This window comes from Bacillus sp. FSL R5-0439 (assembly GCF_038008805.1).
Classification (GTDB): Bacteria; Bacillota; Bacilli; order Bacillales; family Bacillaceae; genus Bacillus; species Bacillus safensis.
Window position 1 is genome coordinate 863622 of record NZ_JBBOZW010000001.1, and the last position, 461373, is coordinate 1324994.

466 protein-coding genes, 18 tRNA genes, 3 rRNA genes, 5 pseudogenes, 2 CRISPR repeat arrays, 10 riboswitches and 2 other annotated features (2 of these 506 running past the window's edge) are annotated in these 461373 nt (G+C 41.2%); of the genes and pseudogenes, 342 read left to right on the forward strand and 150 right to left on the reverse strand.

The genetic code is table 11. The annotated features are described in order from the left end of the window. Both NST59_RS04235 and NST59_RS04240 read left to right on the forward strand, forming a co-directional pair. On the forward strand, positions 1-688 hold the 3' portion of the coding sequence (locus NST59_RS04235) for a glycosyltransferase family 2 protein (RefSeq protein WP_024425218.1). 296 nt of this gene lie to the left of the window's left edge; the window shows 688 of its 984 coding nt (coding positions 297-984); its start codon lies off the left edge, out of view; it ends in the stop codon at positions 686-688. 87 nt (positions 689-775) lie between these two features. Further along, positions 776-3370 carry a YfhO family protein gene (locus tag NST59_RS04240; protein WP_126681335.1) on the forward strand — a complete coding sequence of 865 codons (2595 nt, stop codon included), beginning with the start codon at positions 776-778 and terminating at the stop codon, positions 3368-3370. A 59-nt stretch (positions 3371-3429) separates the two neighbouring features. Here the strand turns inward: NST59_RS04240 and NST59_RS04245 are convergent, their stop codons facing one another. The 3 genes from NST59_RS04245 to NST59_RS04255 all read right to left on the reverse strand — a co-directional run bounded on the left by NST59_RS04245 (position 3430) and on the right by NST59_RS04255 (position 5344). Then, the gene (locus tag NST59_RS04245) at positions 3430-3852 is read right to left on the reverse strand and encodes a regulatory YrvL family protein (RefSeq protein ID WP_144490831.1); all 423 of its coding nucleotides are present in this window, start codon (positions 3850-3852) and stop codon (positions 3430-3432) included. Between the two features lie 69 nt (positions 3853-3921). Next, positions 3922-5085 carry an oxalate decarboxylase family bicupin gene (locus NST59_RS04250; protein WP_058837442.1) on the reverse strand — a complete coding sequence of 388 codons (1164 nt, stop codon included), beginning with the start codon at positions 5083-5085 and terminating at the stop codon, positions 3922-3924. A 94-nt stretch (positions 5086-5179) separates the two neighbouring features. Beyond that, positions 5180-5344, reverse strand: a complete 165-nt coding sequence (locus tag NST59_RS04255; protein ID WP_144490832.1) for a YvrJ family protein — start codon at positions 5342-5344, stop codon at positions 5180-5182. A gap of 166 nt (positions 5345-5510) precedes the next feature. Between NST59_RS04255 and NST59_RS04260 the strand changes: the two genes are divergently transcribed. From NST59_RS04260 to cmr6, 9 genes are all read left to right on the forward strand, one after another. Continuing rightward, on the forward strand, positions 5511-6113 hold the full coding sequence (locus tag NST59_RS04260) for a sigma-70 family RNA polymerase sigma factor (RefSeq protein WP_144490833.1): 603 nt from the start codon (positions 5511-5513) through the stop codon (positions 6111-6113). Further along, positions 6061-6282 carry a sigma-O factor regulator RsoA gene (gene rsoA / locus NST59_RS04265; protein ID WP_186315144.1) on the forward strand — a complete coding sequence of 74 codons (222 nt, stop codon included), beginning with the start codon at positions 6061-6063 and terminating at the stop codon, positions 6280-6282. Before NST59_RS04260 ends, rsoA begins: the two co-directional genes overlap by 53 nt. Positions 6283-7287: 1005 nt before the next feature. Further along, a CRISPR array of direct repeats spans positions 7288-7715; the repeat unit is 32 nt. Positions 7716-8582: 867 nt separating this feature from the next. Continuing rightward, a complete protein-coding gene (locus tag NST59_RS04270) occupies positions 8583-9425 on the forward strand; it encodes a DUF6602 domain-containing protein (protein WP_144490835.1) in 843 nt (280 codons plus the stop codon). Between the two features lie 15 nt (positions 9426-9440). Further along, a complete protein-coding gene (gene cmr1 / locus NST59_RS04275) occupies positions 9441-10748 on the forward strand; it encodes a type III-B CRISPR module RAMP protein Cmr1 (RefSeq protein ID WP_144490836.1) in 1308 nt (435 codons plus the stop codon). Further along, positions 10718-12529, forward strand: coding sequence for a type III-B CRISPR-associated protein Cas10/Cmr2 (gene cas10, locus NST59_RS04280; RefSeq protein WP_341040246.1), 1812 nt, complete (start codon positions 10718-10720; stop codon positions 12527-12529). The genes cmr1 and cas10 overlap by 31 nt, the downstream gene beginning before the upstream one ends. Beyond that, on the forward strand, positions 12522-13754 hold the full coding sequence (gene cmr3, locus NST59_RS04285; RefSeq protein WP_144490838.1) for a type III-B CRISPR module-associated protein Cmr3: 1233 nt from the start codon (positions 12522-12524) through the stop codon (positions 13752-13754). The genes cas10 and cmr3 overlap by 8 nt, the downstream gene beginning before the upstream one ends. 13 nt (positions 13755-13767) lie before the next feature. Then, a complete protein-coding gene (gene cmr4, locus NST59_RS04290; protein ID WP_260980344.1) occupies positions 13768-14637 on the forward strand; it encodes a type III-B CRISPR module RAMP protein Cmr4 in 870 nt (289 codons plus the stop codon). Next, positions 14634-15002 (forward strand): type III-B CRISPR module-associated protein Cmr5, encoded by a 369-nt coding sequence (gene cmr5 / locus NST59_RS04295; RefSeq protein WP_041090765.1) that lies wholly within the window; start codon positions 14634-14636, stop codon positions 15000-15002. Before cmr4 ends, cmr5 begins: the two co-directional genes overlap by 4 nt. After that, positions 14999-15775: a type III-B CRISPR module RAMP protein Cmr6 gene (gene cmr6, locus NST59_RS04300; protein ID WP_260980345.1), complete on the forward strand. Its 777-nt coding sequence runs from the start codon at positions 14999-15001 to the stop codon at positions 15773-15775. Before cmr5 ends, cmr6 begins: the two co-directional genes overlap by 4 nt. A gap of 831 nt (positions 15776-16606) precedes the next feature. Continuing rightward, a CRISPR array of direct repeats spans positions 16607-17433; the repeat unit is 32 nt; unit sequence GTCGCACTCTACATGAGTGCGTGGATTGAAAT. Positions 17434-17569: 136 nt separating this feature from the next. On the opposite strand, the gene NST59_RS04305 is transcribed toward cmr6, so the two are convergent. Then, a complete protein-coding gene (locus tag NST59_RS04305; RefSeq protein ID WP_034623275.1) occupies positions 17570-18550 on the reverse strand; it encodes a metal-dependent hydrolase in 981 nt (326 codons plus the stop codon). Between the two features lie 191 nt (positions 18551-18741). On the opposite strand from NST59_RS04305, the gene mutY reads away from it, so the two are divergent. Beyond that, entirely contained in the window at positions 18742-19842 is a 1101-nt protein-coding gene (mutY, locus tag NST59_RS04310) for an A/G-specific adenine glycosylase (RefSeq protein ID WP_144490841.1), read from the forward strand. Here the strand turns inward: mutY and NST59_RS04315 are convergent. Beyond that, the gene (locus NST59_RS04315; RefSeq protein ID WP_003217808.1) at positions 19829-20053 is read right to left on the reverse strand and encodes a hypothetical protein; all 225 of its coding nucleotides are present in this window, start codon (positions 20051-20053) and stop codon (positions 19829-19831) included. The genes mutY and NST59_RS04315 overlap by 14 nt on opposite strands. 81 nt (positions 20054-20134) lie before the next feature. Here NST59_RS04315 and fabL point away from each other — a divergent pair, with 81 nt between their 5' ends. The 10 genes and pseudogenes from fabL to NST59_RS04365 all read left to right on the forward strand — a co-directional run bounded on the left by fabL (position 20135) and on the right by NST59_RS04365 (position 29683). Beyond that, on the forward strand, positions 20135-20887 hold the full coding sequence (gene fabL / locus NST59_RS04320; RefSeq protein WP_024425211.1) for an enoyl-[acyl-carrier-protein] reductase FabL: 753 nt from the start codon (positions 20135-20137) through the stop codon (positions 20885-20887). Positions 20888-20962: 75 nt separating this feature from the next. Continuing rightward, positions 20963-21112: pseudogene (locus NST59_RS04325) on the forward strand (gamma-type small acid-soluble spore protein); the annotation flags it as partial. Positions 21113-21287: 175 nt separating this feature from the next. Beyond that, entirely contained in the window at positions 21288-21548 is a 261-nt protein-coding gene (locus tag NST59_RS04330; protein WP_064497763.1) for a YgaB family protein, read from the forward strand. A 147-nt stretch (positions 21549-21695) separates the two neighbouring features. Further along, a complete protein-coding gene (gene ntdP / locus NST59_RS04335) occupies positions 21696-22226 on the forward strand; it encodes a nucleoside tri-diphosphate phosphatase (RefSeq protein WP_024425209.1) in 531 nt (176 codons plus the stop codon). 95 nt (positions 22227-22321) lie between these two features. Continuing rightward, positions 22322-24064: an ABC transporter ATP-binding protein gene (locus tag NST59_RS04340; RefSeq protein WP_144495577.1), complete on the forward strand. Its 1743-nt coding sequence runs from the start codon at positions 22322-22324 to the stop codon at positions 24062-24064. A 112-nt stretch (positions 24065-24176) separates the two neighbouring features. Further along, on the forward strand, positions 24177-25199 hold the full coding sequence (locus tag NST59_RS04345) for an ABC transporter ATP-binding protein (RefSeq protein ID WP_106025907.1): 1023 nt from the start codon (positions 24177-24179) through the stop codon (positions 25197-25199). Continuing rightward, entirely contained in the window at positions 25168-26145 is a 978-nt protein-coding gene (locus tag NST59_RS04350; protein ID WP_081258403.1) for an ABC transporter ATP-binding protein, read from the forward strand. Before NST59_RS04345 ends, NST59_RS04350 begins: the two co-directional genes overlap by 32 nt. Continuing rightward, positions 26120-27706 carry an ABC transporter substrate-binding protein gene (locus NST59_RS04355; protein ID WP_064497767.1) on the forward strand — a complete coding sequence of 529 codons (1587 nt, stop codon included), beginning with the start codon at positions 26120-26122 and terminating at the stop codon, positions 27704-27706. Before NST59_RS04350 ends, NST59_RS04355 begins: the two co-directional genes overlap by 26 nt. 61 nt (positions 27707-27767) lie before the next feature. Then, positions 27768-28769, forward strand: coding sequence for an ABC transporter permease (locus NST59_RS04360; RefSeq protein WP_144516526.1), 1002 nt, complete (start codon positions 27768-27770; stop codon positions 28767-28769). A gap of 17 nt (positions 28770-28786) precedes the next feature. Beyond that, positions 28787-29683 carry an ABC transporter permease gene (locus tag NST59_RS04365; protein ID WP_048240058.1) on the forward strand — a complete coding sequence of 299 codons (897 nt, stop codon included), beginning with the start codon at positions 28787-28789 and terminating at the stop codon, positions 29681-29683. 228 nt (positions 29684-29911) lie between these two features. On the opposite strand, the gene NST59_RS04370 is transcribed toward NST59_RS04365, so the two are convergent. Continuing rightward, the gene (locus tag NST59_RS04370; protein WP_039177329.1) at positions 29912-30985 is read right to left on the reverse strand and encodes an FUSC family protein; all 1074 of its coding nucleotides are present in this window, start codon (positions 30983-30985) and stop codon (positions 29912-29914) included. A 247-nt stretch (positions 30986-31232) separates the two neighbouring features. Then, entirely contained in the window at positions 31233-32528 is a 1296-nt protein-coding gene (locus NST59_RS04375) for a glutamate-1-semialdehyde 2,1-aminomutase (protein WP_126681321.1), read from the reverse strand. A 129-nt stretch (positions 32529-32657) separates the two neighbouring features. On the opposite strand from NST59_RS04375, the gene bcp reads away from it, so the two are divergent. Continuing rightward, positions 32658-33125 carry a thioredoxin-dependent thiol peroxidase gene (gene bcp, locus NST59_RS04380; RefSeq protein ID WP_341040257.1) on the forward strand — a complete coding sequence of 156 codons (468 nt, stop codon included), beginning with the start codon at positions 32658-32660 and terminating at the stop codon, positions 33123-33125. A gap of 157 nt (positions 33126-33282) precedes the next feature. Continuing rightward, a complete protein-coding gene (gene perR, locus NST59_RS04385; protein ID WP_003217782.1) occupies positions 33283-33720 on the forward strand; it encodes a peroxide-responsive transcriptional repressor PerR in 438 nt (145 codons plus the stop codon). Between the two features lie 36 nt (positions 33721-33756). Here perR and NST59_RS04390 read toward each other — a convergent pair whose 3' ends face one another. Then, the gene (locus tag NST59_RS04390) at positions 33757-34104 is read right to left on the reverse strand and encodes a YgzB family protein (protein ID WP_024425201.1); all 348 of its coding nucleotides are present in this window, start codon (positions 34102-34104) and stop codon (positions 33757-33759) included. Positions 34105-34293: 189 nt separating this feature from the next. On the opposite strand from NST59_RS04390, the gene NST59_RS04395 reads away from it, so the two are divergent. The 23 genes from NST59_RS04395 to NST59_RS04505 all read left to right on the forward strand — a co-directional run bounded on the left by NST59_RS04395 (position 34294) and on the right by NST59_RS04505 (position 44628). Then, positions 34294-35172 carry a nucleotidyltransferase-like protein gene (locus NST59_RS04395; protein ID WP_024425790.1) on the forward strand — a complete coding sequence of 293 codons (879 nt, stop codon included), beginning with the start codon at positions 34294-34296 and terminating at the stop codon, positions 35170-35172. Positions 35173-35445: 273 nt separating this feature from the next. Beyond that, positions 35446-36994 (forward strand): 16S ribosomal RNA (locus NST59_RS04400). 182 nt (positions 36995-37176) lie between these two features. Then, positions 37177-40107, forward strand: a 23S ribosomal RNA gene (locus tag NST59_RS04405). Between the two features lie 109 nt (positions 40108-40216). Next, a 5S ribosomal RNA gene (gene rrf, locus NST59_RS04410) occupies positions 40217-40332 on the forward strand. Together the 16S, 23S and 5S rRNA genes with 16 tRNA genes alongside form the textbook arrangement of a ribosomal RNA operon. Positions 40333-40341: 9 nt before the next feature. After that, positions 40342-40416: transfer RNA gene (locus NST59_RS04415), tRNA-Asn, on the forward strand. A gap of 4 nt (positions 40417-40420) precedes the next feature. Continuing rightward, positions 40421-40511 (forward strand) — tRNA-Ser (locus NST59_RS04420). Positions 40512-40528: 17 nt separating this feature from the next. Then, a tRNA-Glu gene (locus NST59_RS04425) sits at positions 40529-40603 on the forward strand. Between the two features lie 33 nt (positions 40604-40636). After that, a tRNA-Val gene (locus NST59_RS04430) sits at positions 40637-40712 on the forward strand. A 15-nt stretch (positions 40713-40727) separates the two neighbouring features. After that, positions 40728-40804, forward strand: a tRNA-Met gene (locus NST59_RS04435). 4 nt (positions 40805-40808) lie between these two features. Then, positions 40809-40885, forward strand: a tRNA-Asp gene (locus NST59_RS04440). Between the two features lie 18 nt (positions 40886-40903). After that, positions 40904-40979 (forward strand) — tRNA-Phe (locus NST59_RS04445). Between the two features lie 6 nt (positions 40980-40985). Next, positions 40986-41058, forward strand: a tRNA-Thr gene (locus tag NST59_RS04450). 15 nt (positions 41059-41073) lie between these two features. Continuing rightward, a tRNA-Tyr gene (locus NST59_RS04455) sits at positions 41074-41158 on the forward strand. A 14-nt stretch (positions 41159-41172) separates the two neighbouring features. Beyond that, positions 41173-41246: transfer RNA gene (locus tag NST59_RS04460), tRNA-Trp, on the forward strand. 29 nt (positions 41247-41275) lie between these two features. After that, a tRNA-His gene (locus NST59_RS04465) sits at positions 41276-41351 on the forward strand. A gap of 9 nt (positions 41352-41360) precedes the next feature. Next, a tRNA-Gln gene (locus NST59_RS04470) sits at positions 41361-41432 on the forward strand. Between the two features lie 7 nt (positions 41433-41439). Continuing rightward, a tRNA-Gly gene (locus NST59_RS04475) sits at positions 41440-41514 on the forward strand. Between the two features lie 5 nt (positions 41515-41519). Beyond that, positions 41520-41590: transfer RNA gene (locus tag NST59_RS04480), tRNA-Cys, on the forward strand. Positions 41591-41604: 14 nt separating this feature from the next. Next, positions 41605-41693: transfer RNA gene (locus NST59_RS04485), tRNA-Leu, on the forward strand. A gap of 36 nt (positions 41694-41729) precedes the next feature. Beyond that, positions 41730-41811, forward strand: a tRNA-Leu gene (locus NST59_RS04490). A gap of 415 nt (positions 41812-42226) precedes the next feature. Continuing rightward, positions 42227-42652, forward strand: coding sequence for a hypothetical protein (locus tag NST59_RS04495; protein WP_059377521.1), 426 nt, complete (start codon positions 42227-42229; stop codon positions 42650-42652). Positions 42653-43063: 411 nt separating this feature from the next. Then, positions 43064-43858 (forward strand): phosphotransferase, encoded by a 795-nt coding sequence (locus NST59_RS04500; protein ID WP_144490847.1) that lies wholly within the window; start codon positions 43064-43066, stop codon positions 43856-43858. A 65-nt stretch (positions 43859-43923) separates the two neighbouring features. Further along, positions 43924-44628, forward strand: coding sequence for a hypothetical protein (locus tag NST59_RS04505; protein WP_144490924.1), 705 nt, complete (start codon positions 43924-43926; stop codon positions 44626-44628). A gap of 30 nt (positions 44629-44658) precedes the next feature. Here NST59_RS04505 and NST59_RS04510 read toward each other — a convergent pair whose 3' ends face one another. From NST59_RS04510 to NST59_RS04530, 5 genes are all read right to left on the reverse strand, one after another. Then, positions 44659-45204: a histidine phosphatase family protein gene (locus NST59_RS04510; RefSeq protein WP_106025354.1), complete on the reverse strand. Its 546-nt coding sequence runs from the start codon at positions 45202-45204 to the stop codon at positions 44659-44661. Between the two features lie 62 nt (positions 45205-45266). Next, positions 45267-45464: a hypothetical protein gene (locus tag NST59_RS04515; RefSeq protein WP_058838706.1), complete on the reverse strand. Its 198-nt coding sequence runs from the start codon at positions 45462-45464 to the stop codon at positions 45267-45269. Between the two features lie 144 nt (positions 45465-45608). Next, the gene (locus tag NST59_RS04520) at positions 45609-45878 is read right to left on the reverse strand and encodes a hypothetical protein (RefSeq protein WP_144490848.1); all 270 of its coding nucleotides are present in this window, start codon (positions 45876-45878) and stop codon (positions 45609-45611) included. A 64-nt stretch (positions 45879-45942) separates the two neighbouring features. Next, positions 45943-46632, reverse strand: a complete 690-nt coding sequence (locus NST59_RS04525) for a DUF1963 domain-containing protein (protein WP_144490849.1) — start codon at positions 46630-46632, stop codon at positions 45943-45945. A gap of 18 nt (positions 46633-46650) precedes the next feature. Further along, the gene (locus NST59_RS04530) at positions 46651-47454 is read right to left on the reverse strand and encodes a DUF2262 domain-containing protein (RefSeq protein WP_144490850.1); all 804 of its coding nucleotides are present in this window, start codon (positions 47452-47454) and stop codon (positions 46651-46653) included. 540 nt (positions 47455-47994) lie between these two features. Between NST59_RS04530 and NST59_RS04535 the strand changes: the two genes are divergently transcribed. Both NST59_RS04535 and lepB (NST59_RS04540) read left to right on the forward strand, forming a co-directional pair. Then, positions 47995-49938, forward strand: a complete 1944-nt coding sequence (locus NST59_RS04535; protein WP_024427404.1) for an LTA synthase family protein — start codon at positions 47995-47997, stop codon at positions 49936-49938. A gap of 155 nt (positions 49939-50093) precedes the next feature. Next, positions 50094-50660, forward strand: a complete 567-nt coding sequence (lepB, locus tag NST59_RS04540; RefSeq protein WP_047202849.1) for a signal peptidase I — start codon at positions 50094-50096, stop codon at positions 50658-50660. A 41-nt stretch (positions 50661-50701) separates the two neighbouring features. Here lepB (NST59_RS04540) and NST59_RS04545 read toward each other — a convergent pair whose 3' ends face one another. Further along, positions 50702-51997 (reverse strand): homocysteine synthase, encoded by a 1296-nt coding sequence (locus tag NST59_RS04545; protein ID WP_338594390.1) that lies wholly within the window; start codon positions 51995-51997, stop codon positions 50702-50704. A 265-nt stretch (positions 51998-52262) separates the two neighbouring features. Between NST59_RS04545 and NST59_RS04550 the strand changes: the two genes are divergently transcribed. The 12 genes from NST59_RS04550 to NST59_RS04605 all read left to right on the forward strand — a co-directional run bounded on the left by NST59_RS04550 (position 52263) and on the right by NST59_RS04605 (position 61510). Then, complete coding sequence (locus NST59_RS04550; protein ID WP_039177358.1) at positions 52263-52418, forward strand: FbpB family small basic protein; 156 nt, start codon at positions 52263-52265, stop codon at positions 52416-52418. A 164-nt stretch (positions 52419-52582) separates the two neighbouring features. Then, entirely contained in the window at positions 52583-53350 is a 768-nt protein-coding gene (locus NST59_RS04555; protein WP_126682085.1) for an ABC transporter ATP-binding protein, read from the forward strand. Positions 53351-53379: 29 nt separating this feature from the next. Further along, the gene (locus tag NST59_RS04560; protein WP_376765046.1) at positions 53380-54357 is read left to right on the forward strand and encodes an aliphatic sulfonate ABC transporter substrate-binding protein; all 978 of its coding nucleotides are present in this window, start codon (positions 53380-53382) and stop codon (positions 54355-54357) included. Next, a complete protein-coding gene (locus NST59_RS04565) occupies positions 54354-55184 on the forward strand; it encodes an ABC transporter permease (protein WP_039177367.1) in 831 nt (276 codons plus the stop codon). The genes NST59_RS04560 and NST59_RS04565 overlap by 4 nt, the downstream gene beginning before the upstream one ends. A gap of 17 nt (positions 55185-55201) precedes the next feature. Then, positions 55202-56344, forward strand: a complete 1143-nt coding sequence (gene ssuD / locus NST59_RS04570; protein ID WP_144490852.1) for an FMNH2-dependent alkanesulfonate monooxygenase — start codon at positions 55202-55204, stop codon at positions 56342-56344. Between the two features lie 541 nt (positions 56345-56885). Further along, positions 56886-57098, forward strand: coding sequence for a hypothetical protein (locus NST59_RS04575; RefSeq protein ID WP_012009371.1), 213 nt, complete (start codon positions 56886-56888; stop codon positions 57096-57098). Between the two features lie 115 nt (positions 57099-57213). Next, complete coding sequence (locus tag NST59_RS04580) at positions 57214-57960, forward strand: ABC transporter ATP-binding protein (RefSeq protein ID WP_039177374.1); 747 nt, start codon at positions 57214-57216, stop codon at positions 57958-57960. After that, positions 57938-59404, forward strand: a complete 1467-nt coding sequence (locus NST59_RS04585; protein ID WP_126682082.1) for a hypothetical protein — start codon at positions 57938-57940, stop codon at positions 59402-59404. Before NST59_RS04580 ends, NST59_RS04585 begins: the two co-directional genes overlap by 23 nt. Continuing rightward, the gene (locus NST59_RS04590) at positions 59388-60293 is read left to right on the forward strand and encodes a PqqD family protein (protein WP_341040268.1); all 906 of its coding nucleotides are present in this window, start codon (positions 59388-59390) and stop codon (positions 60291-60293) included. Before NST59_RS04585 ends, NST59_RS04590 begins: the two co-directional genes overlap by 17 nt. Beyond that, positions 60290-60571: a hypothetical protein gene (locus NST59_RS04595; RefSeq protein WP_039177382.1), complete on the forward strand. Its 282-nt coding sequence runs from the start codon at positions 60290-60292 to the stop codon at positions 60569-60571. The genes NST59_RS04590 and NST59_RS04595 overlap by 4 nt, the downstream gene beginning before the upstream one ends. Positions 60572-60652: 81 nt before the next feature. Continuing rightward, the gene (locus NST59_RS04600) at positions 60653-61309 is read left to right on the forward strand and encodes a hypothetical protein (protein WP_064498230.1); all 657 of its coding nucleotides are present in this window, start codon (positions 60653-60655) and stop codon (positions 61307-61309) included. Between the two features lie 127 nt (positions 61310-61436). Further along, positions 61437-61510, forward strand: a tRNA-Gly gene (locus tag NST59_RS04605). 98 nt (positions 61511-61608) lie between these two features. Here NST59_RS04605 and NST59_RS04610 read toward each other — a convergent pair. Beyond that, positions 61609-62205: a hypothetical protein gene (locus NST59_RS04610; protein ID WP_247544393.1), complete on the reverse strand. Its 597-nt coding sequence runs from the start codon at positions 62203-62205 to the stop codon at positions 61609-61611. Positions 62206-62288: 83 nt separating this feature from the next. On the opposite strand from NST59_RS04610, the gene queG reads away from it, so the two are divergent. From queG to NST59_RS04660, 10 genes are all read left to right on the forward strand, one after another. After that, complete coding sequence (gene queG, locus NST59_RS04615) at positions 62289-63437, forward strand: tRNA epoxyqueuosine(34) reductase QueG (protein WP_144490926.1); 1149 nt, start codon at positions 62289-62291, stop codon at positions 63435-63437. 61 nt (positions 63438-63498) lie between these two features. Continuing rightward, positions 63499-64401, forward strand: a complete 903-nt coding sequence (locus NST59_RS04620; protein WP_099663079.1) for an amidase domain-containing protein — start codon at positions 63499-63501, stop codon at positions 64399-64401. A gap of 43 nt (positions 64402-64444) precedes the next feature. After that, entirely contained in the window at positions 64445-64918 is a 474-nt protein-coding gene (gene trmL, locus NST59_RS04625) for a tRNA (uridine(34)/cytosine(34)/5-carboxymethylaminomethyluridine(34)-2'-O)-methyltransferase TrmL (RefSeq protein ID WP_034282301.1), read from the forward strand. Between the two features lie 172 nt (positions 64919-65090). Then, positions 65091-65798 (forward strand): YrpD family protein, encoded by a 708-nt coding sequence (locus NST59_RS04630; protein WP_064498231.1) that lies wholly within the window; start codon positions 65091-65093, stop codon positions 65796-65798. 376 nt (positions 65799-66174) lie between these two features. Beyond that, on the forward strand, positions 66175-68070 hold the full coding sequence (locus NST59_RS04635; protein ID WP_024425326.1) for a PrkA family serine protein kinase: 1896 nt from the start codon (positions 66175-66177) through the stop codon (positions 68068-68070). A gap of 126 nt (positions 68071-68196) precedes the next feature. After that, positions 68197-69360, forward strand: coding sequence for a sporulation protein YhbH (yhbH, locus tag NST59_RS04640; protein WP_034282299.1), 1164 nt, complete (start codon positions 68197-68199; stop codon positions 69358-69360). Between the two features lie 364 nt (positions 69361-69724). After that, positions 69725-70357, forward strand: coding sequence for an HlyD family efflux transporter periplasmic adaptor subunit (locus NST59_RS04645; protein WP_039177397.1), 633 nt, complete (start codon positions 69725-69727; stop codon positions 70355-70357). A gap of 39 nt (positions 70358-70396) precedes the next feature. Beyond that, positions 70397-72016 carry a DHA2 family efflux MFS transporter permease subunit gene (locus tag NST59_RS04650; protein ID WP_039177398.1) on the forward strand — a complete coding sequence of 540 codons (1620 nt, stop codon included), beginning with the start codon at positions 70397-70399 and terminating at the stop codon, positions 72014-72016. Between the two features lie 17 nt (positions 72017-72033). Continuing rightward, positions 72034-72558, forward strand: coding sequence for an NAD(P)H-dependent oxidoreductase (locus tag NST59_RS04655; RefSeq protein ID WP_024425322.1), 525 nt, complete (start codon positions 72034-72036; stop codon positions 72556-72558). 13 nt (positions 72559-72571) lie between these two features. Continuing rightward, positions 72572-72931: a hypothetical protein gene (locus NST59_RS04660; RefSeq protein WP_039177402.1), complete on the forward strand. Its 360-nt coding sequence runs from the start codon at positions 72572-72574 to the stop codon at positions 72929-72931. A 114-nt stretch (positions 72932-73045) separates the two neighbouring features. Here the strand turns inward: NST59_RS04660 and cspB are convergent, their stop codons facing one another. Both cspB and NST59_RS04670 read right to left on the reverse strand, forming a co-directional pair. Next, positions 73046-73246, reverse strand: coding sequence for a cold shock-like protein CspB (gene cspB, locus NST59_RS04665; protein ID WP_008349061.1), 201 nt, complete (start codon positions 73244-73246; stop codon positions 73046-73048). 211 nt (positions 73247-73457) lie between these two features. Beyond that, positions 73458-74549 carry a diguanylate cyclase gene (locus NST59_RS04670; RefSeq protein ID WP_341040275.1) on the reverse strand — a complete coding sequence of 364 codons (1092 nt, stop codon included), beginning with the start codon at positions 74547-74549 and terminating at the stop codon, positions 73458-73460. Positions 74550-74646: 97 nt separating this feature from the next. Here NST59_RS04670 and NST59_RS04675 point away from each other — a divergent pair, with 97 nt between their 5' ends. After that, positions 74647-75027 (forward strand): hypothetical protein, encoded by a 381-nt coding sequence (locus tag NST59_RS04675; RefSeq protein ID WP_268502440.1) that lies wholly within the window; start codon positions 74647-74649, stop codon positions 75025-75027. Between the two features lie 34 nt (positions 75028-75061). On the opposite strand, the gene NST59_RS04680 is transcribed toward NST59_RS04675, so the two are convergent. Then, complete coding sequence (locus NST59_RS04680; protein WP_059375344.1) at positions 75062-75460, reverse strand: hypothetical protein; 399 nt, start codon at positions 75458-75460, stop codon at positions 75062-75064. 151 nt (positions 75461-75611) lie between these two features. Between NST59_RS04680 and NST59_RS04685 the strand changes: the two genes are divergently transcribed. After that, the gene (locus tag NST59_RS04685) at positions 75612-76118 is read left to right on the forward strand and encodes a YhcN/YlaJ family sporulation lipoprotein (protein WP_034282294.1); all 507 of its coding nucleotides are present in this window, start codon (positions 75612-75614) and stop codon (positions 76116-76118) included. Positions 76119-76274: 156 nt separating this feature from the next. Then, positions 76275-77150: a hypothetical protein gene (locus NST59_RS04690; RefSeq protein WP_341041002.1), complete on the forward strand. Its 876-nt coding sequence runs from the start codon at positions 76275-76277 to the stop codon at positions 77148-77150. Positions 77151-77175: 25 nt separating this feature from the next. On the opposite strand, the gene NST59_RS04695 is transcribed toward NST59_RS04690, so the two are convergent. Further along, positions 77176-77820, reverse strand: coding sequence for a spore coat protein (locus NST59_RS04695; protein ID WP_341040280.1), 645 nt, complete (start codon positions 77818-77820; stop codon positions 77176-77178). Between the two features lie 144 nt (positions 77821-77964). Here NST59_RS04695 and NST59_RS04700 point away from each other — a divergent pair, with 144 nt between their 5' ends. The 3 genes from NST59_RS04700 (at position 77965) to NST59_RS04710 (ending at position 84949) form a co-directional block, all read left to right on the forward strand. Further along, entirely contained in the window at positions 77965-81345 is a 3381-nt protein-coding gene (locus tag NST59_RS04700) for a CheR family methyltransferase (RefSeq protein WP_341040282.1), read from the forward strand. Positions 81346-81432: 87 nt separating this feature from the next. Continuing rightward, positions 81433-84336 carry a 5'-nucleotidase C-terminal domain-containing protein gene (locus NST59_RS04705; protein ID WP_341040284.1) on the forward strand — a complete coding sequence of 968 codons (2904 nt, stop codon included), beginning with the start codon at positions 81433-81435 and terminating at the stop codon, positions 84334-84336. A 46-nt stretch (positions 84337-84382) separates the two neighbouring features. Further along, positions 84383-84949 (forward strand): class D sortase, encoded by a 567-nt coding sequence (locus NST59_RS04710; protein ID WP_041089565.1) that lies wholly within the window; start codon positions 84383-84385, stop codon positions 84947-84949. Between the two features lie 37 nt (positions 84950-84986). On the opposite strand, the gene NST59_RS04715 is transcribed toward NST59_RS04710, so the two are convergent. Continuing rightward, complete coding sequence (locus NST59_RS04715) at positions 84987-85895, reverse strand: RluA family pseudouridine synthase (protein ID WP_341040288.1); 909 nt, start codon at positions 85893-85895, stop codon at positions 84987-84989. A gap of 109 nt (positions 85896-86004) precedes the next feature. Between NST59_RS04715 and NST59_RS04720 the strand changes: the two genes are divergently transcribed. From NST59_RS04720 to NST59_RS04790, 15 genes are all read left to right on the forward strand, one after another. Beyond that, complete coding sequence (locus NST59_RS04720; protein ID WP_099663086.1) at positions 86005-86352, forward strand: DUF5365 family protein; 348 nt, start codon at positions 86005-86007, stop codon at positions 86350-86352. A 310-nt stretch (positions 86353-86662) separates the two neighbouring features. Next, positions 86663-87328, forward strand: coding sequence for an HAD family hydrolase (locus NST59_RS04725; protein ID WP_041089572.1), 666 nt, complete (start codon positions 86663-86665; stop codon positions 87326-87328). A 15-nt stretch (positions 87329-87343) separates the two neighbouring features. After that, positions 87344-88882: a bifunctional GNAT family N-acetyltransferase/carbon-nitrogen hydrolase family protein gene (locus tag NST59_RS04730; protein WP_012009394.1), complete on the forward strand. Its 1539-nt coding sequence runs from the start codon at positions 87344-87346 to the stop codon at positions 88880-88882. Positions 88883-89110: 228 nt separating this feature from the next. Next, entirely contained in the window at positions 89111-89527 is a 417-nt protein-coding gene (locus NST59_RS04735; protein WP_024425308.1) for a VOC family protein, read from the forward strand. Between the two features lie 283 nt (positions 89528-89810). Further along, positions 89811-90728, forward strand: coding sequence for an AEC family transporter (locus tag NST59_RS04740; RefSeq protein ID WP_106025337.1), 918 nt, complete (start codon positions 89811-89813; stop codon positions 90726-90728). A gap of 33 nt (positions 90729-90761) precedes the next feature. Beyond that, positions 90762-92354 carry a PucR family transcriptional regulator gene (locus NST59_RS04745; protein ID WP_144490860.1) on the forward strand — a complete coding sequence of 531 codons (1593 nt, stop codon included), beginning with the start codon at positions 90762-90764 and terminating at the stop codon, positions 92352-92354. A gap of 255 nt (positions 92355-92609) precedes the next feature. Further along, entirely contained in the window at positions 92610-93950 is a 1341-nt protein-coding gene (locus tag NST59_RS04750; RefSeq protein ID WP_144490861.1) for an aspartate aminotransferase family protein, read from the forward strand. 151 nt (positions 93951-94101) lie between these two features. After that, entirely contained in the window at positions 94102-94659 is a 558-nt protein-coding gene (locus NST59_RS04755; RefSeq protein WP_024425304.1) for a glycerol-3-phosphate responsive antiterminator, read from the forward strand. A gap of 214 nt (positions 94660-94873) precedes the next feature. Next, complete coding sequence (locus NST59_RS04760; RefSeq protein WP_039177442.1) at positions 94874-95689, forward strand: MIP/aquaporin family protein; 816 nt, start codon at positions 94874-94876, stop codon at positions 95687-95689. Between the two features lie 15 nt (positions 95690-95704). Continuing rightward, on the forward strand, positions 95705-97201 hold the full coding sequence (gene glpK, locus NST59_RS04765) for a glycerol kinase GlpK (RefSeq protein ID WP_039177444.1): 1497 nt from the start codon (positions 95705-95707) through the stop codon (positions 97199-97201). Between the two features lie 139 nt (positions 97202-97340). Beyond that, a complete protein-coding gene (glpD, locus tag NST59_RS04770; RefSeq protein ID WP_047202870.1) occupies positions 97341-99002 on the forward strand; it encodes a glycerol-3-phosphate dehydrogenase in 1662 nt (553 codons plus the stop codon). 146 nt (positions 99003-99148) lie between these two features. After that, positions 99149-100894, forward strand: coding sequence for a phospho-sugar mutase (locus tag NST59_RS04775; protein ID WP_144491034.1), 1746 nt, complete (start codon positions 99149-99151; stop codon positions 100892-100894). A gap of 156 nt (positions 100895-101050) precedes the next feature. After that, complete coding sequence (locus tag NST59_RS04780) at positions 101051-102196, forward strand: GAF domain-containing sensor histidine kinase (protein WP_059375324.1); 1146 nt, start codon at positions 101051-101053, stop codon at positions 102194-102196. Beyond that, positions 102193-102843 (forward strand): response regulator, encoded by a 651-nt coding sequence (locus tag NST59_RS04785; RefSeq protein ID WP_059375321.1) that lies wholly within the window; start codon positions 102193-102195, stop codon positions 102841-102843. The genes NST59_RS04780 and NST59_RS04785 overlap by 4 nt, the downstream gene beginning before the upstream one ends. A 250-nt stretch (positions 102844-103093) precedes the next feature. After that, the gene (locus tag NST59_RS04790; RefSeq protein WP_064498240.1) at positions 103094-103978 is read left to right on the forward strand and encodes a GNAT family N-acetyltransferase; all 885 of its coding nucleotides are present in this window, start codon (positions 103094-103096) and stop codon (positions 103976-103978) included. A gap of 51 nt (positions 103979-104029) precedes the next feature. Here the strand turns inward: NST59_RS04790 and NST59_RS04795 are convergent, their stop codons facing one another. After that, a complete protein-coding gene (locus NST59_RS04795; protein ID WP_024426598.1) occupies positions 104030-104278 on the reverse strand; it encodes a YhdB family protein in 249 nt (82 codons plus the stop codon). Between the two features lie 191 nt (positions 104279-104469). Between NST59_RS04795 and NST59_RS04800 the strand changes: the two genes are divergently transcribed. Continuing rightward, positions 104470-104790, forward strand: coding sequence for a YqzG/YhdC family protein (locus NST59_RS04800; RefSeq protein ID WP_372555961.1), 321 nt, complete (start codon positions 104470-104472; stop codon positions 104788-104790). 143 nt (positions 104791-104933) lie between these two features. Here the strand turns inward: NST59_RS04800 and NST59_RS04805 are convergent, their stop codons facing one another. Beyond that, positions 104934-106409, reverse strand: coding sequence for a catalase (locus tag NST59_RS04805; protein ID WP_039177466.1), 1476 nt, complete (start codon positions 106407-106409; stop codon positions 104934-104936). 160 nt (positions 106410-106569) lie between these two features. Beyond that, on the reverse strand, positions 106570-107001 hold the full coding sequence (locus NST59_RS04810; protein WP_039177468.1) for an Rrf2 family transcriptional regulator: 432 nt from the start codon (positions 106999-107001) through the stop codon (positions 106570-106572). Between the two features lie 183 nt (positions 107002-107184). On the opposite strand from NST59_RS04810, the gene NST59_RS04815 reads away from it, so the two are divergent. After that, positions 107185-108384, forward strand: coding sequence for a globin domain-containing protein (locus tag NST59_RS04815; RefSeq protein WP_341040299.1), 1200 nt, complete (start codon positions 107185-107187; stop codon positions 108382-108384). 67 nt (positions 108385-108451) lie between these two features. Continuing rightward, on the forward strand, positions 108452-109876 hold the full coding sequence (locus NST59_RS04820) for a SpoVR family protein (RefSeq protein WP_428840014.1): 1425 nt from the start codon (positions 108452-108454) through the stop codon (positions 109874-109876). A gap of 48 nt (positions 109877-109924) precedes the next feature. On the opposite strand, the gene NST59_RS04825 is transcribed toward NST59_RS04820, so the two are convergent. Continuing rightward, positions 109925-111289, reverse strand: a complete 1365-nt coding sequence (locus NST59_RS04825) for an alkaline phosphatase (protein ID WP_341040303.1) — start codon at positions 111287-111289, stop codon at positions 109925-109927. A 353-nt stretch (positions 111290-111642) separates the two neighbouring features. Here NST59_RS04825 and NST59_RS04830 point away from each other — a divergent pair, with 353 nt between their 5' ends. Both NST59_RS04830 and NST59_RS04835 read left to right on the forward strand, forming a co-directional pair. Further along, complete coding sequence (locus tag NST59_RS04830; RefSeq protein WP_025093318.1) at positions 111643-112473, forward strand: C40 family peptidase; 831 nt, start codon at positions 111643-111645, stop codon at positions 112471-112473. 451 nt (positions 112474-112924) lie between these two features. Next, a complete protein-coding gene (locus NST59_RS04835) occupies positions 112925-114325 on the forward strand; it encodes an amino acid permease (protein WP_024425289.1) in 1401 nt (466 codons plus the stop codon). 63 nt (positions 114326-114388) lie between these two features. Here NST59_RS04835 and NST59_RS04840 read toward each other — a convergent pair whose 3' ends face one another. From NST59_RS04840 to NST59_RS04850, 3 genes are read right to left on the reverse strand one after another with little or no spacing between them, the layout of a single operon-like run. Then, positions 114389-114679 (reverse strand): hypothetical protein, encoded by a 291-nt coding sequence (locus NST59_RS04840; RefSeq protein WP_024425288.1) that lies wholly within the window; start codon positions 114677-114679, stop codon positions 114389-114391. Beyond that, positions 114667-115725: an anti-sigma factor gene (locus NST59_RS04845; RefSeq protein WP_341040307.1), complete on the reverse strand. Its 1059-nt coding sequence runs from the start codon at positions 115723-115725 to the stop codon at positions 114667-114669. Before NST59_RS04845 ends, NST59_RS04840 begins: the two co-directional genes overlap by 13 nt. Continuing rightward, entirely contained in the window at positions 115718-116209 is a 492-nt protein-coding gene (locus NST59_RS04850) for a sigma-70 family RNA polymerase sigma factor (RefSeq protein WP_024425287.1), read from the reverse strand. The genes NST59_RS04845 and NST59_RS04850 overlap by 8 nt, the downstream gene beginning before the upstream one ends. A gap of 370 nt (positions 116210-116579) precedes the next feature. On the opposite strand from NST59_RS04850, the gene NST59_RS04855 reads away from it, so the two are divergent. After that, positions 116580-117182: a lysophospholipid acyltransferase family protein gene (locus tag NST59_RS04855; protein ID WP_039177489.1), complete on the forward strand. Its 603-nt coding sequence runs from the start codon at positions 116580-116582 to the stop codon at positions 117180-117182. A 39-nt stretch (positions 117183-117221) separates the two neighbouring features. Here NST59_RS04855 and NST59_RS04860 read toward each other — a convergent pair whose 3' ends face one another. Together NST59_RS04860 and NST59_RS04865 are read right to left on the reverse strand one after the other, a co-directional pair. Next, entirely contained in the window at positions 117222-118553 is a 1332-nt protein-coding gene (locus NST59_RS04860) for a hemolysin family protein (RefSeq protein ID WP_039177491.1), read from the reverse strand. 58 nt (positions 118554-118611) lie between these two features. Further along, positions 118612-119052: a MerR family transcriptional regulator gene (locus NST59_RS04865; RefSeq protein WP_075622707.1), complete on the reverse strand. Its 441-nt coding sequence runs from the start codon at positions 119050-119052 to the stop codon at positions 118612-118614. A 337-nt stretch (positions 119053-119389) separates the two neighbouring features. Here NST59_RS04865 and NST59_RS04870 point away from each other — a divergent pair, with 337 nt between their 5' ends. Continuing rightward, complete coding sequence (locus tag NST59_RS04870) at positions 119390-120772, forward strand: hemolysin family protein (protein ID WP_039177497.1); 1383 nt, start codon at positions 119390-119392, stop codon at positions 120770-120772. Positions 120773-120862: 90 nt separating this feature from the next. Next, on the forward strand, positions 120863-121255 hold the full coding sequence (locus NST59_RS04875; protein ID WP_034282242.1) for a hypothetical protein: 393 nt from the start codon (positions 120863-120865) through the stop codon (positions 121253-121255). On the opposite strand, the gene crcB (NST59_RS04880) is transcribed toward NST59_RS04875, so the two are convergent. The 3 genes from crcB (NST59_RS04880) to NST59_RS04890 are packed head-to-tail and all read right to left on the reverse strand — an operon-like array spanning position 121252 to position 122735. After that, entirely contained in the window at positions 121252-121617 is a 366-nt protein-coding gene (gene crcB / locus NST59_RS04880) for a fluoride efflux transporter CrcB (RefSeq protein WP_039177499.1), read from the reverse strand. The genes NST59_RS04875 and crcB (NST59_RS04880) overlap by 4 nt on opposite strands. Continuing rightward, entirely contained in the window at positions 121618-122013 is a 396-nt protein-coding gene (gene crcB, locus NST59_RS04885) for a fluoride efflux transporter CrcB (RefSeq protein WP_039177502.1), read from the reverse strand. Positions 122014-122018: 5 nt separating this feature from the next. After that, a complete protein-coding gene (locus NST59_RS04890; protein WP_039177505.1) occupies positions 122019-122735 on the reverse strand; it encodes a glycerophosphodiester phosphodiesterase in 717 nt (238 codons plus the stop codon). Positions 122736-123040: 305 nt separating this feature from the next. Here NST59_RS04890 and NST59_RS04895 point away from each other — a divergent pair, with 305 nt between their 5' ends. The 3 genes from NST59_RS04895 (at position 123041) to NST59_RS04905 (ending at position 125156) form a co-directional block, all read left to right on the forward strand. After that, positions 123041-123142 carry a YhdX family protein gene (locus NST59_RS04895; protein WP_017360338.1) on the forward strand — a complete coding sequence of 34 codons (102 nt, stop codon included), beginning with the start codon at positions 123041-123043 and terminating at the stop codon, positions 123140-123142. Between the two features lie 164 nt (positions 123143-123306). Then, on the forward strand, positions 123307-124395 hold the full coding sequence (locus NST59_RS04900) for a mechanosensitive ion channel family protein (protein WP_039177507.1): 1089 nt from the start codon (positions 123307-123309) through the stop codon (positions 124393-124395). 29 nt (positions 124396-124424) lie between these two features. After that, the gene (locus NST59_RS04905; RefSeq protein ID WP_445285727.1) at positions 124425-125156 is read left to right on the forward strand and encodes an NAD-dependent protein deacylase; all 732 of its coding nucleotides are present in this window, start codon (positions 124425-124427) and stop codon (positions 125154-125156) included. A gap of 39 nt (positions 125157-125195) precedes the next feature. Here NST59_RS04905 and NST59_RS04910 read toward each other — a convergent pair whose 3' ends face one another. Further along, entirely contained in the window at positions 125196-126050 is an 855-nt protein-coding gene (locus tag NST59_RS04910; RefSeq protein ID WP_039177516.1) for a polysaccharide deacetylase family protein, read from the reverse strand. A gap of 296 nt (positions 126051-126346) precedes the next feature. Between NST59_RS04910 and dat the strand changes: the two genes are divergently transcribed. Then, on the forward strand, positions 126347-127204 hold the full coding sequence (gene dat / locus NST59_RS04915) for a D-amino-acid transaminase (RefSeq protein ID WP_144490869.1): 858 nt from the start codon (positions 126347-126349) through the stop codon (positions 127202-127204). Positions 127205-127249: 45 nt separating this feature from the next. Here dat and NST59_RS04920 read toward each other — a convergent pair whose 3' ends face one another. After that, on the reverse strand, positions 127250-127756 hold the full coding sequence (locus tag NST59_RS04920; protein WP_095408097.1) for a universal stress protein: 507 nt from the start codon (positions 127754-127756) through the stop codon (positions 127250-127252). Positions 127757-128312: 556 nt separating this feature from the next. On the opposite strand from NST59_RS04920, the gene NST59_RS04925 reads away from it, so the two are divergent. After that, the gene (locus tag NST59_RS04925) at positions 128313-130070 is read left to right on the forward strand and encodes an ABC transporter ATP-binding protein (protein ID WP_144490870.1); all 1758 of its coding nucleotides are present in this window, start codon (positions 128313-128315) and stop codon (positions 130068-130070) included. After that, positions 130067-132082, forward strand: a complete 2016-nt coding sequence (locus tag NST59_RS04930; protein ID WP_144490871.1) for an ABC transporter ATP-binding protein — start codon at positions 130067-130069, stop codon at positions 132080-132082. Before NST59_RS04925 ends, NST59_RS04930 begins: the two co-directional genes overlap by 4 nt. A 105-nt stretch (positions 132083-132187) precedes the next feature. Here the strand turns inward: NST59_RS04930 and NST59_RS04935 are convergent, their stop codons facing one another. The 7 genes from NST59_RS04935 to NST59_RS04965 all read right to left on the reverse strand — a co-directional run bounded on the left by NST59_RS04935 (position 132188) and on the right by NST59_RS04965 (position 138465). After that, a complete protein-coding gene (locus NST59_RS04935) occupies positions 132188-132805 on the reverse strand; it encodes an NAD(P)-dependent oxidoreductase (RefSeq protein ID WP_039177527.1) in 618 nt (205 codons plus the stop codon). A gap of 285 nt (positions 132806-133090) precedes the next feature. After that, a complete protein-coding gene (locus NST59_RS04940; protein ID WP_039177528.1) occupies positions 133091-133294 on the reverse strand; it encodes an alpha/beta-type small acid-soluble spore protein in 204 nt (67 codons plus the stop codon). Positions 133295-133530: 236 nt separating this feature from the next. Next, positions 133531-134637, reverse strand: a complete 1107-nt coding sequence (locus tag NST59_RS04945) for an ABC transporter ATP-binding protein (RefSeq protein WP_064498251.1) — start codon at positions 134635-134637, stop codon at positions 133531-133533. Between the two features lie 142 nt (positions 134638-134779). Next, entirely contained in the window at positions 134780-135655 is an 876-nt protein-coding gene (locus tag NST59_RS04950; protein WP_039177533.1) for a helix-turn-helix domain-containing protein, read from the reverse strand. Positions 135656-135675: 20 nt separating this feature from the next. Continuing rightward, on the reverse strand, positions 135676-135885 hold the full coding sequence (locus NST59_RS04955; protein ID WP_003211787.1) for a YheE family protein: 210 nt from the start codon (positions 135883-135885) through the stop codon (positions 135676-135678). Positions 135886-136037: 152 nt separating this feature from the next. Further along, positions 136038-137396 (reverse strand): YheC/YheD family endospore coat-associated protein, encoded by a 1359-nt coding sequence (locus tag NST59_RS04960; protein WP_064498252.1) that lies wholly within the window; start codon positions 137394-137396, stop codon positions 136038-136040. Beyond that, complete coding sequence (locus NST59_RS04965) at positions 137353-138465, reverse strand: YheC/YheD family protein (protein ID WP_039177539.1); 1113 nt, start codon at positions 138463-138465, stop codon at positions 137353-137355. The genes NST59_RS04960 and NST59_RS04965 overlap by 44 nt, the downstream gene beginning before the upstream one ends. 214 nt (positions 138466-138679) lie before the next feature. On the opposite strand from NST59_RS04965, the gene NST59_RS04970 reads away from it, so the two are divergent. The 5 genes from NST59_RS04970 (at position 138680) to NST59_RS04990 (ending at position 144570) form a co-directional block, all read left to right on the forward strand. Beyond that, entirely contained in the window at positions 138680-139813 is a 1134-nt protein-coding gene (locus tag NST59_RS04970) for a DUF445 domain-containing protein (RefSeq protein ID WP_039177542.1), read from the forward strand. A gap of 121 nt (positions 139814-139934) precedes the next feature. Beyond that, a complete protein-coding gene (locus NST59_RS04975; RefSeq protein ID WP_024425750.1) occupies positions 139935-140291 on the forward strand; it encodes a YlbF family regulator in 357 nt (118 codons plus the stop codon). Positions 140292-140740: 449 nt separating this feature from the next. Beyond that, a complete protein-coding gene (locus tag NST59_RS04980; RefSeq protein WP_144490873.1) occupies positions 140741-141607 on the forward strand; it encodes a Cof-type HAD-IIB family hydrolase in 867 nt (288 codons plus the stop codon). Between the two features lie 113 nt (positions 141608-141720). Beyond that, positions 141721-143220: a coproporphyrinogen III oxidase gene (locus tag NST59_RS04985; RefSeq protein ID WP_039177547.1), complete on the forward strand. Its 1500-nt coding sequence runs from the start codon at positions 141721-141723 to the stop codon at positions 143218-143220. Between the two features lie 75 nt (positions 143221-143295). Further along, entirely contained in the window at positions 143296-144570 is a 1275-nt protein-coding gene (locus NST59_RS04990) for a lysine N(6)-hydroxylase/L-ornithine N(5)-oxygenase family protein (RefSeq protein ID WP_144464947.1), read from the forward strand. Positions 144571-144607: 37 nt separating this feature from the next. Here NST59_RS04990 and NST59_RS04995 read toward each other — a convergent pair whose 3' ends face one another. The 3 genes from NST59_RS04995 to NST59_RS05005 form a co-directional block, all read right to left on the reverse strand. Beyond that, positions 144608-145831, reverse strand: coding sequence for a cation:proton antiporter (locus tag NST59_RS04995; protein ID WP_059375305.1), 1224 nt, complete (start codon positions 145829-145831; stop codon positions 144608-144610). A 3-nt stretch (positions 145832-145834) separates the two neighbouring features. Then, positions 145835-146332: a cation:proton antiporter regulatory subunit gene (locus NST59_RS05000; protein WP_144516494.1), complete on the reverse strand. Its 498-nt coding sequence runs from the start codon at positions 146330-146332 to the stop codon at positions 145835-145837. A gap of 64 nt (positions 146333-146396) precedes the next feature. Next, positions 146397-146723 (reverse strand): potassium:proton antiporter, encoded by a 327-nt coding sequence (locus NST59_RS05005; protein WP_231730827.1) that lies wholly within the window; start codon positions 146721-146723, stop codon positions 146397-146399. Between the two features lie 184 nt (positions 146724-146907). On the opposite strand from NST59_RS05005, the gene NST59_RS05010 reads away from it, so the two are divergent. After that, entirely contained in the window at positions 146908-147678 is a 771-nt protein-coding gene (locus NST59_RS05010; RefSeq protein WP_186321651.1) for an enoyl-CoA hydratase, read from the forward strand. A gap of 224 nt (positions 147679-147902) precedes the next feature. Here NST59_RS05010 and NST59_RS05015 read toward each other — a convergent pair whose 3' ends face one another. Then, the gene (locus NST59_RS05015) at positions 147903-148091 is read right to left on the reverse strand and encodes a YhzD family protein (protein WP_047202901.1); all 189 of its coding nucleotides are present in this window, start codon (positions 148089-148091) and stop codon (positions 147903-147905) included. Between the two features lie 171 nt (positions 148092-148262). Here NST59_RS05015 and NST59_RS05020 point away from each other — a divergent pair, with 171 nt between their 5' ends. The 4 genes from NST59_RS05020 (at position 148263) to NST59_RS05035 (ending at position 153637) form a co-directional block, all read left to right on the forward strand. Beyond that, positions 148263-149477 (forward strand): metallophosphoesterase family protein, encoded by a 1215-nt coding sequence (locus NST59_RS05020; protein WP_341040334.1) that lies wholly within the window; start codon positions 148263-148265, stop codon positions 149475-149477. A gap of 16 nt (positions 149478-149493) precedes the next feature. Beyond that, on the forward strand, positions 149494-152280 hold the full coding sequence (locus NST59_RS05025; RefSeq protein WP_341040336.1) for an ATP-binding protein: 2787 nt from the start codon (positions 149494-149496) through the stop codon (positions 152278-152280). A gap of 62 nt (positions 152281-152342) precedes the next feature. Then, positions 152343-153290, forward strand: coding sequence for a 3'-5' exoribonuclease YhaM (yhaM, locus tag NST59_RS05030; protein WP_024425447.1), 948 nt, complete (start codon positions 152343-152345; stop codon positions 153288-153290). A 116-nt stretch (positions 153291-153406) separates the two neighbouring features. After that, complete coding sequence (locus NST59_RS05035) at positions 153407-153637, forward strand: sporulation YhaL family protein (RefSeq protein WP_041089925.1); 231 nt, start codon at positions 153407-153409, stop codon at positions 153635-153637. Positions 153638-153690: 53 nt separating this feature from the next. On the opposite strand, the gene NST59_RS05040 is transcribed toward NST59_RS05035, so the two are convergent. Beyond that, positions 153691-154569, reverse strand: a complete 879-nt coding sequence (locus NST59_RS05040) for a peptidylprolyl isomerase (RefSeq protein WP_039177572.1) — start codon at positions 154567-154569, stop codon at positions 153691-153693. A 161-nt stretch (positions 154570-154730) separates the two neighbouring features. Here NST59_RS05040 and NST59_RS05045 point away from each other — a divergent pair, with 161 nt between their 5' ends. Further along, positions 154731-154817 (forward strand): YjcZ family sporulation protein, encoded by an 87-nt coding sequence (locus tag NST59_RS05045; protein WP_008361129.1) that lies wholly within the window; start codon positions 154731-154733, stop codon positions 154815-154817. A gap of 144 nt (positions 154818-154961) precedes the next feature. After that, positions 154962-155051, forward strand: coding sequence for a YjcZ family sporulation protein (locus NST59_RS05050; RefSeq protein ID WP_017360317.1), 90 nt, complete (start codon positions 154962-154964; stop codon positions 155049-155051). A gap of 51 nt (positions 155052-155102) precedes the next feature. On the opposite strand, the gene NST59_RS05055 is transcribed toward NST59_RS05050, so the two are convergent. Then, entirely contained in the window at positions 155103-155288 is a 186-nt protein-coding gene (locus tag NST59_RS05055) for a hypothetical protein (RefSeq protein ID WP_072368131.1), read from the reverse strand. A gap of 82 nt (positions 155289-155370) precedes the next feature. After that, positions 155371-155892: a DUF3267 domain-containing protein gene (locus NST59_RS05060; RefSeq protein ID WP_039177576.1), complete on the reverse strand. Its 522-nt coding sequence runs from the start codon at positions 155890-155892 to the stop codon at positions 155371-155373. A 232-nt stretch (positions 155893-156124) separates the two neighbouring features. On the opposite strand from NST59_RS05060, the gene NST59_RS05065 reads away from it, so the two are divergent. Continuing rightward, on the forward strand, positions 156125-156469 hold the full coding sequence (locus tag NST59_RS05065; RefSeq protein WP_058838794.1) for a YhaI family protein: 345 nt from the start codon (positions 156125-156127) through the stop codon (positions 156467-156469). Here NST59_RS05065 and NST59_RS05070 read toward each other — a convergent pair. Together NST59_RS05070 and NST59_RS05075 are read right to left on the reverse strand one after the other, a co-directional pair. Next, positions 156447-157067 (reverse strand): HTH-type transcriptional regulator Hpr, encoded by a 621-nt coding sequence (locus NST59_RS05070; protein WP_126682054.1) that lies wholly within the window; start codon positions 157065-157067, stop codon positions 156447-156449. The genes NST59_RS05065 and NST59_RS05070 overlap by 23 nt on opposite strands. A gap of 187 nt (positions 157068-157254) precedes the next feature. Beyond that, entirely contained in the window at positions 157255-157611 is a 357-nt protein-coding gene (locus NST59_RS05075) for a YtxH domain-containing protein (RefSeq protein ID WP_024425453.1), read from the reverse strand. 128 nt (positions 157612-157739) lie between these two features. Between NST59_RS05075 and NST59_RS05080 the strand changes: the two genes are divergently transcribed. Continuing rightward, complete coding sequence (locus NST59_RS05080) at positions 157740-157931, forward strand: hypothetical protein (protein ID WP_024425454.1); 192 nt, start codon at positions 157740-157742, stop codon at positions 157929-157931. 48 nt (positions 157932-157979) lie between these two features. Here the strand turns inward: NST59_RS05080 and NST59_RS05085 are convergent, their stop codons facing one another. The 3 genes from NST59_RS05085 to NST59_RS05095 form a co-directional block, all read right to left on the reverse strand. Further along, entirely contained in the window at positions 157980-158498 is a 519-nt protein-coding gene (locus NST59_RS05085; RefSeq protein WP_039177586.1) for a tryptophan transporter, read from the reverse strand. Positions 158499-158625: 127 nt separating this feature from the next. Next, positions 158626-159705, reverse strand: coding sequence for a 3-phosphoserine/phosphohydroxythreonine transaminase (serC, locus tag NST59_RS05090; RefSeq protein WP_058838797.1), 1080 nt, complete (start codon positions 159703-159705; stop codon positions 158626-158628). Between the two features lie 358 nt (positions 159706-160063). Continuing rightward, a complete protein-coding gene (locus tag NST59_RS05095) occupies positions 160064-160492 on the reverse strand; it encodes an HIT family protein (RefSeq protein ID WP_024425457.1) in 429 nt (142 codons plus the stop codon). Between the two features lie 487 nt (positions 160493-160979). Between NST59_RS05095 and NST59_RS05100 the strand changes: the two genes are divergently transcribed. From NST59_RS05100 to NST59_RS05110, 3 genes are read left to right on the forward strand one after another with little or no spacing between them, the layout of a single operon-like run. Beyond that, positions 160980-161720: an ABC transporter ATP-binding protein gene (locus NST59_RS05100; protein WP_047202605.1), complete on the forward strand. Its 741-nt coding sequence runs from the start codon at positions 160980-160982 to the stop codon at positions 161718-161720. Beyond that, entirely contained in the window at positions 161713-162933 is a 1221-nt protein-coding gene (locus tag NST59_RS05105; protein ID WP_106025317.1) for an ABC transporter permease, read from the forward strand. The genes NST59_RS05100 and NST59_RS05105 overlap by 8 nt, the downstream gene beginning before the upstream one ends. 44 nt (positions 162934-162977) lie before the next feature. Next, positions 162978-163685: an EcsC family protein gene (locus NST59_RS05110; RefSeq protein WP_341040345.1), complete on the forward strand. Its 708-nt coding sequence runs from the start codon at positions 162978-162980 to the stop codon at positions 163683-163685. Between the two features lie 200 nt (positions 163686-163885). On the opposite strand, the gene NST59_RS05115 is transcribed toward NST59_RS05110, so the two are convergent. Next, entirely contained in the window at positions 163886-165073 is a 1188-nt protein-coding gene (locus NST59_RS05115) for a M20 family metallopeptidase (protein WP_341040347.1), read from the reverse strand. Positions 165074-165356: 283 nt separating this feature from the next. On the opposite strand from NST59_RS05115, the gene NST59_RS05120 reads away from it, so the two are divergent. Then, positions 165357-165509, forward strand: a complete 153-nt coding sequence (locus tag NST59_RS05120; protein ID WP_224927902.1) for a hypothetical protein — start codon at positions 165357-165359, stop codon at positions 165507-165509. Between the two features lie 64 nt (positions 165510-165573). On the opposite strand, the gene NST59_RS05125 is transcribed toward NST59_RS05120, so the two are convergent. Beyond that, on the reverse strand, positions 165574-166059 hold the full coding sequence (locus NST59_RS05125; RefSeq protein ID WP_024425462.1) for an antibiotic biosynthesis monooxygenase family protein: 486 nt from the start codon (positions 166057-166059) through the stop codon (positions 165574-165576). Positions 166060-166186: 127 nt separating this feature from the next. On the opposite strand from NST59_RS05125, the gene NST59_RS05130 reads away from it, so the two are divergent. From NST59_RS05130 to NST59_RS05160, 7 genes are all read left to right on the forward strand, one after another. After that, complete coding sequence (locus NST59_RS05130) at positions 166187-168322, forward strand: transglycosylase domain-containing protein (RefSeq protein WP_039177599.1); 2136 nt, start codon at positions 166187-166189, stop codon at positions 168320-168322. 124 nt (positions 168323-168446) lie between these two features. Continuing rightward, positions 168447-169505 carry a uroporphyrinogen decarboxylase gene (gene hemE / locus NST59_RS05135; RefSeq protein ID WP_039177601.1) on the forward strand — a complete coding sequence of 353 codons (1059 nt, stop codon included), beginning with the start codon at positions 168447-168449 and terminating at the stop codon, positions 169503-169505. A 32-nt stretch (positions 169506-169537) separates the two neighbouring features. Continuing rightward, positions 169538-170476: a ferrochelatase gene (gene hemH, locus NST59_RS05140; protein ID WP_024426557.1), complete on the forward strand. Its 939-nt coding sequence runs from the start codon at positions 169538-169540 to the stop codon at positions 170474-170476. Between the two features lie 22 nt (positions 170477-170498). Further along, a complete protein-coding gene (gene hemY, locus NST59_RS05145) occupies positions 170499-171911 on the forward strand; it encodes a protoporphyrinogen oxidase (protein WP_039177605.1) in 1413 nt (470 codons plus the stop codon). A gap of 173 nt (positions 171912-172084) precedes the next feature. Beyond that, complete coding sequence (locus NST59_RS05150; RefSeq protein WP_047202367.1) at positions 172085-172663, forward strand: TetR/AcrR family transcriptional regulator; 579 nt, start codon at positions 172085-172087, stop codon at positions 172661-172663. A gap of 64 nt (positions 172664-172727) precedes the next feature. Continuing rightward, complete coding sequence (locus NST59_RS05155; protein WP_059376286.1) at positions 172728-175037, forward strand: YhgE/Pip domain-containing protein; 2310 nt, start codon at positions 172728-172730, stop codon at positions 175035-175037. A gap of 144 nt (positions 175038-175181) precedes the next feature. Further along, entirely contained in the window at positions 175182-176231 is a 1050-nt protein-coding gene (locus NST59_RS05160; RefSeq protein ID WP_039177610.1) for a M42 family metallopeptidase, read from the forward strand. Between the two features lie 33 nt (positions 176232-176264). Here NST59_RS05160 and NST59_RS05165 read toward each other — a convergent pair whose 3' ends face one another. Together NST59_RS05165 and yhfH are read right to left on the reverse strand one after the other, a co-directional pair. Next, on the reverse strand, positions 176265-177554 hold the full coding sequence (locus NST59_RS05165) for a cation:dicarboxylate symporter family transporter (RefSeq protein ID WP_106025312.1): 1290 nt from the start codon (positions 177552-177554) through the stop codon (positions 176265-176267). 339 nt (positions 177555-177893) lie between these two features. Then, entirely contained in the window at positions 177894-178031 is a 138-nt protein-coding gene (yhfH, locus tag NST59_RS05170; RefSeq protein WP_008359029.1) for a protein YhfH, read from the reverse strand. A gap of 155 nt (positions 178032-178186) precedes the next feature. On the opposite strand from yhfH, the gene NST59_RS05175 reads away from it, so the two are divergent. From NST59_RS05175 to NST59_RS05185, 3 genes are all read left to right on the forward strand, one after another. Then, on the forward strand, positions 178187-178930 hold the full coding sequence (locus NST59_RS05175; protein ID WP_341040356.1) for an MBL fold metallo-hydrolase: 744 nt from the start codon (positions 178187-178189) through the stop codon (positions 178928-178930). A 2-nt stretch (positions 178931-178932) separates the two neighbouring features. Then, the gene (locus NST59_RS05180; protein WP_106025310.1) at positions 178933-179922 is read left to right on the forward strand and encodes a lipoate--protein ligase; all 990 of its coding nucleotides are present in this window, start codon (positions 178933-178935) and stop codon (positions 179920-179922) included. Between the two features lie 176 nt (positions 179923-180098). Then, positions 180099-181652 carry a fatty acid--CoA ligase family protein gene (locus NST59_RS05185; RefSeq protein WP_106025309.1) on the forward strand — a complete coding sequence of 518 codons (1554 nt, stop codon included), beginning with the start codon at positions 180099-180101 and terminating at the stop codon, positions 181650-181652. Between the two features lie 93 nt (positions 181653-181745). Here NST59_RS05185 and NST59_RS05190 read toward each other — a convergent pair whose 3' ends face one another. Then, entirely contained in the window at positions 181746-182153 is a 408-nt protein-coding gene (locus NST59_RS05190) for a hypothetical protein (RefSeq protein WP_058838804.1), read from the reverse strand. 177 nt (positions 182154-182330) lie between these two features. On the opposite strand from NST59_RS05190, the gene NST59_RS05195 reads away from it, so the two are divergent. Then, positions 182331-183614, forward strand: coding sequence for a M48 family metallopeptidase (locus NST59_RS05195; protein WP_106025308.1), 1284 nt, complete (start codon positions 182331-182333; stop codon positions 183612-183614). Positions 183615-183660: 46 nt separating this feature from the next. Here NST59_RS05195 and NST59_RS05200 read toward each other — a convergent pair whose 3' ends face one another. From NST59_RS05200 to NST59_RS05215, 5 genes and pseudogenes are all read right to left on the reverse strand, one after another. Next, positions 183661-184806, reverse strand: a complete 1146-nt coding sequence (locus NST59_RS05200; protein WP_341040362.1) for a serine alkaline protease SapB — start codon at positions 184804-184806, stop codon at positions 183661-183663. A 387-nt stretch (positions 184807-185193) separates the two neighbouring features. After that, positions 185194-185778, reverse strand: coding sequence for a histidine phosphatase family protein (locus NST59_RS05205; RefSeq protein WP_047202360.1), 585 nt, complete (start codon positions 185776-185778; stop codon positions 185194-185196). A gap of 61 nt (positions 185779-185839) precedes the next feature. Continuing rightward, positions 185840-186451, reverse strand: coding sequence for a methyl-accepting chemotaxis protein (locus tag NST59_RS19150; protein WP_412676751.1), 612 nt, complete (start codon positions 186449-186451; stop codon positions 185840-185842). 144 nt (positions 186452-186595) lie between these two features. Continuing rightward, positions 186596-187135 (reverse strand): annotated as a pseudogene (locus NST59_RS19155) (protoglobin family protein); the annotation flags it as partial. A gap of 90 nt (positions 187136-187225) precedes the next feature. Next, entirely contained in the window at positions 187226-188758 is a 1533-nt protein-coding gene (locus NST59_RS05215) for an FAD-dependent oxidoreductase (RefSeq protein WP_212043318.1), read from the reverse strand. A gap of 142 nt (positions 188759-188900) precedes the next feature. Here NST59_RS05215 and NST59_RS05220 point away from each other — a divergent pair, with 142 nt between their 5' ends. Beyond that, positions 188901-189761: an SDR family oxidoreductase gene (locus NST59_RS05220; protein ID WP_024425480.1), complete on the forward strand. Its 861-nt coding sequence runs from the start codon at positions 188901-188903 to the stop codon at positions 189759-189761. A 56-nt stretch (positions 189762-189817) separates the two neighbouring features. Here the strand turns inward: NST59_RS05220 and NST59_RS05225 are convergent, their stop codons facing one another. Further along, positions 189818-190054: an IDEAL domain-containing protein gene (locus NST59_RS05225; RefSeq protein WP_247544382.1), complete on the reverse strand. Its 237-nt coding sequence runs from the start codon at positions 190052-190054 to the stop codon at positions 189818-189820. A gap of 289 nt (positions 190055-190343) precedes the next feature. Between NST59_RS05225 and NST59_RS05230 the strand changes: the two genes are divergently transcribed. Then, positions 190344-190922 (forward strand): competence protein ComK, encoded by a 579-nt coding sequence (locus tag NST59_RS05230; protein ID WP_039177625.1) that lies wholly within the window; start codon positions 190344-190346, stop codon positions 190920-190922. Positions 190923-191244: 322 nt separating this feature from the next. Next, a complete protein-coding gene (locus NST59_RS05235; RefSeq protein WP_341040370.1) occupies positions 191245-191727 on the forward strand; it encodes a hypothetical protein in 483 nt (160 codons plus the stop codon). Positions 191728-191758: 31 nt separating this feature from the next. On the opposite strand, the gene pdxR is transcribed toward NST59_RS05235, so the two are convergent. Beyond that, positions 191759-193198 (reverse strand): MocR-like pyridoxine biosynthesis transcription factor PdxR, encoded by a 1440-nt coding sequence (gene pdxR / locus NST59_RS05240; protein ID WP_106025304.1) that lies wholly within the window; start codon positions 193196-193198, stop codon positions 191759-191761. 145 nt (positions 193199-193343) lie between these two features. Here pdxR and NST59_RS05245 point away from each other — a divergent pair, with 145 nt between their 5' ends. The 3 genes from NST59_RS05245 to NST59_RS05255 all read left to right on the forward strand — a co-directional run bounded on the left by NST59_RS05245 (position 193344) and on the right by NST59_RS05255 (position 195999). Further along, positions 193344-194513, forward strand: a complete 1170-nt coding sequence (locus NST59_RS05245; protein ID WP_106025303.1) for an MFS transporter — start codon at positions 193344-193346, stop codon at positions 194511-194513. 65 nt (positions 194514-194578) lie between these two features. After that, positions 194579-194857 carry a barstar family protein gene (locus NST59_RS05250; protein WP_106025362.1) on the forward strand — a complete coding sequence of 93 codons (279 nt, stop codon included), beginning with the start codon at positions 194579-194581 and terminating at the stop codon, positions 194855-194857. Positions 194858-195042: 185 nt separating this feature from the next. Beyond that, the gene (locus NST59_RS05255; RefSeq protein WP_106025302.1) at positions 195043-195999 is read left to right on the forward strand and encodes an LCP family protein; all 957 of its coding nucleotides are present in this window, start codon (positions 195043-195045) and stop codon (positions 195997-195999) included. A 62-nt stretch (positions 196000-196061) separates the two neighbouring features. Here NST59_RS05255 and NST59_RS05260 read toward each other — a convergent pair whose 3' ends face one another. Continuing rightward, on the reverse strand, positions 196062-196430 hold the full coding sequence (locus NST59_RS05260) for a hypothetical protein (protein ID WP_059374641.1): 369 nt from the start codon (positions 196428-196430) through the stop codon (positions 196062-196064). A 158-nt stretch (positions 196431-196588) separates the two neighbouring features. Between NST59_RS05260 and NST59_RS05265 the strand changes: the two genes are divergently transcribed. After that, a complete protein-coding gene (locus NST59_RS05265) occupies positions 196589-197206 on the forward strand; it encodes a TVP38/TMEM64 family protein (protein WP_024425492.1) in 618 nt (205 codons plus the stop codon). Further along, positions 197206-197718, forward strand: a complete 513-nt coding sequence (lepB, locus tag NST59_RS05270; RefSeq protein WP_106025301.1) for a signal peptidase I — start codon at positions 197206-197208, stop codon at positions 197716-197718. Before NST59_RS05265 ends, lepB (NST59_RS05270) begins: the two co-directional genes overlap by 1 nt. A 38-nt stretch (positions 197719-197756) precedes the next feature. Here the strand turns inward: lepB (NST59_RS05270) and NST59_RS05275 are convergent, their stop codons facing one another. After that, positions 197757-198902: an AbrB family transcriptional regulator gene (locus tag NST59_RS05275; protein WP_058838811.1), complete on the reverse strand. Its 1146-nt coding sequence runs from the start codon at positions 198900-198902 to the stop codon at positions 197757-197759. Between the two features lie 267 nt (positions 198903-199169). Between NST59_RS05275 and NST59_RS05280 the strand changes: the two genes are divergently transcribed. The 3 genes from NST59_RS05280 to NST59_RS05290 are packed head-to-tail and all read left to right on the forward strand — an operon-like array spanning position 199170 to position 200892. Then, entirely contained in the window at positions 199170-199592 is a 423-nt protein-coding gene (locus tag NST59_RS05280) for a BlaI/MecI/CopY family transcriptional regulator (RefSeq protein ID WP_024425495.1), read from the forward strand. After that, entirely contained in the window at positions 199585-200424 is an 840-nt protein-coding gene (locus NST59_RS05285; RefSeq protein WP_106025299.1) for a M56 family metallopeptidase, read from the forward strand. Before NST59_RS05280 ends, NST59_RS05285 begins: the two co-directional genes overlap by 8 nt. Positions 200425-200481: 57 nt before the next feature. Next, a complete protein-coding gene (locus NST59_RS05290) occupies positions 200482-200892 on the forward strand; it encodes a DoxX family protein (RefSeq protein WP_106025298.1) in 411 nt (136 codons plus the stop codon). 197 nt (positions 200893-201089) lie between these two features. Here NST59_RS05290 and NST59_RS05295 read toward each other — a convergent pair whose 3' ends face one another. Then, positions 201090-201536: a ferritin-like domain-containing protein gene (locus NST59_RS05295; protein ID WP_039177646.1), complete on the reverse strand. Its 447-nt coding sequence runs from the start codon at positions 201534-201536 to the stop codon at positions 201090-201092. A 152-nt stretch (positions 201537-201688) separates the two neighbouring features. Between NST59_RS05295 and addB the strand changes: the two genes are divergently transcribed. From addB to NST59_RS05320, 5 genes are read left to right on the forward strand one after another with little or no spacing between them, the layout of a single operon-like run. Next, the gene (gene addB / locus NST59_RS05300) at positions 201689-205198 is read left to right on the forward strand and encodes a helicase-exonuclease AddAB subunit AddB (protein ID WP_341040379.1); all 3510 of its coding nucleotides are present in this window, start codon (positions 201689-201691) and stop codon (positions 205196-205198) included. Next, positions 205176-208880 carry a helicase-exonuclease AddAB subunit AddA gene (gene addA / locus NST59_RS05305; protein ID WP_247544378.1) on the forward strand — a complete coding sequence of 1235 codons (3705 nt, stop codon included), beginning with the start codon at positions 205176-205178 and terminating at the stop codon, positions 208878-208880. The genes addB and addA overlap by 23 nt, the downstream gene beginning before the upstream one ends. Positions 208881-208906: 26 nt before the next feature. After that, on the forward strand, positions 208907-210082 hold the full coding sequence (gene sbcD / locus NST59_RS05310; RefSeq protein WP_058838814.1) for an exonuclease subunit SbcD: 1176 nt from the start codon (positions 208907-208909) through the stop codon (positions 210080-210082). Continuing rightward, positions 210079-213474: an exonuclease subunit SbcC gene (gene sbcC / locus NST59_RS05315; protein ID WP_341040383.1), complete on the forward strand. Its 3396-nt coding sequence runs from the start codon at positions 210079-210081 to the stop codon at positions 213472-213474. Before sbcD ends, sbcC begins: the two co-directional genes overlap by 4 nt. A 19-nt stretch (positions 213475-213493) precedes the next feature. Next, the gene (locus NST59_RS05320; protein ID WP_039177660.1) at positions 213494-213793 is read left to right on the forward strand and encodes a hypothetical protein; all 300 of its coding nucleotides are present in this window, start codon (positions 213494-213496) and stop codon (positions 213791-213793) included. Positions 213794-213840: 47 nt separating this feature from the next. Here NST59_RS05320 and NST59_RS05325 read toward each other — a convergent pair whose 3' ends face one another. From NST59_RS05325 to NST59_RS05360, 8 genes are all read right to left on the reverse strand, one after another. Further along, the gene (locus tag NST59_RS05325; protein ID WP_003211468.1) at positions 213841-214059 is read right to left on the reverse strand and encodes a spore germination protein; all 219 of its coding nucleotides are present in this window, start codon (positions 214057-214059) and stop codon (positions 213841-213843) included. Between the two features lie 22 nt (positions 214060-214081). Further along, positions 214082-214513: a spore germination protein GerPE gene (locus NST59_RS05330; protein WP_024425504.1), complete on the reverse strand. Its 432-nt coding sequence runs from the start codon at positions 214511-214513 to the stop codon at positions 214082-214084. Next, a complete protein-coding gene (locus NST59_RS05335) occupies positions 214513-214689 on the reverse strand; it encodes a germination protein GerPD (RefSeq protein WP_003210893.1) in 177 nt (58 codons plus the stop codon). Before NST59_RS05335 ends, NST59_RS05330 begins: the two co-directional genes overlap by 1 nt. After that, on the reverse strand, positions 214686-215300 hold the full coding sequence (locus tag NST59_RS05340; RefSeq protein ID WP_039177664.1) for a spore germination protein GerPC: 615 nt from the start codon (positions 215298-215300) through the stop codon (positions 214686-214688). The genes NST59_RS05335 and NST59_RS05340 overlap by 4 nt, the downstream gene beginning before the upstream one ends. Positions 215301-215330: 30 nt before the next feature. Further along, positions 215331-215564, reverse strand: coding sequence for a spore germination protein GerPB (locus NST59_RS05345; protein ID WP_003210877.1), 234 nt, complete (start codon positions 215562-215564; stop codon positions 215331-215333). 14 nt (positions 215565-215578) lie between these two features. Continuing rightward, on the reverse strand, positions 215579-215800 hold the full coding sequence (locus tag NST59_RS05350; protein ID WP_024425506.1) for a spore germination protein: 222 nt from the start codon (positions 215798-215800) through the stop codon (positions 215579-215581). Between the two features lie 127 nt (positions 215801-215927). Next, entirely contained in the window at positions 215928-216089 is a 162-nt protein-coding gene (locus tag NST59_RS05355; RefSeq protein ID WP_039177669.1) for an aspartyl-phosphate phosphatase Spo0E family protein, read from the reverse strand. A gap of 122 nt (positions 216090-216211) precedes the next feature. Beyond that, complete coding sequence (locus NST59_RS05360) at positions 216212-217306, reverse strand: CotH kinase family protein (protein WP_341040388.1); 1095 nt, start codon at positions 217304-217306, stop codon at positions 216212-216214. A gap of 205 nt (positions 217307-217511) precedes the next feature. Here NST59_RS05360 and cotG point away from each other — a divergent pair, with 205 nt between their 5' ends. The 3 genes from cotG to NST59_RS05370 all read left to right on the forward strand — a co-directional run bounded on the left by cotG (position 217512) and on the right by NST59_RS05370 (position 219652). Continuing rightward, positions 217512-218159 carry a spore coat protein CotG gene (cotG, locus tag NST59_RS19160; protein ID WP_082672261.1) on the forward strand — a complete coding sequence of 216 codons (648 nt, stop codon included), beginning with the start codon at positions 217512-217514 and terminating at the stop codon, positions 218157-218159. Between the two features lie 126 nt (positions 218160-218285). Next, on the forward strand, positions 218286-219191 hold the full coding sequence (locus NST59_RS05365) for a fumarylacetoacetate hydrolase family protein (RefSeq protein WP_341040389.1): 906 nt from the start codon (positions 218286-218288) through the stop codon (positions 219189-219191). A gap of 92 nt (positions 219192-219283) precedes the next feature. Beyond that, positions 219284-219652: a YisL family protein gene (locus NST59_RS05370; protein ID WP_034282135.1), complete on the forward strand. Its 369-nt coding sequence runs from the start codon at positions 219284-219286 to the stop codon at positions 219650-219652. A 38-nt stretch (positions 219653-219690) separates the two neighbouring features. Here the strand turns inward: NST59_RS05370 and NST59_RS05375 are convergent, their stop codons facing one another. Next, positions 219691-220218, reverse strand: coding sequence for a DUF2777 family protein (locus tag NST59_RS05375; RefSeq protein WP_126682040.1), 528 nt, complete (start codon positions 220216-220218; stop codon positions 219691-219693). A 154-nt stretch (positions 220219-220372) separates the two neighbouring features. Here NST59_RS05375 and asnB point away from each other — a divergent pair, with 154 nt between their 5' ends. From asnB to NST59_RS05395, 4 genes are all read left to right on the forward strand, one after another. Next, on the forward strand, positions 220373-222214 hold the full coding sequence (gene asnB, locus NST59_RS05380) for an asparagine synthase (glutamine-hydrolyzing) (RefSeq protein ID WP_039177680.1): 1842 nt from the start codon (positions 220373-220375) through the stop codon (positions 222212-222214). Positions 222215-222361: 147 nt separating this feature from the next. After that, the gene (locus NST59_RS05385) at positions 222362-223879 is read left to right on the forward strand and encodes a phytoene desaturase family protein (protein ID WP_144491061.1); all 1518 of its coding nucleotides are present in this window, start codon (positions 222362-222364) and stop codon (positions 223877-223879) included. Continuing rightward, entirely contained in the window at positions 223876-225351 is a 1476-nt protein-coding gene (locus NST59_RS05390) for a phytoene desaturase family protein (RefSeq protein WP_126682037.1), read from the forward strand. The genes NST59_RS05385 and NST59_RS05390 overlap by 4 nt, the downstream gene beginning before the upstream one ends. Then, entirely contained in the window at positions 225344-226183 is an 840-nt protein-coding gene (locus tag NST59_RS05395) for a phytoene/squalene synthase family protein (protein WP_099663133.1), read from the forward strand. The genes NST59_RS05390 and NST59_RS05395 overlap by 8 nt, the downstream gene beginning before the upstream one ends. A gap of 26 nt (positions 226184-226209) precedes the next feature. On the opposite strand, the gene NST59_RS05400 is transcribed toward NST59_RS05395, so the two are convergent. Then, entirely contained in the window at positions 226210-227586 is a 1377-nt protein-coding gene (locus tag NST59_RS05400; protein WP_039177690.1) for an MATE family efflux transporter, read from the reverse strand. 113 nt (positions 227587-227699) lie between these two features. Between NST59_RS05400 and NST59_RS05405 the strand changes: the two genes are divergently transcribed. From NST59_RS05405 to NST59_RS05420, 4 genes are all read left to right on the forward strand, one after another. Continuing rightward, positions 227700-228566: an AraC family transcriptional regulator gene (locus NST59_RS05405; protein ID WP_341040396.1), complete on the forward strand. Its 867-nt coding sequence runs from the start codon at positions 227700-227702 to the stop codon at positions 228564-228566. Between the two features lie 14 nt (positions 228567-228580). After that, entirely contained in the window at positions 228581-229138 is a 558-nt protein-coding gene (locus tag NST59_RS05410) for a GNAT family N-acetyltransferase (protein ID WP_058838824.1), read from the forward strand. 62 nt (positions 229139-229200) lie between these two features. After that, a complete protein-coding gene (locus NST59_RS05415; RefSeq protein ID WP_341040398.1) occupies positions 229201-229476 on the forward strand; it encodes a hypothetical protein in 276 nt (91 codons plus the stop codon). Positions 229477-229510: 34 nt separating this feature from the next. Further along, positions 229511-229768, forward strand: coding sequence for a hypothetical protein (locus NST59_RS05420; protein WP_039177699.1), 258 nt, complete (start codon positions 229511-229513; stop codon positions 229766-229768). Here NST59_RS05420 and NST59_RS05425 read toward each other — a convergent pair. After that, on the reverse strand, positions 229763-230299 hold the full coding sequence (locus NST59_RS05425) for a serine O-acetyltransferase (RefSeq protein WP_041089754.1): 537 nt from the start codon (positions 230297-230299) through the stop codon (positions 229763-229765). The two genes, NST59_RS05420 and NST59_RS05425, sit on opposite strands and share 6 nt — an antisense overlap. A gap of 386 nt (positions 230300-230685) precedes the next feature. On the opposite strand from NST59_RS05425, the gene NST59_RS05430 reads away from it, so the two are divergent. The 6 genes from NST59_RS05430 to NST59_RS05455 are packed head-to-tail and all read left to right on the forward strand — an operon-like array spanning position 230686 to position 238987. After that, the gene (locus NST59_RS05430) at positions 230686-232032 is read left to right on the forward strand and encodes an aspartate aminotransferase family protein (RefSeq protein WP_341040402.1); all 1347 of its coding nucleotides are present in this window, start codon (positions 230686-230688) and stop codon (positions 232030-232032) included. After that, positions 232019-233506, forward strand: a complete 1488-nt coding sequence (locus NST59_RS05435) for a pyridoxal phosphate-dependent decarboxylase family protein (protein ID WP_341040404.1) — start codon at positions 232019-232021, stop codon at positions 233504-233506. Before NST59_RS05430 ends, NST59_RS05435 begins: the two co-directional genes overlap by 14 nt. Next, positions 233503-235284: an IucA/IucC family protein gene (locus NST59_RS05440; RefSeq protein ID WP_341040406.1), complete on the forward strand. Its 1782-nt coding sequence runs from the start codon at positions 233503-233505 to the stop codon at positions 235282-235284. Before NST59_RS05435 ends, NST59_RS05440 begins: the two co-directional genes overlap by 4 nt. Then, the gene (locus tag NST59_RS05445; RefSeq protein WP_260775761.1) at positions 235281-235835 is read left to right on the forward strand and encodes a GNAT family N-acetyltransferase; all 555 of its coding nucleotides are present in this window, start codon (positions 235281-235283) and stop codon (positions 235833-235835) included. The genes NST59_RS05440 and NST59_RS05445 overlap by 4 nt, the downstream gene beginning before the upstream one ends. Then, a complete protein-coding gene (locus tag NST59_RS05450; protein ID WP_338594532.1) occupies positions 235810-237159 on the forward strand; it encodes a lysine N(6)-hydroxylase/L-ornithine N(5)-oxygenase family protein in 1350 nt (449 codons plus the stop codon). Before NST59_RS05445 ends, NST59_RS05450 begins: the two co-directional genes overlap by 26 nt. Positions 237160-237172: 13 nt before the next feature. Continuing rightward, positions 237173-238987, forward strand: coding sequence for an IucA/IucC family protein (locus NST59_RS05455; protein ID WP_106025281.1), 1815 nt, complete (start codon positions 237173-237175; stop codon positions 238985-238987). 43 nt (positions 238988-239030) lie between these two features. Here NST59_RS05455 and NST59_RS05460 read toward each other — a convergent pair whose 3' ends face one another. The 5 genes from NST59_RS05460 to NST59_RS05480 all read right to left on the reverse strand — a co-directional run bounded on the left by NST59_RS05460 (position 239031) and on the right by NST59_RS05480 (position 247068). Beyond that, positions 239031-239888 carry a GNAT family N-acetyltransferase gene (locus NST59_RS05460; RefSeq protein WP_341040409.1) on the reverse strand — a complete coding sequence of 286 codons (858 nt, stop codon included), beginning with the start codon at positions 239886-239888 and terminating at the stop codon, positions 239031-239033. A gap of 100 nt (positions 239889-239988) precedes the next feature. Beyond that, positions 239989-240924, reverse strand: a complete 936-nt coding sequence (locus NST59_RS05465) for an anti protein (RefSeq protein WP_107163853.1) — start codon at positions 240922-240924, stop codon at positions 239989-239991. Between the two features lie 120 nt (positions 240925-241044). After that, positions 241045-244473 (reverse strand): methionine synthase, encoded by a 3429-nt coding sequence (gene metH / locus NST59_RS05470; protein ID WP_126682030.1) that lies wholly within the window; start codon positions 244471-244473, stop codon positions 241045-241047. Next, complete coding sequence (locus NST59_RS05475; RefSeq protein WP_058838834.1) at positions 244457-246298, reverse strand: bifunctional homocysteine S-methyltransferase/methylenetetrahydrofolate reductase; 1842 nt, start codon at positions 246296-246298, stop codon at positions 244457-244459. Before NST59_RS05475 ends, metH begins: the two co-directional genes overlap by 17 nt. 78 nt (positions 246299-246376) lie before the next feature. Then, positions 246377-246495: riboswitch (SAM riboswitch) on the reverse strand. An 81-nt stretch (positions 246496-246576) separates the two neighbouring features. Continuing rightward, on the reverse strand, positions 246577-247068 hold the full coding sequence (locus NST59_RS05480) for a YajQ family cyclic di-GMP-binding protein (RefSeq protein ID WP_012009527.1): 492 nt from the start codon (positions 247066-247068) through the stop codon (positions 246577-246579). Positions 247069-247305: 237 nt separating this feature from the next. Between NST59_RS05480 and NST59_RS05485 the strand changes: the two genes are divergently transcribed. The 3 genes from NST59_RS05485 (at position 247306) to NST59_RS05495 (ending at position 251121) form a co-directional block, all read left to right on the forward strand. After that, positions 247306-248154, forward strand: a complete 849-nt coding sequence (locus NST59_RS05485) for a CvfB family protein (protein ID WP_039177728.1) — start codon at positions 247306-247308, stop codon at positions 248152-248154. 343 nt (positions 248155-248497) lie between these two features. Further along, on the forward strand, positions 248498-249475 hold the full coding sequence (locus NST59_RS05490; RefSeq protein WP_126682028.1) for a BMP family lipoprotein: 978 nt from the start codon (positions 248498-248500) through the stop codon (positions 249473-249475). After that, the gene (locus NST59_RS05495; protein WP_144516470.1) at positions 249472-251121 is read left to right on the forward strand and encodes a methyl-accepting chemotaxis protein; all 1650 of its coding nucleotides are present in this window, start codon (positions 249472-249474) and stop codon (positions 251119-251121) included. Before NST59_RS05490 ends, NST59_RS05495 begins: the two co-directional genes overlap by 4 nt. Before the next feature lie 47 nt (positions 251122-251168). On the opposite strand, the gene NST59_RS05500 is transcribed toward NST59_RS05495, so the two are convergent. Continuing rightward, the gene (locus tag NST59_RS05500; protein ID WP_144516468.1) at positions 251169-252020 is read right to left on the reverse strand and encodes a DegV family protein; all 852 of its coding nucleotides are present in this window, start codon (positions 252018-252020) and stop codon (positions 251169-251171) included. A 139-nt stretch (positions 252021-252159) separates the two neighbouring features. On the opposite strand from NST59_RS05500, the gene NST59_RS05505 reads away from it, so the two are divergent. Together NST59_RS05505 and NST59_RS05510 are read left to right on the forward strand one after the other, a co-directional pair. Next, entirely contained in the window at positions 252160-253002 is an 843-nt protein-coding gene (locus NST59_RS05505) for a YitT family protein (protein ID WP_039177740.1), read from the forward strand. A 15-nt stretch (positions 253003-253017) separates the two neighbouring features. Beyond that, on the forward strand, positions 253018-253473 hold the full coding sequence (locus NST59_RS05510; RefSeq protein ID WP_341040417.1) for a BsuPI-related putative proteinase inhibitor: 456 nt from the start codon (positions 253018-253020) through the stop codon (positions 253471-253473). A 50-nt stretch (positions 253474-253523) separates the two neighbouring features. Here the strand turns inward: NST59_RS05510 and NST59_RS05515 are convergent, their stop codons facing one another. The 3 genes from NST59_RS05515 to NST59_RS05525 form a co-directional block, all read right to left on the reverse strand. Then, positions 253524-253715: a DUF3813 domain-containing protein gene (locus tag NST59_RS05515; RefSeq protein WP_024425070.1), complete on the reverse strand. Its 192-nt coding sequence runs from the start codon at positions 253713-253715 to the stop codon at positions 253524-253526. Beyond that, positions 253712-253861, reverse strand: a complete 150-nt coding sequence (locus tag NST59_RS05520; protein ID WP_024425069.1) for a hypothetical protein — start codon at positions 253859-253861, stop codon at positions 253712-253714. Before NST59_RS05520 ends, NST59_RS05515 begins: the two co-directional genes overlap by 4 nt. 88 nt (positions 253862-253949) lie before the next feature. Next, on the reverse strand, positions 253950-254762 hold the full coding sequence (locus NST59_RS05525) for a Cof-type HAD-IIB family hydrolase (protein WP_024425068.1): 813 nt from the start codon (positions 254760-254762) through the stop codon (positions 253950-253952). Between the two features lie 137 nt (positions 254763-254899). Here NST59_RS05525 and NST59_RS05530 point away from each other — a divergent pair, with 137 nt between their 5' ends. The 13 genes from NST59_RS05530 (at position 254900) to NST59_RS05590 (ending at position 269372) form a co-directional block, all read left to right on the forward strand. After that, positions 254900-255685: an alpha/beta fold hydrolase gene (locus NST59_RS05530; RefSeq protein WP_047201775.1), complete on the forward strand. Its 786-nt coding sequence runs from the start codon at positions 254900-254902 to the stop codon at positions 255683-255685. Positions 255686-255731: 46 nt separating this feature from the next. Beyond that, positions 255732-256040 carry a metal-sulfur cluster assembly factor gene (locus tag NST59_RS05535; RefSeq protein WP_024425066.1) on the forward strand — a complete coding sequence of 103 codons (309 nt, stop codon included), beginning with the start codon at positions 255732-255734 and terminating at the stop codon, positions 256038-256040. 124 nt (positions 256041-256164) lie between these two features. Continuing rightward, positions 256165-257610: an FAD-binding oxidoreductase gene (locus tag NST59_RS05540; protein ID WP_341040420.1), complete on the forward strand. Its 1446-nt coding sequence runs from the start codon at positions 256165-256167 to the stop codon at positions 257608-257610. Then, positions 257607-258155, forward strand: coding sequence for an MFS transporter (locus NST59_RS05545; RefSeq protein WP_126682023.1), 549 nt, complete (start codon positions 257607-257609; stop codon positions 258153-258155). Before NST59_RS05540 ends, NST59_RS05545 begins: the two co-directional genes overlap by 4 nt. 137 nt (positions 258156-258292) lie before the next feature. Further along, entirely contained in the window at positions 258293-259330 is a 1038-nt protein-coding gene (gene argC, locus NST59_RS05550; protein WP_058838837.1) for an N-acetyl-gamma-glutamyl-phosphate reductase, read from the forward strand. A 22-nt stretch (positions 259331-259352) separates the two neighbouring features. Continuing rightward, complete coding sequence (gene argJ, locus NST59_RS05555) at positions 259353-260573, forward strand: bifunctional ornithine acetyltransferase/N-acetylglutamate synthase (RefSeq protein WP_039177764.1); 1221 nt, start codon at positions 259353-259355, stop codon at positions 260571-260573. Positions 260574-260587: 14 nt separating this feature from the next. Further along, entirely contained in the window at positions 260588-261364 is a 777-nt protein-coding gene (gene argB, locus NST59_RS05560; RefSeq protein WP_039177767.1) for an acetylglutamate kinase, read from the forward strand. Further along, a complete protein-coding gene (locus NST59_RS05565; RefSeq protein WP_126682021.1) occupies positions 261361-262512 on the forward strand; it encodes an acetylornithine transaminase in 1152 nt (383 codons plus the stop codon). The genes argB and NST59_RS05565 overlap by 4 nt, the downstream gene beginning before the upstream one ends. Before the next feature lie 70 nt (positions 262513-262582). Then, entirely contained in the window at positions 262583-263644 is a 1062-nt protein-coding gene (locus NST59_RS05570; protein WP_341040423.1) for a carbamoyl phosphate synthase small subunit, read from the forward strand. Continuing rightward, on the forward strand, positions 263637-266717 hold the full coding sequence (locus NST59_RS05575) for a carbamoyl phosphate synthase large subunit (RefSeq protein ID WP_341040425.1): 3081 nt from the start codon (positions 263637-263639) through the stop codon (positions 266715-266717). Before NST59_RS05570 ends, NST59_RS05575 begins: the two co-directional genes overlap by 8 nt. Then, a complete protein-coding gene (gene argF, locus NST59_RS05580; RefSeq protein WP_216431212.1) occupies positions 266714-267664 on the forward strand; it encodes an ornithine carbamoyltransferase in 951 nt (316 codons plus the stop codon). Before NST59_RS05575 ends, argF begins: the two co-directional genes overlap by 4 nt. A gap of 102 nt (positions 267665-267766) precedes the next feature. Then, on the forward strand, positions 267767-267946 hold the full coding sequence (locus tag NST59_RS05585) for a YjzC family protein (protein WP_008348517.1): 180 nt from the start codon (positions 267767-267769) through the stop codon (positions 267944-267946). A gap of 160 nt (positions 267947-268106) precedes the next feature. Next, positions 268107-269372, forward strand: a complete 1266-nt coding sequence (locus tag NST59_RS05590) for an MFS transporter (protein WP_039177783.1) — start codon at positions 268107-268109, stop codon at positions 269370-269372. Between the two features lie 125 nt (positions 269373-269497). Here NST59_RS05590 and NST59_RS05595 read toward each other — a convergent pair whose 3' ends face one another. Further along, positions 269498-269692 (reverse strand): YjzD family protein, encoded by a 195-nt coding sequence (locus NST59_RS05595; protein ID WP_003211779.1) that lies wholly within the window; start codon positions 269690-269692, stop codon positions 269498-269500. A 212-nt stretch (positions 269693-269904) separates the two neighbouring features. Here NST59_RS05595 and NST59_RS05600 point away from each other — a divergent pair, with 212 nt between their 5' ends. The 4 genes from NST59_RS05600 to NST59_RS05615 all read left to right on the forward strand — a co-directional run bounded on the left by NST59_RS05600 (position 269905) and on the right by NST59_RS05615 (position 272560). Further along, the gene (locus NST59_RS05600; RefSeq protein WP_047201782.1) at positions 269905-270645 is read left to right on the forward strand and encodes a hypothetical protein; all 741 of its coding nucleotides are present in this window, start codon (positions 269905-269907) and stop codon (positions 270643-270645) included. Positions 270646-270718: 73 nt separating this feature from the next. Further along, complete coding sequence (locus tag NST59_RS05605) at positions 270719-271294, forward strand: nad binding enzyme (RefSeq protein WP_126682018.1); 576 nt, start codon at positions 270719-270721, stop codon at positions 271292-271294. 92 nt (positions 271295-271386) lie between these two features. Further along, on the forward strand, positions 271387-272349 hold the full coding sequence (locus NST59_RS05610; RefSeq protein WP_058838840.1) for a BMP family ABC transporter substrate-binding protein: 963 nt from the start codon (positions 271387-271389) through the stop codon (positions 272347-272349). Positions 272350-272362: 13 nt separating this feature from the next. After that, positions 272363-272560, forward strand: a complete 198-nt coding sequence (locus NST59_RS05615; RefSeq protein ID WP_024425054.1) for a ComZ family protein — start codon at positions 272363-272365, stop codon at positions 272558-272560. Between the two features lie 10 nt (positions 272561-272570). Here NST59_RS05615 and NST59_RS05620 read toward each other — a convergent pair whose 3' ends face one another. Next, positions 272571-272804 (reverse strand): hypothetical protein, encoded by a 234-nt coding sequence (locus NST59_RS05620; RefSeq protein ID WP_058838841.1) that lies wholly within the window; start codon positions 272802-272804, stop codon positions 272571-272573. 171 nt (positions 272805-272975) lie between these two features. On the opposite strand from NST59_RS05620, the gene NST59_RS05625 reads away from it, so the two are divergent. From NST59_RS05625 to NST59_RS05665, 9 genes are all read left to right on the forward strand, one after another. Beyond that, positions 272976-273914, forward strand: coding sequence for a beta-ketoacyl-ACP synthase III (locus tag NST59_RS05625; protein WP_024425052.1), 939 nt, complete (start codon positions 272976-272978; stop codon positions 273912-273914). 21 nt (positions 273915-273935) lie between these two features. Then, positions 273936-275177: a beta-ketoacyl-ACP synthase II gene (fabF, locus tag NST59_RS05630; RefSeq protein ID WP_039177794.1), complete on the forward strand. Its 1242-nt coding sequence runs from the start codon at positions 273936-273938 to the stop codon at positions 275175-275177. Between the two features lie 77 nt (positions 275178-275254). Beyond that, positions 275255-276058, forward strand: coding sequence for a DUF2268 domain-containing protein (locus NST59_RS05635; protein ID WP_341040432.1), 804 nt, complete (start codon positions 275255-275257; stop codon positions 276056-276058). Between the two features lie 149 nt (positions 276059-276207). Then, entirely contained in the window at positions 276208-277188 is a 981-nt protein-coding gene (locus NST59_RS05640; protein ID WP_039177799.1) for an ABC transporter ATP-binding protein, read from the forward strand. Beyond that, the gene (locus NST59_RS05645; RefSeq protein ID WP_041089820.1) at positions 277185-278207 is read left to right on the forward strand and encodes an ABC transporter ATP-binding protein; all 1023 of its coding nucleotides are present in this window, start codon (positions 277185-277187) and stop codon (positions 278205-278207) included. The genes NST59_RS05640 and NST59_RS05645 overlap by 4 nt, the downstream gene beginning before the upstream one ends. Positions 278208-278291: 84 nt before the next feature. Further along, positions 278292-279926 carry a peptide-binding protein gene (locus NST59_RS05650; RefSeq protein WP_039177804.1) on the forward strand — a complete coding sequence of 545 codons (1635 nt, stop codon included), beginning with the start codon at positions 278292-278294 and terminating at the stop codon, positions 279924-279926. 216 nt (positions 279927-280142) lie between these two features. Then, positions 280143-281093 (forward strand): ABC transporter permease, encoded by a 951-nt coding sequence (locus NST59_RS05655; RefSeq protein ID WP_034621771.1) that lies wholly within the window; start codon positions 280143-280145, stop codon positions 281091-281093. 33 nt (positions 281094-281126) lie between these two features. Continuing rightward, positions 281127-282026: an oligopeptide ABC transporter permease gene (gene opp4C / locus NST59_RS05660; protein ID WP_080772319.1), complete on the forward strand. Its 900-nt coding sequence runs from the start codon at positions 281127-281129 to the stop codon at positions 282024-282026. 157 nt (positions 282027-282183) lie between these two features. After that, complete coding sequence (locus NST59_RS05665; protein ID WP_039177811.1) at positions 282184-282936, forward strand: YjbA family protein; 753 nt, start codon at positions 282184-282186, stop codon at positions 282934-282936. Positions 282937-282971: 35 nt separating this feature from the next. Here the strand turns inward: NST59_RS05665 and trpS are convergent, their stop codons facing one another. Then, the gene (gene trpS / locus NST59_RS05670) at positions 282972-283967 is read right to left on the reverse strand and encodes a tryptophan--tRNA ligase (RefSeq protein ID WP_341040437.1); all 996 of its coding nucleotides are present in this window, start codon (positions 283965-283967) and stop codon (positions 282972-282974) included. 53 nt (positions 283968-284020) lie between these two features. Further along, positions 284021-284241: a binding site (T-box leader), on the reverse strand. 482 nt (positions 284242-284723) lie between these two features. On the opposite strand from trpS, the gene NST59_RS05675 reads away from it, so the two are divergent. From NST59_RS05675 to spxA, 8 genes and pseudogenes are all read left to right on the forward strand, one after another. Further along, complete coding sequence (locus NST59_RS05675) at positions 284724-286361, forward strand: peptide ABC transporter substrate-binding protein (protein ID WP_216431206.1); 1638 nt, start codon at positions 284724-284726, stop codon at positions 286359-286361. A 116-nt stretch (positions 286362-286477) separates the two neighbouring features. Continuing rightward, positions 286478-287422, forward strand: coding sequence for an ABC transporter permease (locus NST59_RS05680; protein WP_047201795.1), 945 nt, complete (start codon positions 286478-286480; stop codon positions 287420-287422). A gap of 3 nt (positions 287423-287425) precedes the next feature. Beyond that, a complete protein-coding gene (locus NST59_RS05685) occupies positions 287426-288343 on the forward strand; it encodes an ABC transporter permease (RefSeq protein ID WP_048238483.1) in 918 nt (305 codons plus the stop codon). A 12-nt stretch (positions 288344-288355) separates the two neighbouring features. Then, entirely contained in the window at positions 288356-289435 is a 1080-nt protein-coding gene (locus NST59_RS05690) for an ABC transporter ATP-binding protein (protein ID WP_064498299.1), read from the forward strand. A 1-nt stretch (position 289436) separates the two neighbouring features. Then, positions 289437-290357 carry an ABC transporter ATP-binding protein gene (locus NST59_RS05695; RefSeq protein ID WP_024425041.1) on the forward strand — a complete coding sequence of 307 codons (921 nt, stop codon included), beginning with the start codon at positions 289437-289439 and terminating at the stop codon, positions 290355-290357. A gap of 103 nt (positions 290358-290460) precedes the next feature. Continuing rightward, complete coding sequence (locus NST59_RS05700) at positions 290461-290748, forward strand: hypothetical protein (RefSeq protein ID WP_144490911.1); 288 nt, start codon at positions 290461-290463, stop codon at positions 290746-290748. A 137-nt stretch (positions 290749-290885) separates the two neighbouring features. After that, positions 290886-291463, forward strand: a pseudogene (locus tag NST59_RS05705) (GNAT family N-acetyltransferase). Positions 291464-291656: 193 nt separating this feature from the next. Beyond that, the gene (spxA, locus tag NST59_RS05710) at positions 291657-292052 is read left to right on the forward strand and encodes a transcriptional regulator SpxA (protein ID WP_003211421.1); all 396 of its coding nucleotides are present in this window, start codon (positions 291657-291659) and stop codon (positions 292050-292052) included. A 39-nt stretch (positions 292053-292091) separates the two neighbouring features. On the opposite strand, the gene NST59_RS05715 is transcribed toward spxA, so the two are convergent. After that, entirely contained in the window at positions 292092-292757 is a 666-nt protein-coding gene (locus NST59_RS05715) for a TerC family protein (RefSeq protein WP_064498301.1), read from the reverse strand. A gap of 264 nt (positions 292758-293021) precedes the next feature. On the opposite strand from NST59_RS05715, the gene mecA reads away from it, so the two are divergent. The 4 genes from mecA to pepF all read left to right on the forward strand — a co-directional run bounded on the left by mecA (position 293022) and on the right by pepF (position 298658). Then, entirely contained in the window at positions 293022-293687 is a 666-nt protein-coding gene (mecA, locus tag NST59_RS05720) for an adaptor protein MecA (protein ID WP_024425038.1), read from the forward strand. Between the two features lie 86 nt (positions 293688-293773). Continuing rightward, positions 293774-295294 carry a cardiolipin synthase gene (gene cls / locus NST59_RS05725; RefSeq protein WP_064498302.1) on the forward strand — a complete coding sequence of 507 codons (1521 nt, stop codon included), beginning with the start codon at positions 293774-293776 and terminating at the stop codon, positions 295292-295294. Between the two features lie 162 nt (positions 295295-295456). Beyond that, on the forward strand, positions 295457-296617 hold the full coding sequence (locus tag NST59_RS05730) for a competence protein CoiA (RefSeq protein WP_341040440.1): 1161 nt from the start codon (positions 295457-295459) through the stop codon (positions 296615-296617). A gap of 214 nt (positions 296618-296831) precedes the next feature. Further along, entirely contained in the window at positions 296832-298658 is a 1827-nt protein-coding gene (gene pepF, locus NST59_RS05735; RefSeq protein WP_282960901.1) for an oligoendopeptidase F, read from the forward strand. Between the two features lie 106 nt (positions 298659-298764). On the opposite strand, the gene NST59_RS05740 is transcribed toward pepF, so the two are convergent. The 5 genes from NST59_RS05740 to NST59_RS05760 form a co-directional block, all read right to left on the reverse strand. Next, entirely contained in the window at positions 298765-298938 is a 174-nt protein-coding gene (locus NST59_RS05740) for a hypothetical protein (protein WP_039177829.1), read from the reverse strand. Positions 298939-299234: 296 nt separating this feature from the next. Beyond that, positions 299235-300146, reverse strand: coding sequence for a ClpXP adapter SpxH family protein (locus tag NST59_RS05745; RefSeq protein WP_341040441.1), 912 nt, complete (start codon positions 300144-300146; stop codon positions 299235-299237). Continuing rightward, positions 300143-300541 carry a globin domain-containing protein gene (locus NST59_RS05750; protein ID WP_008355333.1) on the reverse strand — a complete coding sequence of 133 codons (399 nt, stop codon included), beginning with the start codon at positions 300539-300541 and terminating at the stop codon, positions 300143-300145. The genes NST59_RS05745 and NST59_RS05750 overlap by 4 nt, the downstream gene beginning before the upstream one ends. Before the next feature lie 275 nt (positions 300542-300816). Further along, entirely contained in the window at positions 300817-301584 is a 768-nt protein-coding gene (locus NST59_RS05755) for a lytic transglycosylase domain-containing protein (RefSeq protein WP_144490915.1), read from the reverse strand. Between the two features lie 21 nt (positions 301585-301605). Continuing rightward, a complete protein-coding gene (locus NST59_RS05760; RefSeq protein ID WP_144491081.1) occupies positions 301606-302184 on the reverse strand; it encodes a CYTH domain-containing protein in 579 nt (192 codons plus the stop codon). A gap of 235 nt (positions 302185-302419) precedes the next feature. On the opposite strand from NST59_RS05760, the gene NST59_RS05765 reads away from it, so the two are divergent. The 4 genes from NST59_RS05765 (at position 302420) to NST59_RS05780 (ending at position 305226) form a co-directional block, all read left to right on the forward strand. Beyond that, the gene (locus tag NST59_RS05765; protein WP_126682009.1) at positions 302420-302785 is read left to right on the forward strand and encodes a UPF0738 family protein; all 366 of its coding nucleotides are present in this window, start codon (positions 302420-302422) and stop codon (positions 302783-302785) included. Positions 302786-302818: 33 nt separating this feature from the next. Then, positions 302819-303448 (forward strand): GTP pyrophosphokinase, encoded by a 630-nt coding sequence (locus NST59_RS05770; RefSeq protein WP_039177834.1) that lies wholly within the window; start codon positions 302819-302821, stop codon positions 303446-303448. A gap of 63 nt (positions 303449-303511) precedes the next feature. After that, entirely contained in the window at positions 303512-304312 is an 801-nt protein-coding gene (locus tag NST59_RS05775) for an NAD kinase (protein ID WP_039177835.1), read from the forward strand. Between the two features lie 44 nt (positions 304313-304356). Next, positions 304357-305226, forward strand: coding sequence for an RluA family pseudouridine synthase (locus tag NST59_RS05780; RefSeq protein ID WP_341041005.1), 870 nt, complete (start codon positions 304357-304359; stop codon positions 305224-305226). Positions 305227-305262: 36 nt separating this feature from the next. Here NST59_RS05780 and prpE read toward each other — a convergent pair whose 3' ends face one another. Continuing rightward, positions 305263-306006: a bis(5'-nucleosyl)-tetraphosphatase PrpE gene (prpE, locus tag NST59_RS05785; RefSeq protein WP_058838852.1), complete on the reverse strand. Its 744-nt coding sequence runs from the start codon at positions 306004-306006 to the stop codon at positions 305263-305265. A gap of 162 nt (positions 306007-306168) precedes the next feature. Between prpE and NST59_RS05790 the strand changes: the two genes are divergently transcribed. The 10 genes from NST59_RS05790 to NST59_RS05835 all read left to right on the forward strand — a co-directional run bounded on the left by NST59_RS05790 (position 306169) and on the right by NST59_RS05835 (position 315224). Beyond that, entirely contained in the window at positions 306169-308010 is a 1842-nt protein-coding gene (locus NST59_RS05790; RefSeq protein ID WP_058838853.1) for a monovalent cation:proton antiporter family protein, read from the forward strand. A gap of 59 nt (positions 308011-308069) precedes the next feature. After that, positions 308070-308179, forward strand: a riboswitch (TPP riboswitch). A 78-nt stretch (positions 308180-308257) separates the two neighbouring features. After that, positions 308258-308968 carry a thiaminase II gene (tenA, locus tag NST59_RS05795; RefSeq protein WP_039177838.1) on the forward strand — a complete coding sequence of 237 codons (711 nt, stop codon included), beginning with the start codon at positions 308258-308260 and terminating at the stop codon, positions 308966-308968. Beyond that, a complete protein-coding gene (gene tenI, locus NST59_RS05800) occupies positions 308943-309560 on the forward strand; it encodes a thiazole tautomerase TenI (RefSeq protein WP_039183061.1) in 618 nt (205 codons plus the stop codon). Before tenA ends, tenI begins: the two co-directional genes overlap by 26 nt. After that, a complete protein-coding gene (gene thiO / locus NST59_RS05805) occupies positions 309544-310656 on the forward strand; it encodes a glycine oxidase ThiO (protein ID WP_341040442.1) in 1113 nt (370 codons plus the stop codon). Before tenI ends, thiO begins: the two co-directional genes overlap by 17 nt. Further along, positions 310653-310856: a sulfur carrier protein ThiS gene (gene thiS, locus NST59_RS05810; RefSeq protein WP_039177840.1), complete on the forward strand. Its 204-nt coding sequence runs from the start codon at positions 310653-310655 to the stop codon at positions 310854-310856. Before thiO ends, thiS begins: the two co-directional genes overlap by 4 nt. A gap of 4 nt (positions 310857-310860) precedes the next feature. After that, a complete protein-coding gene (locus NST59_RS05815; RefSeq protein WP_034282033.1) occupies positions 310861-311628 on the forward strand; it encodes a thiazole synthase in 768 nt (255 codons plus the stop codon). Beyond that, the gene (locus tag NST59_RS05820; RefSeq protein ID WP_341040443.1) at positions 311625-312638 is read left to right on the forward strand and encodes a thiazole biosynthesis adenylyltransferase ThiF; all 1014 of its coding nucleotides are present in this window, start codon (positions 311625-311627) and stop codon (positions 312636-312638) included. Before NST59_RS05815 ends, NST59_RS05820 begins: the two co-directional genes overlap by 4 nt. A 16-nt stretch (positions 312639-312654) precedes the next feature. Then, positions 312655-313461, forward strand: coding sequence for a bifunctional hydroxymethylpyrimidine kinase/phosphomethylpyrimidine kinase (gene thiD, locus NST59_RS05825; RefSeq protein WP_341040445.1), 807 nt, complete (start codon positions 312655-312657; stop codon positions 313459-313461). Positions 313462-313610: 149 nt separating this feature from the next. Then, on the forward strand, positions 313611-314387 hold the full coding sequence (gene fabI / locus NST59_RS05830) for an enoyl-ACP reductase FabI (protein ID WP_039177844.1): 777 nt from the start codon (positions 313611-313613) through the stop codon (positions 314385-314387). A 114-nt stretch (positions 314388-314501) separates the two neighbouring features. Continuing rightward, a complete protein-coding gene (locus tag NST59_RS05835) occupies positions 314502-315224 on the forward strand; it encodes a CotO family spore coat protein (RefSeq protein ID WP_341040447.1) in 723 nt (240 codons plus the stop codon). Between the two features lie 35 nt (positions 315225-315259). Here the strand turns inward: NST59_RS05835 and NST59_RS05840 are convergent, their stop codons facing one another. The 5 genes from NST59_RS05840 to NST59_RS05860 form a co-directional block, all read right to left on the reverse strand. Further along, positions 315260-315703: a CotY/CotZ family spore coat protein gene (locus NST59_RS05840; protein WP_144464904.1), complete on the reverse strand. Its 444-nt coding sequence runs from the start codon at positions 315701-315703 to the stop codon at positions 315260-315262. A 203-nt stretch (positions 315704-315906) separates the two neighbouring features. Next, positions 315907-316398, reverse strand: a complete 492-nt coding sequence (locus NST59_RS05845) for a CotY/CotZ family spore coat protein (RefSeq protein ID WP_003211658.1) — start codon at positions 316396-316398, stop codon at positions 315907-315909. Positions 316399-316544: 146 nt separating this feature from the next. Beyond that, positions 316545-317048, reverse strand: coding sequence for a spore coat protein (locus tag NST59_RS05850; RefSeq protein ID WP_039177849.1), 504 nt, complete (start codon positions 317046-317048; stop codon positions 316545-316547). An 88-nt stretch (positions 317049-317136) separates the two neighbouring features. Beyond that, the gene (locus tag NST59_RS05855; RefSeq protein ID WP_024425013.1) at positions 317137-317472 is read right to left on the reverse strand and encodes a hypothetical protein; all 336 of its coding nucleotides are present in this window, start codon (positions 317470-317472) and stop codon (positions 317137-317139) included. Between the two features lie 44 nt (positions 317473-317516). Then, a complete protein-coding gene (locus tag NST59_RS05860) occupies positions 317517-317912 on the reverse strand; it encodes a spore coat protein (RefSeq protein WP_228279989.1) in 396 nt (131 codons plus the stop codon). A 167-nt stretch (positions 317913-318079) separates the two neighbouring features. Between NST59_RS05860 and NST59_RS05865 the strand changes: the two genes are divergently transcribed. From NST59_RS05865 to NST59_RS05885, 5 genes are all read left to right on the forward strand, one after another. Further along, positions 318080-318430 carry a DUF1360 domain-containing protein gene (locus NST59_RS05865; RefSeq protein ID WP_039177852.1) on the forward strand — a complete coding sequence of 117 codons (351 nt, stop codon included), beginning with the start codon at positions 318080-318082 and terminating at the stop codon, positions 318428-318430. A 71-nt stretch (positions 318431-318501) separates the two neighbouring features. Beyond that, a complete protein-coding gene (locus NST59_RS05870) occupies positions 318502-318630 on the forward strand; it encodes a hypothetical protein (RefSeq protein ID WP_254967544.1) in 129 nt (42 codons plus the stop codon). 90 nt (positions 318631-318720) lie between these two features. After that, the gene (locus tag NST59_RS05875) at positions 318721-318942 is read left to right on the forward strand and encodes a hypothetical protein (RefSeq protein WP_025093421.1); all 222 of its coding nucleotides are present in this window, start codon (positions 318721-318723) and stop codon (positions 318940-318942) included. 84 nt (positions 318943-319026) lie between these two features. Further along, positions 319027-319164 (forward strand): YjcZ family sporulation protein, encoded by a 138-nt coding sequence (locus NST59_RS05880; protein ID WP_024426457.1) that lies wholly within the window; start codon positions 319027-319029, stop codon positions 319162-319164. Between the two features lie 138 nt (positions 319165-319302). Beyond that, complete coding sequence (locus tag NST59_RS05885) at positions 319303-319560, forward strand: stage VI sporulation protein F (RefSeq protein WP_008348417.1); 258 nt, start codon at positions 319303-319305, stop codon at positions 319558-319560. A gap of 16 nt (positions 319561-319576) precedes the next feature. On the opposite strand, the gene NST59_RS05890 is transcribed toward NST59_RS05885, so the two are convergent. Next, positions 319577-321889, reverse strand: coding sequence for a UvrD-helicase domain-containing protein (locus NST59_RS05890; RefSeq protein ID WP_126682001.1), 2313 nt, complete (start codon positions 321887-321889; stop codon positions 319577-319579). A 126-nt stretch (positions 321890-322015) separates the two neighbouring features. On the opposite strand from NST59_RS05890, the gene NST59_RS05895 reads away from it, so the two are divergent. After that, a complete protein-coding gene (locus tag NST59_RS05895; protein WP_003210759.1) occupies positions 322016-322273 on the forward strand; it encodes a hypothetical protein in 258 nt (85 codons plus the stop codon). 82 nt (positions 322274-322355) lie between these two features. Here the strand turns inward: NST59_RS05895 and NST59_RS05900 are convergent, their stop codons facing one another. Genes NST59_RS05900 through NST59_RS05910 form a run of 3 tightly spaced genes read right to left on the reverse strand, consistent with a single transcriptional unit; the run spans position 322356 to position 324105 of the window. After that, positions 322356-322790, reverse strand: coding sequence for a GNAT family N-acetyltransferase (locus NST59_RS05900; protein WP_039177857.1), 435 nt, complete (start codon positions 322788-322790; stop codon positions 322356-322358). Between the two features lie 6 nt (positions 322791-322796). Further along, a complete protein-coding gene (locus tag NST59_RS05905) occupies positions 322797-323312 on the reverse strand; it encodes a YjcG family protein (RefSeq protein ID WP_039177859.1) in 516 nt (171 codons plus the stop codon). A 52-nt stretch (positions 323313-323364) separates the two neighbouring features. Beyond that, complete coding sequence (locus tag NST59_RS05910) at positions 323365-324105, reverse strand: alpha/beta hydrolase (RefSeq protein ID WP_039177861.1); 741 nt, start codon at positions 324103-324105, stop codon at positions 323365-323367. A 221-nt stretch (positions 324106-324326) separates the two neighbouring features. Further along, a riboswitch (SAM riboswitch) is annotated at positions 324327-324448 on the forward strand. Between the two features lie 78 nt (positions 324449-324526). Here NST59_RS05910 and NST59_RS05915 point away from each other — a divergent pair. The 3 genes from NST59_RS05915 to NST59_RS05925 all read left to right on the forward strand — a co-directional run bounded on the left by NST59_RS05915 (position 324527) and on the right by NST59_RS05925 (position 327025). Then, positions 324527-325645 (forward strand): methionine biosynthesis PLP-dependent protein, encoded by a 1119-nt coding sequence (locus NST59_RS05915; RefSeq protein WP_058838862.1) that lies wholly within the window; start codon positions 324527-324529, stop codon positions 325643-325645. Beyond that, complete coding sequence (metC, locus tag NST59_RS05920; RefSeq protein WP_039177864.1) at positions 325642-326820, forward strand: cystathionine beta-lyase; 1179 nt, start codon at positions 325642-325644, stop codon at positions 326818-326820. Before NST59_RS05915 ends, metC begins: the two co-directional genes overlap by 4 nt. A gap of 132 nt (positions 326821-326952) precedes the next feature. Beyond that, positions 326953-327025 (forward strand) — tRNA-Val (locus NST59_RS05925). 256 nt (positions 327026-327281) lie between these two features. Here NST59_RS05925 and NST59_RS05930 read toward each other — a convergent pair. Continuing rightward, positions 327282-328268 (reverse strand): YhdH/YhfP family quinone oxidoreductase, encoded by a 987-nt coding sequence (locus NST59_RS05930; RefSeq protein WP_126681994.1) that lies wholly within the window; start codon positions 328266-328268, stop codon positions 327282-327284. A 112-nt stretch (positions 328269-328380) separates the two neighbouring features. Between NST59_RS05930 and NST59_RS05935 the strand changes: the two genes are divergently transcribed. Both NST59_RS05935 and NST59_RS05940 read left to right on the forward strand, forming a co-directional pair. Then, entirely contained in the window at positions 328381-328800 is a 420-nt protein-coding gene (locus tag NST59_RS05935) for a MarR family winged helix-turn-helix transcriptional regulator (RefSeq protein WP_039177869.1), read from the forward strand. A gap of 182 nt (positions 328801-328982) precedes the next feature. After that, positions 328983-329144: pseudogene (locus NST59_RS05940) on the forward strand (porphobilinogen synthase); the annotation flags it as partial. Positions 329145-329344: 200 nt separating this feature from the next. Here NST59_RS05940 and NST59_RS05945 read toward each other — a convergent pair. Beyond that, the gene (locus NST59_RS05945; protein WP_144490923.1) at positions 329345-330286 is read right to left on the reverse strand and encodes an acetyl-CoA carboxylase carboxyltransferase subunit alpha; all 942 of its coding nucleotides are present in this window, start codon (positions 330284-330286) and stop codon (positions 329345-329347) included. Positions 330287-330314: 28 nt separating this feature from the next. Next, positions 330315-330761 carry a MarR family winged helix-turn-helix transcriptional regulator gene (locus NST59_RS05950; protein WP_039177872.1) on the reverse strand — a complete coding sequence of 149 codons (447 nt, stop codon included), beginning with the start codon at positions 330759-330761 and terminating at the stop codon, positions 330315-330317. Between the two features lie 273 nt (positions 330762-331034). Between NST59_RS05950 and NST59_RS05955 the strand changes: the two genes are divergently transcribed. Together NST59_RS05955 and hag (NST59_RS05960) are read left to right on the forward strand one after the other, a co-directional pair. After that, complete coding sequence (locus NST59_RS05955; protein WP_058838865.1) at positions 331035-331220, forward strand: hypothetical protein; 186 nt, start codon at positions 331035-331037, stop codon at positions 331218-331220. Next, positions 331210-332181 (forward strand): flagellin Hag, encoded by a 972-nt coding sequence (hag, locus tag NST59_RS05960; protein WP_058838866.1) that lies wholly within the window; start codon positions 331210-331212, stop codon positions 332179-332181. The genes NST59_RS05955 and hag (NST59_RS05960) overlap by 11 nt, the downstream gene beginning before the upstream one ends. Before the next feature lie 240 nt (positions 332182-332421). Here the strand turns inward: hag (NST59_RS05960) and NST59_RS05965 are convergent, their stop codons facing one another. Then, positions 332422-332610, reverse strand: coding sequence for a hypothetical protein (locus NST59_RS05965; RefSeq protein WP_059377832.1), 189 nt, complete (start codon positions 332608-332610; stop codon positions 332422-332424). A gap of 335 nt (positions 332611-332945) precedes the next feature. Here NST59_RS05965 and NST59_RS05975 point away from each other — a divergent pair, with 335 nt between their 5' ends. The 4 genes from NST59_RS05975 to NST59_RS05990 all read left to right on the forward strand — a co-directional run bounded on the left by NST59_RS05975 (position 332946) and on the right by NST59_RS05990 (position 336575). After that, positions 332946-333269 carry a SunI/YnzG family protein gene (locus tag NST59_RS05975; protein ID WP_216431222.1) on the forward strand — a complete coding sequence of 108 codons (324 nt, stop codon included), beginning with the start codon at positions 332946-332948 and terminating at the stop codon, positions 333267-333269. A gap of 233 nt (positions 333270-333502) precedes the next feature. Next, a complete protein-coding gene (catA, locus tag NST59_RS05980) occupies positions 333503-334162 on the forward strand; it encodes a type A chloramphenicol O-acetyltransferase (protein ID WP_064498320.1) in 660 nt (219 codons plus the stop codon). Between the two features lie 188 nt (positions 334163-334350). Then, the gene (locus NST59_RS05985; protein ID WP_341040465.1) at positions 334351-335469 is read left to right on the forward strand and encodes a Rap family tetratricopeptide repeat protein; all 1119 of its coding nucleotides are present in this window, start codon (positions 334351-334353) and stop codon (positions 335467-335469) included. A gap of 275 nt (positions 335470-335744) precedes the next feature. Further along, the gene (locus tag NST59_RS05990; RefSeq protein WP_341040467.1) at positions 335745-336575 is read left to right on the forward strand and encodes an SMI1/KNR4 family protein; all 831 of its coding nucleotides are present in this window, start codon (positions 335745-335747) and stop codon (positions 336573-336575) included. A 17-nt stretch (positions 336576-336592) separates the two neighbouring features. On the opposite strand, the gene NST59_RS05995 is transcribed toward NST59_RS05990, so the two are convergent. Further along, positions 336593-336865, reverse strand: a complete 273-nt coding sequence (locus NST59_RS05995) for a DUF2651 family protein (protein ID WP_047202761.1) — start codon at positions 336863-336865, stop codon at positions 336593-336595. Positions 336866-337277: 412 nt separating this feature from the next. Between NST59_RS05995 and NST59_RS06000 the strand changes: the two genes are divergently transcribed. Then, the gene (locus NST59_RS06000) at positions 337278-337802 is read left to right on the forward strand and encodes a DinB family protein (RefSeq protein WP_039177893.1); all 525 of its coding nucleotides are present in this window, start codon (positions 337278-337280) and stop codon (positions 337800-337802) included. Between the two features lie 4 nt (positions 337803-337806). On the opposite strand, the gene NST59_RS06005 is transcribed toward NST59_RS06000, so the two are convergent. Beyond that, complete coding sequence (locus tag NST59_RS06005; RefSeq protein WP_039177895.1) at positions 337807-338370, reverse strand: GNAT family N-acetyltransferase; 564 nt, start codon at positions 338368-338370, stop codon at positions 337807-337809. A 15-nt stretch (positions 338371-338385) separates the two neighbouring features. Further along, complete coding sequence (locus NST59_RS06010) at positions 338386-339276, reverse strand: LysR family transcriptional regulator (RefSeq protein ID WP_228285949.1); 891 nt, start codon at positions 339274-339276, stop codon at positions 338386-338388. 121 nt (positions 339277-339397) lie between these two features. Here NST59_RS06010 and NST59_RS06015 point away from each other — a divergent pair, with 121 nt between their 5' ends. After that, complete coding sequence (locus tag NST59_RS06015) at positions 339398-340555, forward strand: MFS transporter (RefSeq protein WP_059377839.1); 1158 nt, start codon at positions 339398-339400, stop codon at positions 340553-340555. A gap of 110 nt (positions 340556-340665) precedes the next feature. Here the strand turns inward: NST59_RS06015 and lpdA (NST59_RS06020) are convergent, their stop codons facing one another. Continuing rightward, positions 340666-342060, reverse strand: coding sequence for a dihydrolipoyl dehydrogenase (gene lpdA / locus NST59_RS06020; RefSeq protein WP_341040473.1), 1395 nt, complete (start codon positions 342058-342060; stop codon positions 340666-340668). Positions 342061-342224: 164 nt separating this feature from the next. On the opposite strand from lpdA (NST59_RS06020), the gene NST59_RS06025 reads away from it, so the two are divergent. From NST59_RS06025 to NST59_RS06050, 6 genes are all read left to right on the forward strand, one after another. Continuing rightward, positions 342225-342794: a TetR/AcrR family transcriptional regulator gene (locus NST59_RS06025; protein WP_341040475.1), complete on the forward strand. Its 570-nt coding sequence runs from the start codon at positions 342225-342227 to the stop codon at positions 342792-342794. Positions 342795-342825: 31 nt separating this feature from the next. Further along, entirely contained in the window at positions 342826-343245 is a 420-nt protein-coding gene (locus NST59_RS06030) for a GNAT family N-acetyltransferase (RefSeq protein WP_039177905.1), read from the forward strand. 129 nt (positions 343246-343374) lie between these two features. Beyond that, positions 343375-344508 (forward strand): Rap family tetratricopeptide repeat protein, encoded by a 1134-nt coding sequence (locus NST59_RS06035; protein ID WP_039177907.1) that lies wholly within the window; start codon positions 343375-343377, stop codon positions 344506-344508. Continuing rightward, positions 344498-344635, forward strand: coding sequence for an aspartate phosphatase (locus tag NST59_RS06040; RefSeq protein WP_144246064.1), 138 nt, complete (start codon positions 344498-344500; stop codon positions 344633-344635). The genes NST59_RS06035 and NST59_RS06040 overlap by 11 nt, the downstream gene beginning before the upstream one ends. A gap of 99 nt (positions 344636-344734) precedes the next feature. Next, positions 344735-344968, forward strand: a complete 234-nt coding sequence (locus NST59_RS06045) for a hypothetical protein (protein WP_039177908.1) — start codon at positions 344735-344737, stop codon at positions 344966-344968. 174 nt (positions 344969-345142) lie between these two features. Continuing rightward, positions 345143-345592: a GyrI-like domain-containing protein gene (locus NST59_RS06050; RefSeq protein WP_039177910.1), complete on the forward strand. Its 450-nt coding sequence runs from the start codon at positions 345143-345145 to the stop codon at positions 345590-345592. A 46-nt stretch (positions 345593-345638) separates the two neighbouring features. Here NST59_RS06050 and NST59_RS06055 read toward each other — a convergent pair whose 3' ends face one another. Continuing rightward, positions 345639-345995 (reverse strand): YunG family protein, encoded by a 357-nt coding sequence (locus NST59_RS06055; protein ID WP_126681723.1) that lies wholly within the window; start codon positions 345993-345995, stop codon positions 345639-345641. Positions 345996-346136: 141 nt separating this feature from the next. Between NST59_RS06055 and NST59_RS06060 the strand changes: the two genes are divergently transcribed. The 5 genes from NST59_RS06060 to hag (NST59_RS06080) all read left to right on the forward strand — a co-directional run bounded on the left by NST59_RS06060 (position 346137) and on the right by hag (NST59_RS06080) (position 352180). Further along, positions 346137-346748, forward strand: a complete 612-nt coding sequence (locus NST59_RS06060; protein ID WP_039177914.1) for a hypothetical protein — start codon at positions 346137-346139, stop codon at positions 346746-346748. A 182-nt stretch (positions 346749-346930) separates the two neighbouring features. Continuing rightward, positions 346931-348112: an alanine racemase gene (gene alr / locus NST59_RS06065; RefSeq protein WP_039177916.1), complete on the forward strand. Its 1182-nt coding sequence runs from the start codon at positions 346931-346933 to the stop codon at positions 348110-348112. Positions 348113-348230: 118 nt separating this feature from the next. Then, positions 348231-349778, forward strand: coding sequence for a Kelch repeat-containing protein (locus tag NST59_RS06070; RefSeq protein WP_216431181.1), 1548 nt, complete (start codon positions 348231-348233; stop codon positions 349776-349778). A 233-nt stretch (positions 349779-350011) separates the two neighbouring features. Further along, on the forward strand, positions 350012-350947 hold the full coding sequence (hag, locus tag NST59_RS06075) for a flagellin Hag (protein WP_095408260.1): 936 nt from the start codon (positions 350012-350014) through the stop codon (positions 350945-350947). A gap of 282 nt (positions 350948-351229) precedes the next feature. Continuing rightward, positions 351230-352180 carry a flagellin Hag gene (gene hag / locus NST59_RS06080; RefSeq protein WP_107163522.1) on the forward strand — a complete coding sequence of 317 codons (951 nt, stop codon included), beginning with the start codon at positions 351230-351232 and terminating at the stop codon, positions 352178-352180. A 33-nt stretch (positions 352181-352213) separates the two neighbouring features. On the opposite strand, the gene NST59_RS06085 is transcribed toward hag (NST59_RS06080), so the two are convergent. Then, positions 352214-353686 carry an NAD(P)/FAD-dependent oxidoreductase gene (locus NST59_RS06085; RefSeq protein WP_327841955.1) on the reverse strand — a complete coding sequence of 491 codons (1473 nt, stop codon included), beginning with the start codon at positions 353684-353686 and terminating at the stop codon, positions 352214-352216. A 217-nt stretch (positions 353687-353903) separates the two neighbouring features. Between NST59_RS06085 and NST59_RS06090 the strand changes: the two genes are divergently transcribed. Continuing rightward, a complete protein-coding gene (locus tag NST59_RS06090; RefSeq protein WP_047203586.1) occupies positions 353904-354728 on the forward strand; it encodes a methyl-accepting chemotaxis protein in 825 nt (274 codons plus the stop codon). 35 nt (positions 354729-354763) lie between these two features. Here NST59_RS06090 and NST59_RS06095 read toward each other — a convergent pair whose 3' ends face one another. Next, entirely contained in the window at positions 354764-355135 is a 372-nt protein-coding gene (locus tag NST59_RS06095; protein ID WP_039177928.1) for a DUF5412 domain-containing protein, read from the reverse strand. 242 nt (positions 355136-355377) lie between these two features. Here NST59_RS06095 and NST59_RS06100 point away from each other — a divergent pair, with 242 nt between their 5' ends. Then, complete coding sequence (locus NST59_RS06100) at positions 355378-356001, forward strand: poly-gamma-glutamate hydrolase family protein (protein ID WP_058838925.1); 624 nt, start codon at positions 355378-355380, stop codon at positions 355999-356001. A 26-nt stretch (positions 356002-356027) separates the two neighbouring features. Here NST59_RS06100 and NST59_RS06105 read toward each other — a convergent pair whose 3' ends face one another. Further along, positions 356028-356576, reverse strand: coding sequence for an ImmA/IrrE family metallo-endopeptidase (locus NST59_RS06105; protein WP_024424963.1), 549 nt, complete (start codon positions 356574-356576; stop codon positions 356028-356030). Between the two features lie 310 nt (positions 356577-356886). Between NST59_RS06105 and NST59_RS06110 the strand changes: the two genes are divergently transcribed. Next, positions 356887-357786 carry an N-acetylmuramoyl-L-alanine amidase gene (locus NST59_RS06110; protein ID WP_039177933.1) on the forward strand — a complete coding sequence of 300 codons (900 nt, stop codon included), beginning with the start codon at positions 356887-356889 and terminating at the stop codon, positions 357784-357786. Positions 357787-358004: 218 nt separating this feature from the next. On the opposite strand, the gene NST59_RS06115 is transcribed toward NST59_RS06110, so the two are convergent. From NST59_RS06115 to NST59_RS06135, 5 genes are all read right to left on the reverse strand, one after another. After that, positions 358005-358181, reverse strand: a complete 177-nt coding sequence (locus NST59_RS06115; RefSeq protein ID WP_080652934.1) for a type II toxin-antitoxin system SpoIISB family antitoxin — start codon at positions 358179-358181, stop codon at positions 358005-358007. Then, entirely contained in the window at positions 358150-358920 is a 771-nt protein-coding gene (locus NST59_RS06120) for a type II toxin-antitoxin system SpoIISA family toxin (protein WP_039177934.1), read from the reverse strand. The genes NST59_RS06115 and NST59_RS06120 overlap by 32 nt, the downstream gene beginning before the upstream one ends. 146 nt (positions 358921-359066) lie before the next feature. After that, entirely contained in the window at positions 359067-360065 is a 999-nt protein-coding gene (locus NST59_RS06125) for an inorganic phosphate transporter (protein WP_017359158.1), read from the reverse strand. Between the two features lie 15 nt (positions 360066-360080). Next, entirely contained in the window at positions 360081-360698 is a 618-nt protein-coding gene (locus NST59_RS06130; RefSeq protein WP_024426775.1) for a DUF47 domain-containing protein, read from the reverse strand. 206 nt (positions 360699-360904) lie between these two features. After that, the gene (locus NST59_RS06135; RefSeq protein WP_144490643.1) at positions 360905-361363 is read right to left on the reverse strand and encodes an ASCH domain-containing protein; all 459 of its coding nucleotides are present in this window, start codon (positions 361361-361363) and stop codon (positions 360905-360907) included. Between the two features lie 228 nt (positions 361364-361591). Between NST59_RS06135 and ggt the strand changes: the two genes are divergently transcribed. The 18 genes from ggt to NST59_RS06225 all read left to right on the forward strand — a co-directional run bounded on the left by ggt (position 361592) and on the right by NST59_RS06225 (position 378938). Further along, positions 361592-363343, forward strand: coding sequence for a gamma-glutamyltransferase (ggt, locus tag NST59_RS06140; RefSeq protein WP_058838928.1), 1752 nt, complete (start codon positions 361592-361594; stop codon positions 363341-363343). Between the two features lie 260 nt (positions 363344-363603). After that, positions 363604-364641, forward strand: a complete 1038-nt coding sequence (locus NST59_RS06145; protein ID WP_106025260.1) for a sulfate ABC transporter substrate-binding protein — start codon at positions 363604-363606, stop codon at positions 364639-364641. A gap of 11 nt (positions 364642-364652) precedes the next feature. Next, positions 364653-365498: a sulfate ABC transporter permease subunit CysT gene (cysT, locus tag NST59_RS06150; protein WP_106025259.1), complete on the forward strand. Its 846-nt coding sequence runs from the start codon at positions 364653-364655 to the stop codon at positions 365496-365498. A gap of 5 nt (positions 365499-365503) precedes the next feature. Further along, positions 365504-366373 carry a sulfate ABC transporter permease subunit CysW gene (gene cysW, locus NST59_RS06155; RefSeq protein WP_327841956.1) on the forward strand — a complete coding sequence of 290 codons (870 nt, stop codon included), beginning with the start codon at positions 365504-365506 and terminating at the stop codon, positions 366371-366373. Between the two features lie 18 nt (positions 366374-366391). Further along, positions 366392-367123: a sulfate/molybdate ABC transporter ATP-binding protein gene (locus NST59_RS06160; RefSeq protein WP_058838932.1), complete on the forward strand. Its 732-nt coding sequence runs from the start codon at positions 366392-366394 to the stop codon at positions 367121-367123. Positions 367124-367362: 239 nt separating this feature from the next. After that, a complete protein-coding gene (locus tag NST59_RS06165) occupies positions 367363-367830 on the forward strand; it encodes a PTS sugar transporter subunit IIA (RefSeq protein ID WP_058838933.1) in 468 nt (155 codons plus the stop codon). Between the two features lie 53 nt (positions 367831-367883). After that, complete coding sequence (locus NST59_RS06170; protein WP_047203577.1) at positions 367884-369257, forward strand: PTS galactitol transporter subunit IIC; 1374 nt, start codon at positions 367884-367886, stop codon at positions 369255-369257. Between the two features lie 19 nt (positions 369258-369276). Then, positions 369277-369555: a PTS sugar transporter subunit IIB gene (locus tag NST59_RS06175; RefSeq protein WP_047203576.1), complete on the forward strand. Its 279-nt coding sequence runs from the start codon at positions 369277-369279 to the stop codon at positions 369553-369555. Positions 369556-369616: 61 nt separating this feature from the next. Further along, entirely contained in the window at positions 369617-370063 is a 447-nt protein-coding gene (locus tag NST59_RS06180; RefSeq protein WP_041085086.1) for a hypothetical protein, read from the forward strand. Next, positions 370060-371091 (forward strand): alcohol dehydrogenase catalytic domain-containing protein, encoded by a 1032-nt coding sequence (locus NST59_RS06185; RefSeq protein WP_144495129.1) that lies wholly within the window; start codon positions 370060-370062, stop codon positions 371089-371091. The genes NST59_RS06180 and NST59_RS06185 overlap by 4 nt, the downstream gene beginning before the upstream one ends. Positions 371092-371271: 180 nt before the next feature. After that, positions 371272-372255 carry a pyruvate dehydrogenase (acetyl-transferring) E1 component subunit alpha gene (pdhA, locus tag NST59_RS06190; protein WP_039177954.1) on the forward strand — a complete coding sequence of 328 codons (984 nt, stop codon included), beginning with the start codon at positions 371272-371274 and terminating at the stop codon, positions 372253-372255. Positions 372256-372286: 31 nt separating this feature from the next. Then, positions 372287-373267, forward strand: a complete 981-nt coding sequence (locus tag NST59_RS06195; RefSeq protein WP_034281944.1) for an alpha-ketoacid dehydrogenase subunit beta — start codon at positions 372287-372289, stop codon at positions 373265-373267. A gap of 17 nt (positions 373268-373284) precedes the next feature. Next, the gene (locus NST59_RS06200) at positions 373285-374610 is read left to right on the forward strand and encodes a dihydrolipoamide acetyltransferase family protein (protein ID WP_064498342.1); all 1326 of its coding nucleotides are present in this window, start codon (positions 373285-373287) and stop codon (positions 374608-374610) included. 12 nt (positions 374611-374622) lie between these two features. Next, complete coding sequence (gene lpdA, locus NST59_RS06205) at positions 374623-376005, forward strand: dihydrolipoyl dehydrogenase (protein WP_247544259.1); 1383 nt, start codon at positions 374623-374625, stop codon at positions 376003-376005. 31 nt (positions 376006-376036) lie between these two features. Beyond that, a complete protein-coding gene (locus NST59_RS06210; protein WP_106025254.1) occupies positions 376037-376732 on the forward strand; it encodes an SDR family NAD(P)-dependent oxidoreductase in 696 nt (231 codons plus the stop codon). Beyond that, a complete protein-coding gene (locus NST59_RS06215) occupies positions 376710-377495 on the forward strand; it encodes an SDR family NAD(P)-dependent oxidoreductase (RefSeq protein WP_099663188.1) in 786 nt (261 codons plus the stop codon). Before NST59_RS06210 ends, NST59_RS06215 begins: the two co-directional genes overlap by 23 nt. A 93-nt stretch (positions 377496-377588) precedes the next feature. Then, on the forward strand, positions 377589-378545 hold the full coding sequence (locus NST59_RS06220; protein ID WP_024424944.1) for a sugar-binding transcriptional regulator: 957 nt from the start codon (positions 377589-377591) through the stop codon (positions 378543-378545). A gap of 63 nt (positions 378546-378608) precedes the next feature. Next, complete coding sequence (locus NST59_RS06225) at positions 378609-378938, forward strand: hypothetical protein (RefSeq protein WP_024426788.1); 330 nt, start codon at positions 378609-378611, stop codon at positions 378936-378938. A gap of 13 nt (positions 378939-378951) precedes the next feature. Here the strand turns inward: NST59_RS06225 and NST59_RS06230 are convergent, their stop codons facing one another. Beyond that, the gene (locus NST59_RS06230; protein WP_039177966.1) at positions 378952-380277 is read right to left on the reverse strand and encodes an APC family permease; all 1326 of its coding nucleotides are present in this window, start codon (positions 380275-380277) and stop codon (positions 378952-378954) included. 329 nt (positions 380278-380606) lie between these two features. Between NST59_RS06230 and NST59_RS06235 the strand changes: the two genes are divergently transcribed. Next, positions 380607-381563 (forward strand): ring-cleaving dioxygenase, encoded by a 957-nt coding sequence (locus tag NST59_RS06235; protein ID WP_047203045.1) that lies wholly within the window; start codon positions 380607-380609, stop codon positions 381561-381563. 31 nt (positions 381564-381594) lie between these two features. Here NST59_RS06235 and NST59_RS06240 read toward each other — a convergent pair whose 3' ends face one another. Beyond that, the gene (locus NST59_RS06240) at positions 381595-382881 is read right to left on the reverse strand and encodes a S1C family serine protease (RefSeq protein WP_106025251.1); all 1287 of its coding nucleotides are present in this window, start codon (positions 382879-382881) and stop codon (positions 381595-381597) included. Positions 382882-383049: 168 nt separating this feature from the next. On the opposite strand from NST59_RS06240, the gene proG reads away from it, so the two are divergent. The 10 genes from proG (at position 383050) to NST59_RS06290 (ending at position 393444) form a co-directional block, all read left to right on the forward strand. Then, a complete protein-coding gene (proG, locus tag NST59_RS06245; protein ID WP_058838942.1) occupies positions 383050-383874 on the forward strand; it encodes a pyrroline-5-carboxylate reductase ProG in 825 nt (274 codons plus the stop codon). 189 nt (positions 383875-384063) lie between these two features. Continuing rightward, the gene (locus NST59_RS06250; protein ID WP_064498348.1) at positions 384064-384888 is read left to right on the forward strand and encodes a M55 family metallopeptidase; all 825 of its coding nucleotides are present in this window, start codon (positions 384064-384066) and stop codon (positions 384886-384888) included. A gap of 18 nt (positions 384889-384906) precedes the next feature. After that, positions 384907-385842: an ABC transporter permease gene (locus tag NST59_RS06255; RefSeq protein WP_039177974.1), complete on the forward strand. Its 936-nt coding sequence runs from the start codon at positions 384907-384909 to the stop codon at positions 385840-385842. Continuing rightward, positions 385839-386801, forward strand: a complete 963-nt coding sequence (locus NST59_RS06260; protein ID WP_058838943.1) for an ABC transporter permease — start codon at positions 385839-385841, stop codon at positions 386799-386801. The genes NST59_RS06255 and NST59_RS06260 overlap by 4 nt, the downstream gene beginning before the upstream one ends. Before the next feature lie 7 nt (positions 386802-386808). Beyond that, on the forward strand, positions 386809-387819 hold the full coding sequence (locus tag NST59_RS06265; RefSeq protein WP_064498349.1) for an ABC transporter ATP-binding protein: 1011 nt from the start codon (positions 386809-386811) through the stop codon (positions 387817-387819). Continuing rightward, on the forward strand, positions 387819-389441 hold the full coding sequence (locus NST59_RS06270) for a peptide ABC transporter substrate-binding protein (protein ID WP_099663192.1): 1623 nt from the start codon (positions 387819-387821) through the stop codon (positions 389439-389441). The genes NST59_RS06265 and NST59_RS06270 overlap by 1 nt, the downstream gene beginning before the upstream one ends. A gap of 110 nt (positions 389442-389551) precedes the next feature. Then, the gene (locus NST59_RS06275; RefSeq protein WP_064498351.1) at positions 389552-390493 is read left to right on the forward strand and encodes an LD-carboxypeptidase; all 942 of its coding nucleotides are present in this window, start codon (positions 389552-389554) and stop codon (positions 390491-390493) included. After that, positions 390490-391569 (forward strand): dipeptide epimerase, encoded by a 1080-nt coding sequence (locus NST59_RS06280; RefSeq protein WP_058838946.1) that lies wholly within the window; start codon positions 390490-390492, stop codon positions 391567-391569. The genes NST59_RS06275 and NST59_RS06280 overlap by 4 nt, the downstream gene beginning before the upstream one ends. Beyond that, entirely contained in the window at positions 391569-392486 is a 918-nt protein-coding gene (locus NST59_RS06285) for a C40 family peptidase (protein WP_064498352.1), read from the forward strand. Before NST59_RS06280 ends, NST59_RS06285 begins: the two co-directional genes overlap by 1 nt. Next, positions 392476-393444 carry an ABC transporter ATP-binding protein gene (locus tag NST59_RS06290; RefSeq protein ID WP_064498353.1) on the forward strand — a complete coding sequence of 323 codons (969 nt, stop codon included), beginning with the start codon at positions 392476-392478 and terminating at the stop codon, positions 393442-393444. Before NST59_RS06285 ends, NST59_RS06290 begins: the two co-directional genes overlap by 11 nt. A gap of 39 nt (positions 393445-393483) precedes the next feature. Here the strand turns inward: NST59_RS06290 and NST59_RS06295 are convergent, their stop codons facing one another. Beyond that, entirely contained in the window at positions 393484-394365 is an 882-nt protein-coding gene (locus NST59_RS06295) for a dimethylarginine dimethylaminohydrolase family protein (protein WP_064498354.1), read from the reverse strand. A gap of 179 nt (positions 394366-394544) precedes the next feature. Here NST59_RS06295 and NST59_RS06300 point away from each other — a divergent pair, with 179 nt between their 5' ends. The 5 genes from NST59_RS06300 (at position 394545) to NST59_RS06320 (ending at position 397427) form a co-directional block, all read left to right on the forward strand. Further along, positions 394545-395066, forward strand: a complete 522-nt coding sequence (locus NST59_RS06300; RefSeq protein WP_008346212.1) for an acyl-CoA thioesterase — start codon at positions 394545-394547, stop codon at positions 395064-395066. Between the two features lie 114 nt (positions 395067-395180). Then, entirely contained in the window at positions 395181-395507 is a 327-nt protein-coding gene (locus NST59_RS06305) for a PadR family transcriptional regulator (protein WP_058838949.1), read from the forward strand. Positions 395508-395511: 4 nt separating this feature from the next. Continuing rightward, positions 395512-396270, forward strand: a complete 759-nt coding sequence (locus NST59_RS06310) for an HAAS domain-containing protein (RefSeq protein ID WP_064498355.1) — start codon at positions 395512-395514, stop codon at positions 396268-396270. A 105-nt stretch (positions 396271-396375) separates the two neighbouring features. Further along, positions 396376-396864, forward strand: a complete 489-nt coding sequence (locus NST59_RS06315; protein WP_059376883.1) for a small multi-drug export protein — start codon at positions 396376-396378, stop codon at positions 396862-396864. Positions 396865-396881: 17 nt separating this feature from the next. After that, positions 396882-397427, forward strand: a complete 546-nt coding sequence (locus NST59_RS06320; protein WP_064498356.1) for a GNAT family N-acetyltransferase — start codon at positions 396882-396884, stop codon at positions 397425-397427. A gap of 18 nt (positions 397428-397445) precedes the next feature. Here NST59_RS06320 and NST59_RS06325 read toward each other — a convergent pair whose 3' ends face one another. Together NST59_RS06325 and NST59_RS06330 are read right to left on the reverse strand one after the other, a co-directional pair. Further along, positions 397446-398489, reverse strand: coding sequence for a bifunctional transcriptional activator/DNA repair enzyme AdaA (locus NST59_RS06325; RefSeq protein WP_341040525.1), 1044 nt, complete (start codon positions 398487-398489; stop codon positions 397446-397448). 189 nt (positions 398490-398678) lie between these two features. Further along, entirely contained in the window at positions 398679-398813 is a 135-nt protein-coding gene (locus NST59_RS06330) for a YrzI family small protein (protein WP_080652936.1), read from the reverse strand. A 220-nt stretch (positions 398814-399033) separates the two neighbouring features. After that, positions 399034-399142, forward strand: a riboswitch (guanidine-I (ykkC/yxkD leader). A gap of 67 nt (positions 399143-399209) precedes the next feature. Here NST59_RS06330 and NST59_RS06335 point away from each other — a divergent pair. Both NST59_RS06335 and NST59_RS06340 read left to right on the forward strand, forming a co-directional pair. Beyond that, the gene (locus tag NST59_RS06335) at positions 399210-399539 is read left to right on the forward strand and encodes a DMT family transporter (protein WP_059376890.1); all 330 of its coding nucleotides are present in this window, start codon (positions 399210-399212) and stop codon (positions 399537-399539) included. Then, positions 399536-399850 (forward strand): DMT family transporter, encoded by a 315-nt coding sequence (locus tag NST59_RS06340; RefSeq protein WP_024424636.1) that lies wholly within the window; start codon positions 399536-399538, stop codon positions 399848-399850. Before NST59_RS06335 ends, NST59_RS06340 begins: the two co-directional genes overlap by 4 nt. Before the next feature lie 35 nt (positions 399851-399885). On the opposite strand, the gene NST59_RS06345 is transcribed toward NST59_RS06340, so the two are convergent. After that, a complete protein-coding gene (locus NST59_RS06345) occupies positions 399886-400071 on the reverse strand; it encodes a hypothetical protein (RefSeq protein WP_126681736.1) in 186 nt (61 codons plus the stop codon). A gap of 162 nt (positions 400072-400233) precedes the next feature. On the opposite strand from NST59_RS06345, the gene purU reads away from it, so the two are divergent. From purU to NST59_RS06375, 6 genes are all read left to right on the forward strand, one after another. Beyond that, positions 400234-401136 (forward strand): formyltetrahydrofolate deformylase, encoded by a 903-nt coding sequence (purU, locus tag NST59_RS06350; protein WP_039178002.1) that lies wholly within the window; start codon positions 400234-400236, stop codon positions 401134-401136. Positions 401137-401179: 43 nt separating this feature from the next. Beyond that, positions 401180-401398: a binding site (T-box leader), on the forward strand. A gap of 55 nt (positions 401399-401453) precedes the next feature. Next, a complete protein-coding gene (gene proB, locus NST59_RS06355) occupies positions 401454-402551 on the forward strand; it encodes a glutamate 5-kinase (protein WP_039178004.1) in 1098 nt (365 codons plus the stop codon). 12 nt (positions 402552-402563) lie between these two features. After that, positions 402564-403811 (forward strand): glutamate-5-semialdehyde dehydrogenase, encoded by a 1248-nt coding sequence (locus tag NST59_RS06360; RefSeq protein ID WP_039178006.1) that lies wholly within the window; start codon positions 402564-402566, stop codon positions 403809-403811. A 124-nt stretch (positions 403812-403935) separates the two neighbouring features. Further along, positions 403936-405072 carry a Rap family tetratricopeptide repeat protein gene (locus tag NST59_RS06365; protein ID WP_058838957.1) on the forward strand — a complete coding sequence of 379 codons (1137 nt, stop codon included), beginning with the start codon at positions 403936-403938 and terminating at the stop codon, positions 405070-405072. Beyond that, positions 405062-405196 carry a hypothetical protein gene (locus NST59_RS06370; RefSeq protein ID WP_024424642.1) on the forward strand — a complete coding sequence of 45 codons (135 nt, stop codon included), beginning with the start codon at positions 405062-405064 and terminating at the stop codon, positions 405194-405196. The genes NST59_RS06365 and NST59_RS06370 overlap by 11 nt, the downstream gene beginning before the upstream one ends. A 169-nt stretch (positions 405197-405365) precedes the next feature. Further along, on the forward strand, positions 405366-405794 hold the full coding sequence (locus NST59_RS06375) for an organic hydroperoxide resistance protein (protein WP_024424643.1): 429 nt from the start codon (positions 405366-405368) through the stop codon (positions 405792-405794). A 35-nt stretch (positions 405795-405829) separates the two neighbouring features. Here NST59_RS06375 and NST59_RS06380 read toward each other — a convergent pair whose 3' ends face one another. After that, positions 405830-406276, reverse strand: a complete 447-nt coding sequence (locus tag NST59_RS06380; protein WP_039178012.1) for a MarR family winged helix-turn-helix transcriptional regulator — start codon at positions 406274-406276, stop codon at positions 405830-405832. 161 nt (positions 406277-406437) lie between these two features. On the opposite strand from NST59_RS06380, the gene NST59_RS06385 reads away from it, so the two are divergent. After that, positions 406438-406854, forward strand: a complete 417-nt coding sequence (locus tag NST59_RS06385) for an organic hydroperoxide resistance protein (RefSeq protein ID WP_034281509.1) — start codon at positions 406438-406440, stop codon at positions 406852-406854. Between the two features lie 238 nt (positions 406855-407092). On the opposite strand, the gene NST59_RS06390 is transcribed toward NST59_RS06385, so the two are convergent. The 3 genes from NST59_RS06390 to NST59_RS06400 all read right to left on the reverse strand — a co-directional run bounded on the left by NST59_RS06390 (position 407093) and on the right by NST59_RS06400 (position 411405). Then, complete coding sequence (locus NST59_RS06390) at positions 407093-407563, reverse strand: nucleoside deaminase (protein WP_039178016.1); 471 nt, start codon at positions 407561-407563, stop codon at positions 407093-407095. 139 nt (positions 407564-407702) lie between these two features. Continuing rightward, the gene (gene metE / locus NST59_RS06395) at positions 407703-409991 is read right to left on the reverse strand and encodes a 5-methyltetrahydropteroyltriglutamate--homocysteine S-methyltransferase (protein ID WP_144490636.1); all 2289 of its coding nucleotides are present in this window, start codon (positions 409989-409991) and stop codon (positions 407703-407705) included. A gap of 150 nt (positions 409992-410141) precedes the next feature. Further along, positions 410142-410333, reverse strand: a riboswitch (cobalamin riboswitch). 112 nt (positions 410334-410445) lie between these two features. Continuing rightward, complete coding sequence (locus NST59_RS06400; protein WP_039178019.1) at positions 410446-411405, reverse strand: S8 family peptidase; 960 nt, start codon at positions 411403-411405, stop codon at positions 410446-410448. A gap of 752 nt (positions 411406-412157) precedes the next feature. Here NST59_RS06400 and NST59_RS06405 point away from each other — a divergent pair. From NST59_RS06405 to NST59_RS06440, 8 genes are all read left to right on the forward strand, one after another. Next, positions 412158-412361 carry a helix-turn-helix transcriptional regulator gene (locus NST59_RS06405; RefSeq protein ID WP_039178022.1) on the forward strand — a complete coding sequence of 68 codons (204 nt, stop codon included), beginning with the start codon at positions 412158-412160 and terminating at the stop codon, positions 412359-412361. 210 nt (positions 412362-412571) lie between these two features. Further along, entirely contained in the window at positions 412572-413258 is a 687-nt protein-coding gene (locus NST59_RS06410) for a response regulator transcription factor (RefSeq protein WP_039178024.1), read from the forward strand. A 3-nt stretch (positions 413259-413261) separates the two neighbouring features. Then, positions 413262-414611: a sensor histidine kinase gene (locus tag NST59_RS06415; RefSeq protein ID WP_144491157.1), complete on the forward strand. Its 1350-nt coding sequence runs from the start codon at positions 413262-413264 to the stop codon at positions 414609-414611. Between the two features lie 66 nt (positions 414612-414677). Further along, positions 414678-415367: a PepSY domain-containing protein gene (locus tag NST59_RS06420; protein WP_039178029.1), complete on the forward strand. Its 690-nt coding sequence runs from the start codon at positions 414678-414680 to the stop codon at positions 415365-415367. 93 nt (positions 415368-415460) lie between these two features. Then, positions 415461-415979, forward strand: coding sequence for a PepSY domain-containing protein (locus NST59_RS06425; protein WP_039178030.1), 519 nt, complete (start codon positions 415461-415463; stop codon positions 415977-415979). A gap of 76 nt (positions 415980-416055) precedes the next feature. Beyond that, a complete protein-coding gene (locus NST59_RS06430; RefSeq protein WP_180272400.1) occupies positions 416056-416196 on the forward strand; it encodes a hypothetical protein in 141 nt (46 codons plus the stop codon). Between the two features lie 134 nt (positions 416197-416330). Next, a riboswitch (M-box (ykoK) riboswitch) is annotated at positions 416331-416495 on the forward strand. Between the two features lie 208 nt (positions 416496-416703). After that, positions 416704-418062 carry a magnesium transporter gene (gene mgtE, locus NST59_RS06435; RefSeq protein ID WP_039178033.1) on the forward strand — a complete coding sequence of 453 codons (1359 nt, stop codon included), beginning with the start codon at positions 416704-416706 and terminating at the stop codon, positions 418060-418062. Positions 418063-418352: 290 nt separating this feature from the next. Beyond that, entirely contained in the window at positions 418353-418751 is a 399-nt protein-coding gene (locus NST59_RS06440) for a hypothetical protein (RefSeq protein ID WP_268502089.1), read from the forward strand. Positions 418752-418816: 65 nt separating this feature from the next. On the opposite strand, the gene NST59_RS06445 is transcribed toward NST59_RS06440, so the two are convergent. Beyond that, the gene (locus tag NST59_RS06445) at positions 418817-419680 is read right to left on the reverse strand and encodes a LysR family transcriptional regulator (protein ID WP_144495094.1); all 864 of its coding nucleotides are present in this window, start codon (positions 419678-419680) and stop codon (positions 418817-418819) included. 209 nt (positions 419681-419889) lie between these two features. Here NST59_RS06445 and NST59_RS06450 point away from each other — a divergent pair, with 209 nt between their 5' ends. Then, on the forward strand, positions 419890-420261 hold the full coding sequence (locus tag NST59_RS06450; protein WP_081258444.1) for a cupin domain-containing protein: 372 nt from the start codon (positions 419890-419892) through the stop codon (positions 420259-420261). A gap of 128 nt (positions 420262-420389) precedes the next feature. On the opposite strand, the gene NST59_RS06455 is transcribed toward NST59_RS06450, so the two are convergent. After that, positions 420390-420719 carry a MerR family transcriptional regulator gene (locus NST59_RS06455; RefSeq protein WP_024424656.1) on the reverse strand — a complete coding sequence of 110 codons (330 nt, stop codon included), beginning with the start codon at positions 420717-420719 and terminating at the stop codon, positions 420390-420392. A 192-nt stretch (positions 420720-420911) separates the two neighbouring features. Between NST59_RS06455 and NST59_RS06460 the strand changes: the two genes are divergently transcribed. The 3 genes from NST59_RS06460 to NST59_RS06470 all read left to right on the forward strand — a co-directional run bounded on the left by NST59_RS06460 (position 420912) and on the right by NST59_RS06470 (position 422092). Beyond that, a complete protein-coding gene (locus tag NST59_RS06460) occupies positions 420912-421067 on the forward strand; it encodes a hypothetical protein (RefSeq protein ID WP_185847124.1) in 156 nt (51 codons plus the stop codon). 38 nt (positions 421068-421105) lie between these two features. Then, positions 421106-421270 (forward strand): hypothetical protein, encoded by a 165-nt coding sequence (locus tag NST59_RS06465; protein WP_024426818.1) that lies wholly within the window; start codon positions 421106-421108, stop codon positions 421268-421270. A 357-nt stretch (positions 421271-421627) separates the two neighbouring features. Beyond that, positions 421628-422092, forward strand: a complete 465-nt coding sequence (locus NST59_RS06470) for a MarR family winged helix-turn-helix transcriptional regulator (protein WP_095408317.1) — start codon at positions 421628-421630, stop codon at positions 422090-422092. A gap of 234 nt (positions 422093-422326) precedes the next feature. Here NST59_RS06470 and NST59_RS06475 read toward each other — a convergent pair whose 3' ends face one another. Next, complete coding sequence (locus NST59_RS06475) at positions 422327-424747, reverse strand: bifunctional diguanylate cyclase/phosphodiesterase (RefSeq protein ID WP_039178040.1); 2421 nt, start codon at positions 424745-424747, stop codon at positions 422327-422329. A 246-nt stretch (positions 424748-424993) separates the two neighbouring features. Between NST59_RS06475 and NST59_RS06480 the strand changes: the two genes are divergently transcribed. The 4 genes from NST59_RS06480 to NST59_RS06495 all read left to right on the forward strand — a co-directional run bounded on the left by NST59_RS06480 (position 424994) and on the right by NST59_RS06495 (position 428827). Further along, the gene (locus tag NST59_RS06480; protein ID WP_039178042.1) at positions 424994-425608 is read left to right on the forward strand and encodes a DedA family protein; all 615 of its coding nucleotides are present in this window, start codon (positions 424994-424996) and stop codon (positions 425606-425608) included. 77 nt (positions 425609-425685) lie between these two features. Beyond that, positions 425686-425856: riboswitch (yybP-ykoY riboswitch) on the forward strand. A gap of 33 nt (positions 425857-425889) precedes the next feature. After that, positions 425890-426681 (forward strand): TerC family protein, encoded by a 792-nt coding sequence (locus NST59_RS06485; protein WP_064498365.1) that lies wholly within the window; start codon positions 425890-425892, stop codon positions 426679-426681. Between the two features lie 215 nt (positions 426682-426896). Then, positions 426897-427652, forward strand: coding sequence for an RNA polymerase sigma factor SigI (gene sigI / locus NST59_RS06490; RefSeq protein ID WP_039178045.1), 756 nt, complete (start codon positions 426897-426899; stop codon positions 427650-427652). Then, a complete protein-coding gene (locus NST59_RS06495) occupies positions 427649-428827 on the forward strand; it encodes an anti-sigma factor domain-containing protein (RefSeq protein ID WP_341040531.1) in 1179 nt (392 codons plus the stop codon). The genes sigI and NST59_RS06495 overlap by 4 nt, the downstream gene beginning before the upstream one ends. A 36-nt stretch (positions 428828-428863) precedes the next feature. On the opposite strand, the gene NST59_RS06500 is transcribed toward NST59_RS06495, so the two are convergent. Beyond that, a complete protein-coding gene (locus tag NST59_RS06500; protein ID WP_034281522.1) occupies positions 428864-429061 on the reverse strand; it encodes an alpha/beta-type small acid-soluble spore protein in 198 nt (65 codons plus the stop codon). A gap of 123 nt (positions 429062-429184) precedes the next feature. Further along, positions 429185-429901 (reverse strand): DUF1836 domain-containing protein, encoded by a 717-nt coding sequence (locus NST59_RS06505; protein ID WP_039178049.1) that lies wholly within the window; start codon positions 429899-429901, stop codon positions 429185-429187. 279 nt (positions 429902-430180) lie between these two features. On the opposite strand from NST59_RS06505, the gene htpX reads away from it, so the two are divergent. The 5 genes from htpX (at position 430181) to NST59_RS06530 (ending at position 433524) form a co-directional block, all read left to right on the forward strand. Further along, positions 430181-431080: a protease HtpX gene (gene htpX, locus NST59_RS06510; protein WP_039178050.1), complete on the forward strand. Its 900-nt coding sequence runs from the start codon at positions 430181-430183 to the stop codon at positions 431078-431080. A gap of 144 nt (positions 431081-431224) precedes the next feature. Beyond that, complete coding sequence (locus tag NST59_RS06515; RefSeq protein ID WP_084096377.1) at positions 431225-432571, forward strand: TrkH family potassium uptake protein; 1347 nt, start codon at positions 431225-431227, stop codon at positions 432569-432571. A gap of 97 nt (positions 432572-432668) precedes the next feature. Further along, the gene (locus tag NST59_RS06520) at positions 432669-433187 is read left to right on the forward strand and encodes a DUF421 domain-containing protein (protein ID WP_039178055.1); all 519 of its coding nucleotides are present in this window, start codon (positions 432669-432671) and stop codon (positions 433185-433187) included. Positions 433188-433193: 6 nt separating this feature from the next. Further along, the gene (locus NST59_RS06525; protein WP_087975542.1) at positions 433194-433358 is read left to right on the forward strand and encodes a hypothetical protein; all 165 of its coding nucleotides are present in this window, start codon (positions 433194-433196) and stop codon (positions 433356-433358) included. After that, positions 433351-433524, forward strand: a complete 174-nt coding sequence (locus NST59_RS06530) for a hypothetical protein (RefSeq protein WP_189292461.1) — start codon at positions 433351-433353, stop codon at positions 433522-433524. Before NST59_RS06525 ends, NST59_RS06530 begins: the two co-directional genes overlap by 8 nt. 27 nt (positions 433525-433551) lie before the next feature. Here the strand turns inward: NST59_RS06530 and NST59_RS06535 are convergent, their stop codons facing one another. Continuing rightward, complete coding sequence (locus NST59_RS06535; protein WP_039178056.1) at positions 433552-434571, reverse strand: acyltransferase family protein; 1020 nt, start codon at positions 434569-434571, stop codon at positions 433552-433554. A gap of 293 nt (positions 434572-434864) precedes the next feature. Here NST59_RS06535 and NST59_RS06540 point away from each other — a divergent pair, with 293 nt between their 5' ends. From NST59_RS06540 to NST59_RS06550, 3 genes are all read left to right on the forward strand, one after another. Then, positions 434865-437075 (forward strand): PAS domain-containing sensor histidine kinase, encoded by a 2211-nt coding sequence (locus NST59_RS06540; protein WP_039178058.1) that lies wholly within the window; start codon positions 434865-434867, stop codon positions 437073-437075. A gap of 1 nt (position 437076) precedes the next feature. Beyond that, entirely contained in the window at positions 437077-437568 is a 492-nt protein-coding gene (locus NST59_RS06545; protein ID WP_341040532.1) for a methylated-DNA--[protein]-cysteine S-methyltransferase, read from the forward strand. Between the two features lie 89 nt (positions 437569-437657). Then, positions 437658-437795: a hypothetical protein gene (locus NST59_RS06550; RefSeq protein ID WP_180272401.1), complete on the forward strand. Its 138-nt coding sequence runs from the start codon at positions 437658-437660 to the stop codon at positions 437793-437795. 24 nt (positions 437796-437819) lie between these two features. Here NST59_RS06550 and mtnA read toward each other — a convergent pair whose 3' ends face one another. Together mtnA and mtnK are read right to left on the reverse strand one after the other, a co-directional pair. After that, positions 437820-438881 (reverse strand): S-methyl-5-thioribose-1-phosphate isomerase, encoded by a 1062-nt coding sequence (mtnA, locus tag NST59_RS06555; protein WP_341040533.1) that lies wholly within the window; start codon positions 438879-438881, stop codon positions 437820-437822. A gap of 6 nt (positions 438882-438887) precedes the next feature. Then, complete coding sequence (mtnK, locus tag NST59_RS06560; protein WP_341040534.1) at positions 438888-440081, reverse strand: S-methyl-5-thioribose kinase; 1194 nt, start codon at positions 440079-440081, stop codon at positions 438888-438890. Positions 440082-440161: 80 nt separating this feature from the next. Next, positions 440162-440319, reverse strand: a riboswitch (SAM riboswitch). 164 nt (positions 440320-440483) lie between these two features. Here mtnK and NST59_RS06565 point away from each other — a divergent pair. From NST59_RS06565 to NST59_RS06590, 6 genes are all read left to right on the forward strand, one after another. Continuing rightward, positions 440484-441674, forward strand: coding sequence for a pyridoxal phosphate-dependent aminotransferase (locus NST59_RS06565; RefSeq protein ID WP_341040535.1), 1191 nt, complete (start codon positions 440484-440486; stop codon positions 441672-441674). Positions 441675-441718: 44 nt separating this feature from the next. Next, positions 441719-441820: riboswitch (SAM riboswitch) on the forward strand. Between the two features lie 102 nt (positions 441821-441922). Further along, positions 441923-443143 carry a 2,3-diketo-5-methylthiopentyl-1-phosphate enolase gene (mtnW, locus tag NST59_RS06570; protein ID WP_341040536.1) on the forward strand — a complete coding sequence of 407 codons (1221 nt, stop codon included), beginning with the start codon at positions 441923-441925 and terminating at the stop codon, positions 443141-443143. Then, entirely contained in the window at positions 443143-443838 is a 696-nt protein-coding gene (locus tag NST59_RS06575) for a 2-hydroxy-3-keto-5-methylthiopentenyl-1-phosphate phosphatase (protein ID WP_341040537.1), read from the forward strand. Before mtnW ends, NST59_RS06575 begins: the two co-directional genes overlap by 1 nt. Continuing rightward, entirely contained in the window at positions 443802-444440 is a 639-nt protein-coding gene (locus NST59_RS06580) for a methylthioribulose 1-phosphate dehydratase (RefSeq protein ID WP_341040538.1), read from the forward strand. The genes NST59_RS06575 and NST59_RS06580 overlap by 37 nt, the downstream gene beginning before the upstream one ends. Before the next feature lie 16 nt (positions 444441-444456). Then, on the forward strand, positions 444457-444987 hold the full coding sequence (locus NST59_RS06585; RefSeq protein ID WP_024426834.1) for a 1,2-dihydroxy-3-keto-5-methylthiopentene dioxygenase: 531 nt from the start codon (positions 444457-444459) through the stop codon (positions 444985-444987). Between the two features lie 300 nt (positions 444988-445287). Then, positions 445288-445530 carry an aspartyl-phosphate phosphatase Spo0E family protein gene (locus NST59_RS06590; RefSeq protein ID WP_039178071.1) on the forward strand — a complete coding sequence of 81 codons (243 nt, stop codon included), beginning with the start codon at positions 445288-445290 and terminating at the stop codon, positions 445528-445530. Positions 445531-445576: 46 nt separating this feature from the next. On the opposite strand, the gene NST59_RS06595 is transcribed toward NST59_RS06590, so the two are convergent. Next, the gene (locus tag NST59_RS06595) at positions 445577-447082 is read right to left on the reverse strand and encodes an ATP-binding protein (RefSeq protein WP_058838975.1); all 1506 of its coding nucleotides are present in this window, start codon (positions 447080-447082) and stop codon (positions 445577-445579) included. Between the two features lie 204 nt (positions 447083-447286). Between NST59_RS06595 and NST59_RS06600 the strand changes: the two genes are divergently transcribed. Further along, on the forward strand, positions 447287-447742 hold the full coding sequence (locus tag NST59_RS06600; RefSeq protein WP_034281539.1) for a MarR family winged helix-turn-helix transcriptional regulator: 456 nt from the start codon (positions 447287-447289) through the stop codon (positions 447740-447742). A gap of 28 nt (positions 447743-447770) precedes the next feature. Here NST59_RS06600 and motB read toward each other — a convergent pair whose 3' ends face one another. The 3 genes from motB to NST59_RS06615 all read right to left on the reverse strand — a co-directional run bounded on the left by motB (position 447771) and on the right by NST59_RS06615 (position 451810). After that, the gene (gene motB / locus NST59_RS06605; RefSeq protein WP_039178076.1) at positions 447771-448541 is read right to left on the reverse strand and encodes a flagellar motor protein MotB; all 771 of its coding nucleotides are present in this window, start codon (positions 448539-448541) and stop codon (positions 447771-447773) included. Further along, the gene (gene motA, locus NST59_RS06610) at positions 448534-449328 is read right to left on the reverse strand and encodes a flagellar motor stator protein MotA (protein ID WP_024424680.1); all 795 of its coding nucleotides are present in this window, start codon (positions 449326-449328) and stop codon (positions 448534-448536) included. The genes motB and motA overlap by 8 nt, the downstream gene beginning before the upstream one ends. A 379-nt stretch (positions 449329-449707) precedes the next feature. Further along, the gene (locus NST59_RS06615; protein WP_058838976.1) at positions 449708-451810 is read right to left on the reverse strand and encodes an ATP-dependent Clp protease ATP-binding subunit; all 2103 of its coding nucleotides are present in this window, start codon (positions 451808-451810) and stop codon (positions 449708-449710) included. 244 nt (positions 451811-452054) lie between these two features. Here NST59_RS06615 and NST59_RS06620 point away from each other — a divergent pair, with 244 nt between their 5' ends. The 6 genes from NST59_RS06620 (at position 452055) to NST59_RS06645 (ending at position 456371) form a co-directional block, all read left to right on the forward strand. Beyond that, positions 452055-453098: a YkvI family membrane protein gene (locus NST59_RS06620; RefSeq protein WP_151284238.1), complete on the forward strand. Its 1044-nt coding sequence runs from the start codon at positions 452055-452057 to the stop codon at positions 453096-453098. Positions 453099-453169: 71 nt separating this feature from the next. Further along, a riboswitch (PreQ1 riboswitch) is annotated at positions 453170-453214 on the forward strand. Positions 453215-453365: 151 nt separating this feature from the next. Continuing rightward, on the forward strand, positions 453366-454022 hold the full coding sequence (gene queC, locus NST59_RS06625; protein WP_126681749.1) for a 7-cyano-7-deazaguanine synthase QueC: 657 nt from the start codon (positions 453366-453368) through the stop codon (positions 454020-454022). Continuing rightward, complete coding sequence (gene queD, locus NST59_RS06630) at positions 454023-454463, forward strand: 6-carboxytetrahydropterin synthase QueD (RefSeq protein WP_047202222.1); 441 nt, start codon at positions 454023-454025, stop codon at positions 454461-454463. It abuts the gene before it with no gap. Continuing rightward, positions 454456-455187, forward strand: a complete 732-nt coding sequence (gene queE, locus NST59_RS06635; protein WP_047202223.1) for a 7-carboxy-7-deazaguanine synthase QueE — start codon at positions 454456-454458, stop codon at positions 455185-455187. Before queD ends, queE begins: the two co-directional genes overlap by 8 nt. 15 nt (positions 455188-455202) lie before the next feature. Further along, a complete protein-coding gene (queF, locus tag NST59_RS06640) occupies positions 455203-455700 on the forward strand; it encodes a preQ(1) synthase (protein ID WP_003211403.1) in 498 nt (165 codons plus the stop codon). Positions 455701-456152: 452 nt separating this feature from the next. Continuing rightward, positions 456153-456371: a hypothetical protein gene (locus NST59_RS06645; RefSeq protein ID WP_039178087.1), complete on the forward strand. Its 219-nt coding sequence runs from the start codon at positions 456153-456155 to the stop codon at positions 456369-456371. Between the two features lie 101 nt (positions 456372-456472). On the opposite strand, the gene NST59_RS06650 is transcribed toward NST59_RS06645, so the two are convergent. Beyond that, positions 456473-456997, reverse strand: a complete 525-nt coding sequence (locus NST59_RS06650) for a GNAT family N-acetyltransferase (protein ID WP_099663208.1) — start codon at positions 456995-456997, stop codon at positions 456473-456475. Between the two features lie 154 nt (positions 456998-457151). Next, positions 457152-457340 (reverse strand): YkvS family protein, encoded by a 189-nt coding sequence (locus NST59_RS06655; protein WP_003211747.1) that lies wholly within the window; start codon positions 457338-457340, stop codon positions 457152-457154. A 167-nt stretch (positions 457341-457507) separates the two neighbouring features. Between NST59_RS06655 and NST59_RS06660 the strand changes: the two genes are divergently transcribed. The 3 genes and pseudogenes from NST59_RS06660 to NST59_RS06670 all read left to right on the forward strand — a co-directional run. After that, positions 457508-457702, forward strand: a complete 195-nt coding sequence (locus tag NST59_RS06660; protein WP_039178090.1) for a hypothetical protein — start codon at positions 457508-457510, stop codon at positions 457700-457702. A 305-nt stretch (positions 457703-458007) separates the two neighbouring features. After that, complete coding sequence (locus NST59_RS06665) at positions 458008-458658, forward strand: cell wall hydrolase (RefSeq protein ID WP_064498375.1); 651 nt, start codon at positions 458008-458010, stop codon at positions 458656-458658. A 272-nt stretch (positions 458659-458930) separates the two neighbouring features. Continuing rightward, positions 458931-459121: pseudogene (locus NST59_RS06670) on the forward strand (transposase); the annotation flags it as partial. 76 nt (positions 459122-459197) lie between these two features. On the opposite strand, the gene NST59_RS06675 reads toward NST59_RS06670, so the two are convergent. Together NST59_RS06675 and NST59_RS06680 are read right to left on the reverse strand one after the other, a co-directional pair. Continuing rightward, entirely contained in the window at positions 459198-459482 is a 285-nt protein-coding gene (locus tag NST59_RS06675) for a hypothetical protein (protein ID WP_251180698.1), read from the reverse strand. After that, the gene (locus NST59_RS06680; RefSeq protein ID WP_251180699.1) at positions 459472-460077 is read right to left on the reverse strand and encodes a tetratricopeptide repeat protein; all 606 of its coding nucleotides are present in this window, start codon (positions 460075-460077) and stop codon (positions 459472-459474) included. The genes NST59_RS06675 and NST59_RS06680 overlap by 11 nt, the downstream gene beginning before the upstream one ends. Before the next feature lie 264 nt (positions 460078-460341). Here NST59_RS06680 and NST59_RS06685 point away from each other — a divergent pair, with 264 nt between their 5' ends. Beyond that, positions 460342-461373, forward strand: partial view of a polysaccharide biosynthesis protein gene (locus tag NST59_RS06685; RefSeq protein WP_039178095.1) — the 5' portion only. Its footprint extends 285 nt past the window's final position; 1032 of the gene's 1317 nt are visible here — the first part of the coding sequence; the start codon lies at positions 460342-460344; the stop codon falls past the right edge of the window.

Below are 461373 nucleotides of genomic sequence, written 5' to 3' on the forward strand. Positions count from 1 at the left end.
GCACCCGACGTATTTAATTCAGGACTTTGTCAGAGGGTATGAAGAAGGCTACCATCAAGTCATTGCCAAACGGAATCGTAAAGGTGACAGCAAGCTGCGCTCTTACCTGTCATCCATGTACTATAAGGTGATGAACAAGGTAGTAGAAGTGGACTTGCGTGATGGCGTCGGGGATTTCCGTTTAATTTCACGCCAAGCCATCGATGCACTGCTTCAGCTGAAAGAGGGAAATCGTTTTTCAAAAGGGCTTTTTTGCTGGATTGGGTTTGAAGAAAAGGTCATCTATTATGAAAATGTAGAAAGACAGCATGGTGATACAAAATGGTCACTGAAAAAATTATTTAACTATGGCATAGATGGCGTCATTTCTTTTAACAACCGCCCGCTGCGAATTTGTTTTTATACTGGCATACTGATCTTATTTCTCTCATTGATTTACATCGTGGCCACCTTTATTCAAATCGTCAGAACGGGCATTATGGTGCCGGGTTATTTTACTTTAATATCGGCTGTGCTGTTCCTCGGAGGTGTCCAGCTTTTGAGTCTAGGCGTGATTGGAGAATATATTGGCCGTATCTATTATGAAACGAAAAAGAGGCCGCATTATTTAATCCAGGAATCAAATGTGATGGAACAAGAGACAAGCTCAAAGGAACAAGACCGAGTGTTAACGCAGTTATTTAAATAACGTGGAGTCAAATAACCGGCAAGCACGAATCGCTTGCTGGGTTGTTTTGTTTCAAAGAACAGTGGATCTTTTGTGGAAAGGATTTAGATGATGAAACGTAGATGGATAATCATAGGAATGTGCCTCATTCTCGCTTTATTAGGACACTCCTTTTTCTTATATGAATATACGCAAGGCCGGTATATGACAGGAGATGGAGACGGGATCTCACAAATGCTCCCATTTAAAAAGCTGCTTTACGATGAATACGTCAAAGGGAACTTCTTTTATTCCTATCAATTCGGTCTAGGCGGCGGTACATATACGCAATTAGGTTATTATTTCACAACGTCGACTGTTTTTATGGTCACAGTTGCTGTCGTCTGGCTGATGAATGCACTTCATCTTATCCAGTCAACGGACATCCATTTCTGGGCAAATGCCGTCATTTGGCTGAGTGTGATCAAGCTGACACTTATTCTGTTCATCGCTTACCGTGTGCTTCTTTCAATGGTTCAGCATAGGCTGAGCGCATTAACAGGAGCCGCAATTTACGGATTGTCTATTGTGTATTTTCGGCATCAAACGTTTTGGGAGTTTTTCACCGACAGTATGATGTGGCTCCCGCTGCTTGTACTTGGGGTTGAACGGATTTTCAAAACGGGTAAGCCGGCTTGGTTTATTGCGAGTTGCAGCCTGATGCTCATCAACAATTTTTACTTTGCTTATATTCATTTTATCTTTTTAGCGATCTATCTTGTCTTCAGATATATCATCAAGCTGCGAAGTGAGGAGAACGGGTGGAAGGTATTCTGGACGCTGGCGGTCTCTACGCTGTTATCCTTTGGTATCAGTGCTGCCTTTTTTGTCCCGTCTGTCTATGGATTTCTTAATAATATAAGACCGCCATATGATCAATCTATACCTTGGTTTGATCTGCATGATCATCTGCTGTTTACAAGCAGGGTGTATTTATTACCTGTGATTTTTCTCATTTGTATGTTCCTCGTTCCGCTTTACCGGAACAGGTGGTTTTTTATGTTTACATCGATCAGCGTTCTGCTTATTGTTTTTCACTACAGTCCAAAGATGGCGAGCGTGTTTAATGGTTTTTCAGCACCGCAGTACAGATTTGAATACATTCTTGCCTTTACAGTTGGAGCGGTCGTAGCCATCACCATCAAGCATTTCTCGCAAATCGAGTGGAAGTGGAAAAAGCGTGCGGTCTTAGGCGCTTGGATCGTGTTTCTTCTCGCAGTCATCTTATCAGAACGAGCAAAGGGAAATATGGATGTTGTTGTATTTACAGCCATAGGACTGCTTGTGATCAGCGTGTTTTTCCTTGTGATTCATGCGGAAAAACGCCAGCACCTTCGTCTCTTTTCAGCTGTGCTCATCGTTGTCAGCTTACTGACAGCAGGCGTGTATCAGCAGGGCTACTTATCTGAAAGAAGCAATATTAAGAGCGTATCAGATACGTATCTGAATAGTGAGGCATATGCTGGACATGAGCAAATGAAGCTCATTCAGCAGATTCAAAGCCGCTCTTCAAAAGATCCGCTTGCCCGGATTGATTGGATGAATGGCGTGCGCAACAATACCCCGTTATTTGAAGGCTTTCAAGGCATGAGTGCGTATTCAAGTATATTGAATCAGCAGTTGCTCAATTTCTACTGGAATGACCTGCAAATCGATATGGGACGTGAAAGTGTCAGCCGTTATGCAACAATGGGGGACAGGGTGAATTTATACAGCCTGACCTACGGAAAGTATTATATGAGAGACAATACGATGCCTTACTCACCACCAGCTTATTTTAAGCCAATATTGGAAAGCGAGCATTATAAAGTGTATGAAAATACACGGCCGCTGCCATTTGCAAGAACAACAAGCGCCGTTTATTCAGAAGAATCCTTAAAAAATGCCTCAGCGCTTGATAGAGAGCATGCAATGCTGCAAGGTGTGATTTTAGACAAAAAAGGAAACGCTGAAATTGAGCGCACGCCAAATCGAGTCAAGGATACAAATATTCATACCGAACAAGCTATATACGAACATGGTGTGCTTGATGTATACGGAGAAACAGGCGGCCTGAATATCACGCTGCCAGATGATATGGCCCGCGCTGGAGATGTGTATGTGAGCTTTTATGTGAAGCGGACAGACCGAAACGAAGGATTTCAGTTATCCGTTGACAACTACGTCACCTCACGAAAAAGCAATACATCCATCTACAAAACAGGCGTCAATGAAGTGACGATTCGAGTCCCTGCGGAAAAAATCCTTTCCATTCGAGTACCAAAAGGGACGTATGAACTCGATCAACTGAAGCTGTACCAAGAGCCTTACCGCATTCTAGAAAAAGCATATGAAAAAGAAAAACAGGATAATGGCAGCCAGCAAGTAAAGCTCGAAAACAACCGCTTTACGATTTCATATGATAACAAACGCGGCGATGATTATATGATCTTGCCAGTACCATATGAAAAAGGCTGGGAGCTCACGGTAAACGGAAAGCATACCGATATTGAACAAGCCAATTACGCCTTTATCGGTTTTCCAATAGAAAAAGGCAAAAATGAGATTGTGCTAACCTACTATCCGCCTTATATCAGAATTCTCGCGTTGATTTCACTCGTCAGTTTGATCGGTGCGATCCTATATGCACGAAGAAAACACAAGAAACACCACTTTTCATCATAAGTGGTGTTTTTTTATCTTCCAAGGGCTGATCGAGCATGCTATCCATCATATGAAGCAAATCATTGAGCTTTTTTCTCAAACGAAAACGTCGCATAATCAAACAAAAAATGAAACAACCAAAGGCTCAGGGCAAAGAGGATTTCCTCAGAAGTAGACAGCAAAATGCCGCCCACCAATTCATCTGATAAATAGACAGCACCCCAAATAAACAAAAGATGAATGGATATGGCATAAAAAACGATGGAGCGTTTTTTGGAACGGCACTTTCTAACAACCCTCATGAGCATATGCTCCACATGCTCAAAGGATATCCCAAGTACCACATAGATGCCCATAAATAAAAGCATCGATAAAATCGATTGATAAAAAGCACCCGTTAAATGAAAGAACAGTACACAAAACAACAAAAATATGTAACAGACAGCCGACGCCGCCATGAACCATTTCAGCCCTTGCCATAAAGCGTGAACAGATTGCTGCATAGTTGAACAAACACTCCCTTACATGAAGATACCTGCAAAAAGGACAGCCTTTTTGCAGGAAGTCATACGTTAATCCTCTTTTTTAGGTGCAGCGATCACAGGATGTTTTTCAGCATCAAGCAGTTTTAAGAAATCTTCGCCTTGATCTAAATGATCAAGAACAAGCTGTTTCGGTGTGACCGCAAGCCACTGATTAAGTGAGATATCTGCATAATGATCGCTCTTAAAGATTTCTAAGAAATAAAGCGGTTCGTCGCCTGTATTTTCTACATAATGCCCCATCGCAAATGGGACATATCCAACGTCTCCCGCCTGATAGTTGAAGGTTCTCGCATGTCCATCAGAAGCGAATACCGTCATTCGTGCTTTTCCAGAAATGAAATATTGCCATTCATCCGTATTTGGATGCCAATGCAGCTCGCGAATGGCACCTGGATCAACTTTCACAAGAGCGGATGCAATCGTTTTAGACGCTTTGAAATTGGTAGAGTCCGCAATCCACACTTGTCCGCCACTTGACGTAATCGGCTCCTGTTTTAACAGCTCATATTTAAAGGAATTCGGGACTTCTCCTTGCTCTGTTTTCACCTTGTCACATTCAAGGGAACCAGGAATTCCTTTTTGGAAAATATATTTTTCTTTCTCTGGCAGCTTGTCAAACTGCTCTTTTGTCATACCGAAGTTCTTAAGCACGACTTCCTCTGGCGTATGGGCAAGCCAATCGGTTACTTGGAACGTACTATTTTCTGAGAATGACCCATCATCAAACACAAGCAAGAATTCAGCTCCCGGTTCAAGTGCTTGGATAGAGTGCGGCAGGCCAGAAGGGAAGTACCACAAATCACCCTCAGTCACATCCTCTGTAAAATTGCGCCCCTCTGCATCAACCGATGTAATCCGAGCTTCCCCATAAATCATGTACGCCCATTCCGCTTCCTTATGCCAGTGCAGTTCACGAATGGCACCAGGCTTTAATCGCATATTGACAGATGCAAGACTTTTAGAGATCGGCAGTTCGCGGACTGTTACCTCACGAGCGTAGCCGCCTTTTTCTAAACGATTGTGTGTATCAGAAAAAGAATATTTCAGGTTGGAGACCGTTCCATGATCGGTTTCTGGCGGCGTGAGCATATCTGGATTTTGTCTGTCCCGCTCGAGATTACGTGGAATTTTGACCGTTGCTCCTTTTTCTCCTCGAATCGGCTGTGGTATTCCATTTTGCTTTTCACTCATGATAAAATCCCCTTTCAACATCGTATTGTGTGAGGTGACAAAAGGCCTTTCATTTCGCCCTCGTTTTCATAAGGTGAAACGAATCAAGCAGATGTCAATCTGATTCATCATTTTTTTGAGCAGCGACTAATCGTTGGATGAGCTTGCTTAATTCATCAAACTTTCGTTCAAAGCGTGTCAGCAAGTAAACCGTCAAAATGGCAGGGAAGCCAGACTGACCGAGCTGCTTCAGCCATTCCTCTGAAAAAAAGGTCTCCATTTGTCTCACCTCCCAGCGGATACTCGTCTTCTATATAAGTGGTATGAAAGAAGAAATAGGAAATCAAAGGGGGAGAAAATGAACCATTAGACCCGTCTCACGAAGTTTACTTTTTTTAACTTTTGTCCACTTAATGCTAGTAGAGGGAACAAAGGGGAGGATGCACATGGATTATCGGCTGTTATTGAAAGCAAAATGGAAGGAAATCATTGATCACCCACTCATTCAGCAGTTTTTAAGCAACCCGAAAAACGAGCAGCTGCTCCGGCAAGTTATGGAAGAGCCAAACGAGGAAAATGCCAAAAAACTAGATTCCGAGTTCAAACAGTTCTATCAGAAAATCCGCATCATCAAGTATATCTCCACAATGATACGCATCTTTTCAGTCGACTTTGACAAACGAGTCAAAAAGAAGCAGCAGCGTTTTCCACTCATACTCGATCATCCTGATACACAAGAAGTGAAAGACCCTGTTCAAACAGATACGTATGAAGCCGTGCTCTTCAACCAGCAAGACTTAGGGGAGCATCTGCAAGACCAAACATTGTACAAGGCCTACCAGCTGCTGACAGACAAACAAAAAATGGTCTTAACCCAAATCTATGTCGAAGGCCAAACGATGAAAGAAATAGCCGATCAGTTAGGCGAAACAAGACAAAACATCTCAAAGATTCACAAAAAAGCGCTCAACAAACTAAAAGAAAAAACAGGGGGAGATGTCCGTGCCCGAAGACAAAATGACCAATGGAGAAATGGAAGAACTCATTGAAACCTTCACACCCATGATCAAAAAGAAACTACAAAACACGGCATATCAAGAAAGAGAAGACCTCGAACAAGAACTCTATATCAAACTCATCGAAAAAATAGACCGGCTGATTTACCAAGAAGGACCTGGATTTTGGGAGTTTATTGTGGAATATATGACGAAGATGTAAGAGGAACTGATGGTGCGAATGTCAGGTGAACATAAAATCATCGGGACATTCGCACCTTTTCATTCGACAAAATTGAGAAAAAATGTATATTTTATGAAGGAGAAAACAAAATTCTATATTGAAATTTGAGGATTTTGCCTATCATTTCCTAAAAAATGTTACAATTAGGGCAGAAATCGCAGTCGCACTCTACATGAGTGCGTGGATTGAAATTAGTTTTTTATGATAAGACCTATCTAGACTTCTCGTCGCACTCTACATGAGTGCGTGGATTGAAATTGTCCCCTCCACTTCAAAGACCCCAAAGAAATTGTCGCACTCTACATGAGTGCGTGGATTGAAATACACATGCGATATTTTGGTTCTTTATGCAGAAACCGTCGCACTCTACATGAGTGCGTGGATTGAAATAGTTTGATGCAAGACGATTTAAGGAGACAGACGCTGTCGCACTCTACATGAGTGCGTGGATTGAAATCGCAAAGTCATCATAATACCGTTTTTACGAGAAAGTCGCACTCTACATGAATGCGTGGATTGAAATTTGAAGTTTAATTGCTTGCCATAGTCTAACGGTGTCTCACTCTATATGAGTGCGCGAATTGAAATACTTTGGTGATTTGAACCGCTATTACTCACGTATGTCGCACTCTACATGAGTGTATGGATTGAGGTAGCTTGAAAGAAATGTTGACAGTTGCGCTTGATTTAGGAGTGAAAAACATGACTCTGGCTCAGTAGTCATGTTTTTAAATGAATTCAAACCTGTTGATGAAATAATGAATAAGTACCTTTAGAGCAATAGTTGTTAATTAAATAGGATTAAGAAATATTCGGTGCGAATGTGAGGTGAACATAAAATCCCCGGGGCATTCGCACCTTTTTATTCGACAAAATTGAGAAAAAAAGTATATTTTATGAAGGGGAAAACAAAATTCTATATTGAAATTTGAGGATTTTGACTATTATTTCCTGAAAAATGTTACAATTAGGGCAGAAATCGCAGTCGCACTCTATGTGAGTGCGTGGATTGAAATAAGCTCAACTCCACCAACCTTTTCAACTTTTGGTGTCGCACTCTATGTGAGTGCGTGGATTGAAATACCCGCAAGCGTTGCTTCAATGAGCCGCACCTTTGTCGCACTCTATGTGAGTGCGTGGATTGAAATACCTTGTGTAACATATAGATAATCCATCGGGAACGTCGCACTCTATGTGAGTGCGTGGATTGAAATAAATTCAAGTGACTAAGGTTGTTCCACACAAGCAGTCGCACTCTATGTGAGTGCGTGGATTGAAATCCACAACTGGCAGGGGGAAGGTGGAATTGTGGAGTCGCACTCTATGTGAGTGCGTGGATTGAAATTTGATGCTCGAGGATATAGGCAAATCTTTCACTCGTCGCACTCTACATGAGTGTATGGATTGAGGTAGTTTGAAAGAAATGTTGACAGTTGCGCTTGATTTAGGTGTGAAAAACATGACTCTGGCTCAGTAGTCATGTTTTTAAACGAATTCAAACCTGTTGATGAAATAATGAATAAGCACCTTTAGAGCAATAGTTTTTAAATAGGTTTAATAAAGATTTGGTGCGAATGTGAGGTGAACATAAAATCCCCGGGACATTCGCACCTTTTCATTCGATAAAAATGAGAAAAAATGTATATTATTTTAGAGGTGAAAACAAAATTCTACCTAGAAACTTGAGGGTTTTGACTATGATTACCTAAAAAATGTTACAATTAGGGCGGAAATCGCAGTCGCACTCTATATGAGTGTGTGGATTGAAATGTTTTGTGCAGTTTGCGGTAGATCTTCTTATGAGTCGCACTCTATATGAGTGCGTGGATTGAAATTTAACAGATCCGCCAGCATCTTGTATTTGCTTGTAGTCGCACTCTACATGAGTGCGTGGATTGAAATTGAAATTTTGAAGTATACTTTAACTGGATTTTCCGTCGCACTCTACATGAGTGCGTGGATTGAAATTAAAATTTCATCGTAGTCATTATTGCATTCATCCGTTGCACTCTACACGAGTGCGTAATTTTAAATGATTGTGTCTTAAACGGGTATGACATTCTCAGAGATCATCTTCTTACAACACCCTCTTTCAGATACAAAAGCCATCAAAATAGACTGTTCATATGTATAGTGAAAACATGACTCATTGCAGTCATGTTTTTTTTCTTCTTTTTCCTAAATAAACCTTAAAAAATGTCAAAATAAGTCGAAATGAAAAGTAGTCATTTAGATTCAAATATTATCCATTCGTAATGAATGATGAAGGAGGAAATGGATTGGGTGAGACGGAGCGAACCGGTAAAGTGGAGCAGCTGATCTTAGAGAATTATCAAAGATTAAACAGCATGATATCAGAAGAAGTGGACTTTGCTTCTAATCATGGCGGACTGACAGGGGATTCTAGAGAAGTGATGTGGCTGGAGTTTTTTCGGAAAATCATTCCTAAAAAATATTCATTAGCACAAGGTGTCATCATTATTGACTCAGAAGGAAATCATTCTAACGAAGTCGATATTGCCGTATTTGATGAGCAGTATACGCCGTATGTGTTCCAACACAATTCGTTGAAATTTATACCGATTGAGGCGGTTGCGGTTGCTATTGAATGTAAAAGCTCTAATTTGAAAGAAAAAGGTTTAGAAGAATGGTCTAAAAAAATAAAACAGCTAACACCAAAAACAACAGGAATTGCTAGAACGGCCACAGGTTACTTTACTAGTGAAAGTAACACACAAAAGAGGACGCGTCCTTTACTCATTTTAGCAAGTAACTTTAAAAGAGAAGAGGACCAAACAATTTCAAATAAAGCAGCTGAATTAGCGGCGTCTTTTGATTTTATGCTCATGAAAAAAAGCAATGAATTTCAATTAAAAGTACCTAATGAACATGAACATCTAAGATGGTGGTCAAACGAATTAAATTGTTTCAAACAAGAAAAACGATCTAAGGAAGAAGAAAAATTTTTAGATGAAAACAAACTCAGCGATTTACGTATTGATGGATGCGATCTGTTGACACTAAATTTTCAATTAAATCAATTGCTGATGCTCATTAACAATCCCATGTTTTTCCCTCACTATGCATATGCCAAGCTGTTTCAGAAACAGATAACAAAGTGAAGAAAGGAGAGCGACATGACAAGGGAATCTAGAAAACCCAAAACGAATTGGCATGATGTGAAACATGCGATTGACACGAAAATTCATGAAGACCAAAGACTTTTTAAAGAGCCGCTCACTATTCATTTGGTTACGCCAATGTTTGGGGGAGGGCCCCAATCAAACTCAATTGATGAAGACAGACCGATTCGAGAAAGTGCGATTCGTGGACATCTTCGTTTCTGGTGGCGTGCAACTCGAGGAGCTGTCTGCAAGAATGCGAATGAATTATCTAAACGAGAAGCAGAGATATTTGGTCATACAGAACAAGCGAGCCAGATTCAAGTGGTAACCCATTATGAAAAAGACGAAGTGAAAAGAAATTCAAAAGTATTTTTTAAAAAGAAAAATCATCCTTTTCCACGGTATGTTCTTTCAAATATGAAAGATGAAACACCATACCTCATTAAGGCGCAATTTTCTTTAAATATCCGGTTATCTAAAAAAACAACCGATTTTGAGTTAATCAAAAAAGAAGTTGAAGCAGCATTATGGGCTTGGATCAACTTCGGTGGACTTGGGTCAAGAACGAGACGTGGGTGTGGCAGTTTATATTGCAAGCAATTTTCACCATACAACAAGAGGACAAAAAGCCAATTGGAAAAATGGTTTGAGCAAAAGCTTTTAGAATATGACATTCAATTGCCAGCATCAAGTCGAGAATGGCCGACGCTTAGTCGTGAATTCAAAGTACAGGCATTTCCATCATCTATGATCTCAAGCTGGCAATCCGTCATTCAGACATATGAAACATTTCGAAGAAGATCAAACCCGAACAAAAAAAGGGGAAGAAGTTGTTGGCCGGAAGCAGATACTATTCGTCTGTTAACAGGTAAGGCTAAATCAGGTCATCATATCCCTTATCCAAAAGAGAAACCATTTAAATATCAAGCATTTCCTAGAGCTCAATTTGGTTTGCCTATTCAGTTCCGATTTGCTCCTAAAGATAGTGGGAAAGATCCAGATCCTGTAACGCTCCTACCTAAAGGAAAGGATCGCTTGGCTTCACCACTCATCTTAAAACCATTGGCTATTAATCAAGAGGAATCAGTGGGCATGGTGATGGTGTTGCATCAACCAAAGATCGAAGCTTTATCGCTTTTAGGGGACAGAAAGCTTTTGCCTGATGTGACAGATGAACAAAGTATCTACCCAACAGCCACCTACTCAAAAAACCCATTACAAGACGAGAGTGGCCGTACGCACTCATCGGCGATTCAAGCTTTTTTACATAGCAAGGAGGTGCAAACATTTTGTCAGAAGAATCACAAAAACAAACATTAATGCTATTTTCTATAGGGCCTGTTCAAGAATTCATTGCGCAAGCAAGGCGGACGCGTGATTTATGGTTTGGCTCTTTTCTTCTATCTGAATTAAGTAAAGCGGGTGCGAAGAAATTTCAGGAACTGGGTGGAACGCTTATTTTCCCTGTGTTCAACGAATCCTCTGCAGAACCAAACAACGCACCAAATAAAATATTGGGGAAAATCTCACACGAACAGCCTTCATCCGTTGCAAGACAAGTAAAAAAAGCAGTATATAACAAATGGAAGGAATACGCAGATTTTGTAAGAGAGATTGTGGATCCTTATATTCAAATAGGCACATGGAATCGACAAGTAGATGATTTAATAGAATTTTATGCTGTGTGGAATGAGATGCAAACTCAAGAGGAAGCGGCAAATGCGTCCGCAAGTCCATATCATATGGCTCTTCAAGAAGTCGAAGGTTTAATGGCGGCAAGGAAGACTTTAAGAGATTTTAAACAAAATGAGCCAGGGGCGTTATTCGGTGAACCAAAATCATCACTTGACGGTGGACGGGAATCTGTTTTTCAAAAGCAAAAAAAACCACAGCAAGTGGCGCAACTAGCGAAATTGGGAATTGGTGAACATGAATCATTAGATGCGATTTCAGTGATCAAACGATTGTCCTTACATAAGCATCCGAGCAAGACATTTCCATCTGTCTGCGATAAAGCTTTTGCTCCCTATCAAAACATGTTGAAACAAAATGAACAGATGAAGAAAGCAGCCACACAATATGTGAAAGATGTAGAAACGTATCTTGAGAATATGAATCTGACAGTAGCTCCTCTTGTTTTGAGTGAGGCATCGCTTTTTTATGAAAGAAGAATTGAAGATTTTCTTGAACAACGAGGACTTGTTGGAATAGCACAAACAGAAGCAAAAAATAACATCACACAGCTGCTTGAAAAATATTTCAAAGGTGAATACAGCAAGCATCACGGCCAGCCGATCAAACCACCAGCACCTTCACCTTACTATGCCTTTCTCATGGCGGATGGAGATAAGATGGGCAGCCAACTGCGAAATATACAGCATGTAGAAAGCCATATTGCATTTTCTAAAACACTCTCAACTTTTGCTTCAAAGGCTCGTGGGATTATTTCCGAATGTGAAGGTACATTGATCTACGGCGGTGGAGATGATGTCATGGCTTATGTACCGGTGCACCAATGCTTAGAAGCAGCTGGGAAATTACAAAGTGAATTTGTTTCAACGATGAAGGCTCATCAACATAGTGAGACACCTCCTTCGATTTCAATTGGAATCGCCATCGTCCATATGCTTGAGCCTCTCGAAGAAGTAAGAAGCATGGCACGTCAGGCTGAACAATTTGCAAAACAAGAGCGAAATTCATTAGCGATTCATTTCCAAAAGCGAGGCGGAGGAGACACAATGAATATCTCAGTCTCATTTCAAATAGATCCAGTGGCCTCTATCCAAGAGATGACGGCGTGGTTAAAACAGTCTTATTTCACATCTGGCTTTGCATATGGCTTACGAGAGTTGTATCAAACATACGAACAGTCTTCTTTTAGAAAACAGCCGGAAATTTTAGATGAACTCATTCCACTAGAGATAAGACGTCTTGCATTCAAAAAGAAAACGGAAGCAAAAACAGAGCAAGAAACGAAAGAGTGGATCGATCAATTGATTGCGAGGTATATACCGAAGAAGAATACATTAGAAGAATTACATACAATCGCTGAATGTATGATCATTGCTCTTCAACTAGAGGAGGTAAGTGGACATGCCTGAAAGATGGTTTCACATTCAACCGCTTGATCCGCTGCTTATTCGTGATGCACGCCCATTTCAAAGTGTACCGGGTATACGGGCGCGTTCACTAAACGATGTTCCGCCAAGTGTGGTCGCAGGAACACTTCGAACAGCACTAGCGAAGAAACGACAATCAATCAAACACACCACGCCACTTTCTTATTATGCGAAATCTCTTGTGCGAGGTCCTTTATATCGCTGGCATGATCATTTATATGTGCCAATGCCTCATGACCTTGAGTTATTCGATGATGAGTATGGGATGAATCAATTGAGACCAAAGCCAATGATGTCGGAAGGACAGGGCTTTTTTGGTACAGGAAAAACAGGCCGTTTTAGTGAGGCATTATGGCCGCCAATTGGAGCTGGTGCTCGTAAAAAAATGAAATCGCCGCCTGCTTTTGTATCACTAAAGTGGATGGTGAACTGGCTGACAGACGCAGTGGATGAGAGTCAGGTGAAGGAAGCCTTGACTGAATACCAACATATGCAGAAGGAAAATCATGCTTTCAAAAAGGAAACACCACCGGCATTTATTCCAGCATTACAGCGTCAGGAACGAACACAAATTGAGGTGGAAACTGGCAGTAAAAAGGCAAAAGATCAGCATCTATTTTCAACAGAATCACTCGTATTCCCAGATGGCTTTAAACTGGAGGCGGGAATAGAGTTATCTACTGAAGAGTCAGAAGCATTAAAGCCTTTCTCAAGTCTTCACCCAATCGGTGGTGAAAGGCGGCTGGCTCATATAGAAGACCGGCCACATGTATACCAACAAGATTGGACATGTCCAGATGCTATTAAAGAATCGCTCAAAAACAAGCCGTATGTTCGCATGATATTGGCGACACCTGCTTATTTCAGTAAAGGATGGCAGCCCGGCTGGCTGGATGAACAGCTCATGTCAAAACCACTATTTGATACAAATGTACGACTCAAATTGGTTTGGGCATCTGTTCCACATTGGCAGCCTATCTCTGGATGGAGCTTAGCAAATAAAGACAAAGGGCGTGAAAAAGCAATACGCCGCTTAGTCCCCGCAGGTAGTGTTTACTTCTTTACAGTAGAAGAAGGAGATCCAGCAGAACTGGCCGAAAAAATGTGGCTTCAATCAGTATCCGATCGTAACCGGCGCAAAGAAGCGTTTGATCGTGAAGATGGCTGCGGGTTAGCACTTTGGGGAACATGGAAGCCGAATGAATAAGAGGAGTGAGATGATGGAAGCAAGCCGTTGGTTTTGGATACATTGTTTATCCCCCCTCCATATTGGAGCGGGTGAAGGAGTTGGCGTGATTGATATGCCCATTCAACGAGAAAAAGTAACAGAATGGCCGATTATACCTGGAAGCAGTATCAAAGGCGTTCAGCGTGAACATTATCGCGCGAAAGGACAAGACACATTCGTACAAAAAGTATTTGGTACACAAGGAGATCAAGATGGAAGCGCAGGAGCAGTCGTCATGACAGATGGCCGGTTATTTTCATTCCCGGTGGCGAGTAGATACGGTACATTTGGATATGTGGCAAGTCCACTCATATTGAAAAGATTAGCCCGCGATGCAAAAGCATTAGGCGTATCGCTGGATATCCCTGATCTCATAGAAGAATCAAGCACGCTAGTCACCATGAATTCTAAATTAGTAGAGAATGACGAATTATACCTAGGTGAATTCCAAGGGACAGCGAAAAAATCTCAACAACTAACCGATTTTGCTGAACAGATGGCCAAACTTTTATTCGAAGATAAACAATCACAAACTCTTTGGATAGAACGATTTGTGATTGTAAGTGATGACGTTTTTCAATACATTGTCACCATGAATTCTGAAGTGACACCTCGTATTAGAATTGATCATGAAACCCAAACAGTTAGTAAAGGAGCTCTCTGGTATGAAGAGTATGTACCGGCAGAAGCCATATTTTATGGGCTCATGTGGTGTGATCGTGTTGATGGAAGCAATGATTTATCTGTTAGACACCAACTTTTAAATCAACTAGAAAAACAGATGTATCTTCAATTAGGTGGAAACACAAACGTAGGTAAAGGAAGAGTATCCTGGCGTATGACAGGAGGGGAGGAATCATGAAACTCATTCAACATCATTATGCTGAGAAAGCGTATCAACATGTGATGAATGCCAAAACGAATGAGGAGAATTTCTCAAATCAATATGGACAACTCTGTCACAGATTCGCCTCAATGATCTTAACAAATGGATTAAGGCTCACCATTACATTTTTTGAGGCAAAATCAAAAAAAGGAAATGCTTATCAACAATTCGTTCAGGATATAAAAGAAACACTAGATATACAAGGGGATTGGTCAGCTTCCAATCGAGATTACTTAATCAAATCAAGACAAGCTTTAAGTGCATCTGTTTGGTTAAAAAGATATGCGGAATCTATTTTAAAGGTGGAACAAGGGGCCGAAAATGTGGAGGACATCCAATGAATCTGTCATTAACCTTAAACAAAAGCAAATGGGAGATTGGTGGTTCTACATTGTCGGACATCATAAAGGACAGTTCGAAGAAGCAGTCATTTTATGAAAATGTGATTAGTTTACATCGAAAGCAATGGGGAAAAAATCGCTTATTGTATGAAAAATTTGTGAAGCGATATTATACCGATACGAACCCCACATGCCTAGTCAAATCCATATCGCCGTTAGTCATTGGACATGGAGGAGAGGGCGTACTTGAAACGGGATTGTTATTACAACCGATATACGGCGTTCCTTATTTACCAGGAACAGCTTTAAAAGGCGTAGCCTCTCATTATGCCCATTCTGTATTAGGTGAAAACTTTCCAGAACTAAAACAAGGTGGTAGTGATTACAACACATTGTTTGGAACAAACGAACGTGCCGGTATCATCGAATTTCATGATGCGCTCATGATGCCAGAGACGGTAGGAGAAGCATTCAAAGTGGATGTGATGACACCACATCATTCAGACTATAACAGCGTCAAGCTAGACAAGATGAACAAAGGGGGAAGTGTTCCAGCCCCTCGAGACGATGACTCACCGACACCGATTCATTTCTTAACGGTGGTCAACGGCCGCTTTCAACTTCTATTGAAAACAAAAAAGAATCGACCAGAAGAAGCGGAATGGCTCGAACTCGCCAAAACCATCTTACTAGGCGCTTTAGAACACGAAGGAATCGGTGCTAAAACAAATGCAGGTTATGGAAGACTTAAAATGGACGACGACATTTCATGAAACTTGGTGCGAATGTGAGGTGAACATAAAATCCCTGGAACATTCGCACCGTTTCATTCGACAAAAATGAGAAAAAATGTATATTTTTCAGGGGTGAAAACTTAATTCCTATATAGAAACTTAAGGGTTTTGACGATCATTCCCTAAAAAATGTTATAATTAGGGCGAAAATCGCAGTCGCACTCTACATGAGTGCGTGGATTGAAATATGGCGGTGTTTTTCTGTTTTATCTAATGCGTCCCGTCGCACTCTACATGAGTGCGTGGATTGAAATTCAATCGCCTAGCGGCTCTTTTTTAAGGGCTTTACGTCGCATTCTACATGAGTGCGTGGATTGAAATAAAAAGAACATTATTCCTCCATGGGTCGCAATGACGTCGCACTCTATATGAGTGCGTGGATTGAAATATATTGAGAAAGTTTTTTGCTGTATACCAGCTAGGTCGCACTCTACATGAGTGCGTGGGTTGAAATCTGAAGCGTCGCTGACTTTTTTGGTCAAAATAGGTCGCACTCTACGTGAGTGGGTGGATTAATAATTGCGAAAACATAACCCTGCCTCCTGCCTCAGTAGTCATGATTCTAATTGAATTCAATTGTTGCTGAAATATAAATAAGTATGATTAACAAGTTTCAATAGATTTCATACTAAGAAAAAGTCGGTGCGAATGTGAGGTGAACATAAAATCCTTGGAACATTCGCACCTATTCATTCGACAAAAATGAGAAAAAATGTATATTTTTTAAGGGTGAAAACAAAATTCTATATAGAAACTTGTGGGTTTGACGATCATTTCCTAAAAAATGTTATAATTAGGGCGAAAATCGCAGTCGCACTCTACATGAGTGCGTGGATTGAAATTACACACCGAGAGCTAAATCAATCGACGTGACAGGTCGCACTCTACATGAGTGCGTGGATTGAAATTAATCTCAAATCATTTTTGGCTGTCATACGACCGGTCGCACTCTACATGAGTGCGTGGATTGAAATAATTTGACCACCTTGACAGCTAGAGCCTAAGTTGTCGCACTCTACATGAGTGCGTGGATTGAAATCATCATTCGTTTCATGAAAATGCTACTCACCTTAGTCGCACTCTACATGAGTGCGTGGATTGAAATGCTTTTTAAGCCATTATTTTCACTCTTTAAAGTGGTCGCACTCTACATGAGTGCGTGGATTGAAATTCTCAAAAAATTATGCAAAGACTTCGGAGTCGATGTCGCACTCTACATGAGTGCGTGGATTGAAATACTACTGAATGCTAATAGCACTTCTAGGGTTATCGTCGCACTCTACATGAGTGCGTGGATTGAAATCCACTCTTTCTGCTTTTCTATGAAGTCGTTCGGTTGTCGCACTCTACATGAGTGCGTGGATTGAAATTCATTCGCTGTAATTGCAGCCGCAGCAGTGTTAGCGTGTCGCACTCTACATGAGTGCGTGGATTGAAATTTTGAACAATTCCCACGCATTCACCCCCTAACGGTGTCGCACTCTACATGAGTGCGTGGATTGAAATTCGATTCCTTTTTATCAATCGCAGGCAATTCACGTCGCACTCTACATGAGTGCGTGGATTGAAATTCGTTTGGATGGACGAAAAGGACAGGTTCAAATAGTCGCACTCAACATGAGTGCATGGATTGAAATGGTGAATGGTGGGAAAAGACAGGAAAGCCTGGTATCGCACTCAACATAAGTGCATAGTTCACAGTTTCTGCGAATTACATAAATTCAAATATCTATCCACCTAAATCCAAGCTCTACACAACAAAAAAAGACTCGCTCACACAGAGCCGAGTCTTAATTTTTTTTGCAGTTTTTCTTCACTGAAAATCCAGCCGGTATAGGAATTTTTGATTTGGTGGTCCATGTCGATATGGCAGATCGCGACAAAAGGATAATGACCTTTGCTGCGGTAGCGTAAATCAATGAACCGCACCTCATAATGATCCTTGTATTTATCCACTTCCCACCGGTAGACAGGGGAGAAGGAGAGAAAGGCTGAAATATTTTCATCTTGCTTAGCAATTTTCATAATTTCAGTATCAGGGACCGGCACTCGGTTAAAGGTGTCTAAAATGACGACTTCTCCATTCATGCTGCGCCCAACATGGAAAGAGGATTTACATTTCACGGCAATGCGCCATTGTCTGAACTTCATTGTAGGCGAAATGATAATCTCTTCAATTTCATCGAATCGTGCACGCAGTTGACGTTTAATTTGTAGCTGCATAATGACCCTGACGATATAGTAACAGAAAATCACCGCATACAGCGTAATAAACGTATAGCCGGGATGTCCGCCAATCGCCCAAACGACTATGGCGACAAGGTGTGTAAAAAAGATAAACGGATCAAACGTATTAATGATCCCTAGCGCTACCCACTTCTTCGAAAATGGACGAATGGCCTGCGTACCGTATGCGTTGAAAATATCAACAAACACATGAAGCACAACAGCTAATAGTGTCCATAACCAAAGGTGAAGTAAATTCGCCCCCGGCACAAATGGAAAAATCACAGCCGGAATCAGCAATGACCAAAACAGTACAGCCGGAATGGAATGTGTAAATCCTCGGTGATTTCTTATATAAACCGCATTATTTTTTAGTTTTAGCACAGTATCAATGTCTGGTGCTTGGGAGCCGGCGATGGTCGCGATCATCACGGCGTGTGCCATGTGTGGATCTGCGCTGACGGCTGGATCTAAAAGTGCAAGTCCCCCAAGAGAAATGCCCATTACTACATGAGTACCAGTGTCCAATTGATTACCTCCTAGTTGTCATGCTTAGGAACAATCATACAAAGTATACGTCTCCAATCAAGACTATGTGCAAAATCACTTTTGCTTTATCCCGATTTAATGTAACATGTTAACGTATCTACAAACAGTATACAACAAATAAGGTTCTATTCAGAACGTTAGCCCTCGGTCCAATGAGAAGGAGTATAGATATGAAAGACATTCAAGAAAAGCTGGACCGCAAAGATATTGCGGGCTTTCAGCATGATTTAATTGATTGGTATGAAAAAGAACAACGAACATTGCCATGGCGTGAAAATCAAGATCCATACCGCGTCTGGGTATCAGAAGTCATGCTTCAGCAAACGAGAGTGGATACGGTCATTCCGTACTTCAACCGGTTTATGGAGCAATTCCCAACGGTAAAGGATCTCGCTTTAGCTGATGAAGAAAAGGTCATGAAAGCATGGGAAGGTCTTGGCTACTACTCAAGAGTGCGTAATTTACAGGCAGCTGTGAAAGAAGTATATGAATCCTACGATGGCATTGTCCCTAATACGAAAGAGCAATTTTCAAAGCTCAAAGGTGTAGGCCCATATACGAGCGGCGCAGTGCTGAGTATCGCCTATAACAAGCCATATCCTGCGGTAGACGGCAACGTTATGAGGGTCATTTCTCGTATTTTGTCCGTATGGGATGATATTGCAAAACCAAAAACGAGAAATATTTTCGAATTTGCGGTCGATCAGCTCATTTCCCGGGAAAAGCCGTCAGAATTCAATCAAGGGCTGATGGAGCTTGGTGCGCTCATTTGCACTCCAACTTCCCCTGCCTGCCTCATTTGCCCTGTGAACATGCATTGTTCGGCACTCGAGGAAGGCGTTCAGCATGAGCTCCCAGTGAAAAGCAAAAAGAAAAAGCCGACTGCAAAATCAATGGCAGCAGCGGTGTTATTTGATGACGCAGGCAACCTATATATTCATAAGCGGCCAAGTACAGGCCTCCTTGCGAATTTATGGGAATTCCCTAACATGGAAACCATGAAGGGAAGAAAAACGGAAAAAGAGCAGCTGATTGATTTCTTAAAAGAGGAGGCGGGTGTACAAGCGGAGCTTGGTGATTTAGAAGGCACCATTCAGCATGTATTTACCCACCTCATCTGGAATATTTCTGTTTTCTTTGGACGAGTTACCTCTGTATCTGATGACATGATGCTGAAAAAAGTCACAACAGAAGAATTTGAGGCGTATGCTTTGCCAGTCTCACACCAAAAAATTTGGAAACTGGCACTTGAGCAGCCTAGTCGTATTTAACCGTTGTACCGTGGGTATAATCAGCTTCATTTCGGTGCAGACCCCCGCGGTCTTCGATTTCAGAAATGATTTCTCGATACTTAGATTGCCCTTCTTCGTTCAAATAAGGTAAAATTTGTTGGAAAGCATGATGAAAGTAAGCAAGCTCAGTATCTTTCCATTGATCCTTGGACATCATGCCAAGCTGGCTTAAATCGCGTCCGACATACATGAATGTAACCTCCTAATAGGAACTTTCCTATTAGTGTGAAGCGAATGAACGAAAACTATTCAAATCAGGAGATGAACCATAATGAGTCAACGTAAATGTGCATTAATTACAGGAAGCAGCAGAGGAGTAGGGAAAGAAGTGGCCCTTCGCCTCGCGGAAAAAGGATATGACATTGTCATTAACTATGCGAGAAGCAAAAAAGCTGCACTTGAAACAGCGGAAGAAATTGAAGCGATGGGTGTTAAAACATTGGTTGTTAAAGCCAATGTAGGCCAGCCTGAGAAAATCAAAGACATGTTTCAGCAAATTGATGAAACCTTTGGCCGTTTAGATGTATTTGTAAACAATGCGGCATCAGGTGTTCAGCGTCCAATTATGGACCTTGAAGAAAATCATTGGGACTGGACGATGAATATCAATGCGAAAGCTTTGTTATTCTGCGGACAAGAAGCGGCAAAACTAATGGAGAAAAACGGCGGCGGACATATCGTCAGCATTAGCTCACTAGGCTCTATTCGCTACCTTGAAAATTACACAGTAGTCGGTGTATCAAAAGCAGCACTAGAAGCTTTGACACGTTACCTTTCAGTTGAGCTTTCACAAAAAAATATCGTCGTCAACGCTGTATCAGGCGGCGCGATCGATACAGATGCACTTAAGCACTTCCCGAACCGTGAAGAGCTTTTAGAAGATGCGAAGAAAAACACACCTGCCGGCCGAATGGTGGAAATTAAAGACATGGTCGACAGCGTGGAATTCCTTGTATCAGGCAAAGCAGACATGATTAGAGGCCAGACGATTATAGTGGATGGCGGACGTTCTTTGCTTGTTTAAAAAAATCATGAATAGGATGTACACCTTCTGCACAAATTAATGTGCGTGGAGGTGATAATGATGGATCAACAACAAAACAAAACAAATGCACAACAAGTGAAGAAACAAAACCAAGCTGCTGCACAAGGTGGTCAATACGGCACTGAATTTGCTAGCGAGACTGACGCACAGCATGTAAAAAAATACAACCAAAAAGCTGAGCAAAACAAACAACAAAACAGCTAATCACTGAAACAAAGGAAAGCACTTCATATACGAATGAAGTGCTTTTCTTTTTGCCTCGCACCACCATCCGACAAAACCTGTAAAACCTCTACATAAACAGTCAAAGGATTTCCTCCTTCTTTCAAGAAATGGTATACAGACAAAAAAGTGGATTCGATGAAAAGGGAGGAGTTAGATGTCTGATTTCGATCAGCTTGTAAAAGAACAAATGCAACTCATGGATCAGCTGCTCGACGTGCAGGGAGAACTCGATCTATGCTTAGAAACAGAAAAACAATTGCTGCAGAATGAAAAAAAAGAAGAGTGGCACAGGCTTTGTGTTCAGATCAAACAGAAACGTGAGGAACTGCAAAAAGTGCAAACCTTATTTACAAAACAGACAGAAGAGGTCATCAATTCATATAAACAGATGGAAAAGAGTTCTAGCGTGATGTAAATCAGTGTGCCGTTCAATTGGGTTGAATGGCTTTTTCATTTCATTTTTTAATGATGTAACGGTATAATATAATAGAGACATGTTTAGTTGGGAAATTAGGTCTTTGGACTGTTAGGTTTGTTTGTTATAGAAAGTAGGGGAGAAAATATGGGCTATCCCAAGGAAGGAGAAACCATCCAAATTCAAAGCTATAAACATAATGGCTTGATCCACAGGATTTGGAATGAAACCACCATTCTGAAAGCAACGGAATTGTGTATCATTGGTGCAAACGACCGTACAATGGTGACTGAATCCGACGGCCGTACTTGGATGACGAGAGAACCGGCTATTTGCTATTTCCATGCAAAACAATGGTTTAATGTAATTGGGATGCTTAGAGATGATGGGGTATATTACTACTGCAACATCAGCTCTCCTTTTGCGACAGATGATGAGGCAATTAAGTATATTGATTATGATTTAGACGTCAAAGTCTTTCCAGACATGACGTACAATATTTTGGATGAGGACGAATATGCAGATCATAAGAGGCAGATGAATTATCCAAAAGAAATCGATAGTATCTTAAGAGAGCATCTGAATACATTACTGCATTGGATTCACCAGCGGAAAGGTCCGTTTGCTCCTGAATTTGTGGATATGTGGTATGAACGTTTTTTACATTATACAAAATAAGCAAGAGCATCCAAAAACCTGTTTGGCTTTTTAGGCTAACAGGTTTTTGACTGCGTACGGATAAGAGGCACTGATAGATTGGGAAGGAGATTTACATGGGGGTCATTAAACGCTACATGGCTTTTGTAACACCGTATAAAAAACAGATTGCATTGACAATGGTCATCGGAATGATTAAGTTCTCGATTCCCTTAACCTTGCCTCTGCTTTTAAAGTATGTCATTGATGATGTCATTCAAGGATCGGGGTCAGCTGAAGAAAAGACATCAACTCTACTGATCATAATGGGAATCATGCTCGTATTATTTTTAGTGATGAGGCCGCCTGTTGAATACTATAGACAATACTACGCTCAGTGGACAGGCAGTAAGGTATTATTTGATATTCGGGAAAAGCTGTTCTCGCATATTCAAAAGCTAAGTCTTCGTTATTATGCCAACACGAGAACAGGAGAAATTATTTCAAGAGTGATCAACGATGTGGAGCAGACAAAGGAATTTGTCATCACAGGTCTCATGAACATTTGGCTGGATATGATGACTGTACTGATCGTGATCGCCATTATGTGTACACTGGATCTGAAGCTCACGATCGTGTCTGTCATTATTTTTCCACTATACGCGTTTGCAGTAAAGTATTTTTACGGACGGCTGCGCAAGCTGACAAAAGAGCGGTCACAGGCGCTGGCTGAAGTGCAAGGACACCTGCATGAGCGGGTACAAGGAATGCCGGTCATTCGCAGCTTTGCGATTGAAGAATATGAACAAGAGAATTTTCATGATGAAAACAAAAATTTCTTAAACAAAGCAATCAACCATACGAATTGGAACGCCAAAACATTTGCTGTCGTCAATACCATCACCGACATTGCGCCGCTGTTAATCATTGCATTTGCGGGCTACACAGTAATTAACGGATCGCTGTCGATCGGGACCATGATCGCCTTTGTCGGCTATATTGACCGGATGTACAATCCGATTCGCCGTCTCATTAACTCATCTACGACGTTAACCCAGTCCGTTGCGTCAATGGATCGGATCTTTGAGTTTATTGATGAGCCATATGAGGTCACAGACCGGCCGAATGCAAAAGAAGCCAATCATTTAAAAGGAGAGGTCGAGTTTAAAAATGTGTCGTTTCGTTATGAACACACGCAGGAAGAGATTCTGCACAATATCTCCTTAAAAGTAGAAAAAGGACAAACGGTTGCCCTTGTAGGAATGAGTGGCGGAGGAAAATCGACACTCGTCAGCTTAATTCCAAGGTTTTATGATGTCACAAACGGGTCACTTGAAATTGACGGCATTGATATAAAAGAGTACAAAGCAAGAAGTCTTCGAAATCAAGTCGGAATGGTGCTGCAGGATACATTCCTATTCAGTGACACGATTAAAGAAAATATTGCGGTTGGTGACCCTGAAGCACCTTTTGAAAAAATCGTGTCGGCTGCAAAAGCGGCAAATGCGCATGATTTTATTATGTCTCTTCCTGAAGGATATGACACGAAAGTAGGAGAACGGGGCGTAAAGCTGTCAGGCGGACAAAAACAGCGGATTTCGATTGCAAGGGTATTTCTAAAAAATCCACCGCTGTTGATTTTAGATGAAGCAACGTCTGCACTTGATTTAGAAAGTGAGCATTACATTCAAGAAGCGATGCAAAAGCTGGCGAAGGATCGCACAACTTTTATTGTCGCACACCGCTTATCAACCATTACACACGCTGACCAAATTGTGGTCATGGAACAAGGCGAAATAGTGGAAAAAGGAACACACGAAGAATTAATGAACCAAGACAGTCACTATCGTCATTTATTTACCATTCAAACATTAAATTAGTAGAAGCCTATCCGATTCTAGCGGATAGGCTTTTTTATGCTTGTCAAAAACATGACATATTTCCCAGCTTGTCTCAATACAATTTTAAAAAGTATGACGGGGTGGTGAATATGTGAAAGAACAAGACGTGCTGCTAGATGTCAAACAGCTGTCCATTGCGTTTCAGCAGAAAAAGCAAAAAGTGCCCATCGTCCATCACATATCGTTCTCGATACAAAAAGGGGAAACGTTAGGAATTGTGGGCGAATCTGGCTGCGGGAAAAGCATCACAAGCATGTCATTGATGGGTCTGAATCAGCAAACCGATACAACGGGCGAGGTTCATTTCGAAGGGCAAAATCTGCTGTCACTTTCAGAGAAACAGTGGCGAGAGATAAGAGGAAATGACATTTCGATGATTTTCCAAGAGCCCATGACTTCTCTGAATCCATTAATGACCATCGGCAAACAAATGACGGAAGCCCTTTTCACACATCAATCAATCGGTCAAAAAGAAGCAAAAGCGAAGGCGATTGATCTGCTTCAAACAGTTGGGTTGAAGCAAGCAGAATCGCTGCTGAAAAAATATCCACATGAATTATCAGGCGGTATGCGCCAGCGTGTGATGATTGCAATGGCAATGCTTTGTCACCCAAAACTCATGATCGCTGATGAACCGACAACTGCACTTGATGTCACCATCCAAGCGCAAATCCTTCGTCTACTCAAAAAGCTGAACGAAGAGATGGACACAGCTATTTTATTTATAACCCACGATCTAGGCGTCGTGCGGCAAATATGCCAGCGAGTCATGATTATGTATGCCGGTCGAATTGTAGAAGAAGGAACCGTTGACCGTATTTTTCAAAAACCTCTGCATCCCTACACGAAAGGTCTTTTCGCCTCAGTTCCATCGTTTAAAGAGAAAAAAGAAAAACTCATCTCTATTGCAGGTCATGTGCCTAAGCCAGGTGCCATCCGGTCCGGCTGTCAATTTGCACCACGCTGCCCATATCAAATGGCGCAATGTCTTGAAAAAGATCCAGCCTTACAATCTATTGAACAGAATCACCGCGTGGCATGTTTTCTAATGGAAGGAGGAGAAGACACTGAGTCACCCACTTTTGCAAGTGAATCAGCTGACAAAACGGTATGACACAGCTGCTTTTTTTTCTAAACATAAACAATTGACTTTGGCTTTAAATCAAGTCTCCTTTCACGTGAAGGAAGGAGAAACGCTTGGCATTGTTGGTGAATCAGGCTGCGGGAAATCAACACTTGGCAAAAGCTTGATGAGATTGACTGAACCGACGTCAGGCTCTATTCAATTAAAAGGGCAGGAGATCACCCTTCTGAAAGAACGAGACATGCGTTCCTTAAGAAAAGATATTCAAATGATCTTTCAAGATCCTTATGCTTCTTTAAATCCGAGAATGAAAATCAAAGATATTTTAGAGGAACCGCTGATTGTTCATCATCATGGGACGAAAGCAGAAAGACGGAAACGGGTTAAAGAGATGCTGCACATTGTTGGATTTGATCCTTCCTACGGGGAACGTTATGCGCACCAATTCAGCGGCGGACAAAGGCAGCGTATTGGCATTGCTAGAGCGCTCATTACGCACCCAAGTCTTGTCATTGCCGATGAACCAGTTTCGGCTTTAGATGTATCCGTTCAAGCGCAAATTTTGAATTTGATGCTTGAATTACAAAAGACGCTTTCTCTGACGTATCTATTTATTTCTCACGACCTTGGGGTTGTCAGATATATGAGCGACCGGATCGCCGTCATGTATGCTGGGCGCATTGTCGAGATGGGGCCTGCCGAAGAGGTGTTTCACAGCCCGCTTCATCCCTATACGTCGCTGCTTCTGAAATCCATTCCACATATGGATCACGTACTAGAGTCGCAAGATGTGGCAGCAGAAGAGACCACAATGGCGGAACGCGGCGGCTGTCCTTTCTACAAAAGGTGTCCAAAAAGATGGGAGAAATGCCTGAAAGCCGTTCCTGCTTTGCATGAGAAGGAATCGGGACATGCGGCTGCATGTTATTTATATCAAAAGGAGGAACACAATGAAGAAGACATGGTTATTCAGTAGTTTCATTTTTGTGCTGGTACTGGCGCTCTTTTTAGGGGGATGCTCGTCTTCACCGACATCGGAAGAAAAGGCAACAAAAGATACCCTCGTATTTGGCAGAGGGGGAGATTCCACTTCACTAGATCCAATCACAACGACAGAAGGTGAAACCTTCAAGGTCACAGAGAATATATTTGAAAAGCTTTTGAATTACGGTGAGAAAGATACGACCATCCATCCTGGCCTCGCAACAGAATGGGATGTTGCAAAGGACGGAAAATCATACACGTTCTACTTAAGAGAAGGTGTGAAATTTCACGATGGCACAGATTTTAACGCAGAAGCAGTGAAATTCAACTTTGACCGCTGGATGAATGGAGACGCAGAAAAGTTCCCTTACTATGGCATGTTTGGCGGCTATAAAAAAGATAAAGGGCATGTCATTAAAGACATCATCGTCAAAGGCGAGCATGAAATTGAATTTCAGCTAAAGCGCCCGCAGGCGACATTCCTTAAAAACATCGCTATGTCACCATTTGGCATTGCCAGTCCAGCGGCTGTTGAAAAAAGCGGTGATTCATTTAGAGAAAATCCGGTGGGGACAGGACCATTCAAGTTTAAAGAGTGGAAGCAAAACGACCGTATCGTGTTAGAAAAGAATGAGGATTATTGGCAGAAGGATAAACCAAAGCTGAATCAAATCATCTTTCGCTCCATTCCAGAAAACTCTGCTCGTTTAAATGCCCTTAAAACAGGCGAGATCGACTTAATGGATGGCGTGAATCCGTCAGATTTAGATGGCATTAAAACCGACAAAGCACTCCAGCTCATTGAAAGACCATCGATGAACGTAGGCTATATCGGTCTGACCGTCACAAGAAAGCCGCTTGATAACAAGCTCGTTCGTCAGGCACTCAATTATGCGGTTGATAAAGAATCGATTATTGAGTCATTTTATGGCGGACTTGCTGAGCCAGCAAAAAATCCATTGCCGCCAGCTTTAGAAGGCTACAATGATGACATTGAGCCATATCCGTATGATCCAGAAAAAGCGAAAGAACTATTAAAAGAAGCGGGCTTCCCTGACGGCTTTCGCATCAAGCTTTGGGCAATGCCTGTACCACGTCCATACATGCCAGATGGGATGAAGGTAGCAGAAGTCATTCAGTCAAATTTTGAAAAAGTCGGCGTCAAAGCAGAAATTGTGACATATGACTGGGCGACCTATTTAGATAAAGCAAGTAAAGGGGAAGCGGATGTGTTCTTATTAGGCTGGACAGGAGACAATGGCGATCCTGATAATTTCATTTACACACTGCTGGACAAAGACAGCATTGGCGGTAACAACTATACATTCTTCGAAAACGATAAAATGCATGACATCCTCATTGAAGCGCAAACAGACACAGATCAAAAGAAACGAAATGAGCTGTATAAAAAAGCACAGGAAATCATTCATGACGAAGCACCTTGGATTCCATTGGTGCATTCAATTCCAATGCTTGCCGCATCTAATGATTTAAAAGGCTACCAGCCGCATCCAACCGGTTCAGAAGCTTTAACTGACGTGTATTTCGAATAAGCAAATAAGGGAGATCTTATATCTCCCTTATTCAAACAAAGATGAAGGCGGTGAAAGCTGTTTGTTTGCTTATTGTATGAAGCGGGCAGGAATGCTCATCCCAGTACTGATCGGAATGACATTGGTCGTGTTTTCAATTATTCGTTTTATACCTGGAAATCCAGCGCAGGTCATCTTAGGACAGCGGGCAACGAAAGAGGCAGTAGAACAATTAACGATCCAGCTCGGTTTAGATCAGCCATGGTATGTTCAATACGGTCATTATATGCTTGGCCTTTTAAAAGGGGATTTAGGGACTTCTATTCGAACAGGAGCGGCTATTGCCCAGGAAATGAAACCTTACTTATTTGCGACGTTAGAATTGACCTTTTTTGCCATGGTGCTGGCGATTGTCGTGGGAGTGAATGCCGGAATCATTAGTGCTTGGTTTAAGCATTCTTTCTTTGATTATGCCGCAATGTTTATTGCACTCATCGGAGTGTCCATGCCAATTTTCTGGTTAGGCTTAATGGGGCAGTGGCTGTTCTCGATCGAATTAGGTGTTTTGCCGACAACGGGTCGAGAAAACGTAAGGAATCCAGTCGAATCGATTACGTATATTCATACACTGGACACGCTTTTGCAAGGCCGGTTTGATCAATTCGCTGACAGTATCAAGCATTTGATCTTACCAAGTACAGCACTCGCGACAATCCCTGCAGCGATTATTGCGAGAATTACAAGGGCAAGTATGCTGGAAGTGCTTCATTCAGATTTTATTCGAACAGCAAAAGCAAAAGGGGTACGTTCATTGTTCATCATTTATCAGCATGGTCTGAAAAATGCGCTCATTCCGATCTTGACGATTATTGGTCTTCAGACAGGCCTCTTACTTGGTGGAGCGATTTTAACAGAAACCATTTTTGCTTGGCCGGGAATTGGCCGGTATATATATGACGCCATCAGTTATCGTGATTACCCAGTCATTCAAACAGGCATTCTCGTCGTTGCGCTCATATTTGTCCTGATCAATTTCATTGTGGACATCTTGTATGCGGTTATTGATCCAAGGATTAAATATTAGGGAAGGAGAGTGACAATATGGAAGCACAAAAAGAGCTTGACCCACCTCAGCCAAAAGATGAACGCCCTCAATCATTGATTCTTGAATCAATGAAACAGTTCTTTCAGCACAAGCTGGCGGTCATTGGCAGTGTGATTGTCTTTTTATTTCTCATCCTAGCGATCTTTGCACCGCTCATTGCTCCTTATGGAATCAATGAACAATCACTTGGTGAGCGATTTAGTGCCCCCTCAGCTGCACACTGGTTTGGTACAGATGATTTCGGTAGAGATATCTTTTCAAGAGTTGTGCATGGAGCACGGATTTCCTTATGGGTCGGTTTCTTCTCGGTTCTCGGGTCTGTCATTTTAGGCACACTGCTTGGATTGATAGCTGGCTATGGCGGAAGAGTGCTAGATGCTGTGATCTCGAGATTGTTTGATATTTTACTTGCTTTTCCTAGCATTCTCTTAGCGATTGCTATTGTCTCCATCCTAGGCCCCTCCTTACAAAATGCCCTTATTGCCATTGCGATTATTAATGTCCCAACTTTTGGACGGCTCGTTCGTTCAAAAGTACTGAGTATTAAACAAGAAGAATACGTGCTGGCAGCAAAGGCGGTTGGGATGTCACACCGCCGCATCGTGCTGCGCCACATTCTGCCAAATAGTATGGTGCCGGTCATCGTACAGGCGACGCTAGCGATCGGAACGGCAATTATTGAGGCAGCGGCTTTAGGCTTTTTAGGATTGGGTGCACAGGCGCCAAGTCCAGAATGGGGAAAAATGCTCGCCGACGCGAGACCTTATCTCGTTCAAGCCCCTTGGACATTATTCTTCCCAGGGATAGCAATCATGCTGACGGTTCTAGGCTTTAACCTGATGGGGGATGGATTAAGAGACACACTGGATCCTAAAATGAAGAAAATAAAATAAGACCGATTCTCAGAATCGGTCTCAGCGCACTGACAAACCCTCGCATTCGGTGTCAGTCCTGCGTGCCGGTGCTCACGAATACTCAATTCGCTCCGCTCCAGTACTCGTTCTTCCTAGACTGCAAAGGTTTTCAGAGCACGCTGAAAAGAAGACAAAGAGATAAAATCAAGATCATTTTAGCTCTTTGTCAACAATTTAAGACCGATTCTAGGAATCGGTCTTTTCTGTTTATGCTTCTTTTTCTTCTGTCTCGATTTCACTATCTTTTGGGTGATACGTCTGGAAGCTTGTAATCAATGTATCTAAATGCTCTAATTCATCACGGTATTCAATGATGCTGGACATGACATTCAGCATGTTGTAATCGAGCAGGTCATTTTCTTGGTTTTGCTGATGCTGAATAAATGATTTCGTTAACGTCTCAAGGCGAAGAGAGCATTCATTTTGAAATTCATCGTCCTGCGGCTTCATTTTTCCGACGAATTTCATCAAGGTGCGCTCATGCCAATACAGTAAATAATCAATTTCATCCGTTAGGCTTTCCCTGAAATGCTCTGGCATCAAATGAATCTCATTTTCTAATTTATGAAGCTTTTTCAGCAAATATAGCGCGCGATTTGATGCCATAATGGCCTGCCTGAACAAAACAAGCTTTCTTGATTTGACATAGGTGGTTTTCTTTAAATAGCTTCGTTCTTCTTTGTATAACAAGTAAATGTGATCTAATTTGATCATGCGTTCTTTTATTTGATCGATGTCATCCTTTAAAGTGGAATGATCAGTAGACTGTCTGGAGGTCAGACGGATCCATTTTAAAATCTCCTCCGTATTTTCCATAATGTGATGAACAAGCTTTGTTTCATACTTTGGCGGCAGGAAGATTAAATTCACTAAAAATGAAGAAAGAACTCCTAACACCACAGTAGCTGTTCTAATTAAGGCAAAGGAAAGGAAATGATCCCCTGCACTTTCTAAAATCGCGATGACGGTTACAAGTGCAATTGGAATTGTGTGTTCAATCTTCAGCTTTAAATTAATGGCGATAACCATGACGGCGGTTAAACCGATAATGACTGGTCCTGTGCCAAAAAGCAGACCGAACGTAATGGCAAGTGCTGCTCCAATAATATTGGCTTGCACTTGATCAACAATAGTTAAAAAAGATCGATAAATAGATGGCTGGATAGCAAATACAGCTGCAATTCCCGCGAAGACGGGCGTTGGCAACCCAAGCCATGTTGCCAGGTAAAGCGCGAGTACAATGGCAATACCAGTTTTTAAAATACGGGCTCCAAGTTTCATTGGTTTTGTCCCTGCATTCCTTTCTTTTCGATAATAGATGATCACTCGTCATTTATCATTCATATTTTGATGAAACAACTAAGTAATATACAGCGGTCTTCCGAAATATTCAAGTGATTTTTGAAAGTTCATGAAAACATCAAAAGAAGGTATTGAGAAGAAATGTAACAGATTCGCACGCTTTTGACAAACAAGAGCCGGTCAATAAAAAAACAGGCGCATGTTTTTACGCCTGTTTTGGACTTCATTATGATTGTTTCAGCTGTGCAAACGCATGATCTACTGCTTGCAGCGTCTCGGAAATATCTTTTTCAGTATGTGCAATTGTTAAGAACCAAGCTTCATATTTAGAAGGAGCGAGGTTAATGCCTTGCGCGAGCATTAATTTGAAGAAGCGGGCAAACATTTCGCCATCCGTATTTTCAGCCTGCTCGTAGTTCACAATCGTTTCTGTTGTGAAATAAATTGTGAGAGCACCTTTTAAGCGATTCACTGTAATATCTACTTGATGCTTTTTGGCATAGGCTAAAATGCCTTCTTCTAACATAGCGCCAAGCTGATCAAGACGTTCGTAAACGCCATCTTCTTTTAACACTTCCAAGCAGGCAATACCTGAAAGAATGGATGCGGGATTTCCTGCCATTGTGCCAGCTTGATAGGCTGGTCCAAGCGGAGCCACTTGCTCCATAATTTCTTTTTTACCGCCGTAAGCACCGATAGGAAGTCCGCCGCCAATAATTTTTCCTAATGCAGTAAGGTCAGGTTTTACTTGAAGCAAGTCCTGTGCACCGCCATACATAAAGCGGAAAGCGGTAATGACTTCATCATAAATCACCAGTGCGCCTTTTTCATGTGTGAGGTCATTGACCTGCTGCAGGAAACCGTCCTTAGGTTCCACGATGCCGAAGTTCCCGACAATTGGCTCGACAAGGACAGCAGCTACTTCATCGCCCCAGCGATCTAATGCTTCTTTATAGCTGTCAATATCATTAAATGGAACCGTAATGACTTCATTGGCGATACTCTTTGGTACACCCGCGGAATCAGGTGTTCCTAAAGTGGAAGGACCAGAGCCTGCTGCCACTAGTACAAGATCAGAGTGACCGTGATAGCATCCGGCAAACTTAATAATTTTTGTTCTGCCTGTATATGCGCGAGCTACTCGAATCGTTGTCATCACCGCTTCTGTACCTGAGTTGACAAAACGAACTTTGTCCAAAGCAGGCATGGCTTCCTTCAGCATTTTAGCAAAAGTGACTTCATGCTTCGTTGGTGTTCCGTAAAGGACACCTGTTTCAGCCGCTTTCGTGATGGCTTTTGTAATATGCGGGTGGGCGTGTCCTGTAATAATTGGACCGTATGCTGCTAGATAGTCGATATAGCGGTTTCCGTCAACATCCCAAAAATAAGCGCCTTCTCCTCTTTCCATCGCAACGGGTGAACCGCCGCCTACTGCCTTATATGAACGAGACGGGCTGTTGACACCTCCAACAATGTGCTCCAGCGCCTCTTGATGTAATTTTTCTGATTCTGTGAATTTCATAAATAGCCTCCTATCTCAACGTATCACGTCGTCTATCATTATTTTAACATGCCGATGCAAGCGTCCTTAGTTGAATATCCTTTCAAAATTGGATAGGCTAATTAAAAAATAGGTTGGAGGGATTGTGTCATGACAATCGAAGTAGGGCAGCAAGTACCTGACATTGAATTAACCGGTGACAATGGGGAGAAAGTAAAGCTTTCTGATTTTAAAGGAAAACATATTGTTCTTTATTTCTATCCAAAAGATATGACACCAGGCTGTACAACAGAAGCATGTGATTTCCGCGACCACCATCAAAGCTTTGCAGAACTAGATGCTGTCATTATCGGCGTAAGCCCAGACAGTCAGGACAAGCACCAAAAGTTTAAAGAAAAACATGATTTGCCGTTCCTGCTTCTTGTAGACGATAAACAGAAATTGTCTGAAGCCTTTGGCGTATGGAAGCTGAAAAAGAACTTTGGCAAAGAATATATGGGAATCGAGCGTTCAACGTTTCTTATTAATAAAGAAGGCACGCTTGTGAAAGAATGGCGAAAAGTAAAGGTAAAAGACCACGTGGAGGAAGCGCTTGAGGAATTGAAAGCTCACGCTTAATATCCTAACAGGATGAGATCGGCAGTCATGCCGGTCTTTTTTGTAAAGAAGAATAGGTAAAAAAGAGGATTGTAATTGACAAAGTTTCGGCTCTGGGGGTACACTATTTATAAAGATTACAATATAAGAATATTTTTGAAGAGAGGTGCATGATGAAATGGCTGCTCACGAACTAAAAGACGCTTTAGATGCTCTAAAAGAAACCGGTGTTCGAATTACTCCGCAGCGCCATGCCATCTTGGAGTTTCTCGTAAATTCTATGACTCACCCAACCGCAGACGATATATATAAAGCACTTGAAGGAAAATTTCCAAATATGAGTGTCGCAACGGTTTACAACAATTTACGAGTCTTCCGGGAATCTGGATTAGTAAAGGAATTAACGTATGGTGATTCCTCAAGCCGATTTGATTTTGCGACATCTGACCACTACCATGCGATTTGTGAAAACTGCGGAAAAATCGTGGACTTTCACTATCCTGGCCTTGATGAAGTTGAACAGCTTGCATCCCATGTGACGGGCTTTACAGTTAGTCATCATCGCTTGGAGATCTATGGAACTTGTCAAGAATGTGCGAAAAAAGAAAATCATTAATGAAAAAAGCTGACCGGTTAAATGGTCAGCTTATTTTTATGACTTTTTTCGATTGTAGGATTCATCAAACTCTTTACCTTCTAATGCTGGATCAAGTGTAAGCGGCTCCCTGCAATGCATGCACATGTCCACACGCCCAAGCACTTTTGTTTCCTTCTCACAGCCTGGACAAACGACACGTACTGCCTTCGTAGAAAGCATACCAATCCAAAAGTAAACGGCTGTACTTAATCCAATCGATAAGACGCCGAGCAGCATAAAGAAAGTCGACAGCCAGATCGATTCCTTGAAGAACACACCGATATACATGATCAGAAAGCCAACAAAAACCAAACTAAGTGCAAATGTTCTGATTTTATTAATCTTACTGGAGTATTTCGCCATCCCTAGTCCCCCTTGTCTCCAATATAGCACATTTTACCTTTCCGTTTGAATTAGTTATAGAGTTTTGTGAATAAATTGCTTATAATGATTCAATGATCTTTTTTCATGTATTGAAGGAATTTTGATTCTATGAGGAGAAATACATAGCATTAGAGAAGAACTTTACACCCGAGTATTGGAGGAATCACTATGGAAAATCTTCTCCGTCCTATTTATCAAGAGAGAGCAAGCCATCCAGATACATTAGCTGTGATTATAGTAGAAAGAAGACATAAAGTATCTTCTGAGACGGATAACTTTGATGCAGCACTTTTAGTCATCGTAAAAGAAGCGGAAGAACCGTTATTTATCAAGCACTATGAATCCGATCACCAAACAGCTTCTTTAAACGTTGTCACAGATGATCAACTGAAGGAATGGATTACCCTTGGTACTAACCGACGAATCATCGATTGGATTTTGAATGGAAAAGTCCTGTTTGATCGAAATGAATATATTTTCAACTTAATTGATGAACTAAGTACATTCCCGTTTTCAAACCGCAAGCTCAAAATCGGTTTAGAATATGGCAAGCTCATTCGCAGATATATAGAAGGAAAAGCATTTTTTGAGTCAAATCAATTCCTTGATGCATATAATTCCATTGTGCATGCCCTGCATCACTTAGCACGTATTGAAGTAATTGATAAAGGCTTCCACCCAGAAGTGACCGTTTGGAACCAAGTGCGTCATATGGAGCCGGAAGTATACAAACTTTATTCAGAACTGATTGAAAGTCATGAAAGTCTGCATAAGCGTTTAGAACTTTTATTTTTAGCAAATGATTTTTTGATCCATTCAAAAGCAGAAATTGGTGCCGCTCATTTGCGTCATGTCATGGAACAGAAGGATATATGGCTTTTTGGTGAGCTTCTTGCCCACCCTGATCTAAAGTATTTTACACCTGACCTTAGCGTGATGATTGATTTCTTTGTGGAAAAAGGAATTGTTCAAGTGGAGCCGATTGAGACAAAGGGACAAAAAATCTATCATCGAGGATATTTTGTGAAAAAAGATATTGACGCATGAATATTATGATGGTATATTATTAAACGTCGCTAACGAGCAACTGAGTTGCTTTGAAAGAAAAGCTGACAAAAAGAAATTCTAAAAAACACTTGACGCACACGGTGCTCAAATGTTATATTAAGAAAGTCGCCTCTGAGCGATAACGAACATGATCTTTGAAAACTAAACAAGACAAAACGTACCTGTTAATTCGAGTTTTTATAAAAAAATCCTATGATACTTCATAGGTAGTCAGTCAAACGCTGACGAAAAACAAAACTTCGGTTTTGTACTTTTTCGGAGAGTTTGATCCTGGCTCAGGACGAACGCTGGCGGCGTGCCTAATACATGCAAGTCGAGCGGACAGAAGGGAGCTTGCTCCCGGATGTTAGCGGCGGACGGGTGAGTAACACGTGGGTAACCTGCCTGTAAGACTGGGATAACTCCGGGAAACCGGAGCTAATACCGGATAGTTCCTTGAACCGCATGGTTCAAGGATGAAAGACGGTTTCGGCTGTCACTTACAGATGGACCCGCGGCGCATTAGCTAGTTGGTGGGGTAATGGCTCACCAAGGCGACGATGCGTAGCCGACCTGAGAGGGTGATCGGCCACACTGGGACTGAGACACGGCCCAGACTCCTACGGGAGGCAGCAGTAGGGAATCTTCCGCAATGGACGAAAGTCTGACGGAGCAACGCCGCGTGAGTGATGAAGGTTTTCGGATCGTAAAGCTCTGTTGTTAGGGAAGAACAAGTGCGAGAGTAACTGCTCGCACCTTGACGGTACCTAACCAGAAAGCCACGGCTAACTACGTGCCAGCAGCCGCGGTAATACGTAGGTGGCAAGCGTTGTCCGGAATTATTGGGCGTAAAGGGCTCGCAGGCGGTTTCTTAAGTCTGATGTGAAAGCCCCCGGCTCAACCGGGGAGGGTCATTGGAAACTGGGAAACTTGAGTGCAGAAGAGGAGAGTGGAATTCCACGTGTAGCGGTGAAATGCGTAGAGATGTGGAGGAACACCAGTGGCGAAGGCGACTCTCTGGTCTGTAACTGACGCTGAGGAGCGAAAGCGTGGGGAGCGAACAGGATTAGATACCCTGGTAGTCCACGCCGTAAACGATGAGTGCTAAGTGTTAGGGGGTTTCCGCCCCTTAGTGCTGCAGCTAACGCATTAAGCACTCCGCCTGGGGAGTACGGTCGCAAGACTGAAACTCAAAGGAATTGACGGGGGCCCGCACAAGCGGTGGAGCATGTGGTTTAATTCGAAGCAACGCGAAGAACCTTACCAGGTCTTGACATCCTCTGACAACCCTAGAGATAGGGCTTTCCCTTCGGGGACAGAGTGACAGGTGGTGCATGGTTGTCGTCAGCTCGTGTCGTGAGATGTTGGGTTAAGTCCCGCAACGAGCGCAACCCTTGATCTTAGTTGCCAGCATTCAGTTGGGCACTCTAAGGTGACTGCCGGTGACAAACCGGAGGAAGGTGGGGATGACGTCAAATCATCATGCCCCTTATGACCTGGGCTACACACGTGCTACAATGGACAGAACAAAGGGCTGCAAGACCGCAAGGTTTAGCCAATCCCATAAATCTGTTCTCAGTTCGGATCGCAGTCTGCAACTCGACTGCGTGAAGCTGGAATCGCTAGTAATCGCGGATCAGCATGCCGCGGTGAATACGTTCCCGGGCCTTGTACACACCGCCCGTCACACCACGAGAGTTTGCAACACCCGAAGTCGGTGAGGTAACCTTTATGGAGCCAGCCGCCGAAGGTGGGGCAGATGATTGGGGTGAAGTCGTAACAAGGTAGCCGTATCGGAAGGTGCGGCTGGATCACCTCCTTTCTAAGGATATATGGAGCAGCGTGCGTTTTCGTCTTGTTTAGTTTTGAAGGATCATTCCTTCAAAACATGTCTCTAGCGAGACAGGATTGTTCTTTGAAAACTAGATAACAATAAGTAATACATTCACATTGAATGCAATGCAAAGTTCATCACACATAGTGATTCTTTCTAAAGTAAGAAATGGTTAAGTTAGAAAGGGCGCACGGTGGATGCCTTGGCACTAGGAGCCGATGAAGGACGGGACGAACACCGATATGCTTCGGGGAGCTGTAAGCAAGCTTTGATCCGGAGATTTCCGAATGGGGAAACCCACTGCTCGTAATGGAGTAGTATCCATACTTGAATACATAGAGTATGAGAAGGCATACCCGGGGAACTGAAACATCTAAGTACCCGGAGGAAGAGAAAGCAAATGCGATTCCCTGAGTAGCGGCGAGCGAAACGGGAACAGCCCAAACCAAGAGGCTTGCCTCTTGGGGTTGTAGGACACTCTATACGGAGTTACAAAGGAACGATATAAGCGAAGAGGTCTGGAAAGGCCCGCCAAAGAAGGTAACAGCCCTGTAACTGAAATGTTGTTCTCTCCAGAGTGGATCCTGAGTACGGCGGAACACGTGAAATTCCGTCGGAATCCGGGAGGACCATCTCCCAAGGCTAAATACTCCCTAGTGACCGATAGTGAACCAGTACCGTGAGGGAAAGGTGAAAAGCACCCCGGAAGGGGAGTGAAATAGATCCTGAAACCGTGTGCCTACAAGTAGTCAGAGCCCGTTAACGGGTGATGGCGTGCCTTTTGTAGAATGAACCGGCGAGTTACGATCCCGTGCAAGGTTAAGCAGAAGATGCGGAGCCGCAGCGAAAGCGAGTCTGAATAGGGCGCATGAGTACGTGGTCGTAGACCCGAAACCAGGTGATCTACCCATGTCCAGGGTGAAGTTCAGGTAACACTGAATGGAGGCCCGAACCCACGCACGTTGAAAAGTGCGGGGATGAGGTGTGGGTAGGGGTGAAATGCCAATCGAACCTGGAGATAGCTGGTTCTCTCCGAAATAGCTTTAGGGCTAGCCTCAAGGTAAGAGTCTCGGAGGTAGAGCACTGATTGGACTAGGGGCCCCTACCGGGTTACCGAATTCAGTCAAACTCCGAATGCCGATGACTTATCCTTGGGAGTCAGACTGCGAGTGATAAGATCCGTAGTCGAAAGGGAAACAGCCCAGACCGCCAGCTAAGGTCCCAAAGTATACGTTAAGTGGAAAAGGATGTGGAGTTGCTTAGACAACCAGGATGTTGGCTTAGAAGCAGCCACCATTTAAAGAGTGCGTAATAGCTCACTGGTCGAGTGACTCTGCGCCGAAAATGTACCGGGGCTAAACGTATCACCGAAGCTGCGGACTGTTCTTACGAACAGTGGTAGGAGAGCGTTCTAAGGGCTGTGAAGCCAGACCGGAAGGACTGGTGGAGCGCTTAGAAGTGAGAATGCCGGTATGAGTAGCGAAAGACGGGTGAGAATCCCGTCCACCGAATGCCTAAGGTTTCCTGAGGAAGGCTCGTCCGCTCAGGGTTAGTCGGGACCTAAGCCGAGGCCGAAAGGCGTAGGCGATGGACAACAGGTTGATATTCCTGTACCACCTCCTCACCATTTGAGCAATGGGGGGACGCAGGAGGATAGGGTAAGCGCGGTATTGGATATCCGCGTCCAAGCAGTTAGGCTGGGAAATAGGCAAATCCGTTTCCCGTAAAGGCTGAGCTGTGATGGCGAGCGAAATTTAGTAGCGAAGTTCCTGATTCCACACTGCCAAGAAAAGCCTCTAGCGAGGTGAGAGGTGCCCGTACCGCAAACCGACACAGGTAGGCGAGGAGAGAATCCTAAGGTGATCGAGAGAACTCTCGTTAAGGAACTCGGCAAAATGACCCCGTAACTTCGGGAGAAGGGGTGCTTCTTAGGGTGTTAAAGCCCCGAGAAGCCGCAGTGAATAGGCCCAGGCGACTGTTTAGCAAAAACACAGGTCTCTGCGAAGCCGTAAGGCGAAGTATAGGGGCTGACGCCTGCCCGGTGCTGGAAGGTTAAGAGGAGCGCTTAGCGTAAGCGAAGGTGCGAATTGAAGCCCCAGTAAACGGCGGCCGTAACTATAACGGTCCTAAGGTAGCGAAATTCCTTGTCGGGTAAGTTCCGACCCGCACGAAAGGCGCAACGATCTGGGCACTGTCTCAACGAGAGACTCGGTGAAATTATAGTACCTGTGAAGATGCAGGTTACCCGCGACAGGACGGAAAGACCCCGTGGAGCTTTACTGCAGCCTGATATTGAATGTTGGTACAGCTTGTACAGGATAGGTAGGAGCCTTGGAAACCGGAGCGCTAGCTTCGGTGGAGGCATCGGTGGGATACTACCCTGGCTGTATTGACCTTCTAACCCGCTGCCCTTATCGGGCAGGGAGACAGTGTCAGGTGGGCAGTTTGACTGGGGCGGTCGCCTCCTAAAATGTAACGGAGGCGCCCAAAGGTTCCCTCAGAATGGTTGGAAATCATTCGCAGAGTGTAAAGGCACAAGGGAGCTTGACTGCGAGACCTACAAGTCGAGCAGGGACGAAAGTCGGGCTTAGTGATCCGGTGGTTCCGCATGGAAGGGCCATCGCTCAACGGATAAAAGCTACCCCGGGGATAACAGGCTTATCTCCCCCAAGAGTCCACATCGACGGGGAGGTTTGGCACCTCGATGTCGGCTCATCGCATCCTGGGGCTGTAGTCGGTCCCAAGGGTTGGGCTGTTCGCCCATTAAAGCGGTACGCGAGCTGGGTTCAGAACGTCGTGAGACAGTTCGGTCCCTATCCGTCGCGGGCGCAGGAAATTTGAGAGGAGCTGTCCTTAGTACGAGAGGACCGGGATGGACGCACCGCTGGTGTACCAGTTGTTCTGCCAAGGGCATCGCTGGGTAGCTATGTGCGGACGGGATAAGTGCTGAAAGCATCTAAGCATGAAGCCCCCCTCAAGATGAGATTTCCCATTCCGCAAGGAAGTAAGATCCCTGAAAGATGATCAGGTTGATAGGTCTGAGGTGGAAGCGTGGTGACACGTGGAGCTGACAGATACTAATAGATCGAGGACTTAACCTATATTCTAATGTGAAACATGAACATTGTTATCTAGTTTTGAGAGAACATTTTTAAAATATCTCTTGATTTATTTTCAATACATAGTATAATATCTTTTGTCACTAAATTGTCTGGTGATGATGGCGAAGAGGTCACACCCGTTCCCATACCGAACACGGAAGTTAAGCTCTTCAGCGCCGATGGTAGTTGGGGGTTTCCCCCTGTGAGAGTAGGACATCGCCAGGCTTTCTTCATTCCGCAGTAGCTCAGTGGTAGAGCTATCGGCTGTTAACCGATCGGTCGTAGGTTCGAATCCTACCTGCGGAGCCAATTTGGAGAGCTGTCCGAGTGGCCGAAGGAGCACGATTGGAAATCGTGTAGGCGGTAACCCCGTCTCAAGGGTTCGAATCCCTTGCTCTCCGCCACAATTTACATAATAAAGGGCCCGTTGGTCAAGCGGTTAAGACACCGCCCTTTCACGGCGGTAACACGGGTTCGAATCCCGTACGGGTCACCATTTTTATAGAATATATACCAGCATTTTTTATTCGGAGGATTAGCTCAGCTGGGAGAGCATCTGCCTTACAAGCAGAGGGTCGGCGGTTCGAGCCCGTCATCCTCCACCATATCTTTTATATCGTCGCGGGGTGGAGCAGTTCGGTAGCTCGTCGGGCTCATAACCCGAAGGTCGCAGGTTCAAATCCTGCCCCCGCAACCAAAATGGTCCGGTAGTTCAGTTGGTTAGAATGCCTGCCTGTCACGCAGGAGGTCGCGGGTTCGAGTCCCGTCCGGACCGCCATTTTCCAAAAGAATACTTGGCTCGGTAGCTCAGTTGGTAGAGCAACGGACTGAAAATCCGTGTGTCGGCGGTTCGATTCCGTCCCGAGCCACCACTATTTGCCGGTGTAGCTCAATTGGTAGAGCAACTGACTTGTAATCAGTAGGTTGGGGGTTCAAGTCCTCTTGCCGGCACTGTTTTTCAAATGTGGAGGGGTAGCGAAGTGGCTAAACGCGGCGGACTGTAAATCCGCTCCCTCCGGGTTCGGCGGTTCGAATCCGCCCCCCTCCACCATTTTTTATTTTCATAGGGGCATAGTTTAAAGGTAGAACAGAGGTCTCCAAAACCTCCGGTGTGGGTTCGATTCCTACTGCCCCTGCCAATTATACTTTATAATTCATTACATCTATGGCGGTTGTGGCGAAGTGGTTAACGCACCAGATTGTGGCTCTGGCACTCGTGGGTTCGATTCCCATCAATCGCCCCATTTTATTATTGGGCTATAGCCAAGCGGTAAGGCAACGGACTTTGACTCCGTCATGCGTTGGTTCGAATCCAGCTAGCCCAGTTGATGTGCGGAAGTAGTTCAGTGGTAGAACACCACCTTGCCAAGGTGGGGGTCGCGGGTTCGAATCCCGTCTTCCGCTCCAATAATGGCGGCATAGCCAAGTGGTAAGGCAGAGGTCTGCAAAACCTTTATCCCCGGTTCAAATCCGGGTGTCGCCTTTTTTGAAAAGACTGCCGGGGTGGTGGAATTGGCAGACACACAGGACTTAAAATCCTGCGGTAGGTGACTACCGTGCCGGTTCAAGTCCGGCCCTCGGCACCATTGTTTTTAATATAAGATGCGCTCTTTAATGATCATGCCGGTGTGGCGGAATTGGCAGACGCGCACGACTCAAAATCGTGTTCCTCACGGAGTGCCGGTTCGACCCCGGCCACCGGTATCTAGTTTTAGATATTCTTTATTATCATTCATTACAGAAGAATTAAGGAATATCAACGTTTAAAACGTCTTTCTACAAATTGTAGGAGGGCGTTTTTTATTTGTTTTTTAGCTGATTTTTCACACGACAAAATTGCTTCCAATCGTGTTCTGTTTACTGGTGAAAGGGGAATTAGCTAAATGGCACGACGTTAAAATATTTGAGACTACATTCTATTCAGTATTACATGAATAAATTTAAGGGGTTTCTTAATGTTCTAACAGTACAAGGAATAAATATTTCTGAATTAAAGCCTTACGAGGAACATATGAAGGAGATTATCTTTTACTTTATTGATGGTTACCTTATTATTAAACTAAAAGGACAGGATAATTGAAGAAGGATGAGATAAATTGTACATAGGAGAGGTGTTGTCATGATTACGGTTAAAAATGCTGAAAGTTATCTTAAAGATAGCATTGGTGAAGATATCGATGATATAAAAAAGGTTTGGGAAACATTTAAGGCTTTTTCAAAGGAGGCAGTTGAGGGCGAAGAAGATAAAGAAATTTTATTTCAGTGTGGTGTCTATGACTTTACAGGAGAGGAACTATTTCATTTTGACCTTGTACGTCAATTTACAGTTTATGAAGAAGATGATTATTCTCACATGGAACAACTACACTGTGAATTTTTATTTAAACCAACAAGCGAGTTAAAAAATTTAAAGGTGGTAGAAGAATGGTCAATGGATTATGACGATATCGATCATTTTTTTAATCATATTGAAAGTATTCATGAGTTTAAAATACCTTTGAGTTTAAAGCCGATAAAATCAGAAATATATCAAGAAGAACTTTGATTCTTATTTTATAAACGAGTACTTTACTTTAAGAGGGTATACCTTGCCTTTTAGGAATAATTTATCACGGGTGCCGGTTCAACCCTTGCCATCAGTATCTATTAAAAGTTTCATGATTGGTTTTTACCGTGAACCTAACGTTTCACCCTTGTGGTAAACGTTTTTTTGTGGTTTAAATGAGTTATTAAAAATAGAAAACTATTAGAAAATAATGAGCATGTACTTTTTTAGCAGAATAATCTTTAGATGATTTGCAACATTTGATAAGATACATTTAACCATGTAAGGAAACAAAATGGGGCAGCACATTCACACAAAACAGTGTACTACCTTTGTGTAACTAAAAATATTTGGGGAAAAACACATCTTTAGCTGACATCATCATTGTGACCCAATTTTAGGGGAGAATTTATGAAAAAACAAAGTGATCATGAAGAGTTATTGATAGGTGGCAATGTCTCGAACGTATATCGTTCGGGAGATACGGTTCGTCGAGAAGTAAAGTCAGACAATATCAATATACGAAAGCTGCTAAAGCATTTAGAAAAAAAGAATTTTTCCTATGCTCCAAAGTTTTTAGGGGTTGATGAAAAAGGTAGAGAGATCTTGTCTTTCATTGAAGGCGTAGCTGGTCATGATCCCTTAAAAGAATACATGTGCTCTCACCATGCCTTAAAAGAATTAGCGAGAATGCTTAGACTGTATCATGATGCTGTTTGTGATTTTCCCATTTCAGACGATTGGGAACGAATGGACAATACGCCTAACAACATAGAGGTTGTTTGCCACAATGATTTTGCTATGTATAACATTATTTTCAAGGATAAAAAACCAGTAGGGATTATTGATTTTGATGTAGCTGCTCCTGGTCCGAGGCTATGGGATATCGCATATACCCTATATACATGTGTGCCTCTTAGTAGATTTTTTCGCACTGAAACAGGGGAGGTCGTGAAATATTCATCATTAGACCATGCAGACTATATAAAGCATAGAGTGAAACTGTTTTTTGAATCTTATGGGGAGGAAATAGCAGAAGATTATTTGGATATGGTGCTGCTGCGTTTAAAAGGGTTATGTCAGTACATGAAACGAAAAGCGAGTGAGGGTGATATCGCTTTTCAAGACATGATCCATGAAGGACATCTTGAACATTATCAAAAAGACATTCAATTCATTCATGAGCATAGAAAAGATTGGATGTAAAACTACTTACCTTTAAATAAGAAGTCAAAAGAGAAAAGAATGAATATAAAGAGGCGGCGTTGTTATTGCAAACGAAGACGATATTAAAGGCTATCATTCAAGACGAGGGAGTAAATGATTATCCTCTTTTTAGACAGTACTGTGTGAGAAAAGAACAGGGCCTGCGTAAAGATGCGCTAAAAGTTCTTCAGGCCTTTATTGAAGAGATGAAAGAGAACGATTTTGAAGTACAGCGTTCATTTGTTTCTTGGCTGTTTGAGAAGATTGAACGGTTTGAGGATGGTCATCATTTGCTTGTGTATCCATTGATAATTGGGGTGATTCAGCCTGTTCTGCAAGAGTGGGAGAAGGTTGATCCAATGGATGTGAGACCATATCGCTGGCAGGGCTTGTTTGTACATCAGGGAGAAGGGCTGCCCTATTTATTGAAAGCGCTAGAGCTTGGGGGCAGCAAGGAGCAGCGTGTGATTGTTCAAATTTGTGAAATCTATTTATCGGCCTTGTGGTATTCGTTTCATCATATACATGAAGATCTTTATTTAAGCACCTATGAGAAAGACCAAGAGCGAATTCAAGGTATTGAAGATGTCATGATGCTGATTGAAGATAAGAGGATTCGATCTAATGTTGAAAAGCAAGCAGCCTATTATGATCAGCTTTTATCGGACTGGAAGAAATTTCAGCAAACGGAGACAAGAGGCTTCATGAAATGGTGTGCGGAGCGTAAGAAGCCGTATGAGTGGGTAGAGGCTTTTTATTATCAACAATAGATGAGGAAACGGCAGAATTCATTCTGCCGTTTATTTATGCCATATTCGTTCTATTTCTACATGATCTGGTTTGAAATATTTCAGGATATAGACATCTGGATTGCTTAATTTTTCCCACTCCTCGAATCCAATCGTTGGATCTGCGTGTTTAAGAAGCAGGCTCATGATATTACCATGTGTGATGAATAGGGTATGATCTTTTTCTAATTTTATTTGTTCGTGGAGCGCTTCTACAATACGATTCATGGCTTCTTGGCTCGATTCTCCGCCTTCACAGGTCATATGTAAGTCTGTAAAACTAAGCTTTAGCTTCTCATACCAATTGTCTATTGGCTTACTGCTTAACACACGTTCAGAGAGGCGTTGATCGATTTTTATCTCGAGCTGTTTTGCATGAGCAAGGGGCTCAGTAGTTTGGATCGCTCGTTTATAAGGACTTGAGATAATCTGATTGAGATGAATGCTGGAAAAAAACTGTGACAGTTCGTGAGATTGAGTGATGCCTTGTGGCGTTAAAGCTGCATCTTTAGATTGTCCATCTGCTTGGCAGTGTCTGACGATATAATATGTTTTCATTGGATACACCTTTCATTGAGTATAAAAAAATCATCCAGTATTGGATGAGGATTTGTGAAGAGCTAGGTAAGCTTGTTCGTATCTGTTTCTTTATAGGGATCTGTGAGCTTGGAGGTCAGGTCTAGGTTGAACAAAAAATCATCGACGGTGTCTGTGCCAAAGGGAAGTGTGGAGAAGCTGATTGGGATGCTGTCTTCTTGCTTTTCTGAAGCGACTTGCTGTGCAGGCTGCTTTTTTCTCCAGTTCTTAAACAAGCGCATGTGAGGCCCCCTTTTCTTTGAAAAAGATGGATTTATACATAATATACGGGGAGAGTTGTCCAGGCGTCAAATGTTTTCTTCAAAAGGAACGATTCAATTGATAAAAAAAGAGCCACAGGAAAGTGCGGCTCTTATTGTTTCAGTTTACATTGCGCGTTGTAATGCTTGTAGTAATTTACGTTCGCATCTTAAGTTGTATCGCTTCTTATGGAGTTTCTCCGTTTTAAACCTGCCTATGAGACGCCGGACACCGGGATCATAAATGATGAGCTCCCTGCAAGTTTGATCATGTAATAGTGCTTTAAACCAGCTATATTTTTTGAGATGTGCTGCGTTCCTTGAGATATCCTCTTCATCCACTTGTAGAAAAGGGATATACACAGCAAGTGAAAAGATGTCTAAAATGAATCCCATTTTGCTTCCTCCTTTCATATTATTCATTACGCTTAGGAGAAGGCAAGGTTTCATTCAATAAACGTTAAAAACAATCCCAGTGCATAAACCATTCTTTTGATTCTTTGTCATAATAGAAATACATCGTGCCGTTATCACCAATCATGAAACGAGGTTTTTCTTCTGAGGCGATTTGCAGCATGAATTCGCCTTGTTGTAGTTGGGGTGGGGATTGAATATACGCCCCATATCCACCGATTTTTGTGAACGAATAATTTGTGTATTGATTAAAGAAGTGGTCCGTCGCTTCTTCACTTTCGTTTACTTCTGATAAATCGATATATGACCATGCTTCTTCCCAGCAAGGGAAGTCCCTTTGCTCACTTTTGTTCCATTGGATTTGAAAGGGTTTGAGTCCTCTCACTTCTTCAGGAGTCTCAGCTACTTCTAAACCTTCGATTGATGCATATTCAATGAGCTTCCAGCCTTCGCCGTTTTTGGTGATATCAATCGGAAGTGCTTTCTGGTTGAGGAAAATTTGAATCAGCTTACACTCATTGAAGCCGTTCATTCCTCCTGGCACTTCTGGTAAATAAATTTGTAAGATCGGAATCATGGCACCATCTTGATCTGTCGGCCAGCCCTGATGAGGATCGATGAAAAAATGGCCTGCAAACCAGCTGTGTACAGCTGGATCAGGACGGAACCCGCCTATTTTGGCAATGGCTGGCGTTTTCCCAATTAGATTTAATTCTTGAAAAGCTTTGATCTCCATCTAATGTCCCTCCAGTTGTTAGCCTGCAATGTGTGCATCATGAAATGTGCCATTTATATTTCCTGTGATAATAATGACATGTCCCCAAAATAAATCACCGTCATGATAGTAGACTTCAAACTCTCCCTCAGGGTAAACATGCAGGCTTTCAAGTGAAATGCGGCTCATAAATTGATTCAGTGTAAGTTCTTCTTGCTTTTCAGCTGCTTCGTCTTGTTCCTGCCAATCCTTTGCTAGATCTATCAGCTGATTCGCGGCAAATGATTTAATAGAAGAATCCCATTTGGCTTGTTCTTGTATGAGTTGTTTTGCTGTAGAAAGTGAGTCATTTATTTTTTCATCTTCTTCGAGGTTAAAGTAGAGAAGGCACTCTTCATTGCTCCATTGGATCGTCTTTTCAAATAAGTCTAGTCCTTTCACTAACTCAAAGGTTCCAAGTGTAACATCATGATAAAACACAGGCTTTTGGCCTTGTTCTAAAATTTCTTGAAGTGCTTGATCCTTTGTATCTGTATTGATCAAAGATACAAGCATGAATTCACCTTCGCCTTTTCGAACCTGAAGTGTAACGATTGATTCTTTATGTAATTGTGACTGCTTTTCCCTTAATCCTTCGTCATCTGTTAACCAGCAAAGTCTTACATTTTCGTTTGTGATATGGCCGTTTTCCTTCCAGGCAATTAGTGGAATAGAAGCGGTCCAAAGAGGTGCCTGTCCTGCTTTCCCTGCCCCTACGCCAGAAGGTCCTGTCACAGCTATGATAGTGACTATATCTTCTGAAAATCTTCCTACAAAAGTGTTGATTTGTTTGTTAATCTTCATGTGATGTCCTCCAGCTCGATATTTTTGTTATGAACATAAGGATGATATGATCAAAATCTACCTCTTAATCACACCGCACATCAGTAGGGGAAATCAAGCTTTTTTTGTTTAAAACTGTTTTTTTAGGAGGTACATGGATTAATGAAGGTTGAGTCACAATAAAAGAAGCATGGATCGAATTTTGTATAAATTTGGGTAAGTGAGTCGAAAAGCCTAGGTGATTCTTCCTTTTCTTTATAATTACTTTGACACGAATAGATGAAAAAAGTAAAGTAATACTGAGTGATTTACAAAACCTTCTTCATCCACTAAAACATGAAGTGTGCGTAAATTTAATGTAAATGGATATTTTTCCTTTTATTTACTCGTATTTTTTTTGAAACTTATGATGCCTCTCGTTCGTTATATTAAAGGAGCGCATGTATCCGGCGGAGACAGAGCATCGGAATGCTTGACGAAGAAGATTTACATTTGCAAAATGAATGTAAATTTTTTATGATTTCATTTATATCAGAACGATGATAAGAAAGAAGAGGTTTTATGAAAAAAATATTTGCGAACAAATATAGCTTTTTTGTTTTGGCTGTCCTATTATTCTGGGCTAAATCATACACAGCCTACAAAATGGACTTTAATTTAGGAGTGAAAGGTTCTTTTCAAGAGGGGCTTCTCTTATTGAATCCATTTAGTTCAGCCATTGTGTTTTTTGGACTTGCTCTCTTTTTAAAGGGGCGTAAATCTGCCATTGTTTTAATTGTTATTGATTTTATTATGACCGCACTTTTATATGCAAATGTAGCGTATTACCGTTTCTTTGATGACTTTTTGACTTTCTCAACAATGAAGCAGGCAGGAAATCTTGGGGGAGGCATGACTGGCGGTGTGTTAGCAAGCATTAAGCCGCATGACCTTTTATACTTCCTTGATATCATCATCTTGATTGCGATTGTCATTTGGAGACCGGAAGTGAAGAAGTTCCAAATGAAAAAGACGTTTGCACTGCTGATTGTAGCTGCAGGTATTGGACTGTTCTTTGTAAACCTTCATTTGGCTGAAAAGGATCGTCCAGAATTATTAACGAGAACCTTTGATCATAAGTATGTTGTCAAATACTTAGGTGTTTACAATTATACGATTTATGACGGGGTACAAGCAGCACAAAACGCAACGCAGGTTGCAAATGCAAGCAGTGAAGATTTAACGGATGTTGTGAACTATACGTCTTCTCACTATGCAAAGCCAAATGCAGAGTATTTTGGAAAAGCAAAAGGTAAAAACATTATTAAAATTCATTTAGAAAGCTTCCAATCTTTCTTAATTGACTACAAATTAAATGGAGAAGAAGTGACTCCATTTTTAAACAAACTGGCTCATGGGAAAGATGACTTTACGTATTTCGATAACTTCTTCCATCAGACTGGTCAAGGGAAGACATCTGATGCTGAGCTGATGATGGATAATAGTATGTTTGGCTTGCCAGAGGGAGCAGCATTTGTGACAAAGGGTGAAAATACCTTCCAATCACTACCTGCCATCCTAGATCAAAAAGCAGGCTATACGAGTGCAGTGCTTCACGGGGACTATAAATCTTTCTGGAACCGTGACACGATTTATAAACATATGGGAATTGATCAATTCTTTGATGCTTCCTATTACAACATGGATGAAGAAAACCTTGTGAATATGGGTCTGAAGGATAAACCGTTTTTCAAAGAATCAATCCCAATGCTAGAATCAATGAAAAAGCCATTTTATGCACATTTAATGACACTGACAAATCACTATCCATTTAATTTAGATGAAAAAGATGCGACAATCGCTAAGGCAACAACGGGCGATAAAACAGTCGATAACTATTTCCAAACAGCAAGATATTTAGATGAGTCATTAGAGCAATTCTTCAAAGACTTGAAAAAATCAGGTATGTATAAAGACTCAGTCATTTTATTGTATGGTGACCATAACGGTATTTCTGAGAACCATAACCGTGCAATGAGTGAAATTCAAGGGAAAGAAATCACTCCTTATCAAAATGCACAAAACCAGCGTGTTCCGCTCATGATTCGTATTCCTGGTAAGAAGGGCGGCGTGAACCATACGTATGGTGGTGAAGTCGACGTGATGCCAACACTTCTTCACTTACAAGGTATCGATTCAAATGAATTCGTGAATTTTGGAACAGACTTATTCTCTAAAAAGCATGATGAGACTGTTGCCTTCCGTAATGGAAACTATGTGACACCGAAATACACACTTGTCGATAATACCGTTTATGATACGAAAACGGGTAAAGTGGTGAAACAAAATAAAAAGACAGAGGCGATTAAAGCCCGTGTTGATAATCAGTTAAGTCTTTCAGATAAAGTGCTCTATAGGGATCTTCTTCGATTCCATAAGTTATCTGATTTCAAACCAGTGAATCCATCGGATTATTTCTATGGTAAAGCAAACAAAGAAAAAGAAGCGGATTCTTCTGCTAACTAACTGAGTTTTGGGCAAGCACAGAAAGGTGCTTGCCTTTTTCTCTCTCTTTGCTTGATTTGTTGGCAAAATATGTTTATATTTAGGGAGAAACAAGCGTGATGCTGGCTGGCAGCTGGTGACACACATTTCGTCCTTGGGGAATTCAGGAGGAGCTTATGACAACAAATACAAAAACACAAAAAAAGAAATCAGAATTATGGGGCTGGATCAAAGCCATCTTAATCGCATTTATTGCTGTTTTTATCATTCGGAACTTTTTATTCGCACCGTACATTGTGAAAGGGACTTCTATGGACCCAACACTGCATAACACAGAGCGGGTGTTTGTGAATAAAACGGTTGATTATTTCGGTGATTATAAACGGGGACAGATCATTGTTCTTGATGGGGAAGATCGCAGCACTCATTATGTCAAACGATTGATTGGTTTACCTGGTGATAAAATTGAAATGAAAAATGATCAGCTATTTGTTAATGGAAAAAAAGTGGCAGAGCCTTACTTAGCGTCAAACAAAAAGAAAGCAGCGGCGGATGGTACTTTGCTGACACCTGATTTTGGCCCTCTGACTGTTCCAAAAGGAAAGTACTTTGTCATGGGGGACAATCGCCAAAATTCAATGGACAGCCGCAACGGCTTAGGTCTTTTTACAAAGCGCGATATTCAAGGAACTACCTCATTTGTATTTTATCCTTTCCAAGACATTCGCTTACTCAATCATTAATAAACAAGAAAAAAGCACACAGCCGTGTGCTTTTTTCTATGTCATGCAGACTGACTTTTTGTAATCGCCTGTTCAAGATCTGCAAGAATATCTTCAATCGCTTCTGTTCCAACGGATAAACGAATGAGCTCTGGTGTGACACCTGTCGCTTTTTGTTCTGCCTCGCTTAATTGTTGATGCGTTGTGCTGGCAGGATGAATGATGAGAGATTTAGAATCACCCACGTTTGCGAGATGGGAGAAAAGTTTCACAGAATCAATGAGCTTTTTACCTGCTTCGCGTCCACCTTTGATACCGAATGTGAGGATTGCGCCTTGTCCTTTTGGTAAATAGGTTTGAGCAAGTTCATAGGATTCGTGACTTTCAAGGCCCGGATAGCTTACCCAATCGACAAGAGGATGATCCTGTAAGAACTGTGCTGTTTTCAACGCATTTTCACTATGCCGCTCAAGACGAAGGTGTAATGTTTCTAAGCCTTGCAGAAGTAAAAATGAGTTGAATGGCGACAGAGCTGCCCCTAAATCACGTAAGAGCTGTACTCGTGCTTTTGTGATATAAGCCGCTTCTCCAATCGCTTCTGTATATGTCAGACCGTGATAACTTGGATCTGGTTCAGTCAGCCCTTTGAACTTATCGCTGTCAGCCCAAGGGAATCGGCCGCTATCAACGATGACGCCGCCAATTGATGTACCATGACCGCCAATAAATTTTGTCGCTGAATGGACGACAATGTCTGCACCGAACTCAATAGGTCTTAATAAATAAGGGCTGGCGAGCGTATTGTCCACAATAAGCGGGATATGATGCTTGTGTGCAATGGCTGAGATGGCTTCAATATGTAAAATGTCGCCTTTTGGATTCCCAATGCTCTCTGCATACACTGCCTTTGTTTTGTCTGTGATCGCTGCTTCAAGTTCTTCAAGGTTGGATGAGTCGACGAATTTTACTGTAATTCCGAGTTTTTTGAGTGTATGGGCAAATAAATTGTAGGTGCCGCCATAAAGACTGCTTGAGGAAACGATTTCATCCCCGGCTCCTGCAATGTTTAAAATAGAATAAGTCGTCGCTGCTTGCCCAGAAGAAACAGCAAGTGCACCAATCCCACCTTCAAGCTCTGCGATACGCTTTTCAAATACGTCATTTGTCGGGTTCATAATACGTGAATAAATATTTCCCGGTTCCTGAAGACCGAATAAATTCGCTGCATGATCACTATCTCTAAAACCAAAGGAGCTTGTTTGGTAAATAGGCACGGCTCTTGAATAGGTCGCTGAATCAAGCTCCTGACCCGCGTGAATGGCTTTTGTTTCTAAACGAAATGGACGTTCTTCTGACATGTGTGTATCCTCCTTTTGTTAGATAAAACCAACTGTTTTGATAAGAAATATTTAATAAGACTATAAATCTTGTTCACTGCTCGGTCAATCATTTTTTAGATAAATCTGAAAAAACAATAAATATAGTTGACAGGTAGGAATAGTATGTATTAACATGAGCATACTGAAAACGCGAACAAGAATGGCTGATCGGTCAACCGAAGGCTCTATCACTCAAGCATGAGTGAAGAGCCTTTTTTTATTTGAATGAGAAAGGATGATGAAGATGGAAAAAAAGAAAAAACGAAAAAAATACAGAAAACATATGGATATCACACTAGACATCTTAATTGAGCGGAACAAATATGAGATTTACAGCAGCAAGGAACGAATAGAAGCGATTTACGATCGGATTGATGAAAAGCATACAAGGACAAAATAACTATTTTATAAATTTGAGTTGATTTATGGGATTAATATGATTTAGGATGGTGCTAACAAATCAATATGATTAGCTGATCGGACAACACGAAGGCTCTTATCTCTTTTTGGGGATAAGGGCCTTTCTGTGTATTTATCTGATGGCAAGAGGAGTGGAGGGTTTCAATGACGATTTCAATTGATATTGTGGATAAATCCTTTTGGAAAGACAAACAGTCCATTCGGGTTCTTGAAGACTTGAAATTGAGCATGATTCCAGGTGAATTTGTAACAGTGATAGGTCCGAGTGGATGCGGAAAAAGTACATTGCTAAAAATCATAGGCGGGCTCGACACATCGTATGATGGGCAAATTTTGATAGGAGACAGACGGGTCACAGAACCAGGAATGAAACAGGGCTTTATCTTTCAGGAACACCGCCTGTTTCCATGGCTGTCAGTCGAAGAAAACATAGCGGCCAATTTCAATTTAAAACAACAGGATGTACGCCGCAAAGTGGATGAATTGATAGAAATTGTTCGATTAAAAGGATTTGAACATGCTTATCCACATGAACTTTCAGGAGGAATGTCGCAACGGGTTGCCATTGCGAGAGCACTCCTTCGTGATCCGGAGATCTTATTGCTTGATGAACCATTTGGTGCGCTGGATGCATTCACGCGAAAACACTTGCAGGATGTGCTGCTGGACATTTGGCAGGAGAAAAAAACAACGATGATGCTCGTTACTCATGATATTGATGAATCGATTTATTTAGGAAATGAAATTGTGCTCTTACAAGCGAGACCTGGCCGAATTCATAAAATTCTTCCTGTGAATCTGCCTTTTCCGCGTGATAGAACATCAACCTCTTTTCAACATTTAAGACAAAAGGTGCTTTCAGAATTTGAGAAAACAGATGAATTGTTACTAACTGATGGATCAGGGATTTAGGGAGGGGAAATCGCATGAAAAAGGTACAAATGATCGTGATTTTTTTGAGTCTTCTCCTTGTTTTAGCAGGGTGTGGTCAAGCAGCAGACGGCTCAGAAAACAAGGTGAAAGAAATTCGGATTGGGATTCAGCAAAGTTTGAGCCCGCTGCTTTTAGCAAAGGAAAAAGGGTGGTTTGAACAATCATTTGAAAAAGAAGGAGTGAAGGTAAAGTGGGTGGAGTTTCAAAGTGGTCCTCCCCAATTTGAAGGCCTTGCTGCAAATCAATTAGATTTCTCGCAAGTTGGAAACTCACCTGTCATAGCAGGTCAGGCAGCAGGTATTAATTTTAAGGAAATTGGTTTATCTCAGGATGGGCTGAAAGCGAACGGTATTTTAGTGAATAAGAACAGTAAGATTCAAAAAGTAGAAGACTTAAAAGGGAAAAAAATTGCTGTCGCTAAAGGGAGCAGTGGCTTTGATTTTTTATACAAAGTATTAGATCAGGCAGGTTTATCTGCGAAGGATGTTCAGATCATTCAGCTACAGCCAGATGAAGCGATATCAGCATTTGAAAATGGGTCCGTTGATGCTTGGTCGATCTGGGAGCCGTTCTTATCACTTGAAACGATCAAGAAAGGAGCAAAGCTGCTGGTGAATGGGGAAGCGACTGATTTATATTCTCCAGGTTTCACACTTGTTCGCACTCAGTTTGCTGATCAGCATCCTGAACTAGTGGTGAAATTTTTAAAGGTATATGACCATGCGGTGAAGTGGCAGAAATCACATCCAGAAGAGGCTGTTACTCTATATGCGCGTTTAAAAAATTTAGATAAGAAGATCGTCACACAAGTATTAAACAATACGGAACCACTCAATAAGCCCATTTCGAAGAAGATCATCAATGCTCAGCAGCATACCGCTGATTTTCAATATAAAACAAAGGCGATCCAGCGGAAAATTGATGTCAATCAGGTTGTAGATAATTCGTTTATTGAAAAAATGCTGAAAGAGGAGATGGATGAATGAAAGCTATTTCGAACCCGGCTTTAGCATCTAAAATTGAGCGGTCAAAGAGAAAAAGGAGAAAAGCTTCTTCTTTATATAAGTTAAAGGGACTGGTATTACCTGTTCTACTTATTGCGGTTTGGCAGATTATAGCTGGTTCTCAAATTGTTTCTTCCACTGTATTGCCTTCGCCCGTTTTGATTGCTGAATCCTTTCGAGAGTTGATACGTTCTGGTGAGCTGTTTGGCCATCTTTACATCAGTCTTTATCGAGCAATATGTGGATTTTTACTTGGGGGAGGCTTAGGTCTTATGCTGGGCGTATGCGTAGGGTTTTCTAAAAAAACAGAGCAGTATGTAGATCCGACCTTGCAAATGCTGAGAACCGTTCCCCATTTAGCGGTCACACCTTTATTCATCCTCTGGTTTGGCTTTGATGAAACGGCGAAAATTTTATTGATTGCACTTGGGGCTTTTTTTCCGATATATATTAATACTTTTCTTGGTATTCGCAGTGTAGATAATAAGCTGTTTGATGTGGCCCGCGCCTTAGAGTTTAATCTGTATCAAAGCATCACAAAGCTGATTTTACCGGCTGCTCTTCCGCATATTCTTCTGGGCGTGAGGCTGTCATTAGGAATTGCTTGGCTAGGTTTAGTGGTAGCTGAGTTAATGGGTTCAAGCAGCGGCGTCGGCTATATGATTATGGATGCAAGGCAGTTCTCTCAAACGGATAAAGTGTTTGTCGGAATTATCATCTTTGCAGTAGTAGGTAAGCTGACAGATTCATTTGTACGTCTGTTAGAAAAGCGTCTGCTCAAGTGGCGCACTAGTTATCAAGGTGAATAATAACAGGGGGCGATGTCATGAATATTTTATGGTTTATTCCAACACATGGAGACGGCCGTTATTTAGGTTCAGCAAAAGGGGCAAGACAGGCAGACTATCCATATTTTAAACAGATTGCTCAAGCAGCTGATCAGCTTGGTTATACAGGGGTCTTGCTGCCGACTGGGAGATCATGTGAAGATCCATGGCTGACGGCAGCTGCTTTAGCTGCTGAAACCACTCATTTAAAGTTTCTCGTGGCTCTTAGACCAGGGCTTATGCAGCCGTCTGTTGCTGCTAGAATGACGTCTACATTAGATCGTCTTTCAGGTGGAAGGCTGCTGATTAATGTGGTAGCAGGGGGAAGTAAAGAGGAGCTTGAAGGAGATGGACTGTTCATTTCTCATGATGAACGCTATGAGGCAACAGAAGAATTTTTGACGATTTGGAAGCGGTTATTGAAAGGAGAAAATGTACAATTTCATGGCAAACATCTACAAGCGGAAAATGGCCGGCTGCTATTCCCGCCAGCTCAAACCCCCCATCCACCAGTCTTTTTTGGCGGATCATCATCAGCAGGAATTCAAGCGGCCGCCAAGCATACAGATGTCTATTTAACTTGGGGCGAACCGCCTGCACAAGTAAAAGAGAAAATTGAACAAGTGAAGAAACAGGCTGAAAAGGAAGGAAGAACGGTGAAGTTTGGCATTCGTCTTCATGTGATCGTGCGAGATACCGAAGAGGAGGCATGGCAGGCAGCGGAACATCTGATTCGTCATTTAGATCAGAAAACAATTGAGGAGGCGCAAAAAGTTTTACAGGGGATGGACTCAGTAGGTCAAAGACGGATGGTGGAATTGCATCAAGGGAGGAAAGACAAACTTGAAATTAGCCCAAATCTTTGGGCAGGCATTGGCTTAGTACGCGGCGGTGCAGGAACAGCACTCGTCGGAGATCCGCAAACAGTAGCAGATCGTATCATAGAATACAAGTCTCTAGGCATTGATACATTTATATTTTCTGGCTACCCGCACCTAGAAGAAGCTTATTATTTAGCAGAGCTTGTTTTCCCGCTCCTTCCATTTAAGAGGTCGGGGGATACAGGACTCTCTGTGCCAGCTGGTGAAATCATTGGGAACAATCATTTTCCAGATGCAGCCTCTGCTGCTAGTTCCTCATAAATATGAAAAAGCAAAGCAGTCTGCGATGGCTGCTTTGCTTTTTTTCATAGAATAGGAGCGAGTCATATGTTGTGTACTGCTGAACAAGGTAAGGGCTTTTTTCCCAATCGATTTTCTTGTATATACATATTTTCAGAGTCAAGAGAAGAAGGAAAATATACTCACTCTTTTATCGGAATGATCAGTAAATATTTCATAATTGATGTTATTGCGACATATAATCAGGACTTTTATATCTGATATATCGGGGGAATTCTTTCTATCTCACAAAAAAGAAAGAATAAAAATGATAGATGATAAATATGGACTATTTGAAAAAGAGAAGAAAAAAGATGGTGCAAATGACATTAAATGGGTTTTGTGGTTCTTAAGAGGTGTTAAAATCTAGTAAATAAGAGAGGGTTTAAACAGATGAAGGTGAATAATTGAATAAAAAGTCACATTTTAATCAAATGTATGTTCGGTCAAAAATGGGATGTTCTGTAGATGTTTGGCGTGTGACGCCTATGATACGATCATCATAAGCTGGGAGGTGAAAAGTATGACTTATGCAGCGCCGCAAGTTGACTATTCCACTATGGAACCTGCTATTATGGACCAAGCTTGGTTCTTAGTATTTGTTGCTGTCCTTCTTGGATTGGGAGCAACAGTTGTTCTAGGAGCAGCAGTTTGGTGTATCGCAAACGGCAAGGGTAGCTTTACAGGAGCCGTTCAGTGGGAAAGTGGCTTAAAAGTCCAAATTGAATGTAAGTAGCTATACTTAGGATTCATCTTTTTACTTCTTAGATAAGACACCAGGGCTAAACCGTCTGTGGCGGGCGGTTTAGCCTGATCTGTTTTTAAAGAATATGCAGACACTTGGAGGTTATATGTTTACGATCGAGAATTTAACCAAAACGTATAAAAATAACGTGACTGCTGTCAATGATTTTCATTTAAAGATCGACCCTCATCAAATCGTTGCTGTTGCTGGACCGAATGGTTCGGGTAAAACAACGATGATTAACTGTATACTTGGCATCATTAAGCATACAGAAGGAAAAATTCATTTGCAGGGCGTCACTAATGATGAACCATCCTTTAAAAAACAAGTAGCCTATGTTCCAGATGACCTGCTGCTCCCTGAAGCATTGACTGGTGCTGAATATTTAGAGTTTGTTTCTTCTATGTATGAATGTAAAACAATTCACAGAAGAAATCAACTAATTGAACTGTTTGATATGGACTCGGCTTTATCAAGACCGATCGAAACCTATTCACATGGGATGAAAAAAAAGACACAGCTGATTGCTGCCTTTATGCTTAATAGTCAATTGGTGATCATGGATGAGCCCTTTAGAGGACTTGATATTGAAGCGGTTATAAACACAAAGAAACTGATGAAGCGGTATGCCGAGCACCATGGTGCGATCTTGCTTTCAACGCATGATATGCTTTCAGCGGAAGAGCTGTGCCAAAAAATCGCCATTATTTCTAAGGGAAATAAAATGGATGAAGGAACAGTTTCAGCCTTAAAGGAGAAGTATCAATCAAGCACACTGGAACAGGTGTTTCTGAAAGCTTCAATGTTAAGTGATAGGGGTGCACATTTTGATGAAATCATTAATCATTTCTAAAATGATGCTTAAAATGTGGCAGCAGGAAATGTATAAGCTCTTTGATACTCAAACGAAGCGGATCATTGTGGTTTTATTCTTTTTGTTTGCTGTCACAATGGGAGCCATTATCGGATACAGCTTTACAGGTGTCTTTATGAAGGCTTTTTTAAATGGAGATGAACGGTCACTTGGATTACTCGTTGTGTCAATGGCAATCAATACCTCTATTTTTACAAGTTTGTTATTCGTTTTGATCAAGGTCAGAACACCTGAACAAGACCGGTTTTCTATGCAGCTCAGCTGGTTTCCGCTCTCTACCTTTCAGAAAAGTTTTGGATACTTCATTCCGATGGTGACAGTGGTGACAGGACTTGTTTTATTTTTTATCGGTATTCTGCTTTTACCTAATTTTATTGCCCAGGGAATAGGTATTTTCTTTATCTTTACTTTCTTTTTGATGGTGCTTTTGCAGTCGCTCTTTGTCTTAATGCTCCTGCAGTTTATTTACAATATCACTTATTTACTCGTTTTGAAATTAAAATTACCGTTGCAAAAATTTGCAGCGATATTTGTTTTATTGGCACTCGTTGTGGCGTATGGATTGACGCATTTTGATATTAGCCAAATTCAGCAATCATATCTACAGTTTGATTATCATTTGATGTATTTTACAGCACCGTTTTTCTTAGCGGCACAAGGAATGTCTCCTGAAGGGGTGAATTATGCCATCTTGATTCTGTTCATCCTTTTATCAGCAGGCGGCACATTTCTTTCTCTTGCGATGATGCCGATTATGGCAGAGAAAAAAGCGTTAACCTTTTTACACAAGCTGCCATTTTCTTCTTCAAAAAAGTGGTCACTTATTGTGAAGGAAATGAAGTCACAGGTACGGAATGAAGAAAACATTTTAAACTTTCTTATTCTTCTCATTGTGATCTTATTCGTTCGTTATCAATTTGGATTCCGCTTTGAAGAAGAAGCGTTTTTTGTTCTATGTGCTCTTGCTGGATTAACAGCCTTCAATTCGTTTGGCAATGATAAACGAATGCTGGGGATGTATAAAACATTTGGCCTGAGATCATGGGAAGTGGCTTTGTATAAGTTTATCGGCCTTCTGCTTGTTGGTGTACTGCAAATTGTTTTATTCATGCTGACAACGCTGACGCTTCCTGATCAAATTTGGCACGCGTTGATTGGTGCCGCTGTCTTATGCAATGCCACTGCGCTCTTTTATATAGTAGGTATTTTACTTCCTCTTGATCGAAACAATCCCTACACAGGCATATTTTCATTTGGAGCGCTTATTTTACTCATGATTCCGATTGTTTTTATTGGAAACTATGTCATAGGGGCAGCGAGTCAAACGCTTCAATGGCTGCTTGTCGCTGCATTTGAGGGTCTGCTCATCTTTGCCATATACAAAGGTTTTTCATGGAGGTATTCACATGATTCAACTTCTTAACAATAAGCTAAAGATTGAGCGGGTACCGGAACTAGCGCCGTATGTGACCTTACAAAAGAGGCATCTTACGGATACGCAGTATGGAAGCACACTCCCGATCAATGAAAGTGCCTATCATATGTTAACGAAAGTGGACGGTAAAAGGACAGAAGCGAGTATTACATCAGAGCTCGCCGATTTATTTCAGGTCGATGAGTCGGTGATTGCTCGTGACTTTTATCAGCTGATGACGGGATTGAATCAGCATCACTTGCTGTCCATTCATTATCATTCACCGTATCGGATTGTGACAGCCTGCTGTCAATTTTTCAAGCAGTATCAAGTCAAAATGAAGGAACGATTTGATTGTACTGGTCACTCGTTCCTTCACATTTTTGGAACGGCTTTGCTCATGGTGACGCGTAAAATCATCTTTTTCTGGATGCTTTTTATGGTCATGGCAGGGCTCGCTTTTTTATTCATTCCTGATCCATCGATTGCAGCCATTGCGATTTATTTTACGATTATATATTTCGGGTTAATTACCGGAACTGCCTTACATGAGGCGGCACATGGCTATGCGCATCGAAAATTTGCAGGGCGAGATGGTCCTCAAGGCTTTTTTGCGAGTGACATGATGTCAGTGAAGTTTGTAAGACCCGTATTAGATCCGTTTCAGAAAAAGCAGGTATGGATTACGCTGCTTGGACCGCTCGTTCCCGGTGTGATTGGCGCAGCAGGCATCATTGTGACCATTTTATTTCTAAAAGAAAATCCGGTTTCAACAGGTTTTTTCATTTTTTCAATCTCGTATTTTATCCAATTACTCTATCTTCTTCCGTTTATGGGGGATGGTAAATCCATTATGAAGCAGCTATTGCTTGGGGGAATGGGAGGACAACGATCATGAACGTACAGGCGATGAAACAAGGCGCAATAGTTGGTGGTTTTTTGGGGTTCTTAGGCTTTCCGATGCTGACAATCGGCGTACTGTTCTATCATTTATTTCAATCAAAAACGAATGATGCTTTATTATTTAACAGTCTCGCTTTTGAAATGGAAGGCTCGTCCGCATTTACTTTTCAGATCAAGCCAAACTTTTTTATTTATATGATTGTGATTTTTGCTGCGAGTTTTCTCATTGTGGCATGCCTATCAGCAATAAAGCAGAAAAGAGCGAAAGATTAGGAAAATTATCCTAATCTTTTTTTGTATGACAAACCAAATTTTAGTATAATAAGAAATAAAAAAACATCAAAGGGGATCACAATGTTTAAAAAATGGAGCATTCTTTTATTCACAGTTTTTCTATTAGCAGGATGCGGCGAGAAGGCTGCAGAAACGACGACAACCGAAAAGACGGTTTCGACAATAAAAACAGAGCCTACTACTAAAAACCAAGTAACCATCGAACAAATGAAACTCTCAAAAAAAGAAAAAAACTTACTAGAAGCAGCAACGACTAATGAAAAGGTGGCTCTGACACTGAAAGGATTAACGAAGAAGAACAAGAGTATTACGTTTATCGGGAGCCATTACAAAAATGGCCGATTAGTGAATAAGGAAGCATCATCTGCTACCTTTACTTTACACCAGAATGGAACCGACCAAACGGTGAATGTACTTCTTCAATTACATCATGAGAAAGATACATATGAATCACAATTTAGTATTTGGTCAGATAAAAAGAATGATGGGATGACGAAAGCGACATCAAGCTTTCCGTTCAAAGTAAATGATTATGTTTTTTCTGCACAATCTGAATCTGTCAAAGTTGCTTCAGGGGGAAAGGCACTAATTGCATATACTGCAGCAATGGGGAAAGAAGGAAATGCACCAATGCTTGACGTAATTGAGAAGAATCCAAAGGAAGCGTTGAAGAATAAGTCACATGCGTACTTATTTTATATTCAGTTAGATAAATAACTATCGTAATATATACGGAGAATATGAATTTTTTTGACGAAAAATCTTCATATTCTCTTGACGAATTGTTAAGAAAGTTGTAACATAATAAAAGTCAACGCGATGACGTTGCTTTTAAAAAATTGATGCGGGTGTAGTTTAGTGGTAAAACCTCAGCCTTCCAAGCTGATGTCGTGAGTTCGATTCTCATCACCCGCTCCAATACATAATTTTGTTTATAACGCAGTATTTCGTTTCATAGATAAACGAAGTGTTGCGTTTTTTATTATGTCAGTATAATGTGAAAAAGCACTGTCAGGCTACAGTGCTTTTTCAATGAGTTCATATTTGCTTTCTCCGCCATGTATTTGTACAAACATCTTCGTCAAGGATTGAATAAGAGCTTCACTCTTTTCCCGGGAAATAGATGGAGGGAAAAGGATGATTTGAAGAATGTTCTTTGTGTCTGGAGAAATATGTGCTGTACTTGCTTGAGAAAATAATCCATTCAGTCCTGCACCGTCCTGCCATTCGATGTGACCAGCCTCATGTTTTGTCAGTGAAAGCGGTCCTTTGATGTGATCGGCATCTAATGTCAGGATGGGTAAGAAATATTTTAGTGAGAAAAATATCGACAAATCCTGTACGGAATTGGTCGAGTCAATAAATTGTTCCTTTTGGATATCAGCAAGAAGTGAAAGGAAAGGAACATCTTTTAAAAGATCCGTCCATTCTTTGATGGCTGGTACTTCTTCTAATACTTTATCTTCGTATTCAAAAAATAAAGATTCTTGAAACAGGCGTAAGCGGCCTTTTAACATTTGAGGTGATGTGCCAACTTCAATATGCGAATATTCAATCTGCCCAACATGGATAGACGGGTTTTGAGGATGAGAAATTTCCATATGTATCTTCACAGTGACTCACTCCAATCGGTCGTGATACACTCGTATTATACTGAAAACAACAGAAGAAACAAAGAAAGGAGGTTTGCAAGGTGATTCATGTTGGAGAATTAAAAGAAGAATTGATTCAATATGCGAAAGAAATTGGTGTCGATAAAATTCGATTTGCAAGTGCCAATACATTTGATTCATTAAAGGACCGCCTCATCTTACATGAATCGTTAGGGTATTTGTCAGGTTTTGAAGAGCCTGATATTGAAAAACGAACAAACCCTTCTTTGCTGCTTCCGAAGGCCAAATCAATTGTTGCGATAGCGCTCGCGTACCCTTCCAAAATGAAAGATGCTCCACGAAGTACAAAGGATGCGAGAAGGGGGATCTTTTGCCGGGCTTCATGGGGAACAGATTATCATGTCGTGCTGAAAAAAAAGCTTGATATGCTCGAAGAATTTTTGCGGAGCAAGCATGTCGATATACGGACAAAATCAATGGTGGACACAGGAGAATTGTCTGATCGTGCTGTAGCAGAACGTGCTGGTATTGGTTTTAGTGCAAAGAACTGTATGATTATCACGCCAGAGTTTGGATCCTATGTGTATTTGGCTGAAATGATCACAAATGTCCCGTTTGAACCGGATGAGAAAATTGAAGACCAGTGCGGAACATGCAATAAATGTGTGGATTCGTGTCCAACAGGTGCGCTTGTGAATCCCGGACAGCTGAATTCTCAGCGGTGCATTTCATTTTTAACGCAGACAAAAGGGTTTTTACCTGACGAATTTCGTTCGAAAATAGGAAATCGATTGTACGGGTGCGATACGTGTCAAACTGTCTGCCCGATCAATAAAGGAAAAGATTTTCATCTGCATCCTGAAATGGAGCCGGATCCTGAAATTGCAAAGCCGCTGTTAAAGCCGCTTCTGACAATCAGCAATCGTGATTTTAAGGAAAAATACGGTCATGTTTCAGGTTCATGGCGGGGGAAAAAGCCCATTCAGCGGAATGCAATTTTGGCACTCGCTCATTTTAAAGATACATCTGCCTTACCAGTGTTAATTGAGCTGATGCACAAGGACCCAAGACCGGTCATTCGGGGAACAGCTGCTTGGGCAATTGGGAAAATTGGCGGTGATCAGCAGCTCCCAGAGCTGGAAAAGGCCCTTGAGCGAGAAAGTGATGAAGAAGCGAAAGCGGAGATTGTGAAAGGGATTGAGCTCCTGCAGACACCTTTAAATACTAAATAACATCCCTGTGAACATAGAATGAACCAAACAGAGATTTTAAAAAATGTTTGGTGGTGTCTGTGTGAAACAATTATTAGAGAAAACTTTAGAAGACAGGCTGGCGTATTTAATCAATGACCGTGCAATCAAGCAGCCGCAGCTTATGTCTGATGTGGAAGCAGTAGAGCGGAAAAAAGAGCTTTTTGCTAGAAGACAGGTTGAAATTGTGAAGGCGAAAGCAAAAACAAAACTTCTCGATTCAGCCATTCAAGATGATGGAGCTCAGCATGTGCAGTACCTTGCTCATCTCACATATGTCTGCAAGGATGTAGACGATTCTTTTTATTTAGAGGAACAGGTGGAAAAAAGAGAAGCATTTCTTTATAACGACATGCTTGTCAAAGATCGGATGATGCTAGAAGAGCGGCAAGGGGAAGAGCTTATGGATGAGCGCTTTCAGACCGAAGAACAATTCGGTAGAGCTTTTCACTATGACCGGCGGGCAGCCGTGCAGTATGCGGAGACTTACTGGAATAAGCGGAATCCAGCCTATAAAAATTTTGAAGATAACTGTACAAATTTTATTTCACAATGTTTGAAAGCAGGGAATGCGCCAACAAGAGGATATCCGAACCGCGGGTCTGGCTGGTGGGTGCGTCCGCATACGTGGAGCTATAGCTGGACGGTGGCTCATGCGATGAAAAATTATTTAGCGAATTCGAAAGCGGGTTTGAGAGCAAAGAAACTCAAAGAACCACGCGAGCTTCAAATTGGAGATGTCATTTGCTACGATTTTGAAGGTGATGGAAGGTATAATCATACAACCATTGTTGTTGATCATGACAAAGGTGGAATGCCTCTTGTGAATGCACAGACGTATGACTGCCGCATGCGTTATTGGTCATACGAGGATTCGACCGCCTATACACCTGCTATTCGATATATGTTTTTTCACATTTTGGACGATGCCGCGAAAGGTAGTTAGTGGTATAATGTTGAGCGGAAAAGAAAATTAGAGGTGAACTTTTTTGGGACTTCATGTCGTTTTATATCAACCAGAAATTCCAGCTAATACTGGAAATATTGCGCGTACATGTGCAGCAACAAATACAACCCTTCATCTGATTCGTCCGCTTGGTTTTTCGACAGATGACAAAATGCTGAAGCGTGCAGGACTCGATTATTGGAAATATGCCAATGTGGTCTATCATGATTCACTTGATGAATTGTTTGAGGCTCATCCGAAGGGGCAATTTTTCTATATCACAAAATTTGGCCAAAAGCCGCATACGACATTTGATTACTCTCAGCTGGATGAAGACTATTTCTTCGTCTTTGGCAGAGAGACAAGTGGATTGCCAAAAGATTTGATTGAACAGAATATGGATCGTTGTCTTCGTTTACCGATGACAGAGCATGTTCGTTCCCTGAATCTGTCGAATACGGCAGCCATTCTTGTATATGAGGCACTTCGCCAGCAGCAATATCGCGATCTCATATAAGATCATGATAAAAGCCGAGATACTGATCTCGGCTTTTTTATGTGAGATAAGATACAGACAGATGAAAAATATGACTTAATTATACTTTTTTTGACATGTTAAAAAATAGGTAGTATGATAGATTGTGATGACGTTTTCAAAAAATGATGAATCCATTAGGAGGAGTAATGAGATGAAAAAGCTACTGATCACTAGTGCCATCAGCTCAGCAATTTTAATGGGGACGATTCCAGTCAGTATTCCAGGACTCTCTCAGACGCAGGAGATAGAAGCAGCTCAGCTATCAAAAGGGATTGGCGGGCGTACTTATATCAATAGTAACGGATCCATATTGGTCACAAAAATTCAGCTCCCTCCCGCAATGAGTGTGTCAAATGGTACAGCTTATATTTATTCTGGATTCACAGGTTCAAAGGAAGCGGATATTGGGCTTCAATACAGTCCAACCTATAATGTGTGGAAACCTACGATGAAAGTAGGAGCAAATAATCAAGAGACATATATCGAAGGAAAAAATGACTTTACGTATACAAAGGGATTTAAACCTGGAAGTACTGTTCAAATGACGATTTATAAAAATTTGAATGGGCATACAAGAGCGACGTTCTGGGGCACAAATAATGTTGGCTATACCGGCCGCATTATTACAGAAATTCAAAACTCAAACATTGGCGCTGTGACCAAATGGAAACTACTGTCGACGGTAGCAGTAACTGACGATATTTATCGAAAAGACATTCGGGCGAACTTCTCTACTCGTTTTACTGACATCACATTGGATAATCGTGCCGTCACACCTGTGGTGGATATCCAAGACTTTACGAAGGTTCAGGTGTCAGGGAATACAGTGAATATGCAAGTGCTGAAAACAACGAACTAAATGAAAAAAGGATGTTCCGCAAATGGAACATCCTTTTTTTCATTTCCCAGGCTTGCCTTCGTAGCCAGCAGTGAAAATGGATACTAAAAACGTAATGATGACGCCCATCATAATGACCGTTCTCATATAAGCTCCCCCTTATCCCTTTGTTCCGTTCGCTGCCTGTTTCATATGATGTGAAGTTCACCTTGAAAAGCAGGAGAAGAAAATCATTTTTCTCCTATTTTTCCTTTATTATGAAGGGTCTTGCGGATGGTTGTCAATTCAGTTTGCCAATTCGTCATTTTGAAGAACGAAAGCATGTAATAGGACGCCTCCGCATAGATTGTAAAACAGTATCTGATTTCTAGCTTCAATCTTGAAAGAGGAGGTTCATATGGATATTTTAAAGAAAATCGAACAGCACAGAGAAGAAGAGCAGCGTCTCAAATGGGAAGGCACATTCAGCGATTATTTAGACATTATTAAGGAAAATCCACTTGTCGCTCAATCTGCTCATTCTCGCGTTTATCATATGATTAAAGATAGCGGGATTGAAGAGGAGAATGGGGTCAGAACCTACAAATTTTTTGATCAGGAGCTGTTTGGGTTAGAGGAATCACTCGAAAGATTAGTGGAGGAATATTTTCACCCTGCTGCAAAGCGGCTGGATGTCAGGAAGCGTATTTTATTACTGATGGGACCAGTAAGCGGAGGGAAATCGACGCTTGTCACTAGATTGAAAAGAGGACTTGAAGAATATTCACTGACAGATCATGGCGCAGTTTATGCGATCAAAGGCTGCCCTATGCATGAAGATCCGCTTCATCTTATTCCGCAAAATTTGCGGGAGGATTTCTATAGAGAATATGGGATTCGTGTGCAGGGGAATTTGTCGCCTCTGAACATGATGAGACTGGAAGAGGAATATGGCGGCAGAATTGAGGATGTAAGGGTCGAGCGGATCTTTTTCTCAGAGGATAAACGGACCGGCATTGGTACCTTTAGTCCGTCTGATCCGAAATCTCAGGACATTGCCGATTTAACAGGAAGCATCGATTTTTCAACCATTGCCGAATTTGGATCAGAGTCAGATCCCCGTGCGTACCGCTTTGATGGAGAACTCAATAAAGCAAACCGAGGGATGATGGAGTTTCAGGAGATGTTAAAGTGTGACGAGAAATTTCTATGGCACCTCTTGTCATTAACGCAGGAAGGAAATTTTAAGGCAGGAAGATTCGCCTTAATTAGTGCAGATGAATTGATCGTCGCCCATACGAATGAAACCGAGTACCGATCATTTATTTCAAATAAAAAGAATGAGGCTTTGCATTCAAGAATTATTGTGATGCCAATTCCTTATAATTTAAAGGTCACAGAAGAAGAACGCATTTATCATAAAATGATTTCAGAAAGTGATGTCTCAGATGTGCATATTGCCCCGCATACGCTGAAGGTAGCAGCAATGTTCTCCATTTTGACGAGATTGAAAGAGCCGAAGCGTTCTGATATTGATTTGGTGAAAAAAATGCGTCTGTATGACGGAGAAAGTGTCGAAGGCTTCCAGTCAGTCGACATTGATGAGATGAAAAAGGAATTTCATGATGAAGGGATGAGCGGAATTGACCCGCGTTATGTAATCAACCGAATTTCATCTACCATCATTCGTAAGAACATGGAATCGATCAATGCACTGGATGTCCTGCGCTCTTTAAAAGAAGGGCTTGATCAGCATCCATCTATCTCCAGCGAGGACCGGGAGCGTTATTTGAATTTCATCTCAGTCGCGCGAAAAGAGTATGATGATATTGCGAAGAAGGAAGTGCAAAAGGCATTTGTGTATTCCTATGAGGAGTCTGCGAAAACGCTGATGGATAATTACTTAGATAATGTCGAGGCTTATTGCAATAAAAACAAGCTGCGTGATCCGTTAACAGGTGAAGAAATGAATCCTGATGAAAAGCTCATGCGTTCAATTGAGGAGCAGATCGGCATTTCTGAAAACGCCAAAAAAGCATTTAGAGAAGAAATTCTGATTCGTATTTCGGCTTATGCGAGAAAGGGAAAACGCTTTGATTATAATTCGCATGAGAGATTGCGAGAGGCCATTCAGAAGAAGCTGTTTGCCGATCTAAAAGATGTGGTGAAAATTACGACATCGACGAAGACACCGGATGAACAGCAGCTGAAGAAGGTCAACGAAGTAGTAGCTAGATTGATTGATGAGCATGGCTATAATTCAACAAGTGCAAATGAACTTTTAAAATATGTAGGCAGTCTTCTGAATCGTTAATAAATGAAGGAGGCATTATTGGCGCATCAGCACCGGTAATGTCTTTTTTAGAAATGATCGTCAACTTGGATGACGATCAGCATAGGATAAAGGAAGAATTGTGCAAAAATGTGAGGAGGGGGATGGATGTCCCGGCAAGAAAAAAGTCAGTTTATTGTGTCTCAGGAAGACTGGTCCCTCCATCGAAAAGGCTATGACGACCAGCAGCGTCATCAGAAAAAAGTCAAAGAGGCGATTAAAAACAATTTGCCGGATCTTGTCACAGAAGAAAGCATCATCATGTCGAACGGAAAAGATGTTGTGAAAATTCCGATTCGTTCATTAGATGAATATAAAATTCGGTATAACTACGACAAAAATAAACATGTGGGTCAAGGGGATGGAGACAGCGAGGTTGGCGATGTTGTTGCGCGTGACGGCTCAGACAGTAAGCAGGGTCAAGGAAAGGGGCAGGGCGCTGGAGATCAAGCTGGTGAGGATTATTACGAAGCAGAAGTCTCATTAATGGATCTCGAGGAAGCACTGTTTCGTGAACTGGAGCTGCCAAACCTCAAGCAAAAGGAGCTTGACGACATCATTGTCGAACAAATTGAGTTTAACGATATTCGCAAAACCGGGTTAACAGGAAATATCCACAAAAAACGAACGATGCTCTCGGCATTTAAACGAAATGCGATGACAGGGAGTCCTTCCTTTTATCCCATCTACCCGGAGGATATCAAGTATAAAACGTGGAATGAAGTGACCAAACCAGAGTCGAAAGCCGTCGTTTTGGCGATGATGGATACGAGCGGAAGTATGGGTCTTTGGGAAAAATATATGGCGAGAAGTTTTTTCTTTTGGATGACACGTTTCTTACGGACAAAGTATGAGACAGTCGATATTGAATTTATTGCTCACCATACAGAGGCGAAGGTGGTAGACGAAGAACATTTCTTCTCGCGGGGTGAGAGCGGGGGGACCATTTGCTCGTCTGTCTATCGAAAGGCACTAGAGCTCATAGACGAACGATACCCGCCGTCGCGGTATAATATTTATCCTTTTCATTTTTCTGATGGTGACAATTTGACATCAGATAACGCCCGGTGTGTGAAACTTGTTTCTGAGATCATGAAAAAAGCCAATTTATTTTGCTATGGTGAAGTGAATCAATACAACCGGCATTCTACGTTAATGTCAGCATACAAGCATATTCAGGATGAGAAATTTAAGCATTATATTCTGAAGCAAAAATCAGACGTTTTTCTCGCACTAAAAAAATTTTTTCAGCAGGAAGAAGTTCATTCATAACGAGCACATTTGATAAAACCTTTCAGCATAAGGGCTGAAGGGTTTTTTGTGTGGAGAAGGAAGGGATCACCAGAAAAAAAGTAAAACTTTCTCTTTGACATTTCAATTTTCATTTATTAATATTTAATCTTGTTAAATATAAGTTTTTCAAAAAAGATGCCGATCGTCTTTTCTTCTTTTTCTGCTCCTTGCTCATAATTGCACAATAAATATAAATGGGCTGCACACCATGTTTCGGGCGGGGGTAGATCAAGGGAAAAGGACAGATTATTGAGCTTGTTTCATATTCTGTCAGATGATGGGCATTCTAAGTTTGCTAAAGCAGATGACACTATATTTTTATACATGAAAGGAGAAACAAAACATGAACAGAGGGCGTTTATTGCTAACGAACATTATTGGCCTTATTGTAATTCTTGCCATTATTGCCGGAGGTGCTTATTACTACTACGAAAGCACAAACTTTGTCAAAACAGATGAGGCTAAAGTGACAGGTGACATGTATCAAATCACAGCACCAGCAGCTGGACAAATCAAAGGCTGGGATATCAACGAAGGTGACGAAGTGGAAAAAGACAGCACAGTTGCAAAAGTTGAAGGACAAACAAAAACAAACATTAAAGCAGTGGCTGATGGCACATTAGTCAAAAAAGAAATCCAAAACAACCAACAAGTGCAGCCTGGTACAGTTCTTGGTGAAACAATCGATTTAAGCAAGCTTTACATCACAGCAAATATTAAAGAAACAGATATTAAAAACATTGAAAAAGGCGATAAAGTCGACATCGTTGTAGATGGAGATCCTGATACAACATTTGAAGGAACTGTTGAACAAATTGGTTATGCGACAAACTCAACATTCAATATGCTGCCAGCAACAAATTCAAGTGGTAACTATACAAAAGTAACGCAAAAAGTAGCAGTGAAAATTTCTATTAAAAATCCATCAGACAAAGTACTTCCAGGTATGAATGCTTCTGTCAAAATTTCATCTTAATGATGATTGATATCAAAAAATGAAAGGAGGTTGTCTGAGATGGCAAATCAACCTGCAGCGACAAAACAGGGAGCAGGCTCCTTGTCTTTACTGATCATTTTAATGGCCGGTTTGTTCGTAGCGATTTTAAACCAAACGCTTTTGAACGTAGCTATGCCCCATTTAATGACAGAATTTAATGTGAGTGCAACGACGATTCAGTGGCTGACAACAGGCTACATGCTTGTCAACGGTGTGCTGATTCCGTTGTCTGCGTTTTTAATCACACGTTTTGGACAGCGCAGCTTATTCCTAGTGGCCATGATCTCATTTACACTAGGTACATTTATTTGCGGTATTGCGCCAAACTTTTCAACAATGCTCATCGGCCGTTTGATTCAGGCTGTCGGCGGCGGTATCTTACAGCCGCTCGTCATGACAACAATCCTTTTTATTTTCCCTCCGGAAAACAGAGGGAAAGGAATGGGGATTTTCGGTCTTGCGATGATGTTTGCTCCTGCAGTAGGACCAACATTATCTGGTTACATTATTGAACATTATTCTTGGCGTATTATGTTTTACGGACTTGTACCAATCGGTGCGATTGTCATTATCGCGGCTTTCTTTATGTTTAAAAATATTGTAGAGCCTAAAAAAATCAAGCTGGACAGTCTTGGTGCGATTCTTTCAATCGTTGGTTTTGCTTCCCTTCTTTACGGAGTGAGTGAAGCAGGAAGTGATGGTTGGACAGATCCGATCGTCTTATCTACGATTATTATTGGTGCGATTGCGATTATTCTCTTTATTTTCCAACAGTTGAAAGTTGATAATCCGATGCTTGATTTCCGCGTATTTAAATACAGCATTTTCTCATTATCAAGTGTCATTAACATCATTATTACGGTTGCCTTATATACAGGGATGTTCTTACTTCCGATTTATCTGCAAAACCTCGTTGGGTTTACGGCATTGCAATCTGGGCTATTAATGCTTCCAGGGGCACTTGCGATGCTCATTATGTCCCCGATTTCAGGGATCTTGTTTGATAAATTTGGACCTCGTCCGCTTGCGATTGTAGGGATGCTCATTACCGTTGTCACGACATATGAATTTACAAAGCTGACCATTGATACTTCTTATAGTCACATTGTGCTCATGTATGCAGTACGTGCATTTGGTATGTCACTTCTTATGATGCCGGTGATGACAGCAGGGATGAACCAATTACCACAGCACTTAAACAGCCATGGTACAGCGATGTCTAATACATTGAGACAAATTAGCGGTTCCATCGGTACGAGTTTGATCACAACGATTTATACGAATCGGACGACATTCCATTATTCCAATATGGCGGATCAAACAAATACAGCCGACCCGCTCTTTATGAATTCATTCCAGGCGGCTGTATCGAATGTGATGCATCATATGGGCATGACAGCAGAAGCTGCTCAAAAATATGTATCCACCCAGCTCTTTACGAAAGCACAGATCGATTCAAACGTGATGGGTATCAATGATGCTTACATGTGGGTGACATTATTCTGTGCGGCTGGTGTCATTCTCAGCTTGTTCCTGCGAGATGTTCGTAAGGATAAAAAGCGAAAAGAACAGCAGCATAAGAAACAAGAAATATCATTGCTTCCAGCACCTAAGGAAGCAAACCAAGATGCAAGATAAGTGTGGAGGGACCGTACATGAAAATTTATGTTGTATACGATAGTGAAGGTGACCATACAAAAGCACTTGCAGAAGCGATTGCAGCAGGCGCAGGTGAAACAGAGCAAGCTGAAGTATTCATTGATCACGTGAAAGATGCAGACATTCGCAAGCTCGATCAAATGGATGCGATCATTTGGGGCTGCCCTGGTCACTTTGGTACTATTAGTTCTGGGTTAAAGACATGGATTGACCGTCTTGGCTACTTATGGGCAGAAGGAAAACTAATCGATAAAGTCGGTGCTGTTTTCTGTACAACTGCTACAACACACGGCGGTTTAGAAATGACAATGCATAATTTGATTACCCCGATGTTCCACCAAGGAATGCTTGTTGTCGGCCTTCCTGGGAATGTTCCTGAGAATGCTTTATACGGCTCTTACTATGGAGCTGGTGTGACATGTCCGATCGATTCTGATGAATTGATTTCGACTGAAGGCATTGAACTCGGAAAAGCACTAGGAAGACGTGTAGCATCAGTCACTGCATCATTTAAGCGATAAGGAGAGGGTTCTTTTGGCGACGATTATTGTAGCGTTAGTAGCTGCTGTTCTAGTCATTATTGGATTAGTAGCGTTCAATGTCAGACACGCATCGGCCGATAAGGAAGAGATCAAAGAAGATGTCTCCAATCAGCCTGACGTGCCGCATAGCGAGCCAGAAGCTGTGGCGAGACCTGTAGAGCCTGAAGTTGAAAAAAAAGCGTCAGAGCCTTCTCAAACAGATGATGCTGCGTCTGGCGACGATTTCTATAGACAGGCGCTTCAAAAGTTTAAACAGCCAGAACCACCTGTCAAAGAAGAAGAACCAGAAACTAAAATGAATGATGATATGTATCGTTCTGCTTTGCAGAAGCTAAAGCAGAAGGATAAATAAAAAAGAGAACCTCTCATCAGGTTCTCTTTTTTTTATGCAACAAAAAAACCGCCGGCAGAAGCCGGGCGGTTTTCCTTCACTCTATAAAGTGCTAAAAGAGCAGATGCTCTTAAATTACGCTTTGTTAACGTTAGCAGCTTGTGGTCCACGGTTACCTTCAACGATTTCGAAAGAAACTGATTGACCTTCTTCTAAAGTTTTGAAGCCTTCGCCTTGGATAGCAGAGAAGTGAACGAATACATCGTCTTGACCTTCTACTTCGATGAATCCGAAACCTTTTTCAGAGTTGAACCATTTTACTTTACCTTCTAACATGAAATTTCCTCCTAAAGCGATCTTAACGCTTAAATTCACTATTCTTGCTCTTACACAAACTTCAAAGACGAAAACTCTTACAAAACTTTCTTCTTAAAGATGATACGAACAAAAATAATTACCTTTACTTTACCAGTGTTTGCGGGAAAAAACAACTGTTATACGAAAACTTTTTTAAAAATAATTAGCGCTAACAAATTGAGGAAAATGCCTATGTCAAATGGTCTTTTTTTCTCTCTGAAAAGCTCACTTGATTTCGGCCGGACTCCTTCGCTTTATAGAGCTCCTGATCAGCTATAATCGGTAATTGCTTAATGTCTGCACTAGTTCCATGAGAATAAGCACATCCGATTGATACCGTAGTATGAATGGACAGACCGTTTTTTAAATAAATCGGCTGATCTGCTATTTTTTTTCGTAAGCGTTCTGCAATCTGCCATGTTTTTTCAATTGTACAGTTTGGAAGAAGGACAGCGAATTCTTCACCGCCAATCCGCCCAATATAATCAGAGCTTCTTGTGTTTTTAATCAGCCTTGTACCGATTTCTTTTAAAACGATATCTCCCTCATGATGCCCATATTGATCATTAATGGTTTTGAAGTAATCGATGTCTAGGTAAATAAGGGACATTTGATGGATAGGCTGCTTCAACTTCTTAGTAAAAGCATCACTTAATACCTCATCGAACTTTCGTTTATTTAAAACACCTGTTAAAAAGTCATAATGAGCTTGGAATTTATACAAATTTAACAGCTGATATGCTTTTGTTTGATGCTCAATGACATAAAAGTTAAACAATCCAGCAATATATGAGAAAATCCAATAAGTAGAATGCAGTTGAAATGATGTCTCATGCACGACCATGATAAACAGGCTTGTGGCCATCACATTACCAATCGTAAGGGATAACAGCATTTTCACAACATGATTCATATGACGCTCTGCAATCAAAAAAGAAGAGGCTGCGATAAACATCATGGAAAAAATATTGATGGAAGAAGCGATGTTGGCTTCAATTAATAATCGGCCAATGACGACAACAAAGGCTGCAATCATTGTTTGGGCGATGCCTCCATAAAAGGCCGTTAAAATAAGGGGAATATGTCTTAAATCGATGATCGCTGGTCCTGTTTTAATAGAGAAGAACATTAAAAGGACACCGAGTAACCCAGAAAGCATGCCTTTGCATATTTGTCTGAGCAAGGTATCTTCTTTTTTTAGAAAATTCTCTTTAAACACAAGCATAAATAAATAATGGAAAGTAACAAGAATTGTTAAATTAATAAAGAGGTCTCTTAGCAAAATAGAATCACCTTTTTAAAATTACTAAAATTTGTTGCAAAAGAAAAGGGTAAAAAGGATAATTAATAAAAATTTTAATGAAGAGGAATTGAAGAAAATGCGAGGAAAACGCTTTCCAGATCAAACGGACTGGCTTTCTTTTTTTGAAAAAATGCCAGATGCCGGATTTGAAAAAGAAATGCCGGTTGAATATCAAGATTTGACGTTTCGGTTCGAGAATCAGGAGGAGCGATTTGTTGTGGACATGTCGCTTGCTATGCGGGAATTTACCTTAAAGGTCGTTCGAAAAAAGACCGAATCCGTTTTAGGCATATATGATTTTAAAACAGTGCAGCATGTAGAGATAAAAAAAGATCGGAAGGAAGAAAAGGAGCTTTTGCTGATATTAGATCATCATGACGACTTCCTCACAACAATCGAAATCTCATTTTTACCTTCCTTTTGTCTCATGGTCAAAGAACATTTTTCTGGAGAATAAACAGGAGCCTTTCTTTATGAAGGCTCCTGTTTTATTATTTGTGCTCGATGTCATTGATGACTTGCTGGATTGATTCATCATCCATCACATTCATCACATTTTCATCAATGTGAAGAGATTGCGCATAAGACTCTCTTGGCTGATGGGTTCTTGTTGGTGATTGGTGCTGGTTTGTTTGATTTGGCTGGACAGCTGTGAATGCTTGCTTGATCATTTGTCCAACTTCACCTGTTCCTTTTGATTCTTTATGTGAGTGGGACTCATGGCGAGATGAGTTTTGGTGCTGATGGTTTGCGCCTTTCATCATTGAAGACATATTCATTTGTGTCATGCTTTTCAGCCTTCTTCGTAATACCGGGGAGAATAATGCAATGATAGCTGTTGATACTGCGATCATTGCGCCAGTGCTCATACCTTTTCTTTTTTTAAACAAACGAATCCCTCCATTTGGTCGTGATGATTCTTCATCATGTTTAGGATGACCAAACCCAGCTGAATTATGAATTCATTTTACAAAAACAGAGGATGTGTGCATAAAAAGCCGGCTGGATGAAAAACCTATGAGCAAAAGGAGGGAATAATTGATGAATAAGAAATGGATGCTATCTTTACTGCTCGTGCCAACATTAATCACCGCTGGGTGTGGAATGAACAATCAAGGCGATGAGCGTAGAGGAACAATGAAAAGGCAATATGAAAATGTCACATATAAGAATGACAACATGAGACAGGATCAGCCAGATGTTCAAACACCTCAGAAGGTCAAAGTGGCAGATAAGGCGTCAGAACTTGTAGCGAATATGTCTGAAGTGAAAACAGCGAACGTGCTTGTCACTGGAAAAAATGCATTTGTAGCCGTTGTGCTTGAAGGCAATAAAAGCGGTGATGTGACGGACGATCTGAAAAAGAAAATTTCAGACAAAGTCAAATCAACGGATCAACAAATCGACAACGTGTATGTATCTGCTAATCCAGACTTTGTCGATCGTATGCAAGGTTACGGAAAACGTATTAAAAGCGGAGAGCCAATTTCAGGATTCTTCGATGAATTTACTGAAACGGTTAGACGTGTCTTCCCTGAATCAAAATAGCTACGACAAAAGCCGTATGTCATATGCGGCTTTTTTGTTTGGAACCGCACCTCGCGTACCTGACTGCATAAAGTAAAAAATATATCACCTCTTGTTGATCTTTGTTTCTTCATAGAAAGAGAAAGAGGGTGCAGGATGAATTCAGGTGGGGAGCAAATGAAAGCCAAGCCGTCATTGATTCATAAAAAACTTGTAGGCGGAATGATTGCAGCAGGTCTGATTTTTTATGCTTTCACCGCGTACTTGATTTATGTTGCGTTTCAGCTGACAGGACAATATTTAGAGCAGCAGTCTTCTCCTAAAACGATTATAACGGAGGGACTCAATAAGCAAGTCTATGAACATATTCGAATCTACTATGCAGAGGAAGAGGAAGCTTTTGTTGATCTGACAATAGAGGCTTTGAAACAGGCAGAGAAGAGGACAGCGTCAGTGTTTCAATTTGAAGCTGACAGACCTTTAGACGTTATCTATTTTGATGATAAAGAGTCGATCGAACAAATGGCAGGGATCAAGCATATTACCGGATTTTACTCTGATCATGATCAAATGATTGGCTTATATCCAGATAAACGGGAAGCATTATTGAAGAAAGAGACACTGCCTTTATATTTTTTCAATACGTTGTTTATTCATGAGTATGCTCATTTTGTTTTCTATGAAAAGGTCCATTCATATGAAGTGTCTCCAGGCATTTTTCCGCTTTGGTTCCACGAAGGAACAGCAGAATGGACGGCCTATGACGTGTTAAATGCTACGTCTGAACGCTTCGACGTGATTCCTTTTCAATCTCTTCATTCTGATCAAGACTGGCAGAATTCACGGGTGACGTATGAGACAGATGTATATTTACAAAGCTATTATATGATCTATGAGCTGGTGCAGCTTTGCGGACGAGACGTCATACATGAAATCATAGAGGAAACTGCGAAAACGGGCCAATTTGCTAGCGGCTTTGAACAGGCGACGGGGAAGAGGCTCACAGATTTCGAAGATCAGTTTAAAGTCATGTATCAAAGAAAAAACGGCTGACCAAAGAAGGGGGTCAGCCGTTTTTTTAATGAAGAGGCTTTTGTTGATCGGCCTTGCTAGGAGGCATTTGAACCTGCCCCTGAAGCGGTGCAAAAGCTGACGTCATGGCTGTCATGTCTTGTTTGGAAAGCTGAGGAACTTGATAGTAGCCATGCTTGTTTTGATACAAGAAAATTTCATACGCCATTTCGATAAAGTTCGGAATCTGCGCAGCAAGCACACGTCTGACAACAGGGTTTGTTACTTCTAATGCTGACATTGAAAGTAACCCGGCGTGTGATTTGACTAGGCTGAGCATGTGTCCTGTGATGCCTAAGTCTTTTACATCCTGTAGTGACTGGTTCGGCTTCTTCGGCTGAGTAGGTTTGATTCCGTATGTCACTTGTGTGTGTTCTTTCATCATATAAGTAGCGGTTTCTTCAGTAGGCTTTTGGCCTGTAGAAAAACAATCTACAGTGACATTGTACTGGGATAAAACGAATTGATATTGTCGATCCAGGATGTCGGATAATGCAGGATCTTGAATAAATTGCCTCAAGATCATATATTGATCCAAAATATTAATCGTGCCGGCTAAAATTTCATGTAAATCGAATAACTCATGCCCGCCATGGTTGAGCTCAGGCTGCTGAGCGCTTCCTTGAAACATTGGCTGCTGATCGTTTTGCATTGAGATTCCTCCTTCTGTTTATACACTCTGTTTTAATGTGAGGATGTTTTCACGATTTCATGCAAAAAACATTATTTACAATTAGAGGGTTTTCTTTCTTTTTGTCGAAAAAAAGTATCAGACGAATGAACATGGGGGTACCAGATGCAGGACAAAATCATTAATCGTTTGATAGAAGACGAACATGTGCAGACACCAGTGATCGGCATCGGTGTTTCGCCGTTTGAACAGCATCATCTTGAGGCTTTTTTTCAATCATTACCACATGATTTAAATGCCTCTTTTATTGTTGTGCAAAATCATGTGACAGGCGATTGTATAACAGATTTGGAAGCACTTGTTTTACCGATTGGCTACCGGGCAAAAACGATTAAACATGGTGAGAAAGTCATGAAAAAGACGATCTATTTTTGTCCGCAGCATGCAGCTGTGACGTTAACGGAAGATCACCGGCTTCATGTGTCTGAGCAGCTGCCAACAAACAAGACATGCTCTGTCAACTCGCTTTTTAAGTCACTTGCCAGTGTTCAAAAGGAAGAGGCGTTTGCGATCTTCTTTCAAAAAGGTCATTGTGTGGGGAGTGGATTGCTGCAGTTGGTTGAGCAAGGCGGTACAGCCTTATCATGCAGTGAGGTAGAGAGTGGTTTTGACAGTATGTATCATCACACATTCAAAAATCCAGCCACCCTTGCGGCATATATGGCCAATATCATCAATGTTCCGCATACTGATGAGATGGATCCAGCTTTACTAAGAATCATTGAACGTCTTGAAATGTATAAAGGGATTGCCTTTTCAGCCTATGAGAAGAAAAGGCTGCTTTCTGTCATTCAAAAGCGTATGCGCACTGCAAATCAACAGATGTCATTATTATCAGAGTACGATCGTTTATTAGAAAGAGAACCAGATGAGCTTGATCGCCTGCATGCTCAGCTCCTAAGCGGCACGACTACTTTCTTTAGAGATACGGAGGCTTTGCGAGTATGTGAACAGAAGGTGATACCGTCAATCATTGACCATTCAATGAACAACGGGAAATCTCGATGCCGAATTTGGATTGCGGGATGTTCGACAGGGGAAGAAGCTTATTCTTTTACAATTTTATTTTTAGAAGAAATGAAGCGAAGAGATGTGTCCATTGAACTTCAAGTCTTTGCGACAGATATCAACCGAAAAGCCATTCAAATAGCTAGTAAAGGTCTTTATTCGAGAGAATCTATGGCAAGCATACCGGAAAAATGGCGGGCGCGATATTTCGAAAAGAAAGGTGACGCTTTTATTGTGAAGCAGTCGCTTAGAAAACATATTGTTTTTGCTCCTCACAATTTATTGATTGATTCACCTTTTATCCACCTCGATTTTATCAGTTGCCGAAATGTTCTGATGTACTTTGAGCCAGAAGTGCAAAAACGAGTATTATCCCGATTCCAATATGCTTTAAAAGATCAAGGGGTGTTGATTTTAGGGCCAAATGAAACTGTCCCCAATATCCCTCGATTGTTTCAATTGTTCAATGAGAAGTGGAACATTTACACCTATTCCAACGTTCCTGTACCTAGTGTCCCTTGGGTACATGACGCTCGTGATGCCGAGTTAAAAAAACGAGCTGCACAATATATGAAGGATGTAAGCGAGGATTATGATGCATGTATAGTCATTAATGATTGTAACAAGATCCTGGCAATGTCAAATGGGGCCTATTCCTTCTTAGACCATGTAGAAGTGTCAGATCAATCATGTGAATATGTGACACCTGAATATTTGAAAGAGATGTTAAGTCAAACCTTTCAAAAGGTGTGGACTGACGAGACAGAGGTTGTGTTTCAGCATGTTCTCATTTCGGAAAAAGGAAAAAAGCAGTATGCGGACTTTACTGTAAAGAGTTTTGATCGCCGTTTTAAAGGAGTATACGTCATTCTTATTCGAATGAATGAGAGAGGAAAAAATCAAAAGAACAGCAGGGAAAATGGGATGTCAGATCAGAATTCAGTCTATCAACAGCGTATTGTCGACTTAGAAAATGAACTAAATGAAGTCAAACAAAAAGAGCAGGAGGCAAGGGCTCAATTAAAAGCGAAAAACACGCAAATAGCGGAGCTTGAGAAAAAACACGATCATTTTATTAATATCATAAACAACTTAAGGGTAACAAGGGAAGAACTGTATAGACCTTCTGTCAAGCCGGAGCTTGCGACGTTGTTTGTGGACCGAGACATGAATATTCGCTACTACACTCCTACAGCTGCCTCTTTATTTACTTCAGCTCAAATAAGGCACCAGCAATCCTTTCAGTCGATGGCTAAGAAACTTACGCAGGAAACGCTCTATCATGACATACAATCCGTTATCTCGGATAAGCGCGTCATCGAACGAGAAATTGAAACGAATGAAGGAGAACAATTCACCGTTCACATCACACCTATTCTTGACCAAGATCATGAGGGAGCGGTGATGACGTGGATTAAAATGACGGAAATGACAAAAATCAAACAGTCACTTCATCTAGCGGTAACAGCACTGGATAATAGCCATATTCATATTGTTGTTGCAACTGAGGAAGGGGTCATCCAATGCGTGAATCAGCGTTTTTGCCAGTTTGTGCAGCAGCATGAATATGACCTGATCGGCAAAGATATCTTTTCTGTCTACCATTCTCTGTGTCAATGTGATGATTTAGAAAAGCAATGGGACGTTTGTTTAAAAGAAGGCAGCTGGACAGGTGAGCTGTACTTTCAGGATTTATCAGGCCGTGAACGATGGGAGAGGGTCTCTTTACATCGAATTGATGATCCTGACAAAATGCAGTCTACCGTGATGCGGATTTCAGAGGACATTACGAATCAAAAGCAGTCAGAGAAGATGCTGATGAAGTCAGAGATGCTGTCCGCAGTAGGTCAGCTTGCAGCCGGCATCGCCCATGAGATAAGGAACCCGCTGACGTCGTTAAAGGGATTTTTACAGCTGATGATTCAAAGTAAGAAATATCAGAAGGATTATGCAGATGTGATGATGTCTGAATTTAATCGGCTTGAAGCCATTATTAATGAATTCCTTGTGCTCTCTAGAAGCAAATCGGTGAAATTTGAGCCGGTACAAGTCAATCTTCTGCTCGAAGAAGTGATCATGGTCGTTGAATCACAAGCGGTTTTAAAAGGCGTGTCTATTCAAAAGAATTTGTCTCCGTCGCTGCCAAACATTCAAGGTATACCGAATGAACTGAAACAAGTCTTCTTAAACATTCTTAAAAACGGTATTGAAGCGATGGATGGTGTGACAGGTGTTATTCAGGTCACATCCGTATTGGAACATAATCAGATGATGCTGATCTTTGAAGACCAAGGTAAGGGCATACCAGAAGACGAAATAGGGAAACTGGGTGAACCTTTTTATACAACGAAGGAAAAAGGGACTGGCCTTGGTTTAATGATGACGATTAAAATCATTGAAAGCCATGGCGGCAGCATTCGTTTTGAAAGCAAAAGCTTCGAGGGGACACGGGTGATTATTACGTTTCCAATGAGCTAGCAGACATAAGATTTACAAGAAATCCATCTACCATCAATATTTACTTAGTACACTATGAGAGATGAAGCTCGGAAGGGGAGAGGTCTAATGAAACGTGTTCTATCCATTCGAATGATCTGCTGTTTGGTTTTGGTGATTTTTAGTCTGCAATCCTTACTGCCTGGCATGATCACAGCAGAACAAGCCAGTGCGTCTGAAAAGAAGGAAACGGTATGGAACCAAAAGAAACCAATGAAAATTAAAAAAGCCCGTCAGCTAATCGGAGAGACAGTGACAGTGAGCGGAATTGTGACAGCAGATCAATCGGCTATAGGCAATGGGAAACTGTCAACGTACATTCAAGACAAATCAGCTGGAATCAATATATATTCAGCACAGCCTGACAACTTCCCAGAACTAAAAGCGGGCATGAAGGTGACAGTATCGGGGAAGATCACGTCTTATAAAGGACTGATTGAAATTGTGCCGGATCGAGACCGCCTGAAGATCGATGGTGTGAATCAAACCTTGCCAAAGCCGAAGCGAGTCTCCGTGAAACAACTAGAAACGGATCAGGCACGTAAACATGAAGGAAAACTTGTGAAGGTCAAGGGCTATGTTGAATCAAAACCAGAGCAGCCGGCTGGCGGTGGATACAATGTGGTGATCATTGATAAAAAATATCACAGCACCACCCTTAGAGTGATGGTGGATACAAGTGCCATTGATGAAGTGAAGACAGGGAAATGGTATGAGTTTACAGGAGTGTTAAGCAGGTATGATTCGCTGCAGGTGCTTCCACGACAGAAGGGTGATGTCAGCCTGCTGAAACGCCAGCCAAAGCCGCCAAAAATCAAGAAAGAATACGAGGCAACGGTTGACCGGGTGGTGGATGGAGATACGATTCATTTAAAGAAGCCTGTGCTTGGTACAACAAAGGTGCGCTTTGTGAATATGGACACGCCGGAAACGTACCATAAGCCAAAAAATGAATTAGATCAAAACCAGCTGCGTTTTGGACAGAAGGCGGCAGACTATTTAAACACACTTCTTTCAAGCGGAGATAAAGTCACATTAAAGATTGGTCCAGAAGCGAAGGACGGCTATGGACGTCTTTTAGCTCAAGTGAAAACCAAAAAAGGGGTCAATACGAATTTAGAGCTTGTGAAAAAAGGATATGCTCCTACGTATTTCATCTGGCCGGTTGGAGATGAAAAGGACTATCAGACGTTCCAAAAAGCTGTCAAAGAGGCGAAAGAAAAAGGGCTTGGCATTTGGAATGAAGCAGATCCGCTGCTGGAACAGCCGTTTGAATTTAGAGCACGTGAACAGAAAAAAGGACTGACACGCTACGTCGGTGATTCATCAGCGAAAACGTACGTATCGCCTGACAGCTGGAAAGAAATCGCTGTAGATAAACGCATCTTTTTTGCTTCGAAAGAAGAAGCAGAACAGGCTGGCTATCAGCCGGCAGAAGGAACTGGGGAAGTCCCATTAACCATTTTAAGCATGAATGATTTACACGGGAAAATTGATCAACAATACGAACTGGATCTGAAAGGTGATGGCAATAAAGGAACGTACGGACGGATGGATTATGTGGCGGCTTATATGAAACAAAAACAAGCAGCAAACAAAAATACGATCACAGTTCATGCTGGAGATATGATTGGCGGCAGCTCTCCAATATCTTCTCTTCTGCAAGATGAACCAACGGTTGAACTCATGGAGAACATTGGCTTTGATGTTGGCACAGTCGGCAACCATGAATTTGATGAAGGGGTGGACGAGCTATTACGTATCATAAATGGCGGAGAACATCCTAAAGGCACAAAGGGATATGACGGACAGAATTTTCCGCTCGTTTGTGCAAACTGTGAATACAAGGATACAGGTAAACCACTTTTACCTGCATATGAAATCATGGATGTCGAAGGAATCCCTGTAGCATTTATCGGTGTTGTGACAAAATCAGCCGCAGGAATGGTCATGCCAGAAGGGATTAAAGACATTCAGTTTACAGATGAAGTTAAAGCCGTAAATGAAGCCGCGAAGGAATTAAAACAAAAAGGGATCAAAGCCATTGCGGTTTTAGCTCATATGACAGCCTCGCAAAATGGAGATACCATCACTGGAGAGAGTGCGAAGCTTGCCAAAGAAGGCGATGATGAAATTGATGTCATCTTTGCAGGGCATAATCACGAAGTCGTAAACGGAGAGGTCAATGGGAAATTAATTGTTCAAGCCTTTGAATATGGGAAGGCCATTGGCGAAGTTAATGTAACACTTGACCGCAAAACGAAGGATATTGTCAAAAAGAGTGCAAATATCCAGTATGTAGACCAGTCTGGTATTGAAAAGGACAAGGAAGCAGCCGTCATCTTGGCTCATTACGGGAAAGAAGTTGAACCGATAATTAGTGAGGTAGTTGGTGAAGCTGGTGTCAAAATGGAAGGCGGCTATTCAAATGATGGAGACACGCCGCTCGGTAATTTGATTGCCGATGGTATGAGATATTCTATGAAAAGTGATTTTGCCATGATGAATGGCGGCGGGATCAGGCAAAACCTTGAAAAAGGGCCGATAACGTGGGGAGATCTGTTTAATATTCAGCCCTTCGGCAACGTCTTAGTTAAACTTGAGATTAAGGGGAAAGACTTGGCTGAGATCATTGAAGCGCAAATTTCTCCTCAATTTGGACCAGATTATAGCATTTCGGGCTTTTCATATTCCTATGATCCGGTAACATATAAAGTAGTCGACTTAAAGCTTCCAGATGGTTCAGCCGTTGCGCTCGATCAAACGTATACACTCACGGTGAATAACTTTATGGCAACTGCAACTGGCAGTAAATATGAACCGATAGGAAGGCTGGGGAAAAATCCTGAAACAGGTCCAGAGGATTTAGAAGCCACTGTCGCTTTTGTGAAGAGCTTTGAAGGAGCTTCCATTGTGTATCAAAAAGAGGGACGCATTCAAAAAGCAAAACAAGAAGAAAAAGCAGCAAGCTAATGACCGTATCATCTAAGAGAAATGTAACAGGTAAAGGAGTTTAAGCATGAAAAAGTGGCTTGCACTTACTGTGATGACAGCAGGAATTGTCTTGCTCGGCTGGGGAATTTGGCAAATCGCCTCTACGCACCTTCAAACGGCACAATCATTAGAAGATGCAAAGAAAGCGGTAGCGGACGATCAAGGGATGTCAAAGAAGCAGTTTTCTCCTGATGTGGGGAAAGCCTCTGGCATCCTGACGATTCCGAAATTAAAAGCAGACCTTCCCATTGTCGAAGGGACAGATGCGGATGATCTTGCCAAAGGAGTCGGGCATTACAAAGGCAGTTATTACCCAGATCAGAAGGGACAAATCGTCCTATCTGGCCATCGTGACACGGTGTTTCGCCGAACAGGTGAACTGAATATTGGGGATCAGCTGAAAATCACTGTGCCGTATGGTGAGTTTGTTTATGAAATCACACATACGAAAATCGTGGATCAGCATGATACTTCCATTATTACTTTACAGAATAAAAAGGAAGAGCTGGTGTTAACGACATGCTATCCATTTCATTTCGTCGGCAATGCACCAGAGCGGTATATTATTTATGCAAAAAGAGCATCTGTCTAAATAAAAAGAGCCTGCATTTGATCAGCAGGCTCTTTTTTTAATGGATGATTTCGTCCATGAGCTGAGACATATCTAGAGGAAGCGGTGCTTCTATGCTCAGGTGCTCACCTGTAAAAGGATGTGTCATGTCTACTTGTTTGGCGTGGAGAGCGCATCTGTTGATATGATGACGAGCTCCGCCATAAAGTGTATCTCCGGCTAAAGGGTGCCCGAGACTGCTAAGATGGACTCGAATTTGATGTGTTCTTCCGGTCTCAAGTTGCAGCTTGACGGATGTCATTTGCAGACGTTTATTGGTGTCCATGACCTGAAAGTGTGTGACAGCACTTTGACCAGTAGGAGAGATTCTTCGTCTGACGGCATGATGCTTGTCACGGCCAATCGCTGCATCAATAGTGCCTTTCTTTTTCTTGAAAAGTCCTTCTGCGATGGCGATGTAGGTTCGGCTGATCGTTTTTTTAGAAAGCATTTGATCAAGCACTGCATGAGCTAATCTGTGTTTAGCAAAAATGACCGTGCCGCTTGTGTCTTGATCGAGTCTGTGAATATGTCTCACTCGCTTTTCCTCGCCATTTGCTTGAAAATGAAAGGACACAAGGTTTGCCAGTGTGCCCGTTTGTCCCTTTTCATTCGGGTGCGTCGGTCGTCCAGCGGGTTTTTGCACAATCAATAAGTGCTCGTCCTCAAATAGTACCTCTAATTCACCATATTCTGGCGTCACATCACTTTCTTCCGTTTCAAATAAATCGATCAGTATGTGATCACCTGAACTGACTTTTGCTGCGTGATGGGCCGGCTTTTGATTTAAACGTACTTTTTGATGGTCCATCCAAAAATGGATAATCGGTTTTGAAGCCGACACGGCTGTTTTTAAAAACTGACTCAGTGAAGTATCTTGATGCTGCTCACCTACTTTTAGCGAGAGCGTGTGTCCTTGAATGTTCATGATATCCGTTCCTCTCTTTGGGTATATATAGGAAACACTTACCTTGGCGAACGCCTTTTTTTCTGTGCTATTCTGAATGGAGAAATAACGACAGAGAGGTAGATGTCACGTGAGAATAATGAAAGCTGCTACAGACCTGCAAGAGCAGGCAATTGAAGAAATATCAAAGGATGTTGAAGATCTTCTATCCCATGCTGTCGGCGAAGACCCAGCTGCGCCTCAAAAAGAACGCCCGCTAACCTTTGTTGAAGGGGTTTATAACGGAACGATGGACGATGCTTTTCGTATTTTATCGGGACTTCAGTTATTACATACCATTATTGTAAAACCTAAACGCCATATTACAAAGTGTGATCGTGAGCTATTCGAGCGAAACCGTGAGCAGGTCAATGCATGCGGCTTTTCTTTTCCGTTTGATTTAGACGATTTTGCCAGCCGCCGCCTTCAAAATGCGTAAAAGTTGGTGTGAACTTCCTTGTTAACTTACAAGGCTGCCGCACATACTATTTTTAAGGGAACGGAGAAACCTTTAGATCTGTAATACCAAACCCGCTCTTTTTCAACATTGCCTATTTCTCCACGAATCGGAGCGCTTGGATCTCTTGCAGAATGAACCGAACACGGGTAGGAGCCTGACAAAATGGTACAGGCTCCTTTTATACATAATTATTTTAGCAGACATTCATCTTTGAAAGTCAATTTTATTCACGATATGATAGCATTGAGTATCATATTAAAGACTTTCGTAAAAAAAAGGAGTGGCCTCGTTGGTAAAGGCGATTATATTTGATTTTGACGGATTAATTTTAGATACAGAAACACATGAATATGAAGTATTACAAGAAATGTTTGCGGAGCATGAGTCAGAGCTGCCTCTTTCCGTTTGGGGCAACGTCATCGGGACGCAGGCAGGCTTTAAGCCGTTTGAATACTTGGAAAAACAGCTAGGAAAGACGCTCGATCATGAGGCACTCACAGCGGACCGGCGTTCTCGTTTTCAAAAGAGAATGAAGGATGAATCAGCACGACCTGGCGTAGAAGCTTATTTACAGGCAGCAAAAGAGCTTGGAATCAAGATTGGACTTGCTTCCAGCTCAGACTATAAATGGGTGTCTGATCACCTAAAGCAAATTGGTCTTTTTGATTACTTTGAATGTATCCGCACGTCAGATGATGTGGAAGAAGTCAAACCTCATCCAGAGCTTTATTTGCAAACTGCAAGCTGCTTAGGTGTAGAGCCAAAGGATTGTGTGGCTTTTGAGGATTCAGTGAATGGATCAGTGGCTGCCAAACGGGCAGGCATGAAATGCGTCATCGTCCCAAACAAAGTGACGAGCACGCTGCAATTTGAAGAATATGATGTGAGATTAGAATCCATGGCTGAAATCGAATTGCTCCAGCTATTCCATCAGCTTGAAAAAGAGGATCAGTAAGGGGGCAACAACATCATGGCAGAAAAACTCGATTTAACGCGGTTTGAAAAAAGAATGGTGATCCGTAATATCCGGGAAGAAGATATTGACCGAATCATTGCCTTACAGGAGGTATGCTTTCCGGGCATGGACCCTTGGAAACGAGAGCATCTTGAAAGCCATCTTGAACATTTCCCAGAAGGGCAGTTTTGTGCTGAATTTGAGGGAGAAATCATTGGCTCTTGTTCAAGTTTATTAATTAACTTTGATGAATACGATGACCGTCATACTTGGCAGGACATCACAGATGATGGGTACATCACAAACCATAATCCAGATGGGATGAATATGTACGGAATTGAGGTTATGGTTAGTCCTGAGTACCGCCGCATGAAAATTGGGCATCGCTTATATGAAGCAAGAAAAGACTTAGCAAGAAGATTAAATTTAAAAAGTATCATTATTGGTGGACGCATCCCGAATTATCACAAATACCAAGAGGAAATGACGCCTCGTCAATATGTGGAGCAGGTCATGCTTCACCAAATTTATGATCCTGTTTTATCTTTTCAGCTGTTAAATGAATTCAGCCTCATGCGGATTAATCCGAATTATTTGCCGGATGATAAGGCATCCAGCACATATGCGACGTTAATGGAATGGAATAACGTCGATTATCGTCCGCAATCGAAAAGATATTATAAATCGGCGTTCCCAGTTCGTATTTGCGTCATTCAATATGCGATGAAACAAATTCATTCCTTTGAGGAATTTATGAATCAGGTGGAGTATTATGTTGATGTCGCATCAGATGCGTCAGCTGACTTTGCAGTCTTCCCAGAAATTTTTACAACGCAGCTCATGTCTTATTTAGAAGAGCGCTCCCCAAGTCTTGCAGTGCAGCGTATCACGGAATATACCGAGGACTACATTAATTTGTTCACAGACCTTTCTGTGAAGTACAACATTAATATCATTGGTGGATCCCATTTCGTTGAAGAGGAAGGGAAAATCTACAATATCGCTTATTTATTTAGACGTGATGGAACGATTGAAAAGCAATATAAGCTCCATATCACACCGAATGAAAGAAAATGGTGGGGGATTTCAGCAGGTGATCAGGTTCGGGTATTTGATACGGACTGTGGTAAAATTGCGATCCAAATTTGCTACGATATTGAATTTCCTGAGCTGGCTCGGATTGCAGCTGATAAAGGAGCAAAAATTATTTTTACTCCGTTCTGTACAGAAGACCGTCAAGGCTATTTAAGAGTGCGTTATTGTGCACAGGCTAGAGCGGTTGAAAATCAGATTTATACCGTCATCTCTGGAACTGTCGGAAACCTTCCGCAAACCGAAAATATGGATGTCCAATATGCACAATCAGCGATTTTTGCCCCATCTGACTTTGAATTTGCAAGAGATGGGATTGTAGGAGAATGTAATCCGAATATAGAAATGGTTGTCGTTGGCGATGTCGATTTAGAAATTTTAAGAAGACAGCGGCAAGATGGAACGGTACGTCAGCTCAAAGACCGAAGAAGAGATGTGTACCATATTGAATATAAGAAATAATGAAAGGAAGCGCCTACCACAAGGCGCTTCTTTTTGATGACATTTTTTAAAATGACATAGCAGCTGGACGAGCTAAGGCTTTCGTAGCCACCTGTTCAAGATTCATCATAAGTATTGTAAACATAAGCTAAAGAAGGAGGAGAGCTTATTTTTTCATGTGATAAAGGGATGCTCGAGAAAAATCTGAATATACTGAAACGAGATCATGTGTTCAAAAAGGAGAGGAAAATGGGGCGACAAGCTAAACATTTGTATATCAATTTACCGGTAAAGCATGTCAAGGAATCAAAGGCTTTTTTTGAGCAGCTGGGTTTTGATTTTCAAGAGCAGCTGACGAATGATCAGGCAGCTTGTTTGGTCATTGGTGACACCATTACGGTTATGCTGTTAACCCATAAGCATTTTCAAACCATCTCAGAGAAGCAATTGGTGGATGCAAGGCAGGGATCCGAGGTCATTGTCTCTATGCGGGTTGATTCACGAAAAGAGGTCGATGAGCTGGTGGAGCAGGCGATGGCAGCAGGCGGGTCACCGTTTAAGGAAAAGCAGGATCATGGGTTCATGTACGGTTGGAGCTTTCAGGATCTTGATGGTCATTTGTGGGAAGTGTTCTATTTGGATGAGGAGAGAAGCGGCCTTTCATAAGGGCGCTTCAGCTTGTAGACAAACCCTCGCATTCGGTGTCAGGCCTGCGCTCCGATGCTCACAAATGTCAAATTCGCTCCGCTTCGGTACTCGTCCTTTCTAGACTGCAAAGGTTTTCAATCACACTGAAAAGAAGACAAAGGGCTAAAATAAAGAACATTTTAGCCCTTTGTCAATAATTAGAAGCTACCTTCATAAGGGTGCTTCTTTTTTATTGTTTAACAGTGGTATGATTATGAGGAAACAAAAAATAGGAATTCATCTAGAGAAAAGTAGGTGCAGCATGGAGTTTTTACTTGTCTTACTGCCAGTGTTCGGTATTTTCCTTATCGGGTATATTGGGCAGAAGGCCATTGGTTTTGACATACATACGCTCTCATCAATGTCTTTATATTTAATGTCACCATTTCTTGCGTTTGAAACCTTTTATCAAAACAAAGTGTCGATGGACTATGTGTACCTATCTATTTTTGTCGTCGGACTTTGTCTTTCACTTGTTTTATGTGTCTTTATTTTATCTCGTATTTATGGTTATTCGAAGGAAATGTATTGTGCCATGATTCTGTCGTCAGCATTTATGAACAATGGGAATTACGGCACGCCTGTTGTCCTGCTTGTCTTCGGAGCAGCTGGTTTAGATATTGCCATCGTTTTAATGGTGCTGCAGCAGCTTGTCATGAGTACGATCGGTATGTATTATGCAGCAAAGGGCGGAGAGGATGCAGGGGATGGAAAGGTCGTGCTGAAAAAAGTGCTGCGTATGCCGGTTGCATATGGGGCACTCCTCGGTCTATTATTTCAGCTGATGGATTTTTCACTACCTAAAGAGGTGATGACGGGTGTCCAGCTTGTGGGAGATGCCGCCATACCGACGATTATGCTTATTTTAGGCATGCAGCTCGCCGTCATTTCTTTTAAGCAAGTGGATTATCGCAACATTTCTTATGCTGTATTGCTGAAGCTGTTTATCTCACCACTCATCGCATTTGGCTTTACACTTATTTTACCGGTAGATGATCTAGTGAAACAAATTATGATCTTAGTTGCAGCGATGCCGACAGCAGCAAATACTACGCTCATGGCTGTACAATTTCGAACGAAGCCTGAGTTTGTCTCAAGCACGACATTTCTCAGTACCGTTTTAAGCATCGTGACATTACCAGTTTTATTATGGATTTTATCTATGCACCCTCTGGGATAGGGGATAGGCGGCAAAACAAAGGGGGACATATCAATGAATGTAGACGTTCATTTTCAAGTGAGTGATGTGTTGAAAACAAAGTATTTTGCCCATGCGAAAGTGTTAGCAGGAGAAAAGGGATTGTTTCGGCAGGTCAGATGGGTCCATGTGTTAGAAGTGCCTGCTGTAGAAGATTTGTTAAATGGGGGAGAGCTCATACTAACAACAGCCGCAGGATTCCATGATCAATTGGATGTGTTTCAAGCATTTTTAAAACAGCTGATCGATTCTGGTGCGGCAGGCTTGTGTATTGAATTTGTTCCGCTCAGATTCGATGTGCCGGAAGAACTGATTGAGTATGCAGAAGAAAGAGATTTTCCGCTCATTCTGTTTACAAAAGAAGTGAAATTCGTCAACATCACACAGCATCTCCATACGATGATGATTGAACGCCAGTATCAAATGATGGCTGATCTAGAAGCACTATCATCAAAGCTGAATGAGCTTTTGCTGACTCCCCATCCGCAGATGGATATTTTGGATCAAGTGTATCAGCACGTAAGGGGCATTCTTTTACTCATTCCTGTTCAGGGGGAGCCGATTATTTTATGTGATTCCTCCAAACAAACCGAAGAGATGGTCATGAATTATTTACAGTTTGCTTCCTTGCCAAAAGGATACGAAGTGACCAAAAAAGAAGTGCTTGCACTCAAGCAGACATTTGCGGACCTTGTGCTCATTCATCAAACAAACACACTCTCAGAATTTGAACTGCTCGTAATGGATAAAGGAGCAAATGCTCTGGCCCAGCAAACGCTAAGAGAGCTTTATACAGAAGAATTGAAGAAGACCAAAGAGAACGAATGGCTGCAAAAATGGTTTCAAGAAGAGCATACAGAAAGAGATATATTAGAGCATCTTGAAGAAACAGAAGGATTGAAAAAGCCAACCGGCTGTGTCGTGATGCTCTTTCAAAAGCATCATCAAATCGAAGAAATCGCAGGAAATTTATATTTTCTCGTATCGTGCCGCTCCATCTTTCAGCGTGCGGGTTTCCATTTGATTCCGTATGAGCATCAAGGACAAACCTTGTTTATTTTATTGAACACGAGAAAGAAGGAGGACTGGAAAGAGCGTGCAGAGAAGGCTGCAAGCGACATCAAACAATTGTATGATCGGGAGCAGCCACGCGGAACCGTGATCAATTTTGGCATCGGTCCATATTGTGAGCAGTTTCAGCATATGAGAAAAAGCTTTCAAGCAGCCAAAGAAGTGCTGCATTTAAAGAAAGTGATGCCCCAGCTGGTGGAAAGCCCATTTTATCAAGATTTGCATATGCTCCGTCTCATGCCTGTCATGCAGGAAAGCGGACTGCTTGAATGTATGGTGAAAGAGTATTTGGAGCCTGTGCTTTTATATGATAAGCAAAATAGCGGAAGACTCTATCAAACGCTGAATATCTTTTTACAGACAAACGGTTCTAAAAAGGAAACTGCAAGCCAGCTCTTTATTGTCAGGCAGACCCTTTATCATAGACTAGATAAACTGCATGCATTGCTTGGCGAGGATATGATGCAGGCCCCGAAACGACAGGCGCTTGAATTTGCGATTCTTGCATATGAATTCCTGCAAGGAAATCGCCGTTAACGAGGTTTGTTAGATTTGCTAAGGCACACGAGTAGAATGTCTTATCGTTCTTTTCAATCAGTTGACGATCTGTCTAATGTAATCAGCCCGGCCCCTTTTTTATAATGAAAGTAACGGTTGGTTCTCTCTTACAGGCGGCCTAGTTTCAGTTTCATATGCCTCCCTTTTCATCCATATAATGAATGGAGAGGCAATGTGCTGCTGAACCGGTCTAAGCTTCTTTAGTGATGAAAACGGATACATGGGGGCGGGAAGATGAAAATACATGAGCAGGCTCAAAATCTTCAGGCGAAAGATGATCAGTTGATCTGGCATCATATGAAAGGGACAAACAAGGAAAATGAAAGCATGGTTATTCACGAGGCAGAAGGCGCATGGGTGACAGATATTCATGGGAATCGTTATTTAGACGGGATGTCAGGTCTTTGGTGTGTAAATGCCGGTTATGGCAGAAAAGAGCTTGCAGAAGCGGCATATAAGCAGCTGAATACAATGCCTTATTATCCGCTGACGCAAAGTCATGTGCCAGCGATTCAATTGGCTGAAAAGCTAAATGAATGGCTTGGAGGGGACTATGTCATCTTCTTTTCTAACAGCGGTTCTGAAGCCAATGAAGCCGCATTTAAGATCGCCAAACAATATCATGCGCAAAAAGGAGAGAGCACAAGAACAAAGTTCATCTCCAGGTATCGGTCGTATCACGGCAATACAGCAGCTGCCCTTGCCGCAACGGGGCAGGCGCAGCGTAAATATAAATATGAACCATTAGGTCAAGGCTTTATCCATGTCGCACCGCCTGATATGTATCGTCATCCTGAGGATCAAGAAACTTTGGCAAGTGCAGCGGCAATCGATCAAGCGATGACGTGGGAACTAAGTGAGACCATTGCTGGAGTTATTATGGAGCCGATCATTACAGGCGGCGGTATCTTGATGCCGCCAAAAGGGTATTTGAAGAAGGTTAAAGACATCTGTGAGGCTCATGGGGCGCTTCTCATTGTGGATGAAGTCATCTGCGGCTTTGGCCGGACAGGGAAGCGGTTTGGTTTTATGCATGAAGATGTAAAGCCGGACATCATCACAATGGCAAAAGGGATCACAAGCGGCTATTTACCTCTTTCTGCAACGTGCGTGAAACGAGAAATCTATGAAGCCTACGCAGGGGAAGATACGTATGACAGGCTGCGCCATGTGAATACATTTGGCGGACACCCTGCTTCCTGTGCGGTTGCCCTTGCGAACCTAGAGATCATGGAAAACGAGAAATTAGTAGAACGGTCTGACACGCTTGGGCAAGACATGCTTGAACGTTTGCAAGAGTTAAAAGAGCATCCATTTGTCGGTGATGTCAGAGGAAAAGGCCTGCTGTTTGGAATTGAGCTTGTCCAGGATCAACAGTCCAAAAAACCAGCTGATCCACAGATTGTCGGTCAATTGATTGCAGAATGTAAAAAACGCGGACTGATCATTGGGAAAAATGGTGATACGGTTGCCGGCTATAATAACGTTGCCCAGCTTGCACCGCCGCTCAATATAACAGACGAAGACGCCTCATTTATTATGAACACGCTTAAAGAAAGCATGGCACAGTTATAGCAGAGAGATTTCTCTGCTTTTTTCTATGGAAAAAAGCACATACGCTGCTAAGTAAAATCGGCATTGGATACACTAGGTGTATTGAAAAATAGAAGAGATTCTATTACTGTTAGGAGATGACTGAACCAATACACTTTGAAGGAGACGGCATATGAGTTTTCATGATCAACCCATTCTACCTGCTGTTCGCAATATGAAGCAATTTGAGGAATTTTTAAAAAGTCCATTTACATATGGGGTCTTACTTGATGTCCATTTAGGCCGGCTAAAGGGCATCATGAATGAGGCAAATGCCCATCATAAAAAAATGTTTGTCCATGTCGATCTCATTCATGGGATCAAACATGATGAGTATGGAACGGAATTTATTTGTCAGGAAATGAAGCCGGCAGGAATTATTTCTACTAGGTCTTCTGTCATAGTAAAAGCCAAGCAAAAAAAGGTATATGCCATTCAGCGAATGTTTTTACTTGATACAAGTGCCATGGAAAAAAGCATGGAGTTCGTAGGGAAACATCGCCCAGATTTTATTGAAGTATTGCCAGGGGTCGTGCCGGATCTCATTACAGAAGTGCGCGAGCGAGCTGGGATTCCAATATTTGCAGGCGGGTTTATCCGTACAAAAGAAGATGTAGAAAGAGCGCTTGAAGCAGGTGCTACAGCTGTGACAACATCGAATACAGCCCTTTGGAAAGCGTTCCAAAAGTGAAAAAGATAAAATGTGAAAATTGATTGACAACGTTTTCATCCTCTGATACTATAGCACTAAGTTAATATCATGTGATGGAGAAACGGAGATCCACAACAGCGCTTTACTAGGTGACAAATGACCCTGATGTAAAGTATGTTTGTTGTGGATCTTTTTTCTTTATCTTTTTTACACATTCATAGGGGATGGCAACTGAACCAGAGGAGGAATTTTCATGACACCATTTTGGGGTGAAGTCGTAGGTACAATGCTGCTTATTATTTTTGGAGGCGGTGTATGTGCGGCAGTCAATTTAAAGAAATCGCTCGCATATCAGTCCGGCTGGATTGTAATCGCTTTCGGATGGGGATTTGCAGTAGCCATAGCAGCTTATGCAACAGGTGGAATCAGCGGAGCGCATTTGAATCCTGCACTGACAATCGGGCTTGCGTTAGAAGGAAGTTTTCCTTGGGCTGATGTACCAATGTATATTGCCGGTCAAATGCTTGGCGCATTATTAGGAGCTATTATTGTCTTTTTACATTACTTACCGCACTGGAAAGCAACAGACGATCCAGGTGCAAAGCTGGGTGTATTCTCAACTGGTCCTGCGATTCCCCATACTTTTGCAAACGTACTTAGTGAAGTCATTGGTACATTTGTATTGGTTCTAGGAATCTTAGCGATTGGTGCAAATAAATTCGCAGACGGAATCAATCCGCTGATAGTTGGTTTCTTAATTGTCGCAATTGGTCTTTCATTAGGCGGAACAACTGGTTATGCAATCAATCCTGCACGTGATTTAGGTCCGAGAATTGCTCATGCGATTCTACCGATTCCAGGTAAAGGTCCATCGAATTGGAAGTATGCTTGGGTGCCAGTCGTTGGTCCAATTTTAGGCGGCGCATTTGGCGGTGTTTTCTACAATGCAGCCTTTAAAGCGAACATCACTCCAGCCTTTTGGATTGTAAGCGTTATTTTAGTTGTGGTATTGTTAGGACTCTATGTCTCTACGAAAAATCAAACAAATGCTGTAAATGAAAGTATGTAAGGGGAGGAAAACACCATGGCAAAAGAAAAATATATTCTCGCTTTAGATCAAGGGACAACAAGCTCAAGAGCGATCTTATTTGATCAAGAAGGCAAAATTGCACATACAGCTCAGAAGGAATTTAATCAATATTTTCCGAACCCAGGCTGGGTAGAACATAACGCAAATGAAATTTGGAGCTCTGTTCTATCCGTCATTTCAACTGCTTTAATTGAATCAGGCATTGAAGCAGATCAAATCGCCGGTATCGGCATTACGAACCAGCGTGAGACAGCTGTTGTTTGGGATAAACATACAGGCGCACCTGTTTATAATGCAATTGTTTGGCAGTCTAGACAAACGTCAGGCATTTGTGAAGAGCTAAAAGCGCAAGGACACAATGAAACGTTTAGAAATAAAACAGGACTTCTCATTGATGCTTATTTCTCAGGGACAAAAGTAAAATGGATTTTAGACAATGTAGAAGGTGCTCGTGAGAAAGCAGAAAATGGCGACTTGCTGTTTGGCACAATCGATACATGGCTCATTTGGAAGATGACAGGCGGTCAATCACACGTCACAGATTACTCCAACGCGTCAAGAACGTTAATGTTCAACATTTACGATCTGAAATGGGATGAAGAATTACTGGATATCCTTGGCGTACCTGCTTCTATGCTTCCAGAGGTGAAACCATCTTCACACATCTATGGTGAAACAACAGACTATCACTTCTTCGGCAGAAATATCCCGATTGCAGGAGCTGCGGGAGACCAGCAGTCTGCACTATTCGGTCAGGCTTGCTTTGAAGAAGGAATGGCGAAGAACACGTATGGTACAGGATGTTTCATGTTGATGAATACAGGGGAAAAAGCAATTAAGTCGGATCATGGTTTATTAACGACAATTGCATGGGGCATTGACGGTAAAGTTGAATATGCTTTAGAAGGAAGTATTTTCGTAGCTGGTTCAGCGATTCAGTGGCTGCGCGACGGACTGAGAATGTTTAAAGACTCAAAAGACAGCGAAGCCTATGCGGAGCGCGTTGAGTCAACAGAGGGCGTATATGTCGTTCCAGCATTCGTTGGTCTAGGCACACCATACTGGGACAGTGATGTCAGAGGCGCTGTATTCGGATTAACACGCGGTACTTCTAAGGAGCACTTTGTCCGTGCAACGTTAGAATCACTTGCTTATCAAACGAAGGATGTTTTAGATGCGATGGAAAAGGATTCAAACATCTCATTAAAAACTTTGCGTGTAGATGGCGGAGCTGTAAAGAATGATTTCTTAATGGGCTTCCAAAGTGATTTGCTGGATGTACCAGTAGAGCGTCCAGAAATTAATGAAACGACGGCACTCGGTGCGGCCTATCTTGCGGGAATAGCAGTTGGCTTCTGGAACGACCGTTCAGACATTGCAAAACAATGGAATCTTGACAAGCGCTTTGACCCTAAAATGGAAGAGGACAGCCGTGACTCGTTATACAGCGGGTGGAAAAAGGCTGTAAAAGCAGCTCAAGCTTTCAAATAAACCAAAAGTATGGTATACTTCAAGTAAGTTAATAGAACGGTTGGAGAACTGGAGAGACCGCAGGCACCGAAGTGTAGAAATACGCTTTGGGTGTTTGCGGTCTCTTTTTCTTTACCGTACAACATGGGAGGAACAAGAGATGACTTTTTCTAGCTTAGAAAGAGAACAAATGCTGCAGGAAATGACAAAAAAACCATATGATGTGTTTATCATTGGTGGGGGTATTACAGGCGCTGGTACAGCACTTGACGCGGCTTCACGCGGAATGCGTGTCGGTCTTGCAGAAATGCAGGATTTCGCAGCAGGTACGTCTAGCCGCTCAACGAAGCTAGTGCACGGCGGGCTTCGTTATTTAAAACAATTTGAAGTGAAAATGGTCGCAGAGGTCGGTAAAGAGCGTGCCATCGTATACGAAAATGGTCCTCATGTCACGACGCCAGAATGGATGCTTCTTCCGATGCATAAAGGCGGGACATTTGGGAAGTTTTCAACCTCTATTGGACTGAGAGTATATGACTTTTTAGCGGGCGTAAAGCATAGCGAACGCAGAAGCATGCTAAGTGCGAAAGAAACACTTGCAAAAGAACCGCTTGTCAAAAAGGACGGCTTAAAAGGCGGCGGCTACTATGTTGAATATCGTACAGATGATGCACGCCTCACAATCGAAGTGATGAAAGAGGCTGTGAAATTCGGAGCGGAAGCGGTCAACTATGCGAAAGTAAAAGAATTTATTTATGATAAAGGCAAAGTGGTTGGTGTTGTCATTGAAGATGTTATGACGAAGAAAACATACGATGTGTATGCGAAGAAGATCGTCAATGCGACAGGTCCATGGGTAGATCAGCTTAGAGACAAGGATCACTCAAAAGAAGGAAAACACTTACAGCATACAAAAGGAATTCACTTAGTATTCGACCAATCGGTCTTCCCATTAAAACAAGCGATCTACTTTGACACACCTGATAAACGTATGGTCTTTGCCATTCCAAGAGAAGGCAAAACGTACGTTGGAACAACAGATACAGTGTACAAAAAACAGTTGGAGCATCCGCGTATGACAAAAGCGGATCGTGACTATGTTATCCAAGCGATTCAGTACATGTTCCCTGATCTCAATATTACAGAAAAAGATGTGGAGTCCAACTGGGCCGGTCTTCGTCCGCTCATTCATGAAGAGGGCAAAGATCCTTCAGAAATTTCTCGTAAGGATGAAGTGTGGACATCATCTTCAGGCTTAATCACCATTGCTGGTGGTAAATTAACAGGCTATCGCAAAATGGCTGAGCATATTGTCGATCTCGTACGTGATGGATTGAAACAAGAGACTGGCAAAGATTACGGTCCATGTAAAACAAAACATATGCCAATCTCAGGCGGCCATGTAGGCGGATCTAAAAACATGGCAGCTTTTGTTCAAGCGAAAACAGCAGAAGGAGCATCTGTTGGTTTAACAGAACCGATTGCACAAAAACTAGCTGAAAAATATGGTTCAAACGTCAGCAGTGTCTACAAACGAGTAGAGCAGCTTCAAGGGGAAGCAGACAAACGAAACATTCCAGCATATGTGCTGGCAGAGCTTGTCTATGCGATCGAAGAAGAATTAGCTGTAACACCTGTCGATTTCTTTTTAAGAAGAACAGGAAGCCTATTATTTAATATCAATTGGGCAAAAAAATACGCACAGCCTGTTGTTGATTACATGGCAGAGCGTTTTGGCTGGGATGAAGCAGCAAAACAGAAACATCAAACAGAATTAGATCAATTATTCCATGAAGCAGTCGTACCGCTTGATGCTGAATAAAAGGAAAAGCCGATCATGTATCGGCTTTTTTTATTTATTCTGCATTTTTTCCAACTGCCAATGATATAGCATGACATAAAGGGGGATTCCATATAAAATAACAGTAGATGTTATTTTATTGATGATAAGAGCTGGGGAGGACGACCATGAGTTGGAAGACGAATTATGAGCGATGGATCAATGAGAAGCACCTGGATACTGAACTAAGGGAATGGCTGGAGACGCATCAAGATGATCATCAAGCACTTGAAGACTGTTTCTACAAAAACCTTGAGTTCGGCACTGGAGGAATGCGCGGTGAGATTGGTGCAGGCACGAACCGAATGAATGTGTATACGGTTCGTAAAGCTTCAGCAGGTCTTGCTGCGTATATTGCGAAACATGGAGAGGATGCAAAAAAAAGAGGCGTCGCCATTGCATATGATTCACGTCATAAATCGCCTGAATTTGCGATGGAAGCAGCCAAAACACTTGCTTCACAAGGCATTCAAACGTACGTATTCGATGAATTGCGTCCGACACCAGAGCTCTCCTTTGCGGTTCGTGAGCTGCATGCATTTGCTGGAATCGTTGTGACAGCAAGTCATAATCCACCAGAATATAATGGCTATAAAGTGTATGGTGAAGATGGCGGGCAGCTGCCTCCATTTGAAGCAGATCAAGTCATTCAAGAAGTAGATGCAATTGAAAATGAACTGTCGATTTCAGTTGATTCTGAAGAAACGTTGAAACAGCAAGGGCTGATCAAAATGATCGGAAAAGAAATCGACCAGGCTTATATTGAAAAATTAAAAACCATAAGTGTGCACCCTGAGCTGGCACATGAGGTCGATGTCAAAGTCGTGTTTACTCCGCTTCATGGGACAGCCAATCATCCTGTCAGAAGCGGACTTCAGGCTCTAGGTTATCAGCATGTCACGGTTGTGCCTGAGCAGGAAAAACCAGACCCACAGTTCTCAACAGTGACCTCGCCGAACCCAGAGGAGCACGCAGCATTTGAGTATGCCATCAAGCTTGGCGAAAAACAAAATGCCGATATCCTCATTGCCACAGACCCAGATGCTGACAGGTTAGGCATTGCAGTCAGAGATCACGAAGGAGAATTTACCGTCTTAACAGGCAACCAAACAGGCGCCCTGCTGCTCCATTATTTATTGTCTGAAAAACAAAAGCTGGGTCAGCTGCCGCCTCGTCCTGTTGTGATGAAAACCATTGTCACAAGTGAGCTTGGGCGTGCTGTAGCATCAGCTTTTGGTGCCGACACGATAGACACACTTACAGGCTTTAAATTTATTGGAGAAAAAATTAAGCAGTTTGAAAAGAGCGGAGAATACACGTTTCAATTCGGTTATGAAGAGAGCTATGGCTATTTGATCGGTGACTTTGCCCGGGATAAAGATGCGGTGCAAGCGGCACTATTAGCCGTTGAAGTCGCTGCCTTCTATAAAAAACAGGGCAAGTCCTTGTACGACGCGCTTGTCGATATTTTCAAGCAGTTTGGATTTTACCGTGAAGGATTAAAGTCATTAACCTTAAAAGGAAAAGAGGGAGCAGAGCAGATTTCAGCGATCCTTCATACCTTTAGAACAAATCCGCCAGCTGCCATCGCAGGGCAGCGCATCACAGTGATCGAGGATTACCAATCAAGTCAAAGACATCTTGTGGCTGAAAAGAAAGAGGAAACCATTCATCTGCCAGCATCAAACGTGCTGAAATATTTCCTTGAGGATGGTTCGTGGTTCTGCTTAAGACCTTCCGGCACTGAGCCTAAAGTGAAATTTTATATTGCAGTCAAAGGCACATCTTTAACAGATAGTGAAGAAAAACTAAAGCATCTGTCAGAAGAAGTGATGAAAGTCGTTTATGATATTGTGGAAGAAACAGCGAAATAACGAAAGACAAGGCCATCGTGTATGAATGCATGATGGCTTTTTTCTCAGTCAAAAGGATGAGAAAAAATCATTCTTTTGGAGAAAGAGCCGCGTGGGGACTCATGGTATAATGAGCGTAATGATAAGTGAAGGCTGCAAATGCCGGGGGTAAACAGTATGGGAGAATACCAAGAGAAGGTTGAAACATTAAAAACGTTAAAAGAAATTGCTGAAAAGCTAAATGAAGGCATGGAAATGAAAGAAACGCTCCATGAAGTGCTCCATATGCTGATGGATGTCACAGGCTTTCATTCAGCATGGATTTATTTTATAGAAAAAGACGGGTCATATGAACTGATGGCAGAGGTTTCTTTACCTGAAGCACTCGCAAAGCATCAAAAACAGCTCATGTGTCAAAATGATTGTTATTGCATCAATCGATACACAAAAGGCTCACTGCAATCAGCCACCAATATTATGAACTGCAAACGGATTGAAACGGCGATTGAACAAAAGCTTGGAGATACAGAAGGGATTACACATCATGCGACGGTGCCTCTACAAGCATGTAAGCGTACGTTCGGCTTATTAAATGTGGCGGCAAAGGGAAAAGTCACATTTACACAAGAAGAGCTGAATTTGCTTGAAAGCATTGCGCTTCAAATTGGTACAGCGATTCAGCGGATGAAGCTTGTGCAAAATGAACAGCAGCACGCCCTTTTACAAGAAAGAAACCGGCTGGCACAGGATTTACATGATTCTGTCAACCAAATGCTATTCTCTGTGAGTCTGACTGCTAAGGCTGCACGGCAAATGACAAGCGATCAGAATCTAGGGGAAATGATTGATTTTATTCAGCATTTGTCACAAGACGCTCTGATTGAAATGCGGTCACTCATTTGGCAGTTGAGACCAAGAGGCCTTGAAAAAGGGTTTACGACAGCAATTGAAGAGTATGCTCAGCTTTTAGGATTACGCTGCAATTTATCTTTATCAGGCTGTATAGAAATGGATCATTCTCACAATGAAACTTTGTTTCGGGTATGTCAAGAAGCGCTGAATAACTGTCAAAAACATGCGGAAGTAGAAGAAGTCGAGGTCAAACTTGAGCAATCAAAAGACACGTTTGAGATGAAAATCATTGACCTCGGAAAAGGTTTTCAATATGACGAGCAGATGAGCCTTCCTTCACTTGGGCTGAAAGGGATGTCTGACCGCATCCGAAGAGCAGGTGGAACATTTTGTATCCATTCAGAGTTAGGGAAAGGAACAACGATTCATGTAAAAGTGCCATTTTCACAAGAAAGGAAGGGATCGTCATGAGAGTTGTCATTGCAGATGATCATCATATTGTGAGAAAAGGCCTGGTGTTTTTCTTACAGACACAGCCTGATGTGGACATCGTTGGTGAGGCGTCCAATGGGCAAGAGGCATTAGAGGTTGTCAGAGATACTCAGCCTGACATTGTCTTAATGGATTTGTCTATGCCTGTCATGAATGGCATTGAGGCAACGAAACAAATGATGCTGGAAATGCCGGACACCCGCATTGTGATCCTGACAAGCTATGCGGATAAAGATTATGTGATTCCCGCTATTCAAGCAGGGGCGAAAGCCTATCAATTAAAGGATGTAGCACCAGAAAAGCTGCTTTCGACTATGATTGAAGTACAAAATGGCACCTATCAGTTAGATGGTCATATCACGACCTTTCTTGTGCAGCATCTGACAGAGCCAAAAGAGCAGAAATGGGCATTGATGAAAGAGCTGACCAATAGAGAGCGAGATGTTTTATTTGAGATTGCAAAGGGCAAAAGCAACAAAGAAATTGCCTCATCTCTGTTTATTTCTGAAAAGACTGTCAAAACGCACGTATCTCATGTATTATCAAAGCTAGAGCTGGCAGATCGAACCCAGGCGGCTCTGTATGCAGTGGATTATCAAAAAAATCAGCCAAAAGAGCTGCTATGACAGAAAGGATCTTAGTCGTTATGCTAAAACTTTTAAGCGCACATTCAATTCAATGAATTGAATAAAAAAGAGCACAGATGTTGGTTATTTGATGTGCGCTTTTGTGTAAAAAGAGAGGCATGTATAGTCTAATTTCTAATAGAAAAACGTAAAAGACTTGACGAGTGGATGCTCATCAAGTCTTTTTTTATTTTATAGGAGGTGATGAACTGGTCAATCACAGGTGAATTTAAAATGGGAGGGAATCAAAGTGGGAAAATATGAATTAGTAAGTGATTATCGCCATGATGTCAAATTAAAAGAGAGCTTTAATAAGCTTGCGATCGATACATTTGATTTGGATTTTAGTGACTGGTACGAAAGAGGCTATTGGGATGAAAAATATATACCTTATTCCTTTGTACATAACGGGAAGGTAATCTCTAACGCTTCTGTCTATCTTATGTCAGTGATCATTGATGGGCAAACGTATCGAGCAGTTCAAATCGGCACTGTTATGACAGATCAAGCCTATCAGCGTAAAGGATTAGCGGCAAAGTTAATGCAGCATATCATGGATGAATACAAAAATGAGTGTGATGTCATCTTTCTTTTTGCTAATGAAACTGTGTTAGATTTTTATCCGAGATTTGGTTTTACCCGTCATCACGAAAGTGAATTTAGCTTAAATATCAATAAAAGCGCTGTTCAAATAAAAAAAGGCGTAGATGTTAAAAAGCTGACATTGGAGCAAGACCTCTCATTACTTGAACGTTTCGCAGAAAAGCGGCAAACTCACTCAATGAAGCTGGATGCTCAGCATCACAGCAGCTTATTGATGTTTTATTTTACATTAGTATGGCCGGATGCCATTTTTTATATTGAAGCATTAGATACCATTGTGCTGATGAATGAAGAAAATGAAACGATGCATGTGTTCGATATCATTTCGCTTCAAACACCAAATGTACAAGAAGTTGTAGAAAGCATTGTGAAGGAAACAACGGAAAAAGTGATTTTTTATTTCACGCCTGATACGACAATTGAAGGTTTACACGCAGTTACGAAGCCAAATGACGAGGATGCACTATTTATTTACACAAAGGAACATTGGGCAAAAGGCCACTTTATGTTTCCAATCACAGCGCACTGCTAATTGTATGTAAAAAGGAAGGGCTAAAATAAACTTCATTCTAGCCCTTTTTCTTTATGTGTACATCGGTTGTGAATAGACTTCAGAAGCAGCAGCCTCTGAAGCGTGGTCAATGTACTGCAGGAGCCCATATAAACATTTTTCAACATCTGCATCGTTCCGGTTAAATTGATACGCATGTAAGAAATGCTCAATACGTTTCGAGAGCAGATCATCTTGCGTACGTACCATAAGAATAAGTAAATTATCCCATTGCGAGCGATGCGTATAATAAAGTGCTTTATCATAATCCGCCACATTCATTAAACCTTCTCCTTTCCCTTGAGAAGTCCTCATTAGTTTGCTCGGATCATATCGACTTTTTCAGGGGAAAAGTTGGTGTCCGCATGAATTGCGTACCGGGAATTATAGGCTGAATAATTGCTTCATGTATGAAAAAGGACCAGCCTGCTAAACCTAAACAAAACATATATGAAAGTGAGATCAATGATATCATGCAGCCGAAATGGTGGATGCTTATTGCAGCAGGAATCGTTTTGCTTGGCAGTTTGATGATTCATCCTGCATCAAAAGCAGCGGTGCAGCCGTTTGAAAATTGGGAAAGACTCGCGTACACAGCGTTGCAAGATGAATATAAAGGTGCCGCTTTAAACGATTATCATTACATTGGCCGGACAGAAGTAAATGATGAGCAGACAAAAGATGTGTTTCGCGTAACTGTTAAGGAAGGCACAACTCGCTTTGCAGCACATGCAGAAATTTATTTTCATCCGGTGACCGGTCATTTGATTAGTATTAACGTGTTTCGACTATAAAGAAGCACATTTTTTGTAAAAGGTGCTCGAGGCGTTCTGACAAACCCTCAATAACTGCCTTTACTAGCACGCTCAAAAAAAGACAAAGGGCCAAAATTAAGATCATTTTAGCCCTTTGTCCAACGATTTATTTCGAGATGGATTTACTTCATGCTTCCTTGAAGATAAGCGCGAATATCCACACCAAGTGAATCCGCTAATCGCTGACCGTAATCTTCATCGGCACGATAGAAGTTGCAGATTGCAAGTAATTTTGTTTTGTCATTTACATCTTTCAAATCAGCCGTTAGGTTTTTAATCAATGCTTGTTTCTCTTCCTCAGAGTAGCTTCTATATCTTTCCCCAGCTTGTTTGAAATCGTTCGGTTTTTCAATTTTTTGTCTCACCATACGGTCACCGTGAAGAACTGGCTCACTTTCTTTGTAGTGAGGGTTTTCTTTTGGCTGATCGTCATAACGGTTGGGTTCATAGTTAATATGACCGCTTGGACGAGTCGTTGTCATAAAGCCATCCTGCTGGTTATTGTGTACAGGTGCATAAGGGCAGTTAACCGGAATGCGCATGTAGTTCGCACCAAGACGGTGACGCTGCGTATCAGGATATGAGAACAGACGACCTTGAAGCAGTTTATCTTCAGATGCCTCAATTCCTGGAACAAATGCACTTGGCGTGAAAGCAGACTGTTCTGTTTCAGCAAAGAAGTTTTCAGGATTGCGGTTGAGTGTCATGCGTCCAACTTTTTGAAGCGGGTAATCTTCCTCGCTCCACGTTTTTGTTGGGTCACATGGATCATAATCAAGTTCATCATAATCGCTAAGCGGCATAAGCTGAACATATAAGTCCCATGCTGGGAAGTTGCCTTTTTCAATGCGGTCATATAAATCTCTTGTCGCATGCTGGAAGTCGTTCGCTTGAATTTCTGCTGCTTCTTCCATAGATAAGTTGTGAATACCTTCAGAAGGTCTCCAGTGATATTTCACATATTTTGCTTCACCGTATTTGTTCACCCATCTAAATGTATGCACACCAGAACCGCGCATTTCAGCGTAGCTTGCAGGGATTCCTTCGTCAGAGAAGAGCCATGTGAGCATATGAGTGGATTCAGGTGTTAAGGTCATAAAATCCCAATAACGGTCAGGATCTTGAATATTGGTTACAGGATCTGGCTTGAGAGAGTGAACCATATCAGGGAATTTCAATGCATCACGAATAAAGAAGATCGGCAAGTTGTTACCAACGAGATCATAGTTGCCTTCTTCTGTATAAAATTTGACAGCAAAGCCGCGCGGGTCACGTAAGGTTTCAGGTGAACCTTTTGGATGAATAACGGTGGAGAAGCGAACGAAAACGTCTGTTTGTTTTCCTTCTTCACTTAAGAAGGCTGCTTTTGTATGTTTCTCCATGCTGTTTTCTACTTCAAACACCCCGTAAGCGCCGGCGCCTCTAGCATGAACGACACGTTCTGGAATACGTTCACGATCAAAGTGTGCGAGTTTTTCAATCAAATGGTAATCATCAAGAAAGGTAGGTCCGCGGTGACCAGCTGTTCTTGAGTTTTGGTTATCGCCAACAGGAACGCCTTGGTTCGTTGTCAAATTTTTATGATTTGAATTTGTCATTCTTTTCTCCTCCTGTAAACAAAAAAGTGTTTTCTAGCAATCTATATACCCTAATTATATTGAATCAAACATGATAGTCAATATTTATTTATAATAATTTTAAATAAATTATTATTACAAGAAGGTAAAGAAAAAGACGAAAGAATAAAATTCTTTCGCCTTAAAGCAGGAGCTCCCTGAGAGCATCTTTGTTTTGTGTTAAATCTTTTAGTGTGTATCGGTCAAGAACGCTTAAATAAGCAGTGAGTGCTTCATGAAGTACATGCTTTAATGAACAAATCGGGGAGATGATGCAGCCGTTTTTCTTTGGATCAAAGCATTCAACCATGACTAAATCATCCTCTGTATAACGGACAACCTCTCCAATGTTAATGCTTTCTGGGCTTTTTCCAAGCCTGATCCCGCCATTTCTTCCGCGAATCGTGTCTACATACCCGCGTTTTCCAAGATGATAAATCACCTTCGTCAGATGATTTTTAGAAATGCCATAAACATCGGCAATCTGCTGAATATTTGACAGTTCATTGTTTTCTCTTGATGCTAAATAAATGAGTACCCTTAATGAGAAATCTGTGTAATTCGTAAGTTTCATTTTGACGACCTCTAAACCTAATAGAGTTTTGTATCATCGTAACACATTTTAGACAAAAACTGTTCGAGAAAGTGTGAAATGTGACAACATTTAAAACATGTATTATAAATATTGCTTTTAGAGACTGTCATCCATTACGATAAAGATGTATTTAAAATACTTCTTTTGAAAGAAGGAATGACGATGTTATCTACAGATCAAATGAATGCAATAAAGCAATCAGCTCCTCTACTAAAAGCCGAGGGAACCAAACTTGTCACTGTTTTTTATCAAAATATGATTCGCCAGCACCCGGAGCTGCTCAATCAATTTAATAAAACAAATCTTATGAACGGAAGTCAGCCAGAGGCACTTGCTGCGACATTATATCAGGCTGCACTGCACATTGATCGATTAGAGGAATTACTTCCTGCGGTCAAACAAATTGCCCATAAGCATGTCAGTGTCATGGTCAAAAAAGAGCAGTACCCAATTGTCGGATATCACCTGATTGAAGCGATGAAAGATGTGTTTGGTTTAAGAGAAGAAGATGACACTTTATTAGCGTGGAAAGCTGCATATGACATCATTGCGAATATTTTCATTACCATTGAATTAGAAATGATGGATGAAAATGTGAAGCAGACAGGCGGATGGGCAGATGTGAAGCCGTTTGTGATAAAGAAAAAGAAGCAAGAATCTCCATCGTTTATCTCCTTTTATTTAGTACCAGAAGATGAATCAGAGCTGCCAATGTATAAAGCAGGCCAATACATTACGGTTCAGACAGATATGCCAGGAGAAGCCTATATGTGCAGCAGACAATACAGCTTATCAGACGAGCATCATCCATCTTATTACCGTATTACAGTGAAGCGTGATGGTCATGTGTCTACATTTTTGCATGATGAAATGGAAGAAGGGGACGTTCTTCAAGTGAGTATGCCGCAGGGAATGTTCTGCTTGCAACATGACATAAAAGAGCCTGTTTATTTCATCAGTGCTGGGTCTGGTGTCACACCAATGATTGGTTTAGTGAAAACTGCAGCACAAAATAGCCGGACATTTACGATGATTCATGCTGATCGACTAGAGGATGTCACCGCTTTTGAAAATGAGTTTGAACGCGTTTTAGCTTCAGCTGTCCATGGGCGCATCATTCTATGTAATGAACAATTTGCGCAGTCTGGAAAGGGTGAGCTTGTTGAGAAAGCGGCTTGCCGCATTGATCATCCATTTCTTCAATCGGTGATCGGAGAAGGGAAAGGCCAATTTTATCTATGCGGTTCCCCGGTGTTTACACAGGAGATCATTCATGTTCTAAAAGAGCTGGGAATTCCAGCAGACCATATTCATTTCGAAGCATTCGGCGGGCAATCCACGAAAGAAATGGAAGTCGTCTAAACGGTTGGCGGAACATCATGTTTTTTTACATACGCTCATATAGTAGGGATAAGTCCGATGAGGAGGGATGGTTTCCTTGAGCGTATCTGAAAAACGTCTTTTACAAAGAGCGATTGATGAAATTACAGAAATTGCAGAAGGATTTGGTCTAGATTTTTATCCGATGAGATATGAAATCTGTCCCGCGGAAATTATTTATACGTTCGGTGCATACGGAATGCCAACACGATTCAGCCACTGGAGCTTTGGGAAGCAATTTCATAAAATGAAGCTTCATTATGATTTAGGGTTAAGTAAAATTTATGAGCTGGTGATCAATTCAAATCCTTGCTACGCCTTTCTACTTGATAACAATACGCTTGTTCAAAATAAATTAATTGTGGCTCATGTACTGGCACACTGTGATTTCTTCAAAAATAATTGCCGTTTCCAAAACACAAAACGAGATATGGTCGAAAGCATGTCAGCAGCGGCAGAGCGGATCAAAGAATATGAGCATATCCACGGAACAAAAGAAGTCGAATCCTTTTTAGACGCGGTATTGGCTATCCAAGAGCATATTGATCCGTCTCTTGTTCGATCAAAATTAAGCTGGAGTATGGACGATGAAGAAGAATATGAAGATGATAAACCAAAACGTCAAACGCCTTATGATGATTTGTGGGGAATGGATGAGCCGAAGACGCGTCAGAAAAAGAAAACCGTCAAACAATTTCCACCAAAGCCGGAAAAGGATCTTTTACTCTTTATTGAGGCGCATTCCCGGGAGCTGGAGCCATGGCAGCGGGATGTTCTTACTATGCTGAGAGAAGAAATGCTCTATTTTTGGCCGCAGCTGGAAACAAAGATTATGAATGAAGGCTGGGCATCGTATTGGCACCAGCGGATTATGCGGGAGCTTGATTTGGATACAAGTGAATCGATAGAGTTTGCAAAATTAAATGCAGGTGTGGTGCAGCCATCTAAAACAGGCATCAATCCTTACTATTTAGGGCTGAAGATTTTTGAAGATATCGAAGAGCGCTATGACAACCCGTGTGAAGAATTAAAAAAAGCAGGGGTCACAGAAGGATCTGGCCGCAGCAAAATGTTTGAAGTCAGGGAAATTGAATCGGATATTTCCTTTATTCGAAACTACTTAACGAAAGACCTTGTGATGAGAGAAGACTTGTACTTGTTTCAAAAGCAGGGGAGAGATTATAAAGTCATTGATAAAGAATGGAAGGCGGTACGTGATCAGTTAGTCAGCATGAGAGTGAATGGCGGCTTTCCGTATTTGACCGTGATTGATGGCGACTATTTAAAAAATAATGAACTTTATATCAAGCATTGGTATGAAGGCATTGAACTTGATCTGAAATACTTAGAAAAAGTCCTGCCGTATTTATATCAGCTATGGGGAAGAAGTGTGCATATCGAGTCCGTTCTTGAAGGAAAAGAAGTCATGTTTTCTTATGATGGAAAAGGGGTTCATAGGAAATATCTCGCATAAAAAAAGACGAAAAAAGATGTCTCTTAGCAGACATCTTTTTTGCTCGTTTTATTGGTTTTTCAGCAGTTTGAAAATGTGTTTTGCTTGATCGGTGTTTTCCATCAGACCTTTTAGCTGCTGGCTTGTTGGACCATATGCATAGAATGGAACTTCATCACCGGTATGACCTGATGTGGTCCAGCCTGTATGTGATCTCGTGTTGATCACTTCTTCAATCGCATCATCAATTTTAACAGCATCCTTTGTTTCAGCGGCCTTTTGAATGGCGGCTGTTTCCTCTTTTGTGAAATCAAGATTGATATATAGTTTCAGCGCTGACTCAATAGGCATGCCGCTGACAATTTTGTTTGCGATAAAGTCAGGCGTCTTTTTTGCTGCTTTGACAGGCTTGTAATCCCAGCTGCCCGAACCGTCTGCTCCGAAGGAAAGTCCGCCAGTTGAATGATCTGCTGTCGTGATGACTAACGTGTTTTTATCCTTTTTCGCAAAACGAATCGCTTCTTCAAATGCTTTCTCAAAATCCTTCACTTCGCTCATCGCACTGACAATATCATGATCGTGTCCAGCCCAGTCAATTTGACTGCCTTCAACCATAAGGAAAAATCCTTTTTTGTTTTTAGACAGCTGTTTGATGGCTGAGGATGTCATATCTTGCAGGGAAGGAGTCGTTTTATCACGATCGATGGCTTTATCTAGACCTCCATCAGCAAAAATGCCTAACACTTTTTCATTTTTGTTTTTTTGTAAGGCGGCTTTATTGGTGACATAATCATAACCGGCTTGTTTGAATTCTTTCGTCAGATCACGATCCTTTCGCACAAAATCGACAAGTCCACCGCCAAGCATGACGTCGACTGTATGCTGTTTACCGATTTTCTCATCGAAGAAATCATCAGCGATGGCTGCTGTGTTTTTCCTAGACACATCGTGAGTGGCATACGCAGCAGGCGTGGCATTCGTTAATTCAGATGTCACGACAAGACCCGTTGACTTTCCTTTGCGTTTGGCTTCTTCTAAAACGGTTTTTAATTTTTTGCCGTTTTTATTTACACCAATGGCATTGTTGTATGTTTTTTTACCAGTGGCCATGGCTGTACCAGCCGCTGCTGAATCAGTAATGTTACTTTTAGAGTCGTCAGGGTATGTTTTATGCATGCCAGTGAGGTAAGGGTCAAACGCTGTTTGCTTTGAAAGGTCACCGTTGTGTTTAAATGAGCGGTAAGTTGAAAGATAAGGTGTTCCCATGCCATCTCCAATCAGCACGATCACATTTTGCACATCATTTTTCGGCTTCTTTTTAGCCTCAGCTTTGTCAGCTTGTCCAAATTCAATCCCTGAAAAAATGCCAATCGATAGCACAGATGCTGCTGCCACTGCAGCGATTTTCGTTTTTGAGTTTTTCAACACACTCATTCATTTTGCCTCCTCATTGTTTATGTATCGCTCTTACGTTTACAATGGTAGAGCAGAAGTGTGGATTCCTTTTTACAGCATCGTAAAGTTCACTTTAAAATTGTAAAGGTCCACTTTACATAGAATGAACCAAAAAGAGAAATGAATGTATCATTTATCCATGACAAGGTGTGATTATTTTGTCATGATTGTGTAATGAAAATGAAATAAAAAGAACCCTAAAAAAAAATAAATTTTGCCGAATTAATAAGCATAATGTCGTAGGAAGTCAAGACTATTTCTTCTGGTATTTGATCCTTATAATAGGGAGTAGATAAAAAATCGGATCAGATAGATACATACAGGAGGAACAAATGAAAAAACAATTGATCACAGCTGCAAGTGCAGTTCTACTTGGGACGACATTATTTGCCGGAGCTGCCTCAGCACAATCAGTAAAAGTTCAAAAAGGTGACTCTCTTTCTGTTCTAGCGAAAAGATACAAAACAAGCGTGAGCAAAATTAAATCAGACAATAAGCTGAAATCTAACGTAATTTATGTTGGACAAACCTTAAAAGTGAATGGCACTTCTTCGAAAAAAGCAGTGAAAACATCAAAAACAACAACAAAAGTAAAAACGGCTTCAGCAACTGCCACTCATAAAGTTGTCAAAGGCGATACATTATCGAAGATTGGCAAAAAATATGGGATGACTGTGAAAGAGCTGAAATCGTTAAATAAACTTAAAACAGACCTCATCAAAATCGGACAAAAGCTAAAGGTGAAAAAGACGTCTAAAGTAAAGACGAAACCTGTAAAAGAAAAAACAGTCTCTACTTCTTCCTTAAACACGTCTAAGCTCATAGCAGATGCTAAAGCGCAGAACGGTACACCATATAGATGGGGTGGAACGACACCGAAGGGCTTTGATTGCAGCGGATTTATGTGGTATATCATTAACAAACAAAAAAAGATTTCAAGACAAACCACTGAAGGCTTCTGGGGATCGATGAAAAGTGTATCCAAACCAAAAGTTGGAGATTTTGTCTTCTTTACAACGTATAAATCGGGTCCATCTCACATGGGTGTCTACCTTGGGAACAACAAGTTTATTCATGCTGCTTCTGACGGAGTAACGATCAGTGATATGACATCAAGCTATTGGAAGCCCATTTATCTTGGAGCGAAAACATTTGTAAACTAATTCATTTTAAGAGACTGCTATGAAGCAGTCTCTTTTTTCATATATCAATTGTGCCGCGGAACTGGTCTTTTCTCATAGATCACTATCAGTCTAAAGGCTTTAAAATAATATAATTGTGGACCCACTTTTTAAAAAAGGGTCTAATTTTTGTTGCATAATAAGTATACTAAAAAAATATAATCTGCTATGTTGTATAATAAATAGAGAAAGACAAGCTATCAATTGAATAAGGAATGGAGAAAATCTAACCCACTTATTGACAAACATTCCGTTGATATATAAGAATTTTCACTCTATTTTTAAAAAAAGTGTTTTCATTTTTTAATTTTCATATATAATAATTTTACGCCACCAATTTATTGTGCTAAATTTAATCTAAATATTCAGAAAATATTGTGAATTACATGAATGTGGCGTCTTTAGACTGATACTAAGTTTTGGGAGTGATGGTATGAGCAATTCGTTGTTTAGAAAAAAGAGCATTTCAGAGCTCATTGCGGCAACACAAGGGGAAAAAGCATTAAAAAAGGAATTGGGTTCATTTGATTTAACCATGCTTGGCATTGGAGCCATAATCGGGACAGGGATATTTGTTCTGACAGGTACAGGAGCCGTCACTGCAGGGCCAGGACTTGTTCTATCATTTGTCATCGCAGGTCTTGCTTGTTTGTTTGCAGCACTGTCATATGCGGAATTTGCTTCCACAGTGCCTGTATCAGGGTCTGTGTATACATTTACGTACGCATCAATGGGGGAATTTCTAGCGTTTATCATTGGCTGGGATTTAATATTAGAATATATGCTGGCCGCTAGTGCCGTTTCAGCGGGCTGGTCGGGCTATTTTGTGTCATTTTTAAATGGGATAGGGATTCATATACCAGTTGAATTAACAGCAGCACCAGGTGGTTTAAAGGGGCAAGTGACATATTTTAATCTTCCAGCATTTATTATTTTAATGGTCATCACCTTCCTGTTGTACTTTGGTATTAAAGAATCAAAACGAGTAAATAACATCATGGTTATTATGAAAATTGCTGTGATTCTGCTCTTTATTTTAGTCGCTGTGAAATATGTAAAACCTGAAAACTGGACACCATTCGTTCCATTTGGGACATCAGGGGTCTTAAGTGCAGCAGCCCTAGTATTCTTTGCATTTATCGGTTTTGATGCAGTAGCTTCCGCGGCAGAGGAGACAAAAAATCCATCACGCAACCTGCCTAGAGGGATTATTACTTCCTTATTGATTTGTACGCTGCTTTATGTTGTTGTTAGTGCGATTATGACGGGCATCGTTCCTTTCATGAATTTTGAGGGAGTATCACATCCAGTGTCTCTCGTTTTACAAGTAGCCGGACAAAACTGGGTGGCGGGTATTGTGGATGTCGGTGCGATCCTAGGGATGACAACCGTGATGCTTGTCATGCTGTACGGCCAGACACGCGTGATGTTTGCTATGTCTCGTGATGGTTTGGTGCCGAAGGTTCTATCAAAGGTTCATCCAAAGCATAAAACACCTTACATCAATACACTGTTCTTCGGTACATTGTCAGCATTAATGGGTGGATTTATTCCACTTGATGAGCTGGCAAGCCTAGTGAACATCGGGACACTTTCAGCATTCATTTTGATTTCAGTGGCGGTCATTGTGATGAGAAAAACGCAGCCGGACTTACCGAGAGCATTCAGATGCCCAGCAGTTCCGCTTATTCCGATCTTGGCTATTCTATCTTGCGGATTGCTCATTTATAAGCTTGGTGCAATCACCTTTGTTCGTTTCTTAATCTGGCTTGCCATTGGGCTGGTTGTGTATTTCTTATATTCAAGAAAGCACTCAGAATTGAATAAAAAATAAATTAAAAAAGCCCGTGCTACTTGGTGCAGTCAAGTAACACGGGCTTTTGCTTTTGATTGCTGATTAAAAACCTAACTGAAGATCGACATCGATTGATACGATGGCATAGACACAAACAATGACAAAGATATTCAGTACGACACCGAGGAAACCTGGACCCGTACGGCCTTTTTTAATGAACAGTTCAATAATGCCAAATGGAACTGCGGCCATTGCAAAAGGAAGCATTTGAAAAGAATAAAATGTCACGTTGCTGATAATGGCGAGGTTTAGCATGAGCAGGGATAATATCGCTGTGCCGACAGAAATCCAGCCAAATACATTATGCTCTTTAAAGATTCTTACCAATTCCATAATTCCACCTCGCTCACTTTTGCCGTTTTAATACGTTTTGTCTTCACAAATTTCTCAATTTCTTTAGAAGGTCCAGTGACCACAGAGCCATAAACCGTGACGCCATTTTGATCGATATAGCGTATACGATTAGACAGATCAAGATCAGGTCTGCCGGAGATCGTTGTTGCCCAGGTCGGGTGCTGATTGACATAAGCAAGGGCATCTTTGAATTGATCTACCTCAGTTTTGGATGTGTGCTGAAGCTCTTTTAAAAATTCAGAGTCTTTCCCAGGAAAGCCGATTGGCCGCTGATTTCCACTTAATGAATCCTCTGTTTTAATCGCATTCCACAGCACTTTCATATCGTATTTTTTAGCAAAGGAATAAACATCCTTTGGTGTGTAAGCTTTGTCATAGGATACATACACTTCACTTACTGTTCCTTCAGGAAGCTTGTCTAACGTAGTGAGTGTTTGTTTTTTTGAGGCATTTGCCTGCGCCGAAGGATGAGTAAAGAAACCTTCTGTTTCGCGTGCACTGTCACCATAATAAGAGATAGTAGGCTGCTTTAATTTATCGAAAAACATCTCGATTTGTTCACTGCCAATGGCTTCTGTTTTATTGCCAATTTGTTTTTGCAGCTTCAATTCGGTGTTCATCCCAAAAAGTTTGACCTGACCTTTTAAATCCTTCATATCTATAGCCACGTTTGGTTTGGTCAAAGCGACGGTGACAGCGGCTGTTTCCATGAAGTGATTGCCTTTGCTCTCGGCTCCGCCAACGCCGTAGTATAGATAACTTCCTAATGTACAAAGCGGTAAAATAATGAGTGTTGATATGACAGCAAGTACGGAAATACGTAAATATGACTTTCTTTTTCCGTATTGTAAAATGGCTTTTTGCTTCTCAGGACTGATGGAAAAATCTGTCCAATCCGAGTCGTTCAGTTCCTGGCTTAAGCGTTTTTCGTTTTCTTCAAGCTCTTCCTCAAACGCTATCATTTCTTCCTCATTCATCTCACCATTATTATATTTTTCCCATCGCTTGTTAAACTCTTCATTCATCATTAACACCTCTGTTGTAAAGTGCTTTTAGGCGCTGCCTTGCACGAAATAAAACACTTTTAAAATTTGCTTCAGTAATATTCATGACCTTGGATGCTTCCTTGTAATTTAGTTCTTTTAAATAATACAATGTCAACGCTTCCTTGTAGTTATCTGGAAGCTGCTCCAAATACATGGTGAGTACTTCCTTTATTTCAACCTGTTCAGCAGGGCTTTGTACAGACGTTTGTAAAAGACCGCCAATAAGGTCATCCGATATGGTCACTTCTTTTTTATGTTTCCTGACATAATCAATAAAAGCATTTCGTGCCACCTGAAATAACCAAGGTTTCACTTTGCTATGGTCGTAGGAATGAATATGTATATAAGCACGCATAAAGGTTTCCTGCAATAAGTCCTCTGCCAAATGTTTGTCTTTTGTCATGGAGAGCAGAAACCTGTAAACATCGTTCATATACATTTGATAAATTTCATCGATCGTCACTGATTTTTCTCCCCTCTATGTTATACACGCATAAGAAAGGCATAAAGTTGCACGAAACTTCTCATTACCGTACATTACTCATTTCTTTCGCCGAATCAAAATCATTTCTCCTTATCATAGCGAAATTTGCATCATTTATAAAGTATTTTCAATAGAACAAATCAGGAAAAAACATCGAAAAACGACAAAATTGGACACAATTCCTATTCTATTCTCCCCTAAAACCATGTGCTTGAATACAGTCAGAACGTTCATTTTAAACGAAAAAGACAGGGAGGATTGGGCTGCTCATAAATTTTTAGTACCAGGTAATAAAAAATTTGTTATAATAGAGACAAATCCTTCATTTTTCAAACAAAGGAAGTGCACTATGTATAAATTTTCAGGCTATACCGTCAAATTAATATTTGGTCTCCGAGGTGGAATCAAAGTATATCAAAAAGAGAATCTGCCAACTGATCGGGGGTTTGTCATTGCTTGTACACATGAGGGTTTTGTGGATGTTCTTGCATTAGGCGCAGGAATTCTTCCGTTTGAGATCCATTACATGGCGAAAAAAGAATTGTTTGCGAATAAATGGATCGGTGGATTTTTAAAAAAGATTCATGCCTTTCCAGTTGATCGAGAGAACCCTGGGCCAAGCAGTATTAAAACGCCCATTAAATTATTAAAAGAGGGAAAGATCGTTGGGATTTTTCCAAGCGGAACACGTACAACAGAGGATGTTCCTTTAAAAAGAGGGGCAGTGACCATTGCGCAGCTCGGTAAAGCGCCAATTGTTCCAGCTGCATATAAAGGACCTTCAAATGCGAAAAGTCTTTTCAAAAAAGGGAAAATGCGCTTAATCATCGGTGAACCGATTGAACTGTCTGAATTTGACCATCTCCCGCCAAAAGAAAGATTAGGTGCCATGACGGAAGTATTAAACACGAGAATCAAAGAGCTAGAAGCTCAATTAATTGAAAAGTCATAAGAAAAACGACCGCTTGCTTAGGCAAGGGTCGTTTTTTTATTAAGAAGCGCCTTCTTCAGCTGCTTCTAATAATTGTTCATTTAACTTTTTTACTTCGATGTATGCCACATGGTGTCCATCGACTTCATTAATGATAAATTCATAGCCTTGTTCACGAATGGCGTCATTTTTCTCTACTTCATATTTCTGAGTAAGGAACCAGCCGCCGATTGTGTCGACCTCTTCATTATCAAGCTGTATACCTAATAGCAGGTTGACTTGATCAACAAGGACCTTGCCATCAAAGATGTAATGGTCTTCTCCAAGTTTACGCACTTCGTTGATTTCATCAATGTCGAACTCATCACGAATTTCACCGACGATTTCTTCAAGAATGTCTTCAACAGTGACAAGACCTGCTGTACCGCCATATTCATCAGATAAAATGGCCATGTGTACACGTTCACGCTGCATTTTGAGCAATAAATCATGAACAGGAACCGTTTCAATCACATGAATAATCGGATTCACAAACTTTTCGATCGTATCACTTGTAGAACACTCACCGCTAATGCAGGCAGTGAGAACCTCTTTAATATTTAGAACACCGATAATGTTGTCTTTGTCGCCATCTTCAATTGGATAACGTGTATATTTTTCTACCTTTGTTACCTTCAACATTTCCTCAATGGTAATATCATGAGGGAAGCTGACAACTTCAGTACGAGGAATCATAATTTCTTTCGCCAGACGGTCATCAAATTCGAAAATTTTATTTACATATTTGAATTCAGACTGGTTAATCTCGCCGCTCTTATAGCTCTCTGATAAAATAATCCGCAATTCTTCTTCAGAGTGCGCCATGTCATGCTCAGATACTTGCTGAAGACCAAACGCTTTTGTTAACAAACGAGCAGAACCATTTAATACCCAAATGAACGGGAACATCACTTTGTAAAAGATCATCAGTGGTCTAGCAAATAGAAGGGATACTTGCTCCGCCTTTTGAATGGCAAGCGTTTTTGGTGCAAGCTCTCCAACGACAACGTGTAAAAACGTCATGATACTAAACGCAATAATAAAAGTGACAATAGAACTAGCTGATTGAGGAATGGACAGCTCTACAAATAGTGGAGCAAGCATATGTGCAATTGTTTCTTCCCCTAACCAACCAATACCAAGGGCGGTAATGGTAATACCAAGCTGACAGGCTGATAGGTACTCATCAAGGTGAGTCGTTACATGCTTGACAGCAACTGCTGTTTTATTACCTTCTGCGATTAACTGATCAATTCTTGAGCTTCTTAAGCGAATGATCGCAAACTCTGATGCAACGAAAAACGCGGTTAAAGCTATAAGTAAAGCAACTATGAGTAAATTAACTATGTCCAATTAAGGCCTTCGTTCTGACTTTGAGAACGAAGGTAACACCTCCTGTTTAGTAAAAATTTTAACTTAACAGCAGTAAAAATGATTGGACAGCCGTCATTTTTTCAGGAGTAAGCTGTTCTTTTAGTTTTTCACGTTGTTCTGGCTGAAGCTGCTTACAACGTGCCAAAATGCGGTCCATATGCTCATTCATCCGATCGATATCAGAGGTTAAATGGACAAGTTCATCTTGATCTTCCTTTTGAGAAGGAAATTGTTCATCTAATCTGGATTTGATGTCAGAAAGAGCCAATCTCTGCTGTTTGCAAAGAACGATTAATTGTAATCGTTTTAAAGCATATTCATCGTAATAACGATAATTTGAGCAAGATCTAACAGGCGCAAGCAAACCTAGATTTGTATAATAATCTACAGTTCGTTTCGTTACCTGTGCAATCTGTGCTAGTTCACCAATACGATACTTTTTCTCAGCCCCATCTGAACATCTCCTCCTAACCGTCACGTTATAGTTTATGAAAATAGTTTAATATAATTCTAGTCTGAAACACAAGTTAATTGTTCATATTTCCTGCCAATAAGAAGAAACAGAGGAGGATTTCCCTCAATTTAGTCAGTCATGTCAAAAACAGCATGATGATACAGGAATTTTCAGATTATTTATGGTAAGATAAAATGAATACCGTTTCATATATATGTAGAGAGGCGGAATTTTACGTGAACCGGAGGTGGTTAAGTGGGGCCCTCAAAGTCGTCTTATTTAATCAGTTAACCGTTTTACAAAACATAACATCATCAATCAGGAGGTGACTCCTTGTTCTTCTAAGAAAGAGCAAGGTTAAATGGACGATATTGTTAATCTGAGTATAGTCGGTGTTTTGATTGCTTTAACAGCTTTCTTTGTTGCATCTGAATTTGCCATAGTCAAGGTGAGAAGTTCAAGAATTAATCAGCTTGTTGCCGAAGGGTCCAAAAAGGCCATCATGGCGAAAAAGGTGACATCAAGGCTAGATGAATATTTGTCAGCCTGTCAGCTCGGTATTACAGTGACATCCCTTGGTTTAGGGTGGATTGGTAAGCCGGCTGTGAAAGAACTTTTGGTTCGAGGTTTTGGTTTGACAAATATTCCTGATTCAGCAATCAGCCTGATCTCAGCAACACTTGCGTTCTCTATTATTACCTTTTTGCATGTAGTTGTAGGTGAGCTTGCACCAAAAACGCTTGCCATTCAAAAGGCTGAAAAAATGACGCTATGGCTGTCAGGCCCGCTGCATGCATTTTATATCCTTATGTTCCCTTTCATTTATGTGTTAAACGGGTCAGCCCGTTTGTTAACTAAAATGATGGGCATCGATATGGGGTCTGAAAAAGAACATTCCCATTCTGAAGAGGAACTGAAGATTTTATTATCTGAGAGCTTAAAAAATGGGGAAATCAACCCATCAGAATATAATTATATGAACAAGATTTTCGATTTCGATAATCGAATTGCCAGAGAGATCATGATACCGCGCAGAGAAATTTGTGCGATTCCAGAAGATATGCCGTTAGATGATATCCTCGCCATTATGACGCAGGAAAAGTATACACGTTTCCCTGTGTTTTCAGGAGATAAAGACCATGTTATCGGCATGCTGAACAAAAAGCAGCTCTTTGCAGATCTTGTGTATCAAGGAGAAAAAGATCAACTGAAAATTCAAGATTATATATATCCAGTGATTGAGGTCATCGACACGATTCCTATTCAAGAGCTTCTCGTCAAGATGCAGCGTGATCGAATGCATATGGCGATCTTAACTGACGAATATGGCGGAACGTCTGGGCTTGTCACAACGGAAGATATTTTAGAAGAGATTGTCGGAGATATTCGAGATGAATTCGATGAAGATGAGCAGCCAGTTATTCAAAAAAGAGCCGATCATCATTATGTTTTAGATGGCAAAGTGAGATTGGATGAAGTTCAAGATTTGATCGAGATTTCATATCATGATGAGGAAATTGATACAATCGGCGGGCTCATCTTAAAAGAGAATATTGATATTAGAGAAGGACAATCCATCTATCTTGATGATATTCGAATGAAAGTGCTGGAAATGGATGGACGTTACGTTAAAAAGATTGATTTAAAAAAAGGTGTCACATCGGCAGAAAAAGGCAGTGCACGCACTGGGCTTGATATAAAGGAGCCGCTGCTAGTAAACGAAATGACCTTGAGCGAAAAATAAGCTCAAGGTTTTTTTAGGTATTTAGTCTCTTTTAAACGAATATATGTTCGGTATATAATAAGAACAAACGTTCGATAAAGGGGGATGGACATGCTTTGGTACGAAACAGCAAGTATCACGGAGAAAAAAACCTCAATGAAACGAATTGAGTTTCATTTAAAGAATTTCAAAAATTATCAAGCAGCGATCTTAAATATCGAAAGGCAGCTTGAAAAAAGAAGCCCGCATCATCTCGACCACATGACACGGAAAAAGTTAGAAGAGCAAAAAAGTCAGTATGAACTCATCGTTGCTTGTATTGAAACGGCATTAAAAGAGTTGGATGAAATAGAACAGCAGCTCATCGATTATAAATATTTTCGAGATTGGCGGATGGCAAAATGTGCAATGGAAATCGGCTATAGTGAAAAAACACTCTTTTTGATGAAGCGCCAGCTCATGGATCAGTTGCTCATCAGCTTAGCCGCCATCACCAATATTTAAAAAAGATGCTGTCCTATTTGATAAAACGCAGCAAACAGACATAAAGACCCGATGATGGTGACCAATAAGTAGACAGCAAGCTGTCCAATTTGCCGCTCATGCAGCATGGACGCAGCCTCTACACTAAATGTAGAGAATGTTGTAAAACCACCGAAAAAACCAGTCCCAATGATCATAAGCAGCGGATCATTGTTAGTCACTGCACCTGTCAGTAAACCTAAACCGGCTGCGCCGAGTAAGTTGATGAGAATAATACTAAACGGAAAACGAGTATGAAACTTGGTTTTCTGAATCGATTGACTGAGGAAAAAACGAAGGGCACTGCCTATCCCGCCAGCAACAGCTGTATACAATACAATCATTTATCTGCTTCCTTTCGGCTGCTCATTTTGTTGAAAGAGGTGCTGAGCGGTGATCAGTCCACATAAGGCAGCGCCCACTCCAGCAATCACTGAGAGTAGAATGTACATGACACTTGATGTGAACAGTCCATCCTGTAATAAGAGAACTGTTTCTTTAGAAAAAGTGGACATTGTCGTAAAACCACCACAAAATCCTGTTCCGATTAAAGCAGCAAGATATTTTTTTCCCTTCCGAAACATAAAATACCCTGTTGAAAAGCCAAGAAGCAGACTGCCTATAATGTTTTCAATCAGCGTTGCATAGGGGAATGTGTGGCTGACAACGGACTGGCTAAGTTCATATCTACAAAGGGTACCAACCAGTCCACCGATAAATACGGCGAGATATGCTTTCATTTACATCATTTCTCCTTTAGAAAAAATGGCGGGTGATCCGTCACCACTCCATCAATGGGATATGTTTTGATCCTGTCGGCTGTTTTTTGGTCATTCACTGTCCATACAAAGACATCCATTCCAAATGAGTGGATGCGATCAATCCACCATCTGTTGATCAGCGTTTTCTTCATATTAAGGCAATCCGCAAAGGAGCTGTACTCCGCTAATTTCCTTTTCGTCAGTTTGAAGGCAGAGGGTTTTATAATAAAAGCCGTTCGAAGAGAAGGGGCGTAAGCTTTGACTCTTTGAAGGGCATTGGCATCAAAAGATTGAACCATGATGTGACGGGAATAGGCAAACCGGTTGATGATGTCGACAACTGCTTTTTCAATCCCAATCTGCCGTTTTGGATGCTTGATCTCAATCAGTATCCCGACACGCTGACTGTACCTTTGAAGGATTTCCTGTAAGGTGGGAATTCGTTCGTTGGCGTACTGAGAATCAAACCAGCTTCCTGCATCCAGTTTCTTCAGCCGATCAAGTGTATAACTTTTCACTAATCCGCTTCCGTTACTCGTTCGATCAACGGTATCATCATGGATAACGGCTACGTGCTGATCCATTGTCAGCTGGACGTCTAACTCAATATAATCCGCACCCTGCTGAACAGCTAAATCAAATGCGGCGATTGTATTTTCTGGGGCAGCGCTTGATGACCCTCTATGTGCGATAATATACACATGCTCCAGCTCCTGACATAAGTTCTGGTCTTATCATATCAAATTTTTGCTGTTTTTCCTTCTTTACTATATGGAACGAGGGAGAGCTGTATGTAATGGAACATGGCTTGTGGTGAGAAAGCATCGTGTATAAAAGGTGAAAAGTTGCAGGAATATCCCAAGCTCTTATTGAGTAAATCTGAACTACATCATTTTTTCTTCGATCAATTTTGTCCAAATCGTCAGCGTTCGTCAAAATATTAGTGCTTTCGTCATGTTGACTGAAAATTCTGATGTTTTATAATGATGAAAAGGAGGCGAGATGATTGGGTAAAGGGAGAATTAGAGTGGAAGAACGTATTAAGGCCGAAACGGATGCTGAAATGTTTAAAGCGACTCTCCTTGATCAGGCTCAGAAGAAAAAGTAGTTTGCTGCCCGTCGATATGTCTCTAGCCAAAATTTCATATTTGAACATCATGCCTCGGGATTATTCCCGAGGCTTTTTATGTAGAGGTCAGACATTTAAGAGAGGACATGAACGAAGGTTATATTATAAACTAGAGAGGATTGTTTTAAAGGAGAGAGACAGACATGTTTACACAAAAATGGATGGATACATATTTTACAGTAGATATTGCGATCCAAATTGGAATCAGCCTTTGTATTTTATTGCTGTTTTTATTGCTTCGGAAAGTATTTACGAAGTATTTATTTCAACTTCTGTTTAGGCTGACAAATCGGTCGAAGACGGAGGTCATTAACCAAATTGTTGTGGCATTTGAAAAACCAGCCAGGCTGTTTTTCGTGGCACTTGGTTTATATTTTGCGTTAAGACAGGCGCCATACTTTGAGCATCATATGGATGTCATCATTAAATTGTATAGATCCTCCATTATTTTGATGCTGACGTGGGGACTTTGTAATTTAACCGCAGCATCTTCCTTCTTATTTCAAAAGGTCAATTCGAAATTTGAATTAGAAATGGATGATATTTTAGCACCGTTTTTATCAAAGGTACTTCGTTTCATTATTATCGCACTAAGTATTAGTATCATTGCACAAGAATTTAATTATGATGTCAATGGACTTGTGGCAGGTCTTGGTTTAGGTGGTCTAGCCTTTGCGCTGGCTGCGCAGGATACAGTGGCTAACTTTTTTGGAGGGATTGTCATCATTACAGAGAAGCCTTTTACGATGGGCGACTTTGTGGAGACACCAAGTGTTCTTGGGACTGTTGAAGATATTACATTTCGAAGCACAAAGTTTCGAACACCTGCTGAAGCCGTTGTGACCGTTCCGAATTCTACGCTTTCTAAGGAGCCGATCACAAACTGGACGAGAATGAATAAACGTCAGATTACGTTTTCTGTTCGCGTTTCCTACAATACACCAAAGGAAAACATTGATCAGTGTATTAAGCGTCTCAAACAGATGCTTCACGAGCATGATGGTGTGCATAAGGAGACGATTATGGTGAATCTCGATGTACTGGCAGACAGCTATTTGAACTTGTTTTTCAACTTTTATACAAACACGACAGCTTGGTCTGAAAACCTTGATATTAAGCAGGACATTAACTATCGCATCATAGATATTTTCCACGAAGAAGGTGTAGAATTTGCTTTCCCTGGACAGACCATTTATATGAAACAAAAAGGCGAGAAACAGCTGGGTGAATAAAGGAGGAATGGTACGTGGATCAAAAAAAGGTGGAAGCGCTAAGAGAGAGAATATCGCAGGCTTCACATATCACAGTACTCTCAGGTGCAGGTATGAGTACAGAATCGGGTATTCCTGATTTTAGATCAACGGGTGGATTGTGGACGGAAGATACTTCTCGCATGGAGGTGATGAGCCGGTCCTACTTTTTATCAAATCCTCATCAATTTTGGCCGAAATTTAAGGAATTGTTTCAGATGAAAATGAGCGGGGAATACGAGCCAAATAGCGGGCACATCTTTTTAGCCAGCCTTGAGCAACAAGGGAAGCATGTGGATATTTTTACCCAAAATATTGATGGTCTTCATAAAAAGGCGGGAAGCCAGCACGTATATGAACTCCATGGTTCCATTCAAACGGCTACTTGTCCATCCTGCCAGGCGGTATATGATTTGCCTTATTTGTTAAAAGAAGAGGTGCCTGTCTGTCAAAGGGTTTCCTCTGATGGCAGTACGTGCGGACGTGTGCTAAAAACAGATGTTGTTCTTTTTGGAGATATGGTCAAACATTTAGACCAAGTGGAGGCATCACTTCAGAAAACGGACATGCTCCTTGTCATGGGGACTTCCCTAGAAGTAGCGCCAGCAAGATATATTCCAGAAGACGCAGCCCATGATCCTTCCATCTTCATGGTGATGATGAATTTGAGTGAAACAGAATTCGATCCGCTTTTTGATCTTGTCTTTCATGAGCGAATTGGCGATCTCGTGAAAGCTTTATAAATCATTAAAAAACCCGCACCTAAAGGTGCGGGTTTTTCTTTATTGCTGCAGCGGCTTCATTGTTTCATCAAGAACTTCAAATGTATAGCCCTTTGCCTTTAGCTGCGTGATTAAGCTGCTTAAGTATTTTGCTGTTGCCGGCTGATCATGCATTAAGATGATTTTTGGTTCTTTTGGATATTTTGTTTCCAGCACTTGTAGCTGATTTAATACCTCTGGTACATATTTTGAGCTTTTATATTTCCAGTCCAGACTGTCAATGGTCCAGTCCCAGTAGACAAAGCCTTTTTGTTTTAAACGTGCTTTTTGCTGATCGGTTAAATTGGGGGTGCTGCCATAAGGTGTTCTTACAAGATGGGTATACTCACCTGTGACAGAAGCCAAAATGCGCTGATCTTCCTTCATCTCGTTAACAGGAGAATCACTTTTTTGATAAAAGCGTTTCACATCATGGGTAATACCATGAAGCCCTAATTGATGTCCTTCTTGATGGAGTCTTTTCACAGCTGCCGGGTGTTCTTTAATCTGCGGCCCGAGCATAAAGAATGTAGCCTTCACTTTTTGCGCTTTTAGCACATCTAACAGCTGATTTGAAGTCGCTGATGGACCATCATCAAAGGTTAAAAAGATTGTTTGATCCGTTACATGTTTATTAGAATCGATCTTAAAATGTGCATCTAATGTTTTCCTAGAAGCATCTTTTGCTTTCATACTAGTGCTTGTGTCCCTAAATTGACTGCTCGCAGACAATTTCGCCGGCTGATCTGCTGCCTGCATATTGGTTTTGGACATATCCCAAATAAAAAAGAGGATCAGTGTCAGAATGACAAAACCAATCGCCTTTGAGAGCAGCATTGTGTTTGAAGGTGTCTGTTTTTTTTTAACCCGTTGCATTACAATCGCTCCAATAAATCAAAAATTTGTGTCGAATCATGTAGTAGATTCTGTCTTTTTCCGCTGTTTTTTGTCATGTTTATATGGTGTCAGTATACAGGAAAAAAGAGCCTATGAATATAGAAGATGCTAAAAAATTGGAATCTTTTTGGTTATGAATCTATATTTGTTACAATAGAAAGTTATCCATTTCATATGATGTGAAATAATTCTGAATAATCATTGAAACGTACTCATTTATCCGCTAAGATAGCATCAGATTCAACCATTATTGCAAAGCGAAGGGGAGATTCCATATGAAAGTATTGTACAATGGAGATTTCATTGAAAAAAAAGATGCACATGTTGATATTGAGGACAGAGGCTATCAATTTGGTGACGGAGTCTATGAGGTCATCCGAGTATACAATGGTACTTTGTTTACGTTAAAGGAGCATACAGAGCGTCTGTTCAAGAGTGCAAAGGAAATTGGTATTCATCTGCAAGGTACAGTATCTGATATGGAAGAAAAGTTAAAACAGCTCGTCGCTCACAATCAATTAACAGATGGCGGTGTGTATATTCAAGTCACGCGGGGAGTCGCTCCTCGTAAGCATCAATATAGCGATTCTCTCACTCCTCAAATCACGGCATATACGTTCCAGGTGAAAAAGCCTGTTCAAGAGCAGACAGCTGGTGCAAAGGCCATATTATCTGAGGATCTTCGCTGGTTAAGATGTGATATCAAAAGCTTAAACCTTTTATATAACATCATGGAAAAGCAGAAAGCATCTGAAGCTGGTGCGTTTGAAGCAATCCTGATAAGAGATGGCTTTGTGACCGAGGGAACCTCCTCGAATGTATATGCCGTGATTGATGGCGTGATTCGCACTCACCCTGCAAACAATCTCATTTTAAACGGCATTACCCGTAGAAAGCTGCTGGAGGTATGTGAGGCAGAAGGATGTACTGTTGAAGAAAATCGAATAAGCAAAGAAGAACTGCTGCGCGCTCAGGAAATCTTCATCAGCTCGACGACGGCTGAAGTCATTCCGATTGTTGAAATAGATGGCGAGCCAGTAGGGAAAGGCGTTCCAGGCGAGCTGACAAAGCGCGTACAGGAAGGCTTCCAGCAAAAAATTAAACATGAAAATGAAGCATCGATCTCTTCATAAATAAAAAAGGCTGTAAACATTCGTTTACAGCCTTTTGTGATGCATTTATTTCACAATAAGCACAGGTATATCTGATTTTGCTGATAACTTTTCACTCACACTGCCAAATAGCATTTTTTTCAATCTGCTTTGGTCACGTGCTCCCATGACGATGAGGTCTGCTGATATTTCCTCAGCATATTCGATAATCGCTTCTGCCGGTTCTCCCTCCACAATTTCAATGGCAGCCTCAAACTGCTCCTCATTTAAAAGCATTCTTGCTTCTGCGACGACCTCTTCTGTATGGTCTTCAAAAATCAAGGGACTTTGCTGTTCATCATGAGGCACATACACAGGGGGTGTTTGAAGATCTGCCGTACCGCCGCCGATATAAGCTCCGCCAGTCATTGGGCGCGGTGCATCAAACACCTGTCTGCCTGTTTTGCCATCATGGGCATAGGCAACGGTCAGCTTGGCATGCAAGGTTTTGGCTAAAGCGATTGCCTTCTTTAATGCTTTCTTACTGTCTTCATGTCCATCAAACGCAACGACCATCCGATCAGCTTGAAACAATGTCCTCATTCCTTTCAAAAGGAGTCTTTACACTCATGGTATACCCGTTAATAGAAAAAGATACACATAAGGGAGATTGATTTTTGTTAGAAAATTTCATTTATTGAAAAATATTTATTGACAAAATGGTGACAGCCGCTATAAGATAAAAAAAGATTCAAGAGCCAAAAGGAGGAAATGTCATGTGCAACATTGGAAGAATGAAATCAAACTGCATGAATGGGTTGATTCACGTGACAATTACACCTTCATTGGTCATTGAAAAGGAACTCGTATGTTCCAATTGATCGGATGAATCAAGGCGTATGTTGCGTATTTGTCAACATGCGCCTTTTTACATGACGAAAAGAGGCGTACCAGCCAGCTGGTGGCCTCTTTTTTTGTTGTATTCATTTCGCATTCCGAAATAAAGGGATGGAAAACAACAAGTAAATGAAGAGGAGTGAAAGCATGTGAACATGCCAAAATCAAGACAAATGATAAAAGCCCAAAAAACGAAACAAGGTGACTTGCAGGAAAATTTAGAAAGCGGCTAGCTTGAAAAGGAGAGACAAACATGTTTTCAGTATTTGCGAAATTAGGCTGGTTCTTTAAACAAGAGTGGAGGCGTTATACAATCGCTATTACGCTTTTGCTCATTGTGAATGTGCTTGAAATGCTGCCGCCAAGATACCTTGGCCAGGCAGTGGATGACATTCGTTCTGGTCAATTTACAACATCCAGTATTTTGTTTTATGTGACCATTTTTTGCTTACTCGGTGTCGTCGTCTATACACTTACATATTTTTGGATGTATCAGTTATTTGGCGGCGCAAATGTCATGGAGCGTGTGATGCGCGGGAAACTGATGCGCCACTTGCTGAAGATGACACCGACCTTTTATGAAAGGAAAAAAACCGGTAACTTAATGGCATTAGGAACAAACGATTTAAATGCTGTAGCCTTAACGACAGGCTTTGGCGTTCTGACCTTGGTTGATTCCACTGCTTATATGCTGATGATCTTCTTTACGATGGGTCTGACAATTAGCTGGAAATTAACCTTAATGGCGATTATCCCTATGCCGCTGATGGCGCTCTTAATTGCGTTTTATGGCAGCAAAATCCATGAGCGCTTTACTGTCGCTCAGGATGCATTTGGTGATATGAACGATCGTGTTCTTGAATCAGTGGCAGGCGTTCGAGTCATTCGGTCTTTTGTGCAGGAGAAACAAGACGTCAAACGCTTTCGCGAAATGACAGATGATGTATTCCAAAAAAACATGCGAGTGGCGATCATTGATTCCTTGTTTGAACCGACAGTGAAATTACTTGTGGGGATCAGCTACTTAATCGGAATCGGCTACGGAGCCTATCTCGTATTTCAAAGTGATTTAACCATTGGGGAGCTTGTTGCATTTAACGTCTATCTTGGCATGATGATCTGGCCAATGTTTGCGATCGGCGAATTGATTAATATTATGCAAAGAGGAAATGCGTCGTTAGACCGGTTGAATCATACACTCAGCTACAAGCCGGACGTAACAGACGCTGCTCAGCCGAAAACGTTACAAGAGCCTGGAGATATTGAGTTTGATCACGTGACATTCAGGTATCCAACTTCACCTAAAGATAATCTCATTGATGTGTCCTTTACCGTTCGAAAAGGGCAGACGATTGGGATTACAGGCAAAACGGGAAGCGGCAAAACGACCATTGTCAAACAGCTTCTGCGCCAGTACCCGGCAGGTGATGGGCAACTATTGCTATCAGGTGTTCCAATCCAAGACATTGAATTAGATCAGTTATTTCAATGGATCGGATACGTACCGCAGGATCATATTCTTTTCTCAAAAAGTGTCGAACAGAATATGCGCTTTGGTCATCGGGACGCGAAACAAGATGAGTTAGCACAAGCAATCAAAGATGCTTACTTTGAAAAGGATCTACGCCTTCTGCCAGAGGGTTTGGAGACCATGGTTGGGGAAAAAGGTGTTGCGCTGTCAGGCGGACAAAAACAGCGAATATCCATTGCACGTGCTTTATTAATTGATCCAGACATTTTAATTTTGGATGATTCATTGTCTGCGGTAGATGCAAAAACAGAAACCGCTATCCTAGAAAATCTAAGACAAAACCGTCATGGCAAAACGACGTTTATTACGACTCATCGCCTATCAGCTGTTGAACATGCGGATCTCATTCTTGTCATGGAAGAAGGACGCATTGTCCAAAAGGGCACTCACAACGAGCTCATCCAGCAGGATGGGTGGTATAAAGAACAATTTTTGCGTCAGCAGCTGACAAATCAGCTGGAAGGAGGGGATGAGGCATGACAACAGGAAGAAGACTCCTTGCCTACGCACTCCTATATAAGAAAGTACTGTCTGTTGCCTTAATCTTTCTAATGATTGCAGTTGGTGCTGAGCTGACAGGACCGTTTATTGGGAAGAAAATGATTGATGATCATATTTTAGGTGTAGAAAAACCGTATGTCGAGGTCAATGAAAAGACAGACAAAACCGTTTATTACCAGGGAAATAACTATATACGAAGCGATCGATTAAACAATGGAATGGAATCTGGAAAGCAAATCAATGTGGTGCAAGTCGGGTTCGGTTACTATTTTGTGAATGAGCCGATTCGTTTTGATGGAAACAGAAAAATATCGGGAGATCAGCTCACCATTGATAATGGGAACGAGCGTGAGACCTATGAGGTACAGCGTTTATCAAAAGAAGAGATTTTTGCTTTTTATCACCCAGAAATCAGTGGTTTGGTGCAGCTTGTTCTATTTTATCTAGGGCTGCTCATCGTTGCGATTTTCTTTCAGTATGGGCAGCATTATTTGCTCCAGAGGATTGCAAATCGAATTATTCAAAAAATGAGAGTAGACGTCTTTGAGCACATCCAAACGCTGCCGATCCGATATTTTGATAATTTACCGGCTGGAAAGGTTGTCGCGAGAATCACCAATGACACGGAAACCATTCGTGACCTATATGTCACAGTCCTTGCTAATTTTGTGACGAGTGCCATTTACATGATTGGGATTTACATTGCCATGTTTTTATTAAATGTGAAGCTGGCACTCATTTGTTTGGTCGCAGTACCAATTATATTCCTATGGTCGATGACTTACAGAAAGTTTGCATCCGTGTACAATCACCGAATTCGTTCGATCATCAGTGAAATCAATGCCAAGTTAAATGAAGCCATTCAAGGGATGACCATTATTCAAGCGTTTCGTCATGAGAAAGCGACGAAAGAGGAATTTGATGAGCTGAACAACAATCACTTTCGGTATCAGCGAAAGATGCTGCATTTAAATTCACTTCTTTCACATAACTTGGTTAACCTGCTGCGAAATTTAGCATATGTGGCGCTCATTTGGTATTTTGGCGGTGCGTCATTAAGTGCGACAGGCATTGTGTCCATTGGTGTGCTCTATGCGTTTGTCGATTATTTAAATCGATTGTTTCAGCCGATCACAGGTATTGTGAATCAATTCTCTAGGTTGGAATTAGCAAGAGTTTCATCGGAAAGGGTGTTCCGATTATTAGATGAACCCGGTACAGAGGTGGAAGAACCTGTTCAGAAGAAGCTGGAGGGACACGTTCAGTTCAAAGATGTCACCTTTGCTTATAATGAAGGGAAAAATGTCTTAAAGAACATTACGTTTGAAGCTAAGAAAGGTCAAACGGTTGCACTTGTGGGGCATACTGGTTCTGGGAAAAGCTCGATCATGAACTTGCTGCTGCGTTTTTATGACATTCAGCAAGGAGACATTCTCATAGATGGCGAAAGCATTTATGATCAGTCGCGTCAAACGCTGCGTAAACAAATGGGCATTGTGCTGCAAGATCCGTATTTATTTTCGGGAACGATTGCCTCCAATGTCAGCTTAGGAAATGAAGACATCAAAAGAGAAACCATTGAATCCTCATTAAAGCAAGTAGGCGCAGCAGAGTTATTGAAGCATCTGCCGCAAGGCTTTGATGAACCAGTCGTTGAAAAGGGAAGCACCCTTTCCTCAGGGGAACGTCAGTTGATTTCATTTGCGCGCGCATTAGCATACGATCCAGCGATTTTAATTTTAGATGAAGCCACCGCCAACATTGATACAGAAACAGAAGCGATCATTCAGCGGGCGCTTGATGTAGTCAAAGAAGGACGAACGACTTTTGTGATTGCTCACCGATTATCCACGATTAAGAAAGCCGATATGATCTTGGTGTTAGAAAAAGGTGAAATCGTCGAGCGTGGCAGTCATGAACAACTCATGCAGCAAGAAGGGCTGTATGCGCAAATGTATGAACTGCAAAAAGGCGCTGTTGCAAACAGTTGATGAATAGTAGAAAAAAGAGCCTCTTCAAATTGAATGAGGCTCTTTTCCTTTGCATGAAAAAGTCGACGACTTTTACAGGTTATATCATTTGGACAGGCTGCAACATCAATAAGCGATGCCGACGCGTTGATGCACAAATTCCTTCGAATTTAACTGCTGATATAAAAAGTGTGCGGTATCTTCAACTGAAATTTTCTTTCCATCTATAGGGAGAAAATCTTTCTCATAGCGATATGACCGTGTCACTTCTCCATCTGGTAAATAGGTTGGACAAATAATGGTCCAATCTAGATCAGTTGATTGAAGGATTTCAAACGCTTTCGCATGCTCTTTAGCTGCTCGGGAAGTAGTCCGCTTTGATTCATTTGTTTCAAAACGGTAAAGCTCCGGCTGCTGCCTTGCTTTTAAAATACCTGCTGTACCAATTGTAATAATTCTAGATGTATTTGTTTGCTTCATGGCTTGTACGATATGCTCCATTGAAACAGATAATGTATCATCACCATCTGTTGATAGACAGCTCACAACAATATCTGCTCCTTTCATTGTCTCAAGCACATCTTCTCGATTTCTTGAATTGCCGGTGACTTGAAACATACCCGCAAGCATTTCTTCCCGGTTTGTCCGAATCAATGAACGAACCATGTAACGATCATCTACTTGAACGAAACGAAGAAATGCTTGTCCTACACGTCCATGAGCACCGAAAAGAGCTATTTTCATCTGTTCGATCCCTCCACTACATACTATAAGTGAAAAGAACCCAAAATGGTACAACTTTTATGTGATGCTCTTTTTATAAAGGTGAAAGGACCGAATACTATGACCATATTCACTTAATAGAGAGATCCCTACAAATTGTAAAAGTTCAAAGTTCATACCAGAAATAATGTCCATGAAGATCCGCTCCTTTCTACTACATGATATGAGCTGAAAGGAGTTTGGTGAGGGATAAAAACAAAAAAAGAAGACACCATAAGAGGTGCCTTCTATGATCCAGGTATGAAATTAAGCTTTTGTTCCGCCAAGGTTTTGTTGAGCGTAAGACACAAGACGTTTTGTGATTTCTCCACCAACTGAACCGTTAGCACGAGCTGTAGTTTCTGCTCCAAGGTTTACACCAAATTCAGAAGCAATTTCGTATTTCATTTGATCGATTGCTTGCTCTGCTCCAGGAACTAGTAATTGGTTTGAACTATTAGAATTTGCCATGATGTGATTCTCCTTTTTGTATATGATTTATTTTTTTGGTTGGGTTTGCTGGAATCGCACCAGCGAAATGATCAAGTCATTTGCCACTTGGCGAAACCCAATGCAGTAACTGCTTTGTACTAAGTATTATGGTTATTTCCGAAAAAAACATACGAGAAAAGAACATGGTAAATGTTGTGTGAACATACAAAAAACCATCACCCAATAATGAGTGATGGCGCTGCTTATATATCTTTTTATTCAGCTGAGCGGATGCGCAGCTCTGTATCTGAATCAAAGAAATGGGCTTTGTTCATATTAATCGCAAGAGGGATAGACTGTCCGGCCTGTACATCGGTACGAGAATCAACACGTGCAATAAACGATTGATCATCGATAGAAGAGTAAAGCATCGTTTCTGCTCCCATTAATTCAGCTACTTCTACGTTAGCATTAATTTTTGTGCCTTCAGACGCCTCTATAAATACTGGTTCATCGTGAAAATCTTCTGGTCTGATGCCTAGTATGACATCCTTTCCAATATAGCCTTGGCTGCGTAATACTTTCATTTTTCCCTCTGGTACACGAATGTGCGTTTTTCCAACCGCGATGGCGCCGTCAGAGAGCTTTCCTGTAAAAAAGTTCATTGCAGGTGAGCCGATAAATCCACCTACAAACACATTCTCTGGGTTTTCATATACATCTTTCGGTGCTCCAACCTGCTGAATAAAACCATCTTTCATCACAACAAGGCGGGTTGCCATTGTCATGGCTTCAGTCTGATCATGTGTCACATAGATAAATGTCGTTTGCAGACGCTGATGAAGTTTAGAAATTTCAGCACGCATCTGAACACGGAGTTTTGCATCTAAATTAGAAAGCGGCTCATCCAAAAGGAAAACCTTTGCATCACGTACAATCGCTCTGCCAAGGGCAACACGCTGTCTTTGACCGCCAGACAGTGCTTTTGGTTTTCTGTCTAAATATTGCTCAAGCCCCAATATTTTAGCCGCATTTCGAACACGCTCATCAATCTCTGCTTTCGGAAACTTCCGAAGCTTTAATCCAAAAGCCATATTATCGTACACATTCATATGAGGATATAATGCATAGTTTTGGAAAACCATTGCGATATCCCGGTCTTTCGGTGCTACATCATTCATCCGTTTTCCATCTAACAGAAAGTCTCCTTGTGAAATTTCTTCTAGACCTGCAATCATGCGAAGGGTTGTTGATTTTCCGCAGCCTGATGGACCAACAAACACAATAAATTCTTTATCTTCTATATGTAGATTAAAGTTGTCTACTGCTGTTACCTTGTTATCATACACTTTATAAATTTGATTCAGCATTATTTCAGCCATTTGATGTCAGCCTCCCCAGTTTCTCTTTTTGAAAGCGCTTCATTGTTGAATAAAGTGTATAAAATGGGGAAGAGTCTGTAAATGGACAACGTGCACAACATCCTATTTTCATTTTTGGGCAGGATGCTCATACCTTCGTTTTTTATGAAAGATCGAGTAGAGTCATCATTAAATAAGCAGCCGATGCTTCTGAAAAATGTCGTATATCTAGCCCAGTGCGCTCAATAAATTTATCAATTCGATATTGAAGACTGTTTCTGTGAACATATAATGCTTTTGCTGCTTTGGATGCGTTTAAATTACATTGCATATAGGTCATGAGAGTGCGGTAAACATCTCGGTCAACAATCGCTTCTTTAAAAGCATCTGATATAGCATGAGAGAGGACAGATGCATCATAACAAATGAACGATGGTAGGCATTGATAAAATGTGGCAACCCCTGATCTAAGCTTTTCTCGCTGCATGTGGCATACAAAGAGCTGTTGTTCATTTAATAATCTCATCTGTAAATGGTCATTTGGCAAATGCAGCTGCCCTTGTATAAAGACTGAGTCTGTTAAAAAATCACTTGTAATGGCCAGAGACAAATCATTTAATTGATCTAATTGACTATTTTCTGATGTAGCGTTTGGTTGAATCAGCATAGCTGTTTCAGGGCCTGTCCATATGAAATGAGTATGTTCGAGGCTGTTATTCACAGCCTCTTTTATTTGCTGTCTTTGTTCCTCTTGATGGATCATTTGAAAATAATAAACACGGACGGGATGTTGGACAGTTAGTGGTTTGTTTTCAAAAAGATAGCTGAACCATCTTTGTTCACCCTCGGTATGCGCTTTTTGAAATAGATCAATCGGTGTAAGAAAAGAGTTGAGAAGTAGTGTTTCTCTTGCTGTAATCTCCGATTTGTCTACTCCAAATATTTCGCCTTCGTCTGTTTGATACCAAAGAATTTGTTTGTCATGAGTAGGTGTACTGATGATATGGTCTCCGTAAACAAGTTTTAATTTTTCTAACATGGCGGGGCTCCTTAAACAGTTTAATCATAGACATGGAATAGCATTAATTCGTGGATTTCTTCTTTTAAGGTTGGTTCAACTTCATGGGGCGGAAGCTGAGAGCCCCATTCAATGTCACCTGTTTTGTGGTAGATGCCTTCATAATGCGCACCATTGTGGAAAAAGGATATTTTCCAGCCTGGCAATTGTGCTTTTTTAAAAAGAGGTTTCCATTGAAAATGAGAAATCATATCATCATTGCCTCCTTGCTTTTATTGATGAAACAATAAACAAACACGACAACACGGAAACAACCTTGAACTTGATTTTATTGTATCTCATCTCATGAAAAGAGCATAGAAAAAGCATAAATTTAAGAGCACGACATGTGGCAAAAATGTAGTCAGTAGACGTTCGCGTGATCTGAAGTGGTGAGTGCCGTTTCTGAAAGGTAAGATGCGAAATCCATGATTCTTTTCCCGATCAGCCATTCTGATTTTTTCAGAGAGACATGCTGGAAAATCTCTCGGCCAGGGCGAGAATTGGCCTCAAACATCCAAATGGCGCCTGTTTGATCAATGCCTAAGTCAAAACCGATTTCACCAATATGCCCGGTCATTTTTTTATCTATTACTTGGCTAAGCGTGATGGCAGTATGAGAAAGCTGATGTAAAATCTGCAAACGTTTCTTTTCTTCTGGAAAGACAGCATAAAGTGTTTTCACCGTTCCGCCGTGTAACTGGTGAGTTGTGATGGTGTGATCTCCAGAAATTTTTGCTGCTGCTGCTGTGACTGTCCAATCACCGTCTTTATTTTTATTCGTATGAACTCTGAAATCCATCGGCTGATTGTCTATTTGAAGAAGCTCAATGCCTTGTTGTGCAATAAAATCATGAATTGCATGATCTTTTCGCAGCCTTTGAACAAACTGATCTATTGAATCATATGGAATAGCCCTTCCAAAATTTGAGCATACAGTGATTCCGTGATTTTCCTTTTTTAACCGATAAATACCGTCTCCATGACTTCCATTCGTCGGTTTTAAGTATATAACTTGATGCAGGTGGAGAAGTGTTTCAATTTTACTTAGAGCGTCCATGGGATCTAATTGTACAGAATGTGGGAGAAAGGACCATGTTTTTTCATCTGTTAATAGCTGTTCATGAATCTCCCATTTATTAAAAAAGTAAGGGTTGAACCAAGGGATATTATAGTCTTGGGTGAGTTTTCGCTTCGTTTCTTGAATGAGTGCTGACTGAGCAGCTTTTCTATTTGGAAGACGGTCATAAATGACTGACGGCAGTGGAAGCTGTTTTTTAACCCATGAACCTTGCTGGTACAACAATCCTTCTACAATTCCTTTTTCCCAATCAATAGAATGTGACCCAAAAAGATAGGCAAAACCAGCATGCTGTCTGAAAGAATTCAGCAGTTTGATAAAGAATTGTGATCTTGTTCCTAATGGCTGCGTGCTTTGCTCAAAACCTGCAGTGAAAATGCCCATCAACGGCCCTATAAAAAGTGTATGGTCAATGATGATCACATCAGCTTTTGATTGGTAAGGAATCAGTAAATCTCTGTATAGATCTTCAGATAATAATATTTTCTTTGGATGCTGATGATAGGAAATGTTGAAGCCATCAACTAAACGAGACCCTAGAGCAAGAGAATAGATGGCCTCTTTCTGTTTATAATGGTCTGGAAGATGAATTGTTTTTTCACTTGTGAGGTGTGGGGCGATGATGCAGCGATTTTTGTTCATAAGAAACCTCCTTCGGTTGAGACATCATCGATTGCGCATGTTCAAGAATGGTACGAATCAATTGATGTTCCTTTTCAGGGTAAACTTTTAAAAAAGCGGACCGTCCTGGCTTTGATCTGACATTTGATATGAACAGCCTGCCTTCACTTGTATGAAGTAAGTCTACTGCGAATTCAAAGCAAGGAGAGTACGTTTTATCTATATAAGCTGGAATTGATGCCTGAATGGATGCAATATCATCTAAAAGGAGCTCCTTGATGTGTGGCTGCAATGTATGTAGATAGTGTTCAAAGCCTATCACAGGATCCGATTTTTGTGTATAACTTAAAAGACTATTTTCTGCAGGTGATTTTGTGTGAATCCCCATGCGTTTCCATTGATTTTGTGAATCTTTCATAAGAAAAATCCTGATTTCATTAAATAAAGGTTCTTTTTGATCACTCGTGTTGAAAAATTGAAGGAAATACCGGCCTGCATATTTTTTGCACCAGCGCTCCATCTCTGACGCCCGAGAAAATGTAATGGTTTGATTGGAACTTAGCTGAACGGTGAATGTTGACTTGCCATCAAAGGAAATGAAGTAAGTAGATGCTGCATGCTGCTGGGAGAGAGGCTGCATTCTATAATAACCGCCAGCCCCGCACTCCCTTACCATATTGATCAGATCTGAGGGCTCTTTTAATAAAGAGCAGCCAGGTAAATATGGCTGTAAAGCAGAGAGGAGGCGGAGCTGTTCAAATAGCACCATTTTATTTGAAATGCCGGTATTCAAAAAATCTGTTTTTGGATACTTTTTTAGCCATTCCATGATGGGTTTTGCTTTTTTAGATTGTGCGTCATGCCGGTAAAGACATCGATCGTAAATCAAATCGGGAATCGGAAACTGTGCGTCGGCAAACCCTTGGTCATTCATATATGTTTGACCTTGTATCAAATTTGAAGCCGGCTTTAAATCAAGTGGTGTAAAACGAACAACCTTTAAATGATAAGAAGAGGCAGCTTTGGCGAGCTGACGTGTAAATGCCTCTTCATACTGCGGAGAAAGGGTTACAATACCTAATGTTGTCATTAAAAAACACCTTCTTTTCAACTTCTTTTTTTACCATCACAAAAACGTTTTTTTATGATTTTACTTAAAGCTTGCGCTCCTTTATCATTACGACAGATCGCTTGATCATATGTCTCGCTGCATACTTCATTTGCTTGGAAACTTGACAACAACTATAATACGTATAGATCAAAACAATAAACATCGGGTGTTGTTTGAAAGGTAGATGACGACTTTGAATATATTCACAACGTTTATCTTTATGATTGTTATCGGCGCAGTCATAGGAGCAGCGACAAACCATCTTGCAATTAAAATGCTTTTTCGGCCTTATAAGCCATATTACTTATTCGGAAAACAGCTTCCATTTACACCAGGGCTTATCCCTAAAAGAAGAGACGAAGTAGCCAAGCAGGTTGGTGTCATGGTTATGGAGCATTTGCTCACGCCAGAAGGTATTCAAAAGCGATTTGAATCATCCGAGGCAAAGCAAGAGATCCTGCGTACAGTCCATCGATATATTGACAAAGGCGCAAATATGGAGATAACCGTATTCTCCCTGCTAGAAAGATTCGGCGTTACAGAGGCTGATGTCAAAGCAGATAAATGGCTCCATCAGTGGTCTGATCAGAAGCTCAAGTCACTGCTTGAAACTTATAACCAGCAAACTTTATCTGAATTGCTCCCTGTAGAAGTGGAAAACAAAATATCATCGAAAATTCCAAATGCAGCAGATTATATTTTAAAGAGAGGCATTCATTATTTTGAAAGTGATGAAGGCAAAGCAAGGCTAGGCAATATGATTGATGATTTCTTAAAAGAACGGGGAATGCTTGGCAGTATGGTCCAAATGTTTCTAGGGAATTCAAGCTTAATTGATCGTGTACATCCCGAAATCATCAAGTTTTTAAGAAACGCAGAAACAAAAAGATTTTTATCCGATTTGCTTGTTCAAGAATGGGACAAGGTGAAGCAATTTTCTCTTCATGAGCTTGATGAAAAATGGAATGTGAAGGAACTTATTTTTAGTGTGAAAAATCAATTGCTTTCTCATTTCTCTACAAAGCTGATATTAGACAAACCTGTTGGGATATACGTCAGTGCTGTCGCGGATGATCTTAAAACACACTTTGCGCCAGTGTTGATTGATAAGGGGATCGGAGCGGCTTCAAATGCTTTAGAGGGTCTGCTTGCTAAGCTGCAATTTGAAGATATCATTCGTGAACAAATTGAACTTTTCCCGCTTGAAAAAATGGAAGAGCTAGTAGTCAGCATCTCCAATAAGGAGCTGAAAATGATTACATTTCTAGGCGGTCTTTTAGGCGGGATGATTGGTGCTATCCAGGCTGTTTTTGTGGCTCTATTCTAAGACAAGCTAAAGAAATTTTAATGAATTCATTGTATATATGTGAAACGAAAGCCATAGTTTGTTATAGTGGAGTGGTGTCCGCCGATCATATCGGTGATAACGGATAGAAAGGAGACATAACATGTCTGTAAATCTTTACGATGTTGCATATGACCTTGAAAAAGCATTGCGTCATAGCGAAGAATATTCAACTTTAAGAAATCTTTATGATGAGGTAAACGCGGATGAGTCCTCTAAAAGAATGTTTGAGAACTTCCGTGACATTCAAGTAAACCTTCAACAAAAACAAATGACTGGTCAAGAGATCACACAAGAAGAAGTGGAGCAAGCTCAAAAAACAGTTGCGCTTGTTCAGCAGCACGACAAAATCTCTCAGTTGATGGAAGCGGAACAACGTGTGAGTGTTCTTATCGGTGAATTAAATAAAATTATCATGAAGCCACTTGAAGAGCTTTATGGGAATCCAGAAGAAAACTAATGGAAAGGGCGATGTCATTCGCCCTTTTTTGTTTTATCTTTTCTCCTCAATATCTTTTAAAAAAAGGTTGTCGAAGCACATAAATTCTGCGATAATACTTATATTGAAAGTGCTTTCAAAAAGGCGCTCTCAAGGGACAATTGGGTGCGTTTCACTTGGGATTTAAGGCAGTGAGCCAAACGAGAGAGAAGCGCTTCTGGGAGAAACGCAAAGCATAAGGGGATCTGATATAAGCAATGCTTTGGTGTGTGAAAGATAAGGGGATCATGGGGAGCTTCATCACTCCATTGTAACGCATCCAAACCATACATAAAAAAAAAGCCTAGGGGTAGGCTTTTTTTATTTATCAATCATTCATAACCTGTGGCTCTTTCAACTGCATGTTCTAAAGCGCCAAGCTAGGGCATATCCTCATCGTAAGTACAGTCATCAAGAAGGGGGATGCCTCAGTGTCAAAAAAACTACTTGCACTCAATATAGATGGGACGTTACTTCGTTCCAATGGTAAAATCCATTCCGCTACAAAAGAAGCTGTGGAATATGTAAAGAAAAAAGGGGTTTACGTGACGATTGTCACCAACCGGCATTTTCGTTCCGCTCAAAAAATTGCCAAGGCGTTGAAGATTCCAACATCAACCCTTGTGACGCATAGTGGTGCATTTATCGCGGATAAACTCGATGAGCCGCTTCATGTGAAAAAATTAACGGAAGAAAAGACATTTAATCTTGTGCAAATCCTTGAAAGCTTCGATTGTAATGTCCGCTTGCTGCATGAAAAATTCTCGATCGGCAACCGGAAAAAAACGCAGTCTCAGCTGATGGGAAAGACGCTCATTCATCCGTCTGATCCAATTTTCTATCCCGTTCAGTTTGTTGAATCGTTAAGTGATATGCTGATGGATGAACCGGTCAGTACACCAGTGATTGAAGTATATTCGACAGCGGAGCTTCAGCCTGAGATTCACAGGACCATTCAACAAGCATTCCCATCTGTTGATCTTATTAGGATCAGTGATGAGAAAATGAATATTGTCTGCAAAGGGGTTTCGAAAGAAGCGGGACTTTCTCTCTTAACCTCTGCACTCGGTTTTACTTTAGAAGATACGGTCGTTATTGGACATGGAACAGATGATATTCCAATGCTTGAATTGGCTGGTTTAGGCGTTGCTATGGGAAATTCTCCCAATGATGTCAAGCGCAAAGCCGATTGGGTGACCCGCTCGCACGATGAACAGGGTGTGGCATATATGATCAAGGAATACTTTAGAATGCAGCAAAGAGAAGGATTTTTACATCAATTTGATATTAAAAGATAATACAGTGAAGGCCCTGTCAATCAAGAAATGACAGGGCCTTCGTCTGTTCCCTTCATTGCTTTTCCTACATGAATTTTGTAAAATGAAACAAGTTTGAAGATAAAGGTGATATGATGCGAATTTTAATTAAAGGGCTGTCAGATGAACGATTTCATCGCCCGCTTGTCAATATAGCCAATTTATTTGAAGAAGATAGTGAAGTGATATTTGAACCAAGTGAATTTAATGATGGTTTGGTCATTGAATTTAGTTGGAAGGAAGAAAATGGCATGGTGGAAGCGTCTGGCTATATCGATGGATCAGATATCACCAGTCGTTTTTCACGGGATCTCCCAAAGAACTTAAACGATAAGGAGCGCTGGAAGCAAATCAAAAACACAGTGCTGTCTGTTTATTTACACTTGCTTCAGGAGCACACAGGAATGACACAAAAGTGGGGGATTCTCACAGGAATACGTCCTACGAAATTGCTTCATAAGATGCTGAGAGAAGGCATGTCAAAGGAAGATGCACATGCGACATTAAAGCGTGATTACTTGATTCATGATGAAAAAATCAATTTGATGCAGGAGATTGTCGACCGTCAGCTTAAAGCCATCCCAGATCTGTATGACCTTCAGCAGGAAGTGAGTATTTATATCGGCATTCCTTTCTGCCCCACAAAATGTGCTTATTGTACGTTCCCTGCTTACGCCATTAAAGGACAAGCTGGTAGAGTGGGAACGTTTTTGTTTGGTCTGCATTATGAAATGCAAAAAATGGGCGAATGGCTAAAAGAACATGGGATCAAAGTGACGACCGTTTACTTTGGCGGAGGCACGCCAACGAGCATCACAGCGGAAGAAATGGATTTGCTGTATGAAGAAATGTATCGCTCGTTCCCTGATGTGAAGCATATACGGGAAGTAACTGTCGAAGCAGGGCGTCCTGATACGATTTCTCCTGATAAGCTAGAGGTGCTAAACCGCTACAATATTGACCGAATTAGCATTAACCCGCAATCGTATGAGAATGAAACACTAAAAGCTATTGGCCGGCATCATAGTGTGGAAGAAACGATTGAAAAGTATCACTTATCAAGACAGTACGGCATGAATAATATCAATATGGACTTAATCATTGGATTGCCGGGAGAAGGGCTCAAAGAATTCCAGCACTCCTTGCAGCAGACTGAGGAACTCAAGCCTGAATCTTTAACTGTGCATACACTTTCCTTTAAAAGAGCATCTGAAATGACGCGCAATAAGGAGAAATACCAAGTAGCAGACCGAGAAGAAATCACACGTATGATGGATGAAGCGGTCACTTGGACGAAAGCGCATCATTATTACCCATATTATTTATATAGACAAAAAAATATTTTGGGAAATCTCGAAAATGTCGGGTATTCATTAGATGGACAGGAAAGCTTGTATAATATCATTATCATGGAAGAAGTACAGACAATCATTGGCATTGGGTGCGGTGCAGCAAGTAAATTCATTGATCCACGGTCAGGGAAAATTACACAGTATGCCAATCCAAAAGATCCAAAATCGTATAATGACCGCTATGAACACTATACAGAAGAGAAAATTCAATTCCTTGAATCATTATTTGTTTCTCACGTTTAAACACTGCGATGACGCAGTGTTTTTTTCATTTGTAAAAGGGTATATAAGTGATAAAAAGTTAAAGCAGGTGTACATATGATAGATGTGATCGGAATTGGGGTTGGGCCTGCCAATTTAGGATTGGCCGCTTTGTTAGAGGAGTATGAGGATGTCTCATGCTGTTTTTTTGAACAGGAGTCTGAGTTTGCTTGGCATCCCGGTATGCTGATCAAAGGAACGGATTTACAAGTTTCCTTTTTAGCAGACCTTGTCACAATGGCGAATCCAAGGAGCAGGTATACCTTTTTAAATTATTTACATGAATCAAATAGACTTCACCGCTTCTATACATTTGAACAGTTTGATATCCCGCGGAGAGAATTCAATGAGTATTTATCATGGGTTGCAGGAGAGTTAGATAGCTGTCAGTTTGGGATGAAGGTAGAAGAAGTGACGGACTGCCAAGAAGGCTACCTTGTGAAAGTCAGACGATTGAAAGATGGTTCACTATCTGAGTATCGTGCAAAGCATGTCGTGCTTGGAACAGGAAGTAAACCGATGATTCCGGTCGATGTGCCTGAAGCAGCATACCCATATGTGACCCATAGCAGCCGTTATTTAGAACAGCAGAAATCACTTCACGAAGCTGAGTCGGTGGCGGTGATCGGTTCAGGGCAGAGTGCAGCCGAAATTTTCTTAGACCTGCTTCAGCATCAAAAGAAAGGCCAGCAGCTTTCGTGGTTTACGCGTTCTAGTGAATTTAGAGAACTGGAGACGGCTGAGCTTGGCCAAGAGCTTTTTACACCAAAGTATGTCGAGTATTTTCATTCGCTTCCTTATGAAGAACGTATGAACACATTGCCTAGGCTGACAGGATTAAGAAATGGCATAGATGCATCGACGCTTTCGCGCATTTATCAGGAATTGTATCATCGCTCTGTTTCAGGTGAAGAGCCATCTGTGATCATTCAGCCAATGACTGAGCTTGAAGCGATTCAAATAGGAGAGCAGCAGCCCTTAGAGCTGCACCTCAGACAGTGGCAGCTGAAGAAAGAAAAAAGCATAACAGCAGAACATGCCGTATTAGCTACAGGGTACACACCGAATATCCCTAAATGGTTTGACGCATATGAACCTCTGATTGAATGGGAAAGTGATGCGCATTTTAAAGTGACAGACGACTTCAGGCTTGTGTTCAAAGACAAGCGCTCAAATCATTTCTTTACATTCACGAATCTTGATCATTCTCATGGAACAGCGGCGACCAATTTAAAACTATCGATTTACCGCAACCAGAAAGTGATTCAAACCATTCGTGGGGGCGAGGAAGCGCCAGTCAAGCAAAAAACTGCATTTCAGCAATTTGAATAAGACATAAAAAAGGGCCCAAGCATAGGGCCCTTTTTTATTAGATCGTCGTTTCTTTTTTTACTTTTGGTTTTTCAGGTTTCCATTTGAAGATTTTGTTAAGGATTTGATAGATTTTCTTAGATTCTTTCGTTACGAGCGGTCCTAAAATCGCAAGAATTAAGACATACAATGCAGCAAAGGGCTTCAAAGTAGCGGCAAGTCCGCCCGCAATGCCAAGCTCGGCAACAATGATTGAAAACTCTCCTCTCGATACGATGGTTAATCCAATATTAGAAGAGGCTTTATGAGTAAATCCAGCTCTCCGTCCAGCAAACATTCCGGCAGTGAAGTTCCCAATTAAGGTAAGCATCACAGCGCCGATCGCAAGCCAGAAGGCATCACCCAATGTAAATGGATCAATACTGAGACCAAAGCTGAAAAAGAACATTGCTCCAAAGAAATCTCTAAACGGAACCACGAGGTGCTCGATGCGGTCAGAGTGCTCTGTTTCTGAGAAAACAAGACCAAGTAAGAGAGCCCCAATAGCCTCTGCTACATGAATCGTTTCTGAGAAACCAGCGACAAAGAACAAAGCCGCAAATATCACAATGATGAACACTTCGTTCGAACGGATATCAAACAACTTGTTTAATAGTTTTGGCAGCTTTCGCGCAATGATAAAGAAAAGCATCATATAACCAAAAGCGATTAAAATAGATAATAAGGCACCGCCAACAGTAGTGGCATCTCCTAGGACAAGACCTGATACGACGGATAAATAAACGGCAAGGAAAATATCCTCAAACATAATAATCCCTAGAATTAACTCTGTTTCAGGATTTGCCGTCCGTTTCAAATCGACAAGGACTTTGGCCACAATGGCGCTGGATGAAATGGTAATCACTCCTGCCATAATGAGAACCTCAAGGAATCCAAACCCTGTGATAAAACCGTAGAGCAGTCCTAAGCTGAAGTTGATCAAAATATAAATAGATCCGCCGACTGCAATGGATTTACCAGATTTAATGAGTTTTCCGACAGAGAACTCAAGTCCAAGATAGAAAAGCAGGAACAGGACGCCCATTCTGCCAAAAAACGAAATAATCTCGGTGCTTTCGATAAATTTTAAATCAATGATCCCGATAGTTGGAGCATGCGGCCCAACAATCATTCCGAGGACAATGAGAAAAGGGATGATAGAAAATTTAATTTTATTGGCGATTAAGCTGGCGATGGCGATAAGAATAAGCGCCGTCCCAACTTCAAAGACTAAATGATCCATTCATCACTCTCCCCCTCTAGAAAGAAAATCACGTACCAATCGCTTCAAGTGTTTTCTTTCGCCCGAAATGACCATCGTATCATTTGCTTGAATAATCGAATCGGCACCAGGGTTGAGTAATTTTTCATTTGTATCTTTAATGATCGCAATCACGGTGACTTCATAATTTTGTCTCACATCTAAATCACCGAGTGTATGTCCTACCGCTTTTGCACCTTTTTCGACCTTAAACCATTCAATGATCAAGTCATTGAAGGCCATTTCAATGGTTTCTAGTGTCTGCGGTTTATACACCATACCGCCGATAATAGCAGCGATTTGCCGGGATTCAGCATCATCGAGTGAAATGGTAGACAGCACTTCATCTGGATCATCATCGTCAAAACGATAAATTTCCCGTCTGCCATCATCATGAATCACAATCGTCATCTTTTCTCTATTTCTCGTTTCAATTTCAAATTTCTTTCCGATCCCAGGAAGATCATTTTCTTTAATGTTCATTTTATCCCTCCAAATTTGATAGGCTGTGTTTTTCGTATAGTAAATATGGATGAAATAAAATGAATCAGTATAGGTAATTAGATTGATACATAACGGGGATCGCACACTTCATTTCCAAAAAACATAAATCAATGGATAATGCAGCTGATGGGGCAGGCTTTGGCAGAAAAGTCTTGGCATCCGCCATTGATAATCTGTCCTTCAGCAGAATGGATGAAGCATGTTTTTTTGAAAATGAAGGTGTCTTCACAGCATTGATTTCTTCATCATAGATGGATGGAGAAATCAGGCTAGGTGTGCTCGCTTCTGCTTGTGACGCAAAAACGACATTTGAAAAAGGAGAAAACATGACGATGAAGCTAACCAATATCATGATGGAACATCTGATCAATCATCCTCCTCCTTTCAAATTTATTTTCTTTCTTATTTTACTATATAAAAATATATTTCTTGTTTCAATGATTATGCTTATTTTAGTATCAATTGATCTTGAAATTTTTTATTTAGAGAAAAAGGTTTTACTTGATGGAAATGGAAGTAAGTTATGAGCTTTTAAACAAAAAGGGGGATGGATGATGACATATATCAATTGTCAGTTAGACGGGGATGTTTTTGAAATCGTTTTCAATAGGCCTGAAGCTTATAATTCGTTTCATGTGGACATGTTTGCTGAATTCAAAGAAGCATGTGATGCAGCGGAGGAAAGCAGTGCTAAAGTCGTTGTCATCAAGGGAGAGGGAAAAGGATTTTCAGCAGGCGGAGATATTGGGATGATGCTTAAGCAGGAAAGTGAAGAAGATTTCCATCGTGTGATGGATTTGATCGAGGGAATTACACTTTCACTAGCTAGTATGAAAAAAGTGACGATTGCGCTTATCCACGGGTCAGCAGCAGGCCTCGCTTTTAGCTTTGCCCTAAGCTGTGACTACTTGTTTATGCATCACGATGCAAAACTTGCCATGAATTTTAATGGGGTAGGATTAATTCCAGATGGCGGGGGGCATTTTTTCCTCACAAAAAGAGTCAGTGAGCAAACCGCCAAACAATTGATTTGGAGCGGACAAAAGCTGCCGGCTGAAGAAGCGTTAAAGCTGAACCTTGCAGACGGGCTGTTCCAAGAAGAGGTCGATGCGTACCAAAAAGTGTGTGTGAAACCGTTTATGAACATGCCGCTTCAAGCCTTTATCGAAACAAAGATGATCTATTTCCAGCAGTCAGAATCAAAGCTCTTAGCAGTTCTTCAAAAAGAGAGAGCAGCACAGGCAAGACTGAGAAAAAGTCATGATCACAAGGAAGGTATACAGGCCTTTTTAGAAAAAAGACGACCTGTCTTTCAAAAAGCATAGATGAACATAAGGCCGGCGAAAGCCGGCTCAGCGTGTAGACAAACCCTCGCATTCGGTGTCAGGTCTGCGCTCCGGTGCTCACGAATGTCAAATTCGCTCCGCTCCGGTACTCGTCCTTCCTAGGGCTGCAAAGGTTTTCTATCACGCTGAAAAGAAGACAAAGGGCTAAAATCAAGATCATTTTAGCCCTTTGTCAACAATCTGGGCCGGCGAAAGCCGGCTTTTTAACGTTCAAATAAAAGCAGCTTGCCTGCTTGATTAACGAGTCGATGGGAATGTTTTGTGTATTGCTGTTCCATTAAGCGATGACGTCCTAATTCCTTTGCCTTCTCGTCACTATCCGCTGTGATTTTTTCATTTAATAAAGTCTCACCCGACCGGTCAAATACGGTTAAAAAGTATGTCTTCTCCATCCCTCATCTTCCTTTCCTCTGTTTTTAATGTAATTAAACATGGAATAAGACAAAACCTCTTTTTTAGCCCTTAAAAATGTGTTTTGTAGAATGAGAGTGATAGAACGTGCATTCGTAAAAATGGCATGATAAAATATGGACAATGACAGTATCGGACAAGGAGATAGACGTTTGACTAAGCTCACCTTTATTCATGCCGCAGATTTACATTTAGACAGTCCATTTGCAGGAATGTCGACTATACCTAATTCTATATTTAAGCGGCTCAAAGAAAGTACATTTCAAAGTGCTAAGAACATGTTTGATCTTGCCGTTGCGCGAGAAGTAGACTTTGTGCTGCTGAGCGGAGATTTATTTGATGAATCCAATCGCAGCCTGAAAGCACAGCTCTTTTTAAGAAACCAGTTTGTAAGACTGCAAACACATGGGATTGAAGTTTTTATTATTTATGGGAATCATGATCATTTAGGCGGTGAATGGACACCGATTGAGTGGCCCGAGAATGTACATGTCTTTTCGAGCAGTACACCAAGTGAGCACTCCTATTATCGAGAGGATCAGCTAGTCGCAAGCATATATGGGTTTAGCTACAAAGAGCGGGCTGTCTATGAAAATATGACATCTCATTATGTCAAAACGACAGATGCTGCCTATCACATTGGGATGCTTCACGGCACATTAGCCGGGCAAGAAGGTCATGATGCCTACGCCACATTTCAGCTTCAGCAGCTCCTTTCACAAGATTTTGATTATTGGGCGCTCGGACATATACATAAAAGAGCCCTTCTGCATGAAGATCCATATATTATTTATCCTGGTAATGTGCAGGGCAGACATATAAAAGAAACGGGAGAAAAAGGCTGTTACTTGATTCACCTCTCTGAAGATTCTCACACAGCGGATTTTATCAGCTGTGCAGATATCATCTTTGAGACACTGGCAATAGACATCACAGAAACGGCTCATATGACGGATCTTGTCACACTTGTGGAAGGCAAAATCAATGAGCTGAAAGAGGAAGGCATTCCTCATTTTGTGAGAATTGAATTGATAGGTGATGCGCCTTCTTACTTTGAGCATACACAGCTTGAGGTCCTCGAAGAGCTGATGACTGTTTTTCATGAGCAGGAGGAAGATGAAGACGTGTTCGTTTGGGTGATGTCAATTGACTGCCGAACAAATGAGGATGTGATCTATCCAGAGGATTCTTTTTTGAAGGAACTCACTACAGAAATTGCACAGTTTGAGTCATATGAAGAGCTGCTTACACCTATCAAGCGTCACCCAACCTACAGAAAGTCAGGAAAAGCGCTCACAAAAGAGGATGAAGTGGATATAAAAGAAGAAGCACAAAGGCTGCTGACGGAACAGCTGAAGCAATTATGAGAAAAGGAGAGGTATGATGAAAATACGTTCACTCCATATAGCGAATTTTGGGAAATTTTCAAATCGAACCTTTCACTTTTCTGATGACGGTTTTCAGCTAGTTTACGGCCTGAATGAATCGGGGAAAACGACATTGAAGGCGTTTATTGAGTCGATGTTATTTGGTTTTTCAAAAAACAAGATGTACAAGTCGAAACAAGGTTCTTTCTATGGCGGCTCCCTCACTTGCTTAGATGAGGAGTTAGGTGTCATTCACATTGAGAGATCGTCCGATCGAGGCGGTCAAGCACAGGTGTTTTTACCGAATGGTGAAGTGAAAGACGAAGCATTTCTGCGGACTCTTTTAAAGGGAACGGATCGCAGATTATTCCAATCAATCTACTCATTTGATGTGTTTGGACTGCAAAATGTCCAAGCCTTAAACGAAGATCAAATCGGTGAATTTCTTCTTTTCTCAAGTTTATTTGGCTCAGATGCGGCCTCCAAGATGGAGAGCAGGCTGCTTAAGCAGCAGGAGCAGCTGTTTAAACCAAATGGACGCAAGCCAGAATTAAACCAGCAGCTTGATCGTTTAAAAGAGCTGACTGGCCAGCTGAAACAAGCTAGATTGGCAGAAGGCCGTTATACAGAAAAGAAACGGGAGCATTCTGAATTCATAGAGACGATCGCAGCGCTTCAAAAGGAAATGAAGCAGACAGAAGAACAGATACAGCAGCTAACTGAACACATTCAACTTTATCCCATGATAGAGAAGAAGCTGGAGTTAAAAAAAGAATTAGCCCGTTATCCAGAACGAGTCAAACGCTTTAGATCAGAAACAGAGCATGAATTGGATAAGTTAGAATCACACCTTCACCCGAAAAAGGCTCAAATGACTGCACTAAAGCAAAAATTAGATCATTTGCAAACCACGTTGGCACAAGTTCAACCGCTTCATGACAAGGATACGTTACTGGAGATGAAGCGTGTCGTTGATGAATCTCCTCATGCTGAACGTGTCAAAAATCGCTTAGCTGAATGTAAAGCAGAACGTGATTCATTGAAACAAAAAATGGACGAAGCCGCAGTGAAGCTGAAGTGGCAGCGTTCAGTCAAGCTCGACCAGATCGACGACTCCCTTGAATTTGAGTGGGAATTAAAGGAGGCTGTCAGCCAATATGTTCGTTTAATGGACAGAAAGGCACAGCTGGATGACAGGTTTGATCATGCAAGACATGAGCTGGAAGAAGCGGAAACCGCTTTAAAAGGATTAAAGGAACAGCAGGCCAAATCGCACAGTACAGTGGAAACTGGGGAAACAAGAACAAAAGAGAAACAGGCTCATTCCCGGGCGTGGTTATTCCCTGTGATGGTGATGTTTGATGCTGCATTTCTGCTTGTCCTTTTCTTTTTAACAGAGTGGTGGGTTACTTTCTTATTTGCAGGTTTTTCTGTTTTTGTCTTCTTTGCTATTTACCCATTTTTGAAATCGGCACAGGTGAAACAGGGAAGCGGCGTGGGAACATTCGATTCCTTCCAAGTGCAGGCAGCTTCAGCTGAAACGCTTGTGAGGCAGAAGGAGCTTTTGTACGAAAGGATTATCCGGCAATATGAAGACTGGGAGAAGGAGCTGGAACCTGTCCAGCAGCAAGTAGAGGAAAAGAAAAGACAGCTGGGCTTGTCCTCAGAGCTTTCTTTCCTTGTAGAAGCCTTCCTTATTCTGAAGCAATTAAAAACGGATACAGCGGAATATGAGGAGCTTAGCCGGGAAATAGACGAGCTTTTAGGCCAGCAATCCAATTATGAGCATAGAGTGGAAGCGTTAAGCAGTCTTCTTCAACGAAAGGAAGGCACCATTCAAGAGAATATCTTGGCCTTTCAAGAGATATTGAAAGATGAGGCGAAAAGAGAAAAAGAACGTCAGACATTGGATGTATCGATTCAACATGTGAAACAGCAGATCACGACGCTAGAAGGGGAAATTGACTATTACGAAAAACAAATGGACGCGCTTTTTCGTCAAGTAGAAGCAGAGTCCAAAAAAGATTACCAAATCCTTTCTCATTTATCGAAAGAATATCGGGAACGGCTTTCCCATTTGCAGCAGCTGAATCAAGAGCTGCATAGAAGCGGCTGCTTTGATGAGGAAGAATCGATTGTTCGCAAAGGATTGCGTCTTCTTGAAGAAGAGTGTGCAGAAGCGAAGCAGCACCTGAATAACGTACAATCGAATGCGGCAAATATGGAAAAACGCCTGGCAGAACGAGCAGTGGAAATCCGGCAAATAGAAGCTTCTGGTACGGTGTCTGATTTGACTCATCAGCTTGCAGCTGAGCAGGAGCATGCAAAGCACCTTGCGAAAAAATGGGCGGCAATTCAGCTTGTCCGCTCCGTCATTCGAGAAAAATTGAATGAGCATAAAGAAACAAGGCTGCCAGCATTGCTGCAAACAGCTTCAAGCTTTATTCAGCCGTTAACGAATGATCGATATGAAGCCATTTTATTTTCACCCGAGGATGACCGGCTGATCGTGAAAAGGCTGGATGGACGAATATTCCGCCCAGAAGAGCTCTCACAGGCAACATGTGAACAAGTCTATCTTGCGATTCGTTTTGCACTCGCCTTGTCGCATCAGCAGGAATGTCAGCTTCCGTTTATGATGGATGACAGCTTCGTTCATTTTGATCATGTTCGTCTAGGAAGAGTGCTGGAGTTGATGAATGAACTCACGCGTTTTGAAACACAGCTGTTTTATTTTACCTGTCATCAGCATATGGCGCAGGCAGCAGAAGATGGACAGATTACGAGTTTAGCAGTTGAATGATTGACAAATAATGACTTATGTTATACTTATATGAGCAGAAACATGGAAGGAGCTTTTATTGAATGGCTAAAGGGATCATGACCTATGATGTCGGCGAACAAGTTGACCTGCATTTATTAATTAAATCATCTACTAAAGGGATTGCAAGTAATGGCAAACCATTTTTAACGCTCATTCTTCAAGATCAAAGTGGAGATATTGAGGCGAAACTATGGGATGCAAAGCAGAATGATGAAATCACCTATGGCCCGCAAACCATCGTGAAGGTAGTAGGCGACATTCATCATTATCGCGGGAGGAATCAGCTGAAGCTTAGGAATATACGCCCTGTTGCTGAAAACGAGCAAATTCGAATTGATGATTTTCTCGAAACAGCTCCTATTCCAAAACACGATATGATGGATACGATTATGCAATATATCTTTGATATGAAAAACCCTAATATTCAGCGTGTTACAAGGCATTTGCTGAAGAAATATGGACAGGAATTTGCTGATTATCCAGCAGCGACAAAAAATCATCACGAATTTGTCTCTGGACTCGCCTACCACGTCGTGTCCATGCTGCATTTAGCAAAATCCATTGTTGACCTATATCCATCACTAGATCGAGATCTTTTATATTCAGGCATCATTCTTCATGACTTAGGGAAAGTAAAAGAGCTTTCAGGTCCAGTCTCTACCACATATACAGTGGAAGGGAATTTAATTGGCCACATTTCCATCATGGTGACAGAAATTGCGAAAGCGGCGGAAGAGCTTAGCATTGATTCAGAAGAAATTCTCATTTTACAGCACTTAGTCCTAAGTCATCATGGAAAAGGAGAGTGGGGCAGCCCGAAACCACCAATGGTGAAAGAGGCTGAAATTCTCCACTATATTGATAATTTAGATGCGAAAATGAACATGATGGATCGTGCGCTTGAGCATGTGAAACCAGGAGAATATACAGAACGTATTTTTGCACTTGAGAATCGTTCGTTTTATAAACCAACCTTCCATCACGAATAATCATGTCAAAACGTCCGTTTATGCGGGCGTTTTTTTCATAACTTGTCTTCTTTTCGCATAAGCATGTAACACAAAGGAAGAGAGGAATGTCCTTAAGAAAAGGAGGCGATGAAAAAATGTTGTTTTTTCCGTGGTGGGTGTATGCCTGTATCATCGGCATTATTTTCTGTGCGTATAAATTAATGACAACAGCCAAAGAGGAGCAAGAAATTGATCAATCCTTTATTGAAAAGGAAGGAGAAATTTTTATCGAGCGAATGGAACAGGAAAGAGAGCGCAGACGTCAGGATCAGCAGGTGAAAAGATCACAGGATACTGCGGCACATGAAGATCATTCGATTGCTTAATCTAGTCATACAAAAACCCCTCTGCACGATGATGGCAGAGGGGTTTTTTGTGATTACTGTTGAGTCTGCTGATTTTGTGCAGGCTGTTCAGATTTTTCTTTGAACGTTTTTTCAAGCTCTTTATCTTTTACTTTCACATCAGCATCTTTTACTAATTTGTTTAAGATGTTTTGGATTTCATTTGTGTCTGCTTGTTTTTGGTCAAGCAGTTCTTTTTTCAAGTCCGCTTTCATGTCATCATATTTACCACGTTCTTCGGTCTTTTTAATGATATGGTAGCCGAATTGGGATTTTACTGGCTTACTGATTTCATTTACTTTTAGTTTGAAAGCAGCCTTACTGAAGTTCTCGTCCATTTGGCCTTCTTTTGCGAACCAGCCTACATCGCCGCCTTGTGCAGCTGAAGCAGTATCAGTTGAATATTCAGAGACAAGGGCATCCCATTTTTCACCTTTATCTAATTTCTTTTCCACTTCGTCAGCTGTTTTCTTATCAGCTACTAAAATATGGCTTGCGCGGATTTTCCCTTTAAGGTCATCGTAATACGCTTTGACTTCTTTATCAGTGATTTTGATGTTAGCTTTGGCAGCCTTTTGAGTCAGCAGCTCATATTTCACTTGATCTTTGATGTAATCTTTACCGAATTCATCTTGAAGCTGTTTTAAACGATCTTCACCAAGTGTCTTTTTATATTCTTCCAATTTCTTATCGATTTCTTTATCGGATACTTTGTATTTGTCAGCAAGAACCTTTTGTTGAACAAGTAGGTTTAGAGCATCTCCACCTGCTTGTTTCTTAAGAGTTGTATAAAGTTCTCCTTTTGTGACATCTCCTGATTTTGTTGTTGCGATTACATCTTTATCACCGCTACTGCATGCGCCAAGAGTTAAAACACTTACTGCTGTTACAGCTGCTAAAGCCATTTTTTTCATTCAAAAAACACTCCTAATCTTTCCAATTTATTTATCATTGCTTGTATCATAACATATTGTGACATGCTGTAAAAAGAAATGCAAATGGAAGGGCATTCGTCTAGTCAAAAAATTGCGCGCGACATACACATATAGTGATCACAAAAAGGAGGCTGAATTATATGGGAGCAGGATATTCTAATGGGTTTGCTTTATTGGTCGTGCTATTCATTTTGCTGATCATCGTTGGTGCAGCATATCTTTATTAATTAAATCGCTGTGACAGAAGGGAGCCGTCCTGCCATGCGTGAGGGCGGTTCTTTTTTCAAACGATGACAGGTGCCTAAACGCTTTTTATTTTTCTGCATACACTGAGCTTAGAACAGAGGAAGAACTGGCAGGAGGTGTTTTACATGGGAGGAGAAGTCTTTGCTGGCGGTTTTGCACTAGTCGTCGTATTATTCATCTTATTGATCATCATCGGTGCATCTTGGATTTGCTAATTAAAATATACACAAAAAGCTGCCCTCAAACTGGCAGCTTTTGCTTTGATCTTAAATGGAAATGGTAATTTCAACAAATGATGAGATAAGTAAGATCAGTATTGATACATTGATAAAGCGAAACACCTTATCTTGCCGTTCTTCAGGAATCTCTCTGACAAGGCATAATGTATTAGTAAGCCTGTTTATTGAATACACAATAAACGCGGCAAAGACGATGAAGTAAAATAAAACTATCGGAGATCCCCCCTCTCTATGCTATTCCCATACTACATTACCAAATTTTTTATGAAAAAGATAGAAGTTGGCTTTAAAAACCTCATGATGAGGAAGTTTGGTCAACTAAAATATCAAACTCGTCTTGAGCTTGATCGATGATGCAGGATTTAGGTGCTTTGAGTAGCTTCCATGCAAATAAAAAGTCAGGCAAACAATAGCCTGCATGTATACTTGCGATGATGATAAAATAGTGTGCATACATGGGAAACGCCACGCCTAATACAAAGTAAACCGGTGAGATGACACAAAACGGGCTGAGAAGTGAAAAAAGCATCACTTTTTTAGGCACGCGCTGCCAGCAATTTCGTTTCATAAATAGCGTCATTTTTTTCTTGTTTTTCATCACTGGGATCAAGTGAACCACACGGTGGACAAGCAATGTCACAAGTAAGAGCACGGCAAAAAGCGGTGCATTATGGCTGCTTAGCCTCGTTTCAGGATGAGTCAGTTGAAAACATAAAAATGCCATAATGAAAAAAAGGATAGCAAGACTTATGGCAGAAATCATCATTCTCGTATAACCATAATCCTTTTCAAGATTAATGGTCTTCCAACAATTCATTTTTCATCCTTCCAATCTAAAAATCGAATTGAATATCTCAAGATAATTTACTCTTCCTGAGGATAAAAATCAATGGTTTTGATGAAAAAAAATAAAATGCTGCCTTCAAATGGAATAAAGAGAGGAAACTTTGGATTTTTCAAGAAAAAAGAACAGAAGGGGGAGGTTCGTCTCTTTCGTCAATGAGTAATTTCGGCTAAAATAGAAGGACTAAGAGAAAGAGGGAACGTACATGAGTATTGAGGAACGAATGAGCCAGCTTGAATATTATATGGAACTTTTATTGACGGCAACCGATATGAGCCGTTATCCATATTATGCGTTATTGATCAGGCAGCGTGTATCGAAAGAAGAGGCAGAGGAAATTGAGCGTATTTGTGCTGAGCTTTCAGAGGAAATGGATAAGCAAAAAGCACAAGGCTACGTCATGTTTGACGATCTCCTTGCGCTCTTTGCGGGACAGTTAATTGAAAAGCTGGATGTTCATGAGACGATATTTGCTTTGCATGATCAAGGGCTCTTTCAGCCGCTAATGAATGAATTTATAAAGATCATTAAACAATTTGATTTGTGTTAGCCGCTTTTTCTGCTGCCTCAGCTGAGTTTTCAAGTTCCTCAGTCTTTTTCGTGACTTTTCCTCGCTCATTCAAAAAGTCCTTCTCAATGTTTGAAAACGATTTCTCAAAAATCTCCATGAAATCCTCACCATAAATGTTTCGGATGATACACATCATTTCTAAAATCTCAGGGAACTTTCCGTAAATGTCATGAAGCGGCTGTGCGCCTTTGACAATACCAGTTCGGGCCGGGTCATAATCTTCGAGTAGTTTATGGAATGTCTCTTCGCCTTTTGGCGTTAGTTCAATATACGTATTGCGTTTATCGTTTAACTTTTTAGAAAATTTTAAAAATCCTCGTTCCTCCAGTTTCTTGGAGAAGTTAAACGCCGTTGATACATGCATGACGCCAAACTTTGCAATTTCTGATATTGAAGCTCCTTTTAATTGATACGCAATCCACAAAATATGATGTTCATTGATATTTAGGTTATACGGTTTGATCCACTGCTGCCAGTCCTTTTCAATGGATTTCCAAAGAGCTTTGCTCAATTGGGCCATTCTTTGACTGAATAAAAGTGCTTCTTTTACATCGAAAGGCTGTTCCGAATGATTCATCCATTTCACCTACTTCTCTTTTTCTTGTAATTCTATTATGCCAATAAAATAAAGATTAATAAAGCTGAAAATTCAAGAATTTTTAAAAGTCATGAAAAACATTGACAAAATAACCTTTTTTCAACAAAAAAAGTGCGGGATACGCACCCCGCACACTTTTGTAAACGAATATTTTTTTGTGAGTATATTAGTTTTGTAAGGTTTTCTCCAGTTGTTTGAGCTTTTCCTCAATTTCCTGAATTTCCTTTTGTAAGTCCTGCTGATGAGGTTTGATTTCTTCGCGCCATTGCTGAATCGATGTTTGCAATTCAGATCCGACTTCTTTAATCACCTCTGCGCTTTCTTTTGCTGTTTCCACAATTTGCTCTTTTAAAGCTTGTCCATCTCTTTTTAATTTTGTCAGCGTATCTTCGAATTTGTCATAGCCGTCTTTCACTTTTCCGCGCACATCTCTGCCAGAAGAGGGAGTCGTCAGGAGCACTGCCGCACCTCCGAGGAGACCGCCTACAAATAATCCTGTTAATAAAGAACGTCCACTAGCCATTCAAATCACCTCTAGTCAAATTTTACACATTCGCATGTTCTCTCTGAGCTGACGATCAGCTTCATTGAACTTCCATACATAGCTTGCTTTATTTTAGCATACTTTTGAAGAAAAGGGAGGGGAGAAGGTTGTCTGTCTTTCTGTTCGTTTTTATGTGTATCGTCATCGTTTTTACAGGTGGTTCTATTCATTATGCAAGACAGCTTGGGTATGCAGGGTCTTATCCGCCAAAACATGTCTTAAAGCAAAAAGCACTTGTGTGTGCGGCAGGTGCAGGGATTTCGCTCCTCATTTTGCTGCTGACCCTTTTTCTTTTATAAAAGCATGAAAAAACCTCTTCATCTATCATGAAGAGGTTCGGTTATTCGTTAAGCAACTTCTATCATTCTTGCACGTCTCAGAATTGACTGAGCAATTGGGAAGACAAATACCATAGCGATGGTATTAATCACGGCTGCTGGCAGGACGACGCCCACAAGAAGTGCCGGTAATGCAGCTGGCAGTCCAGTGATCAGTAAAGCGGCAGATAAGAAAATCACGCCGGATACGATGGTTCCAATCGCAGTTAACACAGCGGTCAGCACGACTTTGTTCTTTATCTTCGAGCAAGATAAGAAAAGGGCTAGGAAGATAAAGGCTGTCACTGGTTTATCAATCATATTCGGAATTTGTCCGCCTGGGAATCCCGTTGTTAATGCAGAAATGACACCAGTCACTAGCGCAATCACGACGACATGCTGAACCTTTGGGAAAAGGATGATGCTTAAAAACATCATGACCAGCATCATATCAGGTTTCATTCCGAAAAAGATGGGCGGGAAAATCGTATGCAAAACAGCTCCCATTGCTGCAAGCAATGACATAATCACTAATTCTTTTGTTTTCATTTCTATGCTCTCCTCTGCTAAGCTCTTATAGGACTCTCCAATAATATGGCTCATCATTTATTGCAAGAGTCATGACTTTATATTTCTCGTTATTATAACAAATTTATTTCCCTATAGAAAAGCCTTTTTACTCATTTTCTTGCTGGAACTTTTTCATAAAGTCCGCAAGCTTTTGGCAGTCTTCAATTGAGACCGCATTGTAAATAGATGCTCTGCATCCACCGACAGAACGGTGGCCGGCAAGTCCAACCATTTGCTCTTGCTTTGCTTTTTCCACAAAGGAAGAAGTAAGTGCATCATCACGAAGAGTAAAGGTGACATTCATATGCGAACGGCTGTCAGCACGCGCATGTCCTTGATAAAAACCGCCGCTTTGATCAATTGTATCGTAGAGAATGCCTGCTTTTTGTTCATTGCGTTTTTCCGCTGCTTCTACACCGCCAGCTTGTTTAACATGCTCAAGGACAAGCGACAGCATATAAATCGCAAAAGTCGGTGGTGTGTGATAAAGAGAGTTAGCTTTTGCGTGTGTCGAATATTTTAATATTTTTGGTGTGCTGCTTTTCTCTTTCTCTAATAAACGTTTGCGCGCAATCACAATCGTGATACCTGATGGACCTAGGTTTTTTTGTGCCCCGGCATAGATGAAATCAAATGAAGAAACGTCTATTTTTTTACTGAGAATATCACTGGACATATCCGCAATGAGCGGGAGTGACGTGTTCGGGAACGTTTTCCACTGAGTGCCGAAGATCGTATTGTTCGATGTGATGTGTAAGTAAGCACCATCTGTTAAACCGGAAGCATCTACTTCTGGAATATATGAGTAGTTGTCATCTTCACTTGAAGCAAAGACAGATGTCTGACCAAACCCTTTTGCTTCTGACAATGCTTTTTCTGACCATGCGCCTGTTTGAATGAAATGAGCTGTTTCGCCTTCATGTAAGAAGTTCATAGGAATCATCGCAAATTGAAGACTAGCTCCGCCTTGTAAAAAGAGGACTTCATAATCTTCTGGAATGTCCATCAGTTCCACCAAAAGCGCTTTTGCTTTATTGTGGACTTCTTCATATTCACCGCTGCGATGAGAAAGCTCCATCACAGACATCCCAGTTTGTTTAAAATCAACAAGTTCTTCCTGTGCTTTTTGAAGCACTTCTAGCGGCAGTGCCGCCGGACCAGCATTAAAATTTGTCGTTCGCTTCATCACAATCTCTCCCTATTTCTCGCGTTAATGGATCAAAAGATAAAACCATCCTATCACAAATTTGAAGCATTTGGACAAAAAATTTGAATCGTTCAAAATATCTTACTATTAAGAGATGAAAGCGATGAAAAGGGGCAAAAATAAGAAAAACCTCATCTGTTAAGATGAGATACAGATTGTTGACAAAGGGCTAAAATGATCTTGATTTTAGCCCTTTGTCTTCTTTTCAGCCTGATAGAAAACCTTTGAAGTCTAGGAAGGACGAGTACCGGAGCGGAGCGAATTTGACATTCGTGAGCACCGGCACGCAGACCTGACACCGAATGCGAGGGTTTGTCTACATGCTGAACCTCATCTGTTAAGATGAGGTAAGCCGCGTGTGGATGGCAGAAGAAATGTCTTTTAAATCCTCTGACGTGTATTGATCTTGATGTGATTTCCATACGGCACCAAAGCCATCACCTTTGCCGTAGCGCGGAATGATATGCATATGGTAATGGAACACCGATTGACCAGCTTTTTCACCGTTGTTGTTCAGGAGGTTTAACCCGATTGGTTCAAATTCCTGTTTGATCGCCCTTGCAATTTTCGGAATCGCTTGGAAGTAGTGGTTAGACACTTCTGGTGTCATCTCATAGATATTTTCTTTATGTATTTTCGGGATTACAAGGGTATGTCCTTTTGTTACTTGGCTGATATCAAGAAAAGCCAATACATGCTCGTCTTCATATACTTTTGCACATGGAATGTCTCCATCAATGATCTTGCAAAAAATGCAGTCGCTCACGCCATGTCACTCCTCATTATTTTTCCTTTATCGTATCACAAAAAGAAGCAAAAAAGAAAACAGGACAAGCGAACTCCTTTGGTCGCTCATCCTGCTCCTGCAGAAGAAATGCTGATGCTTTCATTCGATATGCCTTTTGAATTCTCTATTTACTGAAATAAAGAATTCATATGCCTGCTATTTCTGCCGTAAACACCTCATTTGACGTTTTGGTTTGTCGTATACATATTGTATAGGACACAAAAATCAAGAATCAGTGAAGCAAAACAGAAGCTAAGGTTTTTAGATGAAAAACCAACTTGTCATGCGGTTCTTTGCCTTTAACAAACACCTCATTTACTTATTGGTCATCAAGTTCATTTCTTCTACATACATTATGATGACCATAGCGCCTATTTTTTATTCATGACTCGTCTATAGGTAAACATTTCAAATTATCATTCGTTTTTGTTACTATAAAGGAAAAAAGAAAGAAAGGAACGAATTCATGTCCCTTCTCACTGTAAAAGATGTAACGGGTGGATATACGAAGAATCCCGTTCTAAAAAATATTTCATTTGAATTAGAAAGAAATCAAATCGTTGGTCTCATTGGTTTAAACGGGGCGGGAAAAAGTACAACCATCCGCCATATTATCGGGCTTATGAAACCGCATAAAGGTGTCATTGAATTGAATGGACGAACCCTTCAAGACGACCAAGAGGCGTATCGTTCACAATTTACATTTATTCCTGAGACACCTGTTTTATATGAAGAATTAACGTTAAAAGAGCATTTAGAGCTGACAGCGATGGCTTACGGTCTATCGAAGGAACAATTAGACGAACGGCTGCCGTCGTTGCTGAAAGAATTTCGGATGGAGAAACGGCTGAAATGGTTCCCTGCTCATTTTTCAAAAGGAATGAAGCAGAAGGTCATGATTATGTGTGCATTCCTTGTGGAACCAGAGCTGTATATCATCGATGAACCGTTTTTAGGGCTTGATCCTCTTGCGATCAATGCACTGCTTGAACGGATGAATGCTGCGAAGAAAAGCGGCGCTAGTGTCCTGATGTCAACGCATATTTTAGCGACAGCTGAGCGCTATTGTGATTCCTTTATTATTTTGCACGAAGGGGAAATCAGAGCGAAAGGAACACTGGCAGAGCTGAGAGAACAGTTCAATATGAGAGATGCGACACTCGATGATCTTTATTTGGAATTAACAAAGGAAGAAAACTATGAGTAAAACAACGCTTACTATTTGGAAATCAAGATTAGAGGAACACATACAAGAAACAAGAAAATACTTAAAATACATGTTCAACGATCATCTTGTCATTGTGCTCATTTTTTTCCTTGCAGGCGGAGCAAGCTGGTACAGCAGCTGGCTCAAACAGATTCCGGCTCACTTCCCATCCTACTGGGTGATGGCAGTTGTTTTCTCGTTAGTACTTACAAGCTCATACGTACGTACGTTAATTAAAGAAGCCGATCTCGTGTTTTTACTTCCTTTAGAAGGGAAGATGGAGCCTTACTTAAAACAAGCTTTTAACTTTAGCTTCATTTCTCAGCTATTTCCTCTCATTGCTGTATCCATTGTCGCACTTCCGCTTTATTCGGCAGTGTCTTCAGGAGGCATCACGGGGTATGTGCTGATACTGGCGCAAATGATTTTGATAAAGGGTTTGAATACAGCCATTCAATGGAGAATGACTTATTTTCAAGGAAAACATGTGAGATGGCTCGATGCAGCCCTTCGTTTTCTATTAAATATGATGTTGATCTACACCGTCTTACAGGCAGCCTATGTGATTGCAATCGTTTTTTATCTTATCTACGGTGTCTATCTCGTCTACTTAACAAATGCAGTGAAAAAACAGCCTTTTCAATGGGAACTGCATATTTCTGATGAATTAAAACGGAAGCAGCGCTTTTATCGTTTGGCAAACTTATTCACCGATGTGCCTCACTTAAAGAAACAGGTGAAAAGAAGAGCATACATGGACTGGATGTTGAAGTTTGTTCCTTACGATCAGCGTAAAACTTTTTCTTATATGTATGTGAGGGCGTTTGTACGCTCAAATGACTATTTTGGTCTGGTGTTTAGATTAACGGCCGTGTTTGTCCTGATTATTTTGTATACAGGTGCAGCAGACTGGGTGGGTGCGTTGCTTGTCTTGTTCACAGTATTTATCACAGGTGTACAGCTTGTGCCTTTAACGAAGCACTTTGCTCATCTTTCATTACAGGCACTTTATCCAGTTTCTCAAAAAGAAAAGGATCGAAGCTTTTTTGTTCTCGTCCGTAATGTGCTCATCATCCAATCGATATTGCTGAGCTGTGCAGTACTTCCAGCAGGAGGCTGGCAGGGAAGCGGACTTGCCTTTCTCATTTCTTTAGCATTTGTGCTTGTCCTCTTTAAGCCTTACGTACAGAGCAGGTTAAAAAAGATGAGATAAGTGGATTTACAACGCGCGTATGATGACATCTAGGAGGGGACCGGATGAATGCAGCTGAACGGGAGTTGTATGAAGAAGCCATTCTTTTTCAAACACGTTTTTTAAGAAAACCTTCAAAGATCGAACGGTTTTCAAAAGGAGTTCAGCAGCAGGTGAACCGCCGAATTCCTGCCAGGTTTCATCAAGTCATCACAAGTGCAGTCAAAACAATGGTTGAATCCACCGTATCAGGATCACACTTCACTTCATTTTCAGTGATTGATGAACAATTATCTCTTGTAGAACGAAATGAACTGGCAAAGGATAAAGTGAAGTATTACCAGAAGGCGGCTGCCGTCGAAGGGATTGGAACAGGTGCAGGCGGTTTATTCCTTGGAATGGCAGACTTTCCGCTGCTGCTGAGCATAAAGATGAAATGCCTTTATGAGCTGGCGTGTATTTACGGCTTTGATTTATCTCAAAAGGAAGAAAGACTCTTTTTGCTCTGTATATTTCAACTCGCTTTTTCCAGCAGTGCACATCGTCAAAAAATGATGAAGATCATAGATGATTGGGAAACGAGCCGAGAGGAAATGGATTGGTACAGCTTTCAGCAGGAGTATCGAGATTACATTGATCTTGCGAAGCTGTTTCAATTAATGCCGGTCGTCGGAGCCGCTGTTGGCGGCGTGGCAAATCATCAGCTGACAGGACAGCTCGGAGAGGTCGCACGCCATGTGTTTCATTTACGGATATTGAAAGATATGAAATAGAAAAGCCGCTGAGGACAGGGGCTTCAGATTGTTGACAAAGGGCTAAAATAATTTTTATTTTAGCCCTTTGTCTTCTTTTCAGCACAGCGTGATAGAAAAAAACTTTTCAGTCTAGGAAGGACGAGCACCGGAGCGCAGACCTGAAACCGAATGCGAGGGTTTGTCTACACGCTGAAACCGCTGAGGACAGCGGCTTTTTTTTATTCATTGTAGGAAAGAACGGCGTTAGCGAGTACCTTTGCTGCGACAGGCATTGCTTTTTCGTTGATATCGAACTTTGGATGATGATGTGGATACACATCCTGGCTGTTTTCCGGCATGGCGCCTGTGTAGAAGAAGGTGCCAGGGACATGCTGAAGGTAGTAAGCAAAGTCTTCTCCGCCCATTTGGGTTTCCGCTTCTTTTACTTCTGTTACACCTTCCGTCTGTTCTGCGACGTCCGCAATATATTCAGTCGGCTTCGGGTGGTTTTTGACAGCTGGATATCCTCTCACATATTCATATGTGTAGGAAGCATCATGCATCTGGCACACCCCTTTTACCACCTGTTCAATTTCTCGTTCGATGATATGCCGTGCACTTTCTTCAAAGGATCGTGCAGTACCAGTTAAAACAGCTGAATCTGCAATGACATTAAAGGCATTCTCTGCGACAAAACCTCCAACAGACACTACAGCAGAATCAATCGGATTGACTTTACGGGCAACGACTTGCTGCAGGTTTGCGACGATTTGTGAACCGATGAGTACGGCATCTTTTGTTAAATGAGGCTGGGCACCGTGTCCGCCTTTCCCTTGGACTTGAATAGAGAAACGATCGGCGGCTGCCATAAAGTTTCCGCTTTTATAAAGAATCGTGCCACAAGGCTCTGAAGACCAAAGGTGCGTACCAAATATCACATCGACACCGTCTAAACAGCCGTCTTCAATCATTGGTTTTGCACCGCCGGGAGCATATTCTTCCGCATGCTGATGAATGAGGACGATCTTTCCTTTTAATTGGTCACGATGTGTATGCAAAACTTTTGCTAATACAAGAAGTGTCGCAGTATGCCCATCGTGACCGCACGCATGCATCACTCCAGGTTTTGTTGATTTGTAAGGTACATCTTTTTCATCGTGGATGGGAAGTGCATCAAAATCAGCTCTGAGGGCAATGGTTGGCCCCGGAGAAGCTCCTTCGATAAAAGCGAGTACGCCATGACCGCCCACCTGAGTACGCGTAGGGATTTGTAATGTATCATAGTAGCTGGCGATGAAAGCGGCTGTTTCTTCTTCCTGAAAAGAAAGTTCAGGATTCATATGGAGATGGCGTCTAATTTCAACCATTGCCTCATAATGTTCATCAAGACGTTCATTGATGCTTTTCTGTAAAGTGGATATTGTCATTGAATCGAAAACCTCCTTCATGCTCTTTTACTGATTGTATGGTAATTGTTAGAATCTTTCAACAGAAGAGGATTTCGTGGTCAGTATCAAAAGGTCATTTTACATAAAAGTCGAAGTTGATATGAAGCAGGGAAAGGGAGGAGTAGCGTTGGGAAGCTGTCCAAATTGTTCAAAAACATTTTCTTTCGTCGAAAAATTCCATTTATCACATACGAAAATGATGATGTGTCCAAGCTGCCGGCATCAAATCAAAGAAACGTTTGTCTCAAAAATGAGTTTTTTCATGATCTGTTTGATTCCGCTATTGGTGCTGCTCGTTCAATTGAAAGGTGCTTCACCTATGTTGAAATGGCCGATCTTATTAGGTTGGATATTGCTGAATTTCTATGTGCTTCAGCCGATCATTCATCGGTACGAGCTGAAATCAAGCTCATAAAATGAAGAGCCCAGCGATTGGGCTTTTTTTCATGAAAAAAAGAAGTGCTGAGAGCAGCACTTCCTTAATTGTCTGTGACGGCATGGTAGGATGTGAGGTAAGCCGGACGAGAGAAAATGGAGCCTGTATCCTCGTGTGGCTGAAAGAATGCTTCTGATTCTTGAAAGTCTTGAAATAAGTCCTCTGATTCCCAAAGTGTCAAAATCAAATAAACTTCTTCATCTTTTTGAGGTCTTAAAACGCGAATAGCTTGGAAGCCGCGCTGATGTTCTGAGATGTTCGTCTTTTTCTGAAAGGTGGATTCAAAGAGTGCTCTGCTTTCAAGCTTAACAGGGATATGATTCAAGGTGACGAAACCAGATTGGACAAGCTCGCCTTTCGCATAAATCACATCATAGGCATGAGGGGCTTTAAATACAGTCTCACCCTCCGTTTCATGAAAAAGAGCTGCTTGTTCTTTCCCGACCATATAAAGCAGATTTTCCAGATGGTGTTTTTTTGCGATTTTATGCAAAAAATCTGCTGTTCCATATGTAATATAGAAATTCATCTAAACCGCCTCCTGCTTGATAGTATAACAAAAGAATGATATATAATTCTTTGGCAGTCAATCCATAAAACATATTATGAAGCAATACATCCCATACTATCCGTATAAAGGAATGAGGTGACCTAATTTGAAGAAAAAGAAGATAATCATTCCATTAGTCATTGCAGGAAGTACAATCGTACTCTCATTTATTGGCTATCTGACGATTTTATTTTTAGGACATTATGTCATAGATGAAAAGAAGCTTGTTTTTCACGCTTCCTCCAAAATCATTGACCAGAATGGAAAAGAACTCACAAGCATGTATTCAGAAAATCGGGACCCTGTGTCGTTAAAAGAGGTGCCCGATAAAGTAGCAAAAGCCTTTGTGGCTGTCGAGGACAAGCGTTTTTATGAGCATCACGGAATTGATGCACAGTCTATTTCAAGGGCGGTTTATCGAGATATATTAGCAGGAGGAAAGGTAGAGGGCGGCAGTACAATTACTCAGCAGCTCGCAAAAAATATTTTTCTCACAAATGACAAAACCTTTCTTCGAAAAACGAAAGAAGTCATTATTGCCATTAATTTAGAAAGAGATTATTCCAAGGATAAGCTGCTTGAAATGTATTTGAATCAGCTTTACTTCGGCCATGGTGTTTATGGTATTCAGGCAGCAGCCAATTATTACTTTAGTAAGGATGTCAAAGATTTAACGGTCAGCGAAGGTGCTACTCTCGCTGCGATGCCAAAGGCACCATCTACTTATTCGCCTGTTCTACACCCTGATAAAAATAAACAAAGGCGGGACACCATCCTGAATTTAATGAACGAACAAGGATATTTGTCTTCAACAGAAACGGTAGAAGCAAAAGGGAGAACACTAGGCATTCATTTAAAAAAGAAATCAGAAACACCTTGGGTGGACAGCTATGTTGATCTCATCATAAAAGAAGCAGAATCAGAGTATGCCATTTCACATGAACAATTGCTTCAAGGCGGCTATACCATTAAAGTACCGATTGATATGAATCTGCAAAAAACTGCATATGATGCGATGAAGAACAACCGTTATTTCCCGGGAAAAAGCGGTTCTCCGGAAGGCAGCGCCGTATTTATTGATAACGAGTCTGGTGGAGTGAAAGCAGCCATTGGAGGACGAGAATATCAGGCGAGAGGCTATAACAGGGTGACAGCTGTTAGGCAGCCGGGATCTGTTTTTAAGCCGATCGCGGTGTACGGTCCGGCAATGCAGGAGAAAAAATTCAGACCTTATTCGCTGCTTGAAGACAAAGAAAAAAGCTATGACGGCTACTCACCTAAGAATTACGATGGGCAGTATGAGGGCCGGGTCACAATGATGGAAGCCCTCATGAAAAGTAAAAATACCGCTGCTGTGTGGACGTTAAGCCAGCTGGGCATTGATACGTCGAAGTCATATCTCGAGAAAATGGGGATAGATATCTCTGATAAAGGCTTAGCTATTGCGCTTGGCGGTTTAGAAAAAGGAGTTTCGCCATTACAGATCGCTGGAGCCTTCCATACATTTGCCAATGAAGGCGTATATAAAAAGCCTTTCTTTATTCAAAAGATCACCAATGATGAAGGAGAAACTGTAGAAAAGAATCGTGGTAAGCAAGAACGAGTGTTTAGCGTGCAGAATGCATGGAACATGACAAGAATGCTTCAGCAAGTTGTCAAAGGCGGGACAGCCCAGAGCGGTTCATACGCTGGAGATTTAGCTGGTAAAACAGGGACGACCACATATTCGGGTGTGAAAGGTGCAACAAAGGATGCTTGGTTTGCCGGTTATACGCCTAGTACAACGGGTGCGATTTGGATGGGGTATGACAAAACCGATAACAGCCACTATTTAACTGGGGGCAGTCAATACCCAGTGCAGCTGTTTAAAGATATTTTAACAGCAGCTCAAATCACCAATGAAACGTTTGAAAAACCAGAGGGAATAAAAGAGCTTCAATCTCCTATCCATTTAGAGGGAGTATCAGGATTTGAAGCCCGCTATGCGTTTAAAATCAAAGGATTATTTACATTAGAGCTGTCTTGGGACAAGCAGGAGGATAAACGCGTTGAATACCGCATCTATGAAAAGAGAAATGGAGGCGAGACGCTGATCGACACAGTGACAGGCGTGGGCAGTTATACAATGCCGTATGCCAATGTATTTTCAAACGCAGAGTATAAAGTTGTTCCATATAATACCCAAACACAAGAAGAAGGCGAAGGCAGTGCGTATGTCAAGCCAGAGTCTTTTGGACGTTAATATTCGGCGATTTTTTGAACATTGAGCCGCTTTAGTATACCGTGCCTTGAAAACGCGGTATAGTAAAAGCAGTGTTTGAGCCTTATGCAAAGAGAGTGTAAGGCGAAAGGTGGAATGAAAGGTAATGGGAAAAACGAAGGTTTTTAATGACACGTTCTTAAAGGCGTGTAAAGGGGAAAAAACAGACCATGTACCAGTTTGGTATATGAGACAGGCAGGACGCTCACAGCCTGAATATCGTGCCCTTAAAGAAAAATACGGGCTATTTGAAATTACGCATCAGCCAGAGTTATGTGCTTATGTAACAAGACTTCCTGTAGAACAATATGGTGTAGATGCCGCTATTTTATATAAAGATATTATGACCCCGCTTCCGGCTATTGGAGTGGACGTAGAAATTAAAAATGGAATTGGACCTGTGATTGATGCACCGATTCGATCTAAAGCAGATATCGAACGTCTTGGGGAACTTCATCCTGAAGAAGACTTGCCATATGTGCTTGATACCATTCAGCTTTTAACGAAGGAGCAGCTGAATGTTCCACTTATCGGTTTTGCTGGCGCACCATTTACGATGGCAAGCTATATGATTGAAGGCGGTCCATCTAAAAATTATCATAAAACAAAGGCGCTGATGTACAGTGATCCTGAGGCGTGGATGCTGCTCATGAACAAGTTAGCTGATATGACGATCACGTACATACGCGCGCAGGTAAAAGCCGGGGTCAGTGCATTTCAAATTTTCGACTCATGGGTTGGCGCTTTAAATGCAGCAGATTACCGGACATTCATTAAGCCTGTCATGCAGCGAATTTTCACAGAGCTGAAGTCTGAAAATGTCCCAATGATCATGTATGGAGTTGGTGCAAGCCATCTAGCGAAAGACTGGCACGATCTGCCGCTTGATGTGGTTGGACTGGATTGGCGTATGAGTGTAGATGAAGCGAGAAAAGAAGGGCTCACAAAAACGTTACAGGGGAACCTTGATCCAACCATCTTACTTGCTCCTTGGGAAGTCATTGAAGAAAGAGCAAAAGATATTTTAGATCAAGGAATGAAATCAGATCACTTTATTTTTAACTTAGGTCATGGGGTATTTCCTGATGTTTCACCAGATACGTTAAAGAAGCTGACAGATTTTATTCACGATTATTCAGCGAAATATAAAAAATCATCCATCTAAACTATTTCAAATGATCTGAAGGAGTGTTGGTTGTGGAGAAAAAGAAAATGGGACTTCTTGTCATGGCATATGGCACCCCATATAAAGAAGAAGATATTGAACGTTATTATACACATATCCGCAGAGGCAGAAAACCGGAGCCAGAGATGCTGCAAGATTTGAAGGATCGCTACAAGGCAATCGGCGGTATATCTCCTTTATCAAAAATTACAGAACAGCAGGCAAATGGTTTGTGTGATCATTTGAACGACATCCAAGACGACATTGAATTTCATGTCTACATTGGCTTAAAGCATATTGAACCATTCATTGAGGATGCAGTTGCAGAGATGCACAAAGACGGCATCACAGAAGCAGTGAGTATTGTTCTTGCCCCGCATTTTTCAACCTTTAGCGTGAAATCGTATAACAAGCGTGCACAAGATGAGGCAGACAAGCTTGGCAATCTGAAGATTACGTCTGTGGAAAGCTGGTACGATGAGCCGAAGTTTGTGGACTATTGGGTGAAACAAGTGAAGGATACGTATGCATCGATGAGTGAAGAGGAAAGAGAATCAGCCGTACTCATTGTGTCTGCACACAGTCTTCCTGAAAAAATTATTGCAGCAGGAGATCCATATCCTGATCAGCTCGCACAATCTGCCAAAATGATTGCAGAAGGTGCAGGAATTGAACATTATGAAATTGGCTGGCAAAGTGAAGGCAACACGCCTGATCCATGGCTTGGACCAGATGTTCAAGACTTAACACGGGATCTATTCGAACAAAAAGGCTATAAAACGTTCGTATATGTGCCTGTTGGGTTTGTCGCTGACCATCTTGAAGTGTTATACGACAACGATTATGAATGTAAAGTCGTGACAGATGAAATCGGTGCAGCCTACTATCGTCCAGAAATGCCAAATGCGAAACCAGCATTTATTGATGCTCTCGCAACTGTCGTATTAAAGAAGCTTGACGAAAGCAAGTAATTATATAAAAGAAGGCGATCCTATGCATGACAATCAAAAACACCTTGTCATCATTGGCGGTGGCATCACTGGTTTAGCCGCCGCCTTCTATTTGGAAAAGGAAGTCGAAGAAAAAGGTCTTCCCATTCAAATATCTCTTATTGAAGCGAGCCCTAGGCTAGGTGGAAAAATACAAACATTATATAAAGACGGGTACATCATTGAACGTGGACCTGATTCATTTTTAGAAAGAAAGGTCAGTGGACCGCAGCTGGCGAAGGATGTTGGTCTCGCGGACCAGCTCGTCAATAATGAAACAGGGCAAGCATATGTACTAGTCAATGAAACCCTTCACCCGATGCCAAAAGGCGCTGTCATGGGTATTCCAACTCAAATCAGCCCATTCATCACAACCGGTCTTTTTTCAGTTGCAGGAAAAGCGAGAGCCGCAATGGATTTCGTACTGCCAAAAAGCAAGCAGACAGAAGATCAGTCGCTCGGTGAATTTTTTAGAAGACGTGTCGGTGATGAAGTAGTTGAGAATTTAATCGAACCTCTTCTATCAGGCATTTATGCAGGTGACATTGACCGCCTCAGCTTAATGTCCACCTTCCCGCAGTTTTATCAAACAGAACAAAAGCATCGCAGTTTGATTCTTGGGATGAAAAAATCACAGCAGCATGCGAAAGCGCAGCAAGTGACAGCGAAAAAACAAGGGCAGTTCCAAACGATCAATCAAGGACTGCAAGCGCTTGTTGAAGCAGTAGAAAGCAAGCTCAAGCTGACAACGGTTTATAAAGGGACAAAAGTGAAGCAGATTGAAAAAACTGATGGGGGCTATGGAGTGCAATTAGACAGCGGTCAAACGCTTTTTGCCGATTCAGCCATTGTGACAACTCCGCATCAATCGATCTATTCCATGTTTCCAAAAGAAGCGGGACTTGAGTACTTGCATGATATGACATCTACTTCTGTTGCAACAGTTGCACTCGGTTTTAAAGAAGAGGATGTTCATAATGAATATGACGGCACTGGTTTTGTCATCTCAAGAAACAGTGATTTCTCTATTACAGCCTGTACGTGGACGAACAAAAAATGGCCGCATACAGCTCCTAAAGGAAAAACGCTATTGCGTGCTTATGTAGGGAAGGCTGGCGACGAATCAATTGTCGAACAGTCAGACCATCAAATCGTCAGCATTGTGCTGGAGGATTTGAAGAAAATTATGGATATTAAAGCAGATCCAGAACTGACGACAGTGACTCGCTGGAAGACTAGCATGCCGCAATATCACGTCGGTCATCAGAAAGCCATTTCGAATATGCGAGAAACGTTTAAGCAATCATATCCTGGTGTTTATATTACAGGTGCTGCTTTTGAAGGTGTCGGAATCCCTGATTGTATTGATCAAGGAAAAGCGGCCATTTCAGAGGCTGTATCTTATCTATTTTCATAAAACAAACTCCCTTTTCTACCAAGGAAAGGGAGTTTTTCGTGTTCGAATAATTCAAAAAGAGTTGTGAATCATAAAAGTGAACAAAGTTGTTGCATCCGGAGAAAAGGATGTGGTATATTACTTTCTGTACTTAATGACCAAAACGTTCAAATAGTCATTTTGGGAGTGAGATCATGAGTGTTGATAGGAGACAAATGATTTTAGACGGGGCTACGAAGGCATTTACTCAATTTGGGTATAAAGCCACCACAATGGATCTTGTGGCGAAGCTGGCCAACGTCGGAAAAGGAACCATTTATACCTTTTTCAAAAACAAAGAAGAGCTGTTCGATGAAATTTTCACATCCCTTTTAATAGAGATGAGGAAAATTGCAGATGAAGCAATGGATGAGGAGAAAAGTTTCTCTGAAAACCTTCATTTAGCACTCTTTGCAATATTGGAATTTCGAAAAAACCACCAGCTCACAATCAAAATCTTTCAGGAAAATGCGGAGCTTGGCACATCAGCGGTCAAGGAAATGATTGAGAAGATGGAGCAAATGATCATTCGCTATGTTAAAACGAAAGTAAAAGAAGCGATTGATAAAGGCGATATTAAGCCATGTGATCCTGAATTGACTGCATTTGTGATGGTGAAACTATATATTGCACTTATTTTTGATTGGGAAAAGCGATACGAGCCTTTAACAAAAGAAGAGGTGGCCGAGTCGCTGGAGCTTTATGTACTCAAAGGACTTTTAGCCGCAACATAATTTTTTTTAAGTTCAAATGACCAAATTCTAAATTTAGTCATTCATCTATGGGAGGAAAACAGCAATGAATTTAATTCGGAATCAATGGAAAGACATTGTGACGAGCAAAAAACTACTGATCCCGATTTTCGCTGTGTTATTTATTCCGCTGATTTACAGTGGCGTATTTTTAAAAGCGTACTGGGATCCATATGGTACAGTCGATCAATTGCCTGTAGCAGTGGTCAACTTGGATGAAGGCAGTCACTATGACGGGAAAACACTGCATGTCGGCGATGATTTAGTGAAGGAATTAAAGAAAAACGATAATTTCAAATGGAACTTTGTTGATAGTGAAGAAAAGGCAGTGAAGGGATTAAATAACGAGGATTATTATCTCGTCGTGGAAATACCAAAGGATTTCTCGAAAAATGCAAGTACAGTCCTTGATAAACATCCAAAAAAATCGAATCTGAAATATTATACGAATCCAGGCGCCAACTATGCGGCGTCACAAATTGCGAATAATGCCATTATCAAATTAAAAGATTCGGTTTCAAAGGAAGTCACAAAAAATTACGCAGAGGTCATTTTTGATAACTTCAAAACGATTGCAAAAGGCTTAGATCAAGCAAGCGATGGTGCGAAGAAAATTGATGACGGAACAAAAAGTGCAAAAGATGGCAGTAACAAGTTAAAAGACAATTTAGCAAAATTGGCTGAAGGAACGTTAACCTATAGCGAAGGTGTTCATCAGTTTGCTGGTAAAATGGGTGAACTGAACACAGGGATACAATCTCTTGACAGCGGACTTGGCCAGCTCTTAACAGGCTATCAAACCATCGATCAGAAATTTGGAGAGCTTGGTTCAGGAATTGATACATTGACTGAAGGGTTAAACACAAGCCGGGAAGGCCATCAGCAGCTCGCTTCTAAAATGCCGCAATTCACAGCGGGCATTGAGCAGCTAAACAACAAAGCACAATCCTTTTCAGAAAAAATTGAAGCAGTAGAAAAAGTCTTGTCATCACCAGAATTAGCGAATCTTGAAAAGATGGCGCCTAAACTCGATCAGGTGAAAAAAGACGCAAAAACGTTTAGTACAAAACTTGCTTCATTAAAAGAAGCGTTATCGAATCGAGATGCTAAAGTAAAAAGCATTATCCAAAACAGCTCAATGACAGATGAAGAGAAAAAGGCGGCAATGGATCAGCTTGACAGTCTGCCTAAAATCGAACTCCCTGATCTGTCTGGACTTGAACAAAGCTTAGCGGCCTTGCAGGAACTGCCTGATGCAAGTGAGGTTCAATCTGCGGTTGCTTCTGCAAAAGCTCAGCTGCAGCAAGTCAAACAGCTGCCACAGAAAACAGAACAGCTGTACACATCTACAGTCGCGATACAAAATGCGATTGATCAAATGACATCTGGTACGAATAAATTGTATCAAGGTGCACTGAAGCTTCAAACAGGTCAAGGCCAATTACAAGATGGTCTGCAAACAGCAAATGGAAAGCTTGATACAGCGAAAAGTGGTGCAGATAAGCTTGCAAATGGTTCAAGCCAGCTAAGCGCAGCGTTAAATAAGCTGGAAAGTGGTTCAACGAATATCCAAAGCAACACATCTAAGCTTGCTGAAGGCTCAAAATCACTCGATAAAGGATTGGGAGATTTAAAGAGCGGAACAGGTAAGCTGTCCGATAAATTAAAAAGCGCCGCTGATGAAACAGGAGAAATTGATGCGGGTCAAGACAATTACAATATGATTGCGAGTCCCGTGAAAACAGAAAATGATACAGCGAAAAAGATTGATAATTATGGTACAGGACTCACACCTTATATTTTATCGATGGGACTCTTTGTAGGGGCTCTCATGCTCACCGTTGTCTTCCCAATGAAAGACCCTGCTGGACGCCCTAGAAATGCGTTTGAATGGTTTTTCAGCAAATATAGTGTGCTCTTTTTTGTCGGTATCCTGCAAGCAGTTATTGCAAGCTCCTTGCTCATCTTTGGGCTCGGTCTTGAGGTGGAAAGCCTCTGGCGCTTCTATCTCTTTGCGATTATCGTCAGTCTGACATTCTTAGCGATCATTCAGCTGCTGGCGACAACAATGGGGAACCCAGGACGCTTCATTGCTGTTATCATCTTGGTTCTTCAGCTCGCAGCAAGTGCTGGTACATTCCCGCTTGAGCTTGTGCCGAAATTCTTCCAAGTCATTCACAGTCTGCTTCCAATGACGTATACAATCAACGGATTTAGAACGATCATTGCAAGCGGTGATGACAGCTATTTATGGCACCAAGCAGCGATCCTTGGTACAGTTGCGATCATCATGATGGCGGCAACAACAGCATACTTTGCTTGGAACGTAAGAAAAATGAAACAGGACGAAGTTTAATCCATGAATCCTTTCTCTTTAATAGAGGAAGGATTTTTCATTTGAAATTAGACATCTCGAACCTGAAGCGATATATTTTAAGAAGAGATGCTGAAAAAGGCATACATGGAAGGAATTGCTTTCAGACAAAGGAGGAAATGCCGAATGACTACTGAAGTAAATGAAACCGTTCAGCTGATTCAAAAGCTTGTATCAATCCCAAGTCCATCAGGAAATACAGAAAAAGTGATCGGCTTTGTTGAACGTTTTTTACAAGATTTGAACATTGAGACAAAACGAAATCGAAAAGGCGGATTAATTGCCACCATTAAAGGAACAGATGACAAAGAACATCGCATGCTGACAGCGCATGTCGATACGCTCGGTGCGATGGTTAAGGAAATTAAATCAAATGGACGGCTTCGTCTAGCACTTATTGGAGGCTTTCAGTATAACTCAATTGAAGGCGAATATTGTGAAATTGAAACAGCATCAGGCCATACATACACAGGGACCATTCTTATGCATCAAACATCCGTGCACGTCTATGCGGATGCTGGAAAAGCGAAACGAAACCAAGAAAATATGGAGATTCGTCTCGATGAAAAGGTGAAAGATGCAGACGATGTCAAAGCACTTGGCATTCAAGTAGGGGACTTTATCTCATTTGATCCGAGAGTGGAAGTGACGTCTTCAGGTTTTATTAAATCAAGACATCTGGATGATAAGGCAAGTGTGGCGCTACTTTTGCGGCTCATCCACAGAATTCAAAAGGAAAATATCACATTGCCGCATACGACGCACTTCTTAATTTCTAATAATGAAGAAATTGGCTACGGCGGGAACTCGAATATTCCAGAAGAAACGGTGGAATATCTAGCTGTAGATATGGGCGCGATTGGTGACGGTCAGTCAACAGATGAATACAGTGTATCGATTTGTGTAAAGGATTCGAGCGGCCCTTATCACTATGGATTACGCAAGCATTTAGCTGCATTAGCAGAAGAGCACAACATTGATTACCGCCTTGATATTTACCCTTATTACGGCTCTGATGCATCAGCAGCCATTAGAGCAGGGCATGATATCATTCATGGACTGATTGGTCCTGGTATAGATTCCTCGCATGCCTTTGAAAGAACACATGAAGATTCACTTGTCCATACTGCAGATCTTCTTTATCACTATGTTCAATCACCATTAATCACAGCATAAAAAAAGAACCCCGATAGATGGGGTTCTTTTTCATTAGCTTGAAAGCTGTGTTGGCTCGGGTACCTCTTGTCCTGTCATCACGCGATGTCCTTTTTCAGGGTCATACTGCCCTTCCCATTTAGACATCACAACAGCTGCAAGTGCATTTCCTGTTAAGTTCACAACAGTCCGTGCCATATCCATGATACGGTCCACACCTGCAATAAATGCAAGACCTTCAGCAGGTACACCGATCGTTCCTAATGTCGCGAGTAATACAACAAATGAAGTACCAGGAACGGCAGCCATTCCTTTAGATGTTACCATCAGTACAAGAACAAGTGTAAGCTGCTGGACGATCGTGAGGTCAATGCCATATACCTGTGCAAGGAAAAGCGCAGCAATGGCTTGATACAAGACGGAGCCATCCAGGTTAAACGTATAACCGATTGGGATAACGAACGAAACAATTCCTTTTGGACATCCGATGCGTTCCATTTTATCCATGACTCTTGGTAAAACTGTTTCAGAGCTGGATGTACTAAAGGCAAGAAGCATTTCGTCTTTCATGTAAGCAAGAAATCTGAAAATATTGACGCCAATCATCTTTCCGATAATTCCGAATACAACGATAAGGAAGAGAGCGAGCGCAAAATAAACAAGACCTACAAGCTTACCTAATGAAATAAGAGATTCAAGACCAAATTTTGATACGGTCACACCAATGAGTGCGAATACACCAAATGGTGCAGCTTTCATCACAACATTAACGACATGGAACATGGCATGTGATACACCCTCGAAGAAGGCGAGCACTGGTTTACCGCGTTCCCCAATCGCTGAAACGCCAAGTGCAAACAGCACAGTGAAGAAAATAATCGCAAGCAAATCACCTTCCGCCAATGATTGGAAGAAGTTCGTTGGAACGATATGAAGGAACGTATCAGCAACTGATTTGCTGCTTTGCTCTTTTTCCGTTTCAACATACTGGCTAATATCTTGTTTTTCCGCATGTCCAAAGTCAACGCCTGCACCAGGCTGTACAAAGTTTGCTAGGACAAGGCCAAGGATAATCGCAAATGTTGTGATAATTTCAAAATAAAGAATGGTTCTAAAACCTAGTTTCCCTACTTTTTTACCATCACCCGCACCTGCAACACCTAAAATTAAGCTGGATACGACAATTGGTATGACAATCATCTTAATGAGTCTTAAGAAGAAGTCTCCAATTGGTTTTAAGTATGTCTCGACTCCTGGGTTACCGAAAAAGATTGCCCCAACAACGACACCGAGAATAAGACCGATTAGGATTTGAGTAGCCAATCCAAATTTTAATTTTTTCATAGATTTCCTCCCTAACATATTCATTAAAGGAATATTCCCATCATATTAAGTTTTAATATATGAATTAAAGTATAACTAAAATTAAAGAGGTTCGTCCACGATAAAATTATATTAAGAAAATACAAAATTGTTAGAAAAAATAGACATTTAGAACCTCCTTCATTGTTTTTAGTCAATAAAAAGTGTCTTCAGAACTAAAACTCATCATATAAAAATACCAAAAAACCCTTTTGTGACAAGGGTTTTACCTTTTTACCTATTTTTCAGAAAAAATAAAAAGCACTTTTGACTCCAACTGACGGAGGAGGGAAAAAGTGCTTTTTTATTCAATTTATTTCCTTATTTAAGATAACTTACTTGTGAGCATTCCTCACATTCATTACCGTAACACTCGTGCTGTTCCATTAAATCATTTCCACATTTTGTGCATTTCTTTGAGGGCAAATTTCTAAAAAACTCTGTGATTTTTCCTAGCATTTGTCATCCTCCAATACGTTTTGTTGCTATCATTGTATTATAACAGATTAATATTTGTCAATCTGTTTTGTAACAATAGGCAAGAAGAATGCTTTTTCCATGAAAAATGGGTATATTGTAAGAAGGGGATTTTTAGAAAAGGAGGGAAAATGACGATGAAATTAACCGTAATTGGATGCTATGGAGGGTTTCCGGCAGCAGGTGAAGCGACATCAGGCTACCTTTTTGAATCAAATGGCTTCAGGCTCCTTGTAGACTGCGGAAGCGGTGTTCTTTCAAAGCTTCAGCAATACATTGATATAGAAGAACTAGATGCTGTTCTCCTTTCTCATTATCACCACGATCATATTGCAGATATCGGACCACTCCAATATGCGAAGCTAGTGGGATATCATTTAGGAAAAAGCAGCGGCCCGCTTCCGATCTATGGACATACTGGTGATCAAGAAGCATTTGGACGGATTTCTGATGATGTACATACAAAGGCAAAGCCTTATCAGCCAGAAGAAGGGATTCAGCTTGGACCATTTCAAATTGATTTTTTGAAAACGGTTCATCCGGCAGAATGCTATGCTATGAGAATTCAGGCAGAGGATGCTGTGGTCGTGTATACAGCAGACTCAAGCTATCAGGAGGCATTTATTCCATTTAGCAAGGGAGCAGATCTGCTTATAGCCGAAAGCAATTTTTACGCTGGACAGGATGGATCAGGTGCTGGACATATGAACAGTATAGAGGTAGGGAAGATTGCAAAGGAAGCAAATGTTGGGGAACTCATCATCACCCATCTGCCCCATTTTGGTCGTCATAAAGACCTAGTCAATGAAGCACAGGCGTTATATACTGGCAATATACAGCTTGCCCATTCAGGGCTTAGATGGAACAAGGAAGGAAGATAGAGATGCTGTTTATCGATAACGAACAACATTATGATCCAATGATTAACTTGGCAATTGAAGAATATTGCTTAAAATATTTAGATCCAGAAGAAACGTATTTGCTGTTTTACATCAATCAGCCGTCAATCATTATTGGAAAGAACCAAAATACAATAGAAGAAATCAACACGAAGTATGTGGAAGACAACGGAATCAAAGTCGTGCGCCGCTTATCCGGCGGTGGTGCAGTTTACCATGACAAAGGAAACTTAAACTTCAGCTTTATCACAAAAGATGATGGGGACAGCTTCCATAACTTTAAAAAGTTCACAGAACCAGTCATCAAAGCGCTTGAAAAGCTAGGTGTTAAAGCTGAATTGAGCGGCAGAAATGACATCATGGCAGATGGACGTAAAATTTCTGGAAATGCCCAATTTGCAACAAGAGGACGTATTTTCAGCCATGGCACGCTGCTATTTGATTCAGAGATTGAACATGTCGTTTCGGCTCTAAATGTGAAAAAAGAAAAGATAGAATCAAAAGGCATCAAATCGATTAGAAGCAGGGTTGCCAATATCAGTGAACTGATGGATCAAAAAATGACAACAGAAGAGTTTAGAAAAATTCTTTTAAGCTACATTTTTGATACAAATGGGAACGTGCCTCAATATCGCCTGACCGAAAAGGATTGGGAAAAGATTCACGAGATTTCCAGAGATCGCTATCAAAAATGGGAATGGAACTATGGCCGTTCACCGAAATTTAATTTACAGCATTCTAAGAGATTCTCTGCAGGCTCCATTGATTTGCGATTAGAAGTGAAAAAAGGGATGATCCAGGATTGCAAAATCTTTGGTGATTTCTTTGGCGTAGGGGATATTGCCGATATTGAGAAGCGGCTCATTGGACAGCAATATGATCGTAAAACGATCAGTGACGTCTTAGAAGATATGGATATGCGCCACTATTTCGGCAACGTATCAAAAGAGGATTTTCTTGATTTGATTTATTAATCGCGTGAAAGCACGGCTAGAGATAGCGGTGCTTTTTTGATTGAAGGAAATGAAAGCGATTTACATTTGATCTTGTGGATTTTTTCGATTGTCTATTATAATAGAAAGGAGGAATGTTCGGCCATAAAATGAATGGTCATTCATTCATTCATTGATGACATGTAAGGGGTGGGAGAATGGATTTGATCAAAAATCTTCAGCAGACGGCGATGACGAAGGGAGAAAATATCGCACTGATCTTTGAAGGAAAGAAGTGGACCTATCGAGAGCTGATGACAAGTATCGAGCGTTTTGCAGATGGATTAGTCAACGAAGGGTTTCAAGCTGGGGATCATATCGCGCTTATTTTAGGAAATTCACCGCATTTTGTCATTTCTTTTTTTGGCGCATTAAAGGCAGGGCTTGTCGTAGTACCTATTAACCCAACATATACACCTAGTGAAATTGGGTATATGCTCATCACAGGCGATGTAAAAGGTATTGTGGCGCCTGAACAGCTTCTGCCAGTGTACGAGCAGGTGTATGAGCAGCTTCCGTCCATTGAAAGAGTCATCATTTGTGCAGAAAATGAATCGGCGTGCAGATCAAGCTTCAAGGAAGTATCTGATCGACTTGTTTTCTTTGGAAAGCTTGTGTCAGGTGTTGCGAATGAGAATGTACATCCTTCCATTCAGCCAGATGATACCGCTGTTATTTTATTTACATCTGGCACGACAGGAAAACCAAAAGGTGCAATGCTGACTCATTTCAACCTTTATTCAAATGCTAGAGATGTCGCTGAGTATTTATCGATTGATAAAAAGGACAAGGTCATTGCCGCTTTGCCAATGTTCCATGTTTTTTGTTTAACAGTCTGCATGAATGCACCGTTGATTCATGGTGCGACGATTTATGTCTTGCCGCATTTCAGCCCTTCAGAGCTTTTGCGCATGATGGAAAAAGAGAAGCCAACGCTATTTGTTGGTGTGCCCACCATGTATAACTATTTGTACCGCCAGGAGGGGCATGATAAAGCGATGGCATCTGTGAGGATCTGTATATCAGGCGGTGCCTCCATGCCTGTTGCCTTACTTCATGGCTTTGAGAAAAAGTTCGGTGTTACGGTGCTTGAGGGTTATGGATTATCAGAGGCATCACCAGTGACTGCATTTAATCCTCTTGACGGAAAAAGAAAACCAGGTTCTGTCGGGACTGACATTATGAATGTGAAGAATAAAATAGTGAATGAACTAGGAGAAGAAGTCGGTCCAAATGAAGTCGGAGAGCTGATAGCAAAAGGGCCGAACATCATGAAAGGCTATTACCAAATGCCAGAAGATACGGAAGCTGCACTAAGAGACGGCTGGCTGTATACTGGCGATTTGGCGAGAAGAGACGAAGAAGGATATATTTATATTGTCGACCGGAAAAAGGATATGATTCTTGTTGGCGGTTATAATGTGTATCCAAGAGAAGTAGAAGAGGTACTTTATCAACATGAAGCTGTAGCAGAAGCCGTTGTCATCGGTGTGCCAGACCCAAACACAGGAGAGGCAGTCGTCTGTTACATTTCCCCTAAGAAACATGCTCACATCAATCAAGAAGACATCATTACACATTGTTCACGCTATTTAGCGAAATATAAGCAGCCCCAAACGATCCATTTCATAGATGATATTCCTAAAAACACAACAGGTAAAATTTTAAGAAGAGCGCTAAAGGAAAAGTATCAAGCAGAAGAAAGTAAATAAAAAAAGGGAGTCTCTGATGAGGAGGCTCCCTTAGCATGTAGACAAATCCTCGCATCTCACGCCGAAAGAAGACAAAGGGATAAAAAGATCATTTTAGCTCTTTTGAATGGCTTCTTTTAACTGTTTCTGAAAAGATTTCGACTGTTTTTGATTCAGTTCATAAAACGTTCCATCAACTAAAAAAACGACTTGTGATCGGTCGGTCCAAAGCTGAAAGGTGGTGCCGTTTGTTCGTCCGAACATCACTTTGGCGATATAATCGGGCTTTTTTAAATTTTTCTTGAGATGATTGCTTGTTTGTCTGCCTTTATTTAATTCTTCAATTAGATCTTCTGCTGTGTCCTTATCATCTATTTCATACGAGATGGCTTCATTCGCTGGCGAGAGCAGCAATTTTTCTGCTCTATTCTCATCAAAGATTTCGCTCGTCCGGCTGAACACATAAAAGAAGGTGATGAATAAAAGTCCCAAAATCACAACTCCTGCAAGGATTTTCTTCATTTTGATCCTCCAACTCACTGTTATACATGTAGCTTCTCCGATTTTTGAGTCGCATAATCATTTTTTTCGCGAAAGCTTTTTCAGATGGGGCATGCTATGATGGAGCCACATGAGACAGGTTCTAAACGAAAAAAAGAGTGATTAGAATAGAGAGAGGAATGGAAAGGAGGCTGACCTGTGCGAGTACGTAAATGGGTAGCTCTTGCAACGGTAGCATACATATTGTACGGTCTTTTTATTTATTCATATTTGTTTCTAATGGGGGATTCATCGGTACCTGAAAGCGTAAAAGGGACAAGTGCAGATCCGCATACTTTTATGACAAGTCATGAGCTTGCGATCAGCGAGAATTTCTCGAACATACGGAACCTGCTGTATTTCATAACCATCCCATTAGATTGGTATGTCTTTTTCCTTTTGCTCATTTCAGGGTTTTCACGGAAAATAGCAGACTGGAGCCTGGCAGCAGCTCGTTTCACGTTTTTAAGCAAACTTGTGTACGTGTTTGTGCTGTCGTTTCTAACAATGCTCATTTCATTCCCAATTAAGTGGATTGGCTATCAGCTGTCTTTACACTACGGAGTATCTGCACAAAGTACGGCAAGCTGGTTGAAAGATCAAACACTGGATTTTTGGATTCAATATCCGCTCCTTGCCCTTTGTGCAATTGTGTTTTTTTGGCTGATTCAAAAGAGAAGAAAACGCTGGTGGCTGTATGCGTGGTGTTTGACAGTCCCAGTTACGCTGTTTCTCTTCTTTATACAGCCGGTCGTCATTGATCCGTTATATAACAATTTTTATCCACTAAAGGATCAAGCGCTTGAGAAGAAGATATTAACGCTTGCAGACAAAGCGCATATTCCGGCAGATCATGTGTATGAGGTCAATATGTCTGAGAAAACGAACACGATGAACGCTTATGTCACAGGAATTGGTGAAAATAAGCGTATTGTCTTATGGGACACAACACTTCAAAAGCTGAAAGACCGCGAAATTTTATTTATCATGGCGCATGAAATGGGACATTACGTCATGAAACATGTTTATATTGGATTAGCAGGATATTTAGTGCTGTCATTGGCCGGATTATTTGCGATCGATCGTCTTTATTTTTATCTTTATCAAAAAGGGGCAGCCACATTTCGTCTGAAGGTGTCACACGACATTGCTGCTCTTCCGCTTCTTTTAATCATCGTATCGATGCTGTCATTTGCAGCTTCACCTTTTACAAATGCAGTGTCAAGGCATCAAGAACGGGCAGCCGATGAATATGCGGTGAACATGACAAAAGACGGGGAGGCGGGCGTAACGTCTTTTCAAAAACTTGCAAAATCAGGATTGTCCCAGGTGAATCCACCGTTTCTAGTGAAGATTTTCCGTTATGGACACCCAACCATGATGGAGAGAATCATGGATATGGAAAAAGCGGCGGAAAAAGAGAAGCCGCCTAAAAAGCAGTAATAAAAAAATCCGGCTGGATCAGCCGGATTTTTTTTATCACACTTGGTTAGTTAGAAGCCGCTTGAACGTTGATTAACCCTTTTCCGTAATAGAATGAGTCACCAAGCGGTGTCGCTGTGCTTTCTAAGCGCTGGCGAACCTGTGAATTTGTTAGGTTCGGGTTTTTAGAAAGAATAAGCGCTGCTGCTCCTGCTACATGAGGAGACGCCATAGATGTTCCAGTATAAGATGTGTATCCGCTGCTTGGTACTGTACTTAAAATAGAAGTACCAGGTGCAGAAACATCTAATTCTGGACCTGCGCTAGAAGATGAATTTCTGACATTGTTACTGTTTACATTGGCAACGGCAATTGTAGAATCATATTTTGCTGGATAGCCAATTGTACTTCTAGAGCCACTAGAGCCAGAGTTACCTGCTGCCGCCACAACAACGACTCCACGGTTATTCGCTGTATCAACGGCATTTTTAAGCGCTGTTGAACCGCTTGGTCCGCCTAAGCTCATATTGATGACATCCATATTATTGGCTACAGCCCATTCAATACCGCTAATAATCCAGCTGTATTGTCCGTCGCCATAACGGTCTAATACTTTTACAGCATATAGGGAAGCGCTTGGAGCGACCCCGAGTACACCAATTGTGTTATCAAGGGCAGCAATGGTTCCAGCTACGTGAGTTCCATGTGATTGAAAGTCTTGGGTGGCATTTGGCTCTGAAGGGACGAAGCTCGCACCGCCTGCAACATTTAAATCAGGGTGTGCAGCGTGGATTCCAGTATCAAGGACAGCTACTTTGACATTAGCACCTTTATAACCTTGAGCGTGTACAGCTGGAGCTTTGATTTGAGGGATTCCATAAGGGACGGTTTGTGCATATGCTTCTGCTTTATGGTCTTCTTCTACGTAAGCAATGCTAGGGTCATGTTCAAGTTTTTTGGCGGCTTGTTCGGACATTTTCACTTGTGCAGCATTAATGAGGCGGTATTGTTTTTCTAGTTTTCCACCATTTTGAATGACAGCTTGTTTTTTAGAGCTGTTTGTGGTGGCAGAGGCTTTAAAACCAACAATATAGCTTTTTTCACTATCTGTTTTGGAGACCGTCTCGGCATTTGCCATGGAGCCTCCAAACCCTGCTGAAAACAGAAGAGGGACAGCCAATAAAACACTTGTCATCACATTTTTCTTTTTCACGCACATTCCACATCCCTTTTTTCTTATTTCAGAATAATCATCCGTAGTCTAATAGAATGATCCGTTTGATTATTCTGTATATTCAGTTTAAGGGAAGTAGGCAAATAAGAGTAGACCTGAATTTTTGTGAAAGTCCTAGCGAAAATTGGGGAATTAAGTCACTTGGAACTGGTGGTAAAATATGTTTATTCTATCATTTCAGCGATGATCTATTAAAAAGGGAGTATGCTTTTTTTCTCATGATCCATTTCTAGTTAAATATTCGATACCCGAAAAGCCATAAAATAGGTAGAATCGTCTAGCATCTATTTCGAATTTCGATATAAAAAAATATTATTTTATCATTGTTTTTGTCATAAAAAAGAACCTGCTAAGATAACAGGCTCTTTAAGAAGGGGTAGATTGAGTTAAATGGCTGACCACATTATAATCACGAACCTTCCATTTACCATCTGACCATTCCACATAATTTAAGCAAGCATTGACAAGTCTCGTGTTCTGTAGACCCATATGTTCATCAGCCAAAGTGGTGAGTAAAGCATGGATAGCAGCACCGTGAGCCACGATCAACACATGTTGATCTGGATAGGCTGCTCTGACTTTCTCAATTCCTTCTAACATTCGGTTTTGAATCGTCTCTAGTGGTTCCATATTTGGATACTGTTTATCTGGAAACAGCTTTTGACGTTCCTCAAACGACATGCCTTCAGCGTCACCGTAATCTCGTTCAATGAAATCATCCATGATGACAAGTGGGGCATGGACATGATTTAAAATCAAGTGTGCCGTTTCTTTTGCCCTTATGAGTGGACTGGAAATGACAACATCCCAATGGACATCCTTTAAGTAAAGTCCAGTTTGTTCAGCCTGCCATTTACCTGTGTCGTTTAAAGGGATATCTGTTCGTCCTTGAATTCGTTTCGCTGCATTCCAATCTGTTTCCCCGTGTCTGACTAGGCAAATTGTTGTCAATCAAATCCCGCCTTTTCTATCTTTTCTTCTATTATACTAAAGCAGAAGAAAAAAGGCTGTATTAGCGATTTGTCAGGCTAGTTAAGGATTCGACGGAGCTTGCGACTTGAGACACCGTTTGTTTGACTTCCTTCAATTCGTTAAGGAAGGTCTGAAGGTCAATTTCAATTTTTCCGTTTTGGTTTTTGCTTAAGTTCATGCTGCTGACGATATCATCAAAGAGTGAATTGATTTGAGTCATTTTTTCTTTACTGTCTGTCACAAGTAAGTTCACGTCCGCAATATGCTGGGACACAATGGCGATTTGTGAATTGGTATTGTTAACGAGTTCAGATACAGTTGAAACCGTTTTCTTTGTGTCCTCTGATAATTTGCGCACCTCGTTTGCAACGACAGCAAAGCCTTTTCCGTGTTCACCTGCTCGTGCAGATTCGATTGAGGCATTTAAAGATAACAAGTTCGTCTGCTCTGCAATACTTGTAACGATCCCAAAGATTTGTTCAATTTGTTTAGCGATTTCTTCAAGGCGCTTAATTTCTGTTTCAATTTTTGTCATGCTGCCGTCAATTTGATTCATTTGTGTTTGCTGAATTTCTAATTCTTTTTTACCGCCGATTGATTTTTCTTCAACCTGTGCTGAAATTTGTGTTCCAGCTTGTGACATGTCCGCCATCTCATCCGATTTTGAGACAAGCTTGTCAACTGCACTTGTTGTGTTTGAGAAGAGCGAAGCAAGCGAATTTGACGTTTCCGTGATTTTTGTATGAAGCTCCTGCTGCTGCTCTTCTGCTTCATCACGAATTTTAGAATATTCATTTTGGAATGTATCTAGGACAAGCTGCTGCTCTAAATTTAAAATTTTCGTTGTCGCTTTGACTGCTGTCTGATATTCTTTGAAATCTTGGATATGGTTTGCAAATAAATCCATAATTGATAGCAGAAGGTCTTGGAATGCGGCCATGTACCATTTAGGCTGGAGTCCAATCCGTAAATGAACTTGCGCAATTTTAATGCGTTTTGCCACATAGTTTTCGTCAATCACACCTGCAAACATTTCGCTAATATGAATGCGGAGTGTTTTTTTCAAACGATCGACAGAACTATTGTCTTGAATGATATGCATCAAGGAAGACTCGACTTCTAAATTTTTATAAAATTTATCAACGATATGTGCAATATCATCCTGAACAATTGAATTGAGCTGCTTTAATATCAATAGGTCATGCTGCGTCAGGTCGATCATTTTGATTTGTTTAGCGATGTCCGTATTGTTCGAGAAATTGATTCGTTTTATCCCATCATCCTGCTCTGTGAAAAAAGCAGTGTTTTTTCTTTTCGGTTCTTTTTTAAATAACAATGTGTTTGTCCCCCCATAATCATCACAAATATCAGACTTTATGTTTTTTATCGGATAATATTGGATTTTTTAAAGGGGAAGAGTGAAATTTTACTGTTCTTTATACGACCTTTTTAGTGGTTTTTTAGCAGGGCCTTCTACTACTTCTCCAGTAATAGAAAAACGTGAACCGTGACACGGGCAATCCCAAGTGCGGTCACTATTATTCCAAGCGACTTCGCAGCCTAGGTGAGTACACGTGGTATCGACAAGAAAGACATTTCCATCCTCTGATTTATAGGCGCCGCACTTTTTATGTTCATACGAGATAATGCCGCCCTCGCCTGGTTGTAAATCATCGATTGTTTGATCAGTTCGTTTGAATTTACCACTGATCAGCTTGGCAGCGACATTGGTATTTTCTTTTATGAAATCTTTGACGAAAGAGTCAGTAACAGGTCTTGATGGCGTAAAAATTGATTCGTATGGATTCGATTTTCCTTCAATTAAATCACCGATAAGAGTAGCAGCCACGTGGCTTGTGGTCATGCCCCATTTTCTAAAGCCGGTCGCTACAAAGATATTCTGGTGGTGTTTGGTCAGGCGGCCAATGTAAGGGATTTGATCCATTGTGACCATATCGTGTGTCGACCAGCGATACAGCACTTCTTCAATTCCAAGGGTGGCGTCTCCAAACGTTTCTAGTCCTTCATAGTGAGCGGATTCATCTCCGCCTTGTCCTGTTTTATGACCTTCTCCTCCGATGAGGACAACTTCCTCGCCGTGCCATTCTGCCGTTCTTAAAGAGTGAGCAGGCTGATCAATTCCGAGGTACATCCCGTCTGGGAGAGGCTTCGTCGTTTTGGCTGCTACGACATAGGATTGTTCTGGATGAATTCGGGTGAAGTAAAGTCCTTTCCCATCATAAAAAGGAAAGTGTGAGCATGAAATGATGTAGCGCCCTGTCAGATGATGTCCGTTTTTTGTGACGACAGCAGGCCTGTTTCCTTCTTTTACATCAATAGCGGTTGTTTGTTCAAAGATACGTACACCTCGCTCGAGGAGCTTGTCGATTAGCGCATTGAGATAATGAAGGGGATGAAACTGTGCCTGATTGGTCATCGCAAGGGCTGCTTTGATGTCAGCGTCAAAAGGAAGCTCTGTTTTCCATTCCCGGTCAATACCAAGCTGTTTGTAGGCATCTAATTCCTTCTTTAACTTTTTTACACCGCTTTCTTCCTTTGTATAAAGGTACGCATCTTTTATCTCTAGCTGACAATCGATGTCGTGCTCTTTGATACGAGCTTGAATGAGGTCTTTTGCTTTTTCGTTTGCTTCTACATACAAACGTGCTTTTGGCATGCCAATTTGTTGAATCAGCTCATAATAGTACACATCATGCTGTGAGGTGATTTTAGCCGTTGTGTGTCCGGTCGTGCCTTGCAGCAATTGTTCGGCATCAATGATGATCACATCTAATCCTCGCTCTGTCATTTCAAACGCCGCAGCGATACCGGTAATACCGCCGCCGACAATGATCACATCTGCTGTGAGATCTTCATTGACAGAAGGAAAAGAATGCTTCCGGCTGTCCGACAGCCATAACGATTTTGCCTCTTCCATTCCTTTATGTTCTTGTTCCATGTTGTCGCCTCCACTTAACTTGTTGTGTATAATTTTTCCACAATGATGAAAATCATACATCTGTAATGAAACAAGGGCGTCATACATAAAAAAGGAGCCAGCACATAAAAATAAACAAGATAAAAGGAAGGAGTGGACTAACGTGTCAACAAAGCAGCCGAAGAAAACATTGCCGCCTCAGCACCAAAATGAACGTCCTGGTCTTGAATATAAAATGAACCCTAGACCTGTCTTTGATCGTGAGGTGCAGGACAAAAAGTTAGCGGGAAAAACAGCCATTGTGACAGGTGGAGACAGCGGGATTGGAAGAGCAGTCTCTGTCTTATTTGCGAAAGAAGGTGCCAATGTCGCCATTGTTTACTTAAGTGAACATCGCGATGCCGAGGAGACGAAGGACTATATTGAGAAAGCGGGAGGCCGTGTCATCTTAATTGCGGGTGATTTAGGGGATGAGGCTTTTTCAAATGAGGTCGTCAAAAAAACAAAAGATGCGTTTGGTTCCATTGATATTTTGGTGAATAACGCCGGGGAACAGCATCCGCAAAAAAGCATTGAGCAAATTACCTCGCATCAGCTTCTTCGGACGTTTCAAACGAATATTTTTGCCATGTTTTATTTAACAAAGGCTGTTCTTCCTCATTTAAAAAAAGGAAGCAGTATTATTAATACAGCATCTGTCACCGCCTATAAAGGGCATGAAACATTGATCGATTATTCATCTACAAAAGGGGCGGTCGTCACATTTACGAGATCATTATCCTTATCGCTCATTAAACAAGGGATTAGAGTGAATGGGGTAGCACCGGGTCCCATTTGGACACCGCTGATTCCATCAACCTTTACGGAAAAAGAAGTCTCTGAATTTGGTGGGGATGTCCCAATGGAGCGTCCTGGTGAGCCAGTAGAGCTTGCACCGAGTTATTTATTTTTAGCAAGTGAAGATTCATCTTATATGAATGGACAAATGCTCCATGTGAATGGCGGAACCATTTTAAATGGATAAACAAAAAACTTGCGGTAAAGAGACAAGTTGCTGTCTCTCTGCCGCAAGTAAAATCATCATGATTGATGTAAGCAGTGTTCTGCATATTGAGCTGACAAGTCATTGAATCGCTTTTTATCACGCTGATCCAGTGCCTTATCAATCTCTTCTCTTAGGAAGGTTAAGCGCTGTTTATAAAGCGCCTCATCTAAAACCATTTGAATATAGATGTCTAAAATGGTGACGCCGTTTTCTTCGGTTTTTTGGGTGTTGCGGGACTTCATGAGCTCAGCATACGTTTTTTTCTCTTTCATAAAGAATCCCCCCGATGCCTTTTTTATAGTATATGGATTGGCGAAGAAAAAATCAACAAGAATTTATAATTTTTAGACAATTTATTTTTGAGCAGAATCGACATCACTTGTCCAATCGACAGAATGTGATATATCTTTAAAAAAAGCTTTTCGATAGATCGAATGGACTAAAAAATATGATAAAAAGATGATTTTTAATAAATTTTGAAAAAATCCTGTCGTTTCTTATATGTTGGTGATAGATTAATAGTATCTTAAATAACCAAATATTAACACAGGAGGAAATGAAGTGTCAGGAATTAGTGAAACACCTTTAGATTCATATGTCATTAATCAAACAACAATGGCGGTCCTTTCAGTTGAAGAAGGAAAAAGAGTATATTCAAAAGTCATCGAAAGAGAGACAAGCTTTTATGTTGAATTAAAGCCCCTGCAAATTATTGAACGCAGCTGCAGATTCTTCGGCTCAAGCTATGCAGGCAGAAAGGCGGGAACATACGAAGTAACAGGAATTTCTCACAAACCCCCAATTGTGATTGACTCATCCAACCATCTGTATTTCTTCCCAACCTATTCATCCAACCGTCCTCAGTGCGGCTGGATCTCCCACAAATACATTCATACCTTCCAGGAATCATCCCTCGGAGACACGGTGGTCACCTTTACAAATGAGCAAACCATCAAACTTGATGTCTCATATAAATCATTTGAGAGTCAGGTGCACCGAACAGCATATCTCCGAACGAAATTTCAAGATCGTCTTGATGGAGGTCTTCCTAAGAAACAAGAATTTATGCTGTATCCAAAGGAACAGCAGCTCAATCTCGTATACGATTTTATATTAAGGGAGCTTCGTAACAGATATTAATCAAAAGCCAGCGGCAGAGCAGCCGCTGGACCTCTTATCTCATATGGACTTCATGCAATGTAAAAAGGGGGACATACATCATAAAGATGAATTCATTGAAACCAAATACGTATGTCTCGTCGTCTATTGGTTGTATTGGGAAATGACAGGGAAATGTGAATCCTTAGACGTATTTTCATCTATTTATTCATAAATCACAGAAGTGACACGAGCTTGTCTGTTACAATAAAAGAAATCAATTCTTGCGAAGTATTTTTATGTAGTAAAGGATGCTTATATTTGACCGATATGAACGAGTGGGATGAAGAAATGGAGGCTCTGTATGAAAAAACAATCACATTTGGTGCTGCTATTTATCCTAACAGTGACATTACTAGCAGCCTGTCAGCAAGCAGGTCAATCGCCTTCAAAACAAGACGCAAAAGAAGCTGCTTATGAACAATGGGTTCAATCTTATATGGATGAGTTAAATGAATCATATGAAAAGATGACCGATCAGTTTATCTCAGATGGACATGGAAAAATTCAAACAAATAAAAAATTGACAGAAGCGACGAAAGCATTTGATCGTGTGATTCAAAAAGGGCTTGATCATCAAGAAGTTCCAGCCGCTTATCAAAAGGCCGATCAACAATTAAAGACAGGCCTGGCTTCATTTGAAAAAGGGGTTAGTAAGGTGGAGAAGCTCTTGAAGCATCCCGATCAAGAAAAGCTGTTTATATCCGCTACCCATGATTTTCAGGATGGCTTGCAGCAGACAGCCGCATTTATTGAAGAAGTAGGTCAGATTCAGCAATCATCCTAAAAAAGCTTGGAAGGTTTACTTCCAGGCTTTTTTAGATGTGCAGTATTTTCTTTAAACGGCGAACGCCCTCTTGAATCATGCTATCGTCCGTACAGGCGAATCCTAGCAGTAATCCCTTTCGATTGCTTTCAAAACAATAAGGACTTAAGGGATAAATGCCAACGCCAGCTGCCTTTGCTGCTTCAATGCTTCCTTTTTCATCAAAGTCTGGTGCTCCTTCTAAAAAGACATGAAGGCCCGTATCGGTTCCATAGATACGGAAGTGTTTGTCAAATTGATGTGCCAAAAGGGCTTCCATCATGGCAGCCTGTCTTTTTTTATAGAGCTGTCTCATTCGCCTGACATACCGCGTGAATTCTCCTTCTTTGAAAAAAGAAGCGAGTGTGATTTGTTCCATAATGGGCAGCTGTCTTTGAATGAGTGATTGCAGTGCGGCAATTTCTTTTATGACTGCTTTGGTGCCGATAATGGCAGCAAGGCGGATGCCAGGCGCCAGCACCTTTGAGAAGCTTAAGATGTAAATCACATGCTCGGGTGCTTCTGAAAATAGGGAAGGGAGCGGCCCGCCATGGTAACGATAATCTCCATCAAAATCATCCTCTAATATATAAGACTGATGGCTGACAGCAAACTTTAGCAGCTGCTGCCTTCTGTTTACACTCATACATACTCCAGTTGGACGCTGATGGGAGGGCGTCACAGCAATCAGTTTTGTTCGGTGGGGCAATGTATTCACCACCATTCCTTCTTCATCAACTGGTGCGGGGTGAATGTTCATTTCGCGATGCATAAACGACAGCCTTGCCCCAGGGAAACCTGGATCTTCTACAGCTACTGTATCCCCTTTTTTAAGCAATACCTGTGAAATCAAATCAATGGCTTGCTGGGTGCCACCTGTTAACACCATTTGATCTTCTTCTACTTCAATCCCGCGCTCAACAGATAAATATTGGCGTATTTCTGAACGCACTTCCCATAATCCATGCGGGGAGGAATAGCCCCAATTCTTCATGTCTAATCGCTGTAATGCTTTCATGAGCGAGCGTTTCCATATGTTTTGAAAGTGGTCATCGATCGCCGGTTCCTGATGACGAAAATCAATATCGAGCTTCTCATGAAATTGATTGGCTGACAGCCAATGATCCATTTGTTTTTCAGCTTCTTCAAAGTGAGGTCTTATCGGAGGTGGGAAAGGCGGTTCACTTTGATGGGGAGGGGAAGCTGTATATTGATCACTTGAAATGACCTTTGTACCGCCTCTTCTAGATGTGCTGACGTAGCCTCTTGCCAGCAGTTCATCGTAGGCAAGCTGGACGGTTGATCTTGATACATTAAGCTCCTGTGCGAGCACTCTTGTCGGTGTTAACTGATCGTCAGGATGCAGTTTTTGTGAATGAATTTTTTGAATGATCTCATTTACGATTTGCTGCCAGAGCGGGGTAGCGCTTGAACGGTCTAAATGAATATACATTGTGCACCTTCTCTCGTTTTCACATCATAAGATGATGATGACACGGAATTATGGACTGGTCAATAGTGCCGTTTTTGGATGTAGGAAGTAAGCCAAATGGTGTGTACACTGTTCTCATATGCAATGATATAGAGGAGAGAGTCAAATGATCCCAGCATCCAAAGAAGAAACGGCACACTTATCCATGATCCCGTTTATTTTCGTTTTACTTGGTCTTTTTATGATTACGATTGCTGTCAATCTGCAAGTGCCCCTTTATACGGCATATGCAGAACAAGCAGGGTACGGAAAGGCGGCAACAGCACTTGTATTTGCCGCGTATGTCTTCGGTCTCATTCCAGTTTTGCTTTTTCTTGGCGGTATTTCTGACCGGGCTGGACGCAAACCGATTTTATTGGTTGCGCTTAGCTTTTCGTTATGTGCCACTTTGTTGATGATTGTACATCCTTCCATACAGATGCTTTTTGCTGCCCGGCTGCTGCAAGGTGTCGGTCTTGGTCTTAGTGTTGGAACATGCACCGCATATTTAATTGCTTTATATCCTGAGAAATCAAGCTGGATTCCAACTTTTATTGCATTATGCAGCTCGGTTGGATTTGGGGGTGGTGCTCTTTTTACAGCACTTCTTTCTTTTCAGCGTGTGTCCCTCACGCCGCTTAGCTATTGGATTGTGCTGTCCTTTTTATTCTTAACTATTGTGGGTGTCTTCTTTTTCGTGCCGCCTGTCCAAGGAGATTCAGGTAAACCGATGATGAATATGCCAAGATTTCCAAAAGGAACAATGTCGGCGAATGCAGCCATTGCTATCGCGTGGTCGGTGTGCGGCCTTGTCATTTCAATTTTGCCAGCACAGCTTAAATTAAATGGTTATGAATTGTGGGTAGGACCGGCGCTCTTTTTGATTAATATGGCAGGTGTCCTGATGCAGCCCTTTGTGCGTAAGATGAATAGCAGCACAGCGCTTCTTTTGGGGTTTATATGTCTTCCATGCGGATATGGCCTCTTGCTATACGGTGCAAACAGCGGATCTATCTTCCTTGTGCTTGCCGGAACGATGCTGGCGGGTACTGCCTGCTATGGATTTACTTATTTAGGTGGACTTCAGCTCATTGTTGAGCGGGGGAAAAAAGAGGCGGCTAGAGCCGTTGCAGGCTATTACTTGTTTGCTTATTTAGGTCTTGGTATTCCAAGTGTGTTTGTTGGCCTCTTCGCTGATATTTACGGTACTCAGATCGTATTAATCCTCTTTTTCTTACTCGTTGTGGCTGCCTGCCTCATTTTATTCATCTCAGGTGTCAGACAGAAACAAAAGTAAGGTGTCGATCTTTCTCTTTCTCCTCCAATTCGTTTAAAATATAGAGAGGAGAGGGGAAGATGAACATGAAAAAAGTGCAGCTGGACGGCGCAGTTTGCAGGTCACAAGAAGAGCTTCATGATCAGCTAAAAACCATTTTACACCTTCCTGATTATTACGGGAAAAACCTTGATGCTCTTTGGGACTGTTTAACAGGAGAGGTGAATCTTCCAGTAGAACTGACATGGGTGAATTTTCAAACGAGCAAAGACGCTCTTGGCGATTATGCTGAGAGCTTGCGTCAGTTATTTCAAGAAGCAGAAGAAGAACTGAAGGGACAATTTCAATTTGATATTCAATCATGATGGAAAAAGCAGCCGCAGCCGCAGGCTGTTTTTTGATTTAAATTTGTAAATAGGTGAGCTGTGAGCTGTCTGAAGTTTAAGATTGTGGATTCATAAAAATATGTTGTATGAAGGAAACTTTCATCAAAATATGTTATAGTGGGACCTACATTGATAGACTAAGATAGAGTGAGGGTTCGGAAAGGATGAAAGAAAAAACAAGATCAAAAAGAAGACTAAGGCCTTGGGTAAAAGCCGTGCTGTTTATCATGGCATTTGTCATGGTGATGGCAGTGTCCGTGACTGGATACGCATATTATAAAATTTCAAAAGCGTCGAATAAGGCCCAAGTATCATTAGAAAGAGGAGACACCTCGCAAAAGCGTGTGAAAGCTTTTGATCCGGGAAAAGACAGCTTTTCGGTGCTGCTTCTTGGAATTGACAGCCGTCCAGGTGAAACGGTAGACGAAGCAAGAAGTGATGCGGTCTTACTGGCGGCGGTGAACCGAACAGACAAAACCATTAAGCTTCTCAGTATTCCTCGTGATTCCTATGTGGATATACCGGGAAGAGGATATGATAAAATTGCTCACGCCCATGCGTTTGGGAGTGCAGATTTGTCAGTCAAAACGGTCGAAAACTTGTTGAACATTCCTGTAGACTATGTGATTTCAGGGAACTTTAAAGCATTTCAAGACATTGTGGATGAGCTAAATGGAATTGATGTAACGATTGAAGATGAGAGCATCGTAAAGCAGATGGAAAAGGATTCAAAAGGAAAAGTTCAAGTGCAGACAGGCACTCATAGACTGAATGGCGAAGAAGCTTTAGCCTTTGTGAGAACGAGAAAAGCAGACAGTGATCTCATGCGCGGAAAGCGCCAAATGGAAGCACTTCAAGCCATCTTTGAAAAATCTAAATCGATTTCTTCGATCCCGTCATACGACAACATCATTGATACGCTTGGTGATAATGTCTCAACCAATCTTTCCATGAAACAGTTCATCGGTCTTTTTCCATTACTGAGCTCATTGAAATCAGTAGATACCATTCAGCTAAAGGGTCATGATTATCAGCCTGGGAATGTGTATTATTTTGAGTTAGATGGACCAGAATTAAACGAAGTCAGAACAGAGCTGAGAAAACAGCTTGAATTATCATAAATAAGTAGGAGCCTGCCGCCGCGGCAGGCTTTTTTTGCATGGGTACCGCGCCGCATTTCAGCCTATAGTTCATTTGTTTGTTGGAGAAAATATCGAGTCAGCAGTTCCTCTACCCGGTGACGTATACGCGGATTAAAGTATTTATGCTTTTCTTCATAGCCATTTATGATAAATAGGTACGTTGTAAATCCCTCATCGTGTTCAATTTGCTGTACTTTCATACTTTCTTTACGTAAATGCTGCTTCAGTTCATAAAGTGCTTTCTGTGCTTCCTTTAACACAGAGGTCACAAGCTGAATGTATGGTTCATTTAATTTAAATGTTTGATGTTGTTTTAAGTGTGTCAGATCACGATTGAGGATGGAGATGACCATAGGAAGAAAGATGGCCTGTTCCATCATTTGAAGCTGTACTCTTGATAGTCTCGTCATGTCTAAGCCTGCTTTCTTTATAAATAGAACAAACGTTCCTATTTATTATATCGAATGAGTCAAACAATCTCAAGGGGGGGCGAGTGGGATTTATTTGTATATTTTTATGTTTTCCATGTAAAATGAAATGTAGACAAACCTTGAAGGAGTCAAACAAGTTGACATCATTTCTTTCTCTATTTACTCATGAAAATATCACATCATTTTTTGAAAGCTACAAGGCCTTTGGACCAATTGTCGCTATATTGCTTCCTCTAATTGAAGCATTTCTTCCTTTTTTACCACTCGTGGCGTTTGCGGTGGCAAATGCAAATGCATTCGGCCTTTGGGAAGGCTTTTTATTAACCTGGATCGGTGCAAGTGCAGGTTCTATTCTTGTCTTTTTACTGATCAGAAAATTTGGACAGATGAGAATGCTGAACTTTATTAGCAGACACCCTTCCATTAAGAAATTAATGCTTTGGGTAGAGAAACGGGGATTTGGTCCGTTATTTATTTTACTCTGCTTTCCTTTTACACCTTCTGCTGCCGTCAATGTGGTAGCAGGCTTATCAAGAATTAGCATGTGGCAATTTTCATTAGCTGCTTTAGCTGGTAAGTGTGTCATGCTCTTTATCATTAGTTTTATTGGTTATGACCTTTCTGCCTTAGTAAAGAATCCGTTAAGAAGTGTTTTTGCGGTTCTAGTTATCGTTTTATTATGGTATGTTGGAAAGAGAGTAGAAAATAGGTTGAACATTCGAATGAGCAAGCGTGAGGACAAAGGAGGCTCTTAATGAAAAAGAAGCCATTGTTATGGTTGATGATTATTACATGCATCGTCTTATTGTTCCAGGTAAAGAATTTCATGTTTGTGAAGTATAAAGTAGAAGGGGTTAGTATGGACCCCACATTTACAGATGGAACAGAATTATTAATCAACAAGTTCTCGCCAAAACTCACGAAAATTAGCCGGTTTGATTATGTGTTATTTCACGGACCAAAAAATCAAATTTTGATCAAACGGGTCATTGGGCTCCCGGGAGAATCGATCAAGTATGTCGATGATCAGTTATTTGTGGATGGGGCAAAATGGAAAGAACCCTATTTAAAAGAGCAGAAAAAACATAAAATGGGGAATGTCCTGACAGGGGATTTTCAGCTGAAAGCCATCACAGGACATGATAAAATCAAAAAAAACCATTACTTCGTGATCGGAGATAACCGAATACATAGCTTTGACAGCCGGCATTTTGGAACGATTTCAAAAGATCAAGTAGTTGGTGTCAAAAGAAATCAGGATAAATAAAAAAGAGGCGCTCTGCACATGCAAAGCGTCTCTCTTTTTTATTTAGCGGCTTTATATTCAGGATGTCTTTTTGCCCAGACATGATGTAAGAATCGAAAAAACGGTGGCAGCATAGCTATGACAAGAATGATTCTAACGACTTGTACAGCTACTACAAAGGTTGAGTCCTCATGGAGTGTAACTGCTGTTGTTGCCATTTCTGCAATACCGCCAGGCGAAAAGGCAAGAATGGCTGTAATGACAGAAATCCCTGTGACCTCAGCAATGGCAATTGAACTGAGAACCGTTGCAGCAATTAGTCCAGCTGAGCTGACGACTGCTACAATTAACGTGTTTTTTAGTCCGACAAACATCTGTTTATTCATTTTTGAACCGATGGTTGCACCTAGAAATACCTGTGATGCGATATTCGCTTGTGCTGGCCAATAAGGAATCAAATCATGACCTATGAGCGCACCTGCACCTACTTGAAGAGCAGCAACTCCTAACATGCTGCCAATCAGCCAAGGGGCAGGGAAATGAAGACGAACCGCTAGGCGTGACATAAGCCAGGCACCTAAAATAAGTGCAGCAGTCCACGAGATGTTTGACAGGGTGAAAACACCGGATGAAAAGGCGCTCCCTTGAATGCCTGCAGCTGCATCCGCTGGATTTTTTGTATTTAAATAGAACACCGTAAAAGGGATGGTGAGTACCACCATTAATACACGTGTTGTTTGTACGAGACTGACAACGGCTGTATTTGCTCCAACCTCTTGGGCAATCCCTGGCATAGCAGATAAACCGCCTGGTGCTGTGCCGACAAAGCTGGTCAGCATATCTGTTTTACTCAGCTTCCATAAGGCAAAGCCAGAGAGCATCGCCAGTAGAATAGAAAAAACGAGCATGAAACTCACAGGGAGCCAATGTTCAGCGAAAATATGAAGAACTTTCATGTTCATTTTTTGTCCGAGTTCGATTCCGAGAATAAATTGACCAAGGAGTAGCCATCTGCTGTGAATACGCAAGGTGTTGTTTCCTTTACGCTGAAACAGGGTGGGACGTCGCATGGCAATAAATGCAGCTGTGATTAATGTACCGATCATCCAGCCAATAGACATTCCTGTTAAAGACAAAAGAAAACCACCTAAACCGCTTATTGCGATCAAAATGAGATCGGTTCGAAGGCTGTTTCCTTGTTTCATCACATGTAAACCTTCTTCCTGTAATTTTGTTCAGTAAGTGAAATGTTGTTATCTTCACTATAATACAAAAGTCTCTATAAATAAAATACGAATTTTTTTACCATTTTCATAAGATTAACTTATCAAGAACCTGACAGCTTCTTAATAAAAGTGAAGATATAATTTTTACCAAAAACAAAAACAAATATACAACGATTTTCCCCTATTTTTGTTATCAGTTGACTATCATTTTCAATTACACTACAATCCTTAGTGTGAGGTGATAACATGAAAATTCCTTCTTTTAAATATAATGAAAAGGGATTGAATCGTTTTTTCGGTCCTTTAGAGGGAAGAATTATGGAGATCCTTTATCAAGGTGAGGATATGCCGATTAAAGAAGTGCAGCAGAAGCTGTCAGATGAAAAGCCGATTAATTTCAACACGGTGATGACTGTGCTGAACCGCTTAACCGAAAAGGGAATTGTGGAGAAGAAAACAAAAGGGCGTTCATCTATTTATAACCCCATTTTAACAAAAGAAGAATTTCTAAATGAGCAGACAAAATGGATTACGCAAGGTCTGATGGACGATTTTGGTCCACTGGCAGTGAATCATATGGTGGATGCAATTGAAAGTGCTGACCCTGAATTACTCAAAGTGCTTGAAGCAAGGCTGGCATCCAAAAAAGAGGAGCAGCAAAATGAATAAAATGAAATCGAGCCTGCTATTTTTAGGCGGTATATTGATTGGTTTAACGATTTTTTATCAGATGGGGTATTACGTGCTTTCAAGCTTTTTTGGTTGGAATCAAGCATATAATCTCATTCATGTATGCCAATCTGTTCTCGAATTCTATGGATTCACTCCTTTGAAATATTTTCTAGATGCTTTAGTCCTCTACACACTGGGATTTGCGATTTTCTATATGACGAAGCAAATCAAAACGTACATTCAATTCAAGCAAAATCTCATGCTTGCAGTTGATCACCACTCGACCGAATCTTTATCTGAGAAATATGCAAACGACATCATTGTGTTTCATTGTCATGAACCGCTTGCTTTCGCCATGGGGATGCTTCACCCAAAGGTCTACTTATCAACGTCTCTCATGGACATGCTGGATGAAGAGGAGATTGACGCTGTTGTTCATCATGAATTGCACCACAAATACAGCTATGATCCTTTAAAGGCCTTCACACTCTCAATGCTCACAAAAGTTATTTGGTACATTCCAGTGTTAAAGCATATGAGACAAAGCTATTCCGTTTTTCGTGAAGTGATCGCAGATGACTATGCGATCCGGCAGACAGGCACTGAGCTTGGAGTAGGGCAAGCCCTTTTGAAACTCATTAAAAAGAGAACTCAGTTTCAAAAACAAACGAAGTTTGCGGTATCCTTTGGAGATCGGGCATTGAATTTAAGAATACAAAAGATCTTAAATCCAACATACAATATTCCTTTCAATGTACCCATCATTCCCATTGTCACATCAACCATTCTCATGGTGGTCTTAATGATTATGCTTAATCTAAATTACTAATTTTTTTTACTAATTAACATTACATTATGTAGTGTAAAAACAGGAGGAAATCACTATATGAAAACGAATCAAGAAATAGGAACACTTTTTGTACGTGTTATTCTAGGTATTATCTTCTTTCTACACGGACTTCAGGCATATCAAGGGGGTCTGGGAGGAACAGCGGCATTCTTTGGACAAATCGGTATACCTGAATTTATGGCCTATATTGTGAAGACAATTGAGCTAGTCGGTGGTATCGCCTTGATTTTAGGTCTAGGAACACGTATTTTCGCAGCATTATTTGTACCAATTATGGCTGTGGCGATTATGACGGTTGGTTTTTCTAAAGGATTTGTTGGCGGTTATGAATTTGAACTATCACTGCTTGTCATGGCGCTTTATTTAACACTTAGCGGCAGTAAGATGCTGTCCATTGATGGGCTGCTAAAACATCAGCAGCAAAGCAATGAAGCAAAATTTCATTAAACGATCATGAAAAAAACTCCTTCTGCTATGTGTGGCAGAGGAGTTTTTTTATTTATCAAATTGTTGTTTTCACGTTTGAAAAAGGGAAAGAGATGAGAGGTTTGCTGAAAATAGTCCTTTATTTTATAGATTGAATGAACAAAAAGACGATTTCATTTTTTGACGGAACATACGATCTCCTATTAAAATAGGACTATCTAAGACACATGGTGCGTTAAAAGATATAAAAACCATACAGCATGCTGCTGTTCATCTTGAGCAATACGTTTCATCAGCTCTTTTGTTCCTTGATCCCGGACATAATCTGATACCGTTAAGTAAAAATCGACCGTTCTTTGTTCATCTTTAAATGCGAAAAGAAGCCCTTCTCTAAATTGATCTGGACAAGGTTCTGTTACGCTTGGTTTGTGGTTTTTACCTGTTAAAGAATAATATAGCTTTGTAAATAGTTGATAGTGTCTGACTTCATCCTGGCGTATTTCTTGAATGATTTTTTTTGCCTCAGGAGTTTTTGCTCTTTGGGCAAGTTTTTCGTAGCATTGGATCGCAGAATATTCACCATTGATCGCTTTTTCAAGGTCAGAAATGATCCTTGTGTTTTGGCGCATGTCATATGGCGAGTAGTCATAATAACCGTAATACATGATATTGCCAGCCTCCTTTAAGTTCATGATGGTTTATGATATGAGAAGAGTTAGGAAAGGTGCCTATATCTTTTTAGGAAGGAGAAGGGGAAAATAGCTATTTAATTCTATTTTCGCTAGAATATGAGTACATAAGAAAGGTGTTGTGGAGCGTGGAGATTCAGTTTTTAGCAGGCAGATCGGGGAGTGGAAAAACGACTGCAATCTTAGAGGAAATCAAAGAACAGCTTCGGCTAGATCCGCTGGGTCCGCCAATCATTTTTTTAGTCCCGGATCAAATGACATTCTTAATGGAGTACGAGCTTGCAAAAACGTCTGAAGCTGGCGGGATGATCAGGGCCAAAGTATTTAGTTTCACGCGTCTTGCTTGGTCTATTTTACAGCAGACTGGCGGAGCGAACCGGCAATTTGTGACAAGCACAGGAATTCAAATGCTTTTAAGAAAAGTAATTGAAGAAGAGAAAGAAAAGTTTAAGGTATTCAAAAAAGCGAGTGATAAGCCAGGGTTTGTCGAGCAAATCGAAAAGACGATGGCTGAGTTCAAAAGATACTGCATGCTGCCGGAGGATATTGAAAAAATTGCATTATCGAGCATACATTCAGAATATACAGAAGAAAGACGGGCAGGCGAAAAATTGCATGATCTGCATGTTCTTTATCAGCAGATGGAGCAGCATTTACAAGATGAATATGTGCACTCAGAAGACTATTTGACGCTTCTCACGCAGCAAATTCCTCTATCTGAAGAAATAAAAGGAGCACATATTTATATAGATGGCTTTTATCAATTTACACCGCAGCAGCTTCTCGTCATTGAACAGCTTCTGCTTCATGCTGAGAAAATAACGGCTGCGTTCACAGTGGATCGTTCCTATCATGATAAGCAGCCAAATGAACTTGATTTATTTCGTATGACTGGTAAAACGTATTTCCAGCTCTATCAGCTTGCTAAAGAGTGCGGAGCGGCCATTTCTGAGCACATTTTGGAGAGAAATAACCGACATCTTCATACGCCAGATCTTGCTTATTTAGAACGCCAATATGAGCAGAGACCGGTGCAGCCATATCAGGAAGTAACCCCTCATCTCACAGTGTCTAAAAGTGCGAGTAAACGAGCTGAAATTGAGGGAGTAGCGAGAGAAATTCTTCATTTAGTGAGAGAAGAAGGACTTAGACTGCGAGATATTACAGTTGTCGCGCGGCATGTAGATGACTATAAAGATACGTTAAAAGAGGTTTTTCGAGATTACGATATTCCTTTTTTTATTGATGGAAATGAATCAATGCAGTATCATCCGCTCATTGAATTGATTCGTTCGAGCTTGGATGTCATAAAAGGAAACTGGCGGTATGAGGCCGTGTTTCGCTGCGTGAAAACAGAGTTCTTATTTCCGCTCGAACTTGCCAAAAACAAAGCGAGAGAACAGGCAGATCAGCTTGAAAACTACTGTATTGCTTATGGTGTAAAAGGAGAACGCTGGACAAACGGCTCCCGTTTCCACTACAGACGATTCCAATCTTTAGATGAGGATTTTGGACAAACAGATCAAGAAATTGAAATGGAACAGATGCTGAATGATGTAAAGGAATGGATTGCACCTCCGCTTTTCAAATTGCAAAAAAGGCTGAAAAAAGCGCAAAAGGTAAAAGACATGGTGGAGGCAGTCTATGTCTTTTTAGAGGAAATACAAGTGCCAGATAAACTTGAAAAAGCTAGGCTGGAAGCAGAAGAAGCAGGTAGATTAGCTGAAGCCATGCAGCATGGACAAGTATGGGATGCTGTTATTCAATTAATGGATGAATTTGTTGAAATGCTCGGTGAGGAGGAGCTCTCATTTCCTTTATTCCAGCAAATGATGGATACAGGATTGGCCTCTTTAAAATTCGCTTTAATTCCGCCTTCACTCGACCAAGTATTTATCGGAAGTATGGATTTATCAAGAATGTATCAAGTGAAGTGTATGTTTATCATTGGGGTAAATGATGGCGTTATTCCCGCACGCCCTTCTGACGAAAGTGTCTTGTCTGAGGATGACAGGGAATGGTTAAAGCGAGCAGGAGCAGAGCTGGCAGAGACAGGAAAGGAACGGCTGCTAGATGAGCAATTTTTAATTTACCAGGCGCTGTCGAGTCCATCTCATCATTTGTATCTGTCTTATTCAGTGTCAGATGAAGAGGGGCGCTCTTTATTGCCTTCAACTCTTATCAAGTATTGTCAGGAGCTTATGCCAAATCATCAGCATGCTTTGTATGTGTTAGACCCGGAACAGCTGGATGACGAGGAGCAATTAAAATTTGTAGCGAATGAGCATGTCTCGTTATCGTATACTGTCTCGCAGCTGCAGCAATGGCTCAACCAATATCCCATCAGTGGTGTATGGTGGAGTGTTTATAATTATTTGATAACGTCAACTCATCGGGATGTATCAAAAAACATCTTGTCGAGTTTGTTTTTTACAAATCGAGCAAAGCGCTTAAAACCAAACGTCACAAAAGAACTTTACGGTGATCACATTCAAGGCAGTGTTTCAAGAATGGAGAAATTCAATGCGTGTGCATTTTCTCACTTTGCTTCCCACGGGTTAAAACTAAAGGACCGGCAATTTTATAAATTGGAAGCACCCGATATCGGCCAGCTGTTTCACTCGGCTTTAAAGCATATTTCAGATACGCTTGTTGAACAAAAAAAGGATTGGAAAAACTTAACGAAGGATGACTGTGTCAACTATTCAAGACATGCAATCGAACAGCTTGCTCCGCGTCTTCAAAAGGAAATCCTCTTAAGCTCTAATCGGCATGCTTATATTAAAGAAAAACTCCAAAAAATCTTGATTCGGGTCTCTTCTATCTTAAGTGAGCATGCAAGAGTGAGTGGATTTTCTCCCGTTGGACTTGAGTTAGGGTTTGGCGGCCAAGGACCTCTTCCGCCGTTTACTTTTCAATTGAAAAATGGCTGCACGATGGAGCTTGTCGGAAGAATTGACCGCGTAGATAAAGCAGAAGGTTCAAAAGGGCTGTTGTTGAGAATCGTCGACTACAAATCGAGTGAGAAAGGTCTTGATCTAGCAGAGGTATACTATGGGCTGGCCTTGCAAATGCTCACTTACTTAGATTTAACCATTACGTATTCGAAGGAATGGCTCGGTGTAGAAGCAACGCCAGCTGGCATTTTATATTTCCATATCCATGATCCGCTTATTCAAGCACCGATTCCGCTTGCAGAGGATGAAATTGAGCAGGAAATATTCAAGAAATTTAAAATGAAAGGTCTATTGCTTGAAGATGTAGAAGCGGTAAAGCTAATGGATCAAACGCTTGAATCAGGAAGATCACAAGTCATTCAAGCCGGTTTGAAAAAGGACGGATCTTTCCGTTCTGACTCTGCTGTTTTAAGTGAAGATCATTTCCATATACTCACACAGCACGTTCGGCGCACATTTGAAGAAGCAGGCGAAAGAATTACAAATGGTGAAGTAGCCATTAATCCATATAAATTGAAGGATCAAACACCATGCCGCTTTTGTTCATTTAAGTCTATTTGCCAATTTGATGAATCGATAGAGGATAATGAATTTAGAGTGCTATCATCTGAAAAGGATGATGTTGTGATAGACCGGATCAAAAAAGAAGGGGATCAGTATGCAAATACCAAAACCGAATAACAGTACTTGGACGGATGACCAATGGGAAGCCATCGTTTCAGAAGGACAAGATATCCTTGTTGCGGCGGCAGCAGGGTCAGGTAAAACAGCTGTTTTGGTTGAACGGCTGATTCGAAAAATGACCCGTCCAGAAGATCCAGTTGATGTGGATCGTCTGCTCGTTGTGACTTTCACAAATGCATCTGCGGCAGAGATGAAGCATCGGATCACAGAAGCACTTGAAAAGGAATTAGCGAAAAACCCCGGGTCCCTTCATATGAGAAGACAGCTGTCGCTCATGAATCGTGCCAATATTTCTACCTTGCACTCCTTTTGTTTGCAGGTTCTGCGCACCTTTTATTATGAAATTGACCTTGATCCAGGCTTCCGGTTGGCTGATCAAACAGAAGGAGAATTATTAGGAGATGAAGTGTTAGATGAACTGTTTGAGGATGAATATAAGGCTGGAAAGCCATCGTTCTTTGAACTGGTTGATCGCTATACTTCTGACCGCCATGATTTAGACTTGCAATGGCTTGTGAAGAGAATTTATGAGTTTTCCAGATCTCACCCTTCACCTGAGCAATGGATGAGGGCATTTCTTTCTCTTTATGATGTAGATGCTCAAACAAAAGTAGAACAATTACCGTTTTACCCATATATCAAAGAGGATCTTTCTCTCGTTTTTCGAAGCTGTCTCGAACTACTCGAACGAGCTCTCGCCCTATCAAAAGAACCGGGCGGCCCGGCACCGAGAGCAGAAAATTTTATAGATGATTTAGAGCAAGTCAATGAATTAATCAGGCACCAAAATGATTTTGAAAAGCTTTACGAGCTTTTGCCAAACATCAATTTTAAAAGGCTCAAAACATGTAAAGGGGACGAATATGACCCTGTGCTGTTAGAAAAAGCCACAGATGCACGCAATCAAGCAAAAAAACAATTAGAAAAACTTAAAGATGAATACTTTATGCGCAGTCCAGCCCAGCATTTGAAAAGCTTAGCTGAAATGAAGCCGGTGGTCGAAACACTTGTGGAGCTTGTCATCCAATTTGGACAGCGTTTCGAAAAAGCGAAGCAAGAAAAATCAATCGTGGACTTTTCGGATTTAGAGCATTATTGCTTACGCATTTTAGCAGAGCAGGATGCGGAAGGAAATTTGATCGAAACAGAAGCGGCCAAGTACTATCAACAGCAGTTTGAAGAAGTGCTCGTTGATGAATACCAAGATACAAACCTTGTACAAGAAACGATTTTAAAGCTTGTATCTAAAGGGGAACATGCCGCAGACGGCAACCTGTTTATGGTTGGTGATGTAAAGCAGTCCATTTATCGCTTTAGACTGGCTGAGCCCATGCTCTTTTTAAACAAATATAAACAATTTACACCAGACGGCAAAGAAACAGGGAAGAGAATCGATTTAAATAAAAACTTCCGCAGCCGTTCAGATGTGTTAGACAGTACGAACTTTTTGTTCAAACAGCTGATGGGGGAAACAGTTGGAGAAATTGAATATGATGAACAAGCTGAATTAAAGCTTGGAGCGAGTTATCCAGAAAGCGAAGATACAACGACAGAAATGCTTCTTGTCCATTTAGATCAACAGGAAGCAGAAACTGACGAAGAGCGAGAAGAACTAGAGACCGTACAGCTTGAAGCGAGAGTCATTGCTAAAAAAATAAGAGAATTGGTGGAGCAGCCATTTCAAGTGTACGATGCAAAACAGCAAATGACCCGTAACTTGCAGTATCGGGATATTGTGATTTTGCTTCGTTCTATGCCATGGGCCCCGCAAATGATGGAGGAATTGAAGAAACAGGGAATCCCTGTGTATGCGAATCTTTCTTCCGGTTATTTTGAAGCAACAGAGGTGTCTGTCATTCTTTCTCTGTTAAAAGTCATCGATAATCCATATCAGGATATCCCGCTTGCAGCTGTATTAAGATCACCACTTGTCCATTTAGACGAAAATGAAATGGCACTGATTCGCACGAGTGATAAAAAAGGCACTTATTATGATGCTGTGAAGGCATTTATGAGGGTGACTCATTCAGATCACCCTACATGCAAAAAACTAGAACGGTTTTTCAGGTTGCTGCGTAAATGGCGTGATTTCTCGATGAATCATTCAGTAGCGGAATTGATTTGGGAAGTATACCGCGATACGCATTATCTAGATTACGTTGGCGGGATGCCTGGAGGCAAGCAGAGACAGGCGAATCTCCGCGCTCTTTATGATCGATCAAAGCAGTATGAAAAAGCTGCCTTTAGAGGGCTGTTCCGTTTTCTTCGTTTTATCGAAAGAATGCAGGAGCGTGGAGATGATCTTGGTGCGGCAAAAACGTTCAGTGAAACAGAAGATGTTGTTCGCATGATGACAATTCACAGCAGTAAAGGGTTAGAATTTCCAATCGTCTTTACCGCAGGACTCGGCAGAAACTTTAATATGATGGACTTAAACCAGTCCTATTTACTTGATAAAGAGCTAGGTTTTGGAAGCAAGTATATCCATCCCGAGCTGAGAATTAGTTATGCAACATTACCGCTTGTAGCGATGAAAAAAAAGATGAGGAAAGAGCTGTTATCTGAAGAGCTGAGAGTTCTATATGTGGCGCTCACAAGGGCTAAGGAAAAATTATTTCTGGTCGGCTCTGTGAAAAATCAGGTGAAAGCATTAAGCAAATGGCAAAATGCTGCAACCGGAGAAGATTGGCTGCTCCCTGATTTTGAACGTTATCAATCGAAAACATACTTAGATTTTATTGGTCCTGCTCTCATCCGTCACCAAGCAATGTCATCTATTTTAGAAGAAACAGGTGATGTTGTTCTTTCGCATCCATCAGCATTCACAATCTCATTTACTCAAGCTTCCGATCTTCTAAAAGAAGATATGTCACTTGAAAAGGAGCAGCAAGACGAGGTGGTACAAGCTTTGATGGAGGGGCTGCCTGTTGAAGAATATGGTGATGCTGATGAGAAAGTAGCAGAGAGACTTTCATGGAGATACCCATATCTAGCGGCCTCACAAGTCGGCACAAAGCAGTCTGTTTCCGAGATAAAGAGAATGAAAGAAATACAGGATGAGTACAGTGTTCCTTCTTCTCTTCGAAAAGCTCGTGCCACGTTGTATGACCGGCCGGCTTTCATGAAGAAAAAAGCACTCACTGCCGCAGAGCAAGGCACCGCAATGCACACAGTCATGCAGCATATTGCGCTTCCTTCTGACGAGCCCTACGATGATTCACGTATACAGCAGCTGCTCGATTCCTTACAGCAGCGAGACTTGCTAACAAATGAGCAAGTCCAGTCAATTGATCAAGAAGGAATTGCAGCTTTCTTCTCTACTTCTATTGGTCAAAAGCTGCGAAAAGCGGACTGGGTAAAACGAGAAGTGTCATTTAGTATGGTATTACCTGTTAAAGAGGTATACAGCCATATTGATGCAGAGGGGGAGCCTGTCCTTATTCAAGGGATGATTGACTGTTTATTTGAAACGGACGGAAAGCTATATTTACTAGATTATAAAACCGATAGAGTGCAAGGCAGATTTACAGACGGCCTTGAAGCAGCTGTGCCTATATTGAAAAAACGCTATGAAACTCAAATCGCGTTATATGCAAAAGCAGTAGAACGTTTAACAAACAGAACATTAGAGGAGAAAATTCTTTATTTCTTTGATGGGAATATAGAAATTTCATTATAAATGTTTCGGAATGAGAGGTGAATCACATGAGGATTCTGCATACGGCGGATTGGCATTTAGGAAAAACCCTTGAAGGCCGAAGCCGGCTTGATGAGCAAGCACAGTTTTTAGATGAGCTGTATCAAATCGTAAAAGACGAACACATTGATGTCATTGTCATGGCTGGAGACGCCTTTGATACAGTGAATCCGCCTGCTAGAGCAGAGCAGCTTTTTTACGAAAGTCTATCCGCCTTATCTGATAAAGGAAAACGTCAGGTCGTGGTCATCTCAGGCAACCATGATAATCCGGATCGACTATCCGCCGCGTCTCCTTTAACAAATGATCAGGGGATTCATTTAATTGGATATCCGACAAATGATATCATCCGCGTCGATGTTCCTTCTTCGAGTGAACGTTTATCCATTGCAGCACTCGCCTATCCGTCTGAAGCGAGACTAAACGAGGTACTGGCTGAAACATTTGAAGAGAAAGTGCTTCGTGATCATTACAATTTAAAAATACAGCAAGCATTCCAACATTTAAGCACTCAATTTCAAGCCGATACGGTCAATATCGCAACGAGCCATATTTATGTGGCAGGAGGAAGTCAAACAGATTCAGAAAGACCGATTGAAGTAGGCGGTGCATATACCGTTGCGGCTGAAAGTCTGCCAGAAGCAGCCTGCTATGTGGCCCTTGGTCATTTGCACAGGCCGCAAACCATCAAGCGTGCCAAAACGATCGCCCGCTATTCCGGGTCACCTCTTGCTTACAGCTTTTCTGAATCAGGATATGCCAAATCAGTCACGATTGTTGAAGCAAAACCTAATGAAAAAGCAAGCTGGAAAGAAGTGTTGTTATCAAGCGGAAAACCACTTGTGAAATGGAAGGCTACTGAGGGACTGAGTCAAGTACACGAGTGGCTGGATGAAAAACGGGATCTTCAGGCATGGATTGATTTAGAGATTCATTTAACAGATCAGCTCTCTATAGAAGAGATCCATCAGCTCCGAAAGCAGCATAGCGGGTTTGTCCATATTAGACCAAAATTTAAAGAACTGCAGCAATTGGAAGAACAAAAGCAAATCGAAAAGCTCTCGATCGAAGAGCGGTTCGTGAAATTTTATGAGCGACAGACAGGCGGCGGACTTCCTGATGAAAAAACAATTAAGCTGTTTTTAGAGCTCGCCAATGAAATGCAAGAGGAGGAAGCGACTTGAAGCCGATTACGCTAACCATTAAAGGACTTCATAGCTTCAGAGAAGAACAAACAATTGACTTTAGCTCATTATGTGATGCAGGTGTGTTTGGCATTTTTGGACCGACAGGAAGCGGAAAATCGTCCATATTAGACGCGATGACCCTGGCACTCTATGGCAAAGTGGAACGTGCGTTAAATAATACACATGGTATTTTGAACCAAGCGGAAGAGAAACTGTCAGTTTCCTTTACGTTCGCTTTGCAGAAGGAACACCATATTTCTTATAAAGTCGAACGTGCTTTTAAGCGGGCGGATGAAATGAAAGTCAGAACGACACTATGCCGTCTGATTGAAATTGGTGATTCGCAGACAGTCCTTGCAGATAAAGCGAGTGAGGTCAATCGTAAAATAGAGGAATTACTCGGGTTAACCATCGATGATTTTACGCGTGCGGTTGTCTTGCCCCAAGGGAAGTTTGCAGAATTCCTTTCCTTAAAAGGAGCCGATAGACGACAAATGCTTCAGCGTTTGTTTAACCTGGAAAAGTATGGGGATCAGCTCGTCAAACGTTTGCGCGCAAAGGCGCAGAATCAGTATGGACAAAAAAATGAACTGCTTGCTGAGCTGAATGGTTTAGGTGAAGCTGGTCCAGAGGCGCTCGCAAAGGCAAAGGAAGCGGCAGAGCAGGCAAAGGCTATTTTTCATGAGAAAAAACAAGCGCGGGATGAGGCGTTCACTGCTTTTACAAAGGCGCAAACAATTTGGCAGTATCAAAAAGAACAAGAAGCTTATGAGACGGAACTAAACCATCTGAATCAACTGGCACCATCAATGGAAGAAAAAAAGGCCAAGCTTCATATTGCTGAGCAGGCAGATGCATTAAAGCCCTATGCGGATGCATTAACAAAGGCTGAAAATCAGCTTTCTCAAGCATTAAAAGAGAAGCAGGAAGCAGAAAATCAGCTTCTGCATCAACGATCGATCTATGATCAAATGACGCAGAACTATGAGCAAGCCAGACAAAAGAAAATAGAAACTGAGCCGGAACTTCTCCAAAAGAAAGAGCAGCTGATTCAGCTAAAGGAAATTGAACGAAAAAAAGAGGCGGCTCTTCAGGAAAAAACGGCAATCGAACAGAGAAAAAATAATACAGCGCAGCAATTATTACAAAAAAAAGAAGAAGCAGACAATCTCCAATCATTGTTAGAACGTGCACTGGCAAAACAAACACAGCTGAAGCGTGAGCTGGAGTCATTACAAGTCTCTGTAAAAGAACGGAAAAGTGTACAGGATGCTTTGCGTTTAAGCGAAAATGTTCAAAGAATACATCAAAGCATACACAAGGAAGAACAAAAGATGGAGGAGCTCAAAAAGCGATCATCACAGACCGCAGCAGCATTTGAAAAGCTTCAAAAACAGCAAAAAGACCATCATGAAAAAATAGACCAATCGTTTCAAGCGATTGAACAGCTCTATTTCTATGTATGTGAATTCGAACGGGCTTTTACAGAATGGAGTAAAAGAGAACAAAGTCAGAAGCTCGAAAAATTAAAACAGCGTGATGCTGTTAGGGCGGCGGAATTAAGAAAAGAATTAGCGGCAGAGCTTGTAGATGGTGAGCCATGTCCTGTTTGTGGATCGGTTCATCATGACCCAAAGGCATTGGAAAACAATGACCATGAAGAAACAGTGGCACAAATCGATGAAGTGATTCAACGGATGGACACAGAGCTTAAGCAGGCAGAGGAATACACAAGAGACATGTATGCCGCCAAGCAGCTATTGGAAACGCACGCTAATCAATTAGTAAAACAATTTGCCTTTTTATCTCAGAAAGCTCCAGGTGCGGAAGTTGCGGCAGCAGTAGAAGCAGTGCAAAATCCGGAGTCCTTGCAGTATCTCATGCAAGAATGGAAAGGCTTGAAACAAGATATTCAAGAAGTTGATCGTAAACGAGCTCGTTTAATGGATGAAACACATGATCAAGCAGCAGAGATAAACAAGATAAAAGATCAGATGACATTTGAACAGCAGCGTATCGAAGAATTAGAAGGGCTGATCAAGGAGCTTCAATCTGAGCTTTCAGAGCAAACATCTCAATTTGAACAGGCCTTCCCGCACTTTACATTGCATCAAGTACAAGAAATGCAAAAGCAGATAGATGAAAAGGACCAGCAAGCGGAAGGCTATAAAGAGCGGATTGAGAAAAGTATTTCATTTTTGGAAGAAAAACAGCAGGCAAAAGAACAGCTGCAAACAGCCATATACGATGTGGAGAAGGAACTTGATAAACTAGCGCATCAGCTGGAAAGTCAGCAAAAGCTCATTCATCAATATGAAACAGATTTAGGGCGGTATCCATTAAAAGCTGTCACTATTTCTGAAGAACTGATTGAGGTTGAACACACGCTTGTTCGTCTCAATGAAATGGAACAGCAATCGTTCAAGCAATTACAGCACGCGCAGGAGCTCTTTAGTCAAGCACAAAGCCATTTTTCAAGCAGTGAGCGTCAGCTTCAAGAGGCTGAACGAAGAAAACAAGAAGCAAGAGCAGCATGGGATAAAGAATCGGAGTCTTCTCCTTTTGATAAGCCTCAAGAGATTGAATCTGCTTTGCTGAATCAGGCAGTACGTCAATCAGTTAAACAAGAAATTGATGAATTTGAGGATAAAAGAAAGCAATGTGCCGCAAACTTAAAGCGAATTTCTGAACTGCTGAAAGATGAGTCACTAGATGAAGAGCAGTGGACTGATATTCAACTGAGGAAAGAAGCGGCAGAAAAGGCATTAGAAGAAGCAACAGTGATGAGCGGCTCTGCTTATGAACATCTGCGTGTGATGGAAGAAAATCACCAGCGATTTGCAAGTATTCATGAACGCTTAGCGGAGCTGCAGCAAGAAATTGATCGGCTTGATAAGCTGCAAACTGTGTTTAAAGGAAATACATTTGTTGAGTTCTTAGCAGAAGAACAGCTGGAAAGTGTCAGTCGTGATGCATCTGCCCGTCTTGGTATTTTGACAAGACAAAGGTATGCGATTGAGGTGGATTCAGAAGGCGGCTTTGTCATGCGCGATGATGCGAATGGCGGTGTCAGACGTCCAGTGTCCAGCTTGTCCGGCGGGGAAACCTTCCTGACGTCGCTTGCGCTTGCACTAGCTCTTTCAGCGCAGATTCAGCTGAGAGGTGAGTTTCCGCTGCAATTCTTTTTCCTTGATGAAGGCTTTGGTACCCTTGATCAAGACTTGCTTGATACGGTCATTACCGCATTAGAGAAATTACAATCCCAAAACTTAGCTGTTGGTGTCATCAGCCATGTGGAAGAATTGAAAATGCGGCTGCCGAAGAAACTGATTGTCCATCCAGCAGATCCAAGCGGGAAAGGGACAACAGTCTCAATGGAATTAATGTAAATATTGAGGTGATGACACGGTGGCAAAGCAAACAATTGGATTATGTGAGCTGTGCGGAAGACAAGATGTCCTGCTCACAGAACATCACTTAACGCCAAGAGAAGAGGGTGGTGCTTTTTTACCGACTGCCTTCTTGTGCATCCCTTGTCATAAACAAGTACATGCCCTTTTTACAAACCAGGAGCTTGCCGCACGTTTGAACACAATTGATGCACTGAGGCAGGATGAAAAGCTTGCTTCGTACATCAAATGGATTCGGAAACAGCCGGCAAGCAAGCTGGTTAAAACAAAAAAATCGAGACAGCGCAGAAAGAAATAAGCATAAAAAAGCGCTCCTCTATTTGAAATGGGTGTAGAGGAGCTGCTTCATGCATTGCCTACCATATTCTGATCGTTTAAGTCAGGATCCACATAGTTGGTGGCGCTAATGCCATTATTTAATATCAAGAAATCTCCGGTATTCCCCGCTCCAGAGCCTAAAGCAGATTTTGACGAACTTTTAGGCGACAGGTAGAATGAGTCACCGACGTTTACGACGCCTCCAGAAATAGAGTTAATGTAAATGGGTCCGACAATTGCTGGCATAATCGACATCCTTTATTCGAAGTCATATCACCATCATATGCGCAGGTAGGTCCATTTGTGAGTTTTGCGGACTTTCATCATTGCTAAATAGCTCCCTAATATGCTTCACTCGCGCAACGCCATTCATTCGACAAGTAGAGCCGATTTGATAGACAGAGGACGATGATACCCCTTCTACATGGATGGAAGACACTTTAATCACAGGCTTTTCATGGTAAAAGGCTGTTCTCACTGATCGTTCTGGCAGCATCAATGGAATAGGCTCATAATACACTTCAAATTCTTTCGCATCTAAATTTTCTGCTTCATAGCCATAAAACAAACTAATGGTTCGTTGAACAGCTAACACCTTGACTTTCGGGCATAGCTCCTGAGTATCACCGATTTGAACCACACTCGAAATCCCGACAGAATTCACCTTTGAGAACTTCACTTGAGATGTGCGCTTGATCATTATCGAGGTGCTAGAGGAACAAACGGGCCAATAATCAGAGATTCTGGCGGTGTATCGAAAATTGAGGATAATTGTACATGATCTGTGTCCCCGATGATAAATAAGGAAGAAGACGATACCCCGACTACTTTAATGCTTCCGGTCTCAATGTTGCGGTTGACAACTGTGAAATTCATCCGTTTTCCTCTCCTTTCGTTTCACTTGGAATATGGGCTAAAAAGTGCTCAATCGCCCGCTTTACATCATGCTTCACATATTCAGCAATTTGCTCTGAACGCTGCAACGGTGTCATATCTTCCCGGTGTGGTAACTGTCCCGCATAGTATTTGATCCTGCTGTCAATTTGCTTGCGAATGTCCTCAATGATATGGTGTTTGTTGCTTTCATCGAGGGATCCTTCATATCGCTGTTCTAGTTCTTCAAGAAGTTCTGGAGCTTCTTCATTTAAAAATGCATCGACAAGCTGCCGTGTTTGATTGAAAAATTGATCAGCCATTTCTTGCTGCATCATTCCAATTCCCGGGGTTGTTGTTTGGCCCACTTCAAAGTTTTGAACACTGTTTGGATCAGATGGGTTGAGGCCGATATTCAGCGTCCCTTCTAGCCGTTCGATTTTCAGTTGATCAAATTGATAATCAATCCGTTCTATATTCGTTGTCGGTTTATCTTTGATCATTTGTATTTCCTGCTGAAGCTCGTTAAGCCTTTTTTCAAGCATCATGATTTGTTGCGATTGTTTTTGAATGATGCCATATACTTGTGAAGCGTTGCTCTGATAATCATACATTTACCTACACCTCCGGGGATTGCAGATGACTTAAGTTGTTGGTGACTGAAGCGGTACAAAAGGTGCTGTGCTTGCGCCTTGAGATTCTTCAATTCCTTGTGTACCTGCTGCGGCAGGCGCTGCTTCTACGTAGCTTCCCGTGTTATACAGGTTGGAAAGGGCTTTGATGGATCCAGCACTCCCGATTTGCAGAACAGAGGAGTTACTCACAGACTCCACACGTAAATAATTAATTTGTATCGCTTGATTAATATAGAAGTTCAACGGATCCTCACTCCTTACAAGTTACCAACAAGCGGTTGATCTATGACATCACTGTCGTACGTATTTGTCACACTTTTGTAGTTGCTAATTTGCAATTGATCACCTGTATTAAAACTGCCTGCGCCAGCAAACGTTTTAACCTGACTATTTGGAGAAATGGTGATACAGTCTCCAACATGAACGACTCCGCTCGTTCCGACGGCATTTACTTTAAAGGCTCCCACAATAGCCGGCATAGCGGTGCACATCCTTTATAAAATTAGGGCACTTTGTTTTTGGGCGTTTCACCATAGCTTATGATGGGGCTTTTAATGTGTGATTGTCTTTTTGAAAGCTTTTCATGAGAGGAATTAGATGTATGGCTTACCCTTTTTTTGAGCAATCTTTAGAGGTGGATTTGATGCCTTTATTTAAGAGCATGTCAAGCTCTTGACTGCATCTGATGGTTTCTTCCGCATTCATCCCGAATTTTTTTGCAGTCTCAATTAAATGTAATCTTTTTTGTTCAATTTCATAATTGATCATAACGGACGCCAACTCTCACATTTTTTATCAAATAGAAGGATATGGTTAGTATACCCTATTTTTCTATAAAAAAAGCTGTTTCGTCAATATGAGTAATAAAGTGACAAAATTCGAAAGTGTTCTTACGTACCAAATTTCTCTTTTCTGATCTCAGCCTGTAAATAACGTCGTCTTTTGTTGATATACTGCCGGATTAAGTCTCGTTCAGATGGTAGGATGTCTTTTCGATCTTTCGTATATGGATCATCTCCAATTCGGTCCACAATCGATTCATGCCATTTCTCGATGATTGGACAGAGCCGGTCTTCTACAAAATGTGTATCGAGTACATGCTGGAAAAGTGTGTAATAGGCTTCTTTAAACGAAGGGATATCTAGTAGTCTAGCAGTTAATGTATTAAAGCCGTTTACTGGGATATAATCAAACGCCATTTCTTCTCCATGAATGTCACGACCCCATGTTGCATCATAATCCCAAGGAAGTACTTGAAACCGCCCTTGTTCATTCACATAAAGAGCGTAATTATGAACAAAACCATCAAAGTTTTGTGTGCATACCACACCGATGAGCCAGCGGAAATATTGTGTTACATCTAGGTATTGTTCAATTTTTTCTGCAAAAGTGTCATCTCTTGCTGTGTTGAGAAAGTAAATAAATTCGCTCAACTGCTGATCATGTTGAGACGTCCCCGTTTTTTTCTCGTATCCGAGAAGAAGGTGCTTTTTTGGCTTTTTATCAAAAGAACTCAAAAGGGAGAAGTTCGCGTCGTCATCAACCGCATAATAAATGCCGCCTCCTGAAAGCTGCCGTTTTTGAAGAAAGAACTCATCGACGGATTCTATTTTCAAATAAATGCCTTCTTTTCTTCCGTTTATGGTGAGAAACACATGAGAAGCGGCTGGACTAAGCACCCCCATCTGCTCAAAGAAATAAAAGGATAGTCTGTTTCGGATAAACGAAGGGTCATTGTACTCTGCATTTAAATGAAAGATGGATTCGCCTTGTCTTTGTTTTGGCTTTCGGTATTCAATTTGATAGGATTTTTTCTTAAGTTTTCTAATGTGTGAACCGCGGTATGAAGCATAAATATGTGATTTGGTTTGGCCTGTTTTCAGAATAGCTTCAACAGGTTCATCGTTCCAAATGTCTTTTTTTAGTTCAATCAGGTCCTTTGGATGAATCCACATATCAAGTTGTTTTAAAGATTCCGTGTTCATACGTTCATCAGCCTCCTATATGCTCTTCTTTACAATATGAAAGTGAAGGAATGTCCTGTACCAGCTGGTAGGTATTCATGGAGTTTTAAAGGAAAGAGGCATTCGTCACGAACACTTGTCTACCGAGTCTCGTAACATAAAGCAGAGAAGATAAACAGCTTTGTCTGTTTGTTTTGTCGAAGCATAGACTGGAGGGGAATTGTTCGTGAGTACATTTGATCATTCGCACATTGAACATGCAGTGGCTTCACTTCGAAGTGAGGGACGTGATCATCACTTAGATCGTGAACCAGAATCGAAACGTTCGCATAAGTCAGCTCGTTCTCGTCATTCAAATCGCGGTCATTGGTTCTTTGGCGGTGGTGGACGCCGTAAATCACGCCGCAGTAAAAAAAGCTACAGAAGCTATCGTTCAAAGAAAAGTTATCGCTCTAAGAAAAGCATGAAGAGTAAAAAGTCATATAAAAGCAAAAAATCTTGCAGAAGCAAAAAGAGCGAACCGAAAAAGTCATGTCGCAGCAAACACAGATCGCATCATAAGAAAAGCTGCCGCAAGTCACACCGCAGCAAGCACAGATCGCATCATAAGAAGAGCTGCCGCAAGTCACATCGCAGTAAGCACAGATCGCATCATAAGAAAAGCTGCCGCAAGTCACATCGCAGCAAGCACAGATCCCATCATAAGAAGAGCCGCAAGTCACGCCGTAGCCATCGATCTAAACGTTCTCATCACCATAAACGCAGCCGATCTTGCCATAGATGTGGAAAGAAGAAGCATCGTTCTCAAAGAACAGGAAATGTTGAGCGTAAATGGGATCAAGGAAATATGTGGGAATACCGCCGTTTCCGCTAGGCATTCAATCATCATTTTTGAAACCCTTTTTAAAAGAGAGTATGATAAAAAAGGGTTTTTTTTATTTCATAGAGAAATAAAATGAGACATCATAACTTAGCGAAATGAAGATTGTGAGGGGAAGACATGAAGTTTTTTACAGGTGAGATACATAGCAGCATGTTTATTGGGGTAGTCATTGATGATGAATGGGTGATGGACGTCAAAAAGGCAGAAGCCAAATTATTTGAGCTTGAGACACTGCCAAACTCTTTATCTGAGTGCATCAAAATGGGGGACAAGTTTGTAGAACATGTGGGGCAGCTTCTTGATTGGGCTGAGAAAAAAGAAGAAGACCGCGGCTCTTATGTATATCCGCTTTCGGACGTGAAACTCCATGCCCCGATTCCAAAGCCGTCTAAAAACATCATGTGTGTCGGAAAGAATTATCAAGATCATGTTATGGAAATGGGAAGTGCGGCGGATATTCCTAAAGACGTGATGATTTTTACAAAGGCACCTACTTCTGTCATTGGACACGAAGATGAGATTCTTCTTCATGAAGATGTGACAAGTGAATTGGATTATGAAGGAGAGCTTGCTATCGTGATGGGCAAATCAGGGAAAAACATTGCTCCTGAAGAGGTACAAGATTATATATTCGGTTACACCATTTTAAATGATGTGACGGCAAGAGATTTGCAGAAAAAACACAAACAATTTTTCATTGGCAAAAGCTTAGATACAACCTGCCCGATAGGACCTTATATCGTTCATAAATCAATGATCGAGGATCATGGTGCGCTCCATGTGGAAACAAAGGTAAACGGAGAGGTTCGTCAGTCTGCCAGTACGGAATTAATGATCTTCACAATTGAGAACATCGTCTCCATTCTTTCAAAAGGGATGACGCTAGAAGCAGGTGACATCATTGCAACAGGTACACCTTCTGGGGTAGGGAAGGGCTTTGAACCGCCTAAGTTTTTAGCTTCTGGAGATCGAATTGACATCACGATTGAACCGATTGGGACGCTGACAAATCACGTCAAATAAAGCACGTGATGACACAGGATTGTCGCTTTGTGTTCGACTTATTTCGTGGTACGATGAGAAGGTACTTGTTCTGATAAAGGGGGAAATCACAAATGGGAACACATTTACATATCACAGCATGGGTGCTGGGGATTATTTTATTCTTCGTAGCCTTTGCTCTAGCAGGTAAAAACGACAAAGGCGCTAAAATTGTGCACATGATCGTTCGCTTATTCTACTTGATCATTATCGCAACAGGCGTAGAGTTGTATGTTCGCACAGGAATGAAAATTCCAGGTTTCGGGGGCGAGTATATCGGAAAAATGATTCTCGGTATCCTAGTGATCGGTTTCATGGAAATGGTCCTAGTGCGCAAGAAAAAAGGAAAATCGGTGACTGGTGTGTTGATTGGTTTTATCGTATTTGCGATTGTGACCATTCTTCTCGGTTTACGTCTGCCGATCGGTTTCCATATCTTTTAATATAAAAAGGACATTGCTTATACGAAGCAGTGTCCTTTTTATGTGGCATCAAATTGTGAAACGATCCGTTGTCCATCTGAAGTGGTCCATTCAAAACGAATGTGACTGGAGGCAGGGTCATGGTGACATTGAAGTGCAAGTGATTGCGTATCTGCCGAAAACTGAAAGAAAGAGACGCGCTGCAATGAATGAAAGGAAGAGAAGACACAATCATAGACGGAAAAACCAAGCTGCTCTACCTGCTCAAGGATGTGATCAAAGACGTTCTCCGGTACGAACATGAGAAGATCGAGCCAGCCTTTGGCAAGGGACGCCGTATATTGAATTTTTTCTCCTCCTTGTACTTCTATTAGCTGCCCGTTTTCATGAAGAACCATGGAACCAAGCAATTCTCCTTTTGTCCATCGGTCATTTTCCTTCAAACAGATCATTGTGCTTTGAAGACTTTCTGGCAGCATGATCTCTCCTTCTTCATCTTCAATCAGACAATGTCCGTTTTCAATGAGCAAATACCCGTTACACCATCTTCTGCTGCAGCGTTCAAGCTGCTTCATTCGATTCTCCATTTGCAAAAGCTCCTTTCCTCTTTCTTTTCTTACCAAATCAAGCCTGTCCTATACGCCGGGAAAAAAGGACAAATCAACTATCAAGGAGACGATGCATAAACTAAGAAAGGCTGAATGAGAACACTTGAGGAAAAACGGATGGGAGCTGATGATGATGTGTGGAATTACAGGCTGGGCAGACTTTAAAAAGCAGCTCATCCAACAGGATCATGTAATCAATCAAATGACAGATACATTATCTAAAAGAGGGCCAGATGATACAAATACGTGGAAAAGTGAGCATGTTCTTTTCGGACATAAAAGGTTAGCGGTGGTAGATGTAGAAGGCGGAAAGCAGCCGATGACATATACACATCAAAACCATGCTTATACGATTGTATACAATGGAGAGCTCTATAACACGGAGGATATAAGAAAAGAATTGTTAAAAAGGGGGCACCGCTTTCTTGGGCATTCTGATACAGAAGTTCTTCTTCATGCCTATACAGAATGGAAGGAAGAGTGTGTCTCCCATTTTAATGGCATTTTTGCATTTGTGATCTGGGATAGTGAGCGTGAATTGTTATTTGCAGGGAGAGATCGGCTCGGTGTCAAGCCATTTTTCTATACAGAACGTCATCATTCCTTCTTATTTGGTTCAGAGATTAAAGCACTTCTTGCTCACCCTGATATCAAAGCAAAAGTCGATCATGAAGGGCTGTCGGAGATCTTTGGCTTAGGGCCGTCAAGAACACCAGGCCAAGGAGTGTTTAAAGGGGTAAAAGAGCTGAGACCTGCACATGCCTTGACCTTTTCAAAAGACGGCCTGCGCGTGTGGAGATACTGGAATGTCAAAAGCAAGGAGCATACTGACTCACTTGATGACACCGCACAGCACATTAAGCATCTCTTTACAGATGCTGTGACAAGACAGCTTGTCTCTGATGTGCCTGTATGTACATTTTTATCTGGCGGCGTCGATTCTAGTGCCATTACTGCCATTGCCGCTAAGCACTTTGAGAAAATAGGGAAAGCACCGCTTCATACGTATTCCATTGACTACGAAGAAAATGATCAATTCTTTGAAGCAAGTCAATTCCAGCCGAATGCTGATGGCCCGTGGATTAATCAAATGACCAAAGCATTTCAAACGAATCATCACAACTGTATCATCGGTCAAAAAGAGCTGGCTGCGTATTTGAAGGAAGCGGTTGAGGTTCGAGATTTACCAGGGATGGCAGATATCGATTCTTCTTTACTTATATTCTGCCGAGAAATTAAAAAGGATTTCGTTGTTGGTTTATCAGGTGAGTGTGCTGATGAGATTTTTGGCGGCTATCCTTGGTTTCACATGGCAAATGAAACAAATAGTTTCCCTTGGATGAGATCGACAGAAGCAAGAACGCAGCTCCTGCAAGACTCGTGGCAAAAAAAGCTGTCACTTAAGGAATATGCGCAAAGCAAATATGAAGAAACGGTGGCAGAAACGCCTCTTTTAGATGGAGAAACTGGAGTCGATAAAGCCCGGAGAGAACTTTTTTACTTAAATATGATCTGGTTTATGACAACACTGCTTGATCGAAAAGATCGAATGAGTATGGGTGCTAGTCTTGAGGTACGTGTGCCATTTGCAGATCATCGCCTTGTCGAATATGTGTGGAATATTCCTTGGGAAATGAAAATGCATGGAAATCGTGAAAAAGGGGTTTTGCGAAAAGCATTAGAGGGAATTTTACCGAATGAAGTGCTTTATCGAAAGAAGAGTCCTTACCCGAAAACACATCATCCAGCCTATACTCAGGCTGTGAAAGAGATGCTAACAAATTGTCTCGCGCAAAAAGATTCTGTCCTTCACGAATTTTTAGATCCACATCAATTAAAGCAGCTGATTGAAACGGAAGGAGCTTCCTTTCATGTGCCTTGGTATGGCCAGCTCATGAAGGGCCCGCAGTTGATTGCCCATCTAGCACAGATTCATCATTGGTTTGAAACGTATCGAATTGATATAGAAGCGTAATAAAGGGTCGGCTTTCTTGTACTTGTTGAAAGGAAGCCGGCTTTTTTGATACATAACATGAGACTTTTTGAGCACATCAAAAGTTGATCTAGTCTTTCTAATTTGTATAATTAACTTAAAGTGAATTAATTTGGAGGAAAAAGGATAATGAAAATCATTGTGATCGGAGCGGGACCAGGGGGACTTGCGGCAGCTATGATGCTTCAAAGCAAAGGACATGAAGTTCATGTATACGAAAAACAGTCCTTTGTCGGCGGACGTAATGCTAAGTTTCAGCTTGGTGATTTCACGTTTGATACAGGTCCTACCTTTCTCAGCATGATTCATATTGCAGAGGAGCTGTTCACCTTTGCTGGTAAAAATCTTTATGACTATATCGATGTGATTGAATTAAAAGAGATGTATAGATTAATTTTTCAAGACAATCAGCTGGATATGATTCGAGATCGCGATGAAATGTACAAACGATTAGAAGCCTTTGCGCCGGGTGAGGGCGAAGGATATCTAAGGTTTATGAAGGATACAAAGCGCAAAATGGATCGGCTCACACCAATTTTACAAAGTAAAATGGACCGCTTTCATCATTACCTTCGCCCGAAGGTGATCAAAGCACTTCCACAGCTTTCGCTAAATAAAAGTTTGTATGATGTACTGTCAGACTATTTCTCGAATGAATCAGTGAAATATGCCTTTACATTTCAATCAAAGTACTTAGGAATGTCGCCGTGGGAATGCCCTGGTGCGTTCTCAATCCTTTCGTTTATGGAGCATGATACAGGTGTATTCCATCCGAAGGGCGGTGTCAATCAGCTGTCAGAAGCGATGGCAAAGGCGGCGGTTGAAGCTGGAGCAGAGATTCATCTGTCAGCTGGCGTCGAAAAGCTGCTCACGGAGGGAAGGAAAGTAAAAGGCATTCGTTTAGAATCTGGGGAAGAAATACAAGCAGATGAGGTTGTCGTCAATGGAGACTTTGCACATGTGATGACAAGGCTTGTCGAGCCAGGTCTTTTAAAGAAATACAGTGAGAAAAAACTAAAAAAGAAAAAATTCTCATGCTCTACCTTTATGCTCTATTTAGGATTGGATACCATGTACGATGAGCCGCATCATACCATTGTTTTTTCCGATGATTATGCTAGATTCGTCAAAGGCATTACGAAAACATATGAGCTGCCAGATGATCCGTCTATTTATATACAAAATGCAAGCGTAACTGATGGCTCACTTGCTCCAAAAGGAAAATCAGCTCTTTATGTGCTTGCTCCAGTTGCCAATAACCAAAGCGGTATTGACTGGGAAGCGCATCAAGATGAATTTAGAGAGCTAGTGCTGGATACATTGGAGCGGAAAACCGGCTTTCAGAATGTCAGGCAGCATATAGAAGTTGAGCGGATGATCACACCGAAGCAATGGGAGGAAGACCTTTACGTATATGAAGGAGCTACATTTAACCTTGGCCACCAGCTGACGCAGATGATGGTCCTAAGGCCGCACAATGAATTTGATGAATTAAAGCACTGCTGGCTCGTTGGAGGAGGAACACATCCAGGAAGCGGACTGCCAACCATTTTAGAATCAGCGCGTATCACGACAAATGCCATTCTTTCAAAAGAGAAACATTCACACAAAACAATGCGGCATCAAGAAAAGGGGAGCGCCTCATGAAACAACATATATTGATTGCAGGTGGCGGTATTGGCGGAATGATCTCAGCGCTTTATTTGAAAAAAGCGGGACATGATGTCACCCTTGTCGAAAAAAATGAACGGCTTGGCGGGAGACTTGCTTTTGTACGTGAGAAAGGATATAAAGTAGATGAAGGTCCGACCATTGTCCTACTTCCTGACATGTTAAAAGGCATTTTACATGAGGTAGGAATTGACGAATCATCTCTTGATCTGCTGCAGCTTGATCCGCTGTACACAATTCAATATCAAGATGGAACCTCCTATACGAAATACTCTGATGCACGTCGTCAGCTAGATGAAATCAGACGTGTATTTCCAAAAGAAGATCAAGGGTTCCAGAGGTTTATGGAAGAAATGACGGACCGGTTTCAAGAAGGGCAGAAAGCTTTTCTAGAAAAATCATTTCACGAAAAACGTACATTTTTTACAAAAGCCAATATGAAGATTTTAATGAAATTAAAGGCGTATCGAACGGTACAAAGCGCTCTGAAAAAATATTTCTCAGACGAACGCCTGCGAGATGCATACGCACTTCAAACCCTCTATGTTGGGGGAAACCCGTATGAAGCATCGGCCATTTATTCGCTTGTTTCATATAGTGAGCACGCACATGGTATTTACTATTTAAAAGGCGGTTATGCAAGTTTAGTAGATATATTGGAAGGGCAGCTTATCAAAATGGGTGTGCATGTAAGAAAAAATGAAGAAGTCACGCAATTTGAGTTTGAGGGAAAACGGGCAGTCAAAGCAAAAGTGAATGATGAACATGTAGCCGCTGATGCATTTGTGATCAATGGAGATTATCCAGCTGCGTTAAAACAGTTTGGTTTAGACGAACAAGATCGCCGAAAATACGTGCCGTCCTCTGGCTGTATGATGGTGTATCTTGGTTTAAACAAGATGTATCAGGAAGCACCTGTTCATCAATTTTTTATGGGAGAACACTTTGATCAGCATATGAAAGAGGTTTTTCAAACGAAAACGATTCCTCAAGACCCGTCATTTTATACATTTAATCCATCGATCATTGATCCATCTCTTGCCCCAGATGGCTGCAGTGTTCTATACATGCTCGTTCCCGTTCCTTCAGGAGATCATATCAACTGGGAAGAGGAGACAGATTTTGTCGAGAACATGGTGGGTGTCCTTGAAAAAAGAGGTTTTCCGGGATTGCGAGAGTCGATTGTCTGGCAAAAGGTCAGGACACCAAATGATTCCCTGCGAGAAGGATTGTTTGAAGGCGGCAGCTTTGGACTTGCGCCTAATTTGTTTCAATCAGGTGTCTTCCGCCCGCAAGTGAAGGTCAGTGAGACAGACAATCTTTATGCGGCAGGTGCTTCCATCCATCCGGGCGGCGGGGTGCCGATCGTGATGCAAAGTGCGAAGCTCATGGCTTCTGTACTACTAAAAGATTTGAATGATAGAAAGGAAGTGAAGTTAAGTGGTTGATGTACAAACAGCATTAAAAGTGTGTGAGGAAACCATTCAAACCCATTCAAAAACGTTTTACCGGGCCTTTTCCATGCTGCCTAAAAAGAAAAGACAGGCCGTCTGGGCCGTGTATTCCTTTTGCCGGAGAGCAGATGACATTGTAGATGAGTCGCCTTCGCCACAAGAGGACCTTGCATCCTTTCGGAAGACGTTTGATCAATTTTTACAAGGTGAGGTAGACCGGAATGATCCGATATGGGTGGCGCTAGAGCATACATTTCAAGAGTTTCGGATGGATGAAGCCCCGTTTCGTGACCTGCTCCAAGGACAGGAGATGGATTTAGAGCAGCAGCGATACGAAACGTTAGATGAACTGCTCATCTATTCCTATCATGTTGCTAGTACCGTTGGACTCATGCTCCTTCCCATTATTGCACCGCGTAAAAAAGAGCAGCTAAAAGAAGCAGCCATTTCGTTAGGGATCGCTATGCAGCTAACCAACATTCTTCGAGATATCGGCGAAGATCAGGCTGAAAGAGACCGTATTTATTTGCCAAAGCAAGTGATGGATCAATTCGGGTACACAGAGCAAGAATTGAAGGAAGGGATTGTCAATCAAGCTTTTCAGCACGTCTGGGAGTACATTGCTTTTGAGGCAGAGGCATACTATGAGGAGTTTTTTGACCATCTTCATGAATTCCCGTTATATTCACGTATACCGGTGAAAGCAGCAGCCCACTTTTATAAAGCCATCTTAGATAAAACAAGAGAAAACGAATACCGCGTCTTTACAGAGCGAGCATTTATTTCAAAACAGGAAAAAGCACTTATTTTAGAAGATATTACGTAAAAAAGGACTGCACCCCGCAGTCCTTTTTATGTGGAAGAAAAACGATACTCCGTCCATACTCTGGAACGCCAGCGCCTATACATAAAGATGCCTCTGACCCATTCATCCACGATAAAAGAAATCCAAACCCCGATGAGCCCCATTTCAAGCTGAATGCCTAACAAGTAAGCGATCGGAAGCCCAATTCCCCACATTGAAATCATCGCCATGTACACTGGAAACTTCGCGTCACCAGCAGCCCGCAATGAATTAATAATGACCATATTAAAAGAGCGTCCCGGCTCTAAAATGATCGTCAATAGGAGAAGTGTGGCGGCGATTTGAATGATTTCATGATTGCTAGTGAAAAACGTAAGCAAATGCGTCGATGATAAAGATAAAGCAGTGGAAGAAAGAAGAGAGATCGCAATGGCCCAGTATAAGCTTTTCATACATCTGCGGTAGGCCGCATCGAATTCTTTCGCCCCAATATGGCGCCCGATTAAAATTTGTGTGCCTTGGCTAATCGCTGCACCAAATAACATAATGAACATCATCAAATTTTGAGTGTAGACCTTTGCTGCTAAAGCCTGCGTCCCCATAAATGTAATAAACAGGGTAATGATCATTTGAGAGCCGTTATAAGAAAGCTGCTCTCCAGCAGAAGGAATGCCAATTTTCAGCAGTCTTTTTAAATGCGTCCGCTGGATGTGAAACATGCTCTTCAGCGAAAAGCGCAATCCAATTCGGCGGCGGACAATGAGAATCATCGCCATTAATCCGATCAATCGAGCCAGCGAGGTTGAAAAGGCAACACCCATGACACCTAATACCGGAAAGCCAAACGGACCAAAAATGACCAAATAATTGCCGGCAACGTTTAGCAAATTCATTCCGATGGTGACATACATCGTGTCTCTTGTATATCCGTAGCTTTTTAAAATAGCACTATACGTCATAATAAGCGCTTGAATAAAAGAAAGCAGCCCGACAATTTGTAAAAAGACCGCCGCATCCGGCATGAGTTCACTTGATAAGCCCATCATGTGCAGAATTGGAACAGCTAACATAAACATGAGGAGACTAATGACAAAGCTGATCAAGAAGTTGGTCCCTAGTGAGACATAGGCGACTTGAGTCGCTTCCTGCTTGCGGTCAGCTCCTAGAAGCTGCGCAATCACAATGGTCGTTCCTGTTGTAATGAAGCTGAACATGACAATTAATAAATTCAGGAGCTGGTTGCTTACACCTACTGCGGCCACACTGTTATCAGAGTATTGGCTGAGCATAAGTGTATCAGCGCTCCCCATGAGCATATATAAAGAGATTTCGATAAAAATAGGCCAAGTTAATGCAAATAATGAAGGGTGCGTTTTCTCATCTTTGGCTTGAACCTTTTCATATGACAGGGTTTGAGATTTCATCACAAAGCCCCCTTTCGTATAAATCCGATTTATAGTGTACCTTGCATCGACTATAATAAGAAGAGATGAAACCGAAACTTATTGGAGAAATACGACTTCATAAGGGGATGAATATGAATCGATTTATTACATTTACTGTACCGCCGTTTCCTATTTATATAGCTTCAGGTAAAGGGATATTTCATCAAGGAGAAAGACATATCTCAAGAACCTTCGCTGTATTTGATCTTCTCTATGTCAGAAAAGGTGAACTATGGATGACAGAGGACGAGGAGGCTTTTCACGTAAAAGAAGGTGAATATATGATTCTCTCACCGGGCCTGTCTCATGGCGGACATCTGCCATGTGAAGAGGATACCTACTATGAGTGGCTGCATTTCTCAATTGATCGATTTGAGCTGACGAACCGGCCGAGAGAACACTGGATTGATATGAAACAAAACCAAGCCACCTTCGAAAAGCCGGCAACATATGAATTTAGCCTGCCTCGTTTAGGAAAAGTGAAGGGACGAAGTGTGTTAGAAAAACACCTTTCAGCGATGAGCGCACTAAATCATGATGCATCTGAACTTCCGCTGAAAAAACAGCTTCTATTTGAGGAACTGCTCATTCACCTGCAAAAGGAAGCATTTCATATTCCAAGTGCAAAGGAGACTGTCGCATCAGAAGTGGTTCACTATCTTGAGCATCACTTTATGGAGAAATTGCATATGGAGCAGCTTGCAGAGAAACTGCACTATCATCCTGACTACATGACAAGGTGTATGCAGACGGTGTATGGATTGACGCCAAACCAGTACAGCCATCGTCTCAAGATCGAAAAAGCTAAAAGCATGCTCGCCTCAACAAATGAAAAAATCGCAGCCATTGCAGAGCATGTAGGCATTGACGACCCTACTTATTTTTCTAAGCTGTTTCGGCAAAATGAAGGCATGACGCCGATTGAATACCGTCATCTAGCAAAAAGAACGACAAAGTAAAGGAACGTGAACAGATGAAAAGAGAAAAGGAAGAGCTTGTAAACATACGTCCATTAACCGAAACGGACTTAGAGGCGGTGTGGCATTTAAAATTTAAAGCACCAGACCAGTCCTATCGGAAATGGAATGCCCCTTATTTTTATGAACACGAAATCCCGCTTTCTGCATTTAAGAAACGTTACTTACAGGATGAATCTATTCCCCAAAAGCTATATGGCATTGAAATAGACGGTGATATCAAAGGTACCGTATCATATTATTGGGAGAATGAACGTACACGGTGGCTTGAATGCGGCATTGTCATTTATGACTCACGCTTTTGGAGCGGGGGCATTGGGACAAAGGCATTAAATCTATGGATTGATGTATTATTTACGCATATTGATATCCCTCGAATTGGTCTAACTACTTGGTCAGGGAATGAACGGATGATGCGGTGCGCAGAGAAATGCGGATTTGTCCTTGAGGGGAGACTAAGAAAGGTCCGTTATTATCAAGGAGAGTATTATGATTCGATGCGCTACGGAATGCTGAGAGAAGAATGGCGAAGCCTCCCGCGCAATATCCTCTGAATCATTATTTTTTAGGAAAAAAGTATCATATAACGGAATAAACTGAAGAAGCAGGATGGCAGATGAATGTGGGCTGGATCACTGGATGGTTTGTATCTATTTTAGTCGCAATTTATCTATTGATAGATGCACCAAAACATGGGAAAAATAAATGGTTATGGTCTATTTTAGGTCTTTTATTCGGGCTCTTTGCATTTGGGATATACCTCATCAAAACAGGAAGAAAAGGATTGGGCTGGACAGTTCTGATCGTGTCCATCATCATCTATTCTATTGTTATGCTAGTCTATGTCTTTTACTTCCTGTTGCTGCTCATCGGATACTCAAACGCATCATAGAGAGCGCGTATACATAATAAGGGGGAGTTTAATCTTGAGAATAACGGGTCTATTCGTTTCACTTGCTGTTGCTATCTATTTATGGTTTGATGCGCCAAAGCATCACAAAGACAAATGGCTGTGGGCCATTTTAGGCGTGCTTTTTAGTACCATCGTACTCGGCATTTATTTGATCAAGACAGAGAGGAAGGGGCTGGGCTGGACGATCTTGATTTTAACCATCTTGTTTTATCTCATGCTGCTCATCTCTGTTTTGATCGGTGTTATTCTTTTTTATCAGGCGCCTTCATGAAGAAGGGCCTTTTTCTTTTACCTTTTGAGCCGGTACACCAGCAATGACGATCTGCTCTTCATGAAAGGAATGATTCACCACGGCATTTGCTCCAATTGAGATATGATTTGCGATATAAATGTCTCCAAACAGCTTAGCACCGGGCCCAATCCATACGTGATCTCCAATGGTTGGTACATCCTTTTCGGAATGGTTTTGACCAATATTCACCCCTTGATGAATATCACAAAATGCCCCAATTTTTGCGTGCTTATTTACAATTAAGAGGCCAGTATGATTGATTCTAAGGCCGGGGCCAAAGACGCCAATCGGGATATCAAAGCCAAGCTGCATCCCTTTCTTTTTATGTAAATAGCGGTAAAACCATTTGCGCAATGTAGCGCCGCTATTAGAATAGTATTCATATTTTCGTAAATACCTTTGATATTTCCATATATCGTCCCCAAACCATTTTGGCCTTCTGCGCGTGATAGCTAATGCTTTCTTATCCTGCGTTAAGTAATGGTGAAGATCGTGCTTTGTTAAAATCATCAAAATTCCCCTCTCCATCCCTTATGTTTCAGAGAAATTATACCACCCAAACCATTTATATCAAGAAAAAACAGTGTGATTTCTTCAATTTTCTACCTTCATTTCATCCAAATTTCTGCATAAAATGAGCGCTTTGAATTGAATAGAACAAATGAACCAGGAAAAATGATTTGTAATTTTTTTCAATGTCAATCCGTCTCATGCGTTCCATCTCCTTATGGCAGTAAGGTTTGTAAAAATTACTCGAAAATACTCATTAAAAAGAGAATATTGTATTCATATGCTTTTCGAATCATCTTTTTGAATACAATTGACTTTCCTATCTCAAATCCTCTAGGCTAGTAAATGAAAATGATAATCTTTATCAATTGGAGGAGTGTTTTATTATGTCCATCAAAACCGTTTCTAAAAATCAGCAATTTTTAGAGCAGCAAAGTCAAAGAGAATCTAATGCAAGGTCTTACCCGAGACGGTTCCCATTAGCCATGCAAAAAGCCGAGGGCATGATCGTGACAGATGCGGATGGCAGAGAGTTTTATGACTGTCTAGCAGGCGCAGGAACACTTGCACTTGGCCACAATCATCCGGTTGTGATAGAAGCGATTGAACGTATGCTTCATGAAAAAAGGCCATTGCATACGTTGGACATAACCTCAGAAATTAAAGAAGAGTTTGTGAATGAAATTTTTTCTCACCTGCCAGAAGAGTTTGCAAAGAGAGCAAAAATTCAATTTTGTGGACCAACTGGCGGTGATGCCATAGAAGCTGCGATTAAATTAGTCAAGACAGCGACAGGAAATCGTTCCATTCTTTCTTTCCACGGTGCTTATCACGGTGCGACACATGGCACGATGTCATTGAGCGGGAATTTGTCTCCAAAGGAAAGAGTGCAAGGGTTAATCCCAGATGTGCATTTCATGCCTTATCCATATGAATATCGCTGCCCATTCGGAATTGGCGGGAAAGATTCACACCGCATTTCCAGCTCTTATATTGAGCGTGTATTAAATGATCCTGAAAGTGGTATTCTTCCGCCAGCAGGTATGATCTTTGAAGCAGTACAAGGTGAGGGAGGCTCAATTCCAGCATCTATTGAATGGATGCAAGAAATGAGAAGAATCACAAATGAAAAAGGCATTCCGCTCATTATCGATGAGGTTCAATCAGGCATTGGCCGAACTGGTAAGATGTTTGCTTTTGAACATGCAGGAATTGTGCCAGACGTCATTGTATTATCTAAAGCCATTGGTGGAAGCCTGCCGCTTTCAGTTGTGATTTATGATAAAGATTTGGATCAATGGAATCCAGGGGCACACATTGGCACATTTAGAGGAAATCAAATGGCAATGGCTGCAGGAACCGCTACGCTTAAATTTATAAAAGAAACGAATCTGCTTGATCATGTTGACCAGTTAGGGAATCGCATGCAGGCTCATCTAAAAGACATTCAAAAAAATATACCTGCTATCGGTGATGTTCGAGGAAGAGGATTAATGATTGGTGCTGAAATAGTTAATCCAAATGAAAAGCAGGATGTGGATGGAAGTTATCCAGCAAATCCTGAGCTAGCAAGTCTCATTCAAAAGAATTGCTTCGATAAAGGCTTAATTGTAGAGACAGGAGGCCGTTTCGGCAGCGTCATTCGATTCTTACCGCCATTGATCATGACTGAAGAACAGCTTGAACAAGTTATTGCTATTTTCAAAGAGGCCGTTTACGATGCAATCAACTAAAGCTTCTGTGGATTCATTATTTATCAATCAAAGCCAGCTTGGAAGAGAGTCCTTCCAAGCGGCTCTTCATACATCTCTCGACAGCTTACTGGACCAATGGCAAAAAGACCAAGGACCATACAGTGGAATATTGCCTGGGAAATTAGCGGCTAGTGTCGAATCATTATTTCAGTTTCAACCGTCTGGCGAATCAATTGAATCTGTCTTTCAAGATATAAAGCAGCACCTTTTGCCACATCTGGTTGATGTATCGCATCCTAAATGCTTGGCACATTTGCATTGCCCGCCGCTTATACCTGCGCTTGCCGCAGAGGTGATAGTAAGTTCATTTAACCAATCAATGGATTCCTTTGATCAAAGCGGTATTGCATCTTTGGTTGAGGAGGAAATTTTAAAGTGGCTATGTGCGAAGTTTTCTTATGGAAATTTAGCAGATGGGACATTTACGAGCGGTGGAACCCAATCTAACTACATGGGGCTGCTTCTTGCAAGAGATGCTTTTTGTGAGAACACATGGCAATGGAATGTTCAGCAGAAAGGCTTGCCGAGTGAGGCTCACCGTATGAGAATTCTTTGCTCTAAGAATGCTCACTTCACTGTGAAAAAATCTGCATCCCAGCTAGGCTTAGGGGAGCAGGCGGTTGTTCTGATAGAGACAGATGAGCATCACCGCATGGACCTCAACGATTTGAAGAAGAAACTAGTTGAGTTAAAGGAACAGGATCTCCTGCCTTTTGCGCTAGTGGCGACTTGCGGGACAACTGATTTTGGCAGTATTGACCCGGTTCGAGATGTGTATGACATCGTCAAACCATGCGGTCTGTGGATACACGCAGATGCTGCCTATGGTGGAGCGCTTGTATTAAGTGAAAACTACCGAGATAAATTAGATGGTGTTGAGCTGGCTGATTCCATCACGATCGACTTTCATAAACAATTTTATCAGCCGATCTCCTGCGGAGCATTTTTGCTGAAGGATAAAAGGCATTTCGGCTTGATCAATTATCATGCAGATTATCTTAATCCAAAAGAAGATGAACTGGATGGAATACTACATCTCGTCAATAAATCTGTCCAAACGACGCGCCGTTTTGATGCACTGAAATTGCTTCTTTCTCTTCGTCTGATTGGGGAGGAAGGGTTTGGTGACATGATTGACCATACCATTGATTTTGCGAAGGATGTGGCTGCGCTTATCGAGAGCAATGATCACCTTGAAGTGATCAATCCTGAGCCAGAAATCAATGCAGTAGTGTTTCGATTTAAGGGTGCGGATGACATCAATAAAATCATCCATCGAACGCTATTCACATCAGGAACTGCTGTCATTGCAAAAACAGTGGTGGATGGTCAAACATGCTTGAAATTCACTTTGTTAAATCCGAGAACGACAATTACACATATTGAGGAAATCCTTTCTGACATCGTTGATATCGGGATCGCTCATATTCAATCCGGGAGGGTACTACGTTGAGTCAATATAAACAAATGGCTGAAAATGCAACTATGCAAAGCTTTTTAAACTGTTTTTTACGTGAAACAGGAATCGATCGATCTGCAAAAAAAGAGACGAAAGCAGATGGTTCGCTTGTATTCGTGGCAAAACTAGCAAAGCAAGACCTTGAGCTTGTGATTCCGATCCGATACTTTTCATCTGTAGGCCGCCATCTCTTTGATTTTCCGATTCGCTTTCGTCCGAGTGGAAGCGAGCAAGAGGGGACGATCGTCGATTACACGACACTTGTTGCTTTATGTTCAAAGGAGCTTCTCATTGCATATGGCCGCACAGATGCAGAGGATGAATTCATGCTTCGCATCATTTTAAGCTGCCGAAATATTGAACGATTCTTAAGGGAGAGAGAAAGTGATCAAGCTGCTTTATCTCAAGCTGATTTTGAGTACATCGAGGCTGAGCAGTCACTTCTCCTTGGACATTTAACACATCCTACACCAAAAAGCAGACAAGGGATGACAGAAGAGGAGGAAGCCGTCTATTCTCCTGAGCTGAAAGGGGCTTTCCAGCTTCATTACTTTAAAGCGCACCATTCGATTGTGCTTCAGGATTCATCTATTTCACAACCTGCGGCAAGTCTCATGTTAGAAGAGCTTTCGCGTCAGGTGCCAGAAGAAATAGAGAGACTGAATAGGTTAACAGAAAACGGAGAATATGTGCTCATTCCAATTCATCCGCTGCAAGTCAAAGTGGTCATGGAGAAGGCATTCGTGAAGCGGTATATAGAGGAGGGGAAACTGACTTATTTAGGACCGCTGGGGTCTGAATACACAGCGACCTCATCCTTTAGAACGGTCTATCAAAAGGATTCTGCTTACATGCTCAAATTCTCTGTTCCTGTGAAAATTACGAACTCATTACGCATCAATAAACAAAAGGAACTGGATCGAGGAGTAGAGATGTCCCGCATCTTAAAAACAGAATTAGGCGTTTCTTTATATGAAAAATTCTCTGGATTCCGGGTCATTGAAGATCCTGCATATCTATCTATTCGAGGAGATGAAGCGGAATCTGGCTTTGAAGTGGTCATTCGTCAAAATCCATTCTTGCATCGTGAAAAAGGCGCAAGCTTAATTGCTGGGCTATGTCAGGATCATGCGTACGGAGGAAAATCAAGATTAGCAGGAATTATTCATAAACTTGCAGATGCAGAAGGCCGGTCAACAGAAGCGGTCAGCCAAGATTGGTTTAAACAATACTTAACCATTTCGTTAAAGCCGATGCTCTGGCTATTTGAAACGTATGGTCTTGCACTCGAGGCCCATCAGCAAAATGCTGTTGTGCAAATGAAGGATGGTTATCCAGACACCTTCTATTACCGTGATAACCAAGGCTACTATTATAGTGAATCAAAAAAAGATAAGCTCGCAAATCTAGTTCAAAACTTGAGCGTAAGAAGTGAAACCATTTGTGCGGATGATGTAGCCGTTGAGAGACTCCGTTATTATTTCTTCTTTAATCATTTATTTGGTCTCATTAATGGCTTTGGCACAGAAGGACTAGCAAAGGAAGAAGACTTGCTGGCACTCGTGAGAGATGCATTGCTTGCTCATGAGGAGAAGTACGGAGCTTCTGATCTGACAAACAGCCTTCTCCGTTCAAAAGAACTTCCTTCAAAAGCGAATTTGCTGACACGATTTGAAGATATGGATGAGCTGACAGGTTCTCTGGAAACACAGTCTCGTTACACAGCTGTCTTGAATCCGCTCTTTTTACATAAGGAGGCGCTGATTGGATGAGGCATCGTATTAGGTTTATTCGTGCTGAATTTGAAAGAGACGTCCAGCTTGTCCACAAATGGATGCAAGAAGAGTATGTTCACCCATTTTGGCATTTGAATATTCCTTTTCCTAATTTTGAAAAGCATTTTTATCAGGCAATACATGATCCGCATCAAACCCTTTATTTAGGCACGATTGATGGGACGCCAATGAGTTATTTTGAGGCTTATAACGTGAAAGGAGATGTCATTGAATCCTACTATGAGCCTTCTCCGCATGATCAAGGCATCCACTTGTTAATAGGGGAGCCGGATTATGTGGGAAAAGGATTTGCTGCGCCGCTCCTTCAGGCAATGACAGCATTTCAATTTGAGCAGAACAAGCGAACAGAAAAAATCGTCGCTGAGCCGGATATTCGCAATGAAAAAATGATTCATGTATTTGAAAAATGCGGCTTTGAACGTGTAAAACCAGTCACTTTACCGGATAAAACAGGTCTTTTGATGTTTTGTGATCGAGAACGATTCGAAAGGAAGTATAACCATGACGCGGTTCAACAAGCAAAATAATATAGTGGATGTAATTGGGATCGGCATTGGCCCGTTTAATCTCGGACTTGCCGCATTATCTGAAGAGGTAAATGAAATAGACGCTTTGTTTTTTGAAAGAAGTGAAGCCTTTCACTGGCACCCAGGAATGCTCATTGAAGGGACGACACTGCAAGTCCCATTTTTAGCGGACCTTGTCAGTATGGCAGATGTGAAAAGCAAATATAGCTTTCTCAACTATTTGCAGGAACAAAACCGTTTGTATTCATTTTACTTTTTAGAGGACTTCCATATCCCGCGCAAGGAATACAGTCATTACTGTCGCTGGGTCGCTGACCAGTTAGACTCTTGCCGATTTGGCATGAACGTCGAATCTGTCTCACTGGTTGAAAAGGCAGGGGAAAAGCGGTATGAAGTGCATGTCCGTCATGTGAAGGATCAAACTGTAGAGGTGTTCGAAAGCAAACATCTCGTCTTGGGAATTGGCACGCAGCCCGCAGTGCCAGCATCGCTCCAGCCAGCTTTAGGAGAGAAGGTTTTTCACTCAGCTGACTATTTAAAACGAAAGAAAGAAGGCTGTTTCAAAGGGAAATCTGTCACAGTTATCGGCTCTGGTCAAAGTGCGGCAGAAGTGTTTTATGACATTTTATCAGATGATGAAGCGAAGGATATTCACTGGTTCACACGGTCAAAAGGATTTTTCCCAATGGAATATTCAAACCTAGGGCTTGAGTATTTCTCCCCTGACTATATTGATTTCTTTTATGAGCTTCCGCAAACAAAAAAGGATGCGTTATTAAAACAGCAAGACTTGCTGTATAAAGGCATCAGTTCGGCAATGATTCGTGATATTTATCATTTGCTTTATGAACGTTCTGCCTGCGGAACGCAGCTGAACACAGTGCTTCAAGCCATGACGGAGGTCAACTTGATTGAGGAAACAGCGGGCGGATTATCACTTTCCTGCTCGCAGTGGGTCAAGGAAGAATCTTTTACGCATGAGACGGATATTGTTGTATTGGCGACTGGCTATCAATCCGTTCTGCCGCCATTTATCAACCCTATTTCTCACCACATTCAATGGGATGATCAAGGACGTTTCCAAGTGGAACGTGAATATCGTTTGAAAACAAATACGATGGGTGAAAATGATATTTTTGTACAAAATGCAGAGCTTCATACACATGGGGTCGGCGCTCCAGATTTGGGGCTGGGGGCTTATCGAAACAGTGTGATCATCAATGAACTTGCTCGTCAAACCGTGTATCCACTTTATCAAAAGCACGTCTTCCAGACATTTGGTACACACAAGAACGCACACACATTTGAAGAAATCAAAGGTTAAGGAGGATGAAGCGATGAGTGTACAAGATGAATTGAAAAAAGCGGTGAATCCTGCTGCTTGGAAAAAGGCAAACCAGAGAATGGTGGCAAAAATGCTGTCCGAATACATGTATGAGGACATGCTTCATCCTGTCGAGCTGGATCGTAAGGATGGCATTGCCCAGTATGAATTAATCATTCATGAACATAAGAAATATCGTTATCTGGCAAAACCTCGGTTGTTTGATAGTTTTGATACAATCGCTGAATCAATTGAGTGCTGCCAGGATGGAAAGTGGTCAAAGGATGTCAGTGCCATTGTGTTTTTACTAGACATTCAGCCGATCATTCCAATGTCCTCTGACACAACAGGCCATCTTATCAAAGAGCTTCACCATACTTTGTTAGCCGATGTCCATTTGCTGTCGAAAAAAGCGCTTCGTGCGGATGAGCTGACAGATACGGATTATGCATGGATTGAAGGAGAAATGACAGGCCATCCTTGGATTGTGTATAACAAAGGGCGTATAGGATTCAGCTACGATGATTACTTAGCCTATGCACCAGAACGTCAAGAATGTGTGCAGCTGTCTTGGATTGCTGTTCACAGGGAGCTTGCGACATTCCATGCAGTCGATCATGAAAACTATGAGCAGGTGATCGCCAAAGAATTAGATGAAGTCACGATTCGTCAATTTCAACGTGTGTTAAAGGATGAAGGACTGAATGCAGCTGACTATTATATGATGCCTGTCCATCAGTGGCAGTGGACGCATATGATTATTCAGCATTTTCCGGAAGATTTGGCCTTGCGCCGGATTGTGTATTTAGGAGAGGGGCTGGATCAATATATCCCGCAGCAGTCGATCAGAACCTTTACAAATATCTCAAATAAAGGCAAGCATCATATTAAACTGCCAATGAGCATTTTAAATACACTTGTGTACCGTGGACTTCCATCAGAACGTACGGTCATTGCCCCGCGCATTACAGCACATATTAAAGGGATTGCTGATCAAGACTCATTTTTATCTGATGTGTGCCGCGTCATTTTACCAGGTGAGAATGCAAGTATCAATGTCGATCATCCATACTACAGCAAACTGTCTGGTGCGCCGTATCAATATCTTGAGATGCTCGGTGTCATTTTTAGAGAAAGCATTTATACGTACTTAGAAGAAGGGGAAAGCCCTGTTACACTTGCGGCACTCACATATGAGGATCATGAAGGAGAGCCGTATATCAAGCAGTTGATTGGAAAATCAGGTCTCTCCGCAAAAGAATGGATGGCGAAGTTTTTCCATGTCGTGATGCCGCCGCTTTTGCACTTTATGTATCAATACGGCACAGTCTTTTCACCGCATGGTCAAAATACGATTCTTGTGTTAAAAAATCATCAGCCGCATCGTTTAGCGATCAAAGATTTCGTGGATGATGTGAATATAAGTGACCAGCCGCTGCCTGAATTAGCTTCACTAGAAGAAGATTTAAAAGAAGTGCTGCGCAGTGAGCCGCCAGAAGGTCTAGTACAATTTATCTTTACAGGATTATTTATTTGCAATCTGCGCTATGTATCCAACGTATTAGACAATCACGATCTGTTAGATGAAACGACTCTTTGGCGTTTGCTTGCTGATGAAATTCAGCAGTATCAAAATCAATTCCCACAGCTAAAAGACCGTTTTGAATTATTTGATCTATTCCAGCCGAAGCTGACAAAGCTTTGCTTAAATCGTAATCGAATGATTGATTATGGCTATGGAGATGGAGATGACCGCCCGCATGCATCAGAGCATGGGAAGGTCACAAATGCACTCGCTCATGTTCTTTCGTCAGTTGGAGAGAAGTAATAAAAAAGCTGTAGACATCAAGTGTCTACAGCTTGTTTGTTTTTTAAGAAAATGCTTGAGAGGCAAGGAAATAGAAAAGGGCGGGATCATTTAGTTTTTCTTTTCCGCGAATCATCATGAAATGGGCTACGTTTGTTTTCGTAAATCCTGCTTCAACAAGTGGTTCATGAAGGCGTTCAGCAGTTTCTTGCTGCATATCTAAACGAATTGCCCCTGAATAAGACGAGATGAGTGATTGGATGAGCGAGAGAGCGGTTTGTTCATCGTTTGCTGCAAGCGGCCCAATCATGAGATTAGCAGGGGTTTCGATGCCAAATGCAAAGCCAGTTGTTTCATGATGCTCATTCTGTGCGATCAGCCGGAACGATGCTCGATCCATTCGCTTTCTTATAAAGCTAGATCGATTGGTGCCTGCACCTTTTTCGTCAAGTGCTTCAATAGTCGGAAGGTCCGCTTCATCAGCAGGAGAAAGGTGAATCCCGCCTGACACACGAAAAGCTGATGGATTCGTGGTCTGTGCTTTGTATGTATGAATATAGCCGGCCGTTTGAAATCCGATTTTTTCGTAAACGGGCTGTCCTTGTACAGTAGCAGTTAAAACGACAGGAACGCTTTGATCGCTCCGGCGAAGCAGGGTGTCAATCATTTTCCGTGCAAGGCCTAAGCCGCGATGCGTCTCAGATACAATAACTGCACCAATTGATGCTGCTTTATCATATTGGAAAAGTCCCGCACATGAGATGACTTGTCCATCCGTTGTTGAAAAACCAGTAAAATATCCGTTTGTTAAAAGAGATGTAAGCTCATCCGCATTGTAATCAGGCCAGTCGACCTCTTTTGACAATGCGATAAGATCGGGTATGTCATCGAGTGTTAATGTTCGTTGTACAACGTTTTCCAATACACGCAACTCCTTCTTAGCTGATTTCATCTATATGTATCGTACCATAAGAAAGCATAAGAAAAAGGAAAAGGGAGATCCTTTTCCTTTTGTCCTCTTATTAATAATTCAGGTCACGGTTGTATTCATATTCGAAGGTGAGCTGCAAGTTTTTAATCGACACGACGCCTACTTTAATTAATCGTCCACCGATAAGCTGAGGGACCTCTATCGCGTTGAAAGAAACAAAAAAGCGGTCTTTTGCTGGAACCTGGCTTGTTTTATAGGAAGAGATATCAACCTTTTGACCGTTCCAAGGTACATTCACTGCTCCGCCTTTTAAAGAAGAAACGGTGAAAACATAATTGTGTGCGTTGGTACTGCCTTTATCAGCCTCTAATGAAAGACCAGTTACGACAGCATCCTGCGGCAGACTGCTTAAATCAAAATTAGAATTTGGAGAACCGGCTTCATTGAAGCTGTTGAGTGTGGCTGGCGACCCATATCGTTTGAGTGTTGCTTTTTCAATGCTTTTATCAAAGACAATGCGGTACATTTTATCTTCTTCATTTAGTAATTGTTTAGGCTTAACCGCTAGGTAGTAATCCGTACTGGCGGCAATTTTCGGCATATGAATGATCTCATTTTGGTTGTATGTCCGCACAGAGGAAGACACAAGCGCGCCGTCCTTATTGTAAAGATAGAGATCAAAATCATTTCCTGACTTTACATTCACAAGTTTAATGGAAAAACGACCGTCCGCACCATCAAATTTGGAACTGGTGAAATGGTAAAAGTCGACGTCATTTATAGAAGAAATACTTCCCTCGTGATATAAATAAGATTTATTCAAATAAAGAGAAGGCTGCAGGAACTGAGCTTTTTCCATCGTATCATTGTTGGCATAATCACTGTCTGGATACTGGTGCTCCAATTCTTCTGTATAATTTTTTGTTTGTTTCGTAGATGCTTCACTTGCTAGTGCAGGTGATTGGAAGAGAGAGGCAGCGATGAAGAGACCGGCAAGCAGTAAAAAACCAATTTTCTTTTTAAACATGACAAACATCTCCTATTCATTCATTTTCTTTCATTTATATTATCGGTGGATTATTGTAAAAATTGATATTTATTCCATTTTTATAACGAAAAAGAACCCCCAATCACGGAGGTTCTAGAGTTAATGAACATTAAAATATCGAGCTTCAGGGTGGGAGACGACAATCGCTGAAACAGATGCTTCAGGTTCCATCATGAATCCTTCTGTCAGGTGGATGCCGATTTTTTCAGGCTGAAGCAGCTTGAACAACTTTTCTTGGTCCTCGAGATTTGGACACGCTGGATAACCAAAGGAATAGCGCTGCCCTTGATATTTCGCTTGAAATCGTTTTTCCATTGTAAAATCGACTGGGTCAGGGAAGCCCCATTTGTCACGAATCACTTGATGGGTTCTTTCAGCTAATCCTTCTGCAAGCTCAAGTGCCAGAGCTTGGACAGCATGCATTTTTAAATAATCTCCTTCCTGCTTAAATTGCTGCGCGACTTCACGTATACGCGCGCCAGCTGTGACGGCGAATAAGGCAATATAATCTTTCTCGTTTTCATCACTTTTCCGTACATAATCAGAAATGGAGCGGTACGGGAGCTTCTCCTGCCTTGGAAATTGGAACGTTTCAATGATGCGGTCAGGCTTTTCGGGATCATAAATATGCAAATCATTTCCGTCTGAACCGGCAGGGAAGAATTGATACACAAATGCTGGCGCAAACCAGTTTTTCTCTCTGCCTTCGTTTAGAAGATCTGTGACAAGCTGTTTTAATTCCAATGCTTTTGGGTGCTGTTCAGCTAATAAGGTTTTGACCTTTCCCTTTAAGCCGAGATGATGACCAATGAGCATTTGTTCATTCACATAAGGCATAATATGATGCAAATCGATGTCCCTCACATAATGGCGTGCAGTATCTTCTGGCGTAAATACCGGTGCCTGAGGAAGGGCTACGCGTTTTTCTAGTAATTCAATGACAGCTTTCGGCTGCTTTCCTTCTTTCTCCTTGAAAGGTGCCACTGGCTCCTCTTCGGGCTTTGTTTGAAATTGCAGTGGATTCGCTTTTAACTCATTGGCTAATGACAGACCGTCCATGGCATCTTTTGCATAAAGAACAGGTCCATCATAATGAGGCGAAATTTTCATTTTCGTAAATTTGCGAGAAAGGGCAGCACCGCCGACCAAAATAGGAACAGAAATATTGGCCTTTTGTAAATCCTGAGCGGTTAATACCATTTGCTGTGCGGACTTTACAAGTAAGCCTGATAATCCGATCATATCTGGTTTTTCCTTTTGCACAGCTTCAATCAATGTTTGAGGTGTCACCTTGATGCCGAGGTCGACTACTTGAAAGCCGTTATTGCTCAAAATGATGTCGACAAGGTTTTTCCCGATATCATGGACATCTCCTTTTACGGTCGCAAGAAGAATCTTTCCTTTCCCGCTGGCATGCTGCTTTTCCATATATTGCTCAAGGAACGAAACAGATGCTTTCATGACCTCTGCTGATTGAAGCACCTCGGCGACAATCAGTTCGTTTTGATTAAAAAGACGACCAACCTCAGCCATTCCCTGCATTAACGGACCATTGATAATATGAAGCGGCGATTCATATTGCTCCAAAGCAAGGGATAAATCATCGATGAGACCTTCTTTCGTTCCTTCGACAACGTAGAGCGCCAGCCTTTCATCAAGTGATAAGGAGACCTTTGGTTTTTTCTCCGTTTTCTTTTTGCCGCGGTAAAATTGGGTGAATTCAGCCAGTGTTTGGTCATTTGTTTCATAAAGCAAGGTTTCAGCTAGTTTGATTTCTTCCTTTGGAATGGATGCGAAGCGCTCAAGCTTTTCCGTATTCACGATGGCATAGTCAAGTCCTGCTTGCACGCAGTGATACAAATAGACGGCATTTAAGATTTCTCTGCCAACAGGCGGAAGTCCGAAAGATACATTGCTGATGCCTAAAATGGTGAGGCACTCGGGCAGGGTTTCCTTGATCATTTTAATGCCTTTGATCGTTTCTTCAGCGGCGCCAATATATTGCTCGTCTCCAGTGCCTACAGGAAAGACAAGCGGATCAAAAATAATGTCACTTGCAGGAATTCCATATTTCTTCGTTAACAAATCATGCGAACGTATAGCAATTTCAAGCTTTCGTTCTGCTGTCACAGCCATTCCTATTTCATCAATTGTGCCAACAACAAGTGCACCGCCATATAGCTTCACAAGAGGTAGAATCTCTTCAAAACGTTCCACGCCATCCTCAAGATTAATAGAATTGATGATGGCTTTCCCTTGAGAATAGGTGAGTGCCTTTTCAATCACGTGTTTATCCGTTGAATCAATGACAAAAGGAGCTTTCACCTTTTTCATCGCTTCTTGTAAAAAGCCTTCCATGTCTGCTGCCTCATCACGGTCTGGATCGGCGAGACACACATCAACGACGTGAGCGCCATTTTTCACCTGAGCACGAGCAATTTCTGCTGCTTCTTCAAACTTTTGTTCCGCAATGAGCCGTTTGAATTTGCGAGAACCAATGACATTGGTCCGTTCGCCTACAAAAAGAGGACGCATTGAATCCTCATAAATAAGGGGCTCAATTCCTGATACGGTATGCTGCGGTGATTCGCGAGTGATATGACGCGGCTGAATCGTGCGTACTTCATCTGACAATGCTTGAATATGTGCAGGTGTCGTTCCGCAACAGCCGCCGACAATATTTAACCAGCCTTCCTTAGCAAAGGCGGCGATTTTTTTAGCAAGAGAAGCAGGGGATTCATGATATTGGCCTTCTTCATCTGGGAGACCAGCATTCGGATAGCAGCTCACCGCTGACTTTGCGATGGAGGAGAGCGTGCGGATGTGGTCTGTCATAAATTCTGGACCAGTCGCACAGTTCAGGCCCACACTGATGGGTTTCATATGCTCAAGAGAGATATAAAAGGCTTCGATATCCTGACCAGCAAGGGTGGTGCCCATCGGTTCAATCGTTCCTGATACCATGAGTGGTAATTGAATGCCTGCCTTCTGAAAGGCTTCCTGAATTCCTTTGAAACCAGCTTTTACATTCAGCATGTCTTGGCTTGTTTCTAAAAGAAGGGCATCACACTTTCCGTCAATTAGAGCGCGAGCCTGTTCTTCATAGTTTCTGACGAGCTCACTGAAGGTTGTGCCGCCTGTTACAGACAATGTTTTCGTTGTTGGGCCCATTGCGCCTACAACAAAACGTGGCTTATCCGGTGTGGAGAAACGGTCTGCTTCAGCCTTTGCCAGCTGTGCAGCTCGAACATTGAGTTCATAGGCAAGGTGGCCAAGCCCATATTCATCAAGGACGAGCTTTGTCGCGCCGAACGTATTTGTTTCAATGAGATCGGCACTTGCTTCGAGGTATTCCCTATGGATCGCACGGATGATGTGAGGGGCTGTCACATTCAAATACTCGTTACAGCCCTCATACTCTTCTCCGCCAAAGTCCTCTGCTGTCAGGTTGGCGTTTTGAATCATTGTGCCCATTGCACCATCAAGGACGAGGATGCGTTTTTTGAGCTGTTCAGTGATAGTTGACATGGATGTTAGACTCCTTTTCTTTCTGATGGATGTAGGTGGTCAGTTCTGCTGTTAAATCTGATCGAAGGAAAGGAGTAATTAAATAAATGCCATTAAACAATTCGCAGGCTGTATCTAATAAAGAGCGAGCAATCGCTAAACCTTCTGCTCGCTGCTTTTCTTTATCCTCGCCAGCCTTAGCCATAATGTCACGAATAGAATCAGATAATTTGATGCCGGGAATTTCGTGATGAATAAACTCTGCATTTCGGCTGCTTGTTAACGGCATAATGCCGATGTAAATAGGTTTATCCAAGTGGCGGCTTTCCTCATGAATTTTCACAAGCTGTTCTTCAGAATAAACAGGCTGTGAAATAAAATAATCAGCGCCGTATTCGATTTTTTTCTCAAGACGTTTGACCGCTTTATCTATATGACGCACATTTGGGTTAAACGCGCCAGCCACTGAAAAATTGGTCTTTTTGCCAAGAGGCTTTCCTGAGAAAGAAAGGCCTTCATTAAATTGCTTGATGAGACGAATCAAATCAAAGGAGGTTAAATCATACACAGATGTTGCACCTGGGAAGTCTCCAATTTTAGATGGATCGCCTGTGATCGCTAAAATATCGGTTAATCCAAGAGTGTCGAGCCCCATTAAATGGGATTGTAGCCCAATCAAATTACGGTCGCGGCATGTGATATGAACAAGAGAACGCATATCAAGCTGCTGCTTTAATAATGCGCCGCAAGCGACATTGCTAATACGCGGAGTTGCAAGAGAATTATCGGCTAACGTTAACGCATCAATGCCAGCATTCTTTAATTCATTTGCAGCAACGAGAAATTTTTCGAAGTTCAGCTTCTTCGGTGGATCGAGCTCTACGATAATCGATCGTTTTTTCACAGCCAGCTCATCAAGACCTGGTTCAGTGCGCTGATCTTGGATGGAAATGATTTCTTCTTTTAACACCTTCACTTCTTTTTCAGTAATCGGTGCTAAATCTTTGACCGCTTCAGCCATTGCGCTAATATGTTGAGGTGTTGTTCCACAGCAGCCTCCGATAATGCGTGCGCCCTGATTTCTAAATTCAAGTGCACTTTTTCGGAAATAATCGTTATCAGTATCATAGACGAGTCTGCCTTCTTCAAGAGAGGGGAGACTGCTGTTAGGATAGACAGATAAATGCGAATTTTCTAAAAGTGGAACGCCTTCGAGTGCCTGAATCATGTGATAAGGGCCCAGCCTGCAGTTGATGCCGACGACATCTGCACCAAGAGATGATAACTCAGATAAACCATCCTTCAGCGGGGTACCATCCTGCAAAACGCCTTGTTCATGCATAGAGACATTCATGACAATCGGGAGAGTCGTTTCTTTGCGAGCAATTTGGAGAACAGCCTTCGCTTCTTCTATGTCATAATACGTTTCAAGCAATAATCCGTCAGGCTCTTCATTTAATAGGATATACAGCTGCTCTCTAAAGCTTCGTTTGATTTCTTCTATAGAGTAGGCATTTTTGTTAAACGTTCGAATGCCGCCAATTGTTCCGAGTACATAGGCAGAGCCAGCGGCTGCTTTTGCAATTTGTACCGCTTTTGTATTGATTCGTTTCGTTTCTTCCTCTAAGCCGTAGCGGGATAGTTTAATATAATTCGCACCGTATGTGTTCGTTTGGATGATGTCAGCGCCTGCCTGCACATAAGCTTCGTGCACGCGTTTCACTTCATCCTCTTTCGATAAATTTAATTCTTCAAAACAGCGGTCAATGCCGTAAGAGTATAAAAGTGTTCCCATCGCTCCGTCAGCTATCAGTACGCGATTTTGTAAGTCTTGTAATAGGCCCATTGTATTCCTCCTTATTTCTATGTAACAAAAAAAGCCTTCTGATAAGAAGAAGACTTTTTGGCTGTATCGTAATTCTTCTCCTTATCTTCCAAGCAGTTGCTTGCTGGATTTAGCACCTTGGTCATAGAAAATAGATTTCTACTACACCGGTTGCTGAGGCTTCACAGGGCCAGTCCCTCTGCCTCTCTTGATAAGAAAGCAATATGAACATGTCAATGAATTGAACTTCCATCAACTGTAACGAAAAATGCAGAAATAATCAATGGAAAATTTGAAATTTATCGAAAATTTATAAATTGGACATCAATCGGCAAATCAGCCTTACGCATAAGAGAAATAACCTCTTGTAAATCATCTTTATTTTTCCCTGTCACACGCACTTGGTCATCCTGAAATTGTGATTTCACTTTGATACCAGACTGCTTGATGAGTGCGTTGATCTTTTTAGCGTTGTCTTGATCAATCCCGCTGATCAGCTTCGCACGCTGGCGTACTGTACCGCCAAGAGCATGCTCGGTTTTTCCGTAATCGATGTTTTTAGTTGGCACATTTCGTTTGATCAGCTTTGTCACAAGTACATCTTTTAGCTGCTCAAGCTTGAAGTCATCATCAGAAATGAGAACAAGTTCTTCTTTTTCGAGAGAAATATCACTTTTACTTCCTTTAAAATCATAACGGTTTTTAATTTCTTTCAGCGCTGCTTGAACAGCGTTTTGCACCTCAGGCAGTTCGACTTTCGATACAATGTCAAATGAGCTTTCTTTTGCCATCACACATGACCTCCAAGTATTGATATTGCGTCTATTTTATCATGCCAATAGGCGAAGAAGAAACTTTATCGAAGAGATGAGGCAAAGAGTTCAGCCGGCTGCGGTATAAATCGTGACCAGTTTGTCCACTTTAGCTAACAGAACTAGAGATGTTCATGCGGGGAGAAGTATAGTAGAATAAAGTGAATCAAAAGATGAACGAACGCTCTTTTATGGGCAGATAGGAAGGAAGAGAACATGAGACCAGGTGAGCAACTGACCTTGCAAATAGAGAACGAAATGGAATACGGCTACTTTTTGACAGATGGTGAAGATTCGGTTCTCCTGCACCGCAGTGAAATGACAGAGGATCTTGATGACCGAGATGAAGTAGAGGTCTATTTATATGTAGATCATGAAGAAAGACTCGCTGCCACAATGAAAATCCCTACAATTAACGCACATACATATGGCTGGGTACAAGTTGTAGACGTGGTAGAAGACATGGGTGCATTTGTCGATGTTGGACTATCAAAGGATGCACTTGTGGCAACAGAACACCTCCCGCCATTTGAGGAAGCATGGCCGAAAAAAGGAGACAAACTCTACTGTATGCTGAAAGTCACAAGTTACGGCAGAATGTTCGCAAAACCAGCCACAGAAGACGTGATCAGTGAATTGTTTACTGAGGCACCAGAAACCTTAATGAACAAAGAAATCACTGGAACAATCTATCGTTTAATTGCGACAGGTTCTTTTATGCTGACAGATACAGGTGTGCGAGGGTTTATTCACCGCACGGAACGAAAAGAAGAGCCAAGACTAGGATCGACCGTTACGGGACGCGTTATTGCAGTGAAAGAGGATGGAACCGTGAACGTTTCTCTGCTTCCTAGAAAACAGGATGCATTATCTGTCGATGCAGAAGAAATTTTAACCTATATGAGAACAAGAAACGGCGCCATGCCTTACGGAGACAAAAGTGATCCAGAGGATATCCGCGAAAGATTTCAAATGAGCAAAGCCGCCTTTAAACGAGCACTAGGTCATCTGATGAAAAATGATCTCGTTTACCAAAAAGAAGGCTGGACATACGAGAAAAAGTGAGCATTTGCTCACTTCAGCGTGCAGACAAACCCTCGCATTCGGTGTCAGTCCTGCGTGCCAGTACTCACGAATGTCAAATTCGCTCCGCTCCGGTACTCGTCCTTCCTAGGGCTGCAAAGGTTTTCAGGTCACGCTGAAAAGAAGACAAAGTTCTAAAATAAAGTTCATTTTAGCCCTTTGTCAATGATCTAAAAGTGAGCATTTGCTCACTTTTTTATTTTTGTCTTAAATAATGGATTTTTTCTATGAAAAAAGTCATGAAAACCTTCACTATAGCATTGAAACAACGCCCCTCAAATCCGATAAAAAAGGAGTAAGGATGATAAAAGGAGTGTGTTTTTGGATGAAAGTGAAGATTTCATTGCTTCTGATGGCAGCCATGCTTATGGTGCTTGCCGCATGCGGTAATCAACAGGAGGGGTCGCCAAAATCAACTGCGAAGCATATTGGCGTTATGCTCACAGATGATGGTCTTGGTGATCAATCATTTAACGATTCATCATTTAAAGGATTAGAAAAAGCACGTGATGAGCTTGGCATTGAATTTGATTATAGAGAAATTGCAGAAACTGATACATATGAAAAAGGGCTGGCAGAACTCGTAAAAGATGGTAATGATCTCATTATCGGTGTAGGTTTTAGTATGCAAGAAGACCTAGAAAAAGTCGCAAAGAAATATCCGAAGAAGCAGTTTCTTCTGATCGATGCCGTATCTGAGCTGAAAAATGTGACCTCTGTGACGTTTAAAGAAGAGGAAGGCAGCTATTTAGCAGGTGCACTTGCTGCGATGACAACGAAAAGCGATGTCATTGGATTTGTTGGCGGTGTTGATGCAGACGTCATTCATCGTTTTGAAAAAGGGTTCCAAAAAGGCGCTAAATCAGTCAATCCAAAAATCAAAATCTTATCTACCTATGCCGGTACATTTAGTGATGCAGGCAAGGGCGGTAAAATAGCCAAAGATATGATCAAAAAGAAAGCAGACGTTTTATATGCTGCAGCCGGTTATTCAGGTGTTGGTGTATTAAAAGAAGCGCAATCGCAAGGCAAATATGCCATTGGTGTGGACAGCGATCAGTACTATACTGCAGAAAAAGCTGTGATTTCATCTATGGTAAAAAAAGTCGATGAAGTGGTCTATCAATTCAGCGAACAGGTCGTCAAGAACAATCAAATTAAAAGCGGACATGTTGTCTATGACTTAAGCAATGATGGAATCGATATGGCAAAAATCCGGATCTTAAAAAATGCTGAGACACTGACCAAAAAATTAAATGGTCTGAAGCAGACGCTTCTAAAAGAAGAGGGGGGCGCATCATGAGCTTACGCGTCAAAATTTTACTCAACTCACTTATCTCACTTCTTTTAGCAGTTGGCGTCATCGCGTTTATCATTGTCAGCATGACAAAGATCCAATCATCAAATGAAGCAGATGTCCAAACCTTATTAAACGTACAAAAAACGAAGGCAAGCTTTGAAAGTGTCGAGCAAGCAATGACCAATTATTCGATGACACTTTCAGATGAACAGCTAGAGATCGTTCAAAACGATATTTCTACAGCAAAAAAACAGCTGCAAACGTTAAACAAGCATGCAGGAAATTTGAACAAAGAGGCATTAACAAGGTTAAATTCAAAATATGACACATGGACCAAAGAAGCCAACAATGCCATTGGCGAAAAAAACGCCTCGGATGCAAGACGTGTGGCAGCAAGAATTGATGGCGTTTTAAACGATGTGCATACGATGAATAAAAGAGCAGAAGAAGCGTATAAACAAAATCTAGAGGATGCAGCAGACAATGTACAATGGATTATTACAAGTGCACTCGTCTCAGCCCTCACACTGATTGTCATTGCCGTCTTTTTGAATATGGGGTTAACGCGATCCATCGTGACACCTATCAAATCACTTTCCTACAGAGCAAAGCAGATCGCAGAAGGGAATCTTGCTGTGGAGCGGACAGATATTCAGCGTAAGGATGAAATCGGCGGCTTGAATGAATCCTTTAATCAAATGACAGATCAGTTGATTAGTTTGATTAAAGAAATCAGCCATGTCTCAAGCCGAGTAGAGACATTCTCGATCCACCTGAATGATGAAAATAAAAAGATGATGGAATCTGCCAATCAAGTATCTGTCTCAACAGACGAAATGGCCAATGGGGCACAAGCGATTTCAGAAGATCTCCAGCATGGCGTCAGCTTGATTGAGAAAATGGACCAGCATGGACGTAAAAATTCCGAACGCTCACAAACGGTCATCCGCAGTACAGAGGATGCCATCGAAGCCGTAGAAAGCGGAAAGCACACGTTAACAGAAACAAAATCAGCGATTGAAAAAAATACACATGCCACGAGACAAATCGAAGAATCAGCAGGAGAATTCACGCAATACGCCAGCGGAATCTCGGCCATGGCCAAAACGGTTTCTGACATTGCGGATCAAACAAACTTACTTTCCTTAAACGCAGCCATTGAAGCGGCAAGGGCAGGCGAAGCTGGAAAAGGCTTTGCCGTTGTAGCAGATGAAATTCGCAAGCTTGCCGATGAATCGTCAAATGCAACAAGACAAATTTTTGACATGGTCAGTCATATTGAAAGAGGGATTCAATCCATTAGTCAAACGGTTCAAGAAGGGGTCAAGCTTTCACTTCAGCAGCAGGATGCGATGGACAAAACCTCACACTCCTTTGAAGATATAGAAACAAAAGCGCAGCATATTAAACAAGAAATGGCGGTCTTAAATGACCAAATTATCCAATCAACAGAACTTGGCGGACAAGTACTGCACTCGATTGAAAATATTAGTGCAGTAGTAGAAGAAACAGCAGCTGGCAGCGAAGAAATTTCTGCCTCAGCAAATGAACAGCTGCAATCGTTCCATCAAATGAACAAACAAGTCGAAGAATTGATGAGTATGACGGCAAGGTTAAATGAAACCGTCCAGCGATTTAAACTTTCATAAGAAAAACACCCTTCCCGTGTTGTGTCAGGGAAGGGTGCTTTTTATGATCATTTGCCTGTAAAAAAGATCGCAAGCGTGCTAGGTCCTGAATGGGACCCCACAGCGGCGCCGATGATATGAACATCAATTTCTTTAGGATGAAATTCGTCTTCAATCAGTTGTTTCATGTCTTCTGCAAGTGCAGGATCATCACCATGACTAATGCCAACCGTTTGATTACGCCAATCCGTTCCGCGTTCTTTCATTAGTTCAATAATGCGTTTCAGCAGCTTTTTACGTCCGCGGATTTTTTCTAGCGGGATGAGTTTTCCATCTTCGACATGTAAAATGGGTTTAATGCTTAACAAACCGCCCACAAATGCGGATGCTTTACTGATTCTTCCGCCTCTTGCTAAATACGTTAAATCGTCTACAGTAAAAATATGTTGTAAAGATTCACAAAAATGCTTTACAGACGTTTCAATTTCTTGTATTGTATTTCCGTCAATGGCAAGTGACTGAGCGTGTTTGACAGCAAGCCCATAGCCAAGTGAAGCGCATTTAGAATCAATGATTCGTAAATCAAAATCAGGGTATTCTTCCTTCACTTCGTTTGCCATCATCACAGCTGTCTGATATGTACCTGAAAGCTCTGATGAAAAAGCGACATAGATGGCAGATGTATGGGTTTGAGCGGCAGAGACAAAGGCTTCCTTGATCCGGTTTGGTGAAGCCTGTGACGTTTTTGGACTGGCTCCTTGTCTCATCGCATCAAATACTTGTTTTGGTTCAATGGTGATCAAATCCTCAAATTCCTGCTCGCCAAGCAACACGCGGAGCGGAATGAGTGTTATGTTATGTTCATCATAATAAGAAAGAGGCAGATCAGCAGCACTGTCTGCTATGATATGAACAGTCATATAAATCCCTTCTTTCTAAAAAATAAGCCATATTTTACATCTTTTTAGCCTAACTATATCATAGAAATCATCTTTTCGTGTTCAAATTCTAAATTTTAGGGAAAACCATAGAGAGAATGGTAAGTGGAGGAATGACAACATGTTCATTGGAGAAGCAAAAAAACTCATTGTCGTCGTAATTGGTGCATTACTCAATGCGATTGGACTGAATTTATTCTTAATCCCAGCTGACGTATATGCGAGCGGTTTTACAGGGGTAGCCCAGCTGCTATCCAGCTTAATCGATCAATATGCGCCATTTTATGTATCAACAGGGATTCTATTATTTATTTTAAACATTCCAGTCGGCATTTTAGGCTGGATGAAAGTTGGCCGTTCCTTTACTTTGTACAGCATCATCAGTGTTGCACTAACAACCATTTTCCTTGGCGTTTTACCAGAAACGAGTGTTTCCCATGATATTTTATTAAATGCTGTGTTTGGCGGTGTCATATCCGCCGTAGGGATTGGGATCACGCTCAAATACGGGGCATCGACAGGCGGACTCGACATCGTTGCTATGGTATTAGCAAAATGGAAAGACAAACCAGTTGGCACGTATTTCTTCATTTTAAATGGAATCATCATTTTTACAGCAGGATTATTACAAGGTTGGGAGAAAGCATTATATACGCTTGTCACATTATATGTGACCACAAGGGTCATTGATGCCATCCATACAAGACATGAGAAGCTGACCGCGATGATTGTGACGAAAAAAGCAGATGAAATCAAAGAAGCCATTTACGGAAAAATGGTCAGAGGTATTACGACTGTACCTGCAAAAGGCGCATTCACCAACGAGCAAAAGGAAATGATGGTGATCGTCATTACAAGGTATGAGCTGTATGAACTTGAACAAATTATTAAAGAAGTCGATCCAAAAGCCTTTACAAATATTGTGCAGACAACCAATATTCTTGGATTTTTCAGACGAGATTAAAAAGGTGGGTAGCAGATGAAAAAAGGGTTGGTACTTCTTCTCATTCTATTGTTTTTAGCCGCTTGTGGACAACAAAAAAAGGATGAACCAGACAAGGAGGTTTCCGGTCAAATGAGAGAAAAAACGGTTGTACTCACAGTAGACCCCGTCCAGAAAGGTTCTTCAGTTCAATTTAACATGTCACTGAAAAATGAATCAGATCGAGATATTGAATTTACCTTTAACACAAGCCAAAAATTCGAGCTCAGTGTGTATGACGAAAACGGGAACGAACAATATCGCTATTCGAAAGACCGTATGTTCACACAGGCCATCCAAACTTTTGTGCTGAAAAAAGGCGAGGCCTATGATTTTCAAGACACGTGGTCAAACGGTGTAAAGCCCGGAACATACGAAGCGGTTGTAACGTTTAAAGGAAAAGCAGAAGGGCTGAAACAAATCACGGAGAAGAAAACATTCCAAGTCAAATAAGCAAGGGAATTAGAAAAAGCTGTCCATCAAATGTGGACAGCTTTTTTATGTCAGAGATCATCAAGCAAGTCTTGGAAGGTATGCAGCTGGTTTCTTTCTGCATCTGTCGAATTGGCAAATGCAGAGGATACGGCATTTTTCGCTCGTTTGACTGCCTGTTGACGCTCTAACCCAGATGAAAATGAAGAAGTAAGAGCTTCTTCAGTAAATGATTTGGCTTGATCAAAAAGTTCGTTTCTCACAATGAACCTCCAGAAGCATCAGTCTTCATATTTCCTCTGTCTGACGCTTCTTCAAGTGTCGAACGGTAAGGAAAACGTGCATCATGAAGACTGACTGAATCTTTACCTTGTTGTATAAAGCGTTTCGATTTGCTTCTTTTACCCATTCGGAATCCGCCCCTTTACACAAGCTGACAGGACAACCTGTCTAACGGTAGTATGCCCGTTTCCATCTGCTATGTATGAATGGAAAAATTAAAGCGAGAAGTAATTCGTTAGAAACTTTGCAATCCCGTCTTGTTCATTCGTATCAGTGACTTCATTTGAAACACGTTTCACGGCATCAATTCCGTTGCCCATTGCCACACCGCATCCAGCAAATTCAAGCATTTCTAAATCGTTGTCTTCATCTCCGAATGCCACAATCCGCTCCTTAGGAACACCGTAATAATCACTGATCTTTTGCAATCCAACAGCTTTGTTCATGCCTGTTTTAATGATTTCAATCACGTGCCACGGGGCAGCCCAGCGTCTGTGATCAATCACTTCTGCATGAACATCTGATAAATAGCTTCGAATAGCTCCGACGTCCTCTTCTTTTGCATGAATTAACACGCTCGTCACATTCTCTCCAAGGTTGTCCCTTAGGTCCCCAACAGTGACTTTGTTTGCATTCATATTAAAGATATCAATGAGTTTTTCATCATGATAATGGAAATACAAATCGTCTAACACTTCAGCTAACACATTGTGCACTTTATACTCTTCACTAATGTCTACAAGCTGTTTGACCACTTGAAGATCAAGTGACGTATGAAATCTGCCCCATTTCTCATCAAGAGGATGATGGACAAACGCTCCGTTAAAATTCACAATTGGTGAATCAAGCTGTAATTGCTGATAATAAGGAGAGCTGGATCGAAATGGCCGGCCTGTTGATATACAGACGTGATGCCCGCTGTCTCTCACTTTTTGAATGACGTCAAGTGTGTGCGCAGAAATGGTTTTATCATCTTTTAATAATGTGCCATCCAGGTCAAGTGCGATTAGATAAGGTTTAGTCTCCATAAAATCTCCTTTGATCTGTAAGTGATAGGAGGCAATTCATGTTAGCGCCTCTTTCTATAGTGTATCTTTATCACATCTTTGTTGTCTACATGTTAAAATAAACAAAGACGGGAATGATAAAGGAGGATTCATAGGCTGTGATCACCATTGATGAGCAAATTACGCGCGATATTCCATTTTTACATATCGTAAAAGCTGAAAATAAAGACAAACCGCTGCCGCTTGTATTTTTTATTCACGGATTTACAAGTGCACGAGAGCATAATTTACACTTCGCCTTCCATCTGGCGGAAAAAGGCATGAGAGTCATTTTGCCTGACTGTGCTTATCATGGTGTAAGATCAGAAAACCTCAGCTTAGAGGAACTGGCATCAAAGTTCTGGGAAATTGTCCTGAACGAAATTCGTGAAATCGATATACTCAAAACATACTTTCAAGAAAAACAATTGATTGAAGCCGATTTGATAGGCGTTGCAGGTACTTCCATGGGCGGCATCACTACCTTTGGTGCACTTGCCAAACATGACTGGATCAAAGCCGCTGTCAGCCTGATGGGGAGTCCGAACTATACGACGTTTCTAAAAGCACAGATCATGGACATGCGTCACAAAGGGTTGATGAAAGACATTACAGACGAAGAGGTTCATCTGCAATTAGACGCCCTGCGCCCATATGATTTAACGCTGCAAACGGATCGATTAAACAAAAGACCGCTGTTATTCTGGCATGCAGAAAATGATCCTGTGGTCCCGTACAGGCACGCAAAATCCCTATACGATGAGTTAGCGTCCACACAATATAAGCAGGATCCGCACCTGATTCGCTTTATCACTGATGGACAAGCTGGCCATAAGGTCTCAAGACAAGCGATGTTTGAAACGATTGACTGGTTTGTGACTCATCTGAAAAGCACAAACGTTTAGTCATAACAAAAAGTACGTTATACTAATGGAAAAAGGAGTGGATATCATGGATGAAGCATTGAAAGAAAATATTTTAGGCGCCCTAGAACAGGTGATTGACCCTGAGCTGAATGTCGACATCGTCAACCTTGGACTTGTCTATGATGTCGATCTTGATGAGAATGGAAAAGCGGATATCACCATGACCTTAACATCAATGGGTTGTCCTCTTGCACCAATTATTGTGGATGAAGTCAAAAAAGCATTAAGTGATCTTCCAGAAGTAAAAGAAACAGAAGTTCACATCGTATGGAATCCGCCTTGGACACGAGACAAAATGTCAAGATACGCAAAAATCGCGCTCGGTATTCAATAAGCACAAAATGAAAAATGCCTGGTATGAGATAAACTCATGCCAGGTTTTTTTTATGAAAAATTAAGGTGGAGGAAGAGAATGGCTTGATATAATGGATGTAATTTTATAGAACGGAGTACCTATCATGAAACGAAAATGGCTATGGGTCGTTCTTTTGATCGTATATGCTGCTGCATTTTTTGCATCAATCACCATACGCGAAAGCCAAACACACAAAAAACAGGATCTTGAGGCTTTTACTGATGTTAGTCATCTCATGCCTGTCAAAATCAAAAAAGTTGTTCAAGGAAAAGAAATAGACACGTTAAAAGACGTATTGAAAGAAGCAAAAGCAAAACACCTGCCGATTTCTATTGCCGGAAAACAGCATAGCATGGGCGGCCACACATATTATGAAAACGGCATCGTGCTTGATATGACGGAATTCCGCCAAATTTTAGCGTTTGATCCAAAAAAGAAAACGATTCGGGTTCAAAGCGGCGCTACATGGGATGATATACAAAAATATGTGAATCCATATGGTCTTGCTGTGAAGGTAATGCAATCGCAGAATATCTTTACAATTGGCGGATCTTTAAGTGCAAATGCACATGGACGTGACATTCGTTACGGGTCACTCATTGACACAGTTCGCTCATTCAGGCTGTTAAAAGCAGACGGTGAGATTGTCACAGTAAAGCCAGGCGATGATTTATTTACTGCCGTCATTGGGGGATACGGTTTGTTCGGCGTCATTTTAGATGTGGAGCTTTCTTTAACAAAAGATGAACTATATAAAATGGAGACAACCTCTCTGGGTTACGATGAGTATACGGATTATTTTCAAAAGCATGTCAAACACAATAAAGAAGTACGCATGCATCTTGCCAGAATCTCAACAGCGAAAACAAACTTTTTGAAAGAGATGTATGTGACGAATTATTCACTTACTTCACAACAAGGGATTGAATCATATCAAGAACTGAAAGAAGACCAACTCGTCATGCCTTTGAAATTTATGCTCGGCCTTTCAAGAAGATTTGATATGGGAAAAGATCTGCTCTGGAATTTGCAAAAAAAGTATTTCTTAAGTCAAAATGATCAGCTGATCACAAGAAACAATGTGATGCGTTCTGACTCTGCCTTTTTAGAATATGAAAATGAATCCGACACAGATGTGCTGCAGGAATATTTCGTCCCAGTTGACCGTTTTCGTGCGTACATCGATGACATGAGATCCTTTTTACAACAAGAAGATTTGAATCTAATGAATATCACAATACGTTATGTACAAAAAAATGAAAAAGCGGATCTCTCCTATGCGAAACAAGATATGTTTGCACTTGTGCTTTTAGTGAATTACGGGTTCGAAAAAGAAGAGAAGGCGGAAGCCGAGCGAATCATTCGAAAAATGACAGATATCACGCTGCAGCACGATGGAAGCTATTACTTACCGTATATGCCTTATCAAACGAAAGCGCAAATGAAGCGGGCGTATCCTAAAACCGATGTATTCTTCCAAAAGAAAAAACAAGCAGATCCAGATGGCACGTTCACCAACTACTTTTATGAGAGGTACAATACACAATGAATGCAAAAGCAATGAAATGGTTCGTCTACTCACAAAGTCTGCTGTTTTTCGCCAGCAGTTTGATTTTCCCTTTTTACATTCTTTTTATTAAAAATGTTGGGTCAAGCTATTCACAGTTTGGTCTTGCCTACGGCCTGTTTGGTTTAAGCGGAGCATTTATTCATTTACTCTTAGGGAAACTGCCCGAAACCACCGACAAGCGGCTCTTTTTAATCATTCATTCGTTCGGTATGGCGTTTCTTTTGCTGCTTTTTCCGCATATAACAGAAGTGGAGCAAGTGTATATGATTCAGCTGGCACTTGGTGCGCTTGGCGGCTTTCAAAAGCACGGAGAGAAACTGCTCGTCACGGACCTCACAACAGAGAACAAAAGAATGAAAGAAGTCGGTCACTATCATTTTTGGACAGCTCTTTTTTCATCCATCGCCATTATGCTTGGGGGCCTGTTTGCTGATTTCTTTACCGTTTACTTCATTTTTTATGCAAGCTCTATATTATATTTATGCAGTGCGCTCATGGTCATCTATATCAAAAACGAAAGATAAATCCGCATGTCTCATGAAGATATGCGGTTTTTTTGTTGAAAAAAAATGAAAACAAATATTAAATATACAATTGAATTAATTTTTATACATGTTATAATGTTAAATAATTTCACAAAGATCAAGAGGGTGTATTGACGTTGAAAATAGGTATTATAGGTGCTACAGGGTACGGTGGTGCGGAATTGGTTCGTATCTTCAAGCATCACCCGCATGTGGAGGAATGTATATTGTATTCATCAAGTGGTGATGGGCAATCATACAGTCAATCTTATCCACATCTAACAGCGATTACTGACCAAACATTAAAAACCATTGACCCGGCTGCTATTGTGCAAGAGACAGATGCTGTGTTTTTAGCGACTCCAGCAGGCGTATCAAGTGAACTGACGCCAAAGCTTATGAATCAAGGAGTGCCGATCATTGATTTATCAGGTGATTTGCGCATTCAAGATGGAGACACCTATGAAGCTTGGTATAAACGAAGGGCAGCGGATGAAGCATCTGTTCAACAAGCGGTGTACGGTTTATCCGAACTGAATCGTGACAAAATTCAACAAGCTGAAGTGATTGCCAATCCGGGCTGCTTTCCTACCGCAGTTCTTCTCGGTTTAGCACCGCTCATCAAACAGAATGTCATCGATGAATCTATGATTATAATAGATGCAAAAACAGGGGTGTCCGGTGCCGGACGATCTGCCTCACTTGGAACGCATTTTTCAGAACTAAACGATAACTTTAAAATTTATAAGGTGAATGAGCATCAGCATACGCCAGAAATAGAGCAAATATTAAGAGAATGGAATCCGCAGACGGCGAACGTCACATTTTCTACGCATCTTGTCCCGATGACAAGAGGGATTATGGCGACGATGTATACACAATTAAAAACCGATGTCACAAAAGAAGAATTGATGAAGCGAATGAAAGGCTTTTATGAAGATTCCTATTTTGTCAGAGTGAGAGATCACGGCGTTTATCCACAAACGAAAGAAGTATACGGCAGTAACTTCTGTGATATTGGCTTTCATTTAGATGAGCGAACAGGGAGACTTACAATCGTGTCGGTCATAGACAATCTCATGAAAGGCGCGGCCGGCCAAGCGGTTCAAAACTTCAACATCATCAAAGGCTTACATGAAGAGGCGGGCCTCACAATGACACCTCTTTATCCATAAGAGAACAGGGGAGACAACAAACATGATCGAATTGAATGAAAAAAGCATTGTCAAAATAGACGGTGACGTATCATCACCAAAAGGCTTTGAAGCGAAGGGGATTCACATTGGCTTGCGCTATTCAAAAAAAGACCTTGGCCTCATCGTCAGCGAAGTACCAGCAGCAAGTGCAGCGGTCTACACACAAAGTCACTTTCAAGCTGCGCCTCTCAAAGTCACACAACAAAGCTTAAAAAAGACAGGACAATTAAAAGGTGTCATTGTCAATAGTGCCATCGCCAATGCATGTACTGGTGAGCAGGGATTAAAAGACGCATACGACATGCAGGCAGCCTGTGCAGATATGTTAGGTGTAGCACCTGATTACATTGCTGTTTCTTCTACTGGTGTCATTGGGGAATGTCTGGAGATGGATAAAATCAAAAAGGGCATCGCCGAGTTAAAAGAAGCAAAAGCCGAAAAAGGCCATTTTGAAGAAGCGATCTTAACGACAGATACTGTCATTAAAAATACAACATACACCCTTACGATAGACGGAAAAGAGATCATCATTTCAGGCGCAGCAAAAGGCTCTGGCATGATTCACCCGAACATGGCGACAATGCTTGGCTTTGTCACAACAGATGCAAATGTCGAACAGGAAGCGTTACAGCAAGCGCTTCGTGACATTACAGATGTGACCTTTAATCAAATTACCGTCGATGGAGAAACGTCGACAAACGATATGGTGCTCGTGATGGCAAATGGCATGGCAGAAAACGATGTACTCAATGAAGAGCATCCAGAATGGCCATTGTTTAAAGAAGGATTAAAACTAGCTTGTGAGGATTTAGCCAAAGAGATTGCGAGAGATGGAGAAGGTGCAACGAAATTAATCGAAGCGAAAGTCGCTGGTGCTAAAAATAATTTGGAAGCCGGCATCATTGCGAAAAAAATCGTTGGTTCAAGTCTTGTCAAAACCGCCGTATATGGTACGGATGCTAACTGGGGCCGAATCGTTGGAGCCATTGGTCATAGCGCAGCTTCCGTCACTCCGGAAGAGGTAGAAGTTTATTTAGGCGGACAATGTTTATTCAAACACAATGAACCGCAACCATTCTCAGAAGAGGAAGCAAAAGCATATCTAGAGCAGGATGAGATTACGATTTTCATTCAAATGAGTGAGGGAAATGGTGAAGCAGCAGCTTGGGGCTGTGATCTCACCTATGATTATGTGAAAATTAACGCGAGCTATCGCACATAAAGAAGGAGATAGACATGGATAAAACGATCGTGTTCAAGTGTGGAGGCAGTGTCATTCGAGAACTTTCAGATACCTTCTATGAAAATGTCCGCTCACTTCAAGCTGCTGGGTTTAAGCTGGCTATCGTGCATGGCGGAGGACCTGAAATCACCGACATGCTGCAAAAATTAGAAGTGAAAACAGAATTTGTTGACGGTCAGCGTAAAACAACGAAGCCTGTGTTAGAGGTAGCCGAAATGGTTCTCTCGGGAACAGTCAATAAATACTTTGTGTCAGAGCTCGCAAAGCATGATATACCATCTGTCGGCGTATCCGGTAAAGATGGGCAGATGCTTGTCGCCGATTTCCTTGATCAAGACGTTTATGGGTACGTTGGCGAAATCAAAGAAGTTCATCCAGAAATGGCGGAAGCACTCATGGAGAAACAATTCATTCCTGTAATTGCGCCGCTGTCTATGACGGAAGAATGCCAAACCTTAAATGTGAATGCTGATTTAGCAGCATCAGCTGTCGCCGGAGCCATGAAAGCTGATAAGCTCATGTTTGTCACAGATGTTGAAGGCATTTTAAAAAATGGTGAACTATTAGATGTCGTCACCGAACAAGAAGCCCTTTCACTCATTGATGAAGGCATTATTTCCGGGGGAATGATTCCAAAAGTACAATCCGCTTTGAGTGCTTTATCAGGTGATGTAGATGAAGTGATGATCGTAAATGGCAAAGGCAGTATCTTTACAGGAGAAACCTTTAAAGGCACAAGAATCGTAAAACAAAAGGAGGCGGTCCTGTGAGTCATCTTTTTCAAAATTATGGACGGTGGAATGTTGAAATTAAAGAGGCAGCAGGTTCTTGGGCAGTCGATACAAATGGGAAAAAATATTTAGACTTTATCCAAGGCATTGCAGTAACAAATTTAGGCCACAATCATCCAAAGGTCAATCAAGCCATTAAGGAACAGCTTGATCACGTCTGGCATGTGTCGAATCTGTTTGAAAATGGTCTGCAAGAAAAAGCAGCAGAAAAGCTGGCAGCAAACAGTTCAGGCGATCTCGTGTTTTTCTGCAATAGCGGCGCAGAGGCAAATGAAGGTGCCATTAAATTAGCACGTAAAGCGACAGGGAAAACAAATATCATCACATTTTTGCACTCTTTCCATGGGCGCACGTATGCTGGTATGGCTGCCACAGGTCAAGATAAAATCAAAACTGGCTTTGGTCCTATGCTAGAAGGCTTTCACTATGTACCGTTTAATGATCCAGACGCTATGTCAGCCTGTGCAGTCGATGATGTGGCAGCGGTGATGCTGGAGGTTGTGCAAGGTGAAGGTGGAGTGAATCCAGCGACACCAGAATTTCTAGAAGCAGTTCAAGCATTTTGTGAAAAGCATGAAGCACTGCTGATTGTAGACGAAATTCAAACGGGCATCGGTCGTACAGGAACAGCATTTGCGTACGAAGAGACGTGTCTTGATCCTGATATTATCTCTGCAGCAAAAGGGTTAGGAAACGGCTTTCCAGTTGGTGCAGTTATAGGGAAAAAAGCTCTAGGAGATGCATTTTCCCCAGGTTCACATGGTACAACATTTGGTGGAAATATGCTTGCCATGGCCGCTGTGAATGCAACACTCGATGTAATTTTCCAAGAAGAGTTTCTTTCAGAAGTCAAAGAAAAGGGCGATTACTTGTTAGAAAAGCTGCAAAATGTCAAACAGCTGAATATTGTAAAAGAAGTGCGGGGAAAAGGATTGATGGCAGGTATTGAATGTGATCAGCCAGTCGGTGACTATATCTCAGCTCTTAGAGAACAAGGGTTGCTGGTGCTTCCAGCTGGTCCAAATGTCATTCGTTTATTACCTCCGCTGAATGTGAAGAAAGCAGAGCTGGATCAAGCGATCGAAGCAATTGTTCAAGTATTAGCCAATAAAACAGTTTCGGTGTAAATTTTTTTACAAAGAAACGTATAAAAATACATTTATATCATTAATTATTCAATTTTGGGGTGACATAAGCATGAAAGGTTATTTAAATTTAGAAGATGGAGCCTCTTTTGAAGGAGATCTGACAGGAGAAGCTGGCATCACAGGTGAAGTGGTCTTTTTTACAGGTATGACAGGTTATCAAGAGGTGCTCACAGATCCTTCCTATAAAGGTCAGATCATTGTTTTCACATATCCGCTGATCGGAAATTACGGCATTAATCATGAAGACTTTGAGAGCAAAAAGCCTCAAGTAAAAGCGGTGGCTGTTTACGAGGCAGCAGAGCATTTTTCACATCATCTTGCAGCGGTCAGCTTAAAAGATTATTTACAAAAGTGGAATATTCCGCTTCTGACACATACAGATACGCGCGCAGTCGTGCAAAACATCCGGGCAAATGGAACGATGAACGCTGTGCTCAGTGTAGACGAAAACGAAACGCCGCCTGCAATGAAACAAGACAATGTCGTCGCACAGGTGACAGATAGCGAGATCTACACACAAGGCAGTGGTGAGGAACATGTGGCGCTCATTGATTTTGGCTTTAAAAAATCAATTGCAGATTCGCTTGCAGCGCGCGGCTGTAAAGTAACCGTCATTCCATATAAACAAATGGAAAAGGTGTTTGAGATCAAACCAGATGCGATCCTGCTGTCAAACGGACCTGGAGATCCGAAAACCATGACACCATATTTAAAAACGATTCATGACATCATGATGACATTCCCGACACTTGGAATCTGCTTAGGTCACCAATTAATCGCTCTAGCACTTGGCGGGGATACGTATAAGCTGCCATTTGGCCACAGGGGAGCGAATCATCCTGTACAGGATACTGAATCCAAACGTGTCTTTATGACAAGTCAGAACCACAGCTATGTGGTGAATGAAAAAAGCATGAATGACAAAGAAGTGGATGTGAAATTCCTTCATGTCAATGATGGATCTGTAGAAGGATTCATTCATAAAGAAAAGCTGATTATGTCAGTTCAATTTCATCCAGAAGCACACCCAGGGCCTGCTGAAAGTGAATGGGTATTCGATGATTTTATTGAGAAAGTGAAACAAGCAAGGAGAGAAGTCGCACATGCCTAAAGATCAAAGCATAAAAACCATTCTAGTCATCGGGTCTGGTCCGATCATCATTGGTCAGGCAGCAGAATTTGATTACTCAGGAACACAAGGATGTATGGCCTTAAAAGAAGAAGGCTACAAAGTCATCTTAGTGAATAATAACCCAGCAACCATTATGACAGACGAGTCATTTGCTGATGAAATCTATTTTGAACCGCTTTCAGTTGATTCAGTGACAAGAATCATTGAAAAGGAAAAACCAGATGGTCTTTTAGCCAACCTTGGCGGACAGACGGCTTTAAACCTTGCTGTCGAGCTAGAAAAAGCCGGTGTGCTGAAAAAGCATGGGGTGACCCTGCTCGGAACGTCAGTTGAAACAATTGAAAACGGTGAAGATCGAGAGAAATTCCGTGCTCTCATGAAGCATTTGAACGAACCTGTGCCAGATAGTGAAATTGTGGATAATGCGGAAGATGCCCTTCAATTTGCAAAAGAAGTCGGCTTCCCAGTCATCCTAAGACCAGCATACACACTTGGCGGTAAAGGCGGCGGAATCGCTCTAACAGAAGAGGCATTTAAGCCGCTCATTGAAGGAGCTCTTTTAGCGAGTCCGATTCACCAGTGTTTAGTTGAAAAAAGCATAGCTGGCTTTAAAGAAGTCGAATATGAGGTCATGAGAGACCGTCAAAATACGTGTATCACGGTATGCAACATGGAAAATATCGATCCAGTTGGTGTGCATACAGGAGACTCAATTGTCGTTGCACCTTCCCAAACACTAACGGATCAGGATTATCAAATGCTCCGTTCAGCGAGCCTGAAAATCATTTCAGCACTGGATGTAGTCGGCGGCTGCAACATCCAATTTGCCCTTGATCCACTCAGTAAAGAATACTTTGTCATTGAGGTGAATCCTCGGGTCAGCCGTTCATCCGCTCTTGCATCAAAAGCAACAGGCTATCCGATTGCGAAAATGGCAGCTAAGCTTGCGGTGGGGTATACGCTTGACGAATTGAAAAACCCGCTCACAGGCACAACCTATGCTAGTTTTGAGCCGGCACTCGATTATGTTGTCGTGAAATTCCCGCGCTGGCCGTTTGATAAATTTAAACAGGCAGACCGTCAATTAGGCACAAAAATGAAGGCTACTGGCGAAGTCATGGCGATTGATCGGAATTTAGAATCAGCCATCCAAAAAGCAGTTGCATCCCTTGAAATTAAAACGAAGGGCTTCCACCTGCCAGAACTGAAAGAGCAATCGACAGAACAATTATTTGAACTCATCAAAACACCAGACGATCGCCGATTTTTCGCAGTTATGGAGCTTCTTTCAAGACAAGAAACGGTTGAAACGATTCATCAAACGACGAAAATCGATCGATTCTTCTTACATGTGTTCCAGAATATGATTACGCTCGAGCAAGAATTGAACGATCATAAGGGGACGCTATCAAAAGATACCTTGAAAAAGGTAAAAGAAAAAGGATTCCTTGATGAAACGATTGCTCTTCTTACGGGTCAAACGGAAGAGTCAATCAGGCAGCTCCGTCAAGAGTACGGGATTGCTGCTTCATTTAAAATTGTCGACACATGTGCGGCGGAATTTGATGCAAAAACGAATTACTTCTATTCCACCTACTTTGGAAAAAGTGATGGTGAGCATCAAGAAAAAACAAAGCAGCGTGCTCTTATCATTGGCTCAGGTCCGATTCGAATCGGGCAGGGGGTCGAATTTGATTATAGTGCCGTTCATGGCGTTCTTACCTTGCAAAAGCTTGGATTTGAAACCATCATGATGAACAACAATCCAGAAACAGTCAGTACTGATTATGAGATTGCAGATCGTTTATATTTTGAGCCGATTACATTAGAGCACATCCTAAACGTTGTGGAAGCAGAACAAATTGATTTTGTCATTGTCCAATTTGGCGGACAGACTGCGATCAACGTCGCAGAAGGCTTAGAAAAAGCCGGTGTCACGTTGTTAGGTACATCCTTTGCTACGCTGGATGCACTTGAAGACCGTGATTTATTCTATCAGCTTCTTGATGAACTGAACCTTCCTCACGCAAAAGGAGATACAGCTCATTCAAAAGAAGAAGCACTCGTACATGCGAAAAGCATCGGTTACCCTGTATTAATTCGCCCATCGTATGTCATTGGCGGAATGGGAATGATCGTTGTTCAGTCAGAAGCACATTTGGCATCACTGCTCGATCAGCCAGATCATTTGCCATACCCAATCTTAATTGATGAGTACGTCACTGGAAAAGAAGTTGAAGTGGATCTTATTTCTGACGGAAAAACAGCCTTCATTCCAACGATCGTAGAACATATTGAGAAAGCGGGCGTGCACTCAGGTGACAGCTTTGCCATTTTACCAAGCATCTCAATCAGTGAAGATATCAAACAGCAGGTGCATACTGCGTCTGAACAAATAGCGAAGAAATTAGCGTTCAAGGGTATTATGAATATCCAATTTGTCGTCAAAGGTGATCAGGCGCTTGTATTAGAGGTGAATCCGCGGGCAAGCCGGACTGTTCCAGTCGTCAGTAAGGTAATGGGCATTGATATGATCCCAATGGCCACTCAATTATTAGCTGGTGCGGCGCTTGAAGAGCTAAACCCTGCAACGAAAAACAAAGGGGGGACAGCGGTCAAATTCCCAGTGTTCTCATCCCATGCCATTCAAGATATCGACCTCAAGCTGACACCTGAAATGAAAGCGACAGGAGAAGGAATGTGTGTAGGCAAGAACGCCGAAAGCGCCTTGAAAAAAGTGTTTGCACCGATCTGGAAGAAAAAAGGAAGCCTCTTTATACAAGGCAGTGAGCAATTGATCGATGAAGCGAAACATGCAGGCTTTGATGTCTGGAATGGCAGCTTTGAATCCTGGCTGCAGAATGAAGATAAATCCCTTCATATTCATTTAGGAGAAGATGAAGAGGCAAAAGAGCAGCGTGTAAAAGCACTCACACACGGCGTTCAAGTTCTAACTGAATATGAAACAGTTCAAGCATTCCTGCAAGGGAAAAATGGAGATGTATCACCAGTATCACTCCATGAATTATATAAAAAGGAAGTGACGGCATGAGTCAAATCGACGTGCAACCGGCATTATACGGAAAAGACTTTTTATCGTTAAAAGATTTCTCAATCAATGAGATTGCTTATTTAATTGAAAAAGCGGAAGAAATGAAACAAAACCCATATCAAGATTTATTCAAAGGGAAAACGTTAGCAATGATTTTTGAAAAATCTTCGACTAGAACCCGTGTCTCGTTTGAAGCGGGGATGACGCAGCTAGGAGGACATGCGCTCTTCCTCAGCTCAAATGATTTGCAAATTGGCAGAGGGGAAACCATCAGTGATACAGCGCAGGTGCTGTCTGGCTATGTCAACGGTATTATGATTCGAACCTTTGAGCATGAGAAGGTTGAAGAGCTTGCACAATACGCGTCTATTCCAGTCATTAATGGATTAACGGACTACTCACATCCATGTCAGGCACTTGCTGATTTATTAACGATTAAAGAAACAAAAGGCACGTTAAAAGGAATCAAAGTCGCCTATATCGGTGACGGAAATAACGTGGCGCACTCCTTGATGGTCGGCTGTGCGCAGCTAGGATGTGACATTGCGGTTGCATCACCAAAAGGCTATGAACCACTTCAAGAAGTAACAGACACTGCCCGTGAGTTTGCGAAACAATCAGGTGCAGAAGTGACCGTGACGACAGATCCTGTCGTAGCTGTAAAAGATGCAGATGTTATTTATTCAGATGTGTTTACAAGCATGGGCCAGGAAGCAGAAACAGAGAAACGTATTGCTGAATTTAAAGAATATCAAATCAATGACGAACTGATGAGTCTTGCGGCAAAGGACTATATTTTCCTTCATTGTCTCCCGGCACATCGCGGCGAAGAAGTGACGGCAGATATTATTGACGGGCCGCACTCAAAAGTATTTCAGCAGGCAGAAAACCGCCTGCATGTGCAAAAAGCGTTAATGAAAGAACTTATGTATCAACCATCCAAATAAATCAAAGTGTCCCTGACTCGTATGAGCAGGGACTTTTTGCATAAAGGATTGGAGAGTCAAGGGACGGGACATAATAACATCAATCGAGAAAGGAGGATGAAAATGGGTCAGCAGCATCAATTTAAATCAGGGAATAAGGCACCAAATAATGGTGTATATATCGAGATCGGTGAAACTGGCAGTATGGTGAAAGATCCTTTAAAGATTAAGCTTAAAGCAGGCGATGTCTTTCCTGATAACTCGAACCATAATCGTGTTTGGACTTACCAAAGAAAGCCGTAAGCAATTGACTAAGAGTCATAAGGAATAAGTCTTTAGAGGCATGTGTCATGCCTCTTTTTTCTTTATAATAAAAAGCAATTAAGTTCCAATTTTCAAATAAATAGTATGGAAATTAAACTAAAATGTGTAATTGGAAAATATTGTTGAAAGGATTTGTGTGATGGAAAAGATGAATCTCAGTGAAAGTGTTTGGAATAAACGCTTCACCTCATTATTCATATCAAGACTCATTAAAAACACAGGGGAAAGTTTTGCTTTTACATCCGTCCTTTGGCTATTGATTTTAAGAGGGGATGGAGCGCTCGGTACAGGACTTCTTCTAGCAGTAACTGTTCTCCCTTCATCTTTGTTAGCCCCAATATTAGGACCTCTTATGAAAAAGCATCATTTGTCTAAATGGATGTTCGCTTCAGATGTTGTTCGAGCAACAATTGTACTCATTATTCCACTTCTGCACTTTTCGCATCTATTGCCTCTATGGTTATTGATCTCATTAATGGTTATTCAATCGGCAACAGGTGCAGCATATAATCCAGCTTCGGTGGCCATCTTACCGCAGATTGTTCCAAAGCATCTCATTCAAAAAGCAAATGCGATCCTGCAATCTTCTTTTGAGATTGTTGCACTTGCAGCAGTCATGGTGGCTGGTCTTTTGGTTAAATTAATTGGACCTGCTGATACTCTGCTGATCACCACTGCTTTATTTGTTATTTCTGGTCTGTTTATTATCGGGGTTAAACTGAAGAAAACGGATGAAGAAAAAGCAGCAGGCATTAAACAAGCGAAGAATACATATTTGTATAACTTAAAAAAAGGGTTTCTCGTTGTCAAAAACCATCACATTTTATTTGCACTCACACTTTATTGTATCTTAATGAATGTCGCAGCAGCTCCGTGGCAGGCGCTCTCAGCGGTATACGTAGCAGAAGCGCTGCAAAGCGACTCCATGGTGTATTCCATTTTAAGAGGCGTTGCCGCAGTGGGCGCGTTTATGATGGGCTTCGCTCTAGCGAAGGTCAAAATTAAGAGATTTGGTTTGTTCTTTATTGTCGCTGGCATGATTGAAGGGGCCGCGTTCTTTATGACAGGGATGAGTACATGGCTGCCGGTCGTTCTGCTTGCTTCCTTTATTTTCGGAGCTGCTGTCAGTGCGATCAATGTACCGGAAATGGTCATTATTCAAACGTCTGTTGACCAAGAGGATCAGCCGCAAGTATATGCTGTGATCAATGCGTCATCAAATGTCTTTCTCCCGCTTGCAGCTGTCGTATCAGGCGTTCTGGCAGAAAGATTTGGAGCGGGACCCGTCATTGCTGGCGGAGGAATCCTTGAAATTTTATCAGGTATCGCGATCTTCCTGTTTACAGGGCTTGCGAAAAGCCATTTGACAGCGGACAAACAAAAGTCCGAAACCGTCGAGGTGTGAACAATAAAAACCCCCTGTATGTTATAGACAGGGGGTTTTAGCATGCCGCTTTTCAATCACGCAGAAAAAAAGAAAAAGAGCTAAACATCATTTTAGCTCTTTTTCACAAATCGATTTCTTGCATATTAAGAGTGTTTTGTTGAACTTTCCGTTTCTTTCATTGGACTTACTTCAGCAAAGATGAATAAAATAACCGTAAACACAACTGCAAGAATGGAAGTGAGCGTAAAATCATAAGCAGCTCCATTCATAGAGGCAACGATGTAACCAGCCATATGTGTCAGCAGAAAAGTCCAAATGAGGGTGATAATATAATGCATAATCCCACCGTCCTTTATGTAACAATCTATTGATTATCATACCATAGATGCAAGTGAAGGGAAAAGACTGTTTTCCGCCTTTATGTGACCATTTTTAGACCTTCTGCTATAAAAATAAAAAGAATTCTTCTGTCTTTAGGGGATTTCCTTATTCCTACAAGAGTTGTTGTTCATATCATAGAAAGCAGAATCACTGAAAGGAGGCTGGCCATATGGGTGTAAGCGAACGTTTTTTCCAGCTTGGTTCCCAGTGGAATATCATTCACCTTCCTCAAAAACCAAATGGCTTTGGCATTCTAATCCTCGGTGACCGAAATCACTTTGTGCAGGAAAATACATCATTCTGGCTTCAGCATTATGGAAGAAACCAGCTTTTAACTGCCTTAAAGGATGAAGGATATACATTGTTTAATAGTCAACTTCATGGGAATCACTGGGGATGCGAAGATGCTGTTTTTAGTGCCAAGCAGCTCGTGCATCACACATTAAAACAAGAAATATTAAACCGGGAAATTCATGTGCTCGCAGAGGGAATGGGCGCACTTGTTGCCATGAGCCTTGCTGAGGAGATGCCTGAAGTGTTAAGGTCCATTGCGATGATGAATCCATGTCTGAATCTGGATGCACAACGAGAAAGAGAAAAGGAACACAAATTCTTTTACAAGCAGCTGATCAAAGAGTTAGCAGAGAGCTATGGCTGTTCTGAAAAGGAAGCTGAAACGTATCCACTGCCTTCTTGCCCTGTTCATTCTGCTCATGTGCCGATTCATATATGGCAAAGACTAAACGGCGCACCTTATGCATATGAACTTCACGCAAAACCTTTTATTGATCAGCATATGAAAAATCCAGAACATTGTCAGATCGATCTCACACTGCATATGTTTGATCATCCGAGAAGAATCTTTCAATCCATTCACAAGTTTTATAAATCGCATGAAAGAGAATTGTGATGAATAGGATGATAACAGCCCTTCATAGAAAGGGCTCTTCTTTTTATTCGATATTAAAAAAGGGGACATGAACATGGAAACAGGACTGATCATAGGGGCAGATGAGTTTTTTGGCCTGACACTTTGTGAATATATGATGAAAGAGGGCATTCAAGTGGATATCACGCGTCCTCATGATCTTAAAGAAGAACAAAAAGGACTGTTAGAAGAGCGGATGATGTGGCTGGGCAGAAATGATCTCGTTCGTGTCATTGACCTTCAGGATAGCAAAGACACGTATGATCTCATTTTTATTCAATCAGAGGAACCGCATAACAGGCAGGAAGACATCAAAGCAAAGCATGGCATGTACCGGATTCTTTTTGATAAACCTGAAAACGAATCAGCAAAACAGAATGTGCCGGCAGTGATTCTTCCTAACATGTTCGGACCATGGACACTCAATGAAGATCAAACAAAGCGTGCAGATTCATTTTTTGTAGAAGATGTGGCGAAGAACTTGTTACAATGGGTATCAGACACAGGTCAAAGACAGGACATGACGTATGAATTGAAGGTAGAAAGCGAAACAGATGACAAAAAAGCAGAAGATATGATAGCTGAATGGAAAAGACAAAACTCAACATTTTTCGACAAAAAGCAAGAATGATCTTCCATCTTATCTTTTTTCAGTATAAAATAAACCTATATTTAACATACAGGTTCATCACTGCATGTTGCAAAAAGGGAGTTGAACATGGCATGAAGTACCAGCGGCTTGTCATGATCTTTTCGTTCCTTCTTCTATTATCTGCCTGCTCGCAGGCGCCTTTAAAAGGAAAAATTGAGAAGGTGGGTTTACTCGTCCCCGATACGATCAATGATCAAGTTTGGGGAACGAAAGGTTATAAAGGCTTATTAAGTATCCAATCAACATTTGGTGTAGATGTTTATTATAAGGAAGGAATGGTCGACAAGGAGAAAATCGTTGATGCCATTGAAGAATTCCATAAAAAAGGAGTCAATTTGATTATTGGCCATGGCAATGAATACAGTGAAATTTTCAACTTGATCAGTGAAGATTATCCAAACATACAATTTATTACGGTCAATGGAAACAAGCCTCAGGCGGACAATGTCACAAACGTGACATTTAAAGGTGAAGCGATGGGCTTTTTCGGAGGCATGACAGCTGCACATATGTCTAAAACAAAAAAGATTGGTATTCTTGCTACATATGATTGGCAAAGTGAGGTAGACGGCTTTATCAAAGGGGCAAAATATCAAGATGAACATGTACAAGTGTTAGCAGAGTTTGTCGAAAACTGGGATGATGCTGACAAAGCGGTGGAGCTCTATCAAAAATTAAAAAAGCAGGGCGTAGATGTTGTGTATCCCGCAGGTGATGGTTATAATATCCCTGTCATTGAACAAATCAAAGCCGATAATTTATCAGCGATCGGGTACGTGACCGATCAATCCAACCTCGGAAGTCATACGGTTTTAACGAGCACTGTCCAGCATGTTGATAAAGCGTACAGCATCATTGCAAAGAAATTTAATGAAGGCAAGCTAAATGAACAAGGTGAGTACTCCTTTGATTTTAAAGAAGGAGTGATCGAGATGGGGAAATTTAGCACCACCATTGACGACGCTTTTGTGAAAGACATTGAAAGTGATATTGCGTCTTACAAAAAAACTGGCAAACTGCCAAATGAAAAGTGAGGAGACGACGATCATGCAGCACGAAAAATCGATGGAATTTTTACAAATTGCCATGAAGTATTTTCCGCAGGCAAAGGAAGAATTAGATAAAGCAGGGATTCAGCTTGAGCCTGAAGCGCTTCAGCCGCTGCTAACATTATTTACATCTGTCATGCAGGAAGCATACGAGCTTGGAAAAGCAGATGCAGAATCAGAAAAAGCCACAGAATAGTGGCTTTTTTTTATGATAATTTTTTCTTGAAGGCACTAATCATAGGACCAACATCTTTAAACACAGGCTTCAGCTCATCGATGGAGTTCATAATGTTCCCAATTTGATTCATGACATGCATGTAGTCAATTGAGTCATCACTTGAAGATGTCTCCGCACGTTCCTCCTTTGCCTCTGACTTGGTTTTCTCCTTTTCAATCGGCTGTCCAAACATCATTGCTGAGAAAATATCTTTTTGCGCCATATCACATGTTCCTTTCTACTATTGGTATATATCATTAATCTATGAAAAAAGTGAGAGGAAAGGTTAGACGTTTGTATTGCCAAGAAGAAAAAAATAAGGTAAAATTAGTACCAGATACTAATATAAGATCACAATATCACATGCTCGTATGAGTAAAAGGAGTCTTATTCAATGAATGCTGGAATTATTGGCCTTGGCCGCTATATACCTGAAAAAGTATTAACAAATCATGATTTAGAAAAAATGGTTGAAACTTCTGACGAGTGGATTCGTACTAGAACAGGTATAGAAGAAAGAAGAATTGCATCTGATGATGTCAATACATCTCATATGGCGCTTGCTGCTGCAAAAAAAGCATTAGCTGACGCAGATGTGGCTGCAGAAGATATCGATATGATTCTTGTGGCGACAGTCACGCCAGATCAAGCATTTCCGACAGTCGCTTGTATGATTCAAGAGCAGCTCGGTGCACATAAAGCATGTGCAATGGATATTAGCGCTGCGTGTGCTGGCTTTATGTATGGGCTTGTTACTGGAAAACAATTTATCGAATCAGGAACTTACAAACACGTGCTTGTCGTCGGTGTTGAAAAACTTTCTCGCATTACCGACTGGGATGACCGCAATACAGCTGTTTTGTTTGGAGATGGAGCTGGCGCTGCTGTGCTGGGAGAAGTCAGCGAAGGCAAAGGAATTCTATCATTTGAACTCGGAGCAGATGGAAGCGGCGGGAAGCACTTGTACTTAGATGAAAAAGATCATACAATCATGAATGGACGAGAAGTATTTAAATTTGCTGTAAGACAAATGGGCGAGTCAAGTGTAAACGTCATTGAAAAAGCTGGACTATCAAAAGAAGACGTTGACTTCTTGATCCCGCATCAAGCAAATATTCGCATTATGGAAGCAGCACGCGAACGCTTAGAGCTGCCAGTTGAAAAAATGTCGAAGACTGTCCATAAATATGGAAACACATCAGCAGCTTCTATTCCAATTTCACTATGTGAAGAAATCGAAGCCGGAAAAATTCATGACGGCGATGTGATTGTAATGGTTGGTTTTGGCGGCGGATTAACTTGGGGCGCAATCGCTATGCGATGGGGCCGATAAAAGAGTGGGGTGCACAAATTAATGGATAAGAAACGAGTAGTTGTTACAGGATTAGGTGCTTTGACACCACTTGGCAACGATGTAGAGTCAACATGGAAAAATGCTTTAGCGGGTGTATCAGGGGTTGGACCGATTACACGTGTCGATTCAAGTGAATATACCGCAAAAGTAGCAGCAGAACTAAAAGATTTTAACATTGAAGATTACATGGAGAAAAAAGAAGCGCGAAAAATGGCACGCTTTACGCAATATGCAGTCGTTGCTGCTCAAAAGGCGCTCGAAGATTCACGTCTTGAAATCACAGATGAAATCGCACCGCGTGTTGGTGTATGGGTTGGGTCTGGTATTGGCGGACTTGAAACATTTGAAGAGCAGTTCGAAGTGTATTCAAATAAAGGGGCAAGACGCGTAAGTCCATTCTTCGTCCCAATGATGATTCCTGATATGGCGACAGGTCAAATCTCTATTGCACTTGGTGCAAAAGGAGTTAACTCTTGTACAGTGACAGCATGTGCAACAGGTACAAACTCAATTGGTGATGCATTTAAAGTCATTCAGCGCGGAGATGCAGATGCAATGATCACAGGCGGAACAGAAGCGCCGTTAACAAAAATGTCGTTTGCGGGTTTCTGTGCGAACAAAGCCCTTTCGACAAATCCTGATCCAAAGACAGCAAGCCGTCCGTTCGACAAAAACCGTGACGGATTTGTCATGGGTGAAGGTGCAGGGATTATTGTTCTTGAAGAACTTGAGCATGCGTTAAAACGTGGTGCGACCATTTATGCTGAAATCGTTGGTTATGGTTCAACTGGAGATGCCTACCATATTACGGCGCCAGCTCCAAACGGTGAAGGCGGCGTCCGTGCAATGCAAGAAGCGATTCGAGATGCAGGTTTGTCTGTGGAAGACATTGATTATATCAATGCCCACGGAACAAGCACACCTTACAATGATAAATTTGAAACAATGGCGATTAAAGAAGTGTTCGGAGAGCATGCGAACCAGCTTGCAATCAGTTCAACAAAATCAATGACAGGTCACTTACTTGGCGCAGCGGGCGGAGTAGAAGCTATTTTCTCTGTTCTTGCGATTAAAGACAGCGTCATTCCTCCGACCATTAATCTTGAAACACCGGATGAAGAATGTGATCTTGATTATGTAGCAAATGAAGCACGTTCAAAAGAAGTACAAGTTGCTTTAAGTAACTCACTTGGTTTTGGCGGGCATAATGCGACAATAATTTTCAAAAAATACGAAGCGTAATACTTCCTGAGAAAGCGGCGGTCGATAAACAGATCGCCGCTTTTTTGCATATGATGAAAATGGAGGTGTTCAGCGGTATGGGTCTGATCAATACACAATATCTCATTCATCAATCATCATCATTTCAGGAGCTTGCGGCGCGCTTTATTCCTTATTTTAAAGGGGCAGAGGAAAAAGAATGGTCGTCTATCCTCGCTCACCTGCAGCATCACGGGATGGTTCGGTCTTGGAGCTCGTGTAAAAACATGATCGACAAGCTCAAAGAAATAGGGTACTTCAAGCTTGTCATGAAAGAATACCAAACGCTTCAAAAAGAGTGGGAAGGTCCTGACATCCCTGTGTTTATTTTACCTGTCAACGAGAGCAGCAGAGAAATCAGAGAGCAATTTTATTATCAATCCGGCATGGCATTTGATGACAAGGTCTTTCTTTTTTTGTCTCCAAATACCCCGAAGGAGCGAATCGGTACATTGCTGACTCACGAGTATCACCATGTATGCAGGCTGCATTTTCTCTCAAAAGAAGAAAAAGACTTTACATTCCTCGATACAATCATGATGGAGGGGCTCGCTGAATATGCTGTGTATCATAGATATGGTGAAAGCTATACAGCGAAATGGACCACCTTCTATAGCGAATCCCAGCTTCAGCGCATGTACAAGAAATGGGTATCCAGTCATCTTGATCAAAAAGTCCAGGACGACGAAAGGCTGATACAGAATCTTCTTTATGGAAAAGGGAACTACCCTAAAATGCTTGGTTACGCCACCGGGTTTTATATCGTGAAAAAATATTTTAATGAGCACCGAATCAGCGAGGAGTCTATGATTGCAGAGCCGTCAGAAACTTTTTTAAAAGCGATAGAATCAAAAAGTGAGTAATTCACATAAAAAGAGACATATTACAAATTTACTAAATACTTCTTGATTTCGTCATAGCGATGTAATAATATACAAATAATTCTTTTTATTTTAAAAAGACGGAATATTCAGGTTCAATTCTATTGATCTATGGAGAAAGGGGCGAATGAATGAGCACGCTGCTTGAAGTGCAAAACTTAAAAACATATTTTTTTCGAAAAAAGGAACCGATACCTGCTGTTGATGGCGTTGATTTCAGCATCAACAGAGGAGAAACTGTCGCGTTAGTCGGTGAGTCTGGATCTGGCAAAAGCATTACGTCCTTATCCATTATGGGTCTGATTCATGGAACTGGTGGGAAAATTATGGACGGTTCTATCAAACTTGATGGAAAGGACCTTGTTACATATAGTGAAAAGGAATTATGCAGCATCCGCGGTAATGAAGTATCTATGATCTTTCAGGAACCCATGACCTCACTTAATCCCGTCTTAACCATCGGAGAACAAATAACAGAAATCCTCATCTATCACAAAAAATTTTCAAAAAAAGAAGCGGTCAAAAAAGCGGTTGATCTGCTGAAGCTTGTTGGTTTTTCCCGTCCGGAGCAAATCATGAAAGATTATCCGCATCGATTATCAGGCGGCATGCGGCAAAGAGTAATGATTGCCATAGCGCTCAGCTGTGATCCGAAGCTTCTCATTGCAGATGAACCGACAACTGCCCTGGATGTGACCATTCAAGCACAGGTACTCACATTAATGAAAGATTTATGCTCTACCTTTGGTACTTCTATTCTTCTTATCACACATGATTTAGGTGTCGTGTCTGAAGTAGCAGATCGAGTGATTGTCATGTACTGCGGACAGGTTGTTGAAAATGGAACCGTGGAAGAGTTGTTTGAACAGCCGCTTCATCCTTACACAGAAGGGCTGCTTGAATCAATTCCTGTCATTGATGGAGACATCCAGCCGTTAACAGCCATCAAAGGAAATGTTCCTGCGCCAGATCAGCTTCCAGCCGGCTGCCGCTTTGCTCCTAGATGTCCGCAAGTGAAGGAACGCTGCCTGGGTGAACTGCCTAAGCTGAGAACATTTGAAGATGGCAGAAGCGTCAGATGTTTCTTATATGAGGAGGCAGATCAAACATGACCCTTGCTCAAAATCAAACACAAATAACGGAATTACCAGAGAAAGAAACGATTCTTGAACTGAAACAGATTCGAAAACATTTTCCGATTAAAGCGGGTGTCTTTCAGAAAAAAGTCGGTGCAGTAAAAGCTGTTGACGGCATAGACTTGAAGATTTATAAAGGTGAAACGTTAGGTATTGTCGGGGAGTCAGGATGCGGTAAATCCACATTAGGACGGACGATGATTCGTCTATATGAACCAACTGACGGTCAAATCTTTTTTAAAGGGCAAGACATCACGCGCGTATCAGAATCAAAGCTAAGACAATCTACACGAAAAAACATCCAAATGGTTTTTCAAGATCCCTTTGCATCACTCAACCCTAGAAAAACACTTCGAAGCATCATCAAAGAACCCTACAAAACACATCACTTATATTCCTTAAAAGAAAGAAATGAAAAAGTAGAACAGCTTTTATCAAAGGTAGGTCTTCATCCAAGCTTTGCGAACCGCTATCCCCATGAATTTTCAGGCGGGCAGAGGCAGCGAATCGGCATCGCTCGTGCGCTTGCCATGAATCCCGACATGATCATCGCAGATGAGCCTGTATCAGCACTTGATGTATCCATTCAGGCACAGGTCATTAATCTAATGGAGGAGCTTCAGGAGGAATTTGACCTTACCTATCTATTTATCTCTCACGATTTAAGTGTGGTCAGGCATATTAGCGATAGAGTCGGCGTCATGTATCTCGGCAAAATGATGGAGCTTGCCGATAAACATAGTCTGTACGATGAACCGCTCCATCCATATACACAGGCTCTGCTTTCTTCCGTTCCTGTCACCCGTAAAAAAGGGCAGGTGAAAAGAGAACGCATTATGCTGCAAGGCGACCTGCCGAGTCCTGCAAATCCGCCAAAAGGCTGCGTCTTTCACACAAGATGCCCACATGCGAAAGAAATCTGTAAAGAAAAAGTACCAGCATTTCAGGAGTTAAAAACGAACCACTTTGTTGCCTGCCACCTCTACAACGCTTGATCAAGCTTGTATGATCACATCTTTGAGAGGGGGGATGAAACAGGTTTCTGTCATGATTTCAAAAAAAAATAGGGGGAATTGTCTATGAAAGTTAGAAATAGAAAATCCATATTGGTCAGTTTACTGCTGATTTTTACATTAATCCTAGCTGCTTGTTCTGGTGGAAATAAAACATCTGGAGACAGTGAAAAGAAATCCACAGGTAAACCGGTACAAGGCGGCGATCTAGTCATCGGTTCAATTGCAGAGCCAACATTATTTAACTCTCTGTATTCTACAGATGTGGCAAGCTCTGATATTGAAGAAAGAATCTACAGCTTCTTGCTTCAAACAGACGGAAAGCTGAACCCTCAGCTATCGCTGGCAGAGGATATTAAAGAATCAGATGATGGCAAGCAGTTTGATGTCACCATTAAAAAAGGTGTGAAGTTTCATGATGGTGAAGAACTGACTGCTGATGATGTTGTGTTTACATACAGCATTCCAATCAATAAGGACTACAATGGGGAGCGCGGATCAGGCTTTGAAGTATTAGAGTCTGTTAAAAAGACAGGGGACTACTCGATCGAATTCAAGCTCAATAAAAAAGATCCTTATTTTTATAATGTTACATTAGGAAGCTACGGTATTTTACCTAAGCATATTTTAGGTGATGTGCCTATAAAGGACCTCGGTGAAAACGAATTTAACAGAAAAAAACCAATCGGTTCAGGTCCATTTAAATTTGCAGAGTGGAAAGAAGGAGACTACGTCAAACTAGAAGCCTTTGACGATTATTGGGATGGACGCCCATACCTTGATACCGTCACGATTAAAACGATTCCTGACCAAAATGCAGCCATTGCTCAGCTGTCAGCAGGCGATATTGATTTCTTTGCTGTACCAGGAGCAGAGCTGCAAACAGCTGAAAAAGTCAGCAACATTAAAATTGAATCTGACCTAGGCCTGAATTATTCATACATTGGCTGGAACCAGAAAAATGAACTTTTTAAGAGTAAAAAGGTTCGCCAAGCGCTGACGCATGCCATTGATCGTCAAACGATTGTTGACCAAGTGTTAGATGGAGACGGCAAAGTAGCTAACATTCCAGAAAGTCCGCTGTCCTGGAACTATCCAAAGGATGAAAGTGTTCCAGTATTTGAATTTGATCAAGAAAAAGCCAAAAAGATGCTGAAAGAAGAGGGATGGGAGGATACAGATGGAGACGGCTATCTTGATAAGGATGGCAAGAAATTCTCCTTTGTCATAAAGACCAACCAAGGAAATAAAGTTCGTGAAGATATCGCTGTCGTTGTCCAGCAGCAGCTCAAAGAAATTGGTGTGGAAGCGAAGCCGCAAATTGTGGAATTCAGTGCACTCATTGAGCAGACGACACCGCCTAAATGGGATTATGATGCACTGCTGCTCGGCTGGAGCCTTGCGACATTCCCTGATCAATTTAGCATCTTCCACTCAAGCCAGTCAGAAAAAGGCTTAAATAACATCTGGTATAAAAATAAAGAGGTCGATAAGCTGTTAGTCGATGCTAAAAAATTAAGCGATCGAAAAGATTATTCAAAGGCATATGAAAAAATTTATAAACTGATCGCAGAGGATCAGCCATATACGTTCCTTTACTATGCTAACTCACATCGCGCTATGCCATCTAATCTTCAAGGCTATTCTTACCACCCGAAAGATGAGTATTACAAAATCGAAAAATGGTGGCTTGAACAGTAGGCTGATAGTGAAGAGGGGGAGGATTCTCCCCTTTCACCGTGAGAACAATTCCTTGCATTTGGTGTCCGGTCTTTGCGTGGTGCTAATCGCGCTCTGCATCAGCACGAGAATTCAAGGGGGGTTATATCACGCTGAAAAGAAGACAAAGGGCTAAAATAACTTCATTTTAGCCTTTTTTTCACAGAATGGCGATCCGATGAAAAAGGAGTTGTGCATATGGTTACATATATCATTAGAAGGACATTGCTCTCTATTCCTATTTTATTAGGGATTACCATTTTGTCCTTTGCCATTATGAAAGCAGCACCAGGCGATCCGATGTCACTCATGATGGACCCTACCATTAGTGCGGCAGACCGGGAAGCATTTATTGATAAGTACGGCTTGAATGATCCGGAATATGTGCAATATATGAAATGGCTTGGCAATATGCTTCAAGGTGACTTTGGCACATCCATTGTCAAAAAGGGAACGCCCGTGGCTGATTTGATTTTTGCCCGGCTGCCAAATACCCTCATCCTCATGATTTTTTCTACATTAGTTGCCCTGCTGATCGCCATCCCATTTGGTGTTCTTTCAGCAAAACGTCCGTATACAAAGCTTGACTATGGGATTACGGTTACATCTTTTATCGGACTGGCTATTCCAAACTTTTGGTTTGGTCTCATCCTCATTATGGTTTTATCCGTGAACCTAGGGTGGTTCCCGACTGGCGGAGTCTCTACCTTGAATGCTGATTTTAATGTGTTTGATCGGCTCCATCACATTATTTTACCTGCCTTTGTTTTAGCAACGGCTGATATGGCAGGGCTGACCCGGTACACAAGGTCGAGTATGCTTGATGTCATGAGGCAGGATTACATTCGCACCGCAAGAGCGAAAGGCTTTAGAGAAAACAAAGTTATTTTTAAACATGGTTTACGAAACGGTCTTATGCCTGTCATAACGATTTTCGGATTGATGATACCATCCTTTATTGGCGGCGCAGTCGTGGTGGAACAAATCTTCACCTGGCCTGGACTTGGAAAGCTGTTCATTGATTCTGCCTTTTCGAGAGATTATCCGGTCATTATGGCGATGACCGTTATTTCCGCAGTGCTCGTGGTGGTGGGAAATTTAATAGCGGATATTTTATATGCGATCGTTGATCCGCGTATTGAATATTAGAAGGGAGCTGAAGGACAATTGGCACAGCCTAATATGGGAACACCTCCTGTTGATATCAAATTAAAGGAGGGCCTTCCGCCAAAGCCAGAGACAATGCTGCGTTTATTTTGCGAGAAATTTTTCAAAAATAAATTGGCAGTTGCCGGCTCGGTGATCTTATTGGTCATTATTTTTTCTGCCATTTTTGCTCCAGTGATCGCTCCATATGCACCAGAGCATCAAGATTTATTGAAGCGGCTCCAGCCGCCAAGTGCTGAGCATTTTATGGGCACAGACAAGTTTGGCCGCGATATTTTCTCAAGGGTACTATATGGCGCGCGCGTTTCTTTATTGGTCGGTTTCGTCTCGGTGGTTGGTGCAATCACTATTGGAACTGTCGTTGGCGCGGTCGCGGGGTATTTCAAAGGGTTTGTTGATTCCTTGTTAATGAGGTTTGTGGATGTCGTGTTGTCGATTCCAGACATTTTTTTATTGATCACGCTCGTCACCATTTTCAAACCGGGCATTGATAAATTAATTTTAATCTTTGCTTTGACAGGCTGGACAACAACCGCCAGGCTCATTCGCAGTGAATTCTTATCACTTCGAACAAGAGAATTCGTACTCGCGGCAAGAACCATTGGAACGAAAAATCATGTCATCATCTTTTCGCATATTTTACCGAACTGTATCGGTCCTATTATTGTGTCAGCTACATTAAAAGTAGGCTCTGTCATTTTAGCTGAATCAACGCTCAGCTACCTTGGCTTTGGTATTCAGCCGCCAACGGCAAGCTGGGGCAACATGCTGCAAGATGCACAAAATTTCTCGATTATGGTGCAAGCGTGGTGGTACCCGCTTTTCCCAGGTTTACTCATTTTGCTGACTGTTTTATGCTTTAATTTTTTAGGAGATGGGCTGAGAGATGCGCTTGATCCTAAAAAGCTGAAGTAAGGTTTAAAGGGGCTCTGCGTGCACTCTCCGTTTCCTGAATGAAATAAATACACGAAGCCGTCATTCATCCAGTTTGAAGTTTTGATAAAGTTGGAATAATTTCTCTATCCCTTGCCCATACTGTGGACAACAGTTTTTATAAAGTGAGGGATTGGTTATGTTATTTCTTCATGACGTATGGGTGAATTGGTTTGAAGGGGAAGAAAATGGCTACAATGTGTGTCATTTTCATGAGTGGCGTAAGGAGGACAGCGTTGAGCTGTTAGATCAAGTGCCTTTACTTAAGGTGCAGAGTCCTTTGTTTGATTACATAGAGAATGATCTTTCAGAGCTGCCAAAGACGCTGCTAGAGTCTGTATTTGAGAAATCATATATTCGAAAAAATCATGAGCGCCGTAAATTAGAGTATTGCTTTGTAGTCACAGATGGCATACGAATCATTGCCGTGGATACGATTGGGTATTCCATTCCTGTGAGAAAAAGCCGCTTGATCCCAAGGCAGGAGCAATTGGTCTATGAAATGGTGAAAGATGTGAAAGCAGAAGAATATGAATTCTCTAAGGACAGTCTTGAATCGACGAAGGAGTACCACATTCTATCACTGCCGCCGCAGCATATCAGCGGATTAACGAGAAAAGAAAGACAGCTGAAGCAGCTGATGTTTATGGCGCTCGATCAATTAAAGGGGCTCCAAAACAGGGCGGAGATTGCGTATTGGTATACGGAATGGAACCCGCGCATGTACAACCAAATCAAACGAATGTCATTCGAAGAGATTTGGAACATGCTTTACAATGAAACGATTGATGGGTGGTCAGAGAATCATTTAGCCTTCTGTGAAAAAATGATTAAAGGACAGCCATTTTTCGAAAAGCTTTGGGAAATGGAAAACGAATCAAAAGTAAATTAGAAAAAGCTTGCAGCGGGTAGTGCTGCAAGCTTTTTTTATTTGCGTTTTCTGCCAAGACCCATCGCATTCTCCATTTTTTTCAGCATTTTGTTTGCTGCGCGGTTTGCTTTTTCAGCACCTTCGTCTAGAATACGGTCAAGCTCGTCTGATTCAATCAGTTCATAGTAACGATCTTGAATTGGTTTTAAAGAATCAACGACAACGTTCGCAAGATCTCCTTTAAACTCACCATATCCTTTGCCTTCGTACTTTTGCTCCAGCTCTGCAATCGATATGTTGCCTAATACAGAATAAATCGTCAGCAAGTTGGCAATTCCAGGCTTGTTCTCTTTGTCATACTTGACGATGCCTTCTGAATCCGTCACAGCACTTTTGATTTTCTTTTCAAGCTGCTTTGGTTCATCTAATAAGGTAATGAAGGATTTTTGGTTCGGATCGGATTTGCTCATTTTTTTCGTTGGATCTGTTAAAGACATTATCCGAGCGCCTTCTTTTGGAATTTTCACTTCAGGCACAGTGAAGATGTCATTGTATTTTCGGTTAAAGCGTTCAGCAAGCGTTCTAGTCAATTCAAGATGCTGCTTTTGGTCTTCTCCAACAGGGACTAAATCAGTACCATATAATAAGATATCGCCTGCCATTAATGGGGGATACGTTAATAGGCCTGAAACAACGGCTTCCTTACCAGCGGATTTGTCCTTAAATTGGGTCATTCTTTCTAATTCTCCAATATAAGCAACACATTGCAGCATCCATCCTGCCTGGGCGTGAGCAGGTACCTCTGATTGGATAAACAATGTCGCCTTCTCTGGATCAAGTCCAACAGCTAAATAAAGAGCTGCTAAGCTTCTAATATTTTGGCGGAGAGCTAATCGGTCCTGACTCACTGTAATCGCATGCTGATCTACGACACAAAAATAGCCATTATAGTCATGCTGCAAATCGACAAATTGCTTCATTGCTCCAATATAGTTCCCTAATGTGACAGAACCGCTCGGCTGAATGCCTGAAAAAATTGTCTTCTTTGTCATACTAAAACCTCTTTTCTTCAATATAAAAAGGCCCACCCATCACTTTTCAACAGAAAAGGGACGAATGAACCGTGGTACCACCCTTGTTATTTCACATAGAAATCACTCAAGACGTTGATAACGGAGACTGCTCCGTCTAAGCCTACTCACTTTTTTAGAAGTGTTCGGTTAGCTGCTCCAAAGCCCATTCCATACATGCCATTATCTGCTCACACCGGCCGCAGACTCTCTGTAAATGGTGAATATATGTACTCTTCTTTTTCATCGCAACAATATGTCTATCTATTATAAAGGATGCCCATGAAAAAGTCACGAAGCCATTATGTGACCTTCTCATCATGCCTATTGACACTTAAAATTTTAGATAAAATAACAAATATCTGTCAGAATTTTTTAAAAAAGGATGATTAATTATATGTATAAAACATTATTCCTGCTCAATTTGTTAAATTATTTTAATCAATTTACGCTTTAATTTGTTGAAGTGATTGAGACTTTAGTTTATAAAAATCCCTCTTTATCCCCATTTACGTTTTTAAAAAATATATGAAATTGATATTGCAATAAATTATTCTATTCATTATAATGAATTTGTTCACACGTTTGTGCTAGGCTCTTTACATAGTGAAAATTCAGAAAAAACAAAAGAAATAGAAAGTAAGCTATTCAGGGACTTTTTTACGCTATTTCTTAAATCTGAATCTCATCTTCTATCGAGACCTTTGAACTAAAAACATATTATAAGGGGGAATACAGTTGAAAAAGCGTTGGTCTGTTGTTACTTTAATGCTTATTTTCACACTTGTATTAAGCGCTTGTGGTTTCAGCGGAAACAAATCAGGCGACAGCACGAGCAGTTCTGGAGAGGCTAAAACAACATTAAATGTGAATATCTCCACTGAGCCTTTTTCTCTACATCCGGGATTGGCAAATGATTCAACTTCAGGTAGTGTCATCCGTCAGACTTTTGAAGGATTAACAAGAATTAACGCTGAAGGAAAGCCAGAAAATGCAATGGCTTCTGATATCAAAACAAGTGCTGATGGTAAAACATACACATTCACACTTCGTGATGCAAAATGGTCTAATGGTGACCCTGTTACAGCTAAAGATTTCGAATATGCTTGGAAATGGGCATTAGATCCTAAAAATGAATCTCAATATGCTTACCAGCTTTACTATATTAAAGGTGCTGAAGCAGCGAACAAAGGGAAATCGAAAGTTGCTGATGTTGGCATTAAAGCTAAAGACGACAAAACGCTTGTAGTTGAGCTAGAGAACCCAACACCGTTCTTTACTGAACTAACTGCATTCTATACGTATATGCCAATCAACAAAAAAGTGGCTGAAAAGAATAAAAACTGGTACACAAATGCTGGTGAAAACTACGTATCTAACGGACCATTCGTTCTTTCTAAATGGAAACATGGCGGTTCTATCACGCTTGAAAAGAACAATGAATACTGGGATAAAGATACTGTGAAATTGAAAAAAATCAACATGTCTATGATCAAAGATACAAACACTGAGCTTAGCATGTTCAAAAAAGGCGAGCTTGACTGGGCTGGTTCTCCAACTGGAAGCCTTCCAACTGAGTCTTTAAAAACATTGAAAAAAGAAGGCGGTCTGAAAATCCAAACGATCGCTGGTATCTATAACTACAAATTCAACACAAAAGTAAAACCTTTAAACAATGCAAATATCCGTAAGGCCCTGACATACTCAATCAACCGTCAAGCGATCGTTGACAAAATTACGCAAGGTGAGCAAGTGCCAGCAATGGCAATCGTTCCTCCAACAATGGAAGGATTCACTGATAACAAAACTGGCTACTTCAAAGATCACGATGTAGCAACTGCTAAAGAGCTTCTTGAAAAAGGTGTGAAAGAATTAGGTTATAAGTCTGTTTCTGATCTTCCAACATTGAAACTTTCTTACAACACTGATGAAGGCCACCAAAAGATTGCACAAGCAATTCAAGAAATGTGGAAAAAAGATTTAGGTGTGAAAGTTGAACTTGATAACTCTGAGTGGAACGTATACATCGACAAAATCCACAGTGGAGACTACCAAATCGGACGTATGGGCTGGTTAGGTGACTTCAACGATCCAGTGAACTTCCTTGAGCTTTACAAAGATAAAGACGGTGGAAACAACGACACTGGATGGGAAAGCAAAGAGTACAAACAATTGTTGAATGATTCTGCTAAAGAAACAGATAAAACAAAGCGTGAAGAAATGCTGAAAAAAGCAGAAGAAATCATCATCAACGATATGCCTGTAGCACCAATTTACTTCTACACTCAGCTTTGGGTACAAGATCCTAAACTAAAAGGTGTAGTTGTATCTGGACTAGGTGATGTTCAATACAAATGGGCACATTTCGAAAAGTAAGAGTCATAGTGTAAGAGATCTACGGCAAGGATCTTAAGGTATATGGAGGATGTCTCTCCATATACCTTTCTTGCTGATTAGAGAAATTGTTGTAAAATCATGGAGGTGCAATTCCGTTGCTTAAATATATCGGTAAGCGATTAATATATATTTTAATCACACTGTTTGTTATTGTAACTGCAACTTTCTTTCTCATGCAGGCAGCACCTGGTGGTCCATTCTCTGGAGAGAAGAAACTTCCTGCTGAAATTGAAGCAAACCTAAACGAGCACTACGGATTGGACAAGCCCTTATTTGTTCAATATGTAAGCTACTTAGGTTCAGTTGCAAAATTAGATTTTGGTCCCTCATTTAAATATAAAGGACAAACCGTAAATGACTTAATCAGTTCTGGATTCCCCGTTTCCTTTACCCTCGGAATTGAGGCAATTCTCCTCGCATTAGCATTTGGTGTATTGTTTGGGGTCCTTGCAGCGCTCTATCATAACAAGTGGCAAGACTATACGATTGCCATTTTAACGATCTTTGGAATCTCAGTTCCAAGTTTCATTTTAGCGGCGCTACTACAATATGTATTTGCATCTGAGGCAAGCATTATAGCGATCTTCCCAGTTGCAGGATGGGAGTCTTGGGCCAGCACCGTACTACCTTCTATTGCACTTTCCTTCATGCCAATGGCATTTATCGCTAGACTTGCACGGTCAAGTATGCTTGAAGTACTAAATAGTGACTATATTAGAACGGCTAGAGCGAAAGGATTAACAAAATCAGCTGTGACGATCAAACACGCCATCCGAAACGCATTGTTGCCTGTTATCACATACATGGGACCAATGGCTGCTTCAGTTTTAACAGGTAGTTTTGTCGTTGAGAAGATATTTGGTATTCCTGGATTAGGCTCTCACTTTGTCACAAGCATTACAAACCGTGATTACACCGTCATCATGGGTGTTACAGTCTTCTACAGTATTATTCTATTAGTCAGTATTCTAGTCGTTGACGTTCTCTACGGTATTATCGATCCTAGAATTAAACTGACGAAGGCGAAGAAAGGGGTCTAACACATGGAAGAGATGAGAAAAGATTTATTTGTGCCTGCGACAGCTGACGCAGCAGAATCTGAAAAAATTTCTAAACCTAGTCTATCTTTATGGAAGGATGCCATGCTTCGCTTCCGTGCCAATAAACTTGCAATGGTTGGACTCACAATCATTTTTATTATTGTGATGCTGGCCATCTTTGTTCCGATTTTTTCTAAATATGATTACTCCACGACTGATTTGCTGAATGCTGACCAGCCGCCTTCAAAAGAGCACTGGTTTGGTACAGATGATTTAGGACGTGACATGTTTGTCCGTACATGGGTCGGGGCAAGAATTTCGATCTTCATCGGTCTTGCTGCAGCGCTCCTTGACGTAATCATCGGTATTATCTGGGGAAGTATTGCTGCATTCAAAGGCGGCCGTACAGATGAAGTGATGATGCGTATTGCAGACGTTTTATGGGCAATTCCAACACTATTAATGGTCATCTTAATGATGGTTGTTCTTCCTAAAGGATTATTAACGATTATCCTCGCCATGACAGTCGTAGGCTGGATTAACATGGCGCGTATTGTTCGGGGACAGGTTTTACAATTAAAGAGTCAAGAATACGTTCTTGCAGCACAAACATTAGGTGCGAAAACATCTAGACTTTTATTTAAACACTTAATTCCAAACTCAATGGGACCAATTCTTGTGACAATGACATTAACGATTCCTTCTGCTATTTTCACAGAGGCGTTCCTAAGCTATCTAGGGCTTGGTGTACCGGCTCCGTTAGCGAGCTGGGGAACAATGGCGTCTGACGGAATTCCAGCCATGACGTACTACCCTTGGAGATTATGGTTCCCAGCCGCATTTATCTGTATTACAATGTTTGGTTTTAACGTGGTTGGAGACGGACTAAGAGACGCTTTAGATCCGAAGTTGCGTAAATAAGGAGTGATTAGGATGGAACGTGAACGTATTCTAGAGGTGAAAGACCTTGCAATCTCATTTAAAACATATGGTGGAGAAGTTCAAGCCATTCGTGGTGTGAACTTCCACTTAAATAAAGGCGAGACACTTGCTATTGTAGGTGAATCTGGCTCTGGTAAAAGTGTGACATCACAAGCGATCATGAGACTAATTCCGATGCCGCCGGGTTATTTCAAGCGCGGACAGATCCTGTTTGATGGCCAGGATATTGTCAAGAAAACCGAGAAACAAATGCAAACCATTCGAGGAAAAGACATCTCAATGATCTTCCAAGATCCGATGACGTCTTTGAATCCAACGATGAAAGTCGGGAAGCAAATTACAGAAGTGCTGTTCAAGCATGAACAAATCTCAAAAGAAGCGGCTGAAAAAAGAGCCATTGAACTATTGGAGCTTGTAGGAATTCCAATGCCTGAAAAAAGAATCAAACAATATCCGCACGAATTTAGTGGCGGGATGAGACAAAGGGTTGTCATCGCCATGGCGCTTGCAGCAGATCCAAAGCTGTTGATTGCTGATGAGCCGACGACTGCACTTGATGTAACAATTCAAGCACAAATTTTAGAATTAATGAAAGAAATTCAGAAAAAGGTTGACACTTCGATTATCTTTATTACGCATGATCTAGGTGTTGTGGCCAACGTCGCTGATCGTGTAGCTGTTATGTATGCAGGACAGATTGTGGAGACAGGGACTGTTGATGAAATTTTCTACAATCCAAAGCATCCGTATACATGGGGACTTTTAGCATCAATGCCGAGTCTTGACACTGATGGTGGAGAAGAAGGAAAGCTGACTGCCATTCCAGGAACACCACCAGATCTGACAAACCCGCCGAAAGGAGATGCATTTGCACTCCGCAGCGATTATGCAATGAAAATTGACTTCGAACAAGAACCGCCAATGTTCAAAGTATCAGATACGCATTATGTGAAATCATGGCTACTTCATCCGAATGCACCTAAAGTTGAACCGCCTGCTTCTGTAAAGGCGAGAATGCGTGAACTAGAAGGTAGCTACGAAAAACCTGTATTAGTAAAAGAGGGTGAATAGCATGGCAGAAAAACTGTTAGAAATCAAAAATTTGAAGCAGCATTTCCATACAGCAAGAGGAACTGTGAAAGCAGTTGATGGGGTTTCATTTGATATTTACAAAGGTGAAACGCTTGGTCTTGTAGGTGAGTCTGGTTGTGGTAAATCCACTACGGGTCGTTCAATCATTAGACTTTATGATGCGACAGATGGTGAAGTTCTTTATAAAGGGGAAAATGTACACGGGAAGAAATCAAGACAAAAAATGCTTGAATTCAACCGTCAAATGCAGATGATCTTCCAAGATCCATATGCTTCACTCAATCCTAGAATGACAGTGCTTGATATCATTGCAGAGGGCATCGACATTCATGGTCTTGCGAAAACAAAACAGGCGCGTAAAGAGCGTGTGTATCAATTACTTGAAACTGTTGGATTGAACAAAGAGCATGCGAACAGATACCCACATGAATTCTCAGGCGGTCAAAGACAGCGTATCGGAATTGCACGTGCATTAGCAGTAGAGCCTGATTTCATCATCGCCGATGAACCAATCTCTGCATTAGACGTGTCGATCCAAGCGCAGGTCGTCAACTTATTGAAAGAGCTTCAAGAGGAAAAAGGTTTAACGTACTTATTCATTGCCCATGACCTGTCCATGGTAAAATACATCAGCGATCGTATCGGCGTGATGTATTTCGGAAAATTGGTTGAGCTGGCACCAGCGAATGAATTATACGAAAACCCGCTTCACCCATACACAAAATCATTATTGTCTGCGATTCCGCTTCCAGATCCTGATTATGAGCGTAACCGTAAACGAATCAAGTATGATCCATCTGTTCACAAAGGAACAAACACCGAGTTCCGTGAAGTGAAGCCAGGTCACTTTGTGAGCTGCACAGAGGAAGAATTCAAAGAGCTTCAGGCGAAACAATCATAAGAAGAGAGAAGCACTGCTAATGCAGTGCTTCTTTTTTTATTTTACAAAAAAACAAGATGATGGTAATTTCTAGTTAAGTACAAGCAGAACCGGAGGAAATCAAATGTCCAATTGGAAAACCTATCGTTATTCATTGCTTCATGTTCTCATTGTATTCATACTATTTTCAACGTCTTTTTTCAGGAAGCCAAACGGAGGCAAGTGGATGCTCTTGTTTATGGCGCTCATTGGGATTGTGTCTTTTTCAGTGGAATATATGCTTAACCGAAAGACAAGGGGGCAGAAGCAAGAAGCACGGCGTGTAAAATATCTTTATTTCATCATGTTGCAAATCACGATGACACTGATCTTGTTTGTCTGTATTCAACTCGTCATGAATCGTTCGTTATAAAACTTTTTTTACGTTAATTGAAAAAAAGTGAAACTACTGAAGACTTTGCTGCGTCTTACTAGTACAGGCGTTTAAATAGCAGGAAATCGGGAATATCTAAGGAAGTGGTTCTTAACTATAGCATAAGGAGCAGATCCATGAATTGGTATGAAAGCTCAGTGAATACTTCCCGATAGAAGAAATGAAGTCAAAAGAGCATATGGAAGCTTTATTAAAGGAAAGAAGTGATATTTATCATAAGGAGGAAGGACCTCATCATGTGATGATGTACGCCGAATTTGATTCTTTCATCTTTATTGATTATTTATTTGTTTCCAAAGATGCAAGAGGTGAAGGCCTCGGATCAAAGCTGATCCATAAGCTGAAGGAAAAAAAGAAACCGATCTTGCTTGAAGTCGAGCCTGTAGATGAAGATGATGCAGATACTGCAAAACGCCTAAAGTTTTACCAAAGAGAGCACTTCAAGCATGCAGAATCAATCGGTTATAAACGCAGGTCACTTGCAACAAATGAAGTGAACCGCATGGAAATTCTTTATTGGTCGCCTCTTACAAATCATGAGGAAGAGATCATGGAAGCCATGAGGAAGACCTATGAACGAATTCATACGTATAAAGATGAAGAATGGTATGGACAATCGTATGAGGATGTTGATGATGTATTGAAGATCATTGAAAATAGAAAGCAAAAAAATATTTTCGATCATCTCGACTAAATGAGAATGTTCTGACATCAAGCAGCACTACAAAATGAATGAAATTGTCTAGTTTTTGTCACAAAAATTGCAAGAAAATCTGTTCACACTTACTTTTTTATAGTATAATCACTATAAAGATTACTTATTTAGAACAATTTTAATTTAAGAATACAGATCAATATTCATTCTACAAATTGAGGAGTGAAGATTTATGGTAACATTATACACATCACCAAGCTGTACATCATGTAGAAAAGCAAGAGCGTGGTTAGAAGAGCACAATATCCCATATCAAGAGAGAAACATTTTTTCTGAGCCTCTTTCAATCGATGAAATCAAAGAAATTCTTCGAATGACAGAAGACGGTACAGACGAAATTATCTCAACACGTTCAAAAGTATTCCAAAAACTAAATGTCAATGTTGAGACAATGCCGCTTCAACAATTGTATAAACTAATCAATGAGCATCCAGGTCTTTTACGTCGTCCAATTATCTTGGATGAAAAAAGATTACAAGTTGGGTACAATGAAGATGAAATTAGACGTTTCTTGCCAAGAACGGTTCGTACATTCCAACTTAGAGAAGCTCAGCGACTTGCTAACTAATATAAACACGAAAAGCTGCCGATCATTTGGCAGCTTTTTTTATTTGGTTTCAGCCGTTTGTTCGTAAAAGAGGCTGGCTAATATGACCACTATGACGGTTAAGAACGGAAGCAACAATTCAAGCGTGGCATGCTGTGACATAAATTCAGTCAATTTTACATCACGCACAATCATTTCTCCGCCAGTAAAGGCCAACAGCGCACTTCCTCCGTATAAAAGAAACGGAAATTTGGTCAAAGCTGCATGAATCAGCTTGCTTCCCCAAATAATAATCGGTACAGAAATCATGAGGCCAAAAGCGGTCAGAAGCATGTTGCCTTTTGCCGCACCTGCAACTGCGATGACATTATCAAGTGACATAAAGAGGTCGGCAATCACAATGGTTTGCACCGCACGCCAAAGGGAGCCGCTGCTCTTAATCCGAATCGATTCCTTCTTTTGTTCAATTAACAGATTGTATCCTATATAAAGGAGAAAAAGACCGCCAATAAACTGCAAATAAGGGATAGTCAATAAATAAACGGCGGCACCAGTCATTGTAATTCTCATCAGCACGGCTAAAAGTGTGCCGATCCAAATGGCTTTATTGCGTTTATCATGTGATAAATTTCGACTGGCCATTGCAATGATGAGCGCATTATCTCCGCCTAAAATCAGGTCTATGCCAATAATCATCAGTAAGGATACGATCCACTCTGTTTCCATCCATTTCACCTCATGTCCCAAATAGAGCTCGTACAACCAATATATGAAGACAATTCAAATATATGTTTCTGCAAGTTTTCTCTGCAAAAAATGCGTTTTTATTTCTTTTATTCATGTTTTATCATAAAATAGACAGTACGAAGCAATACCTCAATTCTTTAAACGGTTAACATGTAGACGGAACGGGTAAAGTGTAGTAAAGTACTATTAATTGGGAGCTTGTATGTCCCTTCAACATCTTATATAGAAGGGAAGGTTGGCAAAATGGAAATCGAAAGAATAAATGAACATACAGTCAAATTTTATATTTCCTACGGTGATATTGAAGATCGCGGATTTGACCGTGAAGAGATTTGGTATAATCGTGAGCGCAGTGAAGAGCTGTTTTGGGAAGTAATGGACGAAGTGCACGAAGAAGAAGAATTTGCAGTAGAGGGACCGCTTTGGATTCAAGTACAGGCACTTGACAAGGGTCTTGAAATTGTCGTGACAAAAGCCCAACTTTCTAAAGATGGACAAAAGCTCGAATTGCCGATTCCAGAAGATAAAAAAGATCAAACAGATGAAGAAAGCTTAGACGCACTGCTTGATGATTTTCATAAAGAAGAGCAAGATCAAGAAGACCATAATGAGAAGGACAAAAAACTTCAACTTCAATTCGTGTTGAAAATGGATGATTTTGAAGATTTGATTGCACTTTCTCAATTAAATATGCAGGATTTTACCACAAGTTTATATTCGTTTGAAAACCGTTATTATCTATATGTTGACTTCCACGAGGATTTGTCAGATGAGCAAGTGGAGAATAAGCTCAGCATTTTGCTTGAATATGCTCATGAATCAGTTGTCAGCATCTACAGACTGAAAGAATACGGTCAGCTGATTATCGAAGGGAATGCCCTTGAAACGATTCAACAGCACTTCTCGTAACTAACAAAAAGTCGATTTCTATAGAGGAATCGGCTTTTTTATCTGAATGAATAGGTAAATAAAGAGATCGGCAAGGAGAAAATGAAATGAGAAATTTAGTCAAAGTTCTATTTTTTCTAATCATTACGATAGGTGCTTATTTAATTGTCCAATTGATTGCCGGTGATTTAGCGGTAAGTGTATTAAGTTCAGTCAGTGTTCTATTTACTTTATCGATTATTTTCATCGGATTTGTTATTTTCTTGGAGAATCGGAATCCGTCTCACACGATTACATGGCTTGTTCTGCTGGGCAGCTTTCCGTTATTCGGCTTTTTGTTCTACATTTTCTTTGGACGCAATATCAAAAAGCGCCGGCTGTTTGAAAAGAAAGCGGTATTGGATGAGCAGTTAATCCAGGAAGATGAACGTATTCATAGAGAAGCGATTGAAAAAATGACGCATATGGGTGATCATCAGCAGCTCTTATTTAAGCTGGCCCACAGACTTGGACATACTCCTATTACATATCGCACGTCCTCTAAAGTCTTAACCAATGGTGAAGAAACATTCTCTCATATTTTTGAAGAGATCAAAAAAGCAACACATCACATTCATTTAGAATATTACATTCTCCGCCACGATGACCTTGGCCAAGAATTAAAGGACATTCTAATTGAAAAAGCGAAAAATGGCGTGATTGTCCGCTTTTTATATGACGATGTAGGAAGCTTAAAGCTTTCTCGTCAATATATTGCTGACCTAGAAAAGGCTGGCGTTCAGATCGTTCCATTTTTACCAGTAAGGCTCCCCCTTTTAAATAATAAAATTAACTTCCGAAATCATAGGAAAATTGTTGTCATTGATGGAGAAGTGGGATTTGTCGGCGGGCTTAATATCGGAGACGAATACATGGGCAGAAGTAGACAATATGGATTCTGGCGTGATACACATCTGATGATTAAGGGCGAAGCAGTTCGTGACCTCCAGCAGATTTTCATGCAGGATTGGTATTATATGACGAATGAAAGATGCTCAGGTGTGGACTATTTCAAAGATTTCAGCCACATTGAGAGTACAACAGAAGGCGTACAAATGATTGCTGGCGGGCCTGACAAGCAGTGGGAGGTCATTAAAAATCTCTTTTTCTCTATGATCATCTCCGCTAAAAAGTCCATCTGGATCGCTTCACCGTATTTTGTCCCGGATGATGATATTCTGTCCGCATTGAAAATTGCCGCATTGAGCGGAGTAGATGTCCGGATTATTGCTCCAAAGAATCCAGATAAACGGATTGTGTTCCATGCGTCTCGTTCATACTTCCCAGAGCTTCTTGATGCAGGGGCGAAGGTGTACGAGTATGATCAAGGCTTTATGCATAGTAAATTTATTATTGTGGATAATGAACTGGCGTCAATTGGAACGGCAAACATGGATATGAGAAGCTTTCATTTGAACTTTGAAGTGAATGCCTTCCTCTATAAAACGAAAAGCACAGAGAAGCTTGTCAACGATTTCTTAGGTGATTTAGAGCAGTCACATGAAATTGTGTCAGAAGAGTTCGCAAAGAGACCTTTGAGGGTCAGACTGTTTGAATCAACTGCAAGATTATTATCACCACTTTTATAAAGATTGTATTTTCCCTCTTTTCTATAAGGGGGATTTTTTATTTTACGGAAATTATGATCAGTAAAATCATTTTTTGACACGGTGAAAATTCATTTTCCCTTTTCGCTTTCTTATAGACGAACAAGCTATAATACGGGCATCAAAGAGCGAGGGGCGAACTGAATGAATACAGCAATGATGGATAACGGTAAGCTTATCCGAATTACACATCATCTATCGAAAAGCCGGCTGGAGCATGTAAGAACGACGTGCAAATTTTATTGTCCTGAATGTAGGGAAGAGGTGCAATTAAAGCTAGGGGAGCATCGTGTCTATCATTTTGCGCATAAACAGCTGACAGCATGTTCGTTAGCCTCAGGCGAGACGGCTTATCATCAGGCGGGAAAGGAAGCCATTATGAATTGGCTGAAGCGGCTTGGACATAAACCAGCGCTGGAAAAGTATATGTCAAAGGTTCATCAGCGTCCTGATGTGACCGTCTCTATAGGAAATGAAACCTATGCAATCGAATTTCAATGTGCTAATATTTCCCGGCAGGAGCTGCGCAGAAGAACAGCAGGTCTCCGTGAAGCAGGTCTCTTTCCAATATGGATGATAGGGGCAAATCGTTTGAAACGAAAATCTGCCCAGCTTTTTTCTTTCTCCTCCATTCATTGGGGAATTTTAAGGGAATCAGAGAAAAGGCGGTTGATTTTTTTCTGCCCGCTTCAAAATAAGTTCATCCATCTTGATCAATTTCTCGTGTTTCAACCAACGAAAATATGTGCGGCAATGACTGTCAGACCACCTTCCGCATACAGCAAAATTCCTGCACTCCTATCTCCTCCCTCAAGCAAGTGTCAAGTAAACCAACAATGGCTTAAATGTATACAGCAATTTAGGCAGCGTCCTCCTCGCATTTTATCAAATGAAAGCAAACGTTTGAGAGATATTTTTTATGAGCATCATCAAACAGCATTTCCTTTTTTGCCGACTGCATTATTTATCCCGGTGCAAGAAGCGTATATCTTTTCAAGTCCCGTATATGTTTGGCAAGGTTGCCTCTATGATTGGATGATGAGGAAAAAAGGAAGCGGAAGACTAACGATTCAACAGCTGATGAAAGAAATCAACCGGTGTGTGCAGATGAAAGAAGTGAAACTCCGATATAGTGATGTGTCAAGAGAAGAAATAAAAGGGGTGGTCACTGCATATGTAAAGGCGCTTGTAAGACAAGGGTTTTTACATATGACGAAAGAGGGTAATTATGAAGTATCGTCGAATCAAATGCCAATACAAACACTTGATGAAGTGCTAAAACGAGATGCTTTCTTATTTCATTAGCATGTTTCATGACCACTTTGATCATGATAAGAAAAAGGTGGTGCTGCTATTGAATCGAAAGAAACGCTTTTTTCTCATTTTTTTAGTCTGTTTGGTATTTATTTCTGCATATGATTTGACAAATATAGTTCAAAACAAAGAAGATAAATACAACACCAATTTCTTTCACTTTCCGAAAGGTTGGTTCAACACAACTCATGCAAGGGGGATTCATATGACTTCACAAAACAAAAACAATCATCTACCAGACAGAAGCGAAGTAAAAGAAGAAAACAAATGGCGCCTTGAAGATATTTTTGAAAGCGTCGATGCATGGAACAAGGAATTCGAAGCGGTCAAAAAAGAAATTCCGAAGCTGGCACAATTTAAAGGCAAGCTGGCCCATTCTGCTGATGTCCTGTATGAAGCCCTAACCTTTCAGGATCAACTTTCTGAAAAGCTTGGCAAGCTTTATACATATGCGCACATGAAATACGATGAAGATACAACGAACTCATCCTTTCAGGCGTTAAATGATAAAGCCTCGAATCTATTTACACAGCTGTCTAGTACATCTGCTTATATTGTTCCAGAGATTTTATCAATTCAAGAAGATAAATTGCAGCAATTTATTCTGGAAAAAGAAGAATTAAAACTGTATTCTCATGCTCTCGAAGAAATTAATAAAGAGCGTCCACATATTTTAAGTGAGGAACAAGAAGCTTTATTAGCTGAGGCCTCTGAACCACTTTCATCTGCATCTACTACTTTTAGTATGTTTAACAACGCCGATATTTCGTTCCCTTCTGTAAAGGATGAGAATGGGGAGGAAAAGAAAATTACCCACGGCAACTTTATTACATTTTTAAATAGTGATGATCGTGAAGTGAGAAAGAATGCCTTTAAAGCTGTGTATAAAACGTATGATCAGTATAAGAACACACTTGCTTCTACACTAAGCGGTTCAATTAAAAAGGATAATTTTTATGCAAAAGTACGAAATTACAAATCGGCAAGAGAAGCAGCACTATCACGAAACAGCATCCCAGAAGAAGTGTATGACAATCTAATTGATACAGTTCATCAATATTTACCGTTGTTACACCGCTATATTGAATTACGCAAAAAGGTATTAAAGCTTGATGAAGTGCACAATTACGACTTGTATACACCACTTGTGAAAGATGCTGGCATGAAGCTCACCTACGATGAAGCAAAGGATTATATGCTGAAAGGGTTAGCGCCATTAGGAGAAGAATATGTGTCCGTGTTAAAAGAAGGACTCGAAAATCGCTGGGTAGACGTTTATGAGAATAAAGGGAAACGAAGCGGTGCTTATTCATCAGGAAGCTATGGTACAAATCCATATATCCTCATGAACTGGCAGAATAACATTGATAATTTGTTTACGCTGGCTCATGAATTTGGGCACTCTGTACACAGCTACTACACGAGAAAACACCAGCCATATCCGTATGGAAACTATAGTATCTTTGTAGCTGAAGTGGCTTCCACTACAAATGAAGCGTTACTAGGCGAATACCTGCTTAATCATTTAGACGATAAAAAACAGCGCTTGTATGTATTAAACCACTTGTTAGAAGGATTTAGAGGAACAGTATTCAGACAAACGATGTTTGCTGAGTTTGAGCATCTTATTCATGTGAAAGCACAAGAAGGAGAGGCTTTAACGCCAGAATTTATGACGAACCTTTATTATGACCTGAACAAGAAGTATTTTGGTGACGGCATGGTGGTTGATAAGGAAATTGGATTAGAGTGGACGAGAATTCCTCATTTCTATTACAACTATTATGTGTATCAATACGCGACAGGCTATAGTGCGGCGCAGGCATTAAGCAAGCAAATCTTACAAGAAGGAAAACCAGCGGTAGAGCGCTATACAGATTTCCTTAAAGCAGGAAGCTCTGATTATCCAATCAATGTGCTGAAAAAAGCTGGTGTTGATATGGCTTCTAAAGAACCAATTGAAGCAGCATGCCAATTGTTTGAAGAAAAACTAAAAGAAATGGAAGAGCTCATCTCCAAAACAGGTGAGTAATGAAAAGACTTCTGTCAGACGTGTGAGTGCCAGCTCATATTTTGACAGGAGTTTTTTTCTCATAAAAAAGACCTCTTCAGATGTAGAGGCCAATCCTTTTTAATGATCAACCTTTAAAACCTCTAAAGGTCTTACGGTGATTCATTCGATAAAGCGTAAAAAGAATCGCAGCAAATAAGAGTGGAGACGTCAAATAAAGAGGAAGCATTTTCATTAAGCCTAATATATTTAAAAAGAAACATAAGCCAATGGCAACAAGTCCAATAGTTGTGCTGCGCATGCAGATCCCCCCATTTTTTTGTTACTTTTACTATATGAAAGTGACAACCCTCTTATGTTTTGTGACAAAAATATGAACATATAGTATATCTGTTGTCATAAGTCGACAAAATTTGATATACTACAGATGTGAAATTAATCACATACAAACATTACCCCTTTGTTTGACCGTGAAAAATTTCTCCCATCCCCTTTGTTGTCGTTAAGACATAGTGAAACCGCGCTTATCCCGGCGCGGTTTCTTCGTGTCTATAAATAGAACAAATGTTCCTTTTTGAAGTAAAGAAAAAACATGGGTCAGCACCCATGTTCATTTTCACAGCGATAGACATCAAGATCTGTATGGTTGTCATTCTCTTTATAGCGCCAAAACATTTCTTGCTGCACTTGTACACGTTCTACCTTTTGAGCGAAAGCTAGCTTCTTCATTTCTCGTTCAACTTCTTCAAGCGTCAGGTCATAAACAACGGCTATCTCTTTTGCGGATGCAAATTGAAAGTATGCAATAAACCATTCAATTGGAGGCCGTTCAGATGGTGTTGGTTTTTCACCAATCATTTCAAAAAGAATTTCCTCGTATATATCATAAGAGCAGGCACCTGAAATTTTTAATCCTTCATCTCCATTTACGGTATTAAAAAAGGCGAAGGTCGGAAGCTCAGATACGTCCATTTCAGCTGCAATTTTCATATCACATTGTAGTGCTTTCACCGCACTTTGAGAATGAATGTCGCGCTGGAATTCCTCGATGTCCAGACCAGCACTTTTTGCATTTTCTATCAGCACCTGCTCACTTGTGACATCTTGCTGATGGCAAAAAAGCGATTCTTGAATGAGACGCAAAAATTTCATTCCGCATTTTCTTCCTTGAAGCTCCGCTGCTTTTAATGCGAGTGAGGCGAGGTAGGGGGATGTCACAATTTGTTCAGACAGCATTTGTTCTTTTTTGGTCTGCGTTTTAGTGGCAAATTTCCCCCATGCTTCAGTCAGTAAATGTTTCTTTCTTTTCCGATTCAATGCATTAATACTAGAACTTGTTACTGTTCGTAAAGTGAAAAAACGGCCATATTTCATTTTCAATTTTTTAATGGATGGCTCTAATAACCAGCAGTCTGGGCTTAGCGGATCAATGAATACATAGATTTCAATCGGCTTTTGAGGATGTCCGTGACAGTGTGAGAAATATTGATCGTGCGAATTGCAGCTCAAGATCGTCCATCCTTTTCAGGTGTTTGGTTGACCATATGACGAGCCGTCAGAGAAAGCCGTTCAAATAAAAAGTCACGAATATCGCCGGTTAGTCCTACTTGATCCATTGCATCCTCCATGCATTCAAGCCATGCGTCCGCCCGCTCCTCAGTAATCGGAAAAGGGAGATGTCTCGCCCGCAGCATTGGGTGGCCATGCTCCTCTGTATAAAGCGGTGGTCCGCCTAAATATTGCGTTAAAAACTGTTTTTGTTTTCTTGCTGTTTCTTTTAAGTCATCCGGGAAAATAGGATGAAGCAAAGGATGACACTTTACATTTTCATAAAAAGTATCAACAAGTTGCGATAGAAGTTCCTCTCCAACCGCTTCGTAAGGTGCGTTAAACGATTGTACCATGTTGACTACTCCTTTTACTCGTAGTTAATAGGATGACTCACCCTATTGCGCATTTCATTTATTTCAAAAGTGATATTCAGTTTGTTCTATTTTATTGTTTCTATTCTTGTACTTATTTTAACAACCTCATCTCAATTCCACAAACAAACAGCTTTGGTCTGCTCGAAATAAAGAGTGGGGCGGGTTCCGTGATCAATTGACCATATCATAACACATTCAGTCAAAAAAGGGGGAAAAGCGACATACAAAAAACCGAAGAGGTTATTCTCTTCGGTTTAAGCGAAATATTGAGCTGTGATTTTCTTTACATAATTTTGTGTTTCTTTAAATGGAGGGATGCCCCCGTATTTATCTACATTTCCTGAACCTGCATTATAGGCAGCTAAGGCGAGTGAGATATTTCCGTTATATTTCTGAAGCATTTGTTTTATATACTTCGTTCCGCCTTCAATGTTTTGGGTAGCATCAAAGGCATTGTTGACGCCAAGTGACTTAGCCGTAGATGGCATGAGCTGCATGAGACCAAGCGCACCTGCATGGCTGACAGCATTCGTGCGATAGCCGGATTCCTGCTTAATGACTGCGTGAATAAGCTTTTCAGGAACGCCATGCTTTTGAGCCATTTGTGACACGATTTGATTAATCTCTTTTGATGATGAGCCACTGGAGACAGCCTTTTGAAGCGGCGGTGTGTAGCTGTTGTTTAAGACATTTCCAATGCCATTCGCTGTATTTAATTGATTGTCATTTGCATATAAAGATTGAGCCTCAAGCTGATCACTGCCGGCAATCGCAGATAAATATGGGTTTGTACGCGCATATTGCGTGTTCGGAGCCGTTGATGGATCCGTGCCCATAAAAGCAGAGATGGAAAGCGGGAGACGTGATAATTCTGATCCGCCTAAAAAATCTTGCAGCAGCGACTGAAATGAAGCTTGGGCATTCGATTCTTGACCCGCAGACATTTGCGTTTGTGCTGGATCTGTTTGTAACGTTTTAAGCGCTTGAAGCTGCATAAAGGATTGAAGTTGATTAACGTTCATCATGTTCCTCCTTCAAGGAATTCATCTATTCTGTGTTTTCATTTTTTCTTCATAAAAACGAACGACTTTGTTTTTCGTGTTTCGTACTGGGATATGAAATTTGCGGAGCAATGCGGAGAAAGCGGCTTGTCCGATTTCCAGGTCGCTCACTTCAAATTCAAGTTCATAGTCCTCTACTGTTAAATATCGGCTGTGATCCAAAACAATTAAGCCTTCTTGGATCATTTTTTCTGCTCTTGACGTTTCAAGTGAACCAAAGTACACAATTTGATCCTTTTGAATGTTCAGGTGGGCTAATCTGTCCGCAACTTCACCTTCTGGCAGCTCAAAATCGTTAAGTTGTGATGGGGGAGCAATCGTTTGGTGGGTTTCAAGCAAGCCTATCTCGTGCGGTTCCTTTAATGTGAGCACCCATTGACCGTTTTTTTCTCTCATTCTTAATGCAGCCAATTGAGATTTTATATCAAATTGAGGTGTATCAAAATAATAGTTGGTTTGTGTGTGGAAATCCGCATCCTTCAATTGAAAATGCTGTTTCAGCTGATCAAATTCTTCTTTCATTAATAATTGTTTTAGTTCTATTTCAATTTCCTGTGCCATTTTGACATCAACCTTTCATTTAGAAGAAATATGATTATTGTACATGAAGTGTGTTCACCATGTAAAAGACTGTTTTTTCTCTTTATTTTCTTTAGACGTGGACCAAATTGAATGAAGAATCGTGGGAAAGAATCATTTAAAAGAGAAAAACAGGATTTTCTCCAAAAGTTCGGTTTATCAATATTGAACTTGATATGATAAAATAAAGCTGTACTTTGTTGTAAAGGAGATCATGATGCAAAACAGAATTGAAATCACAGAAGCAACTTTAAAAGAAGACAGGCTGATTTTGACAATCCAGTCAGAAGAGCAAATCAAAAAAGCAAAAGCATCAGGACAAATGCTTGTTGATTCTGATCACTTTGCGTTCGTTTACATACTTGAAACCGAGGAGTCCTTTTCGTATCTTATTTTAGGGGAACATACATGGGCTCCATTAAAAGAAGCAATGAATCGTGACATCCCTGTCTATTTGGCATCGGATGAATATTCGCTGGAACTCATTCAGCTTCAACAGGAATTACATTATTTAATCGACAATATTAAAGACAATGCCAATTACGGAGATATGGAAGAGAAAGTGAAAAGCACATTCCTCTGAAATAATTAGGTATATGGAATTGGGGGAAGTTTCATGGACAAAAAACAATGGGATCAATTCCTCGCACCGTATAAACAAGCAGTCGAAGAATTAAAAGTGAAACTAAAAGGCATTCGAAAGCTGTATGAATTCGAGGATGACCATTCACCAGTAGAATTTGTCACAGGCCGAGTGAAACCCGTTGCCAGCATATTAGAAAAGGCAAAGCGTAAAAACATCCCGATGCATGAGATTGAAACGATGCAGGATATTGCTGGGCTTCGCATTATGTGCCAGTTTGTAGAAGATATACAAGTCGTGAAAAAAATGCTCCAGTCACGTAAAGATTTTGTGGTTGTAGATAAACGCGACTATATTGCAGAACATAAAGAAAGCGGATACCGCTCTTACCACCTTGTTGTGTTATATCCGCTGCAAACGATCAACGGAGAGAAGCAGCTCCTTGTCGAAATCCAAATTCGTACGCTTGCGATGAACTTTTGGGCGACCATTGAGCATTCTCTGAATTATAAATATAGCGGGAATATCCCGGAGAAGGTTAAGCTGCGCCTTCAAAGAGCATCTGAGGCAGCATCTCGTCTCGATGAAGAGATGTCCGAAATTAGAGGGGAAATTCAAGAAGCACAAGTGGCATTTTCCCGGAAAAAGAAAAACGACAGCTGAGCCAGTTTGATCAAATATGATGCTGCCCTCTCATAGCAGCAAGGTGAAAAAGGAGAAGAATTCATGAAATTTGCAGTTTCTTCAAAAGGGAATTCTGTATCTGACACGCTCAAAAGTAAAATTCAGACCTACTTATTGGATTTTGGCATGGAACTAAATGAAGAGGAACCGGATCTTGTCATTACGGTTGGTGGAGACGGCACCCTTCTTTATGCCTTTCACCGCTACAGCAACCGTCTGAATGAAACAGCCTTTGTCGGTGTTCATACAGGTCATCTTGGCTTCTATGCTGACTGGGTGCCGAGTGAGATTGAAAAACTCGTCTTAGCCATTGCGAAAACGCCTTATCATATTGTGGAATATCCGATCTTAGAGGTCATTGTCAGATACAACGACGGCGGCAGAGAAGAGAAATATTTAGCAATGAATGAATGTACGATTAAAAGCATGGAAGGGACACTTGTGGCAGATGTTGAAATCAGAGGCCAGCTGTTTGAAACATTCAGAGGTGACGGCCTTTGTTTGTCTACTCCATCAGGCAGTACGGCCTATAATAAGGCACTTGGAGGCGCCATTATTCATCCTTCCATTAGAGCCATTCAGCTGGCAGAAATGGCTTCAATCAACAACAGAGTGTTCCGGACGGTCGGTTCACCGCTTATTTTGCCTGACCACCATACTTGTGTGATTAAGCCGAGGAATGATGTCGATTTTCAGGTGACGATTGATCATTTGACGCTGCTTCATAAAGACGTCAAATCCATTCAATGCCGGGTGGCAGACGAGAATGTCCGTTTTGCTAGATTTAGACCGTTTCCGTTTTGGAAAAGGGTGCAAGATTCCTTTATCGGAAAAGGAGAATAAGAAAGAGGTTGTTCTCGCTGGAATACTTTACGTTAAACAAAACCATGACAGCCAAAGAAGAAGGGCTGTTTTTAAAGGAATATTTAATTGATCTTGGTATTTCGAAAAGAATGCTGACGGATATTAAGTTTGATGGCGGTGACCTCCTCATTAATGGAGAGCATGTTACCGTGAGATATGAGCTGCATGAAGGGGACAGGCTCACCATTTTATTTCCCGAGGAAAAAGTGAGTGAAGGGCTGAAGCCTGCACCGATTCCGCTTGATATTATATTTGAGGACGAGCATGTCCTTGTGCTGAATAAAAGGCCGTATATTCCTTCGATCCCTTCTCGGGAGCACCCCGAGCACAGTATTGCGAATGGATTACTGCACCATTATGCCAAGCAGTCTGTTCGGCATACGGTTCATTTAGTGAACCGTCTTGATCGTGATACATCTGGCGTTATGCTTGTGGCAAAGCATCGTTTTGCCCATAGCCTTTTATCTAAGGCGCAAAAAAGTGGAGCGGTTAAGCGAACATACAGAGCGTTTACACATGGCATAATCACAGAAAAACATGGAACCATCGCTGCAAAAATTGCCCGAAAAGGGGATAGTATCATCGAGCGGATGGTTGATGATACTGGGCAGGAGGCAGTGACGCATTATAACGTGCGAGCAGTAATCGCTGAGTTAAATATGTCGGATGTGTCTCTCTCGCTTGAAACCGGGAGAACACATCAAATTCGTGTGCATATGCAATTTCTTGGGCATCCGCTCATCGGAGATACGCTGTATGGCGGAAGGGCCGAGCGGATAGACAGGCAGGCACTGCATAGTGAAACCCTTGTGTTTCCTCATCCGATGACAGGTGAGCAAATGACATTTTCAGCTCCGCTTCCTGATGATATGAAATCCTTGCTTTTTAATTAGAGAAACCCGGTCACCTGCATGCAGGGCCGGGTTTTTTTATAATGTGAAATGCTGAAATCTTGAATCGTCATAAGGCATAGATGAGGGAACGGAGACCGTTTTAAGCTCAGGGTATGTGAGGGCAGACAGTTTGTTGCCAAATACACAGCCTGTATCAATATTGACGGTTCTGCCAACGAATCGAGGTTCTTTCACAGGTGTATGGCCGTACACAATCCACGGTTTTCCGTGATATTCCTTTGCCCAGTCCTTGCGAACAGGCCGTCCATCTGGCCATGTTTCTCCTGTGACGGCACCAAATAATAAGTAGGACCGCATCTGTTTATTCGGCTTTTTTCCAATATCCTTTTCCTTCATCGCTGCGTGTGCAATGATCAGCTCATCAGGAATGAGTACATCATAAAGCGGAGCCTTCTCGAATAACTGCTTAAATTCATGTGATAATTTGTTTTGTTCATGAGTTGGCAGTTTTTTTATTTCGTTCACTGTCGTTTCGATGCCATGAAGCAATTTGACGGGATTTCCTTTTAAATAACGATAAAGCTTAAAGCAATGGTTGCCAGGTACATAGCGGATTGCGCCGTGTGAATAGGCATGAATGACAAATCGCATGACGTCTACTGATTGAGGCCCTCGATCTGTTAAATCACCAACAAGGGCCAGCGTTCTCTTATCAGGATGGACGGGTAATCCATGTTTGAGTTCGTATCCTAGTTTGTGTATGAGGGTAAGCAGCTCTTCGTAGCAGCCGTGGATATCGCCAATGATATCGAATTTCATAAGGTTTCCTCCTGATTTTTTTCATCCATTCGTCGGATATAAAGAAGTTTGAATTTTAGAAAATATAACGAATGGCTTTCATTTCATTTAGGCAATTGTTAGAATCAATCCTTTAACGTAAGACTTATAAAATTAAACATGAATGTTAGGAGGCTTTAGCCAATGGAGCATACATCTGTTTCATCACTCGTTGTCGTTATTATTGTCGCCTTTTTCACCCCTATTTTATTGCACCGATTTAAGCTGACCATTCCGGTCGTTGTAGCTGAAATCATTATGGGGCTCATCATTGGGAAAAGCGGTCTTCAACTGGTTGTCGAACATGATGCGTGGTTAGATACATTATCCATGCTCGGTTTTATTTTTCTGATGTTTTTAAGTGGACTTGAAATAGATTTTTCTTCTTTTGAGTCAAAGAAGAAAGCACGAGAACTTCCAAATGGTTTAAAAGAACCAAATACATTTAAAGCAGCCACCATTATTTTTCTTGGGGTATTTTGTATTTCTTTTATCCTGTCCTATGCGTTTGTACTCGCAGGGTTTATCCAAAATGCCTTTTTAATGACGCTCATTATCTCTACCATCTCATTAGGCGTAGTGGTGCCAACCTTAAAAGAGGAAAAGTTGATGCAGACGAATATCGGTCAAATCATTCTGCTTGTAGCTGTCATTGCTGATTTGGTCACGATGATTTTACTTGCTGTGTTTTCCTCCATTTATGGAGATGGAACAGGGAACATGTGGCTTCTGCTCTTATTATTTGCTGCAGGCATTCTTCTTTATTTATTTGGCCGCGTATTTAAGACAAAGTCAATTTTTCAGTCGATGTCAAAAGGAACCGTGCAAATTGGGACAAGGGCAATCTTTACTCTCATTATAGTCTTAGTTGCCTTATCTGAATCACTCGGGGCTGAAAATATTCTTGGGGCGTTTTTAGCTGGCGTACTTGTGTCCCTTCTTTCGCCAAATAAAGAGCTCGTTCAGCAGCTGGACTCATTTGGCTACGGATTTTTAATCCCGATCTTTTTTGTGATGGTCGGAGTGGATCTGAATATATGGGCACTGTTTAAGGATCCAACCATCATGATCATGATTCCGCTACTGTTTATTGCGTTGCTTATAAGTAAGCTCATCCCAATTCTTTATTTGAAAAAATGGTATGACATGAATAAGGTCATCGGCTCCGGCTTTTTATTAACTTCAACGTTATCTCTTGTCATTGCAGCAGCGACGATTGGTGAGCGGCTCGGTGTCATTGATCATAAAATGTCTGGAGCGCTAATTTTAGTTGCTGTGCTAACGAGTATTTTAACACCTGTTTGGTTTAAAGCGCTCTTTAAAAAAGAACAAGCGGCGAGCCATAAGAAGCGTGTGACCTTTATTGGTGCAAATCAGCTGACCTTACCTGTCACACTTGATTTGCATCAGGATGAATATGACATTCGGATTTTGCATGTGTTTCAAGAAAATAAGGAAGCACTGCTGGCAGACTCTATCTTTGAAGTCGAATCAATTGAACAATACGACGATGAGACGCTGAGAAAGGCAGGCGTCGGCCAAGAGGATGTCCTTGTCGTCGCAACAGGCAGTGAGACAAAAAATAAGGAAATTGCTTTATTTGCAAAAGAAGAAGGAGCAAAACAAGTCATTGCAAGTGTCAACAAAGCTGAGGCAGAGCTGACATTGAAAGAAGCAGGCATTGATACGTTTTCTACTTTTCTTTCATCTAAAACAGTGCTAAGAGCTTTGATTGAAGCACCTGATGCGATTCGATTGCTAACAAATGAGGATTCTTCTTTGTATCAAATTCAAATGAACAATCATCGTTATCATAATGTCATGCTGAGAGAATTTCCTTTCACCGGTGATTTGGTATTTGTCCGGATTTTCAGAGGGGTAGACAGCTTAGTACCGCATGGAGATACGACACTTAGAAGCGGCGACCGTGTGCTTGTATCGGGCTCCCGGGAGTATGTAGCAGGACTAAGAGCCCAATTAGAATGACAATGAACCCTTGACCAATGAACAATTCCTGATTAAGATAGAGGTACAACATCATATATTTGATCCACTAGGGGAGTCCTTTAAAAGGGCTGAGATAAAAGTGTCGACTTTTAGACCCTCATTACCTGAACAGGTTCATACCTGCGTAGGGAAGTGGTGCGGTTTTTGACTATGCTTTTTACAAATTCCAAGCCACTTTCCACGCGGAAAGTGGCTTTTTTATATGGAAAAACAGGAGGAGAGGAACATGACGTTTTCAACAGAATGTAAAGAGGCTGCAGCAACGTGGTGGAATGGAAGCTTTACGCATCCTTTTGTCAAAGGGATTGGGGATGGCACACTTTCACTCGATCGTTTCACCTATTACGTGATGCAGGATTCGTATTATTTAACTCATTTTGCAAAGGTGCAGGCATATGGAGCGGCGATTAGTGAGGACTTACATACGACGGGCAGAATGGCGTATCATGCCCAGGGCACGTACGAAGCAGAGCTGTCGCTGCATAGGAAATTTACAGAGCTTCTGCAAATTTCTGATGAAGCCATTGAGAACTTTAAGCCTTCCCCGACTGCTTATGCGTATACCTCTCATATGTATCGATCTGTAAAAAGCGGACGGTTTGAAGAGATTTTAGCCGCGTTATTACCGTGTTACTGGCTCTATTATGAGGTAGGTGAAAAGCTGAAACAAACAACACCTGACCATCCAATTTACCAAGAATGGATTTTGACATATGGAGGCGATTGGTTTAAGGAACTCGTTTTCGAACAGGTGAACCGCTTTGATGAACTAGCAGAAAAAGCACCAGAACATGTACGCGCCAATATGAAAGAAAATTTTGTGATTTCAAGCTATTACGAATATCATTTTTGGGAGATGGCGTATCAAAAAGAATTGTGGCAAACAGCATGCTTAGATGGGGTTGGTGCAAATGGAACTCCACGCAGTGACAAATGATTCGCTTCCTGCGGGTGAACTGATCAAACAAATAAAAGCCATTGCGTCTGAAGTGGATTTTATTCATATTCGGGAACGTTCTAAAACAGCAGGTGAGCTTGTTGATCTCGTGAAGAATCTCCTTTTAGAAGGTGTGCCGAAAGAAAAGCTCGTGATCAATGACCGAGTAGACGTGGCGCTGCTAACCAATATTCACAGGGTGCATCTTCCGGGCCATAGCTTTTCGCCGAAAGAGCTGCGAAGAAAATTCCCTCACCTTCATGCAGGGGTGTCCGTCCATTCGATAGAAGAAGCGAAAGCAGCAGAGAAAAATGGAGCAGAGTATGTCATGTTTGGGCACGTATATGACACCTCTTGTAAACCAGGACTCCAGGCAAGAGGTGTACAGCTTGTGAAAGAACTGACTTCTGCACTAACAATTCCAGTGGTGGCCATCGGCGGGATGACCCCAGAACGAGTTCCAGAATTGAAACATGCTCATGTGAAAGGAATCGCTGTCATGTCTGGGATATTTACTCATCATCAGCCGCGTATGATGGCACAAGCATTTTCTGAAAAGGTAAAGGAGAATCCTTATGAAAAAGCATTATGACGTTGCAATCATTGGTGGTGGAATCATAGGGATGTCAATCGCCTATCACCTTGCAAAAGCAGGAAAACAGGTGGTCTTATTTGAAGCGAATGAGATAGGGAAGCAAACGACAAGTGCGGCTGCCGGGATGCTCGGTGCACATGCTGAAGGAGAGGGGCATGAGGATATTTTCTTTCAGGCAGGCAGAGCAAGCCAGGCATTATACGAAAAATTAAAGGTCGATCTTTTGTATGAATCAGGCATTGATATTCGGACTTCAGCAGGCGGCATTATGAAGGTCGCCTTTACTGAAGAAGAGAAGCAGGCCCTTTGCCGGATGCAGCATTTGTCTACATTTAAGTGGCTTGACGCAAGCAGCGTAAAAAAATGCATGCCTCAAGTAACAGATCACATGCTGGGAGCAGGTTTGATTGAAGAGGATGTGCATGTGGAGCCTTACGCTGTATGCAGGGCTTTATGGCAGGCGGCGGTCCGGTACGGAGCAGATGTGAAAGAGTGTACACCTGTGATCGAAGTGAAGCGGGAGAAAGAAGTGTTAACTGTCAGAACAACGAAGGGCACATTCACATGTGATGACCTGACAGTTGCAAGTGGTGTATGGTCTGGCCGTTTTTTTGAAGAGCTCGGATTATCGCATTCTCTTTATCCAGTAAAAGGAGAATGTGTGTCTGTATGGAATAACGGTCCGGCGCTCGCATACACCATTTATCATGATCATTGTTATATCGTTCAGCGAGATAGTGGAAAGCTTGTTATCGGTGCAACGATGAAGCCAAACGAGTGGAAGGCTGTTCCAACGCTTGGCGGCATGGAAGCTGTGATTCAAAAGGCGTCTCAGCTGATGCCTTCTATTAAAGAGATGCCGATTGAAAAGTGCTGGGCAGGCCTTCGTCCGGCGACAAACGATCGGCATCCCTATATCGGAAGACATCCAGAAGACAAGCGTATTCTTTTTGCTGCAGGGCATTACAGGAATGGCATTTTACTTGCGCCGATTACTGGAGAAATCATTCGTGACCTCATATTAGACAAACCGGTCAAAGAGGAATGGCTTCACGCATTTCGTATTGGACGAAAGGAGGCACTATTCGTATGAAGATTCAATTGAATGGCAGAATCGTTGACTTCGATCAAGAGAATGGAACGATCTATGATCTGCTATCAGCCTATCAGCTTGAAAACCGTGTGGTGATCGTTGAAAAGAACCAAGAAATCATTGATAAAGAAGCGTTTCAACAAGTAGTGATTCAACCAAATGACACGATTGAAATCGTTCATTTTGTAGGAGGAGGATGATCCAATGCTGCACATTGGCGGAAAAACATTCACATCAAGACTATTACTCGGAACAGGGAAGTACCCATCATTTGAGGTTCAAAAAGAAGCGGTGAACGTATCGGAAGCCGAAATTTTAACCTTTGCTGTCAGAAGAATGAACATATTCGAAGCATCTCAGCCTAATTTTCTGGAGCAGCTTGATTTATCAAGATATACGCTGCTTCCGAATACAGCTGGTGCAAGTACAGCAGAAGAAGCAGTGCGTATTGCCCGTTTAGCAAAGGCTTCTGGGCTGTGTGACATGATCAAGGTAGAAGTCATTGGCTGTTCAAGGTCTCTTTTGCCAGATCCAGTTGAAACATTAAAAGCATCTGAAATGCTGCTCGAAGAAGGATTTATTGTGCTGCCATATACATCTGATGATGTGGTGCTCGCAAGAAAATTAGAAGAACTCGGTGTCCACGCCATTATGCCTGGTGCTTCTCCGATTGGATCAGGCCAAGGCTTACTAAATCCTTTGAATCTCTCATTTATTATCGAACAGGCGAAGGTGCCGGTCATTATTGATGCTGGCGTAGGCTCTCCAAAGGATGCAGCTTATGCGATGGAGCTTGGAGCTGACGCAGTATTACTAAATACCGCTGTCTCTGGTGCAAAGGATCCTGTGAAAATGGCAAAAGCAATGAAACTGGCGATTGAATCAGGAAGACTAGGCTATGAGGCAGGACGTATTCCGCTGAAAAACTATGGGACAGCGAGCAGTCCACAGGAAGGAATGCCGTCATTTTGAGCACTCGTTATTCACGCCAAGAGCTTTTTCAGCCAATTGGAACAGAGGGACAAAAGCGGCTAAATGACTCAAAGGCGGTCATTATTGGAGCGGGGGCACTTGGAACGGCTAGTGCAGAAATGTTCGTTCGTGCCGGCGTTGGATCTGTCACCATTTTGGACCGAGATTATATTGAATGGAGCAACCTTCAGCGCCAGCAGCTTTACACGGAGCAAGACGTGAAGGATCGGCTGCCAAAGGCTGTGGCGGCTGAAAAAAGACTCAAGCAAGTAAACAGTGACGTTTACGTCAAAGGCATCGTGATTGATGTGACTGCTCACAATATTGACGAACTGGTCAGCGGGGCTTCGATCATTGTCGATGCAGCGGATAATTTTGAGGTAAGAATGATTGCAAATGATGCTGCTGTCAAACATCAAATTCCGTTCCTTTATGGGGCCTGTGTAGCCAGTTATGGTATTCAATTTACTGTGATTCCTGGTGAGACGCCGTGTTTACACTGTCTGCTTGAACATTTACCTGCACAAGGCATGACATGTGATACAGCAGGTATCATTAGTCCAGTTGTGCAGCAGGTGGCCGCATATCAAGTGGCAGATGCACTTAAATATTTAACAGGACATCCAGTGACGCCAATATTAAAATCCTTCGATTTATGGAAAAATGAACGGTCTGACATTCGGTCGGCCGCATCTTTAAAGAAGAAGCAATGTCCAAGCTGTGGACTTAAGATGTATCCATTTCTTTCATATGAGAAGAGTGCGAAGGCAGATGTACTATGCGGCCGCAATACGGTACAAATCCGCAGTGCAGCAGAAACACCGCCGCCTTTACATGAAGTGGCTCATCGGTTAAAGAAAGCAGGGATGGATGTGCTTGAAAATCCATATTTGCTTTCGTGTCAAAAGGATGAATTTAAGCTTGTCTTATTTAAAGATGGCAGAGCGCTTGTTCATGGAACCAATGATATTGCCAAAGCAAGAACGATTTATCATCAATGGATTGGCTAATGAGAGGTGTGAAGAAATGACGATCAAAAAAGCATTCACAATCGCGGGTTCTGATTCTGGCGGCGGAGCAGGCATTCAGGCCGATTTGAAAACTTTTCAGGAGCTCGGTGTGTATGGAATGTCTGCAATCACAGCGATTACTGCGCAAAACACACTAGGTGTTCACGGAATTTACCCGCTTTCAATTGAGGCGTTAGAGCGTCAAATAGATGCAGTGGCAGAAGATTTACTGCCAGATGCCGTCAAAACAGGGATGCTGTGGAGTGCAGACATGATCAAGATCGTAGCTGAAAAAACGGTTCAATATGATATGAAGCTGATTGTAGATCCAGTCATGATTGCAAAAGGAGGAGCCTCTTTATTAAATGAAGATGCGGTCGCTGCGATGAAAACACACTTGCTGCCTGTGAGCTATGCTGTAACGCCGAATCTTCCTGAGGCAGAAGTACTGTCAGGTTTACGTATTCAGACGAAAGAGGATCGCTATCTGGCAGCAGAGCGCCTTTATGAGCTCGGTACGAAACATGTCGTGATCAAAGGCGGCCATGGTCCATCTGATGGGATGATTACAGACCTGCTGTATGATGGAAAAGGCTTTATTGAAATCACAAATGAACATATTGATACACCACATACACATGGCACAGGCTGCACGTTTGCAGCAGCATTAACCGCTGAAGTTGCGAAAGGTTATTCGATAAAGGAAGCCTTTGAAACAGCAGAAAGCTTTGTCCATGAAGCGATCAAATTCCCTTTACGAATTGGATCTGGACACGGGCCTACGAACCATTTTGCTTATCAGCAAAACAGAATCAAACGTTAAGGGAATCGAACCGCCTTCCTTGTGAGGGCGGTTTTTTTGCGAAAATGAAACTTTCTTTCAGAGGAAATTGTCATTCTCTTATGATCTGTGATAATATTATGATCAGGTACTAATACTATGTCTTGAAAAAATAGGAGGCTTTATTACATATGAACTTTTCTTTAGAAGGCCGTAATATCGTGGTGATGGGTGTTGCCAATAAACGAAGCATCGCTTGGGGAATTGCCCGTTCACTTCATGAAGCTGGAGCTCGTTTGATTTTTACTTATGTTGGAGATCGTCTTGCTGAATCGGTAAAAGAGCTTGCAAGCACACTTGAGCGTGATGATTCAATTATTCTTCCGTGTGATGTGACAAGTGATGAAGAAATCGAGAAATGTTTTGCTGAAATTAAAGAAAAAGTACAAGTCATTCATGGCGTTGCGCATGCCATTGCATTTGCAAATAAGGAAGAGCTTGTTGGCGAATACTTGAACACGAATCGTGAAGGTTTCCTTTTGGCGCACAACATTAGTGCATACTCATTAACTGCTGTAGCAAAAGCAGCACGTCCATTAATGACAGAGGGTGGAAGCATTGTGACGCTTACATACCTAGGCGGAGAGCGTGTTGTATCTAACTACAACGTAATGGGTGTAGCGAAAGCATCACTTGAAGCAAGTGTGAAATATTTAGCAGCTGATTTAGGTGCAGAAGGCATCCGCGTGAACAGTATTTCTGCTGGTCCAATTCGTACGTTATCTGCAAAAGGCATCAGCGGCTTTAATACCATTCTGAAGGATATTGAAGAGCGTGCACCGCTTCGCCGTACAACAACTCCTGAAGAAGTTGGCGATACAGCTCTATTCTTATTCAGTGATCTATCTCGCGGCATGACAGGTGAGAATCTGCATGTTGATTCTGGCTTCCATATCATTGCCCGATAAACGAATACATGACTTGCAGCATACCGATGAAGGGTATGCTGTTTTTTTATTTTTCTTCTGATTTGAGCCCTCCGTTCATATATATAAGGAATGAATCATTCGGGAGGGATTAGTATGTCAAATAAAGGTGATGAGAATCAAAAGCCGCTGATGTATATTGTTCAGCCGAGCTATCATGAATCAAAGCCGGCCATGCAAAATATTGTGAGAAAGCGAAAAAAATCAGAAAAACAGCCAGAAAGTGATCACAATGCAAAAGGCGAGATCGAAGAAAGCACGCAGCAGGAGCCTGCGATTCAAGGAATTGAGCAGAAAAAAGAAGCCGAGCTGCCTGCACACCAGCAAGATCGAGATATAAAACAAGAAGCCGAATTTACAGAAGAACGAGATATCGCACAAGAGGCTGAGCTTGCACAGGAACAAGAGAACATACAAGAAACCGAGCTTGCACAGGAACAAGAGAACATACAAGAAACCGAGCTTGCACAGGAACAAGAGAACATACAAGAACCAGAGCTCATACAAAAGCAAGAGCCTCAGCAAGAAGAAGGAAACCAGCCAGAAGGTGTCTTTCATGAAACAAAAGAAGAACCAAGAAGAAAACGAGTGAAAAAGCCTTTAAGTCAGATGAGTATTGATGAAAAAGTCGATTTTCTCACAAGACTGCCTCATAATATGCCAAGAGCTCTTTGTCTGATTGAAGCTGATGGTAAAACATATAGAGGAATTATCATGGATCGAAAAGATGATACTGTGATCATTCGTACAGCAGGCGGGGGAAATCCAGTCGAATTAGTGATTGCTGAGATTTCTTCCATCCACCCGCTTGGTTTTTAACAAAGAAAAAAAGTCCCATATAGGGACTTTTTTTGTTAGCAGTTACGGTTGATGAGTCTTGGGTTTAGGCACTCGATAGCGCAGAAGCAGTCAAGGTCTACTTCAACGCAATACTTCGATTTTTCTAATCGAAACACATCACATAAGGAATCTTTATCTGTAAAATCTAAAATATGACGGTCTTTGTCAAATGCGATAAGCAAGCTGAGTGTTGCACAGTGATCACAGATATGTTCGACTCTGAAAAATGCAGTGCTGAAGCAAGGGCCTGGATCTACTTCTCCGACATTTCCGAATGCGACGAATGGTTTTGATTTGGATGTAAAGAGAACAAATGGGACAGTGTCACCTAAAGAATGTGATGGAGAAAGGAGATTGCTGTAACAGCTGGTCGGGCAATCTTCTTCGACGGCATTTTGTAAGTCGTGAATGTTTTCAACAGCCTCTGCTACACAGTTCCATGAATGTTTGCGGCTCATATTCAACCCTCCTATACTAGGAAATTTGTTTGAGTGTTTGAGCACTGTTATCATCTACAAGCTATTTTTGCCGGTACGTGCATCTACTTTTAACCAATGCGGAAGCGGCCGCTTCTTATGCTGCCTGCTCCGCATAATTGGCTGTCATTCGTAAGGAAGGGGATGCTTTGACTCATGACAAGTTAGATGATCGGCCTGTTGATTTAGCCGTGGTGATGATGCTTTTTATCTTTCGATGGCATGACTCTGTCGACAAGCTCTGGGTTTAAGCATTGGATTGCGCAGAAGCAGTTTAAATCAACCTCAATACAAAAGTCCGTTTTTTCTAGACCAAAGAAGTCAGGGTCACAAGGGTGACACACGCTTAGCGTATGTCCGTGTACATCAACAGGTCTTAATACAGATAACGTAGCACAGCAGTCGTGTAATTTTTCAACCCGGAAGAAAATAGATTCGAAGCATTGGCAATCGTCAACGAATCCTCCAATATTTCCGAAAGTAGAGAACAACCCGCCCTTTTTATCAAAAAGTAAAAACGGAATCGTATCTTTTCCAGAAACTGTTGGGCTTAATAAATTACTGTAGCAGCTCGTAGGACATTTATCTTCTACAGCTTCCTGCTCTGCTAAAATCTTATCAACCGCATCGCATACACAGTTTTCATCATGTCGGCCATGGTGTTTTCCGCAGCTCATGGATTTCAGCTCCTTTAACAAGGTATTTGACTTTAGTCCTTATCAACATATGTATGCGCCCTCTAGTTGGTGTGGGTAAATGACCATTTATATTTGTTGTATTTTTATAAAAGGAAAAGCAGAGCTTTTCGCTCTGCTTTTGGACATTAGAGGATGCCGATTGCAACGATTGTCGCAACAAGAGTTTGTGTAAGTGTTTGGATTGCGATAGAGATGTCCGCATCGATTGTAGATACTGTAACGTTTCTTGAATTTTCGATGACAAGTTTTTGGCGGTTTGTTTGTTTGTGAGTAGCAGCTTGTAAGAGATCCTGCGTGACGCGGTCTGCCAAATCACCGTCTGCGATTGAGATGTTTGTAATGGTGATGATCGCTGTTTGAATCGCTACTTGGATAGATGCTGCAACCTGTGCATCGACAGAAGATACGTTAATGTCACAAGAGTCCCTAACGATAATGACCTCTTCAGATGTCTGCTTTGTGAAGCTTACTTGATCCAAATCTTGTAAGACATCTTCGTCATCATAATAATCGTCACAAAGTGCTTTTCTTTCATAGTTGCAATCGTCGTGGTGTTCGTGGTATCTGTGGTGTCCGTGGTGTGAACAGTTACGATCTAGAGCGACCCAAGAATATGGTTTAGAATCCATTTCTATTCCTCCTTCCGTTTACTTTATTAAATGCTGGAATGCGTTGTTTTGTCTCGGGCATTTACCCTAGCAGGCAACCCATTTTTATTTAATCGTTATTACGCTGAGCATTACGACGCTGCTGAATACGATTTCGAAGTGAATTTCGATTTGGACGTACTTTTGGTTCAGGCACTACTTCTTCTGGCTGTTTTGCTGCCTCAGCCTGCCTTTTTTTCTCCTGCTGCTGTTCTACGAAATCATTTGCTTTCTTTTGTAAGTCCTCGACTAATTTCAAAATCATTCTTCTTTGATCATCTGAAATTTTTGCTTTCTGATCATCAGTGATATTGTTTTTGTTTAACACATCACTGACAAGAAGACTTGTTAATGGATCAATATCCGTATTGATTTGAAATTCCTTTTTTTCGTTCTCTTCAGCCACGATGATTTCACCTCTTTCATACGTCATGTTAGAAAAAGAAAGGGTCAAAGAATGCCGGCTTCAACTAAGAGCACATTCAATGTTTGAGTGAGAATTTGGACGGAGTTCATAATGGATGCATCTGATAATGTAATCGTAATGTTATAGCAGTTGATGATTTGAATCACAGTTTTCTTTTGTACTTCCACTTGTTGCACAGCTAAAAGCTGATCTGTGATGTCAGCAGCCACTTCATCGTCTGGTACAAGAATTTGGATTAAAAGAGTAATGATTGTCGTTACGGTCGCTTGAAGGGAGAGTGCAGCTGTTACATCTGTTTTATGAATTGTGACATTTTCCGAATCTTTGATCTCAATGAAATCATCATAATTGCTGATTAATTCGTTTAACAGTTGTGTATATAATATTTCAGCACTTTCTTCAATAGACAATACTTTCACTCCTTTCTTATCTATACATTATTTAATGCAGCAACGACTCAAGGTGGAATCGGAAAGTGTGAAAAAGTACAACCCAATTTTATTTCCACTCGATTCATCATGACAGTCTTTTTTCTTGCATATATAAAGAAAGGACGGAAAAAGAAGAAAGAAGGAGGTGGAGGCTTCTGAGCGGTGCTTTGTCATTTGTCGTGTTTGCCCTCGCATCCTTTAGACTGACGAGACTGATTGTGTTTGATACCATTACTGCCCCTTTCCGCCGTCTATTTCATGAAGAACAGGAAGAGGTAAATGAACAAGGTGAAGTCGAAACATATATCATCATTAAAGGGGAAGGACTGCGGTCCTGGGTTGGAGAACTGTTAAGCTGTTATTGGTGTACTGGCATGTGGTGCACTGCTGCCTTACTTCTGATATACATACTTTTTCCTGTCATCAGCATGTGGCTTAATTTACTATTAGCGATTGCCGCAGCAGCAGGCATCATTGAAGCGGTCGTCTCGAAGCTTGTGAAATAAACAGGCATTCTGATCAGACACGCTTTCAATAAATGCATATACTATCATGGAACAGGAAAGGAAGGGTTGCGATGAAACCAACTGAAACGCCGTCACATATGCTTCAAGGTTATCCAGCGCAGTCAAATCAACAATCTGTATATACGAAAAAAATCAAGAAAACTGGCTGCGGCTGTGGAAACAAAAAGAAACCTCAATAATAGAAGAGAAAAACAAAAGCCGGATTTATCCGGTTTTTTTGTTGCCCTTTTTTTGAGTGGTGCATATGTAAGAGAGAAGGGGTGACCAGAATGGATGCATTCGAACAATTAATCGGTTCCTTGTTCACTAAACCCCATGATGGGAAAGAACAAGCGCACGAAAAGGCTGAAATGGATCTATCGGATAAAGCGCATGATCTTGAGGAGCACTTAAAAGCATTTGGCGTGAAGATGGAGGCTTTTGCAAAAGAAACAGAAGCATTCATGATGCGTCATACAGAGGCAGATTACGTCTTTAAACAGCAGAAATAAAAATTCCGCACTTTTTTATGTGATCGTCCAAACCATTTCTTGCATTTTTCATACTTTGTAAGGGAGAAGAGGAGGTGCTTAAATATGAGTTACGGTTACGGTGGCGGTTCTTGCGGCGGCTACGGTGGAGGCTACGGCGGCGGATATGGATCAACATTTGTTCTTGTTGTCGTGCTTTTCATCCTTCTAATCATCGTTGGTGCTTCTTTCTTTAACTACTAAAAAGTAAGAAGGTGAGGGAAGCAAGGGGGAAGCCTTTTGCTTTCCTTTCTCTTTGGTCAAACAAGGTTTTAGGATAGGCACATATCCCGCCTATTTTCATATAGTAAGGTGATTACTCCACAAAGAGGAGGCAAATGAATGGATAATAAATTCTTTAAAAGCGTAGAAAACAAAACCGGTGTGAATATGAATGATGTGTTTAAACTTGCAGGTTCTTTGCAAAATGCCAACTTTAAAGATGAGAATACCGTTCGAGGTGTCATTAAAAAAGTAGCGCAGCTTGCGAACAAACGTGTACCTAAAGAAATGGAAGACAAAATCGTTCAATCGATTACTAGTGGAAAAGAAAAGCTTGATTTCAATACAATCGCTAAAATGATGAATAACAAAAAATAAACAACAGGCTCTCCGTTTAAAGGGGGGCCTGTTGTTTTTTTGTAAATAATTCACGGTTTTTCTTTAGAAGAGGATACAAAAAGCGAGAACGATGAGCCGTTTTGCCTCGTCTAAATGAAGGAACAGACAGATAAAGAGATTGTTCAGCTCTTGTCATGGCCACGTATAATAAACGGCGCTCTTCTTCCAGCGCTTCTTCATCACCGTTTCTGAGTTCATCCAGTGAGAAATCATGAGGCAGTGCCCCGTCGACCACACAAGTGATGTATACTGTCTGGAATTCAAGACCCTTTGCGCGGTGGATCGTCATGAGCTGAACACCGGGTTCATCTGTTTTTTCCTTTTCGGCAGATTTCATATGTTCGGCATGTGCGAGAAAGGCTTCAATCGTTTCAAAGCGTCTGGCAGCTGTTTTCACATCACGTACATCATCTGTCCCTTTTTCAAGTACATTCGTATCGTTCACCCGTTTTTTTAAGTAATCACCGAGTCCCATCTTTTGTTCAATAAATGTCACCGCGTCCGATGGCTTTAATGTTCGTAACGTTCGGAACAAAGGAACGATTGATTGCAGCTTTTTCCGTTGAAACGGCTGTATATCTGTCAGCTTTCCGAGCGCATCTACCATTGAACAATCCTCTGTGATAGTCAGTGCCTTTAGTGTATTCAGCGTTTGCTGCTTTAAAAAGAAAACCGGCAGCAGCTGTTTCATGGCGGCCACATCATCTGCATCCTGACTTAAGGAAAGAAAGGCGAGGAGTACCCGAACAATTCGTCTGCTGTAGAAGGCTTTAACGCCAGCATCCGTTTCATACGGAATGGCCGACTGATGCAGTCGTTCATAAATCGCACGGCCGCCTGTATTCGTACGAAACAGCACGCAGAAGTCATTCGGCTTTGCGCCGTTTTTAATTTTCTCCTGAATATCTGCGACAATCATCGTCGCTTCCTCTTCTTCATCATATGGATAAAAGAGCGTCGGCGAAATTTTCTCCGCCCGAACGGCTTTTAACGTCTTCTCATAACGATGCTGATTTTTCTTAATAATCGCATCTGCACTTGCGACAATTGTATGATGAGAGCGGTAATTCGCATGTAAATGGACGATCTGAGCCGAAGGATAATCCTGTTTGAATTCAAGGATGAAAGCAGGATTGCTACCCCTAAATGCGTAAATGGCTTGATCATCGTCCCCTACACAAAATAACTGCTCTGATTCTCCGGCTAAAAGTTGAATCAAGCGATATTGCACTGGATTAATATCCTGAAATTCATCCACTAAAATATACTGGAATCGTTCTTGATACCGTTTTAACAGTTTAGGCTGTTCTGTCAGCATATGTAAGCAGGCAATCGCCATATCATCAAAGTCAAATTGCTGATGATCTCGTTTTTGCTGTTCATATGATTGATAGATCGTCCACATGTGTTTTTCCTTTTCATCCTTCAAATCAGGAAGTTCACCTGGTAAAAAGGCATTTTTCCAATAGCCGATGGATTGCAGCACTTGATCAGTAGGGTAGTCTTTCTCATCAAGTCCTTCATTCATTATGGCTTTTCGAATGTATTGCTCCTTTTGCCAGTCAAACTTGATCAGATGCTGGCCGTTCCATTTATTTGCGTCATCGTGAAGCAGCATTTTATAAAAAAGACTGTGGAAGGTGCCTGTCACCACTTGGCTGGCTTGTGAAGGATGAAGCTGGTATTGCTTGCGCAGTCTTTCTTTCATCTCACTGCTCGCTTTTGTAGTAAAAGTTACGAGTAAAATATGGTGAGCAGGAATATGATGATGGGACATGAGATAAGCCGCTCTAGCCGTCAGGACTCTTGTTTTCCCGCTGCCGGCACCAGCCAGCACAAGCATCGGACCATCTAAATGTGTGACAGCTTGAAGCTGCGGTGTGCTAAAGGTGATATGCGGGAAGAGGTCGATCGTATGAACTTGTTCATTTTCTTCTAAATGTAAGGCGTCGCTAAATTGAATCGACTTTGGTTCCTGCCAGTCATATGATTCGCTAGTTTGCGAGATGATCTGTTTGCCGGTTGGAAAACGGAAGCCGCCAAGTTCTTTATAGGAAGCCTTTTCCTCCTGTTCAGCCGTTTGATTATGATCTGCTTGTTCTTCAGCTTGTTCACAAATCTCTTGCTGAGACATGTGCTTATGAATAAAGGCAGGTTCATCATGTATATTTAATCTAAAAAAGACCGGTTGTCCGCAATATGGGCAGAATAATTGTCCTTTTTTTCCCTCGTCATGGAGGAATTGATAATGTTCTCTCGAATACGTATGTAATGAGATCGTTCGATCATGTCGTCGTGCGCATTTCAAAGCTAGTCCTCCAATAGTCAATCAATCTTAAAATGAAACACATCTAATCATATCAAATGAGGCGTGTTTCAAACAGTCATAATTAGGGAATAGTAGAGTAAGAGAGAAGCAAAGGAGGCGTTCTTGATGGGATATATAGCCCCGATTCAGCCGGATCTGTATTTTCAATATATCAATCGTCCAGCTCCTCAGGATAAAGAAGACTACGCGAAAGTAACAAAGGTTACTCGCACCTTTCATGACAAGATTTACAGAGAGCTGGAGAAAAAAGAGGACTTAGTGACAGAAGCGGAAACGAAAGTACAGCAAAAAAAGCGGGAACGCTTTGTACGAGATATGTTTATGGAGGAAGGAAAAGGCGTTCATATCAATACGTATATATAAATGATTGCGCTTTCTTCCATTGGCGAACGATAATGAAAAAGAAAAAGCCAGGGCATTTTGAATGCTCTGGCTTTTCTTTTGGTCAAACAGACAGTGTTTTTGTCATTTTGACATGGGTGATTCCAGCTTCTTCAAACGGTTCAGAAACCGCTTTGTAGCCTTTCTTTTCGTAGAAAGGAAGCGCATGGACTTGGGCATGCATCACCGCTTCTTTTGCTCCATTAGCAATTGCTTCTGTTTCTAGCGCCTCTAATAGCTTGAGGCCAAGGCCGAAGGAGCGCGCCTCTTTTAACACACAAATTCTTTCTAGCTTTGCCTTTGATCCCTCAATGATCCGCAGTCTAGCGGCCGCCTGAGGCTTTTTGTCATCATTGTAAATGACAAAATGGGTGGCTTTGTCCTCTAGTTCATCTATTTCGATCTCTACTGGAACTTCTTGTTCTTTGACGAATACTTCTTTTCGAACGTAATATGCATCTTCTCGTTGTGTTTGTTCTGTTGCGATGACTGTTTTCAAATGTCTTTAACCCTCTTCTCCTAAAATAAATGTTTCATAGACGGTCCAAGATCCGTTTTCTAATTGATATAAAAGGTGGAAGCGATCCACTGTTTCTTCATGGTCAATCTTTCTCAGCTTTAATGTGCCAAGTACGTCTGAATGCTCATCATCTGATAGTTTTTGAGCCACTGTGACATGCGGAACAAAGGCATATTCAGGTGTACCAGCCAGTGGCTCTGCGTACAATCTTTCATTGAGCGCCATGATGTCCTCGTTCGGTTCTACTTTCATATAAATGACGTTGTTTACAGGAGCGAATGAACTGAATTTTTTAATACGTAACGTAATAGGAGAAGCATTTTTTGCATAATCTCTTAACGTTGAGACGACCTCAGCCGCTTCTAGATCCGTTAATTCAAAAGGTGTTCTTAATGTTAAATGAGGCGGTATGAGTGCATAGTTCGGATCATAACGCTTCCGGTAAGAGTTCGCAATATCTTGCAATTTTTTTGATGGAAATATAACAACTCCGTATTTCATCATGTTCCCTCCTGAATAAGAAAGTATTTATTATTGTTTATTATAACAAAATTCAGTTGATTAACGAATATGGGAGCATTCTTTTTAACGAAGGCGCAATGAGCGGCTGCCAAAACGTCCATTTATGATCCCCTTCGAATGTCTCAAATAAATAATCCGCTCCAGATTGTTCAAGAAGGGCCTTTAAATCATCATTCGGCTGAACAAAATCAAGCACCTGGCCATCTGTTGTTTTCACAGCGGTTTCCTCCAGCCCAATTTGATGGATAATCGCATAATGAGAAAGGGCTGTCGACTGTTTGACGGCTTCTAGAACCGACTCGTCAACGTAAGGGGACTGCAAAATCAGCCCGCCAAATAAAGAAGGATAATCAATGGCTGTCATGAGGGAAATCGTCGCACCAAGTGAATCACCAATAAACGTACGTCCTGATCCAATTTGATAGGTTGGATAGTGTTCATCAATATAAGGAACCAGTTCATTGGCTAAAAAGCGTTTATACGCTTCAAACTTTGTGCCGTCTGGATGATACGTGTTCCGTCTTTCCGTAACATTTTCATAAGGGACACCAATGATAATCGAGCGTTCCATTTCTTTGTTCTGCATCAATTCTTCTGCCTGTCTGCCTATTTTGCCTAGGCGGAAATAATCATGACCATCCTGGGCAATGATGACATGATATGTATAAAGGGGGGAGTAATTGACTGGCAAATAGATCAAAATGGTCATGTCCGCCCCAAGTTCTTTTGACTGTAAGGTTTCTTCTTGAATGATTCCTGTTTTCTTCACCATAATCCATTCCTCCAGCTAACCAAATTCATCATAAAGTGAAACGTTTCCATTCATTGTAACACGAAAAACAGCGTTGTTCCTATATGCTAACATGCAATCAAACCGTATAACATCGATTCTGTTATAAAATACAGAAAATTTTAATTAATCATGACATTTCCCCTTGAAAAATGAGATTTAATGGGTTACAGTATTAAGAATTAGAACAGACAGACAACACATTCTTATCGTGAGAGGTGGAGGGACTGGCCCTTTGAAACCTCAGCAACCGGTATGCATCACTACATGTGATGTACCAAGGTGCTAAATCCAGCAAGCAGCTTTTTTGCTTGGAAGATAAGAGGAAGCGATTAAACCCCTTCTTCTTATGAAGAAGGGGTTTTCTGTTTTGAAATCAGATTTTTACTTAGGATGGTGTCAAATGACAGAACATGTGGAAACGAAATTAGCGCAGATTGGAAACCGTAGCGAAGAGGTGACTGGCACTGTCAGTCCTCCCGTTTACCTTTCGACAGCATACAGACATAGAGGTATAGGGGAATCTACAGGATTTGATTATATTCGAACGAAAAACCCAACAAGACAGCTCGTAGAGGATGCAATTGCTTCACTCGAAGAAGGGACGGCCGGTTTTGCCTTCAGTTCGGGAATGGCTGCGATTCAAACGATCATGGCTCTATTTGAAAGCGGAGATGAACTCATCGTCTCATCAGACCTATATGGCGGTACATACCGTTTGTTTGAAAACGAATGGAAAAAGTACGGCTTACGTTTTCTTTATGATGATTTTGCAGATGAAGACTGTTTACGCTCTAAAATCACGCCAAACACAAAAGCGGTCTTTATTGAAACACCGACAAATCCACTGATGCAGGAAGCAGATATTCAAAAAATAGCGAAGATTGCAAAAGAACATGGCGCTTTGGTGATTGTCGATAATACTTTTTACACACCAGTCTTGCAAAAGCCGATTACGCTTGGAGCGGACATTGTCATTCATAGCGCAACCAAATATTTAGGCGGACATAATGATGTTCTTGCAGGGCTTGTCGTGACAAAAGGAGAGCAGCTGTCTGAAGACATGTTCCAGCATCAAAACGCGATTGGAGCGGTTCTATCACCATTTGACTCATGGCTTTTAATGAGAGGAATGAAAACACTGGCTCTTAGAATGCGCCAGCACGAGGCAAATGCGAAGGAGCTGGCACAGTTTTTAGAAAAGCAGCCAGAAATTCAAGATGTCCTTTATCCAGGAAAGGGAGGCATGCTGTCATTTCGAGTAGCTAAAGAGGACTGGGTCAATCCATTTTTAAAGCAGCTAAAAACGATTTGTTTTGCTGAAAGCCTTGGCGGAGTCGAAAGCTTCATTACGTATCCTGCAACGCAAACGCACATGGATATCCCAGAAGAAATTCGCATTGCAAACGGTGTATGTAACAAGCTGCTCCGTTTCTCTGTTGGCATCGAGCATGTAGATGACCTGAAAGCAGACCTGAAACAGGCACTATCACAAGTAAAAGAGGAGGTACACGCCAAATGACCACACATGATTGGACACTCGAAACACAACTCGTTCATAATGCGTTTAAAACAGACCGTTCAACAGGTGCAGTCAGTGTACCGATTCAGCATGCATCCACCTTTCATCAAAGCAGCTTCGATGAATTTGGCCAATATGACTACTCGAGATCGGGAACTCCTACACGTCAAGCATTAGAGGATACGATTGCGGCGCTGGAAGGAGGAACGAGAGGGCTTGCCTTTGCATCAGGCATGGCTGCTATTTCAACCGCTTTTCTTCTATTATCAAAGGGAGATCACGTCCTTGTCACAAGAGATGTGTACGGCGGGACTTTCCGAATGATCACCCAAGTTCTGTCGAGATTTGGAATTGAGCATACCTTCGTGGATATGACGGATTTGAATGAAGTCAAAAGAGGCATTCAATCGAATACAAAGGTCATTTACATGGAAACACCGTCAAATCCAACACTAGGCATTACAGATATTGAAGGTGTCGTACAGATTGCGAAAGAGCATGACTGTTTGACATTCTTAGATAATACGTTTTTAACGCCTGCGCTTCAGCGTCCGCTGGACCTTGGTGTGGATGTTGTTCTGCACAGCGCAACGAAATTTTTAAGCGGCCACAGTGATGTGCTGTCAGGCTTAGCCGTGGTAAAAGATGAGAAGCTGGGAGAGGAACTCTATTCACTGCAAAACTCCTTCGGTGCGGTCCTTGGCGTGCAGGATTGCTGGCTCGTTTTAAGAGGGTTAAAAACCCTTCAGGTCAGATTAGAAAAAGCTAGTCAAACGGCCTTCGAGCTAGCTTCATTTCTTAAAGAACATCCTGCGGTCAAAAAAGTATACTACCCAGGCTTAGATGATCACCCGGGTGCAGATATTCAGCGAAAGCAGGCAAGCGGAGCAGGGGCTGTTCTCTCATTTGAACTAGAAAACCAAGCGGCAGTCAAAGAATTGGTGGATGCCGTCACATTACCTGTATTCGCCGTCAGCCTCGGCGCCGTCGAATCGATTTTGTCATATCCAGCCAAAATGTCACATGCAGCTATGCCAAAAGAAGAAAGAGAAAAAAGAGGGATTACAGATGGGCTGCTTCGTTTAAGTGTCGGAGTTGAAAACGGAGAAGACCTCAAACGTGACTTCAAACAAGCACTGGATCAACTAAAGCCTGTTCTTGTGAACCAATCATAAAGAAGGAGAGAAAAAAGCCGGCACAGCCGCCGGCTTTTTGATCTTTTTTAAACAAAACCATTGACGCTTTATTATTATGGTTATATAATAGAGACTGTCAGTAACAGAAAGCCCAGAACTGATACATAACCCGATTCCGTAGCTCAGCTGGGAGAGCGCTACCTTGACAGGGTAGAGGTCGCTGGTTCGAGCCCAGTCGGAATCATCGTTGAAACCCTTGCGTAGCAAGGGTTTTTTGTTTTTTGCAGATTGTTTCTTTTTAGGTTAAAACGATTAAAGTGTTCTGCGGTGTTAAATTCTAATTTGTTTGTGACATGATGATAAATATCTGAGGGTATTTTAGCACTAGCATGTCCTGCTCTTTTTTGAATAGATGTACCCCACCTGTTTGGGATGGGGTATCTGCATCAATACATTCAATATTTGTCTGGTGTAATTTAAATAAATAAAGTTCGTTTATCTTAATATTTAATAATGGTTCTTCCTAAATGTTGGCCATTTTTAATGGCTTCAATTTTTTCAGGTAACGTATCGAGCGTAATCTCATTGACTAGAGTCGTTTGGGAGATATTCCATTCGTTTGCTATCTCGTTCCAAATTACTTTGCGTTTATTGATTGGTACATTTACAGAATCAATCCCTAGAAGGTTGATCCCTCTTAGAATAAAAGGTAACACAGTTGTTGTTAATTTAATTCCGCCTGCATTCCCGCACATGCTCATGCTTCCACCATAAGAAATTTGAGGAATGATCACAGAAGCCACATCTCCTCCTACGGTATCTAAGACGAAGTCAAATTTTTGCTTGTTTAATGGTTTTTTTAGCTCTCCTAATTCGTTTGCAAAAATGACATCAGTTGCTCCTAAAGATTTTGCTATATCAACTTGATTATCTTTACGCACTAAAGCAAAAATATTGTTGTACCCAATTTTAGATAATAATTGTATAGCAATGCTACCAACTCCACCAGTTGACCCTGTAACGAGTATATTAGGTTGATTTTTCGTACTCATACCATTTTCCTGTAAAGCCATGATAGAAAGAGCTGCGGTAAAGCCTGCTGTTCCAAAAATCATTGCTTCTTTTAAAGTCAAGTTATTTGGCAAAGGAACAATCCAATCCGCAGGTACTCTAGCATATTCAGAAAAACCTCCAGTGTGGCTCATGCCCATAGCGAAACCTGTGACAATCACTTGTTGACCCTCTACGAAACGATGATCTGTTGTATGAACGATAGTCCCACTTAGATCAATTCCAGGAATCATTGGATAGTTACGAATAACACCTCCATTTTTTTGAACAGCCAGCATATCTTTATAATTGATTGAAGAATATGCTACTTTAATTAATACTTCTCCTTCAGATAAATCATTAACACTTACATTTTGAAGATCATAACTAACTTGATCATTTTTTTCTGTAACTAGAATCGCTTTAAATGAATCCATTGTGTATCTTCCTCTCTAAAAATATATTACAACAAAATATTTCTGTTCCAAAAGTATTTCAATTAAAAAACTACCATGATATTATAGGTGAAGTCAATGTGGGGGAGATAAAATGGAATTATCAGAGTGCATAAATTTTTTACTAAGTGTTAGTCAAAATAAAGTGTTCAAGTACTTTAGTAAACTTTTAGAGGAAAGTGATTTGACACCCGCTCAATATGGTGTGTTGAACTGTCTATGGAGAGAGGGTCAGTTATCTCCTAAACAAATTGGAGAACTTGTATATTTAGAAGCCTCAACCGTTTCTGGAATATTAGATAAAATGCAAAAAGCTGACTTAATTGAACGCACAATAGATCCAAACAATCGAAGAAATATATTAGTAGAGGCTACTCAAAAATCTTTAGTCATTAGAGATCAAGTTGAAGCAGCAACAATTGAGCTGAACAAGACAGCGCTTCAAAACTTGTCAAATGATGATAAGGTTGTACTAAAGAAAGCATTAAGTACCATTATAAATAATTTTCAATGATGTACTTTTATAAACAAGTTTCATATTAAATCGATAACTATCACAAGGCTCCTTTACAGGAGCTTTTTTCAGTTTTTTTTCGGTGCTTTGTAAATCCTTGGATGTGATAATAAATATAATATTAAGTTTTTTATGGAAATTAGGTAAGGAATGGACAAAATTCTTTCTTCAGTGGAGAAGATTCAATGTTGATGGCAGCTATTCAGAAAGGTTGGCTTGATGCAAATGTTGTAATTGAAGAATCATTAATGTCGTTCAAACGCGCCAGATGCGATGGCATTTTGACTTATTTTGCTTTAGATATGTCTCGGCGACTGAGAGATGGAGAATCTCAAAACATATAGGCAAAATGAAAACAGACCATGCAGGGTCTGTTTTTTTATGAGGAATTATTTGAGGACCTTCAGAAAAAGTATTGATGGAAGAAATCCTTTTTCATACCAACCACACATCTTTTAATAGTATCAGCATATTCAGTTTAAGAGGTTACTTACAAAATATTTAGAACTATCTTGTAAGAATCCTCCTAAATGTAATACGGACTTTACATATTTTCTATTTGTCTATACCTTTCATATCTCTGTTGGATAAGCTCTTCTGAGGATAATGGTGTCAATTTTTTTAGAGATGATTCGATCACAGATTCAATCATTTGTGCCTGTGATTTGATATCATTTTGTGCTCCACCTTTCATTTCAGGGATGATTTCATCAATCATTCCTAACTGTTTTAAATCTTTTGCTGAAATTTTCATATGTTCCGCAGCTTCTGGAGCATACTTAGCGTCCTTCCATAGGATAGATGCTGCTCCTTCTGGCGAAATTACCGAGTACCATGAATACTCTAACATATGGATATGGTTACCGACACTAATGCCAAGAGCTCCACCACTTGATGCCTCTCCAATTACAATACAAACAATTGGCACTTTAAGCGTAGCCATTTCAAATAGATTTCGAGCTATCGCTTCAGAAATTCCACGTTCTTCAGACCCTTTCCCTGGATAGGCGCCTATTGTATCAATAAATGTAATAATAGGGCGATTAAATTTATCAGCTTGTTTCATCAGTCTTAGCGCTTTTCTATATCCTTCTGGATGAGCCATTCCAAAATTTCTTTCTATATTTTCCTTTGTACTTCTACCTCTTTGATGACCAATAACCGTAACGGGCATTCCTTTAAATTTTGCAATACCACCTATCATTGCTTTATCATCACCATATAATCGATCACCATGAAGTTCGAAAAAGTTTGTAAACAATAAAGGTATATAATCCAATGTCGTGGGCCGGTTACGTAGCCTTGCAATTTGAACTCGTTGAAAAGCTGTAAGATTAGAATAAACTTCATCTTGCATTTTATTTAAACGTTTTTCTAATAAATGAATTTCTGATGATAAATCTACATTATTTTCTTTCATCATTTTCTTTAATTCATCAAATTTCTCTTTTAGTTCAATAATAGGACGTTCAAAATCCAAACTCATTTTATCCTCCAAAGGTTATGACCTCACTCTAATCAAAAGACTTAGAAATAGAATCAATAAATAATTCAAAACCATCCACAACAATTTTTTGTTCTGATTCTGATAAATTATTAAGGATACGTTGATAAAATGTAAGGGATTGTTCTCTTAAGCGATTAACAGTAATGTGCCCTTTTTCTGTGAGGTGCAGAAAAAGTTCTCTTCTATTTTTTTCATTTACTTCACGATAAACAAGCCCCATTTTTACTAACTTATCTACCAACCTACTTACAGTTGAAGTCTCTAATCTAAGTTTATTGGATAGTTGCCAAACAGTTAATTTTTCCATCTCTAGTTCCTCTAACGCCATCATTTGAGAAGTTGGTAGAGGTTTTTCAAATGGTCCATTCGGCAAATTTTGAGATTCGAAAACCCCAGTTAATATAATCATTTTCTTAATATCTGTTCTTAGTTTTAAGGCATCTTCTCTTTTCAAAAGGTCAACCTCCTACAATTGATGCATAATACATCAATTGTATTATACATCAATGAGGTTTTTTCACAAGCTTAACATAAGCCAATATGACAACATGGACGAGGTATTTTTTCTTGTTAAATGTGTCTAATTTGTGAATTTAACAATTTCCACAAACTAAAATATATGGAAGTTCAGTCTATAGTAGGTAACATAATACTCATTGTTATGGCGGGTATCTAGTCTCGTAAAAGTGACAAGACTAATCATTTTGAATGAATAGAAGGAGGTTTCATGATTATTGCCATAACTGATGTTACACACGGTAGTAAAGTAAGAGAGCCAAAAGGTGCTCTGCGTTACTACTATACACATGCCTTAGAAATCGAAAATTCTAAGGAAGAGCTTCTCATCCAAATGGACTTTACAGATAAGCTCTCTAAAAAAAATTACACGGAGGTAATAGGAAATGAGAATTAACCACAATATCGCAGCACTTAACACATTAAACCGTTTATCAGCAAACAATGGTGCAAGCCAAAAGAACATGGAGAAACTTTCTTCTGGTCTTAAAATCAACCGTGCAGGAGATGACGCAGCAGGTCTTGCAATCTCTGAAAAAATGCGTGGACAAATCCGTGGATTAGAAATGGCTTCTAAAAACGCCCAAGACGGTATCTCTCTTATCCAAACAGCTGAAGGTGCATTGACTGAAACTCACTCCATCCTTCAACGTGTACGTGAACTAGTCGTTCAAGCTGGAAATACTGGTACACAGCAAGGTGAAGACTTAGCTGCAATTAAAGATGAGATCACAGCGCTTGTTGAAGAGGTCGATGGTATTTCTAATCGTACTGAGTTTAACGGAAAAAAATTATTAAATGGTACGTTTAATGGAGTAGGTACACCTGGCACACCAGCAACTCCGCCGACAGATCCAGATGATCCAAGTACAGGTACACCTGCAGTCCCAGCAACTCCTGGTGATGCTTTAGTATTCCAAATTGGTGCAAATGCTACACAACAAATTAAAGTCAACATTCAAGATATGAGCGCTGCTGCTTTAGGCGTTACAGACGCAGATGGTGCAGTTGAGACAGGTAAGTCTGTTAAAGATATCGATGTATCTAAATTTGAAACAATTGCAGCTGATGACGATGGTGGATTTGATGATCAGTTAGCAATCGTTGATGGAGCTATTAAACAAGTTTCTGCACAACGTGCTAAACTTGGTGCAGTTCAAAATCGTCTAGAGCACACAATCAACAACCTTGGTGCATCTTCTGAAAACTTAACGGCTGCTGAGTCTCGTATCCGTGACGTTGACATGGCAAAAGAAATGAGTGAGTTCACTAAGAACAACATTCTTTCTCAAGCGTCTCAAGCAATGCTTGCACAAGCGAATCAACAGCCACAAAACGTACTTCAATTATTACGTTAATAAACCAAAAGCCCCTATATAAAGGGGCTTTTTTGTTTGTCTTTATTCGCTTAGATGTCTTATTTTATAGATCGTTCTAAAAATCGTTCTAAAAGACGCTTCAACGCCAATGAATACGACAAATAATAATACTATCCAACTAACCAAATATTCGAGAGTGGCTTTTGTATTTCTCAGTGTTAGTCATTATCCTGTTTTTAACAAACAGGGAGCTACATAAAGCAGCTCCCTGACAAGTAATCAATCTTTCTTTTTTTTGTAGTCTTTTATTAAGCTTGAAACAGTTAAACCCATTACACCAAAAGCTACTACATAAAATAAAATATTTGTTACAGGTGTATCAATTTTTCCTAAAATCAACACAATAGCGATAATAGCGGCGGGTAAAGTAATTAACAAACCTTTGGATGCCTTATTTTCCTGTGTCACTAGCCGAGCACCTCATTGAGGAATTACACGAACAAAGGTCGTTTGCAACAAACTAAAACAATTGATTTCTTCACTAAAAGTAAGATGGACATATATAGATGGATGCTTTTTTATAAGTTTTACATTGGTAAAATAGTGAGAAGTATCTCAGTCATTCTTTCCAATATAGAGGAGGAGGAATCGTAGGTACCTTATACAAATGTATAAACAGCACTTCATAGAACTTGCCTTACTAGGGTGAATTAAAACATATATAATCCTTCTCTTAAAGTTGTTGGTTTTAAAAAGTAAAAAACATGGTAAAATTAGATAAAAGTATAAGAAAGAGTGATTCTATGGAATATGTAATTATGTTAATCTTTTTATTAGCACTTTTCTTTATTTTTACTGTTTTCCTAAAAACTCGTTACAGTTTTGGTGAAAAATACTTAGTCTTAAAATTTGGTTTATCTAAAACAGAAATACCAATTGATCAAATCGTTAGTATTAAAGAGTCAGACAAGTATGCAGTTGCAGATAATATTGATTATAGAATTGGTGCTCCATATGGTCAACCAGATAGAATCGTTATTGAAACTATGAATAAGCGTTTTCTAGTTTTTTTAAATGAAGGTCATCATTTTCTTCAAAATTATAAAAAAGCTAGTGCTAGAATATAAGATAAGTATCTTCTAAGATAGAAGGTGCTTTTTTATTCGAGTTCCACTTCTTTAGATATACTAATAGAATGAATACTTCAATACTTCAGCCAAGTTGACTTACGAAGAGTTGTTGAAGGTTGCTAAGTGATAGACTGAAACATAATATATCTCTTGAAAGGATGATTGTGGTGGTGAAAACAGATAAAGTCTCCTCCTGAATACAGTAAATCACATTCAGGAGGAGATAAAAAATGTTTAAAAAAATAGATGAAAATTATCCGAGAAAAGAGCACTTTCATCATTATATGAAGGTAACCCGATGCTCATATAGCCTAGTTATCGATTTAGATATCACGAAATTGCATTCAATATTAAAAGAAAAAAAGCTAAAAGTATATCCTGTGCAAATTTATTTGTTAGCAAGGGCTGTGCAAAAAATACCGGAGTTTCGGATGGATCTAGTGAATGATGAACTTGGTCACTGGGATCTTCTCCATCCTAGTTATACGATTCTAAATAAAGAAACAAAGACATTTTCAAGTATTTGGACGCCTTATGACGAAAATTTTGCTCGGTTTTATAAAAGCTGTGTAGCTGATATTGAAGCTTATAGCGAAAGTAACAAACTATTTCCGAAACCTCATATGCCAGAAAATATGTTCAATATTTCAAGCCTGCCTTGGATTGATTTTACTTCTTTTAACCTTAATGTATCTACAGATGAAACTTATTTACTGCCGATATTTACGTTAGGCAAATTTAAGGTGGAAGAAGAAAAAATCATCTTGCCAGTCGCCATTCAAGTACATCATGCTGTTTGTGACGGCTATCATGCCGGTCAATATGTGGAATATTTGAGATGGCTGATAGAACATTGTGAAGAGTGGTTAAGCGATTCATTGTATACTTAATTTTCAAAGGTATAGTCATTTGATAGAAAAAGGCAGACTTAGTAGAGTCTGCTTTTTCTGTTGTGAGCAGAAATGTGTAAAGTCACGTTATGAACTGTTCTTTTTGCGGTTTCTTTTCGGTGCTTTGTCATCTCTTGCATGTGATAATAAATGTAATATAAGGGAATTTAATGGAAGGGGAATAAGGGATGGAGAAAGTGATTTCTTCACATGTTGGTGTGAAAATAAATGAATGGTATAAAATGATTCGGCAATTCAGTGTACCCGATGCAGAGATTTTGAAAGCTGAGGTAGAACAAGAAATTGAACGGATGGAAGAAGACCAGGATTTACTGATTTACTATCAACTAATGTGTTTTCGCCATCAGCTTATGCTTGATTATATTAAGCCTTCAGAAAAACGATCGCCTTCTGTTTCTGATTTGGTTGATAAAATCGAAAATTCAAATCATCAACTTTCTGGTATGCTGCAATACTATAATGCTTTTTTTAGAGGAATGTATGAGTTTAGTAAAAAAGAATACATACAGGCTATTCAATATTATAAGATCGCTGAAAGGCAGCTCGCATTAGTTGTAGATGATATTGAGCAAGCGGAGTTTCACTTCAAGGTGGCTGAAGCCTACTATATTATGAAGCAAACTCATGTTTCTATGCATCACATCATAAAGGCCTTAGACATCTATAAGCAGCATGAACAATATAAAGTTCGCCAAATACAAAGCTTGATTGTTATTGCAGGAAATTATGATGATTTCAAGCGATATGACAAGTCATTAGAGCATCTAAATACAGCTTTTTCTATAGCAGAAGAGCTCGCCGATAATATGTTAATTGCTAAAATTCTATTGAACATAGCGAATACATATGATCGACAACAAAAGTACACTGAAGCAATCATACGCTACAGAGAAGTTTTAGACATTATTACACCACGAAGTATTGATATAAAACCAATCACCCTATTTAGTTTAAGTTGGTCGTTGTATAAGTCTAGTCTACATGATGAAGCCGCTCCACTCGTAGAAGATGGTCTTAAGTGCTCCTTAGAGAGAAATGATTCGTTGTGTTTGATGTTATTTAAAGCTTTAAAAGCGATTTATATAAATGCTAGTGAGAAAGCAATTCAGGAAGTGCTAAATTATTTTGAGGAAAAGCAACTATATGTCTATGTCGAGGCATTTGCTCAAAGTATCGGATTATCTTCTGAAAAAAAGGGGGACTTTGAAAAAGCTGCCGAATATTATAGAAAGGCTCTTAAAGCTCAAAATGATATTCAAAAAGGAGAGTGTCTGTATGATTATTAAAAAATTACTAGTCATTGTATCCATTGTATTGTTAAGTGTTTCAACAGCAGAAACTTTGAAAATCATTGGAACAAAATCAATACGGAATACAACAATGGAGGAACAACAAAAATCAAATCGAAATACGACTATAATTGATCGAAATACAACCTCTGAAAACGTATAGAAAAGATTAAAACAGACTTTAATAGTCTGTTTTTTTATGAAGTAGAATGAGCAATTGAACAGTTGGTCAATGTTATACTAACCTCAATAGATATAGGGAGGTATCCACTTTGAAATCATTCTGGGAGAAAGAAGAAGAGAGCCCTTTCACGTTAGAAAAGGTAGATGAGGAGAAAATTCGTGAAGCAGAGGGGACACTTGGTGTCACTTTACCTGCTACATACAAAAAGCTCATTTTAGAATGGAACGGTGGCTTTACAGTGCGTAATGCGTTTCCAACTGATCGGCCGAACTCATGGGCAGATGATCATGTTCAATTTGACCATCTAAGAGGAATCGCCAAAGATGATGGCATCATGAATAGTTCCCAGTTAAGTGATGAATTGGAGCTGCCGGAGGGGCTTGTGATCATCAGCGGAGAAGAAGATACATGGATCGCAATGGATTATCGAGAAACGAAGGAACACCCGCCTATTCACTATTTTGATTTAGAGATGGGAGTCGATTTTAAACTGGCGGATACTTTCGATGATTTTATTGAGCAGTTATATACAGCTGAAGATGCGATGATCGAGGTTGTAGAGATTGATGAGGAATCTTCGGATTTGTATGTCAGTAAAGAAGAGCTTGAACAAATATTTGAGAGACAAGACCTTCGTCAGCAGAACCTCTTTAAAATGGCACATTATCCAATGGAAGACATTGAAGAGATTGAATGGTTTTTCGATCGCATGAAACAAAGCATCAAACATATAAAAGATCAGAATGTTTTGTATGAGGCGGCCACGACGGTTCACTCCATTCTTTTGTTAAATCCAGATATGCCAAGGAATGATCGTATCAATCAAGAGCTGCAAGAAATTGCTGAGTTTCTAGAAAAGAGTGGAGAGGCTCTTACCGTCCTTTTGGGAGAAGACATTCATCCAGTGAAAAAGCCATAGTAAAAGAATAAAAGCCCTTAAAAGGGCTTTTTGATTTTAGTTTGTGATTTCTTTTTATGTAAAGTGTTGATGATGAATAATGCAATAAATGAAGTAATGAATGAGAATAAAGTGTAAACAATGGCCCAGCCTAAAAAGGAGGCATTAAAAAGTGTAAATGTCAGGATGAACAATATCATAAAGCTCAAAACTGGCATGAAATAAATCTTTTGTATAAATAATGTGCCGATAAATGAAACGACGATAATACTTATTGGAAGCAAGCCGAATGCGAATTCTAAATGAGTCATATCAATTCTCCCTTTAGATTACTTAAATCATTCTATATCTCAAAAAACTCATACTGATTTCTCCTATATGTCGGGGATTTTGAGTTTAATTGCATGAGAAATAAATTAATGATTTATATCATAACATTATTGATGACATTTATGTATTAATATGGAATTTATTGATAAACTTATTATCTAATGATCTTGAACTCTCCTTACCTAGCTACAGTGATCATCGTACTTGTATTCAGTCTGTAAGTAATGCAATTAGCCATCTTATGGAAAGTATTGAGAGCATTATAGAAAAGTTCTTTTTTTATATAGAAGGTTGATTAAAAGCGGCTTTGAATTTTTTTATCTGTCTTGAGGTATAAGTTACAATCTATCCAAAATCCATTAGAATAAAGAAAATGGATAAAGGAGCAACCACATGAATTTTAATTTAAATGAAGCTTTGGATATGTTGAGTCGAACTCCTCACACGTTAGAAAGTCTTTTGTCGGGTTTATCGAAGGATTGGCTTCACAGCCGTGAAGGGGAGGGGACGTGGAATCCAGTTGAAGTCATTGAACATTTGATTGAAGCAGAGAAATTCAACTGGATTCCTCGATTAAATGTGATTCTAGCTGATGGAGAGAATACACCATTTCCTGCGTTTGACCGCTACTCTCATTTGAACCAATCTGAAAGACAGATAGAACAAGCATTATCTGAGTTTCATCATATGCGGATGGAGAATGTGGCATACATTCAGCGTATGACACATTCAGGCCTTGATTTAGAAAAAAAGGGCGTTCACCCGGAGTTTGGGGTCGTGAAAGTGAGCGAATTACTTTCTGCGTGGGTTGTCCATGACTTCACACATATGTCCCAGATTGTTCGGGTCATGGCGGAACGATATCGAACCGATGTGGGCCCGTGGAGCGCTTATTTAGGGATTTTGAATAGGAAATAAATGTTTAATGGTGCTTGGCGGCCCACTCAGATTGAAGCATGGCATATTGATATTCATCGACCCAATGTCCCTTCGACATATAATTTTGCAGCAAATGTCCTTCGCGTCTCATTTCTAAACGTTCCAGCACTCGAATGGATTTTTCGTTGCGCACATCTGTAAAGGCAATGATTTTATGTTTGTTTAGTGTTATAAAGATATATTCGAAAATTGCACTCAGAGCTTCATGAATATAGCCCATTCCTTGGTATTCAGGCGCGAGTGTAAAACCTATTTCAACAATTCTCGGCTCACTGTCAAGTGTATGAATGGCGCAATCTCCTATCAGCTGATTGGATTCAGATAAGGCAATAGCGTATTGAAACCACGTCCCCGGTTGATTAGGTTTTTGTGTCATTTGATGTTGAACAAATGATTCAGCATCTTCGTACGTGTAGTTTTCCCAAGATTGAAATTTTGCAATAGAGGGATTTGCTCGGTATTGATAAAATGCTTCAATATCCTGCCTGTCAAATTGGCGAATAACAACCCGGTTTGTTCTTGTGAATATGCTGTTTGCATTCTTCATGTGTTAACCTCACTTTTAGTTTGTTCTTGATTTGAAAAAGTCTATCAGCCATTCAGATAGCTGCTGTTGTGCTTTGCTGACAAATCGATCTGCATAATAAATTAATTCCAAGTGCCGGACAGGTGCTGGCTCAGCAATAGGAATCGAAACAATATTGGACCACGTCGAATGTTGTTTTAGTAATCCTCTTGGCTGAATGGTTGCACCGATCCCGGCTTCAACCAGCTGCAATAGCGAAAATGCGGATCCAACCTCCATGGCAGTGTCTAGTTCAACACCCTGTTCTTTACATACGTCATCTACTAAATCCCTTCCTAGATATCCCTTCGGATACATGACCAACGCATGCTGAGTCAGCTCTTCCAATGTCACTTCACTCTTTTGGGCTAAATCACTTTTTGAATGAACAAATAATTCGTATGGCTCACTCCCAAGTGGAATTTGAACGAGACGCTTATCTGCAGGCCCTCGCAGCCCGATGCCGAGATCCACTTTATGCGAAAGGACTTCTTCACGCACGAAGATATTTGAATATGCCTTCAGATTGGTTTCGGGGTAAAGTGTTTTAAATTCTACAAAAAGTGGCACCAGCTGAAAATCAAGATCGGATGGGAGTACTGCGAGACGAACGGTTCCTCGTTTTTCCGATAATAGTTCTTTCATCGCATTTTTTGCATCTCTTTCAGCTTGAAGCATTTTCATGCCATATTGATAAAGCAGCGAACCGGCTTCGGTAGCCACGACTTTTTTGCCGATTCGATCAAAGAGCGGCATCCCAACTTCTGCTTCAAGCAGTCGAATTTGCTGGCTAAGTGTCGGCTGTGAAATGCCTAGCTCCTCAGCAGCCTTTGTAAAATGCAAATGATGATATACAGCCATAAAATAGGTAATATGCCGGGTATCCATTTGTCCTCCTTTCATAAATGATAGCCTTTTCCTATCATCATAATACGATTTATTGTATTGATCAATGGATGCAGCAGTTTTATACTCAAAGTAACCTTAACGAGATGAAAGAAGGGTATTGATGAAAAAAATATATTATTTAGCCGCTTTATTTTTAGCAGCATTAAACTTACGTCCAATCATTACGTCCGTGGCTTCCATGATGAGCATGATTCAATCAGAGCTTGGTGTAAACGCACTGACAGCAAGTCTTTTGACCACTTTGCCTGTCCTTTGTATGGGGGTATTTGCTCCTGTTGCGACGATACTCAGCCGGCGTTTTGGTTTAGAAAGAACGCTGTTTTTCTCAATTCTTCTTATCACGATTGCCACAGCACTGCGTGGTACAAGCCAATCGGTTGCTATCCTGCTCATGACTGCGTTCGCAGGAGGGGTAGGGATTAGCTTTGCGGGTCCTTTATTGTCTAGTTTTATTAAAAAATATTTCCCGAGAAATCCTGGTATTGTTAGTGTGTATTCAATTTCGATGACAATAGGTGCAGCGCTCGCTTCCGGCTTCACCATTCCGATTTATCTACGCAGTCAGCATCACCTTACGTTAGCTTTGTCCTGCTGGGCGATTCTAGGGGTGATTGCCCTTATTCTATGGGTCGGTTTAGTTCGCAAAAATGAGCAAAGTGATCATGTAACCTTGCCGTTAAAATTGCCGTTGAGAAACAAAAAGGCTATTCAATTCACTTTGTTCTTTGGCTTTATGTCTAGTATGTTTTATTCTTTGACGGCATGGATTTCACCGATTGCTCTTAGCTTTGGAAACAGTCCGCAATATGCTGCCATGCTGCTGACCATATTTACACTCATTCAGATTCCAGTGGCACTGCTTGTTCCAGCGGTCGTTACTCGATTAGGAAAACCGAAATTATTTCTCATTTTATGCAGTCTGTCTGAACTTATTGGCCTTATCTTTCTTCTTCTGCCAATGCCGATCTTGCCAGCCGTCATTTTCCTAGGTATGGGTGCAGGTGGATTATTTCCTTTAGCGCTTATGCTCCCGATTATGGAGACGAATACTCCAGAGGAAGCCGGAACCTGGTCAGCGATGTCGCAGATGGGCGGGTACATTGTAGGTGGATTCGGTCCATTTTTCATTGGCTTGGTTTTCGATCTAAGCGGACATTTTTATGCTTCTATTGTGGCAATGGTTGTCATCGTCATGCTGATGATTGGCGTTCAGTTATCCATGAATCTTGGTAAAAAACGCGAAGTGGGATCGAATTAAAGATCAATTGATCGGCGCTTTTATATCATTGCACAATGGAAACCGCCATAGCCTATTCCTAATTAAATAGGCTATGGCGGTTATTTTTTTAGAAGCTGCACATGAACGAATTATCTTGCAAGATATTTTTCAACTTTACGGGTAGCCATTTCTGCAGCTTCCATGATCATTTCACCTAATGTTGGGTGAGGATGAATCGTCATTGCTAAATCTTCTGCTGTAGCGCCAACTTCAATAGAGAGAGCTAGTTCTGATATAAGAGTAGATGCTTCAGCCCCTACGATTTGTGCCCCTAGAATAAGACCAGATTCAGCATGGGCTACAATCTTCACAAAACCTTCTGGTTCTTTTAATGCAAGCGCTCGGCCATTAATGGAGAACATTGCTTTCCCAATGACAGTCGGAATGGATTTTTGCTTGCAATCCGTTTCGCTTAGTCCAACACTCGTCAATTCTGGGCTGGAAAAAACAACAAGTGGGATCGCTTTATAGTCTATTATCGAAGGTTTACCAGCGATTGCTTCTGCTGCAACTTTTGCTTCATAGGAAGCTTTATGAGCCAAAGCAGGCCCCTCTGTGATATCACCAATCGCATATATGTGCGGGATGGATGTTCTGCATTGTTCATCAATTTCAATTCGTCCGTGAGAAGGAATAGACAACCCGATAGAATCAAGACCTAATGTTCCATCTGTATTCGGTTTTCTTCCGACAGTAATCAGTGCATATTCCGCTTTCACCGTGTAGCTTTCTTTCTGTTTCTCATAATGAAGATCAATTCCGCTCATACGCTGCTCGGCATCTGTGACGTTTGCTCCTGTAATCAGCGTGATTTTATCTTCTTTCAATTGACGAACGACAGGCGAGACAAGCTCACTTTCAAAGCCAGGCAATACTTGATTGCCGCCTTCCAAGATGGTGACTTTTGTTCCAAACCTAGCAAACATCTGTCCTAATTCAACCCCAATATAACCACCCCCAACTACGACAAGGCTTTTAGGGATCTCGGGAAGGGATAGTGCTTCAGTGGAAGACAAAATACGACCGCCGAAAGGGAGTGATTTAATTTCAATTGGACGGGAGCCGGTTGCTAGTATAAGGTGTTTGAAGTTGATTTGCTTTTCACCTTTTTCTGCATGTTGAATGACCGCTGTATGCTGATCGATCAAGCTTGCATCGCCTTCCAGTATGGTAACTCCCGCTGACTTTAACAAAAATTGTACGCCTCCCGCTTGTTTGTCCACAACCGCTTTTTTGAACGCTTGAGCTTCCTTGAAAGAGCCGCCTTCTTGAAAACCACCCCATTGTGTGCGGAGCTTGAACCGCTCTGCTTCTGCTATTAGCGCCTTAGAAGGGATACAGCCTACATGGGTGCATACTCCACCTAACTGATCACGCTCTACAATCGCTGTCTTCATGCCGAGATGAGCTGAACGTAATGCCGCCACATAGCCTCCCGGACCTGATCCAATTACTAATGTATCTACTGCGTTTAAATGAATCATTTCTTGCACCTCCAACTTCAAAATATGATGATCATAATATATTATAATCATCATATTTTATTGAAGTCAATCCCATCTGAGTTTGGAAAGATGGATTTCAGTCAATTGACACAAGATAATATGATGAATATAATATTTTGATAAGAAGGAGGTTAGGTAGAGGAATGCCTTATCCGAAAGGTCATAAGTCAAAAGTGAGAGAGCAGATCATTGCAAGTGCTGCACGAGCATTTCGAACAAATGGCGTTCGTAATATCAGTTTGCCATTCATTATGAAAGGAGCAGGCCTAACTCATGGAGGGTTTTATGCTCACTTTAAGAACAAGGATCAGTTGGTGATAGAGACTTTTCATTTTGCTATCACTGATACGATCAAACTGCTGCAAAGTGTTGCAGACAAGAAAGCAGACCAGCCTCGAATTCAGACGATCATTGAATTCTATTTAAGTTCGGTTCACCGTGATCAGACGGAGGTCGGCTGTATACTGCCTGCGCTGTCAGGAGAAATTGCTCAATTATCGCAAGAGGTAAGGAATGCTTATACCGATGAATTGAAACGATTTATGGATTTTATAGCTGATGCTGGAAACATAGATCTCTCTACAAGTTACGCACTAGTAAGCAGCATGATTGGTACAATTGCTCTTGCACGTGCTGTCAATGATTCGCAGTTCAGTGATCAATTGTTACTGGCAGGCATAATACAGGCAAAACGCGTTCTAGAGGCGAATTAACATTCAAATAAAAAACATAGGAGATGTTGCGATGTTGATTAGAGAAGCAAGCATAGAAGATTATCCAGAATTAAGACAAATCTATTTAGAATCCCGGCGCCAAAGCTTTCACTGGCTTAATCCAGAAGAACTCAATCTGCAAGATTTTGATCAAGATACGCAGGAAGAGCAAATTTTCTTAGCTGAGGAGAACAATAAAATCCTCGGATTCATTTCTCTATATGTACCCGATCGATTTATTCACCTCTTGTTTGTACATCCAGAAGCTGCGGGCCAAGGGGCTGGAGATCTGCTGCTCAAACAAGCGATAAAAGTTTTGGGAACACCGGTCACCCTCAAATGTGTCTCCGAAAATCACAAAGCTTTATCTTTTTATCAAAAAAGAGGCTGGAAGGCTGTTGTAGAAGAAGGAGAACCTGGGGCAGAATACTGGGTGCTTATTTATGAATAGAAGTCTTTTTATCTTATCATTCGCATGGCCCTTTATAGGGCTTTTTTGCGGTTTCTTTTCGGTGTCGAATGGTTCATAAAATGATAATATATGTCATTATAGGGAAAATAGAGGAAGGGGTAAGGGCTGATGGAGAAAGTGCTTTCTTCTCACGTCGGTTTGAAAATCAATGAATGGTATTATCATATTCAAAGATTTAACGTACCGGACGCCGAAGCATATAAAGAGGAAATCAAATCAATGCTTGATCATATGGAAGAAAATCAAGATTTATTATTGTATTTCTCACTCATGGAGTTCAGACATAAATTAATGCTTGATTACTTGAATCCTTTAGAAAATGGGAAAGAGCGGGCCAACTTCAAGGAACTCGCAATGAAGATCAAAAGGGACCAAGAGAAATTAACAGGATTGCTCGAGTATTACTTCAATTTTTTCTACGGCATGTATGAATTCGAAAACTATGAATACCTAAATGCGATTACCTTCTATAAACGGGCAGAAAAAAAGCTGTCTCTTGTCAGTGACGATATTGAACGGGCCGAGTTCAATTACAAGATGGCTGAAATCTATTACCACATGAAACAAACCCACATGTCCATGCACCATATCGCACAGGCGATAGAATGTTATCGAGAAAAAGATACATACACAGTAAGAGAAATACAATGTTCTTTTGTGATTGGATTAAACTACATAGATATGGGCTGCCCCGAAAAAGCAATACCCCATTTTCAACACGCACTAGAAAAAGCCGCCGACAACTCAACAAAACGATTAAAAGGATCAGCACTCTATAATTTAGGGTTGAGTTATTTTCATAACAAAGAAATAGCCCAAGCAATAATTCACTTTAATGACTCAATTCGAGCATTTAGAGAGCAGGGATACGAACATTTAAATAGAATCTTAGACCCGCTTATTATGTTGTCAAAAGCCTACTTCAAAAAGAAAGAACAGGATTTAGGTATATATGCTTTAAATAACGGCATAGAACTATCTGAAAAACTGAAAGACCATGTGCTGTTATTGATATTCAAATTTTTAAGATCACTATACGTTGACAACAATTTTGAGCAGTTGGAAAAAATAATGGAATTGCTAGAAATAAAGTCAATGTATCCTGATCTAGAAGATTTAGCAAAAGATGCTGCAAAATATTATAATGAAATGGGAGATAAAGACAATGCGATGCTTTTTTATGAGAAAATTCTTTATTTCCAAACTCAAGTGAAGCGGGGGGACTGTCAGTATGAAATTTAAAACGTTATCAGTCGTATTTGTGATGATCAGCATTATCAGTATTGTTGGTTATTTTACATCTGAAGTGACAGCAAGTCATGATGAAGCTAGGAGAGGTCATACTGCAAGTATCGGTTACACTGCATAAAATAAAAAGCCCTTTAAGGGCTTTTTATTTTAAGACGGAATATATGCTATGAATAAAGAATATTTTTTCCATAGAAAAGATATTAAGGAGGAAGTAAAAATGACAATGTTAAAATCAACATTATTTAGAAGGATTTTTATTATATTTTTTGCTTTAACCTTTATGATTAGCTTGTTTAATATGGCTGTGTTTCCAGGAACGCCAGCGTCTTATTATATTGGCCTAGTTTGTAAGATGTTGTTTATCAGTTTGTTAAATGGTTTGTTTTTCGGAACAATCATCTATTTGATTGTCGTCTTTCTCAATGCTAAATCTTCAAAAGAAAATCAATAACGAGCGAGCGGCTAAAGTCCGTTCTTTTTTATTTTAAAAATGACAGAGAACATGTATGAACTAGATCGCACATTACATTATTTTTAATATCCTACTGCATTCTATTTTAAAGGATGTTACCGTTGGTTGTAAGGAATGATTGGCCAGTCTTCCAATAAAAATTGGAGGGAAATCATGAATTACAAAATTGAAATGTTAACGAATATGAAAATGGTGTATATGAGAAATATAGGATCATATGGCAGCAAAGAGAATTTTGAGATGATGAAGAGATTTAAGAAATGGATCAAGCAACATCAATTAAATGATGAATTAAAGGAATATGGTATATATGGTGTTCCTCAAGATGTTCCTGGAAAAATTCCATCAGAAAAATGCAGATACGACCTCATGCTTATGACAAATAGAGATTTCACAAATGATCAAATGGTTCAGACTGGTCATTTTGAAGGGGGAAAGTATGCTGTGTTTACAGTGACACATACAACCGAAAAAGTGAATTTATTTTGGAGACAATTGCCTCAAATGATCCAACACAATCAATTGAACACGCGTCAGGTACCTATTATGGAGAGATATAGAGAAGAAGAAGGCGTGTGTGAGTTCTTACTACCTATCTTTTAAACACTTTATTGAACTGCAATGAAAACAGACCTCTTATGGTCTGTTTTCATGAATATGAAATGTTTAAATATTCTACGACTCGCTCCTTTAAATAACGATACTGATCCTCATTCGTATCTTGAAATGCTTCTTCTCGATTTGAAGGTACATCCATATAAACGATTTCCTCAGAGAATTGTGCAGAAGTAAAGTCGATTCTTGTTCCATTCACTACGTTGTAAAAGTGCCATCCGTTGGGTAATGCAGTTTTGTTTATTTTTCCGCCTAAAAGATCATGTACGACTAAAGAAGTGACGCCACATTGTCCGTTTGCCGGGTTGTCTTTACTCCATTTTGAACTAGATTGAGAAGACCATGCTTTATAAAGAGCATCAATGATTTCGTCTGTCGTGTAGAGGTTCATCATAAAAATCCTTTCTATTTGAAAAGTGAAATGAATGTAGTATCTGTTTAGTCTATAGTAGATTTTTTTTCGATCAAAATCCAGATGCTATACTATGGCTAAACCAATATAACAATGAAGATTCAGACAGGAGAGCTCGATGTGGTATTCATCATAGGTATTGTAATCGCTTATATTGTTGCTATTTTAGGCTTTACTGTTTTCGTAGATGTAGGGAATGGGTTGGGGACGGCTCTCAGCATCATCGGGGGAATGGTCATTTTATTCATAGCTGGTAGATTACAAAGACAAAAAGAAAAGAATGGTCCAAACATATTATTAGATAAAATGATGATGCTTTTTCAAGAAGACGGATTTCAGGCTTCAACATACATCTTTTCACAAAATGTGGATAAAGGTTTTGCGATTGATGATGTGCGAAAGGTCATGCGCTTTATTACACATCAACCTGGCGGCTCATCTCGAAAATTCAGGTTTGATGTTACTGAGCTTTCCATGAAAGAGTTGAAACAAGTTGACATGTTAGAAGATGGTGTGCCGATTGAACAATCTGTTGAGAGTGATAATAATGAAGAGATCTCGACACTTGAATTGAGATTAACTATGAATGATCAGGAATCATCAACGATCACGCTCACCTTTCTAAAATTTGATGTGCCTGTTCGTAAGAGCACCGCAGAATATTTGATTGAACGAGAAAATCTGGAGGAGATTTATCATGAAATTGATTCAATGATGAAATCTGAGGATTAATGAAATGACTGTTCATAAAGAAGAAATCACAGTTTGAGGTGGTTTCTTTTTTTATGTCAATCAAGTCAAAGCTGATCCAGTCATTGCGGTTGAATGTTTTTCTCAAAAATGAATAAAGATAGACTAGACACGAAAACGAACATTGATATCGAAATGACTCATGTGATGAGGAGGAAACATACATGCAAAAGCTTTGCAGGGAAGTCTGGATCGAGGTCAATCTTGACGCGATTAAAAGAAATATCGAAGCCATTCAAGCGCATATTCCAAAGAAAAGTAAGATCATGGCTGTCGTAAAGGCGAATGCATATGGGCACGGTTCCGTGGAGGTTGCGCGGCAGGCATTAGAAAGCGGTGCGACAGAGCTTGCAGTTGCCAGCTTGGAAGAAGGCATTGTATTGCGGAGAGCAAAAATTGAAGCACCGATTCTCGTCCTTGGATTTACCCCGCTCGACTGTGTGAAAAGAGCTGCAACCTGGAGAATTGATCTCTCCGGCCTTCGTGAAGACTGGATTGTTCAAGCAAATGAGATTTTAGCGGAAGAAGAAAGTCTGCCCCGGCTTGGGATTCATGTCAATGTCGATACTGGGATGGGACGATTAGGTGTACGGACAAAGGAAGAGCTGTTAGAGGTGGTGAGGGCGCTTGAAGAGAGTGAAAACCTGAGATGGGATGGAATATTTACGCATTTTTCCACTGCGGATGAGCCTGACCCTGATTTCACACTGCTTCAGCACAGCATTTTTATTGATTTTCTTCGTTTCTTAAAAAAACAAGGCATTACATTGCCCACGGTACATATGAACAATACAGCAGCTGCCATCGCATTTCCTGAATTTAGTGCAGATATGATTCGGCTCGGCATCGGGCTATATGGACTGTACCCCTCGCAATACATTGAGAGTTTAGACGCTGTTAAGCTAGAGCCCGCTCTCAGTTTAAAAGCAAGGATTGCGTTCGTGAAGGAAATGGTGACAAAGCCAAGGACCGTCAGCTATGGGGCAACCTATGTAGCAAAACCTGATGAAGTTATAGCAACCATACCAATCGGTTATGCAGATGGGTATTCACGTGCTTTATCCAATAGAGGATTTATGCTTTTCCGAGGAAAACGAATGCCGATTGCTGGCCGAGTCACAATGGATATGACCATGATCAGTTTAGGAGAAATGAAAGCAAAGCAAGGCGAGGAAGTCGTTATTTACGGTCGTCAAAAGGGCGGAGAAATTTCTGTCGATGAAATTGCTGAAATGCTCAATACGATCAACTACGAAGTTGTTGCCACTTTAAGCCGCCGCGTTCCTAGGTTTTATCGTCGGGGCGGGAAGATTATTAAAATATCGACGCCGGTGATGTATGTGTGAGGATAAATAACAGGTGCAAATTGAGGATATTTGTTCTGGTGTACAATGATAAAAATTAAATTTTATTACAAATATGTCGATAAAAGGAGGGATATTTAAGATATGGAGGAAAGAAACGATGAAAAAAAGTTTATTTTTAGTGCTTTTGACTATTTTTATGATGGTCACAATTCATCCGTTAAAAGCTCATGCAGCTGAGACAAATGGGTGGACGAAGCGAGCAGACTTACCGGAAGAGAGACTTCATTCTAGTTCCGCAGTAGTAAATGGGAAGATTTTTGTTTTTGGGGGAAGTAGTGAAAAGGCATATAGTAATAAAAATACCTACATGTACGATCCTCACAAAAATGAGTGGAGCTCAAAAGCTGACATGCCTAGAGAAAGAACAGATAGTACGGCAGTGGCGATAGGTAAAAAAGTATATGTCATTGGAGGAGCATATCAAGATAGCACAAATACGATTGATATTTATGATGCAGAATTAGATACATGGGCAGAAACACCGATTAATATACCATACTATGCTGTGACAAAAGGTGACATAAGTGCAAGTGTTGTAAATGATAAGATTTATATTCTTGCAACGAATAAAAGTCCTCATCAAGAACATAATTTTTATAGTTATGATACAAAAACAGATAAATGGCTACAATTAAAAATGTTTCCTCAGCAATTTACTGGTATGTCTATGTCAGAAGTCGTTGACAACAAAATTTATGCTACAGGTGGAGAAAGAACAGTTAGTAATCACAAAAATTCCCAAGTATATGAATACAACATTGAAACAAATCAATGGGTACAAACAAAATCACAGTTAAAGTTTTATCAACTAGGGGCTGCATTTACAACATATCAGGGAAAATTGTTCATGGCTGGAGGTCAGTATGATGACAGAGCCAGTCTATTATCACCATACACACAGTTTTATGATGCTAAAACGAATTCTGTGAAAAGAAGCTCGATCAATTTACCTGAAGCTAGAGTAGGTTCAAGTGCTGTAACGATTGAGGATACCATATATATCATAGGTGGACGAAATTTCCAGCAAGATTATCATTCAAAATCGATTAAAAGTGATTACAAATCAGTGATTTCTATCTCACTAAAAGATTTACAAATTGCTGAAGGTGAAACAAAGCCAGATGATGGCACAACCGAAGAACCAAAAGATCAGGACGGAACAAAGTCAGATGATGGCACAACCGAAGAACCAAAAGATCAGGACGGAACAAAGCCAGATGATGGCACAACCGAAGAACCAAAAGATCAGGACGGAACAAAGCCAGATGATGGCACAACCGAAGAACCAAAAGATCAAGACGGGACAAAGCCGGGTGATGGCACAACCGAAGAACCAAAAGATCAAGACGGAACAAAGCCGGGTGATGGCACAACCGAAGAACCGAAAGATCAGGACGGGACAAAACCTGGTGAAGAATCAACAAAAGGTATACTTTCAATTACCATGATAAACGGGCTGCAAAAGGATTATTTGCTTTCAATGAAAGAAATCAACGATTTTCTAAACTGGTATAAAGAGAGAAGTTTTGGAATTGGCATGAACTTCTATGAAATCAATGATGAACACAATAAAGGTCCTTTCACAAGTAAGAAGGATTACGTTGTGTACCAAAATATCTTAATGTTTGATATCAAGCAATACTGATATTCATAGATTTTGTAAAGCTGCTGATTATAGATCAGCAGCTTTTATTTTTATAGAATTGTCAAAGTTAGGATCAACGTCATGAAAAAAATGCGATTTTTTTTAAAAAATCTGCTAAACATCCTATAATCACGTCCGATAATAGAATTGTCAGGGTTGTTAAGCCCTAGAATAAAGGACTTTTTTCAGACAAGGACGTCTGTCAGGTCCCATATACATGGAGGTAATAGGAAATGAGAATTAACCACAATATCGCAGCACTTAACACATTAAACCGTTTGTCTGCAAACAACGGTGCGAGCCAAAAGAACATGGAGAAACTTTCTTCTGGTCTTAAAATCAACCGTGCAGGAGATGACGCTGCAGGTCTAGCAATTTCTGAAAAAATGCGTGGACAAATCCGCGGTTTAGAAATGGCATCTAAAAACGCACAAGACGGTATCTCTCTTATTCAAACAGCTGAAGGTGCATTGACTGAAACTCACTCAATCCTTCAACGTGTTCGTGAACTAGTCGTACAAGCTGGAAACACTGGTACACAGGATAAAACTACTGATCTTCAATCTATTCAAGATGAGATTAAAGCTCTACAAGAAGAAGTAGATGGTATCTCAAATCGTACAGAGTTTAACGGTAAAAAATTGTTAGATGGTACATTTAAAGCTCCTGCTGATCCTGCAGCACCAACTGCTACTGAGAAATCTTTAGTATTCCAAATCGGTGCTAACTCAACTCAACAAATTTCAGTTAACATTGAAAAAATGAGCACTGATGCACTAGGAGTTAAAGATCCAGCTGATACAACTGGAAGAGCAATCTTAGCTAATCAATCTGTGAAAGATATTGATGTAACTAAATTTGCTGATAATGCTGCAACTGCAACTGATGTAGGTTTTGATACACAATTAAAGATTGTTGATTCTGCAATCAACCAAGTATCTGCTCAACGTGGTAAACTTGGTGCGGTTCAAAACCGCCTAGAGCACACAATCAATAACCTTGGTGCATCTTCTGAAAACTTAACAGCTGCTGAGTCTCGTATCCGTGACGTTGACATGGCGAAAGAAATGAGTGAGTTCACAAAGAACAACATTCTTTCTCAAGCGTCTCAAGCAATGCTTGCACAAGCTAACCAACAGCCACAAAACGTACTTCAATTACTACGTTAATGAAAAGCCCCTTTATGGGGCTTTTTTTTATGTCTTGTTCTTCGAATTTCTCTTTTTATGATTCTTAAGTCATTTTTGTAAAATGTGAAAAAAGTCCTCAAATTAAAGTATTCTCTAGCGAAACGATCATAACGAATAAGTCTTTTTCCTTATTTGATCCTTTTTTGTTAAACATTCTCTATTATGGTTCGATAAAGGGAATGTAAGGCTTACAAAAAAATCTGTTTTAGAACTTTTGGACATGGATGTCTAATTGGTTCAAACACATGGAGGTAATAGGAAATGAGAATTAACCACAATATCGCAGCACTTAACACTCTGAACCGTTTGTCTGCAAACAATGGAGCAGGGCAAAAGAACATGGAGAAACTTTCTTCTGGTCTTAAAATCAACCGTGCAGGAGATGACGCTGCAGGTCTAGCAATTTCTGAAAAAATGCGTGGACAAATCCGCGGTTTAGAAATGGCATCTAAAAACGCACAGGACGGTATCTCTCTTATCCAAACAGCTGAAGGTGCATTGACTGAAACTCACTCAATCCTTCAACGTGTTCGTGAACTAGTTATTCAAGCTGGAAACACTGGTACACAAGACAAAGATACGGATCTTCAATCTATTCAAGATGAGATTCAAGCATTACAAGAAGAAGTAGATGGTATCTCAAATCGTACAGAGTTTAACGGTAAAAAATTGTTAGATGGTACGTTTAAAGCAGGAGAGGATGCAGCAGCTCCAGATCCAGATGATCCAGATGCAACTCCAACTCCAGCTACTGGTAATGCTTTAGTATTCCAAATCGGTGCTAACGCAACTCAACAAATTTCAGTTAATATTGAAAAAATGAGTACTGATGCATTAGGAGTTAAAACTGATGGGGAAATTGTAGAAAATCAAGCTGTTAAAGACATCGATGTAAGAAAATTTGCTGACAATGATGCAAAAGCAGAAGATGTTGGTTTTGATACTCAACTAAAAATTGTTGACGCAGCTATCAACCAAGTATCTGCTCAACGTGCTAAACTTGGTGCAGTTCAAAACCGTCTAGAGCACACAATCAACAACCTTGGTGCTTCTGCTGAAAACTTAACAGCTGCTGAGTCTCGTATCCGTGACGTTGACATGGCGAAAGAAATGAGTGAGTTCACAAAGAACAACATTCTTTCTCAAGCATCTCAAGCAATGTTAGCACAAGCAAACCAACAGCCACAAAACGTACTTCAATTATTACGTTAATGAAAAAGCCCCAATAAAGGGGCTTTTTTTAGTTCAATCAAATGACAGCAAGTGCTCTAGACGAAAGTCAGGAACCGCTTCATGGAAAAAAGCTCGGTTGCCTTCATCGTTCTTTTGATCCCATTGCTTCCACCATTCGGCGGTTTCTCCTGAGGTGTCAGCTTGAATCATGTCGTGCAGCTGTTCTAAGTTGATGATTTCTCTCGGTTCTGTTAAGAAAGAATGCATTCGGTGATACACCTCAAGACGTTCAGGCTGTTTTGTGACAATGGCGTATTGTACGTAGCGATTTAAAAATTCCTGTACGAACGTCAAGTGGGGTATGGTTGTTTCTCCTTTTAACTCAACACCGTCCCAAGCCATATCAGCAATTGCACAAAGCCACCAGCCAAGATCACTCACTTGCTGCATTTGTTGTAATGTGTCCTTTTCAAAAGACAGCCGCTCATTTTTTTGTGCTTGTTTGAGCATACGGTCAAGTGTTTGTGCTTCAAGAGCTGCTTTGGTCATACCCTGACCATGAATGGGATCTAACGTACATAAGGCATCGCCCATCACCAATAATCCACTTGGCCAATCCTGCATATGTTCATAGTGATGTCTTACGCAAGAAGGTACTCTAAATCCTTTTGGTTTTGTAAAGGGCGTTAAATGGGTGATGGCTTCTGTTATCGCGGGATCGCTCAGAGCAGCGGTTTCTGAATCAAACTGATCAGCATCCGTTGTTGGATAATGTGAACCGCCGGCTGCAGAAAGAAGCACAGCTACTAAATCATGATCTACCCGTTCAAACAGTCCTGTTGGGATTTGCTTGTCTGGTTGGCCAACTACAACCATTGATTGCAGGGGTGGCGCACCTGATGGTATTTGATAGTATCTTGTGCTGTAGCCTAGAAACACACTTAACTCATCAGTCTGTGGTAAGGTGAGTCCAGCGTCTTTCAGCCATTTTGGCAATTTAGACATTCTTCCAGACGTATCAATTACTAAGTTCGCTTTCATTTCATGAATGCTGCCAGGTTTTACTTGCCGGTCCTTCACGATAAGCCCCATGACTTGATTAGTTCCCTCTTTAAACTGAAGGGAGATGGCTTCATGTTTTTCTAAAAACTGCACGCGTTCCTCTGTTACCATTCTTTGCATCAATACCCACTCTAGCATTGCGCGTCTTGTGACGGCGGTTTCTTCTCTATCAGTGAGCGTTAATTCGCCATCTTTTGTGATAAATCGAGAGGTTTGATGCATGGTATTAAATCCGCCCATTGCCAGTAATTCTTTTGTATAACCAGGAAATAGACGTTCAACGATTTGCTTGCCAAGTGGCAACATTCTATGTGGGTGAAAGGCTTGAGGAGTGCCGAGACGATTCTCAGGAGAGTCCGGCAGTTCATCCTTTTCAATAATCAATACTTGATGATAAAACGTTGATAAAACTTTTGCAGCGAGCATCCCGGTGATACCTCCGCCAATGACGATTGCCCGCTCATATTTCATGGGTTGTGTCAAAACATGCGCCTCCATTGAATACACAAAATGGTTACATGACCATTTCATCATATGTTGATTCATTAATTATAGCAAATTTCCGCTTGAATATAGAAAGGAAACGTACTTCTTTTTACTCGTAAATATGAAGAATTTCTTCAATCATTATTATTATTTTTAAAAAGTAACTATTAATTTAAGAAGAACGACCGATAAACTATATAAGGGGGTAGAGAAATTGGATATACTACAGAGTATTGTGACAGCAGCACCTTATATGATGCAGATTTTAAAAAACGAAGTGACGATGGGTGTCATTGATCGAGAGAAATTTTTGCTGTATTTGCCATCGAAAGATGTAGATTTTCAAATTCGTGCTGGAGAACTTATTAAACCAGATGATTTAAATATGAAAAAAGCGCTTAGAGGTGAGACATCAAGTATGTTTGTGCCTGAATCGGTTTACGGAATACCGTTAAATGCAATGGGGCTTCCAATTTTTGATGAAAATCAACAAGTGATCGGCGCACTCGCTTTAGGTTTTCCGCTTAAAAATCAATTAGAGCTTGAAGCATATATGGAGTCATTAAATGACATCATTCATAGTATTCAAGAAAAGGTGCATGTGGTGGCGGCGCATTCAGAGGAGCTTTCTGCGACAAGTGAGGAAATGACCTTACAAACGCAGCAAACACTTGAAAGCTCGAAAAAAACATCCGATATTACAAAGATGATTAAAGGGATTTCGAAACAAACGAGTTTGCTAGGATTGAATGCGTCAATCGAAGCAGCCAGGGCAGGAAAAGAAGGGGCTGGTTTTAGTGTTGTAGCCAGTGAGGTTCAAAAGCTTTCAAGTGAAACTTCACGTGCAACAGAAAATATCGAAAGCTCTTTACAAGGAATTTCCTCCAATATACATACATTACTTGAGAGTATGGGACATATGAAAGGTTCATCAGCAGAGCAGGCTTTACTTGTAACAGAGTTTAGTGAAATTGTGGAACGACTGACAATCGTAAGTAAAGAAATGAAAGAATTTATGCAGCATGTGATGTCAACGTAAAAAACGAATCCAAGAGGGATTCGTTTTTTAATACGCTATTTTCTTTTGTTCCGATCAAAGCGATAATCGTATGTTTCACCCTTTACCACATTTAAAAATTCATGCCCGATTTGAACAAGCTGTCCATTTTTCCACTTGATGAGGGGGTCTTTATCAGGGTATTTCCAGTAAATCGTTTTCTTTCGGTGGGTGAGCTTGTTTTCAATTTCTGCTCTAACTGCATTCTCCTTTAGTTTCCCTCCGCTATGTCGATAGGTGTTGATGATATATGTTCCGTCAGGTGATGTCATCGAGCGGATAAAGGTTCCGTGAGATACGCCTTGAAGAGAAAAGCATTTCCAGTAAATGATGCCAGCGAAGCTAAGGAATAAGATGACAAGGGTGATGGTGGTTTTCTTTTTTAACATGAATTCCTCCAGATGTAGATCACAATATTTCTAATTTATGAGAGAGAATGCAAAAAGATTCATATAGTCCAAAAGTTCTATTCATTTCAATTATCGGTCATTTTTTCTCAAAATTCAACAGATAGCCGTAAAGATAAGGAAAATTTAAGGATGTTTTATGTTGATAGGTCATTCGAAATCCCTTTACAAAAGAATTTAAGATCAGTAGACTTATGCTCATATAGAGAAATGGGGAAGATGGAATGACGCAAATCATTGATACATATCAAAGTTATGAAGAGCTTTCCGCTCATGAAAGAGAAGGAATCGATTATCAAATTCTTCACGAGCGGAAAGGTGACCAGCTTTTGGTTTTATCCCCTCATGCCGGAGGAATTGAATCTGGCGTGAGTGAGCTCATTCATGAAATCGCAAGTAATCAGTCTATGTATTTATTTGAAGGCCTTAAAGTGAAAGGCAATCATGTGCTTCACATTACAAGCACACGTTTCGATGAGCCGGTCTGCCTTTCTCTAGTGCATACCCATCATTACACGTTTGCGCTCCATGGCTACGGGGAAACGGAGATGCTTCAAACATTAGTGGGCGGGACAGACAGAGAAAGAGCGGCGGAAACAGTGAAACGTTTAACGCTTAATGGCTTCCAAGCAGTGCTGCTATCTGAATCTGATCGTTATTCTGGAACACATCCTCACAATATCAATAATCAATGTCTGACGGGAAAAAGTGTACAACTTGAAATCAGTCAGGCGCAAAGAAGAGCATTCTTTCAAGACTTCAGACGGCGCTATCGCCGCGAAACGCAAAATGAGCAATTTTATCGGTACACAAATGTACTCAAGCAAGTATTAAACCTGTATGAATAAACGCCTGTTCCCCTATGCAGAGAGGCTTACGTTTGATAAACAGCTTCTTTTTCCGCGACCTTTTCGGCTTTCATTAAATAAGATGTAAACTCTTGTTGGAAGCGAATGCCGGCTTTCCGCTGTTCGAATAAGGCCAGCCGCTTTTCAGCGAAAGCCCAGGTGACGTGAAATGTTTGCGCAATGTGCAAAATGGCTTGCTGCCGAAGGTTTGGAAGCTTCATTTGCATCAGCATAAAGGTCGGTACACAAAAGTGATACATGAATTGTTTAGCTTGAAACTCTTGCAGTTCTCGAAAGAGTTTGTGCATCTTGAAATGATTGCCTGCATGCTTGAGCACATGACAAAGCTCGTGGGCAAAATCCTGCCATTGTTCCTCAGACGATAGAGATCTGTTTAATATAATACTGTAAAGACCTTGATGTTTGATCATCATGCTGCCAGTATCCTCATAGTGGACCCATACATGAAATTCAGAAGCGATCCTTTGCATGTCTCTATAAGCAGGACCGCTTATTTGTAATTTGGCATATAACCGCTTAATCTCTTCTTCTAAATGGGTTAAAAATCCAGTCATTTAAAAACCTCCAAGCAAACGTATGTTCTGTTTTTGGTGTAAAAGAAAAGTCCATATAGGACTAAATAGCTAATTGAGCTATTGCTTACTTTTAATATCGGCTTATTTTTAACAATTTTAACATAAAATCAAGGAAAAATGGAATTAATTCCTGTTTTTTTCTGCATTTTTACGTTTTTCACTACTAAAAAGAGTGGATTGAATTCAAATTTTACCATAGTCTTATCACTAAAACAAATACATGTTGTCTTACGAACGCCACCAATTGATGAGAAAGATCAATTCAATCTAGCAAAAGGGAGTGCAGAACATGGTAGAAATTTATCAAGATTTTATTCCAGTTGGAAACGGAAACCGCCCAGGATACGCCATGACACCGATGTATGTGACGGTGCATAACACAGCAAACACATCAAAAGGAGCGGATGCGAAAAGTCATGCGGCATATGTGAAACGCCCAACGACAGAGGTGAGCTGGCACTTTACAGTGGATGATCATGAAATTTTTCAGCATCTGCCGTTAAATGAAAATGGCTGGCATGCAGGGGACGGACAAGGCAATGGTAATCGAAAGTCGATCGGCATTGAAATTTGTGAAAATGAAGATGGGAATTTCCAGCAAGCGGTCAAACATGCGCAATGGCTCATCCAAAAGCTGCTGAAAGAACATAACATTCCACTAGCTAACGTGGTTACACATCAGCACTGGTCTGGAAAAGCATGTCCACGCCTGCTTCTTGCTACATGGGATGAATTTAAAAAAGGAATTGAAACGGCAGGAGACCCTGAGACGGTCATCACGTATGTCGTCAAAAGCGGGGATACGTTAACGAGTATTGCTAAAGCTCATGACGTCACAGTTCAGGATCTACAGAAGTGGAATAACATTAGCGACCCGAACAAGATTCAAATTGGACAGGTTCTTAAAATTTATCGAAATGATGGAAAAATGATGTATGAGCTGCCGGATGGGATTTTAAAGGTGACTTCGCCTCTAACGAAGGGAGAGCACGTACGCCTCGTCCAAAAAGCGCTTGCTGCCGTTTATTTTTATCCTGATAAATCGGCTGCAGATAAAGGCATCGATGGTGTTTACGGAGAAAAAACGGCGAATGCCGTGGCACGCTTTCAGCTGGTGAACGGTCTGACAAGTGATGGGGTATACGGTCCTAAAACGAAGGAAAAGCTGCTTAAACTATTAAATCAGTGAGTGTTTCTGTTTGTATGATTGGATGGCTGTTTCACTTTTTTCAATTAATCGCCTAGTATATGGGGATGGCTGATATTCGGCAAACTGAACATATCTTAGTTGTTTGATTTTCTTTTTCATTTTGGCACCTCAATCGTTGCAGCGTATAGCGTATTGTATGCAAGTCTATGTAAAAATGGAATCAGGACGCGGATTTCGTTCCGCGTCCTTTAGTGTAATCAAGCCTTTTTGTTTTTATACTCATCGAGAAGCTGTTCATTCTTTTTAAAAATTCGCTCAGTATGGGGGCTTACCTTATAATCGGCCATACTGATATGGCGTTTTTTCTTTAAAATTTTAAAAGGGTTTTTCTTAGGATTGTTGTTATCCCCTTGAAGTGCGTGGTCCATCTTCATCACCTTCCTCTTCGTCAGGCAAGATTAGGTCATAAATTGTTGTAAGTGATGTCATTAATAAATAGTCGAACTCCGTGACAATCTCATCGGAGGTGAGCTTAATGACAAAATGAGCATCTGCTACAGAAAATGGGATGAGCACCAAATGACCGAAATCATCATAATATACTTCCTGCCTGTCAAGCTTCGCCTGAATGAGAGCCCGCTGGTCAAGTGTCCGAAGCAGGTCATCTTTTTGTTCCTGCGTATCGTATGGACAAAGCACCGCTTGAATATTCATCTTGTCGGCAAAAGAATAAATTAGCCGCTCAATTCCCTCTATATATGCCTCTACACTTCCATAATATACATGGATCGGTTCATTTTTCAATAGGTATTGGTACGTTTTTAGTTTATTAAGGTAAGAATGAAGCAGATCGTTATTTTGTTCAAGGAGTTGATGGGTGTCGGTTTCCAGCTCATGATTTCCGAGTTTCTTAATATAGGAGCTAAGAAAGATGAAAGCATCGGTTAATGCGAAAAAAACGGCAATGATCAAGTAGTGCATCCAATCAGTGAAGATAGAAGAAGGATCATTTGTCCAGTACACGACAGCACCCGCTACATAAATCCAATACCACGTTTTACGAATGGCAAACATCTTTTCTTTTACTTTTTGTTCAAAGCGCCATACCGCAAATACATACACAGCAAGAGCACCTAGCAATAACCATACAGTCAATTGAAAAAATAATAGCATGTTCTTCTCTCCCATAGACAGATGATTACTTGTTTATTTCTATGGATATGATTGGAAACCCTGCTTCATGAAAAAATGTCCTGCGGGGAAAGGATATTTAAGTGTGCAGACAAATAAAAAAAGACCTGTCAGACAGGTCTTTGAAATTAGAGAATCGCATTTAACACAAAGTATATAAGAGCTCCTAGAGTTCCTGAAATCGGTAATGTAATCACCCAAGTGACAAGCATACGTTTTGCCGTACCCCAGTTTACCCCTTTGACTCTGTGTGCAGAACCTACACCTAGAATAGAAGATGAGATCACGTGAGTGGTACTAACAGGTAAGTGAATAAACGTCGCACCGAAGATAATAGCTGCACCCGTTAAGTCGGCAGATACTCCGTTTACTGGACGAATTTTCATAATTTTACCGCCGACTGTTTTGATAATCTTCCAGCCGCCAATAGAAGTACCGAGTCCCATTGCAAGCGCACAAGAGAATTGTACCCAGAAAGGAATGTCGTCTGTTGTATGCAAATTACCTGCAATTAAAGCCATCGTAATAATTCCCATCGCTTTTTGCGCATCGTTTGTTCCATGGGTATACGATTGCAGTGCAGCCGTTAAAATTTGAACACGTCGGAATTGTTTATTTGTTTTTGCGAGATTGTTGTTTCTAAATATAATTTTGATAATGGTATACACGATATATCCCAATACGAAAGCTAGGATAGGTGAAAGCAAAAGGGCTTGAATGATTTTAATGAATCCCGAATAGTTTAAAGCGCCAAAACCAGCAGAGGCAATAACCGCTCCTGCAATTGATCCGATTAGTGCATGTGAAGAACTACTCGGAATCCCGTAATACCAAGTAAGCAAGTTCCATGTGATGGCGGCAATTAAAGCAGCCAAGATCACAACAGAGCCGTTTTGAAGTGTAAATGGATCTGCGATATCTTTTGTAATGGATTTTGCCACACCTGTAAATGTCATTGCTCCTAAGAAGTTCATGAACGCTGCCATGATAATCGCATGTCTAGGCTTTAATGCCTTCGTTGAAACTGAAGTCGCAATGGCATTTGCTGTATCGTGGAACCCGTTAATGAAATCAAAAGCAAGTGCACAAATGACAATAAGTATGGTAAGGATGAGTAATGTGTCCATGTTTAACTAACCCCGTTACGCATTCTTCATAATGATTGTTTCTAGATTGTTGGCAACACTTTGACAGGAATCAGCGATTTCTTCAAGTGTTTCGTAAATTTCTTTGTATTGAATCACCTTAATTGGATCTGTTTCTTTTCCAAACAAGTTCTTTAATGATTTACGATGAAGATTGTCACAATTATGTTCAATCTCTTTAATCTTGATTGCGTGCGGATGAATATCTTTCAAGCGATTTTCAGCTAGTAAATCAATTGTGATTAAAATTTCTTTCGCACACTCTCTGATGTAGTGGCTGAATTTGTCGATATGTTCGTCAGAGCTTGTGATTGAGTAAATTTCTAATGTTGCGGAAAAATGCTCAATTCCATCTAAAACATCATCGAGGCTATTCGTTAATTGAAGAATGTCTTCACGTTCAATCGGTGTAATAAAGGCTTTGTTCAGCTCTTTAATCATGGTATGAACATGATTATCACCTTTTGTCTCATATTCCTTCAATGTGTCAGAAAATTCTTTCAGAGTGGTTTGATTTGTTACTTTATAGCTAACAAAATACTCAGCAGTTTCATCTAAATTTTTAGCAATTTCCGTTAACAAGACGGAAAACTTGTCTTTTTTCCTTTTTAACATGTAAAAACCCTCCATTGTATAAATGAGACAATGCACACATCAAATAATTATATATTCTTTTGTCGAAAAAAAACAGGTGTAGTCGAAAATTTCTTCACTTTTTCTATTTGATCTTATTCTGACCTAAAGATGTGATCTCAACACACCTTTTTCTAAAAGGGGAAAAGCAACGAAAAAAGCGGGCCATTTTTGGCACCGCTTATAGGCTAAGAAGCCGAATGAATCAGCTTAAACCTTTCACAAACAAGAAGCATATCCTCTTTGAAATCTAATCCGTATGATTGGAGTGCTTCTGTGAAAAATTCTTTATGTTCTCTATACCAATAGTCATAAGATAAATCGCCTTCACCTTCTGCTTTTACAAATGATTCGGGGACTTCATTCATTGGCATGACATCTACATGTGTAATTTCAATGATGGCTTTTGGCTCTTCCTGGCTATCCAAAATGACCGCATATTGTCCGGGTTTTGGAAGCGGCTCCTGTTCCTTTTCATAAAACAGGTGTCCAGAACAAGTGGCTGTTTTCTTTCCTTGCTTGACAAGATCAAGTAAATGATCTGGATCTGATCCGAATGCCCACGCCGATACAAATGCGTCAGCGGGTGCTTGTTCTGATTTCTCTTTCCAATAGTCTTCCCAAAATAATCTGCTTTTGTTGTTCACCGTTTTTTCCCCCTCTTTGTTGTATTTATTATACCTTGAACCCGAATCGTTGGAAATGCTGTGTCTTTATTCCTAATGATCGAGTGCGTCATATGTTTTGAAAAACAATGTCTGATTTGGGAAATGTAGGATGATAGGATGAAAATTTTAGAAATTTTAGAATAATCTATTGTATTCTGGTCAAGAAGTCGGTAAGGTCAAAGTAAGAATATGGAAGGGGTGTTGTTCATGAAACGCATTTCTCTAACTGTTTTGTCCATATGTCTGTTTGTTTTCTCGTTTTTTCTGCCTGTCAGCCAAGTCAATGCGAACGAATCTCATGGGAGTAAAGTAGCTGTTGGTAAAGATGGCATGGTTGCTACTGCTCACCCGCTGGCATCAGAAGTAGGTGCTGATGTATTGAAGAAAGGTGGAAACGCAGTGGATGCTGCTGTTGCCATCCAGTACGCACTGAATGTGACAGAGCCAATGATGTCTGGAATTGGCGGCGGTGGTTTTATGATGGTTTATGATGGAAAGACAAAAGAAACGTCCATCATCAATAGTAGAGAACGAGCACCACAGGGCGCAACACCTGACATGTTTTTAACGGACGAAGGAAAAGTCATCCCATTTGCTGAGCGGTCTACACACGGTAATGCGGTTGGTGTTCCAGGGACAGTAAAAGGTCTCGAGGCAGCATTGGATAAGTGGGGGACCCGTTCGATGAAGGAATTGATTGAGCCTTCCATTCAGCTTGCAGAGGATGGATTTGAAATCGATTCTGTTCTGGCACAAGCCATTGAAGATCATCAAGGGAAGCTGAAAAAAACGGCTGCAGCGCCAATCTTTCTTCCAGATGATCAGCCGCTCAAAGAAGGCGATCTGCTTGTACAGCCAGGCCTTGCCAAAACATTTAAGCTCATTGCGAAAAAAGGAAGTAAAGCATTTTATGAAGGAAAAGTAGCAAAGGCACTTGCAAATACAGTCCAAGATTTTGGCGGAACGATGACAACTGATGACATTGGTCGTTATGAGGTCAAGACTGACAAGCCTATCTGGGGGGACTATAAAGGATACCAGCTTGCAAGTATGCCTCCACCAAGCTCAGGCGGTGTGTTTATGCTGCAAATACTCAAAATACTAGATCACTTCAATCTATCACAATATGACCCCAAATCATTCGAAAAATATCAGCTGCTTGCTGAAACAATGCATCTCTCCTATGCTGACCGTGCTGCATATGCAGGCGACCCCGAATTCGTAGATGTTCCACTAAAAGGACTACTAGACGATGATTACATTTCAAAAAGAGCTTCTCTCATTCAATTAGATCAAATGAATAAAAACCCGAAAGAAGGAGATCCATGGGCTTATGAGGATGAAAAAAATCCATCCCCGATTGTCCCGCAGCCAGAAGATAAAACCATTGGCGAGACCACTCATTTTACTGTTGCCGATCAGTGGGGAAATGTCGTGTCATTCACAACAACCATTGAACAGTTATTTGGTACAGGGATTCTTGTTCCGGAATATGGCTTTTTCTTAAACAATGAACTAACAGATTTTGACGCAAGACCAGGCGGAGCAAATGAAGTCCAGCCGAATAAACGTCCATTATCCAGTATGACCCCGACGATCATATTCAAAGATAACGAGCCGGTCATGACTGTTGGCTCACCTGGAGGAACGACCATTATTGCTTCTGTTTCACAAACCATCCTAAACTTGCTTGAATACGATATGGAGCTTCAAGATGCAGTGGAAGAGCCGCGGATATATACAAACAGTCCAACTTCTTACCGTTACGAAGTAGGAGTTCCCCTTGATGTGAGAACGAAGCTAAATGACATGGGTCACCGTTTTGGCAGTTCGCCTATTGATATAGGAAATGTGCAAGCCTTACTCATTGATCGAAAAGCAGGGACTTTTACTGGAGTTGCTGACTCCTCGAGAAACGGAACCGCTGTTGGTGTCAATTTAAAGCTATCTGCCGATTAAAACCATTTCCCGGGAAAAGAAGCGCCTCTGCAAGATGGCGTTTCTTTTTTTGTTTAATTAAAAAACAGAGTTGACACCTGTGAATAGTTTGAATAATATATAGACTAACATCAATCATACATAGCTGATCGGACAACCGAAGGCTCTTGGCAATTTGAAGTGCAGGACTGTAATGTATTTCAAGTGGCTAAGGGTCTTTTTTGCGTATGAAACGGCAAGGTTGGTGTCACTATTATTTGATAACAGGGGAGCGGGATAACGTGAAAAAGTGGAAATGGGTCTCGGTTGTAACCATCGTAGTGGTCTTGGCTGTGACGAGTGCTGCGTGCTCAAACGCAAACGAATCCTCAAAGCAAAAGGGGAAGGTTGAGCTGTTAAATGTTTCGTATGATCCTACACGTGAATTGTATCAGGAATACAATCAAGCCTTTCAGACGTATTGGAAAGACAAAACAGGTGAGGATGTCACGATCAAGCAGTCTCACGGTGGATCAGGAAAGCAGGGAAGATCGATTATTGATGGACTCGAGGCAGATGTGGCAACGCTGGCTTTAGGGTATGACATTGATGCGATTGCAGATCGCGGACTGCTTTCGAAAGATTGGCAAAAAGAATTTCCAAATCAGTCAACTCCGTATACATCGACCATTGTGTTTCTTGTGAAGAAAGGGAACCCCAAAAATATTAAAGACTGGGACGACTTGATTAAACCAGGTGTGTCCATCATTACACCAAATCCGAAAACGTCCGGCGGTGCGAGATGGAATTACTTAGCTGCATGGGCATATGCCGATAAAACATTTCATGGGAATGAAGACAAAACAAAGGATTTTGTCAAAAAGCTATATGAACATGTCGAAGTCCTTGATTCAGGTGCACGCGGGGCCACAACGACCTTTGTTGAACGCGGTCTTGGAGATGTGTTAATTGCATGGGAAAATGAAGCCTATTTAACACAGCACGAACTAGGCAAAGACAAATTTGAGATTGTCACCCCATCGATTAGTATTCTAGCAGAGCCGCCTGTTGCGGTCGTCGATCAAAATGTGAAACGTAAAGGAACAGAGAAAGTGGCAAAGGCTTATTTAGATTATTTATATTCTAAAAAAGGGCAGGAAATTGCGGCGAAAAACTATTATCGTCCTAGAAATCAAGAAGTCTTAAACAAATATAAAGACCAGTTTAAAAAGATTGATATGGTGACGATTGATCAAGCATTTGGCGGGTGGAGAAAGGCGCAGAAAAGATTTTTTGATGATGGCGGCTTATTTGATCAAATATACAGCGGACAAAAATAGGGGGCGATGTGATGAAGAAAACACATGCAGCCGCCAATAAAAGAAAACGTATATTGCCTGGATTTGGGCTGAGCCTTGGGGTGACACTCGTTTATGTGAGTGCGATTGTCGTCATTCCTTTATCCATGGTATTTATTTGGACGGCTTCATTAGGAGCAGAGGGGATTTGGAAGGTGTTTACCGATGCAAGAGTATTGAAGTCGCTTCAGCTGACCGTGACTACTTCCTTTGCAGCTGCTCTCATCAATGCAGGGTTTGGTGTACTGATTGCCTGGGTTCTCGCCAGGTACACATTTCCCGGAAAGAAAATTTTAGATGCTCTCATCGATTTGCCTTTTGCGCTCCCAACGGCTGTTGCGGGTATCGCTCTCACCACCCTTTATTCTCCAAATGGGTGGATTGGTCAATTTCTGCATTTAAAGGTGGCATACACACCGATTGGGATTATTTTGGCACTTATTTTTATCGGCATACCATTCGTTATCCGAACCGTTCAGCCTGTGATAGAAGGGCTGCAGCAGGAAGTGGAAGAGGCTGCGGCGATTCTTGGTGCGACAAGGAGACAGACCTTTTTTCACGTGCTGCTACCAGCCTTGTTTCCTGCGGTGATGACTGGATTTTCACTTGCGTTTGCAAGAGCACTAGGGGAATATGGCTCTGTTGTGTTTATTGCTGGAAATATTCCGTTTAAAACAGAAATTACACCGCTGATGATCATGTCCAAGCTTGAACAATATGATTATCATGGTGCAGCAGCGATTGCATGCTTGATGCTGATTCTTTCGTTTTTCATCCTGTTATTGATTCACGGCATTCAGTGGTATGTTGAGCGGAAAAAACAAGTATACGTGAGGTGAAACCATTGGAGAGAGAGCTTAGTCATCGGCATCATGTTCAGTATAAAAGTCCTGTAACCGAATCTAAAACGGTAAAAATCCTATTAATTACGGTGGTGTACGCTTTTTTGATTTTATTTTTACTCATACCGCTGATCGCCGTGTTTTCAAAGGCATTCGAGAAAGGGTGGAGTTCATACCTTATGGCCATCTCACATCCAGATACACTAGCGGCGATCAAATTGACCATTTTCATTGTCGTCGTTACCTTGCCGCTTCAAATGATCTTCGGGGTGAGTGCTGCATGGCTTATCACAAAATTTAACTTCCGCGGCAAACGTTTGTTAACGACTGTAATTGACCTCCCGTTTGCCGTTTCGCCTGTGATTGCTGGACTTGTATTTGTGCTTTTATTTGGTTCAAACGGGCTTTTAGGACCTTGGCTTATGGAGAATGGATGGAAAGTCATTTATTCTGTACCAGGCATGATTCTAGCAACCATATTCGTGACATTTCCGTTTATTGCTAGAGAATTAATCCCGTTTATGCAGCATGAAGGCATTCATGAGGAGGAAGCATCACTCACACTTGGTGCAAACGGATGGAAGACTTTTTTCCTTGTGACACTCCCAAATATCAAATGGGCTCTTTTTTACGGCGTTATTTTAGCCGGGGCAAGAGCGATTGGTGAATTTGGTGCTGTGTCGGTTGTATCAGGTCATATTCGAGGGATGACCAATACGATGCCGCTTCATATCGAAATTTTATACAATGAGTACCAATTTCAAGCCGCTTTTGCTGTGGCGTCTCTTATGGCATTTGTGGCAGTCATTACTTTAATCATTAAACAAATCATTCAGCAGAGGGATCACCGGCTTGGCAAGCGGTCAACATAAATGGAGGAGGGATCGGCCTTGGGGATTACAGCAAAACAAATCTCAAAACAATTTGGTCAGACAAAGGTTTTGCAAAACGTGGATTTATCGATAAGAAATGGTGAATTGATTTCTTTATTAGGACCATCTGGCTCTGGAAAGACGACGTTATTAAGAATCATTGCAGGTCTTGATTACGCCAATAACGGGCAAGTTTTATTCGGAGATCAGGATTACACACACATTCCAGTACGAAAACGGCAAATCGGTTTTGTGTTTCAGCAATATGCACTTTTTCGAAATATGACGGTTTTTGATAATGTGGCATATGGGCTGAAAATTAAACCTAGAGGAGAAAGACTGTCTAAAAAAGACATCAAAGAGCGGGTGCATGAGCTTTTAGAGGTTGTTCAGCTCACGCAGTATGAGCAGCGTTATCCAGAGCAGCTGTCAGGCGGACAAAAGCAGCGTGTAGCACTGGCACGAGCACTTGCCGTTCAGCCGAAGGCACTCCTCTTAGATGAACCCTTTGGCGCTCTTGATACAAAGGTGAGGAAAGAATTAAGGCATTGGCTGAAAAAAGTTCATCGTGACTTTCAAATGACCACTATTTTTGTGACACATGATCAAGAAGAAGCATTCGATATTGCTGATCGTGTCGTGGTGATGAATGAAGGAAGAATCGAAAAAATTGGCACAAAGGAAGAAATGGCAGTACAGACAGACAATCTATTTGTATCTGAATTTTTAGATATAGGAAGCCACATTTAACAAGAAGTATAGAAGGCGAGTAGAGAAAGACGCAGTGATCACTGCGTCTTTTTTTATAAAAATTTCCCTAGGAACATTGACTTATAATTTTGAATATTATAATATCTTTACAAAGGTAACAATATTGAACATTTTTCATAACATATAATTGTAAGCGCTTTATAAAAGGTTCTATTCTAAAATGTTCATTCTTTTTGTTACATGTGTTCATATTTATACCAAATGAAAGGGGTGGTTGTTTGAATAACTTGTTTGAGTTAAATGAACAACTGATTACGCTGCAGTTCGAAGCATCTTCGAGAGAGGAGGTGACGACATACTTAGCAGACAGGTTAGAAGCTGGAGGGTACATTAAATCGAGCTATTTACCTGCAGTGCTTGAAAGAGAAAAAACATATCCTACAGGTCTCCCGCTTGCAACTTTTGGGGTAGCGATTCCGCATACAGATCCTGAGCATGTGAACAAACCGGCGATTAGTGTTGCTACATTAAAGGAACCTGTCGTGTTTCATAAGATGGGGAGCCCCGATGAAACAGTGCAAGCCAAAATTGTGTTTGTCCTAGCAATCTCTGAGCCTAGTAAGCAGCTTGTGATGCTCGAGAAGCTGATGACACTTTTTAGAAAAGAAGAAGTGATGACAAAGCTGTCTCACATGACCTCTTATGAAGAAGCGGCTCACTTGCTTCAACAAGAGCTAAACCAATAATCATTCATGAAATAATGTAAGCGCTTTATCTGAAAAATTCAGGAGGTGGATGTATGATCAAGCAAGCCGTCGATTTTATATTAGACCTTGGACCAACTATTATGCTCCCGATTATTATGACGCTTTTCGGTATGATTTTAAGACAGGGCTTTAAGAAATCTTTCCGAGCCGGTATTACGATCGGAATTGGATTTGTCGGTGTCAATCTTGTCATTAATTTGCTCGTGAGCGGTCTTGGGCCAGCAGCGAAAGCTATGGTTAATTCCCTTGGGCTAAAGCTCGATATTTTGGATGTTGGATGGCCGATTGGCGCTGCCATATCCTTTGGTACACCTGTTGCCCCGCTCATGATTCCTCTTGTGCTTTTGTTAAATGTGATTTTATTGTCCGTAAACTTCACGAAAACACTGAATGTGGATATTTGGAACTTCTGGCATTTAATTTTCGCAGCCTCTGTTACTTACTACGCTTATCATAATATGTTCTTGGCTCTTGCTGTTGGCTTGATTGTTTCTGCGATCACGCTTAAATTAGCCGATTGGACAGCGCCGACAATCGAACACCATTTTGGATTAAAAGGCGTATCGATGGCTCATGCTGAAACGGTCAACTTCGCACCGCTGATGTATGCGTCCAACCGCGTCATTGATAAAATTCCTGGTTTAAACAAAATTCATGCTGATCCAGAAACATTAAAGAAACGCTTTGGCATCTTTGGCGAACCGCTTGTGATGGGTCTCATACTTGGTATCATTATTGGTCTTCTCGGCGGCTATGATGCAAAAGGCGTGATGACACTCGGGATTCAAATGGCAGCAGTTCTTGTCTTAATGCCAAGAATGGTTGCGTTATTAATGGAAGGACTGATTCCAATCTCTGAGGGCGCTCGTTCTTATATTCAAAAGCGTTTCCCAGGGAAAAATGTCTATATTGGTTTAGATACAGCAATTGTCATTGGTCATCCAGCGAATATGGCGGTAGCCCTTTTAATGGTGCCGATTACGATTTTGCTCGCTGTTGTTCTGCCTTACAATGGCATGCTTCCGTTTGCTGACTTATCGGTTCTGCCATTTACAGTTGTCTGGGCAGTAGCAGCCGCTCGTGGAAATATTATTCGCGGCCTTATTAACAGTGTTTTTACATTAATGATTGTCTTCTTTATCGCAACGAACCTTGCACCGCTTGCAACAACCATGGGGAAAGCCGTCGGCTTTGATTTCCCAGAAGGGGCAAACATGATTTCAGGTATTGACCTTGGTTCTCACGTCATTCCTTGGATCATGGTGAGACTTCTTGATCCGAGCAACCCTTACTTTATTGCAGCGATTATCTGTGCTCTGGCTTATGCGCTTCTATGGTACTGGGTGCGAAATGATATTAAAAAGCAGTATGCAAAAGAAATGGGCTTAGATCAGAAAGAACAATAAATGAGCTGGAGGGATTCTAATGGCGAAGAAAATATTAGTATCATGCGGAACGGCAGTTGCAACATCAACGGTTGTGGCTAAAAAGGTAGAAGAGACATTAAAGGAAAAAGGATATGATGTCGTGGTGGAACAATGTAAGGCATCTGAAGTCCCGCAAAAAGCAGAGGGTGCTGATTTAATTGTGACGACAACACCTGTTAGTGATACAAAAGGAACGCCTGTGATTCAAACATTATCCTTTTTAACTGGATTTGGTATTGAAGATGATATCGAGAAAATCATAGAGCATATCAAGTAGAGAGCTATTTTCTGAAGGAGCTTTCGCGGCTCCTTCTAGTGATTTGAAAGGAGGAAGTCTCATGCAGCATCATGCTTATAGCCGAACGTCTGCAGTGTTGTCTATTTTTCTTCCGGCTGTGCTCATCTGTCTGTTTTTTCTCTGGTCTCTTTATACGTTATGGTCAGCAGGACCTGAGCCGTTAGCAGTGTTAGGCGTTTATACACTGCCGATTCTCATGCTGTCTAGTATCACAGGACTGAACCAGCCGACAAATGTCGTCATTAGTGAAGATCAACTGAAGATAGGGGCTTTTGGCAGATGGCACACATATGCTGTGTCTGATATTAAAGGAAAGCTTTTTTTAAAGCCATATCCTCATATCGGGAAAGTCTATGTCAGGGTGGGACCAGCCCGGATATTCGGAGGGCGTTACTGGATATCAAGTGAGATGAGTGAGTACAAACAGCTTGTGCAAACGTTACAGGATTTTGCGAAGGGTGATGAAAAGGAGGATGCCGCTACATGAAATCAGCTGTCTTTTATTCTTCAGAGGACATTCGGTATGAGGAGCGGAACCGGCCAGTCATCGGTGATGATGAAGTTCTGTTAAAGCTGCGAGCCTGCGGCTTATGCGGAACGGATATTTATAAAGCAACGCATGAGACAGTACCTCCTGGGACCGTGCTGGGACATGAAATCGCTGGTGATGTTGTCGAGACCGGCACACGCGTGACAAATGTCCAGACGGGAGACAGGGTCTATGTGGCGCATCATGTGCCTTGTTTCACCTGTGACTTTTGTCAAAAGGGATTCTATACGATGTGTCCGCAGTTTACAGCCACAAATGTAGAGCCAGGAGGGTTTTCAGAATATATCCGTATACCTGCTTTGCATGTCAAGCACACGATGGGCAAGCTTCCTAAAGACGTATCGTATGAGCAAGGGGCGATGGTAGAACCCGTTGCCTGTTGCCTGCACGGGTTTGAACGAGCACCTGTTCATCCAGGAGATTCCGTCTTGATCCTTGGAGCGGGGCAAATTGGCTGTATTCAATTGCAGCTTGCCAAATATTATTTAGCTGGAAAAGTGATGATAACAGATGTGAATGAGAACAGGCTGCTGCGTGCGAGAAGTTTAGGTGCAGATGCCGCTTTTCATCCAGCAGCTGAACCAGTGGAAAACCGGGTGATGAAAGAAACAAATGGAAAGGGAGCAGACCTCGTTATTATTTCTGTTGGAAGCAGTGCGCTTTTAAAAGAGGCGTTTCAAGCTGTAGCGCGAGGCGGGACGATTTTGGTGTTTGCTCATTTTCCAAAGGGAGATGTGGCCATTCCTGCTGAACGATTTTTCAATGATGAAGTGAAGGTAGTAGGAGCCTATTCATCGCATCCATATCATTATCGTGAAGCCCTTGAGCTTCTGAAAGCAAAAGTGGTCAACACTGAAAAGATGGTGACGCACCGTTATCCGTTAAGCCAGCTGCTTCAGGCGATAGAATGTGCAAGGAATCCTGAGGGTGAGAGCGTCAAAATCATGATGTATCCAGATGAATGAGTGTAGGAGATTAAAAGAGAAAGAGAAGTTCTTTGGAAAAGGGCTTTGCCTTTCTCTTTTTTTCTGACAAAAGATGAAAACGCTTAAAAATGAGAGAGAATTGCTTGACTTCGTTGACACTTAAACGTATGATAATTACAAATGTAACATACAAGAACAAATGTAAAGGGGAGAGAAGAAATGCAAAAACAAATCACTTTGCCTGAACAGATTAGTCATGAGAAATTAGCAGATTTATATAAACAAATGTGGTTAGTGAGATATTTTGATGAAAAGGTCGATCAATTCTTTGCAAAAGGACTTATCCATGGCACCACTCATTTATGTGTTGGACAGGAAGCATCAGCTGTTGGATCGATTGCCGTATTAAAAGATAAAGATAAGATCGTCAGCACACACCGAGGACATGGTCACTGTATTGCAAAAGGGGCCGAGGTCAATAAAATGATGGCTGAATTGTTTGGACGTGAAACCGGTTATTGTAAAGGAAAAGGCGGCTCCATGCATATCGCGGACTTAGAAAAAGGAAATCTTGGGGCAAATGGAATTGTTGGCGGCGGTATCCCGCTGGCAACAGGTGCAGCGCTCACATCTAAAATGAAGCAGGAAGGCTTTGTTGTTCTTTGTTTCTTCGGAGATGGTGCCACAAATGAAGGCAGCTTCCATGAAGCTTTAAACCTCGCATCCATTTGGGATTTACCGGTTGTGTTTATTTGTGAAAACAACCAGTACGGTATGTCTGGTCCTGTGAAAGAAATGATCAACATTGAAGATATTTCAACAAGAGCAGAAAGCTACGGAATGCCAGGGAAAACAGTTGATGGAAATGACATGGTTGAAATTATGAACACAGTTGATGAAGCAGTCAGCCGTGCGAGAGCGGGAGAAGGCCCATCACTTATTGAAATGAAAACGTACCGCTGGAAGGGTCACTCTAAGAGTGATGCGAAAAAATACCGTACACGTGAAGAAGAGACAGAGTGGAGACAAAAAGACGGCATCAAACGCTTTAAGTCTCTCTTGATTGAACTGAATGTTTTGACAGAAGAGCAGGCAGCAAGCTTACAGGAAGAAGCGAAGCAGGAAATTGAAGCGTCTGTAGAATTCGCCAAAAACAGTAAAGAACCGTCAATTGACACACTATTAGAGGATGTATACGCCTAATTAGGAGGGGAATCACGTGACAAAAACAACAGTGAGAGAGATTTCATATTTAGAAGCTGTTCGAGAGGCTATGAGTCAGGAAATGAGAGAAAACCAAGATGTCTTCATTTTAGGTGAAGATATTGGCGTATATGGAGGTGCTTTTGGGGTCACGCGCGGCATGATTGAAGAATTTGGTCCAGAGCGCGTTCGCAATACACCTATCTCAGAGGCTGCCATCGCAGGTGGGGCAGTCGGAGCGGCTTTAACCGGTATGCGTCCGATTTTAGAACTTCAATTCTCTGACTTTATTACAATCGCAATGGATCAGCTTGTGAACCAAGCAGCCAAAACACGATACATGTTTGGCGGAAAAGGGAAGGTGCCGCTTGTTGTAAGAACGCCAGCAGGATCGGGAACGGGTGCAGCGGCGCAGCACTCACAAAGCTTAGAAGCGTGGATGGCACATATTCCAGGACTCAAAGTGGTTCAGCCTTCAACAGCCTATGATGCAAAAGGTCTTTTAAAAGCAGCGATGGATGATGACAACCCTGTCATTTTCTACGAGCACAAGCTTTTATATAAAACAATCGGTGAAGTGCCTGAAGAGCAATATTCAATTCCTCTAGGAAAAGCAGATGTGAAAAGAAGCGGGAAAGACGTCACGATTGTAGCAACAGCGATTATGGTTCACAAAGCGTTAGAAGCGGCGAAGGAACTAGAAGCAGAGGGAATCGATGTTGAAATCATTGACCCAAGAACACTTGTCCCATTAGATGAAGAAACGATTATCGAATCTGTGAAGAAAACAGGTAAATGTATCGTGGTTCATGAAGCGGTAAAACGAGGCGGCTATGGCGGAGAGATTGCAAGTATGATAGCGGAAAGTGAAGCCTTTGACTACTTAGATGCTCCAATTAAACGACTTGGCGGTCTTGCGGTTCCAATACCATACAACCCGACGCTGGAAAAAGCGGTCATTCCACAAGTGCCAGATATTATTGAAGCAGCAAAAGAGCTTGTGCGCTCTTAAGTAAAGGGGAGAAGATCATGCCAAAAGAGATATTTATGCCGAAGCTAAGCAGTACGATGGAAGTCGGCACCTTGCTTCAATGGTTTAAAGAAGAAGGAGATTCGGTTGAAATCGGTGAGCCTCTTTTTGAAATTATGACAGACAAGATCAATATCGAAGTGGAAGCCTATGATGATGGTATTTTTCTAAAGAAATATTATGAAGCCGATGATCAAATTCCAGTCAATGCTGTCATTGGATATATCGGAGAGGCAAATGAACAGGTGCCAAGCGAACCGCCAGCACAATCAGATGAAGATTCATCCGGGAGCAGCGAATCGGCTTCATCAGACACGGCTTCATCCAGTTCTACTGAAGCCCCAAAAACACCTAATGAAAAAGTGCGTGCCACTCCTGCGGCGAGAAAAACGGCAAAGGATCATCATGTGGCGATTCATGAGGTATCTGGCACAGGACCTAAAGGCAGAGTTCAAAAGCGGGACGTCGAGGCGGCTGTCCACTCTAATGAGAAAGATCAACGCGTGTCACCTCTAGCAGAGAAAGTGGCTGCTCGTGAAGGAATCGATTTAGCGAATGTTGCTGGATCTGGTGCGCACGGAAAAATTATGAAGAGTGATGTAACGGCAGCAGCTGCACAAACAGCTGAGTCTTCTCCAGTCAAAACACAAAAACTAGCTGGCATGAGAAAAGTGATCGCTGATCGCATGTCACAAAGTGCCTTTACAGCACCGCACGTGACATTAACAAGTGAAATCGATATGACAAAAGCAAAAGAAGTACGCAAACAGCTATTGCCAGCGATTGAAAAAGAGACAGGCTACAGACTGTCGTTCACAGAAATTATCATTCATGCGGTTAGCAATGTACTCACGAGACACCCGCATATCAATATGACGTTTGAACAAAATGAGCTCCATTTCCATGATGATGTGCACATTGGTCTCGCTGTCGCTGTAAAAGATGGCTTAATGGTTCCAGTCATTTCTCATGCGAACCAAAAAGGATTAAAACAGCTGACAAAAGAGGCGAAAGAAATCGGCCGAAACGCACGTGACCAAAAACTGCTGCCAGACCAGCTGAAAGGGTCCACTTTTACCATTAGTAACTTAGGTATGTATGCCATTGATACCTTTACCCCGATTATCAATCAGCCAGAAGTGGCGATCTTAGGCGTTGGGCGCATTCAAGAAAAACCTGTTGTGGTAGATGGAGAAATTCAGGTGCGGCCGATGATGGGCGTTAGTTTATCGTTTGATCACCGAGTGGTAGATGGCGCACCAGCGGCTGCCTTTTTAACAGACCTTAAAAAAGTGCTTGAACAACCATTTGAATTGCTAATGTAGGAGATGAATCGGATGACGAAAACGTATGATCTGACAGTCATTGGCGGAGGGCCTGGCGGGTATACTGCCGCCCTTCAAGCAGCTGAGCGTGGACGGAAGGTCGCATTGATTGAAGAGGATTTTCTTGGCGGTACTTGTTTAAATCGGGGCTGCATTCCTTCAAAGACACTGCTCAAACATGCAGAAGTCATTGAATCAATTGAGAAGGCGAAAAGCTGGGGAATTGAAACAGGTGATTTGGTCCTTTCCTTCGATAAAATGAGAAAGCGCAAAGATGACGTCATTGAAAAGCTCAGAGGCGGAATTGCCTTTTTATTAAAGCAAGGAAAGATTGATGTATATAACGGCAGAGGTACAGCTGTGACAAGACACCAGATTGAGATTGAAAAACAAGATGGTTCAGAATTGATTGAAACGAAAGAGCTCATGATTGCCACTGGATCTTCACCCGCTATTCCGCCAATACCGGGCCTTAAAGACATTCAATTTGACACAAGTGATACGATCTTTGACATCCCAGATATTCCTGCTTCTGTCGTCATCATTGGCGGCGGTGTCATTGGACTTGAGCTGGCTTGTATCTTCCAGAGCCTTCAATCAAAAGTCACGATTATTGAAGCAGCTCCGTCCATTATTCCGCAAGAAGACGAGGAAGCATCTAAGCTGCTAGAAAGAGAATTAAAGAAAAAAGGCATCCATATCGCGAAGAAAACCACTGTGACAGAGGTAACGGAAAGCGAAGGAGTCAAAGCGGTTCATGCATCAGACGATAAAGGGGAGACGCATATCTTTACGGCTGAAAGACTGCTTGTTTGTGTAGGAAGAAGACCTACTGTTTCTGCTGTCAGCCAGCTTGATCTTCAGCTGGATGGTCCTTTTATCAAGGTGAACGACAAGATGCAGACAAGCGTTGAAGGTGTCTATGCAGTTGGGGATGTTGCTGGCGGCTATCAACTGGCTCATGCAGCGATGGCAGAGGCTGCTGTTGCGGTCAGTAATATTTGCGGTGTGTCTGAAAAAATGAATGCTGATATCATGCCTAGATGTATTTATACATTACCAGAGGTAGCAAGTGTCGGTCTGACTGAGAAAGAGGCAAAAGCTAAAGGACTTAATGTGCGGGCGGAACGATTTGATTTAGCGGCAAGCGGTAAAGCACTAGCGGCAGGCGAGCAAACAGGCTTTATTAAATTGGTATACGATACAGTCTATGGTGAAGTGATTGGTGCGACGATGGTTGGCCCGCACGTCACAGAGATGATTTCAGAAGCTTCCTCCTTTATGTATTTAGAAGGAACAGCAGAAGAGATGGCGAAAATGATTCATCCGCATCCGACCATCTCAGAAGGTTTTTATGAAGCAGCACTTGATATCGTGAGTAAGCTGAGAAAATAATGGCCAAACAAGGGATAGGGAGGAGATACGTGTGCACGTCCAGCTTCATCAGAAAGCGGCACTTGTGACAGGTAGCACAGATGGATTTGGAGAAGCCATCTGCCTGGCTTTAGCCCGGGCAGGTGCACATGTTTTTTTACACACGTTTCATGATGAATCAAAGGCTAAAACCATTCGTGAAGACATTCAAAAAATGGGCGGTCATGCGAGTATTATTCAGAATCCGCTGGAAACGCCACGTGATGCGACACGGATGCTGAGGCAAGTGATTGATACATGCGGTAAACTGGATATTCTGGTCAATCAAGCAGAGCAAGGAGCAGGCGCAGAGCTTGATGACGTGAGCCCTGATGGGTGGGTAGATGAAGTGGAATCGGCTGTGAATACCGTCTTTCTTTCCAGTCAGGCTGCCGTATGGCATATGGTTGATCAGAAGCAAGGCTGCATCATTAATATATCGTCATCAGGCAGTATCACAGGTGATGGCGGGATCTCGCATGCTACATCGAATTCTATGCTGAATGCCATGACAAAAGGGTTAGCAAGAGAATTTAAAGACAAAGGCATTCGGGTGCTTGCGCTGCTGCCTCCGCCTCTCGATTTGGTTCCTGATACAGAGCAAATCAAGGAGACTGTGGCACATATGACGGTGTTCCTCAGTACATCCTATGGTGCATTTACAGATGGCGTGGCGATTATGCTTGATGGGGGTGAGAGCGCTGGCTAATGATCAAAAACCAGTTCTCATCGTTGGCGGAGCACAAGGGATCGGAAAAGAAATAGCTGAGCGTTTTTTAAAAGAAGGACAGCCAGTTGCTGTGTCAGATATAGATGAAAAGGGACTTTCGCTCTTAAAGACACAGTATCCTCAGCTGCTGATATTTCAAGCTGACGTTTCATCGTGGGAAAGTGTTCAGCAAATGATATCAGCAGCTGAAAGGGAGCTGGGCGGTATTGCTCATCTTGTGTATTCAGCAGGAATGACAAAATCACTACCTTTTTTAGAAGTCGATTTTTCACTTTGGAAAAAGACACTGGCTGTGAACTTATATGGTCTTTACTATTGCATCAAAGCGTTGGCACCCTATATGTGTGAGCGGCAGGAAGGCAGTGTTGTCATTATTGGATCGGGATCGGCCATCACCGGCTCAGGCGGCGGTATTCAATATTATGCATCAAAAGCAGGTGCTTTTGGATTGATGCGATCGCTCGTAAAGGACCTAGGCTCCCATCATATACGCATCAATGTGATTGCTCCCCGCGTGATTGAATCTCAAATGCTTGATACACTCTATCCGACTGTTGAGGAGAAGAGGCAGCTGCAATCACTCATTCCCATCGGAAGGTTAGGAAAACCTGAGGATATCGCAGGACTCACTTTATTTCTCACACGTGATGAGGGGAGTTATTTGCACGGACAAATTATCCTGTTAGACGGTGGGAGAACATATCAGCCGAAATATACTGAGGGAAAAAGAGCGGAGAGTTAATCGCTCTTTTTTTCATTTTCATAACAATTGTTCCAATTGGAAACGAATGTTTGATATACTGGTAATCATAGTATATTAAAAGGATGATGTCACATGCTGAATTGGGAAGAAAGACGACAGCTCGTCAAAGTTGCTCATCTTTATTATACAGACGGGTGGACGCAGCAAGAAATTGCAAAAAAGCTCAATGTCTCAAGGCCAGTCATTTCAAAGCTCTTACAAAAAGCAAAAGATGTGGGAATCGTTGAAGTGTACATTAAAGACGAAAGCATTCATACGGTGGAACTTGAAAAGCAGCTGGAAACAACCTTTCAATTAACAGATGCGGTCGTTGTCCCAAGTGTTGGGACAATGTCTGAGATGGTGAAGCGGGCAGTCGGTCAAGCAGGTGCCTATTATTTGTCTAAAAACATGAAAAATGCGGAGAAAATCGGGATTTCATGGGGGACCACGCTTGCTGAGCTTGTCAAAGAATATCCGTTTGAACGAAGAAACGATGTGAAGGTCATTCCTTTAGAGGGCGGAATGGGCAGGCAGGCAGTCGATATTCATGCCAATCAGCTGGCATATGAGCTGGCAAAGAAAATGAACGGCACGTGTTCCTATTTATATGCCCCTGCGATTTTAGAAACAGAAGAATTAAAAGAACGGCTCATGGCGATGCAGGACATAGAAGCTGTGCTTGAAGAAGGCAGAAATGTGGATATTGCCCTCATCGGTATTGGCAACCCGCATAAAGGGTCGACTTTAAAAACAGTCGGTTATTTAAAAGAAGAGGATTTATCTGGTTTAAGGCAATCAGGCGCTGTCGGTGATATTGGTTTTCGTTTCTTTGATGGAGAAGGAAAACCTGTCCAAGATGAACTGAATCAAAAGGTCATAGGCTTATCGCTGGAACAATTAAAGAGCGTCAAAACGGTCATCGCTGTTGTAGAAGGAACCCATAAAGCTGAAAGTATTTTAGGGGCTTTAAATGGCGGCTTCATCCAAGTACTGGTGACAGACGAACTAACGGCGGCAGCCATTTTAAAGGAAGCATCCGTGCAATAAAAGGCTTGCAGCGTTCGAATGGTATAACAAGAGCAACATCAAACGAGAAAGGAGCTGTGTATCTTGAAGAAAACCGAAATGGAAGCAAACCTACATTGTACTCGGTGCCAAGAAGAGACCCTCCACAGCATCGTTTATGTGAATGATCAGATGAAAAGCGTTGAGTGTACAGAGTGTCATCAAAAGATCAGTGTGCAAGTCGACATCATGAAGGAATTTTACAAAGAAGTATATGAAAAAATAGCGACAAAGCCAAAGCGGATCACGCAGGAATATAAGTCGAACCTGAATGGATTTATCTCAAGGCTCCCAATCCGCGTGCTTAGTAAGCCATACCGGCTCATGAGATATTTAAACGAATCATATAAAGTGATCAAACAATATAAAAAATGAAGCAGAGCACTGATTAGTGCTCTGCTTTATTTTGTGTTTTTTTCATATAATAATAAATAGGCAGTCCAGCCATGCCGATCAGCATGGAGATCAGACAGCTTTTCCAATCGGTGATCATGGTGCTGATTAAGACGAATAATGAACCGATAATCGCAATGATTGGTGTCAGCGGGTAAAGTGGTACACTGTACGCACGCTTCATTCCGCTGTTTTGTTTTCTCAGCTTAAAGACGGCGAAAAAGGCCATGACATAAAAGATGTAAATCATGAAAATCGATACTTCAGACAGCTTCTCGGGATTACTGACGATCATAAACACAATGGCGATCAAAATTTGCACAAATACAGCGATCCAAGGTGTTTTAAATGTTGGGTGAATACGGGAAATCGCGTTGGCGAAAGGAATCTGCTTTCGTTCTGCCATCGCAAAAATCACACGTGGGAATGAAAGAACCTTTCCGTTCAAACAGCCAAAGATACTGATGATGATCCCAATACTAATGATTTTCCCGCCAATTGGTCCAAAGAGCATGGTAGCAGCAGTGCTTGTCGCATTTTCACCTAGCTGGACGATTTGATCAGCTGGCAGCACGTGCAAAAGTGCGACATTAATAAAGAGATAACAAGCCGTCACAATTAAAATTCCGCCTGCCATCGCGCGAGGAAGCAGTTTCTCAGGATTTTTCATTTCTCCACCAAGCGCAGCAAGTAAAATCCAGCCATCATAAGCAAATAACGTAGCCAAAATCGCTGCACCGAAGTTCATTTGAGCGATACTATCGTTGACAGCCATGAAGATGTTTTCGTTACCCTTCCATATGCCAAACACAATAATAGCGGCAATCGGGACAAGCTTTCCAATAGTGGTCAGCCCCTGAACAAATCCGCCGTATTTTGTTCCCATGATGTTGATGATACATAAAAATAAAACGGTGATAATGCCGATCGTTGTAGACCATAAAGTCGAAAGCGAAAATAAATTGGCTAATAATGAACCAAAATAAAGACCAAGTGCACCAATGATGGCGGGTCCGTAAATAATAATCTGTACCCAGCCGCATAAGTAGCCCCAAAATTCACCATACACTTCTTCAAGATAGGCGTATAAACCGCCGGTTCTCGGGATTTGTGTACCAATTTCAGCGACAGTCAGTCCGCCTGCAAGGGTTAAGATTCCACCTAACAGCCAAGCGAATAATGCGATGTCTGAGCTCCCTGAATAGGAAAGGACGTTGCCTGGCTTCATAAAGACGCCTGACCCGATAATGGTCCCGATGACAAGAGATAGGGCGAAAAATAAGCCGATGTCTTGTTTTAACGCTGGTTGTTCTTTGTTCATTACACACGACCTCCTGCATCACTTTCGTACGTTACTGTGACATGTATTTTGTTCATTGTAATACGATTTTAGGAAAACAAGAATTAAAAAAATTTTCTGATTTTCGTATTTGTGATTGAAAGTGTTCGTTTATTGGAGATATTAGGGTGAATGTTGTGTTAAAAACGAACAATAAAAGATTATTTTCGATTTAATGTTAATTTAATGTCCAGAAACCGAACATCCAGTAAACGTACAGTTAAATGGTTGACTTTTCTTGAAAAATGAACTATTTTATTCATAAGGATATTATCTCGAATTCGAGATAATTAAAAATAGGAGTGAAAATAATGAAAATCAATGGGATTCACCACGTATCTGCGTTAACAGCCAATGCTCAGAAGAATGTTGATTTCTATCGCCAAATTCTTGGCTTGAAACTTGTAAAGAAAACAGTCAATCAAGATGACCCGTCTATGTATCACTTGTTTTATGGAGATGAGGTTGCTTCACCAGGAACAGAGCTTACATTCTTTGAGATTCCAATGCTTGCCCGCCGTTTGGAAGGGACAAATGCGATCACAAGCACAGGCCTTCTCGTTTCTTCTGAAGAGGCACTCACGTTTTGGGAAAAGCGGTTTGAAGATAAAGGCGTACAGCAAGAAACAGCTTCCTTGAGAGGCGGAAGACCTGCCTTGCGTTTTAAAGATCCAGAAGGGCAGCAGCTGTTTTTAACAGTAGAACCGAACGCACAAGAAGAAGGCTCACCGCCAGTGCATGACGATATCCCTGCAGAGTATGCGATTAGAGGTTTAGGTCCAGTTGAATTAACTGTTGCAGAAGCTGATAAGACGATCCGTGTTTTAACAGACATCCTTGGTTTCACCGAAAGAGCACGTGAACAATCAAATGATGGTGAGATCGTGACCATTTTTGAGTCAGGAAATGGCGGTGCTGGAACAGAAATTCATGTGATTGAAAAAACAGAAGGGCCTTCTGAACGTTCCGGCAGAGGAAGTGTGCATCATGTCGCATTCCGCGTGAAGGATGCAGAAGAGCTTGAAAAATGGTATGAAAAAATATCAAAAGCAGGCTTTACGAACTCTGGTGTTGTAGAACGCTTTTACTTTAAAGCTCTTTACTTTAGAGAGCCAAATGGTATTTTATTTGAAATTTCAACAGATGGTCCTGGGTTTACAGTTGATGAAGGGGTGGATGTACTTGGCGATCAATTAGCCCTTCCGCCATTCCTAGAGCATAAACGAGCAGAAATTGAACAAAGATTAACGCCAATTCAATCGTCATAAAAAAACAGCTCATAACTGAGCTGTTTTTTCATTAGGAACTGACTTGCTTAGATTCAGATTGTGTTAATGTGACCTGTTTCGTTTCTTGTTTTCCGTTTCGAATGAGGGTGATGCTCACGGTGTCTCCTACTTTTGTATTCGTGTATAGCTCGTGACGTAATTCGCTGCCAGTTTTGATTTGTTTTCCATTGATGGCGGTAATGACATCCTCTGACTTTAAGCCTGCTTTGGCGGCAGGTGAGCCAGCGGCGATTTCTTTGACATACACGCCTTGATCGAGCTGACTGCTTTTAAGTCCGAGTGTTTCTTTCTGATACACATCTGGAACTTGTTCGAGATCCAGCATGCTGATGCCGATATATGGACGTTCAATTTTTCCTTTTGCGAGAAGCTGATCAGCGATTGGTTTGACATCATTGATTGGCAGCGCGAATCCAATGCCTTCCACACCTGTTTCAGAGATTTTCATACTCGTGATCCCCACAACCTTTCCGTCTGTCGTTAGAAGCGGGCCGCCGCTGTTACCTGGATTAATGGCTGCATCTGTTTGAATGACATTAATGCTGCTTTCGCCTGCTGATGTGTTCATAGAGACTGTTCGATCGACACCGCTGACAATTCCTTGTGTTACCGTTCTTGAAAGGTCTTCACCAAGCGGGTTTCCGATTGCGATGACAGTTTCTCCAGCACGCAGTGAGGAGGAATTGCCTAATGCCGCCACCTTCGTCACATGACTGCTGCTAATTTCCACAACAGCTAGGTCAGTGAGCGGATCAGCTCCGACCAGTTTTCCTTCAATGGTTTTGCCATCGTGTAAGGATACGGTGAGTTTGTTTGCCCCTTCAATGACGTGGTTGTTTGTTAAGATATAGGCTTTATTGCCTGATTTTTTGAAAATCACTCCTGAGCCTGTACCGGTTTCTTCCTCTTGACTGCTTTTGTTTTGCTGTGATTCATCGAAAGGGTTACTGAAATCGCCAAAGCTCGTGTCTGTTTGAGTTTGTGCTTGGTAGTTTGTAATGCCGACAATTGCTGGTGATACATTTTCGACCATGCTGGAAATGCTGTTTGATGAATTTGCTGTTTGGACGGCTGTTGTTTTTGACGAATTCGTGTGATTTGTCGATACTGCTTCTGTTTTCGCTGCCGAATCATTTGCAGAGCTGTTTGATGAATGCTGAGCATACGGTGTAAGAACGTAGACACCTAACGCTAATATACCGCCTACAACACCGCTGACGAATGGTTTAAACCAGCCATTTGGCTTCTTCTGTTTTTGAGGTTGTTCAATAGTTTGTTTGTCATCTTTGTGAGTCATCCGAATCACTCTCTTTCATTGATTTTTTCATGTATGTGTTCAAGGTGTTTTACCGTATGTGGTGGTGACTGATTTTATCGTAAGAAAAAAGTGTGGGATAAAAATGAAAACATTGTGGGAAATTGTTAAAATAAGTAGTGAATCTTAGTAAATAGAGGAGTTTAAACTGTGGAGACAATCGGAATTATTGGATATGGAAGTATGGCTGATATGATGGTGCAAAAGTGGTTGGAAAATGGGGTGCTAGATGCTCATCAAATCATGATCCATACAAGAAGTGAAACGGAACGCCTGCATCAGCTTCAAGAAAAGTACCAAGAAATCAGCATTTGTTCATTAGACGAACTTTCTGCGTCATGTGATATATTGTTTGTCTGCGTGCCGCCGCTTGCTGTACTAGATGTTCTAGATCAGCTGCCATCTAAAGCGAAAGCGGTACATATTGTGTCAGTAGCAGCAGCTGTGACATTAGAAAAGTTACAAGCACATACAACACAGCCAGTGTCTAGATACATCCCAACACTTACGTCAGCTGTTGGGACAGGCGTATCCCTTGTTGCACATGGTGCAGCCGCAGGGCGTGAGAACAAAGAACGTTTACACCGTCTGCTTTCAGCTTTTAGCATCGTCAGGGAGGTAGAGGAAGACCGGTTTGATGCGGCAAGCAATTTGACAAGCTCATCTCCTGGTTTTATTGCTGCTCTGTTTGAAGAAATGGCGAAAGCCGCTGTGAGAAATAGTGATCTTTCCTTAGAGGAAGCGAATGAATTTTTAACGTATGCCCTTTTAGGGACAGGCCAGATCCTTGTAGAACGAGGTCTCACCTTTGCTGAAACTGTCGATAGAGTGGCGACAAAAGGGGGAATTACAGGAGAAGGTGCTGAGGTCATTCAACAGCAGGCACCTCAGATGTTTGATGATTTATTTACACAAACCATGAAGAAATATGAACAGCTGAAATCGCAGATTAATGAAGCGGATAAACACCACTAAAGACATAGTTAGTGGTGTTTTATTTGTTAAAAAAATCCTTTCTGAAATAGTCTTTTGACCTGTATTATCTGAGTCTAAATTCCTTATTTTCAGACATTGTATTGAAAAATCAATCAAGTTCTCATATAATTTTTTAGAAAATTTAGAAAAATATACACAAATTTTATGTTTAATTAAAGGGGGATGGGAATGAAGCTCTATCTATCTGTCGATATGGAGGGAATTACTGGTCTAGCTGATCATACATTTGTTGATTCACGCCAGCATAACTATGAGCGGGGCAGACGCATTATGACAGGTGAAGTGAATGCCTGTGTAGAGGCGCTTATCCAGCATGGTGCCACCGATATTTTGGTGAATGACAGTCATTCTAAAATGAATAATCTTTTGATCGAAGAACTGCATGAAGAGGCAGTTCTCATATCAGGTGATGTAAAGCCTTATTCAATGGTGCAAGGGTTGGATCAAACCTATGATGCCGCTGTTTTTTTAGGCTATCATGCAAGAGCATCAATGAAAGGTGTGATGTCGCACAGTATGATTTTTGGGGTCAGACATTTTTACATAAATGATCATCCAATTGGTGAAATGGGCTTTAATGCGTATGTTGCAGGCTACTATGGTGTTCCAGTGATTCTTGTTTGCGGGGATGATCAAGCAGCACTAGAGGCAGAAAAGCTGATGCCTGGTGTGAAAACAGTAGCGGTGAAAGAGACCATCTCAAGATCTGCTGTGAAATGCTTACCTCCAGCCAAAGTCAATAAACAAATCTCGCAGCAAGTGGAAGCCGCGATGAAACAGATTGATCAAATGAAGCCGCTGACGCCTCCTAATCAGCCGCTGCTTAAGATTGAGTTTGCCAACTATGGACAAGCTGAATGGGCGAATTTAATGCCGGGTACTGCCATCATAGAAGGAACAACAATGGTGACGTACCAAGCAGAGAATATATTAGAAGCCTATCAAGCGATGCTTGTCATGACAGAGCTTGCCGCACGTACAACATTTTGTTAAACGAGGGGGAGACAGTAGATGGCCAGCTTTTTGCTCAAGCGTTTTATTGCGATGATTGCCACGATCTTAACGATTACGACTTTAACGTTTATTTTAATGAAGGTCATCCCAGGATCGCCTTTCAATGAAGAACGAAATACAAACGAAACCGTCCAGCGAAACCTCGAAAGCTACTATCACTTAGACGAACCACTCTATGTTCAATATGTCATCTATTTAAAATCCATTGTTACCTTTGATTTTGGTCCTTCCATTAAAAAGCCTTCTGAAAGTGTCAATGATCTATTGGCGAGAGGCTTCCCAGTCTCATTAGAACTTGGTCTTATCTCAATATTGATTGCTGTCATCTCTGGCATTCTGCTAGGGGTCATGGCTGCCCTCCGGCATAATGGTTTGATTGATTACATCGCTATGACCATTGCTGTTTTCGGTATATCCATTCCAAACTTTATCTTTGCTACCTTATTAATTCAGCAGCTTGCTGTCAATTTGAAGCTCTTTCCTACAGCGATGTGGACAAGTCCAATGCATATGGTGCTGCCTACAATCGCCCTTGCTGTCGGGCCAATGGCCATTATCGCCAGGTTAACGAGATCGAGCATGATTGAAGTGCTGTCGCAAGACTATATCCGTACTGCCAAAGCAAAAGGACTTTCTCCCTTAAAAATTGTATTTAAGCATGCGCTTCGGAATGCACTTTTACCCGTTGTGACCATTCTTGGAACACTTGTCGCAAGTATTTTAACAGGAAGTTTTGTCATTGAAAAAATATTTGCCATTCCTGGAATGGGAAAATACTTTGTCGAGAGCATTAACAATCGTGATTATCCTGTCATCATGGGAACCACTGTTTTTTACAGCATTATTTTAATCACACTTCTCTTCATTGTCGATGTGGCGTATCGTCTCCTTGATCCAAGGATTCAGCTGCATCAGAAAGGAGGAAAGGCATGAGTATACACCTTCAGCATGATCCACCGAACAGGCATCCTGAAGTCCCGGACGAATGGTTTTCTCCTCGAGAGCAAAAGAAAACGGAAGCCCATGCCATTAAAAGACCCTCTCTTTCCTATTGGGCTGATACATGGAGGCGGCTGAAGCAAAATAAGCTTGCGATGTTTAGTCTATCGGTCCTGATTTTTCTTTTTGTCATGGCAATCTTAGGCCCATTGCTTGCGCCAAACAGTGTGACAGAGCAGCGTCTTTCGATGCAAAATCTGCCGCCCTCTGCTGCTCACTGGTTCGGAACAGATGAGCTTGGGCGAGATGTGTTTACACGTACTTGGTACGGAGCACGCATTTCGTTATTTGTGGGTGTCATGGCAGCCCTGATTGATTTTGCCATCGGTGTGATTTATGGGGGCATAGCCGGCTATAAAGGCGGACGCTATGACCATATCATGATGCGGATTGTCGAGGTGCTCTATGGACTTCCTTATTTACTTGTCGTCATTTTATTGATGGTGCTCATGGGACCAGGGCTTGTCACCATTATTGTAGCGCTCACTGTCACCGGATGGATTGGAATGGCAAGAATTGTGAGAGGTCAGGTTCTTCAGCTGAAAGGCCAGGAATATGTCCTTGCCTCAAAAACCTTTGGTGCCAAAAGCCTGCGGATCATTCGCCGCAACCTTCTGCCGAATACGATGGGGCCGATTATCGTCCAGATGACCCTCACTGTGCCGACCGCGATATTTGCTGAAGCGTTCCTAAGCTTTCTCGGTTTAGGTATTCAAGCGCCGTTTGCAAGCTGGGGCGTGATGGCCAATGATGCTTTGCCGACTGTGCTGTCAGACAATGGACATTGGTGGCGTTTATTTTTCCCGGCATTTTTTATTTCACTCACGATGTTTTGCTTTAACAATTTAGGTGATGGCTTGCAAGATGCGCTTGATCCAAAGATGAAGAGGTGATGGTGCTGTGAAAAAAGTTCTGCAAATTATCGATCTGCACGTCAGCTTTCGAACATACGGCGGTTCAGTTCAAGCAGTACGCGGAGTGAATGTCGATGTTTATGAAAAAGAAACCTTAGCCATTGTAGGAGAATCAGGCTGCGGAAAAAGTGTGACATCACAAAGTATTATGAGGCTTCTGCCTGCATACAGCGCGCATGTTGATCAGGGAGAAATCTGGTTTCAAGACCGCAACTTGCTGTCATTATCTGAAAAAGAAATGCGCGCCATACGAGGTGTCGATATCTCGATGATCTTCCAAGATCCGATGACGGCACTCAACCCAACCTTGACAATAGGAGATCAGCTGATGGAAGCAGCGAAGGAACATCAAAAGCTGACGAAAAAAGAAGTGAAAGAAGCCGCCGTACAGATGCTTGATTTGGTTGGTATTCCGCAGCCGAAGGAGAGGTTAAAGCAATACCCGCACCAATTCAGCGGAGGAATGAGGCAACGGCTCATGATTGCAATGGCACTGATTTGTGAGCCAAAGGTGCTGATCGCAGATGAACCGACGACCGCGCTGGACGTGACCATACAGGCACAAATTTTAGAGCTGTTTAAAGAGATTCAGAGGAAAACAGGTGTCACCATTATTTTAATCACACACGACTTAGGGGTCGTAGCCCAAGTTGCCGACCGAGTAGCAGTCATGTACGGAGGGAAAATGGTTGAAGTCGGAACAAGACGAGATATTTTTTACAGTCCGCAGCATCCTTATACTAAAGGGCTCCTGCAATCCGTTCCAAGACTTGATATGAAAGATGAACTGATTCCGATCGAAGGAAGCCCGCCTGATTTATTTGCGCCGCCAAAGGGCTGTCCGTATACCGATCGCTGCCCGGTGGCCATGAAAGTGTGTGATCATATCATGCCGCATGAAACGCGGCGATCACCTACTCATACAGTGCATTGCTGGCTCCAGGATGAGCGAGCGAACCAAGCGATGTTATCTTCAACACAAAGGGGGAGTTTTTGATGAGAAAAAAAGGGTGGATCATCAGTGTTTGTTTGTTCATCATCATGCTGCTCGCAGGATGTACAGCGAATGAGCAAGCAGGTAAAGGATCATCAAGTAGTAAAGGTGAAAAGAAAATATTAACCTTAAATAACGAAAACGAACCGACGTCATTTGACCCGCCGATTGGTTTTAATAATGTATCGTGGCAAGGGCTGAATAACTTAATGGAAGGATTAACGAGACTGAATGAAAAGCACGAACCATCTCCTGCAATGGCTGAAAAATGGGAGATTTCAGAGGATGGAAAAACGTACACGTTTCATTTAAGAGATGGTATCAAGTGGTCGAATGGTGATCCAGTGAAAGCGAGTGACTTTGAATATGCGTGGAAGCGTCTGCTCGATCCGAAAACAGGCTCCTCTGCATCGTTCTTAGCTTACATGATTGAAGGCGGAGAGGCATTTAACAGCGGAAAGGGAAAGAAAGAGGACGTAAAAGTCAGTGCTGAAAATGACAAAACGCTAAAAGTCACACTGGCATACCCGCAGAAGTCATTCTTAAATATGACCGCAAACCCTGCCTTTTTCCCTGTCAATGAGAAGGTAGCTGAGAAGGACCCAAACTGGGCAAAGGATGCCAAAACCTTTGTTGGGAATGGACCGTTTCAGCTGACAGAATGGAAGCATGATGAGAGCTTCACTATGGAAAAAAGTGAGACGTATTGGGACAAAAAATCAGTTAAGCTGGATCAGGTAAAGTGGCTGATGATCAGTGATCGCAACACTGATTATCAAATGTATCAATCGGGAGATTTAGATACTGCCTTCGTCCCAGCAGAACAAAGTGAAAATTTGCTGAAAAATAAAGATGTGCATATTGAAGATCAGGCAGGACTGTTCTTTTATCGTCTGAATGTGAACATGGAACCTTTTCAAAATAAGAACATTCGCAAAGCCTTTCAAATGGCGATCAATCCGCAAGATATCGTGGATTATGTAACAAAGAATAAAGAGAAGCCTGCCCGCGCCTTCGTTTCACCGGGAATTCTAGATTCAAAGGGTGAAGATTTCAGAGAAGCTGGCGGCGATCTTGTCAAACAAGATACGAGTGAAGCTGCGAAGCTATTAGAAAAAGGGCTGAAAGAAGAGAACTATTCGAAGCTGCCGCCCGTCACATTAACATATAGTACAAAGCCTGAGAACAAGAAAAAAGCTGAAGCCATCCAGCAGCAATTAAAAGAAGCGCTGGGTGTAGACGTGAAGCTTGCGAACATGGAAGCCAATGTATTTGCAGAAGATCAAAAGGCACTGAAATTCCAATTCTCGCAAAGTTCATTTTTAGCAGACTATGCAGATCCGATCAATTTCCTCGAGAGCTTTCAAACAGGGAATGCGATGAACCGGACGGGATGGTCAAACGACACCTATGATCAGCTGATTAAAAAGGCGAGCCAGGAAGCAGATGAACAAAAGAGAAACAGCATCCTTCATGAGGCAGAGGCACTTCTCATGGAAGAAGCACCGATCATTCCAATTCATTTTTATAACCAAGTCCATTTACAAAAAGAGGGCGTAAAGGGGATTGTCCGCCATCCTGTTGGGTATATCGATTTGAAATGGGCACAAGTAGATGGAGAGTAGTAAATGAGAAACACGGACGCTTTGGAAAAAAGCGTCTGTTCCTTTATTCGTTCATGTTATGGAGAAGATGCCCATAGATTGAAAGAAACAAAGAGAAAGAGGGGATTGGCATGAACCAGCTGCCAGCAGCGCTTCAAACAGGGGATACGGTGGGGATTATTGCACCAGCAAGCCCGCCTGATGAATTGAAATTAGCAAAAGGAATTGCCTTTTTAGAAAGCCTCGGGCTGAAGGTGAAAAAAGGGAAGTATCTCGATTCTCGGTACGGGTATTTAGCGGGGCGTGATCATGAAAGAGTGGAAGATCTTCATGGCATGTTTCAAGATCCAGAAGTCAAAGCAGTTATTTGTGCCTGCGGAGGGTACGGAACTGGAAGACTTGCGGAAGCCATTGACTATGATCTCATTCGCCGGAATCCGAAAATCTTTTGGGGTTATAGTGACATTACGTTTTTACATACGGCCATCCAGCAGCAGACCGGCCTTGTGACCTTTCATGGTCCAATGCTTTCCTCTGATGTAGGACTTGAAGAGGTTCATCCGTATACGAAGGATACCTTTTTGCAGCTGTTTGGCCCGAAGGCCTTTACGTATACGCATCACTTGTCACCTCTTCATACCTTCTACCCCGGCACTGCTTCAGGTGACATCATAGGAGGGAATCTTGCCCTCATCGTGACAACACTTGGTACACCTTTTGAAATTGATACGAAGGGAAAGCTGTTGTTCATTGAAGATATTGACGAAGAGCCGTATAAAATCGATCGCATGATGCAGCACCTCACCTCTGCTGGAAAACTGGATGATGCGGCAGGATTCATCATTGGAGATTTTCATCAATGTGAACCAAAAAAGAAAGACCAGTCCTTAACCTTGGAACAGCTGTGGGAAACCTATATTGTGCCGCAAAAGAAACCTGCACTCGGCGGCTTTCGGATCGGTCATTCATCACCGAACTTTGCCATTCCAATGGGCGTGCAGGCTGCACTAGATGCGGAGGGGAAAAAACTGCACATTTCTCCAGGCGTTGCTGCGAAAGAGGCGATCAAATGAAAATCGTGGATGTTCATACATGCAGAACGAGTGTACCGCTAAAAAAGCCTTTCAAAACCGCTTTAAGAACGGTGTATGACGCAGCATCTCTAATCGTCATCATCACATATGATCAAGGTGACGTCAGCTACGGAGAGGCAGTTCCCACGGCGGTGATTACAGGAGAAACGCTGGAAAGCATCGACTATGCTATCTGTGAAGTGATCAGACCCATCTTGCTCGGGGCTTCCTTGGCAGAGTATGAACAAATCTTTTCTGCTATGAACCGTGTGCTCGCAAGCAACACAAGCGCAAAGGCTGCAATCGATATGGCCATTTATGATGGGTTAGCAAAGCAGGCAGGACTTCCGCTTTATCAATATCTTGGCGGATATCGTCATCAGCTCGAAACCGACTATACGGTCAGTGTAAACCGTCCGCTCGAGATGGCAGAAGATGCGAAACAATACGCAGCCGAAGGCTTTCAGACGTTAAAGGTGAAAGTGGGGAAAGATGACATACACACGGATATTCAGCGGATCAAGCGGATTCGAGAAAAAGTCGGACCGGACATTCAGATCAGGCTCGACGCAAACCAAGGATGGACTTGGAAGGAAGCGATCACAGCCATTCGAAAAATGGAAGCACTGAATATTGAATTAGTAGAACAGCCAGTGCCGAAAGAAGATATCGAAGGTCTGCGCCGTGTGACAGAAGCAACTGATACATTGATTATGGCAGACGAAAGCATTTTTAGTTTTCATGATGCAATCAAAGTGCTTGAAACGAGAAGCTGTGATCTGATCAATTTAAAACTAATGAAATCGGGCGGCATAAAAGAAGCACTAAAAATCAATGCCCTAGCTGAAGCATACGGTGTTCAGTGCATGGTTGGCAGTATGATTGAGTCAAAGCTTGGCATTACAGCAGCGGCACATTTCGCCGCAAGTCAGCCGAATATCACCCGCTGCGATTTTGATGCGCCGCTTATGCTGAAAGAAGACATGATAGACGGAGGAATCGTGTACAAAGGAAAAGACATATTTTTACCGCTCGATCATGGGTTAGGGATTCAAGGGGTGAAAGGAGTCTCGTGATGATATATGAATCAAAGGTTCCAGTCGCTAACGTATGGACAGCGCCGCAGTCTCCGAGAGAAATCGATCGAAATGTACTTCAGGACTCCATCAACATCAAAGAGTGGATTGACCAGCAAACATATGAAGAAAAGTTGGCTTTATGTGAAGAAAATTTGATTCAATCTCAAGTACTGCTCGGCGGGCGAGTGATTGGATTAGAAGAGGCAGATGGCTGGATGAAAGTTGTCATACCGCAGCAGGCCAGCCGGAAACATCCGCAAGGCTATCCAGGCTATATACCTGTTGAGCAATTAAACCAAGTAACAGAGGGAAGTGCGTCAGCAGCATCTCTGATTGTTTGTCAGAAAAAAGCCACGCTCTATCAAAACGGGGAACCCGATATGGAGATTAGTTTTTTAACAGAGCTGGCAGCAGCCAAAGAAACAGATGATCAATTTTATGTTGTCACCCCAGTAGGAATAAGAGAAATCAACAAAGCGGATGTACGCCCAGTTTCACATGCTTACTCTTTGACCGGCAAAGATGTCGTAGACACAGGAAAACAATTTATTGGACTTTCGTATTTATGGGGAGGCATGAGCAGCTTTGGCTATGATTGTTCAGGCTTTGCTTACAGCATGTACAAAGCGTGCGGATATCTTTTGCCGAGAGACGCAAGTGACCAAGCAGTTCAAGGAACGCCGGTGACATCAAGCCATTTAGAACCAGGCGACTTGTTGTTTTTTGCAAATGAAAACGGAAAGGGAGCGGTCCGCCATGTAGGGATCTACGCTGGGGACGGGAAGATGCTTCATTCGCCTAAAACCGGCAGACAAATTGAACTGCTCTCCCTTTCTGGCACTTCATATGAAAAGGAATGGGCAGGTGCAAGGCGGTATTTACCAAGCGAGAGGAGGAGCGGTCATGACAGTTGAACCACTTTTACAAGTAAACAACCTCAAAAAACATTTTCACCTATCAAAAGGGAGAACGTTAAAAGCGCTGGATGGTGTCTCTTTTCAGCTGAAACAAGGTGAAACCTTTGGTCTCGTTGGTGAATCTGGCTGCGGCAAATCCACACTTGGGAAAGTGCTCATGCGTCTTTATGAACCAACAGATGGTGAAGCCTTATATGAAGGGAAAAGTCTTCACCGCCTTTCTAAAAAAGAATCATTTGATTTCAACCGGCAAATGCAAATGGTCTTTCAAGATCCGTATTCCTCCTTAAATCCGAGACTGTCAGTAAAAGATATTATGCTGGAGCCAATGGAGATTCATCAGCTTTATGGCAGTCAAAAGAAAAGGATTGCCCGCGTAAAAGAACTGCTCGAAGCGGTAGGGTTAAGCTATGATTTTGCCACCCGCTATCCGCACGAATTTAGCGGAGGACAGAGGCAGAGAATCGGCATTGCAAGAGCACTTGCCTTAGCGCCAAAGTTTATTGTGGCAGATGAGCCGATTTCTGCATTAGACGTCTCCGTTCAAGCGCAGGTCGTGAATCTGCTGAAGAAACTGCAAAAAGAGGAAGGATTAACTTTTCTTTTTATTGCACATGACTTGTCGATGGTGAAATATATTAGCGACCGAATCGGTGTCATGTATTTAGGCCATCTCGTTGAATTGACGACGAGTGATGCATTATATCAAACACCGCTTCACCCATATACACAAGCCTTGCTGTCTGCCATCCCCATTCCAGATCCTGACGTAGAGGACAAGCGCAAAAGGTTTATTTTAAAAGGAGAAATTCCAAGTCCAGTGAACCCGCCAAGCGGCTGTGTATTTCGAACAAGATGTCCTGCCGCGATGGATGTGTGTGCTGAAAAAAAGCCAGTATTACAAGCAGTGGAAGAAGGACATGAAGTCGCCTGTCATTTATATAATAGAAAATAGGACAAGCCAGATAAAAAGCCAGCAAGTAGACAAGCTGTTCTACACGCTGGCTTTTTTAATAGATGAACGCCGAATAGGTAATGTGCAGCATCTGAACGAGCCGCCAGATTTAATAATTTCAGAAAAGTCCACTTCAATAACGGTGTACCCGTGAGAGATTAATGCAGCATTTGTTTCTTGGTTGCTTGGCAAGCTGATCACTTTTTTCTGCCCAATGGATAAAACATTTGGTCCAAGTGTGAATTGCTCTTGTTCACTGATTTCAACAAAATGATAATACGTTTTGAGCAGCTGGAGATCCTTTTGCTTGAACGCTTCAGGATAAATGATTATCTCGTCATGAGACAGAATATTCATCACACAATCGAGATGCAAAATGTGAGGAGGAAGGTGAATTGGGATGATGTCGTGATCCGGCAGTTCCTTTTTGAGCTGGTAGATAGCGGCTGGACTAGTTCTTTTGCTCGTGCCAACAAACACACGGTTCTGATCCACAAGCACATCGCCGCCTTCAATCGTTCCGTCTGTCAAGGTGACAGCTGATAACCCGTTTGCCTGTGCCCACTCTTTTAGACATTGTTCTTCTCCTTGCCGAACCGGAGCGGCCATCTTTGAAACAAACAGTGTATGTCCAATCGTAAACCCAATATCCCGAGTGAAGACTTGCTCAGGGAAGCGGTCATTCGCTGGGAGCAGGATGGGCCGTACTTGATGATCTTTAAGCGTTTGGATCAACTCTTTATGCTGAGCGACTGCTTTCATTTGAGAAATATTTTCTTTCGCAAAATGTTTCTGTGTTTCGTTGATAATTTGTTTGATTTCCATATAAATAGGACTGCATAAAAGAACTTCTTCTAAATCGTCGTATTCACTCATGCATTGCGGCATTTTGTATAATTGCTCTGCTCTCATCGAATCCATCAAATGGCCTCCTTGTTCGTTCATAGTTCTATTATTCCTTCTTCTTGTCAGGGTTGAAACATTTCCGAAAGAAAATCTCTCACATAAGACTAAAGCAAAAAGTTTAGACAAACCTAAAAGAATAGTGTTTAATAAAAGTCGTTCCGCATCTACGAAAACAGCAAGAAGGAGCTATGATGATGAGTGAAGAAAATTTCAAATACTGCAAGGAATCGAAAGTGGTTAAAACCAGCAGGGTATTCCCTCTCGATACGAATAACCACCAAACGTTATTTGGCGGGAAATTAATGAGCTATATAGATGACATTGCCTCTATCTCGGCAGCAAGACACAGCCGCAGTGAAACGGTCACAGCTTCAATGGATTCTGTTGACTTTTTAGAGCCGATTGGACAAAAGGAGTCCGTATGCTTGGAATCCTATGTCACATGGGTCGGCACGTCTTCTATGGAAGTGTTCGTTAAAGTCATTAAAGAAAACTTGATGTCTGGAGAACGCAGGCTCGCAGCGACTTCATTTCTGACATTTGTTTCATTAGATGAAAACGGAAAGCCTAAACGAGTCCCGCAGGTGATGCCGGAAACAGAAGAAGAGATCATGCTTCATCAAACAGCGAAGCAGCGGGCAGAGGAAAGAAAAAGCCGCCGAAAACATAGTAAGGCGCTTGCTGACGCACTTGGGACAGATAAACCTTGGGCGTAAAAATCACCCTTTAAGCGGTGATTTTTTTCTAGTACGGTATCTTGCATGGCAAGATAGTGTATGGTAAGATGAAGCTATCTTGTGATGCAAGATACTGAAACCGGAGGAACGATTATGACAACATCCACACAAATGCTAAAAGGAATTTTAGAAGGCTGCCTGCTGTCGATTATTTCTGAGGGTGAAATTTATGGGTATGAAATGACGAAGAAGCTCGCGCATTATGGGTTTGATCAAATAAGTGAAGGCAGTATCTATCCGATTTTGCTGCGAATGCAAAAGGAACAGCTGGTGACCACTGTCACAAAAGCTTCAGCAAGCGGACCGAAAAGGAAATACTATACGCTCACACAAGCGGGTGAACTAGCGCTCACAGAGTTTATTGCCCGCTGGGATGAGCTTTCAAATAATGTAAACCGCTTATTACAAAAAGGGAAGTGAGATTATGGTATCAAAAGAAACACGACACATTTTACTAGAGCTGCAACTTTATCTCATATCAAAGGGAAAAAATCAGGATGAGATTGATGAGCTGATGGACGAACTGACCACACATGCGGTTGAGGCTGAAAAAGACGGCAAAACAGGAGAGGATGTGTTCGGCGGAGATCCGCGGAGCTATGCAGATGAACTCTCAAAAGAGCTGTCAGGAAATCATAAAGACTGGGTGCCGTTTGTCAGTGCTTTTTTAATTGGGTCACTTTTTTACATGATTTTATCAGATGCAATCAGCCAAAATTTATCGTATTCTTGGTTTGCTTTGATTGGATATCCAATCGTTTTAGTGGCCAATGTGATCATGATCATTGTGATGTTTAGAGCGACCGCCTTTCAAACAAGCAGCCGGGTATTCCTCTACTTTTGGTTATTAGGAATTTTTCAGCTGACAGCAATGGTGACAATCAAACTTTTGGATCAAAAACTTGGTACGCCATTACTTGTACTTACTTCAGGACAAAGATGGGGCGTCATTCTGCTTATGCTGCTATGTATCGTTGTATTCAATGCAATCTTAAAGGCGAATGTCGTTTCATTGATTCCGCTCATCTTTTTCGGACCGCAGCTCATATTCGAATGGATTGGCTGGACGTCACCAAGTGTGATTTTACTGCAAAGCCTGCTGTCTATTGTGATTTTAATAGGGCTTATGCTCATTGTCCTGCGCCGAGCAAATAAGAAAAATGAAAATACGAATGTAAACTGAGCACATCCGATCCGATGTGCTTTTCTTTTTCTAAAAAAATGTAGAAATGGAATTGTGTTTTTCATTACAATGGGGAGAGGACAAAAATGAAAAGGGGTTCTGTTTTTGGATATCGTATGGGGATATGTACTCGTTTTTGTATTGGCTGCTTTGCCTTTTTTTGAAGTGATTGGTGTCGTTCCATTCGCAATCTTAAGTGGGCTGCATCCTGTGACAACGGCTGTGATTGGATTCATCGGCAACTTTCTCACAGTCTTGTTTCTCATTTTGTTTGTGGACCGGTTTAAAGCATGGTGGTTAAAGAGAAAAGAAGAGAAAGGTGATGAAAAAGGAGAGAAAAAGCAGCTGCGGGCGAGAAAAATTTGGGAACGATATGGTCTGCCTGGATTAGCGCTCATTGGTCCTTTTATCATCGGCAGTCATTTAGCGGCCTTGATGTGCATGAGCTTTGGAACGAAAAGAAAGCAAGTCGCGGTGTGGATGACCGTCAGCTTAATGATGTGGACAGCGCTGGCTGCAAGTTTAACCGGTGCGGGCTTCCATTACTTTGCCCCAGATTCAAATGGGTTGTTCGGAGATATTTTTAGCAAGTAAAAAAGGGAGGATCATCAATGACAATTCAAACAAGAACAGTATTTGAAACAGAGCGCCTGAAACTGAGAACGATGAATGAACATGATGCGTCATTTTTATATGACGAGCTGTTCCAAGACGAAGAAGTGATGAAGTATTATCCTTCTTTGAAGGATGAACAGCAGACAAAAGAGTGGATTGCATGGAATCAAAAAAATGACCGCACGTACCACACCTCGCTATGGATCATTGAAGATAAAGAAACAAATGAACGACTTGGACAAAGCGGAATTGTTCTGCAAAACATTGAAGGGCAAACCGAGCTTGAGATCGGCTATATGCTAAAGAAAGCGGCGTGGGGAAATGGCTATGCTGCGGAGGCTGCAAAAGGCTGTCTTACCTATGGATTTGAAGAAATGAAGGTCAGACGGATGATCAGCTTAATACGTCCTGAGAATGAAGCGTCGGTGAAGGTTGCTTTAAAAATGGGTATGAAAAAAGAAAAAACCATTTCAAAATGGGACCAAATCATTGATGTTTACAGCATCACCCGTAACGGAGAAAACGGCTCGCTTACCGAATAAGCAGAGCCGTTTTCTCTTTTATGCACGTTGTTCTAACTGAAGCAGATATTTCTTTCGTTCAATTCCCCCGCCGTAGCCTCCAAGTTCACCACTTGTTTGAATCACGCGGTGGCAAGGAATGATAATCGCCAATTGATTCGCACCATTTGCATTACCAACGGCACGAACCAAATGCGGATCGCCCAGTATTGTGGCTAGATCACGATAGGATCTCGTTTCGCCTGATGGAATGAGTGAGAGCTGCTCCCACACCTTCATTTGAAAAGGGGTGCCATGTAAGGAAAGGGGTACAGTAAACTTGGTCAGCTTTTTCTCAAAATATAAGGCCAATTCCTTTGCTAATTGCTGATGGACGTTTGTTTCTCCAACTAAAATGCGGGCATGATGCTTCTTTCTTGATATTTCAATTTCTTTTTCGAGTCCCCGCCTGTCCATAAACTCCAGTAAATACACATGTGTGGCATCTGTCACGCTGATCATCCGCCCGATCGGTGTGGAAATAAAATTAGCATAGAGAATGTGAATCTGCGCTTTTTTAGGGGGATTTCCCATGATTTTCGTAAATGCATCATTGAAGGCGCTTGAAGATTCATAGCCGAAGGTGACCTGCTGATCAATTACTTTTTTTCCGTTCAAAATTTCTTTAAAGGCAAGTCCCATTCGGCGTGATCTTGCATATTGAACAAAGGTCATGCCGTAAATGTCTTTAAACTTTCTTCGAGCTGTGGCAGAGTGAATCCCTAATTGACGGAAGTCCTCTTCCTTCCAGCGTTTCTCAGGATTTTTTTCTACTGCTGAAACGAGTGTTTTGACTTCTTCAGGAATACTGTTAGGGTATGTTAACGGTGTGCAGCGTTTGCATGGGCGATACCCTGCCAGCAGTGCCTCCTCCGCTGTAAAGAAAAACTCACAGTTTTCATATTTTGGCTTTCTGGCCGTACATGTGGCATGACAGAAAATGCCGGTTGTCTTAATACAGGCAAAGAATGTGCCGTCATATTGCGGATTCTTGTCAACAAGTGCTTGATAAAATTCATGTTTTTGTTCATCGGTCATCATCATATGAATCCACCTCTTGATTTTCTATAAAATGTTTTTCAGCATTCTAAAGTTGATCGTTCATCACATCAATCTTATTTCATTATATCAGCGATGTGATCGTTGCCGTACCCGTACCCGCGCTTTAAGGAAGGCGGAATGAATCTTCTTTCTCGTATGAAAGCATGATAAATATGTCGATCTCCTCCTGTTTTAGTTCATATACTTTAGCTGCTTCTGTTTCATTTCTTCATAAAATGCTTCAACTTCTTGTTCGTAAAGTACGGTCTCCATGTCCTTGTATTTACGCTTGATCGTCAATGTGATAAAAAATAAATGGATTGTCATATATGCTCATTTCCCTTCAGTCCGCAGCACGCGAAACAGCCCGTAAATCTTCTTGATCAGTTAACCTGTTTCTAACACTTAGTATACGGCGGTCCCATAAAAATTCTTTCGAAAAATGAACAAGTATATTTGGCAGAGGAAAGCAAAGTGATAGACCAGTATTTAGGGGTGTGATACAATTTTGACACAGAATCTGCTCTAAGTCAGATCTGCTTATCATGAATTGGTTTTCTAGGGTTCCGTGCGGGTGGCGCAGTCTGGACCGAGAGAAAACACATAGGGTCTAGACAATAGACCGTATGACACGGAGGGATAAAAGCCCGGGAGATTTGATCAAACGATCGATTTCCAGGCTTTTTTTTGTTGGTTGGAATCGTTCAGAAAGGAAGGGATCTAATGAAATGGGGAAATGTCTTGATTGCGGCGATCTTTGAAGTCGGCTGGGTGATGGGATTGAAATATGCTGACTCTTTATTGGAATGGGCCGCAACCATCGTTTGTATTGTCGTCAGCTTTTATTTACTCCTGAGAGCTACGACTGTACTGCCAGTTGGCACACTTTATGCCGTTTTTACCGGACTTGGGACAGCAGGTACTGTCATAGTAGGTATGGTCATGGGGGAGCCGGTACAGCTAGTGAAATTACTTTTAATCATGGTGCTTTTAAGCGGTGTATTAGGGCTCAAACTGACAACAGGAGAAAAGAAAGGAGAGACTGAATCATGAGCTGGCTTTTACTCATTGGGGCAGGCATTTTAGAAATGCTTTGTGTCACCATGATGAATCAATTCCAGAAAGACCGGCATGTCAAATGGATTTTATTTATTGCAGCTGGATTTTCGCTGTCCTTTCTCATGCTCTCTCTTGCGATGAATACAATTCCGATGGGAACGGCGTACGCCATTTGGACAGGTATTGGAGCTGCTGGAGGAGCCATTGTCGGCATGCTGTTTTATGGTGAGTCGAAAGACGCAAAACGTATTTTCTTTATCGCATTGATTTTATCTGCGGCGGTCGGGTTAAAGATTATTGAATAAGAAAAGGGCTGGCATCTGTCTGCCAGCCTTTTTTATTACATCGAATGATGATTGGAATCGTTTTCATTTTTGCGGTAAAGCTGACTCACAAGCAGAAAACAGACACCAAATGTGAGCAAAGGAATGAGTCTTTCACCGGTCATAAATAGATAAATACCTGTGATCAGACATATGATGCCGACCCAAAAGCTCACTTTACCAAACAAAGTCATGCTTTTCATCTCCATCACTCCTTTTGTGATAAAAGGTCTACTCACATTATATCACGCTAGGTGCAGAATTGAATGAATATTCAATAAAAAAAGGGGCTCTTCATTGCTTTTTCTCTTTCCAGTCCAGTATAATATTTCATTAGAATGAAAACGTAAATGAGGTCATGATACATGAGAACATTGATTACAGAGAAACTTGAATTACACAGACAAAAGCACGAGCAAAAAGGCAGACTGCTTGTCAGCTGCCCGGATCAGCCTGGTATTGTATCAGCTGTTTCTTCCTTTTTATTTGAGCACGGAGCGAACATCATTGAATCCAGCCAATATACAACAGATCATGAAAGCGGTCGGTTCTTTTTAAGAATTGAATTTGATTGGAAAGACATTTCGGCCAACTTAGATCAGTTGAAAAATAGCTTTGAGCCAATTGCCGCATCATTTCAAATGACATGGAGCATGTCACGTGCAAGTGATCTGAAAAAGCTGGCGATCTTCGTATCGAAAGAGCTTCATTGTTTAAATGAACTTCTATGGGAATGGCAAAGCGGAAATTTAATGGCTGAAATCGCCGTTGTGATCAGCAATCATGAAACGGCAAAAGATACAGTAGAAGCACTCGGCATCCCATTCCATTTTGTGAAGGCGAATAAAGACATTCGTCAAGAGGCAGAAAAACAGCAGCTTGCTCTATTAGAAAAGTACGACATTGATGCCGTTGTGCTTGCTCGATACATGCAAATTTTAACGCCTAAATTTATTGAAGAGCATCCGAATAAAATCATTAATATTCATCATTCCTTCCTGCCAGCGTTTATTGGTGCAAACCCATACAAGCGGGCATATGAACGGGGCGTCAAATTAATTGGTGCGACTTCTCATTATGTGACCAATGATTTAGATGAAGGACCGATCATTGAACAAGATATTGAGCGTGTAGATCACCGGGATGATGCGGAAGCTCTAAAAAATATTGGCCGGACAATTGAGCGCAGTGTGCTTGCACGTGCTGTCAAATGGCACTTGGAAGATCGAATTATTGTTCATGAGAATAAAACGATTGTCTTTAATTGACCGCTTGACTTTTCTTTAGCAATTGGTGATAATATAAAAAAATTAACGAGCGTTGAAAAGGAATAGTAAGCAGGAACTGATGCGTAAAGAGAGCAAATGATATGCTGAAACATTTGCCGCAGACAGCTGCTGAACCTGCCCTTTGAGCCTTAGAGGAAAAATCTAAGCGCGTGCCTGGCGTTACAGGAGTTGAGTGGAATAAGCATGTCGCATGCTTATTCAATGAAGGTGGTACCACGGAAAATCCCTTTTCGTCCTTTACATAAGGAGAAAAAGGGATTTTTTTGTGCCTAAAGGTATAGCGGAGGGAATCAAGGATGAAAAAGCAAAGGATCGTCATAAAAATTGGCAGCAGTTCATTAACAGAGCAAAAAGGAGCGATTGATGAACAAAAGATGCAGGATCATGTAAGAGCCATAGCAAAGCTCAAAGAAGCAGGGCATGAAATCATTTTAATTTCATCAGGAGCCGTTGCGGCAGGATTTGGAAGCCTAGGCTATCCATCAAGACCTGTGACCTTAAAGGGGAAACAGGCAGCCGCTGCCGTTGGTCAGGGCTTGTTAATGCAAAAATATACAGAGCTTTTTTCACAGTTTCAGATGACACCTGCTCAAATGCTTTTAACACGTAATGACTTTTCAGATCGAACAAGATATCGAAATGCTTACGCAACGATGATGGAGCTGCTGGAAAGAAAGATTTTGCCGATCATAAACGAAAATGATTCAGTTTCCATCGAGGAGCTTACCTTTGGGGATAATGACATGCTGTCAGCTCTTGTCAGTGGATTAATCCATGCAGACCAATTGATCATATTAACAGACATCAATGGCATTTATGATGCAAATCCAAATGAGCATCCTGAGGCGAAGCGGTTTGATGTCCTGACTCACATTTCAGAAGAATTGTTTTCATATGCAAAGAGCACTGGTTCAAAGGTTGGAACAGGCGGAATGAAATCGAAGCTGTCTGCTGCACAAACGGCACTTTCACTTGGTGTGAAAGTCTTCATTGGTACAGGCACTGGGGAAGACAAACTGCTTCGCATTCTTGCGGGTCAAGGTGACGGAACGTATATCGGTGAACAGGATTTATCAGCTGTGAACAACCGCCGTCAATGGATTCAATTCCACTCACCGGTCTCTGGAAAGATCATGATTGATGCAGGAGCGGAAGCGGCGATTTTGCATAATGGTAGAAGTCTTCTTCCGGCAGGAGTCATTGATGTCGCTGGTGACTTTTCTAAAGGAGAGGTTGTAGAAGTCGTCGGGCCAAACGGATTAGTTGGTAAGGGACAAACCTTGTACGCATCCGATGAGCTTCTTGGCATTAAAGGAATGCGAAGTGACGAGCTTTCAAAAGAGAAGCCTGAGGTCATACACCGAGATCACTGGGTACAGCATGTACAAAACTGAGGAGGGAATACGATGAATGAAGTTCTTGAAAAAGCAAAAAAAGCAAGTGTAGCTAAAGATCAGCTGCTTCTAAAAACGACGGAACAAAAAAATGCTGCCTTGCACGCCATTGCAAGTGCACTAAAAGCATCTTCAGCTTATTTAATAGAGGAGAACCAAAAGGATGTTCAAGCGGCTGAGGAAAAGCAGTTCACGCCATCTGTCATTGACCGGATCACACTCACGGAAGAGAGAATTGAAGCCATTGCAGACGCGACCCTTCAACTCATTCAGCTAAAAGACCCAATTGGTGAAACGTTAGAAACCATTCAAAAAGAAAACGGTCTATTCATCGAAAAGGTCCGTGTACCGCTTGGAACGGTTGGTATGATTTATGAAGCAAGACCAAATGTGACAGTCGATGCTGCGACCCTTTGCTTGAAAACTGGCAATGCTGTGATTCTGCGCGGAAGCTCATCTGCTATTCATAGTAATAAAGCGATTGTAAAGGTGATTCATGAAGCGCTTCATACGACGGATATTCCAGTAGACAGTGTGCAATTGATTGAAGATACTGGCCGTGAAACGGCGAAAACACTGTTCACCTTAAATGAATACCTCGATGTCCTCATTCCGCGCGGAGGGAAGAATTTAATTGATCTTGTAGTGAGAGAGTCTACTGTGCCGGTGCTTGAGACAGGTGCAGGAAATTGTCATATCTACATTGATGAAACAGCGAAAAACGAAATGGCTGAGCGGATTGTGCTGAATGCCAAAACCCAAAGACCATCTGTTTGTAATGCGATTGAGAGCATTGTCATTCATGAAACTTGGGCAAAAACCTACGGTGCTTCGTTATTTGAAGCCCTTCAATCAAATGGGGTAGAAATACGCGGTGATGAAGCCGTTTGCGCGCTTGCTCCTAGTGCTGCATTAGCGACAACTGAGGACTATGCAACGGAGTTTTTAGCACCGATTGTCAGCATTAAAATAGTAAAAAACTTAGAAGAAGCGATTCAGCATATTCAAACATATAGCTCTAAGCACTCTGAAGCGATCATTACAGAAAATGATGAACATGCAGCCCTTTTCTTAACAGCTGTCGATGCAGCCGCTGTTTATCATAATGCTTCTACTCGTTTCACAGATGGATTTGAATTTGGTTATGGAGCGGAAATAGGTATTAGTACACAAAAACTTCATGCAAGAGGACCAATGGGTCTGCCAGCCTTAACGTCTGAAAAATTTGTCATTCGTGGTCAAGGACAAATAAGAGAATAACGAATTCAAAAGAGAGTCTTGTGACAACAGGCTCTCTTTTTCCTTTCATTTTTGTATTTCTCCGGTCAAGTATGATAAAATATGGTAATGTTTTATATTTTGAGAAGATTGGAGAAGGCAACGTATGGCGAAAATCATTCCCTCTTCGGATATTGGAGTGAAAATCAACAAGTGGTATGAATTAATCCGCAGATTTGATTCAGAACAAGCAGAACAGTTAAAACAGGAAATTCGCACCTCTCTTGATTCAATGGAAGAAGATCAGAATTTGCTTCTCTATTTTTCTTTAATGGAATTTCGGCATGAGGTCATGCTCGATTATTTAAAGCCATTAAAGGAAGGAAAGCTTCGCGCCAACTTTTCCGAGCTTTCGAAAGAAATAGATGAGCATCAAACGCATGTCACAGGCATGCTTGAATACTACTATCATTTTTTCAGAGGCATGTATGAATTCGGACGGAGGGAGTATATTGCTGCCATATCGTCTTATCAAAAGGCAGAGCACAAGCTTTCTTTTGTATCAGATGATATTGAACGTGCGGAATTTCATTTTAAAATGTCAGAAATATATTACCACATGAAACAAACGCATATCTCGATGCACCATGCTAAACTAGCGCTGGATGTTTATGTTCAGCATGAACTGTATGCGCTTCGCACCATTCAGTGTCAATTTATTGTGGCCGGTAACTACGATGATATGAGAAGGCATGAAAAAGCATTACCACATCTCGAAAGAGCACTTGCGAGATCAAGAGAGTTTCAGAATGTGCGTTTTATTGCCTCCTCTTTATTTAATATGGGCAACAGTTATTACCGAATGGGAGACTTAGGCCGCGCACTCGAATTAATGAAAGAATCCATCTCGTTATTTGATCAAAATCAATCCGATCATCTTCGTCGATCTATAGACCCTCTTTATACAGCCGCTCAGATATTATACAAACAAGGAAAACACGAAGAAGCATTACACTACAGAGAAGAATGTATGAAGCGAGCAGAAGCTCTTCAAGATGACATTCATATTCAGAAAACCATATTTCTAGAAGCATTGTATTTAAGACAAGATGCGGAGCATATGAAACAAATTTTCCATTTTTTAGAGTCTGCCTATGCATATCCTGATATAGAGGAGCTGGCATTAGATACCGCAAAGTATTATAATGAAATGGGGGATTATGAAAAATCTTCCATGTTCTATGGGGAAGCGGAACATGCGCGAATCTATATTCAGAGAGGGGATTGTTTATATGAATTTTAAAAAATGGGCAGTCGTCTGTACAAGCATCACCATCATGGCATTGTGGCTGGCAGCAGCAAATGCCGATCCAGATAACAGAAACCATACGCTAGAACAACCGAATCCACAGCATGACACGATCTAAAAGCCCTTGTTAAAGGGCTTTTTTTATGTCTAACAATTTTGGGACATGCTCATAAAAAGGGTTCAGGGAGGAAAACTTAAAAAAGAGTATTTATTGATTGACTCCGCAATTTAAATTGTGTACAATTCAATTGTAGAAAATATTATTGGAGAGAAAGAGGGTTATATTCATGTCAGACGTTTTATTTACAGCAACGGTATCAGCTGTCGGAGGAAGAGAAGGAAAGGTTGTTTCAACAGATGGTGTACTTGAGCATGATGTAGCAATGCCTGGAACACCAAGAGCAAAAAAACTTGAAAAAGCAACAAACCCAGAGCAATTATTCGCAGCAGGCTACTCTGCATGTTTTGATTCTGCCCTTCAAATGGTAGCAAGACAAGAGCGTATCCGTTTTGAAAGTGAAGTAACAGCACATGTCAGCTTATTAAAAGACAGTTCAGATGGCGGCTTCAAACTAGGCGTTCAATTAGAAGTAAAGGGAACTGGCATTGAGCAGTCAGCATTAGAAGAACTTGTTCATAAAGCACACGGTGTATGTCCATATTCAAAAGCAACTCAAGGAAATATCGAAGTAGAACTAGTAGCTGTCGCACAATAATTAGACATCAATAAAAGGCTGAGGGGATCGTTCCCTCAGCCTTTTGGTTGTGTTAAATTTTGCAAAAGCTCATGTAAAGAGGCGCGCAGTATTTTTAGCTCTTCTTCTGATCTGCCTGTCCCAGTCAGCATGTGAGACGGAATTGCAGTAGCCTTTTCCTTTAGCTGTTCTCCATATTCCGTTAAACGAATTTGCACAGACCGCTCATCCTCTTTCGAGCGTTCTCGGATAATGAGTCCGTTTTGCTCCATTCGTTTCAGCATGGGTGTGAGTGTACCGGAGTCTAAATAGAGAAGCTCTCCCATCGTTTTCACATTTAATGTTCCATGCTCCCACAATAAAAGCAGTGCCAAATATTGCGGATACGTAATGTTTAATTCTTCTAATAACGGTTTATACTGCTTCGTCATCTCTCGTGAACTTGCATATAACAAGAAACAAAGCTGATTTTCCAGCTTCATATGTTCAAATTCATTTGTCATGTCAGTCACCAACTATTTTTTGTCATACTTATCATTGTATAAGATTTTCTTCCTTTTTAAAATAAATACAGACGAAAAATGAAAAATTGTTCAATGTGCGATAAATGTTTGAGAAATGAATAGAACGTGAAAAGGATCAATAGATAAAGGAGGAGATGAAGATGAAACCATTATTCACAGCAAAAGTAAAGGCGCAGCATGGAAGAGCTGGACATGTTCGTTCAGAAGATGGTGTGCTCGATCATAACATTGTCATGCCTAACGCAAAGAAAGATGGAGAGACTGGTACAAACCCAGAGCAATTATTTGCAGCAGGCTATGCAGCTTGTTTCGGAGGAGCACTTGAACAGGTAGCCAAGAAGCAAGGGATAGAAATTGAATCGGAAGTAGAAGGACATGTCAGTCTTTTAAAAGATGAAAGCGACGGCGGCTTTAAGCTTGGCGTAAAGCTGATTGTGTCTGCGAAAGGTCATGATCATGACAAAGTGAAAGAGCTTGTCCATGCTGCACATGAATTCTGTCCATATTCAAAAGCAACAAGAGGGAACATTGAAGTAGAGCTTGAAGTGGCGGAGTAATAGTAGAAGACACCTGCTTACGAGCAGGTGTCTCAGCGTGTAGACAAACCCTCGCATTCATTGTCAGGTCTGCGCTCCGGTGCTCATGAATGTCGAATTCGCTCCGCTCCGGTGCTCGCCCTTCCTAGACTTCAAAGGTTTTTTATCACGCTGAATAGAAGACAAAGGGCTAAAATAAAAACCATTTTAGCCCTTTGTCAACAATTCGCAACACCTGCTTACGAGCAGGTGTCTTTTTTTAATATTCTTTCTTTTTATCGTATGCTTCCCATGCTTCAAATGGCGCAAGGGTTTTTTGAGGTGTCAGCTTGTAAAATGGTATATTTCTTGATTCGTATTCTTTGTTGATTTCTTCATAAATAAACGAGTCATCAAAACCAGCATCCGCTGCATCCTGATGTCCAGCAGCAAAATACACCGCTTTTGGTCTAGCCCAGTAAATAGCGCCAAGGCACATCGGACAAGGCTCGCAGCTTGTGTATAGAGTGCAATCTTCTAATTGGTATGTATGTAGAGTTTGGCATGCATTTCGAATGGCTGTGACTTCTGCATGTGCGGTAGGGTCATTACTCGTTGTCACATTGTTGCTTCCCTCTGCAATAATCTGACCATCCTTGACAATGACTGCTCCAAAAGGGCCGCCAGTTCCACTATTGACTCCTTCTACTGCAAGATCAATTGCGCGTTGTAAAAAATCTTCGTGATTCATTGTCTTCCTCCCTTTGTTCGACTGACTTCTCTAGTATAAACGAATCATGCTAGAAAAGAAATCTTCATAGTAGAAGATCGAACAGGCCAATTTGCACATAAAAAACCCCTGCCACGTTCAGCAGGGGAGAGGTATTCAATTATGCGTGCTGCGCCAGCTTTTTACGAGCGACTTCAGCAGCTGTGACCATGTTTTTCAAAGCAGCAATGGTTTCAGGCTCTTGTCTAGTTTTTAGACCGCAATCCGGATTCACCCAGAAGCGATCTGTTGGACAAACGTTCAGCGCATCATCAATGATTTCGCTCATTTCTTCAACAGATGGAACGCGCGGGCTATGGATGTCATAAACGCCTAGTCCAAGTCCTTTCAAATACGGGTGCTTTTCTAAGTAATCGAGGAATCCGCCATGACTGCGTGAATGTTCAATTGTAATCACGTCAGCATCCAAGTCTTCGATCGTATCGACAATATCCTCGAAGTTACTGTAGCACATATGTGTATGAATTTGTGTGTCATTTTGAACGGATGATGTGGATAAACGGAATGACTCTGCTGCCCAGTTTAAATATTCTGCCCAATCACTTTCTTTGAGCGGAAGTCCTTCTCTTAGCGCAGGCTCATCCACTTGGATCACTTGAATACCAGCTGCCTCTAAAGCTTCTACCTCTTTACGCAAAGCGAAAGCGATTTGGAAAGCAATGTCTTTTCGAGAGATATCCGTTCTTGGGAAAGACCAGTTTAAGATGGTAACAGGTCCTGTCAGCATTCCTTTAACTTTTTTCTCTGTTAAACTTTGTGCGTAAACTGTCTCTTTCACTGTCATTGGCTCTGTAAACTCTACATCTCCATAAATGATTGGCGGTTTCACGCAGCGTGATCCATAGGATTGTACCCAAGCAAATTTTGTAAAGGCAAATCCGGCTAGCTTTTCACCGAAGTATTCAACCATGTCTGTCCGTTCAAATTCTCCATGTACGAGCACATCCAGGCCAATTTCTTCTTGAATATCAATCCATCGTTTTGTTTCTTTCTTAATAAATTCATCATACTCTGCATCTGTCCACTCATTTTTGCGCCACTTTTGACGAGCACTGCGCACTTCGGCAGACTGCGGGAAGCTGCCAATCGTTGTGGTTGGAAGAAGCGGGAGCTCAAGAGATTCGTTTTGGATACGCAGGCGTTCTTCAAAGGCAACTGGACGTTTAAAATCTTTCGATGAAAGATTGTTGCGTTCCGCTGTGAGATCCGCATTTGTTCCTTTTGCGAACTCTTTTAAGGTAAGAAGTGCTTGTGCTGCTTCGTTAATGTCGGCATCAATGGCAGCTGCTCCTTTTGTTAAACCTTCTTTTAATAATGTCAATTCAGCCAGCTTTTCAGTGGCATAAGATAGTCCGTTTAATAGTTTTTCTTCAAGCTGTTCACTTGGGTGTTTGGCAACTGGTACATGCAGTAAGCTGCTTGATGGCTGCAGCCACACTTCTTTCGGCTGAGCCTCAGCAATGACTTCAGAAATAAAGGATAATCTTTCCCCAAGATCTGATCTCCAAATATTTCTTCCATCAATGATGCCAGCTGCTAAAATTTTATCTTTCGGGAAGCCGTGCTTTTTCACTTGATCCAGGTTGCGCCCTTGATCATGGACAAAATCAAGACCGATTGCTTCAACAGGATATGTGACAAGCTCTTCATACGCATCTACTGAATCAAAGTAGGTTTGAAGAAGAATGTTCAAGCCAGGTACGGCTTCTTTGATCGTTTGATAAATTTCTTTTACGGATTTTACGTCTTCACTTGAAGCTGTGACAAGTGCAGGTTCATCAATTTGAACCCATTTGACACCGGCTTCTTCAAGTTCTTTTAAAAGCTGCGTATAAAGCGGCACTAGACGCTGCTGGATTTCTTTCACTTCATTTGCTTCATAACCTTTAGAAAGTGAGACAAATGTATAAAGACCAAGTACAACCGGTTTTGTTTCAACACCAAATGCCTTTTTCACCTTTTCGTAAGCTTCAAGCGGTTTGTTGTGTGTGAGTTTAAATTCTGTGCTTTTTTCGTATTCTGGAACGATGTAGTGATAGTTTGTATTAAACCATTTTGTCATTTCACTTGAGACGGCATCTTTTGTCCCTCTTGCCATCGCGAAGTATGTATCTAGCGGGTCTTTTAAGCTGCGGAAGCGCTCTGGAATCCAATTGAACATAACAGCAGTATCCAGTACGTGATCATAGAAGGTAAAGTCTCCAGAAGGTACAACATCAATTTGTTGATCGATTTGTGTTTTAATGGCAGTTAAAAATTGTTCATCCAGTGTGCCTAAGAGGGTTTCGCGGTCTGTTTGACCTTTCCAGTAAGACTCAAGTGCTTTTTTCCATTCTCTGTTTAAACCAATTCGCGGAAAGCCTAGATTACTTGTTTTAACAATTGTCAATTCCAATTCCTCCTCTAAATATAAAAAGACATTTACGCTCATGATCAAGATTGATGAGGTAAATGTCTGGTTTAAAAGACAAAATGTGTGTGCGAAATAAGGCGTGAGTATCACCGACGCTTTTCCGACATCTCCTATCAACCGTAGGGGGTTTGATGTGATAGAGCGGCTGGTATCCTGGCTGGTGAATCTGCAAGCTTTTCATCCTTCCCATCCTAATGACAGTGGATTACTGAGAAAAGCTCTCCTCACTCACAGTGGCGGGACCGCGCCGGATTTTCACCGGTCTTCCCAATTAAAATTCGACGTGTAATCGAATTACCGACTCTCAAACTATGAATTTATTGTGTTCGATTATATAACGTTCACTTCATTTCGTCAAAGTAAATTTTGAATAATTTTAATTAAAAAAATCCTGAGAAAATTCTTACTTTTCTCAGGATCTCTATTTAAGCTATAGAGATAAAAGATCTGCTTCCAATGTTTTTTCTAAAAGGACATCAGGCGCAGTTAAATATAAAAATCCATTCCCTACAAGGGCTTTCGACTGTTTTAATGGAAGGGTTCTTCTGACAAGCTGAGCATAGATCTCAGGCTCTGTCAGCTTGCGCTGGAACGCTTCTTCTTCGGCATTTTTAATAATGGCTAGTGCACCGCTTACGTGAGGGGCAGCCATTGAAGTCCCTGTGAGTCTGCCATATTTATGGTTAGGGAGAGTGGATAAAATGTCTTCTCCTGGAGCGACGAGGTCGATTTCTTTATTGGCATTAGAAAATTCAGAGGATTCTCTAGCAAGGGAAACAGAACCGACGGCAATGACCTCATTGTATGCTGCTGGGTAGGAGAACTCTTCCGTACGCTCGTCCCCGTCCCCTTCATTTCCTGCTGCGCAAACAACAAGCACACCGCTTTTCACCGCATTTTGAATGGCTTCCTGCAGGGCTGGCTCATTGCTTGGACCACCGAGAGACATGGAGATAATATCAACCTTCTGCTCTGCAGCATAGTTGATGCCATCAATGATCCATTCATATTTTCCGCTGCCATTTTCACCGCCAAGAACTTTCACGATGAGCAGCTTGGCTTCAGGGGCAACCCCTAAAATTCCGCCATTTTGATCTGTTGCGGCAATCGTTCCTGCTACATGGGTACCATGCCCATTGTAGTCTTTGACATTTTCAGCATCTCCATCGTCATCATCGGTAAAGTTCTTTCCTCCGATAATCTGATCTTTTAAGTCGGGATGCTCTGTGTCACAGCCTGTATCAAGGACAGCAATGGTTATGCCTTTTCCTTTGAAGCCACTTGACCAAAGTTCGGGTGCTTTAATCTCCTGAATACTTTCCGGCGTCTCTTTCGCTTCCATCACATTGGCTTTTACTTCATACGGAATTAAGCGAATTTCACCTTTCATAAGAAAGCCCTCCTTATTTTGTTTTCAAAGTAGATTCAGGCTGCATAATGTTATTGTATAAAAGAAACTTTTGATCGGAAAGGGTCAATTGTAATAATTTTTCAAATAATCAATCTATTATCAAAAGTGCAGTTCTCCTCACTTATTGACGAAAGAGCTCACCTTTTGAAGAAAACTCTTGATATCATATGAAAAAGAAGGAAATGCTGCATAGTGAGGTTGCACCTGTACAGATGAAAATGGGTGAATAGAACTAAAATAGGCAGATTGAAAAAGAATCAATAGATGAAAGAAGAGAAGAAAATAGATAAACCATGAGAGCAGAATATTGCTTTTCAATGATAATTTTATAAAGAATAAGAAATGTAAAAAGTATTTGACATTTAAGGGACTAATGCTATGATTATAAATGTAAAGAATATTTGACATTTTATTTGAAAGGGGACTAAAGATTGGATTACGTAAAGGTTGTCTATTCAGTTATAATATTATTGATCGGATTGTTCATTTTGATCACTTCGATGATTCAAAAGGGTGATGAACGAAAGAGATTTATTTACTCGAAAGCTCAATCTTATGCGTTTATTGTGGTTTTCGGTATGCTTTTATTAGAAGTCGCACAAAATATTTTTCTAACGATTCAAGGGAACTCAAATCAGGGGATTGGGATTTCACCTATCGCGTTCCTGTCTGTGGTTTCAATAATATATGTATTCACATTCCTCATTTACAGAAAAAAATATGGTGATTAAATGCAGAATCATATTAGAGAGCTAAGAAAATCTAATAAATTGTCTCAAGAAGAATTAGCTAAACTTTGTAAGGTGTCGAGACAAACCATTAATGCGATCGAAAATGATAAATATGACCCCACTTTGCAATTAGCTTTTGACATAGCTTTTGTTTTAGGAACTTCAGTAGATCAGCTCTTTGTCAGCAGACCTATAAAAAAGTAAACAGGCCTCAAGATGAGGTCTTTTTTTGAGTGGTTAGCCGTTTTATTTTCCTTTCAATTGATGTGCGGTTACTGTGTTAAAAAACAACTTCATTCAATATATTTCTTCTTTTATGAAAAAATAGATGTGAAGATTGTGACTGTTCCAAATGAGAAAGGCAACATATAATAATGGAAAGACAAGCTTGCCTTTCAGATAGGAGAGATAGAGATGAACAAAGGGAAGATACTCGTAGTCGAAGATGAAAAGAAAATCGCAAGGGTGCTGTCACTTGAACTTGAATATGAAGGATATGAGGTGACAGTCAAAGAGACAGGAATGGCCGGCCTTCAGGCTCTTGAAGAAGACAGCTTCGATTTGGTGCTGCTTGACGTCATGCTTCCAGAGTTAAGTGGTCTTGAAGTGCTGAGAAGGGTTCGAAAGACAAATACAGCGACACCTATTATTTTGATTACAGCAAGGGGGAGTGTCCCTGATAAAGTAAGCGGGCTCGATCTTGGGGCGAATGATTATATAACAAAACCTTTTGACATAGAAGAATTATTAGCACGAATTCGCGCGCAGCTAAGACTGAATATACATGCACAAGAAGAAAAGGAGACAGAGCTGAGCATAGCAGATTTAACGGTCAACGAGAAAACAAGAGAAATACAAAGGGCTGGGCAAATGCTTGAACTCACGCCGAGAGAATATGATCTGCTTGTCCACTTACTGAACCATCAGCAGCAAGTGCTCACAAGAGATCAGCTTTTAACAGCGGTTTGGGGTTTTGATTATTTTGGTGATACAAACGTGGTTGATGTCTATATCCGTTATTTAAGGAAAAAAATCGATTACCCATTCGAAAAACAGCTGATTCACACAGTGAGAGGTGTGGGTTATGTGATGAAAGGATAAAGAATGAGATTAAAAAATAAGATTCAGCTTTATACGTCGTTGTCTTTGTTTTTAATGGTGCTCTTGTTTCATACAGCCATTTATTTTATTTTTTCGATGACCTTGACGCAAAAAGATATGTCCCGTTTGTCTGAGGTGGCTGAAAATATTGCCATTGCTTTAAAAAAATCAGAGGAAGAGGGTCTTCCGTCCTCGGAGCTGCTGAAGGCGTATCTGCCTCAAAATGGCATGATCCGTGTCGTGACAGAATCGGAAGAGTCAAAACTGACTGTCACAAAGGAATCAACGTTTAGCTCACTGCCTTTTACATACGAATCTGGCCAGACGGCTGAAATCAAAGAATACAATAAGCATATGGTTGCGTTCGCTGCTATTCCGGTCATTTGGACAAATGGTGAGATTATGTCGCTTCAAGTATATGAAGAAATCGAAAATACGGAAGAGAACTTAGCGTTATTAAAAATGATTTTAATCACAACCGGCGTTTTGTTTATTGTGCTTTCCTATTTTGCTGGCCACGTGTTAACAAAGCAAATTGTCCGGCCGATTAGCAGAATAACGAGTACCATGAAGGCAAGTATGAAAGAGAAGGCGTTTAAACGAATTGAATTAACAGGCGATTCAAAGGATGAACTATATCAAATGGGACAAACCTTTAATGAAATGTCCGAGATTCTCGAGAAGCATTATGAAAAAGAACAGCAATTTTTGCATGATGCCTCTCATGAATTAAAGACTCCGATTACCGTCATTATGAGCTACAGCAATTTACTAAAACGCTGGGGGCAAACACGTCCAGAGGTTGTAGAAGAATCTTCCCAAGCGATTCATGATGAAGCGAAAAAAATGAAAAGACTGACAGATCAATTACTGACATTGGCGAAAAACGGTCAGCCGTTATACTTGGATATGAAGCCGGTTGATCTTGGTCATTTGTGCAAGCAGCTATGTCATACACTTGAAGTGGCCACCAATCGAACGATCCAATTCCATGTGCAGACAGATCAGCCGCTGATCGCAGAAGGAGACGAAGAGAAAATCAAACAGCTTTTGACCATCTTAATTGATAATGCGGTCAAATATAGTAGAGAGCCAGTTGATGTGACCTGCGGATGGGCAGGAGACAAGCCGTTTATTTCAGTGATTGATCAAGGAATCGGTATAAAAGAAGAGGATCTGCCGAAAATCTTTGACCGCTTTTTCCGTGTGGATGAAGCGAGAAACAGCGAGACGGGCGGAACCGGTCTTGGTCTTTCAATTGCGAAGCAAATTGCAGAAGAACATGGGGCCGAGCTGAAGGTAGACAGCCGTATCGGCGAAGGGACAGCCATGACCATTCTTTTTCAGAAATGAATGGGTCTTTTCTCATCAATTTCTCATTTCCTCCTTATAAAATAGGAAATAGGAAGGAGGCGCTGCATGTCTAGAAAAACGAAAATGGTGCTTGCGCTCGCAGGATGTCTTGCAATTCTTGCGGCCTTTGCAATGCTCATGATCCAAACCATTGATCATAAAATATTAAGTGAAGCAGAAATGAAAAAAATGATCTCAAAAGACTACAATGGAAACATTACACATATTGATCTAATCAACCATAAACAGGACTATACATTGACGCTGGAAAATGCAAATGGCATCTACCAAATCATTGCATCTTCTTCAAGCGGTCAAATGAAAGAAATTAGACAGTTAAAAAGCTATCAGAAGCCGAATGAAAAAAATGCTGAGCTCCAGGCAGAAGAGGCGGCTGTTAAAAAGGTGAGCGGAACCGTCATTCAAAAAAAAGAGACGACAGATCGTTTTATTTTTACCATCCAATCAAAAAAAGAATTGTATCAAGTCGAGGTCGACAAACAGTCATTCAAGGTGCTTGAAGCAGAAAAGAAAAAACCAACCTCTAAAGAAAAGAAGCTCACAAAAATCACTGTCGAGGAAGCGATCCAAATTGCCGTCAAAGAAGTTGGCGGAACAGTGGATGATGCCGATCTTGAAACATTCAGCGGTATGCTCGTTTTTGAGGTGGAGCTGGATTTGCCTGACGGCAGAGAGGCAGAGGTACTTGTGAACGCCTATACAGGAGACATTGAGGGCATTACGTACGAAAACTAATCCTTTTCTCATGATATTCTCATGTTTCTTTCCTTCCTTTATCATCTTGTTTTCTTAAGATATAGAAGAAATCAAAAAGAGGAGGAAATGAACATGATGAAAAAAGTACTAGTAGCTACAGCATTAACGGGAACTCTTGTCGCAGGTGGTTTCACACTTCAAGCGCAAAATACAAATCAAACAGCAAACGCCGAGCAAGTCGTGCAAAAGAAATCGTCTTTTGTTTCAAAGAAACAAGCTGAAAAAGCAGCCTTAAAAGTGGTGAAAGGCTATGTAGACGATGTGGATCTTGAGCGTAAAAAAGGAAAATGGGTGTATGAGGTCGAGATTAAAAAAGGCGGCTTTGAATATAAAGTATATGTCGATGCAAAAACTGGAAAAGCGCTGAATGATCCAGTCAAAGAAAAGAAACAGAATGTGAAGATCACGAAAAAACAAGCTGAAAAAATTGCTCTTGCAAAAGTAAAAGGCACAGTCACCGATTCTGATCTAGATAAAGAAAATGGTGTGTACATCTATGAAGTTGAAATCACAACACCAAGCGGCGAAGAAGTTGATTTTGAGATTTCCGCTAAAACGGGCAAAATCCTGAAGCAAGAATGGGATGATTAAGCCATCATCAAACCTTACACTTTCATGTGTAAGGTTTTTTCATTGGGACAAACTACGGGAAAGGAGGCGAGAGAATATGAAGAAAAAAGAAGAAGAGCAGACAATGGATTATGCGGAATACGTTCCGCATCCTGATGGAGAAGGATATGCTTTGTTTTTGCATGATTCCTTTCATCTCCTCTCCCAAGAGGATATGAATCAGCCGGAAGAGGAATAAAAAGACAGGAAAGGGCGATGGTAAGAGTTGTCCATCGCTCTTTTTTTTGAAAAGTAAGCGAATACATAAGAATACTTGGCATCTTGCTTATTGACATCATTCCGCTTTTTCTGTAATCTCAGTGTGTTAACAATATGAGACTTCGTTAGGTGAGGCTCCTGTATGGAGATACGCTGCTGCCCAAAAATGTCCAAAGACGCCAATGGGTCAACAGAAATCATCGACATAAGGTGATTTTTAATGCAGCTGGATTTTATCCTATGCCATACAGTGCTAAAGCTCTACGATTGAAGGAGCAAGTGTTTATTTTGTCATGCTTACAAAGCGCCTTCATTCGGTTGAAGGTGCTTTTTTATGAGAAAAGGAGGTGTGGGGATGGATCATCCCGATTCGAGACACATAGAGAGTATGTCAGAAGATCAGATTGACGCATCAGACAGAGGAGATCCTGACCCCCGCACATTCTAAGGGATTCGGGTATCTCCTGATTTTGGGGAGGTAACAGCGATGATACAGAACATTACGTACGATGAACTCATTTTAAGAATCATTATTTTGTTAAGAGATGGCAAACGCAAAGAATTCAAAAACATTATGGAAGAACTTCAGCCATATGATATGGCCTATTTATTTAAAGAACTTCCAGAAAAACACCGCGGCCGCTTCCTTAGCTTTTTAACAGTCGATGATGTGACGGAAATGATGGGTGAGCTTGAGCGCGAGTACCAAGAAATTGTGCTTGAAAAAGTAGGGAAAGACAAAGCCACCTTCGTCACAAACAAAATGGATAACGATGACCTAGCCAACTTGTTTGATGAAATGGATGATGAGCTGAAAGATCAGCTTTTATCAAACATGGAGGCAGAGGAATCAAAGGCCGTCCAGCTTCTCATGAATTATCCTGCTGAGACAGCAGGCCGGATTATGACCAACCGGTACGTATGGATTCCTCAGCACTATACGGTTCAGGACGCAGTTGTGAAGCTGAAAAGCTTTGCTGAAATTGCAGAATCGATCAACTATTTATATGTTATTAACGATCAAAAGCAGCTTGTAGGGGTTCTGTCGTACCGCGATCTCATTTTAGGTGAACCAGATGAAAAAGTGCAGGATCTTATGTTTACAAGAGTCATTGCCGTTGGGGCCTTTCAGGATCAGGAAGAAATCGCCAAGCTGATTGAACGGTATGATTTTCTTGCCATTCCTGTTGTGGAAGAGAACAATGTCCTCGTCGGAATCGTCACAGTCGATGATATCATTGATGTCGTCATCCAAGAGGCAGGAGAAGACTATGAGAAGTTCGCAGCCTCCGGTAAAGATATTACATTCGACACGCCCGCTTTTGTTGCAGCATACCGCCGTCTCCCGTGGCTCATTTTACTTTTATTCATTGGGCTGATTTCAGGCAGTATTTTAAATTACTTTGAAGATACCCTTCAGCAAGTCGTCGCCTTAGCTTTCTTCATGCCAATGATTGCTGGGATGACAGGGAATACAGGGACACAGTCGCTAGCGGTCGTCATTAGAGGACTTTCAAAAGAAGAATTAACGAAAAAAACCATTATGCGCCTAATTTTTAGAGAGCTCCGGACCAGTATTTACATTGGGATTGTCTGTTCCATCATTATTACAGTCGTCGCAATGGTGTGGCAGGGCAATATGATTTTAGGTTTTGTTGTCGGGTCCTCACTACTTGCCACACTGATTATTGGAACGATGGCAGGTACGATCGTGCCTATTATTTTACACAGATTAAACGTCGACCCTGCTATTGCATCTGGGCCGCTTATTACAACATTGAATGATATTTTATCACTGCTCATCTATTTTGGAATTGCGACAGCGTTCCTCCATACACTTATGTAGCAAGAAGACTGTAAAACATGACGTTTTACAGTCTCAGCGCGTTGACAAACCCTTGCATTCGGTGTCAGTCCTTGCGTGCCGGTGCTCACGAATGTTCAATTCGCTCCGCTCCGGTACTCGTCCTTCCTAGACTTCAAAGGTTTTCAGATCGTGCTGAAAGGTAGACAAAGGACCATCCTTTGTCCACAATCTAAGCCTGTAAAACATGACGTTTTACAGGCTTTTTTTGTATAAAGATTGCATATAGCGCTTCCATCCTTTACATTTTAAGGAGAAGGTGGGAGAGAAACATGAAGAAGTTTTTATTCATTTTGATGTGTTTGCTTTTGCTGAATGCATGTCAAAGGGAAGACGAGGGGAAAGACCGGAGGCTAGTGGCTGCAGAGCATATGCTTGAAGCCATCACTGAAGGAAATAAAAGAAAAATGGAAGACGTCTACGTCGAAGGTGCGGTACCGAGCCCAAATGACATTCTGAAATTGAAAAAAGAATGGGGCATAGACACACTTTCTTATGAGGACTTTCAATTAGAAGAAGCCAGCATTCATGTGTTCCATGCGAATTATGAAGATGCAAAAACCGGGAAGAAAAAGGCACTTGCCCTCCGGGTGAAAGAAGATCCAGAAAGAGGCGGTGTGCTAATTGACTTTGTAGGGGTTGTTGAAGGGTCTGAGGCATCCTCTAAATAAAAGTCAAGGTATCTTTAAAAGGATAGAAGAGCTGACAAAAATTAGCTCTCCTATCCTCTTTTTTATCACAAATTAGTTATGCCCATTAACTCCATAAAGTGTGAGAGGGCACTGGTCATGTAAGAATCGCGGCGCCTTATAAACACAGTGGGTACTATTCTATGTGGCTCCGGTAATGGATGACAGGTAAAGCCGCCTTGCACCCGGGATTCAACCATAGATTTTGGTAATACGGTAACTCCCAGGCCGTTTTCAACGCATTTAAGCACGCCCTCTAAAGTACCATATTCCATTACCTTCATAGGAGGATAACCGCTGCTCTCTAGCCATTGCTGCCAACGGCCTAAATAGATGCAATGAGCGAATGACGAGAGCAATGGTTCGTGTAAAATTGATTCTACCTGGAATTGCTCCGAGGAGTAGCTTGTAATCAGGACCAGGGATTCGTCCAATACAGGATACTCCATAATTTCCGGATGAAGAATGGGCCCATCTACCAATGCGCCGTCTACCTTGTAGTTAAGAATGGCGTTAACTTGATCTACTGTAGGTGCCATATACATACTCAATTCTACTTGTGGAAAATTCTTATGATATTCGGCAAAAATCTTTGGCAATCTTGTAGAAGCGGTTGACTCTATAGATCCAATGTGTAAAGTTCCCCGCGGAGTAGATGAAAGCTTTACTGCCTCTATCGCTTCTTCGAAATCGTAGAGTAATTTGTTTACATAGGGCAATAGTTCGCGTCCTGCAGGTGTTAAAGATATCTTCTTATGATATCGATAGAGAAGAGGAACTCCTAATTCTTGTTCAAGACGTTGGATTCGTGCAGTAACATTGGACTGCACATAATTCAATTTCTGTGCCGCTTTTGTGATGCTTTGTTCAATTGCAACGGCTTTAAACACTTCCAAAGATTTAATATCCAAAATAACTCTCCTTTTTGCATCACAAATTGTGATCAACTATACATTATTTTTTGATTTTACGTGATCCAATGGAATAAGTAAACTTAAAGATATAAGAGGTTGATGCTAATTGTGTCCCTTGGTATCTGATCATGAGGAGGATGGTGAGGTAGGGAATTTTATCTAGGAAAAGAAAAACAAACGTTTCCAATGAATGAGGAGGGAATCTATTGATTTCAAAGACGAATGTCCAAGAGAAATTTTTGCAAATAAATGATTATTGGAATCCTAGAATAAGCGGAGAATTAAACGATTCATACATTAAGATGGTAAAAGTTAAAGGTGAATTCATTTGGCATCACCATGATGAAGAGGATGAAATGTTTTTTGTATGTAAAGGGAAGCTGGTCATCCGTTTCAGGGATAAAGAAATAGCTCTTAATGAAGGGGAGTTTATTGTGATTCCTAAAGGAATTGAACATCAGCCAATTGCTGAAGAAGAAGTTCATTTGCTATTAATTGAACCCAAAACGACGCTAAACACGGGGAATGTGGTCAATGAACGAACCGTTTCGATTCCTGAGCGAATCGATGAACACTAACTCGTTGCACTTAACAGGTGCGTTAGTTAAAAAAGAGGCAGCAATCGCTGTCTCTTTTTCATTCAGCAATTGCAACAATCAATACGAACAAAACTTTGATTTTAAAGAATAAGCGATTCTTTTTTTGTTTAACGATTTTTATACCGAAAGTGTGCATTAATCTGGCCTTCAAGCATTTTTTTCTTAAATTGTCCGCTTTTTAGCGCTTGTTCTTTTTTCTTCATGTCTTTTAAAATTTCAGCTGTCTGCACACCGTCTTCCCGTTTATTGGCGATGTCCATTAAACGTTCAACATCTGCAAAAGAATATTTCCGTGTGCCTCTTGTTGAGCGCTGGGGGTAAATGAGTTTACGTTCCTCATAATATCGGATTTGCCTGACGGAAAGCCCTGTTAACTCACTGACAATCCCGATTGAAATGACTTTTTTATCTTTATAAGATACATCTTCCTGCGTCATATACTCACCCCTGCAAGTCTTTTCTTCATATTATATAGAACGAGAAGTAAAAAAACCTATCGTTTGTTAGAAAATATAACACAAAAACGAAAAAAATGAAAAAACTATGGAAGGAAAGATAACAGATAATGTGCAATACATCTTACGCCGGCATATAATCATGGTGAGTTGACATAGGAGGAGGAGCATATAATGGAGCAAGCACAGATCATTCGTATGGCAAAAGAAATCATCGCATTAGATGTGAAGAGGGATGAATTGCTCGAGCAATTCATGCAGGCTGCGGGTCAGAATGCACATGCGCTTCTAAGGGCCATACAAAATGATTTGTATAAGAGGTCTTCATAAGCACCCGATCCAAATCACTTGATAGGAGGGGATAATCGGTGCGGCGTATATTAAAAGAAGCTTTAGCAAAAGAAAGACATTATTATACGAAGCAGCTATGTTCATTAGGGGTTTACAGCCCTGATGCGGCCAAGAACATGACAATTAGTGACTTAAAAAAAGAGTATCATTTCTTTTTCAACAAAACAGAGCGCTGTTTGTAAAAATCCCTTGAAATGTGCGTATGTCACATAAAGGGTTCTTTTTTTGTGTTTAATATTATAGCAATATTGAATTTTGTAGAAATTTGGCGAATGAAGTGCGAGAAACCATAGATTCTTTACAGATTATGTTAAAGTGTGTCGCATCTTGATGGTTTGCTGAAAAAGCTTTTTTTCGAGATGATTGTGAAAAATAAGAAGGATTTTAAAAGTTTATATCGAAAACTTATACATAACACGAATGGAGTCACTTATGTGGTTGAAAGGGTTTTCAAAAACGTACTTCTATTTTTTACGAAAGGCTCCAACTGCACCGCAAGACAGCCTTGAAGTTAAAAAAATATTATAAGAGGTAGATATGTGATGAGACTATCGTTTAATGAAGAAGAAGTAGAACGCTCAATGACGCTTTACAAAGTTTTTGCAAGAGCATTTAAAAGCGTTTCAGAACACAGTATTAGAGACAGCAAAGAGCATGGGTTTAATCCAACTGAATTTGCCGTACTTGAATTACTGTACACGAGAGGTGCTCAAAAGCTTCAGCAAATCGGCTCAAGACTCCTGCTTGTCAGCGGGAATGTGACGTACGTAATTGACAAATTAGAACGAAATGGTTTCATTGAAAGAGAACAGGACCCTAAGGATAAACGTTCGGTTTATGCCCATTTAACGGATAAAGGGCGAAGTTATCTTGACAAGATTTATCCGATCCACTCTCTTCGGATTGCGCGTGCATTCTCTGGTCTGACGCGTGAAGAACAAGAGCAATTGATTAGTCTATTGAAAAAAGCAGGTATTCACAGTCAGCATTTATTATTTAGATAAAACGAAAAGGTGCCATGATTGGCACCTTTTCGATTGTTGATAAAGGGCTAAAGTGATCTTTATTTTAGCCCTTTGTCTTCTTCTCGGCTCAGCGTGACAGAAAACCTTTGAAGTCTAGGAAGGACGAGTACCGGAGCGGAGCGAATTGAGCATTCGTGAGCACCGGCACGCAGGACTGACACCGAATGCGAGGGTTTGTCTGCACGCTGGAAGGTGCCATGATTGGCACCTTTTTTATGTATCAAGATGCGCCGGATAGGCGATGAATTTTTCAATATCGCTTGCTGGCAGCGGCTTGGCATAATAGAACCCTTGCAGGTCGTCACAGCCCTGGGCAGATAATAGCTGGGCCTGTGCAAATGTTTCAACACCTTCTGCTATCACTTCGAGAGATAATTGGTGTCCCATCGCTATAATAGCCCCTGTAATCTGTTCTGACTTTGAATCACTTAAAATATCCTCAATAAAGGATTTATCAATTTTCAGCCGATGAATAGGTAAATCCTTTAAATAGCTTAAGGAGCTGTGGCCTGTACCGAAATCATCAATACTAATGCGGACGCCAAGCTGTTTTAGCGATGTCAGCACTTGTTTTGATTGCTTGATATTGTCCATTGTCATACTTTCTGTGACTTCAAGCTCCAAGAGGGACGGTTTCAGGTCGTATTTTTTCAGTGTCAGCTTGATCAAATCAATTAAGTCTTCAGAATTGAATTGTTTCGCAGATAAATTCACAGCCACAGGGATCTTTAGCCCATCGTCATACCACCTTTTTGCCTGCTTGCCAGCCGTATCAATGACCCATCTGCCAATATCGATGATCAGTCCTGATTCCTCTGCCAGCTCAATAAAAGCCTCAGGTGACTTTAAGGAACCATCTGGTGCCTTCATTCTTAAAAGGGCTTCAACCCCAGTCATCTTTCTTGTTTTGGCACTGACTTGCGGCTGGTAGTGAAGGACAAATTGTTCTCTTTGAATGGCATCCCTCAGCTCCAGCTCCCGGTTTAACCTGTCCTCACTCAATCTTTCCATGGATTCGGTAAAGAACTCATAACGGCTTTGCTTATGTTTTTTGGATAAATACATGGCCATATCGGCTTTTCTCATCAGCTCCATTCCGTCTTTGCCATTTTGCGGAGAGATAGCGATTCCAATGCTGATGGATGTAATGAGCTGATGGTTCTGGATGAAAAAAGGACGTTCAAATTGATGGATGATATTTTTAGAAAATTGTTCGACTTTATATGTATCATGATCCATGTGAGGAAAGATCATTAAAAATTCATCGCCGCCAAGTCTTGCGATAAAGCCATTGTCCGGTAAACATTGCGTCAGTCTATTTGCGGCAGCTTTCAGCAGTAAGTCTCCGATGTTATGCCCAAGTGCATCATTAATAATTTTAAAACGATTTAAGTCAAGAAACAGAACCGCTGTTGATGTTTTTGACTTTTCTTGAGCGGAGAGAACATCATTTAAATGATTAATGCCGTGGCGGCGGTTAGGAAGCTCTGTTAATGCATCATAATGTGCCATCACATGAATTTCTTTTTCTGCTATCCGCTGCTGCGTTAAATCTTTTAAAACAAGATAAATGCTGTCGAGTGAATTGTTTACATGGACAGGTATGTAAGTGACATGATAATAATAAAAACGATCTGCTGCTTTCAGTTCTGCTTCGCGTGTAATGGCTTTTTTTGACTGAGAAATAAATTCTTCCCACAATTCAGTAGGCATCACATATTGGCTGACATCATCACCAATCTTAGAATTGCACAACTCTAAGATTTGTTTACCTGAGTCATTTGCAGAAAGCACCTTTCGATGGACAGATAACACGATAATACCGTCTATATTATGCTTGATCAGCGATTGAAACCGCTGTTCATTTTCCTTCAGCTGATCTGACTGTGTCATGATCCGGTGATCAATATAGGCACCAAAGATCATCAGCGTTTGGACAATCAGTGTCATCAATCCGATGAAAAGCGACAGGCTAAATGGCGACATTTCAAAAAAACCACCTGCATCGGCCTGTCCATTTGAATGATAAAACATGGTAGAAGCAGCCATACCAGTATAATGCATACCTGCTATAGCACCGCCCATCAACATTGAACCAAGACCCTTTAAAAGATAATTCTCCCGTTTACTTTTAGTGCGGTCAACACGAAAGAAGAGCTTCAATGAGAAGTAGGAGGTAATGGCAGCAATGAAAAACGAAAGAAAAAAGAGGACTGGATCATAGCTGATTGAGACATTGGCCATTGATTCCATTCCAAGATAATGCATGCTGCAAATAGCTGAACCCATGGTGATTGAACTAATGAGCAGCCGTCTTCTAGAGAGCTGCTTTTGAATGCATATTGAAAAAGCGATCAAGGATCCGATAAATGAGGCCAAAATCGATAAAATCAGTAAGTATGTATCATATGTGATGCCAACACGCATTTGAAATGCCATCATGCCAATAAAATGCATCGACCATATCCCCATTCCCATGATCATTGCACCAATGAGCAGCCATACCTTTTTCTTTGCACCGCTTGATTGTGCTACCCTGCTGGCTATATGAAGAGCTGAGTAGGAGGCAACAGCGGCGACAGCGATTGACAGAAAGACAAGCCATCCATTGTAGCTTCCTGTTAAATGGGTCATGTAAGAAAACCTCCAGTACTTTAAAACAGACATATACTTAATATATCGGATCGAATGGCTTCTGTGTTCACCTTTCCTTCACTTAAATACAATAATCAACGTTTTTTTCACCCTTCTTTTATAGTAAAATCAAATTTAATGTAAAAAAACGACGAAAAGCGAATCGTTTCTTCGGTTTTATTCGTTTAATATATGGTGTGATTCTAAAAGAGATAGAATCAGTCAAATGATTATGTTTGAAAGGGATTGATAAACATCGAAGATTTTATTATTTCTTTAGCTGATGCCTTTAAGAACTTGTCATACTTTGGCATCTTCCTCGCATTATGCATTGAATTTGTACCTGCTGAAGTGGTTTTGCCCCTTGCGGGTTACTGGGTCTCAGAAGGGGACATGGCTTTTATCGGTGTTGTGGCGGCCGGCTCCATTGGCGGCGTGGCTGGTCCTTTGACCTTGTACTGGTTAGGACGTTATGGCGGCAGACCCTTTTTAAATAAATATGGAAAGTACTTTTTTATAAAACCTGAGTCGCTTGATAAATCGGATGCTTTCTTTGAAAAGCATGGCGGATTCGTCGCATTCAGCGGCCGGTTCATACCAGGAGTCAGAACACTTATCTCCATCCCGTGCGGTATTGCCAAGATGAATGTGTGGGTCTTTTGCCTGTATACGTTTTTGGCCATTACACCAATTACGTTTGTGTATGTGTATCTTGGATTTATGCTCGGAGAGAACTGGAAAGAGGTTGGCGCCATCTTAGATCCATATCTTTTACCAATTGGGATCGGTGTTGTGTTATTGTTTGTTCTCTACTTATTGCTAAAACGAAGAAAAAGAAAAACAGAAACGCCAACTGCCTAATCAATGGATCGAAGTGAATTTCACCTGTTGACAATCCAGTGTCTATTGATTAAGATATAAGTAATCTAAATATTCTAAATCCCGCCAAAGGGGAGTAGCGTCCGGTTTTTACCGGAAACAAAGTCGTCATTACATGGACTGATGTTCATCGGCTTTGTTGGCATGATTCTACATATCACATGTCTAGCAAGACCTTTGCCATTACAGGCAAAGGTCTTTTTTGCATTCATAAGCCTTTGTCTGTTGTGGGACAATAGATAAAAAAACAAGGAGGAATGATGATGGATGCAGCCATTATTTTAGAGTACGGGTGGGTTCTGCTCGTACTTATTGGATTAGAAGGGATTTTAGCAGCTGATAACGCGCTGGTCATGGCCGTGATGGTCAAACACCTTCCTGAAAAACAAAGAAAAAAGGCACTGTTTTACGGACTTGCAGGTGCGTTTGTCATGCGGTTTGGTTCTCTGTTTCTTATTTCGTTTTTAGTGGATGTATGGCAAGTTCAAGCCATTGGTGCAATTTATCTTCTTTATATTTCCATTCACCATATTTTAAAATCGCACGTATTTAAGAAAAAGGAAACTGAAACAAATATGAAGCAAAGCGGTTTCTGGGCAACAGTCGTGAAAGTAGAGCTTGCCGATATTGCTTTTGCTGTTGATTCCATTTTAGCAGCCGTTGCTTTAGCTGTGACATTGCCGAAAACAAGTCTTCCGCAAATCGGTGGACTCGATGGCGGTCAATTTATTGTCATTCTTTTAGGTGGTATTATTGGTCTTGTCATTATGCGATTTGCAGCAACGGTCTTTGTGAAACTGCTCAAAACAAGACCGAGCCTAGAAACAGCAGCATTTGTCATTGTCGGATGGGTGGGTGTGAAGCTCACGCTTTATACACTGTCACATCCAGCTATTGGAGTCGTATCATCTCATTTTATCCATTCAGCATTATGGAAAATCATTTTCTGGACCGTGCTTCTCGCAATTGCAGCATTTGGCTGGTTTTTATCAAGTCCATCAAGAAAAGGCGGGCAGGAAAACGAGGAGAAACAAGAGGCGCGCCTGGGAGAGTAGTTTTTTTGAAAGAAATATCATTTCATTTTCATAACACGTATATTACAAATAAGGGGGAGATACCCCCTTATTTCTTTGCTTTTAGACGAAACATTGTAAAGTAGATGATGACATACATGTCATAATTGAGTAACAGGAAATGAATTCCTCATTTCTTCCTTTGCGCTTCCCTCATAAATTAGCTATCATAAATGAGTAATATAGGGAGAACTGAGGTGAAACCATTGCTTAGCCTTTTGTTTAAAAAAGGAAAGAAAAAGCAAACATTAGAGCAGTCGGCTATCAGTATTCAACAAGGTGATAGCGAACTGCAAAATGCATTAATAGAGCAATACAAACCATTTGTCGCTAAGACGGTTTCATCCGTTTGTAAACGATATATAGATGAAAAAGATGATGAATTCAGCATAGGCTTAATTGCCTTTAATGAAGCGATAGAAAAATACTCTGCCGAAAAAGGAAACTCACTGCTTGCTTTCGCAGAATTAATTATTAAAAGAAAAGTGATTGACTATATTCGTAAAGAAGCAAGAAATGCGCCAACGGTTCAAATGGACCTGCAAGAAAGTGAGAATGGCGAATACTCTCAAAGCATGATTGAAGCAGAGCTCTCTGCAAATGAATATAGGCGTTTAATTGAACAAGAACATAGAAGAGAAGAGATTGAACATTTTAAAGAACGACTGAAAGTATACGGTCTCACGTTTCAAGAGCTGCTTGAGCATTCACCAAAGCATGCCGATGCCAGGCAAAATGCGATTAAAGTAGCCCATACACTCGTTGAACACGATGAGCTGAGAACGATTTTATTTCAGAAAAAACAATTGCCGGTCAAACAGCTGGAAAAGCTAGTGGAAGTCAGCCGCAAAACGATTGAGAGAAATAGAAAATATATCATTGCGATGGCGATCATTATGACAGGTGATTATGTGTATTTGAAAGATTACCTTAAAGGGGTGCTTAATTCATGAGAAGAGGCATTATAGTAGAGAAAAACAAAAAATATGTCACGCTGCTGACCCCTGATGGACAATTTCTGCGGACAAAATATGAAGAGCAAAACTATGAAATCGGCCAAGAAGTGACATTTCCAAATGAATCACGTCTTGAAAGAAAAAGAGCCGGTTTTTTTGACCTGCTTCGTTTACGTCCTTTAAATGCAGGAATCCTATCAATAGCAGCGATTATTGTCGTAATTTTTACTATGATGCCATCTTTCTCAAGTCAAAAAGCATATGCGTATATGACAATTGACATTAACCCAAGCTTTGAGCTGAAGCTTGATCACAATTATCAAGTGATCGGTGTCACACCGCTGAATAAAGATGCGAAGCAAGTACTGGCGAGTATGAAGGATTTAGAAAAAAACGACATGACCAAAGTCGTGCAGGAAATTATAGATGACTGTGACAAAAAAGGATATGTGAACGACTCTAAAAGTATTTATATTTCAACCGTTTATGAAAACAAGCAGGACAATACATATAAAACAAACGTAAAAAGCAAAATTAACACCATTTCTGGTGAATATCAAAAACGCAATTATAAGCTGGAAACTGTGGAAAGTGACCTGGAAACAAGGGAAAAAGCTCAAAAGGCAGGCATTTCAACAGGAACATATATTAGAAATCAAGAAATGCAAGACAAAGAACATGAAAATATCAAAAAGGATGAAGACGCAGCAGAGAACGATGCTGTGAAGGAAGAAGATCCTAAGAAACATGATGAAGAACAAGCAGATAAAGACAAACAAGAAGACGTAAAAATAGACGATAGCAAAGAGATGCAGCCAGATCAAGAGGCTCCAGAAGCTGAGGACAAAGAGCAGAAGGAAGCAGAGAGGGAAGAGCAAGGATCTGTTCAAAAGCCTCAAAAACCTGAGGATGAAAGCAAAGACAACAAAATAAAGGAAGAAAAGGTTCCTTCTTTCGATAAAGAGCAAAAAAAAAATCACTCAACTGATCGTGATGAAAGAAGACACTGGAACGGACCATCACGTGGTGATGCGGAAAAACACGCAAAAAAAAACCGCAGGGATCTGAACAATCCTTCCGCTGAACAAAAAAGAGAACATGCAAAGCAAAAAGGGAAAGGTGCACCGTTTCCTTATCGCGAGAACAGGCATGAGCACACATATGAACAATAAAAAAACGCCAGAATAGCTCCGGCGTATTTCACCATGTCATGATTTAGATTGATTGCCCATTTGTGATTGAGCTTGTTGAACGAGTCTTTTTGTGATTTCACCGCCAACAGAACCGTTAGCACGTGAGACTGTATCTGAACCGAGAGTGACGCCAAATTCTTGAGCGATCTCGTATTTAAATTGATCTAAAGCTTGTTCTACTCCAGGAACAAGAAGTTGATTTCGATTTGCCATGTCATATTCCTCCTTTCACCTCATGTTTGTTGCGCCTTCTTATTTTGAAAAAAACGGCGTGCAATTATGCTGGCAATTGCTGTACAAAAAAGCCGAGGTGATGGAAGTCACCTCGGTTGTTATTTATCCCTTATTCAGCTGCAGCGTATTATACATCATTTCTTGAGCTGTGCTTTGCAAATGAGAAGTAAAGACAGAGAAGACGGTAGAACTGATAATCCCTTTAATCAAATGCCATTGGCTCTTCGTCAATTCTGTAAACTCGTCATGGAGCTTGTCTGTCTGCTCCTCAGTTATTTCTCGTAAATTTGTTTCCTTTAATGGAAATTGTGTATGGTGATAAATAAAATCAAGGACGTGCGCATATGCTTCATAAAAACGGATTGGACTAATAATATCATCTGTTCGATCTGTGATGGTGTTAAATAGGGCAGATAAGATCACACGAATGGTATCGAAGTCAAAAACTGATTTTAAATCCCTGACAATTAATAAAATAACGACCTGATCAATAGAGTATTTTTTGCCAAGCTCTGGATGGCCAATCATATCTTTAATATCACGTTTGATCCAATTTTGAATCGCCGTCGATTTAAGAGAAGTCAGCTCACACAAGTTGCCAAGCTCAACAATTTCATTTGTAGAAAGACCATGCTCTGATTTTTGCTTCCGCCGTTCAAGCTTCTCAAAAAAAGACGGGATCTTTAATTCATCATAGTCATGATCCTTGCCATTTTTTACAGATAGTTTCAAAAGCTGAAGCGGAGTCAGATCTCCCTCTCCTTTTAGAGAATACAGAAGTCTTGTCATGTCAATTCTCGTTAATTTAAAAGTAACCATGTTCCACCTCATTTGTACGTCAAAACGTGATTATTGATCTAATTCAACATCATAGTCTCTTTTTGATGAAAATGCAAAATAAACTCAAAATCAAAGCCGGCGCGTCACAATTTGTTCACTTTTATGCTGGGGCAAATGTCGTAAATATTGATGTGACGGGGCTTTAGCCGTTATGATAAACAGAGAAAGTGATTCCTTTTTCCTTGCAATTTGAGACGTTTATTTTTATAATTTTATTAATAAGTTCATTTGAACTTAATATGACAGCGGAGGTTATGTATGGGTAAGAGAATATTTCTGTTTATATTAACGAACATTCTTGTTATCACTACGATTGGTATTGTACTGTCGGTTATTAGTGCAGCAACTGGTGTTGGTTCTTATATAGGAGCAGACGGAAGACTTGATATCCTTTATCTTCTTGTATTCAGTGCAGTTGTTGGTTTTGTTGGCTCGTTTATGTCACTTGCAATGTCTCGTTGGATGGCAAAAATGATGATGGGTGTACGTGTGTTAAATCCAGAAAAGGATTCATTAACATATGATGAGCAGCAGCTTGTTGACCGCGTGCACAGACTTTCAAGAGCAGCAGGCCTTTCTAAAATGCCTGAGGTTGGTATTTATCAATCATCTGAAGTAAATGCATTTGCAACAGGTCCTTCTAAGAGAAGATCACTTGTTGCGGTATCAACTGGATTGCTTCATGAAATGGATGATGCAGCAGTTGAAGGTGTAATCGCCCACGAAGTTGCTCACGTTGCAAATGGTGACATGGTGACAATGACGCTGCTTCAAGGAATCGTCAACACGTTCGTTGTCTTCCTTTCAAGAATTGCGGCATGGATCGCAAGCCGTTTTGTTTCACGTGAAGAGCTTGTGCCGATTGTTCACTTTATCGCTGTGATTGTTTTCCAAATCATTTTCTCTGTCCTAGGAAGTCTTGTCGTGTTTGCATATTCTAGACACCGTGAATTCCATGCAGACCGCGGCGGAGCCGACCTTGCAGGTAAAGATAAAATGATTCATGCGCTTCGTTCACTTGAGGCGTACACGTCAAGAATCAAAGATGATGACCAAACAGCAGTCGCTACGCTAAAAATCAGCGGTAAACGAAAAGCTTCTCTTTTCTCAACACACCCTGATTTAAATGAAAGAATCAGAAGACTTGAAGCAAAATAAGAAGGACGAAAAGACATTCTTTTACAGGATGTCTTTTTCTTTTTGATGAAAAAGAAAATAAAGCATAAAATAGCTTTAAAATCATGTCTCTTTTCATTAAAATGATAAAGGTATTCGAAAAGATAGATAAAAGAAGGAATGACAATGAATCCTATAAAAAAGCTAATTGACCGGCTGTCAGCGTTTCAGTTGATTGCCCTTTATTATTTTCTTGCTGTAACCGTGTCGCTTATTCTTCTCAGCCTTCCAGTGGCTCATCAAGAGGGGGTCAAATGGACATTCATTGATGCCTTGTTTACAGCGGTGAGTGCTGTAAGTGTCACAGGACTGACTGTTGTCGACACCTCACAAACTTTTAGTGTCACAGGGATGTGGATCCTTGCGTTTGTTCTGCAAATCGGAGGCATTGGCATTATGACGCTCGGTACCTTCGTATGGCTTGTCATGCGAAAAAGAATTGGAATTAAAGAAAGAAAACTTATCATGGCAGATCAAAACCAGAGCAATTTATCTGGAATTGTAAAACTAATGAAGCAGGTCTTATATTTGATTTTACTGATTGAGTTTGTCGGCGGGCTCATTTTAAGCATGTATTTTCTCAAATATTATGATGTGCAAGGAGCTTTCTTACATGGTTTCTTCTCGAGTATTAGTGCGACAACCAATGGGGGCTTCGATATTACGGGGAGCTCACTTATCCCTTACAAAGATGATTATTTCGTCCAGTTTATTACGATGCTGCTGATCATCTTTGGAGCGATTGGTTTTCCTGTGCTAGTGGAAGTGAAGGATTATTTGTTCAATCAGGACCGAAAGCACGCATCGTTCTCATTGTTTACAAAAATCACAACGCTCACGTTTGGCGGTCTTGTCGTTGTTGGAGCGATTGGGATATATGCACTAGAGGCCGGGTTTAGCTTCGTAGGGAAGAGCTGGCACGAAATCTTGTTTTACTCTTTGTTTCAATCGACTGCAACAAGAAGCGGGGGGCTGACAACGTTAGATATTACGCAGCTGACCGAACCGACGCTTTTATTTTTATGTATGCTCATGTTTATCGGGGCTTCCCCAAGCTCTGTGGGGGGCGGAATTCGGACAACTACGTTTGCCCTTAATTTACTCGCATTGTTTCATTATGCTAGGGGAAACAAGTCCATCAAAATCTTCAAGAGGGAGCTTCATCAAGCAGATATTAATAAATCCCTTATGGTGACCATGATGGCTTTTATTTTGGTTTTTGGCGCTACGTTCCTGTTATCCTTAACAGAGCATAATACACTTCTTGAAAATTTATTTGAAGTTTGCTCTGCTTTCGGAACAACGGGACTGTCGCTTGGGATTACCTCAGATCTCACTGTGTTTGGTAAATGTATCATCATGATTGTCATGTTTATTGGACGGATCGGTATTCCAAGCTTTTTATATTTAATCGGCCGAAGAGAAAGCGAAGCGAATTATCATTATCCGAAAGAGCGCGTCATCATTGGCTAAACAGCATTCAATTTGAATGCTGTTTTTTTATTTCCATTATCTAACTGGCTAAATCACATGGGATGTTCGCAATCTATAGGTAAGAGGTGAACGAGACGTGCTGGATGTGTTATGGAAAGCAATTGTCATGCTGCTAGTTGGTACCTTGCTGCTGAGAATAGCAGGGCCTAAATCCATTAGTCAATTAACTGTACAACAAACAGTGATTATGATTTCAATCGGATCGATTATTATCCAACCCTTTATTGAGCATAATTTACTTGAAACCATTTATGCAGCTACTATCTTTATTGTGGCACTTGTCATTATGGAAAAACTGTCGATTCAATCTGATTTCTTTGAAAAGTTGCTTTCAGGCAAATCGGTCGTGATTTTACAGGATGGCGAAATGCTTGATCATAAGCTGAAGAAAACAAGGCTCACAAGGGACGAATTTAGAATGCGTTTAAAGCAGCAAGGCATCACTGACATCAGCAGTCTCAAAAAAGCCACGCTAGAAGCCAATGGACAAATTGGCTATGAGTTAAAACCTGAGGAAAAGCCAGTGACGGTCAAGCAGATGAAGGAATTCCTTGACCAATTAAGAGAAGAACTAAACCTGCCAAAAAAGGACTGAATTCAGATGAAAAGAAAAGCAGCGAAAAATGAAGCATTAACAAATAATATGACGCCGACAGAAAGCATGGCGCATGATCAAGGACAAACCCAATTTGATGAACAATCAAGAGATCGTCAGGCAAACCGAAATTCTCATAAAGGGAAACAAGGGGGGGCATCTCGTGACTAAGAAGCATGTGAAGAGCAAAGAGATGAAGGACCATAAAAAGCCAATGGACCCAGATATTTTAGAAGAGGAATTTGGCAGTGAGCTTGGAGATATCAACAGCAGCAAATGGATTGATACGTTGATGAAGCCAAAGAAAGATGCTGCATGTAAGCAGAATAAGAAATAGAAAAAACGATCCAATAAGGATCGTTTTTTATTTGATATAACTCCCTTGCCTGCCGGTGATCGTTCGCATGAAGTTGTTCATTTTGAGTTCAATCACTGGCTGAGCAACGGTTTTGACAAAAGTGCTAGAAAGGGTAAAGGTTAACAGAATGGTCAGCAGCAATAAAATGAGTACACTTGCTGCATTTAGCGCCCAGTCATCAAACCAAGTGGTTCTTAGCAGCTTGATCACAAAGCCATGTAATAAATAAACATATAACGTTCTTGTTCCCCATTTTGTAAAGAAGAAACGGCGTGTTGGAACTAATGCAAAGAAGCTGAATGTAGCACCAAATGCAAGCAAATACCATGCCATTCGTTTCATCGCCGCAATCATTCCTTCATCTCCTAGAGAAGCATACGACTTTGAGCCAAATAAGAAGGAATAATCAAATTCATAGAAGTAGCAAAACAGGAAGACAGCCATTAATACAAAAAGTGCTGCCAGTTTTCCTTTGCTTGTACGAATGAATTCAAAATGCTGCTTTTTTAAATAAAATCCAGCTAAAAACATAGGCAAAAAGACAAACGTACGTGATAAGCTGAGTGTATTGCTGATGCTGTCCACATAACCGACAAGTAATGCAATCGATAAACTGACGATCATTGCCCAGTGGAACGGCAGTTTTGAAAAAGGAATAAGTAGCAAATTCCAAAAGAATAAACTAATTAAAAACCATAAGGACCATTGCGGATCAATTGGATTTAAATTGGTTATGCTTTGATCCTGTAATAGGTAATAGTAAACCGAATAGATCACCTGAAAGATTAAATATGGGATGATCAGCTTAACGGCGACTTTTTTCATAAAGCCCGGTTTTCTAAACCCTTTTGCAAAAAAGCCAGAAACTAAAATAAAGGCGGGCATGTGAAAGGTATAAATAAACTTGTATAAATAGAGCATCCAGTCATTATCGTGAATGAATGATCGTAACAAATGACCAAAAACAACTAGAAAAATCAGAAGGAATTTTGCATTATCAAAATAACTATCTCGTGAAGATGCCATAACATCACCTTTCCTGCTCGATTTCAAACATAAATGTTCTAAGTGCACTGTTCCCTTATTTGCCCCATTCTAAAATACATTTTTGCTTAATTCGCTATTTGATGTGAAATTGTAGAACGGTTGTAAAAGAAGCGTAAGAAAAGTGAAATGTTATACAATCCTGTCATCCAAATGAAATAAATGAGACAGTCTTCGTGTAAAAAGTTATCTTTTTTTATGAGTCGAATGAAGGAACAATGAAAATATTGTAGAAATATTGTAGAGGAATGAGGCTGGAAAAGGAGTGTAAGAGAATGACTGAAACGCTCGATGGCAATAGATTAACCCCTGCAGGAGATATCAGAAAATTAGAAAAAGAGAACGAATATTTGCGAACTGAGTTGATGCAGCAAAAAATGCTGTTAAATAAGACGCTAGATGCCATTTTTATATTTGATCAACACCTCAACATCATCCAAGCCAACGAAGCAACATGCAGGCTTGTACAGACACCGAAAGAAGACCTCCTCAATAAATCCGTTCTAGATTTCCTATACGGCATCCCGAAAGATAAAGTTGAATGCTCACTCGATCTATTTTTTCGAAAAGGTACGTTAAAAAGAGAAATCTCCATTCAGCTTGAAAGTGGTGAAACAAAATACATTGAATTTGTTGCAGAGCATGACACCATGAATCAGCAATATATTGTGGTCATGCGAGACATTTCCTCCAAAAAAATATTAGAACGAGAACGCTCCATGAATGAGCAGCTGTTCAAAGATTTGTTTGACCGAGCCATTGACGGGATGGTCATATTTGATCAGGATGGCTGCATGATTGATGCGAATCATTCTTTTTGTCAGAGCTTTGAGCTGCAAAAGACTGATTTAACCGATCGCTATTTACATGAATTTGTCGAAGGCGATAATCTTCCAGCTTTGCAGCATCTTTTAACGTCACTTAAAGAAACAGGGAAAGCAAAAGGGGAGCTTCCTGTTACCCTTCAATCTGGCCAGCAAAAATTATTCGAACTCACCATTACATCAAATGTGATGAGTGGTTTTTATATGTCCATCATGCGTGATATTACAGAAAAAAGACTGATGGAAGAGAAACTGTTAAAAAGTGAAGAACGCTTTAGAGAAATTTTCGAAAATGCAATGGATGCCATCATCATATGGGCGGATGATGGAGAGATTGTGAGAGCCAATGAATCAGCCTGCCGAATTTTTGAATTACCGATGCACTCGCTGATTGGCAAAAAACTTACCGACTTTCTCGTCAAATCTGATAAGAGATATAGACCAACAAGAAGACGTTATATCCGCAATCATGAAATAAGGGAAGAGCTATTGTTCAAAATGGCAAATGGGCAGTATAAAGAGCTTGAGTTTACATCAAAACATGCGGTATTAGAAGGACAGCACCTAACCATTTTACGTAATGTAAGTGATCGAAAAAGAATGGAGCAGGAGCTGCGCGAAAGTGAGCTCAAATTCCGTAAAGTATTTAATGGGTCAATGGACGGCATTGTTCTTTTTGATAATCAATACCGAATCATTGAAGTCAATCCATCTGCAAGCGAGCTGCTTCAATTGAAGGACGATCATTTAACAGAAATGAATCTTTTCCACATCCTTGCCCCTTATCAAATTGAAAATTTGGCTCAACCAGCCGAGGCGATGTCATTAGATGAAATGGACAATGAGGTTCCGTTTGTACTGAACCATCCAGATCAGCGTATACTGGAATTCTCTTTTAAACGTAACATTATCCATAATATGAATTTGGCGATCTTTAGAGATGTGACAGAGCGGAAGGAATTAGAAGAGCGGGTGAGAAAATCAGATACCCTTCATGTGGTCGGAGAGCTTGCTGCTGGAATTGCTCATGAAATTAGAAACCCGATGACAGCATTAAAAGGCTTCATTCAGCTGTTAAAAGGAAATATAGAAGGAGAGTATTCGCTCTATTTTAATGTCATCACATCAGAGCTGAAAAGAATTGAATCCATCATCACGGAATTTTTGATTTTAGCGAAACCACAAGCTATTGTATATGAAGAAAAAAATGTGGTGCAAATTGTGAAGGACACGATGGATCTTCTGCACGCACAGGCGAATCTTGGCAATGTTCAAATGCATCTCAATGTGCTGGACGAGATACCACTGATATATTGTGAACAAAACCAATTAAAGCAGGTCTTTATTAACATTTTAAAAAATGCAATTGAAGTCATGCCGCGCAAAGGAAATGTCTATGTGAGCATTCAGCGAAAGGGCGAGGAGCATATTGTCATTTCCTTGCGTGATGAAGGCTGCGGAATGGCGGAGGATAAGCTAAAGCGTCTAGGTGAGCCTTTTTATACAACGAAAGAAAGAGGAACTGGACTTGGGTTAATGGTTAGTTATAAAATTATTGAAGAGCATCAAGGAACCATTGAGGTAGAAAGTGAGGAAGGCGTAGGAACCGTCTTCCATCTCACGCTTCCACTAAGGCAGCAGAAACAAGAAGGAGAGCAGTAACGTGTATTATACCGTCTATCACGCACCCATCGGGGCATTATACATACTAGAAAAGGACGATGCCATCATCGAGGTGATGTTTGATGATGAGCCGTTTTTAGCAAAAAAGCAGGCAATGAATCTAAACCAAGCAGATACGCCTGTCTTACAAGAAGCGAAAAAGCAGCTGGATGAATATTTCAAGGGAGAGCGTCAAGTATTCGATCTCCCGCTCAAGCAAACAGGTTCTCCGTTCCAAGAGCAGGTGTGGGGAGCATTGTCGGCCATTCCATATGGTGAATCAAAAAGCTATGCAGACATTGCAGAGGCGATAGGCAATCCCAAGGCTGTAAGAGCCATCGGACAAGCTAACAGACGAAATGCATTACCTATTTTTATTCCGTGTCACAGGGTGATTGGAAAAGACCGGTCTCTGACGGGCTATGCAGGATCGAAGACAGACATGAAAGCGGTCCTCCTTGAATTAGAAGGCATCCCATTTGTTCAAAAATAAATCGATTGACCTGTTCCGAATTTTTCCTGAGTGACATATCCTTTTATTAAGCTAAAAAAGTTGGTTGAGGGAAAAAGGAGGGCGCTGGCATGTTTTGGGGCAAAAAAGGTAAAGTGTATGCAGTTACGTCACTATGTGTCAAAATGAACGTTTTGACGGAAGAACAGAAAGAAGAAATCTTAACAAAAACGAATCAAGAAACAAAAAAGCGCGGTGCTCTTAAATGACAAGAACACGGCGCTTTTTTGCGATCATTGGGAGATGCTTTCGGCGAAAAGAGCATCAATCTCTTCTGCATAGTTCGATGTGATAATTCCCTTTTCTGTAATGATGCCTGAAATGAGATGATGAGGAGTGACATCAAAGGCGGGATTGAATACTTGAACATCGGGCGGTGCAATGGGGACACCGTTTAATTCCTTTACTTCCAGCGGGTCGCGCTCTTCAATTGGGATATCTGACCCGTCATGGGTGGATACATCAAAAGTGGAAAGCGGTGCTGCTACAAAAAACGGAATGTGAAAATGCTTGGCTAGAACGGCAAGACCCAACGTTCCAATCTTATTCGCTGTATCTCCATTACGAGCGATACGGTCAGCTCCAACAATGACAGCAGAAATTTGCTTTTCTTTCATCGTATGGGCGGCCATGTTATCTGTAATGAGTGTCACATCCACGCCGCCTTGCATGAGCTCCCATGTTGTCAGACGAGCGCCTTGAAGAACAGGGCGTGTTTCACATGCATAAATGTGAAGGTCAAGATTTTTCTTTTTGGCTAAATAAAAAGGAGCAAGGGCTGTTCCGTACCGGCTCGTTGCGATGGAACCTGCATTACAAATGGTCATGATACGGTCACCTGATTTAAAGAGCTGGAGTGCATTTTGACCGATTTGCCTGCATGTTTCTTCATCTTCAATTTGAATTTGAATGGCTTCATGGACAAGATCTGTTTTAGCTGCATTCACTGACGCTGCACGCTGAATGCGCTGCAGCAGCCGGTCTAATGCCCAGGCGAGGTTCACAGCAGTTGGACGAGCACTGTTTAAATATTCTTTGATTCGAATCACTTCTTGTTTAAAAACATCGATTTCTTCTGTCTCAATGGCTTGCGCACTAAGTGCCAGTCCAAATGCTGCTGTAATGCCAATCGCAGGGGCTCCGCGTACTTTTAATGTCACAATTGCATCATACACATCTTCTTTCGTATATAAATACTCAAAGACGGTTTCGGTCGGTAATTTTTGCTGATTTAAAATGTGAATACGGTTTTCTTCCCATTCGACAGAACGGGGGACTTCAAATTCTTTTGACAAAACCCGTCACTCCTTTACAGATGGCTGGAATAATGCGACGAGGTCAGACGCTGTTTCCACTGCATGATATTGTTTGATAAATGTTTTTCCAAGTGTCAGTGCTGCTTTTTTCTGCTGAATCCGTCTAGTTGGTGATGGAATCGCATCAAGATCAGCGGCATGAGCAAGACCAATTGTTCGGCGGACAAGCTCACAGCCGGCAAAGCCTGTCGCTTCTTTTAAAATCCGATCAAACGTTGTTTCTAAAAAGCTGTCCGATACACTAAATGCTTCAATGCTGTCCTCTTTCCAAGCTTTTGTGAACACTTCTTTGAATGTTGCCCATACATTGACGACATGGTCAAAAAGGTGCTGCTGCTCGTGTTCATTCTCGCGAGATAAAGCATTCAGGAACAAATTGGCGATAAAGTGGCCGATATCGAATCCAAAGGGACCGTAAAACGCGAATTCTGGATCAATGATTTTCGTTTCAGTCTCATTTGCAAAAATACTGCCTGTATGAAGATCTCCATGAACCAATGTTTCAGCTGATGTGAGGAAGATACGCTTCAATTCTGCTGCTTTGGCTTGCAGCTCAAGATCTGCCCAAAGCGCTTCTGCTGATTCTCTTAATTCTTCTTCGAAGTCATTTGTTTCACTATCAAAGAAAGGGTCTGTGAAGACGAGTTTTTCTGTGATATCACACAGGTCAGGGTTCGTAAATTGCTTCACAAATTGTTTTTTGATTTTAGGATTTGTCGCAAAGTCAGATGTGTAAAAAAGTGTTTTTCCTAAAAATTCTCCAACATGATCAGATAAATGCGGATATTGTTTTCTGGCAATTAGCCCTTTTCTGACGATTTCTAAGTGTGAGAGATCCTCCATGGCTGTCACTGCAAGAGCTGTATCCGAGTAATAGACCGCTGGTACGAGATGCGGAGCATATTCTGACTGTTTGATCAGGGCAGCACTTTCAATTCTTGCCCGGTCTAATGTAAGAGGCCAGCTCTCACCAACCACCTTTGCATAAGGCAGCGCCTGCTTGATGATCAATCCTTTTTCTTGTTTGTGATCATAAATATGAAAGACGTAATTTAAATTCCCGTCGCCGATTTCAGTACAAGTCAAATGACTGCTTTCTTGGATTAAGCCAAGTCTAATTGCGAGTGCAACTGCCGAGCTTTCTGTTAGTTCTTCATATGATGCCGTAAGTGTAACCAATTGCTTCCCCTCCAAATCATATAAAAAAGCCTCTTTCTCCTGAGAGAAAGAGGCTTGATGGTGTGTATGCTCAAAGCCTCTCTTATCTCTCAGCACATACGTCTGATGGAATTAGCACCGTGCCCTATAAGACAATTGTCTTGGCGCGTTACTTGCTGCGCCCCACTTCACAGTGGTATTAACGGTCGGTTGCTGTTGGGGTCAAAAGGCCAAATCCCTCGCCCAACTCTCGATAAGAGAAATCAATATGTAATTGTTTCGTGTCTGTTTGCATTTCTTAATTCAAGATATTATCAGAGCTGCGCTTTACATGTCAATCTTTTTTCAAAATTGCTTTACAATTCATAAAACAATCCATTACAGTGATTGTATTGTTACGTAACTTGAATAGAAGGTGAAGAAATGGAATTCCAGCAATCAGATGTGTTGAAACAATTACCGAAACAATTTTTTGCGTCCCTTGTCCAAAAGGTGCAGAAAAAAGTGCAGGAAGGGGCAGATATCATTAATTTGGGGCAGGGAAATCCTGATCAGCCAACTCCTCCGCACATTGTAAAAGCCATGCAGGAAGCGGTAGCAAAACCTGAAAATCATCAATACTCCTCATTCCGTGGAACAGCGAAATTAAAAAAGGCCGCTGCCGCTTTTTATGAAAGAGAATATGGCGTTACGCTTGATCCAAAGACGGAAATTGCGATTTTATTTGGCGGGAAAGCAGGGCTTGTTGAGCTGCCTCAATGCCTGCTGAATCCGGGTGATACGCTTCTCGTCCCTGACCCAGGTTATCCTGATTATTGGTCAGGTGCTGTACTTGCTGGAGCTCATATGGTGACCATGCCACTTCTTGAAAAAAATGATTTTTTACCTGACTACGATTTGCTGCCTGAGGATGATAAGAAAAAGGCGAAATTAATGTACTTAAATTACCCCAACAATCCGACGGGGGCTACGGCAAGCCGTTCATTTTTTGAAGAAACCGTGACATTTGCGAAAGATCACAAGCTTTGTGTTGTTCATGATTTTGCATATGGCGGCATTGGATTTGATGGAGAAAAGCCGATCAGCTTTCTGCAAGTAGATGGAGCGAAAGAGACGGGAATAGAAATTTACACATTGTCTAAAACGTACAATATGGCAGGGTGGAGAGTAGGATTTGCAGCAGGTAATTCGTCTGTTATTGAAGCGATTGAGCTTTATCAGGATCATTTGTTTGTCTCGTTGTTTAAAGCCACGCAAGATGCAGCAGCGGAAGCCCTATTAAGCGATCAAACGTGCGTACGGGTGCAAAATGACCGATATGAGAAAAGACGGAATGTGTGGATAGCTGCCTGCAAAGAAATTGGCTGGGAAGTCAGTGCTCCAAAGGGATCATTTTTTGCTTGGTTAAAGGTGCCAGAAGGATATACATCTGAAGCCTTTTCTGATTTATTATTAGAAAAAGCGCATGTTGTTGTAGCGCCAGGTAATGGCTTTGGTGCTCACGGTGAAGGGTACGTGAGAGTAGGGCTTCTAACAAGCGAGGAGCGGTTACAAGAAGCTGCTCAGCGCATCGCTGCCTTGAAGCTGTTTGAAAAAAAGCCATTGACAACATAAAAAAATGGTGCGATAATTCAGGCAATATTTAAGAAAATTGAATATTCTTATCAAGAGTAGGCAGAGGGACTAGCCCAATGAAGCCCGGCAACCGACTTCCATGAAGCACGGTGCTAATTCTTGCAGCAAGCGCTGAGAGATAAGATTCGGATGAATAACACGAAATAACCTCTTTAAGGCGCTCAAGAAGCACTTGAAGAGGTTTTTTTATTGAACATATGCATGATGCAATCGAAAGGGGATTCCTAGTGAGTGAATTACTGGCAACATACGTATTAACACATCGAGAGGATGAACAAATAAATCGAAAAGCGGAGCAGATCGCGCTTGGTTTAACAGTTGGATCATGGACGGATTTGCCTCAGCTCAAAAAGGAGCAGCTTCAAAAGCATAAAGGCCGAGTTGAAAAAGTATTAGAAAAGGCTGCTCCAGCCGAAAATGGCCTTTATCAATCAGAGGTGACCATTGCTTATCCTGAGGCAAACTTTTCAGCAGATTTACCAGCTGTTTTCACGACGATTTTTGGAAAGCTTTCACTAGACGGAAAAGTGAAGCTAGTCGATATCCAATTTTCTGAAGAATTTAAAAAAAGCCTGCCAGGACCGGTATTTGGAATTGATGGCATACGAAATAAGGTAAATGTATTTGATCGTCCATTATTGATGAGTATTTTTAAAGGTGTTATCGGCCGTGATATGCAGGATTTAAAAGAGCAGCTCCGTTTACAGGCATTAGGCGAGGTTGACCTCATCAAAGACGATGAAATTTTATTTGAAAGTCCATTAGCTCCTTTTGAAGAGCGAATCAAAGAAGGAAAAGAGATTTTAAAAGAAACCTATGAAGAGACAGGACACCGCACGCTGTATGCTGTCAATTTAACGGGCAGAACCTTTGACCTGAGGGATCGAGCGAGAAAGGCCGCTGAACTTGGAGCAGATGCGCTCTTATTCAATGTCTTTGCTTACGGTCTTGATGTCATGCAAAGCTTAGCTGAGGATCCAGATATTCCACTGCCTATTATGGCGCATCCCGCAGTGAGTGGTGCATTGACATCCTCTCCTGAATATGGATTCTCGCATTCTCTTCTTTTAGGCAAATTAAACCGATATGCTGGCGCTGATTTGAGCCTCTTTCCCTCACCTTATGGATCGGTTGCACTTCCGAAAAAGGATGCCCTTGGAATCTATGAAGCTTGCGTGAAAGAGGATACGGTTCAAAAAACATTCCCTGTCCCGTCAGCAGGCATTCATCCAGGAATGGTTCCAGTATTGATCAAAGATTTTGGAATTGATCATGTGATTAACGCAGGTGGAGGCATTCACGGACATCCGCGGGGAGCCATCGGCGGAGGGAAGGCATTTCGTTCGATCATTGATGCCGTGATACAGGAAGAGTCTATCCAAGATAAGGCGGCTTCCTGCCAAGACTTAAAAGCGGCACTTGATCTTTGGGGAAGGGTAGCAGAATAATGAAAAAACCAATTGTGTGTTGTGATTTTGATGGAACAATTACAAAAAATGATAATATCATCCGCATCATGAAACAGTTTGCACCGAGTGAATGGACGACACTGAAGGATGGTGTCCTGTCAAAGGAAATTACCATTCAAGAAGGCGTCGGGCAGATGTTTCAATTACTGACAAGTGATCAGAAGGAAGCCATTCAATCATTTATTTTAGAGGATACAGAGATTCGAGAAGGATTTAAGGAATTTGTGGATGAGGTAAAAAAAGCAGACATTCCTTTCTATGTACTTAGTGGGGGGATGGACTTTTTTGTCTACCCCATCCTCGAAGGCATTGTCGATCGAGACGATATTTATTGCAATCATGCATCATTTGGGGAAGAGCATATTCAGATTGAATGGCCGCATGCCTGCGATACGCAATGTCAAAATGGATGCGGATGCTGCAAGCCCTCAATCATTCGAAACCTGACTCATGAGGATGATTTCATCATCATGATCGGAGATTCAGTGACTGATGTGGAGGCGGCGAAACATGCAGATCTTACGTTTGCGCGCGACTACTTGCTCAATGAATGTCAAGAGCTCGGGCTCGTACATAAGGAGTTTGACACATTTGTTGATCTACACGCGCAATTTGTTCAAATAAAGGAAGTGAAGGAATGGCAGACGCAAAGAGCAAACGCTGGCAGGAGCTAGCAGACGTTAAACGTGAACTGGCCCAAAGAGACTGGTTTTTCGGAACAAGCGGTAATTTATCGATCAAGGTGTCGGATGATCCAACCACGTTTTTGGTGACGGCAAGCGGCAAAGATAAACGAAAAGAAACAAATGAAGATTTTGTGCTAGTAAATGCGGCAGGCCAGCCCCATGATCCGAACGAGACGCTTAGGCCATCAGCTGAAACACTGCTTCACACGTACGTGTATGAACGGACGAAAGCAGGCTGCTGTCTCCATGTCCACACCATTGATAATAATGTGATGTCAGAGCTGTATGGGGATAAGGGAGAGATTCGTTTTAAAGGCAACGAAATCATCAAAGCGCTTGGTTATTGGGAAGAGGATGCAGAAGTGTCGATTCCGATTATTGAAAATCCAGCTCATATTCCGCATCTTGCAGAGCAATTTGCCAAACATCTGACACTAGAGGCGTCATCTGGTGCTGTACTCATTCGCAATCATGGCATCACGGTCTGGGGAAAAACAGCCTTTGAAGCAAAACGAGTATTAGAAGCATATGAATTTTTATTTAGCTATCACTTAAAATTAGCGCTGTATCAACAGCAGCTTGTAAGATAAAAAGGAGGAAAAGCACATGGCGACGATTTTGATTCACAATGAAGAGAACACATTACTTGAGAACGAGCAAGAGGTTGCATCATATTTAGAAAACCAAGGGGTTATTTATGAGCATTGGGATATTGAAAAGCTGCCAAACCGTTTATCAGAAAAGTATGATTTAACCGATGAGGAAAAGGAAGAGATTTTGACTGTTTTCCAAAAGGAAATCCAAAGTATTTCTGAAAAAAGAGGGTACAAAGCGCAGGATGTGATTTCATTATCTGATGCCACGCCAAATCTTGATGAGCTGCTCCAAAACTTTAAACGTGAGCATCACCATACAGATGATGAAGTACGCTTTATTGTGAGTGGGCACGGAATCTTTGCTATTCAAGGCAAGGATGGCGTCTTTTTTGATGTGAGATTGAACCCAGGTGATTTAATTTCTGTTCCGCCAAACATCCGTCATTACTTTACACTTCAAGAGGATCGCAAAGTGGTCGCAGTTCGCATATTTGTCACAACTGAGGGCTGGGTGCCAATTTACGAGGAAGAAACGGTTTAATGATAGAGCTGATCATTCCGCATGAGGCGGAAGATCAGCTTTTTTTTAGGAAATTAGACATAAAATGTGAAAGAAAATAGTTGATTTTGATCTTCTGTATAGGATAAAATTCTGTTTAATCAATGTGACAGTCCTGTCCAAATTTGAAGTTTACCCCCAAATTTGATTGGGTAAAAGGTCTTTAGGCTGTAAAAAATTAAATAAAATAAGCATATTTAATTTAATTTACAAATAAAGTATAATTTTGGTGTCGGATCATTTTGAGCATAGACAGTCGAAATCATTGCGGGAGCTGAGATCATGAATATTTATGTAAGGAAAGAACAATTGCTGATGTCCATTGATGAGAAGAGAAAACAGATGGTAGAAGCTGCTCAAGTGGAAGGGTACACTGGTGAGATGACAATTAAATATAGTCAAGAACTGGACAACCTGATGAATGAGTATCAGCATCTTCTTTTTCATGAGAAACAATCTGCCCCCTCCTTTCATGATCTTGTGTCTCAAATGAGTCTTTTATCTGTGAACCGCCCCTCTTATTGACATGAAAAACCGGTCTTGCATAAGCAAAACCGGCTGACATCTTCAGCTATGCTGAGTGAGCAGAAGGAAGCATGATCATAACAGTCGTTCCTTTATTCACTTCGCTATGAATATCAATTGTTCCGCCATACATCGAAATGATTCGTTTACACACGACAAGCCCAAGACCCGTGCCTTTTTCCTTCGACGTAATAAAGGGGAGGAAGATGTGCTTTAACATCTCTTCTGGTATGCCTTCACCTGTATCCGCTACTTTAATGATGACATGTTCTTTTTCAGCTTCGATCACAATCTTCAAATGACCGCCGTTTGGCATCGCTTCTAAAGAGTTCTTTGCTACATTTAAAACGACTTGTTTAATATGATCCTTCGTGCAATACACGCCCACATCTTGAATCGTATTGATTTGTAGGTCCACTTCGACATTATAAAGGTTTGCCTCAGAGAAAACGATCGGCATGATCTCACTTACAATTTCTTTAACAGAGTTATTCTGCCATTTTTCTGCCGTTGGTTTTCCTAATACAAGAAATTCACTGACGATTTGGTTGATCCGTTTAATTTCTTCCTCGATGACAGAAAAATAGAGCTGATCTTCTTCTGAATGATACTTCTTTTGCAATAGCTGGATAAATCCGCTGATCCCAGTTAATGGGTTGCGAATTTCGTGTGCTGTACTTGCTGCGAGTGTTCCGATCAATTCAAGCTTTTGCGCTTCATTTTGATGACGCTCCTGCTGAGTTTGCCGCCTTAACACGATATACTGCACTAGTGTGAATAAAATATTTAATAAAATAAACGCACTGGATAAAGGGATGAGCATCACAGACAGCACTTCACTTGTTGAAGCACGCTGCGGAAAGACCTCCAGCTTCCAGCTGTTTTCATCTAAATATGTAGACACGGTGCTGCCGCCCTCAGGTACTGGCTGTGGACCACTTGTAAACACGACATGTCCATTTTGATTCAGCATTTTAAAATGAAGATCAGGATTCAATACATTCATAATATTTCTTAAATAATCAATTTGAATGGCGGCAATCAGCACATTGGTGACCTCTTCATTTTCATCGAGAACAGGCACACAAATGGAGAGAATCCGCTGTTTTGTAATTCGGCTCACATAGTTGTCTGTGATCACGGTCTGCTTGGTCACTTGAATGCGTTTAAAGTAATCTCTGAATGATAGGTTGATTTTTTCCTTTAACGGGGTGGTGCTTGCTGTTACATTTCCTTTTTTGTCTAGGAGATACAGACCTGAAAAACGAGGTTCTTGTTTATAAATTTTCTCTAGGATGTTTTGTACTTTTTTCGTCTCAACCGGCTGGTCAAATCCCATGGCAAGGGAAGTTAATCTCGCTTCTGTTTCACTTATTAAATAATTCATTTGGTTTTTGTGAATATTTAACATAAGTGTAGCGGTTTGTTTGTTCTTTAAATCGATTTTTTCAGTTTCTTTTTCGTAGATAAAATAACTAATGATTAGGGTTGGAAGCATGACCAAAATAAGGTAAAGTCTGATCTTCTTCCAAAACCCTTTGAGTATACTCATCATTCATCGCTCCAACGTATTACCTAATAGACTTATTATAGCATTGAACCTATCTTTATTACGATGACTTGTGTGATTTTTAAAAAATTAGGTGATTCGTTCTGGTCTCATTTTCGTGCTAAAGATGGATCAAAATGTTGACATTTTACTTATTGTTTATTAATGTCACATTAGTGGGTTGCATTTCATAAAGGATGATAAAAAATGGAAAATCATAATGTTGAAAAATCATTGAAATTATTTATTGTATTATCACGTGCCTATCGCTCAATTAATCATCACATGAACAAACATATTGTGAAGCACGGGCTGAATCCAACTGAATTTGCTGTGCTAGAATTGCTGTATCATAAAGGTGATCAGCCGCTTCAGCAAATCGGTGATAAGATCTTACTTGCAAGCGGCAGCATCACGTATGTGGTCGATAAATTGGAGAAGAAAGAACTCCTCAGCAGGAAGGCTTGTGCAGAAGACCGCAGGGTGACATTTGCGCATATTACTAAGCAGGGACGAGCTTTGCTTGATGACATCTTCCCAGATCATGCGAAAGAAATTCATGAGATGATCAGTGTCCTGAGCGAAGAAGAGAAAGATGCCTGCATCGATATGCTCAAACATGTAGGGCTGCGTGCAAAGCATTTATATGATCATCAAGAATAAATAAAAAGGAAGCCGCTGGCTTCCTTTTTTATTTCGCTTTTTTCTCAATCGGTAAAATGAGTACTTCTACACGCCGGTTTTTACTTCTGCCTTCTGCTGTATCGTTTGAGGCAATCGGTTTGAATTCGCCGTATCCTTTTGTACTAAAGTTCTCTTGATCTAGGTTGCTGTTTTCAAGAAGAATATTTAAAAAGTTCACAGCACGAATGGCGCTTAAATACCAGTTTGATTCAAATTCTGAATTTCTGATCGGTACATTATCTGTATGTCCGCTAATGACGATGTCACGAGCGGGATTAATGACGAGCAGCTTTGAGATTTCTTTTGCTAACGGGACATCCTGAGATCGAATAACTGCCCGCCCGGAATCAAAGAAGATACTATCCTCAATCGTAATGAGAAGTCCTTCATCCGTAAGCTTTGTTTCGAGCTTGGAACCAAGTTTTTTATTTGCAATGAATGAATCGACCTGCTGTTTGACCTTTGTGAGAACCGCTTGGTCTCGAGCCTTTGCTTTGGCTTCTTCATCTTTCTCTTCCTCGGCTGCTTTCTTGACTTGGTTGCTATGTTCAGTTTCTTCCGTGCTTTGCATGCTGGATTGATCCATGACACCAGTACCGCCAGTAAAAACAACATTAAAAGACTTAGCCATCTGTTCATATTTTGCCGCATCAATCGAACTAGATGCAAAAAGCACAATGAAGAGGGCGAGAAGAAGTGTCAGAAGATCGGCATAAGGGATAAGCCAAGATTCATCTACATGGTCTTCATGATCATGGTTTTTACGTTTCCTAGCCATTTTGATTTTCTCCTTCTTCAATGACAAGATTTGCACGTTCTTTTGCTGGTAAGTACATAAGAAGTTTTTGTTCAATGACTTTTGGAGATTGACCTTCAAGAACAGAAAGAATGCCTTCGATCATAATTAGACGAAGCTTTACTTCTTCCTTTGATTTACGCTTCAATTTGTTGGCAAATGGGTGCCATAATACATACCCGGTAAAAATCCCAAGCAGTGTGGCGACGAAGGCAGCACTGATTGCATGTCCAAGTGCTTCAATATCTCCCATGTTGGCAAGTGCTGCAATAAGTCCGACAACGGCGCCAAGTACCCCTAGTGTCGGAGCGTATGTACCAGCTTGTGTAAAGATTAATGCGCCTGACTGATGTCGTTCAGACATGGCATCAACTTCTTCTGTTAAAACGTCTCGAATAAATTCAGCACTTTGGCCGTCAACTGCCATGCTTAACCCGTTCTTTAGAAAATCATCATCGACTTCCTCAAGACTTGCTTCTAATGCCAAAAGGCCTTCACGACGCGCAATTTGTGCCCAGTTTGAAAATAGAGGGATCATTTCTTGAATCGTTGGAAGCTGGCTGTCTTTGAAAATTTTGCCGAACAATTTTGGTGTTTTCTTAATTTCACTAGAAGGGAATGCGATGACAACAGCTGCAACCGTCCCAACAATGATGATTAATATAGCCGCCGGGTTGAGAAGAGCAGTTAGACTCACACCTTTCAAAACCATACCGACACCTAGTGCAATAAATGCTAAAATAATACCAATTAACGATGTTTTGTCCATTATCTCACCAAATCCTTTAACTATCTTTTTCTATAGTTAATATCGGTGTGTTCTAGAAGGGTTTTAGTCAGAATATAAAATTAAGACAGTTTCTGTGAAGAATTTTTGACGAAAGCGCTTTCTGTATATGTAAAAAGAAGAAACTCCCTCTCATATAAAGGGAGTCTCCATCTAATCATTTTGTGCTGGTTCATCTAAATGAAGCAGCTCTTTTAGTTTTTCTTCATACATGATTTTGACAAGATCGTAGCTCCAATTCATCATGTGATCCACCTCTTTTTCTTTTATCGTAAAGGAAAAGAGGCGGGGGAGCGTCAGCGTTCAGATGGAACTTAGCCGCCGCAACATGATGGAGGTGCATATCATCCTGAAGGTGTAGTTATCCTTTTTTTACGACGATTTCGTCATGTTCAACATCCACAGTAAATCCAGAAAGCTGCTCCTCTTCAAGCAGGATCTCTGTCATTTGATCTTCAACGTGCTCTTGGATGGTTCTTCGAAGTGGACGAGCACCAAATGCAGGGTGATATCCAAGCTCTGCGATTTTTTCTTTCGCTTCATTTGTGACATGGACTGTTAAATTCTGCTCTTTTAATTGCTCTGACAGCTCATTAAGCAGAAGATCAACAATCTTCACTAAGTCCTCTCTGTCTAGTGAATCAAATTGAATGATGCTATCAAAACGGTTCAAAAATTCTGGTTTGAAGTAGCTGCTGAGCGAATCAATGAGTGATTGTTCCTCAATCGCTTCGTCCTGATCAGACTGGAAGCCGACCTTGACCGTTTTATCTGCGCTGCCTGCGTTACTTGTCATGATGATGACTGTATCTTTAAAGCTGACAGTTCTGCCTTGGCTGTCTGTTAAACGCCCATCTTCCATGATTTGAAGGAACATATGCTGTACATCTGGATGTGCTTTTTCGATTTCATCCAGCAAAATGATGCTGTAAGGTTTTCTGCGCACTTTTTCAGTCAGCTGGCCAGCTTCATCATGTCCAACATAACCAGGAGGAGAACCGATGAGTTTGGACACAGAGTGTTTTTCCATGTACTCACTCATATCTAAACGAATGATCGCATCTCTTGAGCCGAATAATTCTTCAGCCAGCGTTTTAGACAATTCGGTTTTCCCGACACCTGTTGGTCCAACGAAAAGGAAGGAGCCTGTCGGTCTATGTTTCGATTTTAATCCAGCTCTGCTTCTTTTCACGGCTTTCGCCACTTTATCAACCGCATGCTCCTGCCCAATTACTCGTGCTTTTAGACGGACATCAATTTCTTTCATTTTGGTTTGTTCGTCTGCTTGTAGTTTGCCGACAGGAATGCCTGTTTTTTGTTCCACAATGGCCTGAATGTCCTCTGCTGTGACGATATGCTCTTTGTCAGTTGTTTTGTTTTGAAGTCTTGCTTCAATGGCTTCTTCTTCATCGCGAAGCTTCGCTGCTTTTTCATATTGTTCTTCTTTTAGCGCAGCCTGTTTTTCTGCGGCAATTTGCGCAAGTCGGTTTGTCAGTTCATCTTCACTTGCTGCATCAATGGAGAGGTTCGCTTTTGAACCAGCTTCATCCATTAGATCAATGGCTTTATCCGGCAAATGTCGGTCTTGAATATACCGGGAAGATAATTGAACGCACGCTTTGATGGCTTCATCTGAATAGGTGACACCATGATAGGCCTCGTACTTCTCTTGAATACCTTTTAAGATGTCGATCGCTTCATCTGGTGTTGGCTCATCCACGATAACGGGCTGGAAACGTCGTTCGAGTGCAGCATCTTTTTCAATTTGGCGATATTCTTTTAATGTCGTCGCACCTACTAGCTGCAGTTCGCCTCTTGCAAGGGCTGGTTTTAAAATGTTTCCAGCATCCATTGATCCTTCTGCAGATCCTGCGCCCACAAGAAGGTGGATTTCATCTACAAATAAGATGATATTTTTACGGCTCTGCAGTTCTTTAATTAACTGCTTCATTCTTTCCTCAAATTGACCGCGTACACCTGTGTTTGCGACAAGTGAAGAAACATCTAATAAATAGATTTGTTTGTTCTTTAATTTATTTGGTACATCGCCGCTGGCAATTTTCAGTGCGAGTCCTTCTGCGATCGCTGTTTTTCCAACACCTGGTTCACCAATAAGAACAGGGTTATTTTTATTTCTTCTATTTAAAATCTCAATGACTCTTGCGACTTCTTCATCACGGCCAATGACTGGATCAATTAAGCCAGCATTTGCTCCATCTGTTAAGTTACGGCCAAGCTCATCGAGTAAGCCTTTTTGTTTTGGCTGCTCCATGTTTGGGGCATGACCTGCCTGCTGAGAGAAGAATGAACTTCCTCCAAAAAGCTGAGGTCCCATTTTCATTTTTGACTGCTCCATCAAAGAGGTATAGCAGTCTTCACATAAAACCATTTGGCTCCGGGACGAATTTACTTGCATATTCAGGCGAATAGTTGCTTCATTTACTTGACAATGTTGACAACGCATTTGCCATGACCTCCTTAAAATAAAGTTTGACTTTATTTGACCAATGAATGTTAAAGAAAATGGTCTGTTGTTTGACCATCTTTGACTATAGTATACTCTGACCTATTTTGACTTTCAACTGTTTTGCTCAAAGACGGATAAAAATCCTTTTTTGCATTTAATCATGGTTTGTCCTTCTTTTCAAGGAACTTGTCTCATAGGATAAAAAAGAGACAATCGAAAGTGATGGGTGCGGAGGGGTCACATGAAACGTTCAAATGAATCCGCTTTTCAGCTTGCCTTTGTATATGTAGGAACAGTGGTTGGAGCTGGGTTTGCGACAGGAAAAGAAATCGTAGAGTTTTTTGTTCGTTTTGGCTGGATTGGACTATTAGGGATTCTGATTAGCGGTGTTATTTTTACTGGCCTTGGTGCAAAAATGATGCTGATTTCGAAACGAATCAAAGCAGAATCTTATCAAGATATGAACCGGTTTTTATTTGGCGCAGCTGCGAGTCGATATATTAATATTGTGATGTTTTTTATTTTACTCGGTGTTACCTCAGTCATGATTTCAGGTGCAGGGGCTATTTTTGAAGAACAGCTTGGCATATCCAAGGAGTATGGGATCTTTTTGACGATCATTCTGAGCGTCATTGTACTCTTTAAAGGTTCAAAAGGACTATTTGGTGTTAACGTCCTTGTCGTTCCAATGCTGATTTTCTTTTCATTGATTGTGTTTCTTGATTCATTTGTTTTTAGCAGCAGTGAAAGTTATGTTCTTGCGCTGCAAATGGGTGAGGGCGAGTGGATACTATCAGCAGTGTCCTATGGTGCCTTTAATTTAGCACTGTCACAGGCAGTGTTAGTACCCGTTGCAAATGAAATGACCTCTGAAGCAGTCATTAAAAAGGGAGCGGTGCTTGGGGGCGTCATGCTGACACTCATTTTGCTTGCTTGCTTTTTATCTCTTTCTTCATTAAATATGCTGGAGGCGTTTGATATTCCAATGGCCCAGGTGGTGTATCAAGTTGCAAACTCCATTCATCTCATTTATTTATTTGTCATCTTCGGTGAAGTTTTTACATCCGTCATAGGCAATTTATACGGGCTGGAGAGACAAGTAAGGGCATATATCCGAATGAACAGCATCTTTACGATATCCCTTATTCTCATATGCTGCTATGTGATTAGTAAAATTGGTTACGGTACACTGATTTCAACAGTTTACCCGGTTTTTGGCTATGTCAGCATCTTTTTTATTCTCTTTCTTTGTCTAAAAAAAGTGCCTGAACCGCTAGGTAAGTAAAGAAAGGATAGCCTGCATGAAAAATATGTGGTACACTATCATCTGTGAAAATTGAACAAAAATCCGTGAAGACGGGAGAGGTTCTAGCAAAACCCTCTATAAAAAACTAAGGACTTGCCGTATCCTTGGATGTGGCATTTTTTATTTTTTATGGCTGGGACACCTCATACACATGTAAAGGTGTCTTTTCTTTTGAGAAAAATAGGGGTTTTCAGGAGCCTTTCAGATGCAGTGTTGTACGCATCTGCAAAAGGAGGAGAACAGAAAATGAAAAATGAAAAAGCAGTCGTTGTCTTCAGCGGGGGACAGGACAGTACGACATGTTTATTATGGGCACTTCAACAATTTGAAGAGGTAGAAACAGTGACCTTTCATTATAATCAGCGTCATCAAGAAGAAATTGATGTCGCCAAAGGAATTGCTGACAAGTTAGGTGTGAAGAATCATCTATTAGATATGTCTCTTTTGAATCAGCTGGCACCTAATGCTTTAACAAGAGATGACATTGACATTGAGGAAAAAGAAGGAGAGCTTCCTTCCACATTTGTGCCAGGAAGAAACTTAGTGTTCTTATCCTTTGCCTCTATTTTGGCGTATCAAATTGGAGCAAGACATATTATCACGGGTGTTTGTGAGACAGACTTTAGCGGCTATCCAGATTGCCGTGACGAGTTTGTGAAATCTTGCAACGTCACAGTGAATTTAGCAATGGAAAAACCATTTGTGATTCATACGCCACTGATGTGGCTGAATAAAGCAGAAACATGGAAGCTTGCAGATGAGCTCAATGCACTGGAATTTGTGAAAAATGAAACGCTCACTTGCTATAACGGCATTATTTCTGATGGCTGCGGGGAATGTCCTGCGTGTAAGCTGCGGAAAAACGGCTATGACACTTATATGGAAATGAAGGAGGCAAAATAAATGCTTTCTCAAATCTATCCACAAACCGATCATCCATTTTCATTTGAATTGAATAAAGACATGCATGTATCGGCTGCCCATTTCATCCCACGAGAAGATGCGGGCGCATGCAGCCGTGTTCATGGTCATACGTACACCATCAACATCACAATTGCGGGCGACGACCTAGATGAATCGGGTTTCCTTGTCAATTTTAGTACATTGAAGAAGCTCATTCATGGGCAGTACGATCACACGCTGCTCAATGATCACGAGGAATTCTCATCAAACGATCGATACGCGATGCCAACCACTGAGGTGGTGGCAAAGACCGTATATGACAAAGTCGCAGCGTATTTATCGACTTTAGCGAACAAGCCAACATGTGTTCAAGTCTTTGTCAGAGAGACACCAACAAGCTATTGCATTTACCGTCCGAAACGAGTTGAGATCAATGGCTAAAGCGATTCCTGTATTAGAAATCTTCGGTCCAACCATTCAAGGAGAAGGAATGGTGATTGGACAAAAAACGATGTTTGTCAGAACGGCTGGCTGTGACTACTCTTGCAGCTGGTGTGATTCATCCTTTACATGGGACGGCTCAGCGAAGCATGATATTCAGTGGCTTGAGGCAGAAGACATTGTCAAAGAATTAAAAAGAATAGGCGGACAGGCTTTTTCTCATGTCACCATTTCAGGAGGAAACCCTGCGCTTTTAAAACAAATGGAATCCCTCATTGATTTACTGCATGAAGAGGGGATCGATACAGCGCTTGAAACACAAGGGACGATGTATCAGGAATGGTTTTTGAAAATTGATGATTTAACCATTTCCCCTAAGCCGCCAAGCTCGAATATGAAAACAGATTTTACGAAACTAACACGTATCATAGATGAGCTGAAAAACGGAAATAGATTGCAGCATGCAAGCCTGAAGGTCGTGATCTTTGACGATCGTGATCTAGCCTATGCGAAGGATGTTCATGCGAAATACCCTGAGCTTCCTTTTTATTTGCAGGTAGGAAATGATGACACGACGACAGGTGATGATGCGTACTTATTGACGCATTTATTAAAAAAATATGAAGCGCTTGTAGATCAAGTCGCACAAGATCCAGACTTAAACCGTGTAAGAGTGCTGCCACAGCTGCACACGTTATTGTGGGGAAATAAACGAGGCGTATAGAAAGGAAGAGATGTCATGACGACAAGAAAACCAGAAGAATTAGAAGGTGTCACGTTACTAGGAAACCAAGGAACCAATTATTTGTTTGATTACGCACCACAAGTGCTTGAAACGTTCCCAAATAAACATACAAATAGAGATTACTTTGTGAAATTCAACTGCCCAGAATTTACATCACTATGTCCGCAAACAGGACAACCGGATTTTGCAACAGTTTATATCAGCTATATCCCAAATGAAATCATGGTCGAAAGTAAATCCCTAAAATTATATTTGTTCAGCTTCCGTAACCATGGTGACTTCCATGAGGATTGTATGAACATTATTATGAACGACTTAATCGAATTGATGGACCCAAGATATATTGAAGTTTGGGGCAAATTTACGCCAAGAGGCGGTATTTCAATTGATCCGTATACGAACTATGGGAAACCTGGGACAAAGTATGAAGAAATGGCATCGTATCGTATGATGAACCATGATATGTATCCAGAAACGATTGATAATCGCTAATAAATAGGAAAAGACATGCCAGATGCATGTTTCAGCGTGTAGACAAACCCTCGCATTCGTTGTCAGTCCTGCGCTCCGGTGCTCACGAATGTCAAATTCGCTCCGCTCCGGTTCTCGTCCTTCCTAGACTGCAAAGGTTTTCTATCACGCTGAAATGAAGACAAAGGGCTAAAATCAAGCATTTTAGCCCTTTGTCAACAATCTGAGACATGCCAGATGCATGTCTTTTTTTATGGGATTGTAGCGATTTAATCATAAAAAAGAGAAGAGTCATGTCACTCTTCTCATACGAATGGGAATAGAACTTGCTAGGACGGCTGGGGGCTACCAGCTCGTAAATATATTATACATGACAGAACGTATGTTTGTAAAGATGAATCATGCTTTTTTTGCTTATCTCATTTGATTTAAGATAAAATAGGGGTATTGAATGGTAAATGGAGGCGTTGGATTTGGCAAACAAAGAAGAGCGGGCAGAGCAGCTGCTAATGGAGCTTAGAGAAGAGCTTCAAATGCTTGAACATCAAAACAAAGAACGGTATAAATGGAGTGCCTCCACATTGCTTGGAGTGATTGCCCTCTTGATTGATAAAGGAGTGATCACCCCTGAGGAAGTCGAGATGTACAAGACGAAGGCGGAAATGCAAACCTTTCATACGCAAAAAGACTAATGCTTACTGATATGATGTATGGCGAGATAAAGAAAAGGACATAACAAATTGATGACTCAATTGATATTATGTCCTTATTTCTGCAATTCGTTTTCACAGCATTAAACGAGCTTATACATTAAAACATCATCCCAGTATTCATGATCATTTATCTTAAATTCTTTTATTTTACGTCCTTCTTCTATAAACCCCATCTTCTTGTACAAAGAAATGGCCTTTTGATTTGTAGAGAAAACGGCTAAACTAACCTTTTCAATTGAAGGATTCTTTTCTGCCCAATGTAATAAAGCTGTTAGTAACTTTCCCCCTACGCCTAAACCTCTATAGCTCTTATGCACCATCAGCCCGAATGATCCCGTATGAGAAGTTCTTTTTCTATTTGATGAATGTTCAAAGGCTATCCATCCAATGACTTTCTCATCAGTTTGAGCAACTATGTACGTCTCGTTTTCATTTTCAATTCTTTTCTGTATCCATTTCCTGTGTTCTAAGAGGGTTTTTTTGTTTTCTTCAGGTGATGTAAGAAGATAATCTGATTCAGCAATAACTGATTTCTGTATTTCTAAAGTCATTTCAGCATCTTCCATTTTTCCAAAACGTACAATGATATCATTGGAATTTTGCATATTAGTTTCTCCTGTCTAGAGCTAATACGGCATCTTATCATTTTTTTAAAATGAAAAAGAAGGGTATTGAAATAGAAATCACCATTTGGTCAAATCGTGATTAACTTTGCTTTATATATACGTATGTACCGATCGTCTGTATTGAGGATTGCAATTAATGTACGGAGTCTTTGATGATTTTATAGTTTTTATGATTAACGACTGTTAGTGAATCCAGTTCTAAATCTCTATAGTTGTCCATAATGGTGACATCCACAATGACAGAGTTTTCATTCACTTTTTCAACTACACCTGTTAAACCATTTCTAAATTCGATCACATTTCCAATTTTTGCAATCTTCAACCGATCCCTCTCCTTTAAAAACAGATTTCATTCCCTATTAAAAAGTATTTTGCAATATTTTCATACCAATGTAAAGGATAAAGACGTTTTTGTTTTGTTTTCGTTGTATGCTCTTCTAACGAATGGTATATTTAATATTTGATCATGGCTGAAAAGGAGCGATTTTTTTGACTGAAGAACAAATCCTCACAATCATCGAATCTTTACGGAATGGGACGGAAAAACAGGTGACCATCCAAAAAGATGACTTTTTAACGTTTCGTTCTGTTTTGGTGAATCAAGATGATTTTAAACATTTTCGCGGAATCGCCAAACATGGTGGAGATGTTATTTTTGAATATCTTACAGAAGCAAGAAGTTAAAGCTTTTTCTCATTGATGAGAGAAAGCTTTTTATTTTCGTTCTTTTGTCACACTTCAAACCACTTTGATACATATGAAAAGAAAATGTAATAACCCATAAACAGGAGCATAAGGATGATGATAGGTGAAAAAGGGACCTTTTTAAGCGCTAACAATTCCATTTTATGTGCGCAAAACTAGGACATGCCATTTAATGACGGAATTTGGACAGGCATGTAAATCTTTGTGCGTGAAAATAGAATGAGGTCTTGTTAGAGTGGACAAGTATCTTACAGCCTACTTTGATTAAAGGAGGAAAAAGGCGAATGATTAAAATTCATACAGCTCTTTTTGTCATCCTTATGCTGGTTGCAGCAATGAAGATGGACAATATACAAGAGCAGCAAGGCACATTAAGTCACGAACTTTCAAAAGCACCTGTTAAACATCAGCTTTCATATATAGATCAAGGTCACGATCAAGTCATCCCAGCATTTTCTGAAGAGAAGCGTCAGCCAAAAGTGAAAATGCTAAGTACGTCAACAGAAGAAAAGTCTTCAAAACCGAAGCAAAAGAAAAAAGTAAAATCTGAAACGACGAATAAGGCAAGTGGTAAACAGTATTCTAATGAAGAAATGGACTTGCTTTCTCGATTGGTTCACGCTGAAGCGAAAGGTGAATCTTACGAAGGGAAAAAAGCGGTAGCAAGCGTTGTTTTAAACAGAGTAGAGCATCGTTCTTTTCCTGACAGCGTGAAAGGTGTGATCTATCAGCGAAATGCTTTCCAGCCAGTATCGAATGGAAGTATTCATGATAAGGCAGATCAAGATTCCATTAAAGCTGTGAAGCAGGTAGTAAAAGAGCATGACAGAACAACAAAGGCTATCTATTTTTATAATCCAAAAACGGCAACAGATCATTGGATTCGTTCCCGCAAAATTGTAGAACGCATCGGACGTCACGTATTTGCCGTATAAAGAAAAAGAGCGATCAATGAGATTGCTCTCAGCGTGTAGACAAAGCCTACACGCTTTTTTGTATAATATGGGCAATAACATATTTCTGAGGGGGATGAACATGCTATCGAAACGTGAAGAAGAAATCAATTAGAAATAGTGCCTTAGAAGTATTAGTGCCTGAAGATCATTTTGATTTCGTTTATGATCTTGTCAAAGGATCATTATAGTTCAGACAATGGCACATCAAGTGTGGAAATTGTTGTCCTCATGAAAATGGTTTTGATCTAATATCTATTTGGCAGGACTATCTAGATGAAGCAGACCATCTGAGACTCACATAAATGAATAAGGACATCTATGCAAAAGGAAAGAGACAATAGAACGTGTTTTTGCAGATGCAATGCGATGGACGAAACTTCGAGGACTGAAAAAAGTTTCAATGCAGGTGATGCTTACTTTCGCGGCCATGAAATCAAAATAAGTGAAAACCCCACTTTTACTCGAAGTAAAGGTGGGGCTTGACTAAGGTCTTAGACCCTAAAGGTCTGTTTAATTCATCAAGTAGATAACCTAGAATTACGTGTTCCAAAACGAATATCCGGATTTACACTAGAACGTGTTCCATTTCCTACAGCAAAATCGTTATCATGTTGAGATAAAGTTATAAGAGGAAAATCTTGAGTAGTAACGCTACTGCCTGTAGCATTTCTTACAGTCAGATCAGTTGATTCAGGAGAAGTAGCATTTCTTGAATTCACATCAAAATTGACAGATGATAAAGAGATCACACCTAGCAATGCTGAAGTACTCAAAAAACAAGTAAGAACCGTTTTAAAATTCATATGAACAGTCGCCCCTTTGGATTTGTTTTCGGGCGTACATCACTTTTTCATACATTTTTACAGATTCATCCATACGCCCATTCTCATTATAGTACCGAGCCGCTTCGAGCGCTAGGTCTTCCATGTATGGATAACCCCTCTCATTCTCTAATTTTTCCAACGAGCTCAAGACCTCACTTAGGTTTGCTGTTTTTAAAAATAAAATTTCCAATACCATTAGCAACGATAAAAACAGATCATTTTTTCTATTCTTCGCTTCTTCCAAGCCTCTTTTGAAAAATCTTTCTCCCTCAATAAATTCCTTTTGACTCAAATGAAATAACGATAATTCATAATAAACCAAAAGCAACTCTGTAGCATGAATAGGCTCTCCTTCAAGAATAACCTGATTAAAATAAACTAGTGCCCTATTAAAATCACCTAATCCTTTATAACAACAACCAATATTAAATAATGACTTCACAATCATTGGCTTATTAGAAATTGCTTTAGATTTTTCTGAAGCTGACAATAAATGAGGAAGCGCCTTTTCTCTGCATTCAAAATCAATGAAATTACCTGCCATAACAGTTAGACAATTAATTTCTCGAATCATATAAAGTGAATTGCTCTTATGTGCCTTATAAGTATCATAAGAAAGTCCAATGTAATACATAGACACGTGGGACGAGTATTGGCGCGGAGCAAGTTTGACATTCGTGAGCACCAGCACGTGGGACTGACACCAATAGCGAGGGTTTGTTTACATGCATAGAGCGATCAATGAGATTGCTCTTTTTTTGTCTTCAATTATTAAAATATTTTTTGGACTTGTCTCATAGAATGTGAAAAGAATTTGCTTTAGACAAGGGGAGGCTACATGAATCGATTTGTAAAAGGGGTCATTCTGCTATCTGTCGCAGCTTTTATTGCGGAGTGTATCGAGTTTTTAGTCAATATGATTTTAGCGAGAGAGCTTGGAGAACATGGAATGGGTTTATATATGAGTATCCTTCCAATCATCATGCTTGTCCTTGTGATCGCCAGCTTAGAGCTGCCAGTCTCCATTTCTAAATTCATTGCAGAATCACATGAGCGTCTCCACAAAAGTATGCTCCGTCATGCCTTTAAAATGACGCTTGTGGTGACAAGTACAACAACAGGTATAGCAGCCATTGTACTGCCTTTCATTCCAGTGTTTCAGTCGTATCATCCGCTTATGAAGGGCCTAGTGCTGTCACTTATCCCGATTATTGCGTTTACCTCCATTGCCCGCGGCTACTTTATGGGAAAGCAGCAAATGGGCAGAATCGCTCTAGCCAATATGATGAAGAAAACAATCCAGCTGATCTGCTTATTTTTGTTTTTTCATTGGTATTCGTTTGATATTGAAACAGCAGTACTCATCGCCATCGGTGTCATTGTTGCGAGTGATCTTGTCGTCTTTATTTATTTATACTCCCAATACGTCATGGCGAAAAATGCTGTGAATGTCAGGTCTGTTGAATTAAGAGGGATTGATGTGCGAAAGCGCCTATTAGCCGTTTCTATACCGACAACGGGCATGCGCATCTTTCATGCGATCGCTAATGCGGTTGAACCATTTTTAATCAAAGGAGCGCTCGTTGCAGCAGGCATCTCTGGAACACTTGCTGTTGATCATTACGGCATGCTGGCTGGTGTCGCGATGTCGATCGGTTTTTTCCCAGCGTTTATCGCTCATTCGATCATGATTGTGATGATTCCGAGTGTCTCTGAAGCCTATGCTTTAGGTCAGTATGATCTTGTGAAAAAACGGGTCAGACAGGCGATTCTCATAACGTTTGGATACGGGGTGCCGGCAGTGATGGTCATGTATTATTTTGCTTACCCGCTCACACAGCTTTTTTTTGATTCACCGCAAGCTGCTGTC

Excerpts from the sequence above, each read along its gene's own strand:
- NST59_RS04240 (WP_126681335.1), top strand. The coding sequence starts at position 776 with ATGATGAAACGTAGATGGATAATCATAGGAATGTGCCTCATTCTCGCT.
- NST59_RS04245 (WP_144490831.1), bottom strand. The coding sequence starts at position 3,852 with ATGCAGCAATCTGTTCACGCTTTATGGCAAGGGCTGAAATGGTTCATG.
- NST59_RS04250 (WP_058837442.1), bottom strand. The coding sequence starts at position 5,085 with ATGAGTGAAAAGCAAAATGGAATACCACAGCCGATTCGAGGAGAAAAA.
- NST59_RS04255 (WP_144490832.1), bottom strand. The coding sequence starts at position 5,344 with ATGGAGACCTTTTTTTCAGAGGAATGGCTGAAGCAGCTCGGTCAGTCT.
- NST59_RS04260 (WP_144490833.1), top strand. The coding sequence starts at position 5,511 with ATGGATTATCGGCTGTTATTGAAAGCAAAATGGAAGGAAATCATTGAT.
- rsoA (WP_186315144.1), top strand. The coding sequence starts at position 6,061 with ATGTCCGTGCCCGAAGACAAAATGACCAATGGAGAAATGGAAGAACTC.
- cmr1 (WP_144490836.1), top strand. The coding sequence starts at position 9,441 with ATGACAAGGGAATCTAGAAAACCCAAAACGAATTGGCATGATGTGAAA.
- cmr3 (WP_144490838.1), top strand. The coding sequence starts at position 12,522 with ATGCCTGAAAGATGGTTTCACATTCAACCGCTTGATCCGCTGCTTATT.
- cmr4 (WP_260980344.1), top strand. The coding sequence starts at position 13,768 with ATGGAAGCAAGCCGTTGGTTTTGGATACATTGTTTATCCCCCCTCCAT.
- cmr5 (WP_041090765.1), top strand. The coding sequence starts at position 14,634 with ATGAAACTCATTCAACATCATTATGCTGAGAAAGCGTATCAACATGTG.
- cmr6 (WP_260980345.1), top strand. The coding sequence starts at position 14,999 with ATGAATCTGTCATTAACCTTAAACAAAAGCAAATGGGAGATTGGTGGT.
- mutY (WP_144490841.1), top strand. The coding sequence starts at position 18,742 with ATGAAAGACATTCAAGAAAAGCTGGACCGCAAAGATATTGCGGGCTTT.
- NST59_RS04315 (WP_003217808.1), bottom strand. The coding sequence starts at position 20,053 with ATGTATGTCGGACGCGATTTAAGCCAGCTTGGCATGATGTCCAAGGAT.
- fabL (WP_024425211.1), top strand. The coding sequence starts at position 20,135 with ATGAGTCAACGTAAATGTGCATTAATTACAGGAAGCAGCAGAGGAGTA.
- NST59_RS04330 (WP_064497763.1), top strand. The coding sequence starts at position 21,288 with ATGTCTGATTTCGATCAGCTTGTAAAAGAACAAATGCAACTCATGGAT.
- ntdP (WP_024425209.1), top strand. The coding sequence starts at position 21,696 with ATGGGCTATCCCAAGGAAGGAGAAACCATCCAAATTCAAAGCTATAAA.
- NST59_RS04340 (WP_144495577.1), top strand. The coding sequence starts at position 22,322 with ATGGGGGTCATTAAACGCTACATGGCTTTTGTAACACCGTATAAAAAA.
- NST59_RS04355 (WP_064497767.1), top strand. The coding sequence starts at position 26,120 with ATGAAGAAGACATGGTTATTCAGTAGTTTCATTTTTGTGCTGGTACTG.
- NST59_RS04365 (WP_048240058.1), top strand. The coding sequence starts at position 28,787 with ATGGAAGCACAAAAAGAGCTTGACCCACCTCAGCCAAAAGATGAACGC.
- NST59_RS04370 (WP_039177329.1), bottom strand. The coding sequence starts at position 30,985 with ATGAAACTTGGAGCCCGTATTTTAAAAACTGGTATTGCCATTGTACTC.
- NST59_RS04375 (WP_126681321.1), bottom strand. The coding sequence starts at position 32,528 with ATGAAATTCACAGAATCAGAAAAATTACATCAAGAGGCGCTGGAGCAC.
- bcp (WP_341040257.1), top strand. The coding sequence starts at position 32,658 with ATGACAATCGAAGTAGGGCAGCAAGTACCTGACATTGAATTAACCGGT.
- perR (WP_003217782.1), top strand. The coding sequence starts at position 33,283 with ATGGCTGCTCACGAACTAAAAGACGCTTTAGATGCTCTAAAAGAAACC.
- NST59_RS04390 (WP_024425201.1), bottom strand. The coding sequence starts at position 34,104 with ATGGCGAAATACTCCAGTAAGATTAATAAAATCAGAACATTTGCACTT.
- NST59_RS04395 (WP_024425790.1), top strand. The coding sequence starts at position 34,294 with ATGGAAAATCTTCTCCGTCCTATTTATCAAGAGAGAGCAAGCCATCCA.
- NST59_RS04495 (WP_059377521.1), top strand. The coding sequence starts at position 42,227 with ATGATTACGGTTAAAAATGCTGAAAGTTATCTTAAAGATAGCATTGGT.
- NST59_RS04500 (WP_144490847.1), top strand. The coding sequence starts at position 43,064 with ATGAAAAAACAAAGTGATCATGAAGAGTTATTGATAGGTGGCAATGTC.
- NST59_RS04510 (WP_106025354.1), bottom strand. The coding sequence starts at position 45,204 with ATGAAAACATATTATATCGTCAGACACTGCCAAGCAGATGGACAATCT.
- NST59_RS04515 (WP_058838706.1), bottom strand. The coding sequence starts at position 45,464 with ATGCGCTTGTTTAAGAACTGGAGAAAAAAGCAGCCTGCACAGCAAGTC.
- NST59_RS04520 (WP_144490848.1), bottom strand. The coding sequence starts at position 45,878 with ATGGGATTCATTTTAGACATCTTTTCACTTGCTGTGTATATCCCTTTT.
- NST59_RS04525 (WP_144490849.1), bottom strand. The coding sequence starts at position 46,632 with ATGGAGATCAAAGCTTTTCAAGAATTAAATCTAATTGGGAAAACGCCA.
- NST59_RS04530 (WP_144490850.1), bottom strand. The coding sequence starts at position 47,454 with ATGAAGATTAACAAACAAATCAACACTTTTGTAGGAAGATTTTCAGAA.
- NST59_RS04535 (WP_024427404.1), top strand. The coding sequence starts at position 47,995 with ATGAAAAAAATATTTGCGAACAAATATAGCTTTTTTGTTTTGGCTGTC.
- lepB (WP_047202849.1), top strand. The coding sequence starts at position 50,094 with ATGACAACAAATACAAAAACACAAAAAAAGAAATCAGAATTATGGGGC.
- NST59_RS04545 (WP_338594390.1), bottom strand. The coding sequence starts at position 51,997 with ATGTCAGAAGAACGTCCATTTCGTTTAGAAACAAAAGCCATTCACGCG.
- NST59_RS04550 (WP_039177358.1), top strand. The coding sequence starts at position 52,263 with ATGGAAAAAAAGAAAAAACGAAAAAAATACAGAAAACATATGGATATC.
- NST59_RS04555 (WP_126682085.1), top strand. The coding sequence starts at position 52,583 with ATGACGATTTCAATTGATATTGTGGATAAATCCTTTTGGAAAGACAAA.
- NST59_RS04560 (WP_376765046.1), top strand. The coding sequence starts at position 53,380 with ATGATCGTGATTTTTTTGAGTCTTCTCCTTGTTTTAGCAGGGTGTGGT.
- NST59_RS04565 (WP_039177367.1), top strand. The coding sequence starts at position 54,354 with ATGAAAGCTATTTCGAACCCGGCTTTAGCATCTAAAATTGAGCGGTCA.
- ssuD (WP_144490852.1), top strand. The coding sequence starts at position 55,202 with ATGAATATTTTATGGTTTATTCCAACACATGGAGACGGCCGTTATTTA.
- NST59_RS04575 (WP_012009371.1), top strand. The coding sequence starts at position 56,886 with ATGACTTATGCAGCGCCGCAAGTTGACTATTCCACTATGGAACCTGCT.
- NST59_RS04580 (WP_039177374.1), top strand. The coding sequence starts at position 57,214 with ATGTTTACGATCGAGAATTTAACCAAAACGTATAAAAATAACGTGACT.
- NST59_RS04585 (WP_126682082.1), top strand. The coding sequence starts at position 57,938 with ATGAAATCATTAATCATTTCTAAAATGATGCTTAAAATGTGGCAGCAG.
- NST59_RS04590 (WP_341040268.1), top strand. The coding sequence starts at position 59,388 with ATGATTCAACTTCTTAACAATAAGCTAAAGATTGAGCGGGTACCGGAA.
- NST59_RS04595 (WP_039177382.1), top strand. The coding sequence starts at position 60,290 with ATGAACGTACAGGCGATGAAACAAGGCGCAATAGTTGGTGGTTTTTTG.
- NST59_RS04600 (WP_064498230.1), top strand. The coding sequence starts at position 60,653 with ATGTTTAAAAAATGGAGCATTCTTTTATTCACAGTTTTTCTATTAGCA.
- NST59_RS04630 (WP_064498231.1), top strand. The coding sequence starts at position 65,091 with ATGAAAAAGCTACTGATCACTAGTGCCATCAGCTCAGCAATTTTAATG.
- NST59_RS04635 (WP_024425326.1), top strand. The coding sequence starts at position 66,175 with ATGGATATTTTAAAGAAAATCGAACAGCACAGAGAAGAAGAGCAGCGT.
- yhbH (WP_034282299.1), top strand. The coding sequence starts at position 68,197 with ATGTCCCGGCAAGAAAAAAGTCAGTTTATTGTGTCTCAGGAAGACTGG.
- NST59_RS04645 (WP_039177397.1), top strand. The coding sequence starts at position 69,725 with ATGAACAGAGGGCGTTTATTGCTAACGAACATTATTGGCCTTATTGTA.
- NST59_RS04650 (WP_039177398.1), top strand. The coding sequence starts at position 70,397 with ATGGCAAATCAACCTGCAGCGACAAAACAGGGAGCAGGCTCCTTGTCT.
- NST59_RS04655 (WP_024425322.1), top strand. The coding sequence starts at position 72,034 with ATGAAAATTTATGTTGTATACGATAGTGAAGGTGACCATACAAAAGCA.
- cspB (WP_008349061.1), bottom strand. The coding sequence starts at position 73,246 with ATGTTAGAAGGTAAAGTAAAATGGTTCAACTCTGAAAAAGGTTTCGGA.
- NST59_RS04675 (WP_268502440.1), top strand. The coding sequence starts at position 74,647 with ATGCGAGGAAAACGCTTTCCAGATCAAACGGACTGGCTTTCTTTTTTT.
- NST59_RS04685 (WP_034282294.1), top strand. The coding sequence starts at position 75,612 with ATGAATAAGAAATGGATGCTATCTTTACTGCTCGTGCCAACATTAATC.
- NST59_RS04690 (WP_341041002.1), top strand. The coding sequence starts at position 76,275 with ATGAAAGCCAAGCCGTCATTGATTCATAAAAAACTTGTAGGCGGAATG.
- NST59_RS04695 (WP_341040280.1), bottom strand. The coding sequence starts at position 77,820 with ATGCAAAACGATCAGCAGCCAATGTTTCAAGGAAGCGCTCAGCAGCCT.
- NST59_RS04700 (WP_341040282.1), top strand. The coding sequence starts at position 77,965 with ATGCAGGACAAAATCATTAATCGTTTGATAGAAGACGAACATGTGCAG.
- NST59_RS04705 (WP_341040284.1), top strand. The coding sequence starts at position 81,433 with ATGAAACGTGTTCTATCCATTCGAATGATCTGCTGTTTGGTTTTGGTG.
- NST59_RS04710 (WP_041089565.1), top strand. The coding sequence starts at position 84,383 with ATGAAAAAGTGGCTTGCACTTACTGTGATGACAGCAGGAATTGTCTTG.
- NST59_RS04715 (WP_341040288.1), bottom strand. The coding sequence starts at position 85,895 with ATGAACATTCAAGGACACACGCTCTCGCTAAAAGTAGGTGAGCAGCAT.
- NST59_RS04730 (WP_012009394.1), top strand. The coding sequence starts at position 87,344 with ATGGCAGAAAAACTCGATTTAACGCGGTTTGAAAAAAGAATGGTGATC.
- NST59_RS04735 (WP_024425308.1), top strand. The coding sequence starts at position 89,111 with ATGGGGCGACAAGCTAAACATTTGTATATCAATTTACCGGTAAAGCAT.
- NST59_RS04740 (WP_106025337.1), top strand. The coding sequence starts at position 89,811 with ATGGAGTTTTTACTTGTCTTACTGCCAGTGTTCGGTATTTTCCTTATC.
- NST59_RS04745 (WP_144490860.1), top strand. The coding sequence starts at position 90,762 with ATGAATGTAGACGTTCATTTTCAAGTGAGTGATGTGTTGAAAACAAAG.
- NST59_RS04750 (WP_144490861.1), top strand. The coding sequence starts at position 92,610 with ATGAAAATACATGAGCAGGCTCAAAATCTTCAGGCGAAAGATGATCAG.
- NST59_RS04755 (WP_024425304.1), top strand. The coding sequence starts at position 94,102 with ATGAGTTTTCATGATCAACCCATTCTACCTGCTGTTCGCAATATGAAG.
- NST59_RS04760 (WP_039177442.1), top strand. The coding sequence starts at position 94,874 with ATGACACCATTTTGGGGTGAAGTCGTAGGTACAATGCTGCTTATTATT.
- glpK (WP_039177444.1), top strand. The coding sequence starts at position 95,705 with ATGGCAAAAGAAAAATATATTCTCGCTTTAGATCAAGGGACAACAAGC.
- glpD (WP_047202870.1), top strand. The coding sequence starts at position 97,341 with ATGACTTTTTCTAGCTTAGAAAGAGAACAAATGCTGCAGGAAATGACA.
- NST59_RS04775 (WP_144491034.1), top strand. The coding sequence starts at position 99,149 with ATGAGTTGGAAGACGAATTATGAGCGATGGATCAATGAGAAGCACCTG.
- NST59_RS04780 (WP_059375324.1), top strand. The coding sequence starts at position 101,051 with ATGGGAGAATACCAAGAGAAGGTTGAAACATTAAAAACGTTAAAAGAA.
- NST59_RS04785 (WP_059375321.1), top strand. The coding sequence starts at position 102,193 with ATGAGAGTTGTCATTGCAGATGATCATCATATTGTGAGAAAAGGCCTG.
- NST59_RS04795 (WP_024426598.1), bottom strand. The coding sequence starts at position 104,278 with ATGAATGTGGCGGATTATGATAAAGCACTTTATTATACGCATCGCTCG.
- NST59_RS04800 (WP_372555961.1), top strand. The coding sequence starts at position 104,470 with ATGCAGCCGAAATGGTGGATGCTTATTGCAGCAGGAATCGTTTTGCTT.
- NST59_RS04805 (WP_039177466.1), bottom strand. The coding sequence starts at position 106,409 with ATGACAAATTCAAATCATAAAAATTTGACAACGAACCAAGGCGTTCCT.
- NST59_RS04810 (WP_039177468.1), bottom strand. The coding sequence starts at position 107,001 with ATGAAACTTACGAATTACACAGATTTCTCATTAAGGGTACTCATTTAT.
- NST59_RS04815 (WP_341040299.1), top strand. The coding sequence starts at position 107,185 with ATGTTATCTACAGATCAAATGAATGCAATAAAGCAATCAGCTCCTCTA.
- NST59_RS04820 (WP_428840014.1), top strand. The coding sequence starts at position 108,452 with ATGGTTTCCTTGAGCGTATCTGAAAAACGTCTTTTACAAAGAGCGATT.
- NST59_RS04825 (WP_341040303.1), bottom strand. The coding sequence starts at position 111,289 with ATGAGTGTGTTGAAAAACTCAAAAACGAAAATCGCTGCAGTGGCAGCA.
- NST59_RS04830 (WP_025093318.1), top strand. The coding sequence starts at position 111,643 with ATGAAAAAACAATTGATCACAGCTGCAAGTGCAGTTCTACTTGGGACG.
- NST59_RS04835 (WP_024425289.1), top strand. The coding sequence starts at position 112,925 with ATGAGCAATTCGTTGTTTAGAAAAAAGAGCATTTCAGAGCTCATTGCG.
- NST59_RS04840 (WP_024425288.1), bottom strand. The coding sequence starts at position 114,679 with ATGGAATTGGTAAGAATCTTTAAAGAGCATAATGTATTTGGCTGGATT.
- NST59_RS04845 (WP_341040307.1), bottom strand. The coding sequence starts at position 115,725 with ATGAATGAAGAGTTTAACAAGCGATGGGAAAAATATAATAATGGTGAG.
- NST59_RS04855 (WP_039177489.1), top strand. The coding sequence starts at position 116,580 with ATGTATAAATTTTCAGGCTATACCGTCAAATTAATATTTGGTCTCCGA.
- NST59_RS04870 (WP_039177497.1), top strand. The coding sequence starts at position 119,390 with ATGGACGATATTGTTAATCTGAGTATAGTCGGTGTTTTGATTGCTTTA.
- NST59_RS04875 (WP_034282242.1), top strand. The coding sequence starts at position 120,863 with ATGCTTTGGTACGAAACAGCAAGTATCACGGAGAAAAAAACCTCAATG.
- crcB (WP_039177499.1), bottom strand. The coding sequence starts at position 121,617 with ATGATTGTATTGTATACAGCTGTTGCTGGCGGGATAGGCAGTGCCCTT.
- crcB (WP_039177502.1), bottom strand. The coding sequence starts at position 122,013 with ATGAAAGCATATCTCGCCGTATTTATCGGTGGACTGGTTGGTACCCTT.
- NST59_RS04900 (WP_039177507.1), top strand. The coding sequence starts at position 123,307 with ATGTTTACACAAAAATGGATGGATACATATTTTACAGTAGATATTGCG.
- NST59_RS04910 (WP_039177516.1), bottom strand. The coding sequence starts at position 126,050 with ATGCAACGGGTTAAAAAAAAACAGACACCTTCAAACACAATGCTGCTC.
- dat (WP_144490869.1), top strand. The coding sequence starts at position 126,347 with ATGAAAGTATTGTACAATGGAGATTTCATTGAAAAAAAAGATGCACAT.
- NST59_RS04925 (WP_144490870.1), top strand. The coding sequence starts at position 128,313 with ATGTTTTCAGTATTTGCGAAATTAGGCTGGTTCTTTAAACAAGAGTGG.
- NST59_RS04930 (WP_144490871.1), top strand. The coding sequence starts at position 130,067 with ATGACAACAGGAAGAAGACTCCTTGCCTACGCACTCCTATATAAGAAA.
- NST59_RS04935 (WP_039177527.1), bottom strand. The coding sequence starts at position 132,805 with ATGAAAATAGCTCTTTTCGGTGCTCATGGACGTGTAGGACAAGCATTT.
- NST59_RS04940 (WP_039177528.1), bottom strand. The coding sequence starts at position 133,294 with ATGGCAAATTCTAATAGTTCAAACCAATTACTAGTTCCTGGAGCAGAG.
- NST59_RS04945 (WP_064498251.1), bottom strand. The coding sequence starts at position 134,637 with ATGGCTGAAATAATGCTGAATCAAATTTATAAAGTGTATGATAACAAG.
- NST59_RS04950 (WP_039177533.1), bottom strand. The coding sequence starts at position 135,655 with ATGTTAGAAAAATTAAAACTTGTTTACGGAGACCATATCATCAGTACA.
- NST59_RS04955 (WP_003211787.1), bottom strand. The coding sequence starts at position 135,885 with ATGATTTCTCATTTTCAATGGAAACCTCTTTTTAAAAAAGCACAATTG.
- NST59_RS04960 (WP_064498252.1), bottom strand. The coding sequence starts at position 137,396 with ATGAACAAAAATCGCTGCATCATCGCCCCACACCTCACAAGTGAAAAA.
- NST59_RS04965 (WP_039177539.1), bottom strand. The coding sequence starts at position 138,465 with ATGACAACATTAGGTATTGTAACCCTTTCTCCGCAGTATGAAGAGGCA.
- NST59_RS04975 (WP_024425750.1), top strand. The coding sequence starts at position 139,935 with ATGTCTGTAAATCTTTACGATGTTGCATATGACCTTGAAAAAGCATTG.
- NST59_RS04985 (WP_039177547.1), top strand. The coding sequence starts at position 141,721 with ATGCGAATTTTAATTAAAGGGCTGTCAGATGAACGATTTCATCGCCCG.
- NST59_RS04990 (WP_144464947.1), top strand. The coding sequence starts at position 143,296 with ATGATAGATGTGATCGGAATTGGGGTTGGGCCTGCCAATTTAGGATTG.
- NST59_RS04995 (WP_059375305.1), bottom strand. The coding sequence starts at position 145,831 with ATGGATCATTTAGTCTTTGAAGTTGGGACGGCGCTTATTCTTATCGCC.
- NST59_RS05000 (WP_144516494.1), bottom strand. The coding sequence starts at position 146,332 with ATGAACATTAAAGAAAATGATCTTCCTGGGATCGGAAAGAAATTTGAA.
- NST59_RS05010 (WP_186321651.1), top strand. The coding sequence starts at position 146,908 with ATGACATATATCAATTGTCAGTTAGACGGGGATGTTTTTGAAATCGTT.
- NST59_RS05015 (WP_047202901.1), bottom strand. The coding sequence starts at position 148,091 with ATGGAGAAGACATACTTTTTAACCGTATTTGACCGGTCGGGTGAGACT.
- NST59_RS05025 (WP_341040336.1), top strand. The coding sequence starts at position 149,494 with ATGAAAATACGTTCACTCCATATAGCGAATTTTGGGAAATTTTCAAAT.
- yhaM (WP_024425447.1), top strand. The coding sequence starts at position 152,343 with ATGGCTAAAGGGATCATGACCTATGATGTCGGCGAACAAGTTGACCTG.
- NST59_RS05035 (WP_041089925.1), top strand. The coding sequence starts at position 153,407 with ATGTTGTTTTTTCCGTGGTGGGTGTATGCCTGTATCATCGGCATTATT.
- NST59_RS05040 (WP_039177572.1), bottom strand. The coding sequence starts at position 154,569 with ATGAAAAAAATGGCTTTAGCAGCTGTAACAGCAGTAAGTGTTTTAACT.
- NST59_RS05045 (WP_008361129.1), top strand. The coding sequence starts at position 154,731 with ATGGGAGCAGGATATTCTAATGGGTTTGCTTTATTGGTCGTGCTATTC.
- NST59_RS05050 (WP_017360317.1), top strand. The coding sequence starts at position 154,962 with ATGGGAGGAGAAGTCTTTGCTGGCGGTTTTGCACTAGTCGTCGTATTA.
- NST59_RS05060 (WP_039177576.1), bottom strand. The coding sequence starts at position 155,892 with ATGAATTGTTGGAAGACCATTAATCTTGAAAAGGATTATGGTTATACG.
- NST59_RS05065 (WP_058838794.1), top strand. The coding sequence starts at position 156,125 with ATGAGTATTGAGGAACGAATGAGCCAGCTTGAATATTATATGGAACTT.
- NST59_RS05070 (WP_126682054.1), bottom strand. The coding sequence starts at position 157,067 with ATGAATCATTCGGAACAGCCTTTCGATGTAAAAGAAGCACTTTTATTC.
- NST59_RS05075 (WP_024425453.1), bottom strand. The coding sequence starts at position 157,611 with ATGGCTAGTGGACGTTCTTTATTAACAGGATTATTTGTAGGCGGTCTC.
- NST59_RS05085 (WP_039177586.1), bottom strand. The coding sequence starts at position 158,498 with ATGAAAACAAAAGAATTAGTGATTATGTCATTGCTTGCAGCAATGGGA.
- serC (WP_058838797.1), bottom strand. The coding sequence starts at position 159,705 with ATGAAGCGAACGACAAATTTTAATGCTGGTCCGGCGGCACTGCCGCTA.
- NST59_RS05100 (WP_047202605.1), top strand. The coding sequence starts at position 160,980 with ATGTCCCTTCTCACTGTAAAAGATGTAACGGGTGGATATACGAAGAAT.
- NST59_RS05105 (WP_106025317.1), top strand. The coding sequence starts at position 161,713 with ATGAGTAAAACAACGCTTACTATTTGGAAATCAAGATTAGAGGAACAC.
- NST59_RS05110 (WP_341040345.1), top strand. The coding sequence starts at position 162,978 with ATGAATGCAGCTGAACGGGAGTTGTATGAAGAAGCCATTCTTTTTCAA.
- NST59_RS05115 (WP_341040347.1), bottom strand. The coding sequence starts at position 165,073 with ATGACAATATCCACTTTACAGAAAAGCATCAATGAACGTCTTGATGAA.
- NST59_RS05120 (WP_224927902.1), top strand. The coding sequence starts at position 165,357 with ATGATCTGTTTGATTCCGCTATTGGTGCTGCTCGTTCAATTGAAAGGT.
- NST59_RS05125 (WP_024425462.1), bottom strand. The coding sequence starts at position 166,059 with ATGAATTTCTATATTACATATGGAACAGCAGATTTTTTGCATAAAATC.
- hemE (WP_039177601.1), top strand. The coding sequence starts at position 168,447 with ATGGGAAAAACGAAGGTTTTTAATGACACGTTCTTAAAGGCGTGTAAA.
- hemY (WP_039177605.1), top strand. The coding sequence starts at position 170,499 with ATGCATGACAATCAAAAACACCTTGTCATCATTGGCGGTGGCATCACT.
- NST59_RS05150 (WP_047202367.1), top strand. The coding sequence starts at position 172,085 with ATGAGTGTTGATAGGAGACAAATGATTTTAGACGGGGCTACGAAGGCA.
- NST59_RS05155 (WP_059376286.1), top strand. The coding sequence starts at position 172,728 with ATGAATTTAATTCGGAATCAATGGAAAGACATTGTGACGAGCAAAAAA.
- NST59_RS05160 (WP_039177610.1), top strand. The coding sequence starts at position 175,182 with ATGACTACTGAAGTAAATGAAACCGTTCAGCTGATTCAAAAGCTTGTA.
- NST59_RS05165 (WP_106025312.1), bottom strand. The coding sequence starts at position 177,554 with ATGAAAAAATTAAAATTTGGATTGGCTACTCAAATCCTAATCGGTCTT.
- yhfH (WP_008359029.1), bottom strand. The coding sequence starts at position 178,031 with ATGCTAGGAAAAATCACAGAGTTTTTTAGAAATTTGCCCTCAAAGAAA.
- NST59_RS05175 (WP_341040356.1), top strand. The coding sequence starts at position 178,187 with ATGAAATTAACCGTAATTGGATGCTATGGAGGGTTTCCGGCAGCAGGT.
- NST59_RS05180 (WP_106025310.1), top strand. The coding sequence starts at position 178,933 with ATGCTGTTTATCGATAACGAACAACATTATGATCCAATGATTAACTTG.
- NST59_RS05185 (WP_106025309.1), top strand. The coding sequence starts at position 180,099 with ATGGATTTGATCAAAAATCTTCAGCAGACGGCGATGACGAAGGGAGAA.
- NST59_RS05190 (WP_058838804.1), bottom strand. The coding sequence starts at position 182,153 with ATGAAGAAAATCCTTGCAGGAGTTGTGATTTTGGGACTTTTATTCATC.
- NST59_RS19150 (WP_412676751.1), bottom strand. The coding sequence starts at position 186,451 with ATGGCGGACATGTCACAAGCTGGAACACAAATTTCAGCACAGGTTGAA.
- NST59_RS05215 (WP_212043318.1), bottom strand. The coding sequence starts at position 188,758 with ATGGAACAAGAACATAAAGGAATGGAAGAGGCAAAATCGTTATGGCTG.
- NST59_RS05225 (WP_247544382.1), bottom strand. The coding sequence starts at position 190,054 with ATGAAAGAGAAAAAAACGTATGCTGAGCTCATGAAGTCCCGCAACACC.
- NST59_RS05235 (WP_341040370.1), top strand. The coding sequence starts at position 191,245 with ATGAAAAAACAATCACATTTGGTGCTGCTATTTATCCTAACAGTGACA.
- pdxR (WP_106025304.1), bottom strand. The coding sequence starts at position 193,198 with ATGTATATTCATTTAGACCGTTCAAGCGCTACCCCGCTCTGGCAGCAA.
- NST59_RS05245 (WP_106025303.1), top strand. The coding sequence starts at position 193,344 with ATGATCCCAGCATCCAAAGAAGAAACGGCACACTTATCCATGATCCCG.
- NST59_RS05250 (WP_106025362.1), top strand. The coding sequence starts at position 194,579 with ATGAAAAAAGTGCAGCTGGACGGCGCAGTTTGCAGGTCACAAGAAGAG.
- NST59_RS05255 (WP_106025302.1), top strand. The coding sequence starts at position 195,043 with ATGAAAGAAAAAACAAGATCAAAAAGAAGACTAAGGCCTTGGGTAAAA.
- NST59_RS05260 (WP_059374641.1), bottom strand. The coding sequence starts at position 196,430 with ATGACGAGACTATCAAGAGTACAGCTTCAAATGATGGAACAGGCCATC.
- lepB (WP_106025301.1), top strand. The coding sequence starts at position 197,206 with ATGAAAAAGAAGCCATTGTTATGGTTGATGATTATTACATGCATCGTC.
- NST59_RS05275 (WP_058838811.1), bottom strand. The coding sequence starts at position 198,902 with ATGAAACAAGGAAACAGCCTTCGAACCGATCTCATTTTGATCGCAATA.
- NST59_RS05280 (WP_024425495.1), top strand. The coding sequence starts at position 199,170 with ATGAAAATTCCTTCTTTTAAATATAATGAAAAGGGATTGAATCGTTTT.
- NST59_RS05285 (WP_106025299.1), top strand. The coding sequence starts at position 199,585 with ATGAATAAAATGAAATCGAGCCTGCTATTTTTAGGCGGTATATTGATT.
- NST59_RS05290 (WP_106025298.1), top strand. The coding sequence starts at position 200,482 with ATGAAAACGAATCAAGAAATAGGAACACTTTTTGTACGTGTTATTCTA.
- NST59_RS05295 (WP_039177646.1), bottom strand. The coding sequence starts at position 201,536 with ATGTATTACGGTTATTATGACTACTCGCCATATGACATGCGCCAAAAC.
- addA (WP_247544378.1), top strand. The coding sequence starts at position 205,176 with ATGCAAATACCAAAACCGAATAACAGTACTTGGACGGATGACCAATGG.
- sbcD (WP_058838814.1), top strand. The coding sequence starts at position 208,907 with ATGAGGATTCTGCATACGGCGGATTGGCATTTAGGAAAAACCCTTGAA.
- NST59_RS05325 (WP_003211468.1), bottom strand. The coding sequence starts at position 214,059 with ATGCCAGCAATTGTCGGACCCATTTACATTAACTCTATTTCTGGAGGC.
- NST59_RS05330 (WP_024425504.1), bottom strand. The coding sequence starts at position 214,513 with ATGATCAAGCGCACATCTCAAGTGAAGTTCTCAAAGGTGAATTCTGTC.
- NST59_RS05335 (WP_003210893.1), bottom strand. The coding sequence starts at position 214,689 with ATGAATTTCACAGTTGTCAACCGCAACATTGAGACCGGAAGCATTAAA.
- NST59_RS05340 (WP_039177664.1), bottom strand. The coding sequence starts at position 215,300 with ATGTATGATTATCAGAGCAACGCTTCACAAGTATATGGCATCATTCAA.
- NST59_RS05350 (WP_024425506.1), bottom strand. The coding sequence starts at position 215,800 with ATGCCGGCTATTGTGGGAGCCTTTAAAGTAAATGCCGTCGGAACGAGC.
- NST59_RS05355 (WP_039177669.1), bottom strand. The coding sequence starts at position 216,089 with ATGATCAATTATGAAATTGAACAAAAAAGATTACATTTAATTGAGACT.
- NST59_RS05360 (WP_341040388.1), bottom strand. The coding sequence starts at position 217,306 with ATGAACACGGAATCTTTAAAACAACTTGATATGTGGATTCATCCAAAG.
- NST59_RS05365 (WP_341040389.1), top strand. The coding sequence starts at position 218,286 with ATGAAGTTTTTTACAGGTGAGATACATAGCAGCATGTTTATTGGGGTA.
- NST59_RS05370 (WP_034282135.1), top strand. The coding sequence starts at position 219,284 with ATGGGAACACATTTACATATCACAGCATGGGTGCTGGGGATTATTTTA.
- NST59_RS05375 (WP_126682040.1), bottom strand. The coding sequence starts at position 220,218 with ATGGAGAATCGAATGAAGCAGCTTGAACGCTGCAGCAGAAGATGGTGT.
- asnB (WP_039177680.1), top strand. The coding sequence starts at position 220,373 with ATGTGTGGAATTACAGGCTGGGCAGACTTTAAAAAGCAGCTCATCCAA.
- NST59_RS05385 (WP_144491061.1), top strand. The coding sequence starts at position 222,362 with ATGAAAATCATTGTGATCGGAGCGGGACCAGGGGGACTTGCGGCAGCT.
- NST59_RS05390 (WP_126682037.1), top strand. The coding sequence starts at position 223,876 with ATGAAACAACATATATTGATTGCAGGTGGCGGTATTGGCGGAATGATC.
- NST59_RS05400 (WP_039177690.1), bottom strand. The coding sequence starts at position 227,586 with ATGAAATCTCAAACCCTGTCATATGAAAAGGTTCAAGCCAAAGATGAG.
- NST59_RS05405 (WP_341040396.1), top strand. The coding sequence starts at position 227,700 with ATGAATCGATTTATTACATTTACTGTACCGCCGTTTCCTATTTATATA.
- NST59_RS05410 (WP_058838824.1), top strand. The coding sequence starts at position 228,581 with ATGAAAAGAGAAAAGGAAGAGCTTGTAAACATACGTCCATTAACCGAA.
- NST59_RS05415 (WP_341040398.1), top strand. The coding sequence starts at position 229,201 with ATGAATGTGGGCTGGATCACTGGATGGTTTGTATCTATTTTAGTCGCA.
- NST59_RS05425 (WP_041089754.1), bottom strand. The coding sequence starts at position 230,299 with ATGATTTTAACAAAGCACGATCTTCACCATTACTTAACGCAGGATAAG.
- NST59_RS05430 (WP_341040402.1), top strand. The coding sequence starts at position 230,686 with ATGTCCATCAAAACCGTTTCTAAAAATCAGCAATTTTTAGAGCAGCAA.
- NST59_RS05435 (WP_341040404.1), top strand. The coding sequence starts at position 232,019 with ATGCAATCAACTAAAGCTTCTGTGGATTCATTATTTATCAATCAAAGC.
- NST59_RS05445 (WP_260775761.1), top strand. The coding sequence starts at position 235,281 with ATGAGGCATCGTATTAGGTTTATTCGTGCTGAATTTGAAAGAGACGTC.
- NST59_RS05450 (WP_338594532.1), top strand. The coding sequence starts at position 235,810 with ATGACGCGGTTCAACAAGCAAAATAATATAGTGGATGTAATTGGGATC.
- NST59_RS05455 (WP_106025281.1), top strand. The coding sequence starts at position 237,173 with ATGAGTGTACAAGATGAATTGAAAAAAGCGGTGAATCCTGCTGCTTGG.
- NST59_RS05465 (WP_107163853.1), bottom strand. The coding sequence starts at position 240,924 with ATGTTTAAAAAGAAAATTGGTTTTTTACTGCTTGCCGGTCTCTTCATC.
- metH (WP_126682030.1), bottom strand. The coding sequence starts at position 244,473 with ATGTCAACTATCACTGAACAGCTCAAAAAACGCATCCTCGTCCTTGAT.
- NST59_RS05475 (WP_058838834.1), bottom strand. The coding sequence starts at position 246,298 with ATGGGCCTATTACAAGACTTACAAAATCGCGTACTGATAGCTGACGGA.
- NST59_RS05480 (WP_012009527.1), bottom strand. The coding sequence starts at position 247,068 with ATGGCAAAAGAAAGCTCATTTGACATTGTATCGAAAGTCGAACTGCCT.
- NST59_RS05485 (WP_039177728.1), top strand. The coding sequence starts at position 247,306 with ATGAGACCAGGTGAGCAACTGACCTTGCAAATAGAGAACGAAATGGAA.
- NST59_RS05490 (WP_126682028.1), top strand. The coding sequence starts at position 248,498 with ATGAAAGTGAAGATTTCATTGCTTCTGATGGCAGCCATGCTTATGGTG.
- NST59_RS05495 (WP_144516470.1), top strand. The coding sequence starts at position 249,472 with ATGAGCTTACGCGTCAAAATTTTACTCAACTCACTTATCTCACTTCTT.
- NST59_RS05500 (WP_144516468.1), bottom strand. The coding sequence starts at position 252,020 with ATGACTGTTCATATCATAGCAGACAGTGCTGCTGATCTGCCTCTTTCT.
- NST59_RS05505 (WP_039177740.1), top strand. The coding sequence starts at position 252,160 with ATGTTCATTGGAGAAGCAAAAAAACTCATTGTCGTCGTAATTGGTGCA.
- NST59_RS05510 (WP_341040417.1), top strand. The coding sequence starts at position 253,018 with ATGAAAAAAGGGTTGGTACTTCTTCTCATTCTATTGTTTTTAGCCGCT.
- NST59_RS05520 (WP_024425069.1), bottom strand. The coding sequence starts at position 253,861 with ATGGGTAAAAGAAGCAAATCGAAACGCTTTATACAACAAGGTAAAGAT.
- NST59_RS05525 (WP_024425068.1), bottom strand. The coding sequence starts at position 254,762 with ATGGAGACTAAACCTTATCTAATCGCACTTGACCTGGATGGCACATTA.
- NST59_RS05535 (WP_024425066.1), top strand. The coding sequence starts at position 255,732 with ATGGATGAAGCATTGAAAGAAAATATTTTAGGCGCCCTAGAACAGGTG.
- NST59_RS05540 (WP_341040420.1), top strand. The coding sequence starts at position 256,165 with ATGAAACGAAAATGGCTATGGGTCGTTCTTTTGATCGTATATGCTGCT.
- NST59_RS05545 (WP_126682023.1), top strand. The coding sequence starts at position 257,607 with ATGAATGCAAAAGCAATGAAATGGTTCGTCTACTCACAAAGTCTGCTG.
- argJ (WP_039177764.1), top strand. The coding sequence starts at position 259,353 with ATGATCGAATTGAATGAAAAAAGCATTGTCAAAATAGACGGTGACGTA.
- argB (WP_039177767.1), top strand. The coding sequence starts at position 260,588 with ATGGATAAAACGATCGTGTTCAAGTGTGGAGGCAGTGTCATTCGAGAA.
- NST59_RS05570 (WP_341040423.1), top strand. The coding sequence starts at position 262,583 with ATGAAAGGTTATTTAAATTTAGAAGATGGAGCCTCTTTTGAAGGAGAT.
- NST59_RS05575 (WP_341040425.1), top strand. The coding sequence starts at position 263,637 with ATGCCTAAAGATCAAAGCATAAAAACCATTCTAGTCATCGGGTCTGGT.
- argF (WP_216431212.1), top strand. The coding sequence starts at position 266,714 with ATGAGTCAAATCGACGTGCAACCGGCATTATACGGAAAAGACTTTTTA.
- NST59_RS05585 (WP_008348517.1), top strand. The coding sequence starts at position 267,767 with ATGGGTCAGCAGCATCAATTTAAATCAGGGAATAAGGCACCAAATAAT.
- NST59_RS05590 (WP_039177783.1), top strand. The coding sequence starts at position 268,107 with ATGGAAAAGATGAATCTCAGTGAAAGTGTTTGGAATAAACGCTTCACC.
- NST59_RS05595 (WP_003211779.1), bottom strand. The coding sequence starts at position 269,692 with ATGCATTATATTATCACCCTCATTTGGACTTTTCTGCTGACACATATG.
- NST59_RS05600 (WP_047201782.1), top strand. The coding sequence starts at position 269,905 with ATGGGTGTAAGCGAACGTTTTTTCCAGCTTGGTTCCCAGTGGAATATC.
- NST59_RS05605 (WP_126682018.1), top strand. The coding sequence starts at position 270,719 with ATGGAAACAGGACTGATCATAGGGGCAGATGAGTTTTTTGGCCTGACA.
- NST59_RS05610 (WP_058838840.1), top strand. The coding sequence starts at position 271,387 with ATGAAGTACCAGCGGCTTGTCATGATCTTTTCGTTCCTTCTTCTATTA.
- NST59_RS05615 (WP_024425054.1), top strand. The coding sequence starts at position 272,363 with ATGCAGCACGAAAAATCGATGGAATTTTTACAAATTGCCATGAAGTAT.
- NST59_RS05620 (WP_058838841.1), bottom strand. The coding sequence starts at position 272,804 with ATGGCGCAAAAAGATATTTTCTCAGCAATGATGTTTGGACAGCCGATT.
- NST59_RS05625 (WP_024425052.1), top strand. The coding sequence starts at position 272,976 with ATGAATGCTGGAATTATTGGCCTTGGCCGCTATATACCTGAAAAAGTA.
- fabF (WP_039177794.1), top strand. The coding sequence starts at position 273,936 with ATGGATAAGAAACGAGTAGTTGTTACAGGATTAGGTGCTTTGACACCA.
- NST59_RS05635 (WP_341040432.1), top strand. The coding sequence starts at position 275,255 with ATGGGTCTGATCAATACACAATATCTCATTCATCAATCATCATCATTT.
- NST59_RS05640 (WP_039177799.1), top strand. The coding sequence starts at position 276,208 with ATGAGCACGCTGCTTGAAGTGCAAAACTTAAAAACATATTTTTTTCGA.
- NST59_RS05645 (WP_041089820.1), top strand. The coding sequence starts at position 277,185 with ATGACCCTTGCTCAAAATCAAACACAAATAACGGAATTACCAGAGAAA.
- NST59_RS05650 (WP_039177804.1), top strand. The coding sequence starts at position 278,292 with ATGAAAGTTAGAAATAGAAAATCCATATTGGTCAGTTTACTGCTGATT.
- NST59_RS05655 (WP_034621771.1), top strand. The coding sequence starts at position 280,143 with ATGGTTACATATATCATTAGAAGGACATTGCTCTCTATTCCTATTTTA.
- opp4C (WP_080772319.1), top strand. The coding sequence starts at position 281,127 with ATGGGAACACCTCCTGTTGATATCAAATTAAAGGAGGGCCTTCCGCCA.
- NST59_RS05665 (WP_039177811.1), top strand. The coding sequence starts at position 282,184 with ATGTTATTTCTTCATGACGTATGGGTGAATTGGTTTGAAGGGGAAGAA.
- trpS (WP_341040437.1), bottom strand. The coding sequence starts at position 283,967 with ATGACAAAGAAGACAATTTTTTCAGGCATTCAGCCGAGCGGTTCTGTC.
- NST59_RS05685 (WP_048238483.1), top strand. The coding sequence starts at position 287,426 with ATGGAAGAGATGAGAAAAGATTTATTTGTGCCTGCGACAGCTGACGCA.
- NST59_RS05690 (WP_064498299.1), top strand. The coding sequence starts at position 288,356 with ATGGAACGTGAACGTATTCTAGAGGTGAAAGACCTTGCAATCTCATTT.
- NST59_RS05695 (WP_024425041.1), top strand. The coding sequence starts at position 289,437 with ATGGCAGAAAAACTGTTAGAAATCAAAAATTTGAAGCAGCATTTCCAT.
- NST59_RS05700 (WP_144490911.1), top strand. The coding sequence starts at position 290,461 with ATGTCCAATTGGAAAACCTATCGTTATTCATTGCTTCATGTTCTCATT.
- spxA (WP_003211421.1), top strand. The coding sequence starts at position 291,657 with ATGGTAACATTATACACATCACCAAGCTGTACATCATGTAGAAAAGCA.
- NST59_RS05715 (WP_064498301.1), bottom strand. The coding sequence starts at position 292,757 with ATGGAAACAGAGTGGATCGTATCCTTACTGATGATTATTGGCATAGAC.
- mecA (WP_024425038.1), top strand. The coding sequence starts at position 293,022 with ATGGAAATCGAAAGAATAAATGAACATACAGTCAAATTTTATATTTCC.
- cls (WP_064498302.1), top strand. The coding sequence starts at position 293,774 with ATGAGAAATTTAGTCAAAGTTCTATTTTTTCTAATCATTACGATAGGT.
- NST59_RS05730 (WP_341040440.1), top strand. The coding sequence starts at position 295,457 with ATGAATACAGCAATGATGGATAACGGTAAGCTTATCCGAATTACACAT.
- pepF (WP_282960901.1), top strand. The coding sequence starts at position 296,832 with ATGACTTCACAAAACAAAAACAATCATCTACCAGACAGAAGCGAAGTA.
- NST59_RS05740 (WP_039177829.1), bottom strand. The coding sequence starts at position 298,938 with ATGCGCAGCACAACTATTGGACTTGTTGCCATTGGCTTATGTTTCTTT.
- NST59_RS05750 (WP_008355333.1), bottom strand. The coding sequence starts at position 300,541 with ATGGTACAATCGTTTAACGCACCTTACGAAGCGGTTGGAGAGGAACTT.
- NST59_RS05755 (WP_144490915.1), bottom strand. The coding sequence starts at position 301,584 with ATGAACGTTAATCAACTTCAATCCTTTATGCAGCTTCAAGCGCTTAAA.
- NST59_RS05760 (WP_144491081.1), bottom strand. The coding sequence starts at position 302,184 with ATGGCACAGGAAATTGAAATAGAACTAAAACAATTATTAATGAAAGAA.
- NST59_RS05765 (WP_126682009.1), top strand. The coding sequence starts at position 302,420 with ATGCAAAACAGAATTGAAATCACAGAAGCAACTTTAAAAGAAGACAGG.
- NST59_RS05770 (WP_039177834.1), top strand. The coding sequence starts at position 302,819 with ATGGACAAAAAACAATGGGATCAATTCCTCGCACCGTATAAACAAGCA.
- NST59_RS05775 (WP_039177835.1), top strand. The coding sequence starts at position 303,512 with ATGAAATTTGCAGTTTCTTCAAAAGGGAATTCTGTATCTGACACGCTC.
- NST59_RS05780 (WP_341041005.1), top strand. The coding sequence starts at position 304,357 with ATGACAGCCAAAGAAGAAGGGCTGTTTTTAAAGGAATATTTAATTGAT.
- prpE (WP_058838852.1), bottom strand. The coding sequence starts at position 306,006 with ATGAAATTCGATATCATTGGCGATATCCACGGCTGCTACGAAGAGCTG.
- NST59_RS05790 (WP_058838853.1), top strand. The coding sequence starts at position 306,169 with ATGGAGCATACATCTGTTTCATCACTCGTTGTCGTTATTATTGTCGCC.
- tenA (WP_039177838.1), top strand. The coding sequence starts at position 308,258 with ATGACGTTTTCAACAGAATGTAAAGAGGCTGCAGCAACGTGGTGGAAT.
- tenI (WP_039183061.1), top strand. The coding sequence starts at position 308,943 with ATGGAACTCCACGCAGTGACAAATGATTCGCTTCCTGCGGGTGAACTG.
- thiO (WP_341040442.1), top strand. The coding sequence starts at position 309,544 with ATGAAAAAGCATTATGACGTTGCAATCATTGGTGGTGGAATCATAGGG.
- thiS (WP_039177840.1), top strand. The coding sequence starts at position 310,653 with ATGAAGATTCAATTGAATGGCAGAATCGTTGACTTCGATCAAGAGAAT.
- NST59_RS05815 (WP_034282033.1), top strand. The coding sequence starts at position 310,861 with ATGCTGCACATTGGCGGAAAAACATTCACATCAAGACTATTACTCGGA.
- thiD (WP_341040445.1), top strand. The coding sequence starts at position 312,655 with ATGACGATCAAAAAAGCATTCACAATCGCGGGTTCTGATTCTGGCGGC.
- fabI (WP_039177844.1), top strand. The coding sequence starts at position 313,611 with ATGAACTTTTCTTTAGAAGGCCGTAATATCGTGGTGATGGGTGTTGCC.
- NST59_RS05835 (WP_341040447.1), top strand. The coding sequence starts at position 314,502 with ATGTCAAATAAAGGTGATGAGAATCAAAAGCCGCTGATGTATATTGTT.
- NST59_RS05840 (WP_144464904.1), bottom strand. The coding sequence starts at position 315,703 with ATGAGCCGCAAACATTCATGGAACTGTGTAGCAGAGGCTGTTGAAAAC.
- NST59_RS05845 (WP_003211658.1), bottom strand. The coding sequence starts at position 316,398 with ATGAGCTGCGGAAAACACCATGGCCGACATGATGAAAACTGTGTATGC.
- NST59_RS05850 (WP_039177849.1), bottom strand. The coding sequence starts at position 317,048 with ATGGATTCTAAACCATATTCTTGGGTCGCTCTAGATCGTAACTGTTCA.
- NST59_RS05870 (WP_254967544.1), top strand. The coding sequence starts at position 318,502 with ATGAAACCAACTGAAACGCCGTCACATATGCTTCAAGGTTATCCAGCG.
- NST59_RS05875 (WP_025093421.1), top strand. The coding sequence starts at position 318,721 with ATGGATGCATTCGAACAATTAATCGGTTCCTTGTTCACTAAACCCCAT.
- NST59_RS05880 (WP_024426457.1), top strand. The coding sequence starts at position 319,027 with ATGAGTTACGGTTACGGTGGCGGTTCTTGCGGCGGCTACGGTGGAGGC.
- NST59_RS05885 (WP_008348417.1), top strand. The coding sequence starts at position 319,303 with ATGGATAATAAATTCTTTAAAAGCGTAGAAAACAAAACCGGTGTGAAT.
- NST59_RS05895 (WP_003210759.1), top strand. The coding sequence starts at position 322,016 with ATGGGATATATAGCCCCGATTCAGCCGGATCTGTATTTTCAATATATC.
- NST59_RS05905 (WP_039177859.1), bottom strand. The coding sequence starts at position 323,312 with ATGAAATACGGAGTTGTTATATTTCCATCAAAAAAATTGCAAGATATT.
- NST59_RS05910 (WP_039177861.1), bottom strand. The coding sequence starts at position 324,105 with ATGGTGAAGAAAACAGGAATCATTCAAGAAGAAACCTTACAGTCAAAA.
- NST59_RS05915 (WP_058838862.1), top strand. The coding sequence starts at position 324,527 with ATGACAGAACATGTGGAAACGAAATTAGCGCAGATTGGAAACCGTAGC.
- metC (WP_039177864.1), top strand. The coding sequence starts at position 325,642 with ATGACCACACATGATTGGACACTCGAAACACAACTCGTTCATAATGCG.
- NST59_RS05930 (WP_126681994.1), bottom strand. The coding sequence starts at position 328,268 with ATGGATTCATTTAAAGCGATTCTAGTTACAGAAAAAAATGATCAAGTT.
- NST59_RS05935 (WP_039177869.1), top strand. The coding sequence starts at position 328,381 with ATGGAATTATCAGAGTGCATAAATTTTTTACTAAGTGTTAGTCAAAAT.
- NST59_RS05945 (WP_144490923.1), bottom strand. The coding sequence starts at position 330,286 with ATGAGTTTGGATTTTGAACGTCCTATTATTGAACTAAAAGAGAAATTT.
- NST59_RS05955 (WP_058838865.1), top strand. The coding sequence starts at position 331,035 with ATGATTATTGCCATAACTGATGTTACACACGGTAGTAAAGTAAGAGAG.
- hag (WP_058838866.1), top strand. The coding sequence starts at position 331,210 with ATGAGAATTAACCACAATATCGCAGCACTTAACACATTAAACCGTTTA.
- NST59_RS05975 (WP_216431222.1), top strand. The coding sequence starts at position 332,946 with ATGGAATATGTAATTATGTTAATCTTTTTATTAGCACTTTTCTTTATT.
- catA (WP_064498320.1), top strand. The coding sequence starts at position 333,503 with ATGTTTAAAAAAATAGATGAAAATTATCCGAGAAAAGAGCACTTTCAT.
- NST59_RS05985 (WP_341040465.1), top strand. The coding sequence starts at position 334,351 with ATGGAGAAAGTGATTTCTTCACATGTTGGTGTGAAAATAAATGAATGG.
- NST59_RS05995 (WP_047202761.1), bottom strand. The coding sequence starts at position 336,865 with ATGACTCATTTAGAATTCGCATTCGGCTTGCTTCCAATAAGTATTATC.
- NST59_RS06000 (WP_039177893.1), top strand. The coding sequence starts at position 337,278 with ATGAATTTTAATTTAAATGAAGCTTTGGATATGTTGAGTCGAACTCCT.
- NST59_RS06005 (WP_039177895.1), bottom strand. The coding sequence starts at position 338,370 with ATGAAGAATGCAAACAGCATATTCACAAGAACAAACCGGGTTGTTATT.
- NST59_RS06010 (WP_228285949.1), bottom strand. The coding sequence starts at position 339,276 with ATGGATACCCGGCATATTACCTATTTTATGGCTGTATATCATCATTTG.
- NST59_RS06015 (WP_059377839.1), top strand. The coding sequence starts at position 339,398 with ATGAAAAAAATATATTATTTAGCCGCTTTATTTTTAGCAGCATTAAAC.
- lpdA (WP_341040473.1), bottom strand. The coding sequence starts at position 342,060 with ATGATTCATTTAAACGCAGTAGATACATTAGTAATTGGATCAGGTCCG.
- NST59_RS06025 (WP_341040475.1), top strand. The coding sequence starts at position 342,225 with ATGCCTTATCCGAAAGGTCATAAGTCAAAAGTGAGAGAGCAGATCATT.
- NST59_RS06030 (WP_039177905.1), top strand. The coding sequence starts at position 342,826 with ATGTTGATTAGAGAAGCAAGCATAGAAGATTATCCAGAATTAAGACAA.
- NST59_RS06035 (WP_039177907.1), top strand. The coding sequence starts at position 343,375 with ATGGAGAAAGTGCTTTCTTCTCACGTCGGTTTGAAAATCAATGAATGG.
- NST59_RS06040 (WP_144246064.1), top strand. The coding sequence starts at position 344,498 with ATGAAATTTAAAACGTTATCAGTCGTATTTGTGATGATCAGCATTATC.
- NST59_RS06045 (WP_039177908.1), top strand. The coding sequence starts at position 344,735 with ATGACAATGTTAAAATCAACATTATTTAGAAGGATTTTTATTATATTT.
- NST59_RS06050 (WP_039177910.1), top strand. The coding sequence starts at position 345,143 with ATGAATTACAAAATTGAAATGTTAACGAATATGAAAATGGTGTATATG.
- NST59_RS06055 (WP_126681723.1), bottom strand. The coding sequence starts at position 345,995 with ATGAACCTCTACACGACAGACGAAATCATTGATGCTCTTTATAAAGCA.
- alr (WP_039177916.1), top strand. The coding sequence starts at position 346,931 with ATGCAAAAGCTTTGCAGGGAAGTCTGGATCGAGGTCAATCTTGACGCG.
- NST59_RS06070 (WP_216431181.1), top strand. The coding sequence starts at position 348,231 with ATGAAAAAAAGTTTATTTTTAGTGCTTTTGACTATTTTTATGATGGTC.
- hag (WP_095408260.1), top strand. The coding sequence starts at position 350,012 with ATGAGAATTAACCACAATATCGCAGCACTTAACACATTAAACCGTTTG.
- hag (WP_107163522.1), top strand. The coding sequence starts at position 351,230 with ATGAGAATTAACCACAATATCGCAGCACTTAACACTCTGAACCGTTTG.
- NST59_RS06095 (WP_039177928.1), bottom strand. The coding sequence starts at position 355,135 with ATGTTAAAAAAGAAAACCACCATCACCCTTGTCATCTTATTCCTTAGC.
- NST59_RS06100 (WP_058838925.1), top strand. The coding sequence starts at position 355,378 with ATGACGCAAATCATTGATACATATCAAAGTTATGAAGAGCTTTCCGCT.
- NST59_RS06105 (WP_024424963.1), bottom strand. The coding sequence starts at position 356,576 with ATGACTGGATTTTTAACCCATTTAGAAGAAGAGATTAAGCGGTTATAT.
- NST59_RS06110 (WP_039177933.1), top strand. The coding sequence starts at position 356,887 with ATGGTAGAAATTTATCAAGATTTTATTCCAGTTGGAAACGGAAACCGC.
- NST59_RS06115 (WP_080652934.1), bottom strand. The coding sequence starts at position 358,181 with ATGAAGATGGACCACGCACTTCAAGGGGATAACAACAATCCTAAGAAA.
- NST59_RS06120 (WP_039177934.1), bottom strand. The coding sequence starts at position 358,920 with ATGCTATTATTTTTTCAATTGACTGTATGGTTATTGCTAGGTGCTCTT.
- NST59_RS06125 (WP_017359158.1), bottom strand. The coding sequence starts at position 360,065 with ATGGACACATTACTCATCCTTACCATACTTATTGTCATTTGTGCACTT.
- NST59_RS06130 (WP_024426775.1), bottom strand. The coding sequence starts at position 360,698 with ATGTTAAAAAGGAAAAAAGACAAGTTTTCCGTCTTGTTAACGGAAATT.
- ggt (WP_058838928.1), top strand. The coding sequence starts at position 361,592 with ATGAAACGCATTTCTCTAACTGTTTTGTCCATATGTCTGTTTGTTTTC.
- cysT (WP_106025259.1), top strand. The coding sequence starts at position 364,653 with ATGAAGAAAACACATGCAGCCGCCAATAAAAGAAAACGTATATTGCCT.
- NST59_RS06170 (WP_047203577.1), top strand. The coding sequence starts at position 367,884 with ATGATCAAGCAAGCCGTCGATTTTATATTAGACCTTGGACCAACTATT.
- NST59_RS06175 (WP_047203576.1), top strand. The coding sequence starts at position 369,277 with ATGGCGAAGAAAATATTAGTATCATGCGGAACGGCAGTTGCAACATCA.
- NST59_RS06180 (WP_041085086.1), top strand. The coding sequence starts at position 369,617 with ATGCAGCATCATGCTTATAGCCGAACGTCTGCAGTGTTGTCTATTTTT.
- NST59_RS06185 (WP_144495129.1), top strand. The coding sequence starts at position 370,060 with ATGAAATCAGCTGTCTTTTATTCTTCAGAGGACATTCGGTATGAGGAG.
- pdhA (WP_039177954.1), top strand. The coding sequence starts at position 371,272 with ATGCAAAAACAAATCACTTTGCCTGAACAGATTAGTCATGAGAAATTA.
- NST59_RS06200 (WP_064498342.1), top strand. The coding sequence starts at position 373,285 with ATGCCAAAAGAGATATTTATGCCGAAGCTAAGCAGTACGATGGAAGTC.
- lpdA (WP_247544259.1), top strand. The coding sequence starts at position 374,623 with ATGACGAAAACGTATGATCTGACAGTCATTGGCGGAGGGCCTGGCGGG.
- NST59_RS06215 (WP_099663188.1), top strand. The coding sequence starts at position 376,710 with ATGGGGGTGAGAGCGCTGGCTAATGATCAAAAACCAGTTCTCATCGTT.
- NST59_RS06220 (WP_024424944.1), top strand. The coding sequence starts at position 377,589 with ATGCTGAATTGGGAAGAAAGACGACAGCTCGTCAAAGTTGCTCATCTT.
- NST59_RS06230 (WP_039177966.1), bottom strand. The coding sequence starts at position 380,277 with ATGAACAAAGAACAACCAGCGTTAAAACAAGACATCGGCTTATTTTTC.
- NST59_RS06235 (WP_047203045.1), top strand. The coding sequence starts at position 380,607 with ATGAAAATCAATGGGATTCACCACGTATCTGCGTTAACAGCCAATGCT.
- NST59_RS06240 (WP_106025251.1), bottom strand. The coding sequence starts at position 382,881 with ATGACTCACAAAGATGACAAACAAACTATTGAACAACCTCAAAAACAG.
- NST59_RS06250 (WP_064498348.1), top strand. The coding sequence starts at position 384,064 with ATGAAGCTCTATCTATCTGTCGATATGGAGGGAATTACTGGTCTAGCT.
- NST59_RS06255 (WP_039177974.1), top strand. The coding sequence starts at position 384,907 with ATGGCCAGCTTTTTGCTCAAGCGTTTTATTGCGATGATTGCCACGATC.
- NST59_RS06260 (WP_058838943.1), top strand. The coding sequence starts at position 385,839 with ATGAGTATACACCTTCAGCATGATCCACCGAACAGGCATCCTGAAGTC.
- NST59_RS06270 (WP_099663192.1), top strand. The coding sequence starts at position 387,819 with ATGAGAAAAAAAGGGTGGATCATCAGTGTTTGTTTGTTCATCATCATG.
- NST59_RS06275 (WP_064498351.1), top strand. The coding sequence starts at position 389,552 with ATGAACCAGCTGCCAGCAGCGCTTCAAACAGGGGATACGGTGGGGATT.
- NST59_RS06280 (WP_058838946.1), top strand. The coding sequence starts at position 390,490 with ATGAAAATCGTGGATGTTCATACATGCAGAACGAGTGTACCGCTAAAA.
- NST59_RS06285 (WP_064498352.1), top strand. The coding sequence starts at position 391,569 with ATGATATATGAATCAAAGGTTCCAGTCGCTAACGTATGGACAGCGCCG.
- NST59_RS06290 (WP_064498353.1), top strand. The coding sequence starts at position 392,476 with ATGACAGTTGAACCACTTTTACAAGTAAACAACCTCAAAAAACATTTT.
- NST59_RS06295 (WP_064498354.1), bottom strand. The coding sequence starts at position 394,365 with ATGGATTCGATGAGAGCAGAGCAATTATACAAAATGCCGCAATGCATG.
- NST59_RS06300 (WP_008346212.1), top strand. The coding sequence starts at position 394,545 with ATGAGTGAAGAAAATTTCAAATACTGCAAGGAATCGAAAGTGGTTAAA.
- NST59_RS06305 (WP_058838949.1), top strand. The coding sequence starts at position 395,181 with ATGACAACATCCACACAAATGCTAAAAGGAATTTTAGAAGGCTGCCTG.
- NST59_RS06310 (WP_064498355.1), top strand. The coding sequence starts at position 395,512 with ATGGTATCAAAAGAAACACGACACATTTTACTAGAGCTGCAACTTTAT.
- NST59_RS06320 (WP_064498356.1), top strand. The coding sequence starts at position 396,882 with ATGACAATTCAAACAAGAACAGTATTTGAAACAGAGCGCCTGAAACTG.
- NST59_RS06325 (WP_341040525.1), bottom strand. The coding sequence starts at position 398,489 with ATGATGATGACCGATGAACAAAAACATGAATTTTATCAAGCACTTGTT.
- NST59_RS06330 (WP_080652936.1), bottom strand. The coding sequence starts at position 398,813 with ATGACAATCCATTTATTTTTTATCACATTGACGATCAAGCGTAAATAC.
- NST59_RS06335 (WP_059376890.1), top strand. The coding sequence starts at position 399,210 with ATGAAATGGGGAAATGTCTTGATTGCGGCGATCTTTGAAGTCGGCTGG.
- NST59_RS06340 (WP_024424636.1), top strand. The coding sequence starts at position 399,536 with ATGAGCTGGCTTTTACTCATTGGGGCAGGCATTTTAGAAATGCTTTGT.
- NST59_RS06345 (WP_126681736.1), bottom strand. The coding sequence starts at position 400,071 with ATGAAAAGCATGACTTTGTTTGGTAAAGTGAGCTTTTGGGTCGGCATC.
- purU (WP_039178002.1), top strand. The coding sequence starts at position 400,234 with ATGAGAACATTGATTACAGAGAAACTTGAATTACACAGACAAAAGCAC.
- proB (WP_039178004.1), top strand. The coding sequence starts at position 401,454 with ATGAAAAAGCAAAGGATCGTCATAAAAATTGGCAGCAGTTCATTAACA.
- NST59_RS06360 (WP_039178006.1), top strand. The coding sequence starts at position 402,564 with ATGAATGAAGTTCTTGAAAAAGCAAAAAAAGCAAGTGTAGCTAAAGAT.
- NST59_RS06365 (WP_058838957.1), top strand. The coding sequence starts at position 403,936 with ATGGCGAAAATCATTCCCTCTTCGGATATTGGAGTGAAAATCAACAAG.
- NST59_RS06370 (WP_024424642.1), top strand. The coding sequence starts at position 405,062 with ATGAATTTTAAAAAATGGGCAGTCGTCTGTACAAGCATCACCATCATG.
- NST59_RS06375 (WP_024424643.1), top strand. The coding sequence starts at position 405,366 with ATGTCAGACGTTTTATTTACAGCAACGGTATCAGCTGTCGGAGGAAGA.
- NST59_RS06380 (WP_039178012.1), bottom strand. The coding sequence starts at position 406,276 with ATGACAAATGAATTTGAACATATGAAGCTGGAAAATCAGCTTTGTTTC.
- NST59_RS06385 (WP_034281509.1), top strand. The coding sequence starts at position 406,438 with ATGAAACCATTATTCACAGCAAAAGTAAAGGCGCAGCATGGAAGAGCT.
- NST59_RS06390 (WP_039178016.1), bottom strand. The coding sequence starts at position 407,563 with ATGAATCACGAAGATTTTTTACAACGCGCAATTGATCTTGCAGTAGAA.
- NST59_RS06400 (WP_039178019.1), bottom strand. The coding sequence starts at position 411,405 with ATGAAAGGTGAAATTCGCTTAATTCCGTATGAAGTAAAAGCCAATGTG.
- NST59_RS06405 (WP_039178022.1), top strand. The coding sequence starts at position 412,158 with ATGCAGAATCATATTAGAGAGCTAAGAAAATCTAATAAATTGTCTCAA.
- NST59_RS06410 (WP_039178024.1), top strand. The coding sequence starts at position 412,572 with ATGAACAAAGGGAAGATACTCGTAGTCGAAGATGAAAAGAAAATCGCA.
- NST59_RS06415 (WP_144491157.1), top strand. The coding sequence starts at position 413,262 with ATGAGATTAAAAAATAAGATTCAGCTTTATACGTCGTTGTCTTTGTTT.
- NST59_RS06420 (WP_039178029.1), top strand. The coding sequence starts at position 414,678 with ATGTCTAGAAAAACGAAAATGGTGCTTGCGCTCGCAGGATGTCTTGCA.
- NST59_RS06425 (WP_039178030.1), top strand. The coding sequence starts at position 415,461 with ATGATGAAAAAAGTACTAGTAGCTACAGCATTAACGGGAACTCTTGTC.
- NST59_RS06430 (WP_180272400.1), top strand. The coding sequence starts at position 416,056 with ATGAAGAAAAAAGAAGAAGAGCAGACAATGGATTATGCGGAATACGTT.
- mgtE (WP_039178033.1), top strand. The coding sequence starts at position 416,704 with ATGATACAGAACATTACGTACGATGAACTCATTTTAAGAATCATTATT.
- NST59_RS06440 (WP_268502089.1), top strand. The coding sequence starts at position 418,353 with ATGAAGAAGTTTTTATTCATTTTGATGTGTTTGCTTTTGCTGAATGCA.
- NST59_RS06455 (WP_024424656.1), bottom strand. The coding sequence starts at position 420,719 with ATGACGCAGGAAGATGTATCTTATAAAGATAAAAAAGTCATTTCAATC.
- NST59_RS06460 (WP_185847124.1), top strand. The coding sequence starts at position 420,912 with ATGGAGCAAGCACAGATCATTCGTATGGCAAAAGAAATCATCGCATTA.
- NST59_RS06475 (WP_039178040.1), bottom strand. The coding sequence starts at position 424,747 with ATGACCCATTTAACAGGAAGCTACAATGGATGGCTTGTCTTTCTGTCA.
- NST59_RS06485 (WP_064498365.1), top strand. The coding sequence starts at position 425,890 with ATGGATGCAGCCATTATTTTAGAGTACGGGTGGGTTCTGCTCGTACTT.
- NST59_RS06495 (WP_341040531.1), top strand. The coding sequence starts at position 427,649 with ATGAGAAGAGGCATTATAGTAGAGAAAAACAAAAAATATGTCACGCTG.
- NST59_RS06500 (WP_034281522.1), bottom strand. The coding sequence starts at position 429,061 with ATGGCAAATCGAAATCAACTTCTTGTTCCTGGAGTAGAACAAGCTTTA.
- NST59_RS06505 (WP_039178049.1), bottom strand. The coding sequence starts at position 429,901 with ATGGTTACTTTTAAATTAACGAGAATTGACATGACAAGACTTCTGTAT.
- htpX (WP_039178050.1), top strand. The coding sequence starts at position 430,181 with ATGGGTAAGAGAATATTTCTGTTTATATTAACGAACATTCTTGTTATC.
- NST59_RS06515 (WP_084096377.1), top strand. The coding sequence starts at position 431,225 with ATGAATCCTATAAAAAAGCTAATTGACCGGCTGTCAGCGTTTCAGTTG.
- NST59_RS06525 (WP_087975542.1), top strand. The coding sequence starts at position 433,194 with ATGAAAAGAAAAGCAGCGAAAAATGAAGCATTAACAAATAATATGACG.
- NST59_RS06535 (WP_039178056.1), bottom strand. The coding sequence starts at position 434,571 with ATGGCATCTTCACGAGATAGTTATTTTGATAATGCAAAATTCCTTCTG.
- NST59_RS06540 (WP_039178058.1), top strand. The coding sequence starts at position 434,865 with ATGACTGAAACGCTCGATGGCAATAGATTAACCCCTGCAGGAGATATC.
- NST59_RS06550 (WP_180272401.1), top strand. The coding sequence starts at position 437,658 with ATGTTTTGGGGCAAAAAAGGTAAAGTGTATGCAGTTACGTCACTATGT.
- NST59_RS06565 (WP_341040535.1), top strand. The coding sequence starts at position 440,484 with ATGGAATTCCAGCAATCAGATGTGTTGAAACAATTACCGAAACAATTT.
- NST59_RS06575 (WP_341040537.1), top strand. The coding sequence starts at position 443,143 with ATGAAAAAACCAATTGTGTGTTGTGATTTTGATGGAACAATTACAAAA.
- NST59_RS06580 (WP_341040538.1), top strand. The coding sequence starts at position 443,802 with ATGGCAGACGCAAAGAGCAAACGCTGGCAGGAGCTAGCAGACGTTAAA.
- NST59_RS06585 (WP_024426834.1), top strand. The coding sequence starts at position 444,457 with ATGGCGACGATTTTGATTCACAATGAAGAGAACACATTACTTGAGAAC.
- NST59_RS06590 (WP_039178071.1), top strand. The coding sequence starts at position 445,288 with ATGAATATTTATGTAAGGAAAGAACAATTGCTGATGTCCATTGATGAG.
- NST59_RS06595 (WP_058838975.1), bottom strand. The coding sequence starts at position 447,082 with ATGAGTATACTCAAAGGGTTTTGGAAGAAGATCAGACTTTACCTTATT.
- NST59_RS06600 (WP_034281539.1), top strand. The coding sequence starts at position 447,287 with ATGGAAAATCATAATGTTGAAAAATCATTGAAATTATTTATTGTATTA.
- motB (WP_039178076.1), bottom strand. The coding sequence starts at position 448,541 with ATGGCTAGGAAACGTAAAAACCATGATCATGAAGACCATGTAGATGAA.
- motA (WP_024424680.1), bottom strand. The coding sequence starts at position 449,328 with ATGGACAAAACATCGTTAATTGGTATTATTTTAGCATTTATTGCACTA.
- NST59_RS06615 (WP_058838976.1), bottom strand. The coding sequence starts at position 451,810 with ATGCGTTGTCAACATTGTCAAGTAAATGAAGCAACTATTCGCCTGAAT.
- NST59_RS06620 (WP_151284238.1), top strand. The coding sequence starts at position 452,055 with ATGAAACGTTCAAATGAATCCGCTTTTCAGCTTGCCTTTGTATATGTA.
- queC (WP_126681749.1), top strand. The coding sequence starts at position 453,366 with ATGAAAAATGAAAAAGCAGTCGTTGTCTTCAGCGGGGGACAGGACAGT.
- queD (WP_047202222.1), top strand. The coding sequence starts at position 454,023 with ATGCTTTCTCAAATCTATCCACAAACCGATCATCCATTTTCATTTGAA.
- queE (WP_047202223.1), top strand. The coding sequence starts at position 454,456 with ATGGCTAAAGCGATTCCTGTATTAGAAATCTTCGGTCCAACCATTCAA.
- queF (WP_003211403.1), top strand. The coding sequence starts at position 455,203 with ATGACGACAAGAAAACCAGAAGAATTAGAAGGTGTCACGTTACTAGGA.
- NST59_RS06650 (WP_099663208.1), bottom strand. The coding sequence starts at position 456,997 with ATGCAAAATTCCAATGATATCATTGTACGTTTTGGAAAAATGGAAGAT.
- NST59_RS06665 (WP_064498375.1), top strand. The coding sequence starts at position 458,008 with ATGATTAAAATTCATACAGCTCTTTTTGTCATCCTTATGCTGGTTGCA.
- NST59_RS06675 (WP_251180698.1), bottom strand. The coding sequence starts at position 459,482 with ATGAATTTTAAAACGGTTCTTACTTGTTTTTTGAGTACTTCAGCATTG.
- NST59_RS06680 (WP_251180699.1), bottom strand. The coding sequence starts at position 460,077 with ATGATTCGAGAAATTAATTGTCTAACTGTTATGGCAGGTAATTTCATT.